Here is a 454,864-nt window from a genome sequence, read left to right on the forward strand (position 1 = left end):
ACAACTCGTCGGCCTGCCTGTCGGCATCGGTACCCGCCCCGTCGTCCCGGGTTCCGGCTTGCGGCGAGGCCCGGAACGAGGGGTCGGCTGTCGCTTCGACCGGCCAGAGCCGGTCGAAGCGTGATTCACGCCGCGGGGCGGCCGTCGCGCCAGGGGCGTAGAGGGCCCGGGATGCGGAAGTCGCGCGGGACCGCGAAGTCGCGGGCGCCGCCGTGGGCGGCGGCGAGGCCGCCGGGGAATCCGCTGCGGTTGTGGTACTCGTAGGTGCCCCGCGGCGGCACGCGCTTGTCGGCGGTGAGACCCTGGACGCAGACGATGTCGGCGAGGGTCACGCCGGCCACCGCCGCGGTGGCGAGCGCCAGGTTGCCGGCGCGGGGGTTGTCGCCCTCGAAGCCGGTCGCCAGGGTCGCGAGGTCGACCGCGTCGCCCGCGACCCGGCCCCAGATCCACGGGGTCGGATCGTGGCTCATCAGGATGGCGGCGCCGGTCGCGACCTCGCGGGCGCCGTAGGCCTGGATCAGGGCCTCGCGGCCCTCCAGGCCCAAGGCCCGGCAGAGTGCGCGGGGCGCCAGGATCTCGGCGAGGCCGAGGCCGATCGAGAACCAGCCGAGGCCGCGGGCGAGCGCATCGTGCGCGGTGCGCGAGCGGGGATCGACGGTCCGTTTCATGGTCGAGCGCGTCATGGCCGGATCATCACCTTGATGCAGCCGTCCTGCTTGTCCCGGAACGTCCGGTACATCTCCGGCCCCTGCTCCAATCCCACCGTGTGGGTGATGACGAAGGACGGGTCGATCTGACCCTCCTCGATCCGCCGCAGCAGGTCGTCGCTCCAGCGGTTGACGTGGGTCTGGCCCATCCGGAAGGTCAGGCCCTTGTTCATCGCGGCGCCGAACGGCACCTTGTCGATCAAGCCGCCATAGACGCCCGGGATCGACAGCACCCCGGCCGGGCGGCAGACCATGATCATCTGGCGCAGCACGTGCGGCCGGTCGCTCTCCAGCATCACCGCTTGCTTGGCGCGGTCGTAGATCGCGTCGAGCGAGGTGGTGGCGTGGGCCTCCATCCCGACCGAGTCGATGCACTTCTCCGGCCCCTTGCCGTCGGTCATGTCGTTGAGCCTGGCGACGACGTTCGACTCCTCGTTGAGGTCGATCGTCTCGGCGCCGCCGGCGCGCGCCATGGTCAGCCGCTCGGGCACCCGGTCGATGGCGATGACGCGCCTGGCTCCGAGCAGGATCGCCGAGCGGATCGCCATCTGGCCGACCGGGCCGCAGCCCCAGATCGCCACCGTGTCCTCCGGCTGGATGTCGCACTGCACGGCCGCCTGCCAGCCGGTCGGGAAGATGTCGGAGAGGAAGAGGAGCTTCTCGTCGGGGATGCCCTTCGGCACCTTGATGTGGGTGGCGTCGGCGAAGGGCACCCGCAGGTACTCGGCCTGGCCGCCCGGATAGCCGCCGGTGAGGTGGGTGTAGCCGAACAGGCCCGCGGTGGTGTGGCCGAAGGCGGTCTCGGCGAGCTTGGCGTTGCGGTTCGAGCGCTCGCACACCGAGAAGTTGCCGCGCTTGCACTGCTCGCACTGGCCGCAGATGATCGTGAACGGCACCACGATCCGGTCGCCGACCTTCAGCGCCGTGTTGTCCCGGCCGACCTCGACCACCTCGCCCATGGTTTCGTGGCCCATGATGTCGCCCGACTTCATGCCCGGCATGAAGTGGTCGTAGAGGTGCAGGTCCGAGCCGCAGATGGCGCAGGAGGTTACCTTGATGATCGCGTCGCGCCCGTCCTCGATCGTCGGATCGGGGACCGTGTCGCAGCGGATATCCGCAGTGCCGTGCCAGACGAGGGCCTTCATCGCTGATCGGTCTCCGGGGCTCTCGTGCCGCGGAAGGCCGGGATTGGCTGGCCGCGCGCACGGGCCGCCCGCCGGCCAGGATGCTTATACTCCCTACCGGTAGACGGCGATGCTCGGACAACCGATCAGCGTTGGGGCTGTTCCTTGAAACCTAACGGGGTCGGGGCGCGGCGCCGCCGCGGCGCAGCTCCAGGGTCGCCCAGCCCTCGATCAGCCGGCGCCGGCGCAGGCGGAAGCCCTGCGCGGCGTAGGCCGAGAGCACGCCCGGCACGTCGCGGGGGATCAGGCCGGAGAGCACAAGGGTGCCGTCGCTGGCCACCGCGCGGGCGAGGCTGGGGGCGAGGCCCCGCAGCGGCCGGGCCAGGATGTTGGCGAAGACGAGGTCGTAGCCGCGGGCGACGCCGGCGAGCGGGTGGCGCAGGCCCGGCGCCTCGTAGAACGCCATCAGGTTGGCGAGCCCGTTGAAGGCGGCGTTGGTGCGGGCGGTCGCCACCGCCTCGGGGTCGAGGTCGCCGGCGATGACGCGGGTGTGCAGGAGGCGCGCCGCAGCGAGCCCCAGGATGCCGGTGCCGGTGCCGACGTCGAGGATGCGCCGGGGCCGGCGGCGCTTCACCTCGTCGACCAGGGCCATGAGGCAACCGAGCGTGGTGCCGTGATGCCCGGTGCCGAAGGCGAGCGCCGCCTCGATCTCGATCGGCAGGTCGTTCGGCTGCACCCGAGCCCGGTCGTGCGAGCCGTGGACCAGGATCCGGCCGGCCCGCACGGGCTTCAGCCCTTCGAGGGAGGCGCGCACCCAGTCCTGCTGGTCGATCGCCGCGAAGGCCGCCTCGTCGGCCGCGTCGCCGACGATCGGGCGGATCAGCTCGCGCACCGCCTCCTCGTCGGGCTCCTCGGAGAAGTAGGCCTCGAGGTGCCAGGTCCGGCCGTCCTCGGCCTCGAAGGCCGCGACGGCGGTCTCGGTCGGGTCGAAGACCTCGCCGATCAGGTCCGTCATGGCGCGGGCCGCGCGCTCGTTCGTGTCGAGTCGCAGCACGTGGGTCGGGCGGTGGGGCGGCAGGCCTTCGAGCATGCCCGCGCCCATAGCATCCGCGCCGGCCGCCGTCACCGCCCCGTCACGCGGGGGCGGCATCTCTCTTCGGCGCGCGCCGCGGCCCGCCGCCCCGGTGCCCCTGCGTGGCGTCGGCGGCACGGCCGGCCTGTCGCTGGGAAAACTTCGCCCGCCGCGGCGGAACCGGCGCGGCGGTTCGGCGTTCATAGCGGCGCCGGTCGTCAGAAGCCGGCCGTTGAAGGATCGTAAGATGCGTACCCGAGTTCGCGAGCAGGATCGGCCGGATGTCCCCGCCGGGATCGCTCTGGCTCCCGGGCGGGACTCCCCCGCCCTTCGGGATTCCGCGACTTGGCGCCGTACGGCGCCGCTCACTGCCGAGGATACGGCCCTGCCGGGCCGCATGCTCATGCTGCTCAGCCGCCTTCATCGGAGCGAGCTGCAGTTGAAGGCCGATTCGGAGGAGGCCGGCGCGTAGGCCCGCGCGGCGCTCGGGCGAGGCGGCCTCGCCTCGCCCCGGATGGCGGGCCCCGGACGATCGCGCCGCGACCATCCGGAGCCTTCGGTGACGTGGTGCGCGTCCTCACGCGCCGAGGCGCGACCCCAGGCGGGCATCCGGCACGTAGCCGCGGTTCCAGGTCGGGCTGATCACCACCTCGTTGAGGCAGACGTGCTTCGGCCGGGTCGCCACGAACAGGATCAGGGCCGCCATGTCGTCGGGCTGGAGCATGCGGGCGCGGTCCTCGGCGCTCACCGGCACCGGGCGCTTGTCGAGGATCGGCGTCGCGACCTCGGCCGGGCACAGCACCGTCGAGCGGATGCCGTTGACGCATTCCTCCATGTTGATGCTGTGGCTCATCGCCACCACGGCGTGCTTGGCCGCCGTGTAGGCCGGGCCGCTCACCGGGCTCACGTAGCGCCCGGCCCAGGAGGCGGTGTGGATCAGCACGCCGTCGCCCTGCCGGCGCATCAAGGGCAGCACCGCCAGCGAGGCGTAGAAGGCGCTCGACAGGTTGGCCGCGATCACCGCCTGCGCGCCCTCCGGCGAGAGGGCGTCCCAGCGCCGCTCGCGCACGTTGCTGCCGGCGTTGCTGACCAGCACGTCGAGCCGGCCGAAGCGCCCGGCGATGCCGTCAACGATCGCCTGGACGCGGGCGGCATCGGTGACGTCCCCGGGCTCGACCGCGGCCTCGCCGCCAGCGGCCGCGATGCGCTCGGCGAGCGCGCGCAACGGCTCCTCGCGGCGCCCGGTGAGCACCACCCGGGCTCCCGCGCCCGCGAGGCCCAGGGCCGCGGCCTCGCCGATGCCGCTGCCCGCGCCGGTCACCCAGGCGACCTTGCCGGTGAGATCGTGCGTCATGATCGTCTCCTCCCCGTCGTTGTGGTTCGGCGGCCGCGCGCCGTGGCAGGCCGTCCTTCGTGCCTGTCTGCCAAGTGACAGCGGTGGCGCGCAAGCCGGGGAGCGGTGGCTTCGCGGTGGATGAGGTTCGGCGGGGGAAGGTGGGACGCGCGAACGGCCTGATGGCGCTTGCAGGCGGACGGCTCCGCGAGACGGATGCTCGCCCGACCGTCCTTGACGATGTCGCGACGCGAAGCGTCGTCCCGGGCGGCGACACCCGGGAGCCATGAAGCGGGATCCATGAGGGCTGAGGATTCAGGACGAGGCGGAACGCGGCCCGCGCCGCTCGCGGTCATGGATCCCGGTTTCCCGGCTGCGCCGAGGCCCGGGAGGATGGGACGAGGTTTCGGCCTACAGGCCGGTTCCGGCTCTCCAAGTCGATCGACGAGGCCTCAGTGCAGGTAGCCCAGGAAGAACAGGATCAGGATGATCGGAAGCGGGATACCGATCAACCAGAGCAGCCCACCTTTCATCATCGTCGCCTCCATTGCTCCGTGAATACTCTTCTGCAGTACTAACGGAGCTTGGCGTGGTCTGGTTCCGAGCAGGTCGTCGGGCTCGGCGTTCGCGTCGGCATCGCCGGACGGCCGAACGCGGGCGATCCTCTCGACAGCGCTCCGCCCCGGCCGCTAAGCTCGGCAATACGCTGGAGAGGATGGCTCAGGGTGCGCAACCCGGATCCGCCGGCGGCTGGGGCGCCTCATGGCCGAGATCAAGATCGTCGCGGGCAGCTGCGGCAAGGGACGCGGCCAATACGAGGCCGGCGTCTTCACGACGCCCGACGGGATCGAGCGCGGCGTCGACGCGGTCGTCACGATCGAATCGCATGGCGGCGTGGCCGGGGAACGCGGCTGGGGCGAGCAGGTGCTGACCGGGATCAAGGGCGGCCTCGGCCTCGCCTCCACGCTCGATCTGACCGGCGCGGCCGGCCTCGCCGCCTCCGCCCTGGCAGCCGTCGAAGCCGACGAGAACCAGCCGAAGGCCCTGGTCGAGATCGCCTTCGTGGATGGCGGGTTCATCGTCGCCCTGGCGGATGCCCGGCTGACCGCCTTGGTGATGCATGACCGCGAGGTCCTGCGCGTCGGCTTCGCGCGAGCGGCGAACCGCGTCGCTGCGCTGCCCACCCCGGATGCTTCCGCCGGGCGCGCGCTTCAGGCCGCCGGCGATGTGGTTCAGGCCGCCGCGGAGGCCGCGGGCAACAGCCTGAATTCCGCCCTTGGTTTCGTCCGGCGGTCCGTCCGCCTGGAGCGGGGGTGAGTACCGCTCACGCCGCCCGCTCGACCGCCTCGCTCGCCGCCGCCACGCTGACCCGGTCGCGCCCGCGCGCCTTGGCTTCGTAGAGCGCCGCATCCGCCCGCGCGATCGCCGCCTGGATGTCGGGGTCGCACGGCGCGACGGCCGCGACCCCGATGCTCACGGTGACCGGGATGCCGGTGCCGCCATGGGCGATCTGCGCCGTCCGCACGGCGACGCAGAGGCGATCGGCGATCTGCGCGGCCTCGCTCGCGCCGAGGCCGACGAGCAGCACCACGAATTCCTCGCCGCCGAAGCGGGCGACGGTGTCGGTGCCGCGCACCGCCTCCGCCAGCAGGGCGCCGACGTGGCGGATCACCGCGTCGCCGGCATCGTGGCCGTGCTGGTCGTTGACGCGCTTGAAGTGATCGATGTCGACGACGAGCACCGCGACGCCGCTCCGGCCGCCGCGCGCCTGCGCGAAGGCGTCCTCGGCCGGTCCGGTGAAGCCGCGGCGGTTGAGGAGCCCGGTCAGGACGTCGGTGCCGGCGACCTGGCGCAGGTCCTCGATCTGGCGCCGGTAGAAGGCGGCGACGCGGGTCGAGCGCACGGTCGCGTCGCTGAGCTCGCGCTCGACGGTGCCGATGCGCCGCAGGAGCGAGCGCAGGGCCGCCGAGAGGGCGACGAACTCTCGTGCCCCGTCGAGGCGCGGTAGCGTGGTCGCGTCGGCGTCGCGGCCGATCCGGTCCGCCGCGGCGGTCATCCGCCGCAACGGCGCCGCGATCCGCCGGCCGAGCCACCAGGCGAGGGCGACGCCGACCAGGGCGGCGGCGGCGCCGAGGGCCAGGAGCGCCCGGACCGAGCGCTGCACCGGGGCCACGGCCTGCGCCTCGGCCCGGGTGGCGACCACGATCCAGCCGAGGCCCGGATCGCCCCCGGCGATCTCGGCCCGCTCGCCCTTCGCCGCCGAGGCGAAGCCGGCGAGCCGCCTCTCCCCGTCGATCGCGGCGGCGAAGGTGCCGCTGCCCTGCTCGGCCATGGCGCCGATCCGCGCCGGGCCGAACGGAGCCGTGCCGAGATGCGGTCCCAGGATCACGCGCCCGCGCCGGTCGAGCACCCACAGGTCGGTGCCGGCCGCGCCCTCGTCGAGGAGGCGGCGGCGCACCCGGGCGGCCCAGTCCCAGCTCAGGTGCCCGCCGAGCACCCCGATGACGCGACCGGCGCCGTCGCGCACCGGTGCCGCCACGTCGACGAGGCGCAGCGGCTCCGGCTCGCTGCGGAGGATGAGGCGGTTCAGCAGCACCGCCTCGTGCACGTCGCCGACATTCGGCCGGGCGAGGCCGGTCTCGAACCAGGCCCGGCCGCTCACCGTCAGATCCTCGAGCAGCCCCTCGGTGCCGACCCGCACCCGCCCGTCCGGCGCGACGAAGCCGAGCCAGGCGTAATCCGGCGCCGTCGTCCGCATGGCCGAGAGGACGCCGCGGATCGTCGTCGCGTCGCTGCCCCAGCGCTCGCGCAAGGGCTCGAGGGCGGCGACGACCTGGATCTCGCGGAACCGCTCCCGCAGGGTGGTGTCGAGGCTGTCCGCCATGCCGGCGGCGAGGCGGGCCAGGCGCGCCTCGGCGAGCCGGACGGCGCTCCGGCGCTCGAGCCAGACCGCCCCGCCCACCGTGGCGCCCACCAGGGCGAGGCAGAGCAGGCCGACCAGTGCGGCGAGCTGGTGCTCGAACCGGACTCGATTCCTGAACGACACGAGGGACCTCCGCGATCGGAGGACCGTTCTCCCGCCTCTCCCCCAACGATCGGTTCAGCCGATCGCTCGCATTCGAACGACCGGCCTTTCCCGTGGGGATGGGGGCCCTACGCCTCCGGATCGAGGCGGCGCCCCCGGCTGTGAAGCCGCCGCTCCCTCGCCCCGCGCTCGGCCGCGTCGGTGAGCTGGGTGATGAGGGCGCCGGCGGCGCCGAGCGGGATCAGCAGGAAGATCGTGCCGCCGTCCGGCCCGTTGACCTCGGCCGCCAGGGTGTCGCCGCCGTCGATGGTGCTGACGGCGGTGATGCTGGTGATCGAGAGAACCCGGGGTCGTGCGTCGTCGGTCATGCCTGCCACTCCTGCGGCACAGATGCCACGAAAGCGGCCCCGGACAACTCCTAACACGTCACGATCGAGAATGAATTCGGCTGCTGTGCAGAGACGATCGCCTTGAGGCCGACCGGCTCAGCGCCGGCCGGTGCAACGTCGCCCGCCGTCACGGGCCCGCGCAGGTGAGGCCGGCCCCGTCGGCGCGCGCGACCTGCGGGTAGGCGCAGACCGGCCGCGACCACAGGACCGCCCCGCCGGCGTCGCGCTTCGTCGCCACGAGCTCGCGCGGCGCCTCGCCGGCCTCGACCCAGCGCTCGAGCGCCGTCAGCGGATCGATGCCGGTATCGGCGATGCCCGGCCCCTCGGTGCCGATGCCGCAATGGTCCATGCCCGGGACCATGAACAGGCGCGCGGTCCTGGCCAGGGAATCGAGGCCGCCCGCGCCCTTGGCGAGCGCCTCGTAGAAGGCGACGCTCATGAACGGCGTGACCAGCGGATCGCCCCAGCCGTGATAGATCAGGAGCTTGCCGCCCGCGTCGCGGAAGGCCGCGAGGTCGGCGGCCGGGCGCACGGCGCCGGTGGCCGGCTCGTAGGTGGCGGCGTTGTAGGTCTGCGCCTGCGCCGCCAGCCGGGCCGGATCGGCGGAGACATCGAAATCGGCCACCCGGTAGGCCGGTCCGGGCGAGGGCCAGAACGCCATGTAGCGCAGGAAGTCGGCGGCGAAGAGCGGCAGGATCGCCGGCGCGTTGCCGAGCCCCGTGAGCCAGCGCGGCCAGTGCACCTCGGAGCCGAGCGGGATGCCGCCCGGGTAGAGCGCCCGGCCGGCGGCGTCGGTCGGGCCGGCATACCATTGCTCGAGCACCCCGACCTCCGCCTCGCTCAGGCACCCCGCCGCGGCGGTCCCCGTGCAGCGCAGGGACGAGGGCTTGAAGCCGCATTGCCGCGGATCGGCGACGAGCCCCTTGGTCGCCTCCGTGCCGCAGGCCGCCGCGACGGCGTCCGCCACGAGCTTGACCCGGGGCGTGGTCAGGATCGGCTTGCCGTCGGCGCCGGTATTCGCCTTCGTCACCCAGGCGAAGGTCGTGGCGACGAGGCCGGTATAGTCGAGGGCGGGCGCCCCGCTGATGATCCCGTCGAAGTCCTTCGGGTATTTCAGCGCCTCCATCGCCGCCATGCGTCCGCCGGTCGAGCAGCCGGCGAAGTACGACTTCGCCTGCGGCCGGTCGTAGAAGGCCCGCACCAGGATCTTGGAGGCCCGGGCGGTCTCGGTCACCGCGCGCTGGCCCCAATCCATCCGGGCGACGAGGTCGCCGGCCGCCCAGCGCCCGTCGGCCGAGCCGGTGCCCCAGTGGCCCGAATCCATCGTCGAGGCGGCGTAGCCCCGGCGCAGACCGTAATTCATCGCGTTGGTGAAGCCGGGCGCATCGGACGCGAGCGTGCCGCAGAACCCGCCGCAGCCGGTGCCGTAATACTTGCCGTTCCAGTTCTGGAGCGGCAGCCGCACCTCGAAGCTGATCGCCGGCCGCACGGTGCCGAGCACCCGGCAATAGGCCGGCAGGTCGCCGGCGGCCGGCACCTCGGCGGCGGAGTGGAGGTTGACCGCCTCGATCTTCAGGTTGGCGAGGGACCCGCACTCGCCCGCGAGCGCCGGTGCCGCCATCAGGCCGGCGGCCACGCCGACCGCAATCCCAACCCTGCGCCCCAGAACCGTCCGCCGCATCGTCCCCTCCCGGCTTTTCGATGAGCTTAACCGCAACCCCTTGCGCCGTCGCCAGCGGAATGCGCTAAACCCGCCGGAACGACGGATCAGGGCGGGAAACGCGATGGCAGGCACCACGGCCGGCGGGGGGCTCGAGGATTTCGGCACCTACGACTACATCGTGGTCGGGGCGGGCTCGGCGGGCTGCGTGCTCGCCAACCGCCTCTCGGCCGATTCCCGCCGGCGGGTGCTGGTGCTGGAGGCGGGCGGGCGCGACAACTGGATCTGGTTCCACATCCCGGCCGGCTACCTGTTCGCCATCGGCAACAAGCGGGCGGACTGGCTGTTCACCACGCAGGCCGAGACCGGCCTGAACGGGCGCCAGCTCGCCTATCCCCGCGGCAAGGTCATCGGCGGCTCGTCGGCCATCAACGCGATGATCTACATGCGCGGCCAGGCCGCCGATTACGACGGCTGGCGCCAGCTCGGCCTCGAGGGCTGGGGCTGGGACGACGTGCTGCCCTACTTCCTCAAGCACGAGGATCACATCGCCCCGCCGAACGGCTTCCACCGCTCCGGCGGGGAGTGGCGGGTCGAGCCGCCGCGGATCCGCTGGGCGATCCTCGACGCGATCCGCGACGCCGCGGAGGCCGCCGGCATCCGCAAGATCCCGGACTTCAACACCGGCGACAACGAGGGCTCGTCCTACTTCCAGGTCAACCAGCGCCGCGGCCGGCGCTGGAGCGCGGCGCGGGGCTTCCTCAAGCCGGCGCTGACCCGCCCGAACCTGCGGCTCGAGACCGGGATCCACGTCGAGCGGGTGCTGATCGAGGACGGCCGCGCCGCCGGCGTGGTGTTCGAGCGCGGCGGGAAGCGATGCCTCGCCCGGGCGAACGGCGAGGTGGTGCTCTCGGCCGGCGCCGTCGCAACCCCGAAGCTCCTCGAGCTCTCCGGCATCGGCGACGGGGCGCGGCTCCAGTCCCTCGGGATCGCGGTCGCGCACCACGCGCCGGGCGTCGGCGAGAACCTCCAGGACCACCTGCAGATCCGCCCGGTCTACAAGGTGACCGGCGTGCCGACGCTCAATCTCACGTACGCCAACCTCATCAAGAGAGGCTGGATGGGCGTGGAATACGCGCTGTTCCGCACCGGGCCGCTCACCATGGCGCCGAGCCAGGTCGGGGTGTTCACCCGCTCGTCCCCCGACTACGCCACCGCCAACCTCGAATACCACTTCCAGCCGCTCTCGCTCGACAAGTGGGGCGAGGGCCTGCACCCGTTCGGGGCCTTCACGGCGAGCGTGTGCAACCTGCGCCCGTCGAGCCGCGGCAGCGTGCACGCGGGCAGCCCCGACCCGCTCGCCCCCCCGGAGATCCGCCCGAACTACCTCTCGACCGAGGAGGACCGGCGGGTGGCGGTGGATTCGCTGAAACTCACCCGCCGCATCGTCGCCCAGGCGCCGCTCGCCCGCTACCGGCCGGAGGAGCACCTGCCGGGGCCCGCGATCGCCAGCGACGCCGACCTGCTCAAGGCCGCGGGCGACCTTGGCACCACGATCTTCCACCCCGTCGGCACCGCCCGGATGGGGGCCGACCACGATGCCGGGGCGGTGCTCGACGCGCGGCTGCGGGTGCGCGGGATCCGGGGTCTGCGGGTCGCCGACGCCTCGGCGATGCCGCGCATCACCTCCGGCAACACCAACTCGCCGACGATCATGCTGGCCGAGAAGGGCGCCGCGATGATCCTGGAGGATGCCGGCTAGTAGCAGCCGCCTGATCGCCTTGCGACACGGTCCACGACACGGCCTTCCGGCTGCGGCGGCAACTCCTCCCACCCGACACCTCGGGATGAGGGTGCGGATGGGACACGCCTGACGATCACGGGCTTTGCGCCAGTGTCGTGGACCGTGGCGTCGCGATCGTGCGCTGCTCCAGCCTTCCGATTGTGCCGCATTGTCGACGACGAACCGGTATCCGCTTCACCGGACGATGCGCTGGGGGCGCGGGCCCCGGCCCTACTCGGCCGCCATCAGCACCGGCGCCGCCGCCCGGTTTCCGGCGGACAGGTAGATCAGGCAGGAGCAGCGCAGCAGCGACGCGAAGTTGCGCACCTCGCCGTGGCGCTCCAGCACCTCGTCATGGAGCTTGGTGGCGAATTTCGCGACGCTCAGGCCCTCCTGGCGGGCGATCTCCTCCAGGATGCTCCAGAACGCGGTCTCGAGGCGCAGCGAGGTGCAGTGCCCGCCGATCCGCAGCGAGCGCGTCTCGTAGGCGTAGCGCTCCGGCGTCTGCTCGGCGAAGATCCGGCACATGGGGCTCCTCCTGTCCGTCTGTTGCCCGAGAATATTGACGCGGGAGGCGGCTCGGCAAGCCGCCGATGCGTCGCGGGCGAGACGATCGCCGCACGCCCATTCCCGCGCGCGACGGCCCCGGCGGCCGGGCGCGACGATCGACCATCGTCCCGTGCAGCCTTGGCGGTGACGCTGCGTTGAGTCTCGAACGACCGGGAGGGCACGCGATGGCGCGGGAGAGCGTAGCGGACGGGCTGATGCGGACGAAGCCGATCGACCGCCTGAGGCAGGACGCGGAGGGCGGCGGCCACGGGCTGGAGCGGACCCTCGGCCCCTGGAGCCTGGTCGGGCTCGGCATCGGGGCGATCATCGGCGCCGGCCTGTTCTCGCTCACCGGCATCGCGGCGGCGGAGAATGCCGGGCCGGCGGTGGTGATCTCGTTCGCCATCGCGGCGATCGGCTGCGCGCTCGCCGGCATGTGCTACAGCGAGCTCGCCAGCATGATCCCGGTCTCGGGCAGCGCCTACACCTACGCCTACGCCACGATGGGCGAGTTCGTCGCCTGGATCATCGGCTGGGACCTCGTGCTCGAATACGCGGTCGGGGCCGCAACCGTGTCGGTGAGCTGGTCGAAATACGTCGCGACGCTGCTCCAGGACTGGGGCATCACCCTGCCGCCGCGCCTCCTGCACTCGCCGTTCGAGACGGTGCAGCTCGCCGACGGCTCGAGCGTGCACGGCCTCGTCAACCTGCCGGCGGTGCTGATCCTGTGCCTGATCTCGCTGCTCCTGATGCGCGGCGTGCGCGAATCGACCCGGGTCAACGGCGTGATCGTGGTCGTGAAGGTCGCGGTGGTGCTCGCCGTCGTCGGCGTCGGCCTGTTCTACGTCAAGGCGCAGAACTACGTGCCGTTCATCCCGCAGAACACCGGCACCTTCGGCGAGTACGGCTGGAGCGGCATCATGCGGGCCGCCGGCGTGGTGTTCTTCGCCTATATCGGCTTCGACGCGGTCTCGACCGCCGCGCAGGAAGTGAAGAACCCGCAGCGCACGATGATGGTCGGCATCCTCGGCTCGCTCGCCATCTGCACCGTGCTCTACATCGCCTTCGCGGCGGTGCTGACCGGCCTCGTCCCCTACGCCTCGATGAAGGGCGACGCGGCGCCCGTCGCCACCGCCATCAAGCAGACGCCGTTCCCCTGGCTCCAGAGCCTCGTGACCCTCGGCGTCATCGCGGGCTTCACCACCGTGATGCTGGTCCTGCTCTACGGCCAGTCGCGGGTGTTCTACGCCATGGCGAACGACCGGCTGCTGCCGAAGTTCTTCGCCGCGATCCATCCGACCTGGCGCACGCCCTACCGCTCGAACCTGTTCTTCATGGTGTTCGCGGCCTTGCTCGGCGGCTTCACGCCGATCAGCACGCTCGGTCACATGACCAGCATCGGCACGCTGCTCGCCTTCATCATCGTCTGCGCCGGCGTCGTCATCATGCGGCGCACCCACCCGGACGAGCCGCGGGGCTACCGCGCGCCGCTGGTGCCGTTCGTGCCGGCGGCCGGCATCCTGGTCTGCCTGGCGATGATGCTCTCCCTCGACGGCGAGACCTGGCTGCGGCTGGTGGTCTGGCTCGGCATCGGGCTCGCGATCTATTTCGGCTACGGCCGGCGCCACAGCCGGGTCGGCCGCGAGGCGGCGCGCTGATCGCTTCGCCGGGGGCGGGGGCTCTTCTCTCCCCGCCGGGCTCGCCTCCCCCCCGGCGGGCATCTCTCTCCCCTGGCGGGCATCTCTCTCTCCCCTGGCGGGGCCTGGCGGCACTGCGCTAAGGCAGTACGATCCCGCGCACGGCGCGCCAGGAGGCCATCGTCATGGAGATCAACCGGAGCGGGTCCCGTCCGTCGCAGACGGGCTCCGCGGAGTACTTCACCGGCCGGGTGCGGATCGATCCGCTCACGAGCCCGCCGGATCCCGCCCGCGTCGCCGGCGCCCACGTCACCTTCGAGCCGGGCGCGCGGACGGCCTGGCACACCCACCCGCTCGGCCAGACCCTGATCGTGACGGCCGGCCTCGGCTGGGCGCAGGTCGAGGGCGGTTCGATCGAGGAGATCCGGCCCGGCGACGTGGTGTGGTTCCCGCCCGGCGAGCGGCACTGGCACGGGGCGAGCGCCACCACCGGCATGAGCCACATCGCCATCCAGGAGAAGCAGGACGGCAGCGCCGTGACCTGGCTCGAACCCGTGACCGACGCCGAGTACGGCGCACGCTAGAGGTCTTCCCATGCCGCACGTCATCGTCAAGCTCTATGCCGGCCGCAGCGACGAGCAGAAGCAGCGCATCGCCGACGAGGTCACGAAAGCCCTGATGACCGCCACCGGCTGCTCGGAGGGGTCGGTCTCGGTCGGCGTCGAGGATGTCGCGCCGAGCGCCTGGACCGCCGCCGTCTACGAGCCCGACATCGTCGGGAAGGCCGACACGATCCTCAAGAAGCCGGGCTACGCCCCGGCCTGATCGGACGGGGGCGGGGCCGCTACCCCACCCCCGTCGGCCCGTCGAGCGTCAGCCGCACCCGCCGCGCCAGCTCCATCCGCCGGTAGGGCTTGTTGAGGATCTCGAACTCGCTGCCGCCGGCATCCGTCCGCTCGATCGAGGCCTCGGCGTAGCCGGTGGTGAGCAGCACCTTGATCCGCGGCTGGCGCTCGCGCGCGGCGCGGGCGAGCAGCACGCCGTTCATGCCGCCGGGCATGACCAGGTCGGAGAACAGGAGGTCGACCTTGTCGCTGCGGTCGAGCACCTCCAGCGCCGCGGGGGCGCCGTGGGCGACGAGCACCGTGTAGCCGAAATCCTCCAGGATCACCCGGGCGGTCTCGGCGACGTCCGGGCGGTCGTCGACCACCAGGACCGTCTCGGTGCCGGTCCGGTCGGCGGCCCGCGGGGCGGGGCGGCGCTCGGCGGTGACCGCCTGGTCGGTGGCCGGGAAGAGCAGGCGGACGGTGGTGCCGTGGCCGATCTCCGAGGTGATGCGCACCGTGCCGCCGGACTGCTTGGCGAAGCCGTACACCATGGCGAGGCCGAGGCCCGTGCCGCGGCCCTCCTCCTTGGTGGTGAAGAACGGCTCCATCACGCGCGCCAGGATCTCCGGCGGCATGCCGAGCCCGGTATCCTGCATCTGCACCACCGCGTAGGGGCCGGGCCGCACCATCAGCAGCAGGGCCGTCTCGTCGTCGACGGTCAGGTTCTCGGTCCGGATCGTCACCGTGCCGCCGCCGGGCATCGCGTCGCGGGCGTTGAGCAGCAGGTTGAGCAGCGCGACCTCGGCCTGGGTCGGGTCGATGCGGCAGTTCCACAACTCGGGCGACAGGTCGGTCCTGACCACGACGTGGTCGCCGAGCGTGCGCCCGGTGATCTCGTTCATGCCCCGCACGAGGGTGTTGAGGTTGAGCGCCCGCCCGTCGAGGCGCTGCTTGCGGGCGAAGGCGAGCAGCTGATGGGTGAGGCGCGCCGCCCGGTCGGTCGCGGCGCGGATCGCCTCGCCGGCGCCCGTCAGCCGGGTCGCGTCGATCCGCGGGTGTTCGGCCAGCGCCAGCACCACGTCGGTGTAGCCGCCGATGACCTGGAGCAGGTTGTTGAAGTCGTGGGCGATGCCGCCGGTGAGCTGGCCCAGCGCCTCCATCTTCTGGGCCTGGTGCAGGGCCTGCTCGGCGTCGCGGCGGCGCGACACGTCGAGCTGCGAGCCGAAGAAGTACACCAGCTCGCCCTTCTTGTCGTAGACCGGCGAGATGAACAGCGCGTTCCAGAAGGTCGAGCCGTCCTTGCGATAGTTCAGGATCTCGGTGGCGATCTCCTTCCGCTCGGCGATGGCGCGGCGCACCTCCGCCACCGTCTCGCGGTCGGTCTCGGGGCCCTGCAGGAAGCGGCAATTGGAGCCGACGAGCTCCTCCGGCGCGTAGCCGGTCATGCGCAGGAAGGCCTGGTTGGCGAAGACGATCGGGTTGTCCGGCTGGTGCGGATCGGTGACGATCATCGGCATCCGCGTCGTCTCGACGGCGGCGAAGAAGATGTCCGAATGCGTGTCGGTCACCGCGCGCGGGCCGCGCGACGTAACGGCGGGCCCGAGGCCGCCGAGATCCGGCTTCTCCGATATGTCCGCCATCGAACCCCCGTGCCGCCGGCTGAGCCACACGGCGGCGCGGTCCGGCTCTACTTGCGAGTACAGATAGGCGCCGCGCGGATATATCAAGATGCGCCAGTAAATGGCGCGCGATTTTCAAGGAGCGCGACTTTGTCGCGCGGTCACGGTTCAAGAGCGCGACTTTGTCGCGGTTGGAGCGGAACCGGTCCCGCCGCGACGGCCGCGAGGGAACGATTTCCCCGTGGCGGTCGGTAAGTCCCGAGGCTAGGTTCGTGGCGCCCGTCTCGCTTGTCCGCGATCCTCTTCAACCGCGAGGTTTCGATGCAGCCCGCCACCGTCCCGGACGTGACCTTCCACACCCGCGTCAGGAACGACGCCCTCGGCGGCCCGAACCCGTTCGAGTGGAAGGACCTCACCTCGGCCGAGGTGTTCGGCGGCCGCAACGTCGTGCTGTTCGCGCTGCCCGGCGCGTTCACGCCGGCCTGCTCCGACGACCACCTGCCGGGCTACGAGCAGCACGCCGACGATTTCGCCGCGCTCGGCATCGACCAGGTGATCTGCCTGTCGGTCAACGACGCCTTCGTGATGTTCCAGTGGGCACGCTCCAAGAACATCGAGAAGGTGTTCATGCTGCCGGACGGCAATGCCGACTTCACGCGGCAGATGGGCATGCTGGTCAAGCGCGGCCGGCAGGGGATGGGGATGCGCAGCTGGCGCTACTCGATGCACGTCGAGGACGGCACGATCGGCAAGATGTTCGTCGAGCCTGGCTTTCGCGACGATCCGCCGGGCGTCGGCCTCACGGTCTCGGATGCCGGGACGATGCTCGACTATCTGAAGAGCCGGTAGCGGCGGCCGCCAGCACGATCCGGGCGGCGCTGCGGCTCGGGTCGTCGCCGTCGGGCAGCCGCATCGTGGCGTCGAGGCGGGCGAGCGCCGCCTCCTGCGCCGCCCGGGCCGGTCCCTCGGGCAGGAGCGGACCGAGCGCGGCGGCCAGGCGCTCCGGGGTGCATTCGGCCTGGATCAGCTCGGGGATCGCGTTCTCGGCCAGGATCAGGTTCGGCAGCACGATCGTCGGCACCTGGATCAGGCGGCGCACGATCACCTCCTCGATCTTCGGCACCTGGTAGGCGACCACCATCGGCACGCCGGACAGCGCCAGCTCCAGCGTCACGGTGCCGGAAGCGGCGAGCGCGGCCCGCGCCCGCCGGAAGGTCGCGAGCTTGTCGGCCTCTCCGTCGATCAGGCGCGGCCGCACGGGCCACGAGCCGGCCAGGCGCTCGATCAGGGCGCGGTGGCGGGCCACCGCCGGCAGCTCGACCGTGAAGGCGTGGCCCTGCGCCCGCAGGAGCGCCAGGGCGGCGCCGAAGATCGGCATCAGGCGCTCGATCTCGCTGCGGCGCGAGCCCGGCAGCACCGCGAGCACCGGCTCGGGCGCCTGCCGGGCCTCCCTCTCGGCGGGGCCGGGGCGCAGCTCGCCCAGGCGCTCGATCAGCGGGTGGCCGACATAGGTGCAGGCCGGGCCGCCGAGGCGGCGATGGGCGTCGGGCTCGAACGGCAGCAGGGCGAGCACGTGGTCGATGTAGCCGCGCATCGTCTTCGCCCGCCACGGCCGCCAGGCCCAGACGCTCGGGCTGACGTAATCGACCACCGGGAGGTCCGGCACCTGCCGGCGCACCCGGCTCGCCACCGCGTGGGTGAAGCCCGGGCTGTCGATGATGACGAGCACGTCGGGGCGGGCCGCCACGCAGGCCCGCACGGTCTGGCGGATGCGCCGCATCAGGAGGCGGATGCGCGCAGCCACCGCGAGGTAGCCGATCACCGCCACGTCCTCGAGCGGGAACAGCGAGTCCAGGCCCTCCGCCGCCATCGCGTCGCCGCCGACCCCGGCGAGCGCCAGCGGCCTTCCTGAGAGGGCGCGCAGCGAGCGGATCAGCTTGGCGCCGAGCTGGTCGCCGGATTCCTCGCCCGCCACCAGCCAGATCGTGAGGGGGCGATCGCTCCCGGACGGGTCGTTCACGGGGCGGGCTCCGGATCGGGCTTCAGGCCGAGGAGGAACAGGCCGAGGCGGTCGGCGAGCGCCACCGTCTCGGGCCGGTCGAGGACCAGGGTGTCGCCGGCCCCGACCGCGATGCCGAGGCAGCCGGCCTCCGCGGCGCGCTTCACGGTGCGCGGGCCGATCGCCGGCAGGTCGACGCGCAGGTCCTGGCCGTCCTTCGCGCGCTTGACCAGCACCATCCCGGCGGGCGGGCGCCCGAGGCCGAAGGGGCGGCGGGCGAGGGCCCGCGCGCGGGCCAGCATCCGGTCGGTGCCCTCCGGCCCCTCGACCGCCAGCACCCGCCGGCTCGCCACCACGGCGGCCTGGCCGACATCGTGCGGCGACAGGCTGGCGAGCAGCGCCCGGCCGGCCGCGATCGAGGCCTCGGCCGCCGCGTCGGGTTCGAGCGCGCCGAGGCGGCCGGTCGGCGCCATCAGGGTGGGGGCGAGGTCGCGCACGCCGAGCACCTGGAGGCCGTGCTCTTCCAGCAGGGCGAGCACGCCGCGCAGGAGGTGGTCGTCGCCGCCCGAGGCCAGCGAGCGCAGCGCCTCGCGGTTGCGGTAGGCCGCGAGCGTGTTGAGGAGGGCGGCCGGGCTCGGCCGCGCCACCGCGCCGGCGAGCGTCACGCCCGCGGGCGCCCAGCCGCACAGGGTGTCGAGGGCGCCGCGGACGTCGAGGAGGTCGACCGTGGCGTCGGCCCGCCGCCGGGTCGCCGGATCGGCGAAGCCCCGGATCGCGAGCACCCGGCAGGAGCGCCCGGCCCCTTCGAGGGCGGCGGCGATGAGGAGCGGCAGCCGGCCGGCCCCGGCGACGATCGCGACCGGACCCTTCGGGGCCGGGACCGGCGCGGCCTTCGCCGCCGCGGCCGCCATCACGCGGCGCCCGGCGCCTCGCGCGGGGTGCAGACCGAGCGCTTGCCGCCCTCGCGGATGAAGGCCAGGATCTCCTGCACGATCGGGTGCTGGTCGAATTCCGCCGCCACGTCCTCGACCCGTTCCATCAGGGTGCCCTCGAGGGCGAAGAGCAGGCGGTAGGCGCGGCGCAGCGCGTGGATCTCCTCGCGGGAGAAGCCGCGGCGCTGCAGCCCGATGATGTTGAGCCCCGACAGGTAGGCGCGGTTGCCGACCGCCATGCCGTAGGGGATCAGGTCGTTCTCGAGCCCCGAGAGGCCGCCGACGAAGGAGTGGGCGCCGACCCGGGCGAACTGGATCACCGCGGCGCCGCCGCCGAGGATCGCGTAGTCGCCGACCTGGCAATGGCCGGCCAGCATCACGTTGTTGGAGAAGACGACGTGGTTGCCGACCCGGCAATCGTGGCCGACATGGCTGTTGGCGAGGAACGCGCAGGAATCGCCCACCACGGTGGCGAGCCCGCCGCCGGCGGTGCCGGGGTTCATCGTCACGCCTTCGCGGATCTGGCAATCGGCGCCGATCGTCAAGGTCGAGTCCTCGCCGCGGAACTTGAGGTCCTGCGGCGGATGGCCGATCGACGCGAAGGGGTAGATCCGGGTGCGCGGGCCGACCGTGGTGCGGCCGGCCACGACGACGTGGCTCACGAGCCGCACGCCGTCGCCGAGCCGGGCTTCCGGCCCGACATGGCAGAACGGCCCGATCTCGACGCCGGCGCCGATCACCGCGCCGTCCTCGACCACCGCGCTCGGGTGGATGCGGGTTTCCGGAACCGCGCTCGCCTGGACCTCGCTCATTCGGTCACCAGCATCGCGCCGATCTCGGCCTCGGCCACCAGCACGCCGTTCACCTTGGCCTCGCCCTTGAACCACCACATGAAGCGGCGGTTGCTGGTCTTGCGCATGTGGTACTCGACCACGTCCCCCGGGACGACCGGCTTGCGGAACTTCGCCTTGTCGATGGTCATGAAGAAGACCTTGCTCGGCTTGGCGTCGCCCTTGAGCTTGTGGGCGCAGCAGATCGCGCCGGCGGTCTGGGCCATGCCCTCGATCAGCAGCACGCCCGGGAAGACCGGTGCGGTCGGGAAGTGACCGGTGAAGTGCGGCTCGTTGATCGTGACGTTCTTGATGCCGATGCAGCTCTCGTCCCGGTCGATCTGCACGATCTTGTCGATCATCAGGAACGGGTAGCGGTGGGGCAGGAGCTCCATCACCCGCAGGATGTCGGCCGTACCCAGTTCGGCAGGCATCTCGGTCATGGCGTCAGGCTCCCTCGTGGCGGGCCGGACCGGCAGGGGCCGGTCGGGCGAATCGTGCGCCGTCTTTGGCGAGAAGTGCGGCGGATGCAAGCCCTTTGCGGCACGAGCGCGGCGGGCGACGCGCCGGCCCGCGCGCCCTCAGCCCTCGCCGCCCGCGTCGCGGGCACGCGCGGCGAGGTTCTTGAGGGTCGTCATCTCGCGGAACCACTCGCGCACGGGCTTGGCCGGGGTGCCGCCCCAGCGGGAGCCTGCCGGCACGTCCTTGTTGACGTTGCTCGAGCCGGCGATCTGGGCGCCCATGCCGATGCGCAGGTGGCCCACCACCCCGACCTGGCCACCGAGGACGACGTAGTCCTCGAGCGTCGTCGAGCCCGAGATGCCGACCTGGGCGACGATCACGCAGTGGCGGCCGATGACGACGTTGTGGGCGATCTGCACCAGGTTGTCGATCTTGGTGCCCTCGCCGATCACCGTGTCGCGGCTCGCGCCCCGGTCGATCGTGGTGTTGGCGCCGATCTCGACGTCGTCCTGGATGATGACCCGGCCGACCTGCGGCACCTTGAGGTGGCCGCCCGGCCCCATGGCGAAGCCGAACCCGTCCTGGCCGATGCGGGCGCCGCCATGCACGATCACCCGGTTGCCCAGATAGGCGTGGAGCACCGAGGCGTTGGGGCCGACCGCGCAACCCCGCCCGATCCGCACGCCCGGGCCGACGACGCAGCCCGCCGCCAGCACCGTCTCGGCGCCGATCTCGGCCTCCGGCCCGATCACCACGCCGGGATCGACGATCACCCCGGGCTCGAGCCGGGCGGTCGGGTGGACGAAGGAGCCGGGCGAGACGCCGGTGGCGGAGAACAGCGAGGTCGGGCGCGCGGCGCTCGGGAACAGGCGCGCCAGCACCTTCGCGAAGCCCCGGTAGGGCTGGGGCGTGACGAGCGCGATCGTGCCGGCGGGGACGCGAGCGGCGAAGCGCGGCGAGACCAGGCAGGCGCGCGCGCGCGTGGTCCCGAGCGTCTCCGCGTACTTGGCGTTGTCCATGTAGGCGAGGTCGTCCGGCCCGGCGCTCTCCAGGGGCGCGGCGGCGCGGATCACCGCCTCGCCGTCGGAATCCGGCGGCAGGCTCGCGCCGGAGAGCGCCGCGACCTCGCGCAAGGGGACGGGGCCCGCGAGGGGGAAGAAGACCGGTTCCGACATCACCTGCATCCGCTGGGGCACGCCCGCCCGTGATGGGGGGCCTGTCTTGGGGGAGGGCGCCCGGACTAGCGGGTTGCGCCGGAGGGCACAAACGAAAACGGCCGCGGGGCTCGATGCCCCGCGGCCGCGGATCCGAGAGCGGGCGCCGTCGGCGCCCGCCGGAGGAGGTCTTAGAAGCGCGAGCCGCCCGAGAAGCGGAAGGCCTGCGTCTGGTCCTTGCCGACCCGGCCGTAATAGGTGCCGTCGGCGCCGAAGACCTTCTGTCCCTCGTCCTTGGAGAGGGCATAGGCGTAGTCGAAGCGGATCGGGCCGAGCGGCGAGTTCCACAGGATCGACGCGCCGACCGACGAGCGGATCGTGGCCTTGTCGCGGACGTTCACGCATTCCGGCTCGACGCCGATCGTGAGGGCGTTGAAGTTGCAGGCGCCGGTCGGAGCCTGGCCGTTGATGAAGCCGTCGCGGTTCACGTCGAAGGCGCGGCTGCCCTTGTAGCCGAACAGCGTACCGGCATCGGCGAAGACCGCGCCTTTCAGGCCGAGGTCGCGGGGCAGGCCCCAGATCGGGAACTGCACCTCGACCGAGGCGCCGACATAGGTCGTGCCGCCGATCGCGTTCGAGCGGGCGTCGGCCGAGCCGACGTCGCGCGGGCCGATGCCGTTCGGCGCGAAGCCGCGCACCAGCGACGGGCCGAGGAAGAACTGGTCGGTGACGCGGAGCGCGTTGCCCTCCGTCGGCAGGACGTGGCCGCCCTGGAACTTCACGAAGCCGACGACGTCCTCGTAGAGCTCCTTGTAGTACCGGGCCTCGCCGGTGACGCGGAAGAACTTCGAGTCGCCGCCCAGGCCCGCGAATTCGGGCTTCAGCTCGCCGTAGAAGCCGTTGCGCGGCAGCTGGAGGTTGTCGAGCGTCGAGTAGGCGAGCGTCACGCCGGCGAGCGAGGTCAGCGTCGAGCCGACCGCCTCCTTCAGCGCGATCGAAGCCTCGCCGTCATAGGCGCAGTTCGGGTAGAGCGCCTGGCTCGGGAAATTCGGGTTGAGCTTGGTGTAGCCGGCGATCGGGAACGAGCAGTCGTTGTACGGCCGCTTGAGCGTGTTCGGGATCTTCAGGTCGGTGTTGTAGATCGAGTAGCGCAGCGTGATGCCGAACTCCTCGGTGATCGGCAGGCCGAGGCGGAGCTGGCCGCCGACCACGTCGGTCACGTAGCGCGAGTAGCGGGTCTGGTCGCTGTACTTGTTGAAGACGTCGAAGCCGGCCGCCAGGCGGTAGCCGAGGAAGTACGGCTCGGTGAACGAGAAGTCGACGCCGCGGGTGTACTGGCCGGCGGTGCCGGCGAGGCGGACGTACTGGCCGCGGCCGAGGAAGTTCGATTCCGAGACCGAGACCTCGCCGATGATCCCGTCCGCCGTCGAGTAGCCGCCGGCGACCGAGAACGAGCCGGTCGGTTGATCCTCGACGTCGATGTTCACGACGACGCGGTCGGGAGCCGAGCCCGGCTCGTTGGAGAACCGGACCTTCTTGAAGAAGCCGAGGCCGTTCAGCCGGCGCTCGGCCCGGTCGACCAGCACGCGGTTGTAGGCGTCGCCCTCGGTCAGGTCGAGCTCGCGCCGCACGACGTAGTCGCGGGTGCGGGTGTTGCCGCGCACGTTGATGCGCTCGATGTAGACCTTCGGGCCGTCCTCGACGATGTAGCCGAGGGCCACGGTGCCGGTGGCGCGGTCGCGCTCGCCGGTCGGGCGGACCTGCGCGAAGGGATGGCCGTTGCGCGCCACCGTCGTGGTGACGCCGGTGAGCGTCCGCTCGACGTCCTCGGCGTTGTAGACGTCGCCGACGCCGGTGCGCAGCTCGTCGCGCAGCACGGTGCCGTCGACGCCCGGGATGCGGGAATCGACCGAGACCGCGCCGACGCGGTACTGCTGGCCTTCCTCGACCGTGATGGTGATGATCCAGCCGCCGGCGGCGTCGTCGAAGCGCGAATCGGCCGAGGCGATCCGGAAGTCGGCGTAGCCGTTCTTCAGGTAGTAGCGCCGGATCAGGTCGAGGTCGTTGGCGAGGCGATCGGGATCGTAGACGTCCGAGGTCTTGACGAAGCTGAGGAGGTTCATCTCCGACATCGTCATCAGGTCCTTCAGACGGCCGTCCGAATAGACCTGATTGCCGACGAACTTGATTTCCTTGACGCCGGTCTTGTCACCCTCGTCGACGGTGTAGACGACGTCGACGCGACCGTTCGGCAGGTCGACGGTGCGTACCGAGATCTTCGCCGAGCCGCGGCCGGCGCGGCGGTAGACCTCGCGGATGCGCTCGAGGTCGGAGTTGACGGTCGCCTGGCTGTAGGGCCCGCGCGCCTTCGACTCGACGATGCCCTCGAGCGTTCCCTTCTCGACCTTCTTGTTGCCCTCGAAGACGACGCGGTTGATCGTGTTGTTCTCGCGAACCGACACGACGATGCGCCCGCCCGAATGCGACACCCGCACGTCCGAGAACATGCCGCTGGCGATCAGGTTGCGGCGGCCCTCCTCGGGCGACACGCCGACCACGTAGGAGCGGACCGTCTCGGCGTCGATCCGGGAATTGCCCTGAACGACAATCTGCTGCGCGAAGGCGCTGCCGCTGGCGGCGATGGTAGCGGCCATGACAATGGCGCCCTTCGCCGACGCACGCCGGCGCTTACCCGTCATCGACATCATCAAATGGCCCGTCTCATTTTTTGTCGGCACGGGTTTGCACCCGCAGACGATCGCCCTCTCGCGAAGGCGAAGGCCCCTGGTCCTAAGCCCCGCTTCTATCGGGAATCCCTGGCGAAGCAAACGCCACGCTCCCAGCAGACCGGGATTTTGCCCAGACGTTGCCTTCCTGTCACGGGCTGCGGCCACGCTTTTCACAGGGCAGGGTCAGCGCGCGGTGAACGGCGCCCCGGGGCGAACGCCCCGGAATGGCACGCATTTTAGGAAAATTGGAGCGATCTCGGGGGAGGTTCGCACGAGAAAGCCGCCCGCGATCCGCGGACGGCTCCTCGATGCCGGCAGGGGCTCGTCCCGCGTCAGGTGCCGCGGTTGAACGCGGCGCCGATGTGCAGGATGTCGTTCCAGGTCGCGAACAGCATCAGCATCAGCACCAGGGCGAGCCCGATGCGGAAGCCGATCTCCTGCGCCCGCTCGCTCAAGGGGCGGCCGCGGACGATCTCGACGGCGTAGAACATGAGGTGGCCGCCATCGAGCATCGGCACCGGGAACAGGTTGATGAGCCCGATCGAGACCGACAGCACCGCGATCAACCCGACCAGGGCGCCGAGGCCCCCGACCTTGGCGGCCTGCCCCGAGACCCGGGCGATGCCCATCGGTCCCGAGAGCTGGTCGGCCGATTCGCGCCCGGTGATCAGCTTGCCGATGTAGTTGAAGGTGCGGTCGACCACGAAGTAGGTCTCGGTGACGCCGATCTTCAGCGAGTCGAGCGCGCCGTAGCGCACCAGCTTCACCTCGGCGGCGTCGCGCGGCCCCTGGATGCCGAGCCGCCCGATGCGCTGGGTGCCGAACGGGGTCTTGTCCTCGAAGGTGTCCGGCGTCGCGGTGAGCGGCGTGGTGACGCCGCCGCGCTCCACCGTGAAGTCGAGCCGGTCGCCGGCGGCGCCCGAGACGGTCCGCTGCATGTCGGCGAAGTTGTGGATGGTGCTGCCGTTGATCGTCAGGACGACGTCGCCGGGCTGGAAGCCCGCGCGCTCGGCGGCGCTGCCGGGCTGCACCGCCGAGACCCGGGGCGCCACCTCGTAGCGGCCGGTGGCGTAGACCGCGCCGGCGAAGACCGCGATGGCGAGGAGGAAGTTCGCGATCGGCCCCGCCGCCACGATGGCGACCCGCTTCCAGACGTTCTGGGCGTGGAAGCTCACCGCCCGCTCGGCCGGGTTCATGCGCGCGGCCGCGTCCGGATCGGGCACGCTGGCGCCGTTCATGTCGCCGACGAACTTGACGTAGCCGCCGAGCGGGATCGCCGAGAGCTTCCAGCGGGTGCCGCGGCGGTCGTTGAAGCCGACGATCTCGGGTCCGAAGCCGATCGAGAAGCTGGTCACCCCGACGCCGCACCAGCGGCCGACCAGGAAGTGGCCGAGCTCGTGGATGAAGACCACGACGGTGAGGACGAACAGGAACGGCACGATGTAGCCGAGCAGGTTCGTCGTCGCACCGCCCACGACGTTCAGCAGATCCATGATCACCTCGATGCGGCGCGGCGGGCTCTCCCCGGCCCGGCGCGACCGCCTTCCTGTTCCTGACCTTACATACAGGCTCGGCGAGCCTGCGAACAGGGCGCGAAACGACCGAGGGTTAACTTAACGGAAGCTTAAGGCGCCGGTCAGGCGGCGAGCGCCGCCTCGCTCCAGCTGCGCACCTCGGCGTCGATGGCGAGCGCCTCCTCGACGTCGGCGGGCGCCGTGGAGAAGCGCGCCGCGAAATGCTCGCAGGCCCGCTCGACCAGCGCGGCGATGTCGTAGAAGCCGATTGTCCCGGCGATGAAGGCTGCGACCGCGATCTCGTTGGCCGCGTTCATCACGGTCGGCTGCGCGGCCCCCGCCGCCAGCGCCGCCTTGGCGATCCGCAGGCAGGGGAAGCGCTCCTCGTCCGGGCGCTCGAAGGTGAGGCTGCCCGTCGCCGCTAGGTCGAGGGGCTTGCCGCGGGCGATGGTCAGGCGCTCGCCCAGGCCTAAGCAATGGGCGATCGGCACCCGCATGTCGGGGACGTAGAGGCCGGCCGTCACCGAGCCGTCGCGCCAGGTGACGAGGGCGTGGACGATCGACTGCGGATGCACCACCGCGTCGAGGCGCTCCGCCTCGATGCCGAACAGGTGGTGGGCCTCGATCAGTTCCAGCCCCTTGTTCATCATGGTGGCGGAATCGATGTTGATCTTCATGCCCATCGACCAGGTCGGGTGGGCGGCGGCGTCCGCGGCGCTGGCGGCGGCGATGCGCTCGCGGGTCGCGGTCCGGAACGGCCCGCCCGAGGCCGTGATGGTCATCCGGGTGATCTCGTCGATCCGGCCGGTGCCGATCGACTGCTCGAGCGCGTTGTGCTCGGAATCCATCGGCAGGATGCGGGCACCGAACTTCTTCGCGTCGCGCATGAAGGCGTCGCCGGCGCAGACGAGGCTCTCCTTGTTGGCGAGCGCCACGGTGCGGCCCTGGCGGATCGCCGCGCAGGTGGGGCTGAGCCCCGCCGCCCCGCTCACGGCGGCCACCACCAGGTCGGCGTCGCGGGTCGCCGCCTCGATCACCGCGGACGGACCGGCCCCGCAGGCGATGCCCGATCCCGCCAGCGCGTCGCGCAAGGCGGGCCCGGCATCCGCGTCGGCGATCGCCGCGAATTCGGCGTTCAACTCGCGGGCGACGCGGGCGAGGGCCTGCGCGTCGCGGCCGCCCGCCACGGCGCCGACCCGGAAGCGGTCCCGGTGCTGGTCGAGCAGGTCGGCGGTGGAGCGCCCGATCGAGCCGGTCGCGCCCAGGACGGAGACGGTGAGGGTCATGGATGTCCCGTGAGAGAGAGGCCGACGAGCAGGAGGCCGGCGAGGAGGGCCACGGCGAAGAAGCCGTCGAGGCGGTCCATCACCCCGCCATGGCCCGGAATCAGGCGGCCGGAATCCTTGGCGCCGTAGGCGCGCTTGAGGGCGGATTCGGCGAGGTCGCCGCCCTGGCTCATTACCGAGGCTAGACCTGAGAGCGCGCAGGCCAGCGGCAGCGACAGGGCGTCGGTGGCGCCGAGGTGGCGTGCGCCCGCCGCCACCGCGCCGCCGACGATCGTCGCGCCGATCAGGCCGCCGCAGAATCCCGACCAGGTCTTCTTCGGGCTCACCGCCGGCCACAGCTTCGGCCCGCCCAGCGAACGGCCGGTGAAGTAAGCGGCGATGTCGGTGGTCCAGACCACGCCGAACAGCCAGAGCGGGCCGGCGAGCCCGATGCGGGGATCGTCGCGCAGCAGCACCGGCACCAGGGCGACCACGAGGGCGCTGGCGAGGCTCGCCGGCGCCCAGACCCGGCCCAGGGTCGGCTTGGCGAGGAGCGCGAGGAGACCGAGGCCGAGGACGGCCGTCCCGACGAGCCAGGGCAGGGGAGCCGCGAGCCGCGCGCCCGCCACCACCGCGAGGAGCACGAGGCCCGCGACGGCGAGCAGCGGCCGGTGCGGCGCGGTCCGGGTGATGGCGAGCCACTCGCCCACCACCGCGAGGCCGGCCAGGAACCAGACCACCGCGAAGATCCAGCCGCCGTTGAGGGTGGCGCCGAGCACCAGGAGGCCGAGCACGATGCCCGACACCGTGCGGGCGCCGAGCTCCGTCGCGGGCCAGGCCGGTCGCCCGGTCCCCGGGAGCTTCGTTCCGTCGGAGCCCGCCATCACCCGGCCCGGGCGCTGAGGCCGCCGAAGCGGCGGTCGCGGTTCTGGAACTCGCCGATCGCCGCCAGGAAGGCGGCGTGGTCGAAGTCCGGCCAGAAATCCGGCACGAACACGAACTCGGAATAGGCGGTCTGCCAGGTGAGGAAGTTCGATACCCGCTGCTCGCCGGAGGTGCGGATGACGAGGTCGGGATCGGGGATGCCGGCGGTGTCGAGCGCCCCCGTCATCGCCGCGGCGTCGATCGCCTCGGGCGTCAGGCGGCCCTCGGCGACGGCCCGGGCGAGGCTCCGCATCGCGCGCAGGATCTCCTGGCGCCCGCCGTAATTGAACGCCACCACCAGGGTCAGCGTGGTGTTGCGGGCGGTGCGCTCCTCGGCCTCGCGCAGGAGGCCGGCGATGTCGCCCGGCAAGCCGTCGCGCTCGCCGATGATCCGTACCCGGACGCCGTTGGCGTGCAGGTCGGCGAGGTCGCGGCGCACGAACAGCTTGAGCAGGCCCATCAGGTCCGCCACCTCGGCGGCGGGCCGGCGCCAGTTCTCGGAGGAGAAGCTGTAGATCGTGAGATAGGGAATCCGGAGGTCGATCGCGGAGCGCACGGCGCGGCGCACCGCCTCGACCCCGCGGCGATGGCCCTCGACCCGGGGCAGCCCGCGGCGGGCGGCCCAGCGGCCGTTGCCGTCCATGATGATGGCGACGTGGGCCGGCATGGTGCCGGGAGGAGGCGCGGCGCCGCCCGGCGCAGGCCCGGGGCCCGCCGCCGGATGGCCCGCGATCTCTCGGGCGTCCATCTCCCGGCCCTCGGCCTGGCCTGCGTCCAGCAGGGTCACCGTCTCGCTGTCGCCTGCCATGCTGGCCCCGACCCCGGCGGAGCCGCGTTTCGGCTCCGCGCTCCCCACGCGCTCGTCCCAGTCGTCCTAGAAAGTCATGCCGGCCCGGTGTCAGACCTGCATGATCTCCTTTTCCTTGGACGCCAGGGTCTGGTCGACCTCGGCGATGTGCTGGTCGGTCGCCTTCTGCACCTGGTCGGCCTGGCGCTTCTCGTCGTCCTGGCTGATCGCGCCGTCCTTCTCGAGCTTCTTCAGGTGGTCGAGGCCGTCGCGGCGCACGTGGCGGACCGCGACGCGGGCCTCCTCGGCGTACTTGTGGGCGACCTTGACCATTTCCTTGCGGCGCTGCTCGTTCATCTCGGGGATGCGCAGGCGGATAGTCTGGCCCTCGGTCATCGGGTTGAGGCCGAGATCGGATTCGCGGATCGCCTTCTCGACCGCCGCCACCATGCCGCGGTCCCAGACCGAGACGCTGAGGAGGCGCGGCTCCGGCACGCTGATCGTCGCGACCTGGGCCATCGACATCGCGGCGCCGTAGGCGTCGACCTGGATCGGGTCGAGGAGCGAGGGCGTGGCCCGCCCGGTGCGCAGCGAGCCGAGGTCGTGCTTCAGCGAGTTCAGCGCACCCTGCATGCGCCGCTTGATGTCGTTGAGGTCGAAGGGGGGGAGGGTAGCCATTCCTGCGCGTCCCGGGGCGTCGTGAGGAGAGTGGGGGAGGCCGGACCCTGGCGGGTCCGCCCGATCGGGCTTCAATGAACCAAAACCCGACCTGCCGCAAATCGTCGGGAGCGGCGTCCGTTCCGGGATCCGTCTACGGCGCCACCAGGGTCGAGGGCGCGGCGCCGGTGAGGATCGCCGTCACCGAGCTCGGGGCGTGGACCGAGCCGACGATCAGCGGCAGGCCGCCGTCGCGGGCGAGCGCGAAGGCCGCGGTATCCATCACCTTGAGGTCGCGGGCGATCGCCTCGTCGTGGCTCAGGCGCTCGTAGCGCACCGCGTCCGGGTTGGTCTTCGGGTCGGCGGAATAGACGCCGTCGACCTGCGTGGCCTTCAGCACCGCGTCGCATTTCAGCTCGGCGGCGCGCAGGACCGCGGCGGTGTCGGTGGTGAAGTACGGGTTGCCGGTGCCGCCGGCCAGCACCACGACCTGCCCCTTGTCGAGGTGGTGCAGGGCCGGCTGGCGGGCATAGGTCTCGCAGATCGTCGGCATCGACACCGCCGACATGGTGCGTGCGGTGACGCCGGCGGCGTTGAGCGCGGTCTCGAGCGCCAGCGAGTTCATCACCGTCGCCATCATGCCGAGGGAATCGCCCGTGGCGCGGTCGATCCAGCCCGCCGCCGAGACCCGGGCGCCCCGGATCACGTTGCCGCCGCCGACCACGAGCGCGATCTCGAAGCCCTTCTCCACCGCCCGGGCGATGTCGTCGGCGAGTGCCGCCAGGGTCGGCGGATGCAGCCAGTAGCCGTCGGGCGCGGCGAGCGCCTCGCCGGAGAGCTTCACCAGCACGCGGCGGAAGCGGGTCGAACCTTGCTCCGGCAGGGGATGTTGGGGCATGGGCGCTCCTCTGGCCGCCCATGGGGCAGCCGCTGTCCGCGTCAAGTGTCGTCACGAGTCGGCCGGGTTCTAGCCTGTCGATCCCGGCCCGTCGAGGCGCAGGCAGACCTGAATCGGTACCCTCGAAGGGGGGGGAGCCGGACACGAAAAAGGGGGGCCCGCGCGAGCGGCCCCCCCCCTCAACCTTCGCGCGACGCGCGGTTCGGGCCGCTCAGCCCTTGGCTGCCGCCGCGACCTCGGCGGCGAAGTCCGGGGCCTCTTCCTTCTCGATCCCCTCGCCCAGCGCATAGCGCACGAAGCCGGTGAGCTTGACCGGACCGCCGGCCTTGCCCTCGGCCTCCTTGAGCACCTGGGAGACGGTCTTCGACGAGTCGTGCACGAAGGGCTGCTCGAGGAGGGTGACCTCCTTGTAGTAGCTCTTCAGGCCGCTCTCGACGATCTTGGCCATCACGTGGTCGGGCTTGCCGGCGTTCTTCTCGCGCAGGATGTTGCTCTCGCGCTCGACCGTGGCGGCGTCGACGCCCGTGGCGTCCAGCGCCGCCGGGTTCGTCGCCGCGACGTGCATGGCGATCTGGCGCCCGAGCTGGCTCAGCACCGTGACGTCGCCGGCCGATTCGAGGGCGACGAGCACGCCGATCTTGCCGAGACCCTCGGAGACCTGGCCGTGCACGTAGGAGGCGATGACGCCCTTCTCGACCGACAGCTTGGCGACGCGGCGAAGCGTCATGTTCTCGCCGATGGTGGCGATCAGCTCCTGCAGCTTGTCCTTGACCGTGGTCTCGGCGCCCGGAAGCTTGGCGGCCTCGAGGGTCTCGATGCTGTCGCCGGCGTTGAGCGCGAGCTTGGCCGCCTCGCGGACGAAGGCCTGGAAGCCGTCGTTGCGGGCGACGAAGTCGGTCTCGGAGTTCACCTCGAGCACCGCGGCGTGGTGGCCGGCGGACTCGACCGCGACCAGACCCTCGGCGGCGACGCGGCCGGCCTTCTTGGCGGCCTTGGCGAGGCCCTTCTTGCGCAGCCAGTCCACGGCCGCCTCGAGGTCGCCGGCGGTCTCGTTGAGGGCCGACTTGCAGTCCATCATGCCCGCGCCGGTCTTCTCGCGCAGCTCCTTGACCATCGCTGCCGTGATGTTGGCCATCGTGGGATCCTCTCGATTGGCGCCCCGGCGCGCCGTGAGGGCGCCGGTCGGCGGATAAAGGGAACCCGGCGCCGTGGCGGCGCCGGGCTTTGAAGCGTCAGGTCCGCGGGGACAACGCGCCCCGCGTGAGAGCCGTGCCGACGTTACGCCGCGGCGGCGGCCTCGACGAAGCCGCGGGCCTGGTTCACCCAGCCGTCGCGGTCGATGCGGCCGTTGAGCTTCAGGTCGCCGTCGACCTTGGCGATGTCCTCAGGGCTCATCGCGGCGATCTGCCAGTAGTGGTAGACGCCGGCGTCGTTGAGCTTCTGCACCAGCTGCGGGCCGACGCCCGTGAGCTTGGTCAGGTCGTCCGGCGCGCCGCGGGGGGCGGCCAGCAGCTCGAAGGGCTCGCCGACATAGGGCTCCGAGATGTCGATCGTGGCGACCTCGGGCTCGTTGGCGAGGGCGGGCAGCTCCTCGGCCATCGGCTCCTCGGACTCGCCGAGGTCGACGCCGAGGGCGCCCTGGCCGCGGGAGATGCCGTCGATCGCAGCGCGGGCGACGAGGTCGCAGTAGAGCGCGATGGCGCGGCCGGCATCGTCGTTGGCCGGAACCACGTAGGTGATGCCGTCCGGGTTGCAGTTGGTGTCGACGATGGCCGCCACCGGGATCTTGAGGCGGTTCGCCTCCTTGATCGCCAGCTGCTCCTTGTTGGTGTCGATCACGAACAGCAGGTCGGGCACGCCGCCCATGTCCTTGATGCCGCCGAGCGCCTTCTCGAGCTTGTCCTTCTCGCGGGACAGCATCAGGCGCTCCTTCTTGGTGAGGCCCTGGCCGCCGCCGGCGAGGGTCTCGTCGACCTTGCGCAGGCGCTGGATCGAGCCCGAGATGGTCTTCCAGTTGGTCAGCGTGCCGCCGAGCCAGCGCGAGTTCACGTAGTACTGGGCCGAGCGCTTGGCCGCGTCCGCGATGGTGTCGGCCGCCTGGCGCTTGGTGCCGACGAACAGCACGCGGCCGCCCTTGGCGACGGTGTCGCTCACCGCCTGCAGCGCCTGGGCCAGGGCCGGCACGGTCTGGGCGAGGTCGATGATGTGGATGTTGTTGCGGGTGCCGAAGATGTACGACTGCATCTTCGGGTTCCAGCGGTGCGCCTGGTGGCCGAAGTGGGAGCCGGCCTCGAGCAGCTGGCGCATGGAGAAGTCGGGAAGGGCCATGGTCTTGTTCTCTCCGGTTGTCACCGCCGCGGAGGAAGCGACCGGCGCGACGAGGGATTTGCCGAGAGACAAGAACCAAGGTGCGACCGGCCACCGGAAACGCCTCATTCAGGCATGAGGCCGGCTCCGCGTGTGGGATGGGCGGGCCTTTATCCGATCGGGGGTGGGATGGCAAGGTGGTCGGGCTTCGCAGGGGGGCGTGCCGGCGCCGTAGGCCCCCATGCCGGGCTCCCGGCTTCGAGGTGCGCCGGGCGAGGCGCCACGGGCCCGATCGGTCCGGCGGCGGTTCGCGCAGCGGAAAAATTTGGAAAATACATTAATTCCTGAGAATTCAACATGCGATATAAAACTGGCAACTGGTAGGACGCCATTCGGTCGAATGATTCTATTGCGAGGCCGCTCGGCGTCCGACGATTTCGACGGAAAGTCGCAAAATTTCTGCGCCTGAAAAATTTCTGCTCGTCGAAAGGACGACGAATCCGGATTGCCGGTTGTTCCGATGCATCGACTGACGGAGTCGTCGATCCGTCGTACCGTGCCGATCGTTGCGGGCTCGCGCCGTGCCGCTCGACGGACCGGGCTCCCGGAGCGCGACCTGCCCTGCGGCTTCCGCAGGGGATACGATCCTGTTAAAGGGCTCCCGTCCACGCGACCCTTGCGAAGCCGGTATATCACGAGAACGACCGGATCAGCGCGGGGTCGCTGCCGAGACCCAGGTGAGTGCCATGGCGCGCGGGGCGGTTCTCCCGACAACGCGCGACACTGGCGCCATCGAACCCGGGCCTCGGCCATCAAGCTTAGTACTCCATTAATGATGGACGACTGATCGACTCGTTGGACAATGATCGCGATGTTTCAAAATGACCGCGACCGTGAAGTCGATCTGATCGTGAATCATGATTTCCTTTATCGAATTTCGGATTGTTGTTGCTGGGTCCTTAGTATTATAAGGCCATTTCTCCCCTGTCCATGGGAATTTTGTGGTTTCAGCCTGTCGCAATCATCCGATCTGCTCTGGAAAATAAATACCTTGAACGTACTGATGATCTTTTTTATTGAATCAATCTTGCAAGATTTTGAGCTTGTCGATGGTTGAAAGCTGGTGCCGGGCCGGCCTGCAGTGATCCTGAGGAGAAGTAGGATGTCAAAGATGAATGTTAACTTCGCCGGCCGGTCGTTCGAGATCGACAGCTCCGACGGAATGGATGCGGTGGCGCAACAGCTTGCGGCCGGATCCTACGAGGCGCCGCTTCCGTTCGTGATGATGGCGACCCTGGTGCGGGTGGAGGGGGCGTTCATCGACGTCGGCGCGAATACCGGCATCTACTCGGTCATGGCCTCGGTGTTCGCGCCCGACAGGAAGGTCGTCGCGTTCGAACCCCTGCCTTCGGTCCTGAGCATATTGCGCAAGAACCTCGCCATCAACAATCTCCAGGACAGGGTGACGATCCACGAAGTTGCGCTGAGCGACCGCAACGGCGTGGCGTCCTTGCACCTTCCGGATCCGCACCACGGACTCGTCGAGACGAGCGCATCGCTCGAAAGCGAGTTCAAGCAGGCCCACTCGATCATCGACGTGCCGGTGAAGCGCTTCGACGACATGAATATTTCCGATTTCATCGGCGTCATCAAGGCGGACATCGAGGGGCACGAATACGCGTTCCTCAACGGGGCCCGTGAAACGATCATGCGCGACCGTCCTATCATCTTCGCGGAGGTGGTCGGCCCGGCCAGGCGCGGACCGATGAACGCGCTCCTGCGGAATATCGGATACATGGATTTCAGGCTGCGGCCCGACATGGCCCTCCACGACGGCGAGGTGCTGTTCGATGACGCCGCGTGGAACCACGCGCTGGTTCCGGTCGAGCGGCTCGCGAAGTTCAGGGAAATCTGCGATTCCTGCGGCCTTCCGATGTTTCGCCGCTTCCAGCTTTCCTGACGGGACCGCCACCGGGCCGCACCCACCGGGCCGTTCCGGGGAGGCTGGTCCCAGGTCGCCGGGCGCGATCGGCGTCGATAGGTCCGCGCCGGTGGCTTTGGGTGTGCCGGATGGTCGGCTGGCGCGGGAAGGACGAAACCAGAGGTCGCGTCGACGACCGTCGACGTGGCGTCCGGCACGCTCTGCGGCAAAAACCGGTGCGGTTCCCAGGCAGGCCCGGGCGGTGCCTCGGGCCGCCGCCCCCGGAGAGGCGCGTCGGGGCCGTTCCCGCGCGGCAGGCGCAAGCTCGACCTGCCGATCGAAAAAATCGAGCCGGAGCCGCCGCTGCCTCCGAGCCCGAATGGCGACCTACGGTTCTTTGAAGCCGTATTCCGGTACGCCTTCCTCGTTGCCGTAGTACTTATAAGGGAGAAATTTGCCGGACATCTGCAATTTTACCCGATCGCCCTTGTTGTTCGGCTCGCGTTCCATCGTCATGTTGAAGTCGATCGCCGACATGATGCCGTCGCCGAATTCTTCCTGGATCAGTTCCTTCCAGGTGGTGCCGTAGACCATCACCAGCTCGTAGAAGCGGTAGATCAACGGGTCGGTCGGCGGCATGTGCGGGACCGAGCCGCGGTAGGGCGCCTCGTTCAGCATCCGCTCCTCGGCGGCCGAGAGCCCGAACAGGGCGGCGGCCTTGGCGGCCTGCGCCTTGGGCAGCTTCATCTGGCCCATGCAGGCGGCGGTGATCAGGATCGGCGAGATCCCGCCGATCTCCTCCTGGATGTGCGTCCAGGTCCAGCCCTTCTCGCGCTTGATGTCGAGAAGCTTCTCTGTGAGGTCTTCGCGCTTCATGGGCCCTCTCCCTTGACGAGGACGTTCCGGCCGGTCGTGACCGGGGTGTCCTCGGTCGCGCTTGGCAATGGGCGTGCCAGGGAGAGGCGAGGGTGGAAGGGAGCCGTGCGGTCTAGCGCCGCTGCTCGCACAGGGTCTTCACGTAGGTCCCGGCCTCGGTGCCCCGCCCGGTGCCGGCGGCGATGGCGGGACCGAGCAGCATGCATTCCTGCGGCGAGTGCGCCGGGTGGGTGATCACGTCCTGGGCGGTGGCGCGGGTGCAGTCCTGCGCCGCCAGGGAGGAGGCGCAGATCAGCGTGACGACGAGGATGGTGGGCAAGGCGGCCTCCCGGGTGCGGGAGGCGTGCCTCCCCTTGGGGAGGTGGAGAGATAATGCCGGACGCGCGGGCGCCCACCGCTCGACCGGCGATATCTTGCCTCAGGGGCCGTTCGCCAGCGCGGCCAGCCGCGCGACGAGGCGGCGGGCGACCTCGTCCTTGGCCAGGGTCGGCCAGGTCTCGAGGCTGCCATCGCGGCCGATCAGGTGGACGGTGTTGCGGTCGCCGCCCATCACGCCGGCCGCGGTCGAGACGTCGTTGGCGACGATGAGGTCGCAGCCCTTGCGGGCGATCTTCGCCCGGGCATGGGCGATCACGTCGGTGGTCTCGGCGGCAAAGCCCACCACCAGGGGCGGGCGGTCGCCCGAACGCCGGGCGACCGTCGCCAGGATGTCGGGATTCTCGGTGAGCGCCAGGGGAGGGGGGCCTTCCGGTCCCTTCTTGATCTTCTCGCCCCCGAAGACGGCCGGGCGCCAGTCGGCGACGGCGGCGGCGAACACCGCGATGTCGGCCGGAAGCGCCGCCTCCACCGCCGCCAGCATCTCGCGGGCGGTCTCGATCCGCACCACCGCGACGCCCGGGGGATCGGGCAGGGTCACCGGCCCCGAGACCAGGGTCACCCGGGCGCCGGCCGCCGCCGCCGCCGCCGCGATGGCGTGGCCCTGCTTGCCCGAGGAGCGGTTGGCGAGGTAGCGCACCGGGTCGATCGGCTCGTGGGTCGGACCGGAGGTGACGAGGAGGTGGCGGCCCGCGAGAGGCCCCTCCGCGGGCGACCCTGCCAGCAGGGCCTCCACCGCGTCGGCGATCTCCTCGGGCTCGGCCATCCGGCCGGGTCCGGTCTCGGCCTCCGCCATCCGGCCCGCGTTGGGTCCCACCACCGCGACCCCGTCGCCCTTGAGCAGCGCCAGGTTGCGCTGCGTCGCCGGGTGCAGCCACATCCGCACGTTCATCGCCGGGGCGATCAGGATCGGCAGGGCCGTGGCGAGGAGCACCGTCGAGGCGAGGTCCGGCGCGTGGCCGCCGGCGAGCCGCGCCATCAGGTTGGCGGTGGCGGGCGCCACCACGACCGCGTCGGCGTCCCGCGCGAGCTTGATGTGGCCGATATCGGCCTCGTCGGCCCGGTCGAACAGGTCGGTATGGGCGCGCTGCCCGGCGAGCGCCGCCGCGGCGAGCGGCGTCACGAATTCCTGCGCGCCCTTGGTGAGCACGCAGCGCACCGAGGCGCCGCGCTCGCGCAGGCGCCGGATCAGGTCCAGCGCCTTGTAGGCCGCGATGCCGCCCCCGATGACGAGGAGCACCCGCCTGCCGTCGAGGGCGCCCATCTAGACCGTGACCTGCGTGCCGACCTCGACCACGCGCCCGGTCGGGATCTGGAAGAAGTCCGTCGCGTCGTTGGCGTTGCGGGCGAGCGTGATGAACACCCGGTCCTGCCACAACGGCATGCCGGACTGCGCCGCCGGGCGGATCGAGCGCCGCGACAGGAAGAACGACGTCGCCATGATGTCGAACTTGAAGCCCTGCTTGCGCAGGAGGGCCAGGCCCTTCGGGATGTTCGGCGATTCCATGTAGCCGAACTTCATCACGACCTTCCAGAAATGCGGGCCCATCGGCTCGATCCGGACCCGGTCGGCATCGTTGAGGCGCGGCAGGTCGATGGTCTTGACGGTGAGCACGACGTTCTTCTCGTGCAGCACCTTGTTGTGCTTCAGGTTGTGCAGGAGCGCCGCCGGCGCGGTCTCGGGGTCGGAGGTGAGGAACACCGCCGTGCCGCGGACGTGGTGCGGCGGGCTCTTCTCCAGCATGGCGACGAGCTCGGTCAGCGGCACGTCGGTCTTGCGGGTCTTGTTGAACAGGATGGTGACGCCGCGCACCCAGGTCCACATCAGCAGCACGAGGCCGCCGGCGAGCAGCAGGGGCATGTAGCCGCCCTCGAACACCTTGAGGAGGTTCGAGGCCAGGAACAGCAATTCGACGGCGATGAACGGCACCATCACGGCGCCGGCGGCGAGCGGCGACCACTTCCACACCCGCCACAGCACCAGGAAGGCGAGGCCGGCGGTGATCAGCATCGTGCCGGTGACGGCGATGCCGTAGGCCGAGGCGAGGGCCGAGGAGGAGCGGAACAGCACCACCAGGATCACCACGCCGAGCATCAGGAGCGTGTTGATCTGCGGCAGGTAGATCTGCCCCGAATGCGATTCGGAGGTGTGGCGGATCTCGAGCCGCGGCAGGAGGCCGAGCTGCACCGCCTGGCGCGAGAGCGAGAAGGCGCCGGTGATGACCGCCTGGCTGGCGATGACGGTGGCCGCGGTGGCGAGCAGCACCATCGGCAGCAGGCCCCATTCGGGGACGAGCTGGAAGAACGGGTCGGTCGTGCCCGGTTCGGCCAGCACCAGGGCGGCCTGGCCGAGGTAGTTGATCGCGAGCGCCGGCCCGACGAGGGCGATCCAGGCGGTCTGGATCGGCCGGCGGCCGAAATGGCCGAGATCGGCGAACAGCGCCTCGGCCCCGGTCACCGCCAGGAACACGGCGCCCAGAGCCACCAGCGCCCCGGTACCGTGGCCGAGGAGGTAGTGGACCGCGTGCCAGGGGTTGAGCGCCCACAGCACCTGCGGCGTGCGGGCGATGTGCGGCAGGGCCGCGAGCATCAGCACCGAGAACCACACCAGCATGATCGGGCCGAAGAACGTCGCCATCCGGGCGGTGCCCCGGCTCTGGACCAGGAACAGCGGCAGGATGATCGCGATGGTGATCGGCAGGACGTAGTGCTCGAGGGCGGGGGTGACGAGCTTCAGGCCCTCCACCGCCGACAGGACCGAGATCGCCGGGGTGATGATCGCGTCGCCGTAGAACAGGGCGGCGCCGAACAGGCCGAGCATGAACACGATGTGCGAGCCGCCCAGCGCCTTGCGGGCAAGCGCCATCAGCGAGAGGATGCCGCCCTCGCCCTTGTTGTCCATCTGCAGGAGCAGGATGACGTACTTGATGGTGACGATCAGCACGAGCGCCCAGAGCAGCAGCGAGACGGTGCCCAGCACCTCCTCGCCGGTGAGCACGCCGTCGGCGCGGCCCGGGGCGAGGGCCTCGCGGAAGGCGTAGAGCGGGCTCGTGCCGATATCGCCGTAGACGACGCCGACGGAGCCGAGGAACAGGGTCCAGAAGCTCGCCTTGGCGTGGCCGTGGCCCTCGGCCTCGTCGACGCTGCCCGCCTTGGTGGGCGGACCGCCGCTCTGCGGGGTGAGGGAATCGGGCGGCGCGACGGGTCCGCCCGTGGGTGCGGCTGACTGTGTCATGTTCGATCGGGGATGCGCCCGCGGGCGGCCGGGATTGCCGCCAAGCGCGCTGATGGGCCGGGTGGCGGGCTCGAATCCTAGAACGGCCCGGCGCGTCCGCCGGGCCCGATTGTGGCAAGATTGTAGCACGGGCCCGGAGGCGCGCAAGGCGGCGCGGCTGACCCTCCGTTACCCGGCGCCGTGCCGTTCCCGCCTCATTCGGCGGCGCTGCGGCGGCCTTGGCCGAAGCGGCGCTCGATGTAGTCGATGACGATGCCCTCGAAGTCCTTGGCGAGCGTCGCGCCGCGCAGGGTCATCGCCTTCTTGCCGTCGATGAAGACCGGGGCGGTCGGGGTCTCGCCGGTGCCGGGGAGCGAGATGCCGATATCGGCGTGCTTCGACTCGCCCGGGCCGTTGACGATGCAGCCCATCACGGCGACGTTCAGCCCCTCGACCCCCGGATAGGTCTTGCGCCACTCGGGCATCGAGGTGGTGATCCAGTTCTGGATGTCGCGGGCGAGCTCCTGGAACACCGTCGAGGTGGTGCGGCCGCAGCCCGGGCAGGCGGCGACCAGCGGCACGAAGGTGCGGAAGCCCATCGTCTGGAGCAGCTCCTGGGCCACCTTCACCTCGACGGTGCGGTCGCCGCCCGGCTCCGGGGTCAGGGAGTAGCGGATCGTGTCGCCGATGCCCTCCTGGAGCAGCACGCCGATCGCCGCGGAGGCCGCCACGATGCCCTTGGTGCCCATGCCGGCCTCGGTCAGGCCGAGATGGATGGCGTAGTCGGAGCGGCGCGCCACCTCGCGGTAGACCGCGATCAGGTCCTGCACCGCCGAGACCTTGGCCGAGAGCACGATGCGCTCCTTGGGCAGGCCGATCTCCACCGCCCGGTCGGCGGAGAGGAGGGCGGACTGCACCATCGCCTCGCGCATCACCGCGCGGGCGTCGCGGGGACGGGCCGAGTTCGCGTTCTCGTCCATCATGTGGGTGAGGAGCGCCTCGTCGAGGGAGCCCCAGTTGGCGCCGATCCTCACGGCCTTGCCGTAGCGGGCCGCCTGCTCGACGATGGTGCCGAACTGGAGGTCCTTCTTCTCCTTGAAGCCGACGTTGCCCGGGTTGATCCGGTACTTGGCCAGCGCCTCGGCGCAGGCCGGATGGTCGGTCAGGAGCTTGTGGCCGATGTAGTGGAAGTCGCCGACGAGGGGGACGTGGACACCGATGCGGTCGAGGCGCTCGCGGATCCTCGGCACGGCGGAGGCCGCCTCGTCGCGGTCGACGGTGATGCGCACGACCTCGGAGCCGGCCCGGGCCAGCGCGGCGACCTGCGCCACCGTGGCGTCGATGTCGGCGGTGTCGGTGTTGGTCATCGACTGCACGACGATCGGGGCGCCGCCGCCCATCACCACCGCGCCCTCGCCCTCGCCGATCCGGACGCCGACGGTGCGGTGCCGGGGGCTCGGGCCGGCGATCTCGGGGGCGGCTTTGTCCGCCGGTGCGAGGGCTTCCATGGCTTCCATCGGATACCTTCAGGGGGTCGTTCGCAGGAGACGTGTGACGAGTGACGTGTTCAGGGTCGCGCGGAACGCGGCGTGACCCCCGTCTAGAGCATTTCCGGCCGCGGTGGAAATCGCTTCCCGCGCATGAAAGCCCGGCGCGATCAACGGACTAGGCCCGGCCGAAACGGAATGCCGCGAGATCCTTGCCGAAACCTTGTCCCCCGTCCCGCGGGTGAAGCGGTGCCCGCCGCCGCGGCGATGGGCAAAGCCTTAGCTGAGGATGACGCTCCCGGGCGTCAAGCGCGTGACACCGGATGCCCTCGGGCCGGATCCGGTCCCGCTTCCCCTGCGCGACGTTGCGGCGCACCATTGGTTTTTGCGGTGCAGCGCACCACATTCCCCGCCATGACGGACTCATCCTCTCTCCCAGACCCGGACAGGAGCGCGGGTGACCGCGATCCCTTCCAGGCCGCCTCGGCTCAAGCCGCCTCGGCTCATGCGGCTTCGGTCCAGGCCCCCTCGGACCGGCAAGCCGCGTCCGGCCCCCTCGGCCGTGGCCTCGTCGGCCCCCGGGCCGAGAAGCCGATCGCCCTGGCGCTCCAGGGCGGCGGCGCCCACGGCGCCTTCACCTGGGGCGTGCTCGACGCCCTGATCGAGGACGGGCGCCTCGCCTTCGAGGCGATCACCGGGGCGAGCGCCGGCGCGATGAACGCCGTCGTCATGGTCGACGGCTGGCTGCGCGGCGGTCCCGACGGCGCGCGCGGGCGCCTGGAGGCGTTCTGGCGCGAGGTCAGCCTCGACGCCGACCTGTCGCAGGGGCAGCAGACCTTCGTCGACGGGGTGATGAGCTTCTGGAAGAAGACCCCCGTCGGGGCGTTCTGGAACGCCGTCGCCAGCCCGTACATGACGAATCCGCTCAACATCAATCCGTTGAAGCGGGCGCTGTCCGACACGGTGGATTTCGAGGCCGTGCGCCGGGCCGGGCCGGCCGACCTGTTCATCTCGGCCACCAACGTCTGGACCGGCAAGCTCGCGGTGTTCGAGCGGCCGGACCTCACGATCGACCACGTGATGGCCTCGGCCTGCCTGCCGACGGTGTTCCAGGCCGTCGAGATCGACGGCGTGCCGCACTGGGACGGCGGCTATCTCGGCAACCCGCCGCTCTACCCGCTCTATCACGGCGCCCGCTCCCCCGACATCCTGCTCGTCCAGATCAACCCGGTCGAGCGCCGCGAGACCCCCCGCAGCCCGGCCGAGATCCGCGACCGCCTCAACGAGATCACCTTCAACGCCAACCTGTTGCGGGAATTGCGGGCGATCGACTTCGTCGACGACCTGATCGAGGACGGGGTGCTCGGGCGCTCGAACGCCTACAAGCAGGTGCTGCTCCACCGCATCGACGGCAGCGGCGGGGCGCTCGACGACGCCTCGGCCTCCTCGCGGCTCAAGGCGCAGTGGCCGTTCTTCCTCCACCTGCGCGACGCCGGCCGCGACGCCGCGAAGGCCTGGCTCGCGCAGAACTACGACGCGGTCGGGCGCGAGAGCACCCTCGACCTCAAGGCCATGTATACCTGATCCTGCTACACCTGATCCTGCACGCCTGGATCCGAGGGGCGGCCCTGCGGCCGTCCATCACGACCGGAAGATGCGCGTGTACTGCGTCTCGTGCCGGAACGAGCCGAGGTCGAGGCGCAGGGTCGCCGTCCCGGCCTCGTCGAGGGGCAGGTCCCGCACGGCCCGCGCCAGGGACGCCGCCCGGGGCATCAGCGCGGCGACCACCCGCGTGCCGGCGGTCTGGCCGACGGGCGCGAGGCGCAAGGACGCCGAGACGAGGTTCTGCAGGAACGCCGCGAGGTAGGCGGCCAGCACCGCGGCGCGGTCGAGCCCGTGGGCGCCGGCCGCGGCGCCGACCGCGACCGGGTAGGCGACCGGGCCGTCGAGATGGGAACCGAGGGCGGCGAGCCGCGGCACGTCCCAGGCGGCACGGGTGGCGTCGAGGAACGAGCGGCCCTGCTGGCTGGTCTCGAGATGCAGCTCCCGCGACGGGCTCAAGGCCAGGGCGAGGTCGTTCACCGCGACCAGGGCGTCGGCGTCGCCCGCCTCCGCGGCGGCGTGCGCGTGGGCGGCCAGGATCGCGTCGCTGCGGCCGGCCCCGTGCTCCAGCACGTCGGCGAGCCAGTCGCGCAGGGACGCCTCGTCGCGCACGTCGCCGGCCTCCACCGCCCATTCGAGGCCGTGCGAGTAGGCGTAGGCCCCCACCGGATAGCCGGGGGAGAGCCAGGCGAGCAGCACCAGGGCGTCCGGGATCCGCTCAGCCATGGAATCAGCCATGGGAATGACCGTGCGCGTGGTCGTGGTCATGCCCGTGGCCGTGATTGTGCGCGTGCCCGCCCGCATAGGCCCCGCCCTCGGGCCTGAACGGCCGCTCGACCGGGGTCGCGGTGCCGCCCAACCCCTCGACCATCGCGGCGAGCACGTGGTCGTGGGCGATCCAGAGCGCGTCCGCGCCGATCTCGGCCGGGATGTGCCGGTTGCCGATGTGCCAGATCAGGCGCTTGAGGGCGTGGTCGGTCGGCGCGCGGATCTCGAGCAGCCGCTCGGGCGCCGCCTCGACCCAGACCAGGCGCCCGTCCTCGAGCCGCAGCGTGTCGCCGTCGTCGAGCACGGCCGGCTCGGCCAGGTCGAGCAGGAAGGCGAGGCCCCCGACGCCCCGCATCGCCATGCGGCGGCGGTGCCGGTCGCCGGAATCGAGCACGATGCGGTCGACGATCTCGCCGGGGCCGAGGGCGTCGCGGCGGATGACGCGGGTGGCGCGGATCATGGGATGATGTGGTTCCGTTCAGAGAAATCAGATGACATCCGGCTCCTCCGGACCCGGATGGAACTGCTCGTCGAGGATCTGTGCCAGGGTGTACGGGCAGTCCGGCGGAAAGCTCCGCTCCGGCGGGCCGGTGTCGTCCGCCGCCCGCACCCGGGCGAGGCGATAGGCCTTGCTCACGACCTCCGCCGGCCAGGCGCGCAGGCTCGGGCTCATCGTCACGAGGTCGTCCAGGCTCACCCGCTGCTCGACGATCGTCGCCCGCCAGCCGTATTTCCGCGGCTGCGGCTGGAACTGCCATGTCGGCAGGTGATGCAGCAGGACGGTCAGGCGTGAGCGGATCTCGGATTTCTGCGATCCGCCCAGATCGGCGATCTCCTCGGCCAGGGCCTCGCGATCGAGCTCGGCCCAGCGGCCGGTCCGGATCAGCGCGGCCTGTCCTTGCGTCCAGAGGAAGTAGTCGGTCTCGGGCGAGACGCCGGCCTCCGGCGCTGCCCGCTCGGCGAGCTTGGGCATGGATGAGCCCTCCTGGCCGGCAGGATAGCTCAGAACAGGAAGTAGCGCTGCGCCATCGGCAGCACCTCGGCGGGCTCGCAGACCAGCAATTCGCCATCGGCGCGCACGTCGTAGGTCTCGGGATCGACCTCGATCACCGGGGTGGCGTCGTTGTGGATCATGCTCTTCTTCGAGATGCCGCCGCGGACGTTCTCGACCGCGACCATCTGCTTCATGACGCCGAGCGTCTCGCGCAGGCCCGCGTCGATCGCGGCCTTCGACACGAAGGTGAGCGCCGTCGTCGCCGGCACCCGGCCGAAGGCGCCGAACATCGGGCGGTAATGCACCGGCTGCGGCGTCGGGATCGAGGCGTTGGGGTCGCCCATGGGAGCGGCCGCGATGGCGCCGCCCTTGATGACGAGGTCCGGCTTCACCCCGAAGAAGGCCGGCGACCACAGCACGAGATCCGCGAGCTTGCCGGGCTCGACCGAGCCGATGTGGCGCGAGATGCCGTGGGCGATGGCCGGGTTGATCGTGTACTTGGCGACGTAGCGCTTGGCCCGCGCATTGTCGTTGCCGGACGCATCGCCCGGCAGCGCGCCGCGCTGGCGCTTCATCTTGTCGGCGGTCTGCCAGGTGCGGATGATGACCTCGCCGACCCGGCCCATCGCCTGGCTGTCCGACGACATCATCGAGAGCGCGCCGATGTCGTGCAGGATGTCCTCGGCGGCGATGGTCTCCTTGCGGATCCGGCTCTCGGCGAAGGCGAGGTCTTCCGGGATCGACGGGTCGAGGTGGTGGCACACCATCAGCATGTCGAGATGCTCGTCGATGGTGTTGCGGGTGAAGGGCCGCGTCGGGTTGGTGGAGGAGGGCAGCACGTTCGGCAGCCCCGCCACCTTGATGATGTCCGGCGCGTGCCCGCCGCCCGCTCCTTCCGTGTGGAAGGCGTGGATGGTGCGGCCCTTGAACGCCGCGATCGTGTCCTCGACGAAGCCCGATTCGTTGAGCGTGTCGGTGTGGATCATCACCTGGATGTCGTGGGCGTCGGCCACCGACAGGCAGCAATCGATCGCCGCCGGCGTCGTGCCCCAATCCTCGTGCAGCTTGAGCGCGCAGGCCCCGGCCCGGATCATCTCCTCCAGGCTGTCGGGCTTCGAGGCGTTGCCCTTGCCGGCGAACGCCAGGTTCATCGGGAAGGCGTCCGCGGCCTCGATCATCCGGGCAATGTGCCAGGGACCGGGCGTGCAGGTGGTGGCGAAGGTGCCGTGGGCCGGACCGGTGCCGCCGCCGAGCATCGTGGTGACGCCGGAATTCAGCGCCTCGTCGATCTGCTGCGGGCAGATGAAGTGGATGTGGCTGTCGAACCCGCCGGCGGTGAGGATTTTTCCTTCGCCCGCGATCACCTCGGTGCCCGGCCCGACCACGATGGTGACGCCGTCCTGGATGTCCGGGTTGCCGGCCTTGCCGAGCGCCGCGATCCGCCCGCCCCTCAATCCGACATCGCACTTCACGATGCCCCAGTGGTCCAGCACCACCGCGTTGGTGATGACGGTGTCGACGGCCCCGCCGGCGTTGCTCGCCTGGCTCTGCCCCATCCCGTCGCGGATCACCTTGCCGCCGCCGAACTTCACCTCCTCGCCGTAGCGGGTGTGGTCGTGCTCGACCTCGATGACGAGGGACGTGTCGGCGAGGCGGATGCGATCGCCCTTGGTCGGCCCGAACATCGCCGCGTAGGCGGCACGGGGGAGGCTGGCGGGCTTGGGGGTGTTGGACATGGGCGGCGCGGTCCGGTCAGGCGGGCGTCGTGGGTTCGAATTTCGTGCGCTCATCCTCGGCCAGGAGGTAATCCCCGATCGGGTCCGCGCTGCGGGCTGCCGGGCCGGCCCTGGCGCGGGCACGCCGGGCGATGCCCCGCAGAGCGAAAAGCGTGTCGGATTTTGTGAGAGGCGCGTGTCCCTCGTCACCCGGCACGGGGGAGCCCTGGTCGCCCGGTGCACGATCGGGCATCTGACGGGCGTCGGATGGCAGGCTCGCGCTGCTCACAGCGTCCCCATCACGTCACCCCGGAACCCGTACACCGCGCGCCCGCCGCCCATCGGGATCAGCACGACCTCCCGCGTCGAGCCCGGCTCGAAGCGCACGGCCGTGCCGGGCGCGATGTCGAGGCGCTGGCCGCGGGCCTTGTCGCGGTCGAAGCGGAGCGCCGGGTTGACCTCGAAGAAGTGGTAGTGCGAGCCGACCTGGATCGGCCGGTCGCCGATATTGGCGACCTCGACCACCGTGCGGGGGGCGCCCTCGTTGAACACGATCTCGCCGTCCGGCGTCGTCACCTCGCCCGGCACGTCGGCGGCGGGGGTGCCGCGGATCGGGTGGTGGACGGTGACGAGCTTGGTGCCGTCCGGAAAGGTCGCCTCGACCTGGATGTCGTGGATCATCTCCGGCACGCCCTCCATCACCTGGTCGGCGGTGAGGACCTGCGCGCCGAGCCGCATCAGCTCGGCCACGGTGCGGCCGTCGCGGGCGCCCTCGACCACGAAGTCGGTGATCAGGGCCACCGCCTCCGGGTGGTTGAGCCTCACGCCCCGGGACAGGCGGTTGCGGGCCACCATCGCCGCCATGGCGACGAGGAGCTTGTCCTTCTCGCGGGGGGTCAGCAGCACGGTCGGGTCTCTCCGGTCGGTGGGGCCGCCATCCTTCGCCGAGGCGCGAGGCCGAGGCAAGGTTGGTGGCCGCTGCAAGATTGTGCAGGCAAGAACCGCGCCGTCAGGTCTGCCAGACCCGCGGCAGCGGTCGCCCGCGAAAGCCTTCGAGGATCCGCGCGGCGGCGAGGCGTAACGGACCGATCTCGGCCCCGAGCAGGCGCAAGACCAGCATCCCGTTCCAGGCGCTGGCACCGGCCTCGACCGAGAGACCCTCGCAGCCGGCACTCCCGATCAGGTCGCGGGCCTGGTCGAGGCGGCTCTCCGCGTCGGGAGCGAGGTGGAGCAGGGTCGCCATCGCGCGGGCGCCGCCGGCGACCGCCCGCCTGGCGAGTTTCTCGGAGATGTCGGTGTCGAGCCGGAACGTGTCGGCGTAGGCGAGCCGCCCGGCCCGGCGCAGGCGCCAGGAATCGGTGAGGGCGCCGTCGCGCATCACCTCGCCCTTGGCGGCGCGGCCGAAGACCAGGGCCTCGAACAGGGTGAGCTGCGCATCCGCCGCCATGTCGGCGGCGAAGCCCCGGGCGAGGCGGGCGCCGTCGAACAGGATCGTCTCCTGCGGCAGCCAGGCCAGCGCGGCCCCGGCCTCCAGGGTCAGGGCCACGTCGAGCCGCGTCACGGGTCCGTCGGAGCGGTAGATCTTCTCCGCCGCCGTGGTGGTCAGGACGAGGTCCGCGCCCGGCGCCAGCCGCGCCTCGACCGTGAAGCGGTCGCCGCAGGCGATGCCGCCGGCGCTGTTGAGCAGCACCGCCTCCATCGGCCCCGCGTCCGGCCGCGGCAGGCGCAGGCGCAAGGGGCCGGATTCGGCGAGGTCGGTGGTGCGGGTGGCGCCGCCCGGCATTCGCGCCACCGCGAGGGCAACGTGGCCGATCGAGCGCTGGCGGCGGAGGGCGTCGGGAACGGGAGAATGCGGCATCGGAAGGCCCGGCGACGGCGCAAGGACCGCCCTCGGCCACGCTTAGACCGCGCCGGCAGCCCCGCAGGCAAGTCCCGCGCAGGCAAGTCCCCCATGGGCAAGTCCCTCATGAGCAAGTCCCCCATGGGCGAGCCCCCGTCGGCACCTCCCCGGCGAAGCCCGATGATGCCGGCCGGACGACCGGCACGCGGCAGATTATGCCGCCGGGCCCCGGTTCTCCGGATTCTTCACCCGGAGCCCCCTGCTAGGCTCTCCCGATCAACGGGAGCCCACGATGCCTGCACCTCTCCTCCACATCGAGACCACCCCGGACCTGCCGGCCTCCGCCGAGGTCGTGGTGATCGGCGGCGGCGTGGTCGGCACCTTCACGGCCTATTACCTGGCGCGCCGCGGCGTCAGCGTGGCCCTGGTCGAGAAGGGCCGCATCGGGGCCGAGCAGTCGAGCCGCAACTGGGGCTGGTGCCGGCAGCAGAACCGTGACGCCCGCGAATTGCCGATGGCGACGAAGAGCCTCGACCTGTGGGACCGCCTCAAGGCCGAGATCGGCGAGGATGTCGGCTTTCGCCGCTGCGGCCTGCTCTACCTCAGCAACGACGAGGCCGAGATCGAGCGCTGGGCGAAGTGGCGCGATTTCGCCGCCGGCGAGGGCGTCGTCACCAACGTGCTCAGCGCGGCGGAAGCCCGCGAGCACGGCCGTGCGACCGGCCGCGCCTGGAAGGGCGGCGTGTTCTCGCCCACCGACGGCATCGCCGACACTTCCCGGGCGGTGCCGGTCGCAGCCCGCGGCGTGATGAAGTACGGCGGCACCGTGCACCAGTTCTGCGCCGCCCGCGGCGTCGAGCTCGAGGGCGGCCGGGTCTGCGGCGTGGTGACCGAGAAGGGCACCATCCGCACCCGCACGGTGGTGATGGCCGGCGGCGCCTGGGCGTCGTCGTTCGTCCGCCAGCTCGGCATCCGCTTCCCGCAAGCCGCGGTGCGCCAGTCGATCATGGCGGTCGGCCCCAACGTCGCCGGCCTGCCGGACGCCCTTTACACCGCCGGCATCTCGCTGACGCGCCGCGGCGAGAGCGGCGGCTACAACCTGGCGATCAGCGGGCGGGCCCGCGTCGATCCCACGCCGCAACAGATCCTGTTCGCCCGCGAATTCGTGCCGATGTTCGCCAAGCGCTGGCGCGTGCTCGCGCCCGGCGGCGCCGAGGCCTGGCGCAGCGGCCACGAGGGCGTGAAGAAGTGGCGCCTCGACCGGCCGACGCCGATGGAGCGGATGCGCATCCTCGATCCCCGCCCGGACCCGAAGCTCATCGCCGAGACCCACCGCCGCGCCCTCGAGATGCTGCCGGCCCTGCGCGAGACCGCGATCACCGCTTCCTGGGCCGGCTACGTCGATTCGACCCCGGACGGCGTGCCGGGCATCGGCGAGGTCACGGGGGTGCCCGGCCTCGTCCTGGCGGCGGGCTTTTCCGGCCACGGCTTCGGCATCGGCCCGGGCGCCGGCCACCTCATCGCCGACATCGTCTCGGGCGCCGACCCGATCGTCGATCCCAAGCCCTACCATCCGGACCGGTTCGGGTCGTCGGCCTGGGGCAAGGTGGCGGAGTTCTGAGGGCGACGCCTGTAACGAGAGGGTCAAACGCCACTGTTCCACAGTAGAGCGCGGTTCCCCTCTCCCGTGTGGGAGAGGGGTCAGGGGTGAGGGTGACGCGCTTTCGTGTAAAGCATCGACCGCGGGGCTGGTCGCGTGACGACCGTAGCTTTATTCTGAGCCGTATCACCCTCACCCCTACCCCTCTCCCACACGGGAGAGGGGATCTCGCGTCTTCTCCTGATGAGGTGAGCGCGGCGCGATGCCGACAAATTCGTGTGCCCGCTGCACCGAATATGCGTAAACTCTGCGTCGTTCACGCGGAGGGATGCGCCATGGACGGACCGCCATCGGAAGCCACCTGCCGGGTCGTGCGCCCGGGCCCCGCCATCGTCGGCAAGCAGGCGCTGACCTACGCCCCGGCGGTCTCGGCCGAGTCGGTGGGGTCGAAGGGGCTGCACATGCAGCTCGTCACCCTGCCGCCGGGGGCGCGGGCCAAGGCCCACCTGCACGAGGCGCACGAGACGGCGTTGCACGTGCTCTCGGGCGTCGCCGGCACCTGGTACGGTTCTCGGCTGGAGCACCACCTGTGGAGCCGCGCCGGCGATTTCGTCTACATCCCGGCCGGGGTGCCGCATCTGCCCTACAATGCCAGTCGCACCGAGACCTGCACGGCGGTGATCGCCCGCACCGATCCGAACGAGCAGGAGAGCGTGGTGCTGCTGCCGGAGCTGGATGGTCTGCGCCCGCCGGAGGGGGACGTGATGGCGTAGGGAGCGAGGGGCGGCGGACCGCCCCCCTTGGGCTCACATCGCCGTGGGCCGCCCGGCCGCCACCACCAGCAGCTTGCCGTCGCCGAGCGTCCGGGCCGCGGCCCGGCGGATGTCGGCCTGCGTCACCGCGCCGATCAGCCCGTTGCGGCGGGCGATATAGTCGATGCCGAGGCCCTCGAAGGCGATCTGAACCAGCTGGTGGGCGATCTTGGTCGAGGTGTCGAAGCCGAGCGCGTAGGAGCCGGTGAGGTAGTCCTTGGCCTTCTGCAACTCGTCGTCGTCGGGGCCGTCGGTGGTCAGGCGGGCGATCTCGTCGGCGATCACCGTCAGGCACTCGGCGACGCGCTCGTTCTTGGTCGCGGTGTAGCCCCAGGTCATCGAGGCGGCGCGGTGGCTCACCAGCGAGGTGCCCACAGAATAGGCGAGGCCGCGCTTCTCGCGCACCTCCTGGAACAGCCGCGAGGTGAAGGCGCCGCCGCCCAGGATGTGGTTGAGCACGTAGGCCGGGATGAAGTCCGGATCGCGCCACGGCACGCCGTCGGTGCCGAAGCGCAGGACCGATTGCGGCACGTCGAGATCGACGACGATGCGCCGGCCGAGGCCGGTGATCCGGGTCGCCGGCACCGCGGTCAGCGCGCCGCCCTCCGGCAGGGCGCCGAAGGCGGCGTCGAGGGCGCGCACCAGCGCTTCCTCGCCGATCGCCCCGACCGCCGCGACCTTGACCCGGCCGCGGGCGAGCAGCAGCCGGTGCATCGCCACGAGGTCGTCGCGGGTGATCGACGACACGCTCTCGATCGTGCCCGAGGAGGGCCGGCCGTAGGGGTGGCCCGGATAGGCCTCGGCGAAGAAGCGGCGCGAGGCCATCACGCCGGGGTCGTTCTGCTGGTAGCGCAGGCCGGCGAGCATCTGCGCCCGCACCCGCTCGATCGCCGCGGGGTCGAAGCGGGGCTGGGCCAGCGCCAGGGCGAGCAGCTCGATCGCCTCGTCGGCGTGCTTGAGCAGCATCTTGAGCGAGCCGCCGATGGCGTCCGGCCCGGCATGGAAGCTCAGCTCGATGGCGCGGGCGGCCAGCCGCTCCTGGAAGGCGTCGGAATCGTGCGGACCGGCGCCCTCGTCGAGGAGGCGGGCGAGCATCTGGGCGGTGCCGGCCTTGCCCTCGGGATCCTGCGCCGCGCCGCCCTCGAAGGTGAAGGCGAGCGCGATCAGGGGGACGATCGGCGACTCGACGTGCCAGGCCTCGATGCCGCGGGCCGAGAGGACCGAGCGCGCCTGGGTCGGGGACGAGGAGGACGCAGAGGCGGCGGTGCTGCGGGAGACGGCGTCGGCCGGGGTCATGAGGACCTCTTGTTATCGCTCGGAAAAGAAGGTCCGCCCGGCGGCGCGCTCGCCCCGGGCGGTCTCAGGTCTCGGGATCAGGCCGCGGCGGGGCCCTTGGTCAGGTAGCCGGTGACCGAGCGGGCCGGCACCAGGTAGCGCTCGGCCACCGCCGCGAGGCGGGAAGCCTGCACCGCCTCGATCTCGGAGGGCCAGCGCCGAACGTCCTCGATGCTCTCGCCGATGGCGAGCGCCGAGCCGAAGATGCGGGCGAGCGAGGATTGGCTGTCGGAGGAGTAGACCGTCTCGGCGACGAGGCGGGTCTTCGCCCGCTCGATCGCGTCGGCCGACAGCGCCTCGGAGGGGGCGCGGGCGAGCGCCCGGTCGAGGGCTTCCTCGAGACCCTCCAGGCTCACGCCCTCCGCCGGCACGGCGTAGACCGAGAAGCGGGTGTCGTCGATCGCCGAGCCCATGTACCAGGCGCCGGCATTCACCGCGACGCCCTGCTCCAGCACCAGGCTGCGGTAGAGGTAGGAGGTCGGCCCGCCGCCCAGCACCTCGGCCAGGAGTTCGAGCGCGTGGCTCTCGCCGTCGCGGGCGGTCATGCAGGACGGGGTCAGGTAGAGCCGCTGCAGGGTCGGCTGCTCGACCTTCGGGTCGGCGACGCTGAGGCGGCGCGCCGCCCGCGGCTCCGGCTCCCGCGGCCGCACGCGCTGCGGCCGGGCGCCGCGCGGCGTCACCACGCCGTAGGTGTCGTCGGCGAGCCGCCGGACCTCGTCGGCGGTGACGTCGCCGGCCACCACCAGGATGGCGTTCTCGGGGGTGTAGAAGCGGCGGTAATAGTCGAGGGCGTGGGTGCGGTTCAGCTCCTCGATCTCGTGCATCCAGCCGATGATCGGGATGCCGTAGGGATGGTGCACGAACAGCGAGGCCGCCATCGCCTCGGAGAGCTGGGCCGCCGGGTCGGTCTCGACCCGCATCCGGCGCTCCTCCAGGACCACGTCGCGCTCGGGCGCCACCACGGCGTCGTCGAGGATCAGGCCGGTCATCCGGTCCGCCTCGAAGCTCATCATGGTCTTCAGGTTGTCGCGGGCGACGCGCTGGAAGTAGGCGGTGTAGTCGAACGACGTGAAGGCGTTCTCCTGGCCGCCCAGGCTCGACACCGCCTTCGAGAAGGCGCCGACCGGATGGGTCTCGGTGCCCTTGAACATCAGGTGCTCGAGGAAGTGGGCGATGCCCGACTGGCCGAGCGGATCATCCGCCGAGCCGTTGCGGTACCACACCATGTGGGTGACGACGGGCGCGCGGTGATCGGGCACCACCACGACGTCGAGGCCGTTGTCGAGCACGAAGGACGCCACTTCGGGACCGCCCGCCTCCGCACGGCCGAAGGGCGCCGCGTCGGTGCGCAGGGTCGCGCTGACGGGGCAGACGAGGCCGGGGGCGGGGCGCATCCTGACTGGGGGCATCCTGATCTACCTTAGCCGGGCGGCCGGAGAGGCCACCCGTGTTGGATCGTGAACCGGCTCACTTAAGGGAGGCTTGCGGCTCATGCGAGTCACGGGCCAGCGGGGCGTTCGAGCCGGCCGGCGGGCCGGCCACCGGGGTCGCCGGCCGTTAGAGACCCTGTTCTAGAGCATTTTATGGCAGGGGGGACCCGAGGACTGCGGAGAAATGCACTCGACGCAGATCGGCCCCGTTATGGCCCAGTTGAAACGTGAACGAACATTCATCCGAAGCTTGGCCTGTCCGTGACCAGGGCGGTCCTCGGGGCAGCCCGGCTCGCAGCCCTGCACGGCGAGCAGGTCTCGACCAGAGAAAACCCCGGGCCGCTGGAACGGCCCGGGGCGTGGAACTCCCGACGATCTCGAAAACGTTACTGGCGCGAGCGCAGGTAGGCGCCGGGATCGGCCTCCTCGCGGTCGGACTTCATGCCCATCGGGCCCCGCTCGGTGCGGGCGAGCTTGCCGTTCGGCGGCTTGCGGTAGCCGGTCGGCGGCTCGGTCAGCGCGTCGCGCGAGGGCTCGACGTCGGAGAGGTTCGCGTCGTCGTCCTTCTTGCCGGCGAAGAGCTGCATCGGGTTGAGCCAGAACGACTCCTTGACGTTGTCGCCGGGCTTGTAGGTCGGCTCCGTCGTCATGCTGGCGCCCTCGCGCCGGCCGGCCCGCATCTCCTGGATCGGCAGCGTCGCGTTCTCGTCGCTCACCCGGCCGCCATAGCCGCGGGCGATCGGCTTGCGGTCCTCGGCGGCGCGGCGGTCGCGGGCCGCGGTCTCCGGGTCGGTCGGCCATTGCGGGTTGGCCTCGCGCACGGCGCGGCGATCGACCGGCGGCGGCAGGGCGGCCTTGTCCATCTTCGGCGGCAGCACCAGGGGCGCGCGCTCGCGATAGGTGATCGTCGGCCGCTCAGGCTCGATGAGGCCGATCGACGACAGGGCGTTCTTCATCGCGACGCCTTCCTGGGCCTGCGCGCCCCAGGACGTCGTGAGACCGGTGGCGAGCCCCGCGACCGTCATCGCGGCGAGTGTCGTGCGCTTGTCGAGCATGCTGGCCCCTGCCTGTTCCGCCCCATGATTTACCAGCTTGGGTGGTGGCGGTTTCGGGCGAAGGTATGGCGTGGCCGTGGGGACGCGCAACGCTTCGGGTGGGCGTTGCGCGCGCGACACACAGGGAGTTTCAGGCCGATTCGCGGGTTGCCGCCTCGCGGCGGCGCTCCAGCACCAGCCCGTCGTAGAGGAGCCCGACCACCCCGAAGACGATGCCGGCATCCGCCACGTTGAACACGTACCAGGACCAGGCGCCGGCATGCAGGTGGACGAAGTCGAACACCGCCCCGTAGGCGGCGCGGTCGATGGCGTTGCCGATCGCCCCGCCGACGATGAGGCCGAGCGAGCCGGCGAGCCAGCGGCTGCCGGCCCGCGCCATCCACACCGAGAGCGCCACGGAGGCCACCAGCGACACCCCGACGAGCACCCAGCGCCCGAGCGCCGAATCCTGCTGGAACAGGCCGTAGGAGACGCCGCGGTTCCACACCACGATCAGCTGCGCGAAGGGCGCGAGCACCACGGGCTCGCGCACCGGCAGGTCGGCGACGAAGAGCAGGCCGAGCTTCGTCCCCTGGTCGAGGACCAGGGTGACGAGCGCGACCAGCAACCCGAAGGGGAGGGGACGCATCATTGTTCCTCGCCCTCTTCCTCGGGCCCTTACTCGGCGGCCTCGGCGTGGAGCGCGTCCCACTCGCGCAGGGCCTGCGCGTCGCGGTGCGTCACGTCCGGGTAGTCCGGATCGCTGCCGACGCTGGGCAACACCTTCCACGAGCGGGCGCATTTGCGCCCCTCGGCCAGGGCCGGCACCACCGCGACGCCCTTGACCTCGTCGAGCCGGAAGGCGTCCGCCGGGCCCTCGCTGCCTTCGACCGCGATGTCCGACGTGATGCAGACCTCCGCGAAGTCGATTCCCTCGAGGCTCGCCAGCAACTCCGGATCGGCGACGAAGACCCTCGGGGCCGCCTCAAGGCTCGCGCCGATGCGCTTGCCCGCGCGCTCGATCTCGAGAGCGCCCGTCACCACCCGGCGCACCCGGCGGATCTTGGCCCAGCGCTTCGCCAGCGCCTCGTCGCGCCAGGAGGCGGGGGTCTCCGGCAGGGTCTCGGTATGGACCGAAGCAGTCTCGGAGGGGTAGCGCGCGAGCCAGGCCTCCTCGGCCGTGAAGGCGAGGACCGGGGCGAGCCAGACCGTGACGCGCTTGAAGACCTCGTCGACGACGGTGAGCGCCGCCCGCCGGGTCTGCGACGAGATCGGATCGCAGTAGAGCGCGTCCTTGCGCACGTCGAAGTAGAACGACGACAGGTCGCCGGTCATGAAGCCGTTGAGCAGGGCCACCACGCGCTTCGTGTCGAAGGTGCGGAAGGCGTCGCGGATCTCGGTATCCAGCTCGGCGAGCCGGTGCAGGATGAACCGCTCCAGCTCCGGCATGTCCTGAGGCGCCACCCGGTCCTCGGGCCGGTGATGGGCGAGCGTGCCCAGCATCCAGCGCAGGGAGTTGCGCAGCTTGCGGTAGGTCTCCGAGAAGGTCTTGATGATCTCCGGGCCGATGCGCAGGTCGTCGGTGTAGTCCGAGGCCGCCACCCACAGGCGCAGGATGTCGGCGCCCGAGCCCTTGATCACGTCCTGGGGCGCGACGACGTTGCCCTTCGACTTCGACATCTTCTCGCCCTTGGGGTCGAGGACGAAGCCGTGGGTCAGCACCACGTCGTAGGGCGCGCGGTCGCGGGTGCCGCAGGATTCGAGCAGCGAGGAGTGGAACCAGCCGCGGTGCTGGTCCGAGCCCTCGAGGTACATCACCGTGTCGTCGCCGCCGTCGCGGCGACGACGGATGCCGGCGAGGCCCGGAAACTGCTCGGGATCATCCAGCGTGAAGGCGTGGGTCGAGCCGGAATCGAACCAGACGTCGAGGACGTCGGTGACCTTCTCGTAGGAAGCCGGGTCGTGCTCGGGCGCCAGGAACCGGGCGCCGTCGGCATCGGTGAACCAGGCGTCGGCCCCCTCCGCCGCGAAGGCGGCGTGGATGCGGGCGTTGACCGCTTCGTCGCGCAGGATCTCGCCGGTCTCGCGGTTCACGAAGACCGTGATCGGCACGCCCCAGGCGCGCTGGCGCGACACCACCCAGTCGGGGCGGTTGGCGATCATGCCGGTGATGCGGTTCTGGCCCTGCGGCGGCACCCACTGGGTCACGGCGATCTCGCGGAGCGCCACGTCGCGCAACGTCGCGTCGTTCAGGCTCGCCACCGGCTTGTCGAGGGCGATGAACCATTGCGGCGTGTTGCGGAAGATGACCGGCTTCTTCGAGCGCCAGGAATGGGGATAGCTGTGCTTGAGCGTGCCGCGGCCGACCAGCGTCCCGGACGCGGTCAAAGCGGCGATCACCGCCTTGTTGGCGTCGCCCTTCTGGCCCTTCTCGTCGAGGACGCGGGTGCCGGTGAGGCCGGGGGCGGCCTGCGTCAGCACGCCGTCGGCATCGACCGTGTAGGGGATCGCGGTCTCGATGCCGCGCTCGCGGAGCTGGCGGCCGTTCGCCATCCAGACCTCGAAATCCTCGCGGCCGTGGCTCGGCGCGGTGTGGACGAAGCCGGTGCCGGCCTCGTCGGTGACGTGCTCGCCGTCGAGCATCGGCACGGCGTGGGCGTAGCCGTCGTTCCAGGAGGCGAGCGGATGCGCCAGCGTCACGCCGGCGAGGTCGTCGGCGGAAACGTCGCTCAGTCGTTCGAAGGATTCGACGCGCGCTGCCTTGAAGACGTCGCCCGCCAGTTTGTCAGCAACAACGTAACGAACACCAGGTTGAGACCAGTTCTCTTGAGGCGCAGCAACGACACGATACAATCCGTAGGAAACTTTTTTGGAATAGGCGACGGCCCGGTTGGCCGGGATCGTCCATGGGGTGGTGGTCCAGATGACGATGCGGGCGTCTTGCAGATCCGGGGCCGTCTTCGACGCGACGACCGGGAAGGCGGCCCAGATCGTGTCGCTGACGTGGTCCTCGTACTCGACCTCGGCCTCGGCGAGCGCGGTCTTCTCGACCACCGACCACATCACCGGCTTCGAGCCGCGGTAGAGCTGGCCGGTCGTGGCGAAGGTCATCAGCTCGCGGGCGATCGCGGCCTCGGCCGGGTAGGCCATGGTCAGGTAGGGATGGTCCCAGTCGCCGGTGACGCCGAGGCGCTTGAACTCCTCGCGCTGCACCGACAGCCAGTGCTCGGCGAAGGTCCGGCACTCGCGCCGGAACTCGACCACCGGCACCTCGTCCTTGTTGCGGCCGGCGGCGCGGTACTGCTCCTCGATCTTCCACTCGATCGGCAGGCCGTGGCAGTCCCAGCCCGGGACGTAGTTGGCGTCTTGGCCCAAGGCGCCTTGCGTGCGGACGACGATGTCCTTCAGGATCTTGTTGAGCGCCGTGCCGATGTGGATGTGGCCGTTGGCGTAGGGCGGGCCGTCGTGCAGCACGAATTTCGGCCGGCCGGCGGCCGCCTCGCGGATGCGGGCGTAGAGGTCCGTGCGCGCCCAGCGCTCCAGGATCTCCGGCTCGCGCTGCGGCAGCCCGGCCCGCATCGGGAACGCGGTGACCGGCAGGAACAGGGTCTCGGAATAGTCGCGCCCGGCGGCGGGCTTTTGCTCGGTCATGGGGGTCAAGGCTCGTCTGGGGCGCGGAGGCGCGGCCCTTGAGGGAATCGCGGCGGAACGGCAGCAGCCCGGTCTTCCGCGCGGCCGCGCGGAAGCGGCCCTCAGGCGGAAGCCGGGCTCGTAATTCGCCGGGAGGCGACGCGGCGCGGGCGCGATTCGGTCATCCGGCGCTTCTAGCAGCGGCGGGCGGGCGGGGGAAGCGGGGTATTGAGGCCGACAGTCTGGCGGCCATCGGCGCTTCGCTCAAGGCATGATATCGCTGGGTCAACCTTCACGCCCTTCGGCGCATGGATGCCTGTGCGCGATCCCCGTTACCCCGATGTCGTCCGGTCCGGCGATCGCCCGCCTTGCCACTCTCGAGCCCGCCGCGGAGCCCCAGCGCGTGGAGGCCGGCCTGCATGGCGTCGCCTTCGTCGGCCGCCCGTTCGAGCCATGGGCCTCGGGCGCCGACCGGTTCGATCGTCCGGGCGAGACGTTTCTGGGAGCGTGGGAGGGCGACCACCTCGTCGGTTCAGGCGGGCTGAACCGCAACCCCTGCGATGCGGAGGTGGGGACCGGTCGGCGACGGCACGTCTACGTACTCGGCTCGCACCGGCGTTGCGGCATCGGTGCCCTGCCGGTTGGACACCTCCTGCAGGTGGCCGCGTGCCATTTGCGGATCGTGCGCCTGTGCGCGCGGCCTCACCGGACGCAGTGGCGTTCGACCGGCGGCTCGGTTTCGCGGAGTGCGACACCCCGGCCGCGACGCACCTCATCCGCGTACCGCCCATTCCGCAACCCACGCCACCGTCCCCGCCTCGACCAGAACCATCACGCCGATCCCGATCAGCACGAACGGCGTCGCGACCCGGCCGATCCGCCGGATCGGGGCGCCCAGCGCCGGGTGGTGCACGAGCCAGTGGGCGAGACCGAGCCAGAGCGCCACCATCACGGCGAAGACGGCGACGAACAGGACGAGCCGGGGCGCAGGGCTGGTCGCGAAGACCGGGGTGTAGATCCCGATATTGTCGCCGCCATTGGCGACGGTCACGCCGGCGACCGCGAGGGCCTTGCCGGCCGAGGCGGTTCCGGCGGCGGCCTCGTCCCCGTCGTCGTCCCTCCGGGACAGGAGATGGCGCAAGCCGAGCCCGATCGGCACGAGGCCGAGGAGACCGAGCAAGGCCGGCGCCGCGACCAGGGACAGGAGCGCGCCGGCGAGCGAGGCGAGCACCAGGACGGCGATGCCGAGGAACTGCCCGATCACGATCTGCCGCGGCCGGTAGCGCGGATCGGAGAAGAAGCCGATCAGGACGACGATGTCGTCGATGTTGGTCGAGGCGAAGAGGGCGATCGCCACGCCGAGACCGGTCAGGTGGTCCATGGTCGGACCGGGCCGGGACCCGGAACGGGGCGCGGCATCGCGCGGTTGACCATACGGTTCATCGTCAGATGCCTCGAAAGGTGCCTCGAAGCCCGGAGTTCGCCATGCGCATTCAGATCTGCGCCCTCGCGCTCGCCGCCCTCCTGACCGCTCCGGCGGTCGCCCGCGACCGGCCGCCGCCGCGGCCGATCCCCGAGGACGTCGATGCGACCGGCACCGTCACGCCGACCGACCCGCTGCTGATCCCCGACGAGGGTCGCGGCACCATGCGGCGGACGGAGCGTCGGCGCGGACGCGATGCCGACACCGAGGCGCCGATCCGCGAGTTCATTCCGGAGTGACCGCCGCCTCCACCCCGGCCGGGTCACCCCAGCCGGGTCACCCCAGCATCGAGGGCGTGCGGTCCTCGGCCAGCATCCGGCGCGCTTCCGCCGCGTCCTCGCGCATGCGGGCGACGAGCGCCTCGGCGCTGTCGAACCGCGCCTCGCCGCGGATGAAGCCGACGAACTCGACCGCGATGCGCTGGCCGTAGAGGTCGCCGGAGAAGTCGAACAGGTAGGTCTCAAGGAGAGGCGCACCGTCGTCGAAGGTCGGGCGGCGGCCGTAGCTCGCCACGCCGTCGCGCACGCTGCCGTCGTTCAGGCGGACGCGCACCGCGTAGATGCCGTGGGCAAGCGCGCAGGCGTCGAGGGACACGTTGGCGGTCGGGAAGCCGAGGGTGCGGCCGCGCTTGTCGCCGTGGCGCACCTCGCCCTCGACGAACCAGCGGTAGCCGAGAAGGTGGTTGGCGGTCGCCACGTCGCCCGCCTCGAGCGCCGCCCGGATCGCGCTCGACGAGACCGGCGCCTCGCCGCCGCCCGCCGCCACCGCCGGGACGATGCGGCAGGCCAGCCCGTTCTCGGCGCAGAGCGCCTCCAGCATCGCCGGCGTGCCCTCGCGGCCGCGGCCGAAATGGAAGTCGTGCCCGATCACCACGCCGGACAGGCCGAGCTCGCCCTTGAGCGTGTCGGCGACGAAGGCGGCCGCGCCCGTGCCGGCGAGGCCCGAGTCGAAGCGGCGCACGAAGGCGCCGTCGATGCCGAGCCGCTGCAGCACCGCGAGCTTCTCAGGCAGGCCGGTGAGGCGGAACATCGTCGCGTCGGGGGAGAAGAAGGCGCGGGGATGGGGCTCGAAGGTCAGGACCGCGCTCGGCCGGCCGAGATCCGCGGCCATCTCCCGCACCGCGGCGATGAGGGCGCGGTGGCCCCGGTGGATGCCGTCGAAGTTGCCGAGCGCCGCGACCGCGCCGCCCAAGCGCTCCGGAACCGGCTCGCCGTCGCGGTGGACGGGCAGGGGCGGCGGGACGGGGCGCGGGGCGGTCTCGTCGCGCGGCATGCGGGTCCTTGGCTCGGCGGCGGGGAGGTCTCGAAGGCGGCCGGACCCTGTCGAAATCCGCTCCGTGGGTCAAGCCGGCCCTGGCCGGGCGCGGGACCCCGGGCGTCCGCCCAGGGCGCCTGCCGGGCGGGTTAACCCCTTCTCAAGGGCCCGGATCTACAAGCTTGTATAGAGGTGCCGCCCGGCGCCTCGCCTCATGATCCAAGCGGGGTTCGTCGCGCACGGGGATGCGTCGCGCCCGCGAACGGAGCCGTAAGCCATGGCCCTTGACCTCGGCATGCCGATCCTCGTGGTCGACGATTACCAGACGATGGTCCGCATCATCCGCAACCTGCTCAAGCAGCTCGGCTTCGAGGACGTCGACGACGCGTCGGACGGCACCGGCGCGCTGGCGAAGCTGAAGACGAAGAAGTACGGCCTCGTCATCTCCGACTGGAACATGGAGCCGATGACCGGTTACGAGCTGCTGCGCCACGTCCGGGCCGACGACGCCCTGCGCACCACGCCGTTCATCATGGTCACCGCCGAGTCGAAGACCGAGAACGTCATCGCGGCGAAGAAGGCCGGCGTGAACAACTACATCGTCAAGCCGTTCAACGCGCAGACGCTGAAGACCAAGATCGAGGCGGTCTGCGGCGCCTGATGCTGCCGGCTCGGCGACGAGCCGGCGCCCCTCGGGCGCGGGGCCTTTCCCGGCAAGGCCGAGAGCCCGGCCGCGCGCCGGATCGTCGGGTCACGCGCTCGCGCCAGGGACAACCCATCCGGGAGGGAGCGATCAGGTGCTCAGGCAGATGACGGCAGGGCCGCGGACCGCCCTCAACCGGCTGCTCGGAGGCAAAACGCCCATGGCTGCTTGCGCGAGTACGGCCGAGCCGACGGGCCAGGCGATCCCGGTGACCGAGCTCATGGAGATCGCCGACTACATCACCAAGCTCAAGCGCGGCATCGCGGCCCTGCGGGCCCAGGAACTCACCCGCGACCGCATCCCGATGGCGCATGACGAGCTCGGCAGCGTCGTCGCCGCCACGGCCAGCGCCACCAACCGGATCATGGAATCCGCCGAGGCGATGCTCGCCATCGAGGCCAAGACCCTCGACGACTACCGCGCCAGGGTCGAGGCCCATATCGGCGACATCTTCGAGGCCTGCACCTTCCAGGACATCACCGGCCAGCGCATCTCCAAGGTCGTGGACGCGCTGGGACAGCTCGAGAAGCGGCTGTCGCAATTCTCGACCGTGGTGAACGTGCGCGACGGCGAGGCCGAGCACGACCCGGAGGAGGCGCGCCGCAAGGCCCGGGCGGAGAAGCTGATGCTCAACGGCCCGCAGCTCAAGGGCCCGGAGACGCCGCAGGACGCGATCGACGCCCTGTTCTCCTGAAGGCGGCGGCGATCGTGACGGGACGAGCCGGGGTGCGGATCGCCGCAAGGCCCCGGTTCTCCCGCGTGCCCTACCAGCGCAGCAGGTCGATCACGGCGTCCGGGTGCACGGCCTGCGCCGCGAGCCAGTGCGCGATGTCGCCGATCGGCGCGCCGGCGGCGACCCCGAGCTCCTCGGCGTGGATGCCGCGCGCCACCAGCAGCGACGCGATGCCGAAGCCCCGCGCGCCGGCGACGTCGGTGCGGATCGCGTCCCCCACCGCGAGCACCCGGTCGCGGGGGAGGGGAGCGCCGCCCTCGATCGCGTCCGCGGCCGCCAGCGCCGCCTCGTAGACCGGACCGTGCGGCTTGCCCGCGTAGACGACCTCGCCGCCCAGGTCCTCGTAGAGCGCCGCGACGGCGCCGGCGCAGGGGATCAGCCGCTCGCCGCGCTCGACCACGAGGTCGGGATTGGCGCAGATCAGCGTGACGCCGCGGGCCGCCCAGGGCTCGAGCCGGGCGCGGTAATCCGCCGCCGTCTCGACCTCGTCGTCGAGGAGCCCGGTGACGACGACGTGGGCGGCCTCGTCCGGGCCGGAGCGGGTGAGATCGAGGCCGTCGAAGACCGGCAGGTCGCGGTCGGGCCCGAGATGGAACATCGGCGCCCCCGCCCGCTCGGCGATCAGGCGTCGCGTGAGATCGCCCGAGGTGACGATGGCGTCGTAGGCGGTGCGGGGCACGCCGAACCCGTCGAGCTGCGCCTGCACGGCGCTGCCCGGCCGCGGTGCGTTCGAGACCAGCACCACCCGGCGCGGGCGCCCGCCCGGCAGGGCGCGGAAGCGCGTCAGCGCCTCGGCCGCCGCCCGGTGGGCGTGGATCCCGTCATGCAGCACGCCCCAGACGTCGCACAGGATCAGGTCGAACCCGTCGGCGATGCCGGCGATCCCGTCCAGGATCGCGACCTCGCCCGGATGCGCCGCGCGAACCATCTCGGCCATGCCGTTTCTCCCCTCGCTGCGCCGCAGCGGAAAGCCGTCCCGGGCTTATAGGCGGTTCGCCCCGAACGCAACGGCCTCGTGAAATCGTTTACAATACGTCGTCACGGCGCGACGGCTACGGCAGGACGAACGCCATCCGGTCGACGTCGACGAGGCCGCGATCGGTGATCTTCAGGTGCGGGATCACCGGCAGCGGCAGGAAGGCGACCTGCAGGAACGGCTCGGGCAGGGTGCAGCCGAGCCGCCGCGCGGCGTCGCGCAAGGGGGGCAGGGCGTCGCGCACCGCCTCGAAGGAGAGGTCGCTCATCAGGCCGGCGATCGGCAGCGCCAGCTCGGCCAGGATCCCGGTCCCGTCGGCGACGACGAAGCCGCCCTGAAGCGCGATCAGGCGGTTCACCGCCCGCGCCATGGCGTCCGGATCGGCGCCGACGACGCAGAGGTTGTGGCTGTCGTGCCCGACCGAGGAGGCGATGGCGCCGCGCCGGAGCCCGAAGCCCTGGACCAGGCCGCGGCCGATGCTGGTCGTGCCGTGGCGCGCCACGACGGCGACCATCGCGACGTCCTGGCCCGGGTCGGGCACGCCGTCGAGCGTCAGGCGCCGGTGCTCGGTGATGATGCGGCCCGCGACCACGCCGATGACCGAGGTCTCGCCCGCGGGCAGCGGCACCGCGAGGTCGTCGGCGGTGACCGGCTCGGCCCGCACGCTGCCCCGACCCGGCGGCGGCGTGACCGACCGGGCGGCGAACAGGGCCTCGTCGACGAGGCGGCCGGCGGAGATCACCGAGGCGACGGCGCAGGCTTCGAGGTCGTCGAGGAGCACGATGTCGGCGCGCTTGCCGGGCGCGATCATCCCGCGGTCGGCGAGCCCGAAGGCGGCGGCGGCGCTGAGCGAGGCGGCGCGGTAGGCGGCGAGCGGCGGCACGCCGAGCGCGATCGCCGTGCGGATCAGGTGGTCGAGGTGGCCCTCCTCGGCGATGTCGAGCGGGTTGCGGTCGTCGGTGCAGAAGGCGAGGAACGGCGCGGTGCGCTCGGTCAGGAGGGGGCTGAGGGCGTGCAGGTCCTTCGAGACCGAGCCCTCGCGGATCAGCACCGTCATGCCCTTGCGGATCTTCTCCAGCGCCTCCGCGGCGCTCGTCGCCTCGTGGTCGGTGCGGATGCCCGCGGACGCGTAGGCGTTGAGGGCCAGCCCCGAGAGCAGCGGCGCGTGGCCGTCGACGGGGCGACCGGCGAAGGCCGCCAGCTTGGCGAGGCAGGCCGGATCGGCCGCGACCACGCCCGGGAAGTTCATGAACTCGGCCAGGCCCAGCGCCCGGGGATGGTCGCGGTAGGGCAGGAGGTCGGCGGCCTCGATCCGGGCGCCCGCGCTCTCGAGGTCGGTCGCCGGCACGCAGGAGGAGAGCTGGACCCGGATGTCCATCACCGTCTCGCCCGACGCCGCCAGCGCGTAGTCGAAGGCGGCGGTCCCGAGCACGTTGGCGAGCTCGTGCGGGTCCCAGATCGCCGTCGTGACGCCGTGGGGCAGCACGCAGCGGTCGAATTCGTGCGGGGTGATGAGGGAGGATTCGACGTGCAGGTGGGTGTCGATGAAGCCCGGCACGGCGATGCGCCCGCCCGCCTCGATCACCCGCGCCCCCTGGTAGCTGCCGTAGGTGCCCACCACCGTGTCGCCGCAGACCGCGATGTCGGTCTCGACGAGTTCGCCGGTCACGAGGTCGAGGAGGCGGGCGCCGCGGATCACCAGGTCGGCGGGCTCCCGGCCCGCCCCTTGGGCGATCCGGCGGGCGATGAGGTCCGACATCGGGGGCCTTTCTGCTGCGAGGCCCCCGCGATCCGCCGCGAGGGGTCACGCGATGCTAAGCGGCCCCGGCGCGCGCCGCTACCGCGCCGTCAGACCGCCCGGCGCAGCACGTCCCGGAAGGCGCGGCGCACCGGCGGGGGCTCGTCGGCCGGCGGCGTCGGCTCGGGGGCCGGCTCCGGCGGCGGCGGGGCGGGGGGCGAGAGCACCTCGGGCCGCACCACGCGGGGCGGCGAGAACACCGAGCCCTGCGCCAGCGGCAGGTCGAGGTCGATCAGGTCGGGCACGTCGGCCTCGCGCTCGACACCCTCCGCCACCAGCCGGATCCCGGCCCGCGCCAGGGTGTGGGCGAGCGCCGCGCCGTGCTCCCCGAGCAGCGTCTCGACGTCGACCTTGGCGTAGCTCGCCCCGCGGACGGAGAGCGCCGCGGCGTCGAGGCGCGGCTCGGTGACCCGGTCGACCGCGAGCCCGATCCGCTCGCGCAGGGCGGCGAGCGCGCTCGACTGCTCGGCGTCGAGGCTGCGCCAGCTGCGCTGCGGCAGCGCCAGGATCAGCCGGCCGGCGAGCTCCGGGTGCAGGTCGATGAGGCGGCAGACCGCCCGCAGGAAGCCCGGTTCGAACAGCGAGCCCGGCGACAGGGCGTAGGCGACCGGGGTCTCGCTGCCCCGGTTCGCGAGGTGCTGGCCGATCGCCGTCACCCGGGCGAGCATCAGCCGGTCGAGCTCGGTGGTGCGCCCGTGCCGCTCCAGCACCCGCAGGAAGTCCGAGGGCGCCAGGAGGGCGTCGCCGACGCGCAGGCGCGCCAGGGCCTCGTAGAACGCCACCTTGCGCTGCGGCAGGCTGACGATCGGCTGCAGGTGGACCTCGAGCCCCTGCGACAACGCCGCCAGGATCTCGGCCTCCGAACGGGGCGCGGCGGCGGGCTCGGGCACGAAGGGCCGGCGCGGCGCCGGCACGGCGTCCCGCGGCAGGATCGGGTCGGAGGCCCAGGGGGCGGCCGATCGCGCCGCGACCGGGGATGCGTCCGCAGGCTCGACCGGCAGGGGCGGGGCGGCCGTCGGCGGAGCGAATTGCGAAGGAGCGCCTTGCAGAGGGGCGGCTTGCAAAGGGGCGGCTTGAGGCGCCGAAGCATGGGCCGGCGCATAGGCGGGCTGGGCGTAGGCCGGCGGCACGGAGGCGGGCGCCGCCTGAGCCGGCACCGACTGGGACGGCATCGCCTGGACCGGCGCGAAGGCGGGCGGGGCCTGGGCCGGGGGAGCGGGCTGCAAGGGGGCAGGGTGCAAGGAGGCAGGGTGCAAGGAAGCAGGCGCCGCGGGCGCCGCGCCCGGCTGGCCCTTCAGGAGGGTCAGGTCCTCGTCCTGGGCCGCCACCGCCATGGCGAGTTCGCGCACGATGCCGCCGAGGAGGCCGATCTCGGCCGTGACCTCCGACAGGCCGGCCTCCAGGCCGGCGCTCGGGGCGGCCGGTGCCTCCCGCTGCTCGAGCGTCAGCAGGCGGCGCGACAGGAGGTCGATCTCTCCCGACAGCGTCTCGACCTGGCCGGCGAGGCGGGCGGAGCGGCGCAGGGCCAGCACCGTCGCCACGCCCGCGAGGGCGGCCGCCGCGAGCGCGACCCCGGCCACCGCCCCGAGGACGGGCGCGGACAGGAAGGCGACGGCGAGGCAGAGCCCGCCCGCCAGGAGGCACGAGAGGCTGAGGGCGATCCGGGGCGCCGACGACCCACCGGCGCGCCGGCCGGACTTGAGGGCCATGGCGATTCCTCTTACGCGTCGAGGACGTGCCGGGTTCCGCGGACACCGGCCGTGACCCCGGTTGTCGCCGAGGCGCCGAATACCCGCAAGACACCGCCACGGGCTGCCCACGGTTTTCGCGGCGCCCTTGTCCGAAGTGCCGCAGTAACCGAGATGGCTTGCGCGGCCCTGGTGCGCCGCATCGGGAATGGAGCGAGGCGATGACGGATCGGGCCGGCGAGCGGATGGAACTGCTGATGAAGGTCGAGGGCATGACCTGCCAGGGCTGCGTCGCGGCGGTGACGAAGGCGATCCAGCGCCTCGACCCGGCGGCGCAGGTGAGCGTGGACCTCGACGCGGGCCGGGTCGCGGTCGTCACCGACGCCCAGGCCCTCGACGTGGCCCAGGCGCTCGGCCGCGCCGGCTACGACGCCGAGGCCATGACCGGCTGACACGCATGACGGGACGACACCACCGGCCGGTGCGATCGGCCGTGGACGGTTCTCCCGGGCGCCCCGCGCTCTAACGTTCGTTTAAGCCGCCTCTGCGAGGGTTTCGGGAGTTCGCAGTGTAGGGGCGCCGGGGCCGCGAGGTCTCCCGCGCTGGCGTGGCGGTGTGCGTATCAACAGTGCCTTTGCGTCCCTGATCGATGCCCGCCTGGCGGGCCTCGTCCACGATTCCGCCGCGGGCGACCCGGCCGAACGGGCCCGCCACGAGCGGTTCCTGATCTCCCGCCTCGCCACCGGCGCCGTGCTGATGGCGATGCTGCCGCCCTACCTGCTGTGGCGCGGCGTTCCGACGCTGGTGGAGGCCGCGGCCGCCGCCTGCCTGGTGCTGCCGGTCGTCGCGGCCCTGCTGCTGGCGCGCACCGGCAACCTGACGCTCGCCCACGGCCTGTCCTCGGCCTCGCTCACCGGTCTCGTCGTGTGCCTGGCGAGCCTGACCGGCGGTCCGTCCTCGGCGGCGAGCATCTGGCTGGTGATGATCCCGGTCGAGGCCCTGCTCGCCGGCTCGCACCGGGCCGCCCTGGTGGCGGCGGGCTTCGCCATGCTGGGGGCGGTGGCGGTCGCGGTGATCGAGCCCGCATCAGGGTTCGGCTTCTTCGCCTGGCCGGCGGCGCTCGCGATGCCGGTCTTCGCCATCACGGCGATCTGCCACGTGCTGGCGCTCTCCCTCGAGCACCATCGCCGCGAGGGCCGCTGGAGCGACCGGCTGACCGCCGCCTCCCTGCGCGACGCCCTGCTGCTGGAGGCCATCGACGACCTCGTGACCTGGCACGACCGCAACGGCAGCGTGCTGCAGGCGAGCCCCGCCGCCCGCTCGCTCGCCGGGACGACGCCGGACGCCCTCGAGGGGCGCGGCCTGTTCAACCGGGTCCACGTCTCCGACCGGCCGGCCTTCCTGACCGCACTCAGCGCCGCGGCCGGACAGGCGCAGCCGGTGACGGTGCAGTTCCGGCTCCACGCCGCCGGGGAGGCGGGCGAGACCGGCCGGGTGATCTGGGCCGAGATGCGGGCCCACCGGGTGCCCGGCGAGGGCGTGCCGGCCGCCATCGGCGAGGCCGCCGTGGTGGCGGTGACCCGCGATGTCTCCGAGCACCGGCGCCGGGCCGAGGAACTCGACCAGGCCCGGGCCGCGGCGGAGCGCGCCGACGAGGTCAAGAGCCGCTTCCTCGCCACCGTGAGCCACGAGCTGCGCACGCCGCTCAACGCCATCATCGGCTTCTCGGAGATGCTGGAGGCCGAAGGGACCCTGGCGCTCGGCCCCGAGCGGCGGCGGGAATATGCCGGGATCATCCACTCCTCCGGCCGGCACCTGCTCGAGGTGGTCAACGCGCTGCTCGACATGTCGCGGATCCAGAGCGGGAACTTCGACTACGTGCCCGAGCCGTTCGACCTCGCGGGCCTCGCCCACGGCGTCTGCGACCTGATGCAGATCCGCGCCGACCAGGGCGGGGTGCGCCTGCGGCGCGAGGTGGCGGCCGACCTGCCGGAGGTCACGGCCGACCCGCGCGCCTGCCGGCAGATGCTGATCAACCTCCTGTCGAACGCCGTGAAGTTCACGCCGCGTGGCGGCGACGTGGTGCTCTCGGTGCGCCGGGTGTTCGACCGGGTCGAGATGGCGGTCGTCGATACCGGGATCGGCATCGCCGAGGCCGACCTGCCGCGCCTCGGCGACCCGTTCTTCCAGGCCGGGCTCGGCGCCGGCGCCGCCTATGGCCGCCCGCACGAGGGCACCGGCCTCGGGCTCTCGGTGGTGCGCGGCCTCGTCGGGCTGCACCACGGCGAGCTCACGGTCGAGAGCGGCCCGTCCCGCGGCACCCGGGTGGTCGTCACCCTGCCGCTCGATTGCCGCGGCGGCCGCTCGGTCCCGGGCGGCCCGGTGCCGATCCGGACCAGTGCCCTCGCCGCCGTCGCGCTCGAGGCCCCCGCCGCGATGCGGCTGACCGGCTGACCCGTGGCCCGCCCCCAGGTGGAACGATCGAAGCCCGAAGGAGAGACGATGTCCGAGGCGCCGGCCCGGCAACGCGACGAGCTCTCGGCTCGTCGATCGGACGAGCTGTCGGCTCGTCGGCACGATCCCGACGTGGCGCTGGCCGCCGAGGCGCGGCCGGCGCCGCGCCCGCGGGCGGCTCCGCGCGCCCCGCGCCCGCCCCGCGTCGCTGCCGGCAGCACCCGGCCCAGGCCCGCCGGCCCGCTCGACCGCCTGCGGGGCCGGGCCGACCGGCTGATGCGCCACCCGGCCGGCATCGTCGGCGGCCTTCTCGTCCTCGGGGCGGTGGCAGCGGTGGCGGCAAATGCCCTGAGCTTCCAGACCGGCCGCCACCCGGCGCCGCTCTTCGCCAAGGCGTCGCCCGAGAAGGGAACGGCCGAGAAGGGGCTCGCCGGCAAGGGCCCGCAGCCGGCGGCCGAGACGGCGGCGGCGACCGCGCCCGCGACGAACATCCGGGCCGATGCGGCGCGCGGGCCGGGCGACGCGCCGTCCCGGGCCGCGAAGCCGGACGGCATCGGCGCGCTGATCCACGGCGACGACCCCGCCACCGCCGCGCTCGACCGCAGGGCCGGCCCGTCGAAGGCCGCGAAGGCGGTGCCGGCCAAGGATGCGTCGGGGAGGGATGCGCCGGTCAGGGAGGCGGCGCCCCGCGATCACGCCGGCAAGGCCGCTCCCCATCCGCCGGTCCGGGAGGCGAAGGCGGCGGAGCCGAAGGCCACCGCGCTCCACGCCGCGGCACCCGCCTCCGGACCGAAGCCCGACAAGTCCGTCGCCTACGCGCAGCGCGCGCTGATCAAGCTCGGCTACGGCCCGCTCGACGTCGACGGCATCGCCGGCCCGACCACCCGCGCGGCGCTCGCCCGCTTCGAGCGCGAGCGCCGCCTGCCCGGCGCCAGCGTGGCGCGCCGGACCCTGCAGGAACTGGAGGCGCGGTCGGGGCTGAAGCCGGAGTGATCCCGCCGCGCCCTCAAGCGGACCCGTTCGGAGGCGCTGGCCAAGCCCGGACGGGCATCGGCGCCGATGCGCGAGGGTATGAGAGACCGGCCGCGTGCCGGAAGACGGAACGGCCTCTCGACGCGGCACCTCAGAACGCGATGGCGTCCACCACCTTGCGGAAGCGCGGCAGCGTCGCCTCGCGGTCCTGCGCGCGCACCACGCCGACGGCGCGGAAATAGCCGTCGGGCTGGAAGCGCATGGTCTGGGACACCACCACCGGCGTGCCCGAGGGCACGTCGACGGCGCGCGCGACGATCTCGTGCCAGTCGGCGCCGTTCTGGCGGAAGCTCTGCGAGCGCTCGATCGCGAAGTCCTTCATCGTCTGGTTCGAGTACAGGGCGGCCTTGGCGAAGGCGTCGCGCTGGTCGGCCGGCGGGGCCGGCTGCACCGCCTCGGCCAGCACCAGGATCGGCTGCTCGAGGTTCGCCATCTGGTCCTTCGGGCCGTCGGTGTAGAGCACCGAGTTGCCCCCGAGCACCCGCACCGGGCGGAAGCCCGCGGTCTCGGTGACCCGGAAGGGGAGGGCCGCGACCTGCTGGTCGATGGTGAGCGCCGGGCGCACCCGCACGCTGGTCAGCATGGCGCGCATCGCGTCGTCGGCCTCGGCCCCGGGCAGGGTCTGGCCGATGACGATGCCGGTCACGGTCGGGTCGGAGACGAGGAAGACCCACTTGTGCAGGGCCGGCGCGCCGGGGGGCTGCTCGATCGGCTGCTCGCCGGTGAACAGCAGGCCCTCGCGGCCGTCGGCGAGCTTCAGGGTCTCGCGGGTCTTCACCACCAGGCCCTGGCTCTTCAGGTTCTCGTCGGTGAAGTTGGCGGTGAGGTCCTTGTAGGCCTGGGCCGGCAGCTCGACCACCGAGACCGTGGCGCCGCCGCCCGTCCGCTCGAAGCCGGTGAAGCGGCGCGACACCACCATCTCCTTGGCCGGCTCGAAGCCGAACCGCGAGCCCGGCGGGTAGACCGGATCGGCCGCCAGCGCCCCGGCCGGCAGGCCGACCGCGAAGGAGAGGAGCGCCAGGGCGCGCAGCAACAGGGGACTCGTCGGCATCGGACTCGTCTCGGTTCGTGAGAGGTGCCCGGGATCGGGCGGCCATCGGGATTCTCGTCGACGCCGCCCGTGAAGGGCGGTCATCGCGCGTTTCCGCGGATGCGTCGGCCGCCCGGGCCGGTCTGTCAAGCGCGGCGGATCGCCGAGACGCGTCGCAGGGTCAGGTTGAGGCGCCCGCCCGCCGGCACCGCGGCGGGCAGCGCCGGCCCCGCGGCCGGTGCGAGGAGGTCGGGGCTCAGGATGCGGTCGACGCCGTGGAAGATCAGCCGCGAGGGCCCGCCGATCACCAGGGCGTCGCCGGAGGCGAGCCGCACCGAGCGGGTCGGGGCGTTGCGCTCCAGGCCGCCGTAGCGGAACAGGGCGGTCGCCCCGAGCGACAGGGACAGGACGGGGGCGTCGAACTCCACCTCGTCCCGGTCCTGGTGCAGCCCCATCCGGGTGCCGGGTCCGTAGAGGTTGACGAGGCAGGCCTCGGGCTCCGCCGGGCAGGCGGCGAGGTCGTGCCAGGCCCGCATCACCGCCGCCGGCATCGCCGGCCAGGGCCGGCCGGTCTCCGGGTGCGCCACCTGGTAGCGGTAGCCGGCCCGGTCGGAGACCCAGCCGAGGGGGCCGCAATTCGACATCCGGACCGAGAACGGCTTGCCGGTGCGCGGCATGGTGGGCGTGAAGGGCGGCGCCTCGCGCAGGATCGCGGCGAGGTCGGCGACGAGCGCCGCTTGCGCCGCCGCGTCGAGGTAGCCCGGGTGGTGGATCAGGCCGGGAGCGAGTTCGATCAGGGGGGCGATCCTTTGACGCGCGGGACCCGCCTCCTACCCGATTTCGCGGCGGGTCGGCAGATCACCCATGGTAAGCTCGGGCATCTCCGGGAGCGACCCCGCCATGACCGTCCGCACCGCCACCCTGACCGGCTCCGGCGCCATCCTGCTGTGGTCGCTGCTCGCCCTGTTCACCGCGTCCTCCGGGGCGGTGCCGCCGTTCCAGCTTGCCGCGATGACCTTCCTGGTCGGCGGACTCCTCGGCTGCGCCAGCTGGATCCTGCGGCCCGTGGGCCTCGCCGCCTTGCGCCAGCCGCCCGCCGTGTGGGCACTCGGGATCGTCGGGCTGTTCGGCTACCACGCGCTCTACTTCGCGGCCCTGCGCCTCGCTCCGCCGGCGGAGGCCGGGCTCATCAGCTATCTCTGGCCGCTCCTGATCGTGCTGTTCTCGGCCCTGCTGCCGGGGGAGGGGGGCCTGCGGGCGGCCCACCTCGCGGGCGCGCTCCTGGGCCTGGCCGGCGTCGTCACGCTGTTCTTCGGCCGCGGCGCGCTCAGCTTCGAGGCGAGCGCCCTGCCGGGCTATGCCGCGGCTCTCGCCTGCGCCTTCCTGTGGTCGGGCTACTCGGTGCTGTCGCGCCAAGTCGGGGCGGTGCCGACCGACGCGGTCGCGGGCTTCTGCCTCGCCACCGCGGCGCTCAGCCTCGCCTGCCACCTCGCCCTCGAGCGGACGGTGTGGCCGCACGGAGCGGCGCAGTGGGCCGCGGTCGCAGGCCTCGGCCTCGGGCCGGTCGGGGCGGCGTTCTACCTCTGGGACATCGGCGTGAAGCGCGGCGACATCCGCCTCCTCGGCGTCGGCTCCTACGCCGCCCCGGTGCTCTCGACCCTGATCCTCGTTGCCGCCGGCTACGCGCCGGCGACGGGGTCGCTGGCGCTCGCCTGCGGGCTCATCGTGGCGGGGGCGCTGGTAGCGACGCGGGGTGGCGGGAGCCGGGAGACGGTGGTGGACGGCGGGACGTAGCGGGGTTCCGTGATCGGGCCCGGCCGACGCGCCCATCCGACGGCCTTCTGCCGGCACAACTCGGACTTTCCTGACGTCGCGCCGGTCGTCGCGAACTTCTGGCTACCCATCGACCGGCACCAGGACCCGAGGTGCGGTCGCGGCGACCAGGATCAGCATCCCGGCCAGCATGAGAAGCGGGACCGAGAGGCTCGACGCGGACGCGACGAACCCGATCCCGGCGGGGCCGACGAGGATTCCGGCATAGGCCAGGGTCGTCACGGCGGCGACCGCCGCGCCTTCCGGCATGGCGCTCTGGTTGCCGATGGCGGTGAACAGGACGGGGACGATGTTGGCGCAGCCGATTCCGATCAGCGCGAAGCCCAGCATGGTCGCGACGACCGAAGGCAGGAGGGTGGCGAGCCCGAGACCGGCCGCCGCGACCAAGGCGCCCGCGACGACGACCCGCGTGCGGCCGAGCCGCGCCACGATGGCGTCGCCCGTCAGGCGGCAGACCGTCATCGCCACCGAGAAGACGGCGAAGCCGAGGCCGCCCCAGGCAGCGTCGAGGTCGTGCTCGGTTGTGAGAAACACCGCGCTCCAATCCAGCATCGCCCCCTCCGCGAGGAACACCACGAAGCAGAGCGCGCCGATGAGGAGGATCGGCCCGCGCGGGACCGCGAAGAGCGGTGCTCCGCTGGCCGATCCGTCGGTCAGCAGGTTCGGCCAGGCGAGACCCAGCGCCACGCACAAGGCCACGACCACGCACAGCACCGCCAGCAGCGGCGAGGCGCCGAGGCCGAGCAAGCCGCTCACGGCACCCGCCCCGACGATGCCGCCGACGCTGTAGAGCCCGTGCAGGCCGGACATGATCGGCCGGGCGGTCCTCCTCTCGACGAGGATGGCTTGCACGTTCATGGCGCAGTCGAGCGCGCCGACCCCGATCCCGAACAGGAACAGCGCCAGCATGAGTCCGGTGAAGCCCGACAGCACGCCCAGCAGCGGCAGCGCCGCTCCCATGATCGCGACCGCCGGGACGATCACCCGACGGCAGCCGAACCTCGTCACCAGCGCGCCCGCGACGGGCATGGCGATGATCGAGCCGAGGCCGAGGCCGAGGAGCAGGAGGCCGAGGGCGCCGTCGTCGAGGCCGGCCCGCGCCTTGGCGTAGGGCACCATCGGCGCCCACGCGGCGGGGGACAGGCCCGCGATGAGGAAGACGAGGCGGCTCGCGTTCCGCTCCGCGAGCGCGGCGGCAGGCGCGACCGGGGCGGTGGTCGGGACGACATTCATCGCACGGGGCATACGCACACCGCCCGGCGAAAGCACGGCGCCGAGCCCGTGCCGCACGCATGGCCGATCTCCGCGCGGGCTCGACCGGGGCCGCCCGCTATCCCGGAGGTTCCGCTCAACCCCCCATCCGGACCCTCAACGGCGGCGCCTCGGACGTCCGCAAGGGGCCGCGATCGGGGCTCGCGACCGTGCGGGGGAACACATCCGACCGGGCCCGCGAGCGTCAAAACCTGGCCACAAGGTTCTGGCTGGTCCGATCCGACAGCCGCGCTCCCGCGAGACATCCATGGCCATCGTCGACGCCGCTCCGTCCCAGCCGCTCGCCTCCACCGGGGCAGCGCCGCGTGGCCTCGACCGCCGCCGCTTCGGCGCCATGATGCTGGCGGCCGGTGCCGGAAGCCTGCTCCCGGGCCGGCCGGCCCTGGCGCTGCCGGCCTCCGACGAGGCCCGGGTGATCGACTTCGAATGGGTCGACGCCGCCCGCGACCGCGCGGTGCCGGCCCGGCTCTACTGGCCGGCCGCCTCGGCCCGGAAAGGTCCGGTCCCGTTGATCGTCTTCTCCCACGGGCTCGGCGGCTCCCGGAAAGGCTACAGCTACCTCGGCGAGGGTTGGTCGGCGCACGGGACCGCCAGCCTCCACATCCAGCACGTCGGGAGCGACGAGTCGCTGTGGCAGGGCAACCCGATCATGCTCCTCGACCGCCTCGGCGGCGCGGCGGACGAGCGCGAGGCCATCGAACGGACGCGGGACGTGAGCTTCGGCCTCGACCGCCTGCTGCAGCGCGACGGCCCCTTCCACGCCGCCATCGACCGCACGCGCATCGTCGCGGCCGGGCATTCCTTCGGGGCGAACACGACCCTGATCCTCACCGGCGCCCAGGTGATCCGCGACGGGAAGCCCTTGGGCTTCCGGGACCCGCGGTTCACGGCGAGCATCGTGATCTCGGCACCGCCCTTCTACGGCGAGGCCGACCTCCCGGCGGTCCTCGCTGCGGTCGACGTCCCCACGCTCCATGTCACCGCGACGGAGGACACGATCCGCATCCCGGGCCGGTATTCGCCGGTCCAGGACCGCCTCGACGTCTACGCGGCGATTCCAACCCCGCAGAAGACGCTGGTCGTGTTCCAGGGTGGTTCGCACAGCGTCTTCACCGACCGCTCGCTGCGGAACGGCGGACCGCTGAACCCCCTGGTGAAGCGGGCCACCGCCGAGGTCGGGCTCGCCTTCCTCGACCTCGTCCACAAGTCCGATCCCGTACCCCTCGAAGACTGGAGCGCGACCTGGAAGCCGATCCTGGCCGCGGCGCCGACGCCGTTCCAGGTCGACGCGCGGCAATGGGCCAGGAAGCGGCGCGCCTGAAGCTTGGCGGCGGCGTCGAGACGGGACTGCGCGCGGCCTCCGACCGACGGCCCTGAGCCCATCGCCGGCAGCTGACGACCGGGACCGTCCGCCCGACACCCTGAGCGGCCTCCCGGCCCCGAGGCGATCACGCCCGAACCCTACCCGCGCGGCATCGGCCGCCAGTCCGGCGGCGCCATCTCGAACCCCTCGAACCGGAAGCCCGGCGCCACGGTGCAGCTCACCAGGGTCCAGGCGCCGAGGCTGGTGGCGGTCTGCCAGTGTCCGGCCGGCACCACGATCTGCGGCCGCTGGCCCCGCGCGAGGTCGGGGCCGAGGTGGCGCGCCTCGGCGTCGTGGCCGTTGGGGCTCGTCGTGATCACCATCGGCGCCCCGGCGTGCCAGAGCCAGACCTCCGTGGCGTCGACCCGGTGCCACTCGGACGTCTCGCCGATGTCGAGGAGGTAGTAGATCGCCGTCGAGGCGGCGCGCCCGTCGATCTCGCGCGGGTCCCGGAAGGTCTCGCGATAGTGGCCGCCCTCCGGGTGGGGCTTGAGGTCGAGCAGGCGCACGACCTCGGCTGCCGTCAGGTTTTGCATCGTCGTCAGAACCGGTTCTTCCACTCGCGCAAGGCCGTGAACACCGCCGCCGGATCGGCGCCGGGCTCCATCCCGACCGCGCGGGCGAGGGCCGGTTCGGTGGCGCGCAGGAACGGGTTGGTGGCCTTCTCCTCGCCCAGCGTCGTCGGCACCAGGAAGCGGCCTTCCGCCTTGGCCGTCTCGGCGAGCGCCGCCCGGTCCTTGAGGTTCCGGTTCTCCGGCTCGGCGGCGAGCGCGAAGCTCGCGTTCGACAGGACGTAGTCGTGGCCGGAATAGATCACGGTCTCGTCCGGCAGGGGCAGGAAGCGCGCCAGCGAGCGCCACAGCACCTGGGGCGGGCCCTCGAGCACCCGCCCGCAGCCCAGCGTGAACAGGGTGTCGCCGGCGAACGCGATTCCGGCTTCCTCGAACCAGTAGGTGACGTGGTCGTCGCAATGGCCGGGCGTCTCCCAGACCGCGGCGGCGAGCGAGCCCACCGTCACGACGTCGCCCTCGCGCACCGTGGCGTCCACCTGCGGCACCGCGCCGCCGGCCTTTGCCGGGGCGGTCACCCGGGCGCCGGTGCGCGCCTTGACCTCCGGGATGCCCTCGACGTGGTCGCCGTGGCGGTGGGTGACCAGGATGTCGGTGAGGCGCCAGCCGGTCTCGTCGAGGGCGCGCAGCACGGCTGCCGCCTCCGGCACGTCGATCGCCGCGCAGGCGCCGGTCTCGGGGTCGCGCATCAGCACGCCGATATTGTCGCTCCGGCACGGGAAGGTGCGGATCTCGGGGCGGATCTCGGGCATGGCGGCACCTCTCGATGGGCTCTCTTCCGGCGGGAGATAGGGCGGCTCCGGTCCCGCGCGACCGGGATCCGGCGATTAGCCGGGCATGCGCGGGCGGGCTTTCGGGTTGACGCCTTGCCGCGCTTCGCGCCACTCCCCATTGATCACCGCAGGCGGCGCCCCCGCCGCACGTCCCGAGATCCGATGAGCCTCGACGTCACCGACCTGCGCGCCTTCTACGCCAGCCCCCTCGGGGCGGTGGCGCAGCGGCTCGTCGGCCGCACGGTCCACCGCATGCTCGGCTCGGTCTCGGGCCTGCGGGTCATGGGCCTCGGCTACGCGGTGCCGTATCTCGGCCCGGTGCGCCACGCGGCCGAGCGGACGCTGGCCTTCATGCCGGCGACGCAGGGGGTGACGGCCTGGCCCGGCTCCGGCCGCTCGACCTCCTGCCTCGTCGACCCGACGATGATGCCGCTGCCCGATGCGGCCCTCGACCGGGTGCTGCTGATCCACGCCATCGAGGCGGTGGAGAGCCCGGCCGAGCTGATGCAGGAGGTCTGGCGCGTGCTGACCCCCGGCGGCCGGCTGATCGTGGCGGTGCCGAATCGCCGCGGCCTGTGGGCGCGGCGGGACGCCACGCCCTTCGGCCACGGCCAGCCCTACAGCCGCTCGCAGCTCGGCCGGCTGATGCGCGAGACGCTGTTCTCGCCCGAGGACTGGGCCGAGACCCTCTACGTGCCGCCCGTCGAGGGCTGGCTGACCTTGCGCACCGCGAGCGCCTGGGAGCGGGTCGGCACCGGCCTGTCGCTGCCCTTCGCCGGCCTGCACGTGGTCGAGGCGGGCAAGCAGCTCCACCGCCCGGTGGCGGTCCAGGCGCGCAAGGCCTCGCGGCTGCGCGCCCGGGTGCTGGCGCCGGTGCCGGTGCCCGCCCCCGTGCCAGGAGGCGCGTAGACGATGCCGTTCCCGGGCGCGGATGCCGCGCTGCAGAGCTTCCTCCTCGCCTTCTCGGCCCTGTTCTCGATCGTCAACCCGCCCGGCGCGGCGCTGATCTTCGCGCAGGTGACGGCCGGCCGCAGCCACGCCGAGCGCACCTGGCTGTCGCGCCGCATCGGCGTCTACGCGGCGGCGGTGATGCTCGTCTCGCTCTGGGCCGGCGCCTCGGTGCTCAGCTTCTTCGGCATCTCGCTCTCGGCGCTCCGCATCGCCGGCGGCCTCGTCGTGGCGGCGCAGGCCTGGAACCTGCTCGCCGCGCCCGAGCAGCGCGAGGCCCGCAAGACCGCCCAGGCCGAGACGGTCCAGGGCAGCGAGGACGGCCCCGAGCCGGCCGCGCTCGCGGAGATCGCGTTCTTTCCCCTGACGCTGCCCTTCACCACCGGGCCGGGCACCATCGCGGTGGCCATCGCCCTCGGCGCCGGGCGGCCGGACGGGGACGCCGACCGGATCGCCTACCTCGCCGGGGCGTCGGCCGCCTCGCTCGTCATCGCCCTGATGGTGCTCCTGGCCTACGCCTCCGCCGACCGGCTGGTGGAGCGGCTCGGCCACGCCCGGGCCCGGGTGCTCGGGCGGCTCGCGGCCTTCCTGCTCCTCTGCGTCGGCACCCAGATCACGCTCACGGGCGTCACCGACGTGCTCGGGCCCCTCATCGCGAACGCCAAGCCAGGGTTCGACCGGTGAGCGCCATCTGGGCGTCGACCGCCCGCACGATCCGGGCCTTGGCCGCGTAGTGGATCATGTGGCCCTGGCCCGGCAGCAGGGTCAGGGTGCTGCCCGCGACCTCGGCGTGCAGGCGGCAGGATTGCTCGGCCGGATCGACGACCGCGTCGGCATCGCCCGACAGGATCGCCACCGGGAGGCGCAGGGCCGCGTAGCGCGACTGCATCAGGGCGACCGCCGCGTTCATGCTCGCGGTGTCCTCGGCGCTCGCCCGGCTCTGCGTGGCGGAGAGCGACAGCGCGACGGGAAAGCGCGCGGTGAATCGCGCCGGCACGGGTTGCGGCTTGAACACGTGGCGGAAGACCTGCGGCGCCATCGCCCGCCCGACGGCCCCCGGCACAAGGGCGCGCGCCGCGTCGCCGAGGCCCGGCACGGCGAGCGGCGCGATCAGCGCCACGTCGGCCCGCCGGCCCGGATAGTAGTAGCCGGAGAGCAGCACCAGCCCGCGCAGGTCGACGCTCTCGTGGATCGCCAGCGCCAGCGACACGATGGTGCCCCAGGAATGGCCGACCACCACCGGCCGCTCGACGTTGAGCTCCCGCAGGACGTGCCCGATCAGCCGCGCCTGGGCCTGCGCCGTCCAGACCCAGTGCCGGGGCCGCTCGGTATGGCCGAAGCCGGGCCGGTCGATCGCGATGACGCGGTAGGACTTGGCCAGCTGCTCCACCAGCCCGCAGATGACGAAGTCCTCCGCCATGGTGCCGTTGCCGTGGATCAGCACCACCGGCCGGCCCCGTCCGCGGACGATGGCGTGAACCCTGACCCCGTCGACCTCGATGAGGCGGCCCAGCGGCCGGTGCTCCGGCTCCTCGGTCCGCAGCGTCTCCGAGCCCTGCCGCATCAGGGCGCCGGTCCGGCGGGCCGCGGCGGCGTTCGCCTTGGCGGTGGCGCGCAGGATCCGCGCCGCGCCGGTGGCGGCGCGGCGGGTGGCGCGCCCGGGAACGAACCGAAAGGCCATGGGATCTCCGGCGCCATGCTGCAGTGCGGGAGAAGATGGCGCATCGGCGGTCCCGCGCATATCCCCCGGGTCGCCTTGGCAGCACCCGCCCGCCCCTGTACGAGGCCGTGGAGGCGGTCGGTCCGGAACCGCCCGCACCAGGAGCATGACCGCCATGCGTCTCGTCGTCGTCGGCGCCTCCGGGCGCATGGGGCGGATGCTGATCCAGGCCGTGGCCGAGGCCGAGGGCTGCACCCTGTCGGGCGCGATCGAGCGCGAGGGGTCGCCGGCGCTCGGCCAGGATGCCGGCGTGCTCGCCGGACTGCCGCCGCTCGGCGTCCCCGTCACCGACGATCCGCTGCCGGCCTTCGCCGAGGCCGACGGCGTCCTCGACTTCACGGCCCCGGCCGCGACGGTGTTCTACGCCGAGCTCGCCGCCCAGGCCCGCATCGTCCACGTGGTCGGCACCACCGGCCTGTCGCCGGACGATTTCGCGAAGCTCAAGGCGGCGGCGTTCCACGCCCGCATCGTCCAGTCGGGCAACATGTCGCTCGGCGTCAACCTGCTCGCCGGGCTCGTGCGCAAGGTCGCGGCGACGCTCGGCGACGAGTACGACATCGAGATCCTGGAGATGCACCACCGCCACAAGGTGGACGCGCCGTCCGGCACCGCCCTCCTGCTGGGCGAGGCGGCGGCGCAAGGGCGCGACGTCGCGCTCGAGCAGCGCAAGGTCGCGGTGCGCGACGGCCATACCGGCCCGCGCGAGCCCGGCAGCATCGGCTTCGCCACCCTGCGGGGCGGCAGCGTCGTCGGGGAGCACAGCGTGATCTTCGCCGGCGCCGGCGAGCGCATCGAACTCACCCACCTGGCGAGCGACCGCGGCCTGTTCGCCGCCGGCGCCGTGAAGGCCGCCCTCTGGGCGCGATCCCGCGAGCCCGGCTTCTACGGCATGGACGACGTGCTGGGCCTCTGACCCCTTACCCCTGACCTTTCCCCTGAAACGGAGCGACACGCATCATGGAGCGTCTTCTCGTCCTCGCGCGCCACGGCCAGAGCGAGTGGAACCTGAAGAACCTGTTCACCGGCTGGAAGGACCCCGGGCTCACCGAGCTCGGCGTCGAGGAGGCGCGGGCGGCCGGGCGGCGGCTCAAGGCGAAGGGCGTTCAGTTCGACGTCGCCTTCACGTCGGACCTCACCCGGGCCCAGCGCACCTGCGCGCTGATCCTGGAGGAGCTCGGCCAGTCCGGCCTGCCGACCCACGCCGACGCCGCCCTGAACGAGCGCGACTACGGCGACCTGTCGGGCCTCAACAAGGACGATGCCCGCGCCAAGTGGGGCGAGGAGCAGGTCCATGTCTGGCGCCGCTCCTACGACGTGCCCCCGCCCGGCGGCGAGAGCCTGAAGGACACCGTGGCCCGGGTGCTGCCCTACACGATGCGGGAGATCCTGCCGCGGGTGATGCGCGGCGAGCGCGTGCTGGTCGCGGCCCACGGCAATTCGCTCCGCGCCCTGGTGATGGTGCTCGACGGGCTCACCACCGAGACGATCCCGGGCCTCGAGCTCCACACCGGCGTGCCGCTGGTCTACCGCCTGAAGGACGACACCACCGTCGCCGCGAAGGAAGTCCTCGACTGCGACTGAGCGGCGGGCGGCCGGCCCTCGCGCCCGATCCGTCGCGGGGAGCGCGAGGGATCGGTCCGGTCGATGGTCGATCCGGGGCCGGATCCTCTCCGTCGAAGGAGGGGATCCCGCATCGCCCCGTCTCTGCGACGGCCTGAATAGCGTAGAATCGGGGCTTTCCCGGGCTTCCAGCTCCGGCCGGACCTCGCAAATCCACCACGGGGGCGAGGTCCTGCACGATCCCCTGGCCTGGAACCACGCGCTCGTCCCTGCCGCGCGCCTGCAGAGTTTCCAGGGCGCGTGCCAGTCCTGCGGCCTGCGGAGCTTCGTTCCCGCGCGGCGACTCCCGCACCGCCCGATTCCCGCAAGCGCGGCGACGCCCGTTCCGCCGGGAATGCGGCCGGGGCCATTGCCGCGATGCCTATCCGTCCCACCTGTCGTCGGGGGGCGCGACCGGTGCGGCCCCCGGACGTCCGCGGCTCGGCAAGGGAGAGACAGATGGTCGATACGGATCGCATCACCGGCGCGGCGCGCGAGATCGGCGGCAAGGCGCAATCCGCCGTCGGCGACCTCGTGGGGGATCGCCGCGCGCAGGTCGAGGGCCGCTTCCGCGAGGCGCAGGGGCGCGGCGAGCACCTCGCCGGCGAAGCCCGCGACGCGCTGCGCGACGCGGCCGACACCGCGGTCGACTACGCCGAGGACGCCTACGAGCGCGGTCGCCACGGTGCCCGGCAGGGCGCCCGCACGGTGACGCACGCCATGGAGGAGACCCCGCTGCTGGCCCTGCTCCTCGCGGGCGCTGCCGGCTACGGCCTCGCGCTCCTGGTGCACGGCCGCCGCTGAGGGCTTTCAGCGCACCTGCGACAGCGGGGGCGGCTCGCGTGGCAGCGTGCCGTCCTCGAGCTGCAGGCAGGTGAGGAGCGCGACGTAGGAGGGCGTGCCGCCGATCTCGCTCTCGGCCCGGCAATTGCCGCGGTCGGAGGCCGGGTACGTCGGCCAGAGCCGCCGCAGGGTGCGCCGCGCGGCGCGCTCGTCGGCGAGGCAGCCTCGCTCGCTCGCCCGGGAGGCGTACGGCCCGGGCCGGTCTTCGAGCGCGCAGGCCTTCGCCAGGGAAAAGGTCGGAGGTCCCTCGGCTCGCGCCGAGGACGGGCTCGCCGCGAGCGGCCCCACCAGGGGCCCGACGAGCAGTCCGAGGGCGAGCGGAACCGACAGCCGGGCGGATCTCACGACGACCTCCTCATCCGCTCCTCCTCGACGAACGCGGCCGGCCCGGGAACCGATCCCGGGCCGGAGCGACGGCGCCTACTTCGTGCCCTTGCCATCGCTCGTCTTGCCGTCGCTCGCGCCGGCGGCGTGCTGCGGGGCGGGCTTGGCGCTCGACTGCGCGGCGCCCTTCTGGGGGATGCCGACCGCGTCGATCACGTCGAAGCGCATCGCGTCCTCGGCCGTCTTCAGGGCCGCGTTGGCCTCGTAGTACTTGCCCTGGCCGATCAGCGTGGCCGCCTGGTTGACGTCGGTGACGGTCTTGTCGAGGGGCAGCACCGCCATGACGAAGTTCACGTCGACATGAGCGAGCTTCAGCGTCTCGATCGCGCCCTTCTGGTCGCCCTTGGCGAGGCTCTTGTTCGCCTCGGTGACGGCGGACGCCTTCTCGGGCGTCGCCAGGAAGTCCTCGCCGAGGGTCAGCTGGGCATCGACCGGCACCCAGGCGACCTTGTCCTTGGACACCGCGTCCCTGGTGGCGGGCGCCTCGGCCTTCCTGTCGGCCGCGGCCTTGTCCTTGGTCGCCGCCAGCTCGGCCGGCGTCTTCAGGTCGGCCTCGGCCTTGTTGAACACGGCATCGTCCGCCTTCGCCTTCGCCAGGGCGGCCTGGGCCTTGCCGATGAGGGTCTTGGCTTGGGCGGGATCGGCGTCGAAGATCGCGATCCGGGCGAGATGCATGTCGCGGAACGCCTGGGCCCCGTCCTTCGAGAGCTTGCCGACATCCTGGTCGACGGCGCGTTGGGCCGCACTCTCCTGGACCGCCGCCGGCTTGGCCGCCTGCTCGGTCGCGTAGGCGGCACCGCCGAGGACGGTGGTGGCGACGAGGGCAGCAACCAGGGATTTCCGGTACGACATGACTTGCCTCCTCATGAAATCGATGCCGGTATTACTTTGCGGCATCGCCGCGTTGGTGACATCGTGATAACACAGCGTTGAGGGGCAAGTTGCCTAACCGTTTCATTAAAAGCCTGTAACTCAACGTCATGAGCCGGGCCGTGCGATCGTCAACCGGCGGTCGTTCCGACGCGCGCATCCTCGATGTCCGGGGTGTCATACGATTTCCGGCTGATCGCTTCGCGATGCGGAAATCGGCTTCGCTCAAGCGCCGCGCGGGCTGGTGATACGAGATCCGGAAGTAATCTTCCGGATCTCGTATCAGGAGGGCCGAAGACGCCGATTTCTCCGCGTCGAAGCCGGCGCATCCCGAGGCCGGCAATCTCATCCTGAGAGATCCGGCACCCGGCCCGGGCGGCGGAAACGGCGCCCGGGATGGGTGTCGGAGGCACGCCCGGAACGACCCGGACGGCGTCGCGGCGGCCGAGATCGATCGACCGGTCCGCGGATGATGAATCCCGACAAATCGCCGAATGGCGACCTGCCGGGATCCGCTCGAAGAGCCGTGTCGTTCGGATCGGCGCGTCCTTGAAGAAACCCACGTCGTCCCGGGGCTCGCCGACGGCGAGAGCCCGGGCTTCGCGACCGCCGACGCGGCAGGACGAGGCGGCCTGCGATCCGCGTCCCCGGACCGCGGCGGCGACCGGTCCCGGGTTCCGCCGCGCGGCCCCGGGACGACCCTGCGCGGTCGAGGCGTCGGGAGACCTCAGGGCCTGCCGCCGCCCCGCCATCCTACTGCGCCGTCCAGCCGCCATCCACCGACAGGTTGGTGCCGGTGATCTGGGCCGCGGCGTCCGTGCACAGGAACGCCGCGATCGCCGCGACCTGGTCGACGGTGACGAACTCCTTGGTCGGCTGGGCCTTCAGCAGCACCTCGTCGATGACCTGGTCCTTGGTCAGGCCCCGCGCCTTCATGGTGTCGGGGATCTGTGCCTCGACCAGCGGGGTCCAGACGTAGCCCGGCGAGATGCAGTTGACGGTGATCTTGTGGGTGGCGAGTTCGAGCGCCGCGGTCTTGGTCAGGCCGGCGATGCCGTGCTTGGCCGCCACGTAGGCCGACTTGTAGGGCGAGGCGACGAGGGAGTGGGCGGAGGCCGTGTTGATGATCCGGCCCCAGCCCTTCGTCTTCATGCCGGGGATCGCCGCCCGCATGGTGTGGAAGGCCGAGGACAGGTTGATGGCGATGATCTGGTCCCACTTCTCGACCGGGAACTCCTCGATCGCCGAGACGTACTGGATGCCCGCGTTGTTGACGAGGATGTCGACCGCGCCGAATTCCTTCTCGGCATCCGCCACCATGGCGGCGATCTCGTCGGCCCTGGTCATGTCGGCGCCGGAATAGATCGCGCGGACGTGGAACTCGGATTCGATGCCGGCCCGCTCCGTCTCGATCGCCTCCGGCTTGCCGAAGCCGTTGAGGACCACGTTGGCGCCGTGCTGCGCCAGCACCCGCGCGATGGCGAGGCCGATGCCGCTCGTCGACCCGGTGACGAGGGCGGTCTTGTTTTGCAGAGACATGCGACGATCTCCTCGATCAAAGAATCTCAGGCCGGTTGCTCAGCCCAGGTAGTCGTGCAGCACGTGGCCGTACGGCAGGGTGAAATCGACGATCTGGTGGCGGCCGCCGACGATCCGGCGCACCGGCAGGTCGGCGACGCGACAATTGACGTGCGGGATCAGGTGCAGCCGGGCCTCGCCCTCCCAGGCGCCGTGGACCCGGATGTCCTGCAGGCGGTAGCCGATGAGCTGCGCCACCTTCACGCCGCCGTCGACGTCCGGGATCAGCTTCAGGTTGACGTTGAGCTGCCCGATTCCCTCGCGAACCCTGTCGAGCCGGTCCTCCAGGCTGTGGTGCTTGTAGGTCATCGTGCCCATCGCCACCCGCTCCTCGTCGTAGTGCAGGGTGCCGGTCAGCGTGTCCTTCGTCACCTTGAGGCGGGGCACGCCGTACTTCTTCGGGAAGCCCCAGATCTCGCGCCCGGCGGTGATCGGCGGCTCGTCGTCGAGGTACATCTGGACCGAGTAGTTGCAGGGCTCGCCCTGCCAGGTCGCGACGATGGCCGAACCGCTCTCCTCGTAATCGCCGAAGCCGGAGGAATCCGGCATCTTCATCCACTCGTAATAGGCGAGGTTGCCCGGTGCCGGCTCCAGCGGCTCGGGGAGGGCGGCGCGCAGGGCGTCCGGATCGGTCTCGTAGGTGATGATGAGGTATTCGCGCCGGATGAACCGGTACGGCCCGTGCGGGTAGCTCGGGCTGAAGGCCGGCATCGAGGGCGCCTTCAGGATCTCGTCGCGGGTCATGCGGCGTTCCTTCCTCAGGGACAAGTCAGTCCCGCGCGTCGCGGGTGAGATCGAAGACGGTCACGCCCTCGTCGGGCCGGCAGCGCTCGATCCAGCGGCGGTGGCGCAGCGAGCGGCGCACGTCGTTGCGGCCGGCCTTCCAGTGCTCCAGCATCGTGGTGCGCGAGAACTCGTAGTCCTTGGCGTCGCTCTCGTAGTTCTTGGCGCGGTAGATCAGCTGCAGGATCGTCACCGCGTTCTGGTGGCTGACCTCCGACAGGAAGGCGACGTCGGGATCCTGGCGAAGCTCGGCCGGCAGCTTGTCGAACAGGCGCCGGAACGCAATCTTGGCCTTGTGGATCTCGATCTGGTCGTCGGTGTTCAGCCGGGTGCGGCTCGAATAGCGGATGTCCTTCTCGCGCTCGGCGGCCTCGGACAGGGTGCGGGGGAGGGGCCCGCGGGCGCTGAACAGGTCGACCTGGAACACCGCGAGGTCGCGCAGGCGCTCCTCGTCGAGCACGTATTGCAGCGGCGTGTTCGAGACGATGCCGCCGTCCCAGTACAGCTCGCCGTCGATCTCGACCGGCGGGAAGCCCGGCGGCAGGGCGCCGGAGGCCATGACGTGCTCCGGCCCGATCCGCTCGCGGTGATTGTCGAAATAGACGAAGTTGCCGGTGCGGACGTTCACCGCGCCGACGCTCAGCCGGGTCTCGCGCCGGTTGATCCGGTCGAAGTCGATCAGTTCCAGGAGCGTCTGCCGCAAGGGGGCGGTGTCGTAGTAGCTCAGCGCCTCGGGCGCGCCGGCCGGATAGAGGGCGGCCGGGGGCACGCGCGGGGTAAAGAAGCCCGGCACCCCCACGGTCGCCCCGAAGGCGGCGCTCCAGGCGTTGAACACCTCGCGCGCCTGCTCGCCGGGCCACCACGGCGAGACGGTGATGGCGGAGGAGACCTTGTCCCAGAAGGCCCGCAGCCGCTCGACCCGGCGCTCGGGCGGGTTGCCGGCGACGAGCGCGGCGTTGATCGCCCCGATCGAGATGCCGGCGATCCAGTCCGGCGACAGGCCGGCCTCCTGCATCGCCTCGGCGATGCCGGCCTGGTAGGAGCCCAGCGCCCCGCCGCCCTGCAGCACCAGCACCCGGCACTCGTCCCGCCCCGCCTGATCCCGCTCGTCCGAGTGGCCGTTCATGTCGTCTCCGCGTGAGGTGCCCGCCGCGCGAATCTCGGCGGTAAGATGATGCTGCACTGCCGCAAGACAAGACGTCCGGCCGTCTCCTCGCGCCGAAGCCGGGCCGGGACGGCGACGAGCCCCCGGCCGGCCTCCCGGGTTGACACGGGCCGGCCCCTTCGCCAAGCCTCCGCGCGCCAAGCCGCCGCGCCGCCCGGTCCCGGGTTCCCTGGCGGACCGCCGGCGCCCGCAGGGCTTCCCCCGACGGTCCCGCAGGGTCTTTCCCCGCCGACGCCCTCCGCGAAGCCGGCCCGATACAGCACAGGTCCCGATGCGCTCCTACCTCGACTTCGAAAAGCCCGTCGCCGAGCTCGAGGCGAAGCTCGAGGAGCTGAAGGCCCTCGGCGACCGCGACGGCGCGGTGGCGATCAGCGAGGACGTGGCGCGGCTCGAGGCCAAGGCCGCGGCGGCCCTGGCCGAGCTCTATGCCGGGCTCACCCCGTGGCAGAAGACCCAGGTCGCCCGCCATCCCCAGCGGCCGCACTTCGTCGATTACTGCGCCGGGCTGATCGAGGAGTTCCAGCCGCTCGCCGGCGACCGCGTCTTCGGCGAGGACGAGGCGGTGGTCGGCGGCTTCGGGCGCTTCCGCGGCCGGCCGGTCTGCGTCATCGGCCAGGAGAAGGGCGCCAACACCGAGGCCCGCATCCGGCACAATTTCGGCATGGCCAAGCCCGAGGGCTACCGCAAGGCGGTCCGCCTGATGGGGCTCGCCGGCCGCTTCGGCCTTCCCGTGCTCACCTTCGTCGACACGGCCGGCGCCTATCCGGGCATCGAGGCCGAGGAGCGCGGCCAGGCCGAGGCCATCGCCCGCTCGACGGAGGCCTGCCTCGGCTTGCCGACCCCGAACGTCACGGTGGTGATCGGGGAGGGCGGCTCGGGCGGCGCCATCGCCCTCGCCACCGCCAACACGGTCCTGATGCTGGAGCACGCGATCTACAGTGTGATCTCGCCCGAGGGCGCGGCCTCGATCCTGTGGCGCGATGCCGGCCGGGCCCAGGACGCCGCGACCGCGATGAAGATCACCGCCCAGGACCTCCTGCGCCTCGGCGTCATCGACGGGATCGTGCCCGAGCCCACCGGCGGCGCCCATCGCGACGGCCAGGCCGCCATCCGGGCGACCGGCGAGGCGATCGCCGCGGCCCTCGAGCCGCTGTCCTCCCTCGACGCCGATGCCCTGCGGGACCGGCGGGCGCAGAAATTCCTGGAGATCGGGCGGAGCCTGTAGGGGAGTCCCTCGCCGTCCCCCGCTCGGCCCGACGGCCGCAGGCTCCGGAACGTCCCGCCCCATCCCCGTCATCCACAGCCCCGCACAACCCCCACGCCCCAGACACAACCCGGCCTTCGTTTTGCCGAAGACCGGGCGGATGTCTTGGCGGGTGAACCCCGTGACGCCGTGCGCCGGCTTGCTTGCCCGACGCGCCTGTTGAGCGAATCCCCGCAATCTTAACCGTTCTTGCGGTAAGAGCCGGGTAAGTTTAACGAAGCTATGGGGTTGGGGAGACCGGTCCGAGGCGTCAGGGTGCCGGCGGATCGACGGGTGAGAAGGCGGGGTTCCCATGGTGCGTCTGGCGATGCGTCCGGTGCTGGCGGCGAGCGCGCTTGCCGTCGCCTTGTCCCTCGGGGCGTGCCAGGATGCGGGCTTCTCGGCCGCCGGCTCGGCGCGCGCCCGCGAGCCGATCCCCCCGAAGACCGTCGCCCTGATGGCGACGAAGACCATGTCGCCCCGCGATCCCATCCTGATCCGCGCCTTCAAGAAGGAGTCGGAGATGGAGGTGTGGAAGCGCGGCGCCGACGGGCAGTACGCCCTGCTCAAGACCTTCCCGATCTGCCGCTGGTCGGGCCAGCTCGGCCCGAAGGTGCGGGAGGGCGACCGGCAGGCGCCCGAGGGGTTCTATCCCATCGCCATGGGGCAGATGAACCCGAACTCGTCGTACTACCTCTCGTTCGACACCGGCTACCCCAACGCCTTCGACCGCGCCAACGGCCGCACCGGCAGCTACCTGATGGTGCACGGCACCTGCTCCTCGGCCGGGTGCTTCGCGATGACCGACGAGGCGATCGCCGAGATCTACGCCATCGCCCGCGAGGCCTTCGCCGGCGGGCAGCGGGCGTTCCAGTTCCAATCCTACCCGTTCCGGATGACGGCGCAGAACCTCGCCAAGTTCCGCAACGACCCGAACATCGGCTTCTGGCGCAACCTCAAGGAGGGCTCGGACTACTTCGAGACCCTGCACGAGGAGCCGCGCGTCGGCGTCTGCGGCACCCGCTACGTGTTCGGCGGCCAGGACGCGGCGGCGGGCGCCTGCAGCCCGAAGGTCGATCCCCTCGTCGTCGCCAAGCGCGAGAAGGACGAGGTCGAGGTGGCCGAGCTCGTCGCCAAGGGCGCCGCGGCGACCCGCCTCGTCTACCAGGATGGCGGCCAGCACCCGTTCTTCCGCGAATCCTCGCCCAGCACCCAGCTCTTCGCCGAGCAGGCGCAGCCGCGGCCCAACATGGGCATCGTCAGCCGGCCGGAGGCCCTGGCGGCGGCGCCGGAGGAGATCGCGATCGAGCCGAAGGTGAAGCCGACGCTGCTCGCCAAGATCGACCCGAAGCACGAGAAGGGCAGGCACGCCAAGCCCACGGCGCTCGCCTTCGCGGCACCGGCGACCAGCCCGGCCCCGATCCCGACCCGCGAGGCCGCGGCGGCCGCCCCGGCGGCGCCGATCACCGTCGCGAGCGCCGACGGCGACCCCGCCGCCTACCGCAAGCTCCTCGGCAACCTGTTCGGCGGCGCCCCCGCGGCGCCCCCGGCCTCCTCCGCCGCCCTGCCGGCGGCCGACACCGCCCCGGTCGCCGCGATCTCGCCGGCCGCGCCGCTGCCGAAGAAGACGACCGCCCACCTGCACCCGGCCCCCTCCGCCCATTCGGCCGCGGGCGCCAAGGTCGACGGGGTCAACCCGGCGGCGGCGAAGAAGGCCGAGGGAAAGCCGGCCGAGGCGAAGCCCGCTCCCAGGACCGGGGACGCCAAGACCGGAGACGCCAAGCCGGCGGAGACCGGCAAGCGCACCGAAGGGCCGAACCGCAACCGCGTCGCCGCCGCGCAGCCGGCAAACTGAAGGCGCGCGCGTTCGTCGCTCCCGACGACCCTGAAGCCCCCCGCGGCATCCCGGGTTCCCGCCTGCGGCGAGCCCCGGGATGATCCTGCGAGGTGCCGAAGGAGTGCGCGGCCGAGCCGTTCCGGCGTCGAGCCCGCTACTCCGCCACCGCCGGCCTCTCCACCCGCCGCGGCCCGAGCGACAGCACCACCGCCCCGGCGGCGGTCGAGAGCACCGAGCCCAGGATCACCCCGAGCTTCGTCTCGGTGTCGAATTCCGGCGCGCCGGCGAAGGCGAGGCCGCCGATGAACAGGCTCATGGTGAAGCCGATGCCGCAGAGGAGCGCCACGCCGTAGACGTGGCGCCAGGTGGCCCCGGCGGGCTTCGGCGCCAGCCCGGCCCGCACCGCGAGCCAGACGCCCCCGAACACCCCGACCTGCTTGCCGACGAACAGGCCCGCCGCGACCCCGAGGGTGACGGGGGCGAGCAGCGCCCCCGGCGTCAGCCCGGCGAGCGACACGCCCGCATTGGCGAAGCCGAAGACCGGCAGGATCCCGTAGGCGACCCAGGGCTGGAGCGCGTGCTCGAGGGCGTGCAGCGGCGAATGCCCGTCGTCGGGCCGGCCGGGGCTCGCCCGCAGGGGGATCGCCAGCGCCAGGACCACGCCCGCCACCGTGGCGTGCAGCCCCGAGCGCAGCACCAGCAGCCACAGCACGGCGCCGAGGATCAGGTAGGGCCCGAGCCGGCGAAGCCCGAGGCGGTTGAGCACGAACAGCATCGCCGTCACGGCGCCGGCGAGCGCCAGCATCGGCCAGGCCAGGTCGGCGGTGTAGAACAGCGCGATGATCACCACCGCCCCGAGGTCGTCCAGGATGGCGAGCGCGGTGAGGAAGATCTTGAGCGAGACCGGCGCCCGCGACCCCAGCAGCGCCAGCACGCCCAGCGCGAAGGCGATGTCGGTCGCGGCGGGGATCGCCCAGCCGCGCAGGGTCGCGGGGGACGACCAGTTGATCGCCGCGAAGACGAGGGCCGGCACCGCCATGCCCCCGAGCGCCGCGATGCCCGGCAGCGCCCGGTCCGGCCAGGTGCGCAGGGCCCCGTCCAGGATCTCGCGCTTGATCTCGAGCCCGACGAGCAGGAAGAACACGGCCATCAGGCCGTCGTTGATCCAGTGCAGCAGGCTCAAGGGGCCGAGATGGGCGTGCAGCGCCCGGGCATAGGCCTCGCCGTAGGGCCCGTTGGCGACGATGAGGGCGAGCACCGCGCTCGCCATCAGCACGAGGCCGCCGCCGGCGCTGCTGACGAGCAGGCTGCGCAGGGCGGAGAGCGGGCGCGGCAGGCGCCGGGGGGAGGGGCGGGGAGCCGGGGAACCTTGCATGGCGCCCGGCCTGCCAGGAATCCAGAGCTGGATCAACGCGGCGAACGCGCGAACTCACCCCCGCCCGATCGCCGCCCGCACCAGCCTCAGGGCGTCCTCGCTCGCCCATTCCGCCGGCCCCTTCATCACGCCGATCTCGCAGCCGGCCGGGTCGATCAGCAGGGTGGTGGGCAGGCCCACCACCTCGCCGCTCTTCTGCAGCACCGGCAGCGCCCGCCCGCCCGGGTCGGAGTAGTAGGCGAGGCGCGCGATCCCGTTCTCCTTCATCCAGAGCGGCGGCCGGTCGAGGTTGCGGGTGTCGAGGTTGAGCGCCACCACCTCGAAATCCCGGCCCCCGACTTCGCCCTGGAGCCGGTCGAGGGCGGGCATCTCCGCCTTGCACGGCGCGCACCAGGTCGCCCACAGGTTCAGGAGCACCGTGCGCCCTTTCAGGTCGGCGAGCGTCCTCGGCTGGCCGTCCGGCCCGGTGAAGGCGATGGCCGGCGCGGGCTTCGGCGCGGCATCGACCTGGAGCGCCGCCACCTCGCCGCGGGCCAGCGGCGCGACGCGGGCGGCGGTGGCGGCCCCGAGCGGGCAGGCGCCGCCGTTGCTCCCGCCCGAAAGCCCGTATAGGGCAGCCCCGAGGCCGAGGACGGCGACGAGCCCCCCTGCGAGGGCGAGGCGGGTTTTTCGCGGTGATGCGAGACGAGGTGAGGACATGAGCAACCGGATGTGGGGCGGGCGCTTCGCGAGCGGCCCCGCCGAGATCATGGAGGAGATCAACGCCTCCATCGGCTTCGACAAGCGCCTCGCCCCCCAGGACATCCGGGGCTCGCTCGCCCACGTCGCGATGCTGGGCAAGGCGGGGATCCTGCCGGCCGAGGATGTGGCGAAGATCGAGGCCGGGCTCAAGACCGTCCAGTCCGAGATCGAGGCCGGATCGTTCGCGTTCCGCCGCGAGCTGGAAGACATCCACATGAGCGTGGAGAGCCGGTTGCGCGAGATCGTCGGCCCCTCGGCCGGCCGCTTGCACACCGCGCGCTCGCGCAACGACCAGGTCGCCACCGACATGAAGTTGTGGGTGCGCGACACCCTCGACGCCCTCGACGCCCAGGCCGCCGACCTGCAGCAGGCGATGGCCGAGCTGGCCTCGAAGCATGCCGGCACGGTGATGCCGGGCTTCACCCACCTGCAATCGGCCCAGCCGGTCACCTTCGGGCACCACCTGCTGGCCTATGTCGAGATGCTGAACCGCGACCGCGGCCGGTTCCGCGATGCCCGCGCCCGCCTCAACGAGTGCCCGCTCGGCGCTGCGGCCCTTGCCGGCACCTCGTTCCCGATCGACCGCCACGCGACTGCGAAAAACCTCGGCTTCGACCGGCCGACGGCGAACTCGCTCGATTCGGTGGCCGATCGCGACTTCGCCCTGGAGGCCCTCTCGGCCGCGGCGATCGCGGCGGTGCACCTGTCGCGGTTCGCCGAAGAGATCGTGGTCTGGACCTCGGCCCAGTTCGGCTTCGTCAAGCTGTCGGACCGGTTCACCACCGGCTCGTCGATCATGCCGCAGAAGCGCAACCCCGACGCCGCCGAGCTGGTGCGGGCGAAGTCCGGCCGGGTCATCGGCGCGCTGTCGGGCCTGCTCATCGTCATGAAGGGCCTGCCGCTCGCCTATTCGAAGGACATGCAGGAGGACAAGGAGGGCACCTTCGACGCGCTCCAGACCCTCTCGCTGTGCCTTGCCGCGATGGCCGGCATGGTCCGCGACCTGGAGCCGGTGCCGGAGGTGCTGAAGCTGGCGGCCGGCTCCGGCTACGCCACCGCCACCGACCTCGCCGACTGGCTGGTGCGCGAACTCGGCCTGCCCTTCCGCGACGCCCACCACGTCACCGGCCGCCTCGTCGGCGAGGCCTCGTCCCGCGGCATCGGCCTTGAGGCGCTGCCGCTCGCGGTGATGCAGGCCGAGGAGCCGCGGATCACCGAGGCGGTCTTCGCGGTGCTCGGCGTCGAGAACTCGGTGGCGAGCCGCACCAGCTACGGCGGCACCGCGCCGGACAGCGTGCGGGCGCAGGCCGAGAGCTGGCTGAAGCGTCTCGCCGGCGAGACGGCCTGAGCGCTTCCATCTCTCCTATCCGCGCCCCTCATCCTGAGGTGTCAGTCCATCGGGAATGGACTGACCTCGAAGGAGGGCTCCAGTGATCGCTGTGATTTCTGGAGCCCTCCTTCGAGCCCTCCGCTTCGCTCCGGCACCTCAGGATGAGGTCGTGGGTGGGAGCGCACAGGGGCGTGTGTTAGTGCCTAACGGCTCCAAACAAGCTCGACCATCACGGGAGGAACCACCATGGATCTCGGTCTCAAGGGCAAGCGCGCCCTCGTCCTGTCGTCCAGCCGCGGGCTCGGCCGCGGCATCGCCGAGGCCCTGGCGGCCGAGGGCGCGAACGTGCTGCTCACCGCCCGCACGGCCGAGCGCCTCGACGAGGCGGTGGCGGCGATCAACGCCCGCGGCCAGGGCCGCGCCCACGCCTTCGCGGGCAGCCTGAAGGACAACGTCGAGGCGATCCACGCCGCCGCCCAGGAGCATCTCGGCGGGGTCGACATCCTGGTCGCCAATACCGGCGGCCCGCCGGCCGGCACCGCGCTCACCGTGCAGCCCGAGGCCTGGACGCCCCAGTTCGAGGCGATGGTGACCCCGGTCTTCCGCCTCGCCGGCCTCGTCCTGCCGGGCATGCGCCAGGCCGGCTTCGGCCGCATCGTGGTGGTGGCCTCGAGCGGCGTCGAGCAGCCGATCCCGAACCTCGTGATGTCGAACGCGCTGCGCGCCTCGATCGCCGGCTGGGCCAAGACCCTGTCGGCCGAGGTCGCGGCCGACGGCGTCACCGTCAACATGATCCTGCCCGGCCGCATCGAGACCGACCGCACGGGCGAGCTCGACACCGCCAACGCCAAGGCGCAGGGCAAGTCGCGCGAGGAGATCGCCGAGGCCGCCCGCGCGGCGATCCCCGCCAAGCGCTACGGCAAGGTGCAGGAATTCGCCGACGTGGCGTGCTTCCTGGCCTCGGAGCGGGCCTCCTACATGACCGGCAGCATGATCCGGGTCGATGGCGGGGCCGTGCGGTCGATCTGAGGGGTGATACGAGAGCCGGAAGATTACTTCCGGATCTCGTATCGCCAGCCCGCGCGGCGCTTGAGCGAAGCTGATTTCCGCATCGCGACGCGATCAGCCGGAAATCGTATGAGGGAGGCGGGCGCGTTCGTCCCGCCTCCCTCCCGTCCCGGATCTCCGTCCGCTCTCGCCACGGTCGTCCGGGTGAGGAGATCCGCAACGAGAAAGGGCGGCCCCGCGGGGCCGCCCTTTCTCGTTCAGACCTACGCGTTCAAACCTGCTCCGCCGCCTACTGCCTCTTGCCCCAGCGCACCCCCGGCGCCGGGCCGGCCCCCGCGGCGAGCTGCCCCACCGCCGGGCCGCTCGCATCGCCCGGGTGGTGCTGCGAGCCCGGGCCCATCGGGTCTGGCGCCATCAGGTCGGGGGTCGCGGCCATCTCGGGGGTGCCGCGGCCGGTGGCGAACTGGCCGGCCTTGCGGAAGCGCCAGAGATAGCCCGGCACCACCGCCTCGATCGCGGTGGGCGCGATGCCGATCCCCTCGATCGTGCGGCCCTCCGCCTTGGCGGCCTCCGACACGACGTTGTCGCTCTGGAGCAGCGTGACCTGGTCGCGGGAGAGCTTCAGCGAGTCGGGCAGGAGGCCGAGCGTCGCGGTGTCGACGAGCTCCATCACCCGGGCCTGGATCCGGGCGGCGGGGGTCGGCAGCGGCAGCACCACGCGGCTGCGCATCGTCACCTTCAGGGTGTACTCGACGAGCTGCTGCAGGGTCAGGATCTCCGGTCCGCCGAGCTCGTAGACCCGTCCGCCCTGGAGCCCGCCCTCGACCGCCCGGGCGATCGCCTCGGCGACGTCGCCGGCGAAGACCGGCTGCATCCGCGACTCGGCGCCGGCGAGCGGCAGCACCGGCAGCATCCGGGCGAGGCCGGCGAAGCGGTTGAAGAAGCTGTCGCCCGGCCCGAACACGATCGAGGGCCGGAACACGACCGCGTCGGGCCGCGCCTCGAACACCCGGGCCTCGCCGATCGCCTTCGAGCGCGCATAGACGGAAGCCGAATGCGCGTCGGCGCCCAGCGCCGAGACGTGCACCAGCGGGGCGTTCACCGCGGCGGCGGCGCGGGCGACCTCGCCGGCCCCTTCCGCCTGGAGGCGCTGGAAGGTCTGGCTGCCGCTCTCCTGCAGGATGCCGACGAGGTTGACCACGATGTCGGCGTGCTCGGCCGCCCGGACGATCGAGGCCGGGTTGCGCAGGTTGGCCTGCACGCCGACGATCTGGCCGACGCGGCCGAGCGGCTGGAGGAACTGGGCGAGGTCGGGCCGGCGCACCGCCACCCGGATCCGGTAGCCGCGCTTGGCCAGCGCCCGCACGACGTGGCGGCCGAGGAAGCCCGATCCCCCGAACACGGTCACGAGCTGCGAGGCGGGCCGGGTCAGGCCGACAGTGTCGAAGCCGGTCATGGTCGTGGGGTCCTTCCGCGGGTCCTGTCCGGGGAATCCTGCCCGGGGGAGTCTTATCCGGGATTCTCGCCGGGGGCTCTGCCGGCTCCTTAGTCGAGGGGGCGGGCCCTGTGAAGCACTTTGCGCCGTGCCGCCCGGGTCGCCATCGACGGCCCCTGAGGCCTCGGCCGGCCGCGCGACCTCGTGTCCCCGCGGGAGGCCCGGCGCGGGGTCCGGGCGGGCGGCCGGATTCGGCGGGTTCGGCCCGTCGCGCACCGGGCGGGCGGCACGAAGGTACAACGAGCGGTTTCTTGAAAATAACCCAGCGTCACATAGGATAATGATCGCATATCGCGCCGGATGGTGGAAAGGTGATGGTTTCAAGCGCGCAAGCGGTGGTCGTCGCAACCGGTTTTGGCCTGATTTTGCTCACGCTCAGGTCCTGTATCGGGCGCGGATGGATCAGAAAACGTTCGTTCATCTCCGATCGTCACCGCGGCGATGGCGGTATCCTGTCGATCGAGCCGACGAATTCGGCCAGGGCTACGTATTCCGCATACTCCGGTGAGGGCGGTGTCGGGGAGGAGGGCGTCTGCGCCCTCCGCCTGGCTTCCGGCGCCGCGGCGGCCGGCGCGGCCCTCGCCCTGCTCGCCGGGGCGGCGCTGTTCCTGACCCGCGACGATGCGGCGGTCTCCGTCGAAGCGCTGCTCGCGCGGGCCGGCCGCGGCTTGCGGGATGCCGGGATCGGGATCGACGGGCAGGACGCCCGGATCCAGGACTCCCGGATCCAGGACTCCCGGATCCAAGATTCCCGGATCGTCGATCCCGAGGCCGTCCGGCTCGCCGGCCTCGGGGAGGGGGCGGGGCAACGGCGCGATCTCGCGGCGCAGTCGCGCCGGCTCACCGCCGAGATGGAGGCGCTCGACCGCGCCCTCGTCCAGCGCCGGGACGAACTCGACCTCGTCGGCGCCTCCGTGGCGCGCCTGCGCCTCGCGGCGGAAACGGATCACGAGACCCGGCGGGCGACCGAGGTGGCGAAGGCCGCCGCCGATGCCGGCGCGGACGAGGCTCGGGCGGGCATCGCCGCGGTGGGCCGGGAGATGGCGGCCCTGCGGGCGCAGGTCGCGGAGCAGCGCGAGGTGCTGGCCGCCGCCCGGACGGACGTCGAGGCGGCCCGGTCCGCCCTGACCGTCCTGCGGGCCGAGATCGCCGAGCAGGCCGGCAGGATGGAGGCGGCCCGGGCGGAGGGCGAGGCGGGGATCCGGCGCATCGCCGACCGTCTCGCCGAATTCGGCCGCACCGCGCGGACCAACCGCGAGGCGATCGGCCGGATCGCCCGGACGATCGACGATCTCGAGACGTCGTCGCGCGGCCCGGAGGCCGCGTTGCAGCCGGAGCAGTGGCGGGCGATCCAGCGGGCGCTGGCGCGAACCGGGCACTACCCCGGCAAGGTCGACGGCCGGCCCGGCGAGGAGACCCGGGCGGCGGTCGCGACGTACCAGCGCGGGCTCGGCGCCGCGGCCACCGGTCGGCTCTCCCCGGGGCAGATCGCGCGGCTGCTCGCGCTCGCCCCGGTCCAGCCGCCGGTGGCGGCGCCGTGAGCGCCCGGAACGGATGAAGCGGCGTGCCGTTCGCACCCCATGACGGCGCTCACCCGACCCCGCCACGGCCCGCGGCCCGGCCTGCTCCCCGGACTGCTCATCGGCCTCGGCCTCGGCGGCTTCTTCGACGGGATCGTGCTGCACCAGCTGCTGCAATGGCACCACATGCTGAGCGGCTGGTACCCGATCACCTCGCTCGAAGCCTTGGAGCTCAACACCCGCTGGGACGGCTACTTCCACAGCGCCACCTACGTCCTCGTCGTGCTCGGCGTGTTCGGGCTCTGGCGCCGGGGCGGTCCCCACGACGGCCGGGCGCTCGCCGGCGCGGTGCTGCTCGGCTGGGCGGCGTTCAACCTGGTCGAGGGCACGATCGACCACCAGGTGCTGGGCGTGCACCACGTCAACGAGACGGTACCCCGGGCCGCCTGGCCGTGGTGGGATGCGGGCTTCCTCGCCTGGGGCGCCGCCATGGCGCTGGCCGGCGGCCTCCTGGTGCGGGGGCGGCGCTGATGCGGGCCGCCCTGCCGTGGATCCTCCTGACCCTCGCGCTCGGCGCCGCGACGGCGCCGGCCTGGGGCCGGCTCGTCGGCGGTTTCGACCCGACGCTGGACGAGCTCCTGAGCCTGCGCTGCGGGCCGGACCGGCCAGCGTCGTGACGGTCTCTGGCTACGCCACCTTGCGCGGCACCATCCGCTCGCTGCCCAGGGCCTCCCGCGCGCCCGACAGGCCGGCCTCGGCGTATTCCGCGTCCTCGTTGACGTTCCAGACGTCGAAGCGGCGCTCGCCGAGCATGATGTTTTGCGCGGTCAGCATCGCGGTCATCATCGCGTGGTCCTGGTTGTTGTACTTGTGCATCCCGTTGCGGCCGACGAGGTGGAGGGTCGGGTAGCTCCCCTCCAGGTCCCGGCGGATCGTCGCCACGTGGGAGCGGTAGGCGTCGTCGTAGACCGGATAGGCCTTGGGCTGGCGCACCACGCAGGCATCGACGACGCTCGCCGGATCGACGAGGCCGATCAGCCCGATCTCGCGGCGGGCGAGCGCGATCAGCTCGGAATCCGGCGCGTTCCACAGGCCGTCCCCCTCGAAGCAGAAATACTCGAGGCCGAGGCAGGCATAGGATTCGTCGGGCACCATCTCGGGCGACCACGAGCGGAAATTCTGCACCCGCCCGACCTTCACCGCCGGGTCGTGGACGTAGATCCAGTTGTCCGGGAAGCTGTCCTTGGCGCGCGCGATCAGCGCCACGGTGACGAAGTCGCGGTAGCGCAGCGAGCGGGCCTGGAAGGTGCTCAAGGGGGCCGGCCGGATCGCCCCGACGAGCTCGCGGATCGGCGCCGAGGAGACGACGTTGCGGGCGGTGTAGGTCTCCCGGCTCCCGTCCTGGCGCCGCGCGCTCACCGTCCACAGCTTCGTGCCGGCATCGTACGACAGGGCATCGACCCGCCGGTCGAGCACGACCTGGCCGCCGTTCCGCCGGATCGCGCTCGCGGCGGCGTCCCACATCATGCCGGGACCGCGGCGGGGATAGCGGAACGACTCGATTAGGGTCTTGATGACCGCGCCGTCCGCGGCCGCCGGCCGGTGCAGCCCGAGCGAGCGCTTGAGCCCGTCGCGGATCGCGGCGCCGAGATCGAGCCCCTTGATGCGCTGCGCCGCCCAGTCGGCCGAGATGTCGTCGCAGGACATCCCCCACACCTTCTCGGTGTAGGTCTTGAAGAAGATCGAGAACAGCCGCTCGCCGAACTGGTTGCGGACCCACTCGTGGAAGCTCTTCGGCTCAGGCGTCGGCCGGGCGCGGGCCCAGAGGTAGGAGGCGACGCAGGCCGTGCTCTCCAGGATGCCGAGGTTGCGCAGGGCCTCGAAGGCCTTGAGCGGATAGGCGTAGGTCTTGCCCTTGTAGTAGATCCGCGACAGGCGCGGCCGCTCGATGAAGTCGTCGGGCAGGATCTCGTTCCAGAGATCGACCACCTCCTTCGCCTTCGAGAAGAAGCGGTGGCCGCCGATGTCGAACAGGAAGCCCTTGTACGCGACGGTGCGGCTGATGCCGCCGACCTGGGTTGGGTCGCGCTCCAGCACCACGACGTCGCGGCCGGCCTTGGCCAGCATGTAGCCGGTGGTCAGGCCCGCCGGTCCCGCGCCGATCACCAGCGTCTCGGTGTGAAGGCTCATGGCTCGGGCAACTCCGGGGCGGCTCGGCCGCGACGCGAAAAGGGGTTTCTCCCCGAGCTTTACCGCCCGGATGGTAAAGAACCGCTCAACCGCCGCCGCTAACCGGGGGGTAAGAGCGGGCATGCGATTCGGGCGGCCCGGATGCTTCAAGGCCCGCAGGATCCCGCCATGCTCGCCGCCCCGCTTTCCCAGGCCCGGTCCGGACAGGCGGCGGACCGGTCGCCGTTCGAGCGGCCGGCGATCGTCTGGCTCATCGTCCTCGCGGGCGTCGCGGGCGTACTGTCCTGGCCCGACCTCCGGGCGGTGGTGCAGAGCCTGCGCCTGCCCGACACCGACGATGCGATGCGTCTCGTGCAGGTGCGCGACCTCATCGCCGGCCAGCCCTGGTTCGACCTCGCCCAGCACCGCCACGCGGGGGCGCCGCCGATGCACTGGTCGCGCCTCGTCGATGCACCGATCGCCGGCCTCGTCCTCCTGGCGCGGCCCCTCGCCGGGCCCGCCCTGGCCGAGGGCATCGCCGCCGCCGCGTGGCCGCTCCTGCTCCTCTGCCTCTACGCCGCGCTCCTCTACCGCGGGGTGCGGCGCGCCTTCGGCTGGCGTGCGGGCGCCTTCGCGCTGTTCGCCGCCGCCCAGGCGGTGTTCGTCACCGGCCTGTTCGCGCCCGGGCGGATCGACCACCACAACGTCCAGATCTGCGCGATCCTCGGGCTCGCCCTCGGCCTCGCCCGGCCGGCCCCGACCGCGCGGGACGGCGCCTGCGCCGGGGCGCTCGCCGCCCTCTCGCTGGCGGTCGGGCTCGAGGCGCTGCCCTTCATCGCCGCCGCCGGCCTCGTCCTCGCCGGGCAGTGGCTGCGCGACGGGCGCGCGGCCCTGGCGCCGTTCCTCGGCTTCGGCCTCGCCCTCGGGCTCGTCGCCCCGGCCCTGTACCTCGGCCAGACCGCCCCGGCGCTCTGGAGCGCGACCGCCTGCGACGCCCTTTCGCCGCCCTGGCTGTGGCTCTCCGCCGCCGCGGGCCTCACCGCCGCGGGCGCGGCCCTCGTCCCGGGCGGGCGGGCGGCGCGCCTCGCCCTCCTGGCGGCCTGCGGCGCCGGCGCGGTCGGGGGCGTCCTCGTCCTGTTCCCAGCCTGCGCCGCCGGTCCGTTCACCGGCATGCCCGACCTCGTGCGCCAGGAATGGCTCGGGAAGGTGCGCGAGATGCGCCCGGTCTGGGAGCTGGTCCGGACGGCCCCCGACGCGGTCCTCGCCGGGCACCTGCCGGTGCTGATCGGTGCCGTCGCGGCGAGCCTGTGGGCGTGGCGCGGGCGCGAGCCTGCGCGGCGGCGCCTGATGGCGGCCGTCGCCGGCGCGCTCTGGCTCGGCGCGGCGCTCGGCGCGCTCCAGTTCCGCGGCCTCTACGTCGCCGGCGCCTTCGTGCCCCTGGTGGCGGGGCCCGTCCTCGACCGGGCGGTGGCGCTGCTGCGCGCGCCCGAGGCGACCGCGCGCCGGCGCCTCGCCGCCCTGGCCCTGAGCCTCGCCCTGTGCGGCAAGGTCTGGTTCCTCCTGGCGTCCGTGCCGCAGGCCGTGGCCGGCACGCAGCGGGCCTACGCGGCCGATCACGCCGCCTGGCAGGGCTGCGGCGCCCGCCGCTCGATCGCCGCCCTCGACGCCCTGCCGCCGGGGCTGATCCTCGCCGAGATCGACCTCGGGCCGAACCTCCTCCTGCACAGCCACCATTCCGTCGTGGCGGCGCCCTACCACCGGGCGCTGCCAGGGCTCGGCGCCTCGATCGAGGCGTTCCGCGACCCGCAGGACACGGCGGCGGTGGCGCGGCGGGCGGGGGCGGACTACATCGTGGCCTGCGCCCCCCCGGCGGAGCCGGGCGCGACCTCGACCGTCGCGGACCGCCTCGGGCGCGGCGAGATCACCCCGCCCGGGCTGGAGCCGGTCCCGGTCCAGGACACCCCCTTGCGGGTCTGGCGCGTCCGGCCGGCGCCGTGAAGGAACCTCGGTGATCGGCCGGCTCGCCGCTCTCGTCCTCCTCGCCCTCGTCCTCGCGGGCCTCGCCGCGGGCGCCCTGGCGGTCGCCCGCGGCGAGGAGCCCGGCGGCATCGAGGAGGTGTGGATCGCCCTGTTCGGCCCGCCGGATCTCGGCCCGGTGGATTTCGCGGCCCTGCGCCGCGCGCCCTCTCGCTCCGACGCGCTGGCCTGCGCGCCCGACGTCTGCCCCCGGGCGCAGGCCGACGCGGTGCCGCCCGACTTCGCGGTCGCCGGGGCGCGCCTGCGCGAGATCGTCCGGGCGGTGGCGGAGCGCCAGCCGCGCACGGCGCTCGTCTTCACCGATGCCTGGGGCGAGCAGGACCGCTACGTTGCCCGCACGCGCGTGCTGCGCTGCCCCGACACCGTGACGGTCGAGATCGTCGGCCGCGGGGAGGGCCGATCCAGCCTCGCGCTCTACATCCGCAGCCAGGCCGGCTGTCCCGTCCCGGCGACGAGCCGCGCCCGGCTCGCACGCTGGCTCGACGCCATCGCGGCGGCGGTCGGAGCCGAATCGAAGCAGGGGTGATGAACCGGATGCCGCGCGCCGCCCACGAGCACCTGTCCCCGACGAGCCTCCCGCCCCTCGCGGCCCTGCCCTCCGACCCGGACGTCGCGGTGATCGGCGCCGGCGCCGCCGGGATCGGCGCGGCGCGCCGGCTCATCGCCCGCGGCCTGTCGGTGGCGGTGCTGGAGGCCCGCCCCCGGCTCGGCGGGCGCACCGTCACCACGTCCTTGCGCGGCCATCCGGTCGATCTCGGCGCCCACTGGCTCCATGCCGGACCGATCAACCCCCTGGTGGCCCTCGGCTTCGAACGCGGCGAGCCCCTGCGCCGGGCGGCGCAGGAAAGCCACCTCTGGATCGGGCGCCGTCCAGGGAGGCCGGCGGAGGAGGCCGCCTTCGGCCGCGCCTGGGCCGTCGCCGACCGGGCGATGACCGACGGCGCGCGCCTCCACGGCGAGGACCGGCCCGCCGCCGCCGCCCTGCCGCCGGGCCTCGGGCCCTGGGGCCGGCGCGTCGCCCTCGTCCACGGCCTCGTCTCCGGCCGCCCGCTCACCGAGGTCAGCCTGCACGACTTCCCGAGCATGGAGTACGGCGACAACTTCTTCATCGCCGGCGGCTACGGCGCCTATCTCGCCCGCCTCGCCGCTGGCCTGCCGGTGGCTTTGGGCGCGCCGGTGAGCACCCTCGACTGGGCCGGGCAGGGGGTGCGGCTCGATCTCGGGAGCCGCGGGACGCTTCACGCCCGCGCCGCCCTCGTCACCGCCCCGATGATGGTGATGCAGGAGCCGGCTCCCGGCCTGCGCTTCGCCCCCTTCCTGCCGGACCCGGTGCGTGCGGCGATCGACGGGTTCCGGACCGGGATCTACGAGCACGTGGTCCTGCACTGGCCGTCCTCCCCGTTCCGCGGCCGCGACCGGCTGGCGAGCCTGATCGGCGGCCGGCTCCAGCCGCCGGGCCTGCTGACGCGGGTCGACGGCACGCCGTTCCACTATTTCGAGCTCGACGTGCCCTTGGCCGCCCGCCTCGACGCGGCGCGCGCCGGGGCCGACGGGGCGCGCCGCCTGGTGCGCGAGACCCTGGCCGAGCAGGTCGGCCGCGGCGCGCTTCGCGACCTCGCCGTGCCGGCGGTGACCGAGTGGCGCCACGACCCCTGGTCGCGCGGCTCGTGGGCCGTGGTGCCGCCGGGCCACGCGGGAGCCCGCGACCTTCTCAAGGAGGGGGTGGGCGAGCGGATCTGGTTTGCCGGCGAGGCCCTGTCGCGGGAGCAATGGGGCACCGCGGGCGGCGCCTTCGCGGAGGGCGAGCGGGCGGCCGACGCCATCGCCGCCGCGCTCCACTAAAATCCACGTTGGGATTGCGGCGACCGCTCCCTACATTCCCGCCATGCTCACGCGCGTCCTGACCCTCCTCCTGCTCCTCGGCCTCTCCTGCACGGTCGAGTCCCACGCCCAGCCGCTCACCCGCAACGTGCTCAAGGGCGCCTGCGAGAAGCTCGTCGTCGCCGGCAAGGACGTCAGCCCGACCTGCGGCGACGGTCTCGTCAACACGGTCCAGGGCCGGCGCACCTCGTTCGACTTCACGTCGAGCGACGGCACCACGGTCAGCTTCAGCGGCACCGGCATGCCGCAGGACCGGCAGGAGGAGGTCGGCGTCGACGCGCTCCAGCCGGTGAGCGCCGTGATCCTCAGCGTGAAGGGCCAGGACGGCGGCATCACCCGCGACACCCTGATGACCGTCGGCTCCTGCCGTTTCCCGGCCTCCAGCCCCGGCCGCTCCACCGTCGCCTGCGCGGCCGACACCCAGCGCGGTCGCTTCGAGGGGACGTTCGTCACGGCGAGCGACGCGGCGCCGGGGAAGTAGGGGCGCCGCGCTCGCGCCGATGGCCGTCCCGGTCTCGACGAACGACCGGTGACGATCATGCTTCATCGGCGCGAGATCCGTCCCCCTTCCGTGGTGCCGTCGTGCACAGGGTCCGACCCAACCTTCCGGGCTCCTCTCAAACTCCAGTGCCGGCAAAAATCATCCAGCCCCTCGGGCCGGGCGAGATTGTCGTGGTTGCCCTTGATGACTTGAGACGGTCGTGCATTCATCAGATCCCCCAGATCAGGGATGCCCGATGAGACTCCGCGCCACCGTCCTGTCACTCGCCCTCGTGGCGGCCCTGCCGCTCCGGCCGGCCGTCGCGCAGTCGTCGCTCGAACAGGTCGCGAGAGATGCCGCTTATGAACGTGCGCTCTTCAGGACGCTCGCGCTGCTCCATCAGGCCGCGCCGCGACAGACGATCGCCGCCGCGACGCGATGCGCCGTCGCCGCGACCACGAGCTTCCCGGACGGCTTCAAGAGCACGGTGATCGACATCGATCGACGCCCCATCTATCGCGCGTCCGATCGCCTGAGCGCGCTCGTGGATGCGCTCGCCGCCCTCGCTCCGGCAACGACGCAGCCTCTCGTGATCTGCATCGACGGCGTCGGCAGGGGTACGTTCGGGGAGACGCGCGGCTCGATCCTGGCCACGGCCGCGCCCAAGCCGGACAACGTCGATGCCTGCCCGGTCTTCATGGACAAGGTCACCGAGAGCGCGGTCAGTTGCTACTGTGCGCCGATGACCGGCGGCATCACGTACGGCAACAAGACCTATGCCGACACGTCGTCGATCTGCTTGGCAGCCCGACACGCGGGCGCGGTCGACTACCTGACCGGCGGCGTCGTCATGGCGTTCTTCGAGCCCGGCTGCTCTTCCTACGAGGGCATCGAGGCGAACGGCGCCCTCTCGGCAGCGACCGGGCGGACCGCGCGCAGCTTCCACTTCCCGAAAACGGGCAAGGGACAATGCCCGCCGTGAGACCGACGACGGGCCGTTCGGTGCGATGCGCGCTCGTCAGCGCCGCGGGCCACGGTCCAGTCCCGCCTTGCGCAGGGCATCCGCCAGCGCGCCGCCGCCCGCGGGCTCCTCGCGGCGGGCCTGCGGGCGCGGGGCGTCGCGGCGGGGTTGCTGGCCTGCCTGTTCCCGGGGCGGCCGGGCGCCGATCTCGTCGTCGAGGCGCAGGGTGAGCGAGATGCGCTTGCGGGGTACGTCGACCTCGAGCACCTTCGCCCGCACCACGTCGCCGGGCTTCACCACCGCCCGCGGGTCCTTCACGAAGGTCTTCGACAGGGCCGAGATGTGGACGAGCCCGTCCTGGTGCACGCCGATATCGACGAAGGCGCCGAAGGCGGCGACGTTGGTCACCACGCCCTCCAGCACCATGCCGGGTCGCAGGTCGCCGATGCTCTCGACGCCCTCCTGGAAGGTCGCGGTCTTGAAGCTCGGGCGCGGGTCGCGGCCGGGCTTCTCCAATTCGGCGATGATGTCGGTGACGGTTGGCAGGCCGAAGCTCTCGTCGGTGAAGGTCTTCGGGTTCAGGCCCTTCAGCACCGTGCCGTTGCCGATCACCGCCTTGATGTCGCTCTTCGTCGCCTGGAGGATGCGGCGCACCACCGGGTAGGCCTCCGGATGCACGCCGGACGCATCGAGCGGATCGTCGCCGTCCTGGATCCGCAGGAAGCCCGCCGACAGTTCGAACGCCTTCGGCCCGAGCCCGGCGACCTTCTTCAGGGACGATCGGCTGCGGAACGGCCCGTTGGTGTCGCGATGGCTGACGATGTTCTGCGCCACCCGCTCGCTCAAGCCCGAGACCCGGGCAAGCAGCGGGCCCGACGCCGTGTTGACGTCGACCCCGACGCCGTTCACGCAATCCTCCACCACCGCGTCGAGGGAGCGCGACAGCTTCCCCTCGGCGAGGTCGTGCTGGTACTGGCCGACGCCGATCGCCTTCGGTTCGATCTTCACGAGTTCGGCGAGCGGATCCTGCAGCCGCCGGGCGATCGAGACCGCGCCGCGCAACGACACGTCGAGGCCCGGCAGTTCCTGGCTCGCATAGGCCGAGGCCGAGTAGACCGAGGCGCCGGCCTCCGACACCATCACCTTGGTCAGTTTCAGTTCCGGCTGCTTGGCGATCAGCTCCGTGGCCAGCCGGTCGGTCTCCCGCGAGGCGGTGCCGTTGCCGATCGCCACGAGCTCGACCCCGTGCGCCCGGCAGAGCTTCGCCAGCGTCATCAGCGCGCCGGTCCAGTCGCGCCGCGGCTCGTGCGGGTAGATCGTGTCGGTCGCCACCACCTTGCCGGTGGCGTCGACCACCGCGACCTTGACGCCGGTGCGGTAGCCCGGATCAAGGCCGAGCGTCGGCCGCGCGCCGGCGGGTGCGGCGAGCAGGAGGTCGCGCAGGTTGCCGGCGAAGACCCGCACCGCCTCGACTTCCGCCGCCTCCCAGAGGCGGGCGCGCAGGTCGAGCTCGATCGAGAGCCGCAGCTTGGTGCGCCAGGCCCAGCGCACCGCCTCCATCAGCCAGCGGTCGCCGGGCCGGCCGCGATCCTGGATGCCGGCCGACAGCGCGATGCGGCCGTCATAGAGGCTCTGCGCGTCGACGCCCTCGGGCGCCTCGTCGAGGCGCAGGTCGAGCACCTCCTCCTTCTCGGCCCGGAACAGCGCGAGGACCCGGTGGGAGGGGAGGCGGGTCAGGGGCTCGGAGAAGTCGAAGTAATCGGAGAACTTGGCGCCGGCCTGCTGCTTGCCCTCGCGCACCCGCGAGACGAGACGGCCGCGGGTCCAGAACGCCTCGCGCAACTGCCCGACCAGCTCGGCATTCTCGGCAAAGCGCTCGACCAGGATGGAGCGGGCGCCCTCGAGCGCCGCTTCCGGGGTGACGACGCCCTTGCCCTCGTCGACGAAGGGCGCGGCGGCCGTCAGCGGCACCTGGTCGGGGCGGGTGAGCAGCGCCTCGGCCAGCGGGCCTAAGCCCGCCTCGCGGGCGATCTGCGCCTTGGTGCGGCGCTTGGGCTTGAACGGCAGGTAGAGGTCCTCGAGCCGCGCCTTGGTGTCGGCGGCGAGGATCTGGCCCCTCAAGGCGTCGTCGAGCTTGCCTTGGCCCCCCACGCTCTCGAGGATCGCGGCGCGCCTCGCCTCCAGCTCGCGCAGGTAGCGCAGGCGCTCCTCCAGGGTGCGCAGCTGCGCGTCGTCCAGGGTACCGGTCGCTTCCTTGCGGTAGCGGGCGATGAACGGCACCGTCGACCCGCCGTCGAGCAGGTCCACCGCCGCCTTGACCTGCCAGTCCTGCGCGCCGAGCTCGGTGGCGATGCGCTGCTCGATCGTCGGCATGGGGCCTCTCCGGTAGGGGGAGGCGCGTGTTTAGAGGCGGGCGACGATTCGGGGAAGAGGAGACGACCTGGGAAAGGGAAGGCCTGTGAAAGGAAAGACCTGCCGGGAACGGGCGGTCGCGCGCGCGGCCGCCCTGGACGCCGATGGCGGTCAGCGCACCCCGCCCGCCGGCAGCACCCCGGTCGGGGCGGGGACGCGGCGCATCCGCTCGCGGTGGGCGGTGTAGAGGCCGCTGCCGCAGATCACCAGCACGCCGAGGCCCATATAGGCGTCCGGCACCGTGCCGAAGAACAGGAAGCCGAGGAGGCCGGCCCAGATGATCTGGCTGTAGGAGAACGGCACCAGGGTCGAGGCCGGGGCGTGGCGATAGGCGATGGTGACGATCCAGTGCCCGGCGGTCGAGATGAAGCCGATCGCCGCGCCGATCGCGACCTGCGTCAGGTTCGGGGTCTCCCAGACGAAGGGCACAAGCGCCGACAGGATCACGAAGCCGACGATCGCCGACCAGGTCATGGTGGTCTGCGGCGCGTCGTAGCCGTTGATCTTGCGGGTCACGACCAGGGCGGCGGCCCAGAACAGGGCCGAGACGATCGGCAGGATCGCGGCGGCCTGGAAGGCGCTGGTGCCCGGACGCACGATGATCAGCACGCCCAGCAGGCCGACGAGGGCGGCGGCCCAGCGCCGGGCCCCGACCTTCTCGCCGAGCACCGGGATCGACAGGGCGGTGACGAAGATCGGCGAGACGAAGGCGATGGCGGTGATCTCGGCCACCGGCAGGGTGCGCAGGCCCGCGAGGAACAGCAGCGAGGAGCCGACGAGGGCGACGCCGCGCACCACCTGGAGGCCCGGCCGGGCGCTGCGGAACGGCGAGGCGCCGCGCTTGAGATGCGCCCGGACCCCGGCCGCCGCCAGCATCACGGCGAGGAACCCGACGTAGCGCAGCCACGCCACCTCGATGCCGGCGAGCTGCCCGGTGAGGTACTTCGCCGTCGCGTCGGAGCTCGACAGGAAGACGGTGGAGACCACCACCAGCACGATGCCGCGCAGGGGCTGGTCGCCGAGCACGGCCGGCAGGGCCGGGCGGGCGGAGGGGGCGGCGGCGAGGGGAAGCGTCAGGGAGGCCACGGGTGTCACGGCGGGTGCGGAGGAGGGGCCTCTTTCCTACCACCGCCCCGGCCACCCAAGCCGTGCCGATTGCGCGATACGGCCATGCTGCGGGATCAGCCCTAGTTAAGGCACGCTTTACCCGATCGTGTCGGGGCGGCGGCGACTTGCGAGATCGCCGCCATCATCCCGCCGCAAGCCTTAAACCTGTGTCCTGAAGGACTCGTGAAGAGATTTCGTCTTCACCGGAACCGGATTTGCGATTGCGTGTTGTCTCGCCCGCGCAGGATCGCGCCCGCGCGGGCGAGGACCGGGTCAGCAGCAGCGGAAGCCGCCGCGGCCGCCGACGCCGAACCGGGCGTTCTGGCGCTCGCGGAAGAACTCCGTCGCGGTCATCGGCTGCTGGTCGGGGTGGGTCTTGCGGATATGGGCGACGTAGGTGTCGTAGTTGCCCTGGCCGACCATCAGGCGCGCCCCGTCGCAGACGCAGCGCGTCAGGGTCGCCCAGCGCTCCCGGAGGTTCTCGGCGCCCATCGGCTCACTCCGCCGCCGCCGGCACCGCCCGCGGATCCGCCTCGAGGGCGGTCCAGCGGTCGGCGCGGTAGGCCTTGAGGCAGGCCTTCACCCCGAAGGCGATGATCGCCACCACGACGCCGACGAAGAGCAGCGCCAGCACCGCGTCGATGCGGTCGTTGAAGACGATCTGGCGCATCTGGTCGGCGGTCTTGGCCGGCGCCAGCACCTTGCCCTCGGCGAGCGCGGCCGCGTAGCGCTCGGCATGCGCCAGGAAGCCGACCCGCGGATCGGCGGAGAAGACCTTCTGCAGACCGGCGGTGAGGGTGCAGGCGACGAGCCACAGCGTCGGCACGATGGTGACGAGGGCGTAGCGCTCCCGCTTCATCTTGAAGATGACGACGGTGCAGAGCGTCAGCGCGATCGCCGCCAGCATCTGGTTCGAGATGCCGAAGAGCGGCCACAGTGTGTTCACGCCCCCTAACGGATCGGTGACGCCCTGGTAGAGGAAGAAGCCCCAGAACGCGACGCAGAGCGCGGTCGCCACGATGCTCGGGCCCCAGGACGAGGTGTCCTTGAAGGCCGGCACCGCGACGCCGATCAGGTCCTGGAGCATGAAGCGCCCGGCCCGGGTGCCGGCATCGACGGCGGTGAGGATGAACAGCGCCTCGAACAGGATGGCGAAGTGGTACCAGAACGCCATCATCGCCTTGCCGCCGATGACGTTCGAGATGATGTGGGCCATGCCGACCGCGAGCGTCGGCGCGCCGCCGGCCCGCGAGATCACGGTGTGCTCGCCGACATCCGCCGCGGTCTGCCTGATGGTCTCGGCCGAGATCGGGAAGCCCATGGCGGTGACCGAAGCGGACGCGCTCTCCGGCGTCGTGCCGACGACCGCCGCCGGCGAGTTCATGGTGAAGTACACGCCCGGATCGATGACGCTGGCGGCGACGAGCGCCATCACGGCGACGAACGACTCCATCAGCATGCCGCCGTAGCCGATGAAGCGGGCGTTGACCTCGTTGTCGATCAGCTTCGGGGTCGTGCCCGACGAGATCAGGCTGTGGAAGCCCGACACCGCGCCGCACGCGATGGTGATGAACAGGAACGGGAACAGCGAGCCCGACCACACCGGCCCGGTGCCGTCGACGAACTTCGTCACCGCGGGCATCTGGAGGTGGGGTGCCAGCACCAGGATGCCGAGCGCGAGGCCCACGATGGTGCCGATCTTGAGGAAGGTCGAGAGGTAGTCGCGCGGGGCGAGCAGCAGCCAGACCGGCAGGATCGAGGCGACGAAGCCGTAGCCGATCAGCATCCAGCACAGCTGCGTGCCGGTGAAGGTGAACATCGCGGCGAGCGTCGGGTCGTCGGCGACGTTCTGGCCGAAGACGATCGCGGCCATCAGGAGCACGAATCCGAGGATCGAGACCTCGCCGATGCGACCGGGCCGGATCCAGCGCGAGTAGACGCCCATCAGCAGCGCGATCGGGATCGTCGCCATCACCGTGAAGGTGCCCCAGGGGCTCTCGGCCAGCGCCTTGACGACGATGAGCGCCAGCACCGCCAGGATGATGACCATGATCAGGAAGGCGCCGAACAGCGCGACGATGCCGGGAATCGTGCCGAGCTCGGAGCGGATCAGCTCGCCGAGCGAGCGGCCGTCGCGGCGCATCGAGACGAACAGCACCATGAAGTCCTGCACGGCGCCGGCCAGCACCACGCCGGCGAGGATCCAGAGCAGGCCCGGCAGGTAGCCCATCTGGGCTGCCAGCACCGGGCCGACCAGCGGGCCGGCGCCCGCGATCGCCGCGAAGTGGTGGCCGAACAGGACGTACTTGTCGGTCGGGACGTAATCGAGCCCGTCGTTGTGGCGGAGCGCCGGGGTCTCGCGGGTCGGGTCGAGCCGCATGATGCGGTCGGCGATGAACAGCGAGTAGTAGCGGTAGGCGATCAGGTAGACCGACACCGCCGCGACGACGATCCAGAGCGCGTTGACGGTCTCGCCGCGCTGCGTCGCCACCACGGCGAGGGCGGCGGCCCCGAGCGCGCCCACGAGGGCCCAGGGCCCGTGTTTCCGCACGGCAGTCATGAGGCGTTTCCTCCCGGCTTCGCCGCCGGCGGGAGCATGCTTCGGCGGCTTCCTTCGACTTTCGGGTAATGGAAATGCCGGGGCCTGCCAATGCGGCGGCGGGTCGAGGCTGCCGTGCCCGAATGAGACTTTCGTCGTAGGGACGGATCAGGAACGATTCGGGTTCGGGCGGCCAGGAACTGACAGCCGGCTCGACCGTCCGGCCCGTGCGGCGGGCGCCGGCCGGCATTGTCGCGGCGGCCGGGAATCCTGGCGGCGTCTTTCCCGCGAACCGGGCCCGACGTCCTCGGGCCATGCCCGGGCCAGCGTCGCTCAGGACAGCGTCGCTTAGGCCAGCGTCGCCGGGAGATCGATCGTGATCCGCGTTCCGGTCGCCTCGCCGCTCTCGAGGTCGATCCGCCCCTGCAGGGTCGAGGTGACGAGGTTGTAGACGATGTGCAGGCCGAGACCGGTGCTGCCCCTGTCGCGCCGGGTCGTGAAGAACGGATCGAAGATCCGCGGCAGGTTCTCCTTCGGAATGCCCTGGCCGTCGTCGCGAAACACGATCCTGATCCGCGCGTCGTCGACCAGGCTCACGTCGATCGCGAGCGTGCCCGCGCGGCCGTCCGGGAAGGCGTGGATGACGGCGTTGAGCGCGAGGTTGCTGACGACCTGCGCCAGCGCGCCCGGATAGGAATCGACGACGATCCCCTCGGCGCAGGCGAGCCGGACCTCGTGGCCCTTGCGCCGCAGGAGCGGACCCAGCGTGCTCATCAGCTCGACGAGCCAGTCGCGGACGTCGAAGCTGCGCCGATCCTCCATCGCCTGATCGACCGCGACCTGCTTGAAGTTCTGCACCAGGTCGGCGGCGCGGGTGAGGTTGGAGAAGATCAGCCGCGTACCCTCGCTCAGCTGCTCGACGCACTGCGTCAGCTGCGAGCGGCTGACCTGGCCCGAGGCGATGCTGCGGCGGAGCTGCCCGACATGGTGGTCGAACGCCGTCGAGGTCGTGAGCGCGAGGCCGATCGGCGTGTTGATCTCGTGCGCGACGCCCGCCACGAGCTGGCCGAGCGCCGCGAGCTTCTCGGCCTGGATCAGGTGGGCCTGCGTCGCGCGCAGCTCGGCGAGCGCGGCTTCCGAGCGGTCCTTCTCGACCTGGAGCTCTTCCGTCGTGCGGAACTGGCGCCGCGCGCGGAACTCCCGCGCGCCGACCCCGTAGAGCGAGAGCGCGTAGGCCGCGCCGATCTCGGCGTTGTTCACCAGGGTCAGGCCGGGATTGTCGTGACTGGCCATCGTCTCGAACAGGGCGAAGCACGTCCAGGTCAGGACGGCGAAGACGGCGAACGAGGGCACCCTCAGCGGCAGCAGCGTCGACACGAACAGGATCACCACGATCATGCCCGCGGCGCCGTGATCGAAGCTCGGGCGCAGGAAGACGTAGATCACGCTGAGCATGCAGCCCGGGACGACGCAGTAGACGAGGTAGATCCGCTCCGCGAAGGGCCGGGCGGGCGGCCATGCGAGCAGCCCGGTCGCCGGCAGCAGGACCAGGACGGCGACGGCGAGCCGGATCGCGGTGGCCGGGCCCCACGCCTCCGGGCTGAGGATCCAGTCCATGGCCGAGAAGGAGCAGTAGACGACGGCGCCGAGCACCATCGCGGCCTGGGTTCGGCTCAGGTCGTCGAGCGTGAATTGCCGGACGAACCGCTTCTCGTCGTGCGGGTCGTCGAAGCGAAGGCCGAGCTTGAGCATGAGCGTGCGCATGCCCACGCTTCATACACGCTCACGCGTTCCGCGCCCATGCCGTGACGCCGGCCATCGTTGTCAGCGACGCCGTCCGTCTCGCCGGCGGCGACCATCGGCAGGGCGAGACCCGCTCAGCTCGACGGCAGGCTCGACAGGATGTGGTCGTAGTCGAGGTTCGCCGTCTCGATGACGATCTGGGTCCGGCTGATGACCCCGAGCTTGCGCAGGATCTCCGAGACGTGGGCCTTGACGGTCGAGTCGCCGACGCCGAGCTCGTGGGCGATCTGCTTGTTGAGCTTGCCCTGGCGGATCATCAGCAGCACCCGCACCTGCTGCGGGGTCAGCTCGGCGATGCGCTCGGCGATCGGCGCCTTGCCGGCCTTGCGGCCCGGGCCTTCCGCCGGGCCGGCGACGCCCTCGGGCACGAACACCGCGCCGTTGAGCACGTCCGTGATGGCGCGGATCAGCACCGGCTTGCCGGCGGCCTTGGGCACGAAGCCGGCGGCGCCGTGGGCGAGCGCCTCGCGCATGATGCGGGGGTCGTCGAGGCCCGACACCACCAGCACCGGGATGCGCGGGAAGCGGGTGCGGATGGCGATCAGCCCGTCGAAGCCGTTCACGCCCTGCATGGTGAGGTCGAGGAGCGTCAGGTCGATCGAGCGGCCGCGGGCGAGCGCCGCGCAGGCGCTCTCGATGCCGTCCGCCTCCTCGACCTCGGCGGCCGGGAAGGCGAGGCGGACCGCGCTGCTCAAGGCATCGCGGAACAGCGGGTGATCGTCCACGATGATCAGGTGCATGTCCGACCCCTCCGCGACGGGCGTCGGTGCCCCGTCCGGCCGCGGAAGAGACACTCCAGGGGCCGGGCTGGTCAATCCCACCATCGCAGCGGATCATCCTTTCGCCGGCGCGCCCTCGGGAGGCGCGCGCAGTCGCAGCGTCGGGCACAGCAACGCCGCCGCGCCGGTAAAGTCGAGGGAAGAGTTACCACGCACCCGCACCAGCAGCCACCGTGCTTTGGTATGGAGCCCGGACGACGACCCGGCGCTCTGCACCTTGGTCCAATGGCCGGTGGACGGGGCTCGGTCCTATCGTCGTCTGACCTCGGCGGCGCGAGAGACCTCCTCACCGCGGAGCGGGCGGGAACGGAGCGTGGCATCTGGCGGCGGGCGGCGCGTGGGGCGCTGCCGGCGGCCGATCGCGGGGGCGATCGCCCCTCCGTTCCTCGAAGCGCAGGCGCGGCCGCCGCACCGGCCGCGCCTGCGCGGCCCACTGGCCCGGCCGCGATTCGATTGCCGCGTTGCCAGTCGTTCCCCTCGGTCGCATAATGCGGCCGACGCCAGAGGCGGGCCGGCCGTGAACGTGCCGGCGACGAAGGGGGAGGCAAACGGTGGCGCAGGGCACGCGCACGCGCTCGCATCGCTGCGGGATTCAGACGGCCTGGACCGAGGCGACCGGGGCGGAGGCCGCCGTGGCGGCGCTCGCCGCCTCCCTCGACGTCCCCCGCATCGCCCATCTCGTCATCTTCTTCTCGCCGGTCTACGGGGTCGAGGCGCTGAACGCCGCGCTCGGCCGCGCCTTCCCGGGCGTGCGGGTGGCCGGCTGCACCTCGTCCGGCGAGATCAGCCCGATGGCGGGGCTCGATCGCGGCCTCGTCGCCATCGCCTTCCCGCACGAGGGGTTCCGCATCGCCTCGACGGTGCTGGAATCGGTCGACCACCTCGACGCCGAGCGGGCCTCCGGTTCGATCCGCTCCCTGCGCTGCGCCCTGGAGAAGATCTCCCGCGGCGGGCAGCGCTTCGCGATCTCGCTCATCGACGGGCTCGCCAACGCCGAGGAGACGGTGATCGCCGCGATCGGCTACGGGCTCGACGGGGTGCCGCTCGTCGGCGGCTCGGCCGGCGACGAGCTGACCTTCTCCGAGACCGCCCTGATCCATGACGGGCAGGTGCACCGCCGGGCCGCGATCCTGCTGCTGATCGAATCCGACTTCCCCGTCGAGATCTTCAAGAACGACAATTTCGAGCCGACCGGCGTCAAGTTCGTCGTCACCGAGACCGACCACGAGCAGCGCACGGTGCGCGAGCTGAACGCCGAGCCGGCGGCGGTCGAGTACGCCAACGCGCTCGGCATCGACCCCGACGCGCTCACCCCGACGAGCTTCGCCGCGCACCCGCTCGTGGTGCGGGTCGGCGGCGACTATTTCTGCCGCTCGATCCGCCACCTCAACCCGGACCAGTCCCTGAGCTTCCACTGCGCCATCGAGAGCGGCGTCGTGCTGACGCTCGCGCGCCAGAAGGACCTCGTCGAGGCGACCCGCGAGGAGCTCGCCCGGCTCGACGCGCGGCTCGGCGGCGTCGACCTGGTGATCGGCTTCGAATGCGTGCTGCGCCGCCTCGACGCCGAGATCCACCAGGCCCGCCACAGCATCGCCGAGCTCTACCGCCACTACAACGTCGTCGGCTTCGAGACCTACGGCGAGCAGTACCGCTCGATGCACCTGAACCAGACCTTCACGGGCATCGCCATCGGCCGGCCCGCGGCCCCGTGAGCGGCGAGGGGCGCGGGGTCGGCCAGGAGGCCGCGGCCATGGATTCGGCGGCCATGGATCCGGCGGCCGGGGAGGTCGCGGCCCTGCACCGCCGCATCGCCAAGCTGGAGCGCATCAACGCCGCCCTGATGTCCCAGGTCGAGCGCACGATGGACCAGCGCGGCAGCGCCTACTCTTTGTTCCAGACCGCCATCACCCTCGAGGGCCAGGTCCGCTCCCGCACCGAGGAGCTGACGGCGCTGATGCGCAGCCTCGAGCGCACGAACCAGGACCTCACCGCCGCCAAGGAGGAGGCCGAGCGGGCCAACCGCTCGAAGACCCGCTTCCTCGCCGCGGCGAGCCACGACCTGCTCCAGCCCCTCAACGCCGCCCGGCTGTCGATCTCGGCGCTCGCCGAGATGCGGATGGGGCCGGAGCCCCGCGTCGTCGTCGGCCAGGTCGAGCGGGGCCTGCAGACCATCGAGGACCTAATCAAGACCCTCCTCGACATCTCGAAGCTCGATGCCGGGCTGATCCAGCCCGTGGTGCGGCCGGTGCGCGTCGCCGACGTGCTGGAGAGCGTCGAGGCGAGCTTCGGGCCGCTCGCCGCCCGCAAGGGCCTGCGCCTGTCGGTGCGGGGCGGCCGGTACTGGGTGGCGAGCGACCTCGTGCTGCTCCAGCGCATCCTGCAGAACCTGGTCTCGAACGCGATCCGCTACACCGCCGCCGGCGGCGTGCTGGTGGCGGCGCGCCGGCGCGGGCCCGAGATCCGCATCGACGTGGTCGATTCCGGCGCCGGGATCCCGGAGGACGAGCAGGACCTGATCTTCGAGGAGTTCCACCGCGGCGGGCGCGAGAGCGTCGACGGCGAGATCGCGCTCGGCCTCGGCCTGTCGATCGTGCGCCGCTCGGCCCAGGCGCTCGGTCACGCGCTCAGCCTCGAATCCCGGGTCGGCCACGGCTCGCGCTTCAGCCTCCACCTTCCCCCGTGCGCCGCCGAGCTGCCGCGGCCCACGCCCTCCCTGGTGCCGCCGACGAGCCTCACCGGCGCCCGCATCGCGCTCATCGAGAACGACAAGGCGGCGCTCGAGGCCCTGGCGCGGCTGTTCCACGGCTGGGACGCCAACGCCTTCGCGGCCCGCGACCACCTCAGCCTGGTGCGGCTCCTCGGCACGACCTGGAGCCCGGACGTCGTCGTCGCCGACTACCACCTCGACGGCGGCGCCTGCGGCCTCGACACCGTCGAATGGCTGCGCTCCGTCCACGGGCACGACATCCCGGCGGTGATCACCACCGCCGACCATTCCTCCGAGGTCGAGGCGCAGGTGCGGGCGGCGCGCTGCGAACTCGTCCACAAGCCGCTCAAGCCCGCGCAGCTGCGGGCGCTGCTCGCGCACCTGCTGAGCCGGGGCTGACGCCCGCGCCCGCCGCGGGGACTTCTCGGAGCACGGACGATGCAGGGTCGTGTCTCCCCGGGGAGAGGCGGTCCGCGGCTCCTGCGGGACGAGCCCGCGCGAGGGAGCGGCACCCATCCCCGGCCGGGCATCTCTCGCCCGTGTACCGCGAGGTCTTATCCCCCCCGGACTATACCGCTCGGCATATACAATGTTGCTGATTGTAACCGCGTGAGAATGGCCTAACCGTTCTTGGAAATAGACGGTCGCCTACGAGCAACATAATGCTCATGCCCAACAAATCTGGCGACTTGCGCGGAACACATGCCTCATTGTCACGGCATCCCTCCGCGCCTGGGGGAGGTCCGAGTGGCACGAGTACTCCTGACCGGCGCGACCGGCTTTCTCGGCGGCGCCGTCCTGCACCAGGCCCTGAGCCGGCGCGACGGCACCGAGTGGGTCTGCCTCGTGCGCTGCGCCAGCGCCGAGCAGGGCCGGCAGCGGATCGCCGCGCGCCTGTCGCGCTTCACCGATCCCTTCACCGCCCAGCGCCTCGCCCGCGCGGTCGAGGTGGTGCCGGGCGACTTCACCCGCGCCGACCTCGACGCCGACCCGCGGCTCGATTCGGTCACCCACGTGCTGCATCTGGCCGCCGACACCTCCTGGTGGGGCGAGGAGCGGGTCAGCCGCACCAACCACGACGGCACGCTGGCGCTCGCCCGCCGCGCCCGGGGGATGCCGGACCTCGTGCGGTTCCTGCACGTCAGCACCGCGATGATCTGCGGCGCCGAGGCGCCCGCCCTCGTCGAGGAGGCGGCCTATCCGGCACCCGAGGCCCGCCACCTCGTCGCCTACACGGTCTCGAAGGCCGCGGCCGAGACCTCGCTCGCCGGCAGCTTTTCGGATTTGCCGATCGTGGTTGCCCGTCCCTCGATCGTGGTCGGGCACTCGACGCTCGGTGCGTCGCCGAGCTCCAGCATCCTGTGGGTGATCCGCGCCGCCGACCGCCTGCGCCTGGTGCCGTGCGCGCCCGACAGCGCCGTCGACATCGTGCCGGTCGACTGGGTCGCCGACAGCCTGCTCGGCCTGCTGCGCAAGCCGCGGCTCGCCCACGCCCTCTACCACGTCTCGGCCGGCGAGGGCGCGCGTGCCCGCTGGGCCGACCTGATGCGGGCCTTCGCCGAGGCCGACCCGGCGGGCGGCCCGCGCGACGACTTCGCCCGCTTCGACCTCGCCGCCGACCGGGCGCTCCTGCGCCGGCGCTTTTCCGAGACCTTCGGCCTCGACGGCTCGCTGAAGCAGGCGATGCTGCGGGCGGTGCGGGCGTACTACGCCTTCTGCTCCCTCGACCTGACCTTCTCGAACGCGCGGCTGCTGGCCGAGGGGCTGACGCCGCCGCCGGCCTTCACCGACTACCTCAAGGTCTGCCTCGACAACGCCCCCGACATCGCCGAGCAGTTCGCCGACGACCTCGAGATGTTCGTGGCGCCTCCCCCGAGTTCGGCGCCGGGCCCGGCCCTGCCGCTGACGGCGAGCGCATGAACCCGTTCCTCACCCTGGCGGTGGCGATCGGCGCCGAGATCACCGCGACGCTCGCCCTCAAGGCGGCCGACGGCCTCACCCGCCCGGGCCCGACGCTCCTCGTGGCGCTGGGCTACGGCACGGCCCTGTGGCTGATGTCGTCGAGCATGGACATGCTGCCGATCGGGGTCGTCTACGCGATCTGGGCGGGTGTCGGCATGGTCGGCGCCGCGCTCGGCGGCGCGATCCTGTTCGGCGAGCCGGTCACCCCGCTGATGATCCTCGGCATCGGGGTGATCGCGGTCGGCGTCGGCATCCTGGCGGCGGCGCAGGCTCACGCCTGAGGGCGGGCCGCGACGGCGAGGAGCTGCACGGTGCCGTCGATCGCCGCGCGCATCGCCGCCTCGTCCCAATGCACCCGGGCGAGCACGTAGCCGCCCTCGACCACCGCGATCAGCGCCGCCGCGAGCGCCGCGGGCGCGACCCCGGGCGCCAGGCCGCCCGCGGCCTCCGCCTCCTCCAGGCTCGTGCGCAGCGAGGCCTGGATATGCCCGAGATAGGCCGCGACCGGCTCGCGCAGGACCGGCTCCTCCATCGCCGCCTCGTTGGCGAGGCGCGCGAGGCGGCAGCCGCGCAGGGCCTGCCGCTCGCGGGTGAGGTAGGCCCGCACCCGGTCGAGGGGAGGGGCGCCGGGGGCGAACAGCGCGTCGATCGCCGCGATCTCCTCCGCGGCCATCTCGGCGAGCGCCGCCGCCGCCACCTCCCGCTTGCCGGGGAAGTGGTGGTAGAGGCTGCCCTGGCCGGCCCCGCTCAAGCTCAGCACGTCCCGCGGGCTCGTCGCCTCGTAGCCGCGCTCCCACAGCAGCGCCTTCGCCGCCGCGACGATCGCCTCGCGCTTCGATGATCCTGGCCGCGCCACGCTCCGCCTCCTGTCGCCGGAAGGCGGTATGCCGCGTCCGGGCCCGCCGGGCCAGGGCGTCAGGCCCTGCCCGCCAGATGGGGCGGTGCGACGTCGGCATAGGTCGCGAGGCCGTTGCCGAAGGACCAGTTCTCCCGCGCGATCTCGACCAGGGTGACGAGCACGTCCTCCGGCCTGGTCCCGAGCGCGCCGAGATTCCCGGCGATGGCGGAAAACAGCGCCTTCTTCTGCGCGACGCTGCGCCCGGTCGAGAGGTGGATCTGGATCATCACCAGGTCGTCGGTCCGGGCGATGCCGAGGTAGCCGGGATCGTAGATCACGTCGTCGAACTGGCTCGAGACGACCTGGAACCGGTCGTCGGGCGGGATGCCGATGCTGTCGACCATGGCGGCGTGCACGGCATCGGCGATGGCGCGGCGCTCGTCCGGCGAGCGGTCGCGCTTCAGGGTGATGGTGACCAGGGGCATGGAAGGATCTCCCGGAGAGGTCTCCGCGGCTGCAAGGGCAGCCTCGTTCCTATTAATGTACCTACTGGTATGTATGAAATCGACGCGCACGCATCCCTGGCCTGCGCGGCGCTCACCGCTCGACGATCGGCGCGCCCTCCTCGTGCCGGGCCTGCCAGCCGTGGCGCACGAGTTCCGGGTCGGCATGCTCCTCGGCCGGGGTGCCGACGCAGAGATAGGCGATCAGCCGCCAGGCGACCGGCACGTCGAGGGCCCTCGTCACCTCCTCGGGGCACAGGATCGAGACCCAGCCGACGCCGAGGCCGTGGGCTCGCGCCGCGAGCCAGAAGGTGTGGATGGCGGTGACGGTGGAGTAGCGCAGCATCTCCGGCATCGTGGCGCGGCCGAGCCCGTGGCCGGCCCCGGTTTCCTCGTCGCAGAACACCGCCAGGTGCACCGGCGCCTCGCGCAGACCCGCGAGCTTGAGGCGGCGATAGGCGGCGGCGCGTTCATCGTCGTAAGTGGCGGCGGCCGCCGCGTTGCAGCGCAGGAAGCTCGCGGCCACGGCCTCGCGGCGGCCGGGATCGGCGACCCGCACGAAGCGCCAGGGCTGGCTGTTGCCGACCGAGGGGCTGAGGCGGCTGAGCGCCAGGCAGGCGCGCAAGCTCTCCTCCGGCACCGGATCGGGGCGGAAGCGCCGCACGTCGCGGCGCCAGGCGACCAGCTCCGCGAAGCGGGCCCGGAACGCCTCCCCGAATTCCGGCGCGCCGGTCGCCGGCTCCGTCACGGGTGCGCCGCGTCCGGACGCGCCAGATCCCCGAGCAGGCTCGCCGCCACCGAGACCTTCGACACCGTGAGGCCGGACGCCGCGATGGCCGCGACCGCGGTGCGGATGCGGGCGAGCGAGGCACCGCGGGCCTGGCTCCAGGCCTCGACCGCGGCCGCACCTTGCGCCTCGAAGGCGGCGGCCTCGGCGGTGAGCGCCCGATGGGCGGAGGCGATGCCGGCGACCGCGCGTTCGAGCGCGATGCGGTCGAAGGTGTCGGCCACCGGCACCGCCCGGGCGGCGGCCGCGAGCGCGTTGAGGCGGAAGAGGTCGGCCAGCGCGAAGTGGGTCGCGGCGATCGCCGCCGGCGGCCGCCCGGTCGCCTCGGCGACCTGGACGATGTCGGGGGCGGCGCCGAGCTCGCTCAAGGCGGCGAGGCGGGACGCGAGGCCCTCCGGCACGCCGTGGTCGACGAGGGCCCGGATGCGCCGGGCCAGGGCCTCGGCCGCCGCCGGGGGGAGGGCGCCCGGCAGGGCATCCGAGACCGCCGCGATGCCGTCGCGGTAGCGCGCGACCGCCGCCTCGATGCCGCCGGGAGCGGCCTCGCCGTTGCGGATGAACCAGACCATGCGCTGGCGCAGGAGGTCCTGCAATTCGGCGTAGAGGGCGAGCTGCTGGTCGCCGGAAATCGTCCCGTCGAGCCCGTCCACCGCCTTGTTGAGGTCGATCAGCCCGAAGGCGTCCCGGGTCACCGCGTAGGCGGCGGCGATGGCGGGCGCCTCGGCGCCGGTCTCGTCGGCGAGGCGGCTGACGAGGGTCGGCCCGCCGCGATTGACGATGGCGTTGGCCAGGCTGGTGGCGATGATCTCCCGGCGCAGGCGGTGGCCCTGCACCGCGTCGGGGTAGCGGGCGACCAGGACCGGCGGGAAGGAGCGCTCGAGCTCGCGCGCGAGGTAGGGATCGTCCGGCACCGCGCTGTCGAGGAGCGCGTCCTTGAGCGCGAGCTTGGCGTAGGCCAGCAGCACCGCCAGCTCCGGCCGCGTCAGGCCCTCGGCCCCTTGCGCCCGCTCGGCGAGGGTGGCGTCGGAGGGCAGGGACTCGACGCCGCGGTCGAGGCGCCCGTCGGCCTCCAGGATCTGCATCAGCCGGGTGGCGAAGCCGGTCTCGGACGCGGCGGAGCGCTGGGCGAGCGACAGGGCGAGGGTCTGGAGCTGGTTGTTCCTCAGCACCAGGTCGGCCACCGCCTCGGTCATGCCGGAGAGGAGCGCGTTGCGGCTCTCCGGGCTCAGGCGGCCGTCGCGCTCGGGCGTCGCGAGCGCGATCTTGATGTTGACCTCGACGTCCGAGGTGTTGACCCCGGCCGAGTTGTCGATCGCGTCGGTGTTGAGGCGCACGCCCCGCCGGGCGGCCTCGATCCGGCCGCGCTGGGTGAGGCCGAGATTCGCGCCCTCGCCGACGACCCGGGCGCGCAGCTCCGCGCCGGTGATGCGGATCGCGTCGTTCGCCCGGTCGCCGGCCTCGTCGTCGCTCTCGGAGGTCGCGCGCACGTAGGTGCCGATGCCGCCGAACCACAGGAGGTCGACCGGGGCCCGCAGGATCGCCTGCATCACCTCGGCGGGCGTCGCTTCGGCCCGGTCGAACCCGAGGAGGGCGCGAACCTGCGGCGACAGCGGCACGGTCTTGGCCTGCCGCGAGAACACCCCGCCGCCGGCCGAGATCTTCGAGCGGTCGTAATCGGCCCAGGACGAGCGGGAGAGCCCGAACAGGCGCTTGCGCTCGGCATGCGCCGCGACCGGGTCGGGATCGGGGTCGAGGAAGATGTCGCGGTGGTCGAAGGCCGCCACCAGCTTCAGGCAGCGCGACAGCAGCATGCCGTTGCCGAACACGTCGCCCGACATGTCGCCGACGCCCGCGACCGTGACCGGCTCGGCCTGGATGTCGATGTCGACCTCGCGGAAGTGGCGCTTCACCGCCTCCCAGGCGCCGCGGGCGGTGATGCCCATCTGCTTGTGGTCGTAGCCCTGGCTGCCGCCCGACGCGAAGGCGTCGCCGAGCCAGTGATGCGCCTCGAGGGAGAGCGCGTTGGCGACGTCCGAGAAGGTGGCGGTGCCCTTGTCGGCGGCGACCACCAGGTAGGCGTCGTCCTCGTCGTGCCGCACCGTCGCGGGCGGCGGGACGATTTTTCCGTCGACGATGTTGTCGGTGAGGGACAGGAGCGTGCGGATGAAGATCCGGTAGCTCTCGGTGCCCTCCTGCATCCAGGCCTGGCGGTCGGACGGCGGCGGCAGGCGCTTGGGGAAGAACCCGCCCTTGGCGCCGACCGGCACGATCACGGCGTTCTTGACCTGCTGCGCCTTGACGAGGCCGAGCACCTCGGTGCGGAAATCCTCCGGCCGGTCCGACCAGCGCAGGCCCCCGCGGGCGATGTAGCCGAAGCGCAGGTGCACGCCCTCGACCCGGGGGCTGTAGACGAAGATCTCGAACAGCGGCCGGGGCAGCGGCATCCCGTCGACGCGGGCGCAGCGGAACTTGAACGCGATCGTCTCGGGCGGCAGGCCGTTGCGGCCGAGCTGGAAGAAGTTCGTGCGCTGCGCCGCCTCCACCAGGTTGACGAAGCGGCGCAGGATCCGGTCCTCGTCGAGGCTCGTGACCCCTGCCAGATCCGCCTCGATCCCGGCCCGCGCCGTCTCTTGGGCGGCTCCCCGGTCGCCCTCGAGGCGGGGATCGAAGCGGGCGTGGAACAGCGCCACCAGCCGCCGGGCGAGGGCCGGGTGCCGCGACAGGGTGGCGGCGAGGTAGTCCTGGCCGTAGCGGATGCGCAGCTGGCGCAGGTAGCGACCGAGCGCCCGCACCAGGGCGACGTCGCGCCAGCCGAGCCCGGCCTCCAGCACCAGGCGGTTGTAGGCGTCGGACTCGGCGAGGTCGCGGGCGAGCGCCAGCAGCGCCGCCTCGACCGGACCCTCGACCGAAGCGACGTCGATGGCGCCGCCGCCGGCGCGCTCCAGCACCATGTCGTGCAGCCAGACCCGGGCACCGGCGCCCTCGGGCTTGAGGCGGTAGGAGCGCTCCTCGATCACCCGGAAGCCGAGATTCTCCAGCACCGGCACCCGCTCCGAGAGCGGGAGCGCCGCGCCGCGGGAGAAGACCTTGAGGCCGATCCGGGTGTCGGGATCGCCGGGCCGGCGGAACAGGTCGACCGCCCGCGGCTGGCCCTCCGAGATCCGCTCCAGGATGGCGATGTCGGGCAGGGCCTGGGCGCCCGGGTACATCTCGCGGTACCCCGCCGGGAAGGCGTCGGCGTAGACGGCGGCGAGCCCCCGCGCGTCGCCGCCGCGGGCCTGCCCCAGCGCCTCGCGCAGCGAGTCGCCCCAGGTGCGGGAGAGCTCGGCGATGCCGGCCTCGAGCCGGGCGGCGTCGATCTCCTCGGGCGGGCTGCCCGGCGTCGCCACGATGACGTGGAGGCGGGCGAGCGGGCCTTCCGGGTAGTCCGGCGCGATGGTCGAGAGGCGCCCGCCGAGCTCCTCGGCGAGGTAGGTGCCGATCCGCGCCTGGAGCCGGGCGTCGGTGCGGTCCTTCGGCAGGTAGGCGATCAGCGAGACGAAGCGGCCGAACTTGTCGGGACGGGCCAGCACCCGCACCCGCGGCCGGTCGGCGAGGGAGACGATGGCGAGCGCGAAGCGCAGGAGCAGGTCGGCGTCGGTCTGGAACAGGTCGTCGCGCGGATAGGTCTCGAGCACGTGGACGAGGGAGCGCCCGGCATGGCTCGTCGGGTCGAGGCCGGCACGGCCGAGCACCGCCGCGACCTTGCGGCGCAGGTACGGCACCTCCTCGGCCCGGCTCGCATAGGCGCTGCCGGTGAACAGGCCGACGAGGCGCAATTCGCCGGGAGCGCCGCCCTCGGGCGGGAAGACCTTGATCGCCACCATGTCGAGATGGGCCTGCCGGCGCACCCGGGAGCGCAGGCTGGCCTTGGTGACGAGGAGGGCCTCGGGCCCCTCCAGGAAGGCGCGGATCTCGGGCGTCACCGCCACCATGGCGTCGCCGCGGCGCAGGACCTCGACGGCGGGGTCGCGCAGGAGGCCGAGCCCGCTTCCCGGCACGCCGGCGTGATCGGCGCTCCCCTCGTCGCGGTACTCGCGCAGGCCCAGCAGCACGAAATGCCCGTCGCGCAGCCAGTCGAGGAAGGCGCGGGCCTCCGCCCGCTCGTCGGCGGCGAGCGGCCCCGCGGCGTCGCCGTAGGCGGCAGCGGCCCGGGCCAGGCGCTCGGTCATCGCCGCGTGGTCGGCGGCGGCGGCGGCGACGTCGGCGTAGACCCGGGCGAGGCTCGCGGCGAGCGTGGCGCGGGCCGCCTCGTCGTCGATGCGGTCGAGATGGACGTGGATGAAGCTCTCGCGGGCGAGCCCCTCCGCCTCGCCCGCCTCCTGCGCGGTGGTCTCGCCGACGACCCGCACCAGGGCGCCGTCGGCGCCGCGCTCGACGCCGAGGATCGGGTGGGCGACGAGGCGGGGCTGGTAGCCGCGCCCGACGAGTTCGGCCAGGGTCGACTCGAGCAGGAACGGCCGGTTGGCGTTGACCGCCTCCAGGACCGTGATGTCGCGCCGGCGCCCGCCCTGCTCGACCTCGACGTCCGAGAGGCGCACGGCGCTGATCGTCCGGCCGGGCCGGGCGGCGGCGAGGTGGGCCCGGGCGGCGAGCGCCAGGTCGGCCAGGGCCTCGGGCGGGTAGGCGGTCAGGTCCTCGGGCGCGACGCGGCCGAAGAGGTCGCGGACGAAGCCGCCGGGTCCGCCCCGGTCTTCGGCCAGGGCCGCCGCGGCGGCGATCAGGTCGGTGCGGCTGGCCTTCGCTTCGGGGGTCGCGGTCGCGGTCGAGGGTTCCACGTCTGCAAGTCCTCTGCCGAGGTTGGTGACCGGAGCGGTGGCACAGCGCAGGGACCCCCGCAAGCCCGACCTCGCGCAGCGGCTGCAAACTGCCTATAGCTCGCGCATGATCAAGGGGAGGGCACCGGCATGACCGGGGGTAGGAAGCGGACGAAGCCCGAGGTTGGCGAGCGGCCGGCGCCGCAGGAGACGGCAGGGACCGTGATGGCCCTCGACCTCCCGCCGTCGCCCGACCTCTCGCCCGAGATGCGGGCCTATTTCGACAAGTGCCGGGAGAAGATCGGCTTCGTGCCGAACGTGCTCCTCGCCTACGCCCACGACAGCGCCAAGCTCGAGGCGTTCGCGGGCCTCTACAACGACCTGATGCTGGCGCCCTCCGGCCTGTCGAAGCTCGAGCGCGAGATGATCGCCGTCGCGGTCTCGAGCGTGAACCGCTGCTACTACTGCCTCACCGCGCACGGCGCCGCGGTCCGCAGCCTCTCGGGCGATCCGGTGCTGGGCGAGATGATGGCGATGAACTACCGTGCCGCCGACCTCTCGCCCCGCCACCGCGCCATGCTCGACTTCGCGGTGGCGCTCACCGAGGCGCCCTGGACGATCGAGGAGGAGGACCGCGAGGCCCTGCGCGATGCCGGCTTCTCCGAGCGCGACCTGTGGGACATCTCGGCGGTGGCGAGCTTCTTCAACATGTCGAACCGCATGGCCTCGGCGGTCGACATGCGCCCCAACCGCGCTTACCACGCTGAGGCCCGGACCGCGCCCGGCCCGGACGAGGCGTGACCGCGGCCGGTCGCCCGGTTGCGGCCGTGTCGGCTTGACGCCAACGGCCCGGGATGCCCGGCGCTCCGGGCCGTTGGCCTATCTCGCATTGTCGATGCCGAGCCGGAGGCTTGGTGACAATGCGAGAGCGGGACCAAAAGTCGTCTTCGACGACCGCTGTTACGAGCCGAACGGGATCGTCGGCTGCCCCGCGAGAACCCGGCATTCAGGCATGCATCCAGCCTCCGCTCGTCGAGGACGGCGGACTGGGGTCGTCGAGGGATTCGGGGGATGTGACCGGCTGCGGTCCAGTGTGTCGCGTCGCCACTCGACAGGAAAAGCCTGTCAGGGGATCCGATCATCCCGCCCTGCGGCAGGATGGTGCGGCCGAGAGGACTCGAACCTCCACTGGTTGCCCAACTAGCACCTCAAGCTAGCGCGTCTACCAATTCCGCCACGGCCGCGGATGTTGCCGGACATCGAAAAACGGTCCAGCCTTCTGAAAAACAGCTTCACAGTATCGGACACGAAGACCGCTCAGCGGCGAGTGCCCCGGCAACCTCGTTCGACGTCTGGTCTCGGTGAGGGGCGAGATCGTCGCGTCGAGTTCGGTGTCCATCCCGCCCTTCGAGAGGACGGATGGTGCGGCCGAGAGGACTCGAACCTCCACTGGTTGCCCAACTAGCACCTCAAGCTAGCGCGTCTACCAATTCCGCCACGGCCGCGGAGTGCTTCGTCTCGCCGGAAGCGGCGGGGCGGGGGTGAGACCCGTCCGAAGCGAGGCTGCGAATACCAGTCCCCTCCCGGGGACGCAAGCGCCCCGATGCGGATCCGGCGAACAATCTGGCCTAGAGGGCGTCCGAGAGGGCGCCCAGCAGGGCGGCGCCGCCGTCGCCGATGCGGATGCCGGGCTCGCGCACCACCTCGGCCTTGCGGATCAGCTCGGTCACCTCCACGGAGATGCGGTTGCCCGTGACCACGATCTGGCCGCGGGCGATCGGGTGGTTGTTGGCGAGGATCTCGACCATATCGCTGTCGGTGGAATCGAGCTCGATCACCGCGCCGCGGCCCATGCGCAGCAGCATGTGGATCGGCATCCGGGTCCGCCCGAGCACGACCGCGAGGTCCACCTTGAGAATGTCGAGTACCGCCAACGGACGCACCCACCCTGACCACGAGACGATGCCCCGACAATCCGATCTTATGGTGAAGCCTTGGTAAACGACCGGCTCGGAACCACCCCGGGCAGTTTCCTGCCCGCGCCCGGAAGCCCCCCCGTCGAGTGGGTGGTGCGCGATCCCCTGCTCGACTACCGCGAGGCCGAGGCCGCGATGGAGGAGCGGGCCGCGGCGATCGCGGAAGGGCGCGCGCTGGAGCGCGTCTGGCTCGTCGAGCACCCGCCGCTCTACACCGCCGGCACCTCGGCGAAGGAGGCCGACCTGGTGGCGCCGGAGCGCTTCCCGGTCCACCGCACGGGGCGAGGCGGGCAGTACACCTATCACGGCCCCGGGCAGCGGGTGGCCTACGTGATGCTCGACCTCAACCGGCGGCGGCCGGACCTGCGCGCCTACGTGGCCGCCCTCGAGGCCTGGCTGATCGCCACGCTCGACGCCTTCACGGTGCGGGGCGAGCGGCGCGAGGACCGGGTCGGCGTCTGGGTGCGCCGGCCGGAGAAGGGGCCGGGCGTCGAGGACAAGATCGCGGCGATCGGCATCCGGGTGCGGCGCTGGGCGACCTTCCACGGCATCAGCCTGAACGTCGAGCCGGACCTGTCGCACTTCTCCGGCATCGTGCCGTGCGGCGTGCGCGAGCACGGCGTCACCAGCCTCGTCGATCTCGGCCGGCCGGTCACCCTGCCGGAGGTCGACGCGGTGCTGCGGGGCCGCTTCGAGGCGATCTTCGGGCCGACGATCCTCGTCGACGACGATGCCCGGGCGTGAGGCGCACGTGACCGTGCGCCGTGTCTTCCGAGGGGCGCGCGTGATCGCGCACCGTTTTATCCACTCCGCGCGCGTCACCGCGCGCCGTGGTTTCCACCCCGGCCGGACTTGCTCTAGAGTGCCGGGCGAGACCGCGTCGGCGCCCCGACCGCGGCAGGACGCGCGGCCCCGGCCCGCGCCACCACGGAGGTCCGCCCGTGCCGGATGTCCCCGCGCCCATGCCGGCCGCTGAGACGCCGGAGGAGGCCGGGACCCTGCGCGCCGCCCTGGCCGTCGCACCCCTGCCGTCCCTGCTGGTCGCGCCCGGCCCCGAGGGGGCGGTGCGCTTCGCCAACCCGGCCGCCGCGTCCCTCCTGGGGGAGGGGGTCCATGCCCTCGCGTCCCTCGGCGCCGAGCCTGAGGCCGAGGCGGCCCTGCGGGCGCTCCTGTCGTCCGGCGGGCCGGCCGGCGCCGAGGTGCTCCTGCGCCGCCGCGACGGCGCGACGCTCTGGGCGCTCGTCCACCTCTCGCCGGTGCGGGAGCCGGGCTGCGCCGGCCTGGTCCAGGTCGTCGAGACGTCCCGGTGCCGCGACCTCGAGGCGGCGCTCGCCCTGGCGCAACGGCGGGAGGCGCTGGGCCAGCTCACCAACGGCGTCGCGCACGAGTTCAACAACCTGCTGCAGATCCTGGTCGGCTACGTCGACGGCCTGCGCCGGCGCCTCGGCGACCATCCGGACGCCTTCGTGCAGCGGGCGCTCACCCGCTCGACCGACGCCGCCGAGCGCGCCTCGGCGCTCACCCGCCATCTCCTGACCTTCTCGCGCAAGCACCGGCCGGAGCCGCGGCCGGTCGATCTCAACGCGCTCCTGCGCGGCTCCCGCGAGCGGGCGGTGGGGCTCCTCGGGGACGGCGTCGCCCTCGATCTCGATCTCGCCGAGGACCTGTGGATCGCCTGCATCGACCCGGTCCAGACCGAGCTGGTCCTGCAGATCCTGCTGCGCAACGCCGCCGAGGCGATGCCGTCGGGCGGGCGCGTCACGATCGCGACCTGCAACCACGGCGGCGAGGGCGTGGCCGCCGACGGGGCGGCGGGGCGCCACGTCGTGCTGAGCGTGACCGACGGCGGCGCCGGCATGGCGCCGGAGATCCTGGCCCGGGCGCTGGAGCCGTTCTTCACCACCCGCGAGCCCGGTCGCGGCACCGGCCTCGCCATCCTCAACGCCGTGGTCAAGCGCCAGAACGGTGCCGTTGCGCTCCGCAGCCGACCGGGCGAGGGCACCTGCGTGCGCATGACCTTCCCGGCGGCGGAGGCGCCGCGGTCGCGGTCGCAACGAAGTGCCGACGCTGACTAATCCCGAGCAGCGCAAAAATTTATCGCTTGGCAGATCTGGCGCCGATCGGTGACTCTTCATCGGGTGTGGTGACAAACGGGTAGGCATCCGGCGCGATGCCTCCCTTCTACTGCGCCACCCACGCCCCCATATGTGCGATGGGGGAGAGACGCCCCGGACCGGTGATTGCGCGAGGCTGAGACGAACCGATGATGACCACCTTCACCCGCGGCCGCCGCACGGCGGTGGCCTTCGGCCTGGCGGCCCTGATGGCCGTGGCGGCGACGGCCGGCGAGGCGCGTCCCGGCGGCGGCGGCTCCGTCGGCTCGCGCGGCTCCAAGACCTATTCGGCGCCGCCCCCGACCGCGACCGCCCCCGGCGCCCCGGCGCCGATGCAGCGCTCGATGACCCAGCCCGGATCCCAGATGGGTGCCGCGGCGGCGCCGCAGCGGCGATTCGGCGGCGGCTTCTTCGCCGGCCTGCTCGGCGCGGGCCTGCTCGGCGCGCTGATCGGCGGCGGCTTCTTCGGCGGCCTCGGCGGCATCGCCTCCTTCCTCGGCCTGCTGCTCCAGGTCGGCCTGCTGGTCGGCGTGGTCATGCTCGCCCTGCGCTTCTTCCGTCGCCGCAGGCCTGAGCCGGCGATGGCGGGTGCCTACGAGCGCAGCGGCCCGGCGGCCGGCCCGGGCGGTCCCCTCGGCGGCATGGGTGGCGGCTTGGGTGGCGGCTTGGGCGGCATGCTCGGCGGCGGCGCGGCCGCGCAGCAGGCCCGCCCGGCCACGCGCGACGAGGTCGGCATCACCCCGCAGGACTTCGACGCCTTCGAGCGCACGCTGGGCCAGGTCCAGCTCGCCTACGGCGCCGAGGACGCCGCCACCCTGCGTCGCCTCACCACGCCCGAGATGTTCGGCTACTTCGGCGAGGAGATCCGGGCCAACACCGCCCGCGGCGTCGTCAACAAGATCGCCGACGTGAAGCTGCAGCAGGGCGACCTCGCCGAATCCTGGCGCGAGGGCCCGGTGGACTACGCCACGGTGGCGATGCGCTACACCCTGCGCGACGCCGTGATCAACCGCGCCAACGGTCAGGTCGTCGAGACCAACCCGCCGGAGGCCACCGAGGTCTGGACCTTCCTGCGCGAGCGCGGCGGCCAGTGGGTGGTCTCGGCGATTCAGCAGACGCGGTAACGGCGCGAGGCGGGGAGCCATCTCCCCGCCTCCCGTGGCAGAGCCCTCGATCCCGCGCGGATCGGGGGTTTTTTCGATTCGGAATGATCGTTTCCCGGTCGCTGCTCGGTTTCCTCGACCTCCACTACACCCGCTTGATCACCTCGGGGCCGTGCAGCGGAGCCCGGAATGACGAAGCGGGTGTGGATCGAGGCGCCCGATCGGCGGCCCTCGTCGCCGAGCCGGCTCTCAGAGCACCCGCGCCATCTTCACGAATCCCTCCACCGGCACCTCCTCGGCCCGCGCCGTCTCCGGGATGCCGGCAGCGGCGAGCAGGAGCCCTGGCTCCGGCGTCGCGGCCTTCAGGCTCTGGCGCAGCATCTTGCGGCGCTGGCCGAAGGCGGCCCCGGTCACGGCTTCGAGGGCCCGGACCCGGCAGGGCAGGGGCTCGGGTCGCGGCACCAGCCGCACCACGCTCGACGTCACCTTCGGCGGCGGCACGAAGGCGGAGGGCGGCACGTCGAACAGGAGCTTGGCCTGCGTGCGCCAGCCGCAGAGCACGCCGAGCCGGCCGTAATTCGCCCGGTCGCCCTCGTCGGCGACGATGCGCTCGGCGACCTCGCGCTGGAACATCAAGGTCAGCGAGTCCCACCACGGCGGCCAGGCCTCCGCCGTGAGCCAGCCGGTGAGGAGCTGGGTGCCGACATTGTAGGGCAGGTTCGCGACGATGCGGGCCGGGCCCTCGCCGATCAGCGGCCGGGGATCGAAGGCGAGCGCGTCGGCCTCCACCACCTCCAGCCGGCCGGGATAGTGGGCTGCGATCTCGGCGAGCGCCGGCAGGGCGCGGGAATCGCGCTCGATCGCGATCACCCGTGCCGCGCCGTGCATCAGCAGCGCGCGGGTCAGGCCGCCGGGGCCGGGACCGACCTCGACCACCGTCACGCCCTCGAGCGGCCCTGCCGCGCGGGCGATCCGCCCGGTGAGGTTGAGGTCGAACAGGAAGTTCTGGCCGAGCGACCGGCGGGGCATCAGGTCGTGGGCCTGGACCACCTCCCGCAGGGGCGGCAAACCGTCCGGGGCGCTCACGCCGATACTCCCTGCGGGGCACGGGTCAGCCGCCCGGCGAGCTTGAGGGCCGCCACCAGGCTGTCGGGCCGGGCGAGGCCCTGGCCGGCGATGTCGAAGGCGGTGCCGTGGTCCGGCGAGGTGCGCAGGAACGGCAGCCCGAGGGTCACGTTCACGCCGTCGTCGAAGGCGAGCGTCTTGATCGGGATCAGCGCCTGGTCGTGGGTCGGGGCGAGCGCGACGTCGTAGGTGGCGCGGGCGCGGGCGTGAAAGAGCGTGTCCGCCGGGTGCGGGCCGGTGATGGCGATACCCTCCGCCCGCAAGGCCTCGACCGCGGGAGCGAGCACGTCGCGGTCCTCGGTGCCCATCGTGCCGGCCTCGCCCGCGTGCGGGTTGAGCCCGGCGAGCACGAGGCGCGGAGCGGACAGGCCGAAGCGGGTGCGCATGTCGCGCTCGACGATCCGGGCGGTCTCGACCACGAGGTCGGCGGTCAGCAGCTCGGGTACCCGGCGCAACGGCACGTGGATGGTCACCGGCACTACCGCCAGCTCCTTCGACCACAGCAGCATCACGGGCGTCGGCGGGGCCGCTCCGGGCGCGGCGGCGAGCGCCGCCAGGTACTCGGTATGGCCGGGATAGCGGAAGCCCGCCTCGTAGAGGACGTGCTTGGCGATCGGGTTGGTGACGAGGGCGGGCGCGCGGCCGGCCCGCACCAGCCGCACCGCCTCGTCGATCGACGCGACGGTGCCGGCGGCGCTCGCCGGATCGGGCCTGCCCGGCTCCGCCGCGACCGTGAGGCCGTCCGGCAAGCGCACCACCGGCAGGGCGCGCCCGAACGCCTCCGCGGCCGTCTCGGGCGTGACCGCGGCGAGCGGCACCGGAAGGCCGAGCCGGGCGGCGAGGCCTGCGAGGAAGTCCGGATCGCCGATGACGAAGAACGGCGCCAGGCCGTGCTCCTCCCGGGCGAGCCAGGCCCGCAGGGTGATCTCCGGGCCGATCCCGGCGGGATCCCCCTGTGTCAGCGCGAGGGCTGTGGTCATCGCGGGAAACCCGTCTGGTGGTGGCGCGCCCCGCGCCATGGCATCCCGGCTCCCGCCGGGCAAGCGCCCGGGGCGCGCCCGCCCCGGGCGCCCCGCGTCACCGGGCCGTCGCGATGCCGTCCGCCGTCGTGGTGGTGCTGAGGTTCTGGCGGAAATTCGCCTCGCCGAGGGTGCGCAGCTCGATCCGCAGCAGGAAGGTGCGGTTGCGCTCGCGCAGGCCCGACGCCGTCTCGATCGGCGACGACAGGTAGTTGAGCGAGATCGTCGTGCACTCGTCGCGGTAGCCGAAGCCGAGGCCCGACGACGAGACGTAGAACTTGTCGGCCCGGTCGTAGGTCGGCGCGGTGCCGACCGGGTTGAGGAAGTAGGCCTGGGCCGCCGAGGCGTAGAACTCGCGCACCTGGAGATAGTGCGAGAGATCGAACAGCACCGAGCCGGTGACGAACCAGTTCGGCGTGATGTTGTAGAGCGCCGAGGCCTGCAGGCCCTCGCGGCGGCGGTCGAAGCCGAGCTCGGGCTGCGCCTCGTAGCGGGCGTAGATCAGCGAGGTCTCGAGCGGCAGGAAGGGTGCGAACTTCGCCGTGATGCCGCTCTCGAGGCGCTTCAGCGCGAAGGTGGCGTTGTCGAACCGGGCCCGGGTGATGAAGCTGATGTTCTGGTTCGGCGAGACCTGGAAGCGCGAGACGAAATCGGAGCGGGTGGTCTCCAGGCCGGAATCGCGGCCGACATTGGCGATGTCGCCGCGCCGGAACGAGTTGACGCCGCCGAGCGCGATCGACTCGCCGAACATCGCGTTCATGTAGAAGCCGTTGCGGCCGGTGATCGAGTACTCGGCGCCGAGATTGGCGCGCACGCCGCCCTCGACCCGGTCGTAGCCGGAGAACTTGTCCCACTCGAACAGCGACGTGTCGTCGAAGACGAGGCTCTGGGCGTCCTCGTTCGGCAGGCGGCCGATGCGGGTCTCGCTCGGCCGCGCGATCACCTGGGCGATCGGCGAGACGGTATGGATGCCGAGCGGCCCCATATCGGCGACGAAGGGGTAGCGGTACTCGAGGCCGACCGCCGGCATCACCCGGCCGGAGAAGTTCGACTCCGGCGAGAACAGGTTGGTGACCTCGTTGTTCTGGTAGCCGGTCGTGCTCGGGTTCACGAAGAACGCGTCGCCGCGCAGGTACGCGAAGGGCTGCCAGCGCTGGCCGAACTCGTCCGTGAAGGTGCGCCGCCACGACACCTGGGCGGTGGCCCGGGTGGTGTCGCCCGCGAGCCCGCTCACCAGGCATTGCCCGCGCTCGAACACCGAGCAGGTGCTGTAGAGCGGGAAGGTGATGCCGTTGACGCTCGGGCTGAGCAGGTAGGTCCCGGTGCGCGGGATCTGGGTGTACTGCGTCGCGTCCCGGGTCAGGTGCTGGAAGTTGGCCTGGAACCGCACCTCGCCGCCGATCGGGTCGGGCCCGTCGCGGCGCTTGTCGTAGTCGATCACCGGGGCGACGATCGGCTGCTGCTTCTGCCAGTCGAAGGTCGACAGGCCCTTGAAGTAGTAGCCCCGCGCCTCGAACCACGAGCGGTCGCCCTGACCGATCAGGAAGGCGGTGGACACCGCCTCGCGGAAGTAATCCGTGGTGATCGACTGGTTGCGGATGCGGTAGTTGTCGAGGAACCACTTGTCGGTGACGCCGACCACGTCCCAGCCGGCGCGCCAGTTCTGGGCGAGGTAGAATTGTCCCGCCGATTCGATCGAGCCGCGGAAGTCGCGGTCGCCCGAGCCGAGCGGCCCGGGCAGGAAGGCGCTCGGGGTCGACTGGAAGATGCCGCTGACCCGGATGTTGTAGAAGCCGTTGGCGAGGCGCTGGCGCCACTCGGCCTGGCCGAGCACGCCCTGCTTCGACAGGAAGGTCGGCTCGACGGTGAGGTCGTAATCGGGCGCGATGTTCCAGAAGAACGGCGTGCCGATGCCGTAGCCGAGCACGTTCGAAGACACGAAGTGCGGCGCCAGGAAGCCGGTGTCGCGCCGCACCGTCGGGTCGGGCGAGTAGAAGTAGGGCAGGTAGGCGACCGGGATGCCGGCCACTTCGAGGTAAGAATCCTCGTAGTAGATCCGGCGCTCCTCGTTGTTGTGGATGATCCGCGCCGCCTTGACCTGCCACAGGGGCGGCCGCTCAGGATGGTCCTTGCACGGCTCGCAGGCCGTGTAGGTGCCGTACTCGAAGGTCGTGGTCTGGCCCTCGACGCGCTCCGCCCGCGGGGCGGAGAACCGCACCCGGGCCGGGCGGCCGCGCTGCTCGATGGTCTGCTGGATGCGCAGCGAATCGATGAAGCCGGACTTGAAGTCGTCGGTCAGCTCCATCCGGTCGCCGGTGACCACCGCGCCGGTCTCGTCGGTGAGGCGGACGTTGCCTTCCGCGAAGACCCGGCCGGTGTTGCGGTCGTAGCGCACGCGGTCGGCCAGCAGGGTGCGCGGGCCGTAATGCAGCTCGGCATTGCCGACCGCCGAGACCGTGTTGCGGTCGTTGTCGTAGACGAGCTCCTTGGCCTCGACGAGCAGCCGCTCGCCGCTGCCCTTCGCCGCGTTCCGGGCCGAGCCGGCCGCGAGGCGGTCGTTGAGCGTCCCTTGCGCGCGCGCAAGGTCGCTCGCGCCCACCGTGACGGCGGCGGCCAAGAGAACCGTCAGGGATCCCGTGACCGCGGCATCCGCGGCCTTACGCACGACTCGACCCATCCCCGCACCCGCTATGCCCGAACCCTGTCTCCGGAGGTTGGGCATTCAGCCGTCCTCCAGGTGCAGAAGCGCGAGCGTTCCGAGAAGACTCCCTACCACGGCCGGGAACCACGCCGCCACCGGCGCCGCGACCAATCCAGAGGCTCCTAGGCCCTCCATCACCTGCCGCGCCACGTAGAGGACGAAGCCCGCCGCGACGCCGCCCAGCACCATCTTGCCGATGCCACCAAAGCGGAAGAACCTTAATGAAACCGATGCCGCCACCAGCACCATCGCCAGGAACAGCACCGGGCGGGCCATCAGCACGTCGTACTGCAGGCGGTAACGCGTGGCGTCGAGTCCCGCCCGCTCGGTCCGGGCGATCGTCTGGTTGAGTTGCCAGAAAGGCACGGATTCCGGCGGGGTGAAGCGCTGGCGCACCTGCGAGGGGTCGAGCGTCGAGGCGATCAGGTAGGTGTCGTAGCTCTGCGGCTCCTGATCGAGCCCCTGGACGCGCACGTCCTGCAGCTCCCAGTAGCCGTCGTGCAGGATGGCCCGGGCCGCCTGCATCTGCTGGCTGAAGGCGCCGGCCTCGTCGAAGGTGAAGACCGCGACGCCGGCGAGCGTGGTGGTGCCCTCGATCGCGGTCTCGGCCCGGATGATCGCCTGGCCGTCGAGGCTGCGCTGGCGGATCCACAGGTCCTTGCCGGAGCCCGCCTTCGAGGAGCGGGCGAAGATCTTGGCCTCGATCTCGGTCGAGCGCTGCTTCAGCTCGGCCGAGACCGGGTTGTAGACCCCGACCGTGAAGGCGCCGATGCCGAGCGCCACGAGCGCGCCGGGCTGGAGGAACTGCCAGGCCGAGATGCCGGCGGCCCGCGCCACCACCAGCTCGAGCTTGCGGCTGAGCTGGAGGAGCGCCGCCATGGCGCCGAACAGGATCGCGAAGGGCAGGACCTGCTCGGCCACCGCCGGGGTGCGGAAGAGGGCGAGCCGCGCCATCACGGCGGCCGAGGCGCCCTCGGCGTCGCCGGCACGCCGCATCAGCTCGACGAAGTCGAGGGTGTAGACGAGGGCGAAGACCGTGAGGAAGACCCCCAGGATCATGCGCAGGAAGCGCGCCGCCAGGTAGCGGCCGAGGGTGACGCCGATCAGCATGGCCTCAACCCGCCCGCATCCGCATGCCCCGGACCGGCAGCGCCCCCGAGAGGCGGCGCAGCCGGACCGCGACGGCGGCGTTGAAGGCCCGCACCCGGTTGCCCTGGTAGGCGACGAGGAGCGAGAGCGCGATCGCGATGAGCGGCGCGGCGTAGACCGCCGTGACGGCGGCCTGGCTGCGCACCGCCGCGCTCGAGGCGGCGAAGCCCGCGATGCGCAGGGCGACCACGGCGGCGATCGCGCCCGCGACCGCGAGCCCGCGGCCCTGCCGGGTGGTGCGGGGGTCGCCGAGCGCCGCGAAGGCGATCAGCCCGAGCGCCAGGGGATAGAGCCAGGAGGAGAGCCGGTCGTGCAGCTCGGCCCGGAAGCGGCCCTTGGTCAGCTTGTAGTAGGTCTCGTTGGCGTCCGGGAACATGAGCTGCACCGTCGAGCGCTCGCGCGGCTTGTAGATCGTGTCGGCGTCCGGCGGGGTGAAGGCCGCCAGATCCACGGCGTAGCGCTGGAAGGTGATGATCGACGAGTCGCGGCTGCCGGGCTGCTGGCGGTTGATGCTGCCCTTCTCGAGCACGAGGTAGGTCTGCCCGTCGAGGTCCACCGCCTGGCCGCGCTCGGCGAGGTAGACCACCGTCTTCCCGGCCTCGCGCCGGTCCTGCATGAAGATGCCGAGCAGCGCCCCGTTCGGCGCCCGCTCGCGGAAGTGGAAGGTGATGCCGCTGTCCAGCGTCGTGAACTGCCCCTCCTTGACCACGTTGGCGATGAAGTCGCCGCGCACGCGGGTGAGCACGTCGCGCAGCTCCTGGAAGCTCGACGGCATCACCTGGATGGTCAGGAAGCCGATCGCCGCGCTGACGACGAGGGCCAGCGTCAGGAACGGCCGCATCAGGTGGCGCGGCGACATGCCGGCCGCGCTCATCACGATCAGCTCGGAATCGCCGTTGAGCTTGTTCAACGCGTAGACCACCGCGATGAACAGCGCGACCGGCGCGATCACCGTGATGAGGGTCGGCAGCGACAGGCCGGTGATCAGGAAGAAGATCAGCAGCGTCTGGCCCTTGGCGGTGATCAGGTCCAGCTCGCGCAGGGCCTGCGTCACCCAGATCACGCCGGTGAGGCCGATCAGGCACGACAGGAACGCCCCGAGGGCGATGCGGAAGATGTATCGCTCGATCTGCTTCATCGGCCGGCTGCGGTCGGGCCCCCTCCCGCTCCGATGCTGGTTAGGCGCCCCCCGCCGGCCGCACAAGCATCGGGGGCCCTCAAGCACGGCAAGTGCGGCCTTTTGCGGGCGGGCGCGCCCCGAGGGTCACAGGTCCTGGTCACGGATCGGGCCGGTCCGCCGGAGGTGGCCGGGTGCGCACCCGGTCGCGTTGCGCTCGAAGGCGTCCCACCGCTACACAGGACCGACGCGGCGCCCATCGTGAGACGCGCGATCCAAGGAACGGGACGAAAGCAACGCCATGGCGGACGGCATCAGCATCGAGATCGAATCCCTCGCCGCGTCGGGGGCGCTGCCCAAGCCCGGCGGCGACCTCGTGCTGTTCGTCGGCGAGGACCTCGCCTTGTCGCCGCGGGCGGCCGAGATCGCCGGGCCCGGCGCGGCCGAACTCGTGGCGCGCGCCGCCGGCGTCGAGCGCTTCAAGGGCAAGGCCTCGAGCGCCCTCGTGATCACCGCCCCGGCCGGCCTCTCCGTCGAGCGCCTGGTGGTGATCGGCACCGGCTCCGACGACGCGGCCTCCCGCGACTGGGCGACGCTCGGCGGCTTCGTCGCCGGCAAGCTCGGCAGCCGGTCGGCGACCGTGGTCCTCGAATGGCCCGGCACCGCGCCGGGCTCCGACGAGGTCGCGGCCTTCTCGCTGGGTGCGCGGCTTCGCGCCTACAAGTTCGACCGCTACAAGAGCAAGAAGTCGCCCGAGGGCGAGGAGAACGGCGGGAGCGGGCGCCTGACCCTGCTGGTGCCCGAGAATGCCGGCCTGAAGAAGGCGCTTCGCGGCGCCGAGGGGCTGGCCGAGGGCGTGATCCTCGCCCGCGAGCTCGTCAACGAGCCGCCGAACGTCCTCGATCCGGAGGAGTTCGCCCGCCGCGCCGCGGCCCTCGAGAAGCTCGGCGTCGAGATCGAGATCCTCGACGAGAAGGACATGAAGAAGCTCGGCATGCGGGCGCTGCTTGCCGTCGCGCAGGGCTCGGCCAAGGAGGCCCGGGTCGTCGTCATGCGCTGGAACGGCGCCGAGGACGCCTCCGAGGCGCCGGTGGCCTTCATCGGCAAGGGCGTGACCTTCGATTCCGGCGGCGTCTCCATCAAGGGGAGCGGCGGCATGGAGGACATGAAGGGCGACATGGCGGGCGCCGCCTGCGTGGTCGGCCTGATGCACGCGCTGGCGAGCCGCAAGGCCAGGGTGAACGCGCTCGGCGCCATCGGCCTCGTCGAGAACATGCCCGACGGCAAGGCCCAGCGCCCCGGCGACATCGTGACATCCCTGTCGGGCCAGACGATCGAGATCATCAACACCGACGCGGAGGGCCGCCTCGTGCTCGCCGACGTGCTCTGGCACGTGCAGCAGACCTACAAGCCCCGCTTCATGATCGACCTCGCGACCCTGACGGGCGCGATCCTGGTGGCGCTCGGCCAGGAATTCGCCGGCATGTTCTCGAACAACGACGAACTCGCCGGGCGCCTCTCGGCGGCGGGCGAGGCCACCGGCGAGAAGGTCTGGCGCATGCCGCTGGCGCCGGGCTTCGACAAGCTGATCGAGTCGAAGTTCGCCGACATGAAGAACACCGGCGGCCGCCACGGCGGCTCGGCGACGGCGGCGCAGTTCCTGAAGCGCTACGTCAACGACGTGCCGTGGATCCACCTCGACATCGCCGGGGTGGGCATGGGCTCGCCGGCGACGGAGACCAACCGCTCCTGGGGCTCGGGCTGGGGCGTGCGCCTCCTCGACCGGCTCGTGCGCGACCACTACGAGGCGTGAGCGCCGCCGCCGGCGCCCTCGCGGGCGCCGCTCCGACGATCCCGGCCCGCCGGTCCGGGTGGCTCGCCGCCCTCGCGCCCCTCGCGGCGGCGCTCGCCGCGGTGGCGCTCGCCGCCGCCGCCGGCACCACGCAAGCGACCCTCGACGCGGCGGGCCTCGGCCAGTGGGCCTACGGCTTCTTCGCCGAGCGCTACCCGTTGTTCTTCGCCGCCATCGCCTACGGGGTGGCGCGGGCGGCGCTCCTGCCCCTCGAAGCGCCGGGCTGGCGCGGCTGGCTCGGTGCGCTCCTCGGCCTCGCCCTGGTCCTCGCCCTGTCGCTGCACCCGACCTATGGCGGGCTCGTGCTGAGGGCCGGCTTCTCGGTCGGCGGCGTCGCCTTCCTGTCCGGCCAGACGATGACGGTGGCGCAGGGTCTCGGGGCGTGCGTGGCGGCCGTGGTCTTCGGGAGCGCCCTCGGGCTTCCCGCCCTCGCCGCCCGCGGCCTGCCGCGGCGGGGAACCCGGCGCCGCGCCCTCGTCCGCGGGCTCCTGCGCTTCGCCGCCCTCGCCTGGGCCCTCTTCGTGCTCGCGGCCGCGCGGGATCTCGGCCTCGCGGGCTTCCCGCGCCTGCCGCTCGGCGCCCAGGCGCCGCTCGCCCTCGGCCTCGCCCTCGCGGCGTTCCTGCCCCATGCCGTCCTGGGGCTTCGCAGCTCGGTTGAAACCGCCCCTGGGACTCGCTAACCCGAGGGGCAGCCGGAGGCCCACAAGAGGCGTCCGGCACCGGGGAGGACGGAGTTCATGGGCCAGGAGTTCCTGGGCAAAGGGTCGAGCGCGATGGATCCGAACACCCCGCCGCGGCCCTGGCTCGCCGCCTATCCGGCCTCCGTCCCGGCCGAGATCGAGACGGACCGCCTCGGCACCCTGGTCGACCTGATCGAGACCGCCACGCGGCAATTCGCCGACCGCCCGGCGATCACCTGCTTCGGGGCCTCCCTGACCTTCGCGGACCTGCGGCGCGAAGGCGAGGCGATGGCGGCCTGGCTCCAGGGCGAGGGCATCGGCAAGGGCGACCGGGTCGCCCTGATGATGCCGAACGTGCCGGCCTTCCCGATCGCCCTCGTCGGCGTGCTGCTCGCCGGCGCCACGGTCGTCAACGTCAACCCGCTCTACACCCCGCGCGAACTCACCCACCAGCTGCGCGATGCCGGCGCCCGGGTGCTGGTGGTGCTGGAGAATTTCGGCCGCACGGTCGCCGAGGCGCTGCCCGAGCTGCCGGGCCTCGAGCGCGTCGTGGTGGCGGGCGCTGGCGACGGGCTCGGGCTGAAGGGCTCGCTCGTCACCCTGGCGGCGCGCCACCTCAAGAAGGCGGTGCCGGCCTTCGATCTGCCGGAGGCGCGGCGCACGGGCTTCAAGGCGGCGCTGGCGGCCGGGCGCAAGGCGACCTTCCGGCCGGTCGCGGTGTCTCCCGACGATCTCGCCTTCCTGCAATATACTGGCGGCACCACCGGCGTGTCGAAGGGGGCGATGCTCACGCACCGCAACGTCGCCGCCAATGTCGAGCAGAGCCGGGTGTGGTTCGGCATGCGCGACGACGAGGGCCCGGGCCGGGTGATGGTGACGGCGCTGCCGCTCTACCACATCTTCGCGCTGACCTGCTGCTTCTTCTTCATGCTGCGGCTCGGCGCCTGCTGTCTGCTGGTGCCGAACCCGCGCGACATCCCCGGTTTCGTCGCGCTGCTGCGCAAGAGCCGGTTCACCAACCTGTCGGGCGTCAACACGCTGTTCAACGCGCTGCTGAACCACCCCGACATCGGCAAGGTCGACTGGTCGCGGCTCGAACACGCCATCGCGGGCGGCATGGCGATGCAGGGGCCGGTGGCCAAGCGCTGGAAATCCGTCGCCGGCAAGCCGGTGATCGAGGGCTACGGTTTGTCCGAGACCTCGCCCGTGGTCTCGATCAACCCGCCGACCCTGCACGACTGGTCCGGTACCATCGGCTACCCGGTCTCCTCGACCGAGGTCTGCATCCGCGACGCCGCCGGCACCACCCTGCCGGCGGGCCAGCCCGGCGAGCTCTGCGTGCGCGGGCCGCAGGTGATGGCCGGCTACTGGGGAAGGCCCGACGAGACCGCCCGGGCGATGACCCCGGACGGCTTCTTCCGCACCGGCGACGTCGCGGTGATCGAGCCCGACGGGCAGGTCCGCATCGTCGACCGGATGAAGGACATGATCCTGGTCTCCGGCTTCAACGTCTACCCGAACGAGGTCGAGGACGTGCTCGCCGCCCATCCGGGCGTGCTCGAGGTGGCGGTGGTGGGCGAGCCCGCGGCGGAGACCGGCGAGAGCGTGGTCGCCCACGTGGTGCGCCGCGATCCCGACCTCACCGCCGAGGCCCTGCGCGCCTACGCCCGGGAGGGCCTGACCGCCTACAAGGTGCCCCGCCGCTTCGTCTTCCGCGACAGCCTGCCGAAGACCAATGTCGGCAAGGTGCTGCGGCGGGCGCTGCGGGAGGGGGAGGCGGTGGGGTAGCGCGCCGCCGCTCCGAAGCCTCGCCCCCCCTTCGTGCGGCGCTGTTCGAAAAAAGGAGAGGTGCGGGTTTCCCCCCCTCTCCCCGCCCGCGGGGAGAGGAGAGACCCGCGCCCTCCTGCTCCCGGCACGGCTCCGTCGCCGAGGGGAGGGCTCGAGTCCGGTTCACCCCACGGTGATCCCCATCTCCTCCGTCTGCGAGAACCCGTTGTCGCCCGTCCAGGTGAAGCGCAGCGTCCCGGTCCTCGTCGCGACGGTGGTGAAGGTCAAGTAGGGGTTCGCCGCGCTCGCGGGCGACAGTTCGGCGCGGAACACCTCCTCGCCGTCGTAGGTGCAGACGAACTCGGTGATGATGTTGCGCGGAATCAGGCGGCCGTCCGGGCCGGGGCGGTAGCCGGTCTCCATCGGGTGCGAGATCAGGGTCTTGACCTCGATCACCGCACCGGGTTTCGCGGTCTTCGGCAGGTTGATGAGGGCGCGGGCCACGGCGTCAGCCCTCCACGCAGGCGGCGAGGGTCACGATCGCGTCGGCGGTCGCGGACCAGAAGGTGCCGTCGCTGAGTGCCGCGATGGCCGTGATGGTCTGGGAATCGGCCAGCCGGATCCGGGTGTTGATTGCGGCGCGGCCGGACCGGGGGCCGAGATGCAGCGTGACCACGTGGGGCTGCGGGTTCTTGTCGTTGAACACCGCGATCCGGCGCACGTGGTCGTCCTCGCTCATCGGGCTCTCGACGGCGATGGCGAGCGGCACGGTGTTGCCGTTCTCGACCAAGGGCGGCATGTCGAGGTGGATCCGGCCGGCCCGGACCGTCGCACCGCCGGTAAAGCGACGGATCGCCTCCACGGTCGCCTCGCGGGTCGGGCGGATGATCGCGGCCGCCCCCGGGCGGACCAGCGCCAGGGTCACGAGGCCGGCGGCTCCGGCGAGGATGGTGCGGCGGTGGATCTCGGCCGTCATGGCGTCGCGGCCCCTCCCTTCAGGGTGACGAGATAGGCGATCACGTCCTCGATCTCGCCCGCTTCTAGCACCGGCCGGCCGCGCCAGGCGCTTGCGACCCGCGTGCCGTCGGTCCGGTAGTAGGAGGGCATCAGGGACGCCGGGTTCAAGACGCGCCCGTCGACGAGGCGCAGGCGCAACCGCCCCGCGGACAGCCGCGCCCCGACATCGGCGAGGTCCGGCCCGAGGTCGCCCGACGGCGCGGTGCCGCCGAGGCCGGTATGGCAGAGCGGGCACAGGCCCTTGCGGGTGTCGGTGGCGATGGCCCGGCCGCGTTCCGCGTCTCCGGTCCGGCCGTCGAGCGGGTCCGGGATCGCGTCGCCGACGATGGTCACCGGGCTCGGAGGCGTCTGGGCGTGCGCGGACTGCGTCAGGGCGAGGAGCACGGCGAGCCCGCGCCTCACCCGAACACCGCGGCGGTGATCGTGCGGTACCAATCCTCGGCGTAGGCCGCCTCCTGCCGGCGTACCTCGCCGCCGGCATCGAGCGGGCTGGTGCCGCCGGCACCCTCGACGTCGGCGAGCACGCCGTTCGCCGGGTGGTACACGCCGGCGACCGAGATGCCGTAGCCCGGCGCGACGAGGCTGTAGCAGGTGTTGACGAGCTTCGGGGCCGCGGGCTTCCGCTCCGCCAGGAGGTCGATCACCGCCTCGGCGCAGACCTTGCCCTGCGCATTGGCCGCGAAGGCGGATTTCGGCATCGCGCCCGCGATGGCGGCGTCGCCGATGACGTGGATGCGCGGCACGAGGCGCGATTCGAAGCTGACCGGGTCGATCGGGCACCAGCCGGAGCGGTCGGCGACGCCGGCGGCCGTCGCGATCGGGGCGGCGCGCTGGGGCGGGATGATGCAGGCGACGTCGGCCTTGTGGGTCGCGAAGTCCGTCGCGACGCTCATCGCGCGGGAATCGACCGAGGCGACCTGGCCCCCGGCGGCGAGAGGCACGTATTCGAGCACGTCGGGATAGAGATGGGTCCACGCCTGCTCGAACAGCTTCTGCTTGGAGAAGGTGTCCTTGGCGTCGAGCACGATCAGCTTGGCGCGGGGTTTGCGGGTCTTGAGGTAGTAGGCGATCAGGCTCGCCCGCTCGTAGGGGCCGGGCGGACAGCGGTAGGGATTGCCCGGCACCGACAGCACCACCGTGCCGCCCTCGGGCATGGCGGCGAGCTGCCGGGCGAGCCGCTCGGTCTGCGCGCCCGCCTTCCAGGCATGGGGCATCGCCTGCGAGGCCGCCTCGTCGTAGCCCGGCAGGGCATCGAAGCGGAGCGCGATGCCGGGCGAGAGGATCAGCCGGTCGTAGTCGAGGGTCCGCCCGTCGGCGAGGCGCACCTGCCGGGCGGCCCCGTCGACCGCCTCGGCGCTGGTTCGCGCGATCGTGACCCCGCTCGCCCGCAAGTCCTCGTAGCCGAACGCTTGCGCCGACATCGGCCGCAGGCCCGCGATCACCTCGTTGCTGAACGGGCAGGCCCAGTAGGTCTCCGCCGGCTCGACCAGGGTGACGGTGAGGCCCGCCCGCTGCAGGATCCGCGCCGCGGTGGCGCCGCCGAAGCCGCCGCCGACCACGACGACGCGCCCGGGGGCTCCTTGCGCCAGGGAGGGACGGGGGAGGGCGGCGGCGGCGAGCCCCGCCAGCACCGCCCGGCGGCCGATCACGGTCGCTTGCCGCGTCACTTGCCGGATCACTTGGCGCGTCACTTGCCGCCCCCCGCGATCCACTCGGCGATCGCCCGGCTCTCGCCCTCCGAAAAACCCTTGGCGATGCGGTTCATCACCGTGGCGGGCTTCGCACCCGTCCGGAACGCCGCCAGCGAGGCCGCGATGTCCTCGGCCGAGTGGCCCGACAGGCTCGGCACCGCCCCGCCCGGGGGCCCGTGGCAGCCCGAGCAGGACGAGGCGCCCGGCGGCGAGGCCGCCGCCGGGCCCGCGAGCACCAGGAGCAGGAGGAGGGGAACGCTCCTCACGCGCGCTTCAGGTCCGTGCGGCTCGCCGGGATCTGCCGCACGCGCTTGCCGGTGGCGGCGAAGACCGCGTTGAGGACGGCCGGCGCCGCCACCGCGATCGTCGGCTCGCCGACGCCGCCGATGAAGCCGCCCGACGGCATCAGGATCGCCTCCACCGCCGGCATCTCGTCGAGGCGCAGGACCGGGTAGGTGTCGAAGTTGGTCTGCTCGATGCGGCCGTCCTTCACCGTGCACTCGCCGTAGAGCGCCGCCGACAGCCCGTAGACGAACGAGCCGGCGACCTGCGCGTCGATCTGCTGCGGGTTGATCGCCACGCCGGGATCGGTGGCGGCGACGATGCGGTGGACCTTCACCTTCCCGTCGTCAGCCACCGAGACCTCCGCCGCCGCCGCCACGTAGCTGCCGAAGCCCATGATCTGGGCGAGGCCCCGGTGCAGGCCGGCCGCCGGCTTCGTGTCCCAGCCGATCCGCTCGGCCACCGCGTTCAGGACGGCGAGGTGCTTGGGGTGCTTCCCCATCAGCTTGCGCCGGAAGGCGAGCGGGTCCTGTCCGGCCGCGTGCGCCACCTCGTCGAGGAAGCATTCGAGGTAGATCGCGTTCGGGTTGGTGTTCACCCCGCGCCAGAAGCCCGGGATGATCGGCGGGTTGCGCATCGCGTGGTCGATGAGCAGGTTCGGGATCGTGTAGCCGATCGCGGCTTCCGCCCCGCCGGGGTTGAGGCCCTGGAACACCACCGGGTCCTTGCCGTCGGGCCCGAGCCGTCCCGGGATGATGCCGGCCAGGATCGACTGGCCGGAGATCCGCATGTGCAGGCCGGTGAGGTTGCCGGCCTCGTCGAGGGCCGCCCGCATCCGGCACTGGGTGACCGGGTGGTAGCGGCCGTGGGTCATGTCCTCCTCGCGGGTCCAGATCAGCTTGACCGGGGTGCCGGGGAGTTCACGCGCGATCAGCACCGCCTGGCGCACCCAGTCGTGGGTGGCGCCGCGCCGGCCGAAGCCGCCGCCGAGATGGATCTTGTGGACGTCGCATTGCCGCGCCGAGAGGCCGGAGGCCTCCGCCGCCGCGGCGAGCGCCGCCTCGCCGTTCTGGGTCGGGGTCCAGACCTCGCACCTGTCCGGCGTCCAGCGCGCCGTGGCGTTCATCGGCTCCATCGTGGCGTGGTTCTGGAACGGGTAGGCGTAGGTCGCCTCGACCACCCTGGCGGCGCCCTTCAGGGCGGCCGCCGCGTCCCCGCCCTTGTTGCCGACGAAGGCCTCCGGCGCGTCGAGCCCCTCGCGCAGGGTCGCGGCGATCGTCTCGCTCGACACCCCGGCGTTCGGACCCTCGTCCCAGACGATGGTCAGCGCCTCGACGGCCTTCTTGGCGCGCCAGAACGTGTCGGCGACGACCGCCACCGCGCTGTCGCCGACCCGCACCACCTTGCGCACGCCGGGCATCGTCTCGACCGCCGCCGCATCGACGCTCCTCACCGTGCCGCCGACCACCGGGCAGTCGCGGATCGCGGCGTTGAGCAGGCCCGGAAGCCGGAGGTCGATGCCGTAGACCTGCGAGCCGTCGGTCTTCTCCAGCGTGTCGAGGCGCTTCACCGGGTGTCCGGCGATGATCCAGTCCTTCGGATCCTTGAGGGCTACGTCCTTCGGCGGCTCCATCCGGCCGGCCGCGGCCGCGACCTTGCCGAAGGTCGTGGAGCGGCCCGAGGCCGGATGGCCGATGACGCCCTTCTCGACCCGGCACTCGCCGGGCGGCACGCCCCATTCCTGCGCCGCCGCCGCGACCAGCATGGTGCGGGCGGCGGCACCGCCCTGGCGCACCGCGACGTAGGATTCGCGGATGCCGCGGCTGCCGCCGGTGGAGAAGTCGCCCCAGACCCGGCCGCGGGCGAGGTTCTGGCCCGGCGTCGGGTACTCGGTCGTGACCCGGGCCCAGTCGCAGCCGAGCTCTTCCGCCACGAGCTGGGCGAGGCCGGTGAGCGTGCCCTGGCCCATCTCCGAGCGGGCGATGCGGATCACCACGGTCTCGTCCGGGCGCACCACCACCCAGGCGTTGATCTCGGGCGGGGCCCCGGCGGGGGCCGCGGCGGCCCCCGGCAGGTCGAAGCCGAGGGCGAGGCCGCCGGCCGCGGCGGCGGAGCCGGCGAGGAAGAAGCGGCGGGAGAGGGCGGGGGAGACGGTCGTGGTCATGGTGGCCTCCCGTCAGCCGCGGCCGGTCTCGCCGCCCTCGGCGGCGAGGGTGATGCCGGCGAGCACCCGGTTGTAGGTGCCGCAGCGGCAGATGTTGGTGATCTCCTGGCGGATCTCCGCCTCGTTCGGCTTCGGGTTCTGCGCCAGCAGGGCGGCGGCGGCCATGATCATGCCGGACTGGCAGAAGCCGCATTGCGGCACGTCGAGCGCCGCCCAGGCCTTCTGCACCGGGTGCGAGCGGTCGGGGCTCAGGCCCTCGATGGTGACGATCTTCTGGCCCGGCTCGACGCCCGAGACCGGCAGCGAGCAGGACCGCACCGCCTGCCCGTCGATATGGACCGTGCAGGCGCCGCACTGGGCGATGCCGCAGCCGTACTTGGTGCCGGTGAGGCCGACCTGCTCGCGGATCACCCAGAGCAGCGGCGTGTCGGGCTCCGCCTCGACCTCGCGCACGGACCCGTTCACGTTCAGGCGTATCATGGGCGTTTCCGTTGTCGGTCTTGGGGATTGGGCGGCCGCGTGGGGCGCCGCCCTCGGGCGATGGGTTCGCACCTTGTAGTGATAACAACTTCAGGGCGACGAGCTGCGTCTGTCAATTGACGGATGCGCGAGCGGAGCGGGGCGACTGGGGATGGCGTGCCGTCGCGCAGGTTGCCCGACGGGCTCGGCCTGATCGGCCCGTCGTCGCTCCACGCGCCGTACGGGGTGCGGGAATACGGGGTGATCGACGCTCAGGAGCGCGGGGCCGAGGCAGCATAGGACGGCGCCTACCGCGACGTGACGGACGTCTCCCGGAATGCGGCGCTTCGAGCGGCGGTGGGGGAACTCGCGGCCGTCACGGTGCCGCTCGCGGAGCTCGGCTGACGGTCGTCGGAGCAGGCGCGGGTTCCCCTCTCCCCGCGGGCGGGGAGAGGGCCGTGGTCCCGTACAGGGACCAGGGCAAGCGGAGGCGCAGCCGAAGCGAGGGTGAGGGGGTGTTGCCGGATGAGGCTCCTTCGGGCGACACCCCCTCACCCTCGCCTTGCGGGCTCCCCGACGACCCGACGAGGGGTCATCGGGCCTCTCCCCGCCCGCGCAGGACTGTCCGGGGAAATGAAAAGACGCGAGTCTCCCCTCTCCCCGCGGGCGGGGAGAGGCTTGAGTACCCCTTGTCGGGTGCTCAAGGAGCCCGCAGGGCGAGGGTGAGGGGGTGTTTCCGGAAGAGTCTCACTCGTCGAGACCCCCTCACCCTCGCTCCGGCTCCGCCTGCGCTCCTTTCACCCCCGGCAAGGGGGGCGAAAGCCTCTCCCCGCCCGCGGGGAGAGGAGGGAATCCGTGCCATTCTTTTCCCCGGACAGCCCTGCCGCCCGCGGGGAGAGGGGGAACTCTGCGCCAGACGCATCATCCGACGACCGACGTTCGCAGAGCGAAGTGGTGAGCGCCGCACAACGTGCGAACCGATCGACTCAATGGGGGGGCCGTACCCTCATGTCCGCTCCGCCACCGTCTTGCCCCCGTGCTTCTGGCGCAGCGCGTCGATCTGCTCCTCGGCCTGGCGGAAGGCGGCGAGGGCTTGGCCCGTCAGCTCGCGGGCGCTCGGCAGGCGGATCTTCATCGGGTCGACGAAGCGGCCGTTGATCGCGACCTCGTAGTGCACGTGCGGGCCCGTCGAGAGGCCGGTGGTGCCGACCGCGCCGATCACCTGGCCGAGGCGCACCCGGGCGCCCGGCGCGACGCCGCGGGCGATCCGGGCCATGTGGTTGTAGGCGGTGGTGTAGCCGTTGGCGTGCTGGATCTCGACCCGGTTGCCGTAGCCGGAGCGGGCGCCCGCCGACACGATGGTGCCGTCGCCGGTCGCCATGATCGGGGTGCCGCGGGTCGCCGCCCAGTCGACGCCGTTATGCGGCCGGTAATAGCCGAGGATCGGGTGCAGGCGGGCGCCGAAGGGCGAGGAGATCCGCCCCTCCGCCACCGGGCGCCGCATCAGGAATTTCTGGCTCGAGCGGCCGTTCGGGTCGAGGTAGTCGATCTCGCCCGAGCCCGGCACCCGGTAGCGGTAGAGGCCGAGGGTCTCGTCGTGGATGCGCAAGGCCACGTAGAGGAGCTCCGGCCGGGCATCCTCGTCCTCGGTGAAGAACAATTCGGCCCGGTCGCCCGCCCCGGTGCGCTGCTGCAGGTCGGTGGAGGTGGCGAGCGCCATGACCATCTCCTCGATGATCGGGCGCGGCACGCCGTTCTTGAGCGCGGTGCCGTAGAGGCTCTCGTAGAGGGTGACGCCGGTTTCCTCGTCGTCGTCCGGCGCGGTGCCCGGCCGGGGCGGCGCCACCGAGACGAAGGCGCCGCGGTCGTTGGCCGCCACGATCTCCTGGATGCCGTCCTCGCCGTAGAGCGTGACGCGGGCGATGCCGCGGGCCTCCGGCGCGTGCCCGTCGCCCTGCGGGGCGATGAGCAGGCGCACGTGCTGGCCCTCGGGCAGGTCGCCCTTCGCCCGGGCGCTCAAGGCGGCGAGCATGGCGGAGAGCCGCGCCGGCTCGGCGCCGTTGCGCTTCAGGAGATCCTCGAGGCCCTGGTCCTTGGCCAGCACGAGGTCGCGCTCCTCGAACAGCGGCGGGCCGGGCTGGCCCGCGGCCGGGCCGCCGGTGCCGGTCTCGGCGATCTCGGTCAGGTTCTCGGGGAGGATCCGCACCTCGATGTTGCGGAAGCGCGCCTCCGCGGCGGATTCGTCGGGCAGGGCGGCCGGCCGCAGGGCGCGGGAAAGCAGGCGCTCGGCCGGGAAGGCCGGCGGCAGCGTCCCGCCCGCGAGCGTCAGCGTCTCGGCCACCAGGGCGTCGACCTCGGCATCCGCGAGGGCGGGGGCGCCGTCCTCGATCGGCGCCTCGGCGAGCGGGCTGCGCACCAGGGTGACGGCGGTCTCGGCCGGGTCCGAATCGCCCTCCTGGGGCGGCGGCGCCTCGATCCGGGCGCTGCGCAGGGGATCGAAGGGCGGCACCGGCACGTCGGGCGCGCGCAAGGGCAGCTCGGTGGCGATCTGCACGTAGGAATGGACGCGGATCACCTCGCGGTCGCCGGCGCGCTCGGTCATCGGTGCCTTGAAGGCGGTCTTCGCCGCGACGATCATCTCGTCGCGCACTAGCCGGTCGCCCTTGCGGGCGACGTCGCCGCTCCCGCCCTCGCCGTGGGGCGTCACCGCCCGCTCCGGGGGCGCCGCGACGATGCCGTCGGCGGCGGCGAGGTAGAGCGCGACGCCGATCAGGCCGGCGCCGGTGACGCCGGTGAGCAGGCTGCCGGCGAGCCAGCGCAGGTTGAGGGCCTGCCGGGGCGCCGCCGTCGCGGCGGAACCGGGGAGGGAGGGCGCGTCGACGAACACTCTCGGCAATTCTGGCGTGAGAACGGGAGGGGCCCCCGGGGCGATCGCCGGATGGCGAATCCCCGGGGGCGGATGAACCCCGCTTGGCGCCAGGACCTTGACGGTTTTGAGACGGACCGACGGGCCCGCCCCGACGTCAGGCCGCCCGCACCGTGGCGAGGAAGCGCGCGACCTCGGCCGAGAGCGTCTCGGATTGCCGCGACAGCTCGGAGGACGCCGCCAGCACCTGCGTCGCCGCAGCGCCCGTCTCCTCGGCCGCGCCCGCGACCGCCTCGATGGTGCGGGTCACCGCGCTCGTGCCGGAGGCCGCGTCGGCGACGTTGCGGACGATCTCCCGGGTCGCCGCGCCCTGCTGCTCCACCGCCGCGGCGATTCCCACCGACACCCGGTCGATCTCCGAGATCCGGCCCGTGATCGCCTCGATCGCCGCGACCGCGTCCCCGGTCTTGCCCTGGATCCGGCCGATCTGGCCCGTGATCTCCTCGGTCGCCTTCGCGGTCTGGCCGGCGAGTTCCTTGACCTCGGCGGCCACCACCGCGAAGCCGCGACCCGCCGCGCCGGCGCGGGCCGCCTCGATCGTGGCGTTCAACGCCAGCAGGTTCGTCTGCGCGGCGATCGACGAGATCAGCCCGACCACGTCGCCGATGCGCGCGACCGCCTCGCTCAGCTCGCGCATGTGCCCGGCGGTGCCGGCCGCCTCGCCGACGGCGTTGCGGGCGAGCGCGGCCGAGCCCGAGACCTGGCGGCCGATCTCGGTCACCGAGGCGCCGAGCTCCTCCGCCGCGGCCGCGACGGTGCCGACATTCTCGGCGGTCCGGCCGGCCGCGGTGGCGACGGTGGTGGAACGGCCCGCGGTCTGGCTCGCTCCCTCCGACATCACCGCGGCGGTGGCCTGGAGCTCGGTCGCCGAGGCGGCGACCTGCCCGATCACGCCGCCGACGGCGTGCTCGAAGGCATCGGCCATCTGGTGCATGCCGGCCTTGCGCTGCTCCTCGGCCGAGGCGCGGGCGAGCGCGGTCTCCTCCTCCAGCGCACGGCTGCGGATCAGGTTGTCCTTGAACACCTGCACGGTGGCCGCCATCGCGCCGATCTCGTCGGCGCGCCCCATCGCCGGCACCGCGACGGTCGCGTCGCCGCGCGCGAGGGCCTGCATCGCCCCGGTCATGCGCCGGATCGGGAGCGCGATGCGGAGATGGACCACGGCGCAGGCCAGGCCCACGAGCACGAGCGCCGCCGCGCACAGGGCGGCGTTGACGAGGAGGCGCCCCTGCGCCGCCTCGGCGGCGGCGTCCGCCGCCGTCACGCCGGCGCTCAGGGCCTCGTTCGCCACCGCGACGATCGTGTTGAGCCGCGGGGTCACGAATTTCTGCCACTCGGGCAAGGTCATCGCGGCCTCGGCGCCGGGCGTGAAGGCGCGCAGGTTGCGCTGGAGCGCCGTCGTCACCTCCGGCGCGAAGTAGGTCGCCCGCGCGATCGCCACCGCCGTCGCGATGGCGGGCGGCAGGTCGGCGGTCGCCGCTTCGACGAGCTTCCACGTCGCCTCGTAGCGGCCGCGCAGGGCCAGCACCGCCTCGGCCTGCTCCGGCGTCAGCGGGTTCCGGCTCGACAGGACGGTGTTGACCATCACGGCGAGCGAGCCGGCGGTCGCCCGGGTCGCCCAGGCGTTGTTCTTGACGCCGGTCAGGAGGCGGGTCTCGGGGTCGAGCCGGGCCATCCGCCGCTCGAGCACCGTCGCGACCCGCTCGAGGCGGGCCAGCACGCCGTCGCCGGTCTGCAGCACGAGCGGCGCCAGGGCCTTGTCGCGGGCGCCCGCGTCGAGCCCGTAGGCGTCGTCGGCCCTGGCCCGCAGGGCGCGCTGGTCGCGGTAGCCGGCATCGAGCGCCGTCAGCGCCTCGCGCAGGCCGGGCACGTCGAGATCGGCGGGGGCGGTCAGAAGCGCCTGGAGCGCGGCGTCGACCCGCCCGCGATGGCCTTCGATGACCTTGCGCATCGCCGCGACCTGATCGCCCGACAGGCTCAACGTCGCGGCGGTGTCGCCGCGCTCGGAGCGGAAGGCCTGCATGGCCTCGAGGATGCGCTGGTCGAGCTTCGCCGCGGCGGCGACGGTCTGCGCGTGGCGGTGGCTGGTCCACGCGGTGACGACCCCGTTGAGCGTCATCGCCCCGACGATCGCCCCGAGCGCGAGCGTGATCCCGAGCACCAGGGCCCGGATGGACAGCAGCGATTTCACCACGACCCCCGATCTGCCGGAACCCGGCGAGGGTTCCGTTGAAAAACTCGGGCGATGTGGCGACAATTTGCTTAATGAAGGTCTAACGTTGGCGCCGAATGCCTGATCTGTCATGTATTCGACAGGCGGGTGTAAGGGGATCCAAGAGAACGGCAGGGTTTGCGCAGGAAATGTGCAGCAATGCTGCGAGACGGCAGCGGGGAAGAGCGCCGAGCGCCCTCGGGACGGGGATGCGGGCGCGCCCGGGGAGGCGGCCCGCATCGCTCCTTGACGAGATTCCCGGTCGCCGGACGACCTCAGGCCAGCATCGACTTCACGAGCGCGCTCGCCTTGCCGAAATCCATCCGGCCGGCATACGCCCCCTTGAGCGCCGCGATGACCTTGCCCATGTCCTTGGGAGAGGCGGCGCCGGTCTCCGCGATGGCGGCCTGGATCGCCGCGCGGGTCTCGTCCTCGTCCATCTGCCGGGGCAGGAACGTGGCGATGATCGCGGCCTCGGCCCGCTCGCCCTCGGCGAGCTCGGGGCGGCCGCCCTGGTCGTAGACCGTCGCGGATTCGTTGCGCTGCTTGATCATCTTCTGGAGCAGGGCGAAGATCTCCTCGTCGACGAGGGGCTCCTTGGCCAAGCCGCGGGCCTCGATGTCCTTGTCCTTCAGGGCGGCCTGGATCAGCCGGACGGTGGCGAGCTTCGCCTTGTCGCCGGCCTTCATGGCCTCCTTCATCTCGGCGGTGAGGCGCTGGCGCAGCATGCCGGTCTCCTGATGTCGTCGCGTGGGGCAAGTCGTGCCGGATAAGGCACTTGAAAGGCGAGGCACTTGAGGGGATACCGGGGCATCCCCAGATTGACCGGGCCGCCGCCGGCCTCGTAAACAGCCGGCCGCGCCCGTCGGCCGTGCCCGGCCGCGACATAAGCGAGTTCAATATCATGCTGCAAGACGACGCGGCCGCTCCCGCGCAACCCGAAGGCTGGGCCGAGCCCGTCGCGACCGCCCTCCTGGTGCTCGCCGACGGCACGATCCTGGAGGGTTTCGGCATCGGTGCCACCGGCGAGGCCGCCGGCGAGGTCTGCTTCAACACCGCGATGACCGGCTACCAGGAGATCCTGACCGATCCGTCCTATGCCGGGCAGATCGTCACCTTCACCTTTCCCCATATCGGCAACGTCGGCACCAACGACGAGGACCTCGAGAGCCTCGACGCGGCGCCGGCCTCCGGCGTGCGCGGTGCGGTGATCGCCTCGGCCGTCACCAACCCGTCGAACTGGCGCTCGTCGCGCCACCTCGACGGCTGGCTGAAGGCCCGCGGCATCGTCGGCATCACGGGCGTCGACACCCGCGCGCTCACCGCCCTCATCCGCGACCGCGGCATGCCGAACGCGATCCTGGCCAACGACCCGGCGGGCCGGTTCGACCGCGAGGCCCTGACCGCCAAGGCCGCCGCGCTGCCGCCGATGGAGGGCCTCGACCTGGTGCCGCCGGTGACGAGCCGGGAATCCCAGGCCTGGGGCGAGACCGCCTGGCAGCACCCCGCCGGCTACGGCAGCCGGGCCCCGGGCGAGGGCCTCAAGGTCGTGGCGATCGATTACGGCGTGAAGCGCAACATCCTGCGCCTGCTGGCCAAGGCCGGCTGCGACGTCACCGTCGTGCCGGCCACCGCCAGCGCCGAGGAGGTCCTGGCGCTCAAGCCCGACGGCGTCTTCCTGTCGAACGGCCCGGGCGATCCCGCGGCGACCGGCGCGTACGCGGTGCCGGTGATCCGCGCGCTCCTCGACCGGAAGGTCCCGACCTTCGGCATCTGCCTCGGCCACCAGCTGATGGGCCTCGCCCTCGGTGGCCGCACGGTGAAGATGAGCCAGGGCCATCACGGGGCCAACCACCCGGTGAAGGACCGCACCACCGGCAAGGTCGAGATCGTCTCGATGAACCACGGCTTCGCGGTCGACCCGGACAGCCTGCCGGCCAACGCCGTCGAGACCCACGTCTCGCTGTTCGACGGCTCGAATTGCGGCCTGTCGCTCACCGACCGCCCGGCCTTCTCGGTGCAGCACCACCCGGAGGCCTCGCCGGGCCCGCAGGACAGCCACTACCTGTTCGACCGCTTCGTCACGCTCATGCGCGAGACGAAAGGCAGCAACGCGTAACTCCGAAAAAGGTTGCGGCCGGATCCGGCCGCAGCCACAAAAAACCCGAACTCGCGGCCGATTCTCCCGGCCGTACACCGCCCTGGAGCGACGACGACCGAAACGATCGTCGCGGGGCCGCGATTCGGGGCTTAGCCAGTGACCGACCACGCCGCGACCGACAGCTTCTCGCGCCTGCACCGCACCTTCACCACCCATCTCGGCATCGCCGTGGGCCTGGCCTGGGTCACGACCCTGGCGGCGGCGATCCAGGCGCCGTGGGTGCGCAACATCCGCGCGCTGATGGACCCGATGGCGAGCCGCGTCGAGAGCACCTGGTCGTTCCTGTTCGCGATGCCGGTGGTGCTGACGCTCGCCTGGCTCGGCGCCTTCTACGGCCGCGAGACCCTGCGCGAGCTGCGCGCCCTGCCGAACGACGCCGCCGAGTTCGCGCTGGCCGCCCTCGTCGCCTTCGCGGTGTTCTACCTCTCGATCGACCGGGCCGTGTCGGTCCTGCTGATCGGCGGCTGACGATCGATGGTCGCATCCTGGCGCGAGTTCTGGGATCGCGACACCCCGATCTACGTCAACGCGCGCCACAAGGTCCGGCACTATGCCGGGCTCGCCGAGGAGATGGCGGCCCTGGTGCCCCATCGCGACGCCGTGGTGCTCGACCACGGCTGCGGCGAAGCCCTCTCCGCCGACCGGATCGCTGAGGCCTGCGGCCGGCTCCTCCTCTGCGAGGCGTCGCCGCGCCAGCGCAAGGCCCTGGCTGCCCGCTTCTCCGATCATCCCGGAATCGCCGTCCTCGCGCCGGAGGACGTCGCGACCCTGCCGCCCGGCAGCCTCGACCTCGTCGTGGCGAATTCCCTGGCGCAGTACCTCACCGGGGCTGAACTCGATGCCTGCCTGCGAGACTGGCGCCGCGCGCTCAAACCCGGCGGCTGCCTGATCCTCGCCGACGTGATCCCGCCCGAGCTCGGCGCCGTGGCCGATGCCGCGGCGCTCCTCGCCTTCGCCCGGCGCGAGAACTTCCTCGCGGCGGCCGTTCTCGGCCTCGCCCGCACCCTGCTCTCCGATTACCGCGGCCTGCGCCGGCGGCTCGGGCTGTCCCGCTACGGCGAGGCCGCGATGCTGGCCCGGCTGCGGGCCGCCGGCTTCGAAGCCGAGCGGATGCCACGGAACCTCGGGCACAACCAGGGGCGGATGGCATTCGTGGCGCGGGTCGGGACGGCCCCGCCTCCAAAGCGGCCCTGAGAATTCTGCAGCACGCTCGGTCGCTCGTCAGGACACTTGCTCAACCGTGACCGGCATCGCCGTCTCGACCAGCCGCGTCCAGTATGCGACACCGTAGGGGATCGCAGCGTCGTTGAAGTCGTAGCCCGGGTCGTGCAGCCCGGCGGTGTCGCCGTTCCCCAGGAGCGCGATGTTGCCCGGGCGCTCGTCGAGCATGAAGGCGAAGTCCTCCGAGCCCATGAGCTGCGGGTGATCGCCCACGACGGCATCCAGAGGCCCATCACGGTCCGCGCCGCCTCCACCGCCAGCACCGTCTGTGCCGGATCGTTCACGACGGCCGGATAGAGAACTCGAAATAGGACGTTCGCCGTCGCGCCGTAGGATGCCGCGATACCCTCGGCGAGGTCGGTGATGCGTCGCCGAACGGTGTCGCGCACCTCCGGCTCGAACCAGCGGGCGAGGCCGCGCATCTCCGCGTGACTGGCGAAGGTGCCTCCCGGCTGGCCGCCCTGCAACGAGCCGACGGTCACGACCGCGCCTTGCAGTGCCGGCACGTTGCGCCCGACGATCGTCTGCAGCCCGATCAGGATGGCGGCGGCGGGCAGCAGGGTGTCCACTCCGGCATGGGGGCTGGCCGAATGCGCGGTCCGGCCGTCGAGCGTGATGCGGAAGCTCGCGACCGCGGCTCCGAAAGGGCCGGGACGCGTGGCGAAGCGACCGACGGCCAGGCCGGGCTCGTTGTGAAGCGCGAAGACTCTCTCGATCGCCCAGCGCGTCATCAGGCCGTCGTCGCACATCGCCTTCGCGCCGGCCTGGCCCTCCTCGGCCGGCTGGAAGATCAGCACGGCTGTGCCGTCGAAGTCGCGGGTTCCGGCGAGATGCTTGGCTGCCCCAAGCAGCATCGCCGTATGGCCGTCATGCCCGCAGGCATGCATCCGGCCGGCGATCGTCGAGGCGTGAGGCAGGCCGGTCGCTTCCTCGATCGGGAGCGCATCCATGTCGGCGCGCAGGCCGATCACGCGGCCGGACTCCCGGCTCCGGCCATGGATCACGCCGACGACACCGCTCCTGCCCACGCCTTCGATCACGCTGTCGCATCCGAACGAGCGCAGTTTCCCGGCGACGAAGGCCGCCGTGCGTGGAAGGTCGTAGCCGAGTTCGGGATGGGCGTGCAGCTCGCGCCGCCAGATCGCGACCTCGTCCGTCGTCTCGATCACGTCACGCCTCCCGATACCGGTCTCGGTGAGAGGCCCCACGCCTGGATAGCCGCGCCGCGGAGTCCCAAGGTCACCCTGCCTCTAGGGAAACATAGCCAGCCTGTCCGCGGACGCCACGTGGAAAAGTGATTCTACTCGTATCCGACCGAGTTTCGAATCCGGTTAGCGATGTACGGGGCGCCGGGGGACCATCCTGGCGGACCAGGCGATACGTGGACGGGGCCGCGCCCGAAACCCGTCGTGCGAAATCGTGCGATCAGCCCTTACAGCGCCTGGAACATCACCAACGCATCCACATACCCATGCTCCGGATGCCGAAACGCCAGCGGCAGCCGCCCGACAGTCTCGAAGCCGAGCGAGTGCCACAGCCGCACCGCCCGCTCGTTGGTGCTGACGACGAAGTTGAACTGCATGCCGCGATAGCCGCGCGCGCGGGCGTGAGCGAGCGAGTGCTCGGCCATCCGACGGGCGATGCCCCGGCCCGTCGCCCCGGCGCGGGTCATGTAGCCGCAATTGCAGACGTGGCGGCCGCCGCCGGCCTGGTTCGGCCGCAGGTAGTAGGTGCCGAGGATCTCCCCCGTCTCCTCGGCGACGAAGGTCTCCTTGTCCGGACCCGTCCAGTAGGCGAGCGCCGCCGCCTCGCTCATGTCCGGGTCGAGGGTGTAGGTCTCGGCCGCGCGGATCACCGGTCCGATGATCGACCAGATGGCGGGGGCGTCCTCGGGGCGGGCAGGGCGGATCAGCATGGGAGCGCTCATAGAGCCACCGGCGCCGCGACGGAAGCGCGACGGCTCGGTCGAGCGATATTTCGCCGCGCGCGCCTTGCCGTCGGTCCCCCTCCGCCGAGGTGATGACACGCAAGGAACTCACACGGAGAACCGGGATGACGCTGTCGCGTCGCTCCCTCATGGCCGGCGCGGCCATCCTCGCCGCGTCCGGGCGCGCCCGGGCCGCGGCCGACGCCGACGTCGTGGTGATCGGCGCGGGCGCCGCCGGGCTCGCCGCCGCGGCGGCGATCCGGCGCGGCGGCCACAGCGTCGTCGTGCTGGAGGCGCGCGACCGGATCGGCGGGCGCGCCTTCACCGACACGTCGCTCGGTACCGGGCGCAGCTTCGATGCCGGCGGGCAATACGTGCACTGGGCCGAGCGCAACCCGTGGCGGGAGATCGCCCGGGCGGCGCGCGTGCGCACCAGCGACGACGCCACCAGCCCCTGGCCGGTCCTGGTGAAGGACGGGGTCCGGGCGAGCGAGGCCGAGCGGCGCCAGCGCCGGGCCGGGTTCGGTCGGGTCAGCAGCCTGCTCGATCATCCCGCCGCACCGGACCGCTCGGTCGCCGACGCGGTCGCGGGCGAGGACGAGGCGGCCCGGGCCGCCGCGACGGGGCTCACCCGCCTCACCCTCGGCGAGGAGCCGGACCGGGTCTCAACCGCCGATTACGATCAGCTCTGGTCCGGCGACGACATCTGGGTCGACGGCTACGGCGCGCTGGTGGCCGGCCACTACGCCGACCTGCCGGTGCGGCTCGGCACCCCCGCCACCGCGATCGACTGGCGCGGGCCGGGCGTCGCGGTCGAGACCCCGCGCGGCACCCTGCGGGCGGCCTGCGCGGTCGTGACGGTGCCGGTCGGCGTGCTGGCGGCGGGGCATCTACGCTTCACGCCCGACCTGCCAGCGGCGACGGCCGAGGCCTTGGACGGCTTAAGGATGGGCGCCTACACCAAGATCGGGCTCGCCCTCGATCCGGGGCGCCTGCCGGGACAGGACCTGCGCGACGCGGTGATCCTGCGCAGCGGCACGCCGGGCCTCACCGCCTATCTCGAGATGCAGCCGTTCGGAAAGCCGCTGGCGGTGCTCCATTGCGGCGGCGACGGCGCCCGCGCCCTGTGCGAGGCCGGGCAGGGTGGCGCCCTGGCCGCGGCGACCGATCACCTCGTGAGCGTCTTCGGCAGCGGAATCCGCCCGGCGGTCACGGCGGGCCGGCTGGCTGCCTGGTGGACCGACCCGTTCGCGCGGGGCAGCTACTCGATTGCCCGGCCAGGCCACCTCTCCGCCCGCGAGGCCCTGCGCCTGCCGGTGGCCGACCGGATCTTCCTGGCCGGTGAGGCCGCGGCGGGCGGAGGTGCGATGACGGTCGGCGGTGCGACACTCGACGGCGAGCGGGCGGCGGCGGACGTCCTGAAGCGCTTAGGGTCGTGAATCCCCCGAGCTCATGAATCCTCCGGGGTCATGAAGTCCCGGGATCGCGCCTCAATGCAGCGTCAGCCGCGGGCCCGCATCCGGCTGCCGCTCCCAGGCCTGGACCAGGCGGCCGGCGACGCCGCCGTCGCACAGGCGGCTGCTGAGGTCGCAGAAGGCGCGCTCGCTCACCGCGAAATCGGTCGCCGTCTCGGCGTCGTCGGGCTCCTCGTCGGTCGAGGCGGTGAAGCGGTCGAAGGCGGCCGACATCTCGGCGAACGCGAAGGCGACCGGCATGGTCCGGAAGACCGTGGCGCCGTCGTCGTCGAGGTCACCGGTATCGAGGTCGCGCATCCGCACGACGTAGCCGTCGGCATGCTCGACGATCTCGTACTGCCAGTGCCGGCCTTCGCAGGCTGCCAGGATCATCGCGTCCTCCGTCTCGCGTCGGTGAACGAATGCCGGGGCGACCCCGAGGGTTCCGGCGCGGCAGGTCGCGGGCTCGCGATTCTCGACGAAGGAAGGAGGCCGCCTCCGCCCGACGGAGGGACCCTACCGCCGGCCGTACCCGACCTCGTAGGCGGCCCGGCCGCTCACGCGCAGCGAGGTGTCGTTGCCCAGATCGATGAAGCCGGGCGCGGTGGCCCGGACGGGGGCGGGGGGCGCCTCGCGGCATTCTGGCCGGTCGGGCAGGCGCACGCCGGGCGGGGCGTCCTGCGGGCACAGGCGGGGTCTCGAGGCGTTGCGCTCGCCCGCCGCGGCCGGCAGGGCGGCGGCCGTCAGCAGGAATGCGGCGAGGAGGCGTGCGGTCACGGCGTCGGGGCTCCGGAACGGGTCGGACGTCAGGATAGCGCCTCGCGCGCCTCGGTGCGAACGTCCCGTCAGCGTCGGCGCTGGCCCATGTCGGCGGGGGTCACCGACAGGGTGATCGCGCGCCCGTCGCGCTCGACCTGGAGCGGCACGCTGCGCCCGAGGCCGAGGGATTCGAGGGCGGCCGTCAGGTCGGCCAGCCGGCGCACAGGGCGGCCGTTCACCCCCATGATGATGTCGCCGAGGTCGCCCGTCGCCGGATCGACGCCCTGGAGGCCGGCGGCCGCGGCCGGAGAGCCCGGCAGCACCCGCACCACCACGATGCCGTCGATGCCGAGCCGCGCCGCCGCGTCCTCGTTCGCCGCCACGATGCCGATACCGGGACTGGGGGTGCGGCCGGTGCGGATCAGGTTCGGCACCACCCGGTTGACCACGTCGACGGGGATGGCGAAGCCGATGCCGGCGCTGGCGCCCGAGGGCGAGAAGATCGCCGTGTTGACGCCGATCAGGCGCCCGGCGGAATCGAGCAGCGGCCCGCCGGAATTGCCCGGGTTGATCGCCGCGTCGGTCTGGATCACCCCGGAGAGCTCGCGGCCTTCCGCCGTCGGTAGCCGGCGCTGGAGCGCGCTCACCACCCCGGTCGTCAGGGTGTGGTCGAGGCCGAACGGGTTGCCGATCGCGTAGGTGAACTGCCCGACCTTCAGGTCGGCCGAGGTGCCGATGGCGATCGGCGGCGGCGCGGACGCGACGCGCCCGAGCCTCAGCACGGCGAGGTCGTAGTTCGGGTCGGTGCCGGCGAGCGTCGCGGGCACCACCTCGCCGGTGGAGAGCCGGACCTGGATGTCGCCGCCGCCCTGGATGACGTGGTTGTTGGTGACGATGTGGCCGGCCGCGTCCCAGACGAAGCCCGAGCCGGTCTGCTCGCCCCCGCCCTGGCGGGGCTCGCCGGTCTCGGGATCGAACGTCACCGCACCCTGCCGCGCCTTCGCGAAGACGTAGACCACCGAGGGGGCCGCGCGCTCGAACAGGGCCACGGTCGAGGCCTCGATCGGCGAGAGGTCGCCGCGTGCCGTCACCGCCCGGGGCGTGTCGGCGGAGAACAGCAGGCTCGTGACGTAGGGCTGCGCCACGAACAGCGCGAGCAGCACCAGGGCGGCGGTCAGGGCGACCCGCAGGAAGCGATCCGGCACCGGTCTCGTCACTCCAGGGTGGAACCGGCCGGGCGAGGCGCGGCCGTGGCTTGCGGGGATGTGGGCCGGGCGGGCGCCGCGTCAACGTCTGCCGCAACGTCGGCGAGCGCCTTCGGGCGGCTCACCAGGGCCACAAGCGTGTAGGAGATGATCATCAGAAGGAACCAGGAGCCGAACTTTTGCGGCGACACTGCCGCCCACCCGCCGGCCTGATGCGGGTAGATCCACCCGCGCGTCGCCGTGCCGATGTTCTCGGCAAACCAGATGAACAGGGTGACGAGGAGCAGGCCGAGGAGGAGCGGCATGCGCCGGTAGACCCGCCAGACCCGGAAATGAATGACGGCCGGGCCGAACAAGGCGGCCGCCGCCGCGAACAGGGCGAGGCGCAGGTCCGTCACGACGTGCTGGGTGAAGAAGTTGAGGTAGATCGCCGCCGACAGGATCACGAGGGCCGGGAGCGGCGGGTGGCGGGTGAAGCGGAAATCGAACAGGCGCCAGACCCGGGCGAGGTACGAGCCGACGCTGGCATAGAGGAAGCCGGTGAAGAGCGGCACGCCCCCGAGGCGAAGCCAGCTCGGCTCCGGGTAGACCCAGGAGCCCATCTTGGTCTTGAACAGCTCCATGGCGGTGCCGACGACGTGGAAGACCAGGATGACCTTCGCCTCCTCCCAGGTCTCGAGGCGGAAGGCGAGCATCGCGACCTGGATCGCGATCGCCGCGAGGGTCAGGACGTCGTAGCGGGCGAGCGGCGCGCCGGCCGGCCAGGCGAGGTGGGTGAGGATCAGGAGCCCGCACATCGCCCCGCCGAACAGGCAGGCCCAGCCCTGCTTCACCCCGAAGCGCAGGAACTCGTAGAGGCCGGCGGCGACCGGGCCCCGGGCGCGCGCCCGGTCCCCCAGCCGCTCCTCGGCCGCCGTGAAGGCCGCGAGCGGCGCCCAGAGCCGCGCGGCGCTGTCAGACGGCCGGGGACCCGGCAAGGTTGCAGGCATGCGGATGGGTCTCTAGGCTCGTGGCCCTCCCCATACGAAAGGTTCGGAATGCTCCGCAAGCCGCCGCTGTCCCGTCTCGCCCTCCTTGCTCCCCTCGCGCTCGCCGCCCTCTCGGGGGCCGCCGAGGCCTCGCCCCGCGACCGCCGGGCGGAGGCCTGTACCCGCGCCCGGAGCGAGGCTGAGCGCCAGGCGCTCGGCTGCTGGCGGCTGCGGCAGGAGGCCGGCCGCGGCCAGCGCATCCATGGCGGCGCGGCGGTCGCGGAGTTCTACGCCACCGTGCCGGTGGAGCGGGAAGCGGCGGGGGCGAAGGCCGACCAGAGGCGGCGCGATTGGGCGCGGGCGCGGGCCCGCGGGAGCGTCGCGGGTGCCGACGAGGCGCGCTGATCGCCGGTCCTCCGACCTTCCACCCATTGGCCGCCGCGGCACCGGCGCCTATAAGTCGGCGTTGAGGAACGCCAGCCACGAGAGCCCCAGGCCGATGACCCGCATCCCGGATTTCTCGGAGATCGCCTACGCGGCGGCCAAGTCGTCTGAGGCGATCTCCGCCGCGACCGCGGCCGCCGCCGAGCCCTGGATGACCCCCGAGGGCATCCCGGTGAAGGGGGCTTACGGCCTGCAGGACCGCGACGGCCTCGACCTCGCCGGGTCCTATCCGGGCATCGCGCCGTTCCTGCGCGGGCCCTACCCGACGATGTACGCGACCCAGCCCTGGACGATCCGGCAATATGCCGGCTTCTCCACGGCCGAGGATTCGAACGCCTTCTACCGGCGCAACCTCGCGGCCGGGCAGAAGGGGCTCTCGGTCGCCTTCGACCTCGCCACCCACCGCGGCTACGATTCCGACCACCCGCGGGTCTCGGGCGACGTCGGCATGGCGGGCGTCGCGATCGACTCGATCTACGACATGCGGACGCTGTTCTCGGGGATTCCCCTCGACCAGATGACCGTGTCGATGACGATGAACGGCGCCGTGCTGCCGGTGCTCGCCCTATACATCGTCGCGGCGGAGGAGCAGGGCGTCGCGCCGGACAAGCTCGCCGGCACGATCCAGAACGACATCCTCAAGGAGTTCATGGTCCGCAACACCTACATCTACCCGCCGGCCGGGTCGATGCGGATCATCTCGGACATCTTCGCCTACACCTCGGCCAACATGCCGAAGTTCAACTCGATCTCGATCTCCGGCTACCACATGCAGGAGGCCGGCGCGACGCAGGATCTCGAACTCGCCTACACGCTGGCCGACGGCGTCGAGTACATCCGCGCCGGGATGGCGGCGGGGCTCGACGTCGACAAATTCGCCCCGCGGCTGTCGTTCTTCTGGGCGATCGGGATGAACTTCTTCATGGAGGTGGCCAAGATGCGGGCGGCCCGCCTGCTCTGGGCCTCTCTCGTCAAGGACTTCGCGCCGAAATCCGACAAGTCCCTGGCCCTGCGCACCCACTCGCAGACGAGCGGCTGGTCGCTGACGGCGCAGGACGTGTTCAACAACGTCACCCGCACCTGCCTCGAGGCGATGGCGGCGACGCAAGGCGGCACCCAGTCGCTGCACACCAACGCGCTCGACGAGGCGCTGGCGCTGCCGACCGACTTCTCGGCCCGGATCGCCCGCAACACCCAGCTCTTCCTGCAGCAGGAGAGCGGCACGACGCGGATCATCGATCCGTGGGGCGGCTCCTACTACGTCGAGCGGCTGACCCGGGACCTCGTCGCCCGGGCCTCGGCCCATATCCGCGAGGTCGAGGCTCTGGGCGGCATGGCGAAGGCGATCGAGGCCGGCATCCCGAAGCTGCGCATCGAGGAGGCGGCGGCCCGCACCCAGGCGCGGATCGATTCGGGCCAGCAGGTCATCGTCGGCGTCAACCGCTACAAGCCCGACGGCGACCGGGCGATCGACCTCCTGCGGGTCGACAACGGCAACGTCCGCACCCTCCAGATCGACAAGCTCAAGCGCCTGCGCGCCGAGCGCGATGCTCAGGCGGTCGAGGCCCGTCTCGCGGCGCTCACCGAGGCCGCGCAAGGCTCCGGCAACCTGCTGGCGCTCGCCGTCGAGGCGGCGCGGGAGAAGGCCACGGTCGGCGAGATCTCGGAGGCGCTGGAGCGGGCCTGGGGCCGGCACCGGGCCGAGATCCGGGCGATCTCGGGCGTCTACAAGCGGGAGATGGGCGGCATGTCGGCGGCGGTCGAGCGGGTGCGGGGCTTGGTCGAGGCCTTCGAGGAGGCGGACGGGCGCCGGCCCCGCATCCTCGTCGCCAAGATGGGCCAGGACGGGCACGACCGCGGCCAGAAGGTGATCGCCTCCGCCTTCGCCGATCTCGGCTTCGACGTCGATATCGGCCCGCTCTTCGCCACTCCCGAGGAGGCGGCGCGCCAGGCGGTGGAGAACGACGTCCACATCGTCGGCGTCTCCTCGCTCGCCGCCGGCCACCTGACGCTCGTGCCGGAACTGAAGCGGGCGCTGGACGAGGCCGGCCGGCCCGACGTGATGATCGTCGTCGGCGGCGTGATCCCGCCGGGCGACTTCGCGGCTTTGCGCCAGGCCGGCGCCTCGGCGATCTTCCCGCCCGGCACCGTCATCGCCGAGGCCGCCTCCGAGCTGATCGCCGAGCTGAACGCGCGGCTGGGCTACGCACCGCGGATCGCCGCGGAGTAGGGCGGTGGAGCGATTGCGCGGATCGTTAGGACTCCGCTGACCAAGACGCGCTACAAGGCGGGTCCACCGATCGGACCCCGCCCTTGCGCTATCCGCCCCACCTGCTCGAAGAGATCCGCTCCCGGCTGCCGGCCTCCGAGGTCGTCGGGCGGCGCGTGCGCCTCAAGAAGGCGGGGCGGGAATGGCGCGGCCTGTCGCCGTTCAACGCCGAGAAGTCGCCCTCGTTCTACGTCAACGACCAGAAGCAGTTCTATCACTGCTTCTCGTCCGGCAAGCACGGCGACATCTTCACCTTCGTGATGGAGACGGAAGGGGTCTCGTTCCCCGAGGCCGTCGAGCGGCTGGCCTCCGAGGCCGGCGTGGCGCTGCCGGCGCCGAGCGAGGCGACGCGCGAGAGCGAGACCCGGCGGCGCGGCGCCCTCGAGGTGATGGAACTCGCCTGCACGTTCTTCGAGGAGCAGCTCGCCGGACGGGCCGGGGCCAGGGCCCGCGACTACCTCGCCGGCCGCGGCCTCGACGGCGAGATCCGCCGCACCTTCCGCCTCGGCTACGCCCCGCCCGAGCGCTACGCCTTACGCGACCATCTCGCCGCCCGGGACGTGCCGGCCGAGATGATGGTGGAACTGAACCTGCTGACCACCGGCGACGACATCAAGGTCCCGTTCGACCGCTTCCGCGATCGCGTGATCTTCCCGATCCGCGACGTGCGGGGCAAGGTCGTGGCCTTCGGCGGCCGCGGCATGAGCCCGGACGCCAAGCCCAAATACCTGAACTCCTCCGAGACGCCGCTCTTCCACAAGGGGCGGATGCTCTACAACCACCACGCGGCGCGCAAGCCCGCCCACGAGACCGGCCGGGTGATCGCCGTCGAGGGCTACGTCGACGCGATCGCCATGACGCTGGCCGGCCATCCCGAGGTGGTGGCCTCGCTCGGCACGGCGCTCACCGAGGATCAGCTCGGCCTGCTCTGGCGCATGGCCGACGAGCCGATCCTGTGCTTCGACGGCGACGGTGCCGGACGGCGCGCCGCGTATCGCGCCCTCGATGTGGCTTTGCCGGCACTCCAGCCGGGAAAATCGCTCCGCTTCGCCCTGATGCCGGAGGGCCAGGACCCGGACGACCTCCTGCGCACCGGCGGACCCGGGGCCATCGACCGGGTGCTCGACGGCGCCCGACCCCTCGTCGACGTGCTGTGGTCGCGCGAGACCGAGATGAGCCCGGTCGACACGCCGGAGCGCCGCGCCGGCCTCGCCCAGCGCCTGCGCGAGATCGTCGGCGGCATCCGCGACGAGACCCTGAAGCGCTACTACCGCGACGACATCGAGGCCCGCCTGCGGTCCTTGAGCCCCAATGGCGGCGCCCGCCGCGAGGGCGGGGGCGAGCGCCCGTACCGGGAGCGCACGCCCTTCGTGCCGCGCGGGCGCGGGGCGCCGCCGGCGCCGGTCTCGCCGCGCCTCACCGCTCGGGCGAGCCCGCTCCTCGCCCGCTCGTCGCTGTTCTCCGGCGGCTCGTCCTCGCGCGAGGCCTTGATCGTCGCGGCGCTCCTCGTCCATCCCGAGCTTCTGGCCCGCGAGGCGGAGGAACTGGCCGAGGTCGAGTTCGAGGGGGCGGATGCCCGGGCGCTGCGCGGCGCGCTCCTCGATCTCGCCGCCGAGGGCGGAGCGGGCGACGCCACCTATCTCGACGCGCGCCTGGAGCGGGCCGGGCTCGCCGCCGCGTCCGGCCGCATCGCCGGCCTGGTGCGGCCGGGCGACCGCTGGATCCTCGATCCCCACGCGGATCCGGTGCGGCTGGAGGACGCGCTCCGGCAGGCCGTGATCTTGCACCGCAAGGCCGGAACGCTACATAGCGAACTCCGGGCCGCCGAACGCGCCCTGGCCGAAGAGGAGACGGAGGCCAACTTCGCCTGGCTGCGAGACGTGAAGACCCGTCTCTCCGTCGTGGCGGGTGCAGAGGGCGAGGCGGAGACGGCCGACGAGACGGAATCGTCCTGACGCCACGCGCCGCTTGCGGCTTGACGCCGGACTAGTTAACGGCAAGTCCATCGAATGGCTTGCACATTTGCGTGAGATCCTGGGGCGGCTCGTGCGCCGTCCGACGAGACATCACGGTGCCGGCACGGCGGGAGCCTCCCCCGCCCGGGCACTGCCGACACCGGGAAGCATAGGCTGAGCATGGCGACGAAGGCAACGGAACGAGACGAGACCGAGGCGGCCCCCGAGCAGCAGACCGACGGCCCGCTCCTCGACCTGACGGATGCCTCCGTCAAGCGGATGATCAAGCTCGCCAAGAAGCGCGGCTACGTCACCTACGACGAGCTGAACGAGGTGCTGCCTCAGGAAGAGTTCACCTCCGAGCAGATCGAGGACGTGCTGGGCCAGCTCTCCGAGCTCGGCGTCAACGTGGTCGAGGCCGAGGAGGCCGACGAGCAGCAGGGCGAGGCGGCGCCGCAGGAAGGGCCTGAGGAGGAGGAGGCGAGCGAGGGCGGCGAGGTGGCCGAGGTCGCGGCCGCCCGGCCGGTGGCCCTGCGCGCCGAGACCACCAAGGAGCCGACCGACCGCACCGACGACCCGGTCCGGATGTACCTGCGCGAGATGGGCTCGGTCGAGCTCCTGTCGCGCGAGGGCGAGATCGCGATCGCCAAGCGGATCGAGGCCGGGCGCGAGGCGATGATCGCCGGCTTGTGCGAGAGCCCGCTGACCTTCCAGGCCATCATCATCTGGCGCGACGAACTCGTCGACGGCCGGGTGCTCCTGCGCGACATCATCGACCTCGAGGCCACCTATGCCGGCCCCGACGGCCGCGCCGGCCCCGCCGAGGGCGAGGGTGAGGCCGAGGAGGAGGGCGACGCCGAGGGCGAGACCCCGCCGGAGGGCGAGGGCGACGAGGACGACCTCGAGAACAACGTGTCGCTCTCGGCCATGGAAGCCGAGCTGAAGCCCCGCGTCCTCGAGACCTTCGATGCGATCGCCGAGAACTACCGCAAGCTGCGCAAGGTCCAGGCCGAGCAGGCCGAGACCCGGCTCAAGGGCGCCGAGGCCTCGGAGTCGCAGGGGCAGCGTTACGCGGAGCTGAAGAACACCGTCGTCGCCGACGTGAAGTCGCTGTCGCTGAATGCCAACCGCATCGAGGCGCTGGTCGAGCAGCTCTACGACATCAACAAGCGCCTGATCTCGCACGAGGGCCGCCTGATGCGGCTCGCCGAGAACCACGGCGTCGCCCGCGACGAGTTCCTGCGTCACTACCAGGGCTACGAGCTCGATCCGCACTGGGTCGAGCGGGTGGCCAAGCTCGGCGGCAAGGGCTGGAAGAACTTAACCGAGCGCGGTGCGGTCAACATCCTGACACTTCGCGAGCAGATCATCTCGCTCGCCTCCGAGACCGGCCTGGAGATCCAGGAGTACCGGAAGATCGTCCACATGGTCCAGAAGGGCGAGCGCGAAGCCCGCCAGGCCAAGAAGGAGATGATCGAGGCGAACCTGCGGCTGGTGATCTCGATCGCCAAGAAGTACACCAACCGCGGCCTGCAGTTCCTGGACCTGATCCAGGAGGGCAACATCGGCCTGATGAAGGCGGTCGACAAGTTCGAGTACCGCCGCGGCTACAAGTTCTCGACCTACGCGACCTGGTGGATCCGGCAGGCGATCACCCGCTCGATCGCCGACCAGGCCCGCACGATCCGCATCCCGGTGCACATGATCGAGACGATCAACAAGATCGTCCGGACCTCGCGCCAGATGCTGCACGAGATCGGGCGCGAGCCGACGCCGGAGGAGCTGGCCGAGAAGCTGGCGATGCCGCTCGAGAAGGTGCGCAAGGTCCTCAAGATCGCCAAGGAGCCGATCTCGCTCGAGACCCCGATCGGCGACGAGGAGGATTCCCACCTCGGCGACTTCATCGAGGACAAGAACGTCGTCCTGCCGATCGACGCGGCGATCCAGTCGAACCTGCGCGAGACCACCACCCGGGTGCTGGCCTCGCTCACCCCCCGCGAGGAGCGGGTGCTGCGCATGCGCTTCGGCATCGGCATGAACACCGACCACACCCTCGAGGAGGTCGGCCAGCAATTCTCGGTGACCCGCGAGCGCATCCGCCAGATCGAGGCGAAGGCCCTGCGCAAGCTCAAGCATCCGAGCCGGTCCAGGAAGCTGCGGAGCTTCCTCGACAACTGAGTTCTGCGAATGCCAGGCAAGAAGGCCCGGGAGGTACCGCCTCCCGGGCCTTCTTCGTTATGGTGACGGGGCCCCGATCCGCGTCGCCGCGCCCCGCACTGGCGTGCCCGGGGTCGAGGGCCGGGGGGGGTCGGTTGCCCACTGCCAAGCCTTGCCGTCCCGCCCCGCAGCGCCCATGTCAGAGCCATGTCCGATCAGCCTCGCCTCAACTCCGCCCCGACGCCCACGGCTGCGGCGGACGGGTCGGAGGCGAGCGACATCCCGATCGGCCTGTTTCGCGACTGCGTGGCCCTGCGCGACTGGCTGCTCAGCGAGGGCGCGCGGCTGCCGGAATCCGGCGACCTCCTCGCCGGCATGGCCGAGCGGCTGAACGACCTCGGCGTACCGGTCGACCGGGCCACCACCGCCATCGACGCGCTGCACTCGGATTATTCCGGCGTCGGCCGGTTCTGGACCCGGGAGGACGGCGTCAGCTTCCGCCTGTTCCCGCACGGCGAGGCCAGCGAGCAGGCGCTCGCCCGCTCTCCCTTCGCGCAGGTCTTCGCCACCGGCCAGTGGCTGATCCTCGACCTGCGCGAGACGCCGGACGACCTCTACAGCATCGTCCCGGAGCTTAAAGGCGCGGGCTACACCCACTACATCACCGTGCCGCTGTTCTTCACCAACGGCACCAGGAACGGCGTCACCTTCGCGACTCGCGATCCGCGCGGCTTCGGCGACGACGACCTGGCGATCCTGCGCTTCATCGTGCCGACCCTGTCGGCGGTGATGGAAATGCGCGGCCTCAACGCGCGGCTCGACCACGTGCTCAGGGTCTATGTCGGCGACGGGCCGCACCAGGCGATCCTGGCCGGCTTCATCCGTCGCGGCCAGGTCGAGCGGATCCGCTCGGCGATCCTGTTCGCCGACATGCGCGGCTACACCCACCTCACCGACGCGCTCACGCCCGAGGCCTCAGTCGAACTCCTCAACACCTATTTCGACTGCCTGGTGCCCCCGATCGAGAGCGAGGGCGGCGAGGTCCTGAAGTACATGGGCGACGGCCTGCTGGCGATCTTCCGCGAGAGCGGCGACGACCTCGGCGGCGCGGCGCAAGGGGCGCTCACCGCCGCCCAGGCCGCGCTGCGCCGCGTCGAGGAGGCGAACCGCGCCGGGCGCTTCCCGACCCGCATCGAGATCGGCATCGCGCTCCACCACGGCGAGGCGGCCTACGGCAACGTCGGCTCCGGCGCGCGGCTCGATTTCACGGTGATCGGCCGCGACGTGAACCTGGCCAGCCGACTGGCCAAGCTCAACAAGGTCCTGTCCGAGCCGCTCCTGATGTCGAAGCCCTTCGTCGACTTCCTGTGGGGCGACCCCGAATTGCTCGGCACCCACCCCCTCGACGGCATCGCCGAGGAGATGGCGATCTACCGCCCGGGAAAAGGCGGTTGACCGAAGGCGGTTGACGAAGGCGGGTCGGCTCGCCAAATTCCGGCCGTTCCAGGGAGATCCCCGGCAAGGGGCTGAGACACCGCTGGACTGGGGCCTTTTCGCCCCGGTCGGCGCGGAAATCCTTCGAACCTGATCCGGCTCATACCGGCGTAGGGATTGGACAGGGTCGTCGAGACCCCCGCGCATCATCCGGCAACCGGGCGCAGTCCACTCTCTTCGGGCCACCGCGGAGACGAAGGGTGCACGCGCAGACGATCGGGCGGCGAGGCGGACCGGGCCCGACTTCGGACAGCGACCGGCTGCCGGAGCGGGCCGATGTCGCGGTGATCGGCGCCGGGCTGATCGGGCTCTCGGTCGCGTGGCGCCTCGCGAGGGCGGGCCTCGCGGTCGCGGTGATCGAGCGGGGCAAGGCCGGCGACGGCGCCAGCCTCGCGGCCACCGGCATGCTGGCGGCGGCGGCCGAGCACGAGCCCGGGGGCGAGGCCCTGTCGCCGCTCTGCCTCGCGAGCCAGCGCCTCTGGCACCCGTTTCGCGACGAGCTCGAGGCCGAGTCGGGCCTGACTCTCGATTACCGCCGCGAGGGCACCCTCGTCATCGCGCTCGGCCGCGACGAGGTCGAGCGCCTGCGCTTCCGCCACGACCTGCAGCGCCGCGACGGGTTGTCCGCCGAGTGGCTGTCCGGCCCGGCGGTGCGTGCCCGCGAGCCGGGCCTGCGTCCCACCGTCACCGCCGGACTGTTCTGTCCCGATGACCACCAGGTCGACCCGGCCCGGGTGATGGCGGCCCTGCGGCAGGCCGTCCGGGCTGCCGGCGGTCGTCTGGTCGAGGGCTGCACCGTCACCGCGCTCGCCCGCGAGGGCGGCCGGGTCACCGGCATCGAGACGACGTCGGGTGCGTTGCGGGCCGGCACCGTCGTGCTCGCCTCCGGCGCCTGGGCCGGGGAGGGGAACCTGGTCCCCGACCTCGCCCTGCCGGTGCGCCCGCTCAAGGGCCAGTCGATGGCGCTGCGGATGACGCCGCGCAGCGGCATCCTCTCCCACGTGGTCTGGACCGAGCAGGTCCACATGGCGCCGAAGGGCGACGGCACGCTGATCGTCGGCGCCACCGTGGAGGAGACCGGCTTCGACCCGAACCTCACCGCCGGCGGCCTCTACGCCCTGCTGGAGGGCGCCCGCCGGGCGCTCCCCGGGGTGGAGGAGATGCAGGTGGCGGGCGTGTGGAGCGGCTTTCGCCCGACCTCCGACGACGACGCCCCGATCCTCGGCGAGGCCGTGCCGGGCCTCGTGCTCGCCGCCGGCCACCACCGCAACGGCTACCTCCTGGCGCCCGTCACCGCCGAGGCCGTGTCGACCCTGATCCTGCGCGGCGAGACGCTGCCGGTGGCCGCTCCCTTCGGCCTCGCCCGGTTCGCCGCGCACCCTGGAGAACCCGCATGAAGCTCCACGTCAACGGCGAGCCCCGCGACAGCGAGGCCGCCACCCTCGACGCCCTGTGGCGCGACGAGACCGCCGACCTCGAACTCGCCGGCCCGCAGGGCTTCGCCATCGCGCTCAACGGCGCCGTGGTGCGCCAGCGCGACTGGGCCGGCACGGCGCTCAGCGAGGGCGACCGCGTCGAGATCGTGCGCGCCATGCAGGGCGGCTAGACACCAGACACCCGGAGACATCCCATGACCGAGACTCACGACGATCCCTTCGTCATCGCCGGCACGAGCCTGTCCTCGCGCCTCCTCATCGGCACCGCCGGCTACCCGACGCAGGCCATCATGAGCGAGGCGGTGCGGGCGAGTGCCGCCGAGGTGGTGACGGTCTCGATCCGCCGGATCTCGCTCCACGGCCACGGCTCGGACACGGTCGCCCGCCTGAAGGGCGCCCGCTTCCTACCCAACACCGCCGGCTGCGAGACCGCCCGCGACGCCGTGATGACGGCGGAGCTCGCCCGCGAGGCCCTCGGCACCGACTGGATCAAGGTCGAGGTGATCGGCGACCGCGAGACGCTCTATCCCGACGTCGCCGAGACCATCGAGGCCACCCGCCAGCTGGTCGAGTCGGGCTTCACGGTGCTGCCCTACTGCAACGACGATCCCGTCGTGTGCAGCCGCCTCGCCGACCTGGGGGCCGCCGCCGTGATGCCGATGGGCTCGCTGATCGGATCGGGCATGGGGGTCGCCAACCCGGCGAACCTCGAGCTGATCTGCCGGCGCTCCCCCGTCCCGGTGATCGTGGACGCCGGCATCGGCACCGCCTCCGACGCGGTGATCGCGATGGAGCTGGGCGCGGCCGCAGTGCTCCTCAACACCGCCGTCGCCAAGGCCGACGACCCGGTCCGGATGGCCCGCGCCATGCGCCACGCCGTCGAGGCCGGCCGCCTCGCCCATCTCGCCGGCCGCATCCCGCGTCGCGCCCGGGCCGAGCCGTCGAGCCCGCAGCTCGGCCTCGTCGGCTCGTGAGCCTGCCCGCCCGCCTGCTGATCGTCACCGACCGGCACGGCTGCCCCGAGCCCCTCGATGCCCGCGTCGCCGCCTGCCTGAGCGCCGGCGCCCGCTGGATCTGGCTGCGCGACCGCGACCTGCCGGCCCCGGAGCGGGCGGCGCTGGCCGAGACCCTGGCCGGGCTTGTCGCGGGCGTGGGCGGGGCGCTGACCATCGGGCGCGACGTGGAGCTGGCGGCGCGGGTCGGCGCGGCGGGCGTGCAGCTCGGCGCGGCGGCGGATGTGGCGGCGGCCCGGGCGCGGCTGGGACAGGGGGCGCTGCTCGGCGTCTCGGCGCATTCGCTGGCAGACGTCCGGGCCGCGCGGGAGGCGGGGGCGGATTACGTGACCCTCAGCCCGATCTTCTTGACCGCCAGCAAGCCGGGGTACGGACCGGCCCTGGGGCTCGCCGCTGTGCGCGAGGCGGCCGCGATCCTACCGGTCGTGGCGCTGGGCGGCATCGACCCAAAGACGGCGCCGGCCTGCCGCGGCGCGGGCGCCGCCGCCGTGGCGGTGATGGGAGCGGTGATGCGGGCGCCGGAGGTCGGGGGGGTGATTTCCGCCCTCGCCTGACGCCACCGCGCTCTCCCGACCCGGATCCCCCTCAATCGACCTTGAAAGAAGTGGCGCGGGTTTGCTCCTCTCCCCGCTCGGCGGGGAGAGGGCTGTGTCCTCGTCCAGGGGACGCAGCGAGGCGCAGCCTCGGGTGAGGGGGTATTTCCGGATGAGGCTCCTCCGGCACCACCCCCTCACCCTCGCGGCGAACCTGCGGTTCGCTGCGGGCTCCCTGAGCCCCTTCGGAGCTCAGGCCTCTCCCCGCCCGCGGGGAGAGGGGGACACCCGCGCCTCCCCCTCCCGCAGCCTCGCCCTGATCCGCCGCCGCACCCGGCGCCACCGACCCTGCTCGACCGCCTCGCCGCGAACCCAGGCCGCGTGCTCCTCCCCGAACGCCCATCCCTCCGGATCCTCGGGATGCTCGCGCATCACCGCCTCCGCGAGCGCGTCGATGTCCGCGCGAGGGATCAGGCAGGGGAGGAGGCGTCCTTCGACGAGCGCCCAGCCGATCCCGAGCGCGACGAGGGAGGCGACTGCGGCGATCTTTGCATATTTGAGGCTTGCCCAATGCCAGTCGATCATCGCCGGAGGCCTATTGAAATCGACGTCGAGATTATCACGCATTATGCGGCGCAATAAATAGGAACTAAATTACGAATATGGTGTTATTCGTAATGTGATTTCCTTCAGTTTTTGGTGCCGGCCATCCGACGGATGGTTCATGGAGGTGCAGCGTGTCGCTTGCGATCATCTTCGGAACGAACCTGCGTCACCATCGGAAACTCAAGGGGCTGACACAGTCCGCTCTCGCCGATCAGATTTCGCTCTCGACAGAAATGATCAGCAAGATCGAGCGCGGCGTCGCGTCGCCATCCTTTGCGAATGTCGAGAAGCTGTCGGAGGTATTAAATGTCCCCGAGGTCGCGCTGTTTGGGGCCTGCCTGGCCGTTTCAGGCAGCGGAGAACGGGGTCAGGTATTATAGAGAATTCAAAATAAGATATCTCGTTTGAATAATGAGCAGCTGATGCGAGTGGATAAGCTGCTCACGGCCTTTATGGCCAGATTGACTGGCACCTCTCCCGGCATCGATCTCATCCTGAGGTAGAGGATAGGAGGTCGGAATTGGCCAGCAGCAAAAACAGATGCTGTTTCAATGACGGCATAATGATTTAGCTGAATGCCGTGCATTGGTGCGGACGGCGGGACTCGAACCCGCACGACCAGAGGTCGCAAGATTTTAAGTCTCGTGCGTCTACCGATTCCGCCACGTCCGCCAAGGGCGCTGCCCTGCCGCACCGGGTTAGCCGGGGGCAGGGCGCAGATCAAGGCCCCTCACACCGGCGCGAGCGGCCGCCAGCCGTAGAGCCAGGCGTAGCGCTCGGTCATCTGCGCGGGTCCCATCCGCCCCATCACCACGTCGCGGGCGGCCGAGACCAGGGGGCCGGCGTGGTAGATGCGGCCGTTGCGGCGGGCATGGGCCTGGATGGTGCGCACCCGCTCGGTCCGGGCGCGGGAATAGGCCGCGAGCGCCCGCGGCACCGGCTGGCCTGGACCGAGGCAGGCGGCGAGCACCGCGGCATCCTCGATCGCGAGCGCGGCGCCTTGCGCAAGGAACGGCAGCACCGGATGGGCGGCGTCGCCGAGAAGCGCGATCCGGTCGCGCGCCATCGGGCGCGCCGCCGGCCGGTCGACGAGCGACCAGACGAGCCAGGATCCGGGCCGGGCGAGCAGGCCGGCGAGCGGCGGGGCGGCATCGCTGAAGGCGGCGCGCAGGCGGGCGGGCTCGCCGCGGGCGCCCCAATCGTCGCTGCTTCCCTTGTCCGGCACCACCGCCACGAGGTTGAGCCGGCGCCCGCCGTTGATGGGATAGTGCACCACGTGCCGGCCGGGGCCGAGCCACAGGCCGGTCTCGTCGGCCAAAAAGTCCGGCGGCACCGCCTCGCGGGGCAGGGTGGCGCGCCAGGCGGCCTCGCCGCGGGGGCGCAAGGAGCCCCGGTCGAGGGTGGACCGCAGGGCGGAGCGCACGCCGTCGGCCGCCACCACGAGGTCGGCCGTCAGGGTCTCGCTGCGGCCGCCGTCGCTCGCGAGCGTCAGGGTGACGCTCTTGGCGCTCTCCTGCACTCCGGTGACGGCGCGGCCCACGAGCAGGCGGATGCCCGGCCGGCCGCGGGCGGCGTCGAGCAGGATGGTCTGGAGGTCGGCCCGGTGCACCACCCAGTAGGGCGCGCCGAAGCGCTCGCGCATCGCGTCGCCGAGCGCGATCTCGCCGATGTCGCGGGCGGTCGTGAGGGCGCGGATCCGCACCCGGGCCGGCTCGCCGGCGACGCGGCGCAGCGGCATCCCGAGACCGAGATCGGTCAGGATCCGGCTGGCATTGGGCGAGAGCTGCAGGCCGGCGCCGACCTCGCTGAAGGCGGTGCGCCGCTCGACGAGCGTGACGTCGTGGCCCCGCGCGCTCAGGGCCAGGGCCGCCGTCAGCCCGCCGATGCCGGCCCCGACGATCGCGACGCGCAGGCCCGGCCGGTCCGGGACCGGAACGGGGCCCGGCGGTGAGGTCCCTGGCGCCAAGGCTTACTCGGCGGCGAGGCGGGCGCGGTCGTCCCAGACGCTCGAGGCCGGCTCCGCCGTGCCGGCCTTCAGGCTCGGCTTGTAGCGGTACAGGGTCGAGCAGTACTGGCAGATGATCTCGTGGTCGGCGCCCATGTCGAGGAAGACGTGGGGATGGTCGAACGGCGGCAGCGCGCCGATGCACATGAACTCCTTCGAGCCGACCTGGATGACCGGAACGCCGTCCTGGTTGTGGAAGTGCGGGACCGCCTTGTCTGCCATCGCGAGAGGATTCCTGGCTGCCGGGCCGGCTTGTGGCCCGCGAGATCTCGGGCTCTCCTAGCCCCTCGGGGCCGCCGCGCCTAGGGGTGCGGGCGGGCGGCGCGCATCCGCCGCCGTTTGGTCACGGTCTTGCGACATCGGGGCGCCCGACAAGTCCAACGACCGAAAGAGGATCGCCCGTGACCCGCTTCCTGCCGAGGCTCGCCGTTCTGGCTGCCCTCACCGGCGCGACGATGCTCGGCGCCCCCGCCGCCCAGGCCCAGAGCCGCACGATGGTCGGCGCCGGCGCCGGCGTGGTGGCGGGCGCCCTCGTCGCCGGGCCGGTCGGCGCGGTGGTGGGCGGCGTCGTCGGCGCGGCCTGGGGCGAATCGTCGAGGCGCCCGCGCCGGACCGCCCGCCGGGTCCGGCGCTCCCCGTCCATGCACCGGGCCGCGGCGCGGCCGATGCGCGTGGCGCAGCGCGCCCCGGTTCCCGCTCCGGCGTCCGCCGCACCGCCACGGTCGCGGGCCTGGGTCGATCCGCGCTGAAGGGGCGTCACCCGCTTCGTCCCCGGCTTCCGGATCCTAGGCTCCCGGGTCCTTGGCTTCCGGGTCCTTGGCTTCCGGGTCCTTGGCTTCGCGGCGGGAAGCGCCTACATCGAGGGCATCCAGAGCGCCGCCAGCAGCAGATCCCGGGCCCCCGATGAGTCGTGACGAGCAGAGTGCGGTGAAGGACGGCCGCCGGCAGGAGCCCCCGATCCACGGCCCCGAGGCCTTCGAGGGGATGCGCAAGGCCGGCCGGCTGACCGCCGAGGCGCTCGACCTGCTGATGGAGGCGGTGGCGCCCGGCGTCACCACCGAGGCCCTCGACCGCCTCGCCTACACCTTCGCGATGGACCACGGCGCCTACCCGGCCTCGCTGCACTACCGCGGCTACCCCAAGTCGATCTGCACCTCGATCAACCACGTCGTCTGCCACGGCATCCCGAACGACAAGCCCCTGCGCGAGGGCGACATCGTCAACCTCGACATCTGCCTCATCGTCGAGGGCTGGCACGGCGATTCGAGCCGCATGGCCTATGTCGGCGAGGTGCCCCGCAAGGCGGCGCGCCTGTGCGACATCACCCACGAGGCGATGATGCGCGGCATCGCGGCGATCAAGCCCGGCGGCACCACCAACGACATCGGCGCGGCGATCCAGGCCTTCGCCGAAGCGGAGCGCTGCTCGGTGGTGCGCGACTTCTGCGGCCACGGCCTCGGCCGCACCTATCACGACGCGCCCACCATCCTGCACTACGTCGAGCCGAGCTACAGCGTCGCCTTGCGCCCCGGCCAGTTCTTCACCGTCGAGCCGATGATCAATCTCGGCCGCCCGGCCGTGAAGGTCCTGGCCGACGGCTGGACCGCCGTCACCCGCGACCGGTCGCTCTCGGCCCAGTTCGAGCACACCGTGGCGGTGACCGAGACCGGCGTCGAGATCTTCACGCTCTCGCCCAAGGGGCTGGACAAGCCGCACGACACCGCCGCCGCCTGACGGTCCTCGCCATGGCTCGCCCGCCCCGCACCACCCCCGGTTTCGCGGAGGCGGGCGGGCCTGCGCCCGCACTCGGCAAGGCTGAGGAGCCGCACTACCACGGCCACCGCGACCGCCTGCGCGCCCGCTTCGCGCAAGGGGACACGCTGCCGGACTACGAGTTCCTGGAGCTGGTGCTGTTCCGCGCCATCCCGCGCCGGGACGTGAAGCCGATCGCCAAGGCGCTGATCGCCCGCTTCGGCAGCTTCGCCGAGGTGATCAGCGCCCCCGCCGAGCGGCTGCTCGAGATCGACGGCATCGGTCCTTCGGTCGTCACCGACCTCAAGATCATGGAGGCGGCCGGCCGTCGGCTGGCCCGCGGCGCGGTGGCCGAGCGCACCCTGCTCTCGTCCTGGGCCGCCGTGATCGACTATTGCCGCGCCGCCATGGCCTTCGCGCAGCGCGAGGAGTTCCGCCTCCTCTTCCTCGACAAGCGCAACCGCCTGATCGCCGACGAGGTGCAGGGCCGCGGCACCGTCGACCACACCCCGGTCTATCCGCGCGAGGTGGTGCGCCGGGCGCTGGAGCTGTCGGCCACCGCCCTGATCCTCGTTCACAACCATCCCTCGGGCGATCCGACCCCGTCCCAGGCCGACATCAAGATGACCCGGGACATCGTCGCGGTGGCCGGCCCCCTCGGCATCGTGGTCCACGACCACATCATCGTCGGGCGCGACGGCCATGCGAGCTTCCGCGGGCTGAAGCTGATCTGAGGGCGCCCTCGGCGCGCCTGCGCGGCCTGCCGTCGGACTTGGCTTCGGACTTGCCGAAAATTTGAGCAAAGTTGCGCCGTTCGCGGCGCCTCCCGCACCCCCCGGCCTGACCCTGCGCGAAGTCGTGGGGAGCCCTCGCGCGAAGGACGCATTTCCTTTGCCTTGGCCCCCGTCTTGCGTCTAGCTTCGGGGCAAACAGAGGGACGCCCATGCCGCTCAGTGCGTTCGACGAGATGACGGGAATCCAGGAGAGCGGACTGGACCCGGCCGCCGTGCGCGAGGCGTACGCGGCGCTGAAGACCTGGCTCGACAATACCCCGCCCGAGCATTTCGATACGCGGCGCAGCCAGGCCGAATTGTTCTTCCGCCGGATCGGGATCACCTTCGCGGTCTACGGCGACAACGAATCGACCGAGCGCCTGATCCCGTTCGACATCATCCCGCGGGTGCTGACCAAGCCCGAATGGGGCTTCCTCGAGCGCGGCCTCAAGCAGCGCGTCACCGCGATCAACCTGTTCCTCGCCGACATCTACGGCCCGCAGGAATGCATCAAGGCCGGGATCATCCCGGGCGACCTCGTCTACCGCAACCCGCATTACCGGCTGGAGATGCGGGACTTCGAGGTGCCGCACGGCAAGTACGTCCATATCGCCGGCATCGACATCGTGCGCACCGCTGAGGACCAGTTCTTCGTGCTGGAGGACAATGCCCGCACGCCGTCGGGCGTCTCCTACATGCTGGAGAACCGCGAGGTGATGCTGCGGCTCTTCCCCGAGCTGTTCTCCAAGCACCGGGTCTCGCCGGTCGAGGCCTATCCGGACGCGCTGCTGGCCACCCTGCGCAGCGTGGCGCCGATGCGCGCCGCCCGCGACCCGTCGGTGGTGCTGCTGACCCCGGGCCGCTTCAACTCGGCCTTCTACGAGCACTCGTTCCTGGCCGACAAGCTCGGCGTCGACCTCGTCGAGGCCTCCGACCTCTTCACCAAGGACGACGTGGTCTACATGCGGACCACCGAGGGGCCGCGCCGCGTCGACGTGATCTACCGGCGCATCGACGACGACTTCCTCGATCCCCTGGTGTTCCGGCCGGATTCGGTGCTCGGCGTGCCGGGCCTGATGAGCGCCTACCAGAGCGGCAGCGTGACCCTCGCCAACGCGGTGGGCACCGGCATCGCCGACGACAAGGCGGTCTACAGCTACATGCCGGAGATCGTGCGCTTCTTCACCGGCGAGGAGCCGATCCTGCACAACGTGCCGACCTGGCGCTGCCGCGAGAAGGATTCGCTCTCCTACGTCCTGTCCAACCTCGGCGACCTCGTGGTCAAGGAGGTCAACGGGTCCGGCGGCTACGGCATGCTGGTCGGGCCCCACGCCAGCAAGCGTGAGATCGAGGAGTTCGGCCGCAAGCTGCGCCACGCGCCGGACGGCTTCATCGCCCAGCCGACGCTGGCGCTCTCGACCTGCCCGACCTTCGTCGCCTCCGGGGTCGCGCCGCGCCACGTCGACCTGCGGCCCTTCGTGCTCTCGGGCGCCGACGAGATCCGGATCGTGCCCGGCGGGCTGACCCGCGTTGCCCTGAAGGAGGGCTCGCTCGTCGTCAATTCGAGCCAGGGCGGCGGCACCAAGGACACCTGGGTGCTCGACGGCTGATCCGCCGCTCGCCTTTCGAGAACGGGACCGAGCCGGCCGTCCGGCCCGGTCCACCCGCACCCCACAGCGTGAGCCCTGAGCCCCGCCATGCTCTCCCGCACCGCCGACAACCTGTACTGGCTCTCGCGCTACGCCGAGCGCGCCGACTTCGTCGCCCGCATCCTCGACGCGGCGCTCCGCCTCTCCGCCCTCCCGGCCAATTACGGCGGCTCCGACGCCAACGAGTGGGAATCGGCGCTGGCCTCGGCCGGCAACATCGAGCTGTTCCGCCCGCTCTACGACAGCGTCAACGAGCACACCGTCCGGGACTTCCTGGCCTTCAGCCCCAACAACCCGTCCTCGATCCGCTCCTGCCTGCAGACCGCCCGGGAGAACGCCCGCAGCGTGCGCACGGCGCTGACGAGCGAGATGTGGGAGGCGATCAACGAGGCCTTCCTGCACCTGCGCAGCTTCGAGGGACGGGACATGACCCGGGAGGAGTTCGCGCGCTTCCTCGACTGGGTGAAGGGCGTGTCGCTCGCCTTCGACGGCTCGGCCTACCGCACGATGCTGCGCAACGACGGCTACTGGTTCACCCGGCTCGGCGTCGCGATCGAGCGCGCCGACAACACCGCCCGCATCCTCGACGTGAAGTACCACGTGCTGCTGCCCGAGACCGAGCGGGTCGGCGGCAGCCTCGACTACTTCCAGTGGACCACGATCCTGCGCGAGGTGTCGGCGCTCACCGCGTATCACTGGGTCTACCGGGAGAGCATCAAGCCCTGGCTGGTGGCCGACCTCTTGATCCTCAACCGCGAGATGCCGCGCTCGCTCGCCAATTGTTACGAGATGCTGGTGAACAACCTCGACCGCATCGCCGACGCCTACGGCCGCCGGGGGCCGAGCCAGCGCCTCGCCCGCGGCATGCTGGCAAAGCTCGACGACGTCACGGTGGACGAGATCTTCGCCTCCGGCCTGCACGAGTTCATCGAGGATTTCATCGCCGAGAACAACCGGCTCGGCGCGGCGATCGTCGAGCAGTACCTGGGCTGACGGCCCCCCGCGCGGGTGCCCGACTCCCGTACGGTTTCGCCCTCCCGCGGGATGGTGTACAGCACCGCCCCGCACGGCTTAAGCTTCAGCGTGACAGCGAGCGTCGCGACACCATGCGCATCCGCGTCGTCCACGAGACGGTCTACCAGTACGACAGCCCGGCCCGGGGCCTGATCCAGATGCTGCGGCTGACCCCGCGCGACCATGACGGCCAGCACGTGCGCGCCTGGCGCATCGAGCCGACGGTGGACGGCCGCCTGAGCCGGCGCGAGGACGGCTTCGGCAACGTCGTCCACGTCTTCAGCGCCGACGGCCTGGAGGAGGCCCTGACCATCCGGGTCACCGGCGAGGTCGAGACCACCGAGACCCACGGCGTGATGCGCGGCATCTCCGAGTGGCTGCCCGATCCGTTCTACCTGCGCGAGTCGCGCTTCGCCGTCGCCGACGAGGCGATCCGGGCCTTCGCCGACGACGCTGCGGCGGGCGGCAACGATCCCCTCGACCGTCTTCACCGCCTGCTCGCCGGCGTCCACGGCGCGGTCGAGTACGCGCCGGGCCCGACCGGCGCCGCCACCACCGCGGCCGAGGCCTTCGCGTTGCGCAAGGGGGTCGGGCAGGACCTCGCCCACGTCTTCATCGCGGCGGCGCGCCACCTCGAGATCCCGGTGCGCTACGTCTCGGGCTATTACTGGCGCCCCGACGCGGCCGAGCAGGAGGCCGGTCACGCCTGGGTCGAGGCCCGGGTGCCGGATCTCGGCTGGGTCGGGTTCGACCCCGCCCACGGCATCGCGGTGACCGAGGCGCACCTGCGGGTGGCGATCGGCCTCGACTACCTCGACGCCGCCCCGGTCCGCGGCAGCCGCACCGGCGGCGGCACCGAGACGATGATCGTGCGGGTGCGCGTCGACGACGCGAGGGCCACGAACCGGGAGGCCGCGGACGAGGAAGCCGGGGACCGGGCGCCCGCGGCGCCGGCGGGGCGGGCCCAGGTTCAGTCTCAGGGCTGACGGCATCCCGTGACGGCCTTGTGTGGCCCCGCCGCGATAGCGGCGGGCCACCTCACCCGGCGGCAGCCGAGGGGGCTGGATTCGCCGGACGGGCTGCGCCAGGGTGGCGCCGCGCGCGGTGACGGACCGCCTGCCTGAGATCGCCGGGGGCGGTGAGATGACCTATTGCGTCGGGATCCTGGTGGAGGAGGGTCTCGTCATGATCGCCGACACCCGCACGAATGCGGGGCTCGACGACATCTCGACCTACCGCAAGCTCCACATGTTCACGAAGCCGGGCGAGCGGGTGCTGGCGCTGGCCTCGGCCGGCAACCTGTCGGTGACCCAGTCGGTGCTCTCGCTCCTGACCGAGGGCGTCGAGGATCCCGATACCGGTAAGCCCGAGACGATCTACGACGCGCCGACGATGTTCCGCGCCGCCCAGCTCATCGGCCGCGCGATCCGCAAGGTGCGGGCGATCGAGCGCGCCGGATTCGAGGCGGCGCAGCTGCGCTTCGAGGTCTCGTTCCTGTTCGGCGGCCAGATCGGCGACGGGCCGATGCGGCTCTACATGATCTACTCCGCCGGCAACTTCATCGCCTGCAGCCAGGACGCGCCCTTCCTGCAGATCGGCGAGCACAAGTACGGCAAGCCGATTCTCGACCGCGCCGTGACCTACCGGACCGACATCTACGACGCCCTCAAGGTCGGCCTGGTCTCGATGGACTCGACCATGCGCTCGAATCTCGGCGTCGGCCTGCCGATCGACCTCACGGTGATCCGCCGCAACACCTGCGACACCGAGGTCTCGCACCGGATCGAGGCCGGCGAGCCCTACTTCCACGACCTGCGCGAGCGCTGGTCGGCGGCGCTCAGGGCGGCCCACCGGGCGATCCCGCGGCCGCCTTATGGGCCTGGGACGAAGTAGGGGACAGCCTCGGATCGCTGTCCGACACGGGGACGGTCAGGGGACGATCACGCCATGTCCGATCTCTCCATCCGACCCGTCGATCGCACCGATCTGCCATGTCTCCTCGACCTGTACGTCCACCTTGACCCGGACGGTGCGCGCTGCTCGCTTGATGACGCTGTCGCCGTCATCGACCAGCTATCGCGCTACGAAGGCAGCGTCATCCTCGTGGGGGCGGTCGGAGATGCACTAGTCACGACCTGCACGCTTGTCGTGATACCGAACCTCACCCGGGGGGCTAAGCCTTATGCGCTGATCGAGAACGTCGTCACCCACGCCGATCATCGGGGAACGGGGTTCGGGCGCACAGTCCTGAGCGCGGCCGTCGAACGCGCGTGGGAGGCTGGGTGCTACAAGGTCATGCTGATGACCGGTTCGAAGAAGCCGTCCACGCTCGCCTTCTACGAGGCAGCCGGTTTCGAGCAAACCAAGACGGGCTTCCAGATCAGGCGGGCACCAGCGCGGCGGGAATGATGGCGCGTGTGCACTCAAGTCAGCGTGATTTCCATTTCGTATAACGATATAGGTCCTTTTGAGATCTAGCTGGCATGATGAAACTATATCACATTCATATTGCCGCTCGCAAAATTACTTGCCTTGCTAGAGCGTAGATCTGAGAGCGTGCGCGTTATAGTTTTGTATATTCGTGATATGGAATGCAAGATATTTGAGTTGAAGGAAAAATTTATCCTCTTTGAAGCATAGATGCCATTGCTCATCCGTTTCCAGTGGACCCATGCATAGCCAGGTTAATCGAGCTTGGAGCTTGAGCTAACCCTCGACAAGCTCAGGCTCCATCGCGCGGCGCGAGATCATGCTGCCAAGCGGGAGCGCAGTCGCGCGTCCCGCCCCTCAACGGTCGGCGCCCCGCCGGCCCTCAATCCGCCAGCGGACGCGCCTCCTCTGGCAGCATGATCGGGATGCCGTCGCGGATCGGGTAGGCGAGCTTGGCCGAGCGGCTGATCAGTTCCTGGCGGCCGGAATCGTACTCGAGGCGCTCCTTGGTCAGGGGGCAGACCAGGAGCTCGAGGAGCTTCGGGTCGATGCGGGTGGCATCGAGGGAAGCGGGGGAATCGGTCATGACGGTCCTTCCGAATGGTCCGGCGGACGCTGTAGCGCAAAGCGCCGCCTATTGCAGCGTCGGCTCGCCGCCCGATCCCCGCACCAGCTCCATCTCGGTCACGGCGATCAGCACCTCGGCCCGGGTCTTGAGGTCGGGCGCTTCCAGCATCGCCTGCTTCTCGCGCGGCCCGAACGGGCTCATCATGCAGAGCGCGTTGACCAGGGCCTCGTTCGGCGCCTCCTCGATGCCGGCCCAGTCGACCTTGAGGTCGTTGGCGTCGACGAAGTCGCGGAGCGCCTTCAGGACGCCGGCGCGATCCACCGCGTCCTCGCCGGCGCGGGCGTGGAAGTCGCTCTCGAACGGCGCGAAGCTCACCTTGCAGCGGCGGTAGCCGGTGGTGGTCGACAATTCCTCCTCGACCCGGAACCGGGCGATGCCGGTGAGCGAGATCAGGTAGCGGCCGTCGCCGGTCTCGGCGAACTGGGTGACCCGGCCGGCGCAGCCGACGCGGAAGAGTTTCGGCGAGAGCGGGGTCTCGCCGGACTCGGCGTCGGGCTGGATCATGCCGATGACCCGGTCGGTCCGCAGCGCGTCGTCCACCATCGCGAGGTAGCGCGGCTCGAAGATGTTGAGCGGCATCTGGCCCCGCGGCAGCAGCAACGCGCCGGGGAGCGGAAAGACCGGGATCACGGCCGGGCAGTCGGCCGGGCCCTTGTAGGCGACGTTCATGCTCATCGGCGTCGCTCCCGCGCGAAACGAAGGGCGTCCCGGGCCCCCTCGTCTCGGGCCCGGGATCGCAACTGACGTTCTAGGGCGCCAGCCTCCGGCGGGGATACCTGTCCGGCGTAAATGCCGCGCCGGGCAGGACTTTCGCGGGCCTTAGGAGAACATCAGGGTCGACAGCTTGCGCCGGCCGCGGATGGTCATCGGGTCCATCGGGCCCCAGGCCTCGAACAGCTGCAGCAGCTGCTTGCGGGCGCCGTCCTCGTTCCACGCGCGGTCGCGGCGAACGATCTCGATCAGCTGGTCCACCGCCTCCTGCTGCTTGCCCTTGGCGTTGAGGCCGAGCGCGAGGTCGAAGCGGGCCTGGTAATCGGCCGGATCGGCGTCGATCCGCTGCTGCAGGCCGGCGAGGTCGCCGAGCGAGGCCGCCTGGTCGGCGAGCTCGATCGCCGCCCGCACGGCGGCGATCGCCGGGTCCTTGGCGGCCTCCGGCGGCGCCGCGTCGAGGAAGCGGCGGGCGCCCTCGAGGTCGTCGCGGTCGAGGAGCAGGCGGGCGAGGGCCGCGATGGCGCCGGCATGGCCCGGCTCCTGGCCGAGCACCGCGGCGTAGATCTCGGCGGCGGCGTCCGGATCGCCGGCCTCGGCGGCGGCCTGCGCCTCGGCCATCAGGTCCTCGACCGCCGTCGGCCCCAGCGGGCCGACCAGGCGCTCGATGAAGGCCTTGACCTGGCTCTCGGGCAGGGCGCCCATGAAGCCGTCGACGGGCTGGCCGCGCTGGAACGCGATCACCGCCGGGATCGACTGGATGCCGAGCTGGCCGGCGATCTGGGGATGCTCGTCGATGTTCATCTTGACGAGCTTCACCTTGCCGCCGGCGTCCTTGACAGCCTTCTCGATGATCGGCGTGAGCTGCTTGCACGGCCCGCACCACGGCGCCCAGAAATCGACCAGCACCGGCTGCTGCAGGGATTCCTGCATCACGTCCTGGCGGAAGGTCGCGGTGGTGGTGTCCTTGATCAGGGCGCCCGCAGGAGCATGACCGGCGGGGGTCTGGCCGGCCGCGGGAGTGTCGGTAAGCATCGATGACCTCGGGAGAACGGCCTTCACGTCGCGAGCCCAGATGGCCCGCCGAACAGATGGGGTAGACCGGCGGCCCCGACCAGGGCAAGGCGCGCGGAGCCGGTATCGCGACGGCGAGAGGCTGGATCGCGAGTGCCGCCGCCCGCTCCTTCGCAGGCCGCATCCCGTGACGTAGGGTGCGCCGGCCGCCCGGACCGCGCACGGATGCGCCGGCCCGGACGCGGCACGCTCCGAGAGACGCCCCTCCATGCGGATCCCGCTCCTCCTCGCCGCGGCAGCCCTCCTCGGCGCCCTCTGTGGGTCTTCCGCTGCGGCCCCGGTCGAGATCCGGGTCGCCGCGGAGGGCGCGCGGCCCGGGCCCGGCGGCGTCGCGACCCTCGATGCGGCCCTGGCCGAGGCCCGTCGCCGCCGCGCCCGCGACCCCGGCGCGGCGATCGTGGTCGCGCTCGCCCCCGGCACGCACCGCCTGGCGCAGGCCGTGCGCCTCGGCCCCGAGGATGGCGGCAGCGCCGGGGCGCCGCTGGTGATCCGCGGGCCCGCCGACGGGTCGGCCCGCCTCGTCGGAAGCCTGCGCCTCGCTCCGGTCCCGCTCGATCCGGGTCTCGCCGCCCGCCTGCCCGCGGCGGCGCGGGGCCGGGTGCGGGCCTACCGGCTGCCGCCGGCCGCGCGGGCGCCGGCGCGGATCCAGGACCCGATCGTCCTCAACGGGCCGCCCTCCCTCCCGGCCTTCGAGGTCTTCGACGACGAGGGCCCGATGCACCCGGCGCGCTGGCCCGCCGAGGGCTTCGCCGGGGCGCGGGACGGCGACGGGCCGGCCTTCACCCTGGCCGACGCTCCCGCCTCCCTGCGCGACGAGCCCGACCTGTGGGCGGAGGGCTACTGGCGCTGGGGCTGGCTGTTCGAGGCGCTGCCGGTGGTCCGAGCCTCGCCGCGGGGGCCGGGCGCGCGCCTCACCCTCGAGCGCACGCCCTACGAGGGCATCCGCGCGAAGGCGCCGTTGCGCCTCGTCCACCTGCTCGCCGGCCTCGACCGGCCCGGCGCCTGGTGGCGCGACGCGCGCAGCGGCACCCTGCTCGCCTGGCCGCGGGGCGGCGAGGCGGTCGAGGTCTCGGTCGCCGAGACGCTGCTCTCCGCTGACGGCGCCTCCCACCTGCGGATCGAATCCCTGCGCCTCGCCATGGCCCGCGGCGACCTGGTGAGCGTGCGCGGCGGGCGCGACGTGGTGATCGCCGACAGCGTGCTCGGCCCCTCCGGCGGACGCGGCGCGGTCTTCTCGGGCGCAACGGAGGGCGGCGTGACGCGCAGCGACCTCTCGGGCGCTGGCGCCGAGGCGGTGGTGCTCACGGGCGGCGAGCGCCGCACCCTGACCCCCGGCGGCCTGTTCCTGCGCGACAGCCGGCTGACCGGGTACGCCCGGCGCCGGCCGACGCAGCACCCGGCCGTCGCCCTCGACGGGGTCGGGGCCGAGGTCGCGGGAAACTACATCCACGATTCGCCGGCCTACGCGGTCCATCTCCGCGGCAACGACCACCGGATCACCGGCAACGAGATCGCGAACCTGCTCGCCGGCGCCACCGATACCGGCGCGATCTATGCCGGCCGCGACTGGACCGCGCGGGGCAGCGTGATCGCCGGCAACTTCCTGCACGACGTCCGGGGCGATGCCGGGCACGAGGTCAAGGGCGTCTACCTCGACGACATGGCGAGCGGCTTCACGATCGCCGGCAACCTCTTCCTGCGGGTCGACCAGCCGATCTTCATCGGCGGCGGGCGCGACAACCGGATCGAGGGCAACGTCCTCGTCGCCTCGAGCCCGGCGCTCCACGTCGATTCCCGCGGGCAGACCTGGGCCCGCGACGCGGTCGCGGATCCGCAGTCGGAGCTGCGCGCCGCCTACGCGGCGATGCCGGTGGAGTCGGGGCCCTGGCGCGCGCGCTATCCGGGATTGCCGGGCCTGCTCTACGACCGACCGGGCGTCGCGACCGGCAACGTCGTCACCGACAACCTCATGGCCCTGAGCGCGCCGTTCCGCTTCACCGACGGCGGCAGCCAGGCGGAGCAGACCCTCGCGCGCAACCGCGGCCCGGCCCATCCCCCGCCGAACCTCGCCGACCTCGCGCAGGCCTCCGTGAAGCCCGAGGATTTCGCCACGCTCGCCGACGGCACCGGGCTCAGGCTGCCGACGATCCCGTCCGCCCGGATGCGCCGGTCCCTGCTGGCCGGGGCGCCTTTCGGGCGCTGAGCGCGTCGCGGGCCGCGATCAGGAGGAAGCGCGGGATGGTGTCGAGGTAGCGCCGCCACAGGCGCCGCGGCTCGCGGGCGACCCGGTAGGCCCATTCGAGGCCCGCCACCTGGAGCATCCGCGGCGCCCGCGGGATGCGGCCGGTCGCGACGTCGAAGGCCGCGCCGACGCCCATGGCGATCGTGCCCGGCAGGTGGGCGGCGTGGGCCGCCATGAACAGTTCCTGCTTCGGCGTGCCGAGCCCGACCCAGACGATCTGCGCCCCCGAGGCGCGGATGCGCGCGCGCATCGCCTCGGTCTCGGCGGCGTCGAGAGCGCGGAAGGGCGGCGTCTCGATCCCGGCGACCTGCAGCCCCGGCACCCGGGCGCGCATCGTCGTCGCGAGCAGGTCGGCGACGCCCTCGCCCCCGCCGAGGAAGTAGTGGCGCCAGCCCTCCGCCGCCCCGGCCCGGCAGACCGCCTCGACCGCCTCGATGCCCGGCACCTGCTGCATGGCGGAGAGCCCGCGCCAGCGCCCGATCCAGCTCAAGGGGCGGCCGTCGGCGCAGACGAGGAGCGCCTCGTGGTGGGCGGCGCGAAGGCCCGCCTCCCTCTGCGCCCGCACCACGCCGTGGGCGTCGCGAAAGACCACGAAGGTACCGGCCTGCCCCGGCCCGGCGGCGAGCCGCCGCCCCACCGCCGCGATCAGCCCGTCCATGTCGGTGGCCGAGACCGGCACGCCGCCGATCTCGAAGGAGGGGACGAGGGGGTCGTGCGCCATGAATCAGGTTCCTGTCGGTGAAAGGGACGCGTCGGCCGCCCGGGCGGCGACGGCGTCGCGGTAGATCTCGAGGAGGGCGCGCGTGGTGACGTCCTCGCGCCACTCGCGCTCGTAGACGGTGCGGGCGGCGCGCCCCATGGCGGCCGCGGCCGCGGGGTCGCCCGCGATGCGGGCGAGCGCGGCGGCGAGGTCGGCGGCGTCGCCCGGCTCCGCGAGGAGGCCGGTCGCGCCCTCGCTCACGAGGCTCGCCAGCGCCCCGATCCGCGAGGCGACGACCGGGGTGCCGGCGGCGAAAGCCTCCGCCACCACCATCGGCAATCCCTCGTACCAGAGCGACGGCACCACGACCGCGGCCGCCCGCGCCATCGCGGCCTGGACCGCGTCGGGGGCGAGGGCGCCCCTGAGGTCGAGGCCCGGATGGTCGGCGAGCACGCCTGCGAGCGGCCCCTCGCCGATCGCCGTGACCCGAATTCCGGCTCGCGCCGCCGCCTCGGCGAGGACGGGCACGCCCTTCTCAGGGCTCAGCCGGCCGACATAGAGGAGGCCGCTGCGCGGTCCGCCGGGGGGCTCGCCCGGATCGGGCAGGCCGTTCGGGCGGATGCGGATCTTGTCCGCCGGGAAGCCCGCCGCGACGAAGCGCTCGCGGGCGAAGGGGGTGAGCGCCACGAATCGGTCGACGTCGCGTCGCCAGGTTCCGGCCCGGCGATGCCGGTCGACCATCCGGGCGACGGCGAGGGAGCCGATCCGCGAGCCGCGATAGCAGGCGAACCGCACCGCCTGGTAGGGCGAGCCGGTGACGCAGACCTCGCACGGCGCGCCGTCGCGCATCAGGAAGGCGCCCGGGCAGATCAGGCGGTAGTTGTGCAGGGTCTGCACCGTGGCGCAGCCCGCCGCCCGCGCCGCGGCGTGGATGCCCGGCGAGAGGAGCGGGAAGAAGTTGTGGACGTGGACCACGTCCGGGGCGAAGCGGCGCACGGCCGCCATCACCCGGGCGATGCCCTCCGGCGCGTGCGTCGCCGCGAAGGCCGCCCGCAGGCGGGCGAGGCCGGAATCGATCGCGCCGTTGTCGAGGCACACCGCCTCGACCGCGCAGCCGGCTCGTTCGAGGGCGGCGAGGTCGCGGGCCACCGCCGCGTCCTCGCCGCCGCGGACCTGGTAGCGGTTGTGGGCGACGAGGACGCGCAGGGGAGGGGCGCTCATCGGCGCCGCCCGCCGGCTTCCGGCCTCGGCGCGAGGGGCCGTTTCGGCCGGCGCCCGGACCGGAGCGCACCGTCCCGGCCGACGAGGCCGCCGACCCGCGACGTCCCGCTGCTCATCCGTCGCAAAGCCCCCAAAGCCCGAGCCCCCAAGATCCGACGTCTCCCTCCGCGGCGTCACGCCGGGGACCGCGCGCCTCGCCCGCCTGTTCCGTTACTCCCGAAGTACAACGCCAGCCTTGGCGGGCCGGCGCGTCCCCGTCCCGAGACCAGGCGGTCCGGGGAGCCGGCGATCGTCAGGAGATTCGGGTCGAGGCTCGACGAACCTGCGTGGAGATAACGTGTTTCCCGTGGATCTTCAGCCGCGGAGAACTACCGACCCCAGCCGGCCTGGGCGGTTCGACAGGACACGTCGTGGCAGGTCGAGATGAGACCGGCGGCTGTTCTGGAGCACGTCAGAAATCGACGAGCGAACGGGATTGTGCTGCGATCGCAGCGGCCTGGGCGGCGCCGGGTGCCGGCGCGGCGACGCGCGCTCGCCCGCCGCAGCCGCGTCCCGCGGGGCACGGGGGTGTGACGCGATGTCCGGGCCGGTCGGCGTCTCGCTTGTCAGCGCCTCGCCGGTCAGCCCCGGGCCGATCCGCCCGGCGCCAGGATCGCCTCGACGACCTCCTGCACCTCCAGCGCCTCCGCCAGGGTCGCGAGGTGGTGCGCCTCGCCGGCATTCATCCGCACCACGCCCTCGAGCTGGCGGCGCAGGGCGATCGGCCGGGCGCGCTCGTTCGGCATCGCGTCGGGCGCCGCCTCGAAGCGGCCGTCCGGCCCCCGCCGCTCGGCGATCGCCCAGTCGCGCAGGCGGACCGCGCCGGCCTCGCCCTCGAGGGTCCAGGTGTTGTGGTCGTCGTGCGGCGTCCCGCCGACCCGGCCGCGCAGGACCACCGGCACGTCGCCGGCCCGGAACGCGGCCTCGATCGCGCGCTCGGACCGGCCTGGCTCGGGGAATTCGGCCCGCGCCGCGAGCCCGCGCAGCGGCCCGAGCAGGCGGCGGCTGAGGAACAGGAAGTGCGACACCACCTCGCGGGTGAAGCCGCCCTCCTGCGGCGCGTCGAGCCAGGCCGCGGCATCGGCCTGCCAGGGCCGCGGCCAGAGCGCGAAGGCGACCTCGATGGTGAGCTGCCGCGGCGCGCCGACCGCGCCCTCGGCGATCCACCGGGTCAGCGCGGCGACCCCGAGGGAGGAGGCGAACGGGAAGTTCACGGCGCCACGGCCGCCTGCCTCCGCCACGAAGGCCCGCGCCTCGGCGAGGTCGACGGCGAGGGGCTTCTCGCAGAACACGCTGCGGCCCGCCGCCAGGGCCGCCCGGGCGTGGCCGAGATGCGAGGCGGGCGGGGAGGCGACGTAGACGCAGTCGCTCGCCGCCACGACGGCGGCGGCATCCGCCACCACGGGGACGGACGGGAAGGCGGCGGCGATGCGGCCTCGCGCCGACGGGCTCGGATCCCACAGCGCCGCGACCCGGACGGGCGCGCCCTCCTGCCCGAGGACGGCGCTCAGCATGCGCTCGCCCATGATGCCGGCGCCGATGATGCCGAGGGCGAGGGGTTCGGTGGGCGTGCGCATCTGTGGGGGATCCTGGTGCCGTGCGCGCTCCTCATAAGGCCGAACAGGCGGCGGGGGAACGTGATGGCGTCCGCTCGCGGTCATTGCCTGGCGCGGGCGAGAGGCCGCACGCGTTAGATCTTGACCGTATTGCTGACGTATCCTTAAAGCGGGCCGTCCACCGGCACGCCGCTCGCACCGCATTCCCGTGAACGGGGCACGATGTCCCAGACCGGGAGAAATGTTCGCATGTGGCACAGTGCCGTCGGTTTCCTCGCCGTTGCGATTGCGGTCGCGCTGATCGTCCGGCATTTCGGGGCGCCGCGTGCCGTGATCTACGGCTTCGTGATTACCGGGCTCGGGGCCTCGCTCGCGACGCTGCTCCTCGCCGACGCCAACACGGTCGATCCCGGGAAGAGCCGCGCCCCGGCCTTCACGGCGCAGACCGCGCCGGTGCCTGGGCGCGACGTGCGCGACACCGGCGCCTGGCGCTGATCCGCCTTTCGTCGGTCCGGGCCTCAGGACAGCGAGATCAGCGCGACGCCGGCGACCATCAGCCCGCAGCCGAGGACGCGCCACGGCCCGGCGGCGTGCTGCGCGAAGCCGACCCAGCCGTAATGGTCGAGCAGCACCGAGGTCACGAGGCCGGCGGACACCGTGAGCCCGGTGAACACCGCCGCCCCCAGCCGCCCGGCGAGGACGATCATCGCCAGCACGTAGGCGCCGCCCATCGCGCCGCCGAGCCAAGCCCACCACGGCACCTGGGCGAGGCGGGACGTCCCCGGCCAGGCGAGCCCGAGGAAGGGCGCGGCCGCGAGGTAGACCAGCGCGTTGGCGCCCGAGACGACGAGGGCGGCGAGCACCGGCTGGCCGAGGGCCTTGGTGAGGGCCGTGTTCGCCCCCGCCTGGACGGTGTTGAGCACGCCGGCGAGGATGGCCGACAGGACGACGAGGACGGGCATGGATGACGGGCTTTCGCGACCGGGAGCCTCGTCAACGCCGCCGGCGTCCCGGAGGTCGCGGCGCCCGGGTCACCGCTCCGGCAGGCCGGCGCGCCGCAAGCCGTCGTAGAGGCGCTCGCGCTGGGCGAGGAAGGTCGGCTCGGTGGAGGTCAGGCTGCGGTAGCGGGCGATCGTGTAGCCCGGCCGGAGCCTGAGGAACTCGGCGAGCGAGGCCCGCGCCTCCGCGTCGCGGCCGAGGCGCGCGAAGGCGCAGGCGAGGTAGAGGTGCGGGAAGTCGAAGAGCGGGTTCACGGCCGCCGCGCGGCGCAAGGGATCGATCGCCGCCTCGTCCCGCCCGAGATGGAGCTTGGCCAGCCCGTCCCGCGCCAGCCAGGCGCCGAGCAGGGGATCCTTCGGGCTCAGGCGGATCGCCGCCGCGATGTCGGCTTCCGTCTCCTCCGCCCGGCCGAGGAAGATGTGGATCAGGCCCCGGTAGGCGTGGGCGCGCGCGAAGCTCGGGTTGAGGGCGAGCACGCGCTCGAACGCCGCGAGCGCCTCCGCGTAGCGGGCGCGGGCCCGCAGGGTCTCGCCGCGCAGGTAATGCGCGAAGGGGTGGGTCGGGTCGCCGCGGAGCACGGCGGCGACCGCCCGCTCGGCCGCGTCGAGGTCGCCGGCCCGCTCGGTCGTCCAGCCGTTCAGCACCCCGTCGACGAGCACCTCGGCGAGGCCGAGCCGGGCGTGGGTGTTGGCCGGATCGAGGGCGAGGGCGCGCTCGAACAGGGGCCGGGCCCCGGCATGGTTCTCCCGGGCGAAGGGCCGGTTGAGCAGGGCCTGGCCGCGCATGACGAGGTCGACCGCGTCCGCCGGGTGCCCCGCCCGCGCCTGCGTCTCGGCCTCCAGCAGGCGCACGCCGAGCGCCCGGCCGACCTGGGCGACGAGGGCGTCCTGCGCCGCCGCGAGGTCGCCCCGCGCCCCGTCGTAGCGGTCGGCCCAGAGGGCGGCGCCGGTCTCGGCGTCGGTGAGATGCACGGCGAAGCGCACCTGCTCGGCGCTCTGCCGCAGGCTGCCCTGCACGACGTAGCGCACGCCGAGCTCCCGCCCGACCGCCCGGGGCTCGACCGGCCGCCCCTTGTAGGATTGCGCGGTGCCGTGGGCGATGACGAAGGTGCCGGGCGCCCGGGCGAGGTCGGCGGAGAGGTCCTCGGCGAGCTGCTCGGCGAGGTAGTCCTGGTCCGCGTCGCCGCTCTGGTTCACGAGCGGCAGGACGACGAGCGAGAGGCGCGGCCGCGCCGGCTCGCGGATCTCCTCCGCCCGCTCGGGGCCGGCGAGCCGCGACCAGCCGAGCGCCAGCCCGGCGGCGAGCGCCAGGGTGAGGAGCGCCAGGGTGACGATCCGCGAGGTGATGATCCGCGAGGCGACGATCGGTAGGGCGGCGACGGCACCGAGGGCGGGCCGCAAGGCCCGTCCGTCCGGCGGCGGCACGGCGTAGACGCGCATCGGCCGGGCGATGTTCTTCAGCCGCTGGAGCCCGTGATCGACGAAGCGCAGGTCGGGCAGGCCGCGCGCGTGCCGGTAGGCGGCCTCCGACAGCCGCAGCGCGCCGGGCTCGGCCATCGCCTGCAGCCGGGCCGCGATGTTGACGCCGTCGCCGAACAGGTCGCCCTCGTGCACCATGACCTCGCCGACGTGGATGCCGATGCGCAGGCGGAACCGGCCGGCGTCGCCTTCGGCCTCCGCCAGCATCCGCTGGATCGCCGTGGCGCAGTGCACCGCGTCCGCCACCGAGGCGAACTCGGCGAGCACGCTGTCCCCGGCCGTGTTCGCGATCCGCCCGCGCCGCGCCGAGACGAGGCGGTCGACGATCCGCCGGGTCGCCTGGAGGGCCCGCATCGCGCCGCTCTCGTCGGCATGCATCGCCTTGGAATAGCCGGCGATGTCGGCGGCGAAGATCGCCGCCAGCCGGCGCTCCGGCACCGGCCACTCCGCCGCGGGGGACCGCTTCGTGCGCGCGCTCACGGCGCGCCGCCCGCGCCGCTCCCGAGACCGGACGGGCGGCGGGACGAGCCATTGCACGAGAAAACATCGATCGATGCGACGATCATCGAAAGCGCCCTCCATTGTCTTCGCGGGATCGATCCCGGTCGAGATCCAGCCCGACGCGAGCGTCGGGCCGGACCGGTGCCGAGGCCGCGGGCCGGACGGACCGGCGCATCGATCCCCGATCCTCGCCCGGATCCGAGCGTGGCGCGTCAGCTTGGCGGGCGGTTAGCAGGACGGGAATTCAGGAAGATTGCTTCCCGGACACGGTTCCCGCCGACCTGCGGCGAGGCGAACGCTCGCCGCGCCCGCACGTCGGGTCGGCGACCTCGCCCCGCCGCTGCAGCCGCAAAGCAATCGCGAACCCGGCCCGGCCGTGCCGCCCGGTTCACCCGGTGGATCGGCCCGAGATCCGGAACATTGTCCTACGCGCCGACCCGGCGAGGCGCGGATCCACTATCGGTTCCCTTTGTGCGAAAAAACATTTCGGCTGTCTCTCTTGTGCGCGACAAATCTTTCTTAACGGGGTGACCCTAGGCGTTAGACCGTTCCAGTCTTCGGTCTCCTCAGGGGAAACGAGTCCTACGATGTTCAGGCTCAGCATCGGAAGCAAGCTTGCCTTGTCGTCGGCGGTAACCGCGCTGTTTGCCGCCGGCGCGATCGCCAACCAGTGGTCCAGCAACGTCGAAGTGCGCGCCGCGAACGAGGCGGTCGCGCGCGAGGCGACGATCCTGCGCGGGATCTCGCAGGCGCAGCTCGCGGTCACCCGGATCCAGCTGAGCCAGAAGACCGTCGAGCTGGCGCGCGACGCGGCGGCCGCCGACGCCGCCGTGACCGCGGCGCGCGAGGAGGCGAGGGCTGCCGCCGCGAGCCTCGCGCGGCCGATCGCGATCGCCCTCAAGCCGGACGTCCTGCGCGACAGCGAGCGCAACGTGCACGACCTCGCGGCGGCGGTGAGCCGGTACGCGCAAGCCGGCCGGGCCGACCTCTACGGCCGGCCGGTCGACGCCGCGGCGGCGGGTGCGGCCCGCCACGAGATCGCCGCCCTGACCGGGCGCGCGGAGAAGACGATCGGCGAATCGGTTGCGAACGCCAACCGCTTCACCCAGGAGGCGATGGAGGCGGCCTCCGAGCGGATCGCCGCGGCGACGCGGGTCGGCCTCGTCGTCGGCGCCGCGATGCTGCTGAGCCTGCTCGGCGCGGTCGTCGCGCTGATGTTGAACATCCGGCGGCCGATCACCCGGCTGGTCTCCGTGCTGGAGCGGATGGCGGCGGGCGAGATCGACGCCGAGATCGCCGAGAGCCGGCGCGGCGACGAGATCGGGGCGCTCGGCCGCGCCGTCGACAGCATCAAGGCCATGGTGGCGCGCAAGGCGGCCGAGGATGCCGAGCGCCGCCAGATCGCCGATGCGGCCGCGGCCGCGGCGCGCCAGCACGCCATGATGGAGCTCGCCGACAGCTTCGAGGCCGAGATCGGCGGCATCGTCGGCTCGGTGTCGTCCTCCGCCACCGAGCTGCAGGCCACCGCCCGCTCGATGTCCGCGACCGCCTCCGAGACGGCGGCGCAATCGTCGAGCGTCGCCGCCGCGGCCGAGGAGGCGGCGGCGAATGTCGGCACGGTGGCGGCGGCGGCCGAGGAACTCGGCGCCTCGATCTCCGAGATCGGCCGCCAGGTGTCCGGCTCCGCCGGCCTCGCCCAGCGGGCGGTGGCGGAAGCCGACCAGACCACGCTCTTCGTGCAGGCCCTCAGCCAGACCTCGGCGAAGATCGGCGACATGGTCGGGCTGATCTCCAACATCGCCAGCCAGACCAACCTCCTGGCCTTGAACGCCACCATCGAGGCGGCCCGGGCCGGCGAGGCGGGACGCGGCTTTGCCGTGGTCGCCGCCGAGGTCAAGGAACTGGCCAACCAGACGGCCCGGGCGACGGAGGAGATCGCGCGCCAGATCGGCGAGGTGCAGGGCGTGACGACGCAGACCGTGGGGGCGATCGGCGCGATCACCTCGCTGATCCGCGAGATCGACGCGGTGGCCGCCTCGATCGCCGCGGCCGTCGAGCAGCAGGGAAGCGCCACCCAGGAGATCGTGCGCAACGTCTCGCAGGCCTCGATCGGCACGAGCGCGGTGACCGGCAACGTCGCCGGGGTGGCCCAGGCCTCCGAGACGACCGGCCTGGCGGCGACCCAGGTTCTCGCCTCGGCCTCCGAGCTGTCGCGTCAGTCCGAGCACCTCTCGGGCGAGGTGCACCGCTTCCTCGCCACCGTCCGGGCGGCCTGACCGGCGCCGGGCGGCCGCGAACGGGGCGCGATGACGCGGCGCGCTCCGTGGGATAGGGCATGCGGGCCGGACGGTCGTCGATCGGTCCGGACGGAGCAGGCGCATGACGGCACGCGACCCCTTCCTCCCGGGCTTCACGCTCCACGACATCGACGCCGACGGCGTGCGGATCCGGGCCGCCGCCGGGGGCAGCGGACCGCCCGTCCTGCTGCTGCACGGCCACCCGCAGACCCATGCGACCTGGCACGCCGTGGCGCCGCGCCTGGGCGAGCGGTTCTCCGTCGTGGCGATGGACCTGCGCGGCTACGGCGATTCCGACAAGCCGCCGGGCGGCGAGGGGCACGCGGCCTACGCCAAGCGCGCGATGGCGGCGGACGCGGTGGCGGTGATGCGAGCCCTCGGCCACGAAAGCTTCGCGGTGGTCGGGCACGACCGGGGCGGGCGGGTGGCGCATCGGCTCGCCCTCGACCACCCGGCCGCGGTCTCGCGGCTCGCGGTCTTCGACATCGCGCCGACCGCGACGATGTACGCGCGCACCGACAAGGCTTTCGCCACCGCGTATTTCTGGTGGTTCTTCCTGATCCAGCCGGCGCCTCTCCCGGAGCGTCTGATCGGCGCCGATCCGGAATTCTTCCTGCGCACCCATCTCGAGGGTCAGTCGAAGACGCCGGGCTGCCCGAGCCCGGAGCTGTTCGCCGAGTACCTGCGGGTCTACCGGGATCCGGCGACCCGCCACGCCATCTGTGAGGATTACCGCGCGGCTGCGACGATCGACCTCGCGCACGACGCGGCCGATGCCGAGGCGCGGATCGCGGCGCCGCTGCTCGCCCTGTGGGGCGCCCGGGGCATCGTCGGCCGGACCTACGACGTGCTGGAGACCTGGCGCGAGAAGGCGCGCGACGTGCGCGGGCGCGCCCTCGATTGCGGCCACACCCTGCAGGAGGAGCGCCCGGACGAGGTGAGCGCGGCGCTCCTCGACTTCCTGGGCTGAGTCCTCAGGTCTGGGGCTCCGGATCCTCGGGTTCGGGGTTCTTGGGCCCGGAATCCTTGGGCCCGGAATCCTTGGGCCCGGAATCCTTGGGCCCGGAATCTTCGGGCCCGGAATCCTTCGGCTCTCCGCCCTCGGGCGGGGCCGGCGGGACGTGGTCCTTGCGCCACTGGGCGAACAGGCTCTGGAGCACCGCGACGGTGTCGCGCACGGCCTTCGCCTCGTCGTCGACCGAGACGCCCTCGGAGACGGAGTTGCGCGTCGTCAGCACGGCACGGTCCTCGATCTCGGTCAGCCGCTCGAGGAAGTCCGGCCGCGCGGCGAGAAGGTCGAGGGCGTCGCCCATGGCGGTGGCCAAAGTGGTGGCCAGCAGCCCCGCCGTCGCGACGTCGCCGACCGAGGCCTCGTAGGGCTCGGGGGCCTCGTCGTCGTCCTCGTCCTCCTCGGCCGCCGCCTGCAGGCCCTCGACCAGGGCCTCGACGATCTCGACCGCGGTATCCTCCGGCACGGCGAGCTTGACCGCGACCTCGACGTCCTCGCCGCTGAAGCCGGCGGTGCCGAGGGTCACCTGAAGGATGCCCGGCCGGCGCAGGCTGAGGGCCATCAGGGTGTTGGCGTAGATGGTGGGGGCGTCCGGCATGACCTCGACCTCTTCCGGGCAGGCGCGGGACTCGAACGGTCCCCGTGCCTGCCCGGTCTGTATCGCGCTCCGGCACCGTCGGCGACCGCGCACGTGGCGGTCACGCGCTGGCGAGCCGGGCGACCTTGTTGTCGGGGAGCTCGATGTCGACGCCGAGGGTCGAGACGGCGTCGCCCCGTTCCATCGTGACCTTCACCTTCTCCTGGTCGATCGCGACGTGCTTGGCGATCACCGCCAGGATCTCCTCGCGCAGGATCGCCACCAGGTCCGAGCGGCCGAAGGCGGTGCGCTCGTGGGCCAGCAGGATCTGCAGGCGCTCGCGCGCCACCGGCGCCGTCCCGCGCCGCGACAGGAAGCTCAGCAGGTTCATGCCGCCCTCCGGGTGAACAGCTTGCCGAGCAGGGAGCGCTTCTCGGACGGCACCGTCATCGCGACGGTCTCGCCCTTGAGGCGGCGCACCGCGTCCGCGTAGGCCCGCGCCGGGGCGCTCTGGGGCGCGTTCAGCGTCACCGGGCTGCCGAGGTTCGAGGCCTTCAGCACCTCCTCGCTCTCCGGGATCACCGCGAGCAGCGGGATCGACAGGATCTCCAGGACGTCGTCGATCTTCAGCATCTCGCCGCGCTCGGCCCGGCCGGGGTCGTAGCGGGTCAGGATCAGGTGCTTGTCGAGCCGCTCGCCCTTCTCGGCGCGCTCGGTCTTCGAATCGAGCAGGCCGATGATCCGGTCGGAATCGCGCACCGAGGACACTTCGGGGTTCGTCACCACGACCGCGATGTCGGCGTGGCGCATGGCCAGCGTCGCGCCACGCTCGATGCCGGCCGGGCTGTCGCAGATCACCCAGTCGAACTTCTCGCGGAGTTCCCCGATCACCCGGGCGACGCCGTCGTCGGTGAGCGCGTCCTTGTCGCGGGTCTGCGAGGCGGGAAGCAGCGAGAGGGTGTCGAGGCGCTTGTCGCGGATCAGGGCCTGGGGGAGCTTGGCGTCGCCCTGGACCACGTTGATGAGGTCGTAGACGACGCGGCGCTCGGCCCCCATGATGAGGTCGAGGTTGCGCAGGCCGACGTCGAAGTCGACGACGCAGACGCTCTGGCCCGTCTTGGCCAAGGCCGCGCCGAGCGCCGCCGTCGTGGTGGTCTTGCCCACCCCTCCCTTGCCGGATGTCACCACGATGACTTTGGCCATTGGTCCCCCCTGAATCGGTCGATTGCGAATTCGCGACCGGCGCGGTCCCTGCGTATGTTTTTTCATGATGTTTTTCACCCTGTCCGCGGAATGTTGCTGCGGGGCCCCCAGGGCGGTGAACTAGTCCAGGGCTGCGGTGCGCATCGCGTCGCCGTCGAGCCAGACCTGCACGGCACGGCCGCGCAGGCTCGGGTCGATGTCGTCGGCGATGCGGTAGAGCCCGTCGATGGCGAGCAGTTCGGGCTCGAACTTGCGGCAGAAGATGCGCGCGCCCGGCGAGCCGGCGGCGCCCGCGATGGCGCGGCCGCGCAGGGCCCCGTAGATGTGGATCGAGCCGCCGGCGATGACCTCGGCGCCGGACGCCACCGAGCCCATCACGGTCACGTCGCCCTCGGGGAAGAGGATCGCCTGGCCGGAGCGCACGGGGCTCTCCAGCATCAGCGACTTCGCCCCGGTCACGCGCTCGACGGGGGCGGCGGCCGGGGCCTCGCCCGGCATCGCCACCTCGCCGGAGGGCCGGCCGCCGTTGAGGGGCGGGGGCATGCCCGGGCCGAGCGCGCCGGCTCCGGCGCCCTCGATCCCCATGATCGGGATCTCGCGCTCGTTGAGGGCGGCGACCAGGCCCGCAAGCGCGTCCCGGCTCGGCGCCAGGGCGGTCACGTCCAGGATCACGGCGCGGCCGGCGAAGAAGGCCGGAGAGCGCCTGGCAAGGGCGTCGAGATCGGCGAGCCAATCCTCGATCGGCACCTCGGGGGCCAACACGACCGCCAGGAACGAGCGGCCACGAAAGCGGATCGGTGGGCGGGTTTGGGTCTGGCTGGTCACGGGTTTACGACTCGTTACCAGCCCATCAGGCGCGCCTGATGGTTAGCGAATGGTTAACGTGCGTAACGAAGTCTTCACCTTTGCGACGCCGCGGAGGCGAGCGTGGCCTCGATGTGTCGCACCAGGCCCGGATCGAGCGAGAGGCTGCGGGCGAGGTGGTCGAGATAGGCCCGCTCCTGGGGCGTGTCGACGGTGATCGCCATCAGGGAGGCGGCGTAGAGCTCGGTCGCCTGCTCGGGGTTGCGGGCCAGCCGCGCCACCGCCTCGACGTCCACGGGCGCGCGCAGCGCATCCATCAGGAAGGCCTTGTCGTCGGCGTCGAGCGTGTGGCGGTCCATCTCGCCGAAGATGCGGCCCTGCTCCTCCGCATCGATATGGCCGTCGGCCTTGGCGGCGGTGATCATCGCGATCAGGAGCGCACGGGCGCGGTCCTGCTCGTCGGCGGCGGAAGCCGGCGCGAAGCGCGTGCCGCCGAGCATCCGGGCCGCCTCGTCGGCGGAGGGGATGAAGCCCGCCGCCCGGCCGGTGGGCGGGGCGCCGCCTTGGCCGTGCTTTGGCTGTCCCTGGTTCGCCTGCCAGTTCTGGTAGGCCTGGTAGGCGAGGGTCGCGATCAGGGCGAGGCCGCCGGCCCGGCCGGCCCCCATTCCCGGCATCCCGCCGCCGGGCATCCCGAATCCGCGGCCGCGCCGTCCGCCGAGGACCAGCGAGGCGAGGCCGCCGAGGATCGCCGCCTTGCCGCCCCCGCCGCCGAGCGAGCGGGCGACCTGTTCGAGGGGGGAGGGCGCGTGTCCGTCGGGCGCCCGATGGCCGGGATGGCCGCCGCCGAAGCCGCCTCCCCGCGGCGAGCCGCCGAGGAACTGGTCGAGCAGGCGCTTGGCATCGAACATCGGGGGCACCCTCCGGCACGAGCCGTCGAGATGGTGTGGCACGCCGCTCCCGCAAGGGGAGGGGACGGGAGCGGTGGCGGATATTTTCCCCTTCCGATTTTCAGTCGAACGCGCCCCCCTCTCCCGTCTGGGAGAGGGGTCAGGGGTGAGGGTGCTACGGTTCCGTGTAAATCGCCAAACGTCGAGCGGCCAGCATGACGGTCAGAGCTTTAGACTGAAGCGTGTCACCCGGCGCGATCTTCGATCGCCCCTACCTCTACTCCAGGCGGGAGAGGGGATCCCGCGACTTTCTCGTATTCACTAGCGACAGACAGTAATCTCATCCCGGCCGTCGTTCCATCCCCGCCCAGCGCCGCCGCACGCTCCAGGCGTAGCGCGAATCGCCGTCGAGCAGGTGCAGGTGGTCCTGCAGCCGGTTGCGCTCCAGCCAGGCCAGCGCCGATTCCAGCTCCTCGACCGTCATCGCGGCCCGGCTCTTGTTGTTGAAGAGGCGCTTGAGCACCGCGTTGTAGCGGTGGGGCAGGGGGGCGCCGGGCCTCGCCTGCAACTCGGCCTCGTCCTCCACCGCCTGGGCCGTCACCATGGCGGCGAGGCGGGCGCGCAAAGCCCGCTCGATCCGCGAGGGCGGCACCGGCGCGGCGTCGGCCGCCTCGGGACGGGCCATCGCCACGGCGGGGCCCGGCCGCAGCATGGCGTAGCGCAGGCCGAGCGCGTTGCTCTCCAGCGGCACGATGCCGTCGTCGGTCTGCGCCGGCGGCCGCGGCTCGGCCGAGGCGGCGCCCGTCGGGCGCTTGCGGGGCCGCGTGGCGGTCGCCTGCTCGGTCTCGATCCGGGCGCGGAAGCGGGCGAAGAGCGGGTCGTCGGGGTGGAAGACCAGGGCGTGCTGGTCGGCGTAGTCGCCGGCATGGGGATCGACCCGGGTCGCCCGGGCGATCATCTGCTCGAGCCAGGGCCGCGAGCGGATATGGGTGAGGGCCGCCACCACGGCGACCTCGGGAGCGTCCAGTCCCTCGTAGGCCATCGCCACCGTCACCAGCACGGCCGGTTCGGGGGTGAGCCGGAAGGCGGCGAGCGCCGCGTGGGCGTCGGCCTCGACCGAGGTGGCGATGCGCACGTCGCGCCGGGCCTGCTCCTCGGGCATCCAGGCCTGGATCATCGCGTGGTAGCTCTGCGCGCTCGCCTGGTCGGGGGCGACGACGAGGAGCTTGCCGAGGCCCCGGACGGCGTCGCCCGCCGTGAGGCCGCGCCGGCGCCGGCGCTCGGCCCGCAGGCGGCGGGTGGCGAAGAAGGCCTCGCGCAGGAGGTCGCGGGCAAAGCCGGTGCGAAGCGCCGTGAACAGGGCCGGCCGGGTCGTGGCGCTCGGGCTCGACCCCGAGAGCCGGTGCGGGCCGACCCGGGCCTGGCCGGAGGTGCGCCCGCCCTCGAGCCAGCTCGCCTCGCCGTCGAGCGCCCCGAAATTGACCGGCAGCACGGCCTTCTCGGCGAGCGCCTCGGCGCGGGAATAGCCGATCACCGCCCAGCCCGGCGCCTCGATGTCCGGCACGGCGGAGCCGTTCTCCGTCCGGTATGGGAGCCACAGGATGCGCCGGCCGTCGGCCCGCTCGAGGGTACCGGAGAGGAGGAGCCGTAAGCTTGCCTCGCGGAACAGCGGCAGCAGGGCCTGGCTCCAGGCGGCCGCCTCGCTGTCCCGGTCGCCGTCGCCGAGGGCCGGCAGGTGGTGGACCTCGTCGACGACGAGAAGCGTGCGGTGGCGCCGCATCTCGGCGAGGTGCAGGGCGGGCGCCGCCGCCACCGCCTGGTAGGTGGTGACGTAGCCGGCCAGGCCCCGGCTCGGGTCGGGCGCGTTGTCGGCGGCCCGCACGGAGAGGGCATGACCGAGGGCCGCGCGCCAGGCCGGATCGGCGAAGGCTTCCTCCGCCTGGAGCCGCAGGGAATCCCGGGGCACGACCCAGACCACCCGGTCGACGAGGCCGGCCGCGATCAGCTTCGACGCCGCGATCACCGGCAGCAGCGACTTGCCGCCCCCGGGCGTCACCGCCGCCAGGATGTCGGCGATGCCCGTGGCCTCGCCCCGGGCGAGCGAGGCCACGAGCTCGGACAGGCTGCGCTGGTGGCTGCGCAGGGGACGGGGCGGGGCGCTCAAGGCTTCAGGGAATCACGGGCCATTCCCGGACCATGACGGAGCCCCGCCCGCTTGTGAATCCGGGGGACAAGCAGGATTTCTGCGTTCCCCACATCACAAACCGCTTGGAGCCCGGACAAAACGCTCGGAGCCCCGGCGGCGGGGCTCAGACCCGCCCGCGCTCGAGCATCCGCGACACCACCCGGGCGGTGAAATCGACCATCGGGACGATGCGGGCGTAGTTGAGCCGGGTCGGCCCGATGACGCCGACGACGCCCACGATGGTCTGGCTGCCGTCCCGGAAGGGGGCGGCGATCATCGACGAGCCGGAGAGCGAGAACAGCTTGTTCTCCGAGCCGATGAAGATCCGCACGCCCTCGCCGCCCTCGGCGCGCGAGAGAAGGTCGATCACGTCCTTCTGGCTCTCCAGGTCGCTGAAGAGCAGGCGGATGCGCTCCAGGTCCTCCGCCGCGCGCAGGTCGTCGAGGAGGTTGGCCTGGCCGCGCACGATGAGCTGGCGCTCCTCGCTCGGACCGACCGAGCGGGCGAGGCCGGCATCGACCAGGCGCCCGGTGATCTCGTCGAGCTCCTGCTTCATCGCCGCCCGGGCCGCCTCGATCTCGGTGCGGACCTCGCCGAGCGTGCGGCCGCGGATGCGGGCGTTGAGGAAGTTCGAGGCCTCCTGGAGCGCGCTCGCCGGCAGGCCGGAGGGCAGGTCGAGCAGGCGGTTCTCGACCGAGCCGTCGTCGGAGACCAGCACCACCAGGGCGCGGCCGGGATCGAGGCGCACGAACTCGATGTGGCGCAGGCGCGGGTTCTGCTTCGTCGTGACGACGACGCCGGCGCCGCGGGAGATGCCCGACAGCAGCACCGAGGCCTCGGTCAGCGCGCTCTCGAAGGTGTGGCGCGAGGCGGCGGCGCGCATCTGCGCCTCGATCCGGCCCTGCTCCTCCTGGCCGACGTCGCCGAGCTCGAGCAGCGCGTCGACGAAGAAGCGCAGGCCGTGCTCGGTGGGGAGACGGCCGGCGCTGGTATGGGGGGCGTAGATCAGCCCGGCCTGCTCCAGATCCGACATCACGTTGCGGATCGAGGCCGGGGAGAGCGCCATCGGCAGGATGCGGGCGAGGTTGCGCGACCCCACCGGCTCGCCCGTGGCGAGGTAGCTCTCGACGATCTGGCGAAAGATTTCCCGCGAGCGCTCGTTGAGCTCGGCAATGGCACGGGCCTGTCCGGAGCCGCCCGGCAGGGGAGGCGGGAAAGGTGGAATGTCGCGCGTGTTCATCAACCCTACGGGAGCCAAACGACCCCTTACTGTGCGGCGCGGCCGCGCCCGGCGCAAGCGGACGCGACGCCGCGCGGGGGCGGAAATTCGGAGCCTGCCCGCGCTTATCGCGTCGTGCCTGAACGGGGGCCGACACGAGGTCTCACAACCCGTTCAGCCCGCCGGCACCACTCTGACCCCATGGCCGCATCGACGCGGCGGGACGAACCGGAGGCGGACATGCTGACGAAGCGCAATCCCACGATGGCCGGCACCATGAAGGCCGGCAAGCGGCTCCTCGCGGCGGCGGCCCTGGCGGTGGGCGGTTTCCTCGCCGTCGGCGCGGCCGAGGCGGCGCCCTTCGCGCCCGGCGCGAACCCGGCTCCCGCGGCCGGGGTGGTGCAGGTGCAGTACGGGCACCACCACGGATGGGGCCACCGCGGTCACCATCATCATGGCGGGTGGGGCCGGCATCATCACCATCACGGGGGCTGGGGCCATCACCGCCGCCACCACGGCTGGGGCCACCATCACCATCGGCATTGGGGCCACCACCACGGCCGGCGTCACTACGGGTATTACTGAGAGCCTGTTTTATCGAAGGAACGTCATCGTATGTGTGCATTCCATCCCATTCACGGCCTCATCCTGAGGTGCGACTGAAAGGAGCCTCGAAGGAGGGCTCCGGATATCGCACGGATTTCTGGAGCCCTCCTTCGAGGTCAGTCGATCCGCAATCGACTGACACCTCAGGATGAGGCTGAGGGTGGGGTAAAGGTGCCACGCAGATCAAACAGGCTCTGAGATCTGATCGAAGCCGGACGACGATCGGAAGCCCGGGATCTCCGACCCGCCGCATCGTCCCGGGGATCGCCGGAGGCGAGAGACCGGGATCCGGCACGCGGGCGATGGAGGATCAGGCGAATACCGTTCCGATGGCTTCCGAAACACCTGCGGTCCTGGGTGTGCCTTCGGCACTCCGGGCTCCGCTGCGCGGCCCCGGGATGACCGGGACCGCCTCCGTCCCCTTGCCGCCCCCGGCGCCAGCGCCTAAGAGCGCGCGGCCCTTAGCGGATCTCAGCGTCGCGCCGGTCACGCGCGGCGCCCTGGACAGGAGTTGCCCATGCGCCCCTCGAAGCGCGCCCCCGACGAGCTGCGCAAGGTCACGCTGGAGCGGGGCGTCTCGCGCTACGCCGAGGGCTCGTGCCTCGTCTCCTTCGGCGAGACCAAGGTCTTGTGCACCGCCTCGCTCGAGGAGCGCGGCCCGTCCTGGCTGCGCGGCTCCGGCAAGGGTTGGGTCACCGCCGAGTACAGCATGCTGCCGCGCGCCACCCACGACCGCAACCGGCGCGAGGTCAATGCCGGCAAGCCGTCCGGCCGCACGCAGGAGATCCAGCGCCTCATCGGCCGGTCGCTGCGCGCCGTCGTGAACCTGCCGGCGGTGGGCGAGCGCCAGATCGTGGTCGATTGCGACGTGCTCCAGGCCGATGGCGGTACCCGCACGGCGGCGATCACCGGCGCCTGGGTCGCGCTGCACGAGTGCTTCACCTGGATGCGCGGCCGCTCGATCATCTCGGTCGACCCGATGCGCGACCACGTCGCGGCGATCTCCTGCGGCATCCACAAGGGCGCGCCGGTGCTCGACCTCGACTACGCCGAGGATTCCGGCGCCGAGACCGACGCCAACTTCGTCATCACCGGCAGCGGCGGCCTCGTCGAGGTGCAGGGCACCGCGGAAGGAAAGCCGTTCTCGGAGGAGGAGTTCATCGGCCTCCTGCGCCTCGCGAAGTCGGGCGTCGCCGAACTGGTGGCGCTCCAGAAGCAGGCGATCGCCTGATGGGCCGCCTTCTCACCGGGCGGGTCGTGATCGCGACCCACAATGCCGGCAAGCTGCGCGAGATGCGCGAGTTGCTGGCGCCCTTCGGCGTCGAGGCGGTCTCGGCCGGCGAACTGAACCTGCCCGAGCCGGACGAGACCGGCACGATGTTCTCCGAGAACGCCGCCATCAAGGCGCGGGCGGCGACGAAGGCCACCGGCCTACCGGCCTTCGCGGACGATTCGGGGCTCTGCGTCGATGCCCTCGACGGGGCGCCGGGGCTCTTCTCGGCCCGCTGGTCCGGCGGATCGAAGGATTTTTCCGGCGCGATGGCGCGCATCGAACGCGAACTGGCCACCCGGGGCGCCACGAACCGGCGCTCGCACTTCGTCTCGGCCCTCGTCCTGACCTGGCCGGACGGGCACGAGGAGCTGTTCGAGGGCCGCGTGTTCGGCGAGCTGGTCTGGCCGCCCCGCGGCGACAAGGGCTTCGGCTACGACCCGATGTTCAGGCCCGACGAGAGCCCGCTCACCTTCGGCGAGCTCTCCTCGGAGGAGAAGCACGGCATCGACTGGACGAAGCGGGAGGCCCTGTCGCACCGCGCCCGCGCCTTCCTGGCGCTCGCGGCCGCCTGCCTGCGCCGGCCCGAATAGAAAAAGGCGCCCGCTCCGCAAGGAGGGGCACCGCGAGAGAGCGGGGGCGGCTCGAACGCCGCCCCGCCTCGACGGTCACGCGATGGTCAGGCCGACATCGACGTTGCCGCGGGTGGCGTTCGAGTACGGGCACACCTGGTGGGCCTTCTCGACCAGCGTCTCGGCGGTCGCCTTGTCGAGGCCCGGCAGCGAGATGGTCAGGTCGGCGGTGATGCCGAAGCCGCCCTCGGAGCGCGGGCCGATGCCGACCTTGGCGGTCACGGTGGTGTCGGCCGGGACGGCGATCTTCTCCTGGCCGCCGACGAACTTCATCGCGCCGAGGAAGCAGGCGGCGTAGCCGGCCGCGAAGAGCTGCTCCGGGTTGTTGCCGGCGCCGCCGGCGCCGCCGAGTTCCTTGGGGGTCGACAGCTTGACGTCGAGGCTGCCGTCCTGGGTCTGGGCGCGACCGTCGCGACCGCCATTCGCCGTGGCCTGGGTGGTGTACTTCACGTCGACGGACATGGGGCTCTCCTCGGGTCGGGGCGGCGTGGCGCCGCCCGCTGGATCCTTCATAGACCGAATTTCGATTGTGCGCAATTTGTTTTTGCGCCAACGCGAGGGTATGAGTGTCTGAGCCGCGGGTCGAGACAGGGCCGGGCCCCCTGACGTGCGAGCCAAGTGCGAGGAAGTGGCACATGTCCGAGCCCGACCGCGACGCGACCGCCGGCAAAGCCGCCGATACGGCCGCCGACAAGTTCGACGCCCTGCACCTCTCCAGCCAGATCTGCTTCGCGGTCTACTCGGCGGCGCACGCCTTCAACCGGATCTACAAGCCCCTGCTCGACCGGCTCGGCCTGACCTACCCGCAATACCTGGTGCTGCTGCTGCTCTGGGAACAGGACGGGCAGACGATGAAGACGCTGGGCCAGCGCCTCTACCTCGATTCCGGCACCCTGACGCCGCTCCTCAAGCGGCTGGAGGCGGCGGGCCTGGTCAGGCGCGCCCGCGACATCCACGACGAGCGACTGATGCGCATCAACCTCACGGAATCCGGCGCGGCCCTGCGCGACAAGGCGATGCCGTTCCCCAACGAGATCGTCTGCGCCTCCGGCCAGCCGGCGGAGCGGCTGGTCGCCTTGCGCGACGAGATCCTGGCCCTGCGCGACAGCCTGCACGCCAGCGCGGCGCCGGATCGCGGGGCGGCGTGAGCCGGGGCGAGCGCGTCAGAGCATCGGCAGGTGCCGCGGCTCCGGTCCGCGCGGGAAGGCGGCATCGATCCGGGCGAGTTCGGCGTCGCTCAGGGTCAGGCTGCCGCCGCCGGCATTCTCCGCCGCGTGGGCGGGGCTCGAGGCCTTCGGGATCGTCAGCACGCCCTCCCCGCGGGTGAGCGCCGCGAGCGCCACCTGGCGCGGCGTGGCGTCGTGCCCTTGCGCGATCTCCGCCAGCACCCGCCCGCCCGGGGTGCCAGGCCCCGGAAAGCTGTCGTGGCCGAACGGGCTGTAGGCCACCACCGCGACGCCGTGGCGCCGGCACCAGGGCAGGACGGCGTGCTCGATCGCCCGCTCCTCCAGGTGGTAGAGCACCTGGTTGCAGGCGATGCGGTCGGGTCCGGCGACCGACAGGGCCTCGTCGAGGTCGCCGGCGTCGAAGTTGCTCACCCCCCAGGACAGGATCTTGCCCGCCCGCACTAGGTCCTCGAAGGCCGCGAAGGTCTCCTCCAGCGGATGCGGGCCGCGCCAGTGCAGCAGGTAGCAGTCGAGCCGGTCGGTGCGCAGGCGGCGGAGCGAGCGCTCGCAGGCCTCGATCGTGCTGCGGCGGGAGGCGTTCCCGGGCAGCACCTTCGAGACGAGAAACACCTCGTCGCGCCGGTCGCCGATGGCCTCGGCGACCAGGGGCTCGGCCTCGCCGTACATCTCGGCGGTGTCGACGTGGCTCATGCCGACGTCGAGGCCGCGATTCAGGGCGGCCGCCGCCACGGTCGGCTCGCCCTCGTCGAGGTACCAGGTTCCCTGCCCGATCACCGGCACCGCGGGCCCGGTGCGTCCGAAGGGTTGCCGTCGCATCGCGCGCTCCTGCGATCTCCGCCGTCCTGGGCCGCGCAAGGCCCGGAGGGCAAGGGCAGAGCACGGAGAATGCACGGTTTTTTGCGGATCGTCGCGGGCGCGGGGGTGAGACTGCGGCGGCCCGATCAGGAAAAAAGACCTTCTCCCCACACGTGTTCTTCAAAAAGAACATTCCGATTGACAGAAAGTCCGCTTCTGGGGTTCTGTGCCCCCGCCAGCCGGTTTAAGACGCCCGGCGCAACGCCTCTGGCCCGAGAGACCCGGACGAAGGACACCGATGACCGCTTCCGCCTTCCCGCCCGCCCGGAGCCGCGCGCCGTGACGGCCCCCGTCCGCGTGCCGGTGCCGGCGGACCTGAGCGACCGGATCGACGCGTCCGAGGCGCTGGTGCGCCTCGAGGGCGTCGCGAAGACCTACACCGCCCGCCGGGGCGCGGGCGCCGTGACGGCGCTCGAGGACATCAACCTCACGGTGCCGCGCGGCCGGGTGCTCGGCGTGATCGGCCGCTCGGGTGCGGGCAAGTCGACGCTGATCCGCCTCGTCAACGGCCTCGAGCGGCCGAGCCGCGGCCGGGTGATCGTCGGCGGGGCCGAGATCTCGCGGCTGCCGGAATCCGCCCTGCGGGCCGAGCGCCGCGGCATCGGCATGATCTTCCAGCATTTCAACCTGCTCTCGGCCCGCACCGCCGCCGGCAACGTCGCGCTGCCGCTCGAAGTGGCGGGATACGACAAGGCCGCGATCCGGACCCGGGTCGCCGAGCTCCTCGACCTCGTCGGGCTGACGGCTCAGGCCGATCGCTACCCGGCCGAACTGTCCGGCGGCCAGAAGCAGCGGGTCGGCATCGCGCGCGCGCTCGCCACGAACCCGAAGGTGCTGCTCTCCGACGAGGCGACCTCGGCCCTCGATCCCGAGACGACCCGCTCGATCCTCGACCTGCTCGGCCGGATCAACCGCGAGCTCGGCCTGACGATCCTCCTCATCACCCACGAGATGGCGGTAATCCGGGCGATCGCCCACGAGGTCGCGGTGCTCGACAACGGCCGCATCGCCGAGAGCGGCGACGTGTTCGAGGTCTTCACCCGGCCGCAGGCCGCGATCACCCGCACCTTCCTCGACGAGGAGACCGGCCGCACCCTGCCGCCGGCGCTCGCCGCCCGCCTCACGCCCGGCCCGGCGACCGCGGGAGAGGGCAAGCAGGCGGTCCTGCGCATCACCTTCCGCGGCCCGCACGCCACCGACCCGGTGCTGGCCCAGCTCACCCGCGACGCCGGCATCCCGGCGGGCATCCTCTCGGGCACCGTCGACGAGATCGCCGGACGTCCCTTCGGCACCCTGGTGGTCGGGATCCCGTCCGAGCCCGAGACGGTGCGGCGGGCGCGGGACTTCCTGGCCGCCCGCGGCCTCGACGTCGAGCTGCTCGGCACCCTCGACCTCGCCGGCTGGCAGCGCACCGCCCTCGCCACGGATCTCCACCATGTCGCCTGAGCTCGTCCGCCTGCTCGTCCAGGCCACCCTCGACACGCTGCAGATGGTGGCGGTGGCAGCCTCCCTCGGCACGCTGATCGGCCTGCCGCTCGGGGTGTTCCTCGCCACCAGCGGCCGGGGCGAACTCCTCGCCGCGCCCTGGCTCAACCGGGTGCTGGGCCTCGTCGTCAACGCCACCCGCTCGACCCCGTTCATCATCCTGGTGGTGGCGATCATCCCGTTCACCCGGCTGATCGCCGGCACCTCGATCGGCACCGCCGCGGCGACCGTGCCGCTGACCGTGGCGGCGACGCCGTTCATCGCCCGCCTCGTCGAGGGCGCGGTGCGGGAGGTCGATGGCGGCCTCGTCGAGGCCGCGAGGGCCTTCGGGGCGAGCCCGCTCCAGATCGTCCTCAAGGTGCTGATCCCCGAGGCCTTGCCCGGCATCGTGCTCGGGCTCACCCTGGCGGTGGTGTCGCTGATCGGCTTCTCGGCGATGGTCGGCGCCGTCGGCGGCGGGGGCCTCGGCGACCTCGGCATCCGCTACGGCTACCAGCGCTTCATGCCCGAGATGATGCTCGCGGTCGTCGTCGTGCTGATCGTCCTGGTGCAGCTGGTCCAGACCCTCGGCGACCGGCTGGCGCGGCGCATGAACAAGCGCCTGCGCCACGGCTGACCCCTTTTCCCTTCCTCTCCAGACCGTCCTCGGAGCGTACACCCATGCTGCGTACCCTGACTCTCGCGGTGCTCCTGACCGCCGCCAGCCTCCCCGCCCTCGCGCAAGGATCCCCCGCTCAAGGCCAGCGCGTGCGCGTCGGCGTGACGCCGGGCCCGCACGCCCAGATCCTCGAGGCGGTGAAGCCGATCGCCGCCAAGAAGGGCCTCGACCTGCAGATCGTCGAGTTCTCGGACTACGTCGTGCCGAACGAGGCGCTGTCCTCGGGCGAGCTCGAGGCCAACTCGTTCCAGCACCAGCCCTATCTCGACAACCAGAAGGCCGATCGCGGCTACAAGATCGAGAGCGTCGCCCAGACGGTGAACTTCCCGATGGGCGTCTACTCGAAGCGCCACAAGAGCTTCGACGCGGTGCCGGCCGGCGGCACCGTGGCGATCCCGAACGACCCGACCAATGGCGGGCGGGCGCTCCTGCTCCTGCAGGACAAGGGGCTCCTCAAGCTGAAGCCGAATGTCGGCTTCAAGCCGAGCGTCGCCGACATCACCGAGAACCCGAAGCGCCTGCGCATCATCGAGGTCGACGCGGCCCAGACCCCGCGCTCGCTGGACGACGTCGATGCGGCGGCGGTCAACACCAACTACGCCACCGCGGCCGGCCTCAAGCCCTCCGACGCGATCCTGAAGGAGGAGCCGAAGGGCCCCTACGTCAACGTGATCGCGGTGCGTAGCGCCGACAAGGACAAGCCCTGGGTGGCGACCCTCGTCGAGTCCTACCGCTCGCCGGAGGTGAAGACCTTCATCGAGACCAAGTTCTCGGGCGCGGTTCTCACCAGCTGGTGAGCCGGCCGAAGGGCCGAAGCGCGGAGGGGTCCGGCCGCCGGCCGGACCTTTATCCACAGGCGCGCCGCAGAATGAAGCGGGGCCATGAAACCAAACGAGGCCGTGCGCGTCTTCTCAGCACGGCCCGAGTGACGGGCTGCCTATTGTCTCGAGGTGCCCGATGAAGATCCTGAGTTCCTGCCTGGTCGCGGCCGTCCTCACCGTCGCCGCCGTTCCGGCCTTCGCCCAGGGCGGCTCGCCCTACAACAACTCGGGCTCGCAGGCCGGCGGCCCGCTCGGCGGCGTGCAGCGCGAGATGGGGGCTCCGGGCGGCGCCCCGGCCATGGGCGCGGCCCCGCGCCAGACCATGCAGCCGACCATGCGCAAGAAGCGCATGATGAAGCACCGCCGCATGCACCGTCACCACCACGCCCGCTGATCCGGCATCCCGGATTCCAGCACGCCCTACGGTTAGTCAGGCGCGTTCGTCCGGCGGCTCGCTCCGCCCGGCGGGCGCGCCTTCGCGTATCGCCCTTCCGACGTCGGAGCGTCAGAATCCCCCGGTGCGCCACAGGGCGATCGCCGCCGCGACCAGGCCTGCGACCCAAAATCCGGCGACGAGCGCCAGGTGTCGCCGCCTCCCCGGTTCCGGCCGGTTGTCGTTGGCGGCGCGCCGCAGACGCAGGGCTGCGGCGGCGTAGCCGTGGGTGGCCGCGGCGATGGTCGCCGGGCGGGCAGGAGCGGTCTTGCGCAGGCTCGTCATGGCGAATCGTGCTCGTCGCCATCGTGATAGCACGCGGACGCGCCGAACGTGAGCCGCCCGAACGACGCAAGCGGGAGCGGCCGGATGGCGCCTCAGGGCCGGAGGCGCATCGGGCGCGCCGCGCTGCGCGGCGCGTGGCCGTCGATCCAGTGCGGGCTGAGCACGTCGCCGTCCGCGGTCACGATCCACGGCAGGGTCTCGGGATCGTCCGCGCCCGCCGCCGCCGCCAGGGCGGCGCGCAGGGTGGGAAAGCGGCGCGTCTCCCGCGGGCCGGGGGCGGCCCGCGCCCCCTGCCACACCATCAGCTCGGCCGGACGCTCCATCTGCGGCTGCGCCATCGTCGGGTCCCCTCATCCTCGCCCCCACCGGGCGAGGATGGCGCCGGCGAGGTGAGGGGGCGATGGCCGGAAGGTTGCGGTTTCGTCATCCGCGCCGTCGTCCCGAGCCCCGGGCGGCGTCACGATTCCGCCGACGCCTCGCGGTGCGGCCGCAGCTCCGGGGCGCCGAGCTCCGGCTCGGCCTCGGCGACCGGCTCGGCCCGGCTCTCGGCCCGGCTCGTGTCGATGAACAGGCGCGCCTCGCCCTCGCTGAGGCCCAGGCTGCGCAGGGCGTAGAGCGCCATGCCGAACCCGACCTCGCGCTCGGCCATCAGCACCAGGCCGACCTTCTCCTCCTCGAGGTTGCGCCGCTCGGTGTCGCTGTGGGTGCGCACCACCGTGTCGATCCTCGGATTGGCCTCCCGGGCGATCTCGATCAGGCGGCGGGCCTGGTGCGCGTCCGGGCTCGCCACCACCAGGAGGCGCGCCCGCCCGATATCGGCCGCATCGAGGATCCCCGGCGCCCCGGCATCGCCGAACACCGCCGCGATGCCGGCGGCGCGCAGCTCCTCGACCCGGCGCCGGTCGCGCTCGACCACCACGAAGGGCAGTTCCCAGGTCGCCAGCGCCTTGCCGATGGCGCCCCCCACCCGGCCGTAGCCGATCACCACCGCGTGGCCCTCGCGGCGCTTGGCGTGGGCGACGACCGCGATCGGGCTGGTTCCGCGCGCGAACCGGGCGGCGAGCGCCGGCCGGCCCTCGATGATGCCGTTGAGGCGGCTCAGGGAGGCGAAGATCAGCGGGTTGAGGGTGATGGAGAGGAGTGAGCCGGCCAGGATCAGGTCGCGGCCCTCCGGCGGCAGCAGCTTCAGGCCGATGCCGAGGCTCGCCAGGATGAACGAGAACTCGCCGATCTGCGCCAGGCTCGCCGCGATGGTGAGCGCCGTCGAGAGCGGGTGGCGGAAGGCCAGCACGATGGCGACCGCGGCGAGCGACTTGCCGACGAGGATCACCGCCAGGGTCGCGAGCACGGCCAGCGGCTCGCGCAGCAGGATGGTCGGGTCGAACAGCATGCCGACCGAGACGAAGAACAGGACCGCGAAGGCGTCCTGCAGCGGCAGCGAATCCGCGGCGGCCTGGTGGCTGAGATCCGATTCCGCCAGCACCATGCCGGCGAAGAAGGCGCCGAGCGCGAAGGAGACGCCGAACAACTCCGCCGAGCCGTACGCGATGCCGAGCGCCAGCGCCAGGACCGCCAGGGTGAACAGCTCGCGCGAGCCGGTGCGGGCGGCCTGGTCGAGGATCCAGGGCACCACCCGGCGGCCGCCGGCCAGCATCAGGGCGGCGAAGGCCGCCACCTTGGCGAAGGTCAGCCCGAGGGTGAGCCAGATGTTGCCGTCGCCGGCGATGCCGTGCGCCGCGCCAGCGCTCTCGCCGCCGAGCGGCCCGGCGAGCGCCGGCAGCAGCACCAGCGCCAGCACCATCGCCAGGTCCTCGACGATGAGCCAGCCGACGGCGATGCGGCCCTTGTCGGAATCGAGCAGGCTGCGCTCCTCGAGCGCCCGCAGCAGCACCACCGTCGAGGCGACCGAGAGGGCGAGGCCGAAGACGAGGCCCGCCCCGAGGCCCCAGCCCCAGGCGACGCTGAGCGCCAGACCCATCAGGGTGGCGACCGCGATCTGCACCACCGCGCCGGGCAGCGCGATGGCGCGCACCGACATCAGGTCGCCGATCGAGAAGTGCAGGCCGACCCCGAACATCAGCAGGATCACGCCGATCTCGGCGAGCTGACCGGCCAGTTCCGCGTTGCCGACGAAACCCGGCGTGTGCGGGCCGACCGCGACGCCCGCGAGGAGGTATCCGACGAGAGGCGGGAGCTTGAGCCGCTGCGCGAGCATGCCGCCGACGAACGCGAAGACGAGCCCGAGGGCGATGATGGCAATCAGCTCGGAGGCGTGCGGCACGGTCGGATCGGCTCCTCGGAATCGGCGGCGCCGCGAGGGCAGCGGCTCACTGTCCGAAGTCTAGCAGCCTTTCCGGGTTCCTGCCGTGCCGCGCCGCACGAAAAACCGCGGCAACATCCGGAAATCTCCCCGAAATCCCCGCGAGCGGGGAAGGCCGGGACCGCCCTCAGCGTCCCGCGGGCCGGCGGGCGGCGCCGGCAGCGCGGGGCAGACGCGGCAGGCTCGCGCGCAGGCTCGCGCCCGGCCGGGCGGCGAGCACGATGACGATCGCCCCGAGGACGGCGGAGATCATCACGAGGAGCTCGGTCGTGAACATGCGGCAGCCCTGGGGTTGAGCGGACGCCGCTTTGCGGCAGTCGAAAATATCGGCGTTTCGTGCCGTTCGGACGATTGCCGACCGGCGCCGCTGCTCTAGCTCGCCGCAGGAGCGGCCGACTATGTGACATCCGGCCATGTGACAACCGGGCATGTGACATCCCGCCGTGAGGCCGCATGTTCGCGTCGGTCGCCCACGATTCCGACGCAATGGGCCGGCCTCTGGCTTCCGGCCGCGCGATGCGGCATCAGCGACGGACAGTGTTGTGCGCGGGCCGCACCAGACGAGGGTGTACAGTATGAAGAAGGTCCTGACCGGGGCGCTCGTTGCCCTCGGCCTGTCGTCGGGAGCGGCGCTCGCCGCCCCGAAAGACCCGAGCGGGACGTGGTTGACCGAGGACGGCCGGGCCCGCATCCGGATCGAGAAGTGCCCGAGCCGCGCCGACCGGGTCTGCGGCTACGCCGTCTGGCTCAAGACCCCCAACGACGACAAGGGCCAGCCGCGGGTCGACTTCAAGAACACCGACGCCAAGAAGCGCAGCCGACCCTCGCTCGGCCACCAGCTCATCATGGGGCTCAAACCCAACGCGGATAACCGTTACGAGGGGCAGATCTACAACGCCGACGACGGCAAGCTCTACGACGTCTCGATCTGGACCGAGGAGCCGGGCGAGCTCAACGTCCGGGGCTGCCTGATGGGCTTCCTGTGCGGATCGCAGACCTGGACCCGCGTGAACGACACGCTGCCCGGTCAGCTCACCGCCCCGACCGGCGCCCCGAACGGCCCGCGGCCGGACGCGGAATGGGCTGCGGCGCCCAAGGCCGCCCCGGCCTCGGCCCCGGCCGCCGCCAAGCCCACCGCTCCGGCGGCGGCGCCCAAGCCCTGAGCGCGGGGACCTGACCCCGCAATCGCGACCCGGCCCCGCACGATGCGGGGCCGCGGCCTAACCCGTCCCCCCGATCGGGGCCGGCGCACCGTTCGTCAAAGGGCACCCGTCGGCCGCGACGGGTGCCCTTCTTCGTTTCCAGAGCCGCGATCGGCAAATACATCTTCAGGTTGCATCGTTCGATCGAACGAGCTTGTTCCGGCCCTGCTACCGGCGGGGAGGAATCGGAAGCGTCTTACAACTTCAAGTATTGTTTCTTAGTTTGTGCCGCTGTGCGCCATCCCTTGCGTCATCCTGGTGGCTCATGAGGCTTAGGCCGAACGCCCTGGCCAGCCTGAAAATCAAAGATTGAGGAAATATTCCTTATACAACCACCCATCGCCGTGACAGAACTTGGGTTGGAAGCAGCGTCCGTCCCTCAAACGGGTGACGTACGCTATCGGTTGACGCACTCTACTCGCGAATTAAAAATTTTCATTGACTGTTAGGGATTTTGCCCACATGTGCAAAGAAGTATTCCATGAGGGGGAACTCATGAGCGCCGACGAGCAGGCATCGACCTCGGACCTGATCAATCTTTCGGCCGACATCGTGTCGGCCTACGTGTCGAAGAACTCTGTGCCGGTCGGGGAGCTTGCGAGCCTCATCGCCTCCGTGCACGCCTCGCTCGAGCGCGTGGCCGCGCCGCCGGCACCCGAGCCCGAGAAGCCCGCGCCGCCGGTCCCGATCCGCAAGACCGTCACCCCGGACCACATCATCAGCCTGGAGGACGGCAAGCCGTACAAGTCGCTCAAGCGCCACCTGACGACTCGCGGTCTGACGCCGGACCAGTACCGGCAGAAGTGGGGCCTGCCGCACGACTACCCGATGGTTGCCGCGACCTACGCCGCCCAGCGCTCGGAACTCGCCAAGAGTCTCGGTCTCGGCCAGATCCGGCGCGACCGCGCGGCCGCGGCCCGGCTCGCGGCGGAGAGTACCGGCGAGGGCGAGAAGGCTCCGGCCCGCCGCGGTCGCCCGCGCAAAGGCGAGTGAGGGGAGAAGGGGCGGCCGAGGGCCCGCGGGAAGCGAGCCCCCTGCGCCGTCCGGTCCGGATCGCTCCGCACGCCTGAGCGAGGCCGCGTCGCGCGGAGCGCGGCGCGGCCGCACGCGGGCGATCGCATCCCGGTCGGGATCGCGGGGGCGGCCCGGAACGCGAAACCCCCGCCGGGGCCTCGCGCGGCACGAGAGCCGCGGGGTCCGACGGGGGTTGCGAGAAGGGACGGTTCCCATGACGGGAACCGGAATGCCTGCCGATCCGGCAGCCCGCCTACTTGCCGGCCTACTTGCCGGCCTACTTGCGGCGCGCCTTGCGGGCGGCGTAGCGGGCGTCGCGGGCGGCCTTGCGCTCGGCCTCCATGGCCGCCTCGCGCTCGGCCGCGTCGGCCGCGTCGCGCTCGGCCCGGGCCTTGGCCTCGGCCTCCTCGGCGGCGCGGCGCTCGGCCTCGGCCTGCTTGGCCGCCTCGCGCTCGGCGGCGCGGGAGGCGCGGGCCTCGGCGATCTTCTGCCGCTCCGCCAGCCGGGCCTGGACCTCCGGGTCCTCCGTGCTGGGCCGAGCCCGGAACTTCTCCAGCAGGGCCTTCTTCGCGTCCGCGGACGTGCTCCGCCGGTCGTTGAAGTTCTGGTCCTTGAAGCCGGCCATCGTGTTGGTCTCGTCTGTCCTGCGTGAGAAGGCGCGCCTGTCGCTCAGGCCGCGCCGGGATCCGTGCTGGGCTGCACCGCACCCGCTCCTCGGAGCGAGGTGCCTTCGCACGTGCTCTAGCGCCGCCGGCGTCCGGATTCAAAGCCAAAGACGCCGCAAGCGGTCCGCCAACCACCGGAACCTTGCCGCGGAACCCGGCGCGGAGCCCGCCCGTCGCGCGAAATCGCGGTGGGCGGGGAGGGGATTGTCAAGGTTTCGCCACCATCATCACCGGGCGGCGGCGCACTCTCGCCGGAGGAGACCTCATGCGTGCGATCGTCCTCGACGATGCGGAGCTGAACAACCTGCTGATGCTCGAGGCGCTGCGTCCGATCCCGGATTGCCGGCCGCAGAGCTTCACCCGGCCCGCCGACGCCCTCGCCTTCGCCGAAGCCCATGCCGACGAGATCGGCATCGTGCTCACCGATTACGAGATGCCGGGCATGGACGGCCTCGCGGTGATCCGGGCCCTGCGGGCGCTTCCGGGCTTCGCCCACGTGCCGATCGTGATGGTGACGAGCTTCGACCAGCGTGCCCTACGCCGCTCGGCCCTGGAAGCGGGCGCCACCGACTTCGTCAACAAGCCCTGCGACCCGGTCGAGATCCGGGCCCGCGTCACCAACCTGCTGGCGCTCCGCCGCGCCCATCGGAGCGAGCGGGCCCACGCCGCGCGCCTTGCCGAGGAGGTCGCCGCCGCGGTGGCCCAGGTGGAGGCGCGCGAGCGCGAGATCGTCAACGTGCTGATGCGCGCGGCCGAGCACCGCGACACCGATACCGGCGACCACGTCGCCCGGGTGGCGAACTACACCGCCCTGATCGCCGAGGCCCTCGGCCTGCCGCCCGACCAGTGCCGGCGGATCAGCCTCGCCTCGACGATGCACGACGTCGGCAAGATCGCGATCCCCGACGCGATCCTGCTCAAGCCCGGCCCCCTGACCAGCGAGGAGCGCCGCGAGATGGAGCGCCACGCCGAGCGGGGCGCCCGGATCCTCGCCAACAGTTCCTCCGACGTGGTGCGGCTCGCCGCCGAGATCGCCGTGAGCCACCACGAGCGCTGGGACGGCAAGGGCTATCCCAGCGGCCTGTCCGGCGCCGACATCCCGCTCCCCGGCCGCATCGTCGCGGTGGCGGACGTGTTCGACGCCCTGACCAGCGACCGGCCCTACAAGCGCGCCTGGACCCTCGAGGCCACGCACGCCTTCCTGCTGCGCGAGGCGGGCGCGCATTTCGATCCGGCGGTGGTCGAGGCCTTCCTCTCCCGCTGGGACGTCGTCGTGGACCTGGTCGGCCAGGCCGCGAGCCGGGCCGCCTGAGGGAGACGGGCGCCGTGACCACCGGGACGAGGCGTGCGCGGGAGCAACGAGACCCGCTGGAGGCGCCGGAGGAAGCGGGGCAGAACCGCGGCCTGCGGGCCCGGCTGATCGGCGTGCCGGACGGGGAGACTTCGGCCCCCTCGACGCCCGCTGCCAGACGCGGCGAGGCCCGCGATCCCGGGATGCGCGACCCCGTCGGCGGAATCTCCGACGCGGACCCCGGCGCGAAGCCGCGTCCGGTCGGCCGCCTGCGCCTGCGACGTCGGCGCCCGACGAAGCCGGCAGTTGCCGCTCCCGCCGCTCCGGCGCGGGCGAGCGCGAGCCTCGCGGTCCGCCTCGGCCGGGCGGTGCTCGGCGCGGTCATCGTCGCGCTCGCCGCCGGCACGGCGATCGGCGCCTGGTCCGAGGTCAACCTCTACGGCGCCGACACCCGCCGGTCGCTGAAGGGCCTCGCCGCCGTCTTCGCCGCCTCCTCCGCCGGGGCGGCCGCCGCGGACGACGCGGCCGGCGCCCACGCGGCGCTGCGCGCGATCGCCCGCCAGGAGGGGATCGTCTATGCCGGGCTCACGCGCCCGGACGGCTCGGCGCTGGCAGAGCAGGGCACCGGGCTGCGGCTCGCCGGCGACCTCGACCTCGACCAGGGCGACAGCATCACGCCGCTCGCCCTCCTCATGGCCCACACCGTCAAGGTCAGCGTGCCGGTGGTGGAGAATGCCCGCGTGGTCGGGCAGGTGACCCTGATCGCCGACACCGCGAACCTCGTCGACCGCCTCTGGAAGGTGGTGCGCAACGCCCTCATGGCGGCGGCCCTCGCCATGGTGGTGGGCTTCGCGGTGGCCTGGCGCGTCGGCCGCGCCCTGACCCGGCCGCTCTCCGCGCTCGCCCGCACGATGGACGCCGTGCGCGAGAACCACGACTACGCCCGCCGCGCCGACCTGCCGTCCGGCACCGCCTCCGCCGACGAGGTCGGCCGGCTGGCGACGAGCTTCAACGGCCTCATCGACGCGGTGCGCGAGCGCGACCACCGCCTCGTCGAGCACCAGGGCCGGCTGGAGCAGGAGGTGAGCGAGCGCACCCACGACCTCAGCGAGGCCAAGGAGGCGGCGGAGGCCGCCAACAGCGCCAAGTCGTCGTTCCTGGCGACGATGAGCCACGAGATCCGCACGCCGATGAACGGCATGCTGGTGATGGCCGAGCTCCTGGCCGCCGCCGACCTGCCGGCGCGCCAGCGCCACTACGCCGAGGTGATCGCCCGCTCAGGGCAAAGCCTGCTCGCGATCATCAACGACATCCTGGACTTCGCCAAGGTCGAGGCCGGCAAGCTCACCCTGGAGCGCATCCCCCTCGACCCCGCCGAGGTCGCCGACACCGTCGTCACCCTGTTCGGCGAGCGGGCCCGGGCGAAGGGGCTCGACCTCGCGGCGGTCGTCGGGCCGGACGTGCCGCGCGCGATCGCCGGCGATCCGGTGCGGCTCGGCCAGGTGCTCGGCAACTTCGTCAACAACGCCCTGAAATTCACCGAGGCCGGCCACGTCCTGGTGCGGATCGAGACCCGCGACGGGGGCGGGACGTTGCGCCTGAGCGTGTCCGATACCGGCATCGGCATCCCGGCCGAGACCCTGCCGACGATCTTCTCCGCCTTCTCGCAGGCCGACGGCTCGACGACCCGGCGCTTCGGCGGCACCGGCCTCGGCCTGTCGATCGCCGAGCGCCTCGTCGCCGCGATGGGCGGGCGGATCGGCGTCGAGAGCGAGGTCGGCCGGGGCTCGACCTTCTGGGCCGAGATCCCGGTCGAGGTCCCGGTGGGCATGCTGGCCGCGGCCGAGCCTCCGCGGCGCGAGCCGGGCATCGTGCCCGCGGTGGTGCTCGCGGTCGCGGGGCCCGCGACGGGCCTGGCCCTGGCGGAGAGCCTGATCGCCGCCGGCTTCGCGCCCGGGCAGGCGGGGGAGGGCGCGCACCACATCGTCGAGGCCCGCGACCTCGCCCGGGCCGGATGCCGTCCCGCGGGCGCGGGCCGCGTCCTCGCCCTCGCGCCGATGGGCGAGCCGAGCGGGGCCGCCGTCCTGTCGTCGCGCCTCGCCGACGCCCTGCTGCGCTGGCCGCTGGCGCAAGGGGAATGGCGCCCGGCCCTGGCGGCGCTCGCCGCCGGCGGGAGCCTTTCGGGCATCGGGGCCGAGGCCGGCCCGGTCGCGGCCCTGCCGCGCTTCCCCGGCGCCCGGGTGCTGGTCGCGGACGACAACCCGGTCAATCGCGAGGTCGCGGTCGAGGCGCTGGGCCGCCTCGGCGTGACCCGCGTCACGACCGTGGAGGACGGCTACCAGGCGCTCGAGGCGGCGCGCGACGGCGGGTTCGACCTGATCCTGATGGACGGCAGCATGCCGGTCCTCGACGGCTTCGACGCCGCCCGGGCGATCCGGCAATGGGAAGCCGCGGAAGGACTGGCCCGCACCTACATCGCGGCGGCGACCGCCCACGTCGTCGGCACCGCCGCCGAGGCGTGGCGCGAGGCCGGGATGGACGGCATGCTCGCCAAGCCCTTCACCCTCGGCGATCTCGCCCGCACCCTCGCGGCGGCCGTCGGCGAGGCCGGGGCGGCGCCGGAGTTCGAGGCGGAGCCGGCGGGGCCGGCCGCGTCGCTTCTCGACGCCGACACCCTGGCGGGGCTCGCCGAGATGGCGGAGGGCTCGGGCTCGGCCTTCGTCGAGCGGATACTCGGCCTGTTCACCGCCCACGCTCCCGACGGGCTGGCCGCGCTGCGGGCGGCCGCCGATGCCGACGCCGCGGGCCGGGCCGCCCACGGGCTCAAGTCGATGAGCCTCAACGTCGGCGCCGCGTCCCTCGCCGCGCGCCTGCGGGAGATAGAGCACGCCGCCCGGGTCGACGGAGTGGTGCCCGACGAGGCGGCGCTCGCCCCGCTCGAAGGCCTGCTCGCAGACACGATCGCGGCCCTGCACGGGCATTTCGGCCTCCCGGCCCCCGCGATCCCCCTCCGCGACGCGGCGTGAGGCTGCGAGACATCGTCGCGGGCGGGCCGGACCCATCCGGCCATTCTCGGCGTTACTCCGGTCAGCCACGGCCACGCTCGCCGGGCGGCGGGAGCGCGACACCATCATGGCACACGAGAGCAGCGGCGCGATCTACACCGCGGCCGGCGCGAACCTGGCGATCGCCGCGGCGAAGTTCCTCGGCGCCTTCCTCACCGGCTCCTCGGCGATGCTGGCCGAGGGCGTCCACTCGGTGGTCGACACCGCCAACCAGATCCTGCTCCTCGTCGGCCTGAAGCGGGCGCAGCGGCCGGCGGATGCCCGCTTCCCGTTCGGCTACGGCCGCGAGGTCTACTTCTACGCCTTCCTGGTCGCCCTGCTGATCTTCCTCGGCGGCGGCGCCTTCGCGGTCTACGAGGGCATCCACAAGCTCCAGCATCCGGAGCCTGCCGCCGACGCGGTGATCCTCGGGCGCACCATCCCGGGCTTCGTCGTCAACCTGGCCATCCTCGGCTTCGCGGTGCTCGCCGAGGGCTATTCATGCTTCGTCGCCCTCAAGGCGTTCTGGGGCGAGAAGGGCGAGCGGCCGCCGATCACCGCGGTGCGCCGCAGCAAGGACCCGGCCCTGTTCACGGTGCTGGTGGAGGATGTGGCGGCGCTCGCCGGCCTCGTCGTGGCGCTGGCCGGCGTGATCCTGGCCGAGACGCTGAAGCAACCCGCCTTCGACGGCGCCGCCTCGATCGTGATCGGCCTGATCCTGATCGGCATGGCGATCTTCCTGATGATCGAGACCCACGGCCTGCTCGTCGGCGAGGCGGCGGAGCCCGAACTGGTCGCCGGCCTGCACGAGATCGTGCGGTCCGAGCGCGGGGTGGAGCACGTCAACGAGGTGCTGACCCAGCATCTCGGTCCGGCCGACATCCTGGTCAACGTCAGCCTCGACATCGACGACGCGCTCACCGGCGGCGAGGTCGAGGGGCTGGTCGGCCGCCTCGAGAAGCGGATGAAGGCCCTGAGCCCCAAGGTCCGCCGCGTCTTCGTCGAGATCCAGGCCCGCCAGGACTCGGCGTCACGCCGGCCGGACCGGCTGCAGGCGGAGCCGGCCGCCTGAGGCGATCGAGCGGAACCCGGGCGGGCTGGTCCCGCAGCGATCGGCACCGGCCCGCCCCGGCAACAGACCAGCATCACGGCACTCCGCTCGAACGACCCACCACCGATAGGTTTTTATGCAATTATCGGCCACGTAAAATTGCCGATTGCAACCTTGAGTGTACTTTGCGCGGTTGTACGGCGTTGAAATCCACAAGAACTACCTGATTTTATCGCCACGTTGCTGCTACCAGCTTGCGGACCGGAACGAGAATTGCCACCAAGTCTGAGGGACCGGGCGATGGCCCGCGCGTAGTTCGTACGTGACGGCCCCAAGAAGACCGAGAGGCGGCGCGAAGCCGGGCTGGCCCGCTTCAAAGCCTCCGTCGTCCACCTCACTCTCGAAGCGGAAGCCCCCATCATGTCAGACGTGGAAACTCAGGATCAGGAGCCGGGCGAACTCGTCATGCTCACGGCCGACATCGTATCGGCCTACGTGTCGAAGAACTCGGTTCCGGTCGCGGAGCTCGCGAACCTGATCGCGGCGGTCCACACCTCCCTCGAGCGCGTCGCCGCTCCGCCGGCGCCTGAGCCCGAGAAGCCCACGCCGCCGGTCCCGATCCGCAAGACCGTCACCCCGGACTACATCATCAGCCTGGAGGACGGAAAACCCTACAAGTCGCTCAAGCGGCACCTGACGACCCGCGGATTGTCGCCGGACCAGTATCGTCAGAAGTGGGGCCTGCCGCACGACTACCCGATGGTCGCCGCGACCTACGCCGCCCAGCGCTCGGAGCTCGCCAAGAGCTCGGGCCTCGGCCAGCAGCGCAAGAACCGCGGGCGGTGAGACGGCCGACGCCCATCCCGACGGGGCGGGCTCTCGTTTCGTGACGCCATCAAAGGCAGAGCCTGTCCGACGGATTGCCGGGCAGGCTCTGTCTTTTCGTGAGTCGGCCGGCGAGATCCCAGCCTCGATCGTCGTCCCGGGGCCGCGATAGCGACACTCGGGATCCCTGACCGCTGACGGCGCAGAACCCGGCGGATCGCGTTCCGCCTCACCCGGGGACCAGCGGTCATGGATCCCGGGTTCTCGCCTGCGGCGCGCCCCGAGAGGACGGGGAGGACGTGACGGACGCGTTGCGACGCGACGGGATCTCGCGGCTCGCGGCCCCCTCAACCCTCGTCCGGGTCCCGCGGCGCAGCCGGCGCGAACAGGTCCTCGGGCGGATCGACGATCACGCGGCGCGCCGCCACGTCGATCTCCGGTACGAAGGCCTTGGTGAAGGGCAGGAGGGCGGGACTGCCGCCGGAGGCCGGGGCGATCTCCAGGAGGTCGCCGCCACCGTAATTCGGTACCGCCCGCACCGTGCCGACGAGGCTGCCGGCGCGGTCGACGACGGCCATCCCGACGAGGTCGGCGGCGAAGAACTCGTCCTCGTCCTCCGGCGCGCCGAGGCGCTCGCGCGCGACGTAGAGGGCGAGCCGGTTCAGGCCCTCGGCCCCGGTCCGGCCGGACACGCCCGCCACGCAAGCGATCAGCATGTCGGGGGCGCCCGCGGCGGGACGCAAGGACGCGATCTCGACCGCGCGCCCGTCGGCCCCGGTGAGCGGGCCGTAGGACCCGATCGCCGTGGGATCGGCGGTGTAGGATTTCAGCCGCACCTCGCCGGCGAGGCCGTGGGCGCGACCGAACTCGCCCAGCAGCACGAAACCGGGATCGGTGGCGATCCCGGTTTCGGTGCGCGCGGGCGCGGTGATGGAACGCTGCGGCGCGGGCGCGCCGGCGCCCCGGCGCTGGTCGGGGCCCCCGCGGCCGGGTCCCTTGGGGACCCGACCGCCAGGGGGGCGGGCGTCGGGGCGGCGCGCCACGGCCGAGGCTTACTCGGCCGAGTCGGCGGCGGCGCCGGCCTTCTCGGCGCGGGCGGCGGCGCGCTCCTTGGACTTGGTGCCCGGCTCGGCCTTCTGCGGGTTGTTGCGGGTCGGGCGCTTGGCGAGGCCGGCGGCGTCGAGGAAGCGCAGGACGCGGTCGGTCGGCTGGGCGCCCTTGGCGAGCCAGGCCTGGACCTTCTCGGTCTCGAGGATGACGCGGGCCGGATCGTCCTTCGGCTTCATCGGGTCGTAGGCGCCGACCTTCTCGATGAAGCGGCCGTCGCGGGGAGAGCGGGCGTCGGCGACGACGATGCGGTAGTACGGGCGCTTCTTGGCGCCGCCGCGGGTGAGGCGAATCTTGAGGGACATGGGTCTCTTCCTGTTCTCTGGGGTTCGAGGATCGTTCGACGTCGCGGGCGGGAGGGGCCTTCAGGCCCCCGATCCGCCTACTTCTTCTTGCCGAAGGGGAGGCCGCCGAGGCCGGGCAGGCCCGGGAGCTTGCCGCCCAAGCCCGGCAGGCCGGGGGCGGCGGGAGGCGCCTTGGCGGGGCCGCCGGGCGCCTTCGCACCGCCGAGGCCCGGAGGCATCGACGGAAGGGTGGTGCCGGGCGGCAGCGACTTCTGCAGCTCGGCGAGCATCTCGGGAGTGGGCTGGGGCATGCCGCCCATCATCTTGCCCAATCCGCCCATTCCGCCGCCCATGCCGCCGCCGCCGAGCCCGAACATGCTGCCGAGCGCCTGGCCGATGCCGCGCTTGCCCGAGCCCATGGCCTTCATCATGTCGGCCATGGTGCGGTGCATCTTGAGGAGCTTGTTGATCTCCGAGACGTCGACGCCGGCGCCCTTCGCCACGCGCTTCTTGCGCGAGGCCTTGAGCAGGTCGGGGTTGCGGCGCTCCCCGGGGGTCATCGACGAGATGATGGCGCGCTGGCGCTTGAACATCGTCTCGTCGAGGTTGGCGCCCTCGACCTGCTTCTTGATCTGGCCCATGCCGGGCAGCATGCCCATCAGGCCGCCGATCCCGCCCATCTTCTCCATCTGGGCGAGCTGCATCGACAGGTCGTCGAGGTCGAACTTGCCCTTGCGCATCTTCTCGGCGACGCGAAGGGCCTGCTCCTGGTCGATGGTCTCGGCCGCCTTCTCGACGAGCGAGACGATGTCGCCCATGCCGAGGATGCGGTTGGCGACGCGGGCCGGATGGAACTCCTCGAGCGCGTCGACCTTCTCGCCGGTGCCGACGAGCTTGATCGGCTTGCCGGTGACCGCCCGCATCGAGAGCGCCGCGCCGCCGCGGGAATCGCCGTCCATGCGGGTGAGCACGATGCCGGTGACGCCGAGCCGGTCGTCGAAGGCCCGCGCCGTGTTGACGGCGTCCTGGCCGGTGAGCGCGTCGGCGACGAGCAGAACCTCGTGCGGGTTCGTGGCCGCCTTGACGTCGGCGGCCTCCTGCATCAGCGCCTCGTCGAGGGTGACGCGGCCGGCGGTGTCGAGCATCACCACGTCGAAGCCGCCGAGGCGGGCGGCCTCCATGGCGCGCCTGGCGATCTGCACCGCCGACTGGCCGGCCACGATCGGCAGCGATTCGACGCCGACCTGGCTCGCGAGGACCGCGAGCTGCTCCATCGCGGCCGGGCGGCGGGTGTCGAGGGAGGCGAGCAGCACCCGGCGCTTGTCGCGCTGGGTCAGGCGACGGGCGATCTTGGCGGTCGTCGTGGTCTTGCCCGAGCCCTGGAGGCCGACCATCAGGATGCCGACGGGGGCCGGCGCGTTGAGGTCGATGACCCCGGCCTCGCCGCCCAGCATCGCCACGAGCTGGTCGTTGACGATCTTCACGACCATCTGGCCGGGCGTCACCGACTTCAGCACGACCGCGCCGACGGCCTGCTCGCGCACCTTCTCGGTGAAGGAGCGCACGACCTCGAGCGCGACGTCGGCCTCCAGCAGGGCGCGGCGCACCTCGCGCAGGGCGGCGGTGACGTCGGCCTCGGTCAGGGCGCCGCGGCGGGTCAGCCCGGACAGGATGCCGGACAGGCGGTCGGAGAGGCCTTCGAACATGCGCGTCAGTCTCCGGGAACTACTCGTTCACGCCCGCGGAGGCGGCGCGGCGGGCCTGGAGGGCGCCCTCGAAATGGGTGAGGGCCCGCTCGAACTTGTCGCGGCAATCGGGATTGCAGAAGCCAACCACCGCGCCGTTGTAGAGCGTCAGCGAGTCGGCCGCGATCGGCTTGCCCGACCAGGGGCAGAGCTCGTTCACCGCGTCCTCGATGCGCAAGCGCGCGTGGTCGGTCCTGATCATCCGGTCTCCTGTAGGCCGCCCCCGGGGGACGGCCGATCGGGAGGTTTCGCGCAACGCAGTTCGCGCCCGAGGGCGCATCGCGCTGTCGGGCGTTGACCTCCGGCCTCACGGGCCGGTCGGCGTCGAGACGAGACCTCGTCCTGAGAGGCGCGGCCTAGCGGTCCATGAACGGATTGTCAATGCGCGGGAGGCGCCGCCCCCGGCGCGGCGGGCGGTCTTTACCGGTTCTTAACCATGGCGGGGATTAACTCGGGGTCGAGATTCGCAGGAGACGCGGTGTGTCCGACCCCGCCTTGAAGACGCAGACCACCGCCGCGGCGCGGCAGCCCTCGGGCCCGCTGCAGGATTGGCTCGCGACCCTGTCGCGGATCGACGCCGCCGACCAGGCCCGCACCGCGCCGCGCCGCCCGGAGGCGCAGGCCGCCTGGGAGCCGCGCATCGTCGTCCCGGCCGAGCCGGACCCGGTGCCGGAGCCGCCGGCGCCGCGGGTGGAGGACGACGACCTCGCCGCCCTGATGGCCGAGAACATGATGCTCAAGGCGCGCCTGCGCCAGGAGAACGCCCGCTACGACGAGCTGCAGGCGCTGCTCGCCGACGAGCTGCGGGCCCTGCGCGCCCACGTGCAGCAGGAGGTCGACAAGGCCGAGGAGCTGCGCGCCGAGCGCGACCTGTGGATGGCCCGGGCCGAGGCCCTGGCCCAGCCGCTGTTCCAGCGCCGCTGAGGCGACGCGTCTTCCCGACGCCCTGAAACGAGAACGCCCGGCATCGAAGGGGTCGATGCCGGGCGTTCTCGTGCGCGCAAGGCGCTGCGGCCGCCCCGGGCGGGGCGACGGCGGAGCCCGCTCAGGCCCGCGTCGCGTCGAGGATCTCGCCGTAGATGACCGCCAGCTCCTCCGCCTGCCGGTGGGCGGTCCGGATCGGGGCGGTGTAGCCGGGCGAGCGCAGGTGGATGTCCGGGTTGTCGTCGATGAAGCGCAGGGCCGCCAGGAGGCCCGCCTCGTCGGCGACGTCGACGACGTAGCCGTTCCGGCCCTCCACGACGCAATCGCCGACCGCGCCCCGGTCCGAGGCGACGACCCAGCAGCCCGCGGCGAGCGCCTCCCGGGTCACCAGCCCGTAGCTCTCCGGCCAGATCGACGGCGCCAGGAGCACGTCGATATGCGCGTAGAGGCCGCCAACCGTCGATTGCGGGAACTTGCCCCGGATCTCGACCGGCACGCTGCCCCACTCCTCCTCCACCCGCTCGCTCGGGTGCATGGCGTGGTCGATCAGCAGCAGGCCGAGGTTCCTGAACGGCTCGTTGAAGAGCACGTTCCGGATCAGCCCGTAGCCCTTGTGGTCGGCGAGCCCCCCGATGAAGCCGAGGCGCACGCGACCGGTCGGGCTCGCAGTCCGGACGACCTCCGGCAGGCGGGACACGCCGTTCTCGACCACCTCGATCTCGCCGAGGCCGACGCCGCGGCACAGGGCGCCGAACGGCTCGGACACGGTCAGCACGCGCGCGGCGCCCCTGATGCAGCGCAGGAGCGTCCGTGCGCGGACGTAGGCGTCGCTCATGAAGGCGTCGCGACCGGCCCCGCCATTGAAGTCGTAGGTCTCGACCTGGCGGTTCCCGTTGGTCAGGAACTGGTGCGGCGAGATCCACCATCCGTCGTGCATCGTGATCAGGTAGGGGATCCGGCGGCGGGTCGCGGCGGTGACGCAGGTCGTGGTCAGCCGCTGGATGCAGTGGAAATGGATCAGGTCCGGCTCGATCCGGTCGAGGACGCGGTCGAAGGCGCCCCCCATCTCGGGATCCTCGACGAGGCTGTCGAGACCAGGGTGTTTGCCGGCCGTGATGCAGAACACCCGCACGCCGTCCTGGACGTACCAGTCGACGGCGTAGGGCGTCCGTCCGCCCTCGAGGGTGCAGATCACGTCGATCTGCCAGTCCGGCCCGAGGATCGTGCGCAGCGAGCGGACGTTGTCGTACACGACCCGGGTCGCGCCGCCGATCGCCTGCGGCGGGTAGAACACGTTGACGATGACGAGCTTCCGGCGCGGCGCGAGCTGGCGCGCGCTCGTCCGGTCGATGGCCTCGGACAGGCGGCCGGCCTGCCGCTCCAGCCCGTAGGCCTCGAGCACGACGCGCCTCGCCGCCGCGCCGATCCGGTGCCGCTCCTCCGGCGAGCGCACCAGGCGGTCGAGGGCGGCGTAGAACGCCTCGCTCGTCTCGCACAGGAAGCCGGTCTCGCCCTCGACGATCGCCTCGCGATGGGTCTGCGTGCTGCTCACGACGGAGGGAATGCCGAACATCGCGGCCTCCATCCACTTGATCTCGCTCTTGCAGTCGTTGAACGCGTCCGGCACCAGCACCGAGATGTTGATGTCGGCCTCGCGCAGCAGGTCCCAGTAGGAGGCGACGTTGGCGATCGGCCGCGAGGCGATGATCGCGTCCGCCCAGGGGCGCAGCAGGTCCGAGATCGTGATCTCGCCGATCACCACGACGCGGATGCGCGCACCGTGGGCCTCGAACAGGCGCGCCAGGGCCGGCTCGATCAGCCGCTCGAAGTCGAGCTTGTGGGCCTTGGTGCCGGAGCCGTAGAAGACCGTGACGACGTCCCCGGGCGGGGCCGCCCGCTCCTGCCGCAGGCTGACCATGTGGGCGCCGCTCAGCGCGTTCGGCTGGTGGAACACGGTCCCCGTCCGGACCCGGCGCTCGAGGTGCCGGGCGAGGCTCGCCGTCGAGGCCATGCCGTAGTCGCACAGCCCGGCGGCCTCGGCGAACAGGCTGACGCCGCACGCCATCGCGGCGTGTTGGCGAGCATCGATCAGGCCGACATAGGTCTCGAAGCCCGGCGGAAAATACGCCGAGTCGAAAACCAGATCGTCGATGTCGTAGATCGTCACGATGCCGATCTCGGCCGTCTTCTCGATGGCATCGACGACGTCCGGGAATGCCGGCACTCTGTAGAAGATCGTGTAGTCGATCTTCATCAGGTCGGCCATGTATTTGTCGTGATCCTTCGTGTAGTCGTAGACCGTGACCTCGTAGCCCGCCGCCACGAGCTGCTCGGCCCGCTGGTCGACCCGGTAGAAGCGGCATTGCGCGAGATCGCAACTGGCGTAGACGGCGACGCGGCGCACGCGCCCGGCGGCGACGACCGGCCGCTCCTCGTCCCGAGCGAGGCAGCGCGCCGCCCCGGTCACGCGGGCGCGGGCCTCGTCGTAGCCCAACTCGAGGGCGACGTCGGCGCTCCTCTCCCAGATGTCGTGAAAGTACTTCTCCTGAATGCCGCGGAGCTGCAGGCGCAGGGCGACGTCCCCCGGATACTTCGCCGCGCCCGCCGCCAGGGCGCGCTCCGCGGCCTTCGACTCGCCGAGTTCGAGCAGGCCCTCGGCCAGATGGACGTAGGTCCACTCGTTGCCGCGGTCGAGCGCGACGATGTGCCGGCGCAGGCGGGTGGCCAGGCCGAGGTTGCCGCCGCGATGGACCAGATCCGCCCGATGGTTGAGGCCGCGCGGGTGATCGGGAACGTGAATCAGGGCGCGGGCGTACAGTTCGGCGGCCTCGACGCTCCTGCCCTGCCGCGCGCAGGCATCGGCGACCTCGACGAAGAAGCCGGCGAGCGCGGGATCGTCGAGGTCGAGCGTCCAATCCAGCAGATCCCGGACGATCCGGCTCGGCTTCGCCGGATCCGCCCCGTCCGCCGCCTGCCGCACGCGCGCCGCGATGGCTTCCACGACCCGGCGCGGCAGCCGCGCACCGTGGTCGAGGTGCGCCAGCACCCGCAGGTTGGGCGAGCGCGGCTCGTCCGCGTCGCTTCTGAGCCAGCGCTCGTAGCGCTCCTGCCGCGACGAGCCGCTCGCGGGACGGCGGGTGCCGTACTCCGCGCGAAAGAAGTCGTCATCGAAGGCGCCGTCGAGCGAGATGTCGAACTGCTCGTGCTGGCCGACCTCGCAGAAATGACGGATGCACTCGGCCCTGTTGAGAAACTTGCCGCCATCTCTCGTGTATTTGTAGCGATAGAAGTCGTGATCGAAATACTCAGAAAAATAGGGAATGTTTATATTGTGAGCGCGCGCGATTTCGTCTTCGTTGAAATAGATGAACTGATCGTCGGCAGGGCGCAGCGCCTGCTTGACGGCGACGACCGCCTCGTCCGGGTTCGATTCCGGCGGGACCGTCACGCCGTACAATTGCGAGATGAACGTGGCGTCGTAGAAGAGGGGAGTGTAGCTCCGCTTCTCCGCACGGCCATACTCGAAATAGTGCTTCAGGCGACCGACATTCGACGTGATCACGCGGGCGATGTCGGGATTGCAGGCGACGTAGCTCGCGAGGTTGAAGCCTCGCGGGAGGCCGAACCCGGCGGAGTCGAGCGCCGTCGCGCGCGACGGATCGGCATGCAGGCGGCGTTCGGCCCGGCCGTGTTCCAGGTAGTGATGGACGGCCTGGAAATCCCACCTGATCGCGTCCGCAACGTCCGGGTTCAGACGAAGGTACGTCCGGACGTCGAATTCCTTCGGCAATCCGCCGGTGGCCAGGGCGGCCGCCAGCGCGGCCGCCTCGCTGGCGAACCGGCCCTCGGTCCGACCGAACGTCTCCCAGTGCGTCGCGATCTCGTCGTCGCTCGCACCGCTCATGTCCGTGTAGTAATCGCGATAAAAATCGACGTCGAGCGCCGCGTCCTTCGCCCGGCTCCTGCGGCGCAATAGCCTGAATACATTCATGTCGCCCCTCACCACGGTCGATCGCTTCACGAAAAACCCATGCAATATGCTTCACCATTCGAGCAATATCCAATGAGAGAACGAAAATACTTCCAAATTGATCCCAAAATCACTGATCAATATTTCTTTTATCGTAAAAAATCGAGAGGATCTACGGGCGGCCCGGCAACGATGTCAAGCCGCCCGTCTCACCCGAGGGCCGGCGGAGCCCCGCCGCGCCGGCCCCCGCCGACCTTGACGAGACCGGCTCGCGCCGCCCCGGCCCACGGGACCATTTCCCGTCCGGCGCAAAATGCTCTAGAGCGGCCGCGTCCTATCGCGCAGCCACCATGTCCCATAACAGCTTCGGCCACCTCTTCCGCGTCACCACCTTCGGCGAGAGCCACGGCCCGGCCCTCGGCTGCGTCGTCGACGGCTGCCCGCCGCTCATCCCGCTCGATGCGGCGGAGATCCAGGCGGAGCTCGACCGCCGCCGGCCCGGCCAGTCGCGCTTCACCACCCAGCGCCAGGAGCCGGACCAGGTCCGCATCCTCTCGGGCGTCTTCGCCGACGATCGCACGGGCGGGCGCCCGCTCACCACCGGCACGCCGATCGCGCTGATGATCGAGAACGTCGACCAGCGCTCGAAGGACTATTCGGAGATCCGCGACAGCTACCGGCCGGGCCACGCCGACTACGCCTACGACGCCAAGTACGGCATCCGCGACTATCGCGGCGGCGGCCGCTCCTCGGCCCGCGAGACCGCCGCCCGGGTGGCGGCGGGCGCGGTCGCCCGCAAGGTGCTCCCCGGCGTCACGATCCGGGGCGCCCTGGTGCAGGTCGGCCCGCACGCGATCGACCGCGCCCGCTTCGATTGGGACGAGGTGAACGAGAACCCGTTCTTCTGCCCGGACCCGGTCGCCGCCGCGCAATGGGCGGAGTATCTCGACGGCATCCGCAAGGCGGGCTCGTCGGTCGGCGCGGTGATCGAGGTGGTGGCCGAGGGCGTGCCCGTCGGCCTCGGCGCGCCGGTCTACGGCAAGCTCGACGCCGATCTCGCCGCCGCCATGATGTCGATCAACGCCGTCAAGGGCGTCGAGATCGGCGACGGCTTCGCGGCTGCCGCCCTGCGCGGCGAGGAGAATGCCGACGAGATGCGGCCCGGCAACGACGGGCGCCCGATCTTCCTCGCCAATCACGCGGGCGGCGTGCTCGGCGGCATCTCGACCGGCCAGCCGCTGGTCTGCCGCTTCGCCGTCAAGCCGACCTCGTCGATCCTGACCCCGCGCGCCAGCGTCACCCGCGACAACCGGCCGGTCGACGTCATGACCAAGGGCCGCCACGATCCCTGCGTCGGCATTCGCGCCGTGCCGGTGGGCGAGGCGATGATGGCCTGCGTGCTCGCCGACCACGTCCTGCGCCACCGCGCCCAGGTCGGGGAGGGGGCAACCTTTCAGCCGGAGTGAACGATCGCGCCGTTTCAGTTTGACTGAAATCACCCGTGGGTTATGACGGTGGGGTGAAACTCGGCGACTGGCTCCGACAGCAGGGCGTGACCCGCCTCGACTTCGCGCGGCGCTGCGGGCTCTCGCCGGCGGCGGTGACGGGGTTGTGCAACAACCCCGAACCCTGGCTCTCGCGGGAGACGGCGGCCGCCGTGGCGCGGGTGACCGGCGGCGCCGTCACCCCCAACGACTTCCTGGGACTGGATTCTCCGGGGCTCGCTCCCCCGGGACAGGAGATGCCCGTGACCCACGCATCGATCATCGAGGCCCTCGACGCCTTCGCCCGCGGCGAGATCGTGGTCGTCACCGACGACGACGACCGCGAGAACGAGGGCGACCTCGTCGTCGCCGCCTCGCTCTGCACGCCGGAGAAGATGGCGTTCATCATCCGCAACACCTGCGGCATCGTCTGCGCGCCGATCACCGTCGCGGAGGCCAAGCGCCTGCGCCTCGAGCCGATGGTGGCCTCGAACGACGCGCCGCTCGGCACCGCCTTCACGGTCACGGTCGACGTCAAGCACGGGCTGACCACCGGCATCTCGGCCGAGCAGCGCTGCAACACCGTGCGGGCGCTGGCCAACGGCAACATGGGCGCGACCGACTTCGTGCGCCCGGGCCACGTCTTCCCGCTGATCGCCAAGGACGGCGGCGTGCTGATGCGCTCCGGCCATACCGAGGCGGCGGTGGACCTGTGCCGGCTTACGAAGCTCCCGCCCGTCGGCGTGATCTGCGAGCTCGCCAACGACGACGGCACCGTGATGAAGGGGCCGCAGATCACGGCGTTCGCCGAGAAGCACGGCCTCAAGCAGATCTCGGTCGCCGAGCTGATCTCCTACCGCCAGGCGCGCGAGAAGCTGGTCGAGCGGGTCGGCAGCTTCCCGGTCAAGACCGAGTGGGGCGAGATGACCGGCTACGCCTACACCACGCCGTTCGAGCCGATGCAGCAATTCGCCTTCGTGCACGGGCGCATCGGCGAGGGCCGCGACGTGCTGGTGCGGCTGCACCGCTCGAACGTGGTGGCGGACGTAATCGAGGGCGGGCGCACGATCGAGGCGGTGATGCGCCGCTTCGCGCAGGAAGGCCGCGGGGTTCTCGTCTACCTGCGCGACGGCACCGCCGGGGTGCCGCTGTCGCAGCTGCCCGACGGGGCCGGCGAGGACGGGGCGGAAGCCGCACGCGTGCGCCAGTGGCGCGAGGTGGGGCTCGGCGCCCAGATCCTGCGCGACCTCGGCGTGGTCTCGATCCGCAACATCTCGAGCGCGGCACGCTCCTATGTCGGCCTGTCGGGCTTCGGCATCGAGATGGTCGGCGACGAGCCGCTGGAGGGGTAGGGGGCGCCCGGGCGCCGATGTCCACTCCTCGGCGGCACCGGACCTCGTCGCGGGCCCGGCCCCGGCCGAGCCCTCACCGCCCCATCAGCGTCTCGACATGGGCGGCGACCGACTTCGACAGTCCGATCAGGTCGTAGCCCCCCTCCAGCAGCGAGACGATCCGGCCGCCGCAGCGGCGATCGGCGATCCCCATCAGCTCCCGGGTCGCCCAGGCGAAATCGGCTTCCGTCAGCTTCAGGTTGGCGAGCGGATCGCGCCAATGGGCGTCGAACCCGGCCGAGATCACGATCAGGTCGGGCCGGAACGCCTCGAGCCGCGGCAGCACGCCGTGCGTGAAGGCCTCGCGGAAGACGTCGCCGTCGTCGCCCGCGTGCAGCGGCACGTTGACGATGGTGTCGTGATCGCCGCGCTCGGACGCGGCGCCGGTGCCGGGAAAGAGCGGCATCTGGTGGGTCGAGGCGTACATGACGCTCGGATCGTCCCAGAAGATGTCCTGCGATCCGTTGCCGTGATGGACGTCCCAATCGACGAGCGCCACCCGGGCGGCACCGTGGCGCTCTCGGGCGTGGCGCGCCGCCACCGCCGCGGTGTTGAACAGGCAGAAGCCCATGGCGCGCTCGCGCTCGGCGTGGTGGCCGGGCGGGCGCATCGCCGCGAAGGCGTTGGCGACGCGGCCCTCCATCACCTCGTCGACGGCCCGCACGGCGGCGCCGAGCGCGCGGCGCGCCGCCTCGAGCGAGCCCCGGGACATCACCGTATCGGAATCGATGACCGTCAATCCCTCGTCCGGCGCCGCCGCGGCGATCGCCGCGACGTAGTTCTCCGGATGGGCGAGGCCCGCCACCGCGAGGTCGGCGAGCGGCGCCTGCTCGCGCACCAGCGCGGCGAAGCGCTCGTCCTCCAGGGCCCGCTCGATCACCCGGATGCGGTCGGCCCGCTCGGGGTGGCCCGGCGGCGTGTCGTGGTCGAGGGAGGCCGGATGGCAGAGATACAGCGTCGTCATCGTGCCCGCTTCAAGCGTCCCGTCGGGCGCGTCGCGCGACGGCCCGTCCCCGCCCGCACCGTGGCAGGGCCATGGCCGGGACGCAACACAGGCCGGGCATCGTGCACAGAGGCGCGGCTCCCCGCTTCGCGCGCCAACGGCCACGCTTTACGGTCGGGGAACGACTGATTCGCGGGCCAGCCCGCCGCCTTGCCAAGGGTTCTCCCCGATGCGCCGCCCCCGCCTCGCCCTCTCGCTCGCCCTGACGGGGGCCGTCCTGGCGCTGCCGGGCTGCATGTACAAGGCCACCCCCGATCCCGAACTGTCGGCCAAGGACAAGGAGTGGATGGCGCTGGTGCCGGAGCCGGAGATCGACCGGCGCTTCGCCCGCTACATGATCGAGGACCCGACGGGTGAGGCTCCCGGCACCATCGTGGTCGAGACGCGCGAGCGCCAGCTCTACTACGTCCTGCCCGACCGCAAGGCGATCCGCTACGGCGTCACCGTCGGCGACGAGGCGTACGGCTGGTCCGGCACGGCGCGGATCTTCCGCAAGGCCGCCTGGCCGGACTGGCACCCGCCGGCCGAGATGATCAAGCGCTGGCCCCACGTCCACGCGATGCAGGGCGGGCCCGCCAACCCGCTCGGCGCCCGCGCCCTCTACCTGGCGGACGGCACCGGCAAGGACACGCTCTACCGCATCCACGGCACCAACGAGCCGGAGCGGATCGGCCAGGCGGCGTCCTCGGGCTGCATCCGGATGCGCAACATCGACGTCGTCGACCTGTACAACCGGGTGGGCGCGGATGCGCGGGTGATCGTGCGGTGAAGCGGGCGGAGGGATGAGCGTCCCGGTCTGGTTCCGGATGCTGGTCTGGCAGCTCCGGAATGTCGGGCCGGTGCGCCGGTCGCGGGATCGGCGCTCCGACATCGAGCAGCGCGCGATCGACGCGATGATCGGCGATTACCGCGGGCAGCGCTTCAGGGAGATCCCCCCGGATCCGCGCCGCGTCGATCCGATCCGCCTCCGCGCCCTGAGCGAGCGGCTGTCCGACCCATACGCCTATCGGTGGCGCGAGACACAGGCCAACGCGGAACTCGTCGATGCCCTCTTCCACACCATCCCGTCGTCGAACGGCGCCCGTTGGGGCCTGTGCCTCGACAAGCTCGCGCACGACGAGGGCCAGGGCCCGACGATCGCCGTCGCATCCGGAGGGCCTGCCCGGATGTTCGCCTGGGGCATGTTCGAACCGCACCACTGCGTGACCGCCTGCGGCATGAGCGTGCGCGACTTCATCACCTCCTACGACGAAGCGGTCCGACTCCTCGACAAGGTGCTGCCCGGCCACGGATTCACACTGCAGCGCACCGGTCGCGCCACGACGGTCCGGCTCGAGAAGGACGGCTCGATCGGCCCCCGGATCACCGGCAGCCACGCCGCCCTGGCCCTCGTGCTCGCCATCCTCGACCACCTGGAGCAGGCCCCGCACGCGGCCGCCCCGTGGCGGACGATCTGAGCCCGCGGGCGCTCAGTGGTCCGCATCCGACAGATCCTCGCAACGCTTTGGCAACGCCGTCCCGTTGCCGGGCTTTAACCTGAACAGGGATTCAGATCCCGTCGTTAACCTGTCAGAGCCACCCCGTGCCGCATAGTCCTCCTCACACAGGGACAAGCACCGGCACAACAAAAGCCGGGGAGGCAGAGACAGATGATCAACGCTTCGCTGCAACACTTCTGCAACCGTATCATCGCCGCCGGCACCATCGGCCTGGAGGACGTGCGCGAACTGAACCGCGCGGTGCTGCCCGACGGGCTCACCCACCGCGAGGAGGCCGACATGCTGTTCGGCCTCGACCGGGCGATCCCGGAGGCCGACGCGGCCTTCGGCGACTGGCTGGTGGCGGCGACCGTCGATTTCGCGGTGTGGGGCGAGCGCCCGACCGGCCACATCGACGCCGACACCGCCCACTGGCTCGCCGCGTCGCTGGCTTGCGGCCGCGGCCCGACCGCGACGGGGGCCCGCATCGCTGTCGAGGTGGTGCGCGAGGCCGAGACCAACGACCCGGCTCTCATCAGCTTCGCCCTGAAGGCCAACCGGGCCCGGGCCGGGGCCGAGGACGCCGTCGAGGAAATCCTGTCCTACGCGGTCGCCGCGTGAGCGGCGGCTTCGCCCGTTTGACCGAGAACAGCCGGCTTTGCGGCGCGCCCGCCATGCTTTAACGGGGATGAGCTTGGGTGTGTCCCACCCCGGCCCGGCTCCCCCTCAAGGCTCGAGTGCGCGCTCCGATGTTCGACAAGATCCTGATCGCCAACCGCGGCGAGATCGCCTGCCGCATCATCAAGACGGCGCGCCGGATGGGGATCAAGACGGTGGCGGTCTATTCCGACGCCGACCGCGACGCGCTCCACGTCGCCATGGCCGACGAGGCGGTGCATATCGGCCCGGCGGCCGCCCAGTCCTACCTCGTCATCGACAAGATCGTGGAGGCCTGCCGGCAGACCGGCGCACAGGCGGTCCACCCCGGCTACGGCTTCCTCTCCGAGCGCGAGGCCTTCCCGAAGGCGCTGGAGGCCGCCGGCATCGTGTTCATCGGCCCGAACCCCGCGGCGATCGCCGCCATGGGCGACAAGATCGAGTCGAAGAAGGCGGCCTCGGCCGCCCGGGTGTCCACCGTGCCGGGCTTCCTCGGGGTGATCGAGAGCCCGGAGCACGCCGTCACCATCGCCGACGAGATCGGCTATCCGGTGATGATCAAGGCCTCGGCCGGCGGCGGCGGCAAGGGCATGCGCATCGCGCACTCGGCCGGCGAGGTGGCGGAGGGTTTTGCCCGCGCCCGCTCGGAGGCCGCCTCGTCCTTCGGCGACGACCGGGTCTTCGTGGAAAAATTCATCACCGACCCGCGCCACATCGAGATCCAGGTCATCGGCGACAAGCACGGCAACGTCGTCTATCTCGGCGAGCGCGAATGCTCGATCCAGCGCCGCAACCAGAAGGTCATCGAGGAGGCGCCCTCGCCGCTCCTCGACGAGGCGACGCGGCGCCGGATGGGCGAGCAGGCCGTGGCGCTGGCCAAGGCGGTGAACTACGATTCCGCCGGCACCGTCGAGTTCGTCGCCGGGCAGGACAAGTCGTTCTACTTCCTCGAGATGAACACGCGGCTCCAGGTCGAGCATCCGGTGACCGAGATGATCACCGGCCTCGACCTCGTCGAGCTGATGATCCGGGTCGCGGCCGGCGAGACGCTGCCGATCGCGCAGGACGACGTGAAGCTCAACGGCTGGGCGGTGGAGAGCCGCGTCTACGCCGAGGACCCGACCCGCAACTTCCTGCCTTCGATCGGCCGGCTCACCACCTACCGGCCGCCGGAGGAGGGCGCGCTCGGCGACGCGATCGTGCGCAACGACACCGGCGTCGAGGAGGGGAGCGAGATCGCGATCCACTACGATCCGATGATCGCCAAGCTCGTCACCTGGGCGCCGACCCGCCTGGAGGCGATCACCTCGCAGGCCCAGGCCCTCGACGCCTTCGCGATCGACGGCATCCGCCACAACATCCCGTTCCTCTCGGCGCTGATGCACCATCCGCGCTGGCAGGAGGGCGCGCTCTCCACCGGCTTCATCGCGGAAGAGTTCCCGAACGGGTTCGAGGCGCCGCGGCCCGAGGGCGAGGTCGCGCGCCGGATGGCGGCCGCGGCCGCGGCGATCGACCACCTGCTCAACGAGCGCAAGCGCGGCATCTCGGGGCAGATGCGCGAGCCGTTCCTGCTGCGCTTCGAGCACGAGCGGGTGGTGCTGCTCGGCGACCAGCGTTTCGACGCGATCGTGGAAACCACCAACGACGGGGTCTCCGTCGCCTTCGCGGACGGGACCGAGTGGCAGGTCGACAGCGACTGGCTTCCGGGCGAGCCGGTCTGGACCGGCCTGATCGACGGCGAGCTGGCGGCGATCCAGGTCCGCTCCCTCCTCAACGGCGTGCTGCTGCACCATGCGGGCGCGGCCGCGGAGGCCCGGGTCTACACGAAGCGCGAGGCGGAGCTCGCCGCCCTGATGCCGGTCAAGGAGGTGGCCGGGTCGGGCAAGCAGCTGCTCTGCCCGATGCCGGGCCTCGTCAAGAGCATCATGGTCACCCCCGGCCAGGAGGTGAAGGCGGGCGAGCCGCTGGCGGTGGTCGAGGCGATGAAGATGGAGAACGTGCTGCGCGCCGAGCGCGACGGCACGGTCCAGACCATCCAGGCCAAGGAGGGCGACAGCCTCGCGGTCGACGCGGTGATCCTCGAATTCGCCTGAACCGTCGTTCGTGCCGCTCTACTTCGCCTACGGCTCCAACATGGACCGGGCCGCCATGGCCCGGCGCTGCCCCGCCTCGCGGGTCCTCGGCCTCGGCCGGCTCAACCGCCACCGCCTCGTCATCATGCGCGAGGGTTACGCCTCGGTGGAGCGCTCCCCCACCGGGACGGTCTGGGGCGTGCTGTGGGATCTGGCGCTCTCCGACGTGCCGGCCCTCGACCGCTACGAGGGCGTGGCGAGCGGGCTCTACGTCAAGGCGCAGCAGCCGGTCTCGACCGAGGGCGGGGTGCGGCGGGCTCTGGTGTATCTGGGGCGCGGCAACGGTGGCGTGCCGCGGCCGGGCTACCTCGAGGGCGTGATCGCGGCGGGCCGGGAGAACGGGTTGCCGGAGATGTATCTGAAGGGGTTGATGGCGCTGAAGCGGTAAAGGCCCGCACCGCCTGAACCCTCCCCGCTCTGCGGGGGAGGGTGCCCGGCGAAGCCGGGCGGGAGAGGGGAACCCCGCTTCCGGACGAAGCGAAACCGTTCTGAAGGACGCCAAGTCCTAAAGCGTCGCGCCGCCCCTCTCCCGGCTCGCTCCGGTCGCCACCCTCCCCCGCAGAGGGGGGAGGGTTGAGCCGCGGCGCTTTAAGAGGCGCGGGGAGCCAGCCTTACCGTTCCAGTCTCCGGATCATAGTTCACGCCCCGATAGAAGCAGTCGCGCCGCCCGGTATGGCAGCACCCGCCGTCGCCGCCGACGCGCACCCGCAGCAGCAAGGCGTCCTGGTCGCAATCGACCCGCATCTCGACGAGCGTCTGGATCTGCCCGCTGGTGGCGCCCTTGTGCCAGAGCTCCCCGCGCGAGCGCGACCAGTACCAGACCTCGCCAGTCTCAAGCGTGCGCGCCAGCGACTCGGCGTTCATGTGGGCGAGCATGAGGACCGCGCCCGAATCGGCATCGACCGCGATCGCGGTGATCAAGCCGTCAGACCCGAAGCGCGGGGTGAAGGCCTCGCCCTCTTCCAGCGCCCGCTTGTCGCCGGGCGGGGCAAAGGTCGGAAGCGGGGTCATCGCCGGTCGCGGACCAGGGTGAGGAAGCGGACCTGCTCGGTCGGATCCTGCTTGAACACGCCGGTGAACTGGGTGGTGATGGTCGAGACGCCGGATTTCTGCACGCCGCGCATCGCCATGCACAGGTGCTCGGCCTCCAGCATCACGGCGACGCCGCGGGGATGGAGCACCGAATCGATCGTCTCGGCGATCTGCGCCGTCATCGTCTCCTGGGTCTGGAGCCGGCGGGCGAAGGCATCGACGACGCGGGCGAGCTTCGACAGGCCGACGACGCCGCGACGGGGATAGTAGGCGATGTGGGCACGCCCCATAAACGGCACCATGTGGTGCTCGCAATGGGAGTGGAAGGCGATGTCGCGCACCAGCACGATGTCGGAATAGCCCTCGACCTCCTCGAACACCCGGTCGAGGATGGCGTCGGCGTCCTGGCGGTAGCCCCCGAAGATCTGCTCGTAGGCCTTCACCACCCGCTGGGGCGTCTCGATGAGGCCCTCGCGCTCCGGATCGTCGCCGGCCCAGCGCAGCAGGGTGCGCACCGCGGCCTCGGCCTCCTGGCGGGTCGGCCGCTCGGTGACGCGCTCCGGACGGGGGGCGTCGCTGCGCTTGTCGGCCGCCTCCGGGGCCCGAACCGACAAGGACTTCAGCACCGCATCCATCACGCCTCCAAGATCTGGGCCACCACGACCAGGGTCGGCCCACGGGGCCAGCCATGCCGGGACCAGAGATGCGCCCCGATCCGGCCGCGCCTCGCGCCGCCGGGCAACCGTGCCTATATCGGGAATCCCGCCTGCGCACGCAATGCGCGGCGCGCGCAGCAGGTCACCGCGTTCCATCGTCCGTCCCAACGTCAAGCCCAAGTCAGACCCGTCTGGTCAAGCCCGTTTCGTCCGTCCCGCGGCCCCTCTCGTCCAAAGTACGAATGCCATGCTCGACGACATCTACAACGCCCGTATCCTTTCCCTCGCGGCGGACATCCCGCGCCTCGGCCGGCTGGCGAGCCCGGGGGCGAGCGCGTCCAAGCACTCGAAGCTGTGCGGCTCGACCGTGACGGTGGACCTCGTCACCGAGGGCGGCACGGTCACCGACTTCGCCCACGACGTGAAGGCCTGCGCGCTCGGCCAGGCGGCGTCCTCGCTGATGGCCCGCCACGCGGTCGGCGCGAGCGCCGAGGACCTGCGCACCTTGCGGGAGACCGTGCGGCGGATGCTGAAGGAGGGCGGGCCGGCGCCCGCGGGCAAGTTCGCGGATTTCGCCGTGCTGGAACCGGTGCGGGACTTCAAGGCGCGCCACGCCTCGACGCTGCTCACCTTCGACGCGGTGGTCGACGCCCTCGACCAGATCGCCGCCGGGGACGTGTCGAAGAGCGAGGCGGTGCCGGCGTGAACCCGACCCGCCGCGCGGCGCATCTCGCCATCCGCGGCTACCAGCTCACCCTGTCGGGCCTCGTCGGGCGGCAATGCCGGCACTGGCCGTCCTGTTCGGCCTATACCGACGAGGCGGTCCAGCGCCACGGCCTCTGGGCCGGCGGCTGGATGGGATTCGCCCGGATCTGCCGCTGCGGCCCGTTCGGCACCCACGGCATCGACCTCGTGCCGGAGACCGCACCGCCCGGCGCCGCCTGGCACCGCCCGTGGGCCTACGCCCGCTGGCGCGGGGTCAACGCCCCGCCGCCGCTCTGCGAGAGCGTCGAGGGCTGAGGCGACACGTTTTCGTCGACGCGAAGGCGTCCGGCTGTGTCTGTCATTTCCCGCCATCGCTGGTATACGGCGCCGGTCCGGTGCGCGGCCGCCTGAAGCCCGCCGGACGTGTGTCCACCACCCCGCTTACCTGCACCGTGCGCAGGAGTGAGCCCCGAGGAGTCTTTCAGACCCATGCCGATCCTGACATTTCCCGATGGCGCCACGCGGTCCTTCGACGGCGCCGTGACCGGCCGTGCGGTCGTCGAGGGCATCGCCAAGTCGCTCGCCAAGCGCACCGTGGCGATGGCTCTCGACGGGACCGTCCGCGACCTCGACGACACGATCGCGGCGGATGCCCGCATCGAGTTCCTCGACCGCACCGACCCGCGGGCACTGGAATTGATCCGGCACGATTGCGCCCACGTGCTCGCGGAAGCCGTGCAGTCGCTGTGGCCGGAGACGCAGGTCACGATCGGCCCGGTGATCGAGAACGGCTTCTACTACGACTTCCACCGCGAGACCCCGTTCTCGCCGGAGGACTTTCCGGCGATCGAGGCGCGGATGCGCGAGATCATCGCCCGCGACGCCCCCTTCACCAAGGAGGTCTGGGCCCGCGACGACGTGCGCAACCTGTTCGTGGAGAAGGGCGAACACTTCAAGGTCGAGCTCGTCGACGCGATCCCGCCGGGCGAGGACCTGCGGATCTACCGCCAGGGCGAGTGGTTCGACCTCTGCCGCGGCCCGCACATGACCTCGACAGCCAAGATCGGCAGCGCCTTCAAGCTGATGAAGGTGGCGGGCGCCTACTGGCGCGGCGATTCGACGAAGCCGATGCTGAGCCGGATCTACGCCACCGCCTGGGCCAATCAGGCCGATCTCGACGCCTACCTGAACCGCCTGGCGGAGGCCGAGCGCCGCGACCACCGTAAGCTCGGCCGCGAGATGGACCTCTTCCACTTCCAGGAGGAGGGGCCGGGCGTGGTGTTCTGGCACCCGAAGGGCTGGACGCTGTTCCAGTCCCTCATCGCCTACATGCGCCGGCGCCTCAAGGGCGATTACGCCGAGGTGAACGCGCCGCAGATCCTCGACAAGGCGCTGTGGGAGACCTCGGGCCACTGGGACTGGTACCGGGAGAACATGTTCGTCACGAAGACCGAGGACGAGCGCGTCTTCGCGATCAAGCCGATGAACTGCCCCGGCCACGTGCAGATCTTCAAGCACGGGCTCAAGTCCTACCGCGACCTGCCGCTGCGGCTCGCCGAGTTCGGCTCGGTCTCGCGCTACGAGCCGTCGGGCGCGCTGCACGGCCTGATGCGGGTGCGCGCCTTCACGCAGGACGACGCCCACGTCTTCTGCACGGAGGACCAGCTCGCGGCCGAGTGCCTGAAGATCAACGACCTGATCCTCAGCACTTACGCCGATTTCGGCTTCGACGAGATCGTGGTGAAGCTCTCGACGCGGCCGGAGAAGCGGGTCGGGTCCGACGCCCTGTGGGATCACGCCGAGGAGGTGATGACCCGGGTGCTCGCCCAGATCGAGGAGCAGTCGGGCGGGCGGATCAAGACGGCGATCAACCCCGGCGAGGGCGCCTTCTACGGGCCGAAGTTCGAGTACGTGCTGCGCGACGCGATCGGCCGCGACTGGCAATGCGGCACCACGCAGGTCGACTTCAACCTGCCGGAGCGGTTCGGCGCCTTCTTCGTCGATGCCGACGGGCAGAAGAAGACCCCGGTCATGGTCCACCGGGCGATCTGCGGCTCGATGGAGCGCTTCACCGGCATCCTGATCGAGCATTTCGCCGGCCATTTCCCGCTCTGGCTGGCGCCCCTGCAGGTGGTCGTCGCGACGATCACCGGCGAGGCCGACCCCTACGCCCGCGAGGTACTGAAGGCGGCGGACGCGGCCGGCCTGCGGGCCGAGGCCGATCTTCGCAACGAGAAGATCAACTACAAGGTCCGCGAGCATTCCCACGCCAAGGTGCCGGTGATGCTGGTCGTCGGCCGCAAGGAGGGCGAGGAGCGCACCGTCTCGATCCGCCGCCTCGGCAGCCCGCAGAGCCGCACCCTGCCGCTCGACCAAGCCCTGGCCGAGCTGGTGGCCGAGGCGACTTTTCCGGATCTGCGCCGGGCGGCAGCGGTGGCGGACAGCGTGCCGAGCGCGGGCGTGACGCTCGACGGGCAGCACGACGAAGCGCCGGTGCCGTAAGGCGCTGTGTGAACCCTCCCCCCCTCCGCGGGGGAGGGTTCACGCGCGCGAGCCCTGCGTGACATCGACGTCCTCAATGCGCCTCGACCGGCCCCGCTACCCGCGGCGGCTTCTTCAGCACCGCCACCACGGCGAGGCTCAGCACGAGGCTCACTCCGACGAGCCAGAATCCGTCGGCATAGGCCATCACGTAGGCCTCGCGCCGGACCTGTTGCGCCAGCATCCCGACCGCCGCGGCCTTCGCGGCGATCGGATCGGCGATGTGGCCGTGCAGGCCCGCCGCCAGGGCGGAGAGTCGCGCCTGCGTCCGGGTCGCGTTGACGGTGATCGCCTCGGCGAGCACCGAGAAGTGCATGTGCTCGCGCCGGTCGATCATCGTCGACAGCATGGCGATGCCGATCGAGCCGCCGAGGTTGCGCATCATGTTCGACAGGGCCGAGGCATCCGCCGTGTCGCGGGGCGCCAGCCCCGCGGTCGAGAGCTGCGACAGCGGGATGGTGAAGAGCGGCTGGCCGATGGCGCGCATCAGCTGCGGCAGGATCAGCTGATCGGCGCCGACGTCGTGGGTGAGGCCGACATTGATCCAGCAGCTCGCGATGAAGAACAGCGTGCCGGTGATGACGAGGAGCCGCGCATCGACCGCCCGCATGATCAGCGGCATCATCGGAAACAGCACGAGCTGCGGCAGGCCCGACCACATCACCACGTAGCCGATCTGCTGGGCGTTGTAGCCCTGGATCTGGGCGCAATAGACCGGGATGATGTAGATCGAGCCGAACGAGACGGCGCCGAGCACCGTCATCAGCACGCAGGCGCCGCCGACCGAGCGGTTGGCGAGCACCCGCAGGTTGATGAAGGGCCGCTCCGCCGTCAGCTCGCGGATGATGAAGCCGGCGATGCCCAGCACCGCCAGCAGGCTCGCCTTCACGATGATCGGCGAGCCGAACCAGTCCTTGCGCTGGCCTTCCTCCAGCACGAAGGTCAGGGCCGGCAGGCCGGTCGCCATCAGGCCGATGCCGATCCAGTCGCCCTTGAGCAACTCGCCCCAGCGCGCCGGCACCGATTCGAAGGCGCCGAGCTGGATCGCGGCGGCGAGCGGGCCGAAGATCAGGTTCAGGTAGAAGATGTAGTGCCAGGACAGGTTGTCGGTGAGCCAGCCGCCGACCGCCGGTCCGATCGCCGGCGCGAAGGTGGCGGTGAGGCCGAACAGGGCGATGCCGACCGGCTGCTGGCTCTTCGGCAGGCGGGTGCGGACGATGACGATCGCCGTCGGGATCAGCACCCCGCCGGTGAAGCCCTGTCCGGCCCGGAACAGGATCATCTGGCTCAAGTTCGTCGAGAGCGCGCAGGCGAGCGAGAAGCCGGTGAACAGGATCGTGTTGACCGCGAGGTAGCGGCGAAGCCCGATCACCGAGGAGAGCCAGCCGGTGAGCGGGATCACGATGATCTCGGCCATCAGGTAGGCGGTCGAGATCCAGCTGCCCTCTTCCGTCGAGGCGCCGAGCGCGCCCTGGATGTCGGCGAGCGAGGCGTTGGTGATCTGGATGTCGAGGATCGCCGTGAAGGCGCCGAGGATCGCCCCGAACACCGCGAGCCAGTCGCGCCCGCTCGCCCTGACCTCAGCGGCGCTCATCGCGGCAGCGCCTCGCTGACGAGAGCGGTACCCGGGAGGCGCTCGCCGGGCTCGATCGTGCCGTGGGTATGGACGGTCGCCTCGACCGAGAGACCCGGGCGCAGGCGGGGAAGCAGGGGATCGTCGGCGTCGAGCGCGATCCGCACCGGCACGCGCTGCACCACCTTGGTGAAGTTGCCGGTGGCGTTCTCCGGCGGCAGCAGGGCGAATTGCGCGCCGGTGCCGGGGGAGAAGCTCTCGATCCGGCCGCCGAACTCGTGCTCGCCGAGGGCATCGACCGTGAAGGTGACGGGCTGGCCCTCGATCATGCGGCCGGTCTGGGTCTCCTTGAAGTTCGCCACGAGGTAGATGTCGCGGCCCATCGGCACGACGGTGAGGAGCCCGGTCCCGGCCGACACGAACTGCCCGACCCGCAGGGAGCGGTCGCCGACCGTGCCGTCGATCGGGGCGGCGACGGTCGTGTAGCTGAGATTCAGCCGGGCCTGCTCGACCTTGGCCTGCGCGCCCTCCAGGGTGGCGCGGGCGCTCGCCTCCAGCGCGCGAAGGCTCTCGACCTGCTTCCTCGACGCCTCGAGCGAGGCCACCGCCTTGTCGCGCGCCGCCCGCTTCTGGCGCAGGTCCGCATCGGCCTGCTGCTGGCGCTGCACCGTGCCGGAGCCGGTCTGGAGCAGGTTGCGGTAGCGGTCGTACTCCTTGGTCGAGAAGTCGAGTCCGGCCTCGGTGTTCTCGATCTCGGCCTTCGCCGATTCGACCTGCGCCTTCGCCTGGGTGATCGCGGCGGCCGTGCCGAGGATCTGGGCCCGCGCCTTCTCGACCTCGGCCTCGGCCTGCTTGAGGGCCACCCGGTACTCGCGGTCGTCGAGGCGGGCGAGCACCGTGCCGGCCTTCACCGGCTGGTTGTCGCCGACCAGCACCCGCGCCACGTATCCGGCGATGCGGGGGGCGACCGTGACCTTGTCGGCCTGAAGGTAGGCATCCTCGGTCGTCTCGAGGAAGCGCCCGGTCGTCCACCAGTGCCAGCCCCAGGTGCCGCCGCCACCCACAGCCGCGAGCAGGACGAGGCCGAGGATCAGCCGGCCCTTGCGCCGTTTGCGGGGCGCCGGGGAAGGAGAGGGGGATTGCTGCATGGCGGCTGGCCGGTAACGAAACGATACGGTATCGTTGTGATATTCCGGACGGTGGAGCCGGGCAAGGAGACGACCCATGACCCAGGCGGTGCTCGCCGATGCGAGGGACGCGGGGCGGCGCAGCGGCGGGCGCCCGACCCGCGAGGAGGCGGCGAAGCGCGACGCGCGGCTCGTCGCGGTCGCGACGCAGCTGTTCATGGAGCACGGCTTCGACGCGACCTCGATCGACGCGGTCGCGCAGGCGGCGGGCGTGAGCAAGCCGACGCTCTATGCCCGCTACCGCGACAAGCGCGCCCTGTTCGCGGCGGTGCTGGAGGAGCGGATCCGCGAGTGGCTGGCGCCGCTCTCCGCGGCCGCGGAGGCGCAAGGCGCGCGAGGCGCGGCCCGGGAGGCCGGGGAGGTGCTGGAGGAGCTGAGCCGTACCCTGCTCGCCCGCGCCCAGGCGCCGGGCGCGGCGGCGCTCAACCGCTGCATCGTCGCGCAGGCGCTGCACTTTCCCGAGCTCGCGCGGCTGGCCTACGAGGAGGGATGGCTGCGCGGCGTGCGGGCGGTGGCCCGCCTCCTGGAGGTGCTGGCCGCGCAGGGCCAGATCGCGGTCGAGGATCCGGAGGTCGCCGCCGACCTCTTCCTCAACCTCGTCCTCGGCAAGGCCTCGCGGCAGGCGCTCTACGGCATCCCGGCCGATCCGGAGGCGCAGGAGACGCGCCGCCGGGCCGCGGTGGCGCTGTTCCTCGCCGGCACCCGGCCCGGCCCGGGCCCTACTGGGTGAGGCGGGCGACCTTGAGCGCCTGGTCGAACATCGCCTTCAAGGCGGCGGTGATGTCGTCCGGTGTGTTGGCGGTCTTGAAGTAGCCCGGCGAGGCGCAGGCCTGGAGCGGCGTCGCCAGGGTCGGGCTGAAGCCGTTGACCCGGTTGTTCTCCCAGGCGATGCCGCCGCCCTTATCGACGAAGCTGATCTGGTTGTAGGGGATGTAGAGGATCGAGATCGTCGCGCCGGCCGCCTTCAGGGCGTCGCAGTTCTTGGAATCGATCTGCGAGGGCTGCGAGCCGTCCCACCAGGCATCGGCGTAGCCCGCGAACTTCGACGGATTGCCCGGATAGGCGTACTTGCCGTTGCTCGACGTGAAGAAGTGTTGCCCGTTCTGCATCCCGTCGGTGACGAGGAAGACGAACGGCTTGCGGCTGGCGCTGGTTGAGCCGTCGCCGAACCCGCCCTGGCCGACGATCGTCTTCATCTGCGGGAAGGAGGTCTCGAAATGGGTGCCGCCGGAGCCGATGCCGGTGGTCGGGTCCTTGGGGGCGTTGAGCTGCGTCGCCCCGGTATCGAGGAGGTTGGTGAAGGCGAGCGGCCAGGTCTGCGAGCACTGGGCCGAGGTCTTGAGCGAGGTCACGTCGCTGGTGAGGGCGGCGAGCGTCGCGAGCTGGTTGATGAACGGGAAGATCCCGATCCGGTACTGGTTCGGCACGGTCGGGTAGGAGGCCCGCTGGAGCAGCGCGCAGACCGCGTTGTTCACCGCGTCCGACCGCAGCTGGATCTTGCCGGCGGCCAGGCCCCAGCCCTTGTAGCCGGGGAAGTGGCAGGCGAACTGGCAGCCCTGCTGATAGTCCGACCACATGTCGTTGTTGTCCTTGGCGAGCTGGGTCATGCCCGCCGCCGTCGTCGGCAGGCCCATCGAGCCCGACACGTCGACCATCAGGTAGAAGTCGAGGTAGGTCGGCAGGTCGACCGAGGCGGTGATCGTGTTGCCCACCGTCGAGGTCGGCACCATGAAGAGCTTCGAGAAGCTGTTCTGGATCGTCGCCGTGTAGCTCACCGAGGAGTTGATCGTCTGGCCCGAGGCGGTGACCTGCGGCGGCTGGAGCGTCACGCTCGACATCGGCACGCTGCCGGCATTGACGTTGAAGGTGTTGATCGCCTGGGTCTTGCCCGCCGCGAGCGCCGAGGCCAGCACGCCGTTCTGGGCGGAGTTGGCGGCGATGTAGGCCTTGGCGGTGACGACCGCGGCGATCGCCGCCGCGTCCGCCGCCCGGTCGAGCCGGGACCGGTTCGTGACCGCCACGCCGTAATCGACGCCGAGCCCGATCAGGCCGACCATCGGGATCAGGCTGAGCCCGAACAGCATGTTGATCCCGCCGCCGCGGGCGCGAAGGAAGGACGCCGCTCCTGCGGCGAGCCGGGATGCGCGGGTCAGCATTTCGAGGCGATTCCGTCGTTGTTCGTGATGTCGTAGTCGACGAGCGTGGCGTAGCGCGGCTGGACGTAGGCCGAGCGCGAGATCGTCAGGGAGGGCAGGTAGCGGGCGCCGAAGGTCGGCGTGAAGGCGAACACGACGTCGATCACCACCACCCCGGCGGGGCCGAAGATCGAGCGCGGCAGGGCCGTCCGGCTCGGGGGGGCGGTGTTGGCCGCCGCGATCTGCGGCGTGCCGCAGGGCCGGTAGGCCGCGCCGCTCGCCGGCTGCTGCGTGCCGGTGCTGGTCCAGACCACGTCGGCGCGGTAGCAGGCGCTCAGGTCGGTGCTGTCGGAGCAGTTCGTCGCGGTCTGGGTGAACTGGATGCTGGCATAGTTGATCGTGATGACCTGCGACCAGGCGGTGTTCCGCCGCTTGCCCTCGACCATCAGGTAGGGGAACAGGACCAGGGCGGCGTCGAAGCTGAAGTGAAGGTCGGTCGCGTTGACGGTCGCGACGGTCGAGCCGCCGGGGGGCTGGCTCTGCGAGATCATCTGGCTGATCGACTGCACGACCAGCTCGGCCTTCCGCGTCGCGTTGATGTAGGCGACGAGCTGGATGCCCCCGAGCATGATCACCATCAGGACCGGCAGGATCAGCGCGAGTTCGACCGCCGCGAGCCCGTCCTCGGCGGACCGGAAGCGGCGGAGCCGGAGCGTCAGGCCGGCGCGCATCAGTACTGCTCGACGCGGAAGGCGGCCGTCGACATGATCAGGTAGGCCGGCTTGCCGTTGTAGGTGGCCGAGGCATCGAGCCAGCCGGTCATGAAGCTCGGCAGGACCGTGACCGGATAGACGACCTGCAGGTACTGGTAGTCGCCCTGGCCGCCGAGGGTGAACTGGCCGGTGCCGGATGTCAGGGTCGGCAGCTTCAGGCCGCTGAGGTCCGACTTGGCGTAGGCGTAGTAGCCCGTCCCCGATCGCGGCACGACGTAGAGGTTGACGATCACGTCGCTGCACGACATCGCCGCCGGCAGGTTGCCGCAGAGCGCCTGCGTGAAGCTCGCCAGGCTCGCCGGGGGCGACTGCTTCTGGGCGTTGCCGACGATGATCTGCCGCGAGGCCTGCTCGGTCGCGAAGTCGAGCTTCTGGCTGAAGTACAGGATCTGGGCGACGATCATCGTGAACAGGATGATCGAGATGAACAGCATGCCGACCAGGGCGAACTCGACTGTCGTCGATCCCTTGTCGTCACGAATGAGGCCCGGCACGCGTCGCATGCCGTGACCCTAGCGTTGCCAAGTAAAAAATTCGATAATCGCGAGATGCAGACTCGCGTGCTCGTCGTGATTGTTGCTGTTCTATCGCGCTAACCAATCGCTAACCGACATGACGGTTAGGCAATTCGGTGTATCCTCCGGCCGCGCGCGAGATCACGGCTCCCTGGCGATGGCCTCGATGTCGCGGTCGACGCCGCTCTCGACCTTGAAGTCCTGGGTGTAGACCTTGCCGTCGTGGCGGGCGATGAGCTGGTACTCGCCCTCGGCGAGCGTCACCTGCGGGAAGGCGCCGATCGCCTCGCGGATGGTGTCGCCGCCGGGCGTCAGCACGCTGAAGGCGGTGCCCGCGAAGGCCTCGGTGCCGGGCGCAGCGACGAGCTTCAGGGTCACGGTGGCGGCGCGGTGGTTCAGCGTCGCGTCGGTCAGGCGGCCGTTCTCGACCTTCAGGTCGGCGCGCTGGATCGCGTTGGAATCGCCCCAGGTCGAGACGACGTGGTAGGTGCCCTCGGGCAGGCGCACGACCTCGCCGGCCTTGACGCCGTCGCGCACGAGCCGCCCCTCCGGGTTGTTGCCGATCGGCACGAAGATCGCGAAGGCGAGCTGGCCGGGCGCGATCCTAGCCTCGCCGACCGCGCCGGCGAGGCGGAGCGCCCCGGCATTGACGGTGAGCTGGTCGCTGGCCGAGCCGGAATTCAGGGTCACGCGCTTCGAGGTGCTGACGAAGCCGTAGGTGACGTTGGCGAGGTAGCTGCCGGGCGGCAGCCGGAAGGTCGGCTGCGCCTCCTCGGAGCGGGCGAGCACCACCGGCCGGCCGCCCTCCGGCCGGTCCTCGTAGATCCGCCAGGTCAGGCCGCCGCGCAGGGGCTTGGCCTCGCTGGTCAGCACCGCCCGCAGGGACAGGCTCGCCTCGGCCGGCGCCGGGGCCGGCGGCGGACCCTGCGTCACGCCCTGCGGCCCTACCCCCGGCACGCCGTTGCCCGGCACGGCACTTCCCGGCATGCCGACGCCCGGGGGCGGCACCGGCGGGTTCGGCATCTGGCCGGGCGCCTGGGCGAGGGCGGGGCCGCCCCAGAGGACGGCCAGCGCCAGGGCCTCACCGTAGAGCCGTCTCGCCCGCGTCATCACCGTCCCTCGTCAGGAGTTCGCTCGCCGCCGCCATCAGGTTGCCGACCGAGAGCGGGCGGAACCGGAACTCGACCACGTGCTTGCCCGCCGGCACCTCGACCCCGCGGAAGAGCAGGTTGGTGCGCAGGATCGGGCGGCGGGCGCCGTCGACCCGGGCCTGCCAGCCCGGATAGAAGATGTCGTGCAGCACCAGCACGCTGTCGCGGTCGGTCTCGACCTCCACCGTGACGACATTGCGGCGGTAGGCGAGAATGGCCGCCGTGCCCCGGGCGGCGGTCACCGGCGCGGCCGGGTCCTTGAGCCCGAACTCGCCCTTGATCCGGGGCACGCTCTCCCGGTCGACGAGCGCCGTCTCGCTGCCCTCGAACTCGGGCAGCTCGTCCTGGTCGAGCACGCTCTCGGAATCGACCGGGACGAGGCGGGTCGCCAGGTAGGCCCGGGGCTTGGCCGGGTCGAGGCGGTAGATCCACATCTGGCCCGAGCCGTAGAGCAGCCTGGCGCCGGTCAGCTGCGGGAAGTGCCGCGGCAGGCGCTCGGCCGGCCGGTCGAGGACGAGGTATTCGAGGCCGAGCAGGCTCGCGAGCCGCGAGCGATAGCCGCGGAACAGCCCGGGGAACTGGCGCAGGTTCGGGTCGGCGGCGTTCTCGCCCGGGCCCACCGCGCGCTCGTAATCGGCGAGACGCAGGGGGTTGTAGCCGATCGTGTCCTCGAGCCCCAGCACCATCGAGGCGTTCTGCCAGGCGCCGCCGAGGCCCAGGATCTCGACCCGCGGGTGCTCGCCCTTGGCGTGGCGGGCGTCGAGCTCGGCCTTCAGCAGCGTCAGGCCCTGGAGCTGCTCGGGCGGCAATTGCTGGAACACCGCGTAGCGGCCCGCCGGCTCGGCGTTGAGGGAGGAGCCGGCATTGCGCCAGACCAGTTCGGCGCCGAGCAGCGCGACGAGGCAGGCCGCACCGAGCGCCCGCCGGCGCGGGCCGGCCCGCAGCATCGCGACCGCGGCGACCGCCGCGATCCCGGTCCCGATCAGGCCGTCGCGCAGGGCGTCGGGCAGGTGGTGGGCCTTGGCGGAGTAGCGGTAGGAGACGAGCAGGATGCCGCCGAGCGCCGCGAGCGCCAGGACCGGCGGGACGACCCGGGCGGCCGCCGCGAGGCGCGGCGCGCCGGCCGCGAGGCCGAGGCGGGGCGCGCCCTCGGCGACGTAGCGGTGAACGAGGTAGCCGGCGGTGAGCGCGAGCCCGATATTGATCACGAAGGTCGCGTCGGCGGGCCGGCGGTAGAGGTCGACGCCCGGCATGTGGTCGAAGACCGGCGCGAAGAGCGGGGTGTAGCGCCCGAGCGCGTAGAGGGTGGCGGCCCCGAGCACGATGACGGGGTAGCGGATCTCCCGGGCGGCGAGGCGCCCGCCGGCGATGCCGTGCCAGAGGATCAGCACCGCCGGCAGGGTCCCGGCGAACAGATAGTTCACCGCCCGGTCGGTCCAGGTGTTGCCGTCCATCGACTGCCAGTCGGGGCCCCAGTAATCGTAGGTCCAGCGCAGCGAGCCGAACACGTCGGCGAAGAGCGCGGTGGCGAAGCTCGAGGGCGGCAGCGAGCCCATGATCGCCGCGCCGTAGCCGAAGGACGGCCGGGTCGAGGTCATCAGGAACTGCATCGTCAGGAGCGAGGGCACGGCGAGCAGCGCGCCGCCGACGAGCGCCATCACGGCGAGCACGCCGATCCGGGCGCGCAGGTAGGCGACGGGCGCGGGCGCGGTGAGCACGGCATGCACCGCGACCCCGATCAGGCTCAGGCCGCACAGGAACGCCACCTGGTCGCGACCGACCGTCATCACGGCGGCCACCACCGCAAAGGCGAGCCCGAAGGCGTAGGAGCGGCGCGCCAGAGCCTCCTCGAGCAGCCACCAGGCGAGCGGCACGAAGCCGTAGGAGATGATCATGCCCGTATGCTGCAGCCGGGCCGAGGCCGAGCCTCCGAGCACGAACACCATCGCGGCCGCGACCGCGCCGACCGGGTGCCAGCCGCGGCGGCGGAACAGCAGCAGGGTCGCGACCGCCCCGGGGACCAGGTGGGCGAACACCACCGCGTCGAACAGCTCCATCGACGGCGACGGGTCGAGCCACGCGAAGAACAGCATGGTCGGGGTGAAGAGCAGCGATTGCGGGTCGGCGACGGACGGGTGGCCGGCGAAGTGGTAGGGATTCCAGAGCGGCAATTCGCCGTTGGCGAGCGCCGCGCCGAGGTAGCGCAGCATCGGGTAGAAGTGGTTCTTCGAATCCCACGGCACCACCGTGCCGGTGATCGGCCAGATCGCCGCGGCGGCGGCCCAGAACAGCAGCACGGCGGCGAGCGCCAGCCAGAAGTCCCGGGGCGTCCAGGTATGGGCCAGGGCCGGCGGAGGAGGTGGGGCGGGGAAGCGCGTCATGGTGCGGTCGGCGTCCTCGGCACCGGCTCTCCCGGCGCACGGCTTCTCGTCGCACCCGGCCGTGGCCGTCCGGGGCGGAATGGTGCTTAAAGGGGATAACGGGGCACCAGAATGGCAGCCCGCCATCCTGCCCCGCTCGTGATAGCTCAAGCCACTGAAGCCGAGATGAACGCAACCCTCGACCTTCTCCGCACCCGCCGCTCCGTGCCGCCGGCCCAGCTCGCCGGGCCCGGCCCCTCCCCGGAGGAACTGGACGCGATCCTCGCCGCCGCCTCGCGCGTGCCGGATCACGGCAAGCTCGCGCCCTGGCGCTTCGTCGTGATCGAGGGCGAGGGACAGTCCCGCATCGGCCGCGTGGTGGCCGCGGCCTACCGGGCCGACCACCCGGAGGCGGACGAGAAGCGCCTCGCCCTCGAGGCCGGGCGCCTCGCCCAGGCGCCCCTGGTGATCGCCGTGGTGTCGCGGGCCGGCCCGCACGTGAAGATCCCGGACTGGGAGCAGGTGCTCTCGGCGGGCGCCGCGTCGATGAACCTGATCGTCGCCGCCAACGCGCTCGGCTTCCGCACCGCCTGGCTCACCGAGTGGATGGCCTACGACCGCCGGGTGCTCGACGCGCTCGGCCTCGATCCGGCCGAGCGGCTGGCGGGCTTCGTCCATGTCGGCCGGGCCGCCGAGGTGCCGCCCGACCGGCCGCGGCCGGCGCTGCCCGAGATCGTGACCCGGTACTGACGCGCGGGCGGGCTGGCGCCGGGGCCCGGTGGTGCTCTAACTGGCGGCGCACGGCCCGGATCGACGGGCCGCCGTTTCCAGAGCATCCCGGGGCCGCCGATGCATTACGACGCCGAGACCCGCACCCTGCCGCACAACCCGTTCAAGGCCCTGGTGGCGCCGCGCCCGATCGGCTGGGTGAGCGCGCTGAGCCGCGCGGGTGCGCTCAACCTGTCGCCGTACTCGTTCTTCAACGGCGTCGGCGACAACCCCGAGATGGTGATGTTCTCGTCCTTCGGCCGCAAGGACGCGCTCACCTTCGCGGAGGAGGGGGGCGAGTTCGTCTGCAGCCTCGCCACCTTCGACACCCGGGAGGGCATGAACCAATCCTCGGCGCCGCTGCCGCGCGGCGAGAGCGAATTCGACTTCGCCCACCTCGCCACCGCGCCCTCGCGCAAGGTCCGCCCGCCCCGCGTGGCCGATGCGCCGGCCGCCCTCGAATGCCGGTGGCTGCAGACCATCCCGCTCGTCCCGGCCGGGGGCGGCGAGGCGGCCTACTTCATGGTGATCGGCCAGGTCGTGTCGATGTACATCGACGACCGCTTCGTCACGCCGGAGGGCCGGGTCGATACCGGGGCGATGCGGCCGATCATGCGCGGCGGCTACTTCGACTACTTCACGGTCGAGCCCGAGAACCGCTTCGAGATGCGCCGGCCGGCCGGCGGGGGCGACGTGCCGAGGCGGTAGGGGAGGCGCCTCGCGTCGCCGGAGGCGGCGCGGGGCGAGGCTGCCGGATCGGCGGCGGTGCTCGTAGTGGGATTTCATGCTACCGTCGGCACCGACGAAGGCAGAGGGCTCATCCATGCAGGCCGCCGAGAAGATCAGCATCACGATGACGTCCGAACAGCTTCGCGCGGTGCGCGAGAGCGTCGCGGCGGGCGAGTATGCCTCGACCAGCGAAGTGCTGCGCGACGCGGTGCGGCTCTGGCAACGCCGGCGCCGGGAGGATGCCGAGCGCCTGGATGCGATTCGCGCCCGCATCCGTCGCTCGCTGGACGATCCTCGGCCCTCGTTGACCCTTGAGCAAGTCGACGCCCATCTGGAAGAGCTGTTCGCCGAAGCCGAGAAGGATTTCCGGCGTGCGTAGAATGCGCGTCGAGCTACAACCGGAAGCTCTGGCTGATCTCGCAGACATCTTCCGGGTCGTTCTAGTCGCCAGCCGCAACCTGACAACCGCGAGAGGCTTCGTGCAGCGGATCAGGAACCGATGTGAGCGCATCGGCGATGCGCCGCGCGGCGGACGACTGCGGGACGATCTCGAACCCGGCCTGCGGACGGTGCCGTTCGAGCACACGGCCGTGATCGCCTATCGCGTCGAGCCGAATTTCGTGCGGATCACCAACGTGTTCTACGGCGGACGCGATTTCGAGGCTCTCTATCGCGGCGAGGGGCCGGACGACGAGGCATAGGGTACCCCGACAGGACGCTTCCACCCGGCTCCGCTTCAACCTTCCTTTACCATAACCCCACATCCTCGGGCCGATGAGAGAGCCGGCCCGCGCGTCGCGGCGCCGCTCCACCGGGCCGCCATGTTCCTGTTCACCAGCACGCCGACGCAGGGAACTGCCAGCACGGGGGCTTCGGGCGCCGGGCGCGCCGCCTCGGGCAACCCGGTCATCGACGCGATCCGCCAGGGCGCCGAGAAGACCGGCGCCGCCTTCGACTACCTGCTCTCCACCGCCCAGCGCGAATCGAGCCTGAACCCGGGCGCCAAGGCCGGCACCTCCTCGGCCACGGGCCTGTTCCAGTTCATCGAGCAGACGTGGCTCGGGGTGATGAAGCAGGACGGGCCGTCCCTCGGGCTCGGTTCCTACGCCGACGCCATCACGGCCCGCTCGTCCGGCGGCTACACGGTGAGCGACCCGGCGGCCCGGCAGGCGATCCTCGACCTGCGCCGCGACCCCGAGGTCGCCTCGGCGATGGCCGGCGCGCTGACCCGGCGCAACGCCGACGCCCTCTCGGAGGCGCTCGGCCGCGAGCCGAACCGGGCCGACCTCTACGCCGCCCACCTCCTCGGCGTGCGCGGCGCGCTGACCCTGATCCGCGCCGCCGAGAGCGCCCCCGGACGCTCCGCCGCCGCCGACCTGCCGGAGGCGGCCTCCGGCAATCGCGGCCTGTTCTACGACCGCGGCGGCCGGGCCCGGAGCGCCTCCGAACTCTACGCCGTGCTCGGCACCAGCCCGGGCGTCCCCGCGGCGGCGGCCGCCCCCACGACCGCGCCGGCGACGGGGCCGATGGCCTACGCGCCGGAGGCCGGCAGCGGCCTGCGCACGCTGTTCCAGACCGACGCCCGAAGGGGCCCGGTCTCCGACAGCGTCGCCCGCCTCTGGGGCGGCCGCGGCGGCGGCGGCACCGCCCCGACCTACTTCCCGCGCTCGAACGACGGCCCGGTGGTCGCCTCCGCGGCGGCCCCCGCCGTCCCCGTTCCCGCCGTCACCGTCCCGGCCGCGCGGCCGGACGCCTTCCCGGACGGGGCGCCCCTGCCGCCGCTGCGCCCGCGGGAATACGGCGGCGGGCGCAACCGCGCCGCCCTCGCATCGCCCTCGATCGAATCCTGAAGCCCCCGCCCGAACCCCGTCACGGAGCCGCGCCGATGATCATCCGCCAGTTCCTGCTCTGGACGCAGCACGAATCCGCCGGGCGACGGGCGGAAGCCGCCTCGTCGCTCGCCCGGGCCTACCTCTACGCCAACCTCGACCCGGCGGCGCGCTGGGAGGCGAAGACCGCGATCACGGCGCTCCTCGACGACCCGTCCCCGCTGGTCCGCCGGGCGCTCGCCGAGGCCTGCGCCAACGCCGCGGAGGCGCCCCGCACCCTGGTGGTGGCGCTGTCCCAGGACCAGCCGGAGATCGCCGGGCTGGTTCTGGCGCGCTCGCCCGTCCTGTCGGATGCCGACCTCGTCGATTGCGCCGCCGTCGGCGACGAGGCCGGCCGGATCGCCATCGCGGGACGGCCGCACCTCTCGGCGATGCTGTGCGGGGCGCTCGCAGAGATCGCCGGGCCCGCGGCCCTGCGGGCGCTCGCCGCCAATCCGGGCGCGCAGGTCACCCGCGGCAGCCTGATGCGGATCGTCGAGCGCCACGGCGACGACGCGCGCCTGCGCGAGGCGCTGCTCGCCCGGCCCGACCTGCCGCTCGACGTGCGCCAGGCGGTGACCGCGCGCCTCGCCGGCGCGCTCGCGGCCTTCGTGAGCGGCTGCGGCTGGCTCTCGCGCGAGCGCAGCGAGCGGGTGACCCGGGAGGCGCGCGAGCGCACCACCCTGGGTCTCGCGGAAGGCTCGGACAAGGCCGACCTGCGCCGCCTCGTCGCCTACCTGCGCGAGGCCGGCCAGCTCACCCCGGGGCTGATCCTGCGGGCGATGCTGTCGGGCCGGATGGCCTTCACGGAGGCGGCGCTCGCCGACCTCTCCGGCCTGCCGCCCGCGCGGGTGGCGGGCTTGCTGCACGATCCGCGCGGCAGCGGCCTCGCGGCGCTCTACCGCCGGGCGGGCCTGCCGCCCGCCCTCGAGCCCGCCTTCGCGGCGGCGATGTCCGCCTGGCACGAGGAGGAGGCCGGTCTCGCCGAGAGCGGCAGCGGCGGCCTGTCGCGGCGGATGATCGAGCGGGCGGTGACCGCCTGCGAGCGCCTGCCCTTCGCGGATGCCCACGCCATCGTCGCCCTGCTCAACCGCTTCGATGCCGAGGCGGCCCGCGACGAGGCCCGGGTCCTCGCCCGCGCGCTCGCGAGCGAGGCCGCGGTGGAAGCGGTGCTGGACACGATCCCGGCCGCGCTGATGGAGAGCTACCGCCAGGACCGCCTGCGGCTCGCGGCCTGACCCGCTAGCGCGGAGCCGCCCGACGGTCGGCGCACATCACCGCCGCGGCGAGATAGCCGGCCAGCGAGACGATGACGGCCTGGGGGTAGATCGGCGGGATGAAATGGGCGGTGACGCTCATCAGGGCCTCCCGAATCGTTGAGGACCCAAGATTACGATGGCTCACATCCGGCCCGCAAGCCGGATGCGGCAAACATCGTCGCGCCGAAGACTGGATGATCCTGGCGCTCTCGGCCGTGCGGTGACGCCGGGACCTTGCGATCGGGCCCCGACCGGTGCTTCAGGCGGCAGCGAGGCCGACGCGGGGCGCGAGGGCGGCGAACGGGGCCGCGTCGTCGTCCGGCTCCGCGTTCGCCCCGGCGAGGAGGCACGGGATCGGCGCCTCCCGCCCGATCTGCGCCCGGATCCGGACGCCCATGGAGGGCGAACCGCCCGGCGCGACGATCGGGCAGGTCCGAAAAAGGCCTACCCCCCGAGCCGCACCAGCCGATCGAGCAATGCCCGGTCGTGCAGCAGCACCATCTTCTCCTTCGGGTTCAGCCAGGCCGCCGCCTCGTCGATGGTCTCCGCCTCGACCACCTTGGCCTGGGCCATGACGTGGTCGGGCTGGGGCGCGCCGCGGGGCCGGCGCTCGGCCGGGGGCAGGAAGGCGAGGTGGCCGGCCTGGAGGCCGGGATCGGCGTGCAGCGCCCGCAGGCCGTCGGCGTCGTCGTAGGCAAGCGCCGCGTTGCGGGCCTCGATCGCCCTCGCGGCGGTCGCGATCGCCGGGGGCTCGCGCTCCTCGGGCGTCATCAGCAGGCCGGCGCGCTTGAGGGCGAGGCCGAGGAAGAGCTGCCCGCTCGCCCACGAGATCGGGATCGCCAGGACGAGGCCGAGGATCGTCGGCGACATCCACAGGAACAGCGAGGTCGCGATGGCGAAGGCCGACACGCCGGCCACCACCCCCAGGATGGTGTGCCAGCGGTGGCGCCGCACGATGTCCGAGAACGGGATCGAGCCGTCGTCGCGCCGCTGCGGGTTCCAGCCGGCGTCGCGCCGGAGCAGGATCTGGATCACCGAGCCGGACTGGACCAGCATCGCGATCGGGGCGATCAGCGCCGAGAGCAGCGTCTCGATCAGGGCCGAGAGCACGAGGCGGACGCCGCCGCCGCTCGCCCGGCGCACCCGGCCGTCGAGGAGGCCGAGGATCAGGCCGAACAGCTTCGGGGCGAGCAGGATCGCCATGGTGATCCCGAAGAGCTGGAGCGCGCGGACGGGGTCGAAGCGCGGCCAGACCGGGTAGAGGCGAAACTCCGTCGAGAAGTATTCCGGCCGGATGTAGGCGGTCTGGAGGGCGAGCGCGATGCCGACCACGAGCTGCGCCGCCCAGAGCGGCGAGGCGAGGTAGCCGGCGATGCCGGTGGCGAAGTGCTGGCGCGAGGCGAGCTTGAGGCCCGCCGTGCCTATGATGCGGCTGTGCTGCAGGTTTCCTTGCGCCCAGCGCCGGTCGCGGATCGCGACGTCGATGAGCGAGGGCGGGCTCTCCTCGTAGGAGCCCTGGAGCTCGGGGAGCATGGTGACGCTCCAGCCGGCACGCCGGATCAGCGCCGCCTCGACGAAGTCGTGGCTGAGCACGTGGCCGCCGAAGGGCGGCTTGCCGGAGAGGTCGGGCAGGCCGCAATGGTCGGCGAAGGCCCGCGTGCGGATGATCGCGTTGTGGCCCCAGTAATTGCCGTCGCGGCCCGACCACAGGGCGAGGCCGGTGGCGATGACGGGGCCGTAGATCCGCGCCGCGAATTGCTGCACCCGGGCGAACAGGGTGTTGCGGTTGATGATCAGCGGCAGCGACTGGATGATGCCGGAATCCGGGTCCGCCTCCATCGCGCGGGCGAGCGTGACCACGCAATCGCCGCTCATCAGGCTGTCGGCGTCGAGGACCAGCATGTGGTCGTAGTGGCCGCCCCAGCGGGTGACGAAATCGGCGATGTTGCCGGCCTTGCGGTGGTGGTTCTTCTGCCGGTGGCGGTAATACAGGCGCGCCTCCTCGCCGAGGCGCGCGCGCAGGGCGAGGTAGGCCCGCTCCTCGGCGATCCAGGCATCGGCCTGGGTCGAATCCGACAGGATCCAGTAGTCGAAGGCGGTGCCCTCGCCCGTGGCCTCGATCGAGTCGCGGATCGCCTCGACCGCCGCGAAGGTGCGGGCGGTCGCCTCGTTGTAGACCGGCATCACCACGGCGGTGCGGGTGGTGAGGGGACCCTGAAACGCGTCAGGCCGGCGCCGGCGCATGAGCGCCAGGAAGCCGAGCAGCCCCGAGGTGAAGGCGAGCGCGATCCACGAGAAGTTGAGGGTGAACAGCGCCAGCAGGAGCCACTGCAGCCAGGTGGTCGAGCCGGCGACCGACACGACCTCGTACATCTGCACCGCCCCGTAGGCGGTGAGCAGCGCAGCCCCGCCGAACACGAAGGCGCGGGCGCCCCAGGGTGCCCGGCGGTCCGGCACCTCGTGCGCGTCGTCCTCCGACCATTGCCGCAGGTCCTGCACCGGCATGGCGAGGGGCGATTCCGGCGGCACCGCCGGCGCGACCGCGAGGGTGGGGGCTTCGCGGCGCAGGGGGTCGAGACGGTGCGTGTCGGGGTGTGGGGCGAAGGTCACGGGGTCCACCGGTACAGCCATGTCTCACTGACGGGTTTGTCGCCGGCCTTGACGACCAGGCGCAGCTCGCAGGCGGTGTCGTTGCCGGGATCGAGCTCGAACACCGCCCGCACGGTCTTGCGCTCCGGGTACGGGTAGACGCGCTGGCGGGTAATGCTGCCGGGGGCGGTGTGGAGCGCGATCTGGAGCGTGTTGGGGTCGATCCCCTCGGCGAAGGGCGCCTCGCCGGTGAAGTCGACGAGGAACAGCCGGCGTTTGCCGTTGGTGCCCTTGCCGATCCGGGTGCCGGAGCAGACGGCGAGCGGCGGCGCGCCAGGCACCGCCCAGCACCAGAACTGGCGGTAGCTGAAGGCGGTCTCCTTGGCGAGCGGCTCCTTCGGGCGCCAGTAGGCCAGGACGTTCTCGTTGACCTCGGACTCGCTCGGGATCTCGATCAGCTGCACCGCGCCGGCGCCCCAGCCGTGCTGCGGCACGCCCGGGCCCCAGCTGCCCAGCGGCTCGATCCACAGGCTCGGGCGCTTCTCCCAGCGCTGCACGTCGTCCTGGTAGTCGCCGTAGGCACGGGCGCGCTGGACCAGCCCGAAGCCCTTCGGGTTCTCGTCCATGAAGGCGGAGATCTGCAGCGTCTCGGGGTTCTGCACCGGGCGCCAGATCGCCTCGCCCCAGCCGTTGCGGATCTGCAGGCCGTCGACCTCGTGGGCGGCGGGCCGGGCGTCGTCGACGCCGCGGCGGTCGGTCGGGCCGAACAGGTAGGCGCCGGTCATGCCGGCGATGCCGACATGCTCCAGATTGGTGCGCGGGCAGAGCGTCGCCTCGACGTCGACGATGGTCGCCTCGCCCGGGCGCAGGGTCATGCGGAGCGCCGCGGTGGCGGATTCGGAATCGACCAGCGCGTGGATCACGATCTGCCCGGTGCCGGCCCCCGGCCGCTCGAGCCAGAAGGCGCGAAACAGCGGGAACTCCTCGCCCCTGGCCTCGGCCGGCTTGAGCGTCAGCGCGCGGGCGGTGACGCCGTAGCTCTGGCCCGCGGCGAGCGCGCGGAAGAACGAGGCGCCCTGGAAGATCGCGCAATCGGAGGGCTGCGCGCCGTTGAAGCTCGCGTAGAGCCGGAAGCCCGAGAAGCCGAGGTCGCGGCCCTCGTCCGGGGCCTTCAGCTTGCCGAAGGTGAAGCGGTTGCGGTCGTAGGCGATGCGGCGCACCACCCCGTCCTCGACGGCGTGCAGCGCCACCGGCGTGGTGAAGACGAAGCCGCGGTGCAGCGGCTCGACCACGAAGCCGCGGCCCTCGCCGGCCCAGAGCAGCGCCTGGGCTTGCGCCCGCACGCCGATATACTGCTCGTAGGTGATGTTGTTGAACGGCTCGGGCAGGTCGGCCGCCGGCGCGGCGTAGGGCTTCTTCGCGAGCGCGCGGGCGAGCTCGACCACCTGGCCGGGATCGAAGCGCTGGCCGTCCGACAGCGGCGCCGGCTCCGTCGGCTGCGCACCCGCCGCGGAGGTCACGGCCAGACCGCCGGCGAGCGCCAGCACCGCGCGTCGGTCGAGGGCTGTGCGGGAGGGCGGGGCAGTCGGGCTTTGGGTCATCAGGGGAAGTCGTACCGGTCCGGATTCGAGGGAGCGCCGGCCGTTTACCACGATCCGGGCTGAACCGGGGGTTAAGAATCGCGAAGCTTGCCCCGCAGGGGAAGCGCGCCCCGACAGGGGTGGCACGCTCCGGCGCCTGTTCCGCGGGCGCCTGTTCCGCGGGCGCTTGTTCTGCGGGCGCTTGTTCTGACGGAGCGATCGGCTAGACGGTCGGGACGCCGACGGACAATCCCGCCAACGCCCAGCCCCGCCAGAACCAAAGGCCGCCGATGACCTCGATACCGAAGCCCGCCGGGGCCCGCTCCCTCCTCGCCGTCGTGCTCGCCGCCGGCAAGGGCACGCGGATGCGCTCCGACCTGCCGAAGGTGCTCCACCCGATCGCCGGCCGGCCGATGCTCGCCCACGTGCTCGCCGCCGTGGCGGAGGCAGGCGCCGGGCGCCTCGCCGTGGTGGTCGAGCCCGGCCGCGACGACGTCGCCCGGGTGGTGGCGGATGTCCCGGGCGCCGAGACCTACCCCCAGGAGGAGCGCCTCGGCACCGCCCACGCGGTGCTGGCGGCCCGCCGGGCGCTGGCGCAGGGCGCCGACGACGTCGTGGTGGCCTTCGGCGATACGCCGCTGATCAGCCCTGAGACCTATGCCCGCCTGCGCGCGCCGCTGGCCGAGGGCGCGGCCGTGGCGGTGCTGGCCTTCGAGGCGGAGAACCCCGCCGGCTACGGCCGCGTGCTGGTCGAGGACGGCCGGGTCACGGCGATCCGCGAGGAGAAGGACGCCAGCGAGGCCGAGCGCCGCGTCACCCTGTGCAATGCCGGCCTGATGGCCCTGTCGGGGCCCCTCGCCCTCGGCCTGCTGGAGCGGATCGGCAACGCCAACGCGGCCGGCGAGTACTACCTGCCCGACGCGGTGGCGCTCGCGGTCGCCGATGGGCACCGGGTCGCGGTGGTGCCGGTGGCCGAGGCCGAGGCGCAGGGCGTCAACGACCGGGTGCAGCTCAGCACCGCCGAGGCCTCGGTGCAGGCCGCGCTTCGCCGGCGCGCGATGCTCGCCGGCGCGACCCTGATCGCCCCCGAAACGGTGTTCCTCAGCCACGACACCGCGCTCGGCCGCGACGTGGTGGTCGAGCCCCACGTGGTGTTCGGCCCCGGCGTCGTCGTCGGCGACGGCTGCACGGTCCACGCCTTCTCGCACCTGGAGCAGGCGCGCCTCGCAGCCGGCGCCCAGATCGGGCCCTATGCCCGCCTGCGGCCCGGCGCGGTACTGGAGCCGGGCGCGCGCATCGGCAACTTCGTCGAGGTGAAGAACGCCGCGATCCGGGCCGGCGCCAAGGTCAACCACCTGTCCTACGTCGGCGATGCCGAGGTCGGGGCGGGGGCCAATCTCGGTGCGGGCACCATCACCTGCAATTACGACGGCGTGAACAAGCACCGCACGGTGATCGGCGCCGGGGCCTTCGTCGGCTCGAACTCGGCGCTCGTCGCGCCGGTGACGGTCGGGGAGGGCGCCTTCGTGGGCTCCGGCTCGGTCATCACCGACGACGTGCCGCCCGGCTCGCTGGCGATCGGCCGCGGCCGGCAGGTGGTGAAGACCGCGTGGGCGAAGCCGACGAAGAGGTAGCGCCTCATACCCTCGCGCCTTGGCATCGACACGTCGGTGCCAAGGCGTCCGGCGCATGGGCGCCGACGCCCATTCGGGCTTAGCCAGCGCCTTGGAACGGGTCCGTTCGAAGGCGCGGCGGTATCACACGTGCACCGCGCCGTCGCCCTCGTCGCGGCGGCGCGCGCGCAGGGCGGCCGCCAGGAGCCAGACGTAGAACGAGGCCACGGCCGCGAGCACGAGCCAGCCCGGCAGCGGCCCGAGGCCGGCCCCGGCCAGGATCTCGGGGATGCCGTGCACCGTCTCCCCGGCGCCCGGCGCGCCCGCGTCCTGGAGGCGGGCGGAGGTGATCTTCAGCACCCAGGCGAGCAGCAGGATCGCGAACATCCAGCCGTAATTGCGCCGCAGCCGCCGGCCGAACGCCTCACGCAGGCTGATGTGGAAGGTCGGGCGGCGAAGATCCTCGGCGAGCAGCCGCGTCCAGGCCGGATCTCCGGCGCTGCCCGAGGCGGACCCTCCCGCGTGGAACACCTCCGCGTAGTAGTGCCGCTCGAGCTGGCGCACCCGGGTGCGGTAGACGTCGAAGAAGCGGTAGCGCCTGGCCTCGATGCCGAGGAGCAGCAGCACCAGCAGCATGCAGAACAGGAGCACGCCGTGATGCGCGGTCGGGGTCGAGAGCGAGACCGACAGCATCGCGGCGATCACGGTGATCGCCCAGTTGGTGGTGCGGTCGATCCGGTCGCGCCAGCCGGCCATGCGGGCGATCTCGGCCCGGTGGTAATGGGCCAGCACCGTGATCGTCTCGGCGGGTGTCCTCGGCATCGGCAGCGGCGCGGTGGCCTCCGTCGGCGCGGCGATCATGGCGGGCCTCCCTCCGGCCGCGCCTCTTCGTCACCCGGGCGCGGCCGCCGGCATCATGGCGCAGAATCCGGCCGGACCGAAGGATCGCGTTGCCGCCGGGCCGAGATGGCCGGGCTGGACAACCGAGCTGAAGACCCTTCGCGCGCGGTGGTCCTTCGCGCGCGATTGATCTATGGCGGGAAGCGAGGGGCGTGCCCGCGCGCCGCCCAGGAATGCGAGCCATGGTGCGCGTCGAGGATCGTCCCCACCAGCCCCCGCCCGATCGCGAGGCGACCGACCTGGCCGCGCTGATCGCGCAGGTGGCCGGAGGCCGCCAGGACGCGCTGCGCGCCCTCTACGACCGCACCGCCCCGAAACTTTTCGGCCTGATCCTGCGTATCGTCCGCGACCGGGGCACGGCCGAGGACGTGCTGCAGGACGCCTACCTGCGGGTCTGGCAGCGCGCGGCGGGCTACGCTCCGGAGGCGGGACGGCCGATGGCCTGGCTCGCCGCGATCGCGCGCCACCGCGCCATCGATCTGGTGCGCCGGAAGGGTGAGGTGCCGATGCCGGCCACGGACGACGAGGAGGACTGGATCGCCCGCATCGCCGACCCGCGCGACAGCGAGGCCGCGTTCCTGGACCGCGACGCGCTCCTCGCCTGCCTCAACCGGCTGGAGCCGGCGCAGCGCGACTGCGTGGTCCTGGCCTATTGCGAGGGCCTGTCGCGGGAGGAGCTGGCCCTGCGCTACGACCGGCCGGTCAACACCGTGAAGACCTGGCTGCATCGCGGGCTCGCATCGCTGCGCGGCTGCCTGGACGCCGCCGCATGAGCACTCCCGACGAGATCCCCCCGGCGAGACCGACCTGCGGGCGGCCGAATACGTCCTGGGCACCCTGAGCGCCGCCGAGCGCGAGGCCTACCGGCGCGATCGCGCCGGCTCCCCGGCCCTGCGGGCGGCCGAGCGCGCCTGGGAGGCGCGCCTCGCTCCCCTGGCCGGGGCCGTGCCGGAGGCGGCCCCGCCGCCCGGCGCCTGGGCGGGCATCGCCGCCCGCCTGCCGGGCGAGACGCCCCGGGCGGCCGCGCCGGTCGTCGATCTGCGCCCGGCGCTCCGGCGCTGGCGCCGGGCCGCTTACGCCGCGGGGGCGCTGGCCGCCGGCCTCGCCCTGTTCATCGCCGTCGAGCGCCTCGCTCCCCGGCCCGATCCGGCGCAGTACCTCGCGGTGGTGAACCGGGGCGGCGAGCTGCCGGCGCTCGTGGTGCGGGTCGATCCGCGGGCCGGCACGGTCCAGGTCCGGGCGCTCGCCGCCGAGGCTCCGCGCGAGCGCAGCCTGGAGCTCTGGGTGGTGCCGGCCTCCGGCGCGCCCCGCTCGCTCGGTCTCGTGCAGAGTGCGGCCGGCACCCGGCTGCCCTTGCCGGCCGGCGACCGCGCGCTCCTCGACGGCGCGAGCCTCGCCGTCACCGTGGAGCCGCCGGGCGGCTCGCCCTCGGGCGCACCGACGGGGCCGGCGGTCTATAGCGGCCGCCTGGTGCGCGAATAGGCGCGAGAAGAATCGCAGGCGCACGAAAAAATCGCAGGCGTCCCGAAACTTTCCCGTCCGGCCCTCCGTACCGGCCCCCGACCCCGACGAGAGCGGGGCCGACACGAGAGACGGGACGACACCCCATGACGATCCGGAATCACGCCCGCACCCTCATCCTCGCCCTGGCGCTCGCGACGGCGGGCGGTGCCGCCCAGGCGAAGAACCCCATGGTCGGCGGCGCGCCGATGTACGCCTCGAAGTCGATCGTCGAGAACGCGGTCAACTCGAAGGACCACACCACCCTGGTCGCCGCCGTGAAGGCCGCCGGCCTCGTCGACACCCTGGCCGGCCCCGGCCCGTTCACGGTGTTCGCTCCGACCAACGCCGCCTTCGCCAAGCTGCCGGCCGGCACGGTCGAGTCGCTGGTGCAGCCGCAGAACAAGCCGACGCTCACCAAGATCCTGACCTACCACGTCGTGCCCGGCACCTACACGGCCAAGGACCTGATGGGGCTGGTGAAGAGGGGCGGCGGCCAGGCCGAGCTGAAGACCGTCGAGGGCGACAACCTGACGGTGATGCAGAAGGGCAAGCGGCTGTTCGTGGCCGACGACAAGGGCAATACAGCCCGGGTGACGATCGGCAACGTGATGCAGTCGAACGGCGTCATCCACGTCATCGACACCGTGCTGATGCCCTGACCGGCGCGGCGGCCGGGCGGGAACCCGCCCGGCTCCTCAACCCTCGGCCGTAAACCTTGGCCGTCACACACCGTTACGCAAGTTGATTCGCCGGGATGCCGGCCGGTTCGCTAGAGGGCACTCGAGCGCGGCAGGTGCATTGCGGCAGGAATCCTGCCGCAATGCTGCGCATAAGGGCCGGGACGACCCGCGGTGGGACACTCGGCGGGCGAGACGTGAGGCGGTGAACATGTGCGGGATCGTTGGGATCGTCGGCCGGAATGCGGTGGCGGGACAGGTGGTTGACGCGTTGCGGCGGCTTGAGTACCGCGGCTACGATTCGGCGGGCATCGCCACCCTGGAATCCGGCCGTCTCGAGCGCCGGCGCGCCGAGGGCAAGCTGTCGAACCTGCAGCTCAAGCTGCTGCAGAGCCCGCTCGCCGGCGCCATCGGCATCGGTCACACCCGCTGGGCGACGCACGGCCGGCCGAACGAGACCAACGCCCACCCGCACGCCACCGAGCGCCTGGCGGTGGTGCATAACGGCATCATCGAGAACTTCCGCGAGCTCAAGGCCGAGCTGCAGGCCCAGGGCTGCGTGTTCGAGACCGAGACCGACACCGAGGTCGTGGCCCAGCTCGTCAGCCACCTGATGCGCGGCGGCCTCGGCCCCGTCTCGGCCGTCGAGGCGGCCCTGCCGCGCCTGCGCGGCGCCTTCGCGCTCGCCTTCCTGTTCGCCGGCGAGGAGGACTTCCTGATCGGCGCCCGCCACGGCGCGCCGCTCGCGGTCGGCTTCGGCGACGGCGAGACCTATCTCGGCTCGGACGCGCTCGCGCTCGCCCCCTTCACCGACGAGATCACCTATCTCGAGGAGGGCGACTGGACCATCCTGACCCGCGACGGCGCCGAGATCCGGGACGCCGCCGGCCACGTCGTCGCCCGCCCGCGCCAGAGGATCGCCACGCAGGCCTTCCTGGTCGACAAGGGCAACTACCGGCACTTCATGGCAAAGGAGATCTACGAGCAGCCCGAGGTGGTCGGCCGCACCTTCGCCCACTACGTCGACCTCGCCGCCGGCCGGGTCGCCCTGCCGGAGGCCTTGCCCTTCGACTTCGCGACGCTCAACCGCCTCTCGATCACCGCCTGCGGCACCGCCTACTATGCCGGCCTCGTCGCCAAGTACTGGTTCGAGACGCTGGCCCGGCTGCCGGTCGAGATCGACGTCGCCTCCGAGACCCGCTACCGCGAGCCGCCGCTGGAGAAGGGCGGGCTGACGCTCGTCATCTCGCAATCGGGCGAGACCGCCGACACCCTGGCCTCGCTGCGCTACGCCAAGGCGCAGGGGCAGCACACGCTGGCGGTGGTCAACGTGCCGACCTCGACCATCGCCCGCGAGGCCTCGGCGGTGGTGCCGACGCTGGCCGGCCCCGAGATCGGCGTCGCCTCGACCAAGGCGTTCTCGTGCCAGCTGACCGTGCTGCTCTGCCTGGCGCTGGCGGCGGGCCGGGCGCGGGGCACGCTCGACGAGGCGGCGGAGAAGCGCCTCGTCGACGCGCTGATCACGGTGCCGGGCCTGATGGCCGAGGCGTTGAAGCGCGAGGAGGAGATCGAGATCCTGTCCCGCGAGATCGCCAAGGCGCGCGACGTGCTGTATCTCGGCCGCGGGACCGCCTACCCGATGGCGCTCGAGGGCGCGCTGAAGCTCAAGGAGATCTCCTACATCCACGCCGAGGGCTACGCGGCGGGGGAGCTGAAGCACGGGCCGATCGCGCTCATCGACGACGCGGTGCCGGTGGTGGTGATCGCCCCCCACGACGCGACGTTCGAGAAGACCGTCTCGAACATGCAGGAGGTGGCGGCCCGCGGCGGCCGGATCGTGCTGATCGGCGACGCGCGCGGCGCCGCCGCCGCCGGGCTCGACACGCTCGCCACCCTGATGATGCCGGACCTCGATCCGGTCGTCGCCCCGATCGTCTACGCGGTGCCGGTGCAGCTGCTCGCCTACCACACCGCCGTGGCGCTCGGAAAAGATGTCGACCAGCCGAGAAACCTCGCAAAATCCGTCACCGTGGAGTGACCGTCGGCTCGCGGCCAGCGTGTCACGCGAGGAGGGCGCGCCGTCCCGGGCCATGGGGCGGCGCGTTCTCGCGAAGAGAGGGGTCCGAGCCGCGGCGCGCGGCCTCGGACCGCCCGCCATCAGGACGCCACGAATTCTTCCGATTCGCTCGATGTCATTTAGCCGGGATTAACCAAGAAGCCCTTCAATACGAAGGCTTAAGGTTGATCCTTTCCTAAACGGCCGAACTCGCCGGCCCGCCGCGCGCCCTCGCGCCGGCGGCCGGCCGGGCGGGTCCGTGCGGGACAAGCCATCGAGTACAGACCGCATGGACCTCGTCGCGTATTCGTCCGGTCGCCTCGCCCCGGGCTCCCTCCGTCGCCGCCGCCGCAACCGGCGGCTCCTCGGCATCGCCGCCGTGCTGGGCGGCATCGGGGCCGCCGCCGGCCTGGTGCCGCGGGAGGAGGCGCATCCGCTGCTCGCCGGGCCGGCCAAGCCCGCCCCGGCGATGCGCCAGGCCGCCGTCACCCCGGCCGAACTCGGATGGATGCTCTCGCCCCGGGCGGCCCTCGGGACCGATGCCGCCGGCTTCATCCGGGAGACGGCGGGCCTGCCGCGCGCCGAGGCCGCCATCGTCGCCGCACTCCCGGTTCCCATCCCGACGCCCGCCGAGACCCTGCGCCTCGCCGAGGCCGCGCCGGCCGCCCTGGTGCCTCCGAGAGCGGGGCCGATCGCCGGCCCGGTCGCCACCGCTCCGGAGACGACGCCTTCCGAGACGACACCCCTCGCCGTCGTACCCCTGCCGGTGCCGCGCCCGCCCGAGCTGCGACCGACCCCGACGGTGCTCGCGACCCGCGCACCCCGGCGGCCGGTCCAGGCCATGGCCTCGACCCAGAGCGTGTTCAAGGCCGCGCTCCCGGAGGAGCCGTCGCTGTTCGACCGGATCTTCGGGGGAAGCGGCGGGAGCGCACCGAGCCAGACCCTCGCCTACGCGGCGCCGGGCGGCCTCGATCCGAGCCCGCGGCCGCGCCTGAGCGCCAGTCCCGGCATCGCGGTCTACGACATCAGCGCCCGCACCGTGACCCTGCCGAGCGGCGAGTCGCTCGAGGCGCATTCGGGCCTCGGGCCGCACATGGACGATCCCCGCAACGTCCACCTGAAGATGCGCGGCGCGACGCCGCCGGGCACCTACGACCTCACCGAGCGCGAGGCCCTGTTCCACGGCGTGCGGGCGATCCGGCTCAACCCGGTCGGCGGCAGCGGCGCGATCCACAACCGGGTCGGGCTGCTGGCCCACACCTACATGCTGGGCCCGAGCGGCGCCTCGAACGGCTGCGTCTCGTTCCGCAACTACGACCGCTTCCTGCAGGCCTTCCTGCGCGGCGAGGTGCGCCGCCTCGTCGTGGTGCCGGGCGCCGGCGCCAGCGACCTGCCGCGGATCGGGCGGGGCGGTCCGTCGGACCGCGCGACGCGGGGGTGACAGCGTCGCTCGGCAAGCTCTCGATGATAGCCGACCCTCCGCGTCGTTCCGGGACCGCGAGAGCGGAGCCCGGAACGACCACGCGGGTTTCGAGACCGTCGAGCAGTCTTTCGAGATGCGGGACGATGCGCCCTCCCGGAGGACGATCCGCCCAGATCCCGCTCACTCGCCGTCGATTCATACCCTCGCGCCTTGGCATCGACACGTCGATGCCAAGGCGTCCGGCGCATGAGCGCCGACGCCCGTTCGGGCTTGGCCAGCGCCTTCGAACGGATCCGTTCGAAGGCGCGGCGGTATTACTCCCCGTCGATCTTGGCGCCGATGATCGCGATGGCGCGCTGGTAGACCGAGGCGGCGTTCCAGCCCTGGATCGCGCCGAAATTCGGCTCGCCGGGCTGGTAGCCGGCGCCGGCGCGCCAGCCATGGGCCTTGAGGAAGTTCGCGGTCGAGTTCAGCGCCACCGAGGCGTTGTCGAGGCTGCCGCCGGTGCCGTAGTTCAGCACGTTCTTCGGCAGGAACTGGGTGTGGCCGACCTCGCCGTGGGCCGCGCCGCGGGTATTCGCCGTCAGGATGCCGCGATCGACCAGGGCAAGGGCAGCGTAGAGCTGGTCGGTGAAGAAGGCCGAGCGGCGGCAATCGTAGGCCAGCGTCGCCACCGCCGACAGGGTGTTGACGTTGCCCTTCACGGCGCCGAACCCGGTCTCCATGCCCCAGATCGCGAGGAGCGGGCCGGGGGGCACGCCGTAGCGCTGCTCGATCGAATCGAACAGGGCGGCTTGCGAGCGCTTCATCGCCCGGCCGCGGGCGATGATCGCCGAGGCGCCGCGCTTGGCCATGAACTGGTCGAGGGAGAGCTTGAAGCTCCGCTGGCCCCGGTCCGCCGCGATGGTGGCGGAGGAGTAGGAGGTGCCGGCCAGGGCCTGGAGGGCGGCCGGGCTGGCGCGCCCGCGGGCCTCGTCGGCGAATTCCTGCTTCCAGGACTCGAACCCGGCGGCCGAGTTGCCGCATTGCGCGGCCTGCGCGCCGCCGGCCAGCACCGCGAGGCCCGCGGCGATCAGGGCCCGGCCGTAACCGCTCTTCGTCATCCCACACACTCCCTCGGAGCCGCGCCGCAGACCTCGGACGTCGCGGCTCGCAATGACCGGCAATCCATGCCTGCCCGACGGGCGAGGCTACACTCCCGGCCGTCTGCGGAATCTTTACGGCGGGATTGCAACTCGCCCGATCCTCGCCTTCCGGGTGAAGACGGGGCTGGCATCGTCGGGAGGGATGTAGGGCTGCGGACGGAGGGTCAGGAACGAAAGTCGGTGGGCGTGGCCGGAAGGCCACGCCCACGGTGCGGGTGTTCCGGATACGTCAGGCGGCCAGCCCGAAGATCCCCCGCGCCTCGGCGGGGCTCGCCGCGGCGCAGTCGAGATGGGCGAGCAGGCTCACGGCCTTCTCGACGAGGGCCGCGTTGCTCGGCGCGAGTTCCCCGCGGGACAGGTAGAGGTTGTCCTCGAGCCCGACCCGGACGTGGCCGCCGGCGGTGGCGGCGAGCGCGACCATCGGGAACTCGGCCCGGGAGATGCCGAAGGCCGACCACGCCGCGTCCTTGGGCAGTCGGTCGCGCATCTGCAGCAGGGTCTCGGGCGTCGCCGGCGCGCCCCACGGGATGCCGAGGCAGATCTGGAACAGCGGCGGCGAATCGAGGTGCCCCTCCGCCAGGAGGTGGCGGGCGAGTTCGATCTGGCCGAGGTCGAACACCTCGATCTCGGGCTTCGCCCCGGCCTCGCGGATCAGCGCCGCCATCGCCCGCAGGTGGGCGGGCGTGTTCATGAAGGCGTGCTCGCCGAAATTCATCGTCGCGACGTCGAGGGTGCAGACCTCGGGCCGGAGCGCCGTGACGTGGCGGGTGCGCGCCTCGGGCGAGGCGAGGGTGGTGCCGGGCCCCGCCACCGCCGGGTCGGGATCGCCCGCGACGTAGCGCCCGCCGGCGCCGGTGGTGAGGTTGAGGATGACGTCCGCGTTCTTCTCGCGGATGCGCTCCACCACCTCGCGGTAGAGCGCGAGCTCCATGCTGGGCTTCGCCGTCCGCGGATCGCGGACGTGGATGTGAACCACGGCAGCGCCGGCGCTCGCGGCCTCGAGGGCCGATTGCGCGATGGCCTGCGGGCTCACCGGCACGGCCGGATTCTTGGACGGGGTATCGAACGAGCCGGTCAGGGCGCAGGTGACGACGGTCTTGCGAGACATGGATCCCTCCCTTCAGAGCATGCCGCCGTCGACCACCAGGGTCTCGCCGGTGACGTAGGCGGCGCCGGCGGCGAGGAACAGCATCGCCTCGGCGATGTCCTCAGGTCTCGCCATGCGGGCGAGCAGGGTGCGCGCGACGGATTCGGCCTTGCGCTCGGCCGGCCAGGTCGCGGTCCACGGCGTCTCGACGAGGCCCGGCGCCACGGCGTTCACCCGCACGTCCGGGGCGAGCGCCCGGGCGAGGCTGCGGGTGAGGTTCACGAGCCCCGCCTTGCTCGCCGAGTAGGCGATGCTGGAGCCGCGCCGCCCGAGGCCTGCGACGGACGCGGTGTTGACGATGGCGCCCTTGGCCTGGCGCAAGGCCGGTGCCGCCGCGCGGGCGCAGCGGTAGGGACCGATCAGGTTCGTCGCGAGGATCGTCTGCCAGAACTCCTCGGTCATCGCATCGAGGTCGGCGAAGTCGATCGGCACCGTCGAGGCCGGGGTGCCGGCATTGTTGATGAGGATGTCGAGGCCGCCGAGCGCGTCGATCGCGCGCGCCACCATGCCCTCCGCCTCGCCCGGTACGGAGACGGTGCCGGGCAGCGCCCGGACCTTCAGCCCCTCGGCCGAGAGCCGCGCGGCGGCCTCCGGCCCCCGGGCATCCTCGGCGAGGTGGTTGAGCACGACGTCGGCACCGCACCCCGCGAACAGCGTGACGGCGGCGAGCCCGATTCCCGAGGCGCCGCCGGTGACGAGCACGCGACGCCCGCCCAGATCCGCTTTGATCATTGACGTTTCCACCCTGCGAAATGTTGTTTCGCGGAAGAGTGGCCGGACCGGGCGGGCTTGTCCAGCTTGGCGCGCGCATCGGTGGTGCGCTGGCGCGGGCCTCGACGGCGGCGGGCGGCGTGCCATGATCGAGGGTCGGGGGACTCTCTCCGCGCCGACCGCGTCTCGCGAAGAATCTCAGAGCCCGTTTGGTCGGACCGACCGAATCGACCCATGCCGTCGTCATGCCGGGTTCTCGCCTGCGGCGAGCCCCGGCACGACCCTGTGAGTTGTCAACGTATCGGATGGCCCGAATCGAGCCGATCCTCAATACTCCCAGAAGATCCGCTGCAGCTCCTTGGTGTCGCTGGTCTTCGTCAGGGCGACCGCGGCCAGGATCTTGGCCTTCTGCGGGTTGAGGTCGTGGGCCACGACCCAGTCGTACTGGTCGTCCGGCTGCTCGGCGTTGCGCAGCACGAAGCCGTCGCCGACGCGCGAGGAGCGGATGATCACCGTGCCCTTGGCGCGCAGGTCCTTGAGCGTGTCGACGGCGTAGCCCGCCACCGAGCCGTTGCCGGTGCCGGCATGCACGATCGCCTTGGCGCCGCCCTGCACGGCGGCGGTGTAGGCGGCCGGGTTCATGTTGCCCGAGCCGTAGACGATCGCGACCTCCGGCAGGGTGTCGATCGCGTCGATGTCGAACTCGGAGGTCGCGCCGTGGCGCTTCACGGGGGCGCGGAACCAGTAGGTCTTGCCCTCGACCACCATGCCGAGCGGGCCCCACTGGCTGGTGAAGGCGCTCGGCTTGATGTTGACGCGCTTCGTCACGTCGCGCCCGGCCTGGATCTCGTCGTTCATCGTCACGAGCACGCCCTTGCCCTTCGAGGCCGGGCTCGCCGCGGTGGCGACCGCGTCGGCGAGGTTCAGCGCGCCGTCGGCCGAGAGCGCGGTCGAGGGCCGCATCGAGCCGACGACCACGATCGGCTTGTCGCTCCTCACCACGAGGTCGAGGAAGAGCGCGGTCTCCTCCAGGGTGTCGGTGCCGTGGGTGATCACCACGCCGTCGACGTCGTCCTGCTTCAGGAGCGCCGAGACGCGCTTGGCGAGCTGCACCAGTTGCGCGTTGGTGAAGCTCTCGGAGGCGATCTGGAACACCTGCTCGCCGCGCACGTTCGCCAGCTCGCCCAGGGACGGCACGGCGGCGATCAGCTTGTCCACCGGCACCTTGGCGGCCTGGTAGGTCGCGCTGTTGCTGGCATCGGCGCCCGCGCCCGCGATGGTGCCGCCGGTGGCGAGGATCACCACGTTGGCCTTGCGGGCGGAAGCCGGCGCGGTCGTCGCGGTGGTGGGCATCTCGCGGGCGAGCGCGGCGCCGGCGAGCGGCGATCCCGCGAGCATCAGGGCCGCGAGGGCGGGCAGGACGGTGAGGCCGGGACGGCGCATGGTCGGATCCTTGGAAACGGGGATCGGGAGCCCTGAGCGCGTACCAGCCTCGGCCGATTCCCGCCACCCGATGCCGCAGCGATCCGGCCGCAGCGATCCGGATGACGACCCGGCAACTTTTCCCGGAATCGAGCGTTCTCTGGATACGTGACGCACAGCGTCCCGCGCCAGCGGTTACTGGTCAGCCCCACACCCAGGAAATCCTCATGTCCGTCACCCAGGACATTCTCAAGCCGCGCTTCTCGCAGCACATCGACATCCATTGCCCCGACGACCGGGCCTACTGGGCCGGACATTTCGGGGTCAGCGGCGACGAGTTGCGCGACGCCGTGAAGATGGTCGGCTCGCGGGTCACCACCGTCGCGGCGCATCTCGGGCGCCAGGCGGCCTGACCTCGGCACAGATCGAAACCCGACACCAGGCGCCGCGGGCCACGACAGGCACGCGGCGCCCTTCTTCGTTCCGGCGGCTCACCGGCCGCGCCGCGCCCGGACGTGGTCGGGGGTGATGGCGTCGAGGGTCGGCGTCCCGAGCAGGGTCATGGCGTTGTCGATCTCGTTGCGGAAGATCTCGACGACCCGGGAGACGCCCTCGCCGCCGCCGGCCGACAATCCCCACAGGAACGGGCGCCCCAGGCTGCAGGCGGTGGCGCCGAGCGCGAGCGCCTTGATCACGTCGGTGCCGCGGCGCACGCCGCCGTCGAGGATGATCTCGGCCCGGCCCGCCACCGCCGCGGCGACGTCCGGCAGGGCCTCGATCGCCGCCGGCACGTCGTCGAGCTGACGGCCGCCGTGGTTGGAGACGATCACCGCCTCGATCCCGAGCGCCAGCGCCCGCTCGGCGTCGGCCGGGTGCAGCAGTCCCTTCAGCGCCATCGGGCCGCGCCACCGGTCGCGGATGCGCGCGATGTCGTCCCAGTTCGCAGACGGGTCGAACAGCGAGGCGACGTGCTGGGCGACGCTGGTGAAGCCACCCCCCGCCGTCTCGAAGTTGCCGAAGCCGAGCCGCGAGCGCGCCGCCCCGGCGAGCCAGGCCGGGCGGCGGGCGAGGTCGAGGGCGGTCGAGAGGCGGGGCTTGAGCGGCATGGTGAAGGCGTTGCGCAGGTCGCGCTCGCGCCGCCCCTGCACCGCGAGATCGACGGTGAGGCAGAGCACCCGGTAGCGCGAGGCGGCGGCGCGGCTCAGCAGCGCCTGCATCCAGTCCCGGTCGCGCAGGAAGTAGAGCTGGAACCAGCGCTCGCCCTCCGGCGCGCCCTCCGCCACGTGCTCGATCGAGCCGACCGAGTTGGTCGACAGGCAGTAGGGGATGCCGGCCCGCGCCGCGGCCCGCGCCCCCGCCACCTCGCCGTCCGGCCAGAAGAAGCCGGCGAGCCCCGTCGGCGCCATCATCAGCGGCAGGGACGAGCGGGTGCCGAGGATCGAGCGGGAGAGGTCGCGGGTGCCGACATCGATGCCCACCCGCGGCATCAGCATCCAGGCGTCGAAGGCCTCGACGTTGTCGCGCAGCGTGCGCTCGTCCTCGGCGCCGCCGTCGATGAAGTCGAACACCGCCCGCGGCAGCCGGCGCGCGGCCTGGGCCCGCAGGTCCGCGACGGCGTGGGCCCGCTGCAGGCGGGCGGCGAGCCGGGTCGGGGCGGGGGCCTTCGCCGGCACGGCCGGGGGCGGCGTCAGCGCGGATGACGGCCGGTGGGCGATCGCCCGCCCGGTCTGGCGCTCGTCTGCGTCCACGATGGCCCTCCCTTGCCGGTTCTCGCGTCCGGTCCGCTGACGGGTAGCACGGGGCGCACGCCGGATGGAACGGCGGCAGATGCCGCGCGTCGAACCCGCGTCCAGCCCCTCGCGGGCGGCGCGGGCGGCAGGCCGATGGCGGAGCGGGACGACGGGGAACGCGGCGAGATCGAGGAACGCTCGGCGCCGCGCGCCACGATCGTCCACGAGGCGGTGCGCAAGCAGGGCGAGGAGGAGCTGTCGCGCCCCGCCGGTTCCCTGTTCTGGTCGAGCGTGGCGGCGGGCATCGCCATCATGGCCTCGGTGATCGCGCAAGGGGCGCTGCACCACAAGCTGCCGGCCGGGATGGACTCCCGCACCCTGGTCTCGCAGCTCGGCTATCCCCTGGGCTTCCTCGTCGTGATCCTCGGGCGGCTCCAGCTCTTCACCGAGCAGACGATCGTGACCGTGCTGCCCCTCGCCACCCGGCCGAGCGGGCGGGCGCTCGGCCGGACCGCCCGCCTCTGGGGCATCGTGCTCCTCGGGAACCTGATCGGCACCGCCGCGGCTGCCGCGCTCAACGTCCACGGCCGCCTGGTCAGTCCGGACCTCCTCGGCGCCATGCTGACGGTGTCGCGCGAGAGCCTGATGCACAAGGCGCCCTCGTCGCTCCTGCTCCAGGGCATCCCGGCGGGTTTCCTGATCGCCACCGTGGCGTGGCTGCGGGCGGCGTCGAGCGGGGGCGAGTTCTGGATCGTCTTCACCCTCACCTTCGCGATCGTGCTCGGCGACTTCACTCACGTAGTGGCGGGCGCCGCCGAAGCCTTCCTGCTGCTCTGGGCCGGCGAGGCCGCACTCGGAGACGTCCTCGGCGGCATGATCCTGCCGGCGCTGATCGGGAACGTCGTCGGCGGCACCGGCCTGTTCGCGCTCCTGGCCCACGCCCAGGTCCGCCAGGAACTGTGACGGTCACTTCATGCTGCGCTGCGGCGGCCGCGCAATATTCTCGGTCCCCCGCGCTTGGTAGGCAGGCGCGACGCGATATGCGCGGAAGGGAGACCCATGAGCTTCGTCCAGGCGGCCTTCGGCCGGTTCAAGCAGACGGTGACGGCCTATGCCGGCGACGAGGCGCTGATGCGGGCCGCGGTGTCGGCCTGCGCCAACGTGATCGTGGCCGACGGCGAGGTCGCGGGGGCGGAGTTCGAGGCGGCGCTGAAGGGCATGCTCGCCGACCCGATCCTCGAGAAGGGCTACGACAGCCTGATGCTCGAGGAGGAGCTCTACGACGGGATCGGGCGTGCCCGAACCCGGGCCGGGCGGATGCAGAACATGCACTTCATCGAGGCGATCGCCGAGCGCCCGGCGGAGCAGCGCCAGAGCGTCTTCCTGATCGCCGCCGACGTCGCCGATTTCGAGGGAATCAGCCCCTCCGAGCACCGGGCCCTGACCGAGGTGGCGACGGCGCTCGGGCTCGACCGGGACGCGCTCCTGTCGTGAGCCTCAGCCCTCCCGGAGCGCGCTCGGGGGGCGGTCGTGCAGGCGCGACCACGCCCGCCTGAGCTGGCGCGGCGAGGCGAAGCCCGCCCGCTCGGCGACGCGCTCCATGTCGAGGCGGGTCCGGGCCAGGAGATCGCGGGCGAGCGCCACCCGGAGGGAGTTGACGTAAGCCGGCAGGCTCATCCCCACGTGCCGGTTGAAGAGGCGCGAGAGGTGGCGCGGGCTGGTGGCGGCGATGTCGGCCAGCGCCTCCAGGCTCCAGGCCCGGGCCGGATCGGCGCTCACCGCGTCCTGCACCCGGTGGATCGCCGGGTGCAGGTGGTTGCGCCCCTCGAGCCAGGGCGAGAGCTGCGGGTCGTGGCCGCTGCGACGCAGGTACACCACGAGGTAGCGCGCCACCGCCGCCGCGCAGGCCGGGTCGACGAGGCGCGCGACGAGGTGGAGCATCAGGTCGATGCCGGCGGTGATGCCCGCACTCGTCAGGCGCTCCCGGTCCTCGACGAACAGCCGGTCCTCCAGCACCCGGGCCGCCGGAGCGAGGGCGGCGAGCTCCGCGCAGGCCGCGTGGTGCGTGGTGCAGGCGTGCCCGTCGAGGAGCCCGGCCCGGGCCGCCAGCAGGGCGCCGGAGCAGATCGAGACCAGGCGGTGGCCCGGCCTAACCTGCGCCCGCAGCCAGGCGACGATCGCCTCCTCGGCGTCGCGCTCGGCGTCGCCCGGGGGAGAGGAATCCCCGAGGATCAGCTCCGCCGCGCCGGCGAGCACCACGGTCGCCCCCTCCGGCAGCGGCGCGGGCAGGGGTGCGAGGCCGGCGAGCCCGAGCCCGGTCGAGCTCGTCACCTCCGCGCATGGACCGACGTGGACGACGCGGAACCGCACCCGGTCCTGGATCAGGTTGGCCTTGCGCAGGACCTCGACCGGGCCGGCCACGTCGAGGAGCAGGGTGCGCGGCGGGCACACCACCACGACCGCGATGTCCGTCGGCGCGCTCACGCGGCGAGGCGGGGGGCCGGCCCCGCCAGCGCCTCCTCGACGGTGGCGATGCGGGCGAAGCGCCCGGCGAGCACCAGCTCGGTGCGGGCCCGGATCTCGTCGGCGCTCCAGCGCCGGCCGGCAGCGTCCGTCATCGCGAAGGTCAGCGTCGCCTCGCCGACGTAATCGACCGCGTAGCCGAGATCGGAGGCGTGGCGGGTCGTGGTCTCGCAGCACTGCTCGGTGCGGATCCCGCTGACGAGGAGCCGCCGGATGCCGTTCCGCGTGAGCCAGACCTCGAGCCCGCTGCCGACCAGCGCGCTGTGGCGCCGCTTGTGGAACACCACGTCGGGGGCGATGCGCACGGGCTCCAGGGTGCGGACATGGCCCGAGGCGAGGGAGAACACGCCCTCGTCCTCGACGTGGAAGACCTGCACCACGGGGACGTTTCGCGCCACCGCGCCGTCGATCAGCGCCTGCTGGCGGGCGAGGTAGCGGGCCAGGTCGGCCTCGTCCCAGTAGGGGCGGTGGCGGAAGGAGTCCTGGACGTCGATGACGAGGAGGGCGGTGTCGGACATGGGCGCGATCCTTAAGCGGTGGGACGGCGCCAGGATAGGCGCCGCCCTCGGTCCCGAAAGACCGCGCCCGGACCGGAAGCGGACGGAAAAGGACACGCCGTCAGCGCGCCGCGATGACCGCGACGCCCGCGCCGACCATCACCCCGCCGGCGACGCGGTTCGCCCGCCTCACGGCGGCGCGGGTCCGCAGGGCATGCCGCAGCCGGCCGGCGAGAAGCACGTGCCCGCCGATGACCAGGGCCTCGACCGCGAGGATCACCGCCGCCAGGATCCCGACCTGCGCCGGGGTGAGGGCCGCGCCGACGACGTTCGGCAGGAGAGCAAGGTAGAACAGCGGCATTTTTGGGTTGCCGAGATTGAGGGCGAGGCCGGTCAGCACGCTCGCCGCCAGCCCCGGCCGCGTGCTCCCGGCGCGCTCGGCCGGCAGCACGGGCTCGGCGGTCCAGAGCCGGATCCCGGCCCAGACCAGGTAGGCCGCGCCTGCGTAGCGCAGGACCGTCATCACCGCTCCCATCTCCTGCGCGACGACCGAGAGGCCCGCAGCGGCGAGGACGAGGAAGGCCAGGATGCCGACCACCATGCCGAACCCGTAGGCGATCCCGGCGCCCGGCCCGTGCGACAGGGTGCGGGCGACGATGGTCATGTTGTCGGGCCCGGGGCTCGCGGCGAAGACCAGGAAGGCGGCAGCGAACGAGAGTAGCGTAACGGGTTCCATTGGACTTCCCCTGCGTCGAGAGACGCAAGGGTCGAGGCAAGTCTCACGCCGTCGCCGCCGGCGCCGCTCGAGGCGAGCGGCCCGCCCTCAATGCTCTCCCACCTCGCCGAGATGCGTCAGCAGCGCCTCCGCGACCTTGTCGGGCGCCTCCCGGGTCGGGAAGTGGCCCACCCCCTCCAGCTCGACCTGCCGGTACGGCCCGGTGAAATGCTGCTCCTGGCCCGAGAACGAGGCCGGCAGCACGCAGGAATCGGCCGCGCCGTGGATCACCAGGGTCGGCACAGCGATGCCGCGCGCCTCCTCGGCCTCCCGGGCGAGGTCGGCGAAGCGCGGGTCGGGCGCGTCGGCGCCCCAGCGCGAGCGATAGAAGTTGAGCGTCACCGCGGCCCAGTCGGGGTTCTGGAACGAGGGAGCGGTCTTGCCGAAGGTCTCGTCGGTGAACCACGGGCCGGCCGGGCCCCAGGCCACCCATTGCTCGCGGGCGAAGGCGAGGGGGTTCTCGCGCACGAAGGCGGCGCCGGGCTCGGTGTTCATGAACCACTGGTACCAGAAGGCGCGCACCTGCGGCAGCGGCGGCACGCCGATGCGGCCCGGCGCCCAGGGCACCGACAGGGCGGCGATCGAGGCGACGCGCTGCGGCCGGGCCGCCGCCAGCAGGTAGGCGACGCGCGCACCCCAATCGTGCCCGACGACCGGCAGGCGCGAGAAGCCGAGGGCGTCCATGAAGGCCAGGATGTCGGTGGCGAGCGCCGCCGTCTCGCCGGTCCTCGGACCCTCGGCATTGACGAACTTCGTCGGGCCGCAGCCGCGCCAGTAGGGCACGATGGTGCGCCAGCCGGCGGCGTTGAGCTTCGGCACCACGCCGTCGAAGGTCCGCGGATCGTCCGGCCAGCCGTGCAGCAGCAGGATCGGCTGCCCCATGTCGGGGCCCGAGGCCTCGTAGGTGATCTCGACCTCGCCGGCGGCGACGCTGTTGACGTCCATGGGCAATGCTCCCGTCGCGGACACGAAGGGCGGAGCCCGTGAAGGCTCCGCCCTGCTTCCCTCGAACGGCTAAGATGGATCAGCCGAGGATCTTGTCGATGGTGATCGGCAGCTCGCGCACCCGCTTGCCGGTGGCGTGGAACACCGCGTTCGCCACCGCGGCGGCCGCCCCCACGATGCCGATCTCGCCCAGCCCCTTGACGCCGAGCGGGCTGACCTTGTCGTCGTGCTCGTCGACGAAGATCACCTCGATGTCGTGGATGTCGGCGTTCACCGGCACGTGGTACTCGCCGAGATTGTGGTTCATGATCCGCCCGAGGTTGTGGTCGAGCATCGACTCCTCCTCGAGCGCCGCGCCGATCCCCATCACCACCCCGCCGAGGATCTGGCTGCGGGCGGTCTTGAGGTTCAGGATCTTGCCGGCCGCGATGGCGCTGACCACCCGCGTCACCCGGACCACGCCGAGCTCCTCGTCGACCTTCACCTCGGCGAAGACCGCCGAGTGGGTGTAGGCCGAGAAGCGCATGTTGGTGAGCATGCTCGGCTTGACCTTCTCGGTCGCGGCGACCGTCTCGACGCCCACGGCCCGCATCGCCTCGGCGATTCCGACCTTGCGCGAGGGGTCGTTCTGGAGCCGGATCTCCCCGTCGGCGAAGGTGACGTGGGCGAAGTCGGCATTCGCCAGGGGCGAATTCGCCATGCCGCGGGCGTAGCCGAACAGCGTCTCCGCCACCGTGCGGCAGGCCGCCTGCACGGCGGCGCCCGAGGACGCCGCGGTCCAGGATCCGCCGGCGAGCGGCGCCTCGGGGAGCGCGGTGTCGCCGAGCCGGGTCGTCACGCGGTCGAGGGGCAGGCCGAGCGCGTCGGCGCCGATCTGGGAGAGGATCGTGTAGGTGCCGGTGCCGAGATCCGCGGTGGAGCAGGCGAGTTCGAGCTTTCCGTCGGGCGTGAGCGTCGCGCTCGCGCTCGACTGCATCATCATGGCCTCCCACACGCCGGTCGCCATGCCCCAGCCGACGAGCTCGCGCCCGTCGCGCATCGCGCGCGGCTCCGCCTCGCGCTTGCCCCAGCCGAACCGCTCGGCGCCCTGCTCGTAGGCGGCGCGCAGGGCCTTCGAGGTGAACTCCTTGCCCTCGCCCTCGTCGCGCTCGGCGTAGTTGCGCAGGCGCAGTTCCAGGGGATCGACGCCGGTGGCGTAGGCGAGCTCGTCCATCGCCGATTCGAGGGCGAAGATGCCCGTGACGGCACCGGGCGCCCGCATGTCGGACGGGGTGTAGGTGTCGATCTTGGCGAGCTTGTAGTCGAGCGTGACGTTCGGGCAGTGGTAGAGCAGGCCCGACCAGTTGACGACCGCTTCCTGATAATCCTCGAAGGTCGAGGTGCCGGCCACCGCATCGTGGGTGAGCGCCTGGAGGCGGCCGTCCTCGTCGGCCCCGAGCGCCACGGTCTGGAAGGTCTCGGGCCGGTAGCCGAAGGTGAACATCTGGTCGCGGGTCAGCACCACCCGGACCGAGCGCTTGAGGTCGAGGGCGGCAGACACCGCCAGGTAGAGCTGGTATTGCGGCCGCAACCCCGAGCCGAAACCGCCGCCGACGTAAGGCGTGATCACCCGCACGTCGTCGGGCTTCAGCCCGAACACCCCGCAGACGTACCCTTGCGTGTTGTTCACGCCCTGGATCTTGTCGTGGATGGTGAGCTTGCCCCCGCCCTCGTAGACGACGGTCGAGGCGTGCGGCTCCATCGGGTTGTGGTGCTCGATCGCCTGCTTGTACTCCTGGCGGAGCTGGATCGGCGCCTTGTCGTAGGCCCCCGCCGCGTCGCCGCGCGGGTCCGGCGGCGGCTTGATGCCGGAGCGCTTCTTCGGCGGCACGTAGGCCGCGTCAAGGGTCTTCGAGAGGTCGGTGTTCGGCGCCTCCTCGGAATAGGTCACCTTGACCAGGGTGGCGCCGTAGCGGGCGAGCTCGAAGCTCTCGGCGACCACGAGCGCCACCGGCTGGCCACCGTAGACGATCTCGGGGCCGTTGAGCGCCCGGAACGGCGAGCCGGGGGGCGCGACCTGATCCTGGTAATTGTAGTCGAGCCAGGCGGTACGCGCCTTGTTCTCGTGGGTGAGCACCTTGATCACGCCGGGCACCGCCTCGGCGGCGCTCGCGTCGATCGCGGTGATCCGGCCCTTGGCGATGGCGCTCGAGACCACGACGCCGTGGGCGAGGTCGGGGGCGGTGAACTCGGCGGCGTACTTGGCGGCGCCCGTCACCTTGGCGGGGCCGTCCTGTCGGCTCTGGGCGGTGCCGACGAAGCGGGAGGGAGTGGCCATGGGTTTACCTCAGGCGATGCGCTTGTCGGTCTGGGATTGCGGCGTGCCGGCGGCGGCTTGGGCGAGACCCCGCACGATGGCGCGCCGCGCCAGCTCGACCTTGAAGGCGTTGTGGGCGTAGGGGCGGGCCTCCGCCAGGATCACGTCCGCGGCCTCGCGGAAGGTCTCAGGGCTGGCGGGCCTGCCCTGGAGGCGGGCTTCGGCCTCGGCGTTGCGCCAGGGCTTGTGGGCGACGCCGCCGAGCGCGAGGCGGGCGGTGCGGATCGTGTCGCCGTCCATCTCCAGGGCGGCCGCGACCGAGACCAGCGCGAAGGCGTAAGAGAGCCGGTCGCGCAGCTTCAGGTAGGTGTAGTGCTTGGAGAAGTCCTCGTCCGGCAGGTCGACCGAGAGCACGATCTCGCCGTGCCGCAGCGTGGTGTCGGTCTGCGGCGCGTCGCCCGGCAGGCGGTGGAACTCCCCGGAGGGAATGCTGCGGCGCCCGTCCGGACCCTCGACCTGCACGGTGGCCTCGAGCGCCGCCAGCGCCACGCACATGTCGGAGGGGTGGGTGGCGATGCAGGTGTCGGAGGCGCCCAGGATCGCGTGGATCCGGTTGACCCCGGTTATCGCCGGGCAGCCGCTGCCGGGCTGGCGCTTGTTGCAGGGCGTGCCCTCGTCGTAGAAATAGTAGCAGCGGGTGCGCTGCAAGAGGTTGCCGCCGGTGGTCGCGGCGTTGCGCAGCTGCGGCGAGGCGCCGGCGAGCAGCGCGCTGGCGAGCAGCGGATAGCGCTCGTTGACCAGCGGGTCGTAGGCGAGCGTGGCGTTCGGCACGAGCGCGCCGAGGCGCAAGCCCCCTTCGTGCTGGACGATCTCGTCGAGCGGGAGCCGGGTGATGTCGACGAGCCGGCCCGGCCGCTCGACGTTGTACTTCATCAGATCGACGAGGTTGGTGCCCCCGGCGATGAAGCGCGCCGCCGGATCGGCGGCGAGCGCCTGCACGGCCTCCTGCACGGTGTCGGCGCGGGTATACTCGAACCGGTTCATTCCGCGGCCTCCCGGAACGAGGACGACTTGCTCTTCAGCACGTCCTCGACGGCGTCGACGATGTTGGCGTAGGCGCCGCAGCGGCAGATGTTGCCGCTCATGTGCTCGCGGATCTCGTCGCGCGAGCGTGCGCGGCCCTCCTCGATCAGGGCGACCGCCGACATGATCTGGCCCGGCGTGCAGTAGCCGCACTGGAAGGCGTCGTGCTCCAGGAACGCGGCCTGGACCGGATGCAGGCTGCCGCTCGACAGGCCCTCGATGGTGGTGACGTGGGCGCCGTCCTTCTGCACGGCCAGCGCCAGGCAGGAATTGATCCGCTTGCCGTCGACGATCACCGTGCAGGCGCCGCACTGGCCGTGGTCGCAGCCTTTCTTGGTGCCCGTGAGGTCGAGTTCCTCGCGCAGGAGGTCGAGGAGGGTCGTCCAGGGCGCGACCTGGAGCCGGCGCTCCTGCCCGTTGACCGTCAGGGTGACCGGGATCGTGTCCGGTAGGGCGGGGGAGCCGCTTTCGCTCAGCATGGGCCTGCCATCGATCGTGAAGGAGCCCGGCCTCGGCGCGCGCAAAGAGGGCGCGCGGCCCTCGAGCCGGGCGGCATACCCCATAACTGTTCCAAGGTGTGGACGTTCCCCAAGGGAGTATCGAGGCGGGCTCGCACCGGAACCCTCCCCCCTCTGCGGCGGGAGGGCTCCGGTGCGAGCCTTCGGGCGGGGGGACGTCCCCAGTTTCGCCCGCCATGCACCCGAAGCCGCCCGTCGCCCGTCTTCCGCCGCTTCTGGCCGCCGTCCCGCTGCGCTAGTGATGACGGGATCGCGGCGGGACACCCGTCCCCGCGCCCGATACGACCCGCACCCGGAGACCCCGCATGGCCGCGCCCGACCGGATCCTCAACGACATCGACCGCGACCTCGACAACTCGCTGGAGCGGCTGTTCGCCTTCCTGCGCATCCAATCGATCTCGACCGATCCGGCCTACGCGGCGGAGTGCCGGAAGGCGGCGGAGTGGCTGAAGGGGGATTTGTCCGCCATGGGCTTTCAGGCCTCCCTGCGGGAGACCGGCGGCCATCCGGTGGTGCTCGGCCATTACCCGAAGCCCGGCGCTCCCCACGTCCTGTTCTACGGCCATTACGACGTGCAGCCGGTCGATCCGCTGGACGAGTGGGAGACGCCGCCCTTCGAGCCGCGCATGGCGACGCTCCCGGACGGCAGGAAGGTCGTCAGCGCGCGCGGCGCCTGCGACGACAAGGGACAGGTGATGACCTTCGTCGAGGCCTGCCGCGCCTTCAAGGCGATCGACGGCGAACTGCCGGTCGGCGTCACGATCCTGATCGAGGGCGCCGAGGAGGACGGCTCGAAGTTCCTGCCCGAATGGGTCGCGGCGAACCGCGACGAGCTCAAGGCCGACGTCGCGCTGGTCTGCGACACCGGGATGTGGGACCGCGACACCCCGGCCATCACCTCGTCGCTGCGGGGCCTCGCGTATTTCGAGGTCACGGTGAGTTGCGCCGACCGCGACCTGCATTCGGGCCTGTTCGGGGGCGCGGCCGCCAACCCGATCCGGGTGCTCTCGCGCATCATCGCCGACCTGCACGACGAGGACGGCCGGGTGACCGTGCCGGGCTTCTACGACGGCGTGCACGAGACGCCGCCCGAGGTGCTGGAGCAGTGGCGGGGCCTCGACCTGACGCCCGAGAGCTTCCTCGGCACCGTCGGCCTCGACCGGCCGGCTGGCGAGCGCGACCGGATGCTGATCGAGCAGATCCAGTCCCGGCCGACCTGCGACGTCAACGGCATCATCGGCGGCTATACCGGCGAGGGCACCAAGACGGTGATCGCCGCGAAGGCGAGCGCCAAGATCTCGTTCCGCCTCGTCGGCGACCAGGACCCGGAGGCGCTCGACCGCAACTTCCGGGCCTTCGTCGCGGCCCGCATCCCGGCCGATTGCTCGGCCGAGGTCGTCACCCACAAGGGCTCGCGGGCGCTCGCGCTCCCTCACGGCATGCCCGCGCTCGAGGCCGCCAAGGAGGCGCTCGCCGAGGAATGGGGCCGGGCCCCGGTGACGATCGGATCGGGCGGCTCGATCCCGATCGTCGGCGACTTCAAGCGCACGCTCGGCCTCGACACGCTGCTCGTCGGCTTCGGCCTCGACGACGACCGGGTGCACTCGCCGAACGAGAAGTACGACCTGCAGAGCTTCCACAAGGGCACGCGCTCCTGGGCGCGGATCCTGGCAGCGCTGGCGAAGTAGGGTGGGCGCCTGCCGCCGGACGACCGGCGGCAGGCTGTTCCGGCGCGCGTCGTCGATCGAGGAGGCCCGTGGTGCAGCAGAAGGTCATCGGCCTGATCGGCGGGATGAGCTGGGAGAGCTCGGCCGAGTACTACCGCATCGTCAACGAGACGGTGCGCGCGCGTCTGGGCGGCCTGCGCTCGGCGCGCTGCCTGCTGTGGTCGTTCGACTTCGGCGAGATCGAGGCCCTGCAGCATGCCGGGCGCTGGGACGAGGCGACGGCCGAGCTGATCGGGGCCGCCCGGCGGCTCGAGCGGGGCGGGGCCGACGTCGTGGTGATCTGCACCAACACCATGCACCGCATGGCCGACGCGGTGCAGGCCGCGATCGGCCTGCCGCTCCTGCACATCGCCGACCCGACGGCGGAGCGGATCCGCGCCACCGGCCTGTCGCGGGTCGGCCTGCTGGGCACCGCCTTCACCATGGAGCAGGACTTCTACAAGGGCCGCCTCGCTGAGCGCCACGGCCTCGACGTGCTGGTGCCCGAGCCCGACGACCGGGCGGAGGTCCACCGGGTGATCTACCAGGAGTTGGTCCAGGGCCGGGCCGAGCCCGCCTCGCGCGAGGCGTATCGCGCGATCATCGCCCGGCTGGTCGAGCGGGGCGCGGAGGCGATCATCCTCGGCTGCACCGAGATCATGCTGCTGGTGCGGCCGGACGACAGCGCGGTTCCGCTCTTCGACACAACGGCGATCCACGCCGAGGCGGCAGTCGACTTCGCGCTGGCCGAGGCCTGATCGAGGCCGCTCCGCGCCGTTCACCAATTCGCGGGCGCTCGTCGCGGCGGGAGCGCAGATGCGAGGCGTGCCGGCACGCCGAGCTTGACCGCACGGCAGCCCTCGGGCACCCCGGGAGCCCGAGAACGGAGTTCCGATCATGTCGAGCCCAGATCGCCCGCGCCTGACGACCCACGTGCTCGACACCGCCCACGGCCGGCCCGCCGCCGGGGTGGCGATCCAGCTCTGGCGCCTCGCCGACGGGGCGCGGGAGGAGGTCGCCCGCACCCTCACCAACGCGGACGGGCGCTGCGACGCGCCGCTGCTCTCGGGAGCGGCCCTGCGGCCCGGGATCTACGAGCTGGTCTTCGCGGTCGGCGCCTATTTCGCGGGAGCGGGCGACGCGGGGGGCGGCGACTTCCTCGACGAGGTGCCGGTGCGCTTCGTGGTCCGGCCCGGACTCGACCACTACCACGTGCCCCTGCTGATCGCGCCCTACGCCTACAGCACCTATCGGGGCAGCTGAGCGGACGCGCCGGACCCCGGCTTCTGCCAGCCGCGGCGACGCTCGAACAGGCCGTGCTCGCGGTAATGGAGCAGGGGGTTCACGCCCGCCCGCGCCACGTCCGGATTGGCCGAGAGGTAGCCGGTGGTGCTGAACTCGGCGGACGGATCGCGCCCCTCGCGCCAGCCGAAATACAGGTAGTGATCGAGGGGATCGCACCCCTCGGCCGCGACGTCCGGATTCTTGCCGAGGTAGTAGACGGGATCGAAGCCGCCGACGAGGTCGGGCGGGGTCGGCCTGCGGTGCCAATGAACGATGCGCCACACCATCGGACGTCTCGAGCTCCCTCGGGGGAAGCCGGGCGACGCCGGTGTTCCATGACCTAGCGTTTCACCCGATTCCCGACCCTCAGGAAGCCTGAATCCCGGGCGCAGCGCAAGTGGCCATGAGCCGGCTTCGTCCAGGTTCCCGCGCCGCCGTCCGCCGGCACGTCGATGCCCGGGCGGGGCCTCATCTTCGCCACAGGTTGCGCCGTCACCGGGTCCGGGCGGCGGGGCGCATCGCGCAGGAGTTGACGATGGGATTCGTCATTCTCGATCCACAGACCGGCAAGCGCGTCGAGATCGGTATCCTACCACCCGATCGGGGGACTGGCACAGTCGGGACGGACAGGGCAGGTAGAGCCTCTGTCCGGCCGGAAGGATTGCCCATGCCCCGATACTTCTTCAACACTCACATCGGCGAGGACGTCATCACCGATCTGAACGGCGAGGAGCTTCGCGATCCCGATCACGCCTGGGAAGCGTCGCGGTCGATCATCCGCACGATGATGGACGATCCCAAGATGACGGCGAGCGCGAGCCACGACCGCCTGCTCGCCGCGAGCCTGGTGGTCACCGACGAGGCCGGCGAGGTGGTGCTGGAATTCCCCTTCGCCGAGGCCCTGGCGGGGGACGCGCCCGAGGAGCCGCGGCACGAGACGCCGACGGGCCATTGACGCCCCGGACGGCACGCGCAGGGCCGGTTCGGCCGCGTCGTGCAACGCCGGGAGCGAACGGGATGGCGGCCTCCCGGCCGCCTCGCGGAGGAGAGGCAGGCCCCGGGAAGGCCCGCTCATCCCGTCGATGCCCGTCACCCGCGCATCGCGCGCGACGGCACGGCCGCGCTCACTCGTAGACGCAGACGTAGATCTTGCGGACGGTCTCGATCGTGCGCCAGATGCCGACGAAGCCGGGCTTCATGACGAAGCTGTCGCCGGCCTTGTAGGTCTGGGTCTCGCCGCCCTTCTCCTCGATCTCCACCAGGCCGGAGAGGATGTGGCAGAACTCGAAGGTCGTGCCCTTGATCGAGTGGGTCTCGCCCGGGGTCGCTTCCCAGATGCCGCTCTTGACCATCCCGTCGCGGGACTCGTCCTGCGCCCAGGTCTTGAACTCCGGCGCGCCCGAGATCAGGCGCTCGGGCAGCGGCAGGCCCGGCTTCGGCGCGAAGGTCGGGTTGGGGTCGAGGGTGACGAGAAGGGACATGCCGGTTTCCTTGGGCGTGCGGGGCGGGCCCGCGAGGGTCGTGAGACCCGGCTCGGTGTCGAAGGGGTCGGATCGGCCGCGAGGCCGCCTCCATCGGAACCGGCCCGAAGCTACCGGCGGGACTGCCGGCATTCCTGCCGTCGCGCGGGAGAGTTCGGCCGAATATTCCGAAAACCACCCGTTCCTCGGCAGAAACCGCGGACGGACCCGGGTCATCTTGGAGCGAGCGGTGAGGCCGTGCGACGCGGAACCGGCCCGGTCCGGGCTGCGCTCCGGCCGGCCGCCGGGGGAGAGGATGCGGTGACGATGTCCCAGAACACCATGCGCCTGCAATCCTTCGACCTCGCCTCGCAGGATATCGCCTCCGTCGACGTGGAATCGCTGCACGGCCTGTCCCTCGGCGTCGAGTGGCCGCATCGCCCGGCCGACTGGGATTTCCTGCGCAAGGTCGGCCGCGGCTTCGTCGCCCTCGACGAGATCGGCCGGGTGTTCAGCTCGGCGATGTGGTTTCCCTACGGCGCCGATTGCGCGACGATCGGGATGGTCATCACCTCGCCGCGGGTCCAGACCCATGGCGGCGGGCGCTGGATGATGGAGGGCATCCTCCGGCAATGCGGCGAGCGCCGCCTGATCCTGAACGCGACCCGCGCCGCCTACAGCCTCTACCGCTCGCTCGGCTTCGAGCCGCAGGCGACGGTCCATCAGTGCCAGGGCTACGTGCGGCCGGTCGTCCCGGGCGTCACGGACGCGGTCGAGGCGATCTCGGCCGCCGACCTCGGCGAGGTCGCGGCCCTCGACGCGGCCGCCTTCGGGGCCGACCGGTCGCACCTGATGGCACGGCTCGCCGAGACCGCCGAGATCCGCGGCCTGCGGCGCGGCGGGCGGCTCGCCGCTTACGCGATGCGCCGCCCGTTCGGGCGGGGCTGGGTCGTCGGGCCGGTCGTCGCCGAGAGCGAGGAGGACGCCGTGCAGCTCGTCGCCGCGCTCCTCGTCGGGCTCGACGGCCAGTTCGTGCGCCTCGACACGCGCCAGTCGGGCGGCGTGCTGCGCGCCTTCCTGCACGCGGCCGGCCTGCCCCTGCACGACACCGTGACGACGATGACCCGCGGCGCGCCCCTGCCCAGGGTCGAAGCCGGATCGCCGGGTACCTACGCCCTGGCGGCGCACGCGCTGAGCTAGGCGCGGCGCGCCCGGCCCGCCACTCCCCCTCGATCGACCAAAGAAGCCCGTCCCCGTCATGGAAGCCGCAAGCCTCCCGGCCGCCTCCCCGGATCCCCGGAGCGACACCGACCCCGTCGCCCTGGTGCCGTTCACCGGCGCGCATCGCGATGGGGCCCTGGCTCTGTCGCGGGAGATGGCCTGGCCCTACCGGATCGAGGACTGGGACTTCGCGCTCCGCCTCGGCCGGGGATTCGTCCTGGAGCGGGACGGCGGGGTCGTCGGCACGGCGGCCCTGTTCCCTTACGGCGAGAGCCACGCCACCGTCGGCATGATCATCGTCGCGAAGGCGGCGCAGGGGCGGGGCTACGGGACGCGGCTGGTAGCGGCGCTCATCGAGGCGGCCGGCCCGCGCAGCATCCTCCTCAACTCGACGCCGGAGGGGCGCGCCCTCTACGAGCGCTACGGCTTCGTGCCGGCCGGCACCCTGCGGCAGCACCAGGGCCCGTTCACGGCGCAGGTTCCCCCACTGCCGGACGACCGCGTCCGGGCGATGGTGCCGGCGGATCTCGGGGCCGTCCTGCGCCTCGACCGCGCGGCGACGGGGCTCGACCGGCGCCCGCTCGTCGAGGCCCTCGCCGCGGCGGGCGACGGGTTCGTCCTCCTGCGCGACGGCGCACCCGCCGGCTACGCGATCTCGCGCCCGTTCGGGCGGGGCCACGTCGTCGGGCCGGTGGTCGCCGGGGACGCCGCCGAGGCGCGCCGCCTGATCGCGGCGGCGCTCGCCCGCCTCGACGGCCGCTTCGTGCGGGTCGACACCTCGACCGAGTCGGGATTGTCGTCCTGGCTGACCGGGATCGGCCTGCCCCAGACCGGCGACGCCCTCACGATGGTGCGCGGCACCCTGCCGCCCGCCGGGCCGATGCGCGTGTTCGCGCTCTCCAACCAGTCGCTCAACTGAGGCGCCTCGACCGGCGCGAGCCGGCCCGGGCCTCCGACCGCCTGCCGGTCTCGCAGGAGATCCGGCGATCACCTTGACGAAACCCGCCGAGGGTGGACCGCGCCGCGGTCCGCTCCGGGCCGTCGCGCCCTCTCGGCCTTGAAGACCGCGGAGCCGCCATGAAGCTCACCTCCTACTGGCTCGACACGTCGAGGCCGTTCTCGAGCGGTGCCGCGGGCCCGGTCGAGGGCACCTGCGACGTCGCGGTGATCGGCGGCGGGCTGACCGGCTCCTCGGCCGCCCTGGCGCTCGCCAAGAAGGGCGCCCGCGTCGTGCTGCTCGAGGCCGAGACGGTCGGGGGTGCCGCCTCGGGCCGCAACGGCGGCATGTGCAACAACGGCTTCGCCCAGGACTACGCGACGCTGTCGGAGCGGCTCGGGCGAGAGGCCGCCAACACGCTCTACCGCGCCTTCGATGCCGGGGTCGACACGGTCGAGCGCCTGGTGCGGGAGGAGGGGATCGATTGCAGCTTCGCCCGCGTCGGCAAGATCAAGCTGGCGGCCAAGCCCGAGCATTACGACAAGCTGGCGCGCAGCCAGGAACTGCTCGCCGCCGACGTCGATCCCGACACCGCGATGGTGAGCCGGGCGGACCTGCGCTCCGAGATCGGGTCGCAGCGCTATCACGGCGGCCTGGTCTACCGGAAGAGCGCCGGGATGCATGTCGGGCGCTTCGTGCGTGGCCTCGCCGAGGCCGCCGCCCGGCGCGGCGTCGCGATCCACGAGCGCACGCCGATGACGAGCCTGAAGGCCGCATCCGGCGGCGGCCACCTCGTCGGCACGCCGAAGGGCACGGTGCGGGCGCGTCAGGTTCTCCTCGCCAGCGGCACCTCGCAGACGGGGCCGCTCGGCTGGGTGCGCCGGCGCATCGTGCCGGTCGGCGCCTTCCTGATCGTCACCGAGCCGCTGCCGGCGGCGGTCCTCGACCGTCTGACGCCGCGGCGCCGGATGGCGACCGACACCAAGAACCTCGTCAACTACTTCCGCACCACGCCGGACGACCGCCTGCTGTTCGGCGGCCGGGCCCGCTTCGCGGTGTCGAACCCGGCCTCGGACGAGAAGAGCGGCGCGATCCTGCGCGCCGCCCTGCACGACGTCTTCCCCGAGCTCGCCCAAGCCCGCATCGACTACTGCTGGGGCGGCATGGTCGACATGACCCGCGACCGGCTGCCCCGGGCCGGCGAGCGCGACGGGGTCTACTACTCCATGGGCTACAGCGGCCACGGCACCCAGATGTCGACCCTGATGGGCACGATCATGGCCGAGGTCATGGACGGGCGCGCCGAGCTGAACCCCTGGGGCGACTTCGCCTGGCCGGCGATTCCTGGCCATCTCGGCCCGCCCTGGTTCCTGCCGCTCGTCGGCGCCTATTACCGCCTCAAGGACCGCTTCCAATGACCGACCCCATCCGGCACCTGACCGAGGCCGGGCGCCTCGGCCGCTTCTACGTCGACGGGGCGTGGCGGGACCCGGCGGGCGTCGAGCGCGCAGCCGTGATCGACCCGGCGACCGAGGCCGCCGTCGCGGAGATCGCGCTCGGCAACGCCGACGACGTCGAGGCCGCGGTGGCCGCGGCGCGGCGCGCCTTCCCGGCCTGGTCGCGGACGGAGCCTTCGGAGCGCGCCGCCCTCCTCGACCGCGTCCACGCCCTCGTGCTGGACCGGCTGGAGCTGTTCGCGCGGGCGCTCACCGCCGAGATGGGCGCCGCCATCACCTACGCCCGTACCGCACAGGTGCCGCTCGCGGCCGCCCATCTCCGGGTCGCGCGCGACAACCTCGCGACCTTCCCGTTCCTGTCGCAGCGCGGCACCACCGCCATCGCCCGCGAGGCGATCGGCGTCTGCGCGCTGATCACGCCCTGGAACTGGCCGCTCTACCAGATCACCGCCAAGGTCGGCCCGGCGCTCGCCGCCGGCTGCACGGTGGTGCTCAAGCCGAGCGAGCTGTCGCCCCTGAGCGCGCTGCTCTTCGCCGAGGTGATGGACGAGGCCGGCTGCCCGGCGGGCGTGTTCAACCTCGTCAACGGCGCAGGACCGGTGGTCGGCGAGGCGCTCGCCACCCATCCGGAGGTCGACATGATCTCGATCACCGGCTCGACCCGGGCCGGCGTGCTGGTGGCGCAGGCCGCGGCGCCGACGGTCAAGCGCGTCGCCCAGGAACTCGGCGGCAAGTCGCCGAACGTGGTCCTGCCGGATGCCGACCTCGCCCGCTGCATCCCGCTCGGCGTCGCCGCGGCGATGCGCAACCTCGGCCAGTCCTGCAGCGCGCCGACCCGGATGATCGTCCCCCGCGACCGTCTCGCCGAGGTCGAGGCGCTGGCGAAGGCGACCGCATCCGCGTTCCTGGTCGGCGATCCCTCGCGCGAGGAGACGACCCACGGCCCGATCGCCAACCGCGCGCAGTTCGACCGCATCCAGCGGATGATCCGGATCGGCATCGAGGAGGGCGCCAAGCTCGTCACCGGCGGGCCGGGACTGCCCGAGGGCTGCGAGGCCGGCCTGTTTGCTCGGCCCACCGTGTTCTCCGAGGTGCGCCGCGACATGGCGATCGCCCAGGAAGAGATCTTCGGGCCGGTCCTCGCCATCCTGCCCTACGACACGGTCGAGGAGGCGATCGAGATCGCCAACGACACGATCTACGGCTTGGGCGCCCACGTCCACGGCACCGACCTCGAGCAGGCGCGCCGGGTGGCCGGGCGGATCCGCGCCGGCCAGGTCCACCTCAACGCGCCCGACTGGGACCCGCAGGCGCCGTTCGGCGGCTACAAGCGCTCGGGCAACGGCCGGGAATACGGCCGCGAGGGCATGGAGGAATACCTGGAGATCAAGGCGATCCTCGGATACGACCGCTAGAGCATTTTCCGACGAAGTGGATACCGGTTCGTCGAAGAAAATGCGGCAAAACTAAAGACTTGGAGAGCTTCGCGATTGCGACGCGATCGTGAAGTGCTCTAGCACGGAGACGACGATGGTCACGTTCATCCCGGAAGACGTGTCGTCGCGGCTGATCTCGCACGACGCGGCGTTCGAGCCGGTGCGGCGGGCGCTGGTCGCGGCGGCCTCCGAGGGCGCGCGGGTCTTCCCGGCGGTGATCGCCTCCGCCTCGGACCCGCGCGACCGGTTCTCGATCAAGTCGGGCTCCACGGCGGAGCTCGCCGGCCTCAAGGTCGGGGCGTTCTGGCACGACAACCCGGCGCGCGGGCTGCCGCGCCACAACTCGACGATCCTGCTCATCGACCAGGATTGCGGGCGGATCGGCGCGGTGGTCGAGGCCGCGGCCGCCAACGCCTACCGGACGGCCGCCGCCGACGCGGTGGCGGCCGCCGCGCTCGCGCGGCCCGACAGCGAGACCCTGGCGATCTTCGGGGCCGGCAACCAGGCCCTCTACGAGGTCGGCGCGCTCGCCCGCATCCTGCCGCTCAGGCGCCTCCACGTCGTGGCGCGCGAGCGGGGAAAAGCCGAGGGCTTCGCCGCCCGGCTGGCGGAGCAGGGCGTCACCCTCGACGTCCGGGTCTCGGGACCGGAGGAGGCGTGCCGGGCCGCCGACGTCATCGTCACGGCGACGCCGTCGCAGGCGCCGCTGTTCTCGGCCGAGTGGGTGCGCCCCGGCACCCACGTCGCCGGCATGGGCTCGGACGGCCGCGGCAAGCAGGAACTGCCGGTCGCGTTGTTCGAGCGGGCGCGCCTGTTCTGCGACCTGCCCGCGCAGTCGATCGAGATCGGCGAGTTCCAGCACGTCCGCGCGCGGATCGAGGGCGGCGCGCTGACGCTGACGGCAATCGGCGCGGTGCTGGAGGGGCGCGAGCCCGGCCGCACGAGCCCGGACGAGATCACCGTCTTCGACAGCTCCGGCATCGCGCTCCAGGATTTCTACCTCGGCCAGTTCCTGCTCGAGGCGGCGAGGGCTGCCGGCGACACCTGAGAGATGCCCCTGTCCCGGACGACCGAAGCGACGGCGGAAGGAGATCCGGGACAGGGTCGGGTGCGATCTCGGGACCGGCCCTGCGCCCACACTCGGTGGAACGGCCGGCAACGCCGCCGAATCGGCGGCCGATCGCCACTGGCCCCACTCGGCCGGCTCCCGTACAGAGCGTAGGAGATTTTCCCGCGTTCCTCATACCCGGGCGGCCCGATGTCCAAGCTGGCGAGCCTCGCCGTCGCCGCGTTCATGGCCTCTGCCGTCGCCCCGGCGGCGGGCCAGCAGCTCACCTATTCCTGGCCGACCAATGTCGGGCCCCTGAACCCCCACCTCTACGCGCCGAACCAGATGTTCGCCCAGGCGAGCGTCTACGAGCCGCTGGTGCGCTACCGGGCCGACGGCACGATCGAGCCCTGGCTCGCCACCGCCTGGACGATCTCGGCCGATGGGCGGACCTACGACTTCACCTTGCGCCCGGGCGTCGCCTTCAGCGACGGCACGCCGTTCGATGCGGCCGCCGTGAAGGCCAATTTCGACGCGATCCTCGCCAACCGCGCCCGCCACGCCTGGCTCGACCTCACCCGGCAGATCGAGCGCACGGAAGTTGCCGGCCCGCTGGCCTTCCGCCTGGTGCTCAAAGGCCCCCACGCGCCGACCTTGCGGGAACTCTCGCTGCCGCGCCCGTTCCGCTTCGTCTCGCCCGCCGCGATGGGGGAGGGCGGCACCACCGCCGGCGGCCTCAGGGCGCCGGTCGGCACCGGGCCCTGGCGCCTCGTCGAGACGCGGCTCGGGGTCTCCGACACCTTCGCGGCGAACCCGGGCTACTGGGGCGGGAAGCCCGGCTTCCAGCGCCTCGTCGTCAAGGTGATCCCGGACCCCAACACCCGCGCCATCGCGCTCCAGACCGGCGAGGTCGATCTCGTCTACGGCGCCGCCGGCCAGATCCCCTCCGAAGCCTTCCTGCGCCTGCGCGACCAGGCGCCGGCCTTCTCGGGCGCGGTCTCGGGCCCGCTCGCCACGCGGGTGCTGGCGCTCAACTCAGGCCGCCCCCCGACCGACGATCCCGCGGTACGGCTCGCGATCAACCGGAGCATCGACAAGGACACGCTGGTGCGCACCGTCCTCGACGGCCTCGAGCCCCGGGCCGATTTCCTGTTCGCCCCGAGCGTCCCCGACGCCGATGTCGGGCTCACCCCCCACGGCTTCGACCGGGCGGCGGCGGAACGCCTCCTCGACGGGGCCGGCTGGGCGCGGGGGCGCGACGGCGTGCGGGCGAAGGACGGACGCCCCCTCGCCGTCGAGCTCGACTTCGTCGGCACCAACGCGCAGCAGAAGGCCATCGCCGAGGTGATCCAGGCCGACCTCGCCCGGATCGGCGTCGCGGTACGCCTCGTCGGCGAGGAGGAGAGCGCGATCCTCGCCCGCCAGAAGGACGGGCGCTTCGGCCTGATCTTCGGCGAGACCTGGGGCCCGCCCTACGATCCCGCCTCCTTCGTGAGCGCGATGCGCGCGCCCTCGCACGCCGACTACCAGGCCCAGAAGGGCCTGCCCGACAAACCTGAGATCGACGCCACCATCACGGCGGCGCTCGCCGCCACCGATCCGGCCGAGCGCAGGCGCCTCTTTGCGAAGCTCCTGACGGCGCTCCACGACTCGGCCGTGTACCTGCCGATCTCCCACGCCGTCGCGATCGAGGTCCACCGCGCGACGGTCGCCGGGGTCGGGTTCGGCGCGACGCTGAACGAGATCCCGTTCTCCGCGATGCGGCCGGCTGCGGCCCGGGCCGGCCGCTAATGCTGCGCTTCGTGCTCGCGCGCCTCGCGCTGATCCCCCCGATGCTGCTCGGCGTCTCCCTCCTCGTCTTCACGGTGCTGCGGCTCGGGCCCGGCGACCCGGCGCTCGACTACCTGCGCCTGTCGCAGGTGCCGCCGACCGATGCGGCGCTCGCCGACGCGAGGGCGATGCTCGGCCTCGACCGCTCCTTCGCGGTCCAGTACCTCGACTGGCTGTGGCGGGCGCTGCAGGGGGATTTCGGCCTCTCCTACGCCACCCGCCGTCCGGTGCTGCCGGACCTCCTCGGCTACCTGCCCGCCACCCTCGAACTCGCCGGCGCGGCGCTCGTCGTCAGTCTGGCCTTGAGCCTGCCGCTCGGCGCCTGGGCGGCCGGGCATCGCGGCGGCTGGCAGGACCGGCTGGTGCGCGCCGTCGCGGTGCTCGGCGTGTCGCTGCCGAATTTCTGGGTCGCCTTCCTGCTCGTCGTCGCCTTCTCGGTCACCTTGGGGTGGCTGCCGCCGATGGGAAGCGGCACCCCGTTCCACCTCGTCATGCCGGCGCTCGCCATCTGCCTGATGTCGCTCTCGGTCAATGCGCGGCTCCTGCGCGCAGGCATGCTCGAGGCGGGGGCCGGGCGCCACGTGCTCTACGCGCGCCTGCGCGGCCTCTCCGAGCGCGCGGTGACCCGCCGCCACGTCTTCCGCAACGCGCTCGTGCCGGTCGTCACCGCGACCGGCATGCATGTCGGGGAACTGCTCGGCGGCGCGCTCGTCGTCGAGACGATCTTCTCCTGGCCGGGGGTCGGCCGCTACGCCGTCTCGGCGATCTACGACCGCGACTACCCGGTGATCCAGTGCTTCACCCTGGTGATGACGGTGGTGTTCGTGCTGTGCAACCTCGCGGTCGACGTCGCCTATGCCTGGCTCGACCCGCGCATCCGCCTCGGGCAGGAGGGCGCATGACCTCGGCCGGCCTGCCCGCCCGGCCCGGCTCCGCCGCCGCCGGCACGCTCGCCGCCGGCTTCGTGCTGCTGGCGCTCGCAGGATCCCTCCTCGCGCCGCACGATCCCCTGGCGGTCGACCTCCCGCACCGCTTCGAGGCGCCGAACCTCGTCCACCTCCTCGGCACCGACCATCTCGGCCGCGACATCCTCTCGCGCCTGATCGCGGGCGCGCGCACGACCCTGGGCTCGGTCCTCGTCGTGCTCGCCCTGGTGCTGGCCCTCGGGCTCTCGGTCGGGGGGCTGGCCGGGATGGTCGGCGGGCGGCTCGACGCAGGTCTGATGCGCCTGTGCGACGTCTTCCTCACCGTGCCGACCTTCGTGCTGGCGCTGTTCATGATCGGGGCGCTCGGCACCGGCCTCGTCAACGTGATCGTGGCGATCGTGCTGTCGCACTGGGCCTGGTACGCCCGCATCGTGCGCGGCCTCGTGCTCGAATTGAAGACCCGCGACTACGTGCTGGCGGCGCGGATCGCCGGGGCGCCGCCGCTCTCGGTCTTCGCCGAGCACGTGCTGCCCGGCGTCGTCCCGTCGCTCGCCGCGCTCGCCACCCTGGATATCGGCCACATGGCGCTCCACGTCGCCGGCCTGTCCTTCCTCGGGCTCGGGGTGCAGCCGCCGACGCCGGAATGGGGCGTGATGATCAACGACGCCCGCGCCTTCTTCTGGACCCGGCCGCTCCTCGTCGTCTGGCCGGGCCTGGCGATCGCGCTCGCGGTGCTGGCCTTCAACCGCCTCGGCGACGGCTTGCGCGACCGCCTCGACCCGACGCTCGTCGCGGGGCGCGGCCTGTGAGCGCCCAGATGCTCCGGGCCGAGGGCCTTTGCGTCGAGACCTGGCGGGGCGCCGAGCCGGTGCCGCTGGTGCGGGACGCCACCCTGGAGTTGCGCAAAGGCGAGGTCCTGGCCCTCGTCGGCGCCTCCGGCTCGGGCAAGTCGCTGGCCTGCGCGGCCCTCCTCGACGTGCTGCCTCCGGGCACGCGGCGACGGGGCGGCCGCGTCCTCCTCGACGGCGCGGAGGTCGAGCCGGTCTCCTTGCGCGGCCGGGCCGTCGCGAGCGTGCTCCAGGCGCCGCGCACCGCCTTCAACCCGCTGCGCACGATCGGCGACCATGCCGGCGAGACCCTGGCGGTGGCGGGACGCCGCGGCCGGGCCGGGCGGGCGGCGGTGCGGGAGGCGATGCGGGAAGCCCTGGCCGCGGTCGGCCTCGGCGACGATCCGCGCGTGCCCGACCTCTACCCGTTCCAGATGTCCGGCGGCATGCTCCAGCGGGCGATGATCGCGCTGGCGCTCCTCTCCGGCGCGCCGTTCCTGATCGCCGACGAGCCGACCACCGACCTCGACCTCGTCGCGCAGGGGCGCATCCTCGACCTTCTCGGGGGCCTCGTGCGCGCGCGGGGCCTCGGCCTCCTGATCGTGACCCACGACCTCGGCGTCGTCGCGCGCCTCGCCGACCGGGTGGCGGTGATGGAGGCGGGGCGCATCGTCGAGACCGCCCCCGCCGCGTCGCTCTTTTCCCACCCCGCCGAGCCGGCGACGCGGGCGCTGCTCGCCGCCCACCGCGCCCTGCATGAGTTCCCGAACGAGGTTCGGGCGGAGGTCCCAGCGGAGGTCCCCGCATGACGGCCCTGCTCGCGGCACGCGGCCTCGGCAAGGCCTATTCCGGCGCGGGCTGGCGGCGGAGTCCGCCCCGCACGGTTCTCGACCGCATCGAGCTTTCGCTCGCCGACGGCGAGTGCGTCGCCCTGATCGGCCGCAGCGGCTCGGGCAAGAGCACGCTCGCCCGCCTGCTCCTCGGGCTCGAGGCGCCCGACGCGGGCGCGGCGCTGTTTCGCGGCCGCCCGCTCGCGGGCCTCGACCGGGCCGGGTGGACGGCCTTCCGCGCGGCGGTCCAGATGGTGCTGCAGGACCCGCTCTCGGCGGTGAACCCGCGCCACACGGTCGGGCGGATCCTCGCCGAGCCGCTGCGCCACCTCACCGCCCTGCGGGGTCCGGCGCGGCTCGAGCGGGTCGGCGAACTCCTCGACCTCGTCGGCCTCGATCCGGCCAGCGCCGGGCGGCTGCCGGGCCAGCTCTCCGGCGGACAGGTGCAGCGGGTGGGCCTCGCCCGGGCGCTCGCCACGCGGCCCGCCCTCGTGGTCCTCGACGAGGCGGTCTCGAACCTCGACGCGCCGCGCCAGGTCGAGATCCTCGACCGCCTGACGGCCCTGCGCCGCCGGCACGGCACCGCCTTCCTGCTCGTCACCCACGACGTGCGCCTGGCGCGCCGCTTCGCCGACCGGGTCGTGGTACTGAGCGAGGGGCGGATCGTCGACGCATCGCCCTGCCGGCCCGCCCTCGCGCTGACGCACCCGGCGGCGCGCGAATTGATCGACGCCGTGCTGCCGGCCGCCCCGGCGGGAGTGTGATCGATGCAGCGGATCACCGTCACCCTCGATCCGGACCTCGTCGCGGAGGTCGACCGCACGGTCGCGCAGCGCGGCTATGCCGGCCGCTCGGAGGCGATGCGCGACCTCCTGCGGCGCGGCCTCGCCGAGGCGCGCCGCCGGCTCGACCCCGACCTGTCCTGCGTCGCGACCTTCACCTTCGTGGCCGAGGCCGGGGTGCGGGATCTGGGCCAGCGCCTCGCCGAGGTGCAGCAGCGCCGTCACGACCTCGTCATCGCGCAGGTGCAGGTCCCCCTCGACCACGACGCCAGCCTGCACACGCTCCTCGTCCGCGGCCGCGTGCGCGACATCCTCGCCTTCGCCGACGAGGTCGCGACCCAGCGCGGCGTGCGCCACGACAGCCTGTCGATCATCCCGGCGCGGATCGAACTCGGCGAGCATCCCCACGGGCCGGACCCGCATCCGCACGAGCATATCCGGACGTGAGGGGTGGGATCGGGAACGCGATCCGGATCCCCCGCTCCCCGCGGGCGGGGAGAGGGCTGCATCCCCCTTGTCGGGGATGCGGCAAGCGGAAGGCGCGGCCGAGGCGAGGGTGAGGGGGTATTTCCGGAGGAGCCTCACGCGTCGAGCCCCCTCACCCTCGGCTGACGCCTCGCTGCGTTCCCTGAAACGGGAACGCAGCCCTCTCCCCGCCCGCGGGGAGAGGAGAAACCCGCGCCATTTTCTTCTCACGACTTCCGCCGAAATCGACTGCCGCCGAGAATCGAGAAGGGCAGGCGGCCCGTGACGAGCCGCCTGCCCCTACCATTGTAGAAACCGCCTCGGGCCGGCCCTCATCATCGGGCCGACCCCGCCTTCACCCGCCGCTCAGCTGCAGCCGGTCGTGCTGCCGCAGGTGTCGCACTTCAGGCAGGTGCCGTTCCGCACCAGGGTGAAGTTGGCGCATTCCGGGCAGGCCTCGCCGACATACCCCTTCATCTTGGCCTCGGCGCGGCGGTCCGAGACGCTGCGGACGGGGGCTGCCTCCGGCTTGGCCAAGTCCGCTTTGGCGAAGGGCAGGGCCTCCACCAGCGCCTCGACCTTCCCGGCGAGCGAGGGTTCGGTCTTGAGCGCCACCGCACCCCGCACCGCGTGGACGGAGCCGCCGGCCGGCGCCGACTGGCCGGTGGCCGGGGCGGCGACGCCGGGGGTCGTGCCGCCGGGGCCGCCGTGGATCAGGGTCAGCCGGTCGCCGGAGCCCCGCAGCAGGCCGCGGGAGACGACGTTGTGGGCCGGCACCGAATCCGAGGCGCTGGGCTTGGCCGGCGTGACGCCGGTCGCCGTGTTGCCGATCTCCGAGAGGTCGACATGGGCGAGGTCGTTGCGGCCGAGATACGAGATCGCCAGTTCGCGGAAGACGTAGTCGAGCACCGAGGTGGCGTTCTTGATCGCGTCGTTGCCCTGCACGAAGCCGGCCGGCTCGAACCGGGTGAAGGTGAAGGCGTCGACGTACTCCTCCAGCGGCACGCCGTATTGCAGGCCGAGCGAGACCGAGATCGCGAAGTTGTTGATGAAGGCCCGGAGCGCCGAGCCCTCCTTGTTCATGTCGAGGAAGATCTCGCCCAGCCGCCCGTCGTCGTACTCGCCGGTGCGCAGGAAGATGGTGTGGCCGCCGATCTTGGCCTTCTGGGTGTAGCCCTTGCGGCGGCTCGGCAGCTTCTCCTGGGAGCGCAGGCGCTCGACGCGCTCGACGATCCGCTCGACGATCTTCTCCGTCACCGCGACGGTCTTCGCCACCGCCGGCTGGGCCAGCAGCGCCTCGACGGTGTCCTCCTCGTCCTCCGACTCGTCGCTGATGAGCGCGGCGTTGAGGGGCTGCGACAGCTTCGAGCCGTCGCGGTAGAGGGCGTTGGCCTTGAGCGCCAGGGTCCAGGACAGCCGGTAGGCGTTCTTGCAATCCTCGACCGTGGCGTCGTTCGGCATGTTGATGGTCTTGGAGATCGCCCCCGAGATGAAGGGCTGCGCCGCCGCCATCATGCGGATGTGGCTCTCGACCGAGAGGTAGCGCTTGCCGATCCGGCCGCACGGATTGGCGCAGTCGAAGACCGGGTAGTGCTCAAACTTGAGGTGCGGCGCACCCTCGAGCGTCATCGCCCCGCAGACGTGGACGTTGGCGGCCTCGATGTCCTTGCGGCTGAAGCCCAGGAAGGTCAGCAGGTCGAAGGACGGGTCGGCGAGCCTGTCGGCCGGCACCTTCAGGGTCTGGGTGAGGAAGTCCTCGCCCAGCGTCCAGCGGTTGAACACGAACTTGATGTCGAAGGCCGACTTCAGGCCCGCCTCGACCGCCGCGATCTTGTCGTCGGTGAAGCCCTTGGCCCGCAAGCTCCCGGGGTTGATCGCCGGCGCCTGGCCGAGCGAGCCGTGGCCGACGGCGTAGGCCTCGATCTCGGCGATCTCGGCCTCGCGGTAGCCGAGGGTGCGGAGCGCGTCCGGCACCGCCCGGTTGATGATCTTGAAGTAGCCGCCGCCGGCGAGCTTCTTGAACTTCACCAGCGCGAAGTCGGGCTCGATGCCGGTGGTGTCGCAATCCATCACGAGGCCGATCGTGCCGGTCGGCGCGATCACGGTGGACTGGGCGTTGCGGAAGCCGTGCTCCTCGCCGAGCTGCAGCGCCCGGTCCCAGGCCGCCTTCGCGTGCTCCACCAGCTCGCCCTGCGGGCAGCCGGCATGGTCGAGGGGGACGGGGTTGGTGTTGAGGAACTCGTAGCCCGCGGCGTCGCCGTGGGCGGCCCGGCGATGGTTGCGGATCACCCGCAGCATCGCGTCGGCATTCTCCTCGTAGGCCGGGAACGGCCCGAGCTCCTTCGCCATCTCGGCCGAGGTGGCGTAGGACACGCCCGTCATGATCGCGGTGAGCGCGCCGGCGAGCGCCCGGCCCTCACGGGAATCGTAGGGCAGGCCCATGGTCATCAGCAGGCCGCCGATATTGGCGTAGCCGAGGCCGAGGGTCCGGTACTTGTAGGAGAGGTCGGCGATCTCGCGGCTCGGGAACTGCGCCATCAGCACCGAGATCTCGAGGACCACGGTCCAGAGCCGGCACAGGTGCTCGTAGCCCTCGACGTCGAACCGCTTCGCGCTCCGGTCGTAGAGCGCCAGCAGGTTCGCCGAGGCGAGGTTGCAGGCGGTGTCGTCGAGGAACATGTACTCGGAGCACGGGTTCGAGGCCCGGATCCGCCCGCCCGCCGGGCAGGTGTGCCAGTCGTTCATCGTGGTGTTGAAGTGCAGGCCCGGATCGGCCGAGGCCCAGGCGGCCTCCGCGATCTTCTCCCACAGGTCGGCGGCCTTCACGGTCTTCGCGACCTTGCCGGTCGTGCGCTGGCTCAGCGTCCAGTCCGCATCCGCATCGACCGCGCGCAGGAAGTCGTCGGTGAGCGAGACCGAGTTGTTCGAGTTCTGGCCGGCCACCGTGAGGTAGGCCTCGGAATCCCAGTCGGTGTCGTAGATCGGGAACGAGATGTCGGTGTAGCCCTGGCGGGCGTACTGGATCACCCGCTTGATCGCGGCGTCCGGCACCATCGACTTGCGGGCGCTCCTCACCTCGCGCTTCAGCGCCGGGTTGCGCTCCGGATCGAAGCAGGCGTCGCCGGCGGCCTCGCAGTTGACGCAGGCCTTCATCACCGCCTTGAGGTGCCTGGACACAACCTTGGAGCCGGTGACGAGGGCGGCGACCTTCTGCTCCTCCTTGACCTTCCAGTCGATGAAGGCCTCGACGTCCGGATGGTCGATGTCGACGATCACCATCTTGGCGGCGCGGCGCGTCGTGCCGCCCGACTTGATGGCGCCGGCGGCCCGGTCGCCGATCTTGAGGAAGCTCATCAGGCCCGAGGACTTGCCGCCGCCGGCGAGCTTCTCGTTCTCGCCGCGCAGGCGCGAGAAGTTCGAGCCGGTGCCCGAGCCGTACTTGAACAGGCGGGCCTCCCGCACCCACAGGTCCATGATGCCGCCCTCGTTGACGAGGTCGTCGGCGACGGACTGGATGAAGCAGGCGTGGGGCTGCGGGTGCTCGTAGGCGGTCGCCGACTGGGTCAGCTCGCCGGTCCTGTAGTCGACGTAGAAGTGCCCCTGCGCGGGGCCGTCGATGCCGTAGGCCCAGTGCAGGCCGGTGTTGAACCATTGCGGCGAGTTCGGCGCCACCATCTGGCGGGCGAGCATCGCGCGCAGCTCGTCGTGGAACGCCGCCGCGTCCTCCTCGCTCGAGAAGTAGCCGCCCTTCCAGCCCCAGTAGGTCCAGCAGCCGGCAAGCCGGTCGAAGACTTGCACGGCCGAGGTCTCGGAGCCGGTGCGCTCACCCTCGGGGAGGGCGTCGAGCGCCGCCTCGTCGGGCACCGAGCGCCACAGGAACGAGGGGACGCCGTTCTCCTCGACCTTCTTCAGCGCCTTCGGCACGCCGGCCTTGCGGAAGTACTTCTGGGCCAGCACGTCGCAGGCGACCTGGCTCCAGGCCTCCGGCACGTCGATGCCCTCGAGGCGGAACACCACCGACCCGTCAGGGTTGCGGATCTCGCTCACCGCCTTGCGGAACGGGATGCTGGCGTAGGGCGACTGCCCGGCAGTGGTGATGCGACGCTCGAACCGCATGGGATACTCTCCGGTCACGAACAGCCGGGGACCGCCCGCAGGGAAGCGGGGTCCGCCGGATACGAGGAATGGCGGGGCGCTGGAGGCTCGGTGGACGCGCACGAGCCCCGCTCGGGAACGCCCGTCCTATGCCCTGGAAACTACCGACCCTGGCGGCCACACGTCAACAACTAGTGTCGACGGACTCCGTTCCTCCCTACATATAGTGTTAAGGGCCGGATTCCTGTGGATAGCGGCGAACCCCCGCCTAAGGCCGCGGCGGGCTTCGCGGAATCGCCGCGGGGCTGATCCCCGCCCACAGCCCGCGGGCCAGTGGACCACCGACTTGTTCACAGATCGTTGCCGATTCCGGGGCCGGGCGGGCCTCCGGCCGGGGGCCCCGGCACGGATTCCCGCTGCGACGCGGGACGCGCTGGACATCCGGGGGCCATCTCACCATAGTCCCGCGCGACGTAAGGGGGGCCTCCCTCCCATTCCCGGGGGCGTTAGCCCAGAGACGGTCGCGATGGCGCTGAAAGACACCCTGCTTCGGATCTTCACCTGGTGGAGCGGCTCGACCGTCAGCCTGGAATTTTACACCAAGCGCCGCGGCAGCTTCGTGGGCACGGACGAGCTCGGCAACCGCTACTACCGGGCGCAGGGCCCGCTGATCGACGCCTCGGTCGGCTCGGAGCGGCGCTGGGTCATCTACAACGGCTACGCCGACGCCTCGAAGGTGCCGCCGGGCTGGCGCGGCTGGCTGTGCCACGCCACCGACGTGGCCCCCTCCGAGGAATCTTACGTCCCGCGCGAGTGGCAGAAGCCGCACGAGGAGAACCTCACCGGCACCGTGGCGGCCTACCGGCCGCGCGGCTCGCAGCTCTCCTACGGCCAGCGGCCGGCGGCGACCGGCGACTACGTGCCGTGGGTGCCGGGCGAGTAGCGCGCCGCCCTTTTTCCACCATCCTCCGGGTGTCTACCGCGGGCCGACCGAGGGGCGCCCGCGCGCCCGCGTGATTCGGGCGCGAGAGGCCGGCAGTCCTCGGCGACGGGCCTTCACGACGAGCCGGGAGCGATTGGGTTTTGAGCCGCATGACCGCACGCCGCGCCGTGGGCGCCTTCCTGGTTCTGGGCTGCGCGCTCCCGGGCCTCCTCAGCGTGCCGGCCCGGGCCGACAAGATCCGCAACCCGACCGCGGTGTTCGCCGGCCTCGACAAGATCACCGGCCGCACCGTCTCCTTCGAGGTGGCGGTGGACGAGACGGTGCAGTTCGGCGCGCTCCAGCTCACCCCGCGGGTCTGCTACACGCGGCCCCCGACCGAGAGCGCCAAGACCACCGCCTTCCTGGAGGTCGACGAGGTCACCCTCGAGAACAAGTACCGGCGGATCTTCACCGGCTGGATGTTCGCCTCGAGCCCCGGCCTGCACGCGATCGAGCACCCGATCTACGACGTGTGGCTGGTCGACTGCAAAGGCGGCACCGAGCTCGTCGCCGAGCCCAAGGAGCAGGAGGATGCCCCGGTGGCCGCCGCCAAGCCCGAGGGCCGCAAGCGCCGCGAGCAGGCGCGCGGCGGCGAGGACCAGCCGCGGGCCCGCCAGGTCAACCGCCAGGGCCAGGTCGACGTCGAGCCCCTGCGCGGCACGCCGGTGCAGCCGCGCCAGACGCCGTCGCGGCGCTTCTTCCCGACCAATGACGGCCCGATGCCCATCGGCGCCGACCCGATGAACCCGAACCCGCGCTGAGGCGGGCGGGGCGAAACATCGCTCCCAAGAGGTTCGCGCCCGACGCGTCGCGCGGGCGAGGAGACCGGACGCCGCCGCAATCGTCGGCCTGCAGCGATACACTCCCCAGGAGCAGTGCGGCAGTCGAGGCGGCGCCGCACGAGATCGGGTCGACTGGGTCACCTGGCGGAACGCCGCCCGGCATCCTCGTCCCGGTCGCCTCGATACTCGCGAAAGTCATCCCGGCGCGATCCCCATCAAGTCGCCCGGCGAGATCGCGGCTGCGCCGAAATACGGCGAGAAATTTTTCGATTGAGAGTCTCAGCGACTGTTGAGGCCGGCATCATCGCCTTGCCCGATCGCCCGCTCACCTGATCCTGTTCTCTGCGTCCGGCGATCTCGCGACTGCGACCGCGCCCGCATCCGACGCTCGCCCGCGGCGGAACACGCCGTCTCCCCCTGCGGAACCGTCCGCGACACGCCCGGTTGTCCGGCGCCTCGCGGCTGCACGTTCGGGCCGTCGCGATAATCCCGACGACGGAAACGGATTCTCCGATGACCCCTCAATTCTGGCTCTGGCTGGGCTTTTCCGGCATGAGCGTGGGCGCCGCCCTCATCCTGTTCATCGGCAAGAGGCGCACCCGCGCGGAAGAAGCCGACACGATCATCCACGGCCTGGTGCCGATCATCGCCGCCTGCTCGTACCTGGCGATGGCCTCGGGGCAGGGGAGCGTCGTGCTGCCGGCCGGGCCGGATGCCGGGGCGGCGACCCGGGCGTTCTACTTCGCCCGCTACATCGACTGGTCCTTCACCACGCCGCTCCTGCTGCTCGGCCTCGCCAACACCGCGATGCACAGCGGGATGCGCCGCCCGGCGATCGTGTGGGGCATGATCGGCTCCGACCTGATCATGATCGTCACCGCCTTCGTGTTCGGCCTCACCCAGGTGGCGTGGCTGAAATGGACCTGGTTCGCGATCTCCTGCGGCGCGTTCCTCGGGGTCTATTACGGCATCTTCGTGCAGCTGCGCGAGGAGAACGCCCGCGAGCGCGACGACGTCCGCGCCGCCTTCCTGCGCAACGCCGTGTTCCTGTCGGTGGTCTGGCTCGCCTACCCGGTCGTGCTGCTGCTGGGCGACGACGGCCTCGGCCTGCTCGGGCCGGCGCTCGGCCTCGGCATCATCGCGATCCTCGATCTCGTCGCGAAGGTCGTCTACGGGCTGATGGCGACGATGCAGACCGCCAAGCGCGTCGAGCGCGACCTGCGCGAGGGTCATCCGGTCGCGGGCGGGGCGGGGCGGCCCCACCTCGCGGCGGCGGAGTAGGCGCGGTGGCGCGCCGGCCCGCCCCGTTCCCGGCGCCGGCCGGCGCGCGGACGCTCGCCGTCCCGGCGGCCTCGCCGCCGCGTCCGGGCCGGGGAGCGGCGTCCTGCCTGCTCCCCGCCTGCGCCGTGCTCCTCGCGGCGACCGCGCTCCTGCCGCGGGAGGCCGGCTGGGCCGCGGTGCTCGTCCTGGTGATCGGGCTCGGGGTGCCGCACGGCGCCCTCGACGGCGAGGTGGCGAAGCCCTTCCTCCGGCCGCGGTTCGGCCGGGCCTGGTTCCCGGTCTTCGCCGCGCCCTACCTCGCGCTCACCGCCGCGGTGCTGACCGCCTGGAGGCTGGCGCCGGAGGCGACGCTCGCGGGATTCCTCGGCCTCTCGGTCCTGCATTTCGGCCACGAGGATGCCGGGCCCGGGCAGCCCGTCGAGGCCCTGGTGCGCGGCGGCCTGCCGATCGCGCTCCCGGCCCTGGTGCGGCCGGACGAGACCGCCCGGATCTTCGCGGTGGTGACCGATACCGCGATGCCGGTCCTGCCCGTCTGGTGGACGGCGTCCGCCTTGATCTGGCTCGGCCTCGCCGTCGCCTGGCTGTGCCGGCGCAGGCCCGCGCCCGGGCTCCTCGGCGAGCTCGCGGCCTTGAGCCTCGCCTTCCTGGTCCTGCCGCCGCTCAGCGCCTTCGGGCTCTACTTCGTCTGCCTGCACGCGCCGCGGCACATGCGGGCGCTCGCCGCCGATCCGGCCCGGGCTCCGGCGGTCGACGGCATGGCCCGGGCGGTGGTGCTGTCCCTGCCGGTCTTCGGGCTGACGCTCCTGATCGGGCTCCTCCTGTGGCCGACCTACCCGCAGGCGGGCGCGGCCGGGCGACTGCTCGCGCTCACGCTCCAGCTCCTCGCGGCGCTGACGCTGCCGCACCTGCTGCTGGACCGGTGGGTGGAGGGGAGGGGCCCGGCCTGACGCCGTTCCGCCTCAATCGATCCCGAACAGCCGCTCCAGGAAATTCTTGTCCTCCCGCGTCGGCCCGCCGCCGCGCTGAGGCGCCGGCTGCCGGGCCGGGGGCTGGCCGCCGCCGACGAGGTCGTCGATCAGGCCGCCGAGGGTCTGCGGCTCGCCGGGGCTGGCGGCGGCGACCGCGGCGCCGGTGGCGCGGCGCCAGCGGGCGGCACCGGGGAGCGGCACCGGCTTGTCGCCGCGCAGGGCCGCGGTCATGACGCGGTTCCAGACCTCGACCGGCAGGTTGCCGCCGGAGACCCGCTTCGTCGGCTCGCCGTCGTCGTTGCCGAGCCAGACCCCGGTGACGAGCGTGCCGGAGAAGCCGACCACCCAGGCATCGCGAAAGTCCTGGCTGGTGCCGGTCTTGCCGGCGAGGTCCCAGCCCGGGATGTCGCCCTTCTTGGCGGTGCCGCTGACGAAGACCTCGTGCATCATCGCGTTCATCATGCCGACCGCGTTCGGCTCGATCACCCGGCCGAGGCCGCTCGGGCCGCGCTTGTAGACGGTGCGGCCGTCGACGGTCTTCACGCTCGCGATCACGTAGGGGATCACCCCCATGCCGCCATTGGCGAAGGCCGCGTAGGCGCCGACGAGCTCGAGCGGGGTGACCTCGGAGGTGCCGAGCGCGATCGAGGCGTTGGCCTGGAGCGGCGACGTGATGCCGAGGCGCTGCGCCGTCTGCACCACCGCCTTCGGGCCGACCTCCATGCCGAGTCGCACCGCCACGGTGTTGAGCGAGTGGGCGAGCGCGTCGCGCAAGGTCACCGGACCGCTGTAGTTGCGCGAGTAGTTCTCCGGGTTCCAGCCCTTGATGTTGATCGGCGCGTCCTCCCGCACCGTGTCGGGGGTCAGGCCGCGCTCGATCGCCGCGAGGTAGACGAAGGGCTTGAAGGCCGAGCCGGGCTGGCGCTTGGCGGTGGTGGCGCGGTTGAACTGGCTCTGGGCGTAGTCGCGCCCGCCGATCAGCGCGCGGATCGCCCCGTCCGGCCGCATCGACACGACGGCGCCCTGGCCGACGTTGAAGCGCCCGCCCTTCTGGTTCAGCTCGTCGACCAGCGCCCGCTCGGCCACCGCCTGGAGCGCGGGATCGACGGTGGTCTGGACCGCGACGTCGCTCTCGATCTTGCCGACGTAGTCGTCGAGCACGTCCATCACGAGGTCGGCGACGTAGTTGGCCGAGCCGCCGCCCTTCGCCCTCGCGGGCTTGGCCGGCTGGGCCAGCGCGACCTTCACGTCGGCCGGCTTGGCAAAGCCCAGTTCCTGCATCGCCGCCAGCACCTGGGCGGCGCGGGCCTGCGCGGCCGGCAGGTTGCGGTTGGGCGCCAGCCGCGAGGGCGCCTGGACGAGGCCGCCGAGCATCGCGGCCTCGGCCAACGTCACGTCCTTGGCGGGCTTGGCGAAGTAGCGTTGGGCGGCGGCCTCGACGCCGTAGGCGCCGGCGCCGAAATAGACCCGGTTGAGGTAGAGTTCGAGGATCTCGTCCTTGGTGTACTTGTGCTCGAGCCAGAGCGCCAGGATCGCCTCCTGGATCTTGCGCGAGGCGGTGCGCTCCTGGGTCAGGAAGAGGTTCTTGGCGAGCTGCTGGGTCAGGGTCGAGCCGCCCTGCGCCACGCCGCGGCGGGTCAGGTTCTGGCCGATGGCGCGGGCGATGCCGATCGGGTCGATGCCCATGTGGCCGTAGAAGCGCCGGTCCTCGATCGCCACGAAGGCGCGGGGCAGGTAGGGCGGCAATTCGCGGATGCTCACCGTGCGCCCGCCGGTCTCGCCGCGATTGGCCAGCAGCGAGCCGTCGGCGGCCAGGATCGCGATGTTGGGCGGGCGCTTGGGCACCGCGAGCTGGTCGATCGGCGGCAGCTGCGAGGCGTGGTAGGCGACGATGCCGGCGACCGCCACCAGGCCCCAGAGACCCAGGATCACCGTGCCGTAGACGAGGGTGCCGAGGAACGAGCGCCGCCGGCGCCGCGGCGCGGCCGGTGCCGCGCGGGCGGCCCGCTTCGGCGGCGCCTTGGCCGCCTTGCCGGACCCCTTGGATGCGCCCTTGGATGCGCCCTTGGATGCTCCGTTGGCCACGCCGCCCCCCGCCCGGTCGCCGCGCGAGAGGCGCAGGTCGAGGGAGGCCGGGTCCGCCGGCCCGTCCGCCTCGAACCGCGGCTCGACCCGACCTGTCCGCTCGCGACCCTTCGCCATTCCGCCGTGTTCCCCTTCGCCCCCGGACGAGCCGGCCCGCGCGGGGCACTCAAGAGACGTTAAATGAGGCGGGTTTAAGGGCCGTTAACCGAAACTTTGTCAAATAAACTCCGTGACTTACGCGATCGACCCGGCGGCTGCGGCAAGCCGTGCCGGAACGGCGCCCATCCGCGAGCGTTGCGGTGGCTCTGACAAGGAGCCGACATGCTGCACCTGCTGGTGGCGGACGGGAACGACCGGGCCGGCCGCGAGAAGCACCTTACGGTCTGCGACAAGACCTCCGCCCAGACCTATGCGGGCATCCTGACGACCCTGGCGCCGGACGCGATCTGCCACCTCGTCGCCCCGGCCGATGCCGACGCGGTGCTGCCCCACGCGCTGTCCGATTGCGACGCCCTGGTCCTCACCGGCTCGACCCTGCACGTCGAGGAGGGCGGCCCCGCCGTGACCCGGCAATGCGACCTGGTACGGGCGGCGCTGGAGGCGGGCATCCCGGTCTTCGGCTCGTGCTGGGGCGTGCAGGTGGCGGCGACGATCGCGGGGGGCCGGGCCGCCCGCAACCCGCGGGGCCCCGAATACGGGCTCGCCCGCGCCATCAGCCGGACCGAAGGAGGAAGGGGGCATCCGCTGCTCGACGGGCGCCCGCCGGCCTGGGACGCGCCCGCGATCCACGACGACGCGGTGATCGAGCCGCCGCCGGGGAGCACGGTGCTCGCCGGCAACGACCGCCTCGACGTCCAGGCGATCGAGATCCGCCTCGGCGACGGCGTATTCTGGGGCACGCAGTACCATCCCGAGCTCGACCTCGACGAGGTCGCGGCGATGCTGCGGCTCTCGGCGCAAGGCGTGGTCGAGGCCGGACTGTGCGCCGACGAGGCGGCGCTGCACGCCTACGCGGACGCCTTGCGCGACCTGCACCGCGATCCCGAGGGCCGGCCCGACCTCGCCTGGCGCCTCGGCGTCGCCGCCGAGGTGCTGGTGCCGGAGCGGCGCCGGCGCGAGATCCGCAACTTCCTCGACCGGGTCGTCCGGCCGCGGGCCGGGGAACGGCGCTGACGGTTCAGGCCGTGCGGACCGGCGCGAGGTGCGGCGCGGCCGGCGCCCGCTCCTCGCCGACGAGGTGGAAGGCGGCCGGGCGGCGGAACAGGAACCGCGCCGGGGTGTGGCGCACCAGCCGCTCGATGCCGAGCGGCAGGGCCACCGCGGTCACCGTCACGAGGAGCGAGACCAGCCCGACATCGTCGATGATCCCGCTCCTCACGAGCAGCGTGCGCAGGGCGGCCATCGGCAGGAAGAAGGCGAGGTAGATCACGATCGAGCGCTCGCCGCAGGCCCGCAGCGCTTCCGTGACCGGGCCGCCGGCCTTCGTCAGCAGCGCCGCGGTCGCCACGATCGCGAGCGCGCCGGCCGCCCCCAGCACCAGGCTGATTCCGGGCAGGCTCGCGAGCGTCGGGTGGGATGGGAAGCCCGTGGCCGTGAAGGTGAAGACGCCCTCGACCAGCGCCCAGGCCGCGAGCCCGAGGAGCGCGAGGCCGGCCCTCGCCCGCACCACGTCGGCGAGCGCGAAGATCCGGGACGCGAAGAGGGTGCCGGCGACGAAGTAGACGAAGCGCCCGCAGAACTCGTCGATCAGGGTCGAGCCGGTATGGATCGGGGCGAGCTGCAGGAGCGCCGCGCCGATCAGCAGCAGCGGGCCGGGCACCCGGCGCAGCAGCTTCACGGCGACCGAGAACACCGCCAGCAGGTAGATGAACCACAGGGTCGAGTACGGCTCGACCAGCCCGTAGGCGAGGTGGGCGAGGAAGGCGCCGGGTCCCGCGCCCTCGGTGATCTGGCCGTACTTCACCGCCGACTGGAGCACGAGCCACAGCAGGTAGAAGTAGGCGAAGTGCACGATCCGCCGGTCGGCGAACAGCCGCCAGTCGCGGTCGACCACCCGGCCGAGGAACAGGCCGGAGAGGAGGAAGAAGTCGGGGATCCGGAACGGTTTGGCGAACTCCACGACGTGGTGCATGAAGCCTTCGCGCCCCATCGCCTCGCCAACTCCGAGGGTGGAGTGCATCATCACCACCAGGATGATGCAGATGCCCTTGGCGACGTCGACCCAGGCGAGGCGGCCCGGCTCCGCCGTTTGGCGCGGGCGCACCGGATCGTCCGGCCGGACCGAGAGGGCGGGTTCGGTGTTGGAGCGGGCGGACATCGGCGTCTCCACGAGGGCGATCCGAGGCTCGCACGCAGACGTAAAGAACCGGCCGGGGACGTCCGGTCGAATCGCGCGGAGATCCGCAAGGCGGCGTTCACCCTCTCACCGGGAACTCCGCTTCGAGTCCCGCCGCGTCCGGGTCATGCGCGTCGCGGCGTGGAAATCGTCCGGCTTCGTGCGAACCCAGTCGAGGAAGCGGGCGATCTCGGGCTCGGCCCGCAGGCTCTCGACGTCGCTGAGGCGCCGCGCCAGCTCGGCCTCGCTGTGGCGGGCGTGGATCGCCGAGTGGCAGATCTGGTGCAGCTGCACGGTCTCGCCGTGGGTGCCGCCCTTCAGCTTCGGCGTCAGGTGATGGCGGCTCTGGCGCGCGCCGGCCGGGATCGGCCGCTCGCAGAGCGGGCAGATCACGCTCGCGCGGGCATGCGGGCCGTGGGTGGAGGGGTCGTCGTCGCGCCAGCGCCGGTCACGGCGTCCCAAATCGGGCTCCTGCGGGGAAGGCTTGCGGGGAAGGCTTGCGGGGAAGGCTTGCGGGGAAGGGAGGTTCGCCGATCTATCTGGGTCGCCCGCCCCCGGTGCTTCAAGGCCGGCGCCGGGATGCCGCAGCGTCCCGGCGCAGGGGCGATTGACAAACCTCCTGCACCACAGGACAGTCGCCCCGTTACCGAGGGGAGCCCCGCCGACGGGGGCTGAGATTGGACGAGCGCGCGTCCTGACCCTTGAACCTGATCCGGTTCGTACCGGCGGAGGGACGGGAACCTGCCATGACCGACGTGACCCGTGCGTCCTCGCGCCTCGAGGCCGGATCGTCTCCCCGGGAGAGATCCATGAACGCACCCGCCTTCCCCCAAGGACTGCCCCACCGCGTCACCACCGGGCCGGTCACCGGCTCGGCCAAGGCCTACGCCTCGCCGAAGGAGCGCCCAGACCTCCGGGTGCCCTGCCGCGAGATCGCGCTCACCGACCCGGGCGAGGCCCCGGTGCGGGTCTACGACCCGTCCGGCCCCTACACCGAGGCCGACGCCCGCATCGACCTGAGCGCCGGGCTGCCGGAGGTCCGCGCCGGCTGGATCGCGGCCCGCGGCTACGGGGCGATCGCGCCGCGGGCGGTGCGGCCGGAGGATAACGGATTTGCCGCCGAGGACCGGCTGGTGGCGCCGTGCCCGGCCGCCCGCACCGTGCGGCGGGGCGAGGCCGGCCAGATGGTCACCCAGTACGAGTTCGCCCGGGCCGGGATCGTCACCGAGGAGATGATCTACGTCGCCCACCGGGAGAACCTGTGCCGCGACGCGATGCGGGCCGGCGCCGAGGCCAGGATCGCCGACGGCGAGGGCCACGGGGCCGCGATCCCGCCCTTCGTCACCCCCGAATTCGTCCGCGACGAGGTCGCCAGAGGCCGGGCGATCATCCCGGCCAACATCAACCACACCGAACTCGAGCCGATGGCGATCGGCCGCAACTTCCTCGTCAAGATCAACGCCAATATCGGCAACTCGGCGGTGACCTCCTCGGCCGCCGACGAGGTCGAGAAGATGGTGTGGGCGATCCGCTGGGGCGCCGACACGGTCATGGACCTGTCGACCGGCCGCAACATCCACAACATCCGCGGCTGGATCCTGCGCAACGCCCCCGTGCCGATCGGCACGGTGCCGATCTACCAGGCGCTGGAGAAGGTCGGCGGCGATCCGCTCAAGCTCGACTGGGAGGTGTTCAAGGATACCCTGATCGAGCAGGCCGAGCAGGGGGTGGACTACTTCACCATCCATGCCGGCGTGCGCCTCGCCCACGTGCCACTGACCGCGCGGCGGGTCACCGGCATCGTCTCGCGCGGCGGCTCGATCATGGCGCGCTGGTGCCTTGCCGGGCATCGGGAATCGTTCCTCTACGAGCGCTTCGAGGAGATCTGCGACATCTGCCGGGCCTACGACGTGTCGTTCTCGCTCGGCGACGGCCTGCGCCCGGGCTCGATCGCCGACGCCAACGACGCCGCGCAGTTCGCCGAGCTGGAGACTCTCGGGGAACTCACCAAGGTCGCCTGGGGCAAGGGCTGCCAGGTGATGATCGAAGGCCCCGGCCACGTGCCGATGCACAAGATCAAGGTCAACATGGAGAAGCAGCTCGCCGAGTGCGGCGAGGCGCCGTTCTACACCCTCGGCCCGCTCACCACCGACGTGGCGCCGGGCTACGACCACATCACGTCGGGCATCGGCGCGGCGATGATCGGCTGGTTCGGCACCGCGATGCTCTGCTACGTGACGCCGAAGGAGCATCTCGGCCTGCCGAACCGCGACGACGTGAAGACCGGCGTCATCACCTACAAGATCGCCGCCCACGCCGCCGACCTCGCCAAGGGCCACCCGGCGGCCCAAGTGCGGGACGACGCCCTGTCGCGGGCCCGGTTCGACTTCCGCTGGGAGGACCAGTTCAACCTCTCCCTCGACCCCGACACCGCCCGGGCCTACCACGACGAGACCCTGCCGAAGGACGCCCACAAGGTCGCGCATTTCTGCTCGATGTGCGGCCCGAAATTCTGCTCGATGAAGATCACCCAGGACCTGCGCGCCGACGTGCTGGCGATGGAGGCCGCGAGGGCCGTGGTCGGCGAGGCCACACCGCTCGACGAAGCGGCCCGCGCCGCCGGCATGGCCCAAAAATCGGCGGAATTTTTGGGAGACGGCGGGAGACTCTACGTCGATGCCGGCTGAGTGACACCCGCCGCGCCCCCGCGGATCGCCCGGGGGCGCGGTGGGCACGTCAGCCGGCACGCAGGCCGCCCAAGGACCCTCCAAGGACCCTCCATGTTGATGCAGGCCCAACAGGCCCCGCGCGACCAGGCCCCGCGGCCGGCCCCCGGACGATCGCGCCCGGGCTCGATCGTGCGCCGCCTCGTCGTCTTCGCCCTCGGCCTCGCGGTGCCGATCCTGATCTTCGGCGGCGTGGTCCTGTGGCAGTTCGCCGGTGCCGCCCGCGACCGCCTGGAGGCCGACGCCCTCGGGCGCGCCCGGATGGAGGCGGCGGCGGTCGACCGCGAGGTCGCGAGCCTGATCGCGACGCTCGAGGCGCTCAGCCTCTCGAACGCGCTGCAGCGCGGCGACGTGACGGCCTTCCGCGAGCAGGTGCAGGAGCTCTCCCGCCGCAGCGGCCTGCCGGCGACCCTGCGCGACCCCGACGGACGGCGGCTGATCGACCTCGGCAGCGAACCGATGCCCGAGCGCCTCGACGCGACGGACGAGGCGGCGCTCGCCGGCCGGCCGGCGATCTCGGGCGTGATCGACGGGCGCTTCCGGGTGACGGCGCCGGTCATGCGCCGGGGCGGCGACGCCGTGCTCTACCTCCTGTCGTTCTCGCTGCCGACGGGGCGGATCCGCGACGTGCTCGCCTCCGGCGGCGTGCCGGAGGGCTGGGTGATGAGCGTCATCGACCGCGACCAGCGGATGCTGACCCGCACCCGGTCGCCGGAGCGGTTCACCGGCGTCAGGGCGCCCGACGAATTGCGCCAGGCCACCGGGCCCGAGGGCAGCTGGCGCGGCCGGTCGATGGAGGGCGAGCCGTACTTCGTCGCCTATGCGCGGGCGGGCGTCCCGGACTGGCGCGTCGCCGTCGGGGTGCCGGACGAGGCGCTGGCGGCACCGGTGCGGGACTCGCTCCTCTGGTTCGCCGGGCTCGGCGGCATGCTGGCCGCCATCGCGGCCGTGCTGGCGCTCGCCTTCGCCCGCGGCATCGCCGCCCCCCTGCAGGCCCTGCGCGACCAGGCAGTGGCGCTCGGCCGCAACAAGCCGGTCCCGGCGCTCGCCGGGGTGCCGGCGGAGGTGGCGGCGGTGAGCGCCGAGATCGCCGACGCGGCCCAGCGCCAGCGCGAGCGGGTGACCGAGCGCGAGCGGGCCGCCGCGGCGCTCCGCTCCGAGACCCAGCGCCTCGAGGTGCTGAACCGCCTCGGCACCGCGCTGGCGAGCGAGCTCGACCGCCAGCGCCTCGGCGACGCCGTGGTCGAGGCCGCGACCCGGCTGACCGGGGCGGCCTACGGTGCCCTGTTCGAGCGGGTGCCCGAGGGGCCCGACGGGCCCGAGCACTGGCAGCTCCTCAGCCTCACCGGCGGACCGCGGGAGGCCTTCACCCGCTTCGGCCTGCCGCGGGCGACCACCCTGTTCGGCGAGACCTTCGCGGCCCGCGGGGTGGTGCTGAGCGAGGACGTGACGCGGGATCCGCGCTACGGCAGCCACGGCGGCATGCCGAAGGGCCACCTGCCGGTGCGCAGCTACCTCGCGGTGCCGGTGGTGTCGGGCACCGGGGCGGTCCTCGGCGCGCTGCTGTTCGGCCACCCCGAATCGCACCGCTTCGGCACCCGCGAGGCGGCCCTGATCGAGGGTCTGGCGGGCCAGGCCGCGGTGGCGATGGACAATGCCCGCCTGTTCGCCTCGGTCCGGCGCGAGCAGAACCGGTTCGAGGCCGCCGTCCAGGCGGTGCGCGGCGTGCTCTGGACCAACGACGCCGAGGGCCGGATGACCGGCGACCAGCCGGCCTGGGCGGCGATGACCGGGCAGACCCCCGAGCAATATGCCGGCTACGGCTGGGCCGATGCGGTGCATCCGGACGACCGCGCCGGCTCCGTCGAGGGCTGGAACGCCGCGGTGGCCGAGCGCCGCCGCTTCACCTACGAGCACCGGGTGCGCCGTCACGACGGGGTGTTCCGCACCTACGCGATCCAGGCGGTGCCGGTGCTCGATGCCGGCGGCACGATCCGCGAATGGGTCGGCGTGCATTCCGACATCACCGAGCAGCGCGCCGCCGAGACGGCGTTGCGCGAATCGAACGAGGAGATCCAGCGCTACGCCTACATCGTCAGCCACGACCTCCGGGCGCCGCTCGTCAACATCATGGGGTTCACGAGCGAGATCGAGGCGGGCCAGGACGACATCCGTGCCGCCCTCGCCGGGCGGCCGCAGGCGGAGCGGATCGACGCCGACCTTACCGAGTCGGTGAGCTTCATCAAGGCGGCGATCACCAAGATGGACGGGCTGATCAACGCCATCCTGAAGCTGTCGCGGGAGGGGCGGCGCAACTTCCAGAACGAGCCCCTGGCGATGACCGCCCTGGTCCAGGGCCTCGCCGACGCGCAGCGCCACCAGGCCGAGACGGCGGGCGCGGTGGTCGAGATCGGCGACCTGCCCGACATCGTCGCCGACCGGGTCGCCGTGGGGCAGATCTTCGGCAACCTGATCGACAACGCGATCAAGTACCTGGCCAAGGACCGGCCGGGCCGGATCACCGTCACCGGGTCGGTGTCGGACGGGCTCGCCGTCATCCGGGTCTCCGACAACGGCCGCGGCATCGACGCCCGCGACCACGGCCGGGTGTTCGAGCTCTTCCGCCGCTCCGGCGTGCAGGACCGGCCGGGCGACGGCATCGGGCTCGCGCATGTGCGCACCCTGGTGCGGGCGCTCGGCGGGCGGATCGACCTCTCGTCCGAGATCGGGGTCGGCACCACCTTCAGCGTGACGCTGCCGCTGCGCCAGGGCTGAGGTTCGGTGCAACGCGAGGTTAACGTGACCGCGCTGTTTTCTACGCCAGCCACGTGTCCAAACGGGGCGGGATGTGGTCTAGAGAGCGGATGACGGGAGCATGACTCCCGCGGATGACCGCGGTCGGCGCGGTTTGCGTGAAGAAGTCAGGGACGTCCCGGTGCGGCCGGGTCCCGCCACGGGGAGTCGTCAGTGCCGGCCGTACACATCGTGATGATCGAGGATGACGAGGGCCACGCCCGGCTGATCGAGCGGAACATCCGCCGCGCCGGCGTCAACAACGTCATCGAGTCGTTCCGGGACGGCACCTCGGCGCTCGCCGCCCTGTTCGGGCCCGACGGCAGCGGCGAGATCAACGCCGGCCGGCCGCTCCTGATCCTGCTCGACCTCAACCTGCCGGACATGACCGGCATCGACATCCTGCAGAAGGTGAAGTCGAACCCGCACCTGCGGCGCTCCCCCGTGGTGATCCTCACCACCACCGACGACCAGCGCGAGATCCAGCGCTGCTACGACCTCGGCTGCAACGTCTACATCACCAAGCCGGTGAACTACGAGGGCTTCGCCAACGCGATCCGCCAGCTCGGCCTGTTCTTCTCGGTGATGCAGGTTCCGGAGAGCGCGTGACCGTGACCGAGCCGGTCCGCGTCCTCTACATCGACGACGATCCGGGGCTGGCGCGGCTCGTCTCCCGCACGCTCGCGGGCCGGGGCTGCGAGGTCGCGCACGCGGCCGACGGCGAGGCGGGGCTCGCCCGCATCGCCGGGGAGCGCTTCGACGTCGTCGCCCTCGACCACCACATGCCGAACGAGACCGGCCTCGAGATCCTGCCGCGCATCCGCGCGCTCCCCGACGCGCCGCCGGTGATCTACGTCACCGGCTCGGAGGACAGCCGCGTCGCGGTGGCGGCGCTCAAGGCCGGCGCCGTCGACTACGTCTGGAAGGACCTGCAGGGCCACTTCCGCGAGCTCCTGGCCGAGGCGGTGGCGACCGCCGTGCTCCAGGACCGCACCCGCCGCGAGAAGGAGCGGGCCGAGGCCGAGGTGCGCGAGGCGCGCGACCGGGCCGAACTGCTCCTGCGCGAGGTCAACCACCGGGTGGCGAACAGCCTCGCGCTCGTGGCGGCCCTGGTGCGGATGCAGGCGAACACGGTCACCGACGCCTCCGCCCGCGCCGCGCTGGAGGAGACCCAGACCCGCATCACCGCGATCGCCGGCATCCACCGGCGCCTCTACACCTCCGACGACGTGCGGGTGGTGGCGGTCGACGCCTACCTGGCGACCCTGGTCGAGGACCTCGACGGGGCGATGAACGCCACCGGCCAGCGCCACCGCATCCTGCTCGACGCCGTCCCGGTCGAGGTCGCGACCGACAAGGCGGTGTCCCTCGGGGTGATCGTCACCGAGCTCGTCACCAACGCCTACAAGTACGCCTATCCGGAGGGCGTGACCGGCGAGATCCGCATCACCGCGCGCCGCGACGGCGACAGCCTGCGCCTCACCGTGGCCGACGACGGCGTCGGCTGGCAGGGCGCCGGCACCCCGCGCGGTACCGGCCTGGGGTCCCGCATCGTGCGCGCCATGGCGTCGAACCTGCGGGCGCAGATCGATTACGCGCAGGCCGAGCGCGGCACCGCGGCGAGCATCGACATCGCGCTCTGAGCGGGCGGCCGATGGCGGGTCGTCGTCACCACGCCGCATGGGGCTTCAGCCCCCGTACCCGCGCCACCGCGGCCTCCAGCCCCGCCCAGGCCGGCGCGTCCGGCGCGTAGCGCGCCCGCGCGAAGGCGACGACCTCCGCCACCTGCCGGTCGGTGAGGGTGTCGCGAAAGGCCGGCATCGCGGCGGGGGGCGCCGAGGGATCGGGGAGGGGGAAGCGCTCGGCCGAGGCCGGGACGCCGTTGAGGACGGCCTGGATCAGGTTGTCCGGGTGCGCGCTGTGCACCGACGTGACGAGGCCGAGCGGCACGAGGTCGCCGCCGGCTCCGCCCTCGTGGCAGGCGGCGCAGGCGCCCTGGAACAGCGAGGAGGCCGGGGCCGTGACCGCGGCAGCGACCGTGGCGACGGCGGCCGGCGCCGCGCCGGCGAGGCTCGCGAGGTAGACCGCCATGGCGCGGATGTCGGCATCGGGCAGGGGCGCCAGGGAGGCGACCACGTCGGCCATCGGGCCGGCGGCGCTGCCGTGGCGGGCCGAGCGGCCGTGGCGCAGGTAGGCGAAGAGGTCGTCCTCGGTCCAGGGCAGGGGCGCGCGCGACAGCCCCGCGAGGGCCGGGGCCTCCCAGCCGTCGGCGAAGGCGCCGCGAAGGTGGGCCGCACCGCGCCGCTCGGCGCCGAGCGCGTTGCGCGGGCTGTGGCAGGCGCCGCAATGGCCCAACCCCTCGACCAGGTAGGCGCCGCGGTTCCAGTCCGGCCCGCGGGCCGGATCGGCGAAGGCGGCCGGGCGGTGGAACAGGGCGTTCCAGTCCGCCATCAGCGGGCGCACCCCGAAGGGGAAGCGCAGGCGCGTCTCGGGGACGGGCGCCGCCACCGGATCCTGCGCCATCAGGTAGGCGTAGAGCGCCTGCAGGTCGCGCTCGGACACGTTGACGAAGCTCGTATAGGGATGGGCCGGGTAGAGGTGGTGCCCGTCCCGCGACACCCCCTCGCGCATCGCCCGGGCGAAGGCCGGATAGGACCACGCGCCGATGCCCGAAGCGACGTCCGGCGTGATGTTCGAGGCGTAGATCGTGCCGAAGGGCGTCTCGAGCCCGCGCCCGCCCGCGAAGGAGGCCCGGCCCGGCCCGGCATGGCACACGAGGCAGGCGCCGGCCGCCGCGACGAGGCGCCCCTGCGCGATCGTGGCCGCCGCATAGGCCGCGGGGTCCGGCCGCTCGATCGACGGATAGGCCGGGCGCCACGGCATGAGGGTGAGGCCGAGCGCGAGCGCGCCCGCCCCGGCGCCGAACAGCCCGGCGAGGAAGCCCCGGCGCCGGCGCGGGCCGTCGTCGGGCCCGGCGATCCGCGGCGGGTTCAGGGCGGCGCGGACGGTCTCGGCGGTGAGCGGCAATTCGCGGAAGCGGATGCCGGAGGCATCGAACAGCGCGTTCGTGATCGCCGCCGCGCTCGGCACGGAGGCCGACTCGCCGGCTCCCAGCGGCGGCTCGCTCGGCCGCGGCACCATCAGCACGTCGATCTCGGGGACCTGCGGGAAGGCGAGGATCGGGTAGCTGCCCCATTCCCGGCTCGTCACCCCGGTGGCGTCGAAGCCGACCGATTCCTTGAGCACCCGGCTCGTCGACTGGACGACGTTGCCGTGGATCTGGTGGCGCACCCCGTCCGGGTTGATCATCAGGCCGGAATCCTGGCCCACCACCACGCGGGTGACGGCCACCTCGCCGGTGACCCGGTTGACCGCGACGTCCGCCACCCAGGCGGCCCAGGCGGCGGCCTTCCCGGGGAACGGCCCGTGGACGTAGACCGCGTAGGCGAAGCCCCGTCCGTACAGGACGTCGCCGGCCCCCCCGTGGGTCCCGGGCCCGGTATGCGGCACCCAGGCGGCGCGCTCGGCGACCGCGCGCACGAGGTCGGCGGCGCGGGAATCGCTCAGGTAGCGCAGGCGGTACTCGATCGGGTCGACGCAAGCGGCGGTGGCGAGCTCGTCGATGTAGGATTCGTGCGCGAAGGTGTTGGGCAGGGCCGAGACGCCCCGCAGCCACGAGGCGCGGGCGATCGGCGGCATGTCGTGCACCGTCACCCGGGCGTTGCCGAAGGCGTAGGGCGGCACCGCCGTGCGGTCGCCCATCGGGTACACGGCGGGGTTCGCCGCGACCTTGCCGGTGAGGATCAGCGCCAGCGTCGGGGCGCCGTTCGAGGGGTAGCGGGTCTCGAAATCGTAGGCCGCCGGGCCCCCCTCGGCGTCGAGGCCGCCGCGCACGTCCATGACCTGGGCCGCGCCCTTCGGCTCCCAGGCGTGCTCCTGCTCGCGGGTGAGCTGCACCCGCACCGGCCGCCCGACCGCCCGGGCGAGGAGGGCGGCGTCCGCCGCGACGTCGTCGGCGCAGTTGCGGCCGTAGCACCCCGCCGCCTCGTGGCGCTCGATCGCGATCCTCTCCTCGGGCAGGTCGAGAAGCAGCGCGAGGTCGCTCTGCAGCACGTGCGGGTTCTGGGTGCCCGACCACACGACGAGGTCGCCGTCCCGGAACGCCGCGACGGCGCAGGACGGACCGATCGAGCCGTGCATCTGGTAGGGCCAGACGTAGGTGCGGTCGAGGCGGGGTTCCGCGTGGGCCAGCGCCCGCTCGACGTCGCCGCGCTCGAGGAGCCGGCGCGCCGTCGCGGGGTTGCCGCGAAGCGCCGCCTCGGGCCGGTTGAGGTCGGGCAGGCCCTGCGAGGATCGCCAGGTCACGGCGAGGCAGCGGGCGGCCTCGGCGGCGTTCTCCTCGCGCTCGGCGACGATTCCGACGAAATCGCCGAGCCTCACCACCGCGACGAGGCCGGGGATGTGGGCGACCGAGCCCTCGTCGACCGCGAGCAGCAGGCCGCCGAGCCCGGCATCGACGCCCGGCGTCGGCGGCCGGACCACGCGGCCGTGCACCATGCCGGGCACCCGCACGTCGTGGACGTAGGTCCAGGCGCCGGTGGCCTTTTGCAGGATGTCGACCCGCGGCACCGGCCGGCCGACGATGCGGTAATCCTCGACGGCCTTCAGGGCCGCGTCGGGGTCGAGGGTCAGCTCGGTGCGGCCTCCACGCACGAGGTCGCCGTAGGCCGCGCACAGATCGGGCTCCGCCGCGACCCGGACGATGCCGGCTTCGACGGTCAGCTCCCCGATGCCGCGGTTGAGCCGGCGCGAGGCCGCCTCGACGAGGTGGCGCCGCGCGGTGGCGGCGGCCTGGCGCAGGGGGATCGCGGCGATCTGGATCGTCTCGCTCGCGATGGTGCCGCCCTGGTCGGGGGCGGTGGCGGTGCTGCCGAGCTCCATCGCGACGTCGCCGAACGGCACGTCGAGCTCCTCGGCGACGATCTGGGCGAGCGCCGTGCGGATGCCGGTGCCGAGGTCGACGTGGCCGTTGAAGGCGGTGACCCGGCCCTCGCCGTCGACCGCGAGGTAGAGGGCCCGCTGCGGCCCCGCCGCCGCGGCGGCCCCCGGCGCGTCGCCGAGGCGGGGCGGGCGGCCCATCGTCTCGCGGTAGACCAGCAGCAGGTCGCCCGCCTCCTGCCAGTGCCGGCGGCGGGCGGCGGGATCGGGGTGCTGCTCGGTCATGCCTCTCCCCGGGAGCCGGCCTCCGCGCGCATCTCCGCGGCGGCGCGAACGGCGCGCAGGATCTCGATATGGGTGCCGCAGCGGCACAGGTTGCCCTGGAGCCCGGCCCGGATCTCGGCCTCGCTCGGGGCGGGATTGGCGGCAAGCAGCGCCACCGCGGTCATGATCATGCCGTTCAGGCAGTAGCCGCACTGCGCCGCGTTCTCGGCGACGAAGGCCTCCTGCACCGGGTGCAGCCGGCCCCCCTGGCCCAGGCCCTCGAGGGTCGTGATCCGGCGCCCGACCGCGGCCCGCAACGGGATCGCGCAGGACCGGAGCGCCCGGCCGTCGACCAGCACCGTGCAGCTGCCGCACTGGCCGAGGCCGCAGCCGTATTTCGGGCCGTTCAGGCCGAGGTCGTTGCGCAGCACGTAGAGGAGCCGGGTGCCGGGCGCGGCCTCCACCGTCACGCTCCGCCCGTTGACCGCCAGCACGTGGCGGACCGGTACCAGGCGGGGGTCGTTGGCGATCGGCCGCCGATCGTCCTGCATGCGGTGCCGTCCTGCCCCGGGCCCCGGCTGTCGTCGCCGGCTGCCTTTGTTCTCACAGATTTCCGGCGCGACCGGAACCGGGCCGCCCGTGAATTTTGACGACTTGCAGGACCTCGGCTTGCAGGACCTCGGCTTGCAGGACCTCGGCTTGCAGGACCTCGGCTTGCAAGACCTCGGCCACTCGGCAGGCCGGGTTGCAGGCGGCCGTCCGGCAAGGCCGTGCCGAGACCGCGTCGGCGGATCAGGTCCTGGCCGGTTCCGTCACTTTCTTCGAGACCGCGAGAAGGTCCGTTGCGGGACGTGGTCCGGCACCGGGCCCTACGTTCTGCGATCGTCCACGCGTCGCGCCACACGTCTCGACGAGCGGGGTGGTGGAATCGTCGGGCTCGACCCCGAGATCTGCATCGCGGCCGGTACGACGATCCGGGTCCGCCGCGGTCCGCGCGATCGGCTTCCGGCCGGGACGGCGCGGCATCGTCGGGGACCGGTCCCGTCGAGCGATGCAGTCTTCGACGGCTTTGTCGATCGCGTACGGTGATGAGGAACGGGTGGTTCGCCGCTTCTCCGCGCCGGTCGCCGGCGACCCGGAAGACGCATCCGCCGAGTATCCATGTCCGGCGAACGCTTTGCCCGCGCGTCGTCGTCGAGACATCACCCGACGGTGTCGCCCTCGATTGGCGCCGCGGGTTGCCGCCGCCGCCCGGTTTTCCGCGATGCGTGGTTCATCACGCCGCTGCAGCACGCGGCCCGCGATAGACTTCAAGTCGAGGCGCGACCGTCAACGCCGAACGACTTAAATTTGTTAATGATTTACAGTTAAATTCATGTAAAATTTATCAAAAATAAATGAATCAACATTGATCTGGAGGATGACTTGACCGAAGGAACCATCCAAACCGGTCCGCCGGACGGCGAACCCGAGCAGGCTGCGGTCGTCGGGTCCGATGCCCCGCCCGCCGACGAGGGCTCCGACGCCGCCGCGTCGGAGCCGACCATCGTCGCCGATGAGACGACGTCCGCCACCTCCGCACCGATCAGCATGTTCCGCCCGACCATGCATGACGGATCGTCCGCGTCGGAGACGGGGGGCAGGACCGTCCCGGCGCGGCCGCTGGAGACGCAGCCCGACGGCCCGACCGCCGGCGAGTTCGCCTCATGCAACGATCCGGACGGAGCCGCCGACCAGGCCCTGATCCTCGGCCCGTCGGCCGGGGAGGGGGCCGGCGACGGAGGCGATCCGGTCGCGGGGGCATCGGACGGGGTGACCGCGCCGGCGGTCGCGGCCGACCTGATCGACGGGACGAACCTCTTCGGCGACCGGGCCGCGACGTGGTCGGGCGACCCGTCCGAGGTCGGGGCAGGCTACGACTCCGCTGCGTCGCACGCCGAGATCTGCCTGTGCGAGGAGCCCGGCCTCGCGGCCGGCGAGGCACCGGCCCTCGCGTCCTGACCCGGCGCACCTCCGGGCCCGGTCCCGGAGCGACGAGGCGGCCGCGACGGGAGCGGCCGGCCTCGTCGCGAGCGCCGTCACGCCGCACGCCGCAGGCGCTTGTTCCGCCTCCCGTCTCCGCTAGCTCCCCGTGGCGACCTCGGGGGGTGAACGATGCAGCAGCGCTGGCCGGACCGGATCTGGATCGTGCGGCACGGCGAGAGCGCCGGCAACGTCGCCCGCGACGCCGCGCAGGCGGCCGGACACACCCATATCGACATCGCGGAGCGCGACGTCGACGTGCCCCTGAGCCCGCTCGGCGAGCGCCAGGCGACGGCGGTGGGGCGGTGGTTCTCCGAGAAGCCAGCCTCCGAGCGGCCCGACGTGGTGCTGACCTCGCCCTATCGCCGGGCCGACTCCACCGCCCGGCTGATCCGCGAGGCCGGGGGCGTCGCCGACCCCCTGCTCGACTACGTCGCCGACGAGCGCCTGCGCGAGAAGGAGTTCGGCGTCCTCGACCGGCTCACCCGCGAGGGCATCATCCAGCTCCACCCCGACCAGGCCGAGTTCCGGCGCCTGCTCGGCAAGTTCTACCACCGGCCGCCGGGCGGCGAGAGCTGGTGCGACGTGATCCTGCGCCTGCGCAGCGCCCTCGACACCGTCTCGCTGCATTACGGCGGCCGGCGCGTGCTGGTGGTCGGGCACCAGGTCGTCGTCCTGTGCCTGCGCTACCTCATCGAGGGCATGACCGAGGACGAGATTCTCCGCATCGACCGCGAGGGCGACGTCGCGAATTGCTCGGTCACCGAGTACGCCTTCGATCCCAACCGCGGCAGCAGCGGCAAGCTGGTGCTGCAGCGCTACAACTTCGTGGCGCCGCTGACGCAGGCCGGCGCCCCGGTGACGGCCGAGCCCGACGCCACGGGAGCCGCGCGATGACCAGAGGGACGATCGTCCGGGAGATCACCGCCGAGACCCTGCGCGGCCTCCCCCTGCCGGACTCGGGCGGCGGCAGCAAGGAGGCGCGCGGCAGCGCCCTCGTGATCGCCGGCTCGGTCGAGGTGCCGGGCGCCGCGATCCTCGCCGGCACCGCGGCGCTCCGGGCCGGGGCCGGCAAGCTGCAGATGTCGATCGCCGCCGGCACGGCGCCGCACGCCGGCCTGGCGGTGCCCGAGGCCCTGGTGGTGCGGCTGCCGGAAGGCGAGGGCGGCCACGTCGACCACGGGCAGGCCGCCGAGGTGCTGCTGCCGCGCACCGAGCGCGCCGCCGCGGTGCTGATCGGCGCCGGGATGTCGTCGGGCGAGCCGACCAGGGCGCTCACCGCCGCCCTGCTCGAAGGCCCGTCGGAGGCGCCCTTCGTCCTCGACGCCGCGAGCATCGACGGGCTGTGCGAGAAGGCGCAGGCGGTGCGTGCGCGCGCCGGGCGGGTGGTGATCACGCCGCATGCCGGCGAGATGGCGCGCTGCCTCGGCTGCGAGCGCGACGCCGTCGAGGCCGATCCGCTCGCCGCGGCGCGCAAGGCCGCCGACATGCTGGGCGCCGTCGTGGTGATGAAGGGCGCCGAGACCTGGATCGTCGATCCGGCCGGCGGGACCTGGCACTATGCCGGTGGCGGCGCCGGCCTCGCCACCTCCGGCTCTGGCGACGTGCTCGCCGGGATCATCGTCGGGCTTCTCGCCCGCGGGACGACGCCCGCCGAGGCCGCCGCCTGGGGCGTGTTCCTGCACGGCGAGGCGGGGCGGCGGCTGGCTCGGAGCTGCGGGCCGATCGGGTTCCTGGCGCGGGAGCTGCCGGGCGAGGTGCCGGGCCTGATGCGGGACGTGGCGGAGGGTGCGCTCTGACCCGCGCCCGGCACCGCTCCCGTGCTCAGGCCGCCCTCACGGTCGCGAGGAAGCGCCGCAACTCGGAGGCGAGGTGCTCGGAATGGCGCGACAGCTCCGCGGCCGAGGCGAGCACCTGGCCCGCGGCGCCCCCCGTCTCCTCCGAGGCGCGCGCCACGCCGGCGATGTTGCTCGTCACCTCGCTGGTGCCGGACGCGGCCTGGACGACGTTGCGGACGATCTCCCGCGTCGCGCCGCCCTGCTGCTCGACCGCCGCCGCGATGCTCGCCGCCGTCGCGTCGATCTCGCGGATGCGCGCCGTGATGGTGTCGATGGCCGCGACCGCCTGATCGGTCACGCCCTGGATCTCGCCGATCTGGCCGGCGATCTCGTGGGTGGCCCGGGCGGTCTGGGTGGCGAGGTCCTTCACCTCGGCGGCCACCACCGCGAAGCCGCGGCCGGCCTCGCCGGCCCGCGCCGCCTCGATCGTGGCGTTGAGCGCCAGCAGGTTGGTCTGGCGCGCGATCGTCGAGATGAGGTCGACCATCTCGCCGATCCGCCCCGACGTCGTCCTCATCGCCTGGACGAGGCGGGCGGTCTCGTCCGCCTCGGCGACGGCGTGGCGGGCGAGCCCCGCCGAGCCCTGGACCTGCCGGCCGATCTCGCCGACCGAGGCGCCGAGTTCCTCGCTCGCCGCCGCCACCGTGGTGACGTTCGCGGCGGCCTCCTCGGCGGCTGCGGCGACGTGGCCCGATTGCCGCGCCGTTCCGGCCGCCGTCTCGCTCATCTGCTCGGCGGTCGCCTGCAGCTCCGTCGCCGCCGCCGAGACCAGGTCGACGATGCCGCCGACCGTCGTCTCGAAGCCGTCGGCCATCTGGCGCATGCCGGCCCGGCGCTGCTCCTCGGCCGAGGCCCGGGCGAGGGCGGTCTCCTCCTCCAGGCGGCGCGTCCGGATCAAGGTCTCGCGGGAGGCCTCGAGAGCGGCCGCGATGGCGCCGATCTCGTCGGCCCGGTCCCGATAGGGCACCGGGGCGTCGACGTCGCCGCCGGCCAGCCCGCCCATGCGCCGGATCAGCCGGTCGATCGGCCGCGTCACGCCGGCACGGACGTAGACGAGGCCGGAGAGGCCCGCGGCGAGGGCCGCGCAGCACAGGAGGCCGGTCAGCCCGAGGGCGCGGGAATAGGTGGCGTCGGCCGCTTGGCGCGCCTGCTCGCCTCCCGCCGCGTTCAGGGCGGCACCGCGATCGAGCGCGTCGAGCGCCGCATCGAAGGACCGGCGCGAGGCCTGGAACAGGTCGTTCAGGGCGACGTGGTCCCGTGAGCGCGACGCGGCCACGATCTTCGCCCGCACGGCCAGGTATGCCGCCCATTGCTGCCGGAACGCGTCCCACACGGCCCGCTCCTCGGCGCTCGAGATCAGCCTCTCGTAGCGGCCCGCGACCGCGTCCACGTCCGTGAGGCGGCGGTTCGAGACGGCGTCGAGGTCGTCCACCGGCTCGATCGCCGTGACGTAGCGCGCATCGACGAGGCGCAGGCGCGTCACCTTGTACTTGAGCTCGCCGAGTTCCCGCACGCTCGGCAGCCAGTTCTCCGACAGTTCGAGGGCATTCGCGTTCACGGCGCGCAGCTGTGCGGCACCAAGGATCCCTTGCGCCAGAAGCCCGATCGAGAGAAGCGAGATCAGTCCACCCAAGACGTACGACAGTTTGAGCTTCATCATTCGGCCTCTCTCGTCGCCTCCACACATCGTCCCGGAGCGTCAATTTTCCCCTAAAATTCCAGGATTGTCCTGCCGCAACGGCGTAGGTATTTATTCTGCGACTCCCTGTGCAGCAGAGACGAGCCCAGGGAGACGGCACGGCGCAACTCTCCCTTGGGGCCGGTTAGTCCCAAGATCCGCTCGCGCGGACCGTCGGGGCCGCGCGCCCGGCGCCGGCGATCGCGCGCGGCCTCGCGGCCGCGAACCCGGGCGCCGCCCGCGTGTTGGAGAGGCGACGCTTCCTCACGGACAGGCCGATGATCAGGACCGCCTTCACGCTCGCCCTCACCCTCGGCCTTCTCGGCACCGCCGAGGCCCAGACTGCCCCGGTGCCGCCGCCGAGCGACGCCGTCGGCGCGCCGGGCCCCGGCACCGGGACGAAGCCGCCCGCGTCGCGCCCGACGCAGAACCTTCCGGGCAACCCGAGCAGCACCTCCGTGCCCGGCACCAATCCGGGCGTCTGGATCGGCGGCAGCCCGACCGCGGGCCCGCCCGGATCCGGCGGCACGGCGGGCGGGCCGGCGGCGGGGAACCGCTGAGCGAGCACCGTTCGGGATCGAGGCCTGGCGGAGACCCGAAGGCCTCGCGTCCGACATGCGGCCGTTTCGGCGAAGGGGAGACGTCCAGTGCTGAAAATCCACCATCTCGGCCGCTCGCAATCCGAGCGCATCCTCTGGCTGTGCGAGGAACTCGGGGTCGCCTACGACCTCGTCCGCTACGACCGCGACCCGGTCACCATCCTGGCGCCGCCGGACTTGCGGGCGCTGCACCCGCTCGGGGCGGCGCCGGTCATCGAGGATGACGGGGTCGTGCTGGCGGAATCCGCGGCCATCGTCGAATACGTCATCGTGCGGCACGGCGGCGGCCGGCTGCGGCTCGGGCCGGAGCATCCCGCCTATGCCGACTACCTGTACTGGTTCCACTTCGCCAACGGGAACCTGCAGCCGGTCGTCGGGCGTCTGATGATGGTGGGCCGCGTCGGCCTCGCCCCCGAGCATCCGGTGCAGAAGGCGGTGCAGGGGCGCCTCGACCGGGTGACCGCGCTCGTCGAGGCGCGGCTGTCCACGGTGCCCTACCTGGCGGGCGGGGAGTTCACGGCGGCCGACATCATGAGCGTGTTCTCGCTCACCACGATGCGGCTGTTCCAGCCGATCGACCTCGCGCCGTTCCCCGGCATCCACGCCTACCTGCGGCGCATCGGCGAGCGCCCGGCCTATCGCCGCGCCATGGCGAAGGGCGATCCGGGCTTCGCCCCGATGCTGGCCTGATCCTCACGCTGCCAGCCAGTCCCGCAGGAGCGCGCTCGTCTCCTCCGGCCGCTCCAGCGGGGGCAGGTGCCCGCATTCCGGCAGGACGTGCAGGCGCGAGCCGGCGATGCCGTCGTGCATCTCCCGGGCCAGCGCCGGCGGCGTCAGCAGGTCGTCGGCGCCGACCGCCACCAGGGTCGGCACCCGGATCGTCGCCAGGGTCGGGCGGCTGTCGGGCCGGTCGAGGATCGCGCGCTGCTGGCGCAGGAAGGCGGCGCCGCCGACCCGCTCGGCCATCGCCTTCACGGCCTCGCCCACCGGGCCGTGGACGTGCGAGGCGTGGACGAGCTTCGGCAGCAGGCGCGTCGTGACGCCGGCGAAGCGCCCGACCTTGAGCTGGTCCATGCCCTGGCGCCGCGTGGCGGCGCGCTCGTCGCTCTCCGGGGAGGCGGCGGTGTCGAACAGGGCGAGGCGGGTGACGCGCTCGGGCGCCCGGCGCAGGATCTCGAAGGCGACGTAGCCGCCCATCGACAGGGCGACGAGGCCGAAGCGCTCCGGCGCGGCCGCGAGCGCGCGCCGCGCCATCGCGGCGATCTCGTCGTCGAGGGTGAGGTCCGCCACCGACGCGGCCGCCCGATCGGCGAGCGCGTCGATCTGCGCGCGCCACAACACCGCGTCGTTGAGGAGACCGGGCAGGAACAGCAGCGGGGCGAGGTCGGGGGTCATGGTCGGCCTTTCGCCGCCCCTTTTGGCCGGATCGAGGGTCCGGCGCCAGGGGCGGCGGAGCGCTTCAGTAGGAGCGCGGCATGCCCAGCACGTGCTCGGCGATGTAGGACAGGATCAGGTTCGTCGAGATCGGCGCCACCTGGTAGAGGCGGGTCTCGCGGAACTTGCGCTCGACGTCGTATTCCTCGGCGAAGCCGAAGCCGCCGAAGGTCTGGATGCAGGCATTGGCCGCCTCGAACGAGGCGTCGGCGGCGAGCATCTTGGCCATGTTGGCCTCCGCACCCGGATTGGCGCCGGCCTCGTAGAGGCGCAGACCCTCCTGCACCATCAGCTCGGCGGCGCGCATGTTGGCGTAGGCCTTGGCGATCGGGAACTGGATGCCCTGGTTCTGGCCGATCGGCCTTCCGAACACCTGGCGCTCGCGGGCGTATCCGGAGGCCTTGGCGATGAACCACTTGGCGTCGCCGACGCACTCGGCGGCGATCAGCAGCCGCTCGGCGTTCATGCCGGACAGGATGTAGCGGAAGCCCTTGCCCTCCTCGCCGACCAGGTTCTCGGCCGGCACTGCCATATTGTCGAAGAACACCTCGCAGGAATTGTGGTTCATCATCGTGCGGATCGGCCGGATGGTCAGGCCGCGGCCGAGCGCCTCGCGCATGTCGACGATGAAGGTCGAGAGGCCGTCGGTCTTCTTCGCCACCTGGTCGCGGGGCGTGGTGCGGGCGAGCAGCAGCATCAGGTCGGAATGCTCGGCCCGGCTGGTCCAGATCTTCTGGCCGTTGACGATGAACTTGTCGCCCTCGCGCCGGGCGGTGGTGCGGAGGGCCGTGGTGTCGGTGCCGCTCGTCGGCTCGGTGACGCCGAAGGCCTGGAGCCGCAGGCGTCCGGCGGCGATCTCCGGCAGGTAGCGCTCCTTCTGGGCCTGCGTGCCGTGCCGCAGCACCGTGCCCATCGTGTACATCTGGGCGTGGCAGGCGGCGCCGTTGCAGCCGGAGCGCTGCACCTCCTCCAGGATCGCCGCCGCCGCCGAGAGCGGCAGGCCGGAGCCGCCGTACTCCTCGGGGATCAGCACCGAGAGGTAGCCGGATTCGGTCAGCGCGTTCACGAACTCCGTCGGGTAGGCGCGCTCCGCGTCGAGCCGGCGCCAGTACTCGTCGGGGAAGCGCGCGCAGAGCTTGGCGACCTCCTCGCGGATCTCGGGATGCCGGAGGGCGTCGGTCTCGGTCATTCGGGCGTCTCCATCCACGGGCGCCCGCCTCGGGGCGCCTCGGCGCGTCGTTCGGGCGGGAGGCTACACCGATCGCGGGCGCCTGTGTCACTCCCCGATGAGCCGTCGGCGCTTGCAGGACCGGGCGGCCCGCCCTGTATCCCGTCCGGGGACCCGTTTCCGGATCATCTTAGCCGAGAGCGGGTTCCGGGTGCCGGACGTCCAACCGTCGAGGATGCATGCGCGCGGCCGACCTCAGCTTCGCCCCCGCCGATTTTCTCCGGCTGATCGAGGATGTCGGCCTGACGGGGAGCTGGGCCTGGGTCTTCGCCTCGGACGTGCAGACCTGGTCGCCCGGCCTCTACCGCCTGCTCGGGCTCGATCCCGTGCGCACGCGGCCGAGCTACGACCTGCTCGCCGGCTTCGTCCACCCCGACGACCGGCTCCACCTGGCGAGCGCCGCCGACCTGATCCAGGGCCACGCCCTGCCCGAGCGCGAGGTGCGCGTCGTGCGGCCGGACGGGACCCTGCGGACGCTGGCGCTGCGCACCGAGCTGCACCTGACCCCGGAGGGCCGCCCGCGGGCGGCGGCCGGCATCGCCCTCGACGTGACCGACCCCGCGGCCCTGCTGCACCTGCGCCGCGCCGACCAGCGCCGGCGCAGCGCCTGGTTCGCGCAGGCCCGCGTCCTGTTCGTGCCCGTCGGCCTCGACATGAGCTTCGACTTCCCGCCCGAGGCGGCGCGCCTCGCCGGGCGCTCCCTCGACGAGGTGAACGCCGATCCCTTCGCCGACGTGGTGCCGGAGGAGCGCGCGGCGTTCCGCGACAGCGTCGCCCGGCGCCGGCCGGGCCTGGTGTTCCAGGGCGCCCCGCTGATCCGCCACCGGGATCGGGCGCCCGAGCGCTACCGGATCCTGTCGGTGCCGGTCCACGACGACCAGGGCCGCCTGATCGAGCGCAGCGGCCTGATCTACCCCGCCGCCCTCGGCGCCCCCCCGACGGCGGACGGCCTGCGCGAGGGGCTCGAACAGGCGGTGGAGGGCCGCCACCTGCGCGCCGCTCGGGCGCTCCTCGACTGGTCGATGGCGACGCTCGCCGCGGCGAGCGGCCTGTCGCTCTCGACGGTCCGGCGACTGGAGGAGGGGGACGGCCCGGCCGCCCAGCGCTCCCGCCACCAGGCGGTCGCGACCCTGCGCCGCGCCGGCATCCGCTTCGTCGTCCTCGACGACGGCGCCGTCGCGGTCGCCCGGACCTGAAGGCGGTTCAGGGGAGGGCCGCGGCGGAGCGGGGAGGGGCGAACAGCCCGGCCTCCAGGTAGCGCCCGACCGCGTCGGCCGCGCCGGCCGACGAGAAGTGGCCGGAATCGGCGTACAGGAACGTCCCGCCCCGAGCGTAGGGACAGGTCGCGGCATCGCACAGGACGGCGTTCGGATCGACGAAGGTCGCGGAGGCGGGCAGGACCGACCGCAGCACGCCGTTGAGGCCGGTCTCCGCGACCGGGCGCCAGCGCCCGGCGGCATCCGGCGGGTCGCGGCGCTGGTGATAGGCCAGGAAGGCGGGATCGAGGGGAAATTCCGGCGATTGCCCGACGACGTGGACGCGGGCCCCGAGGGCGATCACCTGCGCGACGGTCTCGTGCAGCAGGGCGGGGACGTTGCGGTCGCGCTGCGCGCCCCAGCGGGCCGCCAGCACCACGTCGCGGATCCCGAGCCGGCGGATCAGCGCCAGGGCGTTATCGTTGAAGGCCCGGCAATGCGGCACGACGTACGAGGCGACGCCGAGGGTCGGCCGGCACCCCGCCGCCGTGTACTGGAGGAGGTTGCCCGGCAGCCTCTCGGCGTGCCGGATCAGGCCGGGCACGTAATGGGCGGCGAAGCTGTCGCCCCAGAGCAGGACCAGCCCGTCCTTGCCCGTGGTCCGGGTGCAGGCGGCCTGGTCCCAGGCCTGCCAGGTCTGGTCGGCGAACAGGAAGCAGGTGCGGTGGTTCCAGGTCTCGGTTCCGGGCACCGGCCTGACGCGGAAATCCGGGAAGCGTCCGGGCAGGCCGCCGCTCGCCGTCCCGGCCCAGCCGAGGCACGCCAGCGCGAGCGTGGCGGCGAACCCGGCGGCGAGGGCCGGCCGCGCGGGCGCCTGCGGTCGCCGGAAGGGATGCTCGACGAAGCGGTAGGAGAGGGTGGCGAGGAGCAGCGTCGCGCCGATGACGACGACCGTCTCGGCGACATCGAGATCCCGCATCAGGCCGATCCGGGCGAGCACGATCAGCGGCCAGTGGATCAGGTAGGCCGAGTAGGAGATCAGCCCGACGGCGACGAGCGGGCCGGCCGCCAGCAGGCGGGTGGCGGCGCTCCCGCCTCCCGGCTCCCCCCCGAGGCGGATCAGCAGGACGGCGCCGAGGCAAGGCGGCAGGGCGCCGGCGCCGGGAAACGGCGTCGCCTCGGTGTAGAGGAAGGCCGGGGCGAGGATCAGGGCGAGGCCCGCGAGGCCGGCAGCCTGGCGCAAGGCCGGCGGCAGCGCGACGCTGCCCCGCGGCGCCATCGCCAGCAGGACGCCGAGGAGGAGTTCCCAGGCCCGGGTCGGCAGCAGGTAGAAGTTCGCCGTCGGCGCGTAGTGGCCGGCATAGACGCTCAGGCCGAACGACAGCGCCGCGACGAGGCCGAAGGGGAGCCAGAGCCGCCGCAGCCGCAGGCGCACCGCGAGGAGGAGCGCGACCGGGAGGAGGAGGTAGAACTGCTCCTCGACCGAGAGCGACCAGGTGTGGAGCAGCGGACGGTAGAGCGCCGCGGCGTCGAAGTAGCCCGACGAGCGCCAGAAGTAGATGTTCGCCACCGACAGGGCGGAGGCCGTCGCGCTGCCGGCGTAATCCGCGAGCTGCGGCGGCAGCAGCAGCCAGTAGGCGGCGAGCGTGGTGAAGGCCAGGGTCGCGACGAGCGCCGGCAGGATGCGCCTGACCCGCCGCGCGTAGAACTCGCCGAGCCCGATGCCGCCCGATGCCGCCTCCCGCAGCAGCCCGCGGGTGATGACGTAGCCGGAGATGACGAAGAACACGTCGACCCCGACGAACCCGCCCGGCATCCAGGCGATGCCGGCGTGAAAGAGGATCACGACCAGCACCGCGACGGCGCGCAGTCCGTCGATGTCGGGCCGGTAGGCAGCGGCGGTCGCATGCCCGGTCACGCCAGATCGCATGATGGATGTCCTCGGACGAAGGCTCTGTCTTCCCGTCTGGCCGTGGGACGCGAGGGTCCGCGCTCGCCTCGGGGCGGAGCCGGCGGCCCCGCCCCGTCCGGCGATCGTGTCAGCTCCTCCGACGACGGGTTCAGTGTAGGAAGAGCGCCGCCCGGAGACAGCACAGCCTTTCTCCGTAATCGACGGGTCCACCTCCGCCATTCGTCGACACCGATTTCTCGGGATGTTTCGCGAAGGCGGCGCCGTCGCGATGCGGCGCTCTGGAGCTGAGCGGATGTTTCCTGATGATCTGATCCGCAAGATCGAAGACGAAGCCCTCTCCAGAGTGGGAGAGAGGCTCGACGCGCCGGCGCGTGCCGAACCTGCTTCACGGCGCAGCCCGTGAGCGCCGTCGGAGAGGCACACCACCCGAGGGCGCTCCTCCGAAAGGCGCAAGGCGGCCCGGGACGCCGTCAGAAATCGGCGTGGAGGCGGGTGCCGAAGAAGTTCGCCGGGCCGCGGTCGCGGTTGTAGGCCGGATTGACCACGAGCTGATAGTTGAACGACACCGTCACGGCCTTGGTGAGGCTGAGCGCGTAGTAGGTCTCGAGGGCGCGCTCGGGGGCGTAGTTGAGGCGCCCGTCGCCGATCAGCAGGCCCAGGCCGCCGTTGGCGAAGAAGGCGCGGTGCGACGGCGACAGGCCGTTGACCGCCGCGCCGATGCCGACCGTGTCGCCCGGCCGCTCCCAGGCGGTGCCCTTGAGCGAGAGCCCGCCCGAGAGGCTGCGGTCGATGTCGGTGAAGGACAGGCTCTCGTTGCGGCCGTCCGAGACGCTCGCCCGGGCGAACAGGCCGAGGTCCGGCGTCAGCGCCTGCTCGAGGTTGACGTAGGCGCCGGTCTTGCGCCGGGGGCGACGCGTCGCGGCGGCCGCGTCGTTGATGTCGTCGAACACGCCGCCCTGCGTCAGGTCGACGACCTGGCGGTAATTGGCGGTGTTGCCGACGTTGCTGAACAGGCCGATGCGCAGCTTGCCCGGCTGGTCGAGCCCCGGCAGCACGTGGCGCTCCTCGAACTCGATGTTGGCGCCGGCGCGCTCGAAGACCCGCGGGTCGAGCACGTCGTTCGAGGGCTGCTTGGGCACCTGGGTGTAGGCGGCCCGGATCGCGAATTCCGGCCGGTTGTACTCGACCATCACGCCTTGCGTGAAGCCGGGCAGGTTCGCCGGGAAGTCCCAGGCCGAGGAGCCCCAGATCGACCAGTTCATGAAGTCGACCCGGGGGTCGTGGGCGTAGACGTTGCCGTCGAAGAAGTCGCCCAGCGCGAACTTGCCGGCGACCACCGTGATCCGCTCGACGTCGCGGGTCATCGCCACCTGGTTGACGCCGTCCGGCACGTCCTCGGTGACGCCGCCGAGGCCGAAGGTCTGGCGCACGAAGAAGCGGTTCGAGCGCAGCTTGGGGAACGGCGCGCCGGCCTTCTGGGCCTCGCCGTTGACGAAGCCGGCGACGCCCAGCGTCCGCGACAGGCCGAATCCCTGGGAGAATTCCGGGTTGTAGTACAGTTCGGTGCTGTCGGTCAGCTTCACGCCGAGGAACAGGGTCGCGGTGGTGGTGGCCTGGGCCTGGCGCGGCACCAGGCTGTTCTCGCCGCGATAGGGCGAGCGGAAGCCGGGCACGCCCTGGTTCACGAAGGTGGTCTGGCCGTGGAACGAGTAGCGGCCGGTGTCGCGGCTCGCCGGGGCGTCCTCGGCCACCTCCGCCGGCAGCCTCAACCCGTAGGGGTACCAGGACAGCCGCGCCATCATCTGGTGCGACGAGAACGCGGCCTGGGTCGTGACCGGGCCGAGGCCCGGCACGCTGCCGAGGTCGAACCGGCCGGAGCGGCCGAGATCGATGTAGCGGTAGTCGAGGCCGAGGGCGAGGTTCGGGGTGATGGCGTATTGCACGCCGGCCCCGAGGGTGAAGCCGAGGAACGACAGGTCCTTGCGCGCCGTCGCGACCGCGCCGGTGGCGAGGTCCGGATAGGTCGCCATCACCCGGGCGCTCGCGCCCGCGAGCCCGACGGTCGCGTAGACGAGGTAGCTCTCGAACGCGTAGCCGAGGCGGCCCCTGAGGGCGCCGTAGAGGTCGGTCTTGTCGCGGAGGAGGGTGAAGGGCGGATCGACGCCCTCGTAGCCGAAGCCGAGGGCGGTGGAGGGGACCGGGCGCTTGAGGTTGGCGCCGTAGAGGTCGGCCTCGATCCCGTAGAGGTACGGGCCCGTCTGCCAGTTGGTGCCGCCGAACAGCCCGCCGACCGCCGTGGTGGCCTCGCGGCCGGCATCCGAGCGCCGCGTCGAGTCGCCGCTCTGGAAGGCCGGGATCGGCCGGCCGCCGACGGTGCTCGGCCCGAAGCGGTAATTGCCGAACGAGGCGCCGGCGCTGCCCTCGATCCCGAGATAGGGGCCGGACCAGTCGACGTAGGACGGAGCATCCGCCGCGGCGGGAGCGGAGGGCCGAAGGTCGGCGGCCCTCGCCGTGCCGGCCCACAGGCTCGAGGCCACCCCGATCGCGGCCAGCCCGATCCCCGCTCCGCCCGTCCGCCGCATCGTGCTCCCCCGTGCCGTTCCGGCGGCCAGGTATAGCCAATGCTATATTCCTGGCAACCGGCCGCGCTCGCGCGGGACACGGGTCCACGGTTTCCGTGACGGTATTGTCACGGCGCGGGCCGGGACGACGGTTTTCAGGCCCCGAGGAGTCCGCGCCCCGCGAGGTTGCGCATCAGGGCGGCGGCCCCGAAGGTCCAGGGCTCGCAATCCTGGCAGTGGCGCATGCGGTTGACCAGCGCCCCGAGGCCGGGGCTGCGGATCACCACCCGGTCGCCGACCTTGTGGGTGAAGCCCTGGCCCGGCGCGCCGCGATCCTCGACCGGCGCGAACATCGTGCCGAGGAACAGGACCGCGCCGTCCGGGTACTGGTGGGTGCCGCCCATCATCGCGGCGACGAGGTCGGCCGGGTCGCGGCTGATCTCGGAGAGGGCCGAGGTGCCCGACAGCCGGAACCCGTCCTCGCCCGTCACCTCCAGGCTCACCACGGTGCGCCGCACGTCGTCGAGGGAGAAGCGGTCGTCGAACAGGCGCAGGAACGGACCCAGCGCGCAGGAGGCGGCGTTGTCCTTGGCCTTGCCGAGCAGCAGGGCCGAGCGGCCCTCGAAGTCGCGCAGGTTGACGTCGTTGCCGAGCGTCGCCCCGACGACGCGCTGGTCGGAGGCCACCACCAGGGCCACCTCGGGCTCCGGGTTGTTCCATTGCGAGCCCGGATGCAGGCCGGCCTCCTGGCCGCAGCCGACGGAGGAGAGCGGCTGGGCCTTGGTGAAGATCTCGGCGTCCGGCCCGATGCCGACCTCGAGGTACTGGCTCCAGGCGCCTTGCGCCACCAGCACGTCCTTCAGCGCCATCGCCTCGGGCGAGCCGGGCTTGAGCCGGCGCAGGTCGTCGCCGACGAGGCGCCCGACCTCGAGGCGGATCGCCGCCGCGGCGTCCGGGTTGCCGCGCGCGCGCTCCTCGATCACCCGCTCCAGCATCGAGACCGCGAAGGTGACGCCGGCGGCCTTGACCGCCTGGAGGTCGACCGGCGCCAGCAGCCAGGGCTTCGACGGATCGCGGGTGTCGGGGGGCGTGTTGGCGAGCACCGCGTCGAGGGGGGCGATCGTCTCGCCCGCGGCCCGGCGCAGGGCGCTCGCCGGATCCGGCGCCTCGCACAGGTCGCGGATCGTCGGGAAGGCGCGGCTGATGTCGACGAGCTCCGGCGCGCCGCCGGTCCCTTCGCGCACGGCGACGGTGCTCGGCCCGTTCAGCTCCGGCCGCCAGACGCGGCCGGCCAGCGCACCGGCCAGGCCGTCCTCCGGCAGGATGGCGCGGGCGTCGTAGGCATCGAGAATCGGCTGCATGGGGTGAGGTCTCCTCCCGGCCGGCGCCCGTTCGGCGGGTGCGCGGTCACGGCTGAGACCTAAGCCGATCGGCTGCGGCGGGGAAGCGCCCCGCGAGCAGATCCGGCCCGATGCTCCCGACAGTCCCGTCGGGAGGCGGCGCGGGCGTCAGGCCGCGTCCGGACGGCAGGCCAGGGCCTCCCGGAGCGCCTGCTCGGCGGGGACCGGCCGGCCGAGGTGGTAGCCCTGGAGGAACGGGCAGCCGAGGGCACGCAGGGCCGCGAGATCCTCGGCGGTCTCGACGCCCTCGGCCACCACTTCGAGGCCGAGCGCCCGGCCGAGGCCGAGCACCGCCTGGACCAGCCCGCGCTTGTCGTCCGAGGTCGACAGGCCGGTGACGAGGCTGCGGTCGATCTTGACCCGGCCGGCCCGGAGCTGGCGCAGCGAGGCGAGCGACGAGTAGCCGATGCCGAAATCGTCCAGCGCGACGCGGATCCCGGCGCGGGAGAGGGCGAGGAGCTTGTCCTGAACCGCCTCGATGTCGAGGGCGGTCTCCTCGGTGATCTCGATCTCGAGGAGCGCGGGGGCCAAGCCGAGCGCCCGCAGGCGGTCGAGCACGATCTCGTCGACCGGGACCTGCGCCATCTCCCGCGGCGAGACGTTCATCGCCACCCGGATGTCGGGCAGCCCGCCGGCGCGCAGGGCCTGCATCGCGCCGCAGACCTGCTCCAGGATGAAGCGCAGGAGCGATTCGGTCAGGCCGGCGCGCGCCGCGGCGGCGACGATCTCGCCGGGCGGCACCCAGCCGTGGACGGGGTGGTGCCAGCGCACCAGGGCTTCCAGGCCGGCGACGCGGCGGCCGCCCTCGCCGAAGATCGGCTGGAACCAGACCGCGAGGCCGTTCTCGGCCAGCGCGTGCGAGAGGTCGCGCTCGCTGTCGCGCCGCATCTCCAGGCGCCCGCGCAGGCCCTCGTCGAAGATCCGGAAGCGGTTCCGCCCCGCGGCCTTGGCGGCGTAGAGCGCCTCGTCGGCGCAGCTCAGCATCTGGGTCAGGCTCGGCCCATGGGCGTGGCAAAGGCCGATGCTGACGCCGAGGCGGCCGGCATCGAAGCTCTCGAACGGCTCGATCACGGCCTGGATCAGCGCCGTCGCCAGATCGGCCGGCGGCAGCCCGCCGGCGGGATCGTACAGGACCGCGAACTCGTCGCCGCCGAAGCGCGCCGCCAGCGCCCCCGGCGGCAGGGTCCGGCGCAGGCGCCGCGCCACCTCGATCAGGACCCGGTCGCCCGTCGAGTGGCCGTAGACGTCGTTGACCGACTTGAAGCCGTCGAGGTCGAGGAGCATCAGGCAGGGCGCCGGCCCGGGCCGCAGGAGGCGCGCCTCCGCGCCCTGCGCGAAGCCGGCCCGGTTCATCAGCCCGGTGAGGGCGTCGTGGGTGGCGCGCCGGCGCATCTCGTCGGCGAGCGCCGAGGCCTCGGCATGGGCCTCGTGGCGCGCCCGCGCCAGCGCGGTCGCCTCGTTCTTGAGCCGGGAGGTGCGGCGAAAGCCCCGCTCGGTCTCGACGGCGCTGCGCAGGAGCGCGGCGAGGTAGAGCAGCACCGTGACGGCGAGGCAGGCGCGGTCGAACCCGCCGGCGGCGGCGAGGCAGCCCGCCACGGTCAGGAGCGGCGGCGCGATGAAGCTCGCGGGGATCGCCGCGTAGGCCATGCCGTGGGTGACCGACCCCGCGGTGATGCCGCAGACGACGATGAGGTAGAACAGGGTCTGGGGCGAGGTGTAGCCCTCGCACAGGAGCGCCACCAGCGCCCAGACGACGCCCGACAGGGCCGCCGCCAGGGTGGCGAGGCGCAGGTGCCGGTCGACCGAGCGGGCGGCCTCCCGCGCCTCCTCGGCGAGCAGCGCCTCCGGACGCGCCGCCTCGGGCGCGGCGAGGCCGGCGCAGGGCGCCCGGCACAGGCCGAGCCGGGTCAGGTTGACGGCCGAGGAGACCGCGAACCACGCGAGCCCGGCCTGCCACTGCCCGGCCTGCACGGCGACCAGGGCGCCGGTGGCGCCGAGGACCGCGTTGACGGGAATCGCCTGCCGCACGCTCAGGCGCACGGATTCGAGCTGGTCGCGCCGGATCGACGCGCGAAGATCCGGGCCGTCGCCCGCGGGCGACATGTCGGAACCTGCTGAGTGGCGGCCTCGCCCGGACATGGCACCTCGGTGAAACGGCCTCGCAGCCGTAGCGGCTATGGGTAAAGAATCGTTGACGACCGCCAAGGTCAACCGCCGGGGCCGGCCGCGTCAACGTCTGCCGCCGCGGAACGCGCGCCGAGCCTGGCTGTTACTCTTCCAGCCGACATCGATGTCCCGGTCGGGCGGAGGAGCAGCATGCGGAACGTGGCGAAGGCGGCGGTGGTGGCGGTCGTGACGCTGATGGGCGTCGGCGCGGCGGAGGCCAAGGGCTGCATCAAGGGCGCGATCATCGGCGGCGTGGCCGGCCACTACCTGGCCGAGCGCGGTGTCGTCGGCGCCGTGGCGGGCTGCCTCGCCGGCCGGGCGCTGGCCAAGCGCCGCGCCCAGCGCGACCTCGATTACGGCGACCGCGTGCGCCCGCGCGGCGGCTACGGCCCGAGCCGCAGCTACAGCTACTGAGGCTCCGGCGGCAGGATCGTTCGACCCCTGCCGCTCGATCCCCCATGCCGGTCCGCGGCCGCGACGAGCGGGATCCGGCTTCGTCCCGCGGCACCGGAAACCCCGGGTCCGCCTCCCGGCAGCCCGGGACCGACTCGGACGGCGCCCGGCTTCCGCGCCTCCGCATTGACGATGGACGGTGCGATCCATTCGGTGGGATACACCTCGGGCCCGCTCGATCCCTGGTGAGCCCCATGACCGACCACGTCCGCATCACCGACGAACCCGGCGGCGTCCGCCTCGTGCGGCTCGCCCGTCCCGAGAAGAAGAACGCCCTCACGGGGGCGATGTACGACGCCATGCGGGAGGCCCTGGAGGGCGCCGACCGGGAGGGCTCGGGCGTCGGCGCCGTGGTCTTCGCCGGAACCGAGGGCGTGTTCACAGCCGGCAACGACATCGCCGACTTCGTCGCCCGGGCCGAGCGCTCGTTCGGCGAGGCGCCCTCGCTGCGCTTCATCCGCCAGCTCGCCGTGACCCGTACCCCGATGGTGGCGGCGGTGGACGGCCTCGCGGTCGGCGTCGGCACCACGCTGACGCTCCACTGCGACCTCGTCTACGTCGCGCCCGCCGCGACCTTCCGGATGCCGTTCGTCGATCTCGGCCTCGTGCCGGAGGCCGCCTCGAGCTACCTGCTGCCGCGCCGGGTCGGCGTGCCGAAGGCGACCGAGCTGCTGCTGCTGGGCGAGGCGTTCGGGGCCGACGAGGCGGTGCGGCTCGGCCTCGCCAACGCGGTCGTGCCGGCCGACGGGCTCTTGGAGCACGCGCTCGCCCAGGGCGCGAAGCTCGCCGCCAAGCCCCGCCAGGCGCTCGCCGCCGCCCGCCGGCTGATCCGCGGCGACCACGAGGCGGTGCGGGCCGCGATGGATGCGGAGGCCGAGGCCTTCGACGCGGCGCTCCGCTCGCCCGAGGCGCAAGCCGCGTTCCAGCGCTTCCTGTCCCGCGGCGCCCGGTGAGGCCGCCCGGGGTCCCGGACCTCTCGGGAAAGGTCTGCCTCGTCGCCGGCGCCTCGCGCGGGGTGGGCCGGGGCATCGCCCGGGGCCTGGGCGAGGCCGGCGCCACCGTGGTGGTCACCGCCCGCTCGAGCGAGACCGGCGCGCGCACCGACCAGCGCCGGGAAGCCCTGGAGGACACCGCCCGGGAGGTCGACCTCGCCGGCGGGCGCGGCCACCACTACCTCTGCGACCACACCCGCGAGATCGAGGTCGACGCGATGGTGCGCTGGGTGCTGCGCCGCTTCGGCCGCATCGACGTCGCGGTGTCGAGCGTCTGGGGCGGCAACGAGGGCTACGACGGCGTGCGCTACCCCGACGGCGCCGCCTGGGGCACCGCGTTCTGGCGCCGGGGCCTCGCGCCCTTGCGCCACACCCTCGAGACCGGGCCCCTCGCGGCCCTGCTCTTCGCCCGGGCGGTGGCGCCCGCCATGGTCTCGGCCAAGGGCGGCCTCCTGGCGCTCGTCTCCTTCGGCACGGACGATTACCTCGGCGACCTGTTCTACGACCTCGCCAAGGCGACCACCAACCGCCTCGCCCTGGGCGTGGCGGCGGAGCTCGGGCCCTACGGCGTGACGGCCCTGGCGCTGGCGCCGGGCCCGGTGCGGACCGAGCGGGTGGTCGAGGCGGGCATGGCGGGGGAGGCGGGCGAGAGCCCGCTCTACGCCGGACGCGCGCTCGCCGCGCTCGCCGGCGATCCCGGCATCGGCGCGATGGCGGGCCGCGTGCTCCACGTCGCCGACCTCGCGCGGGACTACGGCTTCACCGACGAGGACGGGACGAGGCCGGAGCGGTACCGGGCGGAGGGGTGATCGGGCATCTCTCCGGGCCGGTGCCGCACGGTGCGCGCCGACCCTCGCCTCACCGGAACATGACGTCGAGATCCGCCGCGGTGCGCGTCCCGGCCGCGTAGTCGCGCTCGCCGCGGCTCTGCACGTAGCCCAGGTAGGACGCGAGCAAACGGGCCGACTTGACCGACACGTTGTAGCCCTCGTCGTAGCGGCCCTTGTTTCGCTGGATGCGGCCGCCGGTCGAACCGTCCTCGTTGACGAAGAAGACGATCTCGGTCGAGGACTGACCGTCGATCTTGTCGCCGTCGCGCGGGCACGCGGCTTCCGGGAAGCAATCGACCCGCTTGCGGTAGTGGCGCCGCACCTCGTTGCGGTGGGCGATGTCGGACCAGGACGAGATCTTGCCGACGGCGAGCTTCATCCGGTCGAGCTGCTCGGGGGTCAGGTCGATGACGGCGCGCTTCTGGTCGACGCCGGCGCGCGGATCGACGAAGACCAAGTCGTAGGACAGCCGGCCGGTGTCACCGACGCGGGGCTCGATCCAGAACCGCCCGCTCTCCCGCGTGCCGGGAATGTAGTAGGGCACCTTCGGGAACTGCTCGGAGGCCGCCCGCGCCGTGCGGCCGAGATCCTGGTCGTCCGGCCTCGTGGGCGTGAGGTAGGAGGCGCGATTGGCCGTCGCCTGCTCGAAGCGCGCGCTCAGGCCCGCGAGCGCATCCTCGTCGGCGAACGGACGCTCGGCCTCCGGCGCCGGCCGGGCGGCCGCAGCCGCCTCCCGCTCGCGCCGTTCCTGCTTCTCCTGGTTGGCGCGCACGAGGGCCGTGAGCTGCGCGACTTGGCCCCGCAGCCGCGCGGTCTCGGCCTCGCCGGACTGCACGACGATCTGCGTGGTCTGCGCGACGGCGGGCGCCGGCTCTTGCGGCCCGCGGGCGCAGCACCCGACGTAGCGGCCGTAGACCCACCCGCTCTCGCCGTCGAGGAGGCGCACATTGTACCAGGCGCCCTGCCGCCCGATCACGCCGAACAGCGTCCCCGGCGCGAGCTTGCGCAGCCGCACGCCCTCCTGCGTCGTCGGCCGGCTGCGCAGGGCGAGGAAGTTGTCGCCGTTCTCGTCGAGCCCGACCGGATAGCTGTAGCCGCCGCTCTCGGCCTGCGCGCTGCTCACCGACGCCAGGATGATCGCCGCCAGAACCCCTTGCTTCAGCATCGCGCGCACATCCAGTCTCGACGGCCGGACCACGGACATCCCGGTCGCGTCCCCGGCCTTTGCATGACGCGAAGCTCGCGCCGAAAGGTTCAGGAATCCTGAAATGCAGTCGCCCGTCCCCGGAAGACGGACACGACATGGTTATGCAAGTTGGTTGGATTTGAGCGTCATCTTGAGCGGAGCGACAATGCGGGCGTGCGACTGTCCGTCCATCGTCGCACGTCCCCTCGCGAGGGGGGCCGGCAAGGCGGACCGCGACGATGCACCGGTCCGTCCCTCGGGAGGTGGAGTTCCTGATGCGCGTTCTCGTCCTCGTCCTCGTCCTGGCGGCCGGCCTGATCCCGTCGGCTGCCCTCGCCAAGATGCCCACCGGGACGCCCGGCGAGGCCCCGTTCTACGTCGGGATCTGGTCTCCGTCCGCCAAGTCCTGCAAGGCGAACCCGCTCGAGGTCGAGGGGGCCCTGGTCCGGATCGAGCAGTCGCGGATCATCTGGAACGAGACGACCTGCACGTTCAGGCTGTCCGCGTCGCGGTCGACCGGGACCGGGACGACGATCCCGGCGACCTGCGAGTCCGAGGGCCGGACCAGCAGGGAGACCTATAAGTTCGACGCTGTCGGCGGCCGGATGCGCATGAACGGCCACGTCATGGCGCGCTGCAAGGACAGCGACTGGCGGACCGGCTACGAGTAGAGAGCGGGCCTTTCCCTCGCGGCGCGGGCGGGATCGTCAGTAGGTCCCACGCGCCACCCCCTCGGTCACCAGAGCCACGCCCGAGCTGGTGCCGAGCCGCGTCGCGCCCGCTGCCACCAGGGCGCGGGCGACCTCCAGGCTGCGCACGCCGCCCGACGCCTTGACGCCGAGGGCGTCGCCGACCGTGGCACGCATCAGCGCCACGTCCGCCACGGTGGCGCCGCCGGTCGAGAAGCCGGTCGAGGTCTTGACGAAATCGGCCCCGGCCTCGGCCGCCAGGGTGCAGGCCAGGCGCTTCTGCGCGTCGTCGAGGAGGCAGGTCTCGATGATGACCTTCAGCACGCGGCCCGCGCAGGCCGCCCGCACCGCCGCGATGTCGGCCCGCACCGCGTCGGTGCGGCCCTCCTTCAGGGCACCGAGCGCGATCACCATGTCGATCTCGGCCGCGCCGCGGGCCACCGCGCCCGCGGCCTCCGCGGCCTTGTCCTGCGGCATCGACGCCCCGAGGGGAAAGCCGACGACCGCGCATGGCGCGACGTCGCTGCCGGCCAGGATCTCCGCCACCGGCCCGACATGGACCGGATTGACGCAGACCGCCTTGAAGCGGTGCGCCAGCGCCTCCTCGCACAGGCGGCGGATCTCCGCCGCGGTGGCGTCGGCCCGCAGGAGGGTGTGGTCGATCAGGCCGGCGAGGGCGGGCATGGGCAAGGCGAGATCCCTCCGGGACGCCGGGACCCGCCCGTCGCCGCCGGGGAGGCTTCCCATCGCGGCGCGCGGGCCGTCAAGCACACCGGAATGCTGGCCCCCGGGCTTTCAGCGCCCGCCGGCCCCGCGGATCGCCGCGACCGTCGTCTCGACGAAGGCGATGCCGGTCTCCGTGAAGGTGATCTCGTCGTCGCTCAAGGTCGCGAGGCCGCGCTCCTCCACCTCGGCGGCGCCCTGCGGGTCGGCGTGGTGGCCGCTGCCGTCCCGGCGCACCACCGAGCTGATCGGCTGGCCGCTGATCAGGTGGTGGTAGGCCGCGAAGGCGAAGATCGACAGGGCGCGGTCGGAGAGGTCGTTGGTCTCGGCAGCCATCGGGTCGGGCCTCAAGGAGGTGAGGGGGAACCCCGCGGGAGGCGGGGCGCGTGCCCGGCCCAACGCCCGGGATCTCGGAAAGTCCTGCGCCCCAAATGACGCAGGTCTCACCCGAGACTCTCACCTGAGGCGGGCGGGGAGCGGCATCGCCGAGGTCTTCTCGTCGTAGAGCACGGCGTAGGGCCCGGATTCGAGGTCGAACATCGCGTAGTCGAGCCCCTTGATGGTCTCGACCCGGAACGGCACCCGGTGGCCGCCCCGGGTGATCGCCGCGAGGCGATGGGACACGACCGAGACCGGCAGCATCCCGGTGACCCGCTCGGGCCCGGGATCGAGGCGGACCCGGAAGGTCAGGTCGTGCCCGTTCCAGGCCAGGGCCTCGAACCGGGTCGCCTCCCGGCGGTCGAGCCAGCGCAGCATCTGCGCTGCCGAGATCAGGGCGACGCCGCGCTCGCGGGCCGCGCTCACCAGGTGGTCGAAGTAGCCGTCGGAGTAGTCGTAATGGCTGCCGAAGGCGCCGAAGAACTGCTCGGGGCCGAGCGCCCGGTCGAGCATGACCTCGATGCCGCGCCGCTGCTCGATGCCATTCTCGTTCACCAGGTGGCTGGCCGCCTGGTAGATGTCGAGGACGCGGCCGTCGAGGTCGGCGAAGCGCATCGGGAAGCCGGAGCCGGTCATGAAGCCCGGCCGCCGGCGGATCCACGAGCCGGGCCAGTAATAGTAGCCGAGATCGAGCCGGATCCCGGCGGCCCGCTCGATCTTGGCGGTGTCGGCCCAGCCGTTCCAGGCGATGCAGTGCAGGCGGTGCGTCGTCTGCGCGGGCAGGCCGAGCCGCGCGGCCACCTCGCCCGCCTGCCGGCTCAGCGCCAGGCCGAGCGCCGCCCCGTCGACGTCGCGGCAGCCGGTATCGACGTGCGCCGCGGTCTCGAAGCCGAGTGCCGCGTAGGCCTGCGCCTGCTCCGCCGGCAGAGGCGTGCCCGGCGTGATGTAGGAGGTCGCCCGGGGGCAATCCCAGGAATCAGGCCCCGAAGAGTCCCGCCCCGAAGAGTCCCGCCCCGAAGAGTCCCGCCCAGAAGCGTCCCGCCCCGAAGGATCCCGGTCCCGGATCTCCGGCCGGCAATCGGCCGGGCTCTCGGCGACGAGGCGCTTGTAGGCGTTCAGGGTGCCGTGGCGGGTGGCGTGGTCGTCGCCCGCCAGGATGATCGCGGCGCGGCGCTCCTCCGGCAGGTACCAGATCCGCGGCAAGGGCAGGCGCCCGGCGCTCATCGTGACGATCAGGTTGGCGAGGAGCCGCTGCTGCTCGTCGGCCTGCGGGATCGCGACCCGCGACAGGTCGAGGTAATCGGGGAAGAACAGGTCGTTCGGCCGCCGGGGGGGCAGGCCGTCCCGCTCCTGGCCCGCGAAGGCGGGGTTGCCCTGGCGCAGGCGCACCACCGAGGTGGCGAGGTCGAAGGCGAAGGCTGCCGCCTGGCCCTGGCCGGCCCGGCGCAGGGCGATCGCGGGCCAGGGCAGGGGCTCGGTCCCGTCCGAGAGGCGGGCAAGTGCGGTCGCATCCTCGAGGGCGTAGCGGCTCGCCGGCCCGTGGATCTGCATCGCCTCCCGGGCGATGCCGCGGGCGGCCGGCGCCTCGCCGTCGGCCTGAAGGTAGCGCTCGGCGAGGGGCTCGCCCGCCGGCGCGAGTCCGAACAGCGGCAGCCAGGCGCCTTCCGGCCGGATCGCGATCAGGTTGCCGCCCGCCTCGACCCAGTCGGAAAGCCGCTCGGCCAGGGCCCCGTCCGGCGCCTCGGTCATCAGCACCAGGGAGGCCCGGGCGAGGCGCTCCGGCGTGAGGGACTGGGGCGCGACCACGGCGAACAGGTTCAGCCCCTCGGCCCGCAGGATCTCGGCGTAGTAGGCCCCGAGGGGATTCTTCGCGCCGACCGCGACCAGGACCGGCGCCTCGGGCTCGTCCGGCAGCACCGGCGCCGCCGCGACGGTGAAGCGCCCCTCGGCCGGCGCGCGCAAGGTGAGCCCGAGGGTGCTGGCGGGCGTGGACGCCGCCCCGACCGCGATCCGGTACGCCGCGCCGGGCCGCAGCGGCGCCCGCGGGGTCAGCCGGACGGAGCGGCCGCCCACATCGGAGACGATCGCGGCCGGAACCTCGGTACCCGCGTCGTCGCGCAGGACGATGGCGGCGGCTCCGATGGTCTCGGGCATCATGGCACGTGAGAATTCGATCGCGATCGGCAGTTCAGGATAGACTTCCGTCGCTCCGTCGCGCGGCATCAACGCGACGTCACGCGGCGACAGATGATCGAACAGAAGACGTGTCGACGCCGCGACCACCAGGCACAGGATTGCTGCTGTCAGCAGGCGCACGGTTATCCGCCGCATCGCGTCTCTCGTCTTGTATCGCTGTTTGGTATGCCCGATGCTTAGCAGGCCGATACATCCGACGACAGCGAGAGACGGCGCAGGAGGGCGCATCCCTTGGTGGAGGGACGAGGAGGGCCACTACCGCTTTGGGAGGATGTCGCCCGGCGGGACGGCACGGGCACGGCATCGCGATGAGCCGCAGGTACGCAGCCGGATCGACGATGACGGGACAATTCGGCCGGTGGCGCTCCCAAGGGGACTCGAACCCCTGTTTTCGCCGTGAGAGGGCGACGTCCTAGACCGCTAGACGATGGGAGCTGTCCCGGCGGATGGCGGCGGTATAGCGACGGTCCGGCCGGGGCGCAAGCCTCGTGGCCGGCAATCTCGGGCCGGACCCGGCGTTTTCTCGCCCGCGCGGCCGTGTTCCGTCGGCCTTTCGCCGGATGCACGCAAGAGTGGCTTAACTCTGCCGCGCAAGATCGCGGCGCACCGCCGGAGCCGATCCGGATTCGGTCACGGGCGATCGAACCGCACCTGATACAACCGATGCGCGGAAGGCAGCGGAGGTCCCGGACGGAGATGAGCGCCGTATCGACGATCGCGACGGGAGACGGCCCGGACGCGCCGGAGCGCCGCGAGGCGGACCAGCGGGGCAGGCGGCGCTACGGCACCTCGATGCCGGCGACGATCCTGATCTCCCACTACGACCGCGTGCCCTGCGTGGTGCGCGACCTCTCCGACGGCGGCGCGAAGATCGGCCTCTCCCGCCGCTACGCCCTGTCGAACCGGTTCTGGATCGTCATCCGGCACGCGGAGATCGCCCGGCGCGCCTCGCTGGTATGGCGGCGGGGGGATTTCGCCGGGATCGCGTTCGACCGTCCGCTGGAGCGAGGTGGGGGTGCGGGCTGATCGAGCCGGATGCGAAAGGCCGCGAGGGGCGAACCGCGGACGTCGACCGAGCGCTCTCAAGCCGACGTTTCCCTCCCGCCGCAACCCAATCGTTTCCTCCTCGTTCAACATACATGATAGGGCGCTGTCGCGTGCGTCCTTCTACAAAAAAATATATATATTGTGCCGCATGATATATATCATGATTTGTAGAATTATAATCATATACAATTATACATTAAAACAAATAGCATGGATCCATATTTTTATTTATTACGCAATCTTCCAATCCATTCATGCCCAGGATGGAGTTTTTCCAGCCAAATGGCCAATTGATATTTTTCTCCGGTGGAAAATTTCGAGTAGGCAAAATCGAAATCCCTCTGATCTTTCTTCCTACGGTGCTTGGCTTTAAATAGAAAAGTAATTATAGGAGCGAGATATGGAATTCCCGTTTCGCTCACTCGAACAGCGTCGGAACGTGCCATCCGTATCGTCTGATCGCGCTTATAGATCCATAGTTCTTGCGTTCCTGGCTCCATCATCATGTCCACGCGCCAACAGCCTTGACGCATGTCTCCTCCCCAAAGCTGCCAGACATCGCTCGGCACGTCAGCGAACGGGGGCAGATATTCGATTGTACCGTTTTTCACGGTGAAAAATTCGAGATCGTGTAAAATAGCGCGAAAATAATTCGCATGCTCACGAATAACAGCAAACTCTAGGTCTTCGTGCTTGCGCGTTGGCCTGCCATGCCAAACGTCCAGAGCCCATCCGCCTGCGACGTACCATGGGAAGACTGCTTCTCGAAGATGCCGGCCGAGCTCATGAGGAGACCATGCATCCCACGCTTCGTCGTCGAGAGGATTCATCGAAATATCCGTGGAGAGCACTTGTAAAGAACAATAACCTCGTGATCGTCGCAGCGCTCTCAACGGAAGGCCCGCTTCATCGAGGCAGAAAATCACTAGAGCATCGCCCGATCGCCTTACACCACAGTACACAACATTGGCGCAAAGCAAAGCGGTCGTGTCCCTTGGAGTGGTGTAGCTGAACGGAAGCGGGAGATGCCGCCTGCGCGCCCTCCATGGCGCTGGAGCAGGCGGGAACTCTCGCGGGGGTGGCCATCGGCGGTGACGGGTAAGGATCGGGTTGCTGACACCAACCCCGAACCCGGGAGCCCCCCCGATGACCGATGCCATGATGAGCCTGTGGGCGCTGGCTGAGAAGTGCGCCGACGCGTTGCGCGAGATGATCGGCTTTGCCGCGCAGCGCCTGATGGAACTGGAGGTCGCCGGCCTGACCGGCGCGGCCCACGGCGAGAAGAACCCGGAACGGCTGGCCCAGCGCAACAGGTACCGTGACCGGGACTGGCAGACGCGGGCCGGCACGGTCGAGCTGCGCATCCCGAAGCTGCGGACGGGGAGCTACTTTCCGAGCTTCCTCGAGCCGCGCCGGATGACCGAGAAGGCGCCGACAGCCGTGATCCAGGAGGCCTACATCCAGGGCATCTCGACCCGCGCCGTCGATGATCTCGTCCAGGCGCTGGGCGGGACGGGCATCTCCAAGAGCCAGGTCAGCCGGCTGTGCCAGGAGATCGTCCTTCGACAAGCTCAGGATGAGGGAGCGGGTGAACGCCTTCCTGGAGCGGCCGATCGAGGGCGAATGGCCCTATCTCTGGATCGACGCCACCTGCGTGAAGGTGCGCCAGAACCACCGCATCGTCTCGGTGGCGGTGATCGTAGCGGTGGGCGTCAACGCGGATGGCCGACGCGAGGTGCCAGGGCTCGACATCGGCCCGTCGGAGGCCGAGACCTCCTGGACCGAGTTCCTGCGCAAAGCCGGCCCGGCGCGGCCTGCGCGGGGTCAAGCTGGCGATCTCTGATGCCCACGAGGGCATCAAGGCCCCGGTCGCCAAGGTGATGACCGCCTCCTGGCAGCGGTGCCGGGTGCACTTCATGCGCAACGTCCTGGCCCATGCCGGCCGCTCGGGCCGACACGGCGGAGACCGACGTCCCGGCCTACATGGGCTTCCCAGCCGCCCATCGTGCCAAGCTGCACTCGACCAATCCGTCGGAGCGCCTCAACAGCGAGATCAAGCGGCGCACCGAGGTCGCCGGTATCTTCCCCGACGAGCCGTCGATCCGCAGGCTCGTCGGCGCGATCCTGCTCGAGCAGAACGACGAACGGGCCGTGCAACGCTGCCGCTACACGACCCTGGAAAGCATCGCCCCGATCGGCGATGATCCTCTCGTCAGCCTGCCAAACCTCGCAGTCTGACCAGTCCGGCCCTGCCGGTCATCGTGGTGGACCAGCCCAAGCTACACCACGCCCCGGGACACGATCGCCGGACATGGGCGGATCGATCCACTGCTTCTCCGGCGCGCACTGTGGTGGGTGCGAGGCACCTGACGGAAAGCCACGCGCCTCGTCGAGCCTGCGGTAGCCCCGGGCTCCCATCCGATCTGCGCCGGCTCTGTGATCCGGCATCCCGGATCCCTTGCGTCATATCCGGCGGATCTCTCCGTATTTATTTTCATTCCCTGGGTTGATCATTCGGATATCGCGACATAAACTATGGCATTCAGCATAATCTTCTACGGCAAGGCAGGCGATGAGCGAGCACGTGCGCTACACCCAGGCCGGGCGCCTGATGGCGATCGACACCGTGCTCGGACCCGACGCCCTCCTGCTCGAACGCCTCGAGGTCGAGGAGGGCCTCAACCGCCTCTTCACCATCCAGGCCCGCGTTCGGGCGCAACGCGACGAGGTCCGCCCCGACGAGATCGTCGGCACCGCGGCCGATCTCTCCCTCACGCTGGCCGACGGCTCGCAGCGGGTGTGGAACGGCCTCGTCACCGAGCTGCACGAGGGGCCGATCGTCACGAGAGGCGCGCGCCAGTACGCGCTGACCTTGCGCCCGCGGCTGTGGCTGATGAGCCAGCGCAGCGACTGCCGCATCTTCCTGACGCAATCGACGCTCGAGGTGCTGGAGACCTTGTGCGCCGAGCACCGCATCCGCGACTACAATCTGGCCGGCGTCACCCGCCCGCCGCAGAAGCGCGACTACGTCGTGCAGTGGAACGAGACCGATCTCGCGTATCTGCTGCGCCGCCTCGAAGAGGAAGGCCTATTCCTGTGGTTCCGGCATGAGCGCGGCAAGCACACGCTCGTCGTCGGCGACCATCCCTCGGCCTATGACGGCGGGACCGAGACCCGGGTGCGTCTCGCCTTCGGCTCGTCGGATGCCGAGCACATCCACGACTGGCGCCGGCAACTCTCGTTCACCCCGGGACGACGAGCCGGTAACGACTATGAGTTTCTAACGCCAAATCTCGATCTCGCTGCCAATACACCTTCGATCGACCGCGTTCCCGAGAACACGGCTTACGAACTCTACGAGTATCCGGCAAGGGCGCTGACCCGCGAGGCCGGCGAGCGCGCCACGCGCCTGCGCATCCAGGCGACCGAGACCGGCTTCGACCGCATCGAGGGCCGCTCCAGCGTGCGAACCCTGGCGGCGGGCTCGCGCTTCACCCCCTACGAGGTGGCCCATCCGGGCCACGTCTACCCGGCGCAGGTGGTGACGCAGATCCTGCACCGGGCCGAGGATCCGACCTACGAGAGCGGGGCGGGCACGCCGCACTACGAGAACGCCTTCACGACGCTGCCGGCCGACCGCCCGGCGACGCCGCACCGCGCGGTGCCGCGCCCGCGCATCGACGGGTTGCAGATCGCCCGGATCGCGGGACCGCCGGGCGAGGAGATCCACACCGACGCGTTCGGACGGGTCAAGCTCACGCATCTGTGGGACCGGCGCGCCCGGGGCGACGGGACGGATACCGGTTGGGTTCGGGTGACGCAGTCCTGGGGCGGGACGAGCTGGGGCCAGCAGATCATCCCCAGGGTCGGGATGGAGGCGCTGGTGGCCTACCAGGAGGGCGATCCGGACCGGCCGATCGTGGTCGGGATCGCGCCCAACCCGAACAACCCGGTGCCCTACGCGCTGCCGGCGCACAAGACCAAGCTCGTGGTCCGGTCCAACACCTACAAGGGGCGGGGCTACAACGAGATCTCGATGGAGGACGTGGCGGGGTCCGAGAACCTGTTCACCCACGCCCAGAAGGACATGACGACGAAGGTTCTGAACGACGCGACGGCGCGGGTGGACGCCAACCAGGTCGGGAGCGTGGGGGCGAACCACTCGTTCGAGGTGGGGAACAACCAGAACCAGGCGATCGGTGGGTCGCGCTCGCTCACCGTGGGGGCGGTGGGCGGCGTGGCGAGCGCGGCGCTGGGCGCGGCGATGGCGGGTCTGTCGGGGCAGACGGCGGGGCTGCTGGGCCAGGCGATGGGCGTCGCGATGGAGGCGATGGCGGCCGAGGCCGGCGGATCGAACGCCCCCGTCGATGCGGGCGCGCTCTCGGGCGGCGGCGCGCTGGCGGGGCTGGCGGCGGGGTTCGGCGGGCTGGTCGGCGGCGGCGGCATCGGGGGCCTGCTCGGCGAGGGCATCGACGGGGTCCGCGCCGGGATCAACGACGCGAGCGTGCGCAGCCTGCGCACCGCCGGCGGGGCCGGGATGGCGGCGGCGGGCACCGCGCTCGCCGGCCAGGTCGGCGGGATGATGGGCGGCCTGGGGGGCGTGATGAACACGATGGTCACCCGCTTCCAGAACAACACCACGGGGATCGCCTCCACCGAGCAGGTCGGGGTCAGCAAGGTCGTCAATGTCGGGCAGACGATGCTGGAGAACATCGGCAAGGCCCACACCCACACGGTCGGCGAGCAGTACGTGATCGAGGTCGGCCGGGAGATGCTGGTCAAGGTCGGCGAGGTGTTCCGGATCGTCGTCGGCAACTCGACCCTCACGATGGACAAGGACGGCAACGTCACCATCACCGGCAAGACCTTCACCACCGACTTCTCCGACCAGGTGAAGCACTGGGGCAAGGTCATCGACCTCAACCCGTCGCGCTGACGGGGCCTCCCGATGCTCATCCGCAACGACACGCCGTTCGCCGCCCTCGGCTTCGGCGACCTGCACCGCGACGGGACCGGCATGGCGGTGGTCGCGGTGCGCGGCCGCTACGACCTCACCGCCGGGGGCGAGCTGCGCCTCGCCGGCACCCAGGCGATCGTGCTCAACGACGTCTACGCGGGCGATCCCCATCGCACGCCGCTCGTGCAGGTCGGCGACCTGATCCCCTACAAGCCCGGCGCCGACGTGACCGTCCTCGGCCACGCCCACGCGCCCGGCGGGCGGGCGGCGCGGTCGTGGACGGCCGCGCTGACGGTGGGCGAGACGCGGGCGGCGCTGCGCGTGCATGGGCCGCGCTCGTGGCAGCCGGCCCTGCGCTTCCTGACGCCGACCTGGAAGCTCGGCCCCGCCGAGCCCGCCACCCGCGTGCCGCTCGACTACCGCCTCGCCGCGGGCGGGCGCGTGGTCGGGGACCCGCAGGGCGCGGAGAGCCCCGACAACCCGATCGGCCCCGGGCAGCTGCACCGCAACTGGAGCCCGGTCGGCCGGGTGCTGCCGGCGGCCCAGATCGAGGCGCCGGATGCGGCCCTCGGCGATCCCTTCGCGGTCCCGCGCCCGGCCGGCTTCGGACCGGTGCCGCCGTTCTGGTCCTGGCGCGAGGGGCATTGCGGCACCCGCGACGAGGCCTGGCTGCGCGAGCGCTGCCCGCAGATGCCGGCGGATTTCGACTACCGCTTCTTCCAGACCGCCCCGCCCGCCCTGATCCGGCCGCACCTCCACGACGACGAGACCGTGCGGCTCGACGGGCTGGTGCCGGGCGGGGCGCTGGCGTTCCGGCTGCCGGGGGTGGTGCCGGTGGCCCACCACGCCTGGTTCGACGGCCGGGCCGTGTCGGCGCGGCTGAGCCTCGACGGGCTGCATCTCGACCTGCGGGCGGAGGCGGCGCCGTGGCGGGTGGACCTGACCTGACGCGGGTGGGTGGCGCGCTGCCCGGCCTATCACGGGGCGGTGCTGGCGGTGCTGCCGCCGGCCGAGGCAGCGGGTCTGGCGGTGTCGGGCGAGTACGGGCTGACCGCGGGGGCGGAGGCATGAGCCTGCCGCGGGAGGGCTCGCGCACGATCGGCGAGGGGATCATCGTCTCGGAGGCGATGGATTGGTGCCGCTCGCCGACGGCGATCGTGCCCGACAAGATCACATCGCGAAAATCCAGAGAATGCCCTTGCGTCGTCGCGCTATACCGGCAGTCGCAGCATGTCTGCGCGAAGGCTTGCGTCGATGGGCAGGCCCATCACATCGTGCCCGATTTCACCCCACGAACGTCTGCATCGGCCGCACTCCAGGAGGCCTGTAATTACCCAGGGGGTATTTTTCGGCATGCGGGTTCGTCGGCGCCTCGTATCCGGGTTGGGGGGTGATCAGGCTGTGATGGTGGCGAGTAGGGTGGCGAAGGGGGTTGCCTTGGTCTTGAGGGCAGCGGTGGCGACGACGGTGCGCACGTCCGCCTCGCCCTTGGCGGCCCACATCGCCCGATAGCCGTTCGTCACCTTGCGCTGGATCACCGCCGGCCGCAGGTCGCGCTCGCAGGCGTTGTTCGTCACCTCCACCTTGCCGGGGAAGGCCACGAAGGTCAGGAGTTGGTCGCGCGCTCGCTGCATCCGGGCCCGGATCGCCTGGGCTAGATCGCACGTCGCCGGGGCCTTCAGGATGGCATCGAGGTCCTGCTCCAACTCGCGCCGCTTGCGCGCCAGGGTCGAGGCCGCCAGTTCCGTCAGGCGCCGGGCCAGCCCGAAGGCCTTGTCGAGCCACCACTGGAGCCGCAGCGCGAGCAGGTCGTTGCCGGCTTCGACCGCGTAGGCCACGTCGCGAGCGAGGTGCGCCAGGCAGGTCTGCTGACGCTCGCCGTGCCCTTGCTGAGCCGAGTACCGGTCGGAGAGCCACACCGCCGGCCGGTGCCCGGCCATCACCTCGCCGACCACGGCCGAGGCCCGCGACGGGGCGGCATGATGCACCACCGCGTCCTCGCAGCGGAACACCCAGTGGAAGCTGTTGGCGCCCTCGATGCGCACCCCGGTCTCGTCCGAGGCCACGACAGAGGCTTGCCGCAGCCGGGCCAGTGCCGCGTCCCGGCCCTCGGCAAAGCAACCCTGGGCGCGGCGCAGCACGTTCATCAGCCCGCCCTGGCTCAGCCTGAGCCCGAACAGGTCCGACAGGGCGGCCTGCAACCGTTCGTAGGACAGCGCCTGGAAGGTCTTGAGGTACGTCGCCACCGCGTGCAGCCGCGGCCCGAAGGGTGTCGCGTCGGCCCCCGCCGGTCGCGGGGCGGCGACCCGGGTCCGGCAGGCCGGGCAGGTCACGCACAGGCGCCGGTGCTGCTCGACTGCTGGGCGAACCAGCGGCAGGTCGATCCGCTCATGCACGCTGATCACCTCGGCCGGCAGATCGGTGGGCAGTGGCTCGCCGCAGGCCGAACACGAGGCAGGCCGATGCTCCATGACCTGATCCGGATCAGGCGTCAGCGCCCGCTTGTGGCCCTCGTGCCCGGGCTTGGCGCCGCCCGGCCGGGCCTTCTCGCGCCGCTCCTTGCGGTCGCTCGCCGGCGGCTTGGACGAGGTGCGTGAGGTCTTCTCGGGCCGGTGCAGCTTCAGCACCAGCTCAATCAGTTCCTCCTTGCTCAGGCGCTCGAGGTCACTGCGGCTCATCCCGACAGCGAATCAGCCAAACCGCGTTCCGGCAAGGGGGGCGACCCAACGAACCCGCCGCGACCGAGCCGCGCCCTCCCGACACCCCCTGGGTAATTACGGAGGCCTCGGGGACTCCGAATCCAGGCGACGCCCATACCAGAGCCGTCTCGGTGCTGCACCGCAGGCATCCCCCCGGATTCCGCGGCGGCAGAGTCAGTGCGGCGCACGAGCCTGGACCGCCCCGCAAGTCGCATCCGGCGCGGTTCAAGCCGACAGGGATCCCGGTTCGCGCGCGCCACACGGCCGCGCCGGGTGCCGCCCTTACCGCGCGCCGCGTCGCAGATCGTCCGCGATCAGCAGGGCGCTCCGCCCGTCCCCGGCTTCCGCCAGCCGCGTCCGGTACACCTGCAGGTTCTCGGTCACCCGCTGGACGTAGTTGCGGGTCTCGGTGAAGGGGATCCGCTCGACCCAGTCGACCGGGTCGACGCCGGGGTTGCGGGGATCGCCGTAGGCGTCGATCCACTTCTTCACGTTGCCGCCGCCGGCATTGTAGGCGGCGAAGGACAGGATGTAGGAGCCGCGCCAATCCTCCATCAGCTCGCCGAGATGGGCTTGGCCGAGGCGGGCGTTGTAGGCCGGATCGCTGGTCAGGCGGTCGGTGTCGAAGGCGGCGCTGACCCGGCGGGCGGTGCGCTGCGCGGTCGCCGGCATCATCTGCATCAGCCCGCGCGCGCCGACGCTCGACTGCGCCCGCGGGTCGAACTGGCTCTCCTGGCGGGCGATGGCGAAGACCATCGCGCGCTCGACCTGCGGCACGGCGGACGAAGCCTCGTAGGACGGGATGCCGTTGGTCGGGTAGGCGTGGCGGTCGAGCGGCAGTCCGCGCTGCACCGCGGTCTTGCCGATCGCCACCAGGGCGCGGGGATCGTTGAGGGCCATCGCGACGTCGCCGAGCGCGTTGAGCTCGGCCGGCTCGGCGAGGCGCTGGGCGAAGTCCATGTAGAGCGGCAGCATCAGGTCCTTGATGCCGGCCGCCGCGAGCAGGCGCAGGGCCCGCACCGCGCTGCGGTTCTCGAAGGCGGTGCGGGCGGCCTCGTCCAGGGTGCTGCACGGGCGAAGCGCGAGCGAACCCTGGCCGAGCTTCGCCCGGGCGAGCTGGCCGTAATAGGCGATCGGCTGACCGGCGGCGCGCTCGTAGAAGGCCTTCGCCTCCGGGCCCGCGCCCATCGCGTCCGCCGCGCGGCCCTGCCAGTAGGCGGCGCGTGCCACCGAGATCGGCGTCTCGGCGATCGCCGCGGCGGTCGCGAAATGCGTCGCCGCCCGGGTGGCGTCGTCGAGGAAGCGCAAGGCGATCCAGCCGGCGTGGAACTCGGCCTCGATGCGCTTCTCGACCGTGCGGGCGCTGTGGCCCGAGGCGACCGCGTAGGCCGCCTTGGCGTCGCCGGCATCCAGCAGCTTGCGGGCGACGATGCGGCGCTCGATCCACCACTCGTCGGGATCGGCCAGGACCTCGGGGTTGCGCGGCGCCTGCGCCATCACGGCGGCGGCCTCGGCCGGCTTGTCGAGGCGGCGCAGGTACTGGGCGCGGGAGAACAGGTAGGAGGAATCCTGCCGCAGGCTCGGCGGCACGGCGTCGAGGGCCGATCCGGCATTCGCGGCCTTCGCCTCGACGGCGCGGCGGGCCCGCACCAGGGTGCCGTAGGCCTTGCCGGCGTAGGCGGCGGCGCGGCCGGCGGTCTCCCAATCCTCCCGCATCAGCGCCCGCTCCATGCGGTAGCGGTGGTCGACCTCGCCGACGATCCCCGGGAAGGCGTCGAGCACCCGCAATTCCAGGGTGCGGCCGAAAGTGTCCTCGCGCCACAGGTCGCGCACCAGGCCGGCGGCGTCCTCGGAGAGGCCGTCGGCCCGGAAGGCCAGCGCCAGGGCGAACTTGCCCGGCGGGCTCTGGGGCCGGCGCGCCGCGAAATAGGCCCGCACCAGGGAGGGCGACTTGCGCTGGGACAGCAGCGCCTCCTCGGCGCGCCGGCGCACCATCGCGCCGACCGGCCAGTCCGGGTTGTCGCGGATGAACGCCACGGTCCGCTCGAAGCCGATGCCGGCCCCGGCGCGGATCGCCACCCAGTCGAGCAGGGTGCGGGCGGCCGGGTCCTTGAGACCGTCGCGGATCCGGTCGCCCTCGCTCACCTGGCCGCGGCGGTAGGCCTCGACCGCGCCGCGCAGGGCCGGCCCGTCGACCTCGGTGCCGAGCGCCGGGCGGCCGGGATCGGGCACGCTCGGCACCGGCGCGGGCGGGTTGATCGCCGCGTCCGGGGCGGGGAAGGGGATCGGGACCTCCGGGTCGGCGGCCGCGAAGGCGGCGGCGGCCACCGGCAGGCGGGATCCGGTCTCGACGGCGGCCTCGCTGCGCAGCCCGTCCTCGTCGGCGCGCTCGACCGCGCGGGCGGCGGCCGCCGGCATCGCGGCGGGCACGGCCGCGTCGGGCGGCGGGGCCGTCACCGTCGAGCCGCCCAGCGCCGACAGCGAGGTCAGCGCGGCGGCCGACACGGTGAGGGCGAGGACCGCGAGGCGGCGCCGCCGAGGCGAGAGCAGCATGGTTCCCGTTCCCCTTGAGCATTGTCCGACGAGGCGAGTACCGGTTCGTCGAAGAATGCGGCAAACCAAAGACCCGGAAGCCTCGCCCGGTCGCGGCGCGCGACCGGGCGAGGCTTCCGGAACTCGAATGACCGGACGCCCATGGTGGAAGCGCCGAATTAAGAAGCGATTAACCCTGGCCGCCGATCGCGCCGGAACGCGCGCGGCCACCGGAGCGTTTGCGCGCGGCCCGCCGAGCGAATATGTGTCGGACGCCGGACGGCCGAGTTGGTCCCCCGATGCGGGTTTCCCGAGTGTGTGGCCCCCTTGGTGATCCTCATGCGGGCCGGCCTCCCAACCAGACATCCCGGGGGCGCCGCCGCCCCGCCCGGGCGAGGAACGCCAGCATGACGTCGACGCAGACTTCGCAGCGCCTGAGGGGCTCGCTCACCGCCCTGGTGACGCCGTTCCGCGACGGCGCCTTCGACGAGCACGCCTTCCGGGCCTTCGTGGCCTGGCAGATCGAGAACGGCACCCACGGCCTGGTGCCCACCGGCACCACCGGCGAGAGCCCGACGCTGAGCCACGCCGAGCACGACCGCGTGGTCGAGGCCTGCATCGACGAGGCCGCCGGCAAGGTGCCGGTGGTGGCCGGCGCCGGCTCGAACTCCACCGCGGAGGCGGTCGAGCGGGCCCGTCATGCCGAGAAGGCCGGGGCGGACGCGCTGCTCATCGTCACGCCCTACTACAACAAGCCGACGCAGGAAGGGCTGTACCAGCACTTCAAGGCGGTGAACGATGCGGTCGGCATTCCCATCCTGATCTACAACATTCCCGGCCGCTCGGTGATCGACATGAGCGTCGACACCATGGCGCGGCTCTACGAGCTGCGGAACATCGCCGGGGTGAAGGACGCCACCGCCAACGTGGCCCGGGTCAGCCTGCAGCGCCAAGCCATGGGCGAGGACTTCGTCCAGCTTTCCGGCGAGGATGCGACGGCGCTCGGCTTCATGGCGCATGGCGGCCACGGCACGATCTCGGTGTCCTCGAACGTCGCGCCGCGCCTGTGCGCCGACTTCCAGGAAGCCTGTCTCGCCGGCGACTACCGCACCGCGCTCGGCCTCCAGGACCGGCTGATGCCGCTCCACACCCACCTCTTCGCCGAGACCAACCCGTCGCCGACGAAGTACGCGCTCGCCCGCCTCGGCCTCATGAGCGAGGAGGTGCGCCTGCCGATGGTGCCGGTGGGCGAGGGCACGCGGGCCCTCGTCGACGGGGCGCTGCGCCACGCCGGCCTCACCAACGGCTGAGCCGCACCCCATATAGGACGGGAGCCCCGAAGGACTCCCGTCGCCCGCCTTCCAGGATGCCCGCCGCCCGATGGCCAAGAAACCAGAGCCGAAGAACCGCGTCGTCGCCGACAACCGGAAGGCCCGCTTCAACTACGAGATCACCGACACGGTCGAGGCGGGCATCGCGCTCACGGGCACCGAGGTGAAGTCGCTGCGCGGCGGCAAGGCGACGATCGGCGAGGCCTTCGCCGGGCCGTCGGGCAACGACCTCCTGCTGTTCAACGCCTACATCCCCGAATACCTCGAGGCGAACCGCTTCAACCACGACACCAAGCGGCCCCGCCGCCTGCTGCTGCACCGGCGCCAGATCGACAAGTTCATCGGCGCGACCCAGCGCGAGGGCTACACGGTGGTGCCGCTGAAGATCTACTTCAACGAGCGCGGCCGGGCGAAGGTCGAGCTGGGCTTGGGCCGCGGCAAGAAGCTCCACGACAAGCGCGAGACCGCCAAGGAGCGCGACTGGCAGCGCGACAAGGCGCGGCTCTTGCGCGACAAGGGTTGAACGCGCCGCATCCCGGCCTCGACGGCACAACGCGCCGCACTGCCACCGCCGCCCGGACTTCCTAGCTCACGCGGGTGAAGGCCAGCGCGGAGGCGCCGATGTTCGTCGAGGGAGGATGGCGACCGCCCTGGGAGCCGCCGCCGCGTCCGCCCCGGCCCCGGCTGACCGGGCGCCAGGAGCGGGTGCTGGTCTGGATCATCGTCGTCAACGTATTGCTGTGGTTCATGGCGCCGATTGGCGGCGCCACCCTGATCCATGCGGCCCTCGCGATGATGCGGTAGCGCCCCCGCAACCCGGCCCCGCGCCGCCCCGAATTGCCGCCGGCCCGACCCCCGTGCTAGCGCGACGTCCTGAACCCAGGACGAAGCGAGCATCATGGCGCGGCGCCCCTTCCTCTCCGGCGACATGCTGCCGCTGCTCACCCGGCTGTGGCGCGACTGGCTGCGGCCGCATGCCGGCACGCTGGCGATCGTGCTGGCGCTGATCGCGGTGATCGGCGCCGCGACCGGCTTCTACCCGACGCTGATCAAGGCCGCCTTCGACGCCTTCGACGCCAAGGATGCCGGCGCGCTCGCCTACGGCCCGGTCCTGGTGATCGCCGTAACCGCAGTCCGCGGCTTCGCGCTGCTCGGCCAGACGGTCCTGACCAACCGGGTCGTCACCCGGATCGAGGCCGACATGCAGGCGGCGCTCTACGGCCACATGATCGAGCAGGATCTGGCCCAGCTCGGCCGCGAGAGCCCGGCGAGCCTGACCCAGCGCTTCACCACGGACTTCGCCTTCATCAAGGAGGCGCTGACGCGGATCTCCACCGTGCTCCTGCGCGACGTCGCGATGCTGATCGCGCTCGTCTGCGCCATGGTCTGGATGGATCCGTGGCTGACCCTCGTCGCCGGGGTCACGGTGCCGTTCGTCGCCGGGCCGATCGCCCGCATCGGCAAGAAGCTGCGCCGGGTCTCGACCTCGACCCAGGAGCAGGTCGGCGCCACCGCGAGCCTGATCAGCGAGAGCCTCGCCGGCGCCCGGGTCGCCAAGACCTACGGCCTCGAAGGCTACCTCAAGGGCCGCACCCGCGACGCCCTCGACGAGGTCCGCCGCCTCAAGATGAAGGCCGCCAATGCCCGCGGTCGGCTCGACCCGCTGCTGGAGATCGGCGGCGGCCTCGCGGTCGCCGGGGTGCTCGCCTTCATCGGCCACCGCATCCTCTCGGGCGAGAAGACGGTCGGCGACTTCACCGGCTACGTCGCGGCGCTGCTGCTCGCCGCCCAGCCGGCCCGGGCGCTGGGCAACCTCAACGCCATCCTGCAGGAGGCGCTCGCCGCCCTCTCGCGCACCTTCGCGCTGATGGACGAGGCGCCGACGATCCGGGAGAAGCCGGGCGCGCCAGCGCTGAGGATCGCGGGCGGCGAGGTCCGCTTCGAGGGCGTGCGCTTCCGCTACCGCGACGACGCCCCGGCGCTCGAGGGCATCGACCTCGTGGTGCCGGCAGGCCGCACCACGGCGCTGGTCGGCCGCTCGGGCTCGGGCAAGTCGACGCTCCTGTCCCTGGTGCCGCGGCTCTACGACGTCGGCGAGGGCCGGGTCCGCATCGACGGGCAGGACGTGCGCGACGTCACGCTCGCCTCGCTGCGCCGCGCCGTCGCGGTGGTGTCGCAGGAGGTGGTCCTGTTCGACGACACGGTCGCGCGGAACATCGCCTTCGGCCGCGAGGGCGCGAGCCGGGACGAGATCGAGGCGGCGGCCAGGGCCGCGGCGGCGCACGACTTCATCGCCGCGAAGGCCGACGGCTACGAGTTCCGGGTCGGGCCCGCCGGCAACCGGCTGTCGGGCGGCGAGCGCCAGCGCATCGCGCTCGCCCGCGCCTTCCTGCGCGACGCGCCGATCCTGCTCCTCGACGAGGCGACCTCGGCCCTCGACGCCGAATCCGAGCAGCTCGTCCAGGCGGCCCTGACCCGGCTGATGCGGGGCCGCACCACGCTGGTGATCGCCCACCGCCTCTCGACGGTGCGCGACGCCGACCTGATCGTCGCGATGGAGGGCGGAAGGGTCGCCGAGACCGGCAGCCACGCGGCCCTGATCGCGCGCGGCGGCACCTATGCGCGCCTGCACCGGCTCCAGCTCGCCGACGACCGGGAGCCGGCCTCCGCCGCGCAGGCCTCGTGAGGCCCGCCGGAGTCGAGACCCCTTCCGGCCGGCGCCTCGCCGAGGGCATCGCCTTCGCGCTCGTCGCGGTGAGCCTGTGGGGCGGCTGGTTCGTCATCACCCGGCGGACGGTGGGGGCGGGGGGCGTGCTCGGGCCGGCCGACCTCGTGGCCCTGCGTTTCGGCATCGGCGGCCTCCTGCTGCTGCCGGTGCTGGCCCTGCGCCTGCGCGGCCTCGGCCGGGCGGCGCTCCTCGACGGGGCCGTGCTGTTCTTCGCGCAGGGCGCGCCCTTCGCGCTCCTGATCTCGGTGGCCCTGCGCTACGCTCCCGCAGGCCACGGCGCGGCGCTGACGCCGGGCACCATGCCGCTCTTCGCCGCCCTGCTCGGCGCGCTCGTGCTCGGCGACCGGCCGGGGCGGCTCGCGCTCGCCGGCCTCGGGCTGATCGCCTCAGGCGCGCTGACCCTGGCGGGCGGGTTCCGCGATGCCGACGAGTTGTTCGGCTACGCCCTGTTCCTCACCGCCGCCTTCCTGTGGGCCGCCGGCACGGTGCGGATGCGCCGCTCGCGCCTGACGGCGCTGGAAGCGACGGCGCTGATCTGCGTCGCCTCGCTCGTCACCTACATCCCGGTCTATCTCGCCGCGGGCCTGTCGCGGCTCACCGAGGCGCCGGCCGGGGAGGTCGCGATCCAGGCCCTCTACCAGGGCGTGCTGGTGAGCGTGGTGGCGCTCGTCGCCTTCAACCGCTCCCTCACGCTGATCGGGCGGCGCACCCCGGCCTTCACGGCGCTGGTGCCGGTGATCGCCACGATCCTGGCGATTCCCGTCCTCGGCGAGATCCCGGACCCGCTCCATGTCGGCGCCATCCTGGCGATCGGGGCAGGGGTGCTGCTGACGACGCGGGGGTGAGCCTCACTCCCGCCGCAGCAGCCGGTCCACCACCAGGTCCGACCACAGGCCGGCGCGGAAGTCGCGCTTCAGCGCCTCCGGGTCATAGACGTGCTCGACCCAGTCGAGGAAGCCGAGGCCCTTCGGCTCGCCCTCGGCGAGGTAGCGCTCGAAGAACGCGTCGAGGATGCCGGTCTTGGCGAAGCGGAAATGACCGAACCGGGCCGAGAGCTGGCGCGCGGCCTCGCGCACCGGCCGGCCCTCGTGCAGGATCAGGTAGAGGGCGGCGGCGAGTCCCGCCCGGTCGGCGCCCGACTTGCAGTGCAGCACCGCCGGGTAGGCGAGGCCGGCGAAGAAGTCCTTGGCGGCGAGAAGCGTCGCCTTGTCGGGCGCCTCGCGCGAGCGCATCACGAACTCGACGAGGGCGAGACCCTCGCGCTCGCAGGCCTCGCGCTGGAGCTGCCACGAGCCGTGCTCGCGCCCGCCGCGCAGCGAGATGACCGTGCGCACGCCCTGGCGCCGGAACCAGGCGAGGTCGTGCGGCCCGGGCTGGGCCGAGCGCCAGACCAGGCCGCGCCCGATCCGGTGGCGGTTGAGATAGGCCAGGCGGAACACGCCGTGATCGACGAGCAGCATGTTGGCCCAGGCGCGCAGACGTCCGCCCGGGCCGGCGATCGGCTGCTCCCAGCGGGCGATGCGGGCCATGCGGCGGGCGTAGCGGGTCTCGGGCGGGAGGAAGCGGTTGAGCACGAAGGGGCCGACGCCTGGCTTTAAGGGAAAATACGCGATTCACCGGAACGGGCAGCGTGCCGCTCTAGCAGCCGCGTGACCCGGCCGCAACGACGGTCCGGCCAATGAGCCGGTGCTCAAGCCTGGCATTGCGCTTGCGACGTCTCCCCCGCATCGTAGGGACGCGATCCGTCGGCTAACAATCGAGGGGGAAGACCGTGAGCACTCAGGTCGTCAGCATTCGCCGGGCCCGGGAACAGGATGCCGGGATGCTGTCGGAGATCTTCGACGCCGCGTGGCGCGAGGCCTATCAGGGCATCATCCCGGGCGTCGCCCTCGACCGGATGCTCGCCCGGCGGGGCCCCCGCTGGTGGCGCTCCACGGTGGGCCGCAACCGGCCGCTGGTGGTGCTGGAGCTGGGCGAGAGCGTGATCGGCTACGTCTCCTACGGCCGCTGCCGCGACCGGGCGCTGAAGGCCGAGGGCGAGATCGACGAGATCTACCTCGCGCCGACCTACCAGGGCCTCGGCTACGGCACCCGGCTCTTCCGGGCGGTGCGCAACGACTTCGCCGACCGGGACGTGCGCCGGGTCGCGGTGTGGTCGCTCACCGAGAACGACCGGGCGCGCGACTTCTACGAGCGGATGGGCGGGCGCGTCGTCGCCGAGGCCTGCGACCGGATCGCCGGCGCCGACCTGCACAAGGTCGCCTACCTGTTCGGCTGATCCAGGGGCAGGTCCGCGGCGCCCCGGCCCGCGCGAGACCTGCCCTGCCTCCCGGATGATCGCCGCGACGGCGATAAGCTGCTCAAGCGAGACTCAGCCGCAGCAATGGACCCGGCGATCCCGGTTTTGTCGGCCGGCCGGCCCCCGATGGAACTTGTCCTCGACTGCCACAGCCGCCGTGGCGTCCCGGCGCTTGTGCGGGCGCCCGCGGCCCTCTAAGGACCGCGCCATTCAGGGGCGCATCGCCCTTGCAGGGAGTTCGCACATGCGCCTCGATGCCATCTCCATCGGCAAGAATCCGCCCGAAGACGTCAACGTCGTCATCGAGGTTCCGGTCGGCGGCGAGCCGATCAAGTACGAGATGGACAAGGAGGCCGGGACGCTGATCGTCGATCGGTTCCTCTACACCGCGATGCATTATCCGGGGAACTACGGCTTCATCCCCCACACCCTGTCGGGCGACGGCGACCCGTGCGACGTGCTGGTCGCCAACACCCGGGCGATCATCCCCGGCGCCGTGATGAGCGTGCGCCCGGTCGGCGTGCTGGTGATGGAGGACAATGCCGGCGAGGACGAGAAGATCATCGCGGTCCCGTCGCGCAACCTGACCAAGCGCTACGACCGGGTCGAGAACTACACCGACCTGCCCGAGATCACGATCCACCAGATCCAGCACTTCTTCGAGCACTACAAGGATCTCGAGCCCGGCAAGTGGGTGAAGATCGTGCGCTGGGGCGACAAGGCCGAGGCGCACCGCCTGATCCTCGAGGGGATCGAGCGCGCCAAGAAGGCGTAGCGGCAACGGCACAGGAGACGGGCGCTCGCTGCGCCCGGAAGCTCTCCCTCTTCCTGGGGGAGGGGCTTGCGAGTGACCGGGCGATCGGCCGGGACGGGCATCGTCCCGGCCGATCGCCGTTCTCGGGTGACCGTCCGGGACCCTGCCGCGCCGGTCGTCGTGGCGCTGCGCGGTGCGGCCCGGATGCCGGGAGCGGCCGGGCTCGCGCGCGAACCGCACCGACCCTCCGCCCGTCAACCGATCGTCCGCCTGGAACGGGCTGACGCAGCCCCGGCGCCGTTCCGGGCGCCGCAGCGCCCGATCAGGGGGCGCACCGCATGGCTCGCTCCATCGACTGGATCTGGGCGATCTCGGCCCGCTGGCGCGCCGACAGGGGCACGTCGGCCTGATCGTCGTACTTGCAGCCGGCATTGCCGAAGTTCCGGATCGCGTTGGCAGTCTTGAAGCAGTAGCCCGCCTCTTTGTAGATCATGTTTCGCTGATACCAGAACTCGTCGCAGGATTGCGCCAGGCCCGGCGTCGCGCCAGCCAAGAGCAGCAGGACGGCGATCGTCGTCGTCTTCATGAATCGCACCTGTTCTTGGATGCCCGGGGCACGAACGGGGAGCGACCCCGACTCGCGTCGCGGCGCCCGATCTCCCATCGGCCGTCCCAGGCGGTAACGGGATGAAAGCAGAGGCAACCCCGGTCGTGGGTTCGTTCAGGCCCGCGCCGTCACGGCCGCGCTTCCCGCCCGCGGCGTCTTCACGGCGTCGTTGTAGGGGGCGTTGTAGGCGCGGCGCACCGACGCCCAGTAGGCCTCGCGCTCGCGGGCCGAGAGGCGGCCGAGCGCCGCGTTGAGCGCGGCCTCGCCGGCGGCTTCCAGCCCGCGCAGCTGGTCCGGGGTAACGTCGTGAACGGTGGTCATGGTGAAGAGGTCCCGAGCCCGGTTGGGTTCGGGCGCCACCTTGCCACAAGCGCGGCGGTTCCGCACGCCCGCACGGGCCGCAGCGACGGGGCGCCCCGGGGCTGTCCCCGCTGTTTCAGCGCCCGTTGCCCCTGGCGCCGGACAGTAACGGGTTGCGGTCGGCGGCCCGGGCCGCGCTCGGCGGCAGGCCGTCGGCGGCGGACGGCTTGTCCCAAGCGGGGAGGGACGTCCCGGGTCCCGCACCGCCCTGCATCCGTTCCTTGCTCCAGCCGTAGCCGGCATTCACCCCGGCGTAGAAGCCGGTGAAATCCTCGGCCGCCGCCGGGGTGGCGAGAAGACCCGCGAGGGCGAGACCCGCGAGGGCGGCCCGCAAACGGAAAGGAGCGGTGGCCAGGGGCCACCGCTCCATCCGTATGACTTGCTCGTGCGTGCAGAGGTGCACCGAGGATCAATCCACGTTGATGGACTGTGCCTCGCGGCCCTTCATGCCCTCGACCACGCCCATGGTGACCGGCTGGCCCTCGGCGAGGGACTCGAGGCCGGCGCGGGCGAGCGCCGAGCGGTGGATGAAGACGTCCTTGCCGCCGTCATTCACCGAGACGAAGCCGAAGCCCTTGGCGGGATCGTACCACTTCACGGTGCCGCTCATCTCGGTCGACGGACCGGAGGCGAAGCGGCCACCACCGCCGCCGCCGCCGGCGCGGTCGCCGAAGCCGCCACGGTCGCCGAAGCCGCCGCTGCGCGGCGGACGGGGGTCGCGACGGGCCGGAGCCTCGGCCGTGCTGGTGTCGACGCTGGTGATGTTGGTCACCTGCGGGCCCTTCTGGCCCTGCGCGGTCTGAACGGTCAGGCGGGTGCCCGGCATCAGATCGGCATGGCCAGCCGCCTCGACGGCACGGATGTGGAGGAAGGCGTCGCCCGAGCCGTCGCCGAGTTCGACGAAGCCGAAGCCCTTCTCCTTGTTGAACCACTTGACCGTCGCGTCACGCTCCGGCCCGGAGGGGGCAGCGCCACCGCGCGAGGCACCGCCGCCGAAGCCACCGCCGCCGCCGCCGAAGCCGCCGCCGCCGTAACCACCGCCGCCGCCACCACCGTAGCCGCCGCCACCATAGCCACCGCCGCCGTAGCCGCCGCTCGGCTGAGCCTGATCAGGCCACCGCGGCTCGCCACCACCCTCGTCGAAGCCGCGACGGCGCGGCTCCCTGAAATCACGACCACGTCCCATTAGAAGCTCGCCAAAACGTAAAAACCGCCGACCACCCTTGTACCCCGGTGCGCTCTGTGCCTGACAGCGGACGCCTCGGGATCGTTCCATTCCCGGTTGCGGTGACCAAGATGACCGCCACACTCCTGACGCAACTCAGACCGTACCGCAAGGCGGATCTGCCACGCGTGGCGATGACAGGGGTTACTTTCTCACGTCGCGGCGCGGATTGACAGCCCGATTCGGCATCTTTTCCCCGTGTCGTTGATGCACCAGTGTGGCGTAAGAGCACGGGCGCCGCGCCCCGAAGGCGACGTCTCCGGGACACGGGAAGGGACCCGGGCCGCGCCGCGGCGCGTTGGCTCCCGACCGTGTCAGCCGCTTTCCGTCAGTTCTCCCGTTAGCTCTTCCACCGAGGATCCGATGCCGGCCCCCCTTCTCCGCCCGTCGCGCCGTCACGCCGATCTCGGCCCGGACTTCTACGACGTCGTCGCGCCCGCCCGCTTCCCGGCCCACATCCTGCGCCACCGCAACCGGCCCTGGGCGGAGCGGGTCGGCCTCGGGGACCTGACCGAGGAGGAATGGATCGCGCATTTCGGCCGCTTCGCGCCGCTGCCGGGCAGCTTTCCCGAGCCGCTGGCGCTACGCTACCACGGCCACCAGTTCCGCAGCTACAACCCGGAGCTCGGCGACGGGCGCGGCTTCCTGTTCGCGCAACTCCACGACCTCTCGGACGGGCGCCTGCTCGACCTCGGCACAAAGGGCAGCGGGCAGACGCCGTGGTCGCGCACCGCCGACGGCCGCCTGACCCTGAAGGGCGGTGTGCGCGAGGTGCTGGCGACCACGATGCTGGAGGCGCTCGGCGTCGAGACCTCGAAGTCGTTCAGCCTGATCGAGACCGGGGAGGCCCTGTCGCGCGGCGACGAGCCGTCGCCGACCCGCTCCGCGGTGCTGGTCCGGCTCAGCCACTCCCACATCCGCATCGGCACCTTCCAGCGCTTCCGCGCCCACGGCGATGCCGACAACCTGCTGCGCCTCCTCGACCACACTATCCGCACCTACCGGCCGGACGCCTGGCGCGACGATCCGGCCGACCGGGCGGCGTCCTTCCTCGCCGACGTCTGCCGCCGCGTCGCCCGGATGGGCGCGCAGTGGATGGCGGCGGGCTTCGTCCACGGGGTGCTCAACACCGACAACATCAACGTGACCGGCGAGAGCTTCGATTACGGTCCCTGGCGCTTCGCCCCCGTCAACGACCCGGCCTTCACCGCCGCCTACTTCGACGAGTACGGCCTCTACGCCTTCGGGCGCCAGCCGGAAGCGCTCGGCTGGAACCTCGCGCGGCTCGCCGAGTGCCTGCTGCCGCTCTCCGACGAAGCGCGCCTGGGCAGCGCCATGGACGTCTACGGGCCGGCCCTGCAGGAGGCCTTCGCGCAGGCGCTCCTGCGCCGCCTCGGCCTCGCGGTGCCGGCGGACGAGGCGGCGATGCACGCCCTCGTCGGGGCGTTCTGGGCCTTCCTGCAGACGAGCCGGGCGCCGTTCGAGCAGGCCTTCTTCGACTGGTACGGGGGGCTGGCGAGCGAGGCGCGGGCCGCCCGCAGCCCGGCCGCCGCCCACTACGAAGGCGAGGGCTTCGCGCGGGTGCGACAGGCGCTCCAGGGGCTCGCACCCGATCCGGCGGCGCGGCTCGACCATCCCTACTTCGCCAGGCCCACGCCCTGCACGATGCTGATCGACGAGGTCGAGGCCCTGTGGGCGCCGATCGCGGCGCAGGACGACTGGTCGGCCTACCGCGCCAAGCTGGCGGCGATCGACGAGATGGCGGAGGCCTACGGCACCCGGCCGGCGGCGCCCTGAGGCGCGGCCCGGGTGTCGGCCGGGCGGGTCTCGGTCTGTCGAGACTCGGCCGGCCGGGACTCGCCGCCCTCGCGCAGGTCGACGCCGCGGAAGAGGTGCCGGCCGAGGGGATCCATGCGGTAGCCCGTCAGCTCGCGTCGCGCCGCGACGAACACCGCCGAATGGGCGATCGGCACCCACGGCACCTCGCGCGCGAAGATCCCTTGCGCCTGCCGGTAAAGGTCGGCCCGGGCGTCCTGGCCGGAGACGCGGCGGGCCTCGGCCACCAGGGCGTCGAAGGCGGGATCGCACCAGCGGGCGATGTTGCTGCCGCCGGGCTGCGCCGGCACGCAGCCGAGCAGCACGCCGAGGAAGTTGTCGGGATCGCCGTTGTCGGCGGTCCAGCCGAACAGGGCCAGCGCCGGCTCGCCGGCGAGCATCCGGGCCCGGTAGGCGCTCCACTCGTCGGTCCGCAGGCGCAGCCGCACGCCGATGCGGGCGAGGTCGGCCTGGATCATGTCGGCGACGCGCCGGCCGTTGGGATTGTAGGCCCGGCTCACCGGCGGGTACCACAGCTCGGCCTCGAAGCCGGAGGGGAGGCCGGCTTCCGCGAGCAGCCTCTGCGCCGCCGGGCGGTCGAGGGGCGGCTCCGGGAGCGCCGGATCGTGCCCCCACAGGTTCGGCGGCAGGGGCGAGCGGGCCGCCGTCCCGCCCGGGCCGTAGACCCCCGCGACGATCGCCGCCTTGTCGATCGCCATCGCCAGGGCGCGGCGCACCCGCAGGTCGTCGAAGGGGGGCTTCGTGACGTTGAAGGCGAGGTAGCCGACGTTCAGCTCCTCCTCGCGCATCAGCGCCAGGCCCGGATCGGCCCGGATCGCCTCGAGGTCGGACGGGTTGGGGAACGGCATCAGGTGGCACTCGCCGGCCCGGACCTTGGCGAGCCGCACCGCCGCGTTGGGGGTGATCGAGAACACCAGGCTGCTGATCGGCGTCCGGCCGCCCCAATAGGCCGAGAAGGCGCGGTAGCGCAGGGCGACGTCGGGCTGGAACGCCGCGAAGCTGAACGGGCCGGTGCCGATCGGCTCGCGGTCGAGGCGCTCGGGCTCGCCGGCCGCGAGCAGCTGGGCGGCGTATTCCGCCGACTGGACCGCCCCCAGCGTCATGGCGATGTTCGGCAGGAAGGTGGCGTCGGCCTCCCGCAGGCGGATGCGCACCGTGCGGGGATCCGGCGCCTCGACCGCCTCGATCAGGCCGGGCAGGCCGAGATCGCGGAAATAGGCGTACTGGCCGCCCGAGACCTTGTGGAAGGGATGGTCCTCGCGCCACTGCCGGGCGAGGGAGAACACCACGTCCTCGGCCGCGAGCGGCCGGGTCGGCCGGAACCGGGCGTTGGCGTGGAAGGCGACGCCGGCGCGCAGGGTGAAGGTGTAGTCGCGCCCGTCCGGCGAGATCGTCCAGGATTCGGCGAGGCCGGGGCGGATCGTGGTGGTGCCGGGCTCGAACGCCACCAGGGTCTCGAAGACCGGCCAGGCCGCGTCCATCCCGGTCGTGGTGGTGACGAGCTGCGGGTTGAGCGATTCGGGGTTGCCCTCCGAGCAGAAGACCAGGGTCTTGGCGGCGGCGGGCAGGCACGCGCTCGCGACGGAAAGCCACGATGCGGCCCAGAGCCCCGCGAGCCGCGCGCCCGGGCGGCGTTTCCCGATCGGTCGATCCGTCCCGGACATCGTCCCTCGCAGCCGCGCCCTGTTCGTGCCTGAGCCACTACACACCGAAAGGAGAAAATCCCCAAACGCGGCCGCGCTACTGCGCCGCCACGACGGTCCGCGCCGGGGCCGCGGGGGCGAGGCGGGCGGGGAACTCGACCCGCACGGTGGTGCCGCGCCCGTCCTGGCTCTCGACGGCGATGCGGCCCTGGAGCTGCCCGGTGACGAGGTTGTAGACGATGTGCATGCCCAGCCCCGAGCTGCCGCGGTGGCGGGCGGTGGTGAAGAACGGATCGAAGATGCGCTCCCGGTCCGCCGCCGCGATGCCGCGCCCGTCGTCGCGCACCTCCAGCCGCACCCAAGCCCCGTCCCGGGAGACCGCGACCGCGATGCGGCCGGCCGCTCCCTCCGCGAAGGCGTGCACCACCGCGTTCTTGACCAGGTTGGTGATGACCTGGGCGAGCGCCCCCGGATGGGTGTCGACCTCGAACTCGTCGGGTGCCTCGAGCTCGAGGCGGTGCCCGCCCCGCCGCAGGAGCGGGCCGAGGCTGCGCAGCAACTCGCCCAGCCACTCGCGCAGGGCGAAGCGGCGGTGCTCGTCGCTGACCCGGTCGACCGCGACCTGCTTGAAGCTGTGGACGAGGTCCGCGGCGCGCGCGAGGTTGGCGGTGAGCAGGTGCGAGCCCTCCTGCATCCGGCCGACGAAGTGGGTCAGGCGCGAGCGCGAGAGCTGGCCGGTCCCCGCCACCTCGCCGAAGTCGCGCGCCTCGTCGCGCACCAGGGTCGCGGTGGTGAGCGCGATGCCGAGCGGAGTGTTGATCTCGTGCGCCACCCCGGCGACGAGCTGGCCGAGCGACGCGAGCTTCTCGGCCTGGATCAGGTCGGACTGGGTCTGGCGCAGCTCGGCGAGCGTCCGGTCGGCCTCCTCCTTGGCCCGGCGCAAGGCCCGCTCGCGCCGGCCGATCTCCTCGACGAACATCGCGGTGGCCCGCGCCATGTCGCCGAGCTCGTCGCGCCGGCGCCCCACCGCGGCGCCCACGCTTTCGGAACCTCCGTTCCCGGCACCCGCGTCCCCGACCGCCATCTCGCGCCGGCCCGGATCGGCGGCGAGCGCCAGCATGCCGCGCTGGAGCTGGCGCAGGGGCGCGGTGATCGAGCGCGCCACGGCGAGGCCGACCGTGGAGCCGAGAACCAGGCCGGCGCCGGCGCCGACGAGCAGCAGGCGCAGGAGGAAGGTGCCGAAGCGGTCGGCGTCGTCGATGAAGACCTCGTTGAGGCTGCGGGCGGTCTCGCCGATCACCGCGGCGAGGCCGTCCATCGCCGCGATCCCCTCGTTCTGCCGGCGCAGGCCCTCGACCGTGGTGCCGAGGCGCTCGCGCCAGCCGTCGATGGCGTCGATCATCTCGCCCTGGATCAGCGGCGAGATCGGCAGGGCGGCGGCGGTCTCGGACAGGCGCCGCCCGTCCTCGAGCATCGCGGCGGCGGCCGGCACGTCGCGCCGGCGCAGGGCCTCGGCGGTGCGCTGGCCGAGCTTGAGGGTCTCGAGCGCGATGTTCTGCGTCGCCTGCTCGGTCTCGTTGGCCTGCACCGCGTAGGAGAGCAGCTGCGTGACCTCGTCGTGCAGGGCGCGCTGGGCCGAGCCGTCGATCTTGAGGATCCGCTCGCACCACTCGTCGAGGACGTTGACCGGCGAGGGGAGCGGCGGGTGAACGGACGCGGCGTCGCCGGCCGCGACCGGACGCGGCTCCTCGGCCCCGCGCCAGGCCTCGTAGGCGGCGGTCAGGATCAGGAGCTCCTCCGCCTCGCGCTCGCGCCGGTCGCCCCGGAGCGCCGCCGCGAGGTCCCGGGCGGCATTGCGCACCTGGACCATCGAGACCTGAACCATCGGCGCGTGCGGGGCCGAGGCGGGGGCGGGGCCGGCCCCGCCGGACGGGGCGCGGGCCGACGCGGAGGCGGCCGCGCGCGCGGCCTCGACCTCGGCCTGGGCCACCAGGGCGCGCAGCTCGTTGACGGCGCCGATCACGTCGCGGACCTGCCGCAGGGTGCGGGCCTTGTCGGTGAGGGAGACGACGAGGTCGGTGTTGGCCGCGCGCTGCCGGTCCCGGGCCTGGTCGGCGAGGCTCACCAGGGCGTCCGCCCGGGCCGCCATCTCGGCGGCCAGCCCGTCATTCTCCCGGGTGATCCGCACCAGGGCCTGCATCTGCTCGATCGAATCCTTGAGCGCGGCCCGGGCCGCCTCGATGCGGGCCGCCTGGTCCGGGGTGCGGGCGAAGCGGCGCAAGTCGTCGAGGGAGCCGGAGGATTCGGCGGCCAGGCGGGCGAAGCGCTCGGCATGGTCGGTGCGCTCGCCCGGGCGCGCGGTCAGGAACTCGTCGCGCACCGTCGTCGAGAGGGTCAGGGTGCGGTAGATCGCGCCGGCCAGCACCGCGCCGTCGCGGGCCCGCTCGGCCTGGGCGAGCAGCAGCCAGCCCGCGAGCGCGATTAGCGCCGCGATGGTGATCGGCAGGCCGCCGACGAGGAAGATCTTGTGGCCGACCCGCATCGTGGCCCCGCTCCGCCGCGGGTGACGACTATGCATTATTTCTCAGGGGCCGCCAGCACCGGGCCTGTCCCGAGGAGCGCCGTCGCCGGGCGGGGGCGTCCTCATCCCGGCAGCGGCCGGCGGCGCGGGACCGTCGCGGGCCGGCCGGAGGGCGGCCTCGGGCGGCGCCCCCGCGCCTCGCCGTCGCCGGCCGGGCGCCGCCGGCGCGTCGCGGCCGGAACAGCCTCCGTCGGACCCGGGAGGAGCGCGGCCAACGGGGCCGGGCGGCAGAAGGCGCAGCGCCCCGGCGCCGCGCCGAGCAGGGCGCGCAACGCCTCCAGCTCCGCGGGATCGCCGTCGAGGAGCGCGTCCAGGAGGTCGGCGCTGAAATGCGGCATGGCGGCCTCGTCACATCGCCGGCCGCGTCAGCCCACCGACGACCGGCCCGGAAGCCGGACCGGGGCCGCCGGGCGCTGCTCCTCGATCACCCGCACCGGCCGGCGCGGCGCGGCCTCGTGCCGCGAACCGGCGCGCAGGCAGCTCTCGGGCAGGTAGGGCCAGGCCGCGCCGCCGCAGGCGGGGTCGACCGCCGGCGCCGCCGGGACCGGCGCCGATGCCGGCACCTGCTCGGCCAGGCGCGGCGTCACGGTCTTCGTCATCTCGACGATGCCGGTCGTCAGCATCGCGCTCACCAGGATCACCCGCGCCACAATCATGATCGCCTCCGCCGCCCGTTGTCCCCGGGCTCTCGTGGCGGGGGGTATAGGCGCGGCGCATGTCCGTGATTTTGCGTGGCGGCACGGATTCTCGTCGATCGGGCCGCTTCATGTTTCGTCCACCACGCCGGACGAAACATTCGACGGCCGGGCGCGCTGGAAGACCCATCGCACGACAATGAAAAGCCCTCTCTCCGGTGGGAGAGAGGGCCGAAACCGTCAGCACATTCTCGCAGCGCGGCCCGTGACCGGCCGCGGCGCGATCACTCGGCCGGGGTCTGCTCGGCGGTGAAGTGGCCGCACCAGTCCTGGCCGGCGACGACCGGCCACAGGCCGTGGCCCTGCGGCTCGGGCTGGCTGACCGGCGGGTTGTAGCGGCACAGGCCGGCATCGGCCTGCGCGGCCGCGCCGTTGAGCTTGTGGTCGTCGAAGTACCGGCAGCTGCTGCAGGCCGCGCCCTGGGTGGTCGCCATGGTGGTGTCTCCCGATCCGCTGGGCCGCCGTCGGGCCCCGTCAGTTGCTAATTAGAACAACTAAAAACTGATGGCAAGGGGATGCCTGGGCAAGGGGATGCCTGAGGAAGGGGATGCCTGGGCAAGGGGATTCCCCGGGGGAGGGCGGGGCGCGCCCGCGGCGACGTACCGGGGCGCCGATGCTCGCGCCGCCGCGCGAGCGGGGGCGGAGGCGGCGAAGGAGGACGGCCGACGGCGCCGACGCGAGGTCCCGACCGCCGCGCCGGCGATGAAGCAAGCCTGCCGGATGTCCCGGGCGGGCGACGCCTGATGGTCCGGGCGCCCGAGGGCGCGGAGCGCGGGAGGCCGCGGCGGCGCCCTCTTCATCCTCCGTCCGGCACGATCACCCGCCTCGCGGCAGCGCGCCCATCTTCGCCCGCAACTGCGGGCCTGCGACCGGCTGGGGCCGAATCGTCCCGGCACGCCGACAGCGGGGGACGCACCGTGAGGCCCGCACCCAGCGGGCGGGCTGCCATCGGATGCGCTCCGGGCAGCGCCAGAGACCCCGAGCCGTCTCAAGATCATTTTCAATTTATACTTTTGGAAACGTATTAGAAACAGAACTATCGTGCATTATAGGTGTAAACGCAACGTAATCTACATATATTTTCTTGTTCTAACATAGCTTGGACGTAAAAATGTTGCTGATATGAACGATGTTTCTGTTTTGTAAGTGCATAAGCGTTCCGTAGATAATCTCATGTTCTGTTTTTGTAAGAGCATGAAATTTATGTTAGTTCATGAGGATATACATTTCCTGGCGACAGACTAAATGTGATGATTCTGCCACATTCCGAACTCAAGGAAGCTTCCACGGCGTGTTAGAACTTGATCACGATTGATCAAATGCTCGCCTTGAAAGATTGTTCCCTCGCGCCGAATGAAGTCCGGCGCGATTTGGTCGACCTAATGCGGCGGCCGAATCTTCGGGGGGATAAGAGGGACATGGTCTCGAGGCCGAAGAGGTCTTCGGAACAGAGTCGTTCACCCCTTTCGGGTCCGAAATCTTGGAGGTCTCTATGAAGCTCGTGAAGAGCCTTCTGCTTGGGTCGGCCGCTGGCCTGACCGTCGTTGCTGGTGCGCAGGCTGCCGATCTGCCGATCAAGAAGGCTGCGCCCGTCGAGTTCGTCCGCGTCTGCTCGACGCATGGTGCCGGCTTCTTCTACATCCCGGGCACCGACACCTGCCTGCGCGTCTCCGGTCGCGCCCGGTTCCAGGCCACCTACCTGCAGAACTACTACCGCGGCGGCGTCGCCGGCGGCGGCGACCTGACCGGCTACCAGGGCCTCGGCCGTCTGAACCTCGATGCCCGCACGGCGACCGGCTACGGCACCCTGCGCGCCTTCGTGCGCTTCGACCTCGCCTACGGCACCGGTCCGTTCCTCGCGTCCGGCACCCAGCGCCTCGCCGGCACCGGCTTCCCGGGCCAGGGCGTCGACACGTTCGGTCGCTCGATCACCACGGTGAACGTCGACAAGGCCTTCATCCAGTTCGCCGGCTTCACCGCCGGTCGCGCGGCCTCGTTCTTCGACTTCTACGCCCACGACCTCGAGTTCATCGCGTCGTCGCTCGGCTCCGACATCTCCTCGACCAACCTGCTCGCCTACACGGCGACCTTCGGTCAGGGCTTCTCGGCCACGCTGTCGATGGAAGACCCGCTGCTCCGCAAGACCCCGGTCTTCGGCAGCGGCACCGCCGGCTCGAACTTCGTCAACTACCAGGTCTTCGGCGCCGGCTCGGGCAACTTCACCCCGGTCCTGGGCACCAATGCCCTCGGCCAGCCGATCATCGCCGACTACGACGTCGTCCAGCGTCAGCGCCTGCCCGACTTCGTCGGCGCGCTCCGCTACGACGCCGCCTGGGGTTCGGCCCAGATCTCGGCCGCCGTGCACGAGATCAACACCGCCAACGCGGCCGCGGTGCGGTCCTTCGCCGGTAACTCGATCACCGGCGCCGTCGCCCCGCGTCCGGGCAGCGACTACGGCTGGGCCGTGCAGGGTGGCGTGAAGCTCAACCTGCCGTTCATCGCCGCCGGGGACCTGCTGTACCTGCAGGGCTCGTACGGCGAGGGCGCCCTGCGCTACACCGGCTACAACGCCTGGCTCGGCGGCTACACCGCTTCGGCCACGCTCGCCGCCGGCACCACGCTGGGCACCTCGCTCGTCGATGCGGTCGTCGATCCGGTCACCGGCAAGCTCGACCTGTCGAAGTCCTGGACCGTCTCGGCGGCCTACCTGCACTACTGGGCTCCCGAGTGGCGCTCGTCGGTGTTCGGCAGCTACGGCGAAGTGTCCTACGGCAAGGCCAGCCGCGCCAATCTGGGCCTCGTGAACCAGCTCAGCGGCTTCGCCACCTCGTCGCTGCCGAGCCCGTTCGCGGCCGGCTACGGCTTCTCGAGCGTGCTGCGCGACACCAACCAGGTCATCGCGGGCGCCAGCCTGATCTGGTCGCCGGTGCGTGACCTCGACATCGGCATCGAGGGCAACTACGCCCGCCTCGCCCTGCAGAACGGTCGCGTCATCGACCAGAACAAGGCTCCGGGCTTCGGCGGCGCCCAGGTCGTCAACGTCGTGAACGGTGTGCCGGTCGTCGCCGGCGGCGGCGTCCTGCCGACCACCAACGCGACGGACACGTTCCAGATCCGCATGCGCGTCCAGCGCGACTTCTAAGTTCGACTTCAGTCGAAAATCGGGGGTCCCGGCGAGAGCCGGGGCCCTTTTTCGTTGTCGCATGATACAGACAAGAAAAAAGGCGCACTCGAAGAGTGCGCCTCGCAGGTGCCCTGGGTCTCGAAACTCAGGATGTCCATCTTGTACCAGCCGATGAAGGTCTCTTCAACTAACAAAATCGCGATTCGACCGGTCTCACGAGTAAAAATTCACGACCGCTGAAGATCTAACAAATCCCGGAATCGTGCCGGCTCCGGGCCCCGGGAGCCGGGCGATCCGGCCGCACGACGGCTCAGGCCCGCTGCTCCTTCAGCCGGCGGACGCACTTGCTGTAATATTGCGGCCAGCGCGGCCCCTGGGCGGCCTTCTCGGCGGGAGCCAGGGTGCGCCATTCGGCGCCGCACTTGCGCTGGCGCTCGCGGGCGGCGAGGCCGCGCAGGCTGGGCTCCCGGCGCGGCGCGACTTCGGGGTTCGGCCCGGCCTGGCCGAAGGCGACGGCGGGTGCGGCGACCAGCAGGGCCGCCAGGATCGTACGGAGGGGAGGGGTCATCGCTCGGCTCTCTGGCCCGGCTCGCGGGCTCGGCCCCGCGGGATCGGCGGGCGCCGGACCGACACTGCCACAGCCTGACGCAACGGCAAGATGCGGCGCGCGAGGCCCCGTGAGGGCGAAACACCGCTGCACGAGCGGCGATTGAGACAACCTTCACCCTGTACAGGGTGGGCCCGGCCCTGTTTACCTGACGGGGAAGCCCGATGCGCGACGGACGTGCCCCGTCCCCGCCGTGCGAGAAGGACCCGCCGCATGTCGGCCGTGACGACGCCGCCGATCGACCTCTACTACTGGATGACGCCCAACGGCTGGAAAGCCTCGATCATGCTCGAGGAATGCGGCCTGCCGTACCGGATGATCCCGATCAACATCGGCAAGGGCGCGCAAGGCGCCCCCGAGTTCCTGGCCGTGGCGCCGCACGGCAAGATCCCGGTCATCGTCGATCCGGACGGGCCCGGGGGTGAGCCGATCACGGTCTACGAATCGAACGCGATCCTGCAGTATCTCGGCCGCAAGACCGGGCTGTTCTACCCCGCCGAGGAGCGGGCCCGCATCGCGGTCGACATCTGGCTGTTCTGGCAAGCGGCGAATTTCGGGCCGACCCTCGGCCAGACCCACCATTTCCGCATCTACGCCTCGGAGAAGATCCCCTACGCGGTCGAGCGCTTCACCGCCGCGACGGCGAAGCTCTACGCGACGCTCGACGCCCAGCTCGGCCGCCATCCCCACGTCGCGGGCGAGGCGTACAGCATCGCCGACATCGCGATCCTGCCCTGGGCCAAGATGTGGGAGCGCCAGGGCCAGGACATCGCGGCCTTCCCGAATGTCGGGGCCTGGATCGACAGGATGAAGGCCCGGCCGGGGGTGCTGCGCGGCTTCCGGCTCAAGCCGGACCCGGACGAGCCGCCGGGCACGGGCTCCCGCGCCTGACGCGCGGGAGCGGGGGTCGCACGATTTCCGACCGGTCGCTTTGCGATGCGGAAATCGGCTTCGCTCAAGCGCCGCGCGGGCTGGTGATACGAACTCCGGAAGCACTCTTTCCGGCTTTCGTATCACTCCGCGGGCTTGGCCGCCGGCTTGGCCTTCGCGGGCGCCGCCGGGGCGACCTGCGCGAACTCGTCGGGAGCCTTGGTCCAGGTCTGCGAGCCGCACAGGATCTTCAGCATGCAGCCCGAGATCGCGAGCTCGCTCGCGCTCTCGCGGCTGACCGAGACGTCGTAGATCTTGCCCTCTTCGGCGTTGTAGATCTGGCCCTTGAAGGCGCCGTCCTCGGGCTTCAGGCCGTCCATCAGCGTGAGGCCGATCACCGGGCGGCTGCGCTTCTTCGGGTCGGGATTCTTGATGTCGGTGCGCGGCTGGCCCTGGTCGTTCAGCGGGGTCTTGAGCCACACCACCTTGCCGCAGGCATGGGCCGCGCCCGGGCCGCACTTCTCGATCTTGATCTTGGCCCGGCCGTCCTCGGTGAGCCAGGTGCCCGAAGGGTCGCCCGCGGGAGCCGCGGCGGCGGCGCCAGCCGAGAGCAGGGAGGCGGCGAGGGTCGGGATCAGGATCGAGCGCATGCAGGAAGCTCCTGGCTGTCCGCGTCACGCGCGGCCCGTTGCGGGGCCGCGGGCTCGCGGGAGGGGAGAGGGGACGCCGCCGCGGGCGAGCCGGGCAGCGTGGCCGAAAGGTCACGTCGAAATCAGGAAGCCCGAGATTTGGGGCGATTTTTCGGCCGTGTTGCGGCGAAGCCGCAACCGGCATCCCCGTCGCGCGCCCTTCCGCGCTTGAGGGGCGCCGGGCCCGCCGCTATAAGCCCGGCGCCGGACGTCCGAACGGACCCGGCGCGCGGGCGCTCGCGCCCGGCTCCAGAGCCGGACCTCCAAGGCTTGAGCCTGCAAGGTTTGATCCTGCAAGGTTCGATCCCGATGGGTCCGGTGCCGCGCGGCATCCCACCGCCCACGCCACCGCTTTTCTTCGAACGGACGTCCCATGGCCACCGAGCGCACCTTCTCCATCCTGAAGCCCGACGCCACCGCCCGGAACCTCACCGGCGCGGTCAACGCCGTGATCGAGGAGGCGGGCCTGCGCATCGTCGCCCAGCGCCGCATCCGCATGTCCGACGCCCAGGCCAAGAAGTTCTACGAGGTCCACGCCGAGCGCCCGTTCTACGGCGAGCTCGTCGAGTTCATGACCTCGGGCCCGGTCGTGGTCCAGGTGCTCGAGGGCGAGAACGCCGTCGCCAAGTACCGTGAGGTGATGGGCGCCACCAACCCGGCCCAGGCCGCCGAGGGCACCATCCGCCAGAAGTTCGCGAAGTCGGTCGGCGAGAACACCGTCCACGGCTCCGACAGCCTCGAGAACGCCGGCATCGAGATCAAGCAGTTCTTCGACGACAAGGACATCGTCGGCTGAAGCGTTTCCCCGAACGGGAAACCCCGATAGGGTGAGGGCCCCCGCCGCGAGGCGGGGGCCTTTTTGTTCGAGGGGAGCCAGCGGTGACGGCGCAGCCACGGATCGAGCGGACGACCTCCACCTGCCCGCACGACTGCCCGTCGGTCTGCGCCCTCGAGGTCGAGGTGATCGACGGCGCGACGATCGGCCGGGTGCGCGGCAACCCGCGCCACAGCTACACGGCGGGCGTCGTCTGCGCCAAGGTCGCCCGCTACGCCGAGCGCATCCACCATCCCGACCGTCTGACCCGGCCCCTGATTCGCACGGGCCCGAAGGGGTCCGGGCAATTCGCAGCCATCGGCTGGGACGAGGCGCTCGACCGCGTGGCGCAGGCGTTCCGCGAGGCGGAGGCCGCGCACGGGCCGGAAGCGGTCTGGCCCTACTACTACGCCGGCACGATGGGGCTGGTGATGCGCGACGGCATCAACCGCCTGCGCCACGCCAAGGGCTATTCCGGCCAGTACTCGACCATCTGCACCACGCTCGCCTGGTCGGGCTACATCGCCGGCACCGGCCGCCTCGCCGGGGTCGATCCGCGCGAGATCGCCGAGAGCGACTGCGTGGTGATCTGGGGCACCAACCCGGTGCACACCCAGGTCAACCTGATGACCCACGTCCAGGCCGCCCGCAAGAACCGAGGCGCCAAAGTGGTCGTCGTCGACATCTACGACAATCCGACGATGAAACAGGCCGACCTCGCCCTGCTGCTGCGGCCGGGGACCGACGGGGCGCTCGCCTGCGCGGTGATGCACGTGCTGTTCCGCGATCGCCTGGCCGACCGCGACTACATGGCCCGCTACACCGACTGCCCGGCGGAGCTGGAGGCGCATCTCGCGCCCCGCGACCCGGCCTGGGCCGCCGCCATCACGGGCCTCACGATCGAGGAGATCGAGCGCTTCGCCCACCTGGTCGGACGCACCAAGAACACGTTCTTCCGCCTCGGTTACGGCTTCGCCCGCAGCCGCAACGGCGCCGCCAACATGCACGCGGCGCTCTGCATCCCGGCGGTGACGGGCGCCTGGCAGCATCGCGGCGGCGGCGCCTTCCACTCGAACAGCGGCGTGTTCGGCCTCGACAAGCGGCTGATCGAGGGGCTCGACGCGGCCCGCCCTGAGACCCGCATGCTCGACCAGTCGCAGATCGGCCGGGTGCTCACCGGCGACGCGGAGGCCCTGCGCCACGGACCGCCGGTCGCCGCGATGCTGATCCAGAACACCAACCCGGTCTCGGTCGCCCCCGAGCAGGAACTGGTGAAGCGGGGATTTGCCCGCGACGACCTGTTCGTCTGCGTCCACGAGCAGTTCATGACCGAGACCGCCCGCATGGCCGATCTCGTCCTGCCCGCCACGATGTTCCTGGAGCACGACGACCTCTATACCGGCGGCGGCCAGCAGCACATCCAGCTCGGCCTGAAGCGCATCGCGCCGCCCCCCCTCTGCCGCTCGAACCACGAGGTGGTCGTGGGCCTCGCCGAACGCCTCGGCGCCGAGCATCCGGGCTTCGCCATGAGCCCGCGCGAGCTGATCGACGCGACGCTCAAGGCCTCGCGCCGGGGCAGCCTGGCGGAGATGGAGGGAGAGGGCTTCCTCGACGTGCAGCCGGCTTACGAGCGCGCCCACTTCCTCGACGGCTTCGCCTATCCCGACCGGCGCTTCCGCTTCCGGCCCGACTGGGCGAACGTCCCGGTGGCCAAGGACGGCCCGCGCGGGCCGGCGATGCCGCCGCTTCCCGACCATTGGGACGCGCCCCTGATGGCGGCGACGGTGGAGTACCCGTTCCGCCTCGCCACCAGCCCGGCGCGCAACTTCCTCAATTCGAGCTTCACCGAGACCCCGACCTCGCTCGCCAAGGAGCGCCACCCGACGGTGATGATCCACCCGGAGGATGCCGGGCCGCTCGGGATCGGCGAGGGGGCGTGGGTGCGCCTGACGAACGACCGCGGCGCCGTCACCTTGCGGGCGACGCTGTTCCCGGGCCTGCGCCGCGGCGTGCTGATCGCCGAGTCGATCTGGCCCAACGACGCCTATCCGGACGGGCGCGGCATCAACACCCTCACCGGGGCCGACGCGCCGGCCCCGTTTGGGGGTGCGGCCTTTCACGACAACCACGTGGCGATCGAACCTTTGCCGGTCGCGGCGCTGCCGCAGTAGCGGGAGCGGCATTTCCCCTCCCGGTGTGGCCCGCCCGCCCTTGTGCGGGCGGGGAGTTTCGGCGTCCAACGGTCGAGCTTGACGACAAGCAGCCCAACGGACTCCTTCTCCCATGCGTCTCCGCACCTTCCTCGCCGCCGGCTTCCTCGCGCTCGGCGCCGGCATCTTCGGGCTCGGCGCCACCTCGGCCCTCGCCGGCGCGTCCTCGTCGCAGCTCGAGGCCTACCAGCCCGACCCGTCGCTGCGCACCGCGCCCAGGTCGGACCTCGAGGCGCGGGTGCGCCGCGCCTGCACCGTCGTCCAGGCCCGCCTGCAGAACACCGCCGAGACCAGCCTCGAGCGCCCCTGCGGCTGCTACGCCCGGGCCACCCTGCGGTCGCTCGACGCCTCCGAGATCGAGGCCTACCGCACCACCGGCTACTTCAACGATTCGGCCCGCGCCAAGGCGCTCGGCGCCATCGACACCTGCAAGCTGCAGCGGCCGGTCTGAGCGAGGCGAGGCCGCGGGCCTGACGCTCACCTCTCTTCCCTCCGCAACCGCATCCTGAGGTGCCGCGGAGCGGCCTCGACGGAGGGCTCCAGACGTCTCGGCGCCCTCTGGAGTCCTCCGTCAAGGCTTACGTCGTTCGCACCTCAGGATGAGGTGGAGGGCGGAGTTGAATGAACGTGGGCTTCCCGCGTTCGCACCTCCGACACTTGCCTACAACCGCGCCCGCGCACTGCGCGGCGTCGCCAGCAAGAGATGCGTCTCGGAGGTGGTCACGCCCGGCACCAGGCGCACCCGCCGCAGCAGTTCGTCCAGCTCCGGCAGGCTGCCGGCGGACACCTCCACGACGATGTCCCAGGCGCCGACCGTCGTGTGGACCGAGGTGATCTCGGCGAAACCCTTCAGCGCGTCGATGACGTCGCCGGTCCGGCGCCCTTCCACGGCGATCAGCGTGATCGCCCGCACCGCCGCCGGCTGGCTGTCGGCTCGCAGCACCACCGTGTAGCCGATGATCTCGCCGTCGCGCTCCAGCCGGTCGAGCCGCGCCCGCACGGTGGCGCGCGACACCTTCAGCAGGGCCGCCAGTTCCGAGACCGGGCGCCGGCAATCGTGGCGAAGCAGGGTGACGAGGCTCTGATCGAGCGCGTCCATCTCCAGCTCTCGTCCTCCGCCTTCCTTGCCGCCACTCTGCGCGATGATCCCTGCCAGGATGCGCGATCCGCCCGAGAAATCGAGCAGCTTACCGTGTTCAGAGTGACGCGGCCGGTTGCTAGCGTCGAGCCGTTCCAGGCGGGAGCGGACGAGTGCCGGGCAGGACAGACTTGGTGGCCAGGAATCCGGAACCATGCGTGCTGGTCGGCGCGCCGGTGCAGTCGGGCACGAACCGGCTCGGCTGCGACATGGGACCGAGCGCCTACCGGGCGGCGGGCCTGGGCGAGGCGATCCGCGACCTCGGGATCGCGGTGACGGATGCCGGCACCGTCGCGCCCGTCCCCTTCGCGGCGCCGCCGCACCCGAACCGGGCGATCCACCACCTCGCCGAGACCGCGGGCTGGACGCTGGCGCTCACCGAGGCCGCCTTCCGGTACAGCGCGGCGGCACGCCCGATCTTCCTCGGCGGCGACCACAGCCTCTCGGCGGGCACCGTGGCGGGCATGGCCTTGCGGGCGCGCGAGGAGGGGCGACCGCTGTTCCTGCTCTGGCTCGACGCGCATGCCGACCTCCACACCCTCGACACGACGACGAGCGGCAACCTGCACGGGGTGCCGCTCGCCTACCTCACCGGGCGGCCGGGGTTCGAGGGCTACTTCCCGCCGCTCCAGGCGGCGCTCGATCCGGCGCGGATCTGCATGGTCGGCCTGCGCAGCGTCGATCCGGCGGAGCGCGCTGTGCTCGGCGGCGGCGGCACGCGGGTGCACGACATGCGCGACATCGACGAGACCGGCATCGTCGCGCCCTTGCGCGACTTCCTGCGCGAGGTCGCGGCGGCCGAGGGCCTGCTCCACGTCAGCCTCGACGTCGACTTCCTCGATCCCGGCATCGCGCCGGGCGTCGGCACCACCGTGCCGGGCGGGGCGACCTTCCGGGAGGCCCACCTGATCATGGAACTGCTGCACGATTCCGGGCTGGTGCGCAGCCTCGACCTCGTCGAGCTCAACCCCTTCCTCGACGAGCGCGGCCGCACCGCTCTCCTGATGGCCGACCTCGCCGCCAGCCTGCTCGGCCGCCGCATCCTCGACCGACCGACCCGGAGCTTCTAGATGCCGGCCCTCAACATCGTCCCGTTCGTCAGCGTCGACAACATGATGCGCCTCGTCCACGCGGTCGGGATCGAGGCGATGCTGGTCCGCCTCGCGGGCGCCGTCGCGGAGGACTTTTCGCGGTGGGACGCCTTCCACAAGACGCCGCGCATCGCCGCCCACAGCCCTGAGGGCGTCATCGAGCTGATGCCGACGAGCGACGGGCACACGTATGGCTTCAAATACGTCAACGGCCACCCGAAGAACGCGGCCGGCGGGCGCCAGACCGTCACCGCCTTCGGGGTGCTGGCCGATGTCGGCAACGGCTATCCCGTCCTGATCACCGAGATGACCCTGCTCACGGCGCTGCGCACCGCCGCCACGTCGGCGCTCGCCGCGAAATCCCTCGCGCGGCCGGGCTCTCGCACCATGGCGCTGATCGGCAACGGCGCCCAGGCCGAGTTCCAGGCCCTGGCCTTCCGGGCGCTCCTCGGGATCGACGCCTTGCGCCTGCACGACATCGACCCGGCGGCGACGCGAAAGTGCCTGCGCAACCTCGCCGGCCTCGGCTTCGACCTGACCGTCTGCGCCAGCACCGAGGAGGCGGTACGCGGCGCCGACATCGTCACCACCGTGACGGCGGACAAGCGCAACGCCGTCATCCTCGGCGGCAACCTCGTCGGGGAGGGGGTGCACGTCAACGCGGTCGGGGGCGACTGCCCGGGCAAGACCGAGCTGGCGCCAGAGGTGCTCGCCCGCGCCGCCCTCTTCGTCGAGTACGAGCCGCAGACCCGGATCGAGGGCGAGATCCAGCAACTGGCGCCGGACCATCCGGTGACCGAGCTGTGGCGGGTCCTGACCGGCGAGGCGCCCGGGCGCCGGGATGCCCGGCAGGTCACGGTGTTCGACTCGGTCGGCTTCGCGATCGAGGATTTCTCCGCCCTGCGCACCGTGCGGGATCTCCTCGCCGAGCACCCGTACTACGAGAACCTAGACCTCCTCGCCGATCCGGACGATCCGCGCGACCTGTTCGGCATGCTGCAGCGGGCCCGACCGCCGCGCCTGGTCGCGTGAGAGGCCGCCCGGACGACGCGCCGGGATCCTTCCGAAGACTTCATGCTTCTTGCCCGGCCGGTCGCGACGTCTTCCACCTGAGAACGCGCCGCGAGCCGCGGGGGAGATCTTCGGATGCCTCCGGGAGTGCTGGAAGGCGTCCACACGGCGACCTTGTGCGGCAGCAACGACCGTCGCGATCGCCAGGGAGGAGTGGGATCCGTTCGTCGCGACGGCCGTCCGGAGATCGAACGTCTGCGAAAACCCGCGTTCCCGCTCACATCGTCCCGCGACGGTCCGGGACCGGCCGACCGGGGATTGTGCACAGGCCTTCCCCAACGAAACTACCTACGCAGTTTTCGCAGTCGCAACGTAAGGCCTTGTCACCGATCCATTTTCCGAAATCGCTTTGGTTAACAACACTCTAAGGACCCACTCCGGCATATCGACACGTTCTGAAACATCTGGCATCTCAAGTCCTGCGAACGGGACACGACAATAGTCCCACAGATGAGGATGACCCCGATGAAGAAGCTCGATGTCGCCGCCCTCGCCACCGTCGCCGGCGGCACCCTGATCTGCAAGCCCGTCTGCGCCCCGGCCTGCCCGCCGGCCCCCTGCGCCCCCACCAAGTGCGACACCAAGTCGAAGAAGTGCTGAAAGCGCTGAGCAGGATCGCATCGCGCGATCCTGCTTAGACGCTTGTTGACGCCTCTCGCCTATCGCCGGAGGGGCCCCCGCTCCGGCGCCGGCCGTCCCGGCCGGCGGCGCGGTGCCGGGCGCGGATCGGGGCGGGGCTTCGGAGAAGGACCAGAGCCTGATGACGATGCCCCCCCGGATCCCCTGGACCTATGCCCGTCTCGCCGGCCTGCCGCTTTCCTGGCGCCGGCGCCTCCTGCGCCTGATCCTGACGGGGCGCGGCCTCGCCGCCCGCCTCCGGGGCCGGCGTCGGGACACGGGCTTCGCCGCCACCTTCGAGAGCGTGTTGCGCCTGCCGCGCCGCGAGGCCCTGCGCCTGTCGGCGCAGGCCCACCACCACGACGTCGCCACCGAGCTCGAGTGGTGCGCGCTCCACCGGCGCCCGGTCGACGCCATCCTGCGCGACATGGAGCGCGTCACCGTCACCGCGCCCGAGATCATGGAGCGCGTCGCCGCCGGGGGACGGCCGGTGATCCTGGCGCCCCTTCACATGGGCGCCTACGTGCTCGGCCTCGCCACCCTGATGACCCGCTACTTCCCCGGGCGGCCGATGCTGGTGCTGCGCCAGCGCGACGACATGGCGATGGAGACGGCGGTGATCGAGCGCCTGCGCGAGATCGGCACCGACGTGCGCTTCCTCACCGTCGGCGAGCGCGCCGACTTCCTGTCGGCGGTGCGCTTCGCCCAGAAGGGTGCGGTGATCGTGGTGTTCTGCGACCTCGCGCCCGCCTACGGCGCCCCGGCCGAGATGCCGATGTTCGGGCTGCCCTTCCGCTTCGCCTTCGGCACCGACACCCTGGCCCGGCTCACCGGCGCGACCGTGGTGCCGCTCGCCACCACCATGGGCGATCACGGCGACACGGTGAGTGTCAGCCAGCCCTTCGAGGTGCGGAGCAGCGCGCCGGACGAGCGGGCGATGGTGGCCGGCATCATGCGCCGGCACCTCCAGGCGGCGATCGCGGGCAGGCCGGACCAGTGGCATCTCTGGCCCTCGCTCGCCGATTATTTACCCTCGTCTGCCAGTGTCCAGGCCAACTCTCCGGCAGGCGGGGAGGCGCCGCAGAGCCTCGCGGCGTAAGGTCTCGCGAGCGGACGGTCGATGAGCGAACCCCCGGCGCCTCCCCCCGCGGAGGCCAGTTTCCAGCGCCGGCGGATCAGCGGCACCGTTCATCTCCAGCACGACCGCGGCAGCGTCTGGATGGCGTGGTTCTTCGGCGCCATCATCGTGGTCATCGTGGGGAGCCTCTTCCTCGGCCGGCTCGCGCGCTCGGAAGCGGTGCGCGGCTACGTCTCGGCGGCGTCGGGCCTCACCCGCCTCGACGCCCAGGCCGCCGGCATCGTCCGGGAGATCGCGGTCAAGCAGGGCGACACGATCGCCCGCGGCCAGCGCCTGATGCAGGTGCAGCTGCGCGAGCAGACGACGGGGGGCGTCTCGACCGTCGGCGCGACCCTGCGCAGCCTCCAGGAGCGCCGCACCAGCCTCAATGCCGAGCAGGCGCGCCTCGCCGCCTATCTCGATTCGACCCGCGGCGACCGCGACGAGACCGAGCGCAACATCGCCGCGGTGGTCCGCGCCCTCGACGAGCAGGAGCGCACCCTCAAGGAGGGCCTGAGACAGCAGGAGGAGATGGTCGCCCGGGTCGAGGCCTACCTGCGCCAGGGCTACGCCACCCGCGAGAGCCTCAACGGCCAGCGCCGGGCCGCCCTCGACTATGCCCGCCAGATCGCCGAATTGCGCGCCCGCCGGGCCGAGCTGAAGCAGGGCACCTCCGAGCGCCTGCGGGCGCAACGCACCGGCGACACCGAGAAGGCTGCCCAGCTCACCGCCACCCGCAACGAGTTGAGCGCCATCGAGGCGCAGATCACCGCGATCGGCGCCCAGTCGCGCATCGACGTGGTGGCGCCCACCGACGGCCAGGTCGCCGGCCTCTACGTCCAGCCCGGCGATTCGGTCACCGCCGACCAGGTCGTGGCGATCCTCGGCGACACGAGGGCCGATCCCCTGATCGTCCTCGAGGTGCCGGCCCGCGCCATCGGGCTCGCCAAGGTCGGGCAGGAGGTGGTGCTGAAATACGACGCCTTCCCGTTCAAGACCTTCGGCATCGCCAAGGGGGCGATCGCGGTGATCTCCGGCACCCCCTTGCGCAACCCGATGCTGGCCTCGGCCGAGGAGGGCGGGGGCGAGGCCGCCGCCGCGGCCTCGCGCCAATCCGTCTACCGGGTCGAGGTGCGGCCCGAATCGCGCACCATGCGCGCCTACGGGATCGACGAGCCGATCCGCATCGGCTCGACGCTTTCGGCCGACATCGTGGTCGAGCGGCGCCGTCTGATCGACTGGATGCTCGATCCGATCCGGGCGATGCGCGGCAGGGGGTGAATCGATGACCGACTGGCTCAAGCGCGCGCTCGCGCCCAAGCGGCGGGTGCGCTCGATCCTGCAGAACGAGGCCAACGAGTGCGGGCTCGCGGCGCTGGCGATGGTGGCGAACTACCACCGCCACGACATCGACCTCGCCTACCTGCGCGCGCTGTTCCCGCTCTCGCGCAACGGCATGACCCTCGCGAGCATCGTGACGCTCGCCGACAGCCTCGGCCTCGACGCCAGCGGCTACGCCCTCGACGGGGTGATCGAACTCGAGCAGGTGGCGCTGCCGGCGATCCTGCACTGGCGCGGCAACCACTTCGTGGTGCTGGAGAAGATTGTTCGCGGGCGCTACCACGTCCAGGATCCGGAATTCGGCCTGCGCATCTACGAGCGCGCCGACATGGAGCGGCTGTTCGGCGGCATCGTGCTCGAATTCGCGCCCCGGATGGACTTCAAGGCGATCAGGGTCGGCGGGCGGCTCAAGCTGTTCGACATCCTGCGCACGGCCCGGGGCCTCGGCGGAACGGTCTGGCAGATCACGCTCGTCTCGGTGGCGATCTCGCTTCTCGGCCTCACCACCCCGGTGCTGCTCCAGATCGCGCTCGACGTGGTGATCCCGCAGGTCGACCTCGACCTGATGCAGATGCTCGCCGCCGGCCTCGTCCTGATGATGCTGTTCGAGGCGTTCGGGCAGTGGCTGCGCGGCTACATCGCGTTGCGTGCGTCGACGCTGCTCCAGCTCCAGTTCACCCGCAACGTCGTCGGCCACGCGCTCCGGCTGCCGCTGAGCTACTTCGAATTGCGCCATCCGGGCGACTTCGTCACCCGGATCCAGTCGATCGACACGATCCGCAACTTCATGGTCGGGGGCCTCGTCACGTCGTTCGCCGATATCGGCACGTCGTTCCTGCTCGTCGGGCTGATGTACTACTACTCGCCCGCCATGGCCTCGATCACGCTGGCGACGCTCGCCGCGGTGCTGGCGATGCGCTTCGTCACCTTCCCGACGCTCGACCGCGCCACCGCCGGCTCGCTCGAGGCGCGCTCGCAGGAGCAGGCGAGCCTGATCGACGGGTTGCAGCGCATCGGGGCGCTGAAGGCGCATAACAGCACCGAACTCTTCGCCATAACCTGGTTCGAGAGCTTCGCGCGCTTCGCCAACCTCGACTTCCGGGCGAAGAAAGCCGGGCTCGACGCCGAGTTCATGATGCACGTCGTGATCGCGCTCAGCACCGTGACGACGCTCTATCTCGGCATCACCGGCGTCATCAAGAACACGCTGACGATCGGCACGCTCTACGCCTTCATCGCGCTGCGCGGCGACTTCTTCGAGCGGGTCAACCACCTGACCTCGAGCCTGCTCCAGCTCGCCGCCCTCAAGGTCCACGTCGCCCGCCTCGACGACGTGATCGGGCAGGCGCCAGAGGAGGGCCTGCACGAGGCGGGCGTCCACCGGGCGATTCGCAAGGAGGTGAAGGTCGAGGACGTCACGATCCGCTTCGGCCGCGGCGACGAGCCGATCCTGACCGGCGCCTCGCTCACCATCGATGTCAGCCGCTGCGAGACGATCGCGATCGTCGGCGCCTCGGGCTCGGGCAAGTCGTCGCTGATGCGGATCCTCGCGAGCCTCACCGAGCCCGCCGCCGGCTCGGTCACGGTCGACGGCGTGCCCCTGAGCCAGTTCGGCAAGCGCGAGTACCGGGCCAATCTCGGGGTCGTCTTCGCGGATGACGGCCTGTTCGCCGGCACGGTCGCCGACAACCTGTCGCTGTTCGATCCGGCCGTGTCGCACGCCGAGATGGAGGCGGCCCTGGTCCGCGTCGCCTTGCGCGAGGAGATCGAGCGGCTGCCGCAGGGCTACGCCACCCACGTGTCGGAGGAGGGCAGCGTGCTCTCGACCGGCCAGCGCCGGCGCCTGCTGCTTGCCCGCGCCATCTGCCGCCGCCCGCGGCTGATGCTCCTCGACGAGGTGACGGCGAATCTCGACCCGGCGACGGAGGTCGCCCTCGTCGAGAGCCTGAAGGGCGTGCGGGCCGCCAAGATCTTCATCACCCATTCCGAGCGCCTGCTGGACCAGGTCGACCGGGTGTTCCGGATCGAGAACGGCCGCCTCACCGAGGAGCCGCGCCCGCCGAAGAAACCCGGGGCGCCGGTGCCGGAGGCGGCGTGAGGGGGGGCGGCGCTCGCCGGCCTGGAGGTCTTGCGGGCGGCGAGCGACGGAAGCGAATGAGTCGAGCTCCACGAACGTCGACGCCGCGCGACGTCATCCTGTGGCGAGCCTCGGCGAGAAGCCGGGATAACGATGGAGATCTTGAACCCGATCAATCGAAACAAGGATCGACTGTCAGCTGTTTCCTCTTCCCCTGGCGACCTCATCCTGAGGTCGCGGATGGAAAAAGACGGTGGCGGGGTGCAGGGCGGTGAACGTCCCGACCCCTTTCAGCAGACCAGTACCTTCACTGCGGCTCCGCTTCCGCCCGCGATACCCGGAGCACCGGCACCGGAAACGGCCTCGGAACCGGCGCCGTGCTGCCGCGCAAGGCGGGCGGCGCCACTTGCGGGACCACTTGCGGGGCCACTTGCGGGACCACTTGCGGGACCACTTGCGGGGCCGCCGCGAGGGAACGGCGCAGGGGCGGCGGCGGCGGGGGCGCGAGCGCCTCGAAGCGCCGGGCCGACGATCCGCCGGGCGCGGCGTCGAGGAGCGCCGCCACGGCGGCGAGTTGCAGCGACTGCCCGTCGCGCTCGTTCAGCACGATCTCGGCCGCCACCTCGGCATTGGCGAGTTCGCCGCGGATGTTCAGCTCGTCGAGGACGGTGCGGAATCCCGCCGCCCGCTCGATCGCGAAGCCCCGCATCGTCTCGCGCAGCTCGCGGATCCGCGCCACCAGTTGCGTGTACTGCTCGGCGGTGGCCTGGCGCCGCGCGAAGGCGATGCGGGCCGAGGTGAGGGTCGCGAGCTCCCGGTCCTGGGCCTCGTAGCCGCGCTGGCGCGCCAGCGCCGACGCCTCGCCGATCCGCGGCAGGCTGCCGGGCTCGTAGATCGGCACGCTCGCGACCACGCGGGTCGTGGTGTCGGTGATCCGGTCGAGGACCGGGCTGTAGCCGAGCTGCGCGATCTTGGAGAATTGCAGGTTGACCTTCGGCAGGAGGTCGGCGACCGCAGCCTTCGCCTGGTAGCCGGCCGCCTCCGCCTCGAGCAGGGACGCCGCGATGTCGGGATTGGCCGTGCGCACCATCTCGGCGAAGGCATCGGCGCTGCGCGGCAGCCCGTCGGGCAGGCGCGGCGGCAGCATCCGCTCGGGCAGCATCCGGGTCAGGCGGGTGAAGTCGAGGCGCGACGCCGTGAGGTCGGCCTGGGCCCGCACGCGCAGCGCCTCGGCCTCCTGCACCCGCGAGCGGGCGAGCGCCACGTCGGTGCGGGTCGCGTCGTTGAGCTCGAACTGCTTGTCGGTGAAGGCGGTGATCCGCCGGATCGCCGCGGCTTGCGCCTCGCGCGCCGCGAGGATCCGGGTGTCGCGCAGGACCGCGATGTAGGCGATCGCGGTGTCGAGCAGCACCTGCTGGCGCCGGCCGATCAGGAGGAGCCGGCCCGATTCGGCGAGCACCCGGGCCGACTGGTAGGTGTTCCAGCGCCGGAAGCCGTCGAACAGCGGCAGGTTCGCCGAGAGCCCCACCACCGTCGGCGAGCGGCGCGGCGTCGCATCGAGCCCGACCACCGGAGGGGTGGCGTCCGGCGCGTAGGTGATGCGGCTGCGCAGGGGCCGGTCGGCCGTGAAGGCGACTGTCGGCATGAACGCGTCGATGGCGCCGCGCAGGCGCTCCTCGGCGCCGTCCTGGCGCGCGCGCTCGGCCCGCAGCACGAAGCTCGTCTCCAGTGCCGCGGCGGAAGCCTCCTCGAGGCTCTGCGCCCGCGCCGCCCCGGCGGAGCCCGCCAGGAGCGCGAGGACCCAGCCCAGCCTCTCCAACCTCGCGCGCCGCACCGGCATCTCGTCTCCGAAGGGATGGGGGCGTTCCGCGTCCCCGGGGCTTCACGCCCGGCGCGAATCCCGCGAACGGCCGCCCTCTTCTTCGCGCAACAGGGTGAACGAAGCCTTACCTTAGGGGGAAACAAGTCGGTGCGGAATCCCGGCCCCATGGCTGCGGAGGACAACAAGGTCGATACGCACCGACGCACCTGCCATCGACTGCGGATAAACTTGATGTATCACGACAAGTCGGTAGCATTGTCAGAAGTCGAAGAAGAAATCATGGCAAGGCACGCAACCGCCGCCAGCGGATTTTGCACCTTCCGCATCGTTTCGAGCTCCGCTGCGGCGGCCCGGAATGATGCCGGCGGCGTCGGCTCCGCCGCGCCGGTCGAACGGACGCGATGGCCCCCGGCCCCCGCACCCGGAGGGGAAAAACCGTTTGACGCCGGACGGCCCGCGGCCCTTCATGCCGGGCGAAAAACAACGATCCACCCGGTGAGGATACGCCCTTGACCCGCTCCCGACGCGCGCCCGCGGCGGCGCTCGCATGACCCGGCGCGTCGTCCAGTTCGGCACCAGCCGCTTCCTGCAGGCGCATGCCGACCTCTTCATCCACGAGGCGCGCGAGGCGGGCCAGGATGTCGGCCCGGTCGCGGTGGTGCAGACCTCGGGCGACGCAACCCGCGCGGGCCGCGTCGCCGCCTTCGGGGCGCCCGGCGGCTACCCGGTGATCATCCGCGGCCTCGAGGCCGGCACCCCGGTCGAGCGCCGGGTCGCCGTCACCAGCATCGATCGCGGCCTCTCGGCCGCCGTCGACTGGGATTCCGTGACGGCCCTCGTCATCGAGGAGGCCGAGATCGTCCTCTCCAATACCGGCGATACCGGCTACGCGATCGCCGAGGCCGATCGCGGCGGGGGCTGGCGCGAGGCCCGTCCCCCGGCCTCGTTCCCGGGCAAGCTGACCCAGCTCCTCCACCGCCGCTGGCTCGCGGGCGGGCGCCCGCTCACGGTGCTTCCCTGCGAGTTGATCAACCGCAACGGCCGGGTGCTGCAAGGCCTGGTGCTCGACCTCGCGACGGAGGCCCGCCTGCCGGAGGCGTTCCTCGCCTGGCTGCGCGAGGGCGTGGTCTTCACCGACACCCTCGTCGACCGCATCGTCTCCGAGCCGCTCGCCCCCGTCGGCGCCGTGGCCGAGCCCTACGCCCTGTGGGCGATCGAGCGCCGGCCCGGCCTCGTGCTGCCGTGCGAGCACCCCTGCCTCGTGCTCACCGACGACCTCGAGCCCTACGAGCGGCTGAAGCTCCACATCCTCAATCTCGGCCACACGGTGCTGGCCGAGATCTGGCAGCGCGAGGGCCGGCCGGCGGGGGAGACCGTGCGGGAGATCCTGGCCGACCCGGCGATCCGGGCCCGGCTCGACGCGCTCTACCGCGACGAGGTGGTGCCGGGCTTCGCCGCCCGGGGCATGGGGGCGGAGGCGAAGGCCTACGTCGCCGCCACCCTGGAGCGCTTCCTCAACCCGTACCTCGACCACCGCCTCGCCGACATCGCCCAGAACCACGCCCAGAAGGTCGAGCGCCGCATCCCCGCCTTCCTGGCCTGGGTGGCGGAGAGCGGCGAGAGCCCGGCGGCACCGACCCTGCGGGCGCTGGCGGCGGCCTACGGCCACTGATCCGTCGCCCGACTCCGATCCCCTGCCTGGAGAGACCCGACCCATGAAGGTGCTCATCTGCGACGAGCCGGGCCGCCTGCGGCTGACCGAGCGGCCCGAGCCGGTCCCGGCCGAGGGCGAGGTGCTGGTGCGCATCCGCCGCGTCGGCATCTGCGGCACGGATTTCCACATCTACCAGGGCAAGCACCCGTTCCTGCAATACCCGCGGGTGATGGGGCACGAACTGTCCGGCACGATCGAGCGGGCGCCGGCCGGCAGCGGCCTGGATGCGGGGCAGAACGCCTACATCGTGCCCTACCTGTCCTGCGGCGCCTGCGTCGCCTGCCGCAAGGGCGTGACCAACGCCTGCCAGGCCATCTCCGTGCTCGGCGTCCATCGCGACGGCGGCATGGCCGAGTTGGTCAGCGTGCCGGCGGGCAACGTCGTGCCGGTCGGCGACACCCCGCTCGACGACGCCGCGATGATCGAGTTCCTGGCGATCGGCGCCCACGGGGTGAAGCGCGGCGGCGTCACCGCCGCCGACCGGGTGCTGGTGGTCGGCTCGGGCCCGATCGGCATGGCGGCGGTGATCTTCGCCAAGGCGCGCGGCGCCCACGTCACGGTGATGGACCTGCGCGAGGACCGGCTGGCCTTCACGCAGGGCGCGCTCGGCGCCGACGCGCTGCTGCGGGCTGACGACGACGCCGAGGCGAAGGCCGGGGCCGCCACCGACGGCGACTTCTACGATTGCGTGATCGACTGCACCGGCAACCGCGCCGCGATGCAGCGGGGCTTCGGCTTCGTCGGCCATGGCGGCCGCTACGTGCTGGTGAGCGTGGTGCGCGACGACATCGCGTTCTCGGACCCCGAGTTCCACAAGCGCGAGACCACCCTGTTCGCCAGCCGCAACGCGCAAGCCGACGACTTCGCCGAGGTGGTGCGGCAGATGCAGGCGGGCCGCGTGCCGACGCGGGCGCTGCGCACCCATCGCGGGCCGCTCGCCGAGGGGCCGGACCTGTTCCGCGACTGGCTGCGGCCGGAGGCGGGGGTGATCAAGGCGATCCTGGAGTTGTGAGGCGGGGGCGGAGCCGACCCGTCGGCCGTGACGGCGCGGGTCTTCCCCTCACCCCGCCCGCGGGGAGAGGGGAAGCCACGCTTCTCCGATCCTCCGGACGGCCCTGCGACGGACGGGCAGGGGAGAGAGGCCCGGCGGCACCTCTCACGGGTTGACCCGCACCCCGACGAGATACGTGTCGGAATGGTAGCTCGAGCCGATCGCGGTGCTCTTCAGCAATTCGCGGGCGTAGCTGGCGCGCAGGCCCAGCCAGCGGTTGAGGCGGTAATCGAGCCTGACGCCGGCGCTGTAGCCCTGCTCGCGGATGCTGGTGCCCTGGTAGTCGTTGCTGATCAGCGTGCCGGTCAGCGTCAGGCGCAGGTTGCGCCGCAGGTCGTGGGTGACCTCCGCGACCGCGGTGCGGGTGAGGATGCCGCTCGCCCCCGGCACGATGGTCTCGATGACGCCGGTCGAGGCGCCGATGCGCAGCGAGGTGAGGGGCGTCGCCGCCCAGGTCACCGTGCCGTCGACGACGGGGCCGGTGATGTCGCGCAGGCGGCTGTCGGCGTAGCGGCGCGACAGGTAGCCGCCCGAGACCTCGCCGGTGAGGAGCCGGCTGAACTCGAAGCTCGATCCGGCCCGCACGGTGATGCCGTCCGAATCGCGCCGCAGGCCGAACTGGTCGACCGCGAAGTCGTGGATGCGGGTGTCGACCAGCGTGTCGACGAAGGGGGTGAAGCCGGGGCGGATCTCGTAGCCGGTGCGCAGGCGCAGGCCGAACTGGTTGACGTTGCGGTCGTCCTGGCGGAGCAGCGTGCCGTTGGCGAGTTGCGCGTTCTCGAAGGTCTGGCGGTCGACGAGGCCCGCCACGGTCACCTGCAGCCGGTTGAAGCTCTGCGTCAGCCCGACGGTGCCGCCATAGGTCGCGACGAGCGGCCGGTCGCGGACCTGGGCGTTGAGGTCCGGGCTTCCGGCGCGCTGGGTCGAGATGGCGTAGCGGCCCTCGACGTCGACCTTGGTGTCGCGGGCGACGTCGAGGCGCAGCCGCATCGCGCCGTCGCCGTCCGGCCGGTTGGCGTTGCGGTTGTCCGGATAGGTGAAGTAGCCGCCGCGCAGCTCGCCGGTGAGCGAGTGCGCCGACCAGTCGCTCTCGACGCGCAATTCGCCCTGGCTGCGCAGCACCATCGAGCCGCGGCGCAGGATCGAGCGGTCGGGGTTCGAATCGTAGCCGACGCTCTGCTGCAGGGCCGGGAACAGGGTGAGGCCGCCGACCCGGATGCCGAGCGGCGCGTAGGGGTCGAGGGGGTCGATCGGCCGCCGGCGCAGGAGCGGCGCCGCGGCGGCGAGGTCGGGCAGGCCCGAGACCGGGATCTGCACGGTCGGGCGCAGGCGCAGGTCGTCGGCGGTGCCCTGCTGGGTCGCCTGGCGGGTGATGGCGGTGGTCGGCGCGCGGGTCCGGCGCTGCGGCGCGCGCGCCCGGGCGCCGGAGCGGGAGGCGGCGCCCGGACGGGCGGCGGCACCGCGGGGGAGGCCGGCCTGGAGCGCCGGGTTGGCGCCGCGCAGCGCGAAGGTGTCGGGGTCCTGCCCGCCCGGGAGCGGGCCGGCGAGGCTCGGGTCGCCCGCCGGGGACAGGGACGGCGCCGCGCCCTGCGCCCAGGCCGGTCCCGCGGCGAGGAGGGAGGCGGCCAGCACCAGGGCCGGGACGCCGGACCCGGCCTGTCCGCGTGTTCGCCGCTCGTCCGCCACGGGCCTGCCGCTCCGCTCCGCCGGGGCCCGTCGGGGGCCGGGCCATCATGGTTAAGAGCGGTACAACGGCCAGGGTTAAGTCCGGGTAACCGACGCCTCCCGCGCGCCTCCCCGTTCAGCCCGGGGGCGGCGTCCCGTCCCGGGGCCGAGGTCGCGCTGCATCAGCACGGTGTCGAGCCAGGTGCCGTGCTTCCAGCCGACGGCGCGCAACACCCCGACGTGCCGGAAGCCGTGGGCGGCGTGCAGGCCGATCGAGGCGGCGTTGCCGGAATCCCCGATCACCGCCACCGCCTGGCGGAAGCCGGCTCGCGCGGCCTCGGCGAGGAGCGCCCCGAGGAGGCGCCGGCCGAGGCCGCGCCCGGCCTCGCCGGGCCGCAGGTAGACCGAGGTCTCGACGGTGTGGCGGTAGGCCGGCCGGGTCCGGTAGGGCCCGGCATAGGCGTAGCCGAGGACGGCGCCGCCGCGCGCGGCGACGAGGTAGGGGTAGCCGCCCGCGACGAGCGCCGCGCGGCGCCGGCCCATCTCGGCCTCGTCGGGACCTTGCGTCTCGAACGAGGCCCGGCCGGTCTCGACCGCGTGGGCGTAGATCGCCGTCACCGCCGGAAGGTCGGCCGCCTCGCAGGGGCGCAGCACGGTCCCGTCGTCCGTCATCGCGATGATCCGTCCCGGTGGAAACGCTCGCGCCCGCACCTTCTGGGCGGGCCCGGAAAACCTTATATTCGCTCCATGGCTCTTTCACCCCCCGGACGCCCGCAGGTCCGCCGCCTCGACCCCGTCCTCGTCGACCGCATCGCCGCCGGCGAGGTGGTCGAGCGGCCGGCCTCCGCGGTCAAGGAACTGGTCGAGAACGCGGTCGATGCCGGCGCGTCGAGCATCGCGGTGACGATCGCCGCCGGCGGGCGCAAGCTGATCCGGGTCGTCGACGACGGCGGCGGCATGAGCGCGGAGGACCTCGCCCTCGCGGTCGAGCGCCACGCCACCTCGAAGCTGCCGGACGGCGACCTCGAGCGCATCGACACGCTGGGCTTTCGCGGCGAGGCGCTGCCCTCGATCGGCGCGGTGGCGCGGCTCGCCATCACCTCGCGGGTGCCGGGCACCGAGACCGGGCACTGGATCGTGGTCGATGCCGGCCACAAGGGGCCGGTACGGCCGGCCGCCGCCCAGCCGGGCACCCGGATCGAGGTGACGGACCTGTTCGCCGCCACGCCCGCGCGGCTGAAGTTCCTCAAGTCCGACCGGGCGGAAGCGACGGCGGTGGGCGAGATCCTGCGCCGCCTCGCGGTCGCCCATCCGCAGATCCGCTTCACCCTGAGCGGGGAGGGGTCGTCGGGAAGCGGGCTCGTCCTTCCGGCCGAGACCGGACCGGGCTCGTGGCTGCGCCGGCTCGTCGCGGTGCTCGGCCCGGAATTCGGGGAGAACTCGGCGCCCTTGAGCCTCGAGCGCGAGGCCTTCGCCCTCGACGGCCATGTCGGCCTGCCGACCTTCCACCGGGCGGCGGCCACCCACGTCCACTTCGTCGTCAACGGGCGGCCGGTGCGCGACCGGCTGCTGCTCTCGGCGGTGCGGGGGGCCTACGCCGACGTGATGGCGTCCGACCGCCACCCGATCCTCGCGCTCGCGCTCACCTGCGACCCGGCCCTCGTCGACGTCAACGTCCACCCGGCCAAGACCGAGGTGCGCTTCCGCGATCCGGGCCTCGTGCGCGGGCTCATCGTCAGCGCCATCCACGAGGCCCTGCGCCGGGAGGGCGGACGCAGCTCGGCCACGGTGGCGGCCCGCACCCTGGAGAGCCTGCGGCCGGCGCACACGCCGGGGCAGGCCGCCGCGCCCGCCGCCGCGCGCCAGGCCGCGAGCCTGTTCGCCCGGCGCGACGAGACGGCGCCTCCCCGTCCGGCAGGCTCGGGCCGGGCGGAGGATGTCGAGCGGGATTTCGGCGCGGCGCGGGGCACGCCGTCTTGGGATGCGCCGTCTTGGGACGCGCCGACTCGCGATGCGCCGACTCACGATGCGCCGACTTGGGACGCACCGACTTGGAACGCGCAGGAGCCCGCTCAGGCCGCCTACGAGGGACCGCCCCAGGCATCCGGGCGGGCAGGCTTCGGCGAGGCGGCCCAGGCGCGGTTCGCCGGCGACCTGGGGGCGCCGAGCGCCGATTTGCGGGCGCCTCCCCCCGAGGCGACCGCCCACCCGGCGGAGCAGCACCCGCTCGGCGCGGCGCGGGCGCAGCTCCACGAGACCTACATCGTCGCCCAGACCCGGGACGGGATCGTCATCGTCGACCAGCACGCCGCCCACGAGCGGCTGGTCTACGAGCGGCTGAAGCGCGAGCGGGCCGGCGGCGGCATCGCCCGCCAGATCCTGCTGATCCCCGACGTGGTCGAGCTCGATCCCGCCGAGGCCGACCGGCTCGCCGACGCCGCGGAGGCGCTGCAGGATCTCGGTCTCGTGCTCGAATCCTTCGGCCACGGGGCGGTGCTGGTGCGGGAGGTGCCCGCCGCGCTCGCCGGCGGGTCGCTCCGCGCCCTCCTCACCGACGTGGTCGACGCCCTCGCCGAGGGCGGAGCCGACCCGCTCGCCCGCCGCCTCGACGCGGTCCTGTCGCGGATGAGCTGCCACGGCTCGATCCGCGCCGGCCGCCGCCTGCGGCCGGAGGAGATGAACGCGCTCCTGCGCGAGATGGAGGCGACCCCGTTCTCCGGCCAGTGCAACCACGGCCGCCCGACCTACGTCGAGCTGAAGCTCTCGGACGTCGAGCGGCTGTTCGGCCGGCGCTGATTTCGACGCGACCGGGCAGGAGCCGTCCGGGCCGGACCTCCAACAATCGAAGGTGCAAGCTCAGGCGCAGGACCCGTCCGGCGGGTCTTGCCGCGTGCCGGACGTCCCTAATAAGCACTCGCTATCCAGGGCGGTATTCGCCGCCCTGGATCGCGAAACGGTTTCGTTTGCCGGGGACGGCGGAGCCGGTGACGAACTGATCCCATCGCGCCCGTGCATCGACACGTCGATGCACGGGCGTTCGGCGCATGGACGCCGGCGCCCGTTCGGGCTCAGCCGGCGCCGTCGAACGGATCCGTTCGAAGGCGCTGCGGTACGACAGGAGCCCTGTCCTCCTCGAGGGCGCCTGCAGAAGCACCGGAACGGGATCGCCGCCCTCAGGTGCCGAGGCAAGGCCGGCCCGTGGGTGCGCAGGCCCGCGGTCCGGAGCGGCCGCTGCGATCCGGCCACGCTGCCCGCCCGGGCGGCGATCGCGGTGTCGCCGAGCCTGTCCGTTCGTCCCGCCGCCGGATCTGCGGAACCGGGCTCGCCGTCCTCGCCACCGGCGGCTGACGGCGCGCTGCCTCCGGCGGTGCCGAGCGCGACGTTGCCGAACGTCCGTCGCGATTCCCTGACGCCGAGCGCGCCGCCGCGACGGCCCCCGGGTCGAGCCGGTGGCACGGCCCGCGTCGAACGGGCTTGTCCGGGTGCGCGAGGCAGGCCAGATCACCGCGGGCGACGGACCTGCCCGGCCCGCGGGCGGCCGGACCTCGTGCCGGATGGAAGAGCGATGGACGAGGGGGCGGCCGGCCCCGCGCACGGGACGCCGGAGATGATCCGGCAATGCGCGGCGGAATGCATGGAGCTGGCTGCCACGTTCTTCGCGGCGGCCGCCGAGCGGCTGACCGAGAACGATCTCGCGGGCTATCGCTGCGCGATGCGCTGCGCCGCGGCCGCCGCGAAATGCGCCCGCGAGATCGCGGCGCTCCTCGGGACCGACGCGGCGCTCGACCGGCCGCGGACCGAGGCCGCCTACTCGAACAGGTCGGGGTAGCGGGCCTCGGCCCTGGGCAGGGCGCGCACGATCTCCCACAGGTGATGGCGCATCGCCGCCGCGGCGGCCTCCGGGTCGCGGGCGTCGAGGCCGGCGAGGATCGCGCGGTGCTGGTCCACCAGGGGCAGCATCGCGGCGGCGTCGCTCAGGGTGAGCTGGCAGGCGCGGTCGAGATGCGCCTTCACGTCCTGCACCGCCTCCCAGGCCAGCGCGCAGCCCGCCCCCTCCGCGAGGGCGGCGTGGAACAGCGTGTCGGCGCGCTGGAAGCCGGCGTGGTCGCCCGCGCCCGCCCGCTCGGCCTGCAGCGCGACGAGGTCGTCGATCCGCCGCCGGCTCGCGGGATCGAACGTCTCGCAGGCGCGCCGCACCACCGCGGTCTCGATCGCCTCGCGCACGAAGCGCGCCTGCATCAGCCGCGGGACCGAGATCTTGGCCACCACCGTCCCGCGCTGCGGGCGCACCTCCACCAGGCGCGTGCGGGAGAGCCCGATGAACGCCTCGCGCACCGGCTGGCGCGACACGCCGTGGCGGGCGGCGATCTCCTGCTCCGACAGCCGCGTGCCCGGCAGCACGTCGAGCGCGATGATCGAGCGCCGCAGCGACGCCTCCACCCGCTCCGCCGCAGAGCCCGTCGTCACCTCGATCATTCCGCTTCACAGCCTCCGCACGATGTGCATACACTACCATACAAGTCGGACGCCCCACCAGAAGGGCGCCGGTCTCCGCGGAGGAAATCATGACGCAAGGTCGCCCGTTCTCAGGTCGCCTCTCGCGCCGCGCCGTCGCGCTCGGCCTCGGCGCGCTGCCCGCTGCCGCCCTGCTGCGCTCGGGGTCCGCGCGCGCCGCGCCGGTCGCCCTGCGGCTCTCCTCCTCGCTGCCCGCCGACCCGAACTCGGCCCACTGGCTCTGGTACGACCGCTTCGCCGCGAGCCTGAAGGCCAAGACCGGCGACGCCGTGCAGGTGCGCTACTTCCCCGACAACCAGCTCGGCAAGGAATCGGACGTCGTCGGCTCGGTGAAGCTCGGCGTCGTCGACATGATGATCTCCGGCTCGTCGATCTGGTCGACGCTGGCGCCGGAGATCGGCGTCCTCGATCTCGGCTACCTGTTCCCCACCATGGAGAGCGCCGGGCCGATCCTCGACGGGCCGGCCGGCCAGCAGCTCGACCGGATCTTCTCCGACCGGATCGGCGTGAAGGTGCTGAGCTGGGGCTACAGCCTGGGGGGCCGCAACGTCACGGCGCGCGAGGCCGCCGAGACCCCGGCGGCGATGAGGGGCAAGAAGATCCGCGTCCTGCCGGTGGCGAACTTCGTCGCCACCTTGCGGGCCATGGGCGCCTCGCCGACCCCGATGTCGCTGGGCGAGGTCTACACCGCGCTCCAGACCGGGGTGATCGACGGGATGGAGCACGACGCGCCGACGATCCTCGCCATCAAGGCCTACGAGGTCGCCAAGCACGTCACGCTCACCCGGCACATCTGCAACCCGCAGACGATCGTCATCGGCAACCGCGCCTTCAACAAGGTGCCGGCCGAGCACCGCGAGGCGTTCCTCGCCTCCGCCGCGGAGGCGACGGCGTTCCAGCGCGGCCAGGCCGCCGCGATCGAGGCCAAGGCGCTGGCGACCCTGAAGGGCAACGGCGTCGGCATCCACGACTGCGACCGCGCCGCCTTCCGCACCCTGGTGACGCCGCTCTGGGACGAGTTCGCCAAGACCTACCCGGCGACGAAGCCGATCCTCGCGGCGATCACCCAGGCCTGAGGAGCCGCGCCCATGCTCGTCGAGACCGGCCCGGCCGCCGTCGCGGCCCGCGCCTCCCTGCCGGCCGCGATCGTCGCGAGCCTGCTGCGCGCCGTCCAGGCGCTGGCGGCGCTCGCCCTGCTCGCCGACCTCCTGGTCGTGGCGGCCGCCGTCCTGTGGCGCTTCGTCCACGGCGATTCGCTCGAATGGGCCGACGAGGTCGCCCGCATGCTCCTCATCGTCGTGGCGTTCCTCGGGGGGGCCGCGGCGGTGGCGCATGGGCGCCACGTCGGCATCCGCATCGTGCGCGACGCGGTGCCGCCGGCGCTCGGTGCCGTGATGGAGGCCGCCGGCCTCCTCGTCGAGCTCGGCGTCTCGCTCGCGCTCGCCGCCTGCGCCCTGTCCTACGCGGCGACCGCGGCGACCCAGGTCACGCCCTTCGGGCTGCCGCAGAACCTGTTCATCTATCCGATGGTGGTCGGCGGGGCCTGCATGGCGGTGTTCATCGCCGCGCGGCTCTCGGGGTGCCGCGGGCGCGACGTCGGGCTCGCCGCGCTGGCGCTCGCCGGTCTCGTCGGCATCGTCGCGGCGTGGTCGATCCTGCTGCCCGATGCGGCCCCGAGTCCGCTCGCGCTCCTCCTCCTCGGCTTCGCCCTGGCGCTGGGATCGGGCATCCCGATCGCCTTCTCGCTCTCGGTCGGCGCGCTCGCCTTCCTGGCCGCCGACGGCGGCATCGACCCGGCGGTCTTCGCCCAGCAGGCCTCGAGCGGCATCGACAACTTCGTGCTGCTGGCGATCCCGTTCTTCGTCCTCACCGGCCTCGCCATGGAGGTGAACGGGATGTCGGTGCGGCTGATCGAGCTCCTGCGCCGGGCCATCGGCGAGCGAAGGGGCGGGCTCGGCATCGTGACGATCCTCGCCATGGTGCTGTTCTCCGGCATCTCCGGCTCGAAGCTCGCCGACGTGACCGCGGTCGGCACCGTGACGGTGCCGGCGATGCGCCGCTCCGGCCAGGACCCGCGCGACGGCGTGGCGCTGCTCGCCGCCAGCGCCATCATGGCCGAGACGATCCCGCCCTGCATCAACCTCATCATCCTCGGCTACGTCGCGAACATCTCGATCGGCGGGCTGTTCGCGGCCGGCATCCTGCCGGCCCTGCTGATGGCGGCGGCGCTCATCGCCGGCGTGGTGGTGTTCTCGGCCCGCTCGCGGCCGGCCCCGGTCGAGCGCTCGCACCACAGCCTGCGCCACCTCCTCTGGTCGAGCGCGGTCAGCCTCGGGGTGATCGTCATCATCTTCGGCGGCTACCGCTCGGGCTTCGCCACCGCCACCGAGATCGGCGCCTTCGCGGTCGTCTACGCGATCGTGGTCGGGATCCTGTGCTTCCGCGAACTCTCGTTGCGGGCGCTCGCCGACCTGTTCGTGCGCTCGGCGACGCTCGCCGGCATGATCCTGTTCGTGGTCGCGGCCTCGCAGACCATCGCGTTCTCGCTCACCATCAACCAGGTCCCGCACGCGCTGGCCGACGCGATGATCGCCCTGAGCCACGGCGGCGGCGCCTGGATCTTCCTCCTGGTGTCGATCGCGCTCCTCGTGGTGATGGGGGCCGCGCTCGAGGGTGCGCCGGCGCTGATCATCTTCGGGCCGCTGCTCCTGCCGGTGGCGCAGGGCTTCGGCATCGCGCCGCTGCATTACGGCATCGTGCTCATCATCGCGATGGGCCTCGGCCTGTTCGCGCCGCCGCTGGGCCTCGGCCTCTACACCGCCTGCGCGGTGGGCGGCGTCTCGCTCGAGGAGACGGTGCGGCCGATCGGCAAGTACCTGCTGCTGCTGCTCGTCTGCCTCGTGCTGATCGCCTTCGTGCCGGAGATCACCCTGTGGCTGCCCCGCAGCATGGGTTTCGTGAAGTGACGGGTTTCGTGACGCAGGAGAGCCGGATGGGACGGCGCGGACAGGTCTTCACCCGGGGCGCGGAGGTCGCCTGGGAGCCGGCCGGGGCGGGCGTGCGCCGGCAGGTGCTCGCCTACGACGACGGCGTGATGCTGGTGCGGGTCGCCTTCGAGGCCGGCGCGGTCGGCCCGGCGCATTCCCACCCGCACGTGCAGTGCACCCTGGTGGAGCGGGGCGTGTTCGACGTCACCATCGCGGGCGAGACGGCGCGGCTCGTCGCCGGCGACACGTTCCTCGTTCCCTCCGGGGCGATCCACTCCGCCGTCGCGGTCGAGGCCGGGGCGCTGACCGACGTGTTCACGCCGATGCGGGAGGAGTTCGTCCCGGCGGCGGAGAACGGCTGACGACCCGGCGGCGGGCGCCGCGGGGTCGACATCACGGGCCGCACCGGTCCCGATCCCGTGGTCCAGGCCTCGTCGTTCCCTGGCCAATGGGCGGGTCACGCGGATGATGACGGGAGAACGCCCGTGAAAAGCTTCCAGGGCGTCTCTGCAGAGGGGTTCACACGGGCGGGGTGAGCGCCCATGCGGTCGGGATGCGACGCTTTGAACTGACCGACGCGCAGCGGGAGCAGATCGCCCCACTGCCGCCGCCGCAGAAGCCGCGTACCGGCCGTCCTGCGGTGGATCATCGCCAGGTGCTCAACGGCATGCTCTGGATCCTGCGCACGGGCGTGCCCTGGGAGGACCTACCGGCGCGATACGGAGCGGTCGGTCGGGACCGCGTCGAGCCGGTTCTACCGCTGGCGCAAGGCCGGCGTGTTCGACCGGGTGCTGCAGCGCCTGCAGGCGCAGGCGGATGCCCACGGCGACCTCGACTGGGACCTGCACTTCGTGGACGCGACGGTGATGCGCGCCCACCAGCACGCCGGTCCGGCGCCATCGGGGGGTGAGGGGACGGTCGAGGGTGCGGGCGAGGCGCCCGGGCGCAGCCCGGGCGGGTTCTCGACCAAGCTGCACCTGCGCGTCGAGGGCGGGGGCAAGCCGATCGCGGCCGTCCTGACGGCTGGCGAGCGGCACGCGCAGTTTGCGCTGGACGCGCTGATGGACAAGGGCGCGGTGCTGCGGCCGGGACGTGGCCGGCCCCGCCTGCGTCCGCGCCGGGCGGCGGGAGATCGAGGCTACTCCAGCCCACCCGCCCGCCGCCGGCTCAAGCAGCGGCGGATCGAGCCGATGATCCCGACCCGCAAGGATCAGCCGCGTCAGCCCGACTTCGACAAGGCCGCCTACCGGGAGCGCAACAAGGTCGAGCGGCTGATCAACCGGCTCAGCTCGTCGAGCGCCTCGGCGAACCGCCGCTCCTTGCCGGCCGCCTCGAGCAGCAATCCGCCCAGGATGATCTTGCGGCGGGTGTCGCGCTTGCGCACCTCCCGGGCCGCTCGCGCATCGATCTGCTGCAGCCGGTTCCGGACCTGAGTCAGCCCGGTTCGGAGGGCGTCGATGGGCGCGGCCCGGGGCTGCGGCATGGGGATCGGCCGCATGGCGTAGGGGAAGATTGTCGCGGGGATATCAGGCTATGGTAACCCTGGAAAGGAGTGGAAGGGTTCGCTTGAACATTGCTATCGCAATGTGAGTGCTCACGTTCCCTCCTCCTGCGGCAGGGGCTTGGGAACGCAACAGACGTGGCGATCTACCATCTCAGCATCAAGCCCGTCTCCCGCGCCGGCGGGCGCAGCGCCACCGCGGCTGCCGCCTACCGTGCCGCCTGCCTCATCGCCGACGAACGCACCGGCGTGGTTCACGACGACCAGCGCCGCACCGGGGTCGCGGCGAGCTTCATCGTGGCGCCGGACGGAGCGGCCGGGGCGCAGGATCGCGCGGCACTCTGGAACGCCGTCGAGGCATCCTGCACCGCACCCTGCAGGCTGCCCCTGCGGATCCGGGCCGGAGCGAACCGGAGCAGGCCGGGGCGGGGCCGCGCTCCGCGCCGTCGGCCGGGCCGGCTCGCGACGGCGCGAGCCTCGACGACCTCACCCCCGACGAGCGGCGGGTGTTCGGCCGCGACGCGCCGCGCCGCGGGCTGCCGGGCTGGCGGGTGGCGCTCGAGCGGGACGGGCGCAGCCTCGTGCGGGTGTTTTCCGACGCCAAGTACGGCGGATCCGCCGGCGCGCTGCACGTCGCGCGGGCCTGTCGGGCGGCGGTCGAGGCGGTGCTGCCGGATTTGCCGGATCCGGGAGCGAGCGGTGTACGCCGCCGGCGGCGCGGGGCGGCCGCGATCCAGGGCGCGCACCGGTTCGAGGCCGATGCACGGCGGGCGGCGCGCTGGGTCGCGTTCGCGACCGGCCCGGGCGGGCGGCGGGGAACCCGCAGCTTCAGCGTCGGGCGCCCCGGCGAGGACGAGGCGCGGCGCCTGGCGCAAGCCGCCCGCCTCGCCGACCTGGCGGCGGCCCGGGCCGGCGGCAACTGACGAGGATCGTCGGCCCCGGCAGGCGACGCGTTCGGGCGCCGCCTTGCGCCGGCTATACGACCGGACATCCCGGATCCCCAGCGTCATGCGCAGCGGACCGTCCCCGCATCCGCCGCATTCCGCCGGGTTGATCGTCCGGGCACCCCGTCCTAGACTATGGCATACTCCATGGACTTCTACGGCAGGGCAGGCGATGAGCGAGCACGTGCGCTACACCCAGGCCGGGCGCCTGATGGCGATCGACACCGTGCTCGGACCCGACGCCCTGCTCCTCGAACGCCTCGAGGTCGAGGAGGGCCTCAACCGCCTCTTCACCATCCAGGCCCGCGTCCGCGCGCAACGCGACGAGGTCCGCCCCGACGAGATCGTCGGCACCGCCGCCGACCTCTCCCTCACGCTGGCCGACGGCTCGCAGCGGGTCTGGAACGGGCTCGTCACCGAGCTGCACGAGGGGCCGATCGTCACGAGAGGCGCGCGCCAGTACGCGCTGACCTTGCGCCCGCGGCTGTGGCTGATGAGCCAGCGCAGCGACTGCCGCATCTTCCTGACCCAATCGACGCTCGAGGTGCTGGAGACGCTGTGTGCCGAGCACCGCATCCGCGACTACAACCTTGCCGGCGTCACCCGCCCGCCGCAGAAGCGGGACTATGTCGTGCAGTGGAACGAGACCGATCTCGCCTATCTGCTGCGCCGCCTCGAAGAAGGCTTGTTCCTGTGGTTCCGGCATGAGCGCGGCAAGCACACGCTCGTCGTCGGCGACCATCCCTCGGCCTATGACGGCGGGACCGAGACCCGGGTCCGTCTCGCCTTCGGCTCGTCGGATGCCGAGCACATCCACGACTGGCGCCGGCAGCTCTCGTTCACCCCAGGAAGACGAGCCGGTAAGGATTACGAGTTTCTAACGCCAAATCTCGATCTGGTTGCCGATACACCGTCGATCAACCGCGTTCCCGAGAACACGGCTTACGAACTCTACGAGTATCCGGCAAGGGCGCTGACCCGCGAGGCCGGCGAGCGCGCCACGCGCCTGCGCATCCAGGCGACCGAGACCGGCTTCGACCGCATCGAGGGCCGCTCCAGCGTGCGCACGCTCGCGGCGGGCTCGCGCTTCACCCCCTACGAGGTGGCCCACCCGCGCCACGTCTACCCGGCGCAGGTAGTGACGCAGATCCTGCACCGGGCCGAGGACCCGACCTACGAGAGCGGGGCGGGCACGCCGCACTACGAGAACGCGTTCACCACCCTGCCGGCCGACCGCCCGGCGACGCCGCACCGCGCGGTGCCGCGCCCGCGCATCGACGGGTTGCAGATCGCCCGGATCGCGGGACCGCCGGGCGAGGAGATCCACACCGACGCGTTCGGACGGGTCAAGCTCACGCATCTGTGGGACCGGCGCGCCCGGGGCGACGGGACGGATACCGGTTGGGTTCGGGTGACGCAGTCCTGGGGCGGGACGAGCTGGGGCCAGCAGATCATCCCCAGGGTCGGGATGGAGGCGCTGGTGGCCTACCAGGAGGGCGATCCGGACCGGCCGATCGTGGTCGGGATCGCGCCCAACCCGAACAACCCGGTGCCCTACGCGCTGCCGGCGCACAAGACCAAGCTCGTGGTCCGGTCCAACACCTACAAGGGGCGGGGCTACAACGAGATCTCGATGGAGGACGTGGCGGGGTCCGAGAACCTGTTCACCCACGCCCAGAAGGACATGACGACGAAGGTTCTGAACGACGCGACGGCGCGGGTGGACGCCAACCAGGTCGGGAGCGTGGGGGCGAACCACTCGTTCGAGGTGGGGAACAACCAGAACCAGGCGATCGGTGGGTCGCGCTCGCTCACCGTGGGGGCGGTGGGCGGCGTGGCGAGCGCGGCGCTGGGCGCGGCGATGGCGGGTCTGTCGGGGCAGACGGCGGGGCTGCTGGGCCAGGCGATGGGCGTCGCGATGGAGGCGATGGCGGCCGAGGCCGGCGGATCGAACGCCCCCGTCGATGCGGGCGCGCTCTCGGGCGGCGGCGCGCTGGCGGGGCTGGCGGCGGGGTTCGGCGGGCTGGTCGGCGGCGGCGGCATCGGGGGCCTGCTCGGCGGGGGCATCGACGGGGTCCGGGCCGGGATCAACGACGCGAGCGTGCGCAGCCTGCGCACCGCCGGCGGGGCCGGGATGGCGGCGGCGGGCACCGCGCTCGCCGGCCAGGTCGGCGGGATGATGGGCGGCCTGGGGGGCGTGATGAACACGATGGTCACCCGCTTCCAGAACACCACCACCGGCATCGCCGCGACCGAGCAGGTCGGGGTCAGCAAGGTCGTCAATGTCGGGCAGACCGCGTCCGAGACCGTCGGCCACGCGAAGAACCTCAGTATCGGCCAGGAATACACCGTCCAGGTCGGCGACAGGATGCTCGTCCAGGTTGGCACCGAACTGAAGATCGTCGTTGGACAATCCGAGCTGATCATGGACAAGGACGGCAACGTCACGATCCTGGGCACGAACTTCAACTTCACCGCCTCCGGTCCGGTGAAGATCAACGGCAAGGTCATCGACCTGAACCTGCCCGGGGCGGCGAGCTGATGCTCGCCCGCAACGAGACCCCGTTCGCCGCGATCGGTTTCGCGCAGCTCCACCGCGACGGCGACCTGATGGCCTGCCTCGCGGTGCGGGCGTCCTACACGCTCGGCGCGGACGGCGCGGTCGAGCTCGCCGACCGGCAGGAGACCGTCCTGGTCGACGAGCACGAGGGCGATCCCCACCGCACGCCGATGCGTCGGGTCGGCGATCTCATCCCGTTCAAGCCGGCCGCCGACGTCACCCTGGTCGGGTCGGCGCATGCTCCGGCCGGCCGCCCGGCACGGACGTGGCCGGTCGAGCTGAGCGTCGGTGGACACACGGCGCGCCTGCGCGTGCACGGCCCGCGGCAGTGGCAGCCGGGGCTGACCCTGCTGAAGCCGACCTGGAAGCTCGGCGAGGCGGAACCGGCCGCGGCCGTGCCGCTCGACTACCGACGCGCGGCGGGCGGGCGCTTCCTCGGCGATCCCGACGGCGAGGTCGACCGGCGCAACCCGATCGGTCCCGGCATCGCGCACCGCGACCACACCCGGCCGGGCCGTCCCTTCCCGGCGCCGCAGATCGACAGCCCGGCCGCCCCCGTCGCCGGCCCCTACGACGCGCCCGAGCCGCAGGGCTTCGGGCCGATCCCGCCCTGGTGGGAGCCGCGCCAGCGCCATGCCGGCACCTACGACGAGGCCTGGAAGGCCGAGCGTCACCCGCGGCTGCCGGGCGACTTCGACTACCGCTTCTACCAGACCGCCCATCCCGGCCTGATCCTGCCGGGCTACCTGCACGGGAGCGAGGCGGTGCGGGTCTCGGGCTGCCGGCCCGGCGGGGCGGCGCTGTCCTTCACGCTGCCGGGGGTGGTGCCGGTCGCCGACCATGCCTGGGACGATGGGCGCGCGGTGCGCAGCCGGCTCAACCTCGACGGGCTGCACCTCGACCTGAGCGGCGAGCGACCGCGCCTCGATCTGACCTGGCGCGGCTGGATCGCCCGGTGCCCGGCCTACCTGTTCGCCGTGCTCTCGCTTCTTTCCCTGGACGAGGCCCGGGGCCTGCCGGGCTGCGGCGCGCACGGGCTGACCGAGGCGGAGGACGCGGCGTGAGGGCGTCGCCATGAGCCTGCCGCGGGAGGGCTCGCGCGACGTGGGCCGGGGAATCGTGGTCTCGACCAGCCCGGACGTGTGCCTGACGCCGGTGGGTGCGGCGATGGTGCCGGTGCCCTACAGCCTGGTGGCCTACCAGGACCGCTCGGCGGCCGACATGGCGAACTCGGTGCGCCAGACCGGTCTGGCGACGCACGTGCAGGGCTCGCTGATCACGCAGAGCTTCGGCGACGAGCCGGGCACGGGCGGTGGCGTGAAGTCGGGGACGCGGGGAGCGGAATGCGAGCCGAAGACGTGGTCGTCGAGCGTGCGGGCGGAGGGGCGCCCCGTGGTACGCCACGACGACGAGTGGTGGATGAACCACAAGAACACGGTCGGGCGGCTGATCTACACCGACGATACGAGTCAGTACAAAGGACCGCCCCAGTCGAACACGCAGTACGCGATGTTGACGACCGCCAACGCGCGGTTGAATGAGAACGCAGGACCTTCATCGCGAGCGCCGGCCGGACCGCAATACGCCTTCAGTCCGGCGCCCTGGGTTCCGGGCATCCTTCCGAGGACTGCCCCCACGATCCGTCCCCTGCCGCCGAGCTTTCCGAGCCCGCTGGCGCCCGATGGGTCGCAGCCCGACCCGACGGAGCGGCCACTACCGGAGATGCTGCGACCGATCGAGCCCTCGGCGATTCCGGATCCGGCGCCGCAGCCGAGGCCTGCTCCTGGTCCCGGCGACGGGACGCGCACGACGGGACGCTGCTATGGCCGGCGGATCTGCTTCAACCGCAACGGGTATGATGCCAAGGAGTACGAGCGTCAGCTCCAGATGCAGCAGGATAAGATCAATGCCAAGTCGCCGCAGCAGAATGTGACGGATATCGATAATTATAGCCCTGCGATGCGTAAAATCTCAGAGCCATATCAAAATGCAGCAAAACAAGCATATATTTCTGCCAATCGGGATGGCTTTACTCAAAAATTTGGATCCTCAGCATGGAGAGAGCACATCTCAAGCTTGGCGGCGCTGCATCGGCTCGACATGGTGGCGGGTGGCGATCCCACCGACATCGCTGGGATGGGCAACACCAACATCAATTCGGCGATCGGAGCCGCCTGGAACAAACCCGACAGCGATAGCCGAAAAAATCAGGTGCGTAACTATGCCAAAGACATGGCAGAAAAGGGATGCCCGATGCAAATCCGTCTGAGCATTTGCGAGAGGCTGGAAGCATGATCTTATCCGTAGCATGTTGCAACTCGTGAAAAGGATTGCATGAATATGCCGGAACATGACACTTTCGCACAACTTATTGAAGAGGCAGGAGAGCCAGAGCAAGCAATAAAGGTAGGCTATGAAGATATCGAACGCTACGGCGCACGCTTGCCAAACGCGCTGCTCCGGTTCTGGCAAGAACATGGACGAGGATCATACAATAACGGTAGTTACTGGATCTGCGATCCTGCCCCGTATCAGGGCATTATCGAGGCCATCTTTAAGGACGACCCCGATTTCGAACCAACGCAAATGACGGTCGTTGGCTACGATGCGTTCGCTCAGATTTGGATTTGGCACCGACAGCGGTACGGCATCACGGTCGATCTGCTTCTAGGGACGGTATACAATCCACCCGATAGATCGCGAATCAGCAGCGAAACAGGAAAGCAGTTTTCCGCCGATTTTTCAGTAGGAAATTTTTTGTCGAACTTCCTGTATTTCGATCCAACGACGGACGAGGACGGCGAGCCGCTCCTGCCGCAGGCACGCGCCCGACTCGGGCCGCTCGGACACAACGAGGTGTACGGTTTCTTCCCCGCCCTGCAACTGGGAGGTGCGCGCCGGGCCGAGAACCTGCGCCGGGTGAGCGCCCCCGAGCACATGTTGTTCCTGGCCTCCCTCGAACCGCTCACGGTGACCCGCCTCACCGATCCCGAACCCGGATATCCTTTCGGCCGCATCGTGCCGGTCCGTCGCGTCGGCTCGCCCTAGCGACCTGCCCGGCCCGACGAGCCCCGCCGGGTGCGAGATCAGGACCCCTCGGCGGGCCACATGGCCGGCACGGTGCGCCAGACCGGTCTGGCGACGCACGTGCAGGGCTCGCTGATCACGCAGAGCTTCGGCGACGAGCCGGGCGTGGGCGGGGGCGTGCCCTCGCCCTGGGCGAGGCGGCGGGCGCCAAGGCCGCCGGCTGCGAGGGGCCGAGACCACCTCCGACAAGCCCGGCGGACGCGACGTGCCGGAGGAGCCCAAGGATCCCAAGAACCAGAAGGGCCGCGCCGACTGCCCGTGCGAGGTGAGCAACCCGGTGCGCATCGACACCGGCGCCTCGGTCTCGCACGACGTCGAGTTCACGATCCGCGGCACCCTCGACCTCGTCCTGTCGCGCCACTACGCCTCCGACGAGACCTTCCTCGGCCCGCTCGGGCGCGGCGTGGCGAGCCCGCTCGACGTCGTCCTGACCGAGACCCCCGACGGCGACCTCGTCTACCGCGAGAGCGTGCACCGCCGCATCTCCTTCGAGCGGCCTGCTCCCCTCCCGCGCTTCTTCGTCTACAACGACGCCTACAAGCACCTCGCGCTCGCCTTCGACGACCTCGACGCCCTGGTCGTGAAGGACCGCGGCCTGTTCCGCCGCTTCGCCCGCTGCCCGGACGAGGCCTGGCGCCTGATGCGGATCGAGGACCGCAACGGCACCGCCATCGTGGTCACCCGCGATGCGCAGGGGCTGATCATCCGCATCGACCATCCCGACGGTCTGGCGCTCGCCTTCGCCAACGACCCGCAGGGCCGGCGCATCCGGGTCGAACTGGTCGGCACCGACGGCAGCGCCTGCGAGATCCTGCGCTACGCCTACGACGCGCGCGGCAACCTCGCGGCGGCGCAAGCCACGCACGGCCCGTCGCACACCTACGAGCACGACGACTGGGACCGGCGCGTCGCCTGGACCGACGTCGTCACCACCTGGTCGCGTCGGATCTACGACGCCGAGAGCCGGGTGGTCCGCATCGCCACCCGCGACGCCGGTCGTAGCGCAGATGCGTCTCGTCGCGCGGGCGCAGCCCATCGGGATCGTCGGCCGCGAACGTGCGGATCGCCGTCAGCCGGTCGGAGCGGTCGTAGGCGTAAGTCAGCCGCGACCCGTCGGGCTTGCGCGTCGCGGTCACCCGCCCGGCCGGGTCGCGGGTGTAGGCGGTGCGCCGCCCGTCGAAATCCTCCTCCGCCACCACCCGGCCGGCGGCGTCGCGGATCAGGCGGTAGGTGTGCCCGGTCTGGTTGGTGACCGCCACGACCCGGCCCTCGCCGTCGTGGGAGAGCGTGAGCGTGCCGCCGCGGGGATCCTCGATCGCCCGGAGCACGTCGAAGGCGCCGTAGGCGTAGCGCCAGGTCCGGCCCTCGCCGTCGCTGACCGCGGCCAGCACCCCGTCCTCGGAGAAGCGCCGGCTGACGCTCACCCCGTCGGGGCGCACCAGGGTGGTGGGGGTGGCAAAGCCCCCCGCGCCCGCCTCGTAGGCCAAGCGGGAGGTGTGCCCGGCCGGATCGGTGACCGCGACCTGGCGGCCGAAGGCGTCGTAGGCGTAACCCGTGGTGCCGCCGCGCGGGTCGGTGAGGGTGGCGAGACGCCCGTGCGCGTCGTAGCTGCGGCGCTCCTCGCTCCCGTCGGGGAAGGTGGTGCGGACGATGCGCCCGCCCGCGTCGCGCTCGTGACGGGTGACGTTCCCCTCGGCGTCGGTCTCCTCGACGAGGTTGGCGCGCTCGTCGTGCTCGTAGCGGCGGACGTGGCCGGCGCCGTCGACGACGAGGTCGAGCTGGCCTTCCGGGCCCCAGCCGTACTCGGTGCTGCGCCCTTCCGGATCGACGACGCTCTTCGGGTTGCCCCAGAGGTCGTAGGTTTTTGTCGTGGTGTGGCCGTTGGGATCGGTGAGCGCGGTCTCGAAGCCGGCCTCGTCGAAGCTGCGGGCGGTGGTGTGACCGAGGGCGTCGGTCTCGGCGGTGACGTTGTGGTGGTCGTCGTAGGCGAAGCGCTGGGCGAGGGCCTCGGCGCCGCCGGGCAGGTAGGTGGTGCGGCGGGCGGCGGGGTCGTAGGCGAAACGGTCGTCGTGCCAGAGGCCGTTGGTGGCGGTGTGGACGACGCGTCCGTCGGAATCGTAGGTGAAGCGCGACTGCGAGCGGCGGGTGCGGTTGTGCCAGGCGGCGCAGACCCACGACTACGTCCGCCACGGCACCACGACGCTGTTTGCCGCGCTCAACGTACTGGAGGGCACGGTGATCGGCCGCTGCATGCAGCGTCACCGCCAGGACGAGTTCCTGCGCTTCCTTAACACGATCGAAGCCGCGGTGCCGGCGGGCAAACTGATCCACGTGATCCTGGACAACTACGGCACGCACAAACATCCGAAGGTGCGAGCCTGGCTGGCCCGGCATCCGCGCTGGATCTTCCACTTCACGCCGACCTCGGCCTCGCGGATGAACGCGGTCGAGGGCTTCTTCTCCGCCCTGACCCGGCGCAGGCTGAAGCGTGGCAGCTTCAGCGGGATCGTCGACCTGCAAGCGGCGATCAACCGCACCATCGCCGAGCACAACGACAGGCCAAAGCCCTTCGTCTGGACCAAGCCGGCCGCCGCCATCCTCGATGCCGTCAACGGCAACGCTGAACCATCTGTTTGGGTCAGTGCACTAGCACCCCGTCCTCGGCGAAGCTCTCTTTTTCAAGCAGGATCGGCTATGCCCATACTGCGCAGTTCGGCAAGGCCCTTAATAAAATTATCACGTTTATGTTTTGGCATTGCGAGCGGGGATGCGAGAATAAGTTCCTCTTCATCGCTTGACAGGAATGATGCAATCCATGGATTCCATGGATTAGAATCTATATCTCTTGCTCTAATTTCATTTTTAATATTTTTTTTCTGATTACAGCCTGCGTGTCACCGTCTATTTTAAATAAACTTGCAGGTATTCCTTTGCAATCAAAAGATGTAAATCGAGCATTGGAAATATCTATGGCGGTTTTATATTTTCATAATGTTTTATTCGATCTTGGTCAAAGAGAATTTGAAGATTTTCATCGGGAATGAGGGTAATCTTAGTATTAATTTTAATCGCCGGCACGCGATCGGAAAACACGACATTTTCAAATATCGAACCCCAAAAAATAATGAGATCTGTTGCTGTGGAATTTCTAATATGGCAATTTACGAATTTGCCCGGCCCAACTTGACATCCGATAAATTTGCAACGATCAGCAATAGAATTTTTTATAAGCGACCGCTTCATGTGCTCTGATTTAGAAAATAAGCAGTTGCTGAATGTGCATTGGAATGTGTGAACGTCCTCAATGTGCCACGAAGCATCAACGTCTTTTAGCATTTCAAACTTACGATCAACTACGTGCATCATGGGGGGAACACCAAATTTTCTGGCAGACTCGGATAAGTGATATAGCCGGTTGTCTGTCCATAGGGTCTGACGAGATGGGACGGAACGCCCGCTCCTGTCGTGATATCGTACGTCGCTCCACCCGATCCCGAGAAATCAGGGCCGCCTACAAATTTGCCATCAGGCCCTTTCAGATATTTGCCGGCCCATTCCAAAGTCGGGTCTTTCTCCAGAATTTGAGCGGTGCGCCGCTCGATTGCCTTGCCATAGCTTGCTTGAGCCAAGCGACTGCGGACTACAAGATGCCTATAACTCGCCGGTGTCATTAGGTCTTTAGCAAGGCTCGGATTTGCGCCAATCTCACGAACAGCTTGATTTACCGCTGCTTGAAGTCGCTGGGACCAGCCAATCGGATCAATCCATAAGTTTGGATTTTGCACATAACCAAGCAATCGATCACCTCCTGACAATTTGAATGGGTCAGGCGATACGTACTGCCCTAATATCGGGTCGTAATATCGATACCAATTATAATTTGCGCCATTTTCTTCATCCGCCCACTGCCCCTGGAACCGGATCGGGCACGCGTAAGCCCCCGCATCCGGTTCCGCCTTCAGCGCGACGCTACCATCCACCCGAGCCCGCGGGTAGAGCGCAACCCGCCCCGCGTCGTTGTCCGGCGCCGGCGGCGCCACCACCCGCCGCACGCACCCCCACGTCGTCAGCGACACCGCCCACCGCAGGCCCCCCGCCTCGTCGAACATCTCCCGCGGCGTGCCCAGATGGTCCGTCACGATGTAGCGCAGCGACCCGTCCGCTTCCTGCTTGGCCACCGGCACGAAGCTCTCCGGCTCGTAGTGCCACCGCGTCGCCGCCGCCCAGTCGACACCCCCGCCCAGACGAAGCGGCGCTTCTTCCGCCACCACGTCCCCGTCCCACAGGAACTGCACACCCACGACCGGCGGGCGCGGGTCGTGCAGGGCGTGGCCCCTCGGCGGCTCCGGCCACGTCCACAGGACCGTCTCCGGTCGCAGCGCCGCCGGCACCAGTTCCGGGTACCGGCGCGACACCCACGCCCGCTCGGTATCCGTGAACTGCCGCACCTTGCTCAGGCGGCGCCCGAACGCGTCGTAGCGGTAGTGCCAGACCGCCCCCTCCGGCGTCTCGCACCGCACCAGCCGGTCCTGGATGTCCTAGCCGTAGCCAAGCCTTCGGTCGGAACCCCTTGCGCTTCACCCGCAGCACACCAAACTAAACGCAGGCAACGCTCGTGACAGCAGATTGAACAGCATGATATCGAGCATCGCATAATATTATAAATGACTGTAATGCTTATCATATTTCACAACTGCTTTATTGTTGATCTTGTTCTATAGAAAATTTTTCGCAAACAAACTCGTAGCAAGGTCCATCGTCAAATAGTATCATATAATGATGAATTTTATGTTCATTTTCATCGCGATTTACCATATTTTTTAATTCACAACTATTTTCTACGGAAATTATTTTACCATATGAGTTGCGCATATCCTGAGTTAAACTTGTAGAAAATGTACAAGTAAATTTTTCCACATTTATAAACACTATTTTTATCTCACAGATTTTATAATTTGATCCCTCAAACTGAAATGTTAGAGAACACCTCCTCGAATGCTCCATAACGAATTTCGGATCATTATAAAGATCGGTTGGCGCCACGGGCATTATCCACACGTCCATTCGCTCCTCCTATGGCCTAGGTATGTTTCCACTTCCGAATAGAGTACTGGACCTACCACCAGATCCCGTTATCCTTAAAGTATCAGTTCCTACATCGCCTAAACCATTTCTTGATAACCGATTCATCATATCCTGCACAACTCCCGCGTTTGAACTTTTATCCATCAAATTCCAATCATTGACACTTATTCCCGCCTGTCTGAGCGCTAATGAAGACCTCGTGTTAACAATTAGTTTTTGACCCTTTACGACGATTATTTCGACCGGCACATCGGCTGGAGTCAGCGCGCCAGAGCGCAATTTTTCTGCAACGTCGCTAATTGTCATACCAGAGAATTTTCCTTGTGAGCTAAACAAAGGACTGGCAGTTTTTTGAGTGAAAGCAAATCCTGCATTGCTATTAACTAGCCCTAGTGGATCAATCCAACAATTTGCGTCTACAACATAAGCTTGAGGACGGAAGCCACCATCAAGCCGTGTGGGGTCTGGACTGACATACTGCACTGCAATGCCATCATAGTAGCGGTGGCGATTATAGCAGAGTCCCGTTTCCTGATCCGCCCACTGCCCCTGGAACCGGATCGGGCAGTCGTAAGCCCCCGCATCCGGTTCCGCCTTCAGCGCGACGCTACCATCCACCCGAGCCCGCGGGTAGAGCGCCACCCGCCCCGCATCGTTGTCCGGCGCAGGCGGCACCACCACCCGCCGCACGCACCCCCACGTCGTCAGCGACACCGCCCACCGCAGGCCCCCCGCCTCGTCGAACATCTCCCGCGGCGTGCCCAGATGGTCCGTCACGATGTAGCGCAGCGACCCGTCCGCCTCCTGCTTGGCCACAGGCACGAAGCTCTCCGGCTCGTAATGCCACCGCGTCGCCGCCGCCCAGTCGACGCCCCCGCCCAGACGAAGCGGCGCTTCTTCCGCCACCACGTCCCCGTCCCACAGGAACTGCACACCCACGATCGGCGGGCGCGGGTCGTGCAGGGCGTGGCCCCTCGGCGGCTCCGGCCACGTCCACAGGACCGTCTCCGGTCGCAGCGCCGCCGGAACCAGTTCCGGGTACCGGCGCGACACCCACGCCCGCTCCGCCTCCGTGAACTCCCGCACCTTGCTCAGGCGGCGCCCGAACGCGTCGTAGCGGTAGTGCCAGACCGCCCCCTCCGGCGTCTCGCACCGCACCAGCCGGTCCTGGATGTCCCAGCCGTAGCGCCAGGTCTTCGGCCGGAACCCACGCCGCTCCACCCGCCGCTCGGTCACCCGCCCGCAGGCATCGTGCTCCAAGGTCACCCGCTCGCCGTGCGGGCCGTGACCGACCCGCACCGCACCGCCCGGCGTCGCCTCCACCCGACGAAGCGCCCCCAGGATCTCCCCGGCCTCCGGCCCCTCCGCCAGCACCCCGACCACGTTCCTGGCCGCGTCGTAGTCGAACCGCTCGGTCAGGCTCTCGCCGAACGAGGCCTGCGCCACCTGGCCGTTGCCGTCGTAGCGGTAGCGCGCCGGGCCGAACAGCGCGTCGTCGATCAGCGTCGGTGCGCCCGCCTTGTCCCAGGCGTAGGCACGGCCCGCCCGTCCGTCCCGGCCCGCCCGCTGGTGGCGCAGCTGACCGACCGGGTCGAACGCCTGCTCCAGCACGAAGCCCTTGGCCGACGCCCGCCGCGTCTCCCGACCCAGCGGGTCGCGCGTGACCGCCAGCGGCGCGTGGTCGTCGATCGCCAGCGAGGCCAGCGCCCCGAGGGGATCGCGCCCGATCCGCACCAGGCTGTCGCCCGGCTGCCCCGCCCCGATCCGCCGCGCGATCCGCCGCCCGAGCCCGTCGAGACGGCTCTCGACCCGCCGCCCGTTCGTCGTCTCGGAAACGATCCGCCCGTTGCCGTCCCGCTCCAGCACCACCCGCGCCGACCGGCTCGACGCCTCGACCAGCAGACCCCGCCCGTCGTAGCGCAGATGCGTCTCGTCGCGCGGGCGCAGCCCATCGGGATCGTCGGCCGCGAACGTGCGGATCGCCGTCAGCCGGTCGGAGCGGTCGTAGGCGTAAGTCAGCCGCGACCCGTCGGGCTTGCGCGTCGCGGTCACCCGCCCGGCCGGGTCGCGGGTGTAGGCGGCGCGCCGCCCGTCGAAATCCTCCTCCGCCACCACCCGGCCGGCGGCGTCGCGGATCAGGTGGTAGGTGTGCCCGGTCTGGTTGGTGACCGCCACGACCCGGCCCTCGCCGTCGTGGGAGAGCGTGAGCGTGCCGCCGCGGGGGTCCTCGATCGCCCGGAGCACATCGAAGGCGCCGTAGGCGTAGCGCCAGGTCCGGCCCTCGCCGTCGCTGACCGCGGCCAGCACCCCGTCCTCGGCGAAGCGCCGGCTGACGCTCACCCCGTCGGGGCGCACCAGGGTGGTGGGGGTGGCAAAGCCCCCCGCTCCCGCCTCGTAGGCCAAGCGGGAGGTGTGCCCGGCCGGATCGGTGACCGCGACCTGGCGGCCGAAGGCGTCGTAGGCGTAACCCGTGGTGCCGCCGCGCGGATCGGTGAGGGTGGTGAGACGCCCGTGCGCGTCGTAGCTGCGCCGCTCCTCGCTCCCGTCGGGGAAGGTGGTGCGGACGATGCGCCCGCCCGCGTCGCGCTCGTGACGGGTGACGTTCCCCTCGGCGTCGATCGCCTCGACGAGGTTGGCGCGCTCGTCGTGCTCGTAGCGGCGGACGTGGCCGGCGCCGTCGACGACGAGGTCGAGCTGGCCGTCCGGGCCCCAGCCGTACTCGGTGCTGCGCCCTTCCGGATCGACGACGCTCTTCGGGTTGCCCCAGAGGTCGTAGGTCCTGGTGGTGGTGTGGCCGTTGGGATCGGTGAGCGCGGTCTCGAAGCCGGCCTCGTCGAAGCTGCGGGCGGTGGTGTGACCGAGGGCGTCGGTCTCGGCGATGACGTTGTGGTGGTCGTCGTAGGCGAAGCGCTGGGCGAGGGCCTCGGCGCCGCCGGGCAGGTAGGTGGTGCGGCGGGCGGCGGGGTCGTAGGCGAAACGGTCGTCGTGCCAGAGGCCGTTGGTGGCGGTGTGGACGACGCGTCCGTCGGAATCGTAGGTGAAGCGCGACTGCGAGCGGCGGGTGCGGTTGTGCCAGGCGGCCAGCAGGTCGCGGTCGGGCTGCCAGAGGTAGTCCACCGACATGCCGAAGGCGCAGGTCGCCTCGGTCATGCGGCCCTCGGCGTCGTAGGCGTAGCGGGCGAGGTCCAGGCGCGCGCCGTCGGTGCCGATCAGGGTGATCCCGGTGCGCCGGCCGCGTTCGTCGTTCGCGAAGGCGAGCGCCAGCCCGTCGGTGCCCTCGGCCCGCTCCAGCACCCCGTCGGCGTTTCGGATGAAGGTGATGGCGTGGCCGTCGAGGTCCTCGATCCGCGCGAGGCGGTAGATGTCGTCGTCGTCCTGGCGGAAATGCTTGATCAGGCGGCGGTCGCGCAGCTCGAGCTGGCGCAGCCAGGGGGCGCGCAGGTCGAGATGGGGATGGCCGGCATTGTGGCTGGCGAGGAAGTTGAACGGCCGGTCGAAGCGGACGACCTTGCCGTCGGCCTGGTGGACATCGAGCTGGCCGGGCTCGGGATTGGCGACGATCTCGTCGAACATCGAGATCTGGCACGGGCCGAGCGGGCTGGCATAGCCCGCGGGCAGGGGCAGCTTGAGGCCCATGTAGCGCGCGCCGTCGAAGGGCAGCGTCGCCGGGATCAGGAAGTCGTGCCAGGTTTCGAGGTACTCGCCGGTGGCGACGGAGACGGGTTCGCCGACGGTTGTCGCGACCGCTGACCCTGCCCGTGCCCCGCCTGCCGCCGCGCCCTCCTCAGCCGCCGCGCCGCGTGCGGCGCCCATGCCTTTGAGGGCGCTCGCGGCGCGACTTCCCACGGCTCCCGCGGCGAGTGCGCCGGCCGCGGATCCCCAATTCCCATCGGACGCCTGTTGCGCCATCGTCACGGGCGTGAAGATGATCGCTTTGGCGCCCTCCTTGAGTTTCTGACCACCTTCCGCGTGACCTGCTCCCCGCTTTCCCGCCACGCGTAGGTTAGGTCTGTTCCTGTTCTGCCCCTTGCGGGGCGGGTGAGCAACAGGCTGGGGGCATGGAGCCCCCACGCGGCGCAGTGCCCCCAGTCTGTTGCATCGCGAGGGCACTGGCCTTGGCGGCGAACTCCATCGGGGTCAGCCCGGCGAGGCTCGTGTGTGGTCGGGCGGTATTGTAGTCGATCCGCCAAGCATCAATGATGCGACGCGCCTCGAACAACGTGCCGAAGACATGTTCGTTCAGGCATTCGTCGCGCAATCGCCCATTGAACGACTCCACGAAGGCGTTCTGCATCGGCTTGCCCGGCGCGATGTAGTGCCATTCAACGCCTCGTTCCTGAGCCCAGCGCAGGACAGCGGTCGAGGTGAGTTCGGTGCCGTTGTCGCTCACCACCATGGCAGGCAAACGACGCTCGGCAACGAGCCGGTCCAACTCGCGCACGACGCGCAGGCCCGAGAGCGAGGTGTCCACCACCGTCGCCAGCGCCTCGCGGGTGTGGTCGTCGACGACGTTCAGGACGCGGAAGCGCCGCCCGTCGGCGAGCGCGTCGCTGACGAAGTCCAATGACCAGCGCTGGTTGGCCTCCTGTGGGATCACCATCGGTGCTCTGGTCCCAAGTGCTCGCTTGCGTCCGCCGCGACGGCGCACGGTGAGCTTCTCCTCTCGATAGAGCCGGTAGACCTTCTTCAGGTTCACGCACGCCCCCTCCCGTTTGAGCAACATCGCCAGCCGCCGGTAGCCGAACCGGCGGCGCTCGCCCGCATGGTGGCGCAGCCGAGCTCGTAGCGCGTCATCGGTGCCGGGCCTGCGCTCATATTGGAAAGCCGAGCGGTCTACCCCGAGAAGCCCGCACGCACGCCGTTCCGAGAAGCCGTGATGTTTGATCACGGCTTCGACAGCAGCAAACCGTGCGGCGGGCGTGGTCAGTTTTTTGCCAGCAAATCCTTCAGGGCCGCGTTGTCGAGCACGGCCTCGGCCAGCAGCTTCTTCAGCCGCCGGTTCTCATCCTCCAGGGTGCGCAGTCGCGCTGCCTCGGACACCTTCAGACCGCCGTACTTGGCTTTCCAGTTGTACAGTGTCGCATCGCTGATCCCGTGCTTCCGGCACAGATCGGCGGTCTTCACGCCCGCGTCATGCTCGCGGAGCACCGCGATGATTTGCTCCTCGCAAAACCGGCTCTTGCGCATGGTCCATCTCCATCCCGATGGACCCAACTTACGGATGGCAGGAAATCAGGGGAGCAGGTCATGGCCAACGAGGCGGTAGGCAACGTGAAGCAGGGCATCGGCAGCGCCACCGGCAACGAGAAGCTTCAGGCCGAGGGCAAGGCCCAGGAGCTCAAGGGCGAGGCTCAGAAGACCACTGGTGACGTCAAGGACGGCATCAAGAACGCCGCCGACACGGTGAAGAGCAAGCTCTGAAACGCCACTCAGACAAACTGAAGCGAGCCGCCCCACACGGGGCGGCTTTTTTGTGCGGACCACCGGAACGGGGATCGCGAGCCTACCCGCTGGATGAGCGTCGGCTCTTAACGGCGGCGCTGGTGGCTATGGATCAGACGGCGCAGCATCCTTGAGAGCTGGTCGGCCGAGTAGGGCTTGTGTAGCAACTCGAACCCGTGCGTGCCGTGCTGCGCGAGCACGTGGCTGTAGCCCGAGGCCAGCAGTACCGGCATCGTCGGCAGGCGGCGGCGCAGCTCTTCTGCCATGGCAATGCCGCCCATCCCGGGCATCACGACGTCCGAAAACACCACGTCGAACCCGTCACCGTCGGAGCCGAGCCGTTCCAACGCGGCTTCGGCATTGGCCGCCCATTCGGTTCGATAGCCCAGGTCCTCGAGGATCTGGGTGGCGAACTTGCCGACCTCGATGTTGTCCTCGACCACCAGCACGCGCAAGCCACGCCCGTCGGGCGCGGGACCGGTCTCCTCGATGTCGCTCACCGGGTCCATCGGAGCGGCGACTTCGGGCAGGTAGAGCGCGAACGTCGTGCCCTCGCCGACCACGCTCTGGACGCTCACGTCGCCGCCCGACTGCTTGGCGAACCCGAACACCTGCGAGAGCCCAAGACCCGTGCCCTTGCCGACCTCCTTGGTCGTGAAGAATGGCTCGAAGATCCTGGTCAGGTCCTCTTCGGTGATCCCAGTGCCGGTGTCGCTCAGCTCGATCTTGGCGAACGGGCCGGGGCCGCCCCCATGGCCGCGGATCGGCGGCATCGCCAGGCCGCATGTCAGCCGCAGGGTCAGCGTGCCCTCGCCCTCCATTGCATCGCGGGCGTTGACCGCCATGTTGACCAGCGCGGTCTCGAACTGGCTCACGTCGGCTTCGATGAAGCAGGGGTGTTCCGGCAGTTCGGTCACCACCCGCACGCGGGCACCGGTCACGGTGTCGAGCATGTCGGCAACACCACGCAGGCGATCTCCGACGCTCACCACCTCCGGCTTGAGCGCCTGACGGCGGGCGAACGCCAGCAACTGTCCGGTCAGCTTGGCGGCGCGCTCGACTGTGTCGGAGACGGCGTCCATATACCGCTTGCGCCGCTCCTCAGGGAGGTTCGGCCGACGCAGGAAGTCCACCGACGAGCGGATAATGGTCAGCAGGTTGTTGAAGTCGTGCGCGACGCCTCCCGTGAGCTGGCCCACGGCTTCCATCTTCTGCGACTGGCGCAGGGCCTCGGCCGTCGCTTCGAGCGCCTTAGCCTGCTCTTTTTCCGCCGTGATGTCGCGACCGACCGCGTTGATCAGTCCACCACCCGGCCGGGTCGTCCAGGAGATCCAGCGGTAGCTGCCATCCCGATGCCGGTAGCGGTTGTCGAACCGCGCGTGGCCAACGCCTTCAGACAGCTCGCGTGCGCCCTCGATGGTATGGGCCATATCGTCGGGGTGGATCAGGTCGAACAGGTTGCGGCCGAGTAGCTCGGCTTCGCGCCAACCGAGCGTCTCGGTCCAGGCCGGGTTCACGGCGGTGATCGCGCCGGCGAACGTGCACCGGAGCATCAGGTCGTTGGACAGCTCCCAGAGCGCATTCCGGTCGGCGGTGCGCTCTGCGACCTCGCGTGCCAGCGTATCGGCCCGAGCGGCCAGCAAGGCCGCGGCATCGCGCAGGTCGGTGACGTCCTGCACGAACACGTAGAACCCATCGACGCTGCCGCTGGCATCGCGGCGGGGGGTGTAGCGGATGGCTGCGATGCGTCGCCGCCCATCCGCCCAAGGCCAATCGAGATCCATCTCGACCACCTCACCGTCAAGGGCCCGCTCGATCCCCTCGCGGCGGAGCGCAAGGCCGTCCTCGCCGACGAGATCGAGGACCGTTCGCCCCAGCACGGTCTCCGGGGGACGCCCGAACCATGCCTGGTATGCGGCATTGGCGAAGCGGTAGGTCAGCGAGCGGTCGATGAACGCGACGAGCACCGGCAGTGCGTCGGCGACCAGCCGCAGCTCCGCCTCACTCGCTCTGAGGGCGGTTTCCGCCTGCTTGCGGGCGGTTGCCGTGCGGATTCGTGCAGCCACCTCGCGGATGAACACCAACTCGTCGTTGGTCCACGTGCGCGGTGTGGCGCTGCAGACGAACAGCAGCGACACGAGGCGGCCGTGCTCGACCACCGGCGTATTGACGAACGCCCGGGCGCTGATCGCCTCCAGGGCGTCGGCACGGGCGCTAGTGCGCGGGTCGGTGCGGGCATCGCCGACGACGACCGTTTCGCCCCTCTTGATGTCCTCGATGTGGGAGCCGAAGTCGCTAAACCTGTGCGTGCCCGCAATGGAATGTGCGTCGCCGCTGGTCCAATCACGCTCGACGTCGATGGTTTCGGCCTCGCGATCGACCAACCCGTAGCCGACGAGCTGAACGTCGAGCGCCCGGCCGAGGATGCCGATCGCCACGTCGGCGAGGCTGGCGGCGTCGTGGTCGTGCTCGGCAAGTTGGTCGCTCAGCTCGAGCAACGCCTGGCGACGATGCTCGCCCGCGCGGAGGGCCATCCCGGCCAGATGCTCGCCGGTGCGGTCGCGCATGATCTTGACGAAGCCGATGTGCCGGTCCTCCTCGTCACGCAGCGGCATCATCTCGCCGGAAGCCCAGAACCGCTCCTCACCCTGTTTGAGGTGCCAGCGTTCGTCCTGGGCGCGCCCGTTCTTGAGGGCGGTTTCCATCTCGTAGGTGACCCGGCCGTTGGCACGGTCCTCGGGCGTGAAGAAGCGCGCAGCGTCCTGCCCACGCATTTCCTCGGCGGTCCAGCCCATGACGTGCTCGGAGCCGCTGTTCCAGCCGGTGATGGTCCCTTGGCGGTCCGTGACGACGATCGCGAAATCCAAGGTGCTCTCGAACACCGCGTTCTGCCGAGCTGCATCCATGCTGCCGCTGCGAGCCCGTTCGCGCAGTTGCCGCACCTCGGCTTCCAGTTCCTCTCGCGAGAGGAGGCTCACCTCACGTTCCGGCACGCCACACCCTTCCTCGAACCTAAGTCACTGCGAGAACGGAGAAATCAGTGCCGCTCTCGAACGCTCCAATCAGGCCTGAATTGATTGGTGCGCGACCGAATCGTATGCGTTATGCCACAAACTTGCGAGTCGTGAGCCCTCGCCTCCACGCTTCGGGACCAGCACCGAAGCGCGCTTGAGTTCGGATGCACGGATCGTTGAAAATGACTCGTCCACCACAGCAAGGCTATTCACTATAGAAATTATCCGCATTGATGGATGGCGCAGAGCCGACATTCAGAGGTGTCCTTGAGTAATATTTTGCGATTGCGTAGATCGATCGGCTGATGCCGTGAGATCAAAACTCGTACGATGTTCGTGTTGCGCGTGGCTGATGCACGCGCGTCCTCACTCATATTGAACGATCTTGAGCGTTACGAAGCGCAACGCTCGACGCGCGTACCTTTCATCCTTTTGCGATGGGTCCGATCGCCCCCGTTGTCGTGACCGAATGGCAGACAGGCGACGGCTGCAGCGAACCTTGGCCGTTGTGGCGCGTTGATGGTTGCCGTCCGTGCATGGGACGGTCGAGCGACGACGAGACCGATGCCCCGGAATACAATGCTCCAGACGATCGACGCGGAAATCGCCGCCGCGGAGCACCGCACCGAGACTCACGCTCAGACAGTGCGGGCCCTTCTCGCCGTCGGTGAAAGTAGCGTCGAGGCAGAGCAGGCGCTCTATCTCGAACTCGATCGTCTCACGCTCCTGCGTGATCGTCAGTGGAACTTTCGCTCGATGCAGGATTTTCTCTCGGCTGCTTGAAACAGAGGGCCGAAACTGGCGAAGGAGATGCCCTCTTAAGGGCCAGGGCATCTCTATGCATTGTGCGTGATAAAATTGCGAGACGACCGTCCCTGCCCTGGGCTACAAGGCAGGGGTGAGAAGCGCCCTGCATGATATCTGACCTGTTCCCGTCCGCCCTCGTGCGAGACGCCGCCCGCCTCGGTTCGCTCGCAGGTCTCAACCTGCTCGACACGCCGCCCGAAACCGAGTTCGAGGACATTGTGCATCTGGCCTCGACCGTGTGCGAGACGCCGGTGGCGCTGGTCAGCCTCGTGGCGGGAGATCGCCAGTGGTTCAAGGCTCGGGTCGGCTTTCCGCCCTGCGAGACCGCCCTCAACGCCTCGGTCTGCGCCTACACGCTGGCTGAGCCGGACCTGCTCACGATCCCCGACCTGACGGCGGATCCGCGCACGCGCGACAACCCGCTGGTCACAGGGGAGCCGTTCATCCGCTTCTATGCCGGTACACCCTTGCGCGCGCCCGACGGGCAAGTGCTCGGCAGCCTCTGCGTGATCGACCACACGCCGCGGCCGAAGGGCCTGTCGAGCCGGCAGGCCGACGGGCTGCGGCGGCTGGCCCGGCAGGTGACGACCGTGCTTCGTGAACGTCAGCTCAACGTGGAGATGCGGGCCGCCCGTGACGCTCTGCGGGTGTCCGAGGAGCGGCTGGCGTTGGCGTTCGCGGCGGCGGGCAGCCTTGGCTGGTGGGATTGGGACATCCCCGCCGACTGCGTCTATGCCGGGGAGCGGTTCTCCGACATGTACGGCATCGACCCTGCCCTCGCCGCGCAGGGTGCGCCGCTGACCGCTTTCGTCGAGGGCATCCACCCGGACGACCGCTCGTGGGTCGGCGAGCGCATCCAGCAGGTCGTCGCGACGGCAGGCGAGTTCAGCGAGGAGTATCGCCTGCGCCACGCCGATGGCAGTGTGACGTGGGTCCTCGCCAGGGGACGATGCTTCCACGATGGCGATGGCAAACCGCTGCGCTTCCCCGGCGTCGTCGTCGATATCACCGCCCGCAAAGCCGCGGATGCCGCACGCTTCGCCGGCGAGGCGCGGCTGAAGTCGATCATGGAGACCGTGCCAGTCGGAATCCTGCTGGCCGAAGCCCCCTCCGGGCGCATCCTCATGGGAAACCGGCGGCTGGCCGAGATCCTCGGCCACACCACCCTCTACGCCTCGTCCAGCAACGCCTACGGTGAGTTCGTCGCCTACCACGACGATGGCAGGCTGGTGGAAGCGCAGGAGTACCCGCTGGCGCAGATCTGCGGAGGCCAGTGCAAGCGGGCCGCCATCGAGGTGCTGTACCAGCGTCCGGACGGCGAGCGGCGCTGGATCGCGATCGCCGGCGAGGCGATCGAGGACGAGCAGGGCGGGACGGTCGGCGCAGTCGTCGCCGTCAGCGACATCGGCGACCGAAAGGCAGCGGAAGCGCAGCAGGACATCCTCAACCGCGAGCTGTCGCACCGGCTGAAGAACACCCTGACGCTGGTCCAGTCGATCGCGTCGCAGACCCTGCGCAACGCCCCCAGCCTCGACGCCGCCCGCGATGCCCTCGCCGCGCGGCTGATCGTGCTCGGCAAGGCGCACGACATCCTGCTGGCTGGGCGGACCGACAGCGCCAGCGTCGACCGGGTGGTGCAGGAGGCGTTGAGCCTGCACGACGACACCGGCCGACGCTTCCGGGTCCGCGGCCCGAGCCTGTTCGTCGGTCCCTCGGCGGCGCTCTCGCTCGGGCTGATGCTGCACGAACTGGCGACCAACGCCGTGAAATACGGGGCGCTCTCAGTGCCGACCGGCTGCGTGACCGTCGACTGGACGGTGGACGGCACGGGCGCGGCAGCCGAGTTCCGGCTGGATTGGCGCGAGCAGGGCGGCCCGCCTGTGACGCCACCGACCCGCCGGGGGTTCGGCTCGCGGCTGATCCAGCGTGGCCTCGCCGGAGGTGATGTGGCCCTGCACTACGCCGTCGAGGGGGTGCAATGCACCTTGAGCGCCCCGCTCGCGGGATTGCGCGTCGACGTTTGATCCACACGGCCGCGGATTTTGTGAGAAGGACGTCTGATGACCCTGAAGCCCGGCGCAGTGGCCCTCGTGGCCGAGGACGAGCCGCTGGTGCGAATGGAGGCCGCCGACGTGCTCGGGGATGCCGGGTTCGACGTGCTCGAGGCCAGCACAACCCCAGCGGCGCTCGCCTATCTCGAGGTGCACCCGGAGATCACGCTGCTATTCACCGACGTGGTGATGCCGGGCCCGATCGATGGGCTGGCGCTGGCTCACGAGGTTCGGCGGCGGTGGCCCGGGGTAAAGATCATCATCGCTTCGGGTCGGATCACGCCCGATCCCGCGCAACTGCCAGACGGAGCGCGTTTCCTGGAGAAGCCGTACTCTGCCAACGGCCTCGCTCGGGTAGTCCGCGAGTTGGGTCTGCGTTTGGCAACGGAATGAGGTCGAAGCGACGATACGTGGTGCTGTGATGCCGGCGCACGACTTTCGCCCTAAGTTCCTGAATCCGACAGGAGGGTGGAACAGCACTCATCGGCACCGATGCACGCACGACCGATGAGGCAGCCTTGTCGCTCCGCGCGACCATCGACCCTGAGAGGGACTATTCGGCAAACCGTCGAAGCGTCGCCTCGATCTTGCGTCGGTCGAACGGCTTGCCGAGCACAATCCCGCGCGAGGGGATCTGAGCAGGGTCCCACGGTTGCGAGGAGACCATCAGGAGTTCGATCGGCGGCCAACGATCGCGGATGAGAAGCGCCAGCTCCATTCCGGCCGTCGAGCCGCGCATGTCGAGGTCGGTGAACACCGTACGGATGTCGGTCCGGGCCTCTAGGATCTGGATCGCCTCGATGATGCTGCTGGCCTCGACGGCTTCGCAGCCCGCGTTCTCGACGAACTCGGTCAGCGCCATCATCAGGATCGGGTCGTCCTCGACGACGAGAACCCGTGGCAAGGTCGGGGGGTGAGACTGACCCATCGAGCTAGTGGACCTGAACTTGAACTTCGGCGAGCGGCGCGCGGAACTCGGCTCTGAGGCCCGTGGGCTTAAAATCGAGGTCGGCCTCACGGGTTCCCAGCAATCCCATGCGGATCAGGCGCGACCCGAAGCCGCCTTTGTTGCGCGGAGGCATCACGGCCGGCCCGCCCGTCTCGGTCCAGTCGAGGACCAGCGTCGGAGCGGCTCCGCCGCCGGTCCGCCAACTCACGCGCACCATTCCGCTCTGGGCGGACAGCGCGCCGTACTTGAGGGCGTTGGTTGCGAGCTCATGCAGCAGCAGCGACAGGGACAGCGCCGCCTGCGGGCTGATGTCCATGTCCGGCCCCTCGAGCGCGAACCGATCCAGGTCCGTCTGCATACTCAGCACGCTCTCCATCACGGCGCGGAGCTTAGCGGCCGACCAACTCTTCTGAATCAGGACATCATGAGCGCGGGACAGGGCCAGCACGCGGCGCTCGAACGCCTCGACCAGGTCGCGCTCGCTCACGCCGCGCAGGGTCTGCGTGGCGATCGACTGCACGATGGCGAGGGTGTTCTTCAGCCGGTGGGCCAGTTCCTTGTTCAGGACCGCCTGCAACTCCTCGGCGCGCACGCGCGCCACGCCGACCTCAACTCGGTCGGCGACGTTGCGCAGGAACGCCAATTCCTCGGCCGTCCAGACCCGCGGTTGCACGTCGTGGACGATGAACACGGCCACGGCACGCCCGCGCTCGCGCACCGGCATGTTGATCAGGGCACCGATGCCGATTGCCTGCATCGGGCCGGGGGCGTCCCTGGTGCGTGGATCGGTCGTGACGTCGTCGATGACCAGCGGCTCGCCTCGGGCGAGGTGGGCCCGCAGGTCGCCGTAATCGTCGAAACGGTGTCGTCCGGCGATGCTGACCTGGCCTGGCGCGGTCCAGTCCTGCTCGATGTCGATGAACTCGACCTCGCCGACGATGCGCCCGAACCCGGCGCGGGTCGCACCCAGGGTACGCCCGACGATCTCGGCGGCGGCCTGGGTCATTGCCCCGACCGTAGTCAGGTCGCGCAGGTCATCGCCGAGGGCCAGGAGTGCCATCCGGCGGTTTTCCGCACTGACCCGTGCGGTTGCGTCTAGGAAGATGACCCCGAAGCGGTCGCCTTCGAGCTTGAACGCATTGCCGTCGTACCAGCGACCGTTAGGGGCAAACTGCTTGGTGAACCCCCATGCTTCGCCGGTCTCGACCACCTGGGCAAACGCGGTGATCCAGTCCTGCGCGCCTTCGCCGAACAGGTAGCGCGCGGTGTGCCCGATGACCTGGTCCGCCGGGATACCAATCTGGGTCGTCCAAGCCGGGTTGATGTCGATGATTCGGAAGTCGGCGATGTCGCCGGCGTTATCGCGGATCGCTTCGGCGAGCTGAAATCCTTCGCTCAGGCGCTCGAAAAGGCCCCGCCAATGCGCCTCGCTCGCCCGCAACGCCTCCTGGGCCGCGCGCCGCTCCTCCACGTCCAGAAGGACGCCGGGGAAGCTCAACGGGGTCCCATCTGGCCCCTGCTCGACGCGCCCGTTGGCCTCGATCCAGTAATAGCGTCCGTCGGCACGCCGGACTCGGTACTGGTGCGCATAGGCCCCGCCTCGCGCGATGGCCTCGGTGATTGCCCCCGCCAGACCCGCTTGGTCGTCTGGGTGCACGGTGGCGACGATCTGATCCAGCGGGATGCCGTCTCGACCAAGCGCCGGATCGAGGCCGAAGGAGTGGGCGAAGGCATCGTCGATCGTGAAGCGGTCGGACGGTATGTCCCAGTGCCATGTGCCGATGATCGCACCGGCCGCGAGGGCCAGTTGCACGCGTTGGATGTTCTCGCGGGCCAGGGCTTCGCTGGCCCGCAGCTCCGCCTCGGCCTCCTTGCGGGCGGTGATGTCCTGCACCGTGCCGACCATGCGCAGCACGACGCCGGCGTCGTCCCGCACGAAGCGTCCAATCCGCGAGATCCAGCGTAAGGCACCGTCATTCGCGCGCCGAATGCGGTACTCCACCTCGGTCGAGGCTGTGCCGTCCCGGATCGTGGCCTGTGTCGAGGGGATCCCGCGGTCCTCGGGAACGGCCAGGGTCGTGAACGTTTCCAGCGAGTAGACCCCGGCCTCCGGCACGCCGTAGATCCGACAATGCTCGGCCGACACGCGCGCAAGGCCGCTCGCGACGTCGACCTCGAAAGTGCCGATGTGGGCGGCCTCCTGGGCGAGGCGTGAACGGGTATCGCTGGCCCGCAGCACCGCATCCACATCGAGGCGCTCCCGGACGCCCGACATCAGGCGGGCGAGCGTAGCGAAGAACGTCAGGGCTCCAGGGTCGAAAGCCGGCTCGCGGGTCGAGACGAACGACACGACACCGACGAGCTGGCCGCGGCTCATAATCGGGTAGCCCGCGAAAGCGTTGAAGCCTGCCTCGCGCGCCAGGGCATAGCGCGGCTCGGTGCTTGCCTGCACGGCCTCCAGCACGAGGGGCCGCCGTGTTCGGACGACGATCCCGCATAATGGCAAATCGAGATCGACGCAGCTCAAGACGGCGCGCTGTTCGTCGGTGGTGCCGACCGACTGGATCAGCCGCAAGTGCCGGCCTTCGCGGTCGACATCGTAGATGAAGCATAGATCGAAGCCCAACTCCCGCGTGCCCATGACCAGGATAGGTTCGAGCACGGCCGCCGGGTTGGTCGCAGCGACGAGGGCGGAGGAAGCTTTGGCGAGGAGGTCGAGGCGTCGGGCCTGTTGCAGCTCGGCGCGCTGGTTGGCGAGGACCTCATCGCGACGCGCGACGTCGCGGCGCATTTCCAAGAGAGCCGAGACCTGGCGTGCAAGAGCGCGCAGATCGTCAGCCTGGTCAGACGTCAAGCCTCCAGGTCGGGGTGCGGTATCGATCACACATAAGGAGCCGACGACCTGTCCGCCCGTCAGGCGCAGCGGCGCGCCGGCATAGAACCGGATGTAGGGCTCGCAAGTGACGAGTGGGTTCGCGGCCGTGCGCGGATCCGCCGTCAGATCGGGGATGACGAGGAGATCGGGCTCGACGAGGGCGTGAGCGCAGACCGAGGCATTGAGGCTGGTCTCGCAGGGCGGAAAACCCACGCGAGCCTTGAACCATTGCCGATCCGCGGCCACCAAGCTGACGAGGGCGACTGGTGTCGCGCAGAGACGGGTTGCCAGACGAACGATGTCGTCGAACCCTTGCTCGGGTGGCGTATCGAGAATGGCCAACGCATCAAGGGCTGCGAGGCGGGCGGGGTCGCTGACGGTCGTGCCGGGTGTGTCGTTCTGCATCGCGAGTGGCCGATAGGGCCACATCGCGCCCCGCCTGCACCTTTTCGCAGACTCGCCATCCTGCCGCTAGTGTCCCAACTCATCAGCGAGTTCATGCGAGAGGCTGGTCGCGCACCCAAGCCGCTTGCTCTGTCAGGTTAATGACGTTCGGAGCCGGCGGCACCAAGCGCATCTTCCAGTTACTCACGGTCAGGCTACGGCGCGTTTCGGCCGTCAGCGCCCGCGCGCTCTTGCCTCCTGCACGGCGCGTCGCAGCACCCGCGACAGGTCCGTTACGGAATACGGTTTTCGCAGCAGGTCGAAGCCGTGCGTCCCCTCGGCCGCGAGCACGTCGCTGTAGCCGGAGGTCAGAACGACCGGCAGGTCGGGCCGGCGCCGGCGGATCTCGGCCGCGAGTTCGACGCCGTTCATGCCCGGCATCACCACGTCCGAGAACACCACCTCGAATCGGAATGGAATGCGCTCAAGCTCGGCCAGTGCCTTCGACGCATCCGTTGCCCAAACCGTCGAGTAGCCGAGCTCGCGCAGGGCCTGCTGAGCGAAGGCGCCGACGTCCAGATTGTCCTCTACGACGAGAACGCAGGTGCCGTGCCCGTCGGCAAGTGCCTCCGGCTCCGCAACGGGGTCGCTAGCTTCGACCGCAGCGACGCGTGGGAGGTAGAGGGTGAAGGTCGTGCCCTCGCCGACCGCGCTCTCGACGATGATCTCGCCGCCGGATTGCTTGGCGAAGCCGAACACCTGGCTCAGTCCGAGCCCGGTGCCCTGACCGACGGTCTTTGTGGTGAAGAACGGCTCGAAGATGCGCTCCAGGTTCTGGGGTGCGATGCCCGCGCCGGTGTCGGAGATGAATATCGCGATGAAGTCGCCACGCTGCGGCGGGTGCGCCCGGACGGCAGGAATGCGGCCGGCGCGGCGAAGCCCGATGCGCAGGCGGCCCTCGCCGTCCATCGCGTCCCGGGCGTTGACGACGAGGTTCACCAACGCCGTATCGAACTGGCTCGGGTCGGCGTTGACGTGCAGGTCCCGCCGCTCGCCATCGGGTAGGCCGAGCTCGACCTGGATACGTGCCCCCGTGAGCGTGCCGACCATGTCGGCGAGCGCCGCCACGGCGCGGTCTGCTGCGAAGGTTTCCGGCCGCAGCGCCTGTCGACGTGCGAAGGCGAGGAGCTGACCTGTGAGCTTGGCGGCACGGTCGACCGTGTCGGAAATGGCACCGACGTAGCGAAGCCGGCGCTCCTCTGCGAGGTTGGGTCGCTTCAGCAGGTCGGTCGAGGACTTGATGACCGTGAGCAGGTTGTTGAAGTCATGAGCCACGCCACCGGTCAACTGACCGACGGCCTCCAGCTTCTGGGATTGGCGCAATTGCTCTTCAAGAGCCCGACGTTCCGTGATGTCGCGGCCAGCGGCGTAATAATGGTCGTCCCTAGGGATAGCGTTCCACGAGAGCCACCGGTACCCGCCGTCCTTCGTCCGGACGCGCACGTCGATGTCATGCAGCGGAAACCCGGCGCTGATGCGCTCGAAGGCCGCCGCGGCCTGCGCATAGTCGTCGGGATGCACGAACGCGTCGAAGCGGGTGCCCACAACCTCGGCGACATCCCATCCGAGCGTTTCGGTCCAGGCGGCGTTCGCCTTGCGAAAGACACCATCGAATCCGCAGACCACGAAGAGGTCGCGGCTGGCGCGCCACACCATGTCGCGCTCGTCGGCTCGCTCCTGAGCGGTGGCCTCCAGGTGGCTCTCGAGACGGCGGCGGTCGGTGATGTCGTTGAACAGGATGGCGACCCGGTGCTGCTCGGGCTCTCCGATCCGCAGGGCGTGGACGTCGTACCAGCGCCCCATTGCGATCGACCCGCTCTCGAACCGTACGGGCTGGCCGGTCCGCGCAACCTCGCCGTAGGTGTCGAACCAGGAGCGTTCGAGCCCGGGCACGAGTTCGCTAGCCCAGCGCCCGGCCGCGTCTCGCACGCCCGTCTGCGCCGCGAAGGCGGGGTTCACTTCCATGAACCTGTAATCGATCGCGCGCCCCTGTGCGTCGAAACGCATCTCGATGACGCAGAACCCGCTGTCGACCGCGTCGAAGAGCGCCCGGTACCGGGCTTCGCTCTCGGCCAAGACCCCTTCTGTGGTGCGGAAGCGGGTCACGTCGAGCTGGCTCGCGAAGAAGTAGCGGAGTTGGCCCCCATCCGGATCGAAGACGGGGCTGACGTAGAGCTCGTTGCGGAACGGCGTGCCGTCGCGATGGTAGTTCAGGATCTCGACCACCACGTCGCGCCGGGCAGCGATGGCGTCACGGACCTTGGCGACATCGGCCGGGTCGGTCCCAGGGCCCTGAAGGAAGCGGCAGTTGCGCCCGATCAGCTCGGCAGCGTCGTAGCCGCACAGGTTCTGGAAGGCCCGATTGGCGAATACGATGGGATTGTCGGGCAAGTTGGGGTCGGTGATGATCTGCGGCATACGGGTCTTCTCCGCTGCCGTGAACAGAAGGTCGGTGGAGGCCGCGGAAGTCCGCTCACCGCGATCCGGCCGGCGCAGGCCATCCCCGCGCTCGGCCTCAAGCCTCGCGACGCGGGCTTCGAGCTCGCGCTCGCGCCGCCGCAGCCTCTCGATCTCTGCGTCCATGACCCCCTCTGAGCGCGAGCAGCTTTCGAATCGGCGTAGGACGACGATCGCAAGGTGGATAACGCGGCACCACGGCGCAGGTTGGCGTCGAATCGGCCGCGACGTTCATCGGCATCGCGCGTTGTCGTCGGCCCTTACCAAAGGGCGTCTTTGAGGGGAACGACATGCAATCGGACACGCCGCGGCCGGGAGACGATCCATTGCCGCCCATCGGTGACCCGCCACCGGACCCAGCCCCGCCGGAGGGCGACCCACCCAGCGAGCCCCCGGCGCCCCAACCTCCTGGCCCGATCAGCCGGCGCTAGGGGAGTCCTTCGGCGTCACAGCCCTGCGTGATCGATGGAGCGCAGGGCTGTCATGTTCGCTGGCTCCGAAACTTTACATCAGCTGTCCCGGGTACGCTGGCGAGTCATTTCACGGACGCACCTCGATCAGGTCGTCACCGAATGAGTTCTTACGCACCGTGATCGTTACCAGACCACGCTGACCCGAAGACCATTCGGCGTCGAATACGCACGAACGTACTGCATCCGGTTGCCCCGAATTCGTGAGCCCACGGGTCAGATCGAGCAGCTTGCGCCCCCCGAAGCGTGCGCGGTCCATCGCATTGGCGGCCTCCATCAACTGCCGGCGCACTTCGACCCGGTTGCACGGATCACGCGCCAGCGCCGTCTCCTCCTCGCGCCGGAGGCGAGCCAGGGTCTCGGCAGCGGCTCGCTCCTGCGCCGCCCGGTCGGCGGTGCGCTGAGCTGCGTCGCGTTGCTGTTGCGCTACCGCCTCCGCCGCCTGCCGCTCGGCTTGCGCCCGGGTCCCAGCCTGCCGTTCTGCCTCGATCCGCGCGGCCCGCTCGCGCTCGGCAGCTGCCGCATCATCACGCTCGCGATTCTGACGTTGCAGGCCCGCCAGTTCTTCTTCTTGCTGCTGGGCTCGCGCTTCCCGAGCCGGGCGGTCCCGCTCCCAGGCTTCGGCTTCGGCCAGTCGGGCTGCCCGTAGCCGTGCGCCGATGTGCGCTCGTGCCGCCGCAACCTGCGCGGCTTCGGCGGGAGCGAGCTTCAGCCCCGCCGCGAGTGCATCGACGGCTTTGAGCTTGCCAGCGATGTCGTCGGCAGAGGTTGAGTTCTCGGCTTCGGCGGCCCGGCTCAGAATGCCAGCAAGCCGTGCTGCGCCCGCGGCCCCCTCCTGCTGCGCCTGCCGGATCGCAGCGGCATTCCCCGCCTCCTGTTGGGAGACAATGACGCGCATCCAGCTCTCGTCGGCTTCGACCGGCGAGCCGGACTTCTTGCCGCAAGCCAGCACGCGGTTCTCGAAGGCGCGCCAGACCTCGTAGTGCCAGGCCGCCAGCGGCACCGAAAACGGTGCGGCCGTAGACGCATCAGGCGGCCCACCGCTCGTCCACGCGTTGACCGTCGCCTCGGTGAAGCGGTCGCATGACAGGATCTCGAAGGCGCGCGTGTAGTCCGGCTCGCCCGGGCGGGGACGAGATCCGTTCTGTCGGCCCATCGGCTCGCCGAATCGGTTCACGTAACCGGTGTAGGTCTTCAGGGTCGCGATGCTCTTCTCGACGGCAGCCTCCCAATCGCGCAGGGTCATATCCTCGCGGAAGCCCGGAAGCGTGCGCTTGCAGTCGAGCAGGAAGGCCCGATAGCGGTCGTACTCGGCGTCGCCCCACCGGTAGATCGACAGGTCGAACAGATCGGACAGCTGCTCCCGCGTGCCGCCACGAGGGCGTTCGGGATCGTAGGTCTCGCAGCTCGGCAGTGTCATCCCGGTCGCGCCGGGTTGGGCGCTCGCCGGGCCAGCACCGGTCACTGCGGCGGCCAGAACGGCTGCTCCAACGACGATGCCAGCCACCGAGGACGTGCGCGCCCGCCGCGCGCTGGCCGAGGCGATGAGACGCGCCGTGCGGAGGTCGCCGGTCTGACGCTCGCCGACGTGATAATGTCCCGCTGCGTCCCGCAGCACCGCAACCCCATCCTGGGTCTCGACGTGGGTCAGACCCACGGCCGTGTAGCCCGACCATCGTGCTTCGATGGCTGAGACCATCGACGGCAACGCCCCTTTGTCGGGCACCGCCGCCCAGGCCCGCCGCAGTTCATCAAGGGGAGGCGCCCCGTAGGGGGCGAGCCGCCCCACCGCGGCCTTTATGTCGGGATCGTAGGCAAGGAGGGCCTGCCAAGTTTCGTCCGGAACGCCAATCGACCGCTCCGGCCTCTGCCGCGAGGGCACGAACGGCAGAATCGCCGCGGGGACGAGCAACAACAGCGAGGCCCACGCCCAGCCGACGGCGTTGAGGCCCTTTCGGTGAGCCACGACGTAGCTCACCGCGGCGGCAATCAAGGCGACGAGGAAGTAGGCCCCGGAGGCGGACAGCAGCATGGCGGAGGTTCCGTGGAGCGGGCCAACGGCCTGCGGCCGAGCCCTTGGATGATCGGAATGTGGGACTGTTGGTCCGTCGATTGTCAAGCCGTGGACTGGCTCTCTCGCGCCATGGAGGCGCGAGCACTCATCGGCTGGAATCTGCGGCGGCTGCGCGTCGCCAAGGGTCTCTCGCAGGAGCGACTGGCCCTCGCGGCCGGCATCGACCGCGCCTATGTCGGGCGGGTCGAGCGCGGCTCGGAGAACGTGACGATCTCGACGCTGGAGGCGATGGCGGTCGCCCTGGCGGTGCCGGTCGCGGCGCTGTTCATCGAACCCGAAGCCGGGGCCGAGCCGCCAATGCCATTGCGGGCCGGGCGGCGTGCGAAGTCCGGGTGAACCTCGACACCGGGTTAGGGAGGCTGGTTGCGCTTCGCGCACGGTCAACCTCACGCGCCGATCTCCAGTTGCGGGGCAACTCGGATGAGAAGCGCCCAAGCTGCATCGACCGCCGCGCGGGTCCGGGTGTCGAGGTCGCGCGATCGGAGTGCCGGCGCGGTGAGCAGCGCGAGCAGCCGTTCCGAGAGGTCCGGCGCGGCGGCCAGGAGCTGAGCGTCGGCGAGCCGTTGGATGCCGGTGGCGATGTGCAGCGGGCAGCCGCCGGGCTCGACAGGTGCATCCCGCCGAATGAAGTAGGGCCAGCCACCCGGGCGGTCCTCGGCCGCCGGCTCGACCCCGAGCATAGTTTGCGCGGGCGACGCGTCCGGCTCGGCCGTGCCGCGCACCAACCACGGCCCGGGGGTGGGGATGACTGACGCCGCCAGTCTGCGTCCGGCCACGTCAGTACTCCCCGGCCAGCATGACGGTCAGCATCCGCGTCGTGATGCTGCTGTCGGCCGGATCCGAGGAGTGCCCCGTCATCGCGCGGTCGTAGTAGTCGATCTTGAAGAACACCCGCTTGCCTGCAACCTCGAGCGCACCGAAGTCGTGTTCGCCGCGGGGATCGTTGTCGGGCGTGAAGTCGTCGTAGGCGGCGATGGCGTCGAGAATGGTCTGCTGGCGCTCGCGGCCGAGGGCGATGACGCCAGCGGTCAGCATCAGTAAGCCGCCTGAGAGGGAGCGGCGGAGGATGTCGTTGAGCGCGCGGGTGCGATCCACGTCGAGGACGGTGGTCAGCATGAGAGCCTCGAAGGTTGGAAGGGAGGTAGGCGGCGGCACGGTGCGGCCTGCCACTGGGCGCCCGAGCCAGCCTTTGTGGCTCGGGCAGGGGCGCGGAACCGCTAAGCTTTGCCGGGCGGCAGCAGGGCGAGTTCGTCGGCCCGACGCAGGATGGTGGGCTGGGTCGGGTAGTCGCGCCAGCGCAGCGAATGGACGGTGCCGTTGATCCCGATCACCTCCGCCTCCCACCAGCCCTCGTCGGGCCCCTCGTGGGCGAGCACGACGCTACCGAGCCCGATCTCGTCCCGGTCGCGCGGCAGCTTGTGCCCGACGAAGGGTCCGGGCGGAGCGGGCGGCGGAGGGGCTGCCGTCGTCGCGCGGGGCAGCGTTCCCCTCCCCGGCTCTTGCGTTGCCGCGGGCGAGCCATCCTCGTCGGCAGGAGCTAGGCCCGTGCCATCTGGATCCACCTGAACGCCGGCGAGCTCGAGGAGGCGGGGGAATAGCTCGCGCCGGATGTAGGGGATGAAGGCGCGGCCGCTGCCGAACAGCCGGCCATGGGTGAACTGATCGGCGAAAGTGCGCTGCTCGTCGTCGGCGAGCTGCAACACCCGAAGGTTCATCACCTCGGCCGCTTGCGCCGCGAGTTTGGCCTCGCTGACATCGAACCAGGCGGCCCGGGGCCGGCCGGCATCATCGCGCCCAAACAGGACGAGCGCCGGTGTCATGGGCCGCAGCGGCACTTCGGCGACGAGTTGGAGAGCAGCTTTGCCACTCATCAGAGTGCTCCTAAAACGAAGAAGGCCCCCGGAGCGGGGGCCTTGACGGAAATGTTTAAGTGGAATGCGCCTTGGCCGGGCTGCGGCTGCCATCGATATCGGATAGGGGAGGGTGGTTTCTGGCCCATAGTAAGGCTCCTTGGCTTACGTCGATCAGCGCCACTGCGGTGCGCCAGCCGGTTTTCGGCAATATCGATATTACACGAAAATACAGATTAATCAATATACATGCGTATATCAGCAATAGTAGATAATTTTCGATTATGAAATCTGGCCGCACACTACCTGCTACCACTGGCGACAGGCGTCAACATTGTGCTGGCAGCGTAGTTTGTGACAGCCTGCGCCGATGCGCCACTTACGACCCCGCTCAAACGCTCCATCTGTGCCCACCCAATCCGCATCCATAACCCGCCGCAGGCTGCAAGAAAGTCCACTTTACGGCCCGGCCGCTCAAGTGACTAATTGGGACTGAAGTATAACTGAAGCCGCCATCCTTATAGCCTCGCAACAGTATGACTTCACAAATTCAACATGCTCACGCGAACTCGCGACCGCGCTGATCCGCCCGGTAAAAATATCTTTGCTTACACTTGATTTGCGGTAAGATTTGGCCAGCTGTCAGGCACTAGCGCCGGCGGCTTCGTCCATGGAGGCTCCACAAGTGATTTTTGAAACCAGTCGTCCCGCAGGTTAGCATGTTCCGAAACTATTAGCTGAAAGCCTGGTGTGTCTTTTGTAACGAAGCGCAACATTATAGCAAACAACCTGCGAACGGTCTCAAGATCGACGTCGCCCTGTTCGGTTTCGTCAACGGTGCCACCGACACTTTTATAGCTCGTCTCCGAAGGGAAGTAGACCTGCGTTGGCTGGTCGATCAACATGAAGCCTGGAACCGGAAGGCCATATCCGGACGTGAAGCGGTGGAAAGCTAGCAACGCCCCTAGATGATAGGCGAGATGGTTAGCGCCGCCGCCGCTTTTGTACATGTATACCGGACGCCCAGGCCGGTCGATCACAACTGTAAGCGATCGAAGATCCAACCTTGCCGGAAATTCGCCAAATTCGCCGCCGAGCTCACGAATGTAGCCTGACATGTGCTGCGCGATGTTGCTAAGGGCAGCTTGAAGTCGATCTTCGGAGTCATCTGCGCCGATTTGCTCCTCCAAGTCCTCGATCCGCCGTCGCAGACGTCGCTCCTCATTTTGAAGCTTCGTTAGCTCATGTTCGGGGATCAGATTTTCGAGAAAAAAACTGATGCGCCCCACGACATGTGCGGCCGCATTGTTCCGATTACCCATTTCCTCGAGGAATTCATTTGCAGAAATCGCCGATGCAAGTTCGACCTCCTTCGTGGCGATTAACCTAGTGACCTGTGAGGATTCCTCAATCTGCGATGCGAGGTATGAGTCGAGAACAGGCTGCTCGCCGGTGACCGCAGCCAGCTCCCGGTCCAATGACCGGAGCTCACCAAGGAGGGCATCAGCCACCGGACTCGCCATTCCGAGGTCCTTCTCGGCGAATGGCCACTGCCAATCGCCCGTCTCGGCATTTCGAGGAAGAGCCTTGATGGACGCAAGTCGGTCCTGCTGTTCCAGGACTTCGGACTGAAAACCCGTCGATTGTCTAGTGAAATGTTGCGCTGCTTTGATGCGGCCCTCTACCTCGCGACGCCGCTCCCTGAGCCTGACAATTTCTCGCTCGATTACGGACACCCGCCGCCCGTCATCCTCAGGAACAGGCGTAGGTCGCCACGACAGAGCTTGACGCAGCAAGGAGATCGTATCTTCATCAGCCGTCGCCGCGGATGGTAGGATGCCGACGGCTCTTGCTTCGGATAGAAGGCCAAAGGCTCGTGCCTCTGAGCCCGTCGCCGCTTCCCTCGCTTGCTGGACCAATTTGGCGTTGAGGCGGAGCTCGCGAAGGGCGGCGCGTAGCTGTGAGTCGAGCTGAAATTTGTCCTTCCCCGATACACCTAGCACGATAGGCATCGTATCTTTGATGGTCTGCGGCTGGTGGTCTTCATTCTGCCGATAGAATAGCTGGGTCTTACTCGCGACGAATTCTTGCTTCTGGAACAGATAATAGACAGTATGCTGAATTGTTGCCGCGAAGCTGACGCGACTCTGATCGATGGGCACGTCGGTGACGTTGTCCGGTATGCCCAGGAGTTTAGAAAGCAGAGCGACAACACCGTCGTCGTTGTCGTTCACAATCAACTCGTCCGGTTCTGGTGCCTCAACGACAGCTCCTCGTCGAACCATGGCGAGGCTGCAACTGGCCACACCTGGTCGAGGCGCAGGCTTGGCGACTAGCACCTCCTCACCGGTATAGTGGTAGATCACCGCGTACCAGGCAACACGATCCTGAATTGCCCCTTCAGGCACTAGGAAGGTCGATCGCCCCATACAATACTCGATGATCTCGGACAACGCCGACTTTCCAGTTGATGAGCGCCCTGTGATGATGTTCAGACCAGCATGGAACATGAGGTCGCGACGTCGCCCATCGCCACTGTAAAGGTGGATCGATTTGATCCTCATGGACGGACTCCCAACGTCGCATATATAGTGCTTCGATCGCCGATACGGGCGAACTCTTTGCCAAGGAAGGCGGCTGCCCTCTGGCACTCGATCGACTCCTCGGTACCCGTAAGCTTCTTGCGGACACCTTGAGTGATCCGGAGATGACCACTGTCATTCACTGCAAGCACGCCGGACTGCATCAAGAGGCCGAACCCCTCGAAAGTAAATGGTAGTATATCAGTGCAGCGTCTGGCCAGCCCGATCTGCAATTCCGGATGCTCGGCGATTATTTTAAGAAAATAGCTCCTATTATACGCTCTTAATACATCGCTTGTCTGTCGATGAAGACAGAGGGGCAGGACAAGGAGAGACAAGGAGAAGGGCATACCCTTGTCGTTGCTTTCTTGAAATGACGTAATAGCTCGCGAAAGCACTAGACCGCAGAAGGCGGGGTTGAAGAGATTGCGGATTTCAACCGGGCGCTCGTTCCAGGGCTTCAAGCGGTGACCTCTAACATGCTGGCGAGGCGTTGGAGGAACCTCGGATGCCAATGCACCCGCGGGCTTGGTTCAACGTTGGCGAGCATGTGGAACGTCCCTCTCACGACATAGAGCTCGGTGACGCGCTCTCTGATCCGTAAGTAACCTGTTTGCGTCTGTGCCCACTCGTACAGCTTCCGCCCGGCCAATTGACACAGCTCCTCGGCGCTCTCTTCGTCGAGCAGTTCACATGCGATCTCGCGAAATCTGTCCCATTCCTCTACAATACGGTCCTCGTAGTCTTCGATTTCGTTTGACACAAGAAGGCTCTCACGAGCCCAGTTCGATCGCTGCTGGAACGCACGATAGTAGTCGACAATAGCGTGACGGATTCGGCCCTCGGAGAGACCTAGCACGCGCAGCTGCTCTACGAAGGTTCTAGGGTCAGAAGCGGTGTCGATGGTCTCAGGCTTCTTTCCCCGAAAATCGATGGGTAAGTTGTCCGATTTATAGGCGTCGTTGATTGCGCTCAATTTATCGGAGACATCAGCGATGCGGATCGGGTCTCGTCCTCCACCGACGAGATGGTTCGTCACGACGTTCACCCACCACCCTTCGAGGCGCTCAAAAACAGCTTGGCGATTACGACGGTCCACCGCACGTAATCGCTGCTCGATCATTGCCGGAAGCTGATCGATGCGAGCCGTCTCCTGCACGATGGTGATACGGCCATAGAAATCGCGCCGCTGTGCTTCAGTTAGGACATCCAGTTCGACGGCGATTTTCGTAATTAGATCCGACTTGCTGAGGGTAAGGGTCTCGGCGGCCTTCTCAGCGCGAACCGCGTCGTCTTGGCCGTGACCGAGGAACAGGGCGAGGAACGAGTTGACTGGCACGCTCGCCGTGGTGACCAGGATGAAGCGTACGTCGGGGCCAGATCCATACCCGGAATCCGCGTAGAGCACGAGCCATATTCGAACCGACTTCCAGAAGTCCGCAGACAGATCCGTTAACCTGTCGCCTTCGGCCTTATGCTTCAGGGACGACGATGCGATAGACCCATCCGCCGACACATATTCAACATCATCGTTGCGCTCAATGAATAACTGGCCGCTATCTGGAAGGTCTAAAACCTTTAGAAGAGAGTAGCGATATTGGAAAAAATAGCCCAAGCCCTGAGGAGCAGCCGAGAACGGTGACGTGGACATCACGCTGCTCGATCGGAGGCTTTGACGTCAAGGGCGAGCAATGGAACATACCCTTTCGAAACGAACAACCAAACCACACATCGAGTGTATTCGATGATTGCAGCCGATGCCAGACCGATCATCGGCACTTCGCATCAATCGCTCTGACGAAACAGATCGCAATCGCCATGTCCCCGAAATCGGCATCCTTCGGTGCGATATGACGCCAAGTGGCTTGACCAAGGTGGGCGCGAAGCCGCGAGTCCGCTGTCTGGCTAACGCTTGAGACCCGCTGATGGCGGGACACCGACACCCGGTCTCCAGCTCGCTCACAGTTGTGTTCGAATACCTGCTGTTATCCAGGCGCAGCGGCTCATGAAACCTGAAATGGCATAGTTTCGTATGCCGCTTGTTTGGCTGTGCGGCACCCCCTGACGACGGTTTAGTCAAATGACGGCAGATAATATCATTGTAAAATTATACTACCGCTGCCTGTATACACTTGATGATCCTTGCGTATACATGTGTATCGCTGAAGCGCAGCTATAGATTGGGAATTTTTTCTATTTCTCTTTTCATTGCTTGAATGTCATACTCGCCATAACCATCACCGACAGAGCGATGCGCGTGTCCGGTGATGGCGTCGGTCACGTCACCGGCGAGACCGTGATTCCGAGCCAAAGTCTTGAAACGGTGCCGCCACGAGTGATTCGGGGCAAGGCGCTGATCGGTCAGGCCGAGCCCGCGCACCCATCGACCGAGGATCTTGGTGCCGTTGCCGCCGCGCTTGCCGAACTTGTCCGGTGGCAGATCAGGGAACAGCGGCCCAGCCTTCTGTCGGCGTACAAAGTCGAGGAAGCCAGCCATGATGAGCGCGGAGTGCAGGGGCACCGTCCGCTCCGAACCGATATTCTTCAGCGACCCAGCTTCGGCATCGAAGTGCATCACGGGGATCCCGTCGACCTCGCTGATATCCTGAACGCGCAGTTGACAAACCTCCGACAGCCGCGCACCGGAGTAGGCGCAGACGAGTGGCACCCATCGCTTAACCGGATCGCTCTCGGCAGCAGCCGCCTGCAAGATCTGGGCGGCCTCAGCGTCCTTAAAGCCGCGCTTGCCCTGTCCCGGCTTCTGTTTGACGCTGATCGTGATTCGTTCGGCAGCGTTCTCAGTGAGTCGGCGGTTGTCGACGCCCCACCGCAGGATCGCCCGAACGGGCGCCAAACGACTCTCGCGGATGGTTTTTGCGGCAAGGCCGGACGCGACGAGGCTGTTCTTCCAAGCGATCAGATCCTCGCTCGTGACCCGGGCTGCGTCGCGATGTCCGAGGAACTCGGCAAGCTGCACTATGACGCGCTTCCAATCGTAAAGCGTCTTCTCGGCCGGCTTGCGCTCTGCGGCCCAGCCTTTCACGAGCTCATCGAACTCGACCTTCGACGGCGAGGCCTTGGTGATCGGCACAGAAGCTGCAAAGCGGGGTCGCACAAGCGGTGCTTCGTCACCCACATCGCCAAGCGCGAATCGCTCCAGAGTCAGGCTGGCGCGCTGGAGTGACGCCCCGACCGCCTTGGCGAGGGTGCGGCGACCGTCCTTGTCGACGACCAAGCCCTTCGCTTCGATGAGTTGATCGGCCTGCTCGAAGCAGAGCACCTCCATCCCGTCCTCACCGCGGTCGGCGTACTCGCCGTGGAGCACCTGATGGATCAGGTCCGGCCGACCCCACAGGCCGGCCCTCCTGTTCCGCCACAGGCGCTCGAAGAGATCGGTCCGCCACGGGTTGCGGCTCGGATTGTCGCGGTGGAGGGCCACCCAGTCGTCGCAAACAGGGGAGGCGAGTTCGTGGGCCTCTCGCTCGCTTAACGCCTTCGGGCCGGCCTCAAGCGCGGCCAGCCATTCCTCGATTTCGCGGATCGCCTCGGGGTGCAGCCGGCGGGCTTCGTCGGGGTCCTTCGTCCCGAGGCTGACCATCACGGTCCACTTGCCGACCAGCGGGCGCAGGTGGGCCGGCACGCCCTTGCGAGCGTAGTAGACGCCGTTGTGGTGCTTCCAGGGACGGGCCATCGGCAGGGGCATTTGTACCACCCGTTTGTACCAAGCGGGCCGTACGAAACCGTTGCGGGACAGCAACTTACCGGAATGATTGAGCTTTTAGCAAGCCTGGCGGAGAGGGAGGGATTCGAACCCCCGATGGACTTGCGCCCATGCCGCATTTCGAGTGCGGTGCATTCAACCGCTCTGCCACCTCTCCGCGGCGCGCCGTCGCCAGCGCAGGCGGGGCTTTAGCACGGGCTCTCGCGAAACCACAAGCGGGGTCCGACGAGAAATCGCACCGCCCTGCGCGGGTCGTCGGTCGCGGGGCGTCACGCGACGGAGCGGCTGCCCGCGAGGCTGATGCGGCGCGGGCCGGCGTGGCGGGCCTCCGGCGCCCGCGGCGCGGCGCGGGACTGGGCGTACAGGACCGCTCCGGCGGTTCCGGCCACCCGCACCAGGTCGGTCTCGGTGCAGGCCGAGGCGACGCGCAGGCCGAGCGCGTGGAGGTGGCTCTTGCCATAGAGGTAGGTCGCCAGGCGGGCACGGGTGGCCGACGGGATGTCGGAGAGGACGGTCTCCACCATCTCGGCGTCGCCGCGGTAGAGCGTGCCGAGCACGTCGAGGGAGACGGGGCAGTCGTCGGGGGAGGGCGAGCGGGCCTGCGGCGCGGGCATGAGGGTCCTCGAAGGGTCTGGATTGCCCCGAGGGTCGCGCGGCGTGCTTAACAACAGATTAAGCGCAGGCAGGAAATCGCCGGGATCCAAGTCGTCCCGAGACCTGATGCGTCCGGGCCACTGTCCTGCGCCGCGCCGAATCCGGGGCGGCCCCGGCGGTTCCACCGCGGGCGCAATGAAACGGACGGGAGAGCGGGGTGAAACCTGCGACATCGCCCCGCGGGAGACTGCGGGCTGCTCGAAACCGCCCGCAGGGAACCCCGAATACTCTCCCGCGTTGTCACGCCCCGCATTCGTCGGGCGCGGTCACGGATGCTTGTGGATCGGGTCGACCCAGTAGACCGCCTCGGGCCGCTCGACGGGCTCGATATCGGTGATGTTGACCACCACCGCCTCGTTGTCGGAGCGCACCAGCACGCATTCCAGCGCCTCGTCCGGCGAAGCGTTGATCTCCTGGTGCGGCACGAAGGGAGGAACGTAGATGAAGTCGCCCGGACCCGCCTCGGCGACGAATTCCAGTCGCTCGCCCCAGCGCATCCGGGCGCGGCCGCGCACCACGTAGATCACGCTCTCGAGCGCCCCGTGATGGTGCACGCCGGTCTTGGCGTCGGGCTCGATCGCCACGGTGCCGGCCCAGATCTTCTGCGCCCCGACCCGGGCGTGGTTGATCGCCGCTTGGCGGAACATGCCGGGGGTCTGCGCGGTATTCGGATCGAGCTTGTCGCCGGTGATCACCCGGACGCCGTCGTGCTTCCAGCGCGGCGCGTCGTGGGAGTGGTCGTGGGCGTCAGGGTCGTGATCGTGGGGATGGGCGTGGTCGTGCGGCTCGTCCGGCATCGGCACTCTCCGGGTAGGATCCAGGCCCGCATCCTGCGCCACGGCGTGCGCGTGCGCCAGACCGATCACGACCGATCCGTTTGTTTTATCGAACGCTTTGCGATCGCGCCCGAGCCGTCAGCGCCGAACCGAACCGCGAAGCATGCTTTCTCCTCCGGTCAAGCTCGAGACGGGAAGCTTCTTGTCTTTCAAACTGTTCTATAAAAAGAACATTCTCGTTGACAGTCGGGCGCGGTCGGCCGATGTTGCTCCGGCATCCGGGGCCGGTCGACGGCCTCGACGCCGCGGAGACTTGAGGCTGATTGCGCCGCGAGACCAAACGCCAAAGCACCCCGGCGCCCGCGCGGCGCCGATGGCCCACCCGGAGACACGGAGACTGACAGCGATGCTGCGTTGCCGCATGCCCTGCGCCGGCTGCCCCGTCCCGGCCGCCATCCGTCGCGCGCCCTGTCGCCGCGGCGGCCGCCGCGCCTGACGCGCGCCGTCCGCCCGGGCCGCAGAGACCGGCCCGACTTTTGCTAGCCCATTCCATGACGTGATCGTCGCGTCGCCCCGTGCGGCGACAGCGACCGGAGACATTCGCCCATGCAGCCCGCCCGCATCGTCGAGGTCGGCGAGACCTCCGCCGGCATCGTCGTTCCCGAGACCGACGGCTTCCGCTTCTTCTCCGCCCACCCGGACTTCCACACCCTGGAGGGCCAGGTGTTCCGCAGCCCGCGCCACGCGACCCGGGCGGCGCAGGACCTGCACGCCCGCCGCCGCGGCCGCCGCCTCGCCTCCTGAGCGCAGGAAGCGATCGCACCGCCGCAGATCGCACGAGAGATCGACAGGGCAGGGGCCGTCCCGGTGCGGGGCGGCCCCTTTCTCGTCTCAGCGGTTGCGGGCCAGCAGCAGGATCCAGCCGATCCCGATCGTGAGCACCAGGATGCCGATCGTGGCGAAGGCCGGGGTGCCGTGCTCCATCAGCCGCGGCGCGAGCTGGGTCGCGAAGGCCGCGACCACGAGGCCGACCGCGACCCGGGCCGCCGCGCGCTCGATGCCGCGGGTCAGCTTGTCCATGCCCTTGAGCTCGATCTCCACCGTGACCCGGCCCTGCTTGAGGCGCACCAGCATCAGGTGGATCAGCGTCGGCAGCTCCGAGGCGGCGCCGTAGAGGCCGGTCGCCAGGCCCTGGAACCGGCCCTTCAGGTCCTTGACCGAGAACTGCGCCCGCATGTGGCGGCTGACCGTCGGGCCGGCGGCCGCGAACAGGTCGAAGGCCGGGTCGAGCTGGCGCATCACGCCGTCGGCCGTGACGAGGCCCTTGAACAGGATCGCGAGGTCGGTCGGCATCGCGAGGTCGTTCTCGCGCGCCATGGTCATGAAGTCGGTGAGCACGAGGCCGAGGTTGAGCGTCGCGCCGTTGTGGCGGGTGACGAAGGCCTGCGAGGCGGCCTCGAGCCGGGTCAGGTCCGGGTTGCTGGACCCCGTCCAGTCCAGCAGCACCGCCATCAGCCCGTCGGCATCCTCCTGCAGCATCGCGCCGATCAGCATCAGGAGCTGCGAGCGGCGGCGCTGCGACAGCCGCCCGACGATGCCGAAATCGATGAACGCGATCCGGTTGCCGGGCATCGCCAGCAGGTTGCCCGGATGGGGATCGGCGTGGAACAGGCCCTCGATCATCGCCATCTGCAGGAAGGCGTCGACGCCGCGCTGGGCCAGCACCTTGCGGTCGAGCCCGGCCTCCTCGAGGCGCTTGGTGTCCGTCGGCGGGATGCCGTGGATGAATTCCTGCACCAGGACCCGCTCGGAGGTGTATTCCCAGTAGACCTTCGGGAAGACGACGTCGTCGCGGTCGGGGAACAGGGCCGCCAGCATCTCGCAGTTGCGGCCCTCGTTGGCGAGGTCGAGCTCTTCGCGCAGGCCGTTGGCGATGTGGCGCATCTGCTCGGTCGGCCGGTAGCGGGCCATCTCGGGCCACTCGGTCTCGACGATGCGCGAAGCGTGCGACAGGAGCCGCAGGTCCGCCTCGATGACCTTCTGGAGCCCGGGGCGCCGGACCTTGACGATCACCTCCTCGCCGGTCTCGAGCCGGGCGCGGTAGACCTGGGCGATCGAGGCCGAGGCGATCGGGTTGGTGTCGAACTCCGAGAAGATCTCGGCGGGCGGCGCGCCGAGATCGGCCTCGAGCTGCGGCCGGATCACGTCCCAGGGCAGCGGCGCGACCTTGTCGTGCAGCTTGCCGAGTTCCTCCGTCCATTGCGGCGCCAGGAGATCGGCGCGGCTCGCCAGCACCTGCCCGAGCTTGATGAAGGTCGGCCCCAGGGCCTCGATCGCCCGGCGCAGGCGCTCGGGCTGCGACAGGCGCGCGAGGTCGACGGCCGGCGCGCTGCGCCAGGCGAGCCGCGGGATCGCCCGCAGGCCGAGGCGGTCGACGACCTTGTTGACCCCGAAGCCGATCAGGATGCCGGCGATTTCCTGGAGGCGCTGGCGGTCCCGCGCCGCGACGATGGCGGTTTTCAGCATCTGCGCGTCGAATCTGCTCGGCTGGCGTGGGTGGGGGCGCCGGCCGGGCCGGGCCGGTCGGGCAGGGCGGCGTGAGCGAGGGCGGCTCGTGCGAAGGCGGTTTGGGCGAAGGGCTCGCCCGCACCGACGATCGGGATCGGCGCACGCATCGGC

General features: G+C 71.6%; 392 protein-coding genes, 5 tRNA genes, 10 pseudogenes and 2 riboswitches. Of the genes and pseudogenes, 196 read left to right on the plus strand and 211 right to left on the minus strand.

The features are described from left to right. Positions 1-125: 125 nt before the first annotated feature. The 4 genes from DK419_RS22415 to DK419_RS22435 all read right to left on the minus strand — a co-directional run bounded on the left by DK419_RS22415 (position 126) and on the right by DK419_RS22435 (position 4,257). Positions 126-683 (minus strand): cyclase dehydrase, encoded by a 558-nt coding sequence (locus DK419_RS22415; RefSeq protein WP_245442632.1) that lies wholly within the window; start codon positions 681-683, stop codon positions 126-128. Continuing rightward, on the minus strand, positions 680-1,852 hold the full coding sequence (locus tag DK419_RS22420) for a zinc-dependent alcohol dehydrogenase (RefSeq protein ID WP_109961048.1): 1,173 nt from the start codon (positions 1,850-1,852) through the stop codon (positions 680-682). Before DK419_RS22420 ends, DK419_RS22415 begins: the two co-directional genes overlap by 4 nt. 151 nt (positions 1,853-2,003) lie before the next feature. After that, positions 2,004-2,921, minus strand: coding sequence for a 50S ribosomal protein L11 methyltransferase (locus DK419_RS22425; RefSeq protein ID WP_109962445.1), 918 nt, complete (start codon positions 2,919-2,921; stop codon positions 2,004-2,006). A gap of 559 nt (positions 2,922-3,480) precedes the next feature. Further along, a complete protein-coding gene (locus tag DK419_RS22435) occupies positions 3,481-4,257 on the minus strand; it encodes an SDR family oxidoreductase (RefSeq protein WP_109961050.1) in 777 nt (258 codons plus the stop codon). 741 nt (positions 4,258-4,998) lie between these two features. Here DK419_RS22435 and DK419_RS22440 point away from each other — a divergent pair. Beyond that, complete coding sequence (locus DK419_RS22440; protein ID WP_109961051.1) at positions 4,999-5,553, plus strand: hypothetical protein; 555 nt, start codon at positions 4,999-5,001, stop codon at positions 5,551-5,553. A gap of 7 nt (positions 5,554-5,560) precedes the next feature. On the opposite strand, the gene DK419_RS22445 is transcribed toward DK419_RS22440, so the two are convergent. The 3 genes from DK419_RS22445 to DK419_RS22455 all read right to left on the minus strand — a co-directional run bounded on the left by DK419_RS22445 (position 5,561) and on the right by DK419_RS22455 (position 9,286). Further along, positions 5,561-7,282, minus strand: a complete 1,722-nt coding sequence (locus DK419_RS22445; protein ID WP_109961052.1) for a sensor domain-containing diguanylate cyclase — start codon at positions 7,280-7,282, stop codon at positions 5,561-5,563. Positions 7,283-7,389: 107 nt separating this feature from the next. Next, positions 7,390-7,629: a hypothetical protein gene (locus DK419_RS22450; RefSeq protein WP_109961053.1), complete on the minus strand. Its 240-nt coding sequence runs from the start codon at positions 7,627-7,629 to the stop codon at positions 7,390-7,392. A 148-nt stretch (positions 7,630-7,777) separates the two neighbouring features. Continuing rightward, positions 7,778-9,286: a tannase/feruloyl esterase family alpha/beta hydrolase gene (locus tag DK419_RS22455; protein ID WP_162561360.1), complete on the minus strand. Its 1,509-nt coding sequence runs from the start codon at positions 9,284-9,286 to the stop codon at positions 7,778-7,780. A 148-nt stretch (positions 9,287-9,434) separates the two neighbouring features. Between DK419_RS22455 and DK419_RS22460 the strand changes: the two genes are divergently transcribed. Further along, a complete protein-coding gene (locus DK419_RS22460) occupies positions 9,435-11,072 on the plus strand; it encodes a GMC family oxidoreductase (protein ID WP_109961055.1) in 1,638 nt (545 codons plus the stop codon). Between the two features lie 252 nt (positions 11,073-11,324). On the opposite strand, the gene DK419_RS22465 is transcribed toward DK419_RS22460, so the two are convergent. Then, positions 11,325-11,621 carry a ribbon-helix-helix domain-containing protein gene (locus tag DK419_RS22465; RefSeq protein ID WP_109961056.1) on the minus strand — a complete coding sequence of 99 codons (297 nt, stop codon included), beginning with the start codon at positions 11,619-11,621 and terminating at the stop codon, positions 11,325-11,327. A gap of 206 nt (positions 11,622-11,827) precedes the next feature. On the opposite strand from DK419_RS22465, the gene DK419_RS22470 reads away from it, so the two are divergent. The 3 genes from DK419_RS22470 (at position 11,828) to DK419_RS22480 (ending at position 14,104) form a co-directional block, all read left to right on the plus strand. Then, complete coding sequence (locus DK419_RS22470) at positions 11,828-13,300, plus strand: amino acid permease (RefSeq protein ID WP_109961057.1); 1,473 nt, start codon at positions 11,828-11,830, stop codon at positions 13,298-13,300. 164 nt (positions 13,301-13,464) lie between these two features. Beyond that, the gene (locus tag DK419_RS22475) at positions 13,465-13,863 is read left to right on the plus strand and encodes a (R)-mandelonitrile lyase (RefSeq protein WP_109961058.1); all 399 of its coding nucleotides are present in this window, start codon (positions 13,465-13,467) and stop codon (positions 13,861-13,863) included. 10 nt (positions 13,864-13,873) lie between these two features. Next, entirely contained in the window at positions 13,874-14,104 is a 231-nt protein-coding gene (locus DK419_RS22480) for a tautomerase family protein (protein WP_109961059.1), read from the plus strand. Positions 14,105-14,123: 19 nt separating this feature from the next. Here DK419_RS22480 and DK419_RS22485 read toward each other — a convergent pair whose 3' ends face one another. Next, a complete protein-coding gene (locus tag DK419_RS22485) occupies positions 14,124-15,746 on the minus strand; it encodes a histidine kinase famiy protein (RefSeq protein ID WP_109962446.1) in 1,623 nt (540 codons plus the stop codon). A 300-nt stretch (positions 15,747-16,046) separates the two neighbouring features. On the opposite strand from DK419_RS22485, the gene DK419_RS22490 reads away from it, so the two are divergent. After that, positions 16,047-16,574, plus strand: a complete 528-nt coding sequence (locus DK419_RS22490; protein WP_109962448.1) for a peroxiredoxin — start codon at positions 16,047-16,049, stop codon at positions 16,572-16,574. Here the strand turns inward: DK419_RS22490 and lpxB are convergent. The 14 genes from lpxB to DK419_RS22560 form a co-directional block, all read right to left on the minus strand. After that, complete coding sequence (gene lpxB, locus DK419_RS22495) at positions 16,525-17,745, minus strand: lipid-A-disaccharide synthase (protein ID WP_245442634.1); 1,221 nt, start codon at positions 17,743-17,745, stop codon at positions 16,525-16,527. The genes DK419_RS22490 and lpxB overlap by 50 nt on opposite strands. Continuing rightward, a complete protein-coding gene (locus tag DK419_RS22500; protein ID WP_109961060.1) occupies positions 17,742-18,635 on the minus strand; it encodes an LpxI family protein in 894 nt (297 codons plus the stop codon). Before DK419_RS22500 ends, lpxB begins: the two co-directional genes overlap by 4 nt. Next, positions 18,635-19,468, minus strand: a complete 834-nt coding sequence (gene lpxA, locus DK419_RS22505) for an acyl-ACP--UDP-N-acetylglucosamine O-acyltransferase (RefSeq protein ID WP_109961061.1) — start codon at positions 19,466-19,468, stop codon at positions 18,635-18,637. Before lpxA ends, DK419_RS22500 begins: the two co-directional genes overlap by 1 nt. Beyond that, a complete protein-coding gene (fabZ, locus tag DK419_RS22510; RefSeq protein WP_425352679.1) occupies positions 19,465-19,920 on the minus strand; it encodes a 3-hydroxyacyl-ACP dehydratase FabZ in 456 nt (151 codons plus the stop codon). The genes lpxA and fabZ overlap by 4 nt, the downstream gene beginning before the upstream one ends. Positions 19,921-20,067: 147 nt before the next feature. Continuing rightward, positions 20,068-21,123: a UDP-3-O-(3-hydroxymyristoyl)glucosamine N-acyltransferase gene (lpxD, locus tag DK419_RS22515; protein ID WP_109961063.1), complete on the minus strand. Its 1,056-nt coding sequence runs from the start codon at positions 21,121-21,123 to the stop codon at positions 20,068-20,070. 170 nt (positions 21,124-21,293) lie between these two features. After that, on the minus strand, positions 21,294-23,810 hold the full coding sequence (bamA, locus tag DK419_RS22520) for an outer membrane protein assembly factor BamA (protein WP_109961064.1): 2,517 nt from the start codon (positions 23,808-23,810) through the stop codon (positions 21,294-21,296). Positions 23,811-24,163: 353 nt separating this feature from the next. After that, positions 24,164-25,324 (minus strand): RIP metalloprotease RseP, encoded by a 1,161-nt coding sequence (rseP, locus tag DK419_RS22525; RefSeq protein ID WP_109961065.1) that lies wholly within the window; start codon positions 25,322-25,324, stop codon positions 24,164-24,166. Between the two features lie 143 nt (positions 25,325-25,467). Then, positions 25,468-26,631, minus strand: a complete 1,164-nt coding sequence (gene dxr, locus DK419_RS22530; RefSeq protein WP_109961066.1) for a 1-deoxy-D-xylulose-5-phosphate reductoisomerase — start codon at positions 26,629-26,631, stop codon at positions 25,468-25,470. Next, positions 26,628-27,494 carry a phosphatidate cytidylyltransferase gene (locus DK419_RS22535; protein WP_109961067.1) on the minus strand — a complete coding sequence of 289 codons (867 nt, stop codon included), beginning with the start codon at positions 27,492-27,494 and terminating at the stop codon, positions 26,628-26,630. Before DK419_RS22535 ends, dxr begins: the two co-directional genes overlap by 4 nt. Beyond that, positions 27,494-28,282, minus strand: a complete 789-nt coding sequence (locus DK419_RS22540; protein ID WP_425352680.1) for an isoprenyl transferase — start codon at positions 28,280-28,282, stop codon at positions 27,494-27,496. Before DK419_RS22540 ends, DK419_RS22535 begins: the two co-directional genes overlap by 1 nt. 150 nt (positions 28,283-28,432) lie before the next feature. Continuing rightward, a complete protein-coding gene (gene frr / locus DK419_RS22545) occupies positions 28,433-28,999 on the minus strand; it encodes a ribosome recycling factor (RefSeq protein ID WP_109961069.1) in 567 nt (188 codons plus the stop codon). Between the two features lie 133 nt (positions 29,000-29,132). Next, complete coding sequence (gene pyrH / locus DK419_RS22550; protein ID WP_109961070.1) at positions 29,133-29,876, minus strand: UMP kinase; 744 nt, start codon at positions 29,874-29,876, stop codon at positions 29,133-29,135. Positions 29,877-30,087: 211 nt separating this feature from the next. Further along, complete coding sequence (tsf, locus tag DK419_RS22555) at positions 30,088-31,011, minus strand: translation elongation factor Ts (protein WP_109961071.1); 924 nt, start codon at positions 31,009-31,011, stop codon at positions 30,088-30,090. Between the two features lie 143 nt (positions 31,012-31,154). Further along, positions 31,155-32,204: a 30S ribosomal protein S2 gene (locus tag DK419_RS22560; RefSeq protein ID WP_109961072.1), complete on the minus strand. Its 1,050-nt coding sequence runs from the start codon at positions 32,202-32,204 to the stop codon at positions 31,155-31,157. A 1,141-nt stretch (positions 32,205-33,345) separates the two neighbouring features. Here DK419_RS22560 and DK419_RS22565 point away from each other — a divergent pair. Next, a complete protein-coding gene (locus tag DK419_RS22565; protein ID WP_109961073.1) occupies positions 33,346-34,143 on the plus strand; it encodes an FkbM family methyltransferase in 798 nt (265 codons plus the stop codon). Between the two features lie 348 nt (positions 34,144-34,491). Here the strand turns inward: DK419_RS22565 and cynS are convergent, their stop codons facing one another. The 5 genes from cynS to ispG form a co-directional block, all read right to left on the minus strand. Further along, positions 34,492-34,980, minus strand: coding sequence for a cyanase (cynS, locus tag DK419_RS22570; protein WP_109961074.1), 489 nt, complete (start codon positions 34,978-34,980; stop codon positions 34,492-34,494). A 112-nt stretch (positions 34,981-35,092) separates the two neighbouring features. Continuing rightward, positions 35,093-35,299, minus strand: coding sequence for a hypothetical protein (locus DK419_RS22575; protein WP_109961075.1), 207 nt, complete (start codon positions 35,297-35,299; stop codon positions 35,093-35,095). Between the two features lie 99 nt (positions 35,300-35,398). Beyond that, positions 35,399-36,619 carry a bifunctional phosphopantothenoylcysteine decarboxylase/phosphopantothenate--cysteine ligase CoaBC gene (gene coaBC, locus DK419_RS22580; RefSeq protein ID WP_109961076.1) on the minus strand — a complete coding sequence of 407 codons (1,221 nt, stop codon included), beginning with the start codon at positions 36,617-36,619 and terminating at the stop codon, positions 35,399-35,401. Beyond that, positions 36,620-38,590 (minus strand): potassium transporter Kup, encoded by a 1,971-nt coding sequence (locus DK419_RS22585; protein ID WP_109961077.1) that lies wholly within the window; start codon positions 38,588-38,590, stop codon positions 36,620-36,622. It abuts the gene before it with no gap. Positions 38,591-38,784: 194 nt separating this feature from the next. Then, positions 38,785-40,086, minus strand: a complete 1,302-nt coding sequence (gene ispG / locus DK419_RS22590) for a flavodoxin-dependent (E)-4-hydroxy-3-methylbut-2-enyl-diphosphate synthase (RefSeq protein ID WP_109961078.1) — start codon at positions 40,084-40,086, stop codon at positions 38,785-38,787. 384 nt (positions 40,087-40,470) lie between these two features. Between ispG and DK419_RS22595 the strand changes: the two genes are divergently transcribed. Next, a complete protein-coding gene (locus DK419_RS22595; protein WP_109961079.1) occupies positions 40,471-41,640 on the plus strand; it encodes a patatin-like phospholipase family protein in 1,170 nt (389 codons plus the stop codon). A gap of 57 nt (positions 41,641-41,697) precedes the next feature. Here DK419_RS22595 and DK419_RS22600 read toward each other — a convergent pair whose 3' ends face one another. The 6 genes from DK419_RS22600 to DK419_RS22625 form a co-directional block, all read right to left on the minus strand. Beyond that, positions 41,698-42,396 carry an urease accessory protein UreF gene (locus DK419_RS22600; RefSeq protein WP_245442636.1) on the minus strand — a complete coding sequence of 233 codons (699 nt, stop codon included), beginning with the start codon at positions 42,394-42,396 and terminating at the stop codon, positions 41,698-41,700. Beyond that, complete coding sequence (locus tag DK419_RS22605; protein WP_109961081.1) at positions 42,389-42,886, minus strand: urease accessory protein UreE; 498 nt, start codon at positions 42,884-42,886, stop codon at positions 42,389-42,391. Before DK419_RS22605 ends, DK419_RS22600 begins: the two co-directional genes overlap by 8 nt. A gap of 27 nt (positions 42,887-42,913) precedes the next feature. After that, positions 42,914-43,399, minus strand: coding sequence for a DUF29 domain-containing protein (locus DK419_RS22610; RefSeq protein ID WP_109961082.1), 486 nt, complete (start codon positions 43,397-43,399; stop codon positions 42,914-42,916). Between the two features lie 29 nt (positions 43,400-43,428). Then, positions 43,429-45,156, minus strand: coding sequence for an urease subunit alpha (ureC, locus tag DK419_RS22615; protein WP_109961083.1), 1,728 nt, complete (start codon positions 45,154-45,156; stop codon positions 43,429-43,431). Positions 45,157-45,420: 264 nt separating this feature from the next. After that, positions 45,421-46,041 carry an urease subunit gamma gene (locus DK419_RS22620; protein ID WP_109961084.1) on the minus strand — a complete coding sequence of 207 codons (621 nt, stop codon included), beginning with the start codon at positions 46,039-46,041 and terminating at the stop codon, positions 45,421-45,423. 103 nt (positions 46,042-46,144) lie between these two features. After that, positions 46,145-46,993 carry an urease accessory protein UreD gene (locus DK419_RS22625; RefSeq protein WP_109961085.1) on the minus strand — a complete coding sequence of 283 codons (849 nt, stop codon included), beginning with the start codon at positions 46,991-46,993 and terminating at the stop codon, positions 46,145-46,147. Positions 46,994-47,267: 274 nt separating this feature from the next. Here DK419_RS22625 and DK419_RS22630 point away from each other — a divergent pair, with 274 nt between their 5' ends. Both DK419_RS22630 and DK419_RS22635 read left to right on the plus strand, forming a co-directional pair. After that, positions 47,268-48,596 carry an NAD(P)/FAD-dependent oxidoreductase gene (locus DK419_RS22630; protein WP_109961086.1) on the plus strand — a complete coding sequence of 443 codons (1,329 nt, stop codon included), beginning with the start codon at positions 47,268-47,270 and terminating at the stop codon, positions 48,594-48,596. Positions 48,597-48,910: 314 nt separating this feature from the next. Then, positions 48,911-49,348, plus strand: a complete 438-nt coding sequence (locus tag DK419_RS22635; protein ID WP_109961087.1) for a cupin domain-containing protein — start codon at positions 48,911-48,913, stop codon at positions 49,346-49,348. A 33-nt stretch (positions 49,349-49,381) separates the two neighbouring features. Here DK419_RS22635 and DK419_RS22640 read toward each other — a convergent pair whose 3' ends face one another. From DK419_RS22640 to ileS, 5 genes are all read right to left on the minus strand, one after another. Beyond that, complete coding sequence (locus DK419_RS22640; RefSeq protein ID WP_109961088.1) at positions 49,382-50,683, minus strand: M16 family metallopeptidase; 1,302 nt, start codon at positions 50,681-50,683, stop codon at positions 49,382-49,384. A gap of 77 nt (positions 50,684-50,760) precedes the next feature. Continuing rightward, positions 50,761-52,116, minus strand: coding sequence for a M16 family metallopeptidase (locus DK419_RS22645; protein ID WP_245442638.1), 1,356 nt, complete (start codon positions 52,114-52,116; stop codon positions 50,761-50,763). 422 nt (positions 52,117-52,538) lie between these two features. After that, a complete protein-coding gene (locus DK419_RS22650; RefSeq protein WP_245442640.1) occupies positions 52,539-53,207 on the minus strand; it encodes a hypothetical protein in 669 nt (222 codons plus the stop codon). 130 nt (positions 53,208-53,337) lie between these two features. Next, a complete protein-coding gene (lspA, locus tag DK419_RS22655) occupies positions 53,338-53,835 on the minus strand; it encodes a signal peptidase II (RefSeq protein WP_109962450.1) in 498 nt (165 codons plus the stop codon). Between the two features lie 29 nt (positions 53,836-53,864). Further along, entirely contained in the window at positions 53,865-56,837 is a 2,973-nt protein-coding gene (gene ileS / locus DK419_RS22660) for an isoleucine--tRNA ligase (protein WP_208642235.1), read from the minus strand. Positions 56,838-57,156: 319 nt separating this feature from the next. Between ileS and DK419_RS30025 the strand changes: the two are divergent. After that, positions 57,157-57,447, plus strand: a pseudogene (locus DK419_RS30025) (GNAT family N-acetyltransferase); the annotation flags it as partial. A gap of 141 nt (positions 57,448-57,588) precedes the next feature. Here the strand turns inward: DK419_RS30025 and DK419_RS22665 are convergent. Continuing rightward, positions 57,589-58,197: a cadmium resistance transporter gene (locus DK419_RS22665; RefSeq protein ID WP_109961091.1), complete on the minus strand. Its 609-nt coding sequence runs from the start codon at positions 58,195-58,197 to the stop codon at positions 57,589-57,591. A gap of 104 nt (positions 58,198-58,301) precedes the next feature. Between DK419_RS22665 and DK419_RS22670 the strand changes: the two genes are divergently transcribed. Then, on the plus strand, positions 58,302-58,538 hold the full coding sequence (locus DK419_RS22670; protein WP_109961092.1) for a hypothetical protein: 237 nt from the start codon (positions 58,302-58,304) through the stop codon (positions 58,536-58,538). A 37-nt stretch (positions 58,539-58,575) separates the two neighbouring features. Here the strand turns inward: DK419_RS22670 and DK419_RS22675 are convergent, their stop codons facing one another. Beyond that, positions 58,576-59,571 carry a bifunctional riboflavin kinase/FAD synthetase gene (locus DK419_RS22675; RefSeq protein ID WP_109961093.1) on the minus strand — a complete coding sequence of 332 codons (996 nt, stop codon included), beginning with the start codon at positions 59,569-59,571 and terminating at the stop codon, positions 58,576-58,578. Between the two features lie 259 nt (positions 59,572-59,830). On the opposite strand from DK419_RS22675, the gene DK419_RS22680 reads away from it, so the two are divergent. Next, positions 59,831-60,214: a response regulator gene (locus tag DK419_RS22680; protein ID WP_048452414.1), complete on the plus strand. Its 384-nt coding sequence runs from the start codon at positions 59,831-59,833 to the stop codon at positions 60,212-60,214. Positions 60,215-60,416: 202 nt separating this feature from the next. Then, the gene (locus DK419_RS22685; RefSeq protein WP_109961094.1) at positions 60,417-60,950 is read left to right on the plus strand and encodes a protein phosphatase CheZ; all 534 of its coding nucleotides are present in this window, start codon (positions 60,417-60,419) and stop codon (positions 60,948-60,950) included. 70 nt (positions 60,951-61,020) lie between these two features. On the opposite strand, the gene DK419_RS22690 is transcribed toward DK419_RS22685, so the two are convergent. The 3 genes from DK419_RS22690 to DK419_RS22700 form a co-directional block, all read right to left on the minus strand. Continuing rightward, positions 61,021-61,926 (minus strand): TIGR01459 family HAD-type hydrolase, encoded by a 906-nt coding sequence (locus DK419_RS22690; RefSeq protein ID WP_109961095.1) that lies wholly within the window; start codon positions 61,924-61,926, stop codon positions 61,021-61,023. 115 nt (positions 61,927-62,041) lie between these two features. Then, entirely contained in the window at positions 62,042-63,724 is a 1,683-nt protein-coding gene (gene ade / locus DK419_RS22695; protein ID WP_109961096.1) for an adenine deaminase, read from the minus strand. Positions 63,725-63,813: 89 nt separating this feature from the next. Further along, positions 63,814-65,472, minus strand: a complete 1,659-nt coding sequence (locus tag DK419_RS22700; RefSeq protein WP_109961097.1) for an EAL domain-containing protein — start codon at positions 65,470-65,472, stop codon at positions 63,814-63,816. A 200-nt stretch (positions 65,473-65,672) separates the two neighbouring features. Between DK419_RS22700 and DK419_RS22705 the strand changes: the two genes are divergently transcribed. From DK419_RS22705 to DK419_RS22715, 3 genes are all read left to right on the plus strand, one after another. Then, positions 65,673-65,903, plus strand: a complete 231-nt coding sequence (locus tag DK419_RS22705) for a heavy-metal-associated domain-containing protein (RefSeq protein ID WP_245442641.1) — start codon at positions 65,673-65,675, stop codon at positions 65,901-65,903. Between the two features lie 163 nt (positions 65,904-66,066). Further along, on the plus strand, positions 66,067-67,905 hold the full coding sequence (locus tag DK419_RS22710) for a sensor histidine kinase (RefSeq protein ID WP_109961098.1): 1,839 nt from the start codon (positions 66,067-66,069) through the stop codon (positions 67,903-67,905). 48 nt (positions 67,906-67,953) lie between these two features. Continuing rightward, positions 67,954-68,898: a peptidoglycan-binding domain-containing protein gene (locus tag DK419_RS22715; RefSeq protein WP_109961099.1), complete on the plus strand. Its 945-nt coding sequence runs from the start codon at positions 67,954-67,956 to the stop codon at positions 68,896-68,898. 130 nt (positions 68,899-69,028) lie between these two features. Here DK419_RS22715 and DK419_RS22720 read toward each other — a convergent pair whose 3' ends face one another. Continuing rightward, on the minus strand, positions 69,029-69,988 hold the full coding sequence (locus tag DK419_RS22720; protein ID WP_245442642.1) for a hypothetical protein: 960 nt from the start codon (positions 69,986-69,988) through the stop codon (positions 69,029-69,031). A 125-nt stretch (positions 69,989-70,113) separates the two neighbouring features. Next, positions 70,114-70,764, minus strand: coding sequence for an alpha-ketoglutarate-dependent dioxygenase AlkB (locus DK419_RS22725; protein WP_109961100.1), 651 nt, complete (start codon positions 70,762-70,764; stop codon positions 70,114-70,116). 103 nt (positions 70,765-70,867) lie between these two features. Here DK419_RS22725 and yddG point away from each other — a divergent pair, with 103 nt between their 5' ends. Continuing rightward, the gene (gene yddG / locus DK419_RS22730; protein WP_109961101.1) at positions 70,868-71,761 is read left to right on the plus strand and encodes an aromatic amino acid exporter YddG; all 894 of its coding nucleotides are present in this window, start codon (positions 70,868-70,870) and stop codon (positions 71,759-71,761) included. Positions 71,762-71,863: 102 nt separating this feature from the next. On the opposite strand, the gene DK419_RS22735 is transcribed toward yddG, so the two are convergent. Next, positions 71,864-73,033, minus strand: coding sequence for an MFS transporter (locus DK419_RS22735; protein ID WP_109962453.1), 1,170 nt, complete (start codon positions 73,031-73,033; stop codon positions 71,864-71,866). Between the two features lie 286 nt (positions 73,034-73,319). Here DK419_RS22735 and DK419_RS22740 point away from each other — a divergent pair, with 286 nt between their 5' ends. Continuing rightward, entirely contained in the window at positions 73,320-74,393 is a 1,074-nt protein-coding gene (locus DK419_RS22740; protein WP_109961102.1) for an alpha/beta hydrolase family protein, read from the plus strand. A gap of 140 nt (positions 74,394-74,533) precedes the next feature. On the opposite strand, the gene DK419_RS22745 is transcribed toward DK419_RS22740, so the two are convergent. Next, the gene (locus tag DK419_RS22745) at positions 74,534-74,971 is read right to left on the minus strand and encodes a cupin domain-containing protein (protein ID WP_109961103.1); all 438 of its coding nucleotides are present in this window, start codon (positions 74,969-74,971) and stop codon (positions 74,534-74,536) included. Positions 74,972-74,976: 5 nt separating this feature from the next. Further along, positions 74,977-75,756, minus strand: a complete 780-nt coding sequence (gloB, locus tag DK419_RS22750) for a hydroxyacylglutathione hydrolase (RefSeq protein WP_109961104.1) — start codon at positions 75,754-75,756, stop codon at positions 74,977-74,979. Positions 75,757-75,939: 183 nt separating this feature from the next. Here gloB and DK419_RS22755 point away from each other — a divergent pair, with 183 nt between their 5' ends. Together DK419_RS22755 and DK419_RS22760 are read left to right on the plus strand one after the other, a co-directional pair. Then, the gene (locus tag DK419_RS22755) at positions 75,940-76,686 is read left to right on the plus strand and encodes a class I SAM-dependent methyltransferase (RefSeq protein ID WP_109961105.1); all 747 of its coding nucleotides are present in this window, start codon (positions 75,940-75,942) and stop codon (positions 76,684-76,686) included. A 3-nt stretch (positions 76,687-76,689) separates the two neighbouring features. After that, complete coding sequence (locus DK419_RS22760) at positions 76,690-77,409, plus strand: MarC family protein (RefSeq protein ID WP_109961106.1); 720 nt, start codon at positions 76,690-76,692, stop codon at positions 77,407-77,409. On the opposite strand, the gene DK419_RS22765 is transcribed toward DK419_RS22760, so the two are convergent. Then, positions 77,375-78,406 (minus strand): alpha/beta fold hydrolase, encoded by a 1,032-nt coding sequence (locus DK419_RS22765; protein ID WP_109961107.1) that lies wholly within the window; start codon positions 78,404-78,406, stop codon positions 77,375-77,377. The two genes, DK419_RS22760 and DK419_RS22765, sit on opposite strands and share 35 nt — an antisense overlap. Before the next feature lie 154 nt (positions 78,407-78,560). Between DK419_RS22765 and dapB the strand changes: the two genes are divergently transcribed. The 3 genes from dapB to DK419_RS22780 all read left to right on the plus strand — a co-directional run bounded on the left by dapB (position 78,561) and on the right by DK419_RS22780 (position 80,848). Continuing rightward, positions 78,561-79,358 (plus strand): 4-hydroxy-tetrahydrodipicolinate reductase, encoded by a 798-nt coding sequence (gene dapB, locus DK419_RS22770; protein ID WP_109961108.1) that lies wholly within the window; start codon positions 78,561-78,563, stop codon positions 79,356-79,358. Between the two features lie 44 nt (positions 79,359-79,402). Continuing rightward, a complete protein-coding gene (locus DK419_RS22775) occupies positions 79,403-80,026 on the plus strand; it encodes a 2,3-bisphosphoglycerate-dependent phosphoglycerate mutase (RefSeq protein WP_109961109.1) in 624 nt (207 codons plus the stop codon). A gap of 477 nt (positions 80,027-80,503) precedes the next feature. Further along, complete coding sequence (locus tag DK419_RS22780) at positions 80,504-80,848, plus strand: CsbD family protein (protein ID WP_109961110.1); 345 nt, start codon at positions 80,504-80,506, stop codon at positions 80,846-80,848. 6 nt (positions 80,849-80,854) lie between these two features. Here the strand turns inward: DK419_RS22780 and DK419_RS22785 are convergent, their stop codons facing one another. The 6 genes from DK419_RS22785 to DK419_RS22805 all read right to left on the minus strand — a co-directional run bounded on the left by DK419_RS22785 (position 80,855) and on the right by DK419_RS22805 (position 85,628). Continuing rightward, the gene (locus DK419_RS22785; RefSeq protein WP_109961111.1) at positions 80,855-81,232 is read right to left on the minus strand and encodes a hypothetical protein; all 378 of its coding nucleotides are present in this window, start codon (positions 81,230-81,232) and stop codon (positions 80,855-80,857) included. 75 nt (positions 81,233-81,307) lie between these two features. Then, the gene (locus DK419_RS22790) at positions 81,308-82,123 is read right to left on the minus strand and encodes a YfdX family protein (protein ID WP_109961112.1); all 816 of its coding nucleotides are present in this window, start codon (positions 82,121-82,123) and stop codon (positions 81,308-81,310) included. A gap of 149 nt (positions 82,124-82,272) precedes the next feature. Continuing rightward, the gene (locus DK419_RS28815; protein WP_162561362.1) at positions 82,273-82,704 is read right to left on the minus strand and encodes a hypothetical protein; all 432 of its coding nucleotides are present in this window, start codon (positions 82,702-82,704) and stop codon (positions 82,273-82,275) included. Positions 82,705-82,894: 190 nt separating this feature from the next. Beyond that, positions 82,895-83,680 (minus strand): 3-hydroxybutyrate dehydrogenase, encoded by a 786-nt coding sequence (locus DK419_RS22795; protein WP_109961113.1) that lies wholly within the window; start codon positions 83,678-83,680, stop codon positions 82,895-82,897. A gap of 39 nt (positions 83,681-83,719) precedes the next feature. Continuing rightward, positions 83,720-84,463: an acetoacetate decarboxylase gene (locus DK419_RS22800; protein WP_109961114.1), complete on the minus strand. Its 744-nt coding sequence runs from the start codon at positions 84,461-84,463 to the stop codon at positions 83,720-83,722. Positions 84,464-84,488: 25 nt separating this feature from the next. After that, positions 84,489-85,628 (minus strand): patatin-like phospholipase family protein, encoded by a 1,140-nt coding sequence (locus DK419_RS22805; protein ID WP_109961115.1) that lies wholly within the window; start codon positions 85,626-85,628, stop codon positions 84,489-84,491. 310 nt (positions 85,629-85,938) lie between these two features. On the opposite strand from DK419_RS22805, the gene DK419_RS22810 reads away from it, so the two are divergent. Next, the gene (locus DK419_RS22810) at positions 85,939-86,892 is read left to right on the plus strand and encodes an acetyl-CoA carboxylase carboxyltransferase subunit alpha (RefSeq protein ID WP_109961116.1); all 954 of its coding nucleotides are present in this window, start codon (positions 85,939-85,941) and stop codon (positions 86,890-86,892) included. A gap of 340 nt (positions 86,893-87,232) precedes the next feature. After that, positions 87,233-88,765, plus strand: coding sequence for a L,D-transpeptidase family protein (locus DK419_RS22815; RefSeq protein WP_245443050.1), 1,533 nt, complete (start codon positions 87,233-87,235; stop codon positions 88,763-88,765). Positions 88,766-88,901: 136 nt separating this feature from the next. Here DK419_RS22815 and nhaA read toward each other — a convergent pair whose 3' ends face one another. Then, on the minus strand, positions 88,902-90,122 hold the full coding sequence (gene nhaA, locus DK419_RS22820; RefSeq protein WP_109961117.1) for a Na+/H+ antiporter NhaA: 1,221 nt from the start codon (positions 90,120-90,122) through the stop codon (positions 88,902-88,904). Positions 90,123-90,176: 54 nt separating this feature from the next. After that, positions 90,177-90,821 carry a thiol:disulfide interchange protein TlpA gene (gene tlpA / locus DK419_RS22825; RefSeq protein ID WP_109961118.1) on the minus strand — a complete coding sequence of 215 codons (645 nt, stop codon included), beginning with the start codon at positions 90,819-90,821 and terminating at the stop codon, positions 90,177-90,179. Between tlpA and argH the strand changes: the two genes are divergently transcribed. Continuing rightward, entirely contained in the window at positions 90,820-92,211 is a 1,392-nt protein-coding gene (gene argH / locus DK419_RS22830; protein WP_109961119.1) for an argininosuccinate lyase, read from the plus strand. The two genes, tlpA and argH, sit on opposite strands and share 2 nt — an antisense overlap. A 228-nt stretch (positions 92,212-92,439) precedes the next feature. After that, a complete protein-coding gene (locus tag DK419_RS22835) occupies positions 92,440-93,222 on the plus strand; it encodes an SDR family oxidoreductase (RefSeq protein WP_109961120.1) in 783 nt (260 codons plus the stop codon). A 268-nt stretch (positions 93,223-93,490) separates the two neighbouring features. Here DK419_RS22835 and DK419_RS22840 read toward each other — a convergent pair whose 3' ends face one another. Beyond that, a complete protein-coding gene (locus DK419_RS22840; protein ID WP_109961121.1) occupies positions 93,491-94,657 on the minus strand; it encodes a complex I NDUFA9 subunit family protein in 1,167 nt (388 codons plus the stop codon). A 404-nt stretch (positions 94,658-95,061) separates the two neighbouring features. Here DK419_RS22840 and DK419_RS22845 point away from each other — a divergent pair, with 404 nt between their 5' ends. The 3 genes from DK419_RS22845 to DK419_RS29065 are packed head-to-tail and all read left to right on the plus strand — an operon-like array spanning position 95,062 to position 96,893. Further along, entirely contained in the window at positions 95,062-96,237 is a 1,176-nt protein-coding gene (locus tag DK419_RS22845; protein WP_162561364.1) for a peptidoglycan-binding domain-containing protein, read from the plus strand. Between the two features lie 39 nt (positions 96,238-96,276). Then, positions 96,277-96,747, plus strand: coding sequence for a DUF2243 domain-containing protein (locus DK419_RS22850; protein ID WP_109961123.1), 471 nt, complete (start codon positions 96,277-96,279; stop codon positions 96,745-96,747). Next, on the plus strand, positions 96,747-96,893 hold the full coding sequence (locus DK419_RS29065; RefSeq protein ID WP_167450843.1) for a hypothetical protein: 147 nt from the start codon (positions 96,747-96,749) through the stop codon (positions 96,891-96,893). The genes DK419_RS22850 and DK419_RS29065 overlap by 1 nt, the downstream gene beginning before the upstream one ends. A 10-nt stretch (positions 96,894-96,903) precedes the next feature. On the opposite strand, the gene DK419_RS22855 is transcribed toward DK419_RS29065, so the two are convergent. Next, positions 96,904-98,406 carry an NAD(P)/FAD-dependent oxidoreductase gene (locus tag DK419_RS22855; protein ID WP_109961124.1) on the minus strand — a complete coding sequence of 501 codons (1,503 nt, stop codon included), beginning with the start codon at positions 98,404-98,406 and terminating at the stop codon, positions 96,904-96,906. A gap of 168 nt (positions 98,407-98,574) precedes the next feature. On the opposite strand from DK419_RS22855, the gene DK419_RS22860 reads away from it, so the two are divergent. The 5 genes from DK419_RS22860 to DK419_RS22880 all read left to right on the plus strand — a co-directional run bounded on the left by DK419_RS22860 (position 98,575) and on the right by DK419_RS22880 (position 103,766). Then, the gene (locus tag DK419_RS22860) at positions 98,575-100,383 is read left to right on the plus strand and encodes a hypothetical protein (RefSeq protein WP_109961125.1); all 1,809 of its coding nucleotides are present in this window, start codon (positions 98,575-98,577) and stop codon (positions 100,381-100,383) included. A gap of 10 nt (positions 100,384-100,393) precedes the next feature. Continuing rightward, complete coding sequence (locus DK419_RS22865; protein WP_245442644.1) at positions 100,394-100,948, plus strand: hypothetical protein; 555 nt, start codon at positions 100,394-100,396, stop codon at positions 100,946-100,948. A gap of 8 nt (positions 100,949-100,956) precedes the next feature. Beyond that, positions 100,957-102,264: a flavin monoamine oxidase family protein gene (locus DK419_RS22870; protein WP_425352681.1), complete on the plus strand. Its 1,308-nt coding sequence runs from the start codon at positions 100,957-100,959 to the stop codon at positions 102,262-102,264. Between the two features lie 43 nt (positions 102,265-102,307). Further along, entirely contained in the window at positions 102,308-102,784 is a 477-nt protein-coding gene (locus DK419_RS22875) for a hypothetical protein (protein WP_109961127.1), read from the plus strand. Between the two features lie 256 nt (positions 102,785-103,040). Next, positions 103,041-103,766, plus strand: coding sequence for an LCCL domain-containing protein (locus DK419_RS22880; protein ID WP_109961128.1), 726 nt, complete (start codon positions 103,041-103,043; stop codon positions 103,764-103,766). A 36-nt stretch (positions 103,767-103,802) separates the two neighbouring features. Here the strand turns inward: DK419_RS22880 and DK419_RS22885 are convergent, their stop codons facing one another. The 6 genes from DK419_RS22885 to DK419_RS22910 form a co-directional block, all read right to left on the minus strand. Beyond that, on the minus strand, positions 103,803-106,118 hold the full coding sequence (locus DK419_RS22885; RefSeq protein WP_109961129.1) for a Tex family protein: 2,316 nt from the start codon (positions 106,116-106,118) through the stop codon (positions 103,803-103,805). Positions 106,119-106,268: 150 nt separating this feature from the next. Then, positions 106,269-107,234 (minus strand): DMT family transporter, encoded by a 966-nt coding sequence (locus tag DK419_RS22890; protein WP_208642381.1) that lies wholly within the window; start codon positions 107,232-107,234, stop codon positions 106,269-106,271. Between the two features lie 303 nt (positions 107,235-107,537). Then, positions 107,538-107,756 (minus strand): YbdD/YjiX family protein, encoded by a 219-nt coding sequence (locus DK419_RS22895; protein WP_109961131.1) that lies wholly within the window; start codon positions 107,754-107,756, stop codon positions 107,538-107,540. Positions 107,757-107,760: 4 nt separating this feature from the next. After that, positions 107,761-109,824 carry a carbon starvation CstA family protein gene (locus DK419_RS22900; protein WP_109961132.1) on the minus strand — a complete coding sequence of 688 codons (2,064 nt, stop codon included), beginning with the start codon at positions 109,822-109,824 and terminating at the stop codon, positions 107,761-107,763. Positions 109,825-110,151: 327 nt separating this feature from the next. Next, the gene (locus DK419_RS22905) at positions 110,152-111,567 is read right to left on the minus strand and encodes a sensor histidine kinase (RefSeq protein WP_109961133.1); all 1,416 of its coding nucleotides are present in this window, start codon (positions 111,565-111,567) and stop codon (positions 110,152-110,154) included. A gap of 113 nt (positions 111,568-111,680) precedes the next feature. After that, entirely contained in the window at positions 111,681-112,430 is a 750-nt protein-coding gene (locus DK419_RS22910) for a response regulator (RefSeq protein WP_425352604.1), read from the minus strand. Positions 112,431-112,936: 506 nt separating this feature from the next. Between DK419_RS22910 and DK419_RS22915 the strand changes: the two genes are divergently transcribed. The 4 genes from DK419_RS22915 to DK419_RS22930 all read left to right on the plus strand — a co-directional run bounded on the left by DK419_RS22915 (position 112,937) and on the right by DK419_RS22930 (position 117,335). Further along, positions 112,937-114,097, plus strand: coding sequence for an FIST N-terminal domain-containing protein (locus DK419_RS22915; protein WP_109961135.1), 1,161 nt, complete (start codon positions 112,937-112,939; stop codon positions 114,095-114,097). A 38-nt stretch (positions 114,098-114,135) separates the two neighbouring features. Further along, positions 114,136-115,491: an ATP-binding response regulator gene (locus DK419_RS22920; RefSeq protein ID WP_245442646.1), complete on the plus strand. Its 1,356-nt coding sequence runs from the start codon at positions 114,136-114,138 to the stop codon at positions 115,489-115,491. 348 nt (positions 115,492-115,839) lie between these two features. Further along, complete coding sequence (locus DK419_RS22925; RefSeq protein ID WP_245442648.1) at positions 115,840-117,012, plus strand: SDR family oxidoreductase; 1,173 nt, start codon at positions 115,840-115,842, stop codon at positions 117,010-117,012. Beyond that, positions 117,009-117,335, plus strand: coding sequence for a DMT family transporter (locus tag DK419_RS22930; RefSeq protein WP_109961137.1), 327 nt, complete (start codon positions 117,009-117,011; stop codon positions 117,333-117,335). The genes DK419_RS22925 and DK419_RS22930 overlap by 4 nt, the downstream gene beginning before the upstream one ends. Here DK419_RS22930 and DK419_RS22935 read toward each other — a convergent pair. The 4 genes from DK419_RS22935 to DK419_RS22950 form a co-directional block, all read right to left on the minus strand. After that, on the minus strand, positions 117,326-117,910 hold the full coding sequence (locus tag DK419_RS22935; RefSeq protein WP_162561366.1) for a TetR/AcrR family transcriptional regulator: 585 nt from the start codon (positions 117,908-117,910) through the stop codon (positions 117,326-117,328). The two genes, DK419_RS22930 and DK419_RS22935, sit on opposite strands and share 10 nt — an antisense overlap. A 59-nt stretch (positions 117,911-117,969) precedes the next feature. Beyond that, positions 117,970-118,377, minus strand: coding sequence for a tautomerase family protein (locus DK419_RS22940; protein WP_109961139.1), 408 nt, complete (start codon positions 118,375-118,377; stop codon positions 117,970-117,972). A 112-nt stretch (positions 118,378-118,489) separates the two neighbouring features. Continuing rightward, complete coding sequence (gene bluB / locus DK419_RS22945; protein WP_109961140.1) at positions 118,490-119,143, minus strand: 5,6-dimethylbenzimidazole synthase; 654 nt, start codon at positions 119,141-119,143, stop codon at positions 118,490-118,492. Then, positions 119,140-123,999, minus strand: a complete 4,860-nt coding sequence (locus DK419_RS22950) for an NAD-glutamate dehydrogenase (protein WP_109961141.1) — start codon at positions 123,997-123,999, stop codon at positions 119,140-119,142. Before DK419_RS22950 ends, bluB begins: the two co-directional genes overlap by 4 nt. Positions 124,000-124,203: 204 nt before the next feature. Here DK419_RS22950 and DK419_RS22955 point away from each other — a divergent pair, with 204 nt between their 5' ends. Continuing rightward, positions 124,204-124,779: a peroxidase-related enzyme gene (locus DK419_RS22955; protein ID WP_245442650.1), complete on the plus strand. Its 576-nt coding sequence runs from the start codon at positions 124,204-124,206 to the stop codon at positions 124,777-124,779. A 358-nt stretch (positions 124,780-125,137) separates the two neighbouring features. Here the strand turns inward: DK419_RS22955 and DK419_RS22960 are convergent. The 3 genes from DK419_RS22960 to DK419_RS22970 all read right to left on the minus strand — a co-directional run bounded on the left by DK419_RS22960 (position 125,138) and on the right by DK419_RS22970 (position 125,912). Then, positions 125,138-125,222 (minus strand) — tRNA-Leu (locus tag DK419_RS22960). A 176-nt stretch (positions 125,223-125,398) separates the two neighbouring features. Continuing rightward, a tRNA-Leu gene (locus tag DK419_RS22965) sits at positions 125,399-125,483 on the minus strand. A gap of 123 nt (positions 125,484-125,606) precedes the next feature. Next, positions 125,607-125,912 (minus strand): FliM/FliN family flagellar motor switch protein, encoded by a 306-nt coding sequence (locus tag DK419_RS22970; protein WP_109962456.1) that lies wholly within the window; start codon positions 125,910-125,912, stop codon positions 125,607-125,609. A gap of 60 nt (positions 125,913-125,972) precedes the next feature. Here DK419_RS22970 and lipB point away from each other — a divergent pair, with 60 nt between their 5' ends. From lipB to DK419_RS22985, 3 genes are all read left to right on the plus strand, one after another. Continuing rightward, entirely contained in the window at positions 125,973-126,698 is a 726-nt protein-coding gene (gene lipB / locus DK419_RS22975; protein WP_109961143.1) for a lipoyl(octanoyl) transferase LipB, read from the plus strand. A 218-nt stretch (positions 126,699-126,916) separates the two neighbouring features. Further along, positions 126,917-128,029 carry an ATP-binding protein gene (locus tag DK419_RS22980; RefSeq protein WP_109961144.1) on the plus strand — a complete coding sequence of 371 codons (1,113 nt, stop codon included), beginning with the start codon at positions 126,917-126,919 and terminating at the stop codon, positions 128,027-128,029. Between the two features lie 188 nt (positions 128,030-128,217). After that, complete coding sequence (locus tag DK419_RS22985) at positions 128,218-129,192, plus strand: TIM44-like domain-containing protein (protein ID WP_109961145.1); 975 nt, start codon at positions 128,218-128,220, stop codon at positions 129,190-129,192. A gap of 228 nt (positions 129,193-129,420) precedes the next feature. On the opposite strand, the gene rsmA is transcribed toward DK419_RS22985, so the two are convergent. From rsmA to lptF, 5 genes are all read right to left on the minus strand, one after another. Next, positions 129,421-130,200, minus strand: coding sequence for a 16S rRNA (adenine(1518)-N(6)/adenine(1519)-N(6))-dimethyltransferase RsmA (rsmA, locus tag DK419_RS22990; protein ID WP_245443051.1), 780 nt, complete (start codon positions 130,198-130,200; stop codon positions 129,421-129,423). A 53-nt stretch (positions 130,201-130,253) separates the two neighbouring features. After that, positions 130,254-131,276, minus strand: coding sequence for a 4-hydroxythreonine-4-phosphate dehydrogenase PdxA (pdxA, locus tag DK419_RS22995; RefSeq protein WP_109961147.1), 1,023 nt, complete (start codon positions 131,274-131,276; stop codon positions 130,254-130,256). Positions 131,277-131,373: 97 nt separating this feature from the next. Beyond that, positions 131,374-133,992: an LPS-assembly protein LptD gene (locus tag DK419_RS23000; RefSeq protein ID WP_109961148.1), complete on the minus strand. Its 2,619-nt coding sequence runs from the start codon at positions 133,990-133,992 to the stop codon at positions 131,374-131,376. Positions 133,993-134,037: 45 nt separating this feature from the next. After that, positions 134,038-135,126: an LPS export ABC transporter permease LptG gene (gene lptG / locus DK419_RS23005; RefSeq protein ID WP_109961149.1), complete on the minus strand. Its 1,089-nt coding sequence runs from the start codon at positions 135,124-135,126 to the stop codon at positions 134,038-134,040. A 4-nt stretch (positions 135,127-135,130) separates the two neighbouring features. After that, positions 135,131-136,303 carry an LPS export ABC transporter permease LptF gene (gene lptF / locus DK419_RS23010; RefSeq protein ID WP_109961150.1) on the minus strand — a complete coding sequence of 391 codons (1,173 nt, stop codon included), beginning with the start codon at positions 136,301-136,303 and terminating at the stop codon, positions 135,131-135,133. A gap of 280 nt (positions 136,304-136,583) precedes the next feature. Between lptF and DK419_RS23015 the strand changes: the two genes are divergently transcribed. The 3 genes from DK419_RS23015 to DK419_RS23025 are packed head-to-tail and all read left to right on the plus strand — an operon-like array spanning position 136,584 to position 140,602. Next, on the plus strand, positions 136,584-138,095 hold the full coding sequence (locus DK419_RS23015) for a leucyl aminopeptidase (RefSeq protein WP_109961151.1): 1,512 nt from the start codon (positions 136,584-136,586) through the stop codon (positions 138,093-138,095). After that, entirely contained in the window at positions 138,092-138,814 is a 723-nt protein-coding gene (locus DK419_RS23020; protein ID WP_245442653.1) for a hypothetical protein, read from the plus strand. The genes DK419_RS23015 and DK419_RS23020 overlap by 4 nt, the downstream gene beginning before the upstream one ends. A 57-nt stretch (positions 138,815-138,871) precedes the next feature. Continuing rightward, entirely contained in the window at positions 138,872-140,602 is a 1,731-nt protein-coding gene (locus DK419_RS23025; protein WP_245442655.1) for an AMP-binding protein, read from the plus strand. A 162-nt stretch (positions 140,603-140,764) separates the two neighbouring features. Here the strand turns inward: DK419_RS23025 and soxZ are convergent, their stop codons facing one another. The 10 genes from soxZ to DK419_RS23075 all read right to left on the minus strand — a co-directional run bounded on the left by soxZ (position 140,765) and on the right by DK419_RS23075 (position 152,060). Further along, positions 140,765-141,085 (minus strand): thiosulfate oxidation carrier complex protein SoxZ, encoded by a 321-nt coding sequence (gene soxZ, locus DK419_RS23030; protein WP_109961152.1) that lies wholly within the window; start codon positions 141,083-141,085, stop codon positions 140,765-140,767. 4 nt (positions 141,086-141,089) lie between these two features. Next, positions 141,090-141,557, minus strand: coding sequence for a SoxY-related AACIE arm protein (locus tag DK419_RS23035; protein WP_109961153.1), 468 nt, complete (start codon positions 141,555-141,557; stop codon positions 141,090-141,092). Next, positions 141,554-142,000, minus strand: coding sequence for a cytochrome c family protein (locus DK419_RS23040; protein ID WP_245442657.1), 447 nt, complete (start codon positions 141,998-142,000; stop codon positions 141,554-141,556). The genes DK419_RS23035 and DK419_RS23040 overlap by 4 nt, the downstream gene beginning before the upstream one ends. Then, positions 141,997-143,265: an NAD(P)/FAD-dependent oxidoreductase gene (locus tag DK419_RS23045; RefSeq protein WP_245442659.1), complete on the minus strand. Its 1,269-nt coding sequence runs from the start codon at positions 143,263-143,265 to the stop codon at positions 141,997-141,999. Before DK419_RS23045 ends, DK419_RS23040 begins: the two co-directional genes overlap by 4 nt. 20 nt (positions 143,266-143,285) lie before the next feature. After that, positions 143,286-143,555: a c-type cytochrome gene (locus DK419_RS23050; RefSeq protein ID WP_109961154.1), complete on the minus strand. Its 270-nt coding sequence runs from the start codon at positions 143,553-143,555 to the stop codon at positions 143,286-143,288. Beyond that, positions 143,552-145,735, minus strand: coding sequence for a xanthine dehydrogenase family protein molybdopterin-binding subunit (locus DK419_RS23055; RefSeq protein ID WP_109961155.1), 2,184 nt, complete (start codon positions 145,733-145,735; stop codon positions 143,552-143,554). Before DK419_RS23055 ends, DK419_RS23050 begins: the two co-directional genes overlap by 4 nt. A 12-nt stretch (positions 145,736-145,747) precedes the next feature. Then, positions 145,748-146,215 carry a (2Fe-2S)-binding protein gene (locus DK419_RS23060; protein WP_109961156.1) on the minus strand — a complete coding sequence of 156 codons (468 nt, stop codon included), beginning with the start codon at positions 146,213-146,215 and terminating at the stop codon, positions 145,748-145,750. Positions 146,216-147,200: 985 nt separating this feature from the next. Further along, positions 147,201-149,081 (minus strand): M23 family metallopeptidase, encoded by a 1,881-nt coding sequence (locus DK419_RS23065; protein WP_109961157.1) that lies wholly within the window; start codon positions 149,079-149,081, stop codon positions 147,201-147,203. A gap of 136 nt (positions 149,082-149,217) precedes the next feature. Beyond that, a complete protein-coding gene (locus DK419_RS29860; RefSeq protein WP_162561368.1) occupies positions 149,218-151,314 on the minus strand; it encodes a methyl-accepting chemotaxis protein in 2,097 nt (698 codons plus the stop codon). A gap of 293 nt (positions 151,315-151,607) precedes the next feature. Further along, positions 151,608-152,060 (minus strand): GatB/YqeY domain-containing protein, encoded by a 453-nt coding sequence (locus DK419_RS23075; protein WP_109961159.1) that lies wholly within the window; start codon positions 152,058-152,060, stop codon positions 151,608-151,610. Positions 152,061-152,236: 176 nt separating this feature from the next. Here DK419_RS23075 and carA point away from each other — a divergent pair, with 176 nt between their 5' ends. The 3 genes from carA (at position 152,237) to DK419_RS23090 (ending at position 154,687) form a co-directional block, all read left to right on the plus strand. Further along, the gene (carA, locus tag DK419_RS23080; protein ID WP_109961160.1) at positions 152,237-153,451 is read left to right on the plus strand and encodes a glutamine-hydrolyzing carbamoyl-phosphate synthase small subunit; all 1,215 of its coding nucleotides are present in this window, start codon (positions 152,237-152,239) and stop codon (positions 153,449-153,451) included. Between the two features lie 138 nt (positions 153,452-153,589). Beyond that, the gene (locus DK419_RS23085; RefSeq protein WP_109961161.1) at positions 153,590-153,961 is read left to right on the plus strand and encodes a hypothetical protein; all 372 of its coding nucleotides are present in this window, start codon (positions 153,590-153,592) and stop codon (positions 153,959-153,961) included. 6 nt (positions 153,962-153,967) lie between these two features. Further along, entirely contained in the window at positions 153,968-154,687 is a 720-nt protein-coding gene (locus tag DK419_RS23090; protein ID WP_109961162.1) for a class I SAM-dependent methyltransferase, read from the plus strand. A 27-nt stretch (positions 154,688-154,714) separates the two neighbouring features. Here DK419_RS23090 and DK419_RS23095 read toward each other — a convergent pair. Together DK419_RS23095 and DK419_RS23100 are read right to left on the minus strand one after the other, a co-directional pair. Beyond that, positions 154,715-155,898, minus strand: a pseudogene (locus DK419_RS23095) (amidohydrolase). Positions 155,899-156,146: 248 nt separating this feature from the next. Beyond that, complete coding sequence (locus DK419_RS23100) at positions 156,147-156,629, minus strand: GNAT family N-acetyltransferase (RefSeq protein WP_109961163.1); 483 nt, start codon at positions 156,627-156,629, stop codon at positions 156,147-156,149. A gap of 137 nt (positions 156,630-156,766) precedes the next feature. On the opposite strand from DK419_RS23100, the gene DK419_RS23105 reads away from it, so the two are divergent. Continuing rightward, positions 156,767-158,080, plus strand: coding sequence for a flavin monoamine oxidase family protein (locus DK419_RS23105; RefSeq protein ID WP_109961164.1), 1,314 nt, complete (start codon positions 156,767-156,769; stop codon positions 158,078-158,080). A 51-nt stretch (positions 158,081-158,131) separates the two neighbouring features. Here the strand turns inward: DK419_RS23105 and DK419_RS23110 are convergent, their stop codons facing one another. From DK419_RS23110 to DK419_RS23125, 4 genes are all read right to left on the minus strand, one after another. After that, a complete protein-coding gene (locus DK419_RS23110; protein ID WP_109961165.1) occupies positions 158,132-158,488 on the minus strand; it encodes a hypothetical protein in 357 nt (118 codons plus the stop codon). A 123-nt stretch (positions 158,489-158,611) separates the two neighbouring features. Continuing rightward, a complete protein-coding gene (locus DK419_RS23115; RefSeq protein ID WP_167450844.1) occupies positions 158,612-158,872 on the minus strand; it encodes a hypothetical protein in 261 nt (86 codons plus the stop codon). A gap of 68 nt (positions 158,873-158,940) precedes the next feature. After that, positions 158,941-160,059: a S1C family serine protease gene (locus tag DK419_RS23120; protein WP_109961166.1), complete on the minus strand. Its 1,119-nt coding sequence runs from the start codon at positions 160,057-160,059 to the stop codon at positions 158,941-158,943. An 8-nt stretch (positions 160,060-160,067) separates the two neighbouring features. Continuing rightward, positions 160,068-161,048 carry a DUF817 domain-containing protein gene (locus tag DK419_RS23125; protein ID WP_208642237.1) on the minus strand — a complete coding sequence of 327 codons (981 nt, stop codon included), beginning with the start codon at positions 161,046-161,048 and terminating at the stop codon, positions 160,068-160,070. A 48-nt stretch (positions 161,049-161,096) separates the two neighbouring features. Between DK419_RS23125 and DK419_RS23130 the strand changes: the two genes are divergently transcribed. From DK419_RS23130 to DK419_RS23170, 9 genes are all read left to right on the plus strand, one after another. After that, a complete protein-coding gene (locus tag DK419_RS23130; protein ID WP_109961168.1) occupies positions 161,097-161,432 on the plus strand; it encodes a hypothetical protein in 336 nt (111 codons plus the stop codon). A 94-nt stretch (positions 161,433-161,526) separates the two neighbouring features. After that, positions 161,527-163,701: a methylmalonyl-CoA mutase gene (gene scpA, locus DK419_RS23135; protein WP_109961169.1), complete on the plus strand. Its 2,175-nt coding sequence runs from the start codon at positions 161,527-161,529 to the stop codon at positions 163,699-163,701. Between the two features lie 83 nt (positions 163,702-163,784). Beyond that, positions 163,785-165,695 carry a DNA primase gene (dnaG, locus tag DK419_RS23140; RefSeq protein ID WP_109961170.1) on the plus strand — a complete coding sequence of 637 codons (1,911 nt, stop codon included), beginning with the start codon at positions 163,785-163,787 and terminating at the stop codon, positions 165,693-165,695. Positions 165,696-165,875: 180 nt separating this feature from the next. Further along, complete coding sequence (rpoD, locus tag DK419_RS23145; protein ID WP_109961171.1) at positions 165,876-167,873, plus strand: RNA polymerase sigma factor RpoD; 1,998 nt, start codon at positions 165,876-165,878, stop codon at positions 167,871-167,873. Between the two features lie 186 nt (positions 167,874-168,059). Further along, positions 168,060-169,307, plus strand: coding sequence for an adenylate/guanylate cyclase domain-containing protein (locus tag DK419_RS23150; RefSeq protein ID WP_109961172.1), 1,248 nt, complete (start codon positions 168,060-168,062; stop codon positions 169,305-169,307). 41 nt (positions 169,308-169,348) lie between these two features. Next, positions 169,349-169,481, plus strand: a riboswitch (TPP riboswitch). 65 nt (positions 169,482-169,546) lie between these two features. Further along, the gene (gene thiO / locus DK419_RS23155; protein ID WP_109961173.1) at positions 169,547-170,743 is read left to right on the plus strand and encodes a glycine oxidase ThiO; all 1,197 of its coding nucleotides are present in this window, start codon (positions 169,547-169,549) and stop codon (positions 170,741-170,743) included. Further along, positions 170,740-170,952, plus strand: a complete 213-nt coding sequence (gene thiS / locus DK419_RS23160; RefSeq protein ID WP_109961174.1) for a sulfur carrier protein ThiS — start codon at positions 170,740-170,742, stop codon at positions 170,950-170,952. The genes thiO and thiS overlap by 4 nt, the downstream gene beginning before the upstream one ends. A gap of 24 nt (positions 170,953-170,976) precedes the next feature. Further along, positions 170,977-171,756, plus strand: coding sequence for a thiazole synthase (gene thiG / locus DK419_RS23165; RefSeq protein ID WP_109961175.1), 780 nt, complete (start codon positions 170,977-170,979; stop codon positions 171,754-171,756). Beyond that, entirely contained in the window at positions 171,753-172,349 is a 597-nt protein-coding gene (locus tag DK419_RS23170; RefSeq protein WP_109961176.1) for a thiamine phosphate synthase, read from the plus strand. The genes thiG and DK419_RS23170 overlap by 4 nt, the downstream gene beginning before the upstream one ends. Positions 172,350-172,580: 231 nt before the next feature. Here the strand turns inward: DK419_RS23170 and DK419_RS23175 are convergent, their stop codons facing one another. Next, positions 172,581-172,913 carry a hypothetical protein gene (locus DK419_RS23175; RefSeq protein ID WP_109961177.1) on the minus strand — a complete coding sequence of 111 codons (333 nt, stop codon included), beginning with the start codon at positions 172,911-172,913 and terminating at the stop codon, positions 172,581-172,583. A 152-nt stretch (positions 172,914-173,065) separates the two neighbouring features. Here DK419_RS23175 and DK419_RS23180 point away from each other — a divergent pair, with 152 nt between their 5' ends. Further along, positions 173,066-173,314, plus strand: a complete 249-nt coding sequence (locus DK419_RS23180; protein WP_109961178.1) for a helix-turn-helix domain-containing protein — start codon at positions 173,066-173,068, stop codon at positions 173,312-173,314. Positions 173,315-173,520: 206 nt separating this feature from the next. Here the strand turns inward: DK419_RS23180 and DK419_RS23185 are convergent. The 3 genes from DK419_RS23185 to DK419_RS23195 form a co-directional block, all read right to left on the minus strand. Beyond that, positions 173,521-173,606, minus strand: a tRNA-Leu gene (locus tag DK419_RS23185). Between the two features lie 58 nt (positions 173,607-173,664). Then, positions 173,665-174,900: an FAD-dependent oxidoreductase gene (locus tag DK419_RS23190; protein ID WP_245442660.1), complete on the minus strand. Its 1,236-nt coding sequence runs from the start codon at positions 174,898-174,900 to the stop codon at positions 173,665-173,667. A 3-nt stretch (positions 174,901-174,903) separates the two neighbouring features. Then, the gene (locus DK419_RS23195) at positions 174,904-175,161 is read right to left on the minus strand and encodes a zinc-finger domain-containing protein (protein ID WP_048449383.1); all 258 of its coding nucleotides are present in this window, start codon (positions 175,159-175,161) and stop codon (positions 174,904-174,906) included. Between the two features lie 179 nt (positions 175,162-175,340). On the opposite strand from DK419_RS23195, the gene DK419_RS23200 reads away from it, so the two are divergent. From DK419_RS23200 to DK419_RS23235, 8 genes are all read left to right on the plus strand, one after another. Next, positions 175,341-175,688, plus strand: a complete 348-nt coding sequence (locus tag DK419_RS23200) for a DUF456 family protein (protein ID WP_245442662.1) — start codon at positions 175,341-175,343, stop codon at positions 175,686-175,688. 154 nt (positions 175,689-175,842) lie between these two features. Further along, entirely contained in the window at positions 175,843-176,673 is an 831-nt protein-coding gene (map, locus tag DK419_RS23205) for a type I methionyl aminopeptidase (RefSeq protein WP_109961179.1), read from the plus strand. Positions 176,674-176,684: 11 nt separating this feature from the next. Continuing rightward, positions 176,685-177,425, plus strand: coding sequence for a RadC family protein (gene radC / locus DK419_RS23210; protein WP_109961180.1), 741 nt, complete (start codon positions 176,685-176,687; stop codon positions 177,423-177,425). A gap of 209 nt (positions 177,426-177,634) precedes the next feature. Continuing rightward, the gene (locus DK419_RS23215) at positions 177,635-179,074 is read left to right on the plus strand and encodes a circularly permuted type 2 ATP-grasp protein (RefSeq protein WP_109961181.1); all 1,440 of its coding nucleotides are present in this window, start codon (positions 177,635-177,637) and stop codon (positions 179,072-179,074) included. Between the two features lie 87 nt (positions 179,075-179,161). Continuing rightward, positions 179,162-180,106, plus strand: a complete 945-nt coding sequence (locus DK419_RS23220) for an alpha-E domain-containing protein (protein WP_109961182.1) — start codon at positions 179,162-179,164, stop codon at positions 180,104-180,106. Positions 180,107-180,219: 113 nt separating this feature from the next. Further along, positions 180,220-181,113, plus strand: a complete 894-nt coding sequence (locus DK419_RS23225) for a transglutaminase family protein (protein WP_109961183.1) — start codon at positions 180,220-180,222, stop codon at positions 181,111-181,113. Positions 181,114-181,270: 157 nt separating this feature from the next. Then, a complete protein-coding gene (locus DK419_RS23230) occupies positions 181,271-182,020 on the plus strand; it encodes a proteasome-type protease (RefSeq protein ID WP_109962463.1) in 750 nt (249 codons plus the stop codon). 54 nt (positions 182,021-182,074) lie between these two features. Then, positions 182,075-182,536: a GNAT family N-acetyltransferase gene (locus DK419_RS23235; protein WP_109961184.1), complete on the plus strand. Its 462-nt coding sequence runs from the start codon at positions 182,075-182,077 to the stop codon at positions 182,534-182,536. A 403-nt stretch (positions 182,537-182,939) separates the two neighbouring features. On the opposite strand, the gene DK419_RS23240 is transcribed toward DK419_RS23235, so the two are convergent. The 3 genes from DK419_RS23240 to trxA form a co-directional block, all read right to left on the minus strand. Further along, a complete protein-coding gene (locus DK419_RS23240) occupies positions 182,940-183,143 on the minus strand; it encodes a Trm112 family protein (protein WP_109961185.1) in 204 nt (67 codons plus the stop codon). A 48-nt stretch (positions 183,144-183,191) separates the two neighbouring features. Continuing rightward, the gene (locus DK419_RS23245; protein WP_109961186.1) at positions 183,192-183,860 is read right to left on the minus strand and encodes an LON peptidase substrate-binding domain-containing protein; all 669 of its coding nucleotides are present in this window, start codon (positions 183,858-183,860) and stop codon (positions 183,192-183,194) included. A gap of 144 nt (positions 183,861-184,004) precedes the next feature. Beyond that, a complete protein-coding gene (trxA, locus tag DK419_RS23250; RefSeq protein WP_109961187.1) occupies positions 184,005-184,928 on the minus strand; it encodes a thioredoxin in 924 nt (307 codons plus the stop codon). 247 nt (positions 184,929-185,175) lie between these two features. Between trxA and DK419_RS23255 the strand changes: the two genes are divergently transcribed. Continuing rightward, positions 185,176-187,170, plus strand: coding sequence for a right-handed parallel beta-helix repeat-containing protein (locus DK419_RS23255; protein WP_109961188.1), 1,995 nt, complete (start codon positions 185,176-185,178; stop codon positions 187,168-187,170). Here the strand turns inward: DK419_RS23255 and DK419_RS23260 are convergent. The 3 genes from DK419_RS23260 to DK419_RS23270 all read right to left on the minus strand — a co-directional run bounded on the left by DK419_RS23260 (position 187,100) and on the right by DK419_RS23270 (position 190,746). Beyond that, positions 187,100-187,930 (minus strand): WecB/TagA/CpsF family glycosyltransferase, encoded by an 831-nt coding sequence (locus DK419_RS23260; protein WP_109961189.1) that lies wholly within the window; start codon positions 187,928-187,930, stop codon positions 187,100-187,102. The genes DK419_RS23255 and DK419_RS23260 overlap by 71 nt on opposite strands. A 3-nt stretch (positions 187,931-187,933) precedes the next feature. After that, positions 187,934-189,130: a glycosyltransferase gene (locus DK419_RS23265; RefSeq protein ID WP_245442664.1), complete on the minus strand. Its 1,197-nt coding sequence runs from the start codon at positions 189,128-189,130 to the stop codon at positions 187,934-187,936. A 620-nt stretch (positions 189,131-189,750) separates the two neighbouring features. Beyond that, complete coding sequence (locus tag DK419_RS23270; RefSeq protein WP_109961190.1) at positions 189,751-190,746, minus strand: Gfo/Idh/MocA family protein; 996 nt, start codon at positions 190,744-190,746, stop codon at positions 189,751-189,753. A 228-nt stretch (positions 190,747-190,974) separates the two neighbouring features. On the opposite strand from DK419_RS23270, the gene DK419_RS23275 reads away from it, so the two are divergent. Beyond that, entirely contained in the window at positions 190,975-191,220 is a 246-nt protein-coding gene (locus DK419_RS23275) for a hypothetical protein (protein WP_109961191.1), read from the plus strand. Positions 191,221-191,243: 23 nt separating this feature from the next. Here DK419_RS23275 and DK419_RS23280 read toward each other — a convergent pair whose 3' ends face one another. Then, on the minus strand, positions 191,244-191,687 hold the full coding sequence (locus tag DK419_RS23280) for a DMT family transporter (protein ID WP_109961192.1): 444 nt from the start codon (positions 191,685-191,687) through the stop codon (positions 191,244-191,246). 69 nt (positions 191,688-191,756) lie between these two features. Beyond that, positions 191,757-193,682: an adenylate/guanylate cyclase domain-containing protein gene (locus DK419_RS23285; protein ID WP_162561370.1), complete on the minus strand. Its 1,926-nt coding sequence runs from the start codon at positions 193,680-193,682 to the stop codon at positions 191,757-191,759. Positions 193,683-194,290: 608 nt separating this feature from the next. Here DK419_RS23285 and DK419_RS23290 point away from each other — a divergent pair. Continuing rightward, a complete protein-coding gene (locus DK419_RS23290) occupies positions 194,291-195,979 on the plus strand; it encodes a methyl-accepting chemotaxis protein (protein ID WP_109961194.1) in 1,689 nt (562 codons plus the stop codon). A gap of 103 nt (positions 195,980-196,082) precedes the next feature. Continuing rightward, complete coding sequence (locus tag DK419_RS23295) at positions 196,083-196,970, plus strand: alpha/beta fold hydrolase (RefSeq protein WP_109961195.1); 888 nt, start codon at positions 196,083-196,085, stop codon at positions 196,968-196,970. Between the two features lie 4 nt (positions 196,971-196,974). On the opposite strand, the gene DK419_RS23300 is transcribed toward DK419_RS23295, so the two are convergent. From DK419_RS23300 to hrcA, 7 genes are all read right to left on the minus strand, one after another. Continuing rightward, positions 196,975-197,607, minus strand: coding sequence for a hypothetical protein (locus DK419_RS23300; protein WP_109961196.1), 633 nt, complete (start codon positions 197,605-197,607; stop codon positions 196,975-196,977). Positions 197,608-197,707: 100 nt separating this feature from the next. After that, complete coding sequence (minE, locus tag DK419_RS23305) at positions 197,708-197,977, minus strand: cell division topological specificity factor MinE (protein ID WP_109961197.1); 270 nt, start codon at positions 197,975-197,977, stop codon at positions 197,708-197,710. Then, positions 197,974-198,789 (minus strand): septum site-determining protein MinD, encoded by an 816-nt coding sequence (minD, locus tag DK419_RS23310; RefSeq protein WP_109961198.1) that lies wholly within the window; start codon positions 198,787-198,789, stop codon positions 197,974-197,976. The genes minE and minD overlap by 4 nt, the downstream gene beginning before the upstream one ends. Before the next feature lie 120 nt (positions 198,790-198,909). Then, entirely contained in the window at positions 198,910-199,614 is a 705-nt protein-coding gene (minC, locus tag DK419_RS23315; protein WP_109961199.1) for a septum site-determining protein MinC, read from the minus strand. A 74-nt stretch (positions 199,615-199,688) separates the two neighbouring features. Next, positions 199,689-200,501: a tellurite resistance TerB family protein gene (locus DK419_RS23320; protein ID WP_109961200.1), complete on the minus strand. Its 813-nt coding sequence runs from the start codon at positions 200,499-200,501 to the stop codon at positions 199,689-199,691. Positions 200,502-200,820: 319 nt separating this feature from the next. Further along, complete coding sequence (locus DK419_RS23325) at positions 200,821-202,644, minus strand: DEAD/DEAH box helicase (RefSeq protein ID WP_109961201.1); 1,824 nt, start codon at positions 202,642-202,644, stop codon at positions 200,821-200,823. 145 nt (positions 202,645-202,789) lie between these two features. After that, complete coding sequence (gene hrcA, locus DK419_RS23330) at positions 202,790-203,905, minus strand: heat-inducible transcriptional repressor HrcA (RefSeq protein WP_109961202.1); 1,116 nt, start codon at positions 203,903-203,905, stop codon at positions 202,790-202,792. Positions 203,906-204,124: 219 nt separating this feature from the next. Between hrcA and DK419_RS29225 the strand changes: the two genes are divergently transcribed. The 3 genes from DK419_RS29225 (at position 204,125) to rdgB (ending at position 206,353) form a co-directional block, all read left to right on the plus strand. Then, a complete protein-coding gene (locus tag DK419_RS29225) occupies positions 204,125-204,469 on the plus strand; it encodes a hypothetical protein (RefSeq protein WP_208642238.1) in 345 nt (114 codons plus the stop codon). A 538-nt stretch (positions 204,470-205,007) separates the two neighbouring features. Continuing rightward, the gene (rph, locus tag DK419_RS23340; protein WP_109961203.1) at positions 205,008-205,721 is read left to right on the plus strand and encodes a ribonuclease PH; all 714 of its coding nucleotides are present in this window, start codon (positions 205,008-205,010) and stop codon (positions 205,719-205,721) included. Then, a complete protein-coding gene (gene rdgB, locus DK419_RS23345; protein WP_109961204.1) occupies positions 205,721-206,353 on the plus strand; it encodes an RdgB/HAM1 family non-canonical purine NTP pyrophosphatase in 633 nt (210 codons plus the stop codon). Before rph ends, rdgB begins: the two co-directional genes overlap by 1 nt. A gap of 75 nt (positions 206,354-206,428) precedes the next feature. Here rdgB and DK419_RS23350 read toward each other — a convergent pair whose 3' ends face one another. Next, positions 206,429-206,854, minus strand: a complete 426-nt coding sequence (locus tag DK419_RS23350; RefSeq protein WP_109961205.1) for an organic hydroperoxide resistance protein — start codon at positions 206,852-206,854, stop codon at positions 206,429-206,431. A 173-nt stretch (positions 206,855-207,027) separates the two neighbouring features. Between DK419_RS23350 and DK419_RS23355 the strand changes: the two genes are divergently transcribed. Next, positions 207,028-207,540, plus strand: coding sequence for a MarR family winged helix-turn-helix transcriptional regulator (locus DK419_RS23355; RefSeq protein ID WP_109961206.1), 513 nt, complete (start codon positions 207,028-207,030; stop codon positions 207,538-207,540). Positions 207,541-207,555: 15 nt separating this feature from the next. On the opposite strand, the gene DK419_RS23360 is transcribed toward DK419_RS23355, so the two are convergent. After that, on the minus strand, positions 207,556-208,395 hold the full coding sequence (locus tag DK419_RS23360; protein ID WP_109961207.1) for an aldo/keto reductase: 840 nt from the start codon (positions 208,393-208,395) through the stop codon (positions 207,556-207,558). A gap of 318 nt (positions 208,396-208,713) precedes the next feature. Here DK419_RS23360 and DK419_RS23365 point away from each other — a divergent pair, with 318 nt between their 5' ends. The 4 genes from DK419_RS23365 (at position 208,714) to DK419_RS23380 (ending at position 211,792) form a co-directional block, all read left to right on the plus strand. Continuing rightward, complete coding sequence (locus DK419_RS23365) at positions 208,714-209,880, plus strand: methionine ABC transporter ATP-binding protein (protein ID WP_109961208.1); 1,167 nt, start codon at positions 208,714-208,716, stop codon at positions 209,878-209,880. Next, positions 209,870-210,535, plus strand: coding sequence for a methionine ABC transporter permease (locus DK419_RS23370; protein ID WP_109961209.1), 666 nt, complete (start codon positions 209,870-209,872; stop codon positions 210,533-210,535). The genes DK419_RS23365 and DK419_RS23370 overlap by 11 nt, the downstream gene beginning before the upstream one ends. A 44-nt stretch (positions 210,536-210,579) precedes the next feature. Beyond that, positions 210,580-211,374, plus strand: a complete 795-nt coding sequence (locus DK419_RS23375) for a MetQ/NlpA family ABC transporter substrate-binding protein (protein ID WP_109961210.1) — start codon at positions 210,580-210,582, stop codon at positions 211,372-211,374. Between the two features lie 160 nt (positions 211,375-211,534). Beyond that, entirely contained in the window at positions 211,535-211,792 is a 258-nt protein-coding gene (locus DK419_RS23380; protein ID WP_109961211.1) for a hypothetical protein, read from the plus strand. A gap of 111 nt (positions 211,793-211,903) precedes the next feature. Here DK419_RS23380 and DK419_RS23385 read toward each other — a convergent pair whose 3' ends face one another. The 4 genes from DK419_RS23385 to DK419_RS28820 all read right to left on the minus strand — a co-directional run bounded on the left by DK419_RS23385 (position 211,904) and on the right by DK419_RS28820 (position 214,713). Further along, entirely contained in the window at positions 211,904-212,116 is a 213-nt protein-coding gene (locus DK419_RS23385) for a hypothetical protein (RefSeq protein WP_109961212.1), read from the minus strand. Positions 212,117-212,208: 92 nt separating this feature from the next. Then, positions 212,209-212,454 (minus strand): hypothetical protein, encoded by a 246-nt coding sequence (locus DK419_RS23390; protein WP_109961213.1) that lies wholly within the window; start codon positions 212,452-212,454, stop codon positions 212,209-212,211. Between the two features lie 119 nt (positions 212,455-212,573). After that, a complete protein-coding gene (locus tag DK419_RS23395; protein ID WP_109961214.1) occupies positions 212,574-214,397 on the minus strand; it encodes a cation:proton antiporter domain-containing protein in 1,824 nt (607 codons plus the stop codon). A gap of 166 nt (positions 214,398-214,563) precedes the next feature. Continuing rightward, positions 214,564-214,713, minus strand: a complete 150-nt coding sequence (locus DK419_RS28820; protein ID WP_162561372.1) for a hypothetical protein — start codon at positions 214,711-214,713, stop codon at positions 214,564-214,566. 298 nt (positions 214,714-215,011) lie between these two features. On the opposite strand from DK419_RS28820, the gene DK419_RS23400 reads away from it, so the two are divergent. Both DK419_RS23400 and DK419_RS23405 read left to right on the plus strand, forming a co-directional pair. Continuing rightward, the gene (locus DK419_RS23400; protein ID WP_109961215.1) at positions 215,012-215,599 is read left to right on the plus strand and encodes a DUF2147 domain-containing protein; all 588 of its coding nucleotides are present in this window, start codon (positions 215,012-215,014) and stop codon (positions 215,597-215,599) included. 534 nt (positions 215,600-216,133) lie between these two features. Continuing rightward, positions 216,134-216,631 carry a Ros/MucR family transcriptional regulator gene (locus tag DK419_RS23405; protein WP_109961216.1) on the plus strand — a complete coding sequence of 166 codons (498 nt, stop codon included), beginning with the start codon at positions 216,134-216,136 and terminating at the stop codon, positions 216,629-216,631. A gap of 298 nt (positions 216,632-216,929) precedes the next feature. Here DK419_RS23405 and DK419_RS23410 read toward each other — a convergent pair whose 3' ends face one another. Further along, the gene (locus DK419_RS23410; protein ID WP_109961217.1) at positions 216,930-217,277 is read right to left on the minus strand and encodes a DUF6481 family protein; all 348 of its coding nucleotides are present in this window, start codon (positions 217,275-217,277) and stop codon (positions 216,930-216,932) included. A 305-nt stretch (positions 217,278-217,582) separates the two neighbouring features. On the opposite strand from DK419_RS23410, the gene DK419_RS23415 reads away from it, so the two are divergent. The 4 genes from DK419_RS23415 to DK419_RS23430 all read left to right on the plus strand — a co-directional run bounded on the left by DK419_RS23415 (position 217,583) and on the right by DK419_RS23430 (position 223,549). Beyond that, positions 217,583-218,629, plus strand: a complete 1,047-nt coding sequence (locus DK419_RS23415) for an HD-GYP domain-containing protein (protein WP_109961218.1) — start codon at positions 217,583-217,585, stop codon at positions 218,627-218,629. Positions 218,630-218,643: 14 nt separating this feature from the next. After that, entirely contained in the window at positions 218,644-221,634 is a 2,991-nt protein-coding gene (locus tag DK419_RS23420; RefSeq protein WP_245442666.1) for a hybrid sensor histidine kinase/response regulator, read from the plus strand. A gap of 106 nt (positions 221,635-221,740) precedes the next feature. After that, complete coding sequence (locus DK419_RS23425; protein WP_109961220.1) at positions 221,741-222,724, plus strand: cation diffusion facilitator family transporter; 984 nt, start codon at positions 221,741-221,743, stop codon at positions 222,722-222,724. A gap of 399 nt (positions 222,725-223,123) precedes the next feature. Next, positions 223,124-223,549 carry a Ros/MucR family transcriptional regulator gene (locus DK419_RS23430; RefSeq protein ID WP_109961221.1) on the plus strand — a complete coding sequence of 142 codons (426 nt, stop codon included), beginning with the start codon at positions 223,124-223,126 and terminating at the stop codon, positions 223,547-223,549. A gap of 326 nt (positions 223,550-223,875) precedes the next feature. Here the strand turns inward: DK419_RS23430 and rimM are convergent, their stop codons facing one another. From rimM to DK419_RS23450, 4 genes are all read right to left on the minus strand, one after another. Further along, positions 223,876-224,409 carry a ribosome maturation factor RimM gene (gene rimM / locus DK419_RS23435; protein WP_425352605.1) on the minus strand — a complete coding sequence of 178 codons (534 nt, stop codon included), beginning with the start codon at positions 224,407-224,409 and terminating at the stop codon, positions 223,876-223,878. Positions 224,410-224,580: 171 nt separating this feature from the next. Beyond that, on the minus strand, positions 224,581-224,940 hold the full coding sequence (gene rpsP / locus DK419_RS23440) for a 30S ribosomal protein S16 (protein ID WP_109961223.1): 360 nt from the start codon (positions 224,938-224,940) through the stop codon (positions 224,581-224,583). Positions 224,941-225,017: 77 nt separating this feature from the next. After that, positions 225,018-226,625, minus strand: coding sequence for a signal recognition particle protein (gene ffh, locus DK419_RS23445; protein WP_109961224.1), 1,608 nt, complete (start codon positions 226,623-226,625; stop codon positions 225,018-225,020). 19 nt (positions 226,626-226,644) lie between these two features. After that, a complete protein-coding gene (locus tag DK419_RS23450; RefSeq protein ID WP_109961225.1) occupies positions 226,645-226,866 on the minus strand; it encodes an eL24 family ribosomal protein in 222 nt (73 codons plus the stop codon). Positions 226,867-227,144: 278 nt separating this feature from the next. Here DK419_RS23450 and DK419_RS23455 point away from each other — a divergent pair, with 278 nt between their 5' ends. Beyond that, complete coding sequence (locus DK419_RS23455; protein WP_109961226.1) at positions 227,145-227,588, plus strand: hypothetical protein; 444 nt, start codon at positions 227,145-227,147, stop codon at positions 227,586-227,588. A 121-nt stretch (positions 227,589-227,709) separates the two neighbouring features. Here the strand turns inward: DK419_RS23455 and DK419_RS23460 are convergent, their stop codons facing one another. Further along, on the minus strand, positions 227,710-231,579 hold the full coding sequence (locus tag DK419_RS23460) for a glycosyltransferase (protein WP_162561374.1): 3,870 nt from the start codon (positions 231,577-231,579) through the stop codon (positions 227,710-227,712). Positions 231,580-231,908: 329 nt separating this feature from the next. On the opposite strand from DK419_RS23460, the gene aroC reads away from it, so the two are divergent. Next, positions 231,909-233,024: a chorismate synthase gene (gene aroC / locus DK419_RS23465; RefSeq protein WP_109961228.1), complete on the plus strand. Its 1,116-nt coding sequence runs from the start codon at positions 231,909-231,911 to the stop codon at positions 233,022-233,024. A 53-nt stretch (positions 233,025-233,077) separates the two neighbouring features. Next, positions 233,078-234,394: a 3,4-dihydroxy-2-butanone-4-phosphate synthase gene (gene ribB, locus DK419_RS23470; protein ID WP_425352606.1), complete on the plus strand. Its 1,317-nt coding sequence runs from the start codon at positions 233,078-233,080 to the stop codon at positions 234,392-234,394. 73 nt (positions 234,395-234,467) lie between these two features. On the opposite strand, the gene DK419_RS23475 is transcribed toward ribB, so the two are convergent. Next, positions 234,468-235,397: a histone deacetylase family protein gene (locus DK419_RS23475; protein WP_109961229.1), complete on the minus strand. Its 930-nt coding sequence runs from the start codon at positions 235,395-235,397 to the stop codon at positions 234,468-234,470. Between the two features lie 208 nt (positions 235,398-235,605). Here DK419_RS23475 and DK419_RS23480 point away from each other — a divergent pair, with 208 nt between their 5' ends. From DK419_RS23480 to DK419_RS23500, 5 genes are all read left to right on the plus strand, one after another. Next, positions 235,606-236,205: a L,D-transpeptidase gene (locus DK419_RS23480; protein ID WP_109961230.1), complete on the plus strand. Its 600-nt coding sequence runs from the start codon at positions 235,606-235,608 to the stop codon at positions 236,203-236,205. 13 nt (positions 236,206-236,218) lie between these two features. After that, complete coding sequence (locus DK419_RS23485; RefSeq protein WP_109961231.1) at positions 236,219-236,893, plus strand: hypothetical protein; 675 nt, start codon at positions 236,219-236,221, stop codon at positions 236,891-236,893. Positions 236,894-237,085: 192 nt separating this feature from the next. After that, a complete protein-coding gene (locus DK419_RS23490) occupies positions 237,086-237,535 on the plus strand; it encodes a hypothetical protein (protein WP_109961232.1) in 450 nt (149 codons plus the stop codon). A gap of 128 nt (positions 237,536-237,663) precedes the next feature. Continuing rightward, positions 237,664-239,664 carry an acetyl-CoA carboxylase biotin carboxylase subunit gene (locus tag DK419_RS23495; protein WP_109961233.1) on the plus strand — a complete coding sequence of 667 codons (2,001 nt, stop codon included), beginning with the start codon at positions 237,664-237,666 and terminating at the stop codon, positions 239,662-239,664. Positions 239,665-239,674: 10 nt separating this feature from the next. Beyond that, complete coding sequence (locus tag DK419_RS23500) at positions 239,675-240,091, plus strand: gamma-glutamylcyclotransferase family protein (RefSeq protein ID WP_109961234.1); 417 nt, start codon at positions 239,675-239,677, stop codon at positions 240,089-240,091. 200 nt (positions 240,092-240,291) lie between these two features. Here DK419_RS23500 and hisI read toward each other — a convergent pair whose 3' ends face one another. After that, complete coding sequence (gene hisI / locus DK419_RS23505; RefSeq protein ID WP_109961235.1) at positions 240,292-240,714, minus strand: phosphoribosyl-AMP cyclohydrolase; 423 nt, start codon at positions 240,712-240,714, stop codon at positions 240,292-240,294. Next, positions 240,711-241,370, minus strand: a complete 660-nt coding sequence (folE, locus tag DK419_RS23510; protein WP_109961236.1) for a GTP cyclohydrolase I FolE — start codon at positions 241,368-241,370, stop codon at positions 240,711-240,713. Before folE ends, hisI begins: the two co-directional genes overlap by 4 nt. Positions 241,371-241,638: 268 nt before the next feature. On the opposite strand from folE, the gene DK419_RS23515 reads away from it, so the two are divergent. The 3 genes from DK419_RS23515 (at position 241,639) to thrS (ending at position 244,598) form a co-directional block, all read left to right on the plus strand. Beyond that, on the plus strand, positions 241,639-242,097 hold the full coding sequence (locus tag DK419_RS23515; protein ID WP_109961237.1) for an iron-sulfur cluster assembly scaffold protein: 459 nt from the start codon (positions 241,639-241,641) through the stop codon (positions 242,095-242,097). Continuing rightward, positions 242,094-242,411 carry a membrane protein insertion efficiency factor YidD gene (yidD, locus tag DK419_RS23520; RefSeq protein ID WP_109961238.1) on the plus strand — a complete coding sequence of 106 codons (318 nt, stop codon included), beginning with the start codon at positions 242,094-242,096 and terminating at the stop codon, positions 242,409-242,411. Before DK419_RS23515 ends, yidD begins: the two co-directional genes overlap by 4 nt. Before the next feature lie 174 nt (positions 242,412-242,585). Then, entirely contained in the window at positions 242,586-244,598 is a 2,013-nt protein-coding gene (gene thrS, locus DK419_RS23525) for a threonine--tRNA ligase (protein ID WP_109961239.1), read from the plus strand. A gap of 73 nt (positions 244,599-244,671) precedes the next feature. On the opposite strand, the gene DK419_RS23530 is transcribed toward thrS, so the two are convergent. Continuing rightward, on the minus strand, positions 244,672-246,231 hold the full coding sequence (locus DK419_RS23530) for a DHA2 family efflux MFS transporter permease subunit (protein WP_109961240.1): 1,560 nt from the start codon (positions 246,229-246,231) through the stop codon (positions 244,672-244,674). After that, on the minus strand, positions 246,228-247,358 hold the full coding sequence (locus DK419_RS23535; RefSeq protein ID WP_109961241.1) for an HlyD family secretion protein: 1,131 nt from the start codon (positions 247,356-247,358) through the stop codon (positions 246,228-246,230). The genes DK419_RS23530 and DK419_RS23535 overlap by 4 nt, the downstream gene beginning before the upstream one ends. Positions 247,359-247,434: 76 nt before the next feature. On the opposite strand from DK419_RS23535, the gene DK419_RS23540 reads away from it, so the two are divergent. After that, positions 247,435-248,127, plus strand: coding sequence for a TetR/AcrR family transcriptional regulator (locus DK419_RS23540; RefSeq protein ID WP_109961242.1), 693 nt, complete (start codon positions 247,435-247,437; stop codon positions 248,125-248,127). On the opposite strand, the gene DK419_RS23545 is transcribed toward DK419_RS23540, so the two are convergent. The 5 genes from DK419_RS23545 to DK419_RS23565 form a co-directional block, all read right to left on the minus strand. Beyond that, positions 248,117-249,553: a TadE/TadG family type IV pilus assembly protein gene (locus DK419_RS23545; RefSeq protein WP_109961243.1), complete on the minus strand. Its 1,437-nt coding sequence runs from the start codon at positions 249,551-249,553 to the stop codon at positions 248,117-248,119. The genes DK419_RS23540 and DK419_RS23545 overlap by 11 nt on opposite strands. Further along, positions 249,547-250,263 (minus strand): TadE/TadG family type IV pilus assembly protein, encoded by a 717-nt coding sequence (locus DK419_RS23550; RefSeq protein ID WP_109961244.1) that lies wholly within the window; start codon positions 250,261-250,263, stop codon positions 249,547-249,549. The genes DK419_RS23545 and DK419_RS23550 overlap by 7 nt, the downstream gene beginning before the upstream one ends. Further along, positions 250,263-250,808, minus strand: coding sequence for a TadE/TadG family type IV pilus assembly protein (locus DK419_RS23555; protein ID WP_109961245.1), 546 nt, complete (start codon positions 250,806-250,808; stop codon positions 250,263-250,265). Before DK419_RS23555 ends, DK419_RS23550 begins: the two co-directional genes overlap by 1 nt. A gap of 153 nt (positions 250,809-250,961) precedes the next feature. Continuing rightward, the gene (locus DK419_RS23560) at positions 250,962-251,930 is read right to left on the minus strand and encodes a hypothetical protein (protein WP_109961246.1); all 969 of its coding nucleotides are present in this window, start codon (positions 251,928-251,930) and stop codon (positions 250,962-250,964) included. After that, positions 251,902-254,352: a hypothetical protein gene (locus tag DK419_RS23565; RefSeq protein WP_109961247.1), complete on the minus strand. Its 2,451-nt coding sequence runs from the start codon at positions 254,350-254,352 to the stop codon at positions 251,902-251,904. Before DK419_RS23565 ends, DK419_RS23560 begins: the two co-directional genes overlap by 29 nt. A gap of 165 nt (positions 254,353-254,517) precedes the next feature. On the opposite strand from DK419_RS23565, the gene DK419_RS23570 reads away from it, so the two are divergent. The 6 genes from DK419_RS23570 (at position 254,518) to DK419_RS23595 (ending at position 258,934) form a co-directional block, all read left to right on the plus strand. Next, the gene (locus DK419_RS23570; RefSeq protein ID WP_109961248.1) at positions 254,518-255,081 is read left to right on the plus strand and encodes a nitroreductase family protein; all 564 of its coding nucleotides are present in this window, start codon (positions 254,518-254,520) and stop codon (positions 255,079-255,081) included. A 99-nt stretch (positions 255,082-255,180) separates the two neighbouring features. Then, positions 255,181-255,807 carry a flavin reductase family protein gene (locus tag DK419_RS23575; RefSeq protein WP_109961249.1) on the plus strand — a complete coding sequence of 209 codons (627 nt, stop codon included), beginning with the start codon at positions 255,181-255,183 and terminating at the stop codon, positions 255,805-255,807. 115 nt (positions 255,808-255,922) lie between these two features. Then, complete coding sequence (locus tag DK419_RS23580) at positions 255,923-256,207, plus strand: ribbon-helix-helix domain-containing protein (RefSeq protein WP_109961250.1); 285 nt, start codon at positions 255,923-255,925, stop codon at positions 256,205-256,207. Next, positions 256,200-256,529, plus strand: coding sequence for a type II toxin-antitoxin system RelE/ParE family toxin (locus tag DK419_RS23585; RefSeq protein ID WP_109961251.1), 330 nt, complete (start codon positions 256,200-256,202; stop codon positions 256,527-256,529). Before DK419_RS23580 ends, DK419_RS23585 begins: the two co-directional genes overlap by 8 nt. Before the next feature lie 120 nt (positions 256,530-256,649). Beyond that, positions 256,650-257,678, plus strand: coding sequence for a lytic transglycosylase (locus DK419_RS23590; RefSeq protein WP_109961252.1), 1,029 nt, complete (start codon positions 256,650-256,652; stop codon positions 257,676-257,678). Between the two features lie 35 nt (positions 257,679-257,713). Next, entirely contained in the window at positions 257,714-258,934 is a 1,221-nt protein-coding gene (locus tag DK419_RS23595) for a DUF2336 domain-containing protein (RefSeq protein ID WP_109961253.1), read from the plus strand. A 280-nt stretch (positions 258,935-259,214) separates the two neighbouring features. On the opposite strand, the gene DK419_RS28825 is transcribed toward DK419_RS23595, so the two are convergent. The 3 genes from DK419_RS28825 to DK419_RS23605 are packed head-to-tail and all read right to left on the minus strand — an operon-like array spanning position 259,215 to position 263,145. Next, positions 259,215-259,352, minus strand: a complete 138-nt coding sequence (locus DK419_RS28825) for a hypothetical protein (protein WP_162561376.1) — start codon at positions 259,350-259,352, stop codon at positions 259,215-259,217. A gap of 47 nt (positions 259,353-259,399) precedes the next feature. After that, the gene (mdoH, locus tag DK419_RS23600) at positions 259,400-261,586 is read right to left on the minus strand and encodes a glucans biosynthesis glucosyltransferase MdoH (protein WP_109961254.1); all 2,187 of its coding nucleotides are present in this window, start codon (positions 261,584-261,586) and stop codon (positions 259,400-259,402) included. Further along, complete coding sequence (locus DK419_RS23605) at positions 261,562-263,145, minus strand: OpgD/OpgG family glucan biosynthesis protein (protein WP_109961255.1); 1,584 nt, start codon at positions 263,143-263,145, stop codon at positions 261,562-261,564. Before DK419_RS23605 ends, mdoH begins: the two co-directional genes overlap by 25 nt. 269 nt (positions 263,146-263,414) lie before the next feature. Between DK419_RS23605 and glmU the strand changes: the two genes are divergently transcribed. Further along, on the plus strand, positions 263,415-264,758 hold the full coding sequence (gene glmU / locus DK419_RS23610; protein ID WP_109961256.1) for a bifunctional UDP-N-acetylglucosamine diphosphorylase/glucosamine-1-phosphate N-acetyltransferase GlmU: 1,344 nt from the start codon (positions 263,415-263,417) through the stop codon (positions 264,756-264,758). 123 nt (positions 264,759-264,881) lie between these two features. On the opposite strand, the gene DK419_RS23615 is transcribed toward glmU, so the two are convergent. After that, positions 264,882-265,598 (minus strand): DUF2270 domain-containing protein, encoded by a 717-nt coding sequence (locus DK419_RS23615; RefSeq protein ID WP_109961257.1) that lies wholly within the window; start codon positions 265,596-265,598, stop codon positions 264,882-264,884. Positions 265,599-265,819: 221 nt separating this feature from the next. Here DK419_RS23615 and DK419_RS23620 point away from each other — a divergent pair, with 221 nt between their 5' ends. From DK419_RS23620 to DK419_RS23640, 5 genes are all read left to right on the plus strand, one after another. Continuing rightward, on the plus strand, positions 265,820-266,410 hold the full coding sequence (locus DK419_RS23620; RefSeq protein WP_109961258.1) for a sigma-70 family RNA polymerase sigma factor: 591 nt from the start codon (positions 265,820-265,822) through the stop codon (positions 266,408-266,410). A 172-nt stretch (positions 266,411-266,582) separates the two neighbouring features. After that, positions 266,583-267,119, plus strand: coding sequence for an anti-sigma factor (locus DK419_RS23625; protein WP_342587200.1), 537 nt, complete (start codon positions 266,583-266,585; stop codon positions 267,117-267,119). A 125-nt stretch (positions 267,120-267,244) separates the two neighbouring features. Next, entirely contained in the window at positions 267,245-267,799 is a 555-nt protein-coding gene (locus DK419_RS23630; protein WP_109961260.1) for a fasciclin domain-containing protein, read from the plus strand. 229 nt (positions 267,800-268,028) lie between these two features. After that, complete coding sequence (gene glmS / locus DK419_RS23635) at positions 268,029-269,855, plus strand: glutamine--fructose-6-phosphate transaminase (isomerizing) (RefSeq protein WP_109962466.1); 1,827 nt, start codon at positions 268,029-268,031, stop codon at positions 269,853-269,855. Positions 269,856-270,162: 307 nt separating this feature from the next. After that, positions 270,163-271,314: a DUF2778 domain-containing protein gene (locus tag DK419_RS23640; protein WP_109961261.1), complete on the plus strand. Its 1,152-nt coding sequence runs from the start codon at positions 270,163-270,165 to the stop codon at positions 271,312-271,314. A 296-nt stretch (positions 271,315-271,610) separates the two neighbouring features. Here DK419_RS23640 and DK419_RS23645 read toward each other — a convergent pair whose 3' ends face one another. The 4 genes from DK419_RS23645 to DK419_RS23660 all read right to left on the minus strand — a co-directional run bounded on the left by DK419_RS23645 (position 271,611) and on the right by DK419_RS23660 (position 275,742). Beyond that, positions 271,611-272,399 carry a lytic murein transglycosylase gene (locus DK419_RS23645; protein WP_109961262.1) on the minus strand — a complete coding sequence of 263 codons (789 nt, stop codon included), beginning with the start codon at positions 272,397-272,399 and terminating at the stop codon, positions 271,611-271,613. A 271-nt stretch (positions 272,400-272,670) separates the two neighbouring features. After that, a complete protein-coding gene (locus DK419_RS23650; protein WP_109961263.1) occupies positions 272,671-273,549 on the minus strand; it encodes a beta-keto acid cleavage family enzyme in 879 nt (292 codons plus the stop codon). 12 nt (positions 273,550-273,561) lie between these two features. Beyond that, on the minus strand, positions 273,562-274,320 hold the full coding sequence (locus DK419_RS23655) for an SDR family NAD(P)-dependent oxidoreductase (RefSeq protein WP_109961264.1): 759 nt from the start codon (positions 274,318-274,320) through the stop codon (positions 273,562-273,564). 306 nt (positions 274,321-274,626) lie between these two features. Then, positions 274,627-275,742, minus strand: a complete 1,116-nt coding sequence (locus DK419_RS23660; RefSeq protein WP_109961265.1) for an asparaginase — start codon at positions 275,740-275,742, stop codon at positions 274,627-274,629. 206 nt (positions 275,743-275,948) lie between these two features. Here DK419_RS23660 and DK419_RS23665 point away from each other — a divergent pair, with 206 nt between their 5' ends. After that, positions 275,949-276,134, plus strand: a complete 186-nt coding sequence (locus tag DK419_RS23665) for a DUF3606 domain-containing protein (protein ID WP_109961266.1) — start codon at positions 275,949-275,951, stop codon at positions 276,132-276,134. Between the two features lie 78 nt (positions 276,135-276,212). Here the strand turns inward: DK419_RS23665 and DK419_RS23670 are convergent, their stop codons facing one another. Further along, positions 276,213-277,469, minus strand: coding sequence for an alpha-hydroxy acid oxidase (locus DK419_RS23670; RefSeq protein WP_162561378.1), 1,257 nt, complete (start codon positions 277,467-277,469; stop codon positions 276,213-276,215). Between the two features lie 135 nt (positions 277,470-277,604). Here DK419_RS23670 and DK419_RS23675 point away from each other — a divergent pair, with 135 nt between their 5' ends. After that, complete coding sequence (locus DK419_RS23675; RefSeq protein ID WP_109962467.1) at positions 277,605-278,414, plus strand: formate/nitrite transporter family protein; 810 nt, start codon at positions 277,605-277,607, stop codon at positions 278,412-278,414. Positions 278,415-278,510: 96 nt separating this feature from the next. Next, a complete protein-coding gene (locus tag DK419_RS23680) occupies positions 278,511-278,945 on the plus strand; it encodes a tellurite resistance TerB family protein (protein WP_109961268.1) in 435 nt (144 codons plus the stop codon). A 3-nt stretch (positions 278,946-278,948) separates the two neighbouring features. On the opposite strand, the gene DK419_RS23685 is transcribed toward DK419_RS23680, so the two are convergent. The 7 genes from DK419_RS23685 to DK419_RS23715 form a co-directional block, all read right to left on the minus strand. Beyond that, a complete protein-coding gene (locus DK419_RS23685; RefSeq protein WP_109961269.1) occupies positions 278,949-279,935 on the minus strand; it encodes a GlxA family transcriptional regulator in 987 nt (328 codons plus the stop codon). After that, the gene (locus DK419_RS23690) at positions 279,932-280,492 is read right to left on the minus strand and encodes an isochorismatase family protein (RefSeq protein ID WP_109961270.1); all 561 of its coding nucleotides are present in this window, start codon (positions 280,490-280,492) and stop codon (positions 279,932-279,934) included. Before DK419_RS23690 ends, DK419_RS23685 begins: the two co-directional genes overlap by 4 nt. 100 nt (positions 280,493-280,592) lie before the next feature. Next, positions 280,593-281,207, minus strand: coding sequence for a LysE family translocator (locus DK419_RS23695; RefSeq protein WP_109961271.1), 615 nt, complete (start codon positions 281,205-281,207; stop codon positions 280,593-280,595). Between the two features lie 87 nt (positions 281,208-281,294). After that, complete coding sequence (locus DK419_RS23700) at positions 281,295-282,191, minus strand: alpha/beta fold hydrolase (protein ID WP_109961272.1); 897 nt, start codon at positions 282,189-282,191, stop codon at positions 281,295-281,297. A gap of 79 nt (positions 282,192-282,270) precedes the next feature. Further along, positions 282,271-284,508 (minus strand): xanthine dehydrogenase family protein molybdopterin-binding subunit, encoded by a 2,238-nt coding sequence (locus DK419_RS23705; RefSeq protein ID WP_109961273.1) that lies wholly within the window; start codon positions 284,506-284,508, stop codon positions 282,271-282,273. A gap of 9 nt (positions 284,509-284,517) precedes the next feature. Continuing rightward, positions 284,518-285,531: an FAD binding domain-containing protein gene (locus tag DK419_RS23710; RefSeq protein WP_109961274.1), complete on the minus strand. Its 1,014-nt coding sequence runs from the start codon at positions 285,529-285,531 to the stop codon at positions 284,518-284,520. Next, entirely contained in the window at positions 285,528-286,049 is a 522-nt protein-coding gene (locus DK419_RS23715) for a (2Fe-2S)-binding protein (RefSeq protein ID WP_109961275.1), read from the minus strand. Before DK419_RS23715 ends, DK419_RS23710 begins: the two co-directional genes overlap by 4 nt. Positions 286,050-286,393: 344 nt before the next feature. Here DK419_RS23715 and DK419_RS23720 point away from each other — a divergent pair, with 344 nt between their 5' ends. The 3 genes from DK419_RS23720 to uraH all read left to right on the plus strand — a co-directional run bounded on the left by DK419_RS23720 (position 286,394) and on the right by uraH (position 289,057). Beyond that, entirely contained in the window at positions 286,394-287,776 is a 1,383-nt protein-coding gene (locus tag DK419_RS23720; protein ID WP_109961276.1) for a M20/M25/M40 family metallo-hydrolase, read from the plus strand. 104 nt (positions 287,777-287,880) lie between these two features. Further along, positions 287,881-288,552 carry an aspartate/glutamate racemase family protein gene (locus tag DK419_RS23725; RefSeq protein ID WP_208642383.1) on the plus strand — a complete coding sequence of 224 codons (672 nt, stop codon included), beginning with the start codon at positions 287,881-287,883 and terminating at the stop codon, positions 288,550-288,552. A 139-nt stretch (positions 288,553-288,691) separates the two neighbouring features. Next, positions 288,692-289,057: a hydroxyisourate hydrolase gene (gene uraH / locus DK419_RS23730; RefSeq protein WP_109961278.1), complete on the plus strand. Its 366-nt coding sequence runs from the start codon at positions 288,692-288,694 to the stop codon at positions 289,055-289,057. Here the strand turns inward: uraH and DK419_RS23735 are convergent. Next, on the minus strand, positions 289,042-289,365 hold the full coding sequence (locus DK419_RS23735) for a hypothetical protein (RefSeq protein WP_109961279.1): 324 nt from the start codon (positions 289,363-289,365) through the stop codon (positions 289,042-289,044). The two genes, uraH and DK419_RS23735, sit on opposite strands and share 16 nt — an antisense overlap. A gap of 380 nt (positions 289,366-289,745) precedes the next feature. Here DK419_RS23735 and DK419_RS23740 point away from each other — a divergent pair, with 380 nt between their 5' ends. Continuing rightward, complete coding sequence (locus DK419_RS23740) at positions 289,746-290,033, plus strand: DUF6894 family protein (RefSeq protein ID WP_109961280.1); 288 nt, start codon at positions 289,746-289,748, stop codon at positions 290,031-290,033. A gap of 169 nt (positions 290,034-290,202) precedes the next feature. Here DK419_RS23740 and DK419_RS23745 read toward each other — a convergent pair whose 3' ends face one another. Beyond that, the gene (locus DK419_RS23745; protein ID WP_109961281.1) at positions 290,203-290,559 is read right to left on the minus strand and encodes a cupin domain-containing protein; all 357 of its coding nucleotides are present in this window, start codon (positions 290,557-290,559) and stop codon (positions 290,203-290,205) included. Between the two features lie 306 nt (positions 290,560-290,865). Here DK419_RS23745 and DK419_RS23750 point away from each other — a divergent pair, with 306 nt between their 5' ends. The 11 genes from DK419_RS23750 to nikR all read left to right on the plus strand — a co-directional run bounded on the left by DK419_RS23750 (position 290,866) and on the right by nikR (position 302,279). Next, positions 290,866-291,738, plus strand: coding sequence for a GNAT family N-acetyltransferase (locus DK419_RS23750; RefSeq protein ID WP_109961282.1), 873 nt, complete (start codon positions 290,866-290,868; stop codon positions 291,736-291,738). A 58-nt stretch (positions 291,739-291,796) separates the two neighbouring features. Continuing rightward, on the plus strand, positions 291,797-292,678 hold the full coding sequence (locus DK419_RS23755; RefSeq protein ID WP_245442667.1) for a GNAT family N-acetyltransferase: 882 nt from the start codon (positions 291,797-291,799) through the stop codon (positions 292,676-292,678). Between the two features lie 158 nt (positions 292,679-292,836). Beyond that, entirely contained in the window at positions 292,837-294,114 is a 1,278-nt protein-coding gene (locus DK419_RS23760; protein ID WP_109961283.1) for an NAD(P)/FAD-dependent oxidoreductase, read from the plus strand. Next, on the plus strand, positions 294,111-295,568 hold the full coding sequence (locus DK419_RS23765; protein ID WP_109961284.1) for an aldehyde dehydrogenase family protein: 1,458 nt from the start codon (positions 294,111-294,113) through the stop codon (positions 295,566-295,568). The genes DK419_RS23760 and DK419_RS23765 overlap by 4 nt, the downstream gene beginning before the upstream one ends. Before the next feature lie 115 nt (positions 295,569-295,683). Next, a complete protein-coding gene (locus tag DK419_RS23770) occupies positions 295,684-296,637 on the plus strand; it encodes an ornithine cyclodeaminase family protein (RefSeq protein WP_109961285.1) in 954 nt (317 codons plus the stop codon). Positions 296,638-296,847: 210 nt separating this feature from the next. Next, positions 296,848-298,428, plus strand: coding sequence for a nickel ABC transporter substrate-binding protein (gene nikA / locus DK419_RS23775; RefSeq protein ID WP_109961286.1), 1,581 nt, complete (start codon positions 296,848-296,850; stop codon positions 298,426-298,428). Next, on the plus strand, positions 298,428-299,369 hold the full coding sequence (gene nikB / locus DK419_RS23780; RefSeq protein ID WP_109961287.1) for a nickel ABC transporter permease subunit NikB: 942 nt from the start codon (positions 298,428-298,430) through the stop codon (positions 299,367-299,369). Before nikA ends, nikB begins: the two co-directional genes overlap by 1 nt. Then, on the plus strand, positions 299,366-300,202 hold the full coding sequence (gene nikC, locus DK419_RS23785; protein ID WP_109961288.1) for a nickel ABC transporter permease subunit NikC: 837 nt from the start codon (positions 299,366-299,368) through the stop codon (positions 300,200-300,202). The genes nikB and nikC overlap by 4 nt, the downstream gene beginning before the upstream one ends. Beyond that, entirely contained in the window at positions 300,199-301,029 is an 831-nt protein-coding gene (locus DK419_RS23790) for an ATP-binding cassette domain-containing protein (protein ID WP_425352608.1), read from the plus strand. Before nikC ends, DK419_RS23790 begins: the two co-directional genes overlap by 4 nt. Beyond that, a complete protein-coding gene (locus tag DK419_RS23795; RefSeq protein ID WP_109961290.1) occupies positions 301,026-301,814 on the plus strand; it encodes an ATP-binding cassette domain-containing protein in 789 nt (262 codons plus the stop codon). Before DK419_RS23790 ends, DK419_RS23795 begins: the two co-directional genes overlap by 4 nt. Positions 301,815-301,817: 3 nt before the next feature. After that, a complete protein-coding gene (gene nikR / locus DK419_RS23800; RefSeq protein WP_109961291.1) occupies positions 301,818-302,279 on the plus strand; it encodes a nickel-responsive transcriptional regulator NikR in 462 nt (153 codons plus the stop codon). Between the two features lie 384 nt (positions 302,280-302,663). Here the strand turns inward: nikR and DK419_RS23805 are convergent, their stop codons facing one another. Further along, positions 302,664-306,413: a vitamin B12-dependent ribonucleotide reductase gene (locus DK419_RS23805; protein ID WP_109961292.1), complete on the minus strand. Its 3,750-nt coding sequence runs from the start codon at positions 306,411-306,413 to the stop codon at positions 302,664-302,666. A 505-nt stretch (positions 306,414-306,918) separates the two neighbouring features. Between DK419_RS23805 and DK419_RS23810 the strand changes: the two genes are divergently transcribed. The 4 genes from DK419_RS23810 (at position 306,919) to DK419_RS23825 (ending at position 310,384) form a co-directional block, all read left to right on the plus strand. Further along, entirely contained in the window at positions 306,919-307,335 is a 417-nt protein-coding gene (locus tag DK419_RS23810) for an NADH:ubiquinone oxidoreductase subunit NDUFA12 (protein ID WP_109961293.1), read from the plus strand. A gap of 140 nt (positions 307,336-307,475) precedes the next feature. Then, complete coding sequence (locus DK419_RS23815; protein WP_109961294.1) at positions 307,476-308,135, plus strand: DUF2155 domain-containing protein; 660 nt, start codon at positions 307,476-307,478, stop codon at positions 308,133-308,135. Between the two features lie 534 nt (positions 308,136-308,669). Next, on the plus strand, positions 308,670-309,437 hold the full coding sequence (locus tag DK419_RS23820) for a bacteriorhodopsin (protein ID WP_109961295.1): 768 nt from the start codon (positions 308,670-308,672) through the stop codon (positions 309,435-309,437). A gap of 5 nt (positions 309,438-309,442) precedes the next feature. Beyond that, positions 309,443-310,384: a Brp/Blh family beta-carotene 15,15'-dioxygenase gene (locus DK419_RS23825; protein WP_245442669.1), complete on the plus strand. Its 942-nt coding sequence runs from the start codon at positions 309,443-309,445 to the stop codon at positions 310,382-310,384. Positions 310,385-310,396: 12 nt separating this feature from the next. On the opposite strand, the gene DK419_RS23830 is transcribed toward DK419_RS23825, so the two are convergent. Beyond that, entirely contained in the window at positions 310,397-312,607 is a 2,211-nt protein-coding gene (locus tag DK419_RS23830) for a transglycosylase domain-containing protein (protein WP_109961296.1), read from the minus strand. Between the two features lie 204 nt (positions 312,608-312,811). On the opposite strand from DK419_RS23830, the gene DK419_RS23835 reads away from it, so the two are divergent. Beyond that, the gene (locus DK419_RS23835) at positions 312,812-313,663 is read left to right on the plus strand and encodes a type 1 glutamine amidotransferase (protein ID WP_109961297.1); all 852 of its coding nucleotides are present in this window, start codon (positions 312,812-312,814) and stop codon (positions 313,661-313,663) included. 4 nt (positions 313,664-313,667) lie between these two features. Here DK419_RS23835 and DK419_RS23840 read toward each other — a convergent pair whose 3' ends face one another. After that, a complete protein-coding gene (locus DK419_RS23840) occupies positions 313,668-314,807 on the minus strand; it encodes an acyltransferase family protein (RefSeq protein ID WP_109961298.1) in 1,140 nt (379 codons plus the stop codon). A 105-nt stretch (positions 314,808-314,912) separates the two neighbouring features. Beyond that, positions 314,913-315,287, minus strand: coding sequence for a restriction endonuclease (locus DK419_RS23845; protein ID WP_109961299.1), 375 nt, complete (start codon positions 315,285-315,287; stop codon positions 314,913-314,915). 177 nt (positions 315,288-315,464) lie between these two features. Then, positions 315,465-315,576, plus strand: a riboswitch (TPP riboswitch). Between the two features lie 58 nt (positions 315,577-315,634). Here DK419_RS23845 and thiC point away from each other — a divergent pair. The 5 genes and pseudogenes from thiC to DK419_RS23865 all read left to right on the plus strand — a co-directional run bounded on the left by thiC (position 315,635) and on the right by DK419_RS23865 (position 321,987). Next, complete coding sequence (gene thiC / locus DK419_RS23850) at positions 315,635-317,512, plus strand: phosphomethylpyrimidine synthase ThiC (protein WP_109961300.1); 1,878 nt, start codon at positions 315,635-315,637, stop codon at positions 317,510-317,512. Between the two features lie 966 nt (positions 317,513-318,478). Next, positions 318,479-319,144, plus strand: a pseudogene (locus DK419_RS30030) (GAF domain-containing protein); the annotation flags it as partial. A gap of 45 nt (positions 319,145-319,189) precedes the next feature. Beyond that, positions 319,190-320,326: pseudogene (locus DK419_RS30035) on the plus strand (sensor histidine kinase); the annotation flags it as partial. A 213-nt stretch (positions 320,327-320,539) separates the two neighbouring features. Next, a complete protein-coding gene (locus tag DK419_RS23860; RefSeq protein WP_064503883.1) occupies positions 320,540-320,953 on the plus strand; it encodes a response regulator in 414 nt (137 codons plus the stop codon). Beyond that, a complete protein-coding gene (locus tag DK419_RS23865; protein ID WP_109961301.1) occupies positions 320,950-321,987 on the plus strand; it encodes a sensor histidine kinase in 1,038 nt (345 codons plus the stop codon). Before DK419_RS23860 ends, DK419_RS23865 begins: the two co-directional genes overlap by 4 nt. A gap of 25 nt (positions 321,988-322,012) precedes the next feature. Here DK419_RS23865 and DK419_RS23870 read toward each other — a convergent pair whose 3' ends face one another. Continuing rightward, entirely contained in the window at positions 322,013-325,567 is a 3,555-nt protein-coding gene (locus tag DK419_RS23870; protein ID WP_245442673.1) for a molybdopterin cofactor-binding domain-containing protein, read from the minus strand. Further along, positions 325,564-326,097, minus strand: coding sequence for a (2Fe-2S)-binding protein (locus tag DK419_RS23875; protein WP_109961302.1), 534 nt, complete (start codon positions 326,095-326,097; stop codon positions 325,564-325,566). Before DK419_RS23875 ends, DK419_RS23870 begins: the two co-directional genes overlap by 4 nt. An 874-nt stretch (positions 326,098-326,971) precedes the next feature. Here DK419_RS23875 and DK419_RS23880 point away from each other — a divergent pair. The 3 genes from DK419_RS23880 to DK419_RS23890 all read left to right on the plus strand — a co-directional run bounded on the left by DK419_RS23880 (position 326,972) and on the right by DK419_RS23890 (position 329,367). Then, on the plus strand, positions 326,972-327,547 hold the full coding sequence (locus DK419_RS23880; protein WP_109961303.1) for a hypothetical protein: 576 nt from the start codon (positions 326,972-326,974) through the stop codon (positions 327,545-327,547). Between the two features lie 153 nt (positions 327,548-327,700). Beyond that, complete coding sequence (locus DK419_RS23885; RefSeq protein ID WP_109961304.1) at positions 327,701-328,465, plus strand: histidine phosphatase family protein; 765 nt, start codon at positions 327,701-327,703, stop codon at positions 328,463-328,465. Beyond that, the gene (locus DK419_RS23890; RefSeq protein WP_109961305.1) at positions 328,462-329,367 is read left to right on the plus strand and encodes an NAD(P)H-hydrate dehydratase; all 906 of its coding nucleotides are present in this window, start codon (positions 328,462-328,464) and stop codon (positions 329,365-329,367) included. The genes DK419_RS23885 and DK419_RS23890 overlap by 4 nt, the downstream gene beginning before the upstream one ends. A 25-nt stretch (positions 329,368-329,392) precedes the next feature. Here the strand turns inward: DK419_RS23890 and DK419_RS23895 are convergent, their stop codons facing one another. Further along, positions 329,393-331,063: a methyl-accepting chemotaxis protein gene (locus tag DK419_RS23895; RefSeq protein WP_425352682.1), complete on the minus strand. Its 1,671-nt coding sequence runs from the start codon at positions 331,061-331,063 to the stop codon at positions 329,393-329,395. Positions 331,064-331,362: 299 nt separating this feature from the next. Here DK419_RS23895 and DK419_RS28830 point away from each other — a divergent pair, with 299 nt between their 5' ends. Continuing rightward, the gene (locus DK419_RS28830; RefSeq protein ID WP_162561379.1) at positions 331,363-331,644 is read left to right on the plus strand and encodes a hypothetical protein; all 282 of its coding nucleotides are present in this window, start codon (positions 331,363-331,365) and stop codon (positions 331,642-331,644) included. Between the two features lie 87 nt (positions 331,645-331,731). Next, positions 331,732-332,373, plus strand: a complete 642-nt coding sequence (locus DK419_RS23905; RefSeq protein WP_109961307.1) for a glutathione S-transferase family protein — start codon at positions 331,732-331,734, stop codon at positions 332,371-332,373. A 3-nt stretch (positions 332,374-332,376) separates the two neighbouring features. Here DK419_RS23905 and DK419_RS23910 read toward each other — a convergent pair whose 3' ends face one another. Both DK419_RS23910 and DK419_RS23915 read right to left on the minus strand, forming a co-directional pair. After that, on the minus strand, positions 332,377-333,078 hold the full coding sequence (locus DK419_RS23910; protein WP_109961308.1) for an alpha/beta fold hydrolase: 702 nt from the start codon (positions 333,076-333,078) through the stop codon (positions 332,377-332,379). A 64-nt stretch (positions 333,079-333,142) separates the two neighbouring features. After that, positions 333,143-334,306: an acyl-CoA dehydrogenase family protein gene (locus DK419_RS23915; protein ID WP_109961309.1), complete on the minus strand. Its 1,164-nt coding sequence runs from the start codon at positions 334,304-334,306 to the stop codon at positions 333,143-333,145. A gap of 218 nt (positions 334,307-334,524) precedes the next feature. Here DK419_RS23915 and DK419_RS23920 point away from each other — a divergent pair, with 218 nt between their 5' ends. Beyond that, positions 334,525-335,541, plus strand: coding sequence for a PAS domain-containing protein (locus DK419_RS23920; protein ID WP_245442675.1), 1,017 nt, complete (start codon positions 334,525-334,527; stop codon positions 335,539-335,541). 7 nt (positions 335,542-335,548) lie between these two features. On the opposite strand, the gene DK419_RS23925 is transcribed toward DK419_RS23920, so the two are convergent. The 4 genes from DK419_RS23925 to DK419_RS23940 all read right to left on the minus strand — a co-directional run bounded on the left by DK419_RS23925 (position 335,549) and on the right by DK419_RS23940 (position 343,517). Further along, positions 335,549-337,459 carry an acyltransferase family protein gene (locus tag DK419_RS23925; RefSeq protein WP_208642240.1) on the minus strand — a complete coding sequence of 637 codons (1,911 nt, stop codon included), beginning with the start codon at positions 337,457-337,459 and terminating at the stop codon, positions 335,549-335,551. A 464-nt stretch (positions 337,460-337,923) separates the two neighbouring features. After that, a complete protein-coding gene (locus DK419_RS23930; protein ID WP_109961311.1) occupies positions 337,924-340,035 on the minus strand; it encodes a carbohydrate porin in 2,112 nt (703 codons plus the stop codon). Between the two features lie 134 nt (positions 340,036-340,169). Further along, positions 340,170-341,375 (minus strand): fumarylacetoacetate hydrolase family protein, encoded by a 1,206-nt coding sequence (locus DK419_RS23935; RefSeq protein ID WP_109961312.1) that lies wholly within the window; start codon positions 341,373-341,375, stop codon positions 340,170-340,172. A gap of 147 nt (positions 341,376-341,522) precedes the next feature. Next, entirely contained in the window at positions 341,523-343,517 is a 1,995-nt protein-coding gene (locus DK419_RS23940) for a putative bifunctional diguanylate cyclase/phosphodiesterase (RefSeq protein WP_109961313.1), read from the minus strand. A 213-nt stretch (positions 343,518-343,730) separates the two neighbouring features. On the opposite strand from DK419_RS23940, the gene DK419_RS23945 reads away from it, so the two are divergent. The 3 genes from DK419_RS23945 to DK419_RS23955 all read left to right on the plus strand — a co-directional run bounded on the left by DK419_RS23945 (position 343,731) and on the right by DK419_RS23955 (position 345,834). Next, entirely contained in the window at positions 343,731-343,994 is a 264-nt protein-coding gene (locus DK419_RS23945) for a hypothetical protein (RefSeq protein ID WP_109961314.1), read from the plus strand. A 233-nt stretch (positions 343,995-344,227) separates the two neighbouring features. Further along, on the plus strand, positions 344,228-344,986 hold the full coding sequence (locus tag DK419_RS23950; RefSeq protein ID WP_109961315.1) for an enoyl-CoA hydratase-related protein: 759 nt from the start codon (positions 344,228-344,230) through the stop codon (positions 344,984-344,986). Next, positions 344,983-345,834 carry an SDR family NAD(P)-dependent oxidoreductase gene (locus tag DK419_RS23955; protein WP_109961316.1) on the plus strand — a complete coding sequence of 284 codons (852 nt, stop codon included), beginning with the start codon at positions 344,983-344,985 and terminating at the stop codon, positions 345,832-345,834. The genes DK419_RS23950 and DK419_RS23955 overlap by 4 nt, the downstream gene beginning before the upstream one ends. A 49-nt stretch (positions 345,835-345,883) precedes the next feature. Here DK419_RS23955 and DK419_RS23960 read toward each other — a convergent pair whose 3' ends face one another. Further along, complete coding sequence (locus tag DK419_RS23960; protein ID WP_245442677.1) at positions 345,884-347,020, minus strand: SH3 domain-containing protein; 1,137 nt, start codon at positions 347,018-347,020, stop codon at positions 345,884-345,886. 296 nt (positions 347,021-347,316) lie between these two features. Here DK419_RS23960 and DK419_RS23965 point away from each other — a divergent pair, with 296 nt between their 5' ends. After that, positions 347,317-347,712 carry a hypothetical protein gene (locus tag DK419_RS23965; RefSeq protein WP_162561383.1) on the plus strand — a complete coding sequence of 132 codons (396 nt, stop codon included), beginning with the start codon at positions 347,317-347,319 and terminating at the stop codon, positions 347,710-347,712. Between the two features lie 36 nt (positions 347,713-347,748). Here DK419_RS23965 and deoC read toward each other — a convergent pair whose 3' ends face one another. The 4 genes from deoC to DK419_RS23985 form a co-directional block, all read right to left on the minus strand. Continuing rightward, a complete protein-coding gene (deoC, locus tag DK419_RS23970; RefSeq protein WP_109961319.1) occupies positions 347,749-348,414 on the minus strand; it encodes a deoxyribose-phosphate aldolase in 666 nt (221 codons plus the stop codon). Between the two features lie 111 nt (positions 348,415-348,525). Next, a complete protein-coding gene (locus DK419_RS23975; RefSeq protein WP_109961320.1) occupies positions 348,526-348,789 on the minus strand; it encodes a hypothetical protein in 264 nt (87 codons plus the stop codon). A 120-nt stretch (positions 348,790-348,909) separates the two neighbouring features. Beyond that, complete coding sequence (locus DK419_RS23980) at positions 348,910-351,255, minus strand: Ig-like domain-containing domain (RefSeq protein ID WP_109961321.1); 2,346 nt, start codon at positions 351,253-351,255, stop codon at positions 348,910-348,912. Between the two features lie 131 nt (positions 351,256-351,386). Next, positions 351,387-351,462: transfer RNA gene (locus DK419_RS23985), tRNA-Glu, on the minus strand. A gap of 261 nt (positions 351,463-351,723) precedes the next feature. Here DK419_RS23985 and DK419_RS23990 point away from each other — a divergent pair. Beyond that, positions 351,724-352,053, plus strand: coding sequence for a PilZ domain-containing protein (locus tag DK419_RS23990; RefSeq protein ID WP_162561386.1), 330 nt, complete (start codon positions 351,724-351,726; stop codon positions 352,051-352,053). 245 nt (positions 352,054-352,298) lie between these two features. Here DK419_RS23990 and DK419_RS23995 read toward each other — a convergent pair whose 3' ends face one another. Then, the gene (locus DK419_RS23995) at positions 352,299-352,904 is read right to left on the minus strand and encodes a nucleotidyltransferase domain-containing protein (RefSeq protein ID WP_109961323.1); all 606 of its coding nucleotides are present in this window, start codon (positions 352,902-352,904) and stop codon (positions 352,299-352,301) included. A 406-nt stretch (positions 352,905-353,310) separates the two neighbouring features. Here DK419_RS23995 and DK419_RS30040 point away from each other — a divergent pair. The 5 genes and pseudogenes from DK419_RS30040 to DK419_RS24010 form a co-directional block, all read left to right on the plus strand. Next, a pseudogene (locus DK419_RS30040) lies at positions 353,311-353,565 on the plus strand (transposase); the annotation flags it as partial. Between the two features lie 85 nt (positions 353,566-353,650). After that, positions 353,651-353,917 (plus strand): transposase, encoded by a 267-nt coding sequence (locus tag DK419_RS30045; RefSeq protein ID WP_425352609.1) that lies wholly within the window; start codon positions 353,651-353,653, stop codon positions 353,915-353,917. A 13-nt stretch (positions 353,918-353,930) separates the two neighbouring features. Then, positions 353,931-354,312, plus strand: a pseudogene (locus DK419_RS30050) (transposase). Positions 354,313-354,646: 334 nt separating this feature from the next. Further along, positions 354,647-357,010, plus strand: a complete 2,364-nt coding sequence (gene tssI, locus DK419_RS29865) for a type VI secretion system tip protein TssI/VgrG (protein WP_109961324.1) — start codon at positions 354,647-354,649, stop codon at positions 357,008-357,010. 12 nt (positions 357,011-357,022) lie between these two features. Beyond that, positions 357,023-357,979: a DUF2169 family type VI secretion system accessory protein gene (locus DK419_RS24010; protein ID WP_109961325.1), complete on the plus strand. Its 957-nt coding sequence runs from the start codon at positions 357,023-357,025 to the stop codon at positions 357,977-357,979. Positions 357,980-358,425: 446 nt separating this feature from the next. Here the strand turns inward: DK419_RS24010 and tnpC are convergent, their stop codons facing one another. After that, complete coding sequence (tnpC, locus tag DK419_RS24015; protein WP_109961326.1) at positions 358,426-359,709, minus strand: IS66 family transposase; 1,284 nt, start codon at positions 359,707-359,709, stop codon at positions 358,426-358,428. Positions 359,710-360,012: 303 nt separating this feature from the next. Further along, positions 360,013-362,283, minus strand: a complete 2,271-nt coding sequence (locus tag DK419_RS24020) for a lytic transglycosylase domain-containing protein (protein WP_109961327.1) — start codon at positions 362,281-362,283, stop codon at positions 360,013-360,015. A 386-nt stretch (positions 362,284-362,669) separates the two neighbouring features. Between DK419_RS24020 and dapA the strand changes: the two genes are divergently transcribed. The 5 genes from dapA to DK419_RS24045 all read left to right on the plus strand — a co-directional run bounded on the left by dapA (position 362,670) and on the right by DK419_RS24045 (position 367,166). Then, the gene (gene dapA / locus DK419_RS24025; protein ID WP_109961328.1) at positions 362,670-363,572 is read left to right on the plus strand and encodes a 4-hydroxy-tetrahydrodipicolinate synthase; all 903 of its coding nucleotides are present in this window, start codon (positions 362,670-362,672) and stop codon (positions 363,570-363,572) included. A 70-nt stretch (positions 363,573-363,642) separates the two neighbouring features. Beyond that, entirely contained in the window at positions 363,643-364,116 is a 474-nt protein-coding gene (gene smpB, locus DK419_RS24030) for an SsrA-binding protein SmpB (RefSeq protein ID WP_091747410.1), read from the plus strand. Between the two features lie 98 nt (positions 364,117-364,214). Beyond that, positions 364,215-364,397: a hypothetical protein gene (locus DK419_RS24035; protein WP_109961329.1), complete on the plus strand. Its 183-nt coding sequence runs from the start codon at positions 364,215-364,217 to the stop codon at positions 364,395-364,397. A gap of 94 nt (positions 364,398-364,491) precedes the next feature. Further along, positions 364,492-366,279, plus strand: a complete 1,788-nt coding sequence (locus DK419_RS24040; protein ID WP_208642241.1) for an ABC transporter ATP-binding protein — start codon at positions 364,492-364,494, stop codon at positions 366,277-366,279. Further along, on the plus strand, positions 366,276-367,166 hold the full coding sequence (locus tag DK419_RS24045; protein ID WP_109961331.1) for a DMT family transporter: 891 nt from the start codon (positions 366,276-366,278) through the stop codon (positions 367,164-367,166). The genes DK419_RS24040 and DK419_RS24045 overlap by 4 nt, the downstream gene beginning before the upstream one ends. A 3-nt stretch (positions 367,167-367,169) precedes the next feature. Here DK419_RS24045 and DK419_RS24050 read toward each other — a convergent pair whose 3' ends face one another. Beyond that, positions 367,170-367,895 (minus strand): fused DSP-PTPase phosphatase/NAD kinase-like protein, encoded by a 726-nt coding sequence (locus DK419_RS24050; RefSeq protein ID WP_109961332.1) that lies wholly within the window; start codon positions 367,893-367,895, stop codon positions 367,170-367,172. A 197-nt stretch (positions 367,896-368,092) separates the two neighbouring features. Between DK419_RS24050 and DK419_RS24055 the strand changes: the two genes are divergently transcribed. Together DK419_RS24055 and ppa are read left to right on the plus strand one after the other, a co-directional pair. Further along, positions 368,093-368,599, plus strand: coding sequence for a GNAT family N-acetyltransferase (locus tag DK419_RS24055; RefSeq protein WP_109961333.1), 507 nt, complete (start codon positions 368,093-368,095; stop codon positions 368,597-368,599). Between the two features lie 265 nt (positions 368,600-368,864). Beyond that, a complete protein-coding gene (gene ppa, locus DK419_RS24060; protein ID WP_109961334.1) occupies positions 368,865-369,395 on the plus strand; it encodes an inorganic diphosphatase in 531 nt (176 codons plus the stop codon). Between the two features lie 301 nt (positions 369,396-369,696). On the opposite strand, the gene DK419_RS24065 is transcribed toward ppa, so the two are convergent. The 4 genes from DK419_RS24065 to DK419_RS24080 form a co-directional block, all read right to left on the minus strand. Then, complete coding sequence (locus tag DK419_RS24065) at positions 369,697-369,960, minus strand: YARHG domain-containing protein (protein WP_109961335.1); 264 nt, start codon at positions 369,958-369,960, stop codon at positions 369,697-369,699. A gap of 135 nt (positions 369,961-370,095) precedes the next feature. Further along, positions 370,096-370,302: a hypothetical protein gene (locus DK419_RS24070; RefSeq protein ID WP_109961336.1), complete on the minus strand. Its 207-nt coding sequence runs from the start codon at positions 370,300-370,302 to the stop codon at positions 370,096-370,098. Between the two features lie 115 nt (positions 370,303-370,417). Then, positions 370,418-370,711: a hypothetical protein gene (locus tag DK419_RS24075; RefSeq protein WP_245442681.1), complete on the minus strand. Its 294-nt coding sequence runs from the start codon at positions 370,709-370,711 to the stop codon at positions 370,418-370,420. A gap of 39 nt (positions 370,712-370,750) precedes the next feature. Continuing rightward, complete coding sequence (locus DK419_RS24080; protein ID WP_109961338.1) at positions 370,751-371,527, minus strand: cold-shock protein; 777 nt, start codon at positions 371,525-371,527, stop codon at positions 370,751-370,753. A gap of 402 nt (positions 371,528-371,929) precedes the next feature. Between DK419_RS24080 and DK419_RS24085 the strand changes: the two genes are divergently transcribed. Next, positions 371,930-373,363 carry a protein adenylyltransferase SelO gene (locus DK419_RS24085; protein ID WP_109961339.1) on the plus strand — a complete coding sequence of 478 codons (1,434 nt, stop codon included), beginning with the start codon at positions 371,930-371,932 and terminating at the stop codon, positions 373,361-373,363. Here DK419_RS24085 and DK419_RS24090 read toward each other — a convergent pair. From DK419_RS24090 to DK419_RS24110, 5 genes are all read right to left on the minus strand, one after another. Next, positions 373,336-375,066: an ABC transporter substrate-binding protein gene (locus DK419_RS24090; protein WP_109961340.1), complete on the minus strand. Its 1,731-nt coding sequence runs from the start codon at positions 375,064-375,066 to the stop codon at positions 373,336-373,338. The two genes, DK419_RS24085 and DK419_RS24090, sit on opposite strands and share 28 nt — an antisense overlap. 76 nt (positions 375,067-375,142) lie before the next feature. Continuing rightward, complete coding sequence (locus tag DK419_RS24095) at positions 375,143-377,587, minus strand: sensor histidine kinase (protein WP_109961341.1); 2,445 nt, start codon at positions 377,585-377,587, stop codon at positions 375,143-375,145. Between the two features lie 101 nt (positions 377,588-377,688). Next, positions 377,689-377,964: a hypothetical protein gene (locus tag DK419_RS24100; protein WP_109961342.1), complete on the minus strand. Its 276-nt coding sequence runs from the start codon at positions 377,962-377,964 to the stop codon at positions 377,689-377,691. 27 nt (positions 377,965-377,991) lie between these two features. Continuing rightward, complete coding sequence (locus DK419_RS24105) at positions 377,992-378,282, minus strand: hypothetical protein (RefSeq protein WP_109961343.1); 291 nt, start codon at positions 378,280-378,282, stop codon at positions 377,992-377,994. Positions 378,283-378,545: 263 nt separating this feature from the next. Further along, entirely contained in the window at positions 378,546-378,755 is a 210-nt protein-coding gene (locus tag DK419_RS24110; RefSeq protein ID WP_109961344.1) for a hypothetical protein, read from the minus strand. Between the two features lie 1,058 nt (positions 378,756-379,813). Between DK419_RS24110 and DK419_RS24115 the strand changes: the two genes are divergently transcribed. Beyond that, on the plus strand, positions 379,814-381,463 hold the full coding sequence (locus tag DK419_RS24115; RefSeq protein WP_109961345.1) for a porin: 1,650 nt from the start codon (positions 379,814-379,816) through the stop codon (positions 381,461-381,463). A gap of 292 nt (positions 381,464-381,755) precedes the next feature. On the opposite strand, the gene DK419_RS24120 is transcribed toward DK419_RS24115, so the two are convergent. Next, complete coding sequence (locus DK419_RS24120; RefSeq protein WP_109961346.1) at positions 381,756-382,013, minus strand: hypothetical protein; 258 nt, start codon at positions 382,011-382,013, stop codon at positions 381,756-381,758. Between the two features lie 252 nt (positions 382,014-382,265). Here DK419_RS24120 and DK419_RS24125 point away from each other — a divergent pair, with 252 nt between their 5' ends. Further along, positions 382,266-382,943, plus strand: a complete 678-nt coding sequence (locus DK419_RS24125; protein ID WP_109961347.1) for a glutathione S-transferase N-terminal domain-containing protein — start codon at positions 382,266-382,268, stop codon at positions 382,941-382,943. A gap of 122 nt (positions 382,944-383,065) precedes the next feature. Here DK419_RS24125 and DK419_RS24130 read toward each other — a convergent pair whose 3' ends face one another. Then, positions 383,066-383,572 (minus strand): DUF2147 domain-containing protein, encoded by a 507-nt coding sequence (locus DK419_RS24130; protein ID WP_109961348.1) that lies wholly within the window; start codon positions 383,570-383,572, stop codon positions 383,066-383,068. A 412-nt stretch (positions 383,573-383,984) separates the two neighbouring features. Between DK419_RS24130 and ndk the strand changes: the two genes are divergently transcribed. From ndk to DK419_RS24145, 3 genes are all read left to right on the plus strand, one after another. Further along, complete coding sequence (gene ndk / locus DK419_RS24135; protein WP_048429253.1) at positions 383,985-384,407, plus strand: nucleoside-diphosphate kinase; 423 nt, start codon at positions 383,985-383,987, stop codon at positions 384,405-384,407. 83 nt (positions 384,408-384,490) lie between these two features. Then, positions 384,491-386,596 carry a molybdopterin-containing oxidoreductase family protein gene (locus DK419_RS24140; RefSeq protein WP_109961349.1) on the plus strand — a complete coding sequence of 702 codons (2,106 nt, stop codon included), beginning with the start codon at positions 384,491-384,493 and terminating at the stop codon, positions 386,594-386,596. A 112-nt stretch (positions 386,597-386,708) separates the two neighbouring features. Then, positions 386,709-387,086, plus strand: a complete 378-nt coding sequence (locus DK419_RS24145; protein WP_109961350.1) for a hypothetical protein — start codon at positions 386,709-386,711, stop codon at positions 387,084-387,086. 210 nt (positions 387,087-387,296) lie between these two features. Here the strand turns inward: DK419_RS24145 and DK419_RS24150 are convergent, their stop codons facing one another. Further along, entirely contained in the window at positions 387,297-387,734 is a 438-nt protein-coding gene (locus DK419_RS24150; RefSeq protein ID WP_109961351.1) for an Lrp/AsnC family transcriptional regulator, read from the minus strand. 248 nt (positions 387,735-387,982) lie between these two features. Between DK419_RS24150 and rocF the strand changes: the two genes are divergently transcribed. From rocF to DK419_RS24175, 6 genes are all read left to right on the plus strand, one after another. Further along, positions 387,983-388,843, plus strand: a complete 861-nt coding sequence (gene rocF, locus DK419_RS24155; protein WP_245443058.1) for an arginase — start codon at positions 387,983-387,985, stop codon at positions 388,841-388,843. After that, entirely contained in the window at positions 388,844-389,896 is a 1,053-nt protein-coding gene (locus tag DK419_RS24160) for an ornithine cyclodeaminase (protein ID WP_109961353.1), read from the plus strand. It abuts the gene before it with no gap. A gap of 504 nt (positions 389,897-390,400) precedes the next feature. Beyond that, positions 390,401-390,535: a hypothetical protein gene (locus DK419_RS29870; RefSeq protein WP_280953912.1), complete on the plus strand. Its 135-nt coding sequence runs from the start codon at positions 390,401-390,403 to the stop codon at positions 390,533-390,535. A 160-nt stretch (positions 390,536-390,695) separates the two neighbouring features. Further along, on the plus strand, positions 390,696-391,652 hold the full coding sequence (locus DK419_RS24165) for an LpxL/LpxP family acyltransferase (protein WP_109961354.1): 957 nt from the start codon (positions 390,696-390,698) through the stop codon (positions 391,650-391,652). A gap of 21 nt (positions 391,653-391,673) precedes the next feature. Beyond that, the gene (locus DK419_RS24170; RefSeq protein ID WP_109961355.1) at positions 391,674-392,951 is read left to right on the plus strand and encodes an HlyD family secretion protein; all 1,278 of its coding nucleotides are present in this window, start codon (positions 391,674-391,676) and stop codon (positions 392,949-392,951) included. Positions 392,952-392,955: 4 nt separating this feature from the next. Continuing rightward, positions 392,956-395,109, plus strand: a complete 2,154-nt coding sequence (locus DK419_RS24175; protein WP_109961356.1) for a peptidase domain-containing ABC transporter — start codon at positions 392,956-392,958, stop codon at positions 395,107-395,109. A gap of 286 nt (positions 395,110-395,395) precedes the next feature. Here DK419_RS24175 and DK419_RS24180 read toward each other — a convergent pair whose 3' ends face one another. Then, positions 395,396-396,928, minus strand: a complete 1,533-nt coding sequence (locus tag DK419_RS24180; RefSeq protein WP_109961357.1) for a TolC family protein — start codon at positions 396,926-396,928, stop codon at positions 395,396-395,398. Positions 396,929-397,457: 529 nt separating this feature from the next. On the opposite strand from DK419_RS24180, the gene DK419_RS24185 reads away from it, so the two are divergent. Next, a complete protein-coding gene (locus tag DK419_RS24185; protein ID WP_109961358.1) occupies positions 397,458-398,582 on the plus strand; it encodes a mannitol dehydrogenase family protein in 1,125 nt (374 codons plus the stop codon). A gap of 43 nt (positions 398,583-398,625) precedes the next feature. Continuing rightward, entirely contained in the window at positions 398,626-399,636 is a 1,011-nt protein-coding gene (locus tag DK419_RS24190) for a zinc-binding alcohol dehydrogenase family protein (protein ID WP_109961359.1), read from the plus strand. Positions 399,637-399,780: 144 nt separating this feature from the next. Here the strand turns inward: DK419_RS24190 and DK419_RS24195 are convergent, their stop codons facing one another. Next, on the minus strand, positions 399,781-401,361 hold the full coding sequence (locus DK419_RS24195) for an outer membrane beta-barrel protein (RefSeq protein WP_109961360.1): 1,581 nt from the start codon (positions 401,359-401,361) through the stop codon (positions 399,781-399,783). A gap of 75 nt (positions 401,362-401,436) precedes the next feature. Further along, positions 401,437-402,012, minus strand: coding sequence for a GNAT family N-acetyltransferase (locus tag DK419_RS24200; protein ID WP_208642242.1), 576 nt, complete (start codon positions 402,010-402,012; stop codon positions 401,437-401,439). A gap of 75 nt (positions 402,013-402,087) precedes the next feature. Here DK419_RS24200 and mutL point away from each other — a divergent pair, with 75 nt between their 5' ends. Further along, positions 402,088-404,136, plus strand: coding sequence for a DNA mismatch repair endonuclease MutL (gene mutL / locus DK419_RS24205; RefSeq protein WP_109961361.1), 2,049 nt, complete (start codon positions 402,088-402,090; stop codon positions 404,134-404,136). Positions 404,137-404,905: 769 nt separating this feature from the next. After that, the gene (locus DK419_RS24210) at positions 404,906-405,169 is read left to right on the plus strand and encodes a hypothetical protein (RefSeq protein WP_109961362.1); all 264 of its coding nucleotides are present in this window, start codon (positions 404,906-404,908) and stop codon (positions 405,167-405,169) included. Here the strand turns inward: DK419_RS24210 and DK419_RS24215 are convergent. Continuing rightward, positions 405,148-405,816, minus strand: a complete 669-nt coding sequence (locus DK419_RS24215; RefSeq protein ID WP_109961363.1) for a GntR family transcriptional regulator — start codon at positions 405,814-405,816, stop codon at positions 405,148-405,150. The genes DK419_RS24210 and DK419_RS24215 overlap by 22 nt on opposite strands. Before the next feature lie 89 nt (positions 405,817-405,905). On the opposite strand from DK419_RS24215, the gene DK419_RS24220 reads away from it, so the two are divergent. The 11 genes and pseudogenes from DK419_RS24220 to DK419_RS30100 all read left to right on the plus strand — a co-directional run. Then, entirely contained in the window at positions 405,906-406,931 is a 1,026-nt protein-coding gene (locus DK419_RS24220; RefSeq protein WP_109961364.1) for a TRAP transporter substrate-binding protein, read from the plus strand. 12 nt (positions 406,932-406,943) lie between these two features. Beyond that, a complete protein-coding gene (locus DK419_RS24225; protein ID WP_109961365.1) occupies positions 406,944-408,821 on the plus strand; it encodes a TRAP transporter large permease in 1,878 nt (625 codons plus the stop codon). A gap of 26 nt (positions 408,822-408,847) precedes the next feature. Further along, a complete protein-coding gene (locus tag DK419_RS24230) occupies positions 408,848-409,204 on the plus strand; it encodes a cupin domain-containing protein (protein ID WP_109961366.1) in 357 nt (118 codons plus the stop codon). A gap of 191 nt (positions 409,205-409,395) precedes the next feature. After that, positions 409,396-410,275 (plus strand): annotated as a pseudogene (locus DK419_RS24235) (IS5 family transposase). Positions 410,276-410,481: 206 nt separating this feature from the next. Continuing rightward, a pseudogene (locus DK419_RS29075) lies at positions 410,482-410,646 on the plus strand (MobA/MobL family protein); the annotation flags it as partial. Between the two features lie 203 nt (positions 410,647-410,849). Further along, positions 410,850-411,266 carry an AP2 domain-containing protein gene (locus tag DK419_RS29080; RefSeq protein WP_245443059.1) on the plus strand — a complete coding sequence of 139 codons (417 nt, stop codon included), beginning with the start codon at positions 410,850-410,852 and terminating at the stop codon, positions 411,264-411,266. Between the two features lie 193 nt (positions 411,267-411,459). After that, positions 411,460-413,829, plus strand: coding sequence for a type VI secretion system tip protein TssI/VgrG (gene tssI / locus DK419_RS24245; RefSeq protein ID WP_167450871.1), 2,370 nt, complete (start codon positions 411,460-411,462; stop codon positions 413,827-413,829). Beyond that, on the plus strand, positions 413,829-414,911 hold the full coding sequence (locus DK419_RS24250) for a DUF2169 family type VI secretion system accessory protein (protein ID WP_109961368.1): 1,083 nt from the start codon (positions 413,829-413,831) through the stop codon (positions 414,909-414,911). Before tssI (DK419_RS24245) ends, DK419_RS24250 begins: the two co-directional genes overlap by 1 nt. 10 nt (positions 414,912-414,921) lie before the next feature. Beyond that, positions 414,922-416,142 carry a PAAR-like domain-containing protein gene (locus tag DK419_RS28835; protein ID WP_162561389.1) on the plus strand — a complete coding sequence of 407 codons (1,221 nt, stop codon included), beginning with the start codon at positions 414,922-414,924 and terminating at the stop codon, positions 416,140-416,142. Positions 416,143-416,187: 45 nt separating this feature from the next. Next, entirely contained in the window at positions 416,188-416,895 is a 708-nt protein-coding gene (locus DK419_RS24260; protein WP_162561390.1) for a GAD-like domain-containing protein, read from the plus strand. Between the two features lie 316 nt (positions 416,896-417,211). After that, positions 417,212-417,364 (plus strand): annotated as a pseudogene (locus DK419_RS30100) (DUF6531 domain-containing protein); the annotation flags it as partial. A 496-nt stretch (positions 417,365-417,860) separates the two neighbouring features. On the opposite strand, the gene DK419_RS30105 reads toward DK419_RS30100, so the two are convergent. Beyond that, positions 417,861-418,373: a hypothetical protein gene (locus DK419_RS30105; protein WP_483428682.1), complete on the minus strand. Its 513-nt coding sequence runs from the start codon at positions 418,371-418,373 to the stop codon at positions 417,861-417,863. Positions 418,374-419,103: 730 nt separating this feature from the next. Between DK419_RS30105 and DK419_RS24285 the strand changes: the two are divergent. Continuing rightward, positions 419,104-419,544: pseudogene (locus DK419_RS24285) on the plus strand (IS630 family transposase); the annotation flags it as partial. Between the two features lie 752 nt (positions 419,545-420,296). Here the strand turns inward: DK419_RS24285 and DK419_RS24290 are convergent. From DK419_RS24290 to DK419_RS24300, 3 genes are all read right to left on the minus strand, one after another. Then, positions 420,297-421,454 (minus strand): RHS repeat-associated core domain-containing protein, encoded by a 1,158-nt coding sequence (locus tag DK419_RS24290; RefSeq protein ID WP_109961372.1) that lies wholly within the window; start codon positions 421,452-421,454, stop codon positions 420,297-420,299. Positions 421,455-422,007: 553 nt separating this feature from the next. After that, on the minus strand, positions 422,008-425,832 hold the full coding sequence (locus DK419_RS24295; protein WP_109961373.1) for an RHS repeat-associated core domain-containing protein: 3,825 nt from the start codon (positions 425,830-425,832) through the stop codon (positions 422,008-422,010). A 190-nt stretch (positions 425,833-426,022) separates the two neighbouring features. Then, a protein-coding gene (locus DK419_RS24300; protein ID WP_425352611.1) for an IS3 family transposase occupies positions 426,023-427,206 on the minus strand; the annotation gives its coding sequence in 2 pieces (ribosomal slippage) (positions 426,023-426,954 and positions 426,954-427,206; 1,185 coding nt in all). Positions 427,207-427,266: 60 nt separating this feature from the next. Here DK419_RS24300 and DK419_RS24305 point away from each other — a divergent pair. Continuing rightward, positions 427,267-427,440: a CsbD family protein gene (locus DK419_RS24305; protein ID WP_109961374.1), complete on the plus strand. Its 174-nt coding sequence runs from the start codon at positions 427,267-427,269 to the stop codon at positions 427,438-427,440. 107 nt (positions 427,441-427,547) lie between these two features. On the opposite strand, the gene DK419_RS24310 is transcribed toward DK419_RS24305, so the two are convergent. Then, positions 427,548-430,454: a PAS domain S-box protein gene (locus DK419_RS24310; RefSeq protein WP_109961375.1), complete on the minus strand. Its 2,907-nt coding sequence runs from the start codon at positions 430,452-430,454 to the stop codon at positions 427,548-427,550. A gap of 600 nt (positions 430,455-431,054) precedes the next feature. On the opposite strand from DK419_RS24310, the gene DK419_RS24315 reads away from it, so the two are divergent. From DK419_RS24315 to DK419_RS24325, 3 genes are all read left to right on the plus strand, one after another. Next, positions 431,055-431,258: a hypothetical protein gene (locus DK419_RS24315; RefSeq protein ID WP_109961376.1), complete on the plus strand. Its 204-nt coding sequence runs from the start codon at positions 431,055-431,057 to the stop codon at positions 431,256-431,258. 131 nt (positions 431,259-431,389) lie between these two features. Then, positions 431,390-433,306, plus strand: coding sequence for a PAS domain S-box protein (locus DK419_RS24320; protein WP_245442685.1), 1,917 nt, complete (start codon positions 431,390-431,392; stop codon positions 433,304-433,306). Between the two features lie 36 nt (positions 433,307-433,342). After that, a complete protein-coding gene (locus DK419_RS24325) occupies positions 433,343-433,726 on the plus strand; it encodes a response regulator (RefSeq protein WP_109961377.1) in 384 nt (127 codons plus the stop codon). Positions 433,727-433,886: 160 nt separating this feature from the next. On the opposite strand, the gene DK419_RS24330 is transcribed toward DK419_RS24325, so the two are convergent. The 4 genes from DK419_RS24330 to DK419_RS24355 all read right to left on the minus strand — a co-directional run bounded on the left by DK419_RS24330 (position 433,887) and on the right by DK419_RS24355 (position 442,560). Continuing rightward, positions 433,887-434,198 (minus strand): response regulator, encoded by a 312-nt coding sequence (locus DK419_RS24330; RefSeq protein ID WP_232388844.1) that lies wholly within the window; start codon positions 434,196-434,198, stop codon positions 433,887-433,889. 67 nt (positions 434,199-434,265) lie between these two features. Further along, complete coding sequence (locus DK419_RS29620) at positions 434,266-437,562, minus strand: GAF domain-containing protein (protein WP_245442687.1); 3,297 nt, start codon at positions 437,560-437,562, stop codon at positions 434,266-434,268. Positions 437,563-437,775: 213 nt separating this feature from the next. Beyond that, positions 437,776-440,184 carry a hybrid sensor histidine kinase/response regulator gene (locus DK419_RS24350; protein WP_109961378.1) on the minus strand — a complete coding sequence of 803 codons (2,409 nt, stop codon included), beginning with the start codon at positions 440,182-440,184 and terminating at the stop codon, positions 437,776-437,778. A gap of 414 nt (positions 440,185-440,598) precedes the next feature. Next, positions 440,599-442,560, minus strand: a complete 1,962-nt coding sequence (locus tag DK419_RS24355; RefSeq protein ID WP_109961379.1) for a hypothetical protein — start codon at positions 442,558-442,560, stop codon at positions 440,599-440,601. A gap of 111 nt (positions 442,561-442,671) precedes the next feature. Between DK419_RS24355 and DK419_RS24360 the strand changes: the two genes are divergently transcribed. Further along, a complete protein-coding gene (locus DK419_RS24360; RefSeq protein ID WP_109961380.1) occupies positions 442,672-442,938 on the plus strand; it encodes a helix-turn-helix domain-containing protein in 267 nt (88 codons plus the stop codon). 50 nt (positions 442,939-442,988) lie between these two features. On the opposite strand, the gene DK419_RS24365 is transcribed toward DK419_RS24360, so the two are convergent. From DK419_RS24365 to DK419_RS24410, 10 genes are all read right to left on the minus strand, one after another. Continuing rightward, on the minus strand, positions 442,989-443,378 hold the full coding sequence (locus DK419_RS24365) for a hypothetical protein (protein ID WP_109961381.1): 390 nt from the start codon (positions 443,376-443,378) through the stop codon (positions 442,989-442,991). 1 nt (position 443,379) lies between these two features. Next, on the minus strand, positions 443,380-443,715 hold the full coding sequence (locus tag DK419_RS24370; protein ID WP_109962477.1) for a DUF3768 domain-containing protein: 336 nt from the start codon (positions 443,713-443,715) through the stop codon (positions 443,380-443,382). 104 nt (positions 443,716-443,819) lie between these two features. Then, positions 443,820-444,473 (minus strand): hypothetical protein, encoded by a 654-nt coding sequence (locus tag DK419_RS29630; protein WP_245442689.1) that lies wholly within the window; start codon positions 444,471-444,473, stop codon positions 443,820-443,822. 587 nt (positions 444,474-445,060) lie between these two features. Beyond that, entirely contained in the window at positions 445,061-447,016 is a 1,956-nt protein-coding gene (locus tag DK419_RS24380; protein WP_109961382.1) for a DUF3732 domain-containing protein, read from the minus strand. Beyond that, complete coding sequence (locus DK419_RS24385) at positions 447,013-447,498, minus strand: three component ABC system middle component (protein ID WP_109961383.1); 486 nt, start codon at positions 447,496-447,498, stop codon at positions 447,013-447,015. Before DK419_RS24385 ends, DK419_RS24380 begins: the two co-directional genes overlap by 4 nt. Continuing rightward, positions 447,495-448,685, minus strand: coding sequence for an ABC-three component system protein (locus DK419_RS24390; RefSeq protein ID WP_109961384.1), 1,191 nt, complete (start codon positions 448,683-448,685; stop codon positions 447,495-447,497). The genes DK419_RS24385 and DK419_RS24390 overlap by 4 nt, the downstream gene beginning before the upstream one ends. Positions 448,686-449,207: 522 nt before the next feature. After that, on the minus strand, positions 449,208-450,737 hold the full coding sequence (locus DK419_RS24395) for a site-specific integrase (RefSeq protein WP_109961385.1): 1,530 nt from the start codon (positions 450,735-450,737) through the stop codon (positions 449,208-449,210). A gap of 85 nt (positions 450,738-450,822) precedes the next feature. Further along, positions 450,823-450,912: transfer RNA gene (locus tag DK419_RS24400), tRNA-Ser, on the minus strand. 112 nt (positions 450,913-451,024) lie between these two features. Further along, a complete protein-coding gene (locus DK419_RS24405; protein WP_109961386.1) occupies positions 451,025-451,369 on the minus strand; it encodes a hypothetical protein in 345 nt (114 codons plus the stop codon). A gap of 306 nt (positions 451,370-451,675) precedes the next feature. After that, entirely contained in the window at positions 451,676-452,206 is a 531-nt protein-coding gene (locus DK419_RS24410; RefSeq protein ID WP_109961387.1) for a cupin domain-containing protein, read from the minus strand. Positions 452,207-452,791: 585 nt separating this feature from the next. Here DK419_RS24410 and DK419_RS24415 point away from each other — a divergent pair. Then, a complete protein-coding gene (locus DK419_RS24415; RefSeq protein ID WP_109961388.1) occupies positions 452,792-452,989 on the plus strand; it encodes a hypothetical protein in 198 nt (65 codons plus the stop codon). 87 nt (positions 452,990-453,076) lie between these two features. On the opposite strand, the gene DK419_RS24420 is transcribed toward DK419_RS24415, so the two are convergent. Then, positions 453,077-454,711 carry an ABC1 kinase family protein gene (locus tag DK419_RS24420; RefSeq protein WP_109961389.1) on the minus strand — a complete coding sequence of 545 codons (1,635 nt, stop codon included), beginning with the start codon at positions 454,709-454,711 and terminating at the stop codon, positions 453,077-453,079. Positions 454,712-454,864: the final 153 nt, after the last annotated feature.

The sequence above is a fragment of the Methylobacterium terrae genome (assembly GCF_003173755.1).
GTDB classification, from domain to species: Bacteria; Pseudomonadota; Alphaproteobacteria; order Rhizobiales; family Beijerinckiaceae; genus Methylobacterium; species Methylobacterium terrae.

Excerpts from the sequence above, each read along its gene's own strand:
- DK419_RS22415 (WP_245442632.1), bottom strand. The coding sequence starts at position 683 with ATGACGCGCTCGACCATGAAACGGACCGTCGATCCCCGCTCGCGCACC.
- DK419_RS22420 (WP_109961048.1), bottom strand. The coding sequence starts at position 1,852 with ATGAAGGCCCTCGTCTGGCACGGCACTGCGGATATCCGCTGCGACACG.
- DK419_RS22425 (WP_109962445.1), bottom strand. The coding sequence starts at position 2,921 with ATGCTCGAAGGCCTGCCGCCCCACCGCCCGACCCACGTGCTGCGACTC.
- DK419_RS22435 (WP_109961050.1), bottom strand. The coding sequence starts at position 4,257 with ATGACGCACGATCTCACCGGCAAGGTCGCCTGGGTGACCGGCGCGGGC.
- DK419_RS22440 (WP_109961051.1), top strand. The coding sequence starts at position 4,999 with ATGGCCGAGATCAAGATCGTCGCGGGCAGCTGCGGCAAGGGACGCGGC.
- DK419_RS22450 (WP_109961053.1), bottom strand. The coding sequence starts at position 7,629 with ATGACCGACGACGCACGACCCCGGGTTCTCTCGATCACCAGCATCACC.
- DK419_RS22460 (WP_109961055.1), top strand. The coding sequence starts at position 9,435 with ATGGCAGGCACCACGGCCGGCGGGGGGCTCGAGGATTTCGGCACCTAC.
- DK419_RS22465 (WP_109961056.1), bottom strand. The coding sequence starts at position 11,621 with ATGTGCCGGATCTTCGCCGAGCAGACGCCGGAGCGCTACGCCTACGAG.
- DK419_RS22470 (WP_109961057.1), top strand. The coding sequence starts at position 11,828 with ATGGCGCGGGAGAGCGTAGCGGACGGGCTGATGCGGACGAAGCCGATC.
- DK419_RS22475 (WP_109961058.1), top strand. The coding sequence starts at position 13,465 with ATGGAGATCAACCGGAGCGGGTCCCGTCCGTCGCAGACGGGCTCCGCG.
- DK419_RS22480 (WP_109961059.1), top strand. The coding sequence starts at position 13,874 with ATGCCGCACGTCATCGTCAAGCTCTATGCCGGCCGCAGCGACGAGCAG.
- DK419_RS22485 (WP_109962446.1), bottom strand. The coding sequence starts at position 15,746 with ATGGCGGACATATCGGAGAAGCCGGATCTCGGCGGCCTCGGGCCCGCC.
- DK419_RS22490 (WP_109962448.1), top strand. The coding sequence starts at position 16,047 with ATGCAGCCCGCCACCGTCCCGGACGTGACCTTCCACACCCGCGTCAGG.
- DK419_RS22500 (WP_109961060.1), bottom strand. The coding sequence starts at position 18,635 with ATGGCGGCCGCGGCGGCGAAGGCCGCGCCGGTCCCGGCCCCGAAGGGT.
- lpxA (WP_109961061.1), bottom strand. The coding sequence starts at position 19,468 with ATGAGCGAGGTCCAGGCGAGCGCGGTTCCGGAAACCCGCATCCACCCG.
- fabZ (WP_425352679.1), bottom strand. The coding sequence starts at position 19,920 with ATGCCTGCCGAACTGGGTACGGCCGACATCCTGCGGGTGATGGAGCTC.
- lpxD (WP_109961063.1), bottom strand. The coding sequence starts at position 21,123 with ATGTCGGAACCGGTCTTCTTCCCCCTCGCGGGCCCCGTCCCCTTGCGC.
- bamA (WP_109961064.1), bottom strand. The coding sequence starts at position 23,810 with ATGATGTCGATGACGGGTAAGCGCCGGCGTGCGTCGGCGAAGGGCGCC.
- rseP (WP_109961065.1), bottom strand. The coding sequence starts at position 25,324 with ATGGATCTGCTGAACGTCGTGGGCGGTGCGACGACGAACCTGCTCGGC.
- dxr (WP_109961066.1), bottom strand. The coding sequence starts at position 26,631 with ATGACCCTCACCGTCTCCGTCCTGGGCGCGACCGGCTCGATCGGGCGC.
- DK419_RS22535 (WP_109961067.1), bottom strand. The coding sequence starts at position 27,494 with ATGGCGGGCTCCGACGGAACGAAGCTCCCGGGGACCGGGCGACCGGCC.
- DK419_RS22540 (WP_425352680.1), bottom strand. The coding sequence starts at position 28,282 with ATGGACGCCCGAGAGATCGCGGGCCATCCGGCGGCGGGCCCCGGGCCT.
- frr (WP_109961069.1), bottom strand. The coding sequence starts at position 28,999 with ATGGCTACCCTCCCCCCCTTCGACCTCAACGACATCAAGCGGCGCATG.
- pyrH (WP_109961070.1), bottom strand. The coding sequence starts at position 29,876 with ATGCCCCAACATCCCCTGCCGGAGCAAGGTTCGACCCGCTTCCGCCGC.
- tsf (WP_109961071.1), bottom strand. The coding sequence starts at position 31,011 with ATGGCCAACATCACGGCAGCGATGGTCAAGGAGCTGCGCGAGAAGACC.
- DK419_RS22560 (WP_109961072.1), bottom strand. The coding sequence starts at position 32,204 with ATGGCCCTTCCCGACTTCTCCATGCGCCAGCTGCTCGAGGCCGGCTCC.
- DK419_RS22565 (WP_109961073.1), top strand. The coding sequence starts at position 33,346 with ATGTCAAAGATGAATGTTAACTTCGCCGGCCGGTCGTTCGAGATCGAC.
- cynS (WP_109961074.1), bottom strand. The coding sequence starts at position 34,980 with ATGAAGCGCGAAGACCTCACAGAGAAGCTTCTCGACATCAAGCGCGAG.
- coaBC (WP_109961076.1), bottom strand. The coding sequence starts at position 36,619 with ATGGGCGCCCTCGACGGCAGGCGGGTGCTCCTCGTCATCGGGGGCGGC.
- DK419_RS22585 (WP_109961077.1), bottom strand. The coding sequence starts at position 38,590 with ATGACACAGTCAGCCGCACCCACGGGCGGACCCGTCGCGCCGCCCGAT.
- ispG (WP_109961078.1), bottom strand. The coding sequence starts at position 40,086 with ATGGAAGCCATGGAAGCCCTCGCACCGGCGGACAAAGCCGCCCCCGAG.
- DK419_RS22595 (WP_109961079.1), top strand. The coding sequence starts at position 40,471 with ATGACGGACTCATCCTCTCTCCCAGACCCGGACAGGAGCGCGGGTGAC.
- DK419_RS22600 (WP_245442636.1), bottom strand. The coding sequence starts at position 42,396 with ATGGCTGATTCCATGGCTGAGCGGATCCCGGACGCCCTGGTGCTGCTC.
- DK419_RS22605 (WP_109961081.1), bottom strand. The coding sequence starts at position 42,886 with ATGATCCGCGCCACCCGCGTCATCCGCCGCGACGCCCTCGGCCCCGGC.
- DK419_RS22610 (WP_109961082.1), bottom strand. The coding sequence starts at position 43,399 with ATGCCCAAGCTCGCCGAGCGGGCAGCGCCGGAGGCCGGCGTCTCGCCC.
- ureC (WP_109961083.1), bottom strand. The coding sequence starts at position 45,156 with ATGTCCAACACCCCCAAGCCCGCCAGCCTCCCCCGTGCCGCCTACGCG.
- DK419_RS22625 (WP_109961085.1), bottom strand. The coding sequence starts at position 46,993 with ATGCCGCATTCTCCCGTTCCCGACGCCCTCCGCCGCCAGCGCTCGATC.
- DK419_RS22630 (WP_109961086.1), top strand. The coding sequence starts at position 47,268 with ATGCCTGCACCTCTCCTCCACATCGAGACCACCCCGGACCTGCCGGCC.
- DK419_RS22635 (WP_109961087.1), top strand. The coding sequence starts at position 48,911 with ATGGACGGACCGCCATCGGAAGCCACCTGCCGGGTCGTGCGCCCGGGC.
- DK419_RS22640 (WP_109961088.1), bottom strand. The coding sequence starts at position 50,683 with ATGACCCCGGCCGACGCCGTCTCCCGCAGCACCGCCGCCTCTGCGTCC.
- DK419_RS22645 (WP_245442638.1), bottom strand. The coding sequence starts at position 52,116 with ATGCGCCCCGCCCCCGGCCTCGTCTGCCCCGTCAGCGCGACCCTGCGC.
- DK419_RS22650 (WP_245442640.1), bottom strand. The coding sequence starts at position 53,207 with ATGCTCGACAAGCGCACGACACTCGCCGCGATGACGGTCGCGGGGCTC.
- lspA (WP_109962450.1), bottom strand. The coding sequence starts at position 53,835 with ATGCGTCCCCTCCCCTTCGGGTTGCTGGTCGCGCTCGTCACCCTGGTC.
- ileS (WP_208642235.1), bottom strand. The coding sequence starts at position 56,837 with ATGACCGAGCAAAAGCCCGCCGCCGGGCGCGACTATTCCGAGACCCTG.
- DK419_RS22665 (WP_109961091.1), bottom strand. The coding sequence starts at position 58,197 with ATGGACCACCTGACCGGTCTCGGCGTGGCGATCGCCCTCTTCGCCTCG.
- DK419_RS22670 (WP_109961092.1), top strand. The coding sequence starts at position 58,302 with ATGCGCATTCAGATCTGCGCCCTCGCGCTCGCCGCCCTCCTGACCGCT.
- DK419_RS22675 (WP_109961093.1), bottom strand. The coding sequence starts at position 59,571 with ATGCCGCGCGACGAGACCGCCCCGCGCCCCGTCCCGCCGCCCCTGCCC.
- DK419_RS22680 (WP_048452414.1), top strand. The coding sequence starts at position 59,831 with ATGGCCCTTGACCTCGGCATGCCGATCCTCGTGGTCGACGATTACCAG.
- DK419_RS22685 (WP_109961094.1), top strand. The coding sequence starts at position 60,417 with ATGGCTGCTTGCGCGAGTACGGCCGAGCCGACGGGCCAGGCGATCCCG.
- DK419_RS22690 (WP_109961095.1), bottom strand. The coding sequence starts at position 61,926 with ATGGCCGAGATGGTTCGCGCGGCGCATCCGGGCGAGGTCGCGATCCTG.
- ade (WP_109961096.1), bottom strand. The coding sequence starts at position 63,724 with ATGTCGGACCTCATCGCCCGCCGGATCGCCCAAGGGGCGGGCCGGGAG.
- DK419_RS22700 (WP_109961097.1), bottom strand. The coding sequence starts at position 65,472 with ATGGCCCTCAAGTCCGGCCGGCGCGCCGGTGGGTCGTCGGCGCCCCGG.
- DK419_RS22705 (WP_245442641.1), top strand. The coding sequence starts at position 65,673 with ATGACGGATCGGGCCGGCGAGCGGATGGAACTGCTGATGAAGGTCGAG.
- DK419_RS22715 (WP_109961099.1), top strand. The coding sequence starts at position 67,954 with ATGTCCGAGGCGCCGGCCCGGCAACGCGACGAGCTCTCGGCTCGTCGA.
- DK419_RS22720 (WP_245442642.1), bottom strand. The coding sequence starts at position 69,988 with ATGCCGACGAGTCCCCTGTTGCTGCGCGCCCTGGCGCTCCTCTCCTTC.
- yddG (WP_109961101.1), top strand. The coding sequence starts at position 70,868 with ATGACCGTCCGCACCGCCACCCTGACCGGCTCCGGCGCCATCCTGCTG.
- DK419_RS22735 (WP_109962453.1), bottom strand. The coding sequence starts at position 73,033 with ATGAATGTCGTCCCGACCACCGCCCCGGTCGCGCCTGCCGCCGCGCTC.
- DK419_RS22740 (WP_109961102.1), top strand. The coding sequence starts at position 73,320 with ATGGCCATCGTCGACGCCGCTCCGTCCCAGCCGCTCGCCTCCACCGGG.
- DK419_RS22745 (WP_109961103.1), bottom strand. The coding sequence starts at position 74,971 with ATGCAAAACCTGACGGCAGCCGAGGTCGTGCGCCTGCTCGACCTCAAG.
- gloB (WP_109961104.1), bottom strand. The coding sequence starts at position 75,756 with ATGCCCGAGATCCGCCCCGAGATCCGCACCTTCCCGTGCCGGAGCGAC.
- DK419_RS22755 (WP_109961105.1), top strand. The coding sequence starts at position 75,940 with ATGAGCCTCGACGTCACCGACCTGCGCGCCTTCTACGCCAGCCCCCTC.
- DK419_RS22760 (WP_109961106.1), top strand. The coding sequence starts at position 76,690 with ATGCCGTTCCCGGGCGCGGATGCCGCGCTGCAGAGCTTCCTCCTCGCC.
- DK419_RS22765 (WP_109961107.1), bottom strand. The coding sequence starts at position 78,406 with ATGGCCTTTCGGTTCGTTCCCGGGCGCGCCACCCGCCGCGCCGCCACC.
- dapB (WP_109961108.1), top strand. The coding sequence starts at position 78,561 with ATGCGTCTCGTCGTCGTCGGCGCCTCCGGGCGCATGGGGCGGATGCTG.
- DK419_RS22775 (WP_109961109.1), top strand. The coding sequence starts at position 79,403 with ATGGAGCGTCTTCTCGTCCTCGCGCGCCACGGCCAGAGCGAGTGGAAC.
- DK419_RS22780 (WP_109961110.1), top strand. The coding sequence starts at position 80,504 with ATGGTCGATACGGATCGCATCACCGGCGCGGCGCGCGAGATCGGCGGC.
- DK419_RS22790 (WP_109961112.1), bottom strand. The coding sequence starts at position 82,123 with ATGTCGTACCGGAAATCCCTGGTTGCTGCCCTCGTCGCCACCACCGTC.
- DK419_RS22795 (WP_109961113.1), bottom strand. The coding sequence starts at position 83,680 with ATGTCTCTGCAAAACAAGACCGCCCTCGTCACCGGGTCGACGAGCGGC.
- DK419_RS22800 (WP_109961114.1), bottom strand. The coding sequence starts at position 84,463 with ATGACCCGCGACGAGATCCTGAAGGCGCCCTCGATGCCGGCCTTCAGC.
- DK419_RS22805 (WP_109961115.1), bottom strand. The coding sequence starts at position 85,628 with ATGAACGGCCACTCGGACGAGCGGGATCAGGCGGGGCGGGACGAGTGC.
- DK419_RS22810 (WP_109961116.1), top strand. The coding sequence starts at position 85,939 with ATGCGCTCCTACCTCGACTTCGAAAAGCCCGTCGCCGAGCTCGAGGCG.
- nhaA (WP_109961117.1), bottom strand. The coding sequence starts at position 90,122 with ATGCAAGGTTCCCCGGCTCCCCGCCCCTCCCCCCGGCGCCTGCCGCGC.
- argH (WP_109961119.1), top strand. The coding sequence starts at position 90,820 with ATGAGCAACCGGATGTGGGGCGGGCGCTTCGCGAGCGGCCCCGCCGAG.
- tlpA (WP_109961118.1), bottom strand. The coding sequence starts at position 90,821 with ATGTCCTCACCTCGTCTCGCATCACCGCGAAAAACCCGCCTCGCCCTC.
- DK419_RS22835 (WP_109961120.1), top strand. The coding sequence starts at position 92,440 with ATGGATCTCGGTCTCAAGGGCAAGCGCGCCCTCGTCCTGTCGTCCAGC.
- DK419_RS22840 (WP_109961121.1), bottom strand. The coding sequence starts at position 94,657 with ATGACCGGCTTCGACACTGTCGGCCTGACCCGGCCCGCCTCGCAGCTC.
- DK419_RS22850 (WP_109961123.1), top strand. The coding sequence starts at position 96,277 with ATGACGGCGCTCACCCGACCCCGCCACGGCCCGCGGCCCGGCCTGCTC.
- DK419_RS29065 (WP_167450843.1), top strand. The coding sequence starts at position 96,747 with ATGCGGGCCGCCCTGCCGTGGATCCTCCTGACCCTCGCGCTCGGCGCC.
- DK419_RS22855 (WP_109961124.1), bottom strand. The coding sequence starts at position 98,406 with ATGAGCCTTCACACCGAGACGCTGGTGATCGGCGCGGGACCGGCGGGC.
- DK419_RS22860 (WP_109961125.1), top strand. The coding sequence starts at position 98,575 with ATGCTCGCCGCCCCGCTTTCCCAGGCCCGGTCCGGACAGGCGGCGGAC.
- DK419_RS22870 (WP_425352681.1), top strand. The coding sequence starts at position 100,957 with ATGCCGCGCGCCGCCCACGAGCACCTGTCCCCGACGAGCCTCCCGCCC.
- DK419_RS22875 (WP_109961127.1), top strand. The coding sequence starts at position 102,308 with ATGCTCACGCGCGTCCTGACCCTCCTCCTGCTCCTCGGCCTCTCCTGC.
- DK419_RS22880 (WP_109961128.1), top strand. The coding sequence starts at position 103,041 with ATGAGACTCCGCGCCACCGTCCTGTCACTCGCCCTCGTGGCGGCCCTG.
- DK419_RS22885 (WP_109961129.1), bottom strand. The coding sequence starts at position 106,118 with ATGCCGACGATCGAGCAGCGCATCGCCACCGAGCTCGGCGCGCAGGAC.
- DK419_RS22895 (WP_109961131.1), bottom strand. The coding sequence starts at position 107,756 with ATGGGCGCCGAGAACCTCCGGGAGCGCTGGGCGACCCTGACGCGCTGC.
- DK419_RS22900 (WP_109961132.1), bottom strand. The coding sequence starts at position 109,824 with ATGACTGCCGTGCGGAAACACGGGCCCTGGGCCCTCGTGGGCGCGCTC.
- DK419_RS22905 (WP_109961133.1), bottom strand. The coding sequence starts at position 111,567 with ATGCGCACGCTCATGCTCAAGCTCGGCCTTCGCTTCGACGACCCGCAC.
- DK419_RS22910 (WP_425352604.1), bottom strand. The coding sequence starts at position 112,430 with ATGGTGGGATTGACCAGCCCGGCCCCTGGAGTGTCTCTTCCGCGGCCG.
- DK419_RS22920 (WP_245442646.1), top strand. The coding sequence starts at position 114,136 with ATGGATTCGGCGGCCATGGATCCGGCGGCCGGGGAGGTCGCGGCCCTG.
- DK419_RS22930 (WP_109961137.1), top strand. The coding sequence starts at position 117,009 with ATGAACCCGTTCCTCACCCTGGCGGTGGCGATCGGCGCCGAGATCACC.
- DK419_RS22940 (WP_109961139.1), bottom strand. The coding sequence starts at position 118,377 with ATGCCCCTGGTCACCATCACCCTGAAGCGCGACCGCTCGCCGGACGAG.
- DK419_RS22955 (WP_245442650.1), top strand. The coding sequence starts at position 124,204 with ATGGCCCTCGACCTCCCGCCGTCGCCCGACCTCTCGCCCGAGATGCGG.
- DK419_RS22980 (WP_109961144.1), top strand. The coding sequence starts at position 126,917 with ATGCCGGCCGCTGAGACGCCGGAGGAGGCCGGGACCCTGCGCGCCGCC.
- DK419_RS22985 (WP_109961145.1), top strand. The coding sequence starts at position 128,218 with ATGATGACCACCTTCACCCGCGGCCGCCGCACGGCGGTGGCCTTCGGC.
- rsmA (WP_245443051.1), bottom strand. The coding sequence starts at position 130,200 with ATGCCCCGCCGGTCGCTCGGCCAGAACTTCCTGTTCGACCTCAACCTC.
- pdxA (WP_109961147.1), bottom strand. The coding sequence starts at position 131,276 with ATGACCACAGCCCTCGCGCTGACACAGGGGGATCCCGCCGGGATCGGC.
- DK419_RS23000 (WP_109961148.1), bottom strand. The coding sequence starts at position 133,992 with ATGGGTCGAGTCGTGCGTAAGGCCGCGGATGCCGCGGTCACGGGATCC.
- lptG (WP_109961149.1), bottom strand. The coding sequence starts at position 135,126 with ATGCTGATCGGCGTCACCCTCGGCCGCTACCTGGCGGCGCGCTTCCTG.
- lptF (WP_109961150.1), bottom strand. The coding sequence starts at position 136,303 with ATGAAGCAGATCGAGCGATACATCTTCCGCATCGCCCTCGGGGCGTTC.
- DK419_RS23015 (WP_109961151.1), top strand. The coding sequence starts at position 136,584 with ATGGCGGACGGCATCAGCATCGAGATCGAATCCCTCGCCGCGTCGGGG.
- DK419_RS23025 (WP_245442655.1), top strand. The coding sequence starts at position 138,872 with ATGGGCCAGGAGTTCCTGGGCAAAGGGTCGAGCGCGATGGATCCGAAC.
- DK419_RS23035 (WP_109961153.1), bottom strand. The coding sequence starts at position 141,557 with ATGACGGCCGAGATCCACCGCCGCACCATCCTCGCCGGAGCCGCCGGC.
- DK419_RS23055 (WP_109961155.1), bottom strand. The coding sequence starts at position 145,735 with ATGACCACGACCGTCTCCCCCGCCCTCTCCCGCCGCTTCTTCCTCGCC.
- DK419_RS23060 (WP_109961156.1), bottom strand. The coding sequence starts at position 146,215 with ATGATACGCCTGAACGTGAACGGGTCCGTGCGCGAGGTCGAGGCGGAG.
- DK419_RS23075 (WP_109961159.1), bottom strand. The coding sequence starts at position 152,060 with ATGCTGCGCCAGCGCCTCACCGCCGAGATGAAGGAGGCCATGAAGGCC.
- carA (WP_109961160.1), top strand. The coding sequence starts at position 152,237 with ATGCTGCAAGACGACGCGGCCGCTCCCGCGCAACCCGAAGGCTGGGCC.
- DK419_RS23090 (WP_109961162.1), top strand. The coding sequence starts at position 153,968 with ATGGTCGCATCCTGGCGCGAGTTCTGGGATCGCGACACCCCGATCTAC.
- DK419_RS23100 (WP_109961163.1), bottom strand. The coding sequence starts at position 156,629 with ATGCTGATCCGCCCTGCCCGCCCCGAGGACGCCCCCGCCATCTGGTCG.
- DK419_RS23105 (WP_109961164.1), top strand. The coding sequence starts at position 156,767 with ATGACGCTGTCGCGTCGCTCCCTCATGGCCGGCGCGGCCATCCTCGCC.
- DK419_RS23110 (WP_109961165.1), bottom strand. The coding sequence starts at position 158,488 with ATGATCCTGGCAGCCTGCGAAGGCCGGCACTGGCAGTACGAGATCGTC.
- DK419_RS23125 (WP_208642237.1), bottom strand. The coding sequence starts at position 161,048 with ATGCCTGCAACCTTGCCGGGTCCCCGGCCGTCTGACAGCGCCGCGCGG.
- DK419_RS23130 (WP_109961168.1), top strand. The coding sequence starts at position 161,097 with ATGCTCCGCAAGCCGCCGCTGTCCCGTCTCGCCCTCCTTGCTCCCCTC.
- scpA (WP_109961169.1), top strand. The coding sequence starts at position 161,527 with ATGACCCGCATCCCGGATTTCTCGGAGATCGCCTACGCGGCGGCCAAG.
- rpoD (WP_109961171.1), top strand. The coding sequence starts at position 165,876 with ATGGCGACGAAGGCAACGGAACGAGACGAGACCGAGGCGGCCCCCGAG.
- DK419_RS23150 (WP_109961172.1), top strand. The coding sequence starts at position 168,060 with ATGTCCGATCAGCCTCGCCTCAACTCCGCCCCGACGCCCACGGCTGCG.
- thiS (WP_109961174.1), top strand. The coding sequence starts at position 170,740 with ATGAAGCTCCACGTCAACGGCGAGCCCCGCGACAGCGAGGCCGCCACC.
- thiG (WP_109961175.1), top strand. The coding sequence starts at position 170,977 with ATGACCGAGACTCACGACGATCCCTTCGTCATCGCCGGCACGAGCCTG.
- DK419_RS23175 (WP_109961177.1), bottom strand. The coding sequence starts at position 172,913 with ATGATCGACTGGCATTGGGCAAGCCTCAAATATGCAAAGATCGCCGCA.
- DK419_RS23195 (WP_048449383.1), bottom strand. The coding sequence starts at position 175,161 with ATGGCAGACAAGGCGGTCCCGCACTTCCACAACCAGGACGGCGTTCCG.
- map (WP_109961179.1), top strand. The coding sequence starts at position 175,843 with ATGAGTCGTGACGAGCAGAGTGCGGTGAAGGACGGCCGCCGGCAGGAG.
- radC (WP_109961180.1), top strand. The coding sequence starts at position 176,685 with ATGGCTCGCCCGCCCCGCACCACCCCCGGTTTCGCGGAGGCGGGCGGG.
- DK419_RS23215 (WP_109961181.1), top strand. The coding sequence starts at position 177,635 with ATGCCGCTCAGTGCGTTCGACGAGATGACGGGAATCCAGGAGAGCGGA.
- DK419_RS23220 (WP_109961182.1), top strand. The coding sequence starts at position 179,162 with ATGCTCTCCCGCACCGCCGACAACCTGTACTGGCTCTCGCGCTACGCC.
- DK419_RS23225 (WP_109961183.1), top strand. The coding sequence starts at position 180,220 with ATGCGCATCCGCGTCGTCCACGAGACGGTCTACCAGTACGACAGCCCG.
- DK419_RS23230 (WP_109962463.1), top strand. The coding sequence starts at position 181,271 with ATGACCTATTGCGTCGGGATCCTGGTGGAGGAGGGTCTCGTCATGATC.
- DK419_RS23235 (WP_109961184.1), top strand. The coding sequence starts at position 182,075 with ATGTCCGATCTCTCCATCCGACCCGTCGATCGCACCGATCTGCCATGT.
- DK419_RS23240 (WP_109961185.1), bottom strand. The coding sequence starts at position 183,143 with ATGACCGATTCCCCCGCTTCCCTCGATGCCACCCGCATCGACCCGAAG.
- DK419_RS23245 (WP_109961186.1), bottom strand. The coding sequence starts at position 183,860 with ATGAGCATGAACGTCGCCTACAAGGGCCCGGCCGACTGCCCGGCCGTG.
- trxA (WP_109961187.1), bottom strand. The coding sequence starts at position 184,928 with ATGCTTACCGACACTCCCGCGGCCGGCCAGACCCCCGCCGGTCATGCT.
- DK419_RS23255 (WP_109961188.1), top strand. The coding sequence starts at position 185,176 with ATGCGGATCCCGCTCCTCCTCGCCGCGGCAGCCCTCCTCGGCGCCCTC.
- DK419_RS23260 (WP_109961189.1), bottom strand. The coding sequence starts at position 187,930 with ATGGCGCACGACCCCCTCGTCCCCTCCTTCGAGATCGGCGGCGTGCCG.
- DK419_RS23265 (WP_245442664.1), bottom strand. The coding sequence starts at position 189,130 with ATGAGCGCCCCTCCCCTGCGCGTCCTCGTCGCCCACAACCGCTACCAG.
- DK419_RS23270 (WP_109961190.1), bottom strand. The coding sequence starts at position 190,746 with ATGCGCACGCCCACCGAACCCCTCGCCCTCGGCATCATCGGCGCCGGC.
- DK419_RS23275 (WP_109961191.1), top strand. The coding sequence starts at position 190,975 with ATGTGGCACAGTGCCGTCGGTTTCCTCGCCGTTGCGATTGCGGTCGCG.
- DK419_RS23280 (WP_109961192.1), bottom strand. The coding sequence starts at position 191,687 with ATGCCCGTCCTCGTCGTCCTGTCGGCCATCCTCGCCGGCGTGCTCAAC.
- DK419_RS23290 (WP_109961194.1), top strand. The coding sequence starts at position 194,291 with ATGTTCAGGCTCAGCATCGGAAGCAAGCTTGCCTTGTCGTCGGCGGTA.
- DK419_RS23295 (WP_109961195.1), top strand. The coding sequence starts at position 196,083 with ATGACGGCACGCGACCCCTTCCTCCCGGGCTTCACGCTCCACGACATC.
- DK419_RS23300 (WP_109961196.1), bottom strand. The coding sequence starts at position 197,607 with ATGCCGGACGCCCCCACCATCTACGCCAACACCCTGATGGCCCTCAGC.
- minE (WP_109961197.1), bottom strand. The coding sequence starts at position 197,977 with ATGAACCTGCTGAGCTTCCTGTCGCGGCGCGGGACGGCGCCGGTGGCG.
- minD (WP_109961198.1), bottom strand. The coding sequence starts at position 198,789 with ATGGCCAAAGTCATCGTGGTGACATCCGGCAAGGGAGGGGTGGGCAAG.
- DK419_RS23320 (WP_109961200.1), bottom strand. The coding sequence starts at position 200,501 with ATGTTCGATGCCAAGCGCCTGCTCGACCAGTTCCTCGGCGGCTCGCCG.
- hrcA (WP_109961202.1), bottom strand. The coding sequence starts at position 203,905 with ATGAACACGCGCGACATTCCACCTTTCCCGCCTCCCCTGCCGGGCGGC.
- DK419_RS29225 (WP_208642238.1), top strand. The coding sequence starts at position 204,125 with ATGCTGACGAAGCGCAATCCCACGATGGCCGGCACCATGAAGGCCGGC.
- rph (WP_109961203.1), top strand. The coding sequence starts at position 205,008 with ATGCGCCCCTCGAAGCGCGCCCCCGACGAGCTGCGCAAGGTCACGCTG.
- rdgB (WP_109961204.1), top strand. The coding sequence starts at position 205,721 with ATGGGCCGCCTTCTCACCGGGCGGGTCGTGATCGCGACCCACAATGCC.
- DK419_RS23350 (WP_109961205.1), bottom strand. The coding sequence starts at position 206,854 with ATGTCCGTCGACGTGAAGTACACCACCCAGGCCACGGCGAATGGCGGT.
- DK419_RS23355 (WP_109961206.1), top strand. The coding sequence starts at position 207,028 with ATGTCCGAGCCCGACCGCGACGCGACCGCCGGCAAAGCCGCCGATACG.
- DK419_RS23360 (WP_109961207.1), bottom strand. The coding sequence starts at position 208,395 with ATGCGACGGCAACCCTTCGGACGCACCGGGCCCGCGGTGCCGGTGATC.
- DK419_RS23370 (WP_109961209.1), top strand. The coding sequence starts at position 209,870 with ATGTCGCCTGAGCTCGTCCGCCTGCTCGTCCAGGCCACCCTCGACACG.
- DK419_RS23375 (WP_109961210.1), top strand. The coding sequence starts at position 210,580 with ATGCTGCGTACCCTGACTCTCGCGGTGCTCCTGACCGCCGCCAGCCTC.
- DK419_RS23380 (WP_109961211.1), top strand. The coding sequence starts at position 211,535 with ATGAAGATCCTGAGTTCCTGCCTGGTCGCGGCCGTCCTCACCGTCGCC.
- DK419_RS23385 (WP_109961212.1), bottom strand. The coding sequence starts at position 212,116 with ATGACGAGCCTGCGCAAGACCGCTCCTGCCCGCCCGGCGACCATCGCC.
- DK419_RS23390 (WP_109961213.1), bottom strand. The coding sequence starts at position 212,454 with ATGGCGCAGCCGCAGATGGAGCGTCCGGCCGAGCTGATGGTGTGGCAG.
- DK419_RS28820 (WP_162561372.1), bottom strand. The coding sequence starts at position 214,713 with ATGTTCACGACCGAGCTCCTCGTGATGATCTCCGCCGTCCTCGGGGCG.
- DK419_RS23400 (WP_109961215.1), top strand. The coding sequence starts at position 215,012 with ATGAAGAAGGTCCTGACCGGGGCGCTCGTTGCCCTCGGCCTGTCGTCG.
- DK419_RS23405 (WP_109961216.1), top strand. The coding sequence starts at position 216,134 with ATGAGCGCCGACGAGCAGGCATCGACCTCGGACCTGATCAATCTTTCG.
- DK419_RS23410 (WP_109961217.1), bottom strand. The coding sequence starts at position 217,277 with ATGGCCGGCTTCAAGGACCAGAACTTCAACGACCGGCGGAGCACGTCC.
- DK419_RS23415 (WP_109961218.1), top strand. The coding sequence starts at position 217,583 with ATGCGTGCGATCGTCCTCGACGATGCGGAGCTGAACAACCTGCTGATG.
- DK419_RS23425 (WP_109961220.1), top strand. The coding sequence starts at position 221,741 with ATGGCACACGAGAGCAGCGGCGCGATCTACACCGCGGCCGGCGCGAAC.
- DK419_RS23430 (WP_109961221.1), top strand. The coding sequence starts at position 223,124 with ATGTCAGACGTGGAAACTCAGGATCAGGAGCCGGGCGAACTCGTCATG.
- rpsP (WP_109961223.1), bottom strand. The coding sequence starts at position 224,940 with ATGTCCCTCAAGATTCGCCTCACCCGCGGCGGCGCCAAGAAGCGCCCG.
- ffh (WP_109961224.1), bottom strand. The coding sequence starts at position 226,625 with ATGTTCGAAGGCCTCTCCGACCGCCTGTCCGGCATCCTGTCCGGGCTG.
- DK419_RS23450 (WP_109961225.1), bottom strand. The coding sequence starts at position 226,866 with ATGATCAGGACCGACCACGCGCGCTTGCGCATCGAGGACGCGGTGAAC.
- DK419_RS23460 (WP_162561374.1), bottom strand. The coding sequence starts at position 231,579 with ATGAATGTATTCAGGCTATTGCGCCGCAGGAGCCGGGCGAAGGACGCG.
- aroC (WP_109961228.1), top strand. The coding sequence starts at position 231,909 with ATGTCCCATAACAGCTTCGGCCACCTCTTCCGCGTCACCACCTTCGGC.
- DK419_RS23475 (WP_109961229.1), bottom strand. The coding sequence starts at position 235,397 with ATGACGACGCTGTATCTCTGCCATCCGGCCTCCCTCGACCACGACACG.
- DK419_RS23480 (WP_109961230.1), top strand. The coding sequence starts at position 235,606 with ATGCGCCGCCCCCGCCTCGCCCTCTCGCTCGCCCTGACGGGGGCCGTC.
- DK419_RS23485 (WP_109961231.1), top strand. The coding sequence starts at position 236,219 with ATGAGCGTCCCGGTCTGGTTCCGGATGCTGGTCTGGCAGCTCCGGAAT.
- DK419_RS23490 (WP_109961232.1), top strand. The coding sequence starts at position 237,086 with ATGATCAACGCTTCGCTGCAACACTTCTGCAACCGTATCATCGCCGCC.
- DK419_RS23495 (WP_109961233.1), top strand. The coding sequence starts at position 237,664 with ATGTTCGACAAGATCCTGATCGCCAACCGCGGCGAGATCGCCTGCCGC.
- hisI (WP_109961235.1), bottom strand. The coding sequence starts at position 240,714 with ATGACCCCGCTTCCGACCTTTGCCCCGCCCGGCGACAAGCGGGCGCTG.
- folE (WP_109961236.1), bottom strand. The coding sequence starts at position 241,370 with ATGGATGCGGTGCTGAAGTCCTTGTCGGTTCGGGCCCCGGAGGCGGCC.
- DK419_RS23515 (WP_109961237.1), top strand. The coding sequence starts at position 241,639 with ATGCTCGACGACATCTACAACGCCCGTATCCTTTCCCTCGCGGCGGAC.
- thrS (WP_109961239.1), top strand. The coding sequence starts at position 242,586 with ATGCCGATCCTGACATTTCCCGATGGCGCCACGCGGTCCTTCGACGGC.
- DK419_RS23530 (WP_109961240.1), bottom strand. The coding sequence starts at position 246,231 with ATGAGCGCCGCTGAGGTCAGGGCGAGCGGGCGCGACTGGCTCGCGGTG.
- DK419_RS23535 (WP_109961241.1), bottom strand. The coding sequence starts at position 247,358 with ATGCAGCAATCCCCCTCTCCTTCCCCGGCGCCCCGCAAACGGCGCAAG.
- DK419_RS23540 (WP_109961242.1), top strand. The coding sequence starts at position 247,435 with ATGACCCAGGCGGTGCTCGCCGATGCGAGGGACGCGGGGCGGCGCAGC.
- DK419_RS23545 (WP_109961243.1), bottom strand. The coding sequence starts at position 249,553 with ATGCTGACCCGCGCATCCCGGCTCGCCGCAGGAGCGGCGTCCTTCCTT.
- DK419_RS23550 (WP_109961244.1), bottom strand. The coding sequence starts at position 250,263 with ATGCGCGCCGGCCTGACGCTCCGGCTCCGCCGCTTCCGGTCCGCCGAG.
- DK419_RS23555 (WP_109961245.1), bottom strand. The coding sequence starts at position 250,808 with ATGCGACGCGTGCCGGGCCTCATTCGTGACGACAAGGGATCGACGACA.
- DK419_RS23560 (WP_109961246.1), bottom strand. The coding sequence starts at position 251,930 with ATGACGCGGGCGAGACGGCTCTACGGTGAGGCCCTGGCGCTGGCCGTC.
- DK419_RS23565 (WP_109961247.1), bottom strand. The coding sequence starts at position 254,352 with ATGACGCGCTTCCCCGCCCCACCTCCTCCGCCGGCCCTGGCCCATACC.
- DK419_RS23570 (WP_109961248.1), top strand. The coding sequence starts at position 254,518 with ATGAACGCAACCCTCGACCTTCTCCGCACCCGCCGCTCCGTGCCGCCG.
- DK419_RS23575 (WP_109961249.1), top strand. The coding sequence starts at position 255,181 with ATGCATTACGACGCCGAGACCCGCACCCTGCCGCACAACCCGTTCAAG.
- DK419_RS23580 (WP_109961250.1), top strand. The coding sequence starts at position 255,923 with ATGCAGGCCGCCGAGAAGATCAGCATCACGATGACGTCCGAACAGCTT.
- DK419_RS23590 (WP_109961252.1), top strand. The coding sequence starts at position 256,650 with ATGTTCCTGTTCACCAGCACGCCGACGCAGGGAACTGCCAGCACGGGG.
- DK419_RS23595 (WP_109961253.1), top strand. The coding sequence starts at position 257,714 with ATGATCATCCGCCAGTTCCTGCTCTGGACGCAGCACGAATCCGCCGGG.
- DK419_RS28825 (WP_162561376.1), bottom strand. The coding sequence starts at position 259,352 with ATGGGCGTCCGGATCCGGGCGCAGATCGGGCGGGAGGCGCCGATCCCG.
- mdoH (WP_109961254.1), bottom strand. The coding sequence starts at position 261,586 with ATGGCTGTACCGGTGGACCCCGTGACCTTCGCCCCACACCCCGACACG.
- DK419_RS23605 (WP_109961255.1), bottom strand. The coding sequence starts at position 263,145 with ATGACCCAAAGCCCGACTGCCCCGCCCTCCCGCACAGCCCTCGACCGA.
- glmU (WP_109961256.1), top strand. The coding sequence starts at position 263,415 with ATGACCTCGATACCGAAGCCCGCCGGGGCCCGCTCCCTCCTCGCCGTC.
- DK419_RS23615 (WP_109961257.1), bottom strand. The coding sequence starts at position 265,598 with ATGATCGCCGCGCCGACGGAGGCCACCGCGCCGCTGCCGATGCCGAGG.
- DK419_RS23620 (WP_109961258.1), top strand. The coding sequence starts at position 265,820 with ATGGTGCGCGTCGAGGATCGTCCCCACCAGCCCCCGCCCGATCGCGAG.
- DK419_RS23630 (WP_109961260.1), top strand. The coding sequence starts at position 267,245 with ATGACGATCCGGAATCACGCCCGCACCCTCATCCTCGCCCTGGCGCTC.
- glmS (WP_109962466.1), top strand. The coding sequence starts at position 268,029 with ATGTGCGGGATCGTTGGGATCGTCGGCCGGAATGCGGTGGCGGGACAG.
- DK419_RS23640 (WP_109961261.1), top strand. The coding sequence starts at position 270,163 with ATGGACCTCGTCGCGTATTCGTCCGGTCGCCTCGCCCCGGGCTCCCTC.
- DK419_RS23645 (WP_109961262.1), bottom strand. The coding sequence starts at position 272,399 with ATGACGAAGAGCGGTTACGGCCGGGCCCTGATCGCCGCGGGCCTCGCG.
- DK419_RS23650 (WP_109961263.1), bottom strand. The coding sequence starts at position 273,549 with ATGTCTCGCAAGACCGTCGTCACCTGCGCCCTGACCGGCTCGTTCGAT.
- DK419_RS23655 (WP_109961264.1), bottom strand. The coding sequence starts at position 274,320 with ATGATCAAAGCGGATCTGGGCGGGCGTCGCGTGCTCGTCACCGGCGGC.
- DK419_RS23660 (WP_109961265.1), bottom strand. The coding sequence starts at position 275,742 with ATGCGCCGTCCCGGCCTCACCGTCCTGCCCGCCCTCGCGGCCCTGATG.
- DK419_RS23665 (WP_109961266.1), top strand. The coding sequence starts at position 275,949 with ATGTCCGTCACCCAGGACATTCTCAAGCCGCGCTTCTCGCAGCACATC.
- DK419_RS23675 (WP_109962467.1), top strand. The coding sequence starts at position 277,605 with ATGGCGGAGCGGGACGACGGGGAACGCGGCGAGATCGAGGAACGCTCG.
- DK419_RS23680 (WP_109961268.1), top strand. The coding sequence starts at position 278,511 with ATGAGCTTCGTCCAGGCGGCCTTCGGCCGGTTCAAGCAGACGGTGACG.
- DK419_RS23690 (WP_109961270.1), bottom strand. The coding sequence starts at position 280,492 with ATGTCCGACACCGCCCTCCTCGTCATCGACGTCCAGGACTCCTTCCGC.
- DK419_RS23695 (WP_109961271.1), bottom strand. The coding sequence starts at position 281,207 with ATGGAACCCGTTACGCTACTCTCGTTCGCTGCCGCCTTCCTGGTCTTC.
- DK419_RS23700 (WP_109961272.1), bottom strand. The coding sequence starts at position 282,191 with ATGGACGTCAACAGCGTCGCCGCCGGCGAGGTCGAGATCACCTACGAG.
- DK419_RS23705 (WP_109961273.1), bottom strand. The coding sequence starts at position 284,508 with ATGGCCACTCCCTCCCGCTTCGTCGGCACCGCCCAGAGCCGACAGGAC.
- DK419_RS23710 (WP_109961274.1), bottom strand. The coding sequence starts at position 285,531 with ATGAACCGGTTCGAGTATACCCGCGCCGACACCGTGCAGGAGGCCGTG.
- DK419_RS23715 (WP_109961275.1), bottom strand. The coding sequence starts at position 286,049 with ATGCTGAGCGAAAGCGGCTCCCCCGCCCTACCGGACACGATCCCGGTC.
- DK419_RS23720 (WP_109961276.1), top strand. The coding sequence starts at position 286,394 with ATGGCCGCGCCCGACCGGATCCTCAACGACATCGACCGCGACCTCGAC.
- DK419_RS23725 (WP_208642383.1), top strand. The coding sequence starts at position 287,881 with ATGAGCTGGGAGAGCTCGGCCGAGTACTACCGCATCGTCAACGAGACG.
- uraH (WP_109961278.1), top strand. The coding sequence starts at position 288,692 with ATGTCGAGCCCAGATCGCCCGCGCCTGACGACCCACGTGCTCGACACC.
- DK419_RS23735 (WP_109961279.1), bottom strand. The coding sequence starts at position 289,365 with ATGGTGTGGCGCATCGTTCATTGGCACCGCAGGCCGACCCCGCCCGAC.
- DK419_RS23740 (WP_109961280.1), top strand. The coding sequence starts at position 289,746 with ATGCCCCGATACTTCTTCAACACTCACATCGGCGAGGACGTCATCACC.
- DK419_RS23745 (WP_109961281.1), bottom strand. The coding sequence starts at position 290,559 with ATGTCCCTTCTCGTCACCCTCGACCCCAACCCGACCTTCGCGCCGAAG.
- DK419_RS23750 (WP_109961282.1), top strand. The coding sequence starts at position 290,866 with ATGTCCCAGAACACCATGCGCCTGCAATCCTTCGACCTCGCCTCGCAG.
- DK419_RS23755 (WP_245442667.1), top strand. The coding sequence starts at position 291,797 with ATGGAAGCCGCAAGCCTCCCGGCCGCCTCCCCGGATCCCCGGAGCGAC.
- DK419_RS23760 (WP_109961283.1), top strand. The coding sequence starts at position 292,837 with ATGAAGCTCACCTCCTACTGGCTCGACACGTCGAGGCCGTTCTCGAGC.
- DK419_RS23765 (WP_109961284.1), top strand. The coding sequence starts at position 294,111 with ATGACCGACCCCATCCGGCACCTGACCGAGGCCGGGCGCCTCGGCCGC.
- DK419_RS23770 (WP_109961285.1), top strand. The coding sequence starts at position 295,684 with ATGGTCACGTTCATCCCGGAAGACGTGTCGTCGCGGCTGATCTCGCAC.
- nikA (WP_109961286.1), top strand. The coding sequence starts at position 296,848 with ATGTCCAAGCTGGCGAGCCTCGCCGTCGCCGCGTTCATGGCCTCTGCC.
- nikB (WP_109961287.1), top strand. The coding sequence starts at position 298,428 with ATGCTGCGCTTCGTGCTCGCGCGCCTCGCGCTGATCCCCCCGATGCTG.
- nikC (WP_109961288.1), top strand. The coding sequence starts at position 299,366 with ATGACCTCGGCCGGCCTGCCCGCCCGGCCCGGCTCCGCCGCCGCCGGC.
- DK419_RS23795 (WP_109961290.1), top strand. The coding sequence starts at position 301,026 with ATGACGGCCCTGCTCGCGGCACGCGGCCTCGGCAAGGCCTATTCCGGC.
- nikR (WP_109961291.1), top strand. The coding sequence starts at position 301,818 with ATGCAGCGGATCACCGTCACCCTCGATCCGGACCTCGTCGCGGAGGTC.
- DK419_RS23805 (WP_109961292.1), bottom strand. The coding sequence starts at position 306,413 with ATGCGGTTCGAGCGTCGCATCACCACTGCCGGGCAGTCGCCCTACGCC.
- DK419_RS23810 (WP_109961293.1), top strand. The coding sequence starts at position 306,919 with ATGGCGCTGAAAGACACCCTGCTTCGGATCTTCACCTGGTGGAGCGGC.
- DK419_RS23820 (WP_109961295.1), top strand. The coding sequence starts at position 308,670 with ATGACCCCTCAATTCTGGCTCTGGCTGGGCTTTTCCGGCATGAGCGTG.
- DK419_RS23830 (WP_109961296.1), bottom strand. The coding sequence starts at position 312,607 with ATGGCGAAGGGTCGCGAGCGGACAGGTCGGGTCGAGCCGCGGTTCGAG.
- DK419_RS23835 (WP_109961297.1), top strand. The coding sequence starts at position 312,812 with ATGCTGCACCTGCTGGTGGCGGACGGGAACGACCGGGCCGGCCGCGAG.
- DK419_RS23840 (WP_109961298.1), bottom strand. The coding sequence starts at position 314,807 with ATGTCCGCCCGCTCCAACACCGAACCCGCCCTCTCGGTCCGGCCGGAC.
- thiC (WP_109961300.1), top strand. The coding sequence starts at position 315,635 with ATGAACGCACCCGCCTTCCCCCAAGGACTGCCCCACCGCGTCACCACC.
- DK419_RS23860 (WP_064503883.1), top strand. The coding sequence starts at position 320,540 with ATGATCGAGGATGACGAGGGCCACGCCCGGCTGATCGAGCGGAACATC.
- DK419_RS23870 (WP_245442673.1), bottom strand. The coding sequence starts at position 325,567 with ATGACCGAGCAGCACCCCGATCCCGCCGCCCGCCGCCGGCACTGGCAG.
- DK419_RS23875 (WP_109961302.1), bottom strand. The coding sequence starts at position 326,097 with ATGCAGGACGATCGGCGGCCGATCGCCAACGACCCCCGCCTGGTACCG.
- DK419_RS23885 (WP_109961304.1), top strand. The coding sequence starts at position 327,701 with ATGCAGCAGCGCTGGCCGGACCGGATCTGGATCGTGCGGCACGGCGAG.
- DK419_RS23890 (WP_109961305.1), top strand. The coding sequence starts at position 328,462 with ATGACCAGAGGGACGATCGTCCGGGAGATCACCGCCGAGACCCTGCGC.
- DK419_RS23895 (WP_425352682.1), bottom strand. The coding sequence starts at position 331,063 with ATGAAGCTCAAACTGTCGTACGTCTTGGGTGGACTGATCTCGCTTCTC.
- DK419_RS28830 (WP_162561379.1), top strand. The coding sequence starts at position 331,363 with ATGATCAGGACCGCCTTCACGCTCGCCCTCACCCTCGGCCTTCTCGGC.
- DK419_RS23910 (WP_109961308.1), bottom strand. The coding sequence starts at position 333,078 with ATGACCCCCGACCTCGCCCCGCTGCTGTTCCTGCCCGGTCTCCTCAAC.
- DK419_RS23915 (WP_109961309.1), bottom strand. The coding sequence starts at position 334,306 with ATGACCGAGACCGACGCCCTCCGGCATCCCGAGATCCGCGAGGAGGTC.
- DK419_RS23920 (WP_245442675.1), top strand. The coding sequence starts at position 334,525 with ATGCGCGCGGCCGACCTCAGCTTCGCCCCCGCCGATTTTCTCCGGCTG.
- DK419_RS23930 (WP_109961311.1), bottom strand. The coding sequence starts at position 340,035 with ATGCGGCGGACGGGCGGAGCGGGGATCGGGCTGGCCGCGATCGGGGTG.
- DK419_RS23935 (WP_109961312.1), bottom strand. The coding sequence starts at position 341,375 with ATGCAGCCGATTCTCGATGCCTACGACGCCCGCGCCATCCTGCCGGAG.
- DK419_RS23940 (WP_109961313.1), bottom strand. The coding sequence starts at position 343,517 with ATGTCGCCCGCGGGCGACGGCCCGGATCTTCGCGCGTCGATCCGGCGC.
- DK419_RS23945 (WP_109961314.1), top strand. The coding sequence starts at position 343,731 with ATGCGGAACGTGGCGAAGGCGGCGGTGGTGGCGGTCGTGACGCTGATG.
- DK419_RS23950 (WP_109961315.1), top strand. The coding sequence starts at position 344,228 with ATGACCGACCACGTCCGCATCACCGACGAACCCGGCGGCGTCCGCCTC.
- DK419_RS23960 (WP_245442677.1), bottom strand. The coding sequence starts at position 347,020 with ATGCTGAAGCAAGGGGTTCTGGCGGCGATCATCCTGGCGTCGGTGAGC.
- DK419_RS23965 (WP_162561383.1), top strand. The coding sequence starts at position 347,317 with ATGCGCGTTCTCGTCCTCGTCCTCGTCCTGGCGGCCGGCCTGATCCCG.
- deoC (WP_109961319.1), bottom strand. The coding sequence starts at position 348,414 with ATGCCCGCCCTCGCCGGCCTGATCGACCACACCCTCCTGCGGGCCGAC.
- DK419_RS23975 (WP_109961320.1), bottom strand. The coding sequence starts at position 348,789 with ATGGCTGCCGAGACCAACGACCTCTCCGACCGCGCCCTGTCGATCTTC.
- DK419_RS23980 (WP_109961321.1), bottom strand. The coding sequence starts at position 351,255 with ATGCGCCCTCCTGCGCCGTCTCTCGCTGTCGTCGGATGTATCGGCCTG.
- DK419_RS23990 (WP_162561386.1), top strand. The coding sequence starts at position 351,724 with ATGAGCGCCGTATCGACGATCGCGACGGGAGACGGCCCGGACGCGCCG.
- DK419_RS23995 (WP_109961323.1), bottom strand. The coding sequence starts at position 352,904 with ATGAATCCTCTCGACGACGAAGCGTGGGATGCATGGTCTCCTCATGAG.
- DK419_RS30045 (WP_425352609.1), top strand. The coding sequence starts at position 353,651 with ATGAGGGAGCGGGTGAACGCCTTCCTGGAGCGGCCGATCGAGGGCGAA.
- tssI (WP_109961324.1), top strand. The coding sequence starts at position 354,647 with ATGAGCGAGCACGTGCGCTACACCCAGGCCGGGCGCCTGATGGCGATC.
- DK419_RS24010 (WP_109961325.1), top strand. The coding sequence starts at position 357,023 with ATGCTCATCCGCAACGACACGCCGTTCGCCGCCCTCGGCTTCGGCGAC.
- tnpC (WP_109961326.1), bottom strand. The coding sequence starts at position 359,709 with ATGAGCCGCAGTGACCTCGAGCGCCTGAGCAAGGAGGAACTGATTGAG.
- DK419_RS24020 (WP_109961327.1), bottom strand. The coding sequence starts at position 362,283 with ATGCTGCTCTCGCCTCGGCGGCGCCGCCTCGCGGTCCTCGCCCTCACC.
- dapA (WP_109961328.1), top strand. The coding sequence starts at position 362,670 with ATGACGTCGACGCAGACTTCGCAGCGCCTGAGGGGCTCGCTCACCGCC.
- smpB (WP_091747410.1), top strand. The coding sequence starts at position 363,643 with ATGGCCAAGAAACCAGAGCCGAAGAACCGCGTCGTCGCCGACAACCGG.
- DK419_RS24035 (WP_109961329.1), top strand. The coding sequence starts at position 364,215 with ATGTTCGTCGAGGGAGGATGGCGACCGCCCTGGGAGCCGCCGCCGCGT.
- DK419_RS24040 (WP_208642241.1), top strand. The coding sequence starts at position 364,492 with ATGGCGCGGCGCCCCTTCCTCTCCGGCGACATGCTGCCGCTGCTCACC.
- ppa (WP_109961334.1), top strand. The coding sequence starts at position 368,865 with ATGCGCCTCGATGCCATCTCCATCGGCAAGAATCCGCCCGAAGACGTC.
- DK419_RS24065 (WP_109961335.1), bottom strand. The coding sequence starts at position 369,960 with ATGAAGACGACGACGATCGCCGTCCTGCTGCTCTTGGCTGGCGCGACG.
- DK419_RS24070 (WP_109961336.1), bottom strand. The coding sequence starts at position 370,302 with ATGACCACCGTTCACGACGTTACCCCGGACCAGCTGCGCGGGCTGGAA.
- DK419_RS24075 (WP_245442681.1), bottom strand. The coding sequence starts at position 370,711 with ATGGAGCGGTGGCCCCTGGCCACCGCTCCTTTCCGTTTGCGGGCCGCC.
- DK419_RS24080 (WP_109961338.1), bottom strand. The coding sequence starts at position 371,527 with ATGGGACGTGGTCGTGATTTCAGGGAGCCGCGCCGTCGCGGCTTCGAC.
- DK419_RS24085 (WP_109961339.1), top strand. The coding sequence starts at position 371,930 with ATGCCGGCCCCCCTTCTCCGCCCGTCGCGCCGTCACGCCGATCTCGGC.
- DK419_RS24090 (WP_109961340.1), bottom strand. The coding sequence starts at position 375,066 with ATGTCCGGGACGGATCGACCGATCGGGAAACGCCGCCCGGGCGCGCGG.
- DK419_RS24095 (WP_109961341.1), bottom strand. The coding sequence starts at position 377,587 with ATGCGGGTCGGCCACAAGATCTTCCTCGTCGGCGGCCTGCCGATCACC.
- DK419_RS24100 (WP_109961342.1), bottom strand. The coding sequence starts at position 377,964 with ATGCCGCATTTCAGCGCCGACCTCCTGGACGCGCTCCTCGACGGCGAT.
- DK419_RS24105 (WP_109961343.1), bottom strand. The coding sequence starts at position 378,282 with ATGATTGTGGCGCGGGTGATCCTGGTGAGCGCGATGCTGACGACCGGC.
- DK419_RS24110 (WP_109961344.1), bottom strand. The coding sequence starts at position 378,755 with ATGGCGACCACCCAGGGCGCGGCCTGCAGCAGCTGCCGGTACTTCGAC.
- DK419_RS24115 (WP_109961345.1), top strand. The coding sequence starts at position 379,814 with ATGAAGCTCGTGAAGAGCCTTCTGCTTGGGTCGGCCGCTGGCCTGACC.
- DK419_RS24120 (WP_109961346.1), bottom strand. The coding sequence starts at position 382,013 with ATGACCCCTCCCCTCCGTACGATCCTGGCGGCCCTGCTGGTCGCCGCA.
- DK419_RS24125 (WP_109961347.1), top strand. The coding sequence starts at position 382,266 with ATGTCGGCCGTGACGACGCCGCCGATCGACCTCTACTACTGGATGACG.
- DK419_RS24130 (WP_109961348.1), bottom strand. The coding sequence starts at position 383,572 with ATGCGCTCGATCCTGATCCCGACCCTCGCCGCCTCCCTGCTCTCGGCT.
- ndk (WP_048429253.1), top strand. The coding sequence starts at position 383,985 with ATGGCCACCGAGCGCACCTTCTCCATCCTGAAGCCCGACGCCACCGCC.
- DK419_RS24145 (WP_109961350.1), top strand. The coding sequence starts at position 386,709 with ATGCGTCTCCGCACCTTCCTCGCCGCCGGCTTCCTCGCGCTCGGCGCC.
- DK419_RS24150 (WP_109961351.1), bottom strand. The coding sequence starts at position 387,734 with ATGGACGCGCTCGATCAGAGCCTCGTCACCCTGCTTCGCCACGATTGC.
- rocF (WP_245443058.1), top strand. The coding sequence starts at position 387,983 with ATGGGACCGAGCGCCTACCGGGCGGCGGGCCTGGGCGAGGCGATCCGC.
- DK419_RS24160 (WP_109961353.1), top strand. The coding sequence starts at position 388,844 with ATGCCGGCCCTCAACATCGTCCCGTTCGTCAGCGTCGACAACATGATG.
- DK419_RS29870 (WP_280953912.1), top strand. The coding sequence starts at position 390,401 with ATGAAGAAGCTCGATGTCGCCGCCCTCGCCACCGTCGCCGGCGGCACC.
- DK419_RS24165 (WP_109961354.1), top strand. The coding sequence starts at position 390,696 with ATGACGATGCCCCCCCGGATCCCCTGGACCTATGCCCGTCTCGCCGGC.
- DK419_RS24170 (WP_109961355.1), top strand. The coding sequence starts at position 391,674 with ATGAGCGAACCCCCGGCGCCTCCCCCCGCGGAGGCCAGTTTCCAGCGC.
- DK419_RS24175 (WP_109961356.1), top strand. The coding sequence starts at position 392,956 with ATGACCGACTGGCTCAAGCGCGCGCTCGCGCCCAAGCGGCGGGTGCGC.
- DK419_RS24180 (WP_109961357.1), bottom strand. The coding sequence starts at position 396,928 with ATGCCGGTGCGGCGCGCGAGGTTGGAGAGGCTGGGCTGGGTCCTCGCG.
- DK419_RS24185 (WP_109961358.1), top strand. The coding sequence starts at position 397,458 with ATGACCCGGCGCGTCGTCCAGTTCGGCACCAGCCGCTTCCTGCAGGCG.
- DK419_RS24190 (WP_109961359.1), top strand. The coding sequence starts at position 398,626 with ATGAAGGTGCTCATCTGCGACGAGCCGGGCCGCCTGCGGCTGACCGAG.
- DK419_RS24200 (WP_208642242.1), bottom strand. The coding sequence starts at position 402,012 with ATGACGGACGACGGGACCGTGCTGCGCCCCTGCGAGGCGGCCGACCTT.
- mutL (WP_109961361.1), top strand. The coding sequence starts at position 402,088 with ATGGCTCTTTCACCCCCCGGACGCCCGCAGGTCCGCCGCCTCGACCCC.
- DK419_RS24210 (WP_109961362.1), top strand. The coding sequence starts at position 404,906 with ATGGACGAGGGGGCGGCCGGCCCCGCGCACGGGACGCCGGAGATGATC.
- DK419_RS24215 (WP_109961363.1), bottom strand. The coding sequence starts at position 405,816 with ATGATCGAGGTGACGACGGGCTCTGCGGCGGAGCGGGTGGAGGCGTCG.
- DK419_RS24220 (WP_109961364.1), top strand. The coding sequence starts at position 405,906 with ATGACGCAAGGTCGCCCGTTCTCAGGTCGCCTCTCGCGCCGCGCCGTC.
- DK419_RS24225 (WP_109961365.1), top strand. The coding sequence starts at position 406,944 with ATGCTCGTCGAGACCGGCCCGGCCGCCGTCGCGGCCCGCGCCTCCCTG.
- DK419_RS24230 (WP_109961366.1), top strand. The coding sequence starts at position 408,848 with ATGGGACGGCGCGGACAGGTCTTCACCCGGGGCGCGGAGGTCGCCTGG.
- tssI (WP_167450871.1), top strand. The coding sequence starts at position 411,460 with ATGAGCGAGCACGTGCGCTACACCCAGGCCGGGCGCCTGATGGCGATC.
- DK419_RS24250 (WP_109961368.1), top strand. The coding sequence starts at position 413,829 with ATGCTCGCCCGCAACGAGACCCCGTTCGCCGCGATCGGTTTCGCGCAG.
- DK419_RS28835 (WP_162561389.1), top strand. The coding sequence starts at position 414,922 with ATGAGCCTGCCGCGGGAGGGCTCGCGCGACGTGGGCCGGGGAATCGTG.
- DK419_RS24260 (WP_162561390.1), top strand. The coding sequence starts at position 416,188 with ATGCCGGAACATGACACTTTCGCACAACTTATTGAAGAGGCAGGAGAG.
- DK419_RS24295 (WP_109961373.1), bottom strand. The coding sequence starts at position 425,832 with ATGGGCGCCGCACGCGGCGCGGCGGCTGAGGAGGGCGCGGCGGCAGGC.
- DK419_RS24305 (WP_109961374.1), top strand. The coding sequence starts at position 427,267 with ATGGCCAACGAGGCGGTAGGCAACGTGAAGCAGGGCATCGGCAGCGCC.
- DK419_RS24315 (WP_109961376.1), top strand. The coding sequence starts at position 431,055 with ATGCTCCAGACGATCGACGCGGAAATCGCCGCCGCGGAGCACCGCACC.
- DK419_RS24320 (WP_245442685.1), top strand. The coding sequence starts at position 431,390 with ATGATATCTGACCTGTTCCCGTCCGCCCTCGTGCGAGACGCCGCCCGC.
- DK419_RS24325 (WP_109961377.1), top strand. The coding sequence starts at position 433,343 with ATGACCCTGAAGCCCGGCGCAGTGGCCCTCGTGGCCGAGGACGAGCCG.
- DK419_RS24330 (WP_232388844.1), bottom strand. The coding sequence starts at position 434,198 with ATGATGGCGCTGACCGAGTTCGTCGAGAACGCGGGCTGCGAAGCCGTC.
- DK419_RS29620 (WP_245442687.1), bottom strand. The coding sequence starts at position 437,562 with ATGCAGAACGACACACCCGGCACGACCGTCAGCGACCCCGCCCGCCTC.
- DK419_RS24350 (WP_109961378.1), bottom strand. The coding sequence starts at position 440,184 with ATGGACGCAGAGATCGAGAGGCTGCGGCGGCGCGAGCGCGAGCTCGAA.
- DK419_RS24355 (WP_109961379.1), bottom strand. The coding sequence starts at position 442,560 with ATGCTGCTGTCCGCCTCCGGGGCCTACTTCCTCGTCGCCTTGATTGCC.
- DK419_RS24360 (WP_109961380.1), top strand. The coding sequence starts at position 442,672 with ATGGAGGCGCGAGCACTCATCGGCTGGAATCTGCGGCGGCTGCGCGTC.
- DK419_RS29630 (WP_245442689.1), bottom strand. The coding sequence starts at position 444,473 with ATGAGTGGCAAAGCTGCTCTCCAACTCGTCGCCGAAGTGCCGCTGCGG.
- DK419_RS24380 (WP_109961382.1), bottom strand. The coding sequence starts at position 447,016 with ATGAGGATCAAATCGATCCACCTTTACAGTGGCGATGGGCGACGTCGC.
- DK419_RS24390 (WP_109961384.1), bottom strand. The coding sequence starts at position 448,685 with ATGTCCACGTCACCGTTCTCGGCTGCTCCTCAGGGCTTGGGCTATTTT.
- DK419_RS24395 (WP_109961385.1), bottom strand. The coding sequence starts at position 450,737 with ATGCCCCTGCCGATGGCCCGTCCCTGGAAGCACCACAACGGCGTCTAC.
- DK419_RS24405 (WP_109961386.1), bottom strand. The coding sequence starts at position 451,369 with ATGCCCGCGCCGCAGGCCCGCTCGCCCTCCCCCGACGACTGCCCCGTC.
- DK419_RS24410 (WP_109961387.1), bottom strand. The coding sequence starts at position 452,206 with ATGCCGGACGAGCCGCACGACCACGCCCATCCCCACGATCACGACCCT.
- DK419_RS24415 (WP_109961388.1), top strand. The coding sequence starts at position 452,792 with ATGCAGCCCGCCCGCATCGTCGAGGTCGGCGAGACCTCCGCCGGCATC.
- DK419_RS24420 (WP_109961389.1), bottom strand. The coding sequence starts at position 454,711 with ATGCTGAAAACCGCCATCGTCGCGGCGCGGGACCGCCAGCGCCTCCAG.